Here is a 461,373-nt window from a genome sequence, read left to right on the forward strand (position 1 = left end):
CCGCCCACAGCGGCAACCGACTGCCGCTTTGCCTACTGAGAATTGGCTCTTAGGGGACTTCGCATTGAGGGCTGCGGGAGGGCTCCCATGCGGCGCCAGTTTGGGAGTGAGGTGACGGCGGATGCGCGCTCCGCGCTTATCCGCCCTACGCGACCTGCCGTGTTATCCGTAGGGCGGATCGGTCCGACGCATCGGAGCGAAGCGCATCCGCCGCGACCAAAACCAAACGTACAGCGGCCCCACGCGGTGCCCGTGCTCGACACACCACGTGCTACCTCCACCGCCATTGACGTTGGCACTAGCGGAGGGAGGGTGAACCCCTTCGGGACCGTCACCGGCCTTGGACGCCCCACATGGATGTGGGAAGTGTCCCGAAGCGCCTGGAGCGCGAAGGGGACCGGCCGGTGCAGAGCGTACAGGGATGTATTCACAGCGTGTCCCGAAGGGGTTCACCCTCCCGCAGCCCTCCATGCGAAGTCCCAAAATCGGTGTGTGAACTTGCTAATTTCCCGCAGCCGTCTATTCGAAGCCCTTTCGACAAGTACTCCACTACCTGGCACACCCCTTGCAAAACCCTTGGCGGAAGTACCAATAACCGGCAAAGAACCGTCCGTTTTATCGACCTGGAATACGAGTCACCTATGGCCCTGTTGCGAGCACTGCTGCAAAAACTCTCCGCCAACGAACCCACTGAGCGGCCGGCACCCATACCGCAGGCTCCTGCGCCCGAAGCCGAGTGCGTCAAACACCTGCGCCCGCTCGCCGAACGTCGGCAACTGCTCGCCGTGCGCCATCAAGGCAGCGAATACCAAAGCCTCATCCTCGCCCTCGACACACAACGGCAACTCCTCTGGCTCGACGAACTCTTCCCCCGGGCGCTCAACCTCGAACCCGGCGACGAACTGACCGTCAGCTACCACGAAAACGGCCGCCTGTTCGAATTCAACGCCCCGGTGGTTGGCTGGAGCACGCCCCAGCGAAGCGGTGGGCTCGCCCTGCCCTTGCCCGAACAGTTCTACCTCGGCCCCAGACGTCGCTGGCCCCGCCTGGACGTCTTTGGCTGGTACCCGATCAGCGCCCGCCTGGGTGTCCCCGGTCTATCACCCCTGTGCGGGGAAGTTCTCAACCTGTCCGCGGGCGGTATACGACTCGGGCTCACCGGCGACTGGCGGCCGTTCCTGCATCACCGGGACATTCTGCCGCTGTGCGAATTCACCGTCGCTCCGGGGCTCAAGGTTCGCTGCCGGGTGAGCGTCTGTGCGTTCAATCTCAGCCAGCGGCCCTGGCGTCAGACCCGGGTCAGCCTGTCTTTTGTCGACCTGCCCACCGATACCCGAAATGCCCTGGCGGCCTTTGTTGTTAACCAGCAGAGCCGCGCCCTGGCCGCCTGAACGCGCGAGAATTCACTCAACTTAACGCCTGTGCGGTCGATAACGCCAATAGGTCGACTACCCTTAGGGGGGGTAGTTTCATCTAACATCGGCAATTAAACGCCGGCTAGAAGTTATCGCGGTTACCGCTGAGGACACTGTATGCGCAATAACGGCCCCGTGACCGGCCGCAACGTTCCGGTGAAACCCGGCGATGAACTGGTTTCATCGACGGACACCAAAGGCACCATCCAATTCTGCAACGACACCTTTCAGGAAATTTCCGGCTTTACACGGAATGAGCTGATCGGCCAGCCGCACAATATGATTCGCCACCCTGAAATGCCCGAGGCAGTCTTCGGTGTGATGTGGGGCGCGCTGAAAAGCGGTCGGCCCTGGATGGGCATTGTCAAAAACCGATGCAAGAGCGGCGATCACTACTGGGTGGATGCCTACGTCACCCCGCTCAAAGACCGCGGCCAGGTGCAGGGCTACGAGTCGGTTCGGGTTCACCCGGACGCGGAGCGGGTCGCCCGGGCTGAGGCGAGTTATCAACGGATGCGTGCCGGCAAGCCGGCCTGTCCGCGCTGGTTGAGCCTGTGGCATGCGACTCGAACACCGGTTCAGATCGGCGGCATTGCGTTGCTCGTGCTGTTACTGGGCAGTTGGCTGCTGGGATTGCTGACCCCGGCCGTGGCGCTTGCCGCCCTACTGGGTAGCACCGTCATCGGCGGCGCTACCCAAGCCTTACTGGCACAACACCTCAACGTCAGCCTGAACCGGGCCCGTGCCATCATGCACGACCCGATCGCGGCCTATATTTACACCGGCCGCAGTGACGCTTTGGGTGAAATCGAGTTTGCGCAACTGGCGCTGCGGGCGCGTCTGCGTACCGCGCTGGGGCGCTTTGGCGAATCCGCCCGGGAATTGCATGGCCACGCCGCACAGGCGCAGGCCCAGGCAGCACAATCCCACCGGGGGATGGACGAGCAACAGCGGGAAACCACCCGGGTGGCCGTAGCCATGCAACAGATGGCCCAGGCGGTGCAGGAAGTGGCCAGCGGGGCCTCGGACACGTCCGTGGCCACCCAAAGCGCCCTTGGCGAAGTCCAGCGTGGCGGCACGGTCATCAACACCGCCAGCGGCGCCATTAGTGACCTGTCCCGACAGGTGGACAATCTGGGGCAAGTACTGGAGCGCCTGACCGCCGACAGCGGAGAAATTGCCAAAGTGGTGGATGTCATTCGGGGTATTGCCGAACAGACCAACCTGCTGGCTCTGAATGCGGCGATCGAAGCCGCCCGCGCCGGTGAGCAGGGACGCGGGTTTGCGGTGGTGGCCGATGAGGTGCGCACCCTGGCTCAACGTACCCAGGACTCCACCGGGCACATTCGCAACATCATTGAGAAGCTCGGTGAAGCCACGGGGCAAGCTGGGGAGAGTATGGAGCAGTGCCTGCAGTTGGTCGACCGTAGCGTAGGCGAGATGGACAATGTGAAGCAGGCGTTGTCGCTCATTTCCGCCGCGGTGGAAAAAATCGACCAGATGTCACATCAGATTGCCTCCGCCGCCGAGGAACAGTCGGCGACGGCCGTGGATATCGAGCAGAACACCCAGCATATCAGCGACATTTCCGACCGCACCCAGAAAGAGGTCGCAGATGCTGAAGCGCTCAACAAGGAAATGGAGCACTTGTCCGAACGTCAATTGAACCTGATTGTGCGTTTCGATTAGCGAGCAGTAACCGTCGTCACTCATTGACGCGGGCGACCGGCTGACGCAAAGTGACAAACTCTTCCGCCAACGTTGGATGAATACCGATGGTGCGATCAAAGTCCGCTTTGGTCGCACCGGCGGTCATGGCCACACCCAGGCCCTGCATGATCTCACCCGCCTCCGGGCCCACCATGTGGCAACCCAGAACCCGGTCCGTATCCCGATCGACGATCAGTTTCACCAACGCCCGCTCGTCCAGATCCGGCAAGGTATATTGCATCGGCCGGAAGGCGCCCCGGTAAATATCCACGTGAACGCACTCCTTTCTGGCTTCTTCCTCGGTCAGACCGCAGCTTGCCATGGGCGGCTGACTGAACACCGCGGTGGGAATGTGCCGGTAGTCCACCCGCTCATTCATGCCGCCGAACAGGTTGCGGGCCAGGGCCATTCCCTGAGCCAGGGCAACTGGCGTCAGTTCATCGGGCCCGGTCACGTCGCCCAGTGCGTAGATGGACGGCTCGTCGGTCTGAAATTCCTCGTTCACCTGAATACGGCCCGCATCACTCAACCGCACCGCCGTGTTCTCCAACCCGAGCCCATCGGTTTTCGGCTTGCGCCCGGTAGCGTACATGACCTGCCCGACCGATAGCGTATTTCCCTGATCGGTATGAACCGTCAGCACATCGTCCGCGTTTTTCTCAATACGAGTGATGTCGGTGTTAAAGTGCAGGTGGATGCCTTTCTTGGGTAGCTCTTGTGCAAGGTGCGTCCGCAGATCCTCATCGAAACCACGCAGAAACAGCTCCCCGCGATAGCACAAGTGGGTTTCAACACCGAGGCCATTAAAAATCCCGGCAAACTCCACCGCGATATAACCACCGCCAACGATGACGATGCGCTCGGGAAGACTGTCCAGATAAAACGCTTCGTTGGAGCTAATGGCGTGCTCGACACCTGGCACTTCCGGCATCCAGGGCCAACCGCCCACAGCAATCAGGATGCGTTCGGCGGTGTAGGTATTTTCGCCTACGGCGACGGTGTGCCCGTCAACCAAGCTACCGGTGCCGTTGATGATTTCTACCCCAGCGGTGTTGAGCAGTTTGTCGTACACCTGATTGAGCCGTTCGATTTCGCGATCTTTGTTTGCACGCAGTTCCTGCCAATCAAACTTGATGGCCCCAGCGTGCCAGCCATAACCGGGGGCGGCGTGAAAGGTTTCTCGGTAGTGGGAAGCAAACACAAACAGTTTTTTGGGCACGCAACCGACATTGACGCAGGTACCACCAAGGTAGCGTTCTTCGATAATGCCCACTCTCGCCCCAAACTGCGCCGCAAACCGACTGGCCCGAACCCCACCGGACCCCGCGCCGATCACCAGCAAATCGTAATCGTATTGGCTCATTTTTGTCATTGCTCCTGTCGGTTTTCGTTCTCGAAACATTAGTCAACATTTAATCAATCGCAGCGTCACGACCGGTTCGGGAAGGGGGATACCTTTTCAAGACACGCCGTAAACCCGGTCCCCTTCGCGCTCCCGGCGCTTCGGGACACTTCCCACATCCATGTGGGGCGTCCACGGGGGCTCGACGCGCGGAGTCCCTCCGCTTACGGTCTTGAAAAGGTATCCCCCTTCCCGACCCTCAGTGCCACATCCAAATCTTGGCGTAGGTTCTATTTCCCGAAACGTTACGTTGGCACTGCGGAGGCTGGGTAACCCCTTGCGAGACCGTCACCCGCCTGGACGGCGGGTGATGAGCCTACAGGGATGTATTCACGGCGTGTCTCGCAAGGGGTGACCCAGCCGCAGCACTCAATTCGAAGCGCTACGCTCGAAACACTGAGCTCGAAATACAAAGTCAAACCCAACTGGTTTTTTCTTCCCGCGAAAACGCCTCGTCCAAGGAAACCCGTAACTGATGTTCCACCCAACGAACCAGAGCATCCTGATGTTTGGCCTGCCAACGCCCCTGCTGAAGTCGTTTTGCCCAACCCAACAGTTGCACCTGCTCCTCTCTTGGCCACGTACCCGCCTCAGAACGCAACACCACCGCACTGCGCTCCGCGTGCGGTTTCAACCACAACTGACGGGTGAAGGTCAGCGCCCGCGCCATCACCACCAGCGGAAAATTGGGGTGCTTTACCGGCCCCATCACCTGCTTTTGACGGGCCAGCGGCAGCCAGCCCAAACGCTTGCCCGGCAACTCCCGGCTGGCCAACCAACCGCCTACCGAACCGATGACACCACCGGAAATCGCACCGGTCAACAGCGAGGCACCGCCCAGACCAGCGTCCACCGCCAAGCCGGTCGCCGCGCCCGCACTGCCGCTGACCCAGAGCAGATCCCGCTGCTTGAGGCCCCAGAGATACCAGGTTTCCGTATTCATCAACTGATCCGCGTCCAGCTCCCAACCGCTGTCCCGCTCCAGTTCGCTGGTGCGATGGCCCCAGGCTTCACGCAGGTGACGGAAGAAATCGGTTTCGCGCTCATCCAATGCGCGCCGCAACTGTCCCTCGGCCCGCTGGCGACCGATCGCGCCGGGCACCTGCACCGCCTGGCGTTCCAATAGCTGCTCGGCCCAGTAGGCGGCCAGGGCATCGCTGACATTGGTCAGACGCTGTTGGTCGCGCGCGGCCAGCCCCTGGATAAGCCCCTTTATCGGGGCAGACCATTCCGGGGTCAATTCCCCCATGGCGCGCAGCAACGCCTGGCGAGCCGGCAGCGTCGCGGTAAGCGGGTTGAAGACCCGTACCCACTGAAAAAACTGACCCAGGGTTCGCTGCCAGCTCTCGGTTTGCGACTGCGGCGCCATGGGGTTGATTACCGCCAGCCTCGGCTGTCCGGTCCAGCGCAGGATTTCCATTTCCGCTTCGTCCATCGGCGAGGGCGCCTGGGCACCGTCCACCACATAGAGAATACCCGCACCTTCCATGATCGGCCGGAGCAGAGCGACCTCATCGGGGAAGCGTTCAGCGTGACCCGGTTCCGCTAAAAAGGCGCGCACCCGGTCTGGCCGTGCGCCGGGGCTGACCGGTTCGCGCTCCAGCCAGGCCTGTACCTGACGCGCCCGCTGAAAACCCGGCGTATCGATCAGGGTCAGCAACACTCGGCCATCCAGCGAGAACTCGAACCGATCCGCCCGGCGCGTGGTACCGGAGGCCGGGCTGATCCGCACGCTGTCGTTCTCGGTCAGCGTTGAGACGATGGAAGACTTCCCCCGATTGGGGTGGCCCACCACGCACAGCCTGGGCGTCGAGTATGACGATCCGGATCGGCTCATTCGGTCACCCATTGCAGTTGGTGTTCACCGGCGAACTGACGCCAACTGGCCAGGTGCCGTTCGGGTTGAGTCTGGGCATCCACTATGGCCCGAAGTCCCTGTCGGGCAACGCCGGTATTTCTTACTTGTGCGACCAGGTCGGCCAGCTCTCCCACGGGGGAGCGATTGGCGGGCACTTGCCACAACACGGCGGAGGGCGGTTTGGCCAACAGGGCCTCCAACTGAAGTTCGTCGTCAGACCAGAGTTCGCCCCCCAGGGTCGGTTGACCCTGTTGGTGTCGTTCCCAGTTGATCACCAGGGCGCCGTCCCAGGCACTCAGAGGCGAGGCCACTACGGGCGCCAGCCTTGCGCCGCCACCCTGGCTGGTCCCGCGGATTGCGGGCCCGGGAGGCTGAGCTTTCAGTTGACGTAGGCGGATCACCCCGACCACCGCGAGCAGTGCCCGCGGCACCAGGTTGTAAAACAGCAGGCTGGCCATCAGAAACGGCCACCAGTCCCCTGCCCGCTCGGTGCCCGACGCCCGGGGGTCAATTCGCACATAGCGCGTCGCGTCCAACAAAGAGGCGTCCGGCACCGCCGCCGACCAGAACCACGCCCAGGGCATCGCCAACCACTGCAGCAAGCGCAGAGGGCTCTGATCGCCATCGAGCAAGGTGGAACTCCAGCCAAAGGCCAGATCGGTGAACAGGAGAAGCGTCAGGAACCCCAGGATCATGCCCAGCCCGAGCAGAAGCCAAAAGCTCTGCAGACCGATCAGCATTTGCCAGCGCTGGCCGGGCTTGGGATACCAGTGGAGGGTTTTATGGCCCCAGCGGAACAACCAGGGCCGGTCGCGCCCAAAGGCGGCGGCCCCGGCGGCCACCAGGGTGCCCAGGAGGGGGATTCCGGCCCACAGCCACCAGAGCCAGAGCACGTTCAGTCGGCCACCCGGCGCGTAGCTCAGTGATGCAGCGGCAATCAGCCAGCCGATGATCACCGCAAGCGGCCAGAGCCAGAAAGGTAATTGCAGGCGGGCATCAGCGATGCCATTGGAGTGGGTCATTCCGTCCCCGGGTCAATCGAAAGATCAGGGGAGATTTAACCACATTCGGAGGGGCGCCCGCGAGCGTTAAGGCCCGCGGGCAGCGGTGCGGTCACCCGAGGGCGTAAGCGTCACACCTCGATATCGATTTTGCGCCGGCGCCGCCGGTCACGGGAGCGCATGTCCACCAGGGGTTTGATATCCCGGCGGCGGCGATCACCTCGACGACGCTCGCGAATGGGCGCCACGGGTGTGGTATCCAGCACCTGCTCGCTCACCGGCATGGTTTCGTCTTTGGCCCGCGTGGTGTTGATCTTGGTGCGGGCCGACGGTGGCAAGGTGCTGGTTGGGCCTATGTAGGTCATGCTGACCTCCGATTCAGTTCGGACCGTCAAAACGACGGCGCTTACCTCTCATATCGGTCTTTGACCCGAAATCTTGACTGGAAGTTCGTTATTTTGTGATCAAAGTCTCGCCGCTGTCAATTTATTGACTGCCGGACCGCTCCGGAGAAAACCAGCTCAGCTCGTGATGTAACTGCACCACCTCACCCACAATCAGCAGCGTCGGACCGTGCACATCGCTCTCGGCCACCCGCTGGGGCATGGTTTCCAGGGTCCCGATCAGTACCCGCTGATCCTGGGTCGTGCCCTTCTCCACCAGTGCCACCGGCGTCTGGGGTGACCGGCCATGGCGAATCAGAACCTGACAGATTTCCTCCAACCCCACCAGGCTCATATAGAACACCAGCGTCTGCCCCGGCAACGCCAACTCCGGCCATGTCAGGTTCGGGTTGTCGGTTTTCAGGTGCCCGGTGATAAAGCGCACCGATTGGGAATGATCGCGGTGGGTGAGCGGAATACCGGCATAGGCCGCACAGCCCGAGGCGGCGGTAATGCCCGGCACCACCTGAAAGGGGATCTGGTGCGCCGCCAGCAGGTCGATCTCTTCGCCACCACGACCAAAGATGAACGGATCGCCGCCCTTCAGGCGCAGCACCCGCTTGCCCTCCTGGGCGAGCTTGAGCAGCAGCTCGTTGATATTCTCCTGCGGCATATGATGATCACTGCGCCGCTTGCCGACATAAATCCGGTCCGCGTCCCGACGTACCAGCTCCATCACTTCCGGGGACACCAGCCGGTCGTAGAGCACCACATCGGCCTGCTGCATCAGACGCAGAGCTTTCAGGGTCAACAACTCCGGATCCCCGGGGCCGCCACCCACCAGGTACACCTCGCCCTGGGTATCGACATAATCGGGATTGGCCAGATCCTCGGCAATGGCCCGTTCGGCCTGCTCATCCTGACCACTGAAAACCAGCTCGGCAATCGGCCCCTGCAATACCTTCTCCCAGAACCGGCGTCGATTCTCCTCACTGAACGACTGCTTCACCCGCTCCCGCCAGCGGCTGGCCAACTGAGCCAGACGGCCATAGCTTTTGGGGATCAGGGTTTCCAGCTTGGCCCGAACCATCCTCGCTAACACAGGCGCCTCACCGCCGCTGGAAATGGCAATCACCAGGGGCGAGCGATCGACAATCGCCGGGGTGATAAAACTGCAGAGTTTGGGGCTGTCCACCACGTTGGTGGGAAGGTAGCGGGCCTGGGACTCTTCCGAAATGCGAACGTTGAGTTCGTTGTCATCCGTGGCGGAGCACACCAGCACCACGTCATTCAGATCGCTGGACTCGTACTCGCGATAATGCAATTCGCCACCGCCTTGCTCAGCCAGGTGTTTGAGCTCGTCCGAAATCTCGGGAGCCACAATGCACAGCCGGGCACCGGCACGGGCCAGCAAGCGGCCTTTGCGGGTGGCAATGTCGCCGCCGCCGACCAGAAGGCAGCGGCGGTTTTTCAAATCCAGAAAGACGGGGAAATAATCCATGGGGTATCACCGAGGGTGGAGCGAACTTTATTTGAAGATACGGTAACGTAGACGTACACCGAGCCGCTCCGATTGGAGGGCTGCGGTTGGCACGGGAGTTGGCGTAGGGCGGATAAGCGGCCTCGCCGCGCATCCGCCGTTCCTGACGCTCGAATTAAACGTTTAAACCGGGGTGTTTACGCCCAGGCTTTTCAGTCCACCCATATACGGCTGCAAGACTTCCGGGATGGTGATGCTGCCATCTTCCTGCTGGTAGTTTTCCAGCACCGCCAATAGCGTGCGACCAATCGCCAGGCCGGAACCATTCAGCGTGTGCAGCAGCTCCGGCTTGCCGGTTTCCGGGTTGCGGTAGCGGGCCTTCATGCGGCGCGCCTGGAAATCCCGGAAATTACTGCAGGATGAAATCTCCCGGTAGCGCTCCTGAGACGGTACCCACACTTCGATATCGTAAGTTTTCGCAGCCGAGAAACCAATATCGCCGCCGCACAAGATGACAGTGCGGTAAGGCAGACCCAGTTTCTGCAAAATCGCTTCGGCGTGGCCGGTCAGTTTCTCCAGGGTCTCATCGGACTCTTCCGGACGGACAAACTGCACCAGCTCCACCTTTTCAAACTGGTGCTGACGGATCAGGCCGCGAGTGTCTTTACCGTGCGAGCCGGCTTCACTGCGAAAACAAGGCGTGTGGCTGACAAACTTCATCGGCAACTGATCCGCTCCATCGAGCAGCACATTGCGCAGAATATTGGTCACCGGCACTTCCGCCGTAGGAATCAGGTAAAAACACCGCTCATCATCCAGCTTGAACAGGTCTTCCTCAAACTTGGGCAACTGGCCGGTGCCAGTCAGCGAATCCGAGTTCACAATAAAGGGCACATTCACTTCCTCGTAACCGTGCTCCTCGATGTGGGTGTCCAACATGAACTGCGCCAGGGCCCGATGCAGACGGGCAATGCCCGAGCGCAGCAACGCGAAGCGCGCACCGGTCAGCTTGCTCGCGGTATCAAAATCCAGCCCACCCAGGCGCGCGCCCAGATCCACGTGATCGACAATCGGAAAACCGAACTCGCGCGGCGAACCCCAGCGGCGCACCTCGACATTATCGTCTTCGCTTTTACCTTCAGGCACTTCATCGGCGGGAATATTGGGAATGCCACTTAACAGGTCATCCAACTCCGCCTGAATCTCATCCAACTCTGCTTCGGCTTTACCCAGGGCCTCTTTCAGCTCACTGACCTGGGCCAGCAGGGGCTCCACATCTTCACCCCGCTGCTTCGCCTGGCCAATCGATTTGGCGCTGGCATTGCGCTCCTTCTGCAGGTTCTCGGTCTTCACCTGCACATCACGACGGCGCTCCTCCAACGACGTCAGGCGCGCAACGTCCAACTCATAACCACGCTTCTTCAGCGCCTCGGCCACCGATTCGGGATTGCTACGAACAAGTTTAGGATCCAGCATAAAAATGTCTTATTTAGTTCAGAGGGTTAAAAATTTGATGTTCTAAAATAACTCTCGGTACGGTCTACTCTCTAAGTTCCCAGAACTTGGAGTTTACTGCCAGCGGATACGGGTACTGATACCCGGGACCGTCGGAGGCATGGATGCCGACGCAGAGCCTACAGGGACGTACTTGCCGCGGGTCCCGGGTAACAGTACCCGTATCCGCCCCCAATCAAAACAAAAGCACTAGAAAAACATGCGCGAAAAATACACTGACACAACAACGGCGAGCAAACAGCTCAACAAGGTGACCAGCGAATAAACCACCGCCACCGTCGGCGCCCCATTCTGCCAGAGCAACAACGCATCCAACGAAAACGTCGAGAAAGTCGTCAACGCCCCCAGAAAACCCGTAATCACAAAGGGCCGGTACTCCGGCGCAACAAGCCCCTTATCGACAATCAACACAAAGGCCAGGCCCACAAGAAGACACCCGAGCACATTCGCCACCAGCGTTCCCAATGGAAAGCGCGTCCCCATCACCGGAAACAGCCAGGTCGTCAAACCAAACCGACCCATCGCCCCCAGAGCACCGCCCAAGGCCACGGCCAACCACTGCATCAATCGCTCTCCTGGCTATAACGCCGAATCGGACTCTTGGCATCCAGCTCGCGGAAATAGGCCAACTTCTCCCGAATCCGTTGCTCAAGCCCCCGCTCCACCGGCTCGTAATAGACTCGATCCGCCAACTCTGGCGGCAAATAACTCTCACCCGCAGCGTAAGCACCGGGCTCATGGTGGGCGTAACGATACTCCGCCCCGTAATCCATGGACTTCATCAGCTTGGTGGGGGCGTTGCGCAGGTGCACCGGCACCTCATAGCCCGGCTGCTCGCGCACCTCGGCCATCACCGTATTGAAGGCATTATACACAGCATTGCTTTTGGGTGCCGAGGCCATATAAACCACGGCCTGGGCGATGGCCAACTCACCCTCCGGACTGCCCAGGCGCTCCTGGGTATCCCAGGCCGCCAGCGCCAGAGGCAGCGCGCGCGGGTCGGCATTGCCGATATCCTCACTGGCGATGCGGACAATGCGCCGGGCGATATAGAGCGGATCGCAACCGCCATCGAGCATCCTGGCAAACCAGTACAGCGCGCCGTCCGGGGAGGACCCCCTCACCGATTTATGTAAGGCCGAAATCTGCTCATAAAACAGATCCCCGCCCTTATCAAACCGGCGGACATCAGCGGCCAGCACCTCCTCCAGCACCGCCCGGTCGATCACTTTCTTACCGTCGCGCTCCTCCGCCAGATCCGAGGCAATCTCGAGCAGGTTCAGCGCCTTGCGCGCATCGCCGTCCGCCGCCTTGGCCAGCGTGTCAATCCATTCCTCCTCGATCCGGATGCCGTCGTTTCCGAGACCTCTCTCGGTATCCTCCAGCGCCTGGTGTAACACTTGGCGAATATGGTCAAACTCCAGGCCACGCAGTACATACACCCGGCACCGGGAGAGCAGCGCGTTGTTCAACTCAAACGAGGGGTTCTCAGTCGTAGCTCCAATAAAGATCAGCGTGCCGTCTTCCACATAAGGCAAAAACGCATCTTGCTGCGCCTTGTTGAAACGGTGCACCTCATCGACAAACAGGATCGTCTTGCGCCCCCGGGCGGCCCGCTCCTGTTCGGCCACCTGCACCGCCGCGCGAATATCCTTCACGCCCGCCAGCACGGCCGAAATGGTCTGAAAACGCGCATCCGCCTGCTCAGCGAACAGTCGCGCCAGGGTGGTCTTACCCACCCCCGGCGGCCCCCACAGAATCATGGAGTGCAGATGACCGCGCTCAATGGCGTCACGCAGCGGCTTGCCGGGCGCAAGTAAATGCTCCTGACCGATATAGTCCGCCAGGTTCCGCGGCCGCATCCGCGCCGCCAGGGGCTGATAGACCGGCTCGCTTTGAAACAGATCGCCCGCCATCAATCCACCAACACATCAACGCCGTCGGGGACCTCAAAGGTAAACCGACCGTCATCGATGGACTCATTACGTTTCAGATCGGACAGAGTAAACCGGGTGATCTGGTCCAGATTGTCATCCATCCGGATTTCCCGCAGCAGATTGCCGTCAAACGTCAGCACCAGCGCCGCGAACAGACTGTCATCATCCTTGGGCTCCAGGCGGAACGCATCCCAACCCTCATCCGTTACCGTGTCGGTGATCTCAAACTGCTCATTCAGCGCGGTCAGCTCATCACTGAGAATCAGCGCCGGCGTATCCTGCAACTCCTCATCGAACTCACGTACCGTCACCTGCATCAGATCCGGGTCGTACAGCCAGATGGACTCGTGATCCGACACCAGACGTTGCTCAAACGGCTCCCGCGTGTGCCAGTCAAACTTGCCCGGGCGAGCCATGGCAAAATCCCCCGAGCTCTCCTCCAGCACCTCGCCGTCCATATCGATCAAGACCTGGGTGAACTCGCCTTGCAGGCTGGTCATGGCGTCCAGGCGGGAGCGCAGTTCCGCGGTCGAGTCGGCGTGGAGGGGGGTGCTCAGCAGGAGCAGGGTTGAGGTGATCAGAGCGTAGAGTCGGTTCATAAATAGTGGCTCGGTTGTTTGGTTGTGTTCTTTGGACCCAGGAAGGTGGTAATAAAGTTCCGGGGGTCGTTTTGTCGGATTACGGACTTTGGCCTAATCCGACCTACGGATATTTTGGTGGTTTTTTTGGTGGATGACGCCCTTTGGGCTCCGATACGTCGGACCGATCCACCCTACGTCATTACCGCAGCATCTGGTATTGGGTTACGGCGGGTGCGCCTTCGGCTTACCCGCCCTACGCGACCTCAGGTGGAAGCTGGCACTGAGGCGAGAGAGGGGAATACCCCTCGGAGACTCTCGGAGGCATGGATGCCGACGAGAAGCCCCCAAGGATGGGTTTACGGCGGGTCTCCGAGGGGTATTCCCCTCTCTCGCCGGTCTCTCTCGAAACCACCATACGAAATCAGTTTTTGGGGACCAGGACCTCGCGGTTGCCGTTGTGGCCGGCTTCGGAGACCACGCCGGCGGCTTCCATGGTGTCGATCAGGCGGGCCGCACGGTTGTAGCCGATGCGCAGCTTGCGCTGAACCCCTGAAATCGACGCCTTGCGTGAATCAATCACAAACGCCACCGCCTCATCGTAAAGGGCATCCCCCTCACCGGCATCACCGCCCTCTTCCCCTCCGGGCATACCCGGTACCGGAATCGAACTGGTCGTACTCTCATCCGTCACCCCATCAATATAATTCGGCTCACCGCGCTTCTTCCAATCCGCCACCACCTTGTGCACCTCATGATCATCAACAAAAGCGCCGTGAACACGCACCGGATTGCTCGTACCGGGAGGCAGATACAACATATCCCCGTGGCCCAGCAACTGCTCCGCCCCACCCTGATCCAGAATCGTGCGTGAATCAATCTTCGAGGACACCTGAAACGCAATCCGCGTCGGCACGTTCGCCTTGATCAGACCGGTGATCACATCCACCGACGGGCGCTGGGTCGCCAGAATCAGATGGATACCCGCTGCCCGTGCCTTCTGGGCAATACGGGCAATCAACTGTTCCACCTTCTTGCCGACGATCATCATCATATCGGCAAACTCATCGATCACCACCACAATCGCCGGCAGGTGCTCCAGATCCGGCGCCGTGGCCTCCTCGGCCCCCGGCTCGTAGTTCTCTTCCGGTTTGAACAGCGGGTCTTTCAGCGGCTCTCCGGCCTTGCGGGCCTCATCCACCTTACGGTTATAGCCGGCCAGGTTGCGAACCCCCAGGGCGGCCATCAGCTTGTAACGCCGCTCCATTTCCCCGACGCACCAGCGCAGGCCGTTGGCGGCGTCTTTCATATCGGTAATGACCGGGGTCAACAGGTGCGGAATGCCCTCATAGACCGACAGCTCCAGCATCTTCGGGTCCACCAGCATCAGTCGTACTTCGTCCGGAGAGGATTTGTACAACAGGCTGAGCAGCATCACGTTCACGCCCACGGATTTCCCCGAGCCAGTGGTACCCGCCACCAGCAAGTGGGGCATTTTGGCCAGATCCGCCACGATGGGTTCGCCGGAGATATCGTGACCCAGGGCCATGGTGAGCACGGATTTGGCCTTGGCATACACATCCGAGGCCAACACTTCACTCAGGCGCACGATTTCCCGGTGCTCGTTGGGAATCTCAATCCCCACCACCGATTTGCCGGGAATCACTTCCACCACCCGCACGCTGATCACCGCCAGCGAACGGGCCAGGTCTTTGGCCAGATTGGTAATCCGGCTGGCCTTGACCCCGGGGGCGGGCTGAATCTCGAACCGGGTCACCACAGGCCCGGGCTGCACCGAGACCACCTCGACCTCGATCCCGAAGTCCTTGAGCTTCAGCTCTAGAAGACGGGACATGGCTTCCAGGGACTCTTTGGAATAGGACTTGTCACTGTGTTCATCGGCCGGATCCAGCAGATCAATCGAGGGCAAGTCACCCTCCGGAGGTGAACTGTCCTTGGTATCGAACAGCGAAGCCTGCCGGGCCGGCTTGGGCTGGGGTTTGGGCGGGGCCTTCTTGACCGGTTCGCTGATCGTGGGCGGCACCCGCTTGGCGGTTTTCTCAACCTGCTTGGCAACGGCTTCCCGGCGCGTGCGCTGGGCCTCTCTCGCGGCTTTGCGCTCGGCCCGCTGGTGCTGCCAGTGCTGGAAGCCCGAGCGGATTTTATCGAGCAGTACCAGGGTCAAGCGCCCGGTTTCATCCATCAGTGCCAACCAGGACAGGTCCGTAAAGATGGTGATACCGAACAGGAAAATCGACAGCAGAATCAGGGTGCCACCGGTGTAGCTGAAGGCGCCTTCAACGGCCTCGGCCACCGAAGCGCCCATCAGACCACCATTGGAAAACGGCAGGCTGGCCCCATCGGGGTAGTGCATACTGGCAATACCGGTACCCGCTACCATCACCAGGATCAGGCCCACCACCCGCAGCGAGATTAGCAACCAGTCGAACCCCGGCTGACGCTCCCGATCCCGAAATACCTGCCAGGCCCGGTAGGCCAGAAGTACCGGAAACAGGTAGGCCAGATAGCCAAACAACGACAGGAACACATCGGCCAACCAGGCCCCGGCCGGGCCGCCGGCATTGCGAATGCGGCTGTTTTCGCCCGTGTGCGACCAGCCCGGGTCCCCGGCGTCATAGGTCACCAGTGCCAACATCAGGTACACACTGATGGCGGCCAGGCCGATCAGGGCGCCTTCTTTGACGATGCGCACCAGCACACTGTCGGCGGGCGCGGCGTCGTTACTGGCGGTGGAGGTTTGAGAACGCTTCAAACGGGTTAATCCTGTTGAGTTGTAAGAATGACGGCGGCTATTCTATCGGCCCGAACGGGGTTTGCAAAAGCGACCCGTTCATAGACTCGCCCCGGACCCGAAGGGACCGATGATAGCGCAAAGCGATAAAACCGAGAGATTACCATTAAAGAAAGCAATACTTGGCATTGGTTCATACTATTTTGCGCCCCGAGAGCGATTCACTTATGATGAGCGCCTTCAAATTTCCCCCTCACTCTCAATTGACGTAAAGGACAGCAAATCATGAGCGAAGCACAGCATCATCGCCTGATTATCCTCGGTTCGGGTCCCGCCGGTTACACAGCGGCCATCTACGCGGCCCGCGCCAACCTGAATCCGGTGCTGATCACCGGTATGCAGCAGGGTGGCCAGCTGACTACCACCACGGATGTGGAAAACTGGCCGGGCGGTGTGTCCGACCTCCAGGGGCCCGACCTGATGGTCGAGATGCAGCAGCACGCTGAGCGTTTTGACACTCAGATCATTTTCGATCATATCCACGAAACCGACCTGAGCGAGCGCCCTTACAAGCTGATCGGTAACGAGACCTACACCTGTGACGCCCTGATCATCGCCACCGGCGCCTCCGCCCAGTATATCGGCCTGCCCTCGGAAGAAGCGTTTATGGGCAAGGGCGTCAGCGCCTGCGCTACCTGTGATGGTTTCTTCTACCGCGATCAGAAAGTCGCCGTGGTCGGCGGTGGCAACACGGCGGTTGAAGAGGCTCTATACCTGTCCAATATCGCCAGCGAAGTCACACTGATTCACCGTCGCGACAAGCTGCGAGCGGAAAAAATTCTGCAGGACAAGCTGTTCGCCAAGGCCGAAAATGGCAACGTGAAGATCGTCTGGGACCACACCTTGGACGAAGTGCTGGGCGATGACAACGGCGTTACCGGCGCCCGTCTGCGCAGTATGCTCAATGAAAGCACTCATGAAATTGACGTCCAGGGCGTATTTATCGCCATTGGCCACAAGCCCAATACCGATATCTTCGCCGGTCAGCTGGACATGAAAGACGGCTACATCAAGATCAAGAGCGGCCTGAATGGCAACGCCACCGCCACCAGTGTGCCCGGTGTGTTCGCCGCGGGCGACGTATCCGACCACGTCTACCGTCAGGCCATCACCTCGGCCGGTGCCGGCTGCATGGCGGCGCTGGACGCGGAAAAGTATCTGGACGACCTGTAACGGGGTCCCTCCAGACCTGTTCACCGGCCCTTCGGGGCCGGCTTGACGCACTCATGATTACCCTTCCCTGGCTTGAGCCCAACACTCTGGACTTTCCGCCCACGACCGAAGCTCTGGATGAACCCAACGGGCTGCTCGCCGGTGGCGGCGACCTGTCTCCGGAGCGACTGATGCGCGCCTACCGCCTGGGTATTTTTCCCTGGTACGAGGAGGGTCAGCCCATTCTGTGGTGGACGCCAGACCCTCGCGCCGTGCTCTTTCCCGACCATCTGCACGTGTCCCGTTCCCTGCGCAAAACCCTCAAACGAGGGGAATATAGGGTCACCTGTGACCAGGCTTTCGAGGCGGTCATGCGCGCCTGCGCCGCCCCCCGCGACGGCGCCTCCGGCACCTGGATTACCGATGACATGCTGGCCGCCTACACGCGCCTTCACCGTCAGGGAGTGGCGCATTCCATCGAAGTCTGGCAGGAAGAGCGCCTGGTGGGAGGGCTTTACGGCCTCGCCCTGGGCCGCGTCTTTTTTGGCGAGTCCATGTTCACCCGGGCGGACAATGCCTCCAAGGTCGGCTTTGTCCACCTGGTCGCCCAACTCAAGGCGTGGCATTTTGAGCTCATCGACTGCCAGGTGGGCAGCGCACACCTGTTCAGCCTTGGGGCGGAGGAAATTTCTCGTGAAGCCTTCGAAAAAATCCTGCTAGACTATGCCTATCTGCCCTCGATCAGCGGTCCCTGGCACCTTAATCAGCCCGTGCTATAGACCGACGCCCAGAGATAGACTTCCCGACGGGAGGAGACACCATGACCGACCTGTCGAACCTCAAACTCTTCGCCACCCAGCCCCACCCCTGCAGTTATCTGGAGGGAGAGGAAGCCACTACCCTGTTTATCGACCCCAACGCGCCGGTTGATCAGGACCTGTACAGCCAACTGTCCCAGATTGGCTTCCGCCGCAGCGGCGCGCACCTGTACCGGCCGCACTGCGCCCAGTGCAGTGCCTGTGTGTCCTGTCGCATTCCGGTCGAACACTTCCGCCCCAACCGAAAGCAGCGCCGTTGCTGGCGGCGCAATGAGGACCTGACGCTGGCCATGGTGGAGCGGATTGATGCCGATGAGCACTACGAGCTGTACGCCCATTACATCAACACCCGCCACCGGGACGGGGACATGTACCCACCCTCACGAGCCCAGTACGAAGCGTTTTTAAGCCGGGCCTGGGGCGTGACTCAGTACCTTGAGGTGCGGAATGCTGAGGACCGACTGCTGGCGGTTGCGGTGTGCGACCGACTGGACGACGGGCTGTCGGCGGTGTACACCTTTTTTGACAGCCGGGAAGACCGCCGCAGCCTGGGGGTCTTTGGCATTCTGGCCCAGGTGGAACAGGCCAAAGCCCTGGGATTGCGATATGTGTATCTGGGGTATTGGATCAAGCAGTGTCGGAAGATGGATTACAAGACCCAGTATCGGCCGTTGGAGATGTTGGTCAATCGGCGCTGGGTGCGGGTGAATTAGTTTTTTGGCTTTGCAGCTTCGAACCGGGCCGCTACGGGAGGGCAGGCTTCTCCGAGACACGCCGTAAACCCATCCCTGGGGGCTCGATTACCCGCCATCCAGGCGGGTAACGGTCCCGGAGAAGCCTGCCCTCCCTCCGCCGGTGCCAAGGTGACCCTGTTTTGAGATAGCTACCTCTCCGAGCACCAGTTATCGGATGGATCGGATCGGTCCGACGCGTGACTATTTGGCACTGAGGTCCGGTGGGCGGTGCCCTGTTCCCGGACTGTGGAGCGGGGGACCCGCGATTCGAGCCTACGTGGACGACCCACATGGATGTGGGAAGTGTCCGTAAGCGCCAGGAGCGCGTAGGACCGTATTTACGGCGTGTCCGGGAACAGGGCACCGTGCAGCGGACCGGACGTTCTGCGACTCTAAAGCTCAATAAACCACCTTTTATCCTGCCAGCACTTGGCCTTTCGGCTCATTTCAGGCACAATTCACGCCTATTTTTGGCCCTGCGGGGCAATCATTCAGACTTACCCTGTGCACGATGTCTGAAGTTCGACGACAATGCACTCACAGAAAGCTGAGGAAACGGCCGAATGGCGAAAGAAGACAATATTGAATTTGAAGGTGAAGTAGTCGACACCCTGCCCAATACCACTTTCCGCGTAAAGCTGGAAAACGGGCACGTGGTGACCGCGCACATCTCCGGCAAGATGCGTAAAAACTATATCCGCATCCTCACCGGCGACAAGGTCAAGGTCGAAATGACCCCCTACGACCTCACCAAAGGTCGCATCACCTACCGCTCCCGCTAAGCACCCCTTCGGCGCCCTGCCCGCCCGGCGCCGAACAGCCTGGTTACCGACAAAAAACCCGCGCCTCCTGACGGTGGCGCGGGTTTCGTTATGCCTGCGGGAAAGTGAGTCGGTCAGGCCTTGCCATCTACCCTGATCGCCAGCTCGTCCTTGTCCGGATCCACGCCCACATACACAGAGCCGCCATTTTCGGCCAGTTCTCCGAAAAGCACCGCTTCCGCCAAAGGCTTCTTGACCTTCTCCTGAATTAGACGAGCCATGGGTCGGGCGCCCATTTTTTCGTCATAACCGTGCTCGGCCAGCCACTGACGAGCCTCGTCGGTCACCTCCAGAGTGACTTTCTTGTCGTCCAACTGGGACTGCAGTTCCACCAGGAACTTGTCCACCACGGTCTTGATCACGTCCATACTCAGGGCGCCGAACTGCACGACCGCATCCAGCCGGTTGCGGAACTCGGGGGTAAAGGACTTTTTGATCGCCTCTTTACCATCGGTGGTGTGATCCTGATGGGTGAAGCCGATGGACGGCCGACTCATGTCCTCCGCACCCGCATTAGTGGTCATCACCAGAATGACGTTGCGGAAGTCCGCCTTGCGGCCGTTGTTGTCGGTCAGGGTCCCGTGGTCCATCACCTGCAGGAGCAGGTTGAACACCTCGGGGTGCGCCTTCTCGATCTCATCGAGCAACACCACACTGTGGGGATGCTTGGTTACCGCATCGGTGAGCAGGCCACCCTGATCAAACCCGACATAGCCCGGAGGCGCACCGATCAGACGGGACACCGTGTGCCGCTCCATGTACTCGGACATATCGAAACGGATCAACTCCACACCCAGGCACTTGGCCAACTGCCGGGTCACCTCGGTCTTACCGACACCGGTGGGACCGGCGAACAGGAAGGAACCGATGGGTTTCTCAGCGGAGCCCAGGCCGGCGCGCGACAGCTTAATCGCGGTCGACAGGGTGTCGATGGCCTCGTCCTGTCCGAAGACGGTCATCTTCAGGTTGTCATCCAGCTTGCGCAATTGCTCCTTGTCCGAAGAGGACACGCTCTTCGGGGGAATGCGCGCAATCTTGGCAACCACCGCCTCGATATCGGACACACCGACGGTTTTCTTGCGCTTGCTCGGCGGCTGCAACTGCTGGTAGGCCCCGGCCTCGTCAATCACGTCGATCGCCTTGTCGGGCAGGAAGCGTTCATTGATGTAACGCTCGGACAGCTCCGCCGCCGTGCGCAGTGCCGGGTCGGTGTAGCGAAGTCCATGGTGCTTCTCAAAGCGGCTCTTGAGCCCTTTCAGGATCTGATAGGTCTCATCCACCGTGGGTTCTTTGACGTCCACCTTCTGGAAGCGCCGGGACAGGGCCCGGTCCTTCTCAAACACGCCCCGGTATTCCTGATAGGTAGTGGACCCCATGCAGCGCAATTCGCCGGAGGACAGCAGAGGCTTGAGCAGGTTGGAGGCGTCCATGACACCGCCGGAGGCCGCCCCCGCACCGATGATGGTATGAATTTCGTCGATGAACAGAATCGCATTCTTCTGCTTTTTCAGCTCACCGAGCAGCCCTTTGAAGCGCTTTTCAAAGTCACCACGGTATTTGGTGCCTGCGAGCAGCGCTCCCATATCCAGGGAATAGACCACGCTGTCCGCCAGCGCTTCGGGCACATTGCCGTCCACCACGCGCTTCGCCAGCCCTTCGGCAATGGCGGTTTTACCCACCCCGGACTCGCCCACCAGCAGCGGGTTGTTCTTGCGCCGACGGGAGAGAATCTGGCTGACCCGCTCCACCTCGTACTCGCGCCCCACCAGGGGATCAATACGCCCCTGCATGGCCTGCTCGTTCAGGTTGGCCGCAAAACTCTCCAGCGGGCTCTGGCTGGGCGACTCACCGCCGATGGCATCATCGTCGTGCTGCTCCTGGGCGGAGTCGTTGCCGTGATCGGACTGTCCGGCCACCTTATGGATGCCGTGGGTGATGTAGTTGACCACATCAATGCGGGCAATACTCTGCTGCTTCAGGTAGTAGACCGCCTGACTTTCCTGCTCACTGAAGATGGCCACCAGCACATTGGCCCCGGTCACCTCCTGCTTTCCCGAGGACTGAACGTGGAATACCGCGCGCTGCAGTACCCGTTGGAAGCCCAGTGTCGGTTGGGTTTCCCGCTCGGTGTCGTCTTCCGGAATCAGAGGCGTGGTGGAGTCGACAAATTCGATCAACTCCTTGCGCAACTGGCCCAGGTCCGCACCGCAGGCACGCAGGACATTCGCCGCCGATTCATTGTCGATCAACGCCAGCAACAGGTGCTCAACGGTCATGAATTCATGCCGCTTTGAGCGCGCGCCCTTGAACGCCAGGTTCAGGGTAATTTCGAGATCTTTACTTAGCATCGCTGATAACCTCTACTGCAGAGTCACCGGTCGTCGTCTTCCACTGCTTCGATTTCGCACAACAGCGGATGTTCATTGTCCTTGGCAAATTGATTGACCTGGGCCGCCTTGGTCTCGGCAATATCCCGAGTATAGACACCACATACGGCTTTACCTTGGGTATGTACTTTGATCATGACCTGGGTTGCCTTCTCCCGGTTCATGGAAAAAAAGATTTCCAGCGTCTCCACCACAAAATCCATCGGTGTGTAGTCATCGTTGAACATGACTACCTTGTACATTGGCGGGCGGCGCAGTTTGGGCTTGTCCTCCTGCACCGCCACATTGCCGTCCCCTTCGGCCGCATCCGGCTCTTTGGCCAGCATCGGCTCTTTACTTAAGGTTAGATGATAGATCGTCATTTTTCCCATCAGTACCGAAAAAGGTTGCGTAAAAATGTGTAATCTAGCCGGGCTGCCCGACCGGGATATACGCTTCATTGTACCGGAACGATGCCCCGGTCACCTACCACCTTCCCGAGCCGCACACTTGACACGGGAAGGAAACTTCGCTAAAACGAGTGACGTTGGTCAAAAAAGCAACAAAGTGACGGGCTAGTTAAACACTTTGAGCAATAAACCAACACACTCTAATAACGATTAACGATGAGGCCTGTGCGCCTCTCCGCAACAGAAGGATACCCCCCATGCCTACAGGTACCGTCAAGTGGTTCAATAACGCCAAAGGCTATGGCTTTATCCTGCCGGACGAAGGTGGCGAAGATCTGTTCGCGCACTATTCGGCCATCCAGATGGAGGGTTATAAAACCCTTAAGGCGGGTCAACTGGTCGCGTTCGATATCACCAAAGGTGATAAAGGCTACCACGCCACCAACATCATTTCTTCCGATGCCCATCAGGCCGACGAGCGCGCCGCCGCCAACAATGGCGCCGGAGAGCGACGGGACTTCGATTCCGCCCCCGGCAAGCCGGCCGCCGTCACGACTCACTGACCGAGTCGCCACGCACCGATCCTGATCCGATCTGAAACAAAAACCCCCGGCGCCCTGATGGACCCCGGGGGTTTTTCGCACCATCAAGCACCCTTCCCTGTGCTGTATATGGCATCGATCAGGCGTTTTTCAAGGCATCCAGCGCGGCATTGAGCGTTGCGCTCGGGCGCATGACGTCAGACACCTTGCGGGTGACCGGACGGTAGTAGCCACCGATGTCCACCGGCTTGCCCTGCACGCCGTTCAGTTCGGCCACGATCTTGTCTTCCTCGGCCCTCAGGGTTTTCGCCAGCTCGGTGAAACGCTGCTTGAGCTCGGCATCGTCAGACTGAGCCGCCAGTGCTTCTGCCCAGTACAGTGCCAGGTAGAAGTGGCTGCCCCGGTTGTCCAGCTCGCCGGTTTTGCGCGAGGGTGACTTGTTGTTTTCCAGGAAGTCCGCATTGGCCTTGTCCAGTGCATCGGCCAGCACCTTCGCCTTGGCATTGCCGGTGACCTTGCCGAAGTGACGCAGTGATTCCACCATCGCCAGGAATTCACCCAGGGAGTCCCAACGCAGGTGATTCTCCTCCAGCAGCTGCTGAACATGCTTGGGGGCCGAGCCGCCAGCACCGGTCTCAAACAGGCCGCCGCCATTCATCAGCGGCACAATAGAGAGCATCTTCGCACTGGTGCCCAACTCCATGATCGGGAACAGATCGGTCAGGTAGTCGCGCAGCACGTTACCGGTCACGGAAATGGTGTCCTTGCCCTGACGGATACGCTCCAGGGAGAAGGTCATCGCATCCACCGGCGCCATGATGTGAATTTCCAGGCCACTGGTGTCGTGCTCTTTCAGATACTGCTCCACTTTCTTGGTGACCTGGGCGTCGTGAGCACGCTTGGAGTCCAGCCAGAACACGGCCGGGGCGCCACTTTCGCGAGCACGGTTGACCGCCAGCTTGACCCAGTCGCGGATCGGCGCATCTTTGACCTGGCACATGCGGAAGATATCACCCGCTTCGACGCTCTGCTCGATCAGCACCTGGCCGCTGGCATCCTCCACCTGAACCTTGCCGCTGGCCGGCACTTCAAAGGTCTTGTCGTGTGAACCGTACTCTTCGGCCTTCTGGGCCATCAGACCAACGTTGGACACGCTGCCCATGGTGGTCGGATCGAAAGCGCCATTGGCTTTACAGTCGTCAATCACAGCCTGGTAAATGGTGGCGTAGCAGCGATCCGGGATCACGGCCTTGGCATCGTGGCGAGCATTGTCCGCGCCCCACATCTTGCCGGAATCACGGATCATGGCGGGCATGGAGGCATCGATGATCACATCGCTGGGGACGTGCAGGTTGGTGATGCCTTTATCGGAGTTGACCATGGCCAGACGGGGGCGTTCGTTGTACACCGCCTCCACATCGGCAATGATGGCCTTGCGCTGATCTTCCGGCAGTTGCTCAACACAGGAGTAGAGATCGCCAATACCGTTGTTGGCATCAAAGCCGACCGACTTCAGGGCCGCCTCATGTTTTTTCAGAGCGTCGGCATAGAACACTTCCACGGTATGACCAAACAGAATCGGGTCGGAGACCTTCATCATGGTCGCCTTCAGATGCAGCGAAAAGAGCACGTCTTTGGCTTTGGCATCGTTGATCTCGGCTTCCAGGAAGTCCCGCAACGCCTGCTTGCTCATGACCGCCGCGTCAATGATCTCGCCGTCGAGCAGCGCGGTTTTCTCTTTCAGGATCTGAGTGTCGCCCGCATCGGTGACCAGCTGAATTTTTACGTCGGTGGCTTTCTCCACCAGCACGGACTGCTCGCTGCCGTAAAAATCGCCGTGGGACATGTGAGACACGTGAGACTTGGAGTCGGCGGACCAGGCACCCATTTTGTGCGGGTTCTTGCGCGCATACTGCTTGACCGAGACCGGAGCCCGACGGTCGGAGTTGCCTTCGCGCAGGACCGGGTTAACGGCACTGCCTTTCACCTTGTCGTACTTGGCTTTGACCGCTTTCTCTTCATCGGTCTTGGGCTCATCCGGGTAGTCCGGCAGGTCGTAGCCCTGCTTCTGCAGCTCTTTGATGGCCGCCTTCAACTGGGGAATGGACGCACTGATATTGGGCAGTTTGACGATGTTGGCTTCCGGCGTTTTGGCCAGCTCGCCCAGCTCAGCCAGATCATCAGCGATGCGCTGTTCTTCGCTCAGACGCCCGGGAAACTGGGAGATGATCCGTCCGGACAGGGAGATGTCACGGGTCTCAATCGCGACGCCGCAGGGTTCGGCAAAGGCGCGAACGATGGGCAGCAGAGAGTAGGTCGCCAGCGCGGGCGCCTCGTCAGTTTCCGTGTAGATGATTTTGGATTCGGTCATGATAAGCTGTCACTCCATCTTGTCTGGGGGTGTGCCGGTGTTTTGATCGCGCGCATTATACCAGTAATGACCACGCCCGGCATGAAACGAGGTTATCTGTGGCACGTCTGTTGTTGTTCAATAAACCTTATGGGGTACTCACCCAGTTCACCGATGCTCAGGGCCGGGACACTCTGGCCCGTTACATTGATGTCCCCGGTGTCTACCCGGCCGGCCGTCTGGATCGCGACTCCGAGGGCCTGCTGTTGCTCACCGATGATGGCCAGGTACAGCACCAGATCGCCCACCCGCTGCACAAGCTGCCCAAGGTGTATTGGGTGCAGGTGGAGGGCGCGCCCGACAAGTCGGCTCTGCAGGCGTTGCGTGAGGGTGTCACGCTCAACGACGGCCGGACTCGCCCGGCCAAGGTAAAAGTGATTCCCGAACCGCCCCTCTGGCCCCGGAACCCGCCGGTGCGGGAGCGCAAATCCGTTCCCACCACCTGGCTGGAGCTGACCATCACCGAGGGCCGTAACCGTCAGGTCCGCCGGATGACAGCGGCGGTCGGCCACCCCACCCTGCGCCTGGTCCGCGCCCGGATCGGCACCTGGTCCCTGGATCAGTTGCAACCCGGCCAGTACCGGACGGAAAAACTTCATCTGCCCAAAGCGCCGGCCAAGCCTTCATTGCGTAAGCGTTGAGTTGCTGCTCTCGGCGGAACCTTACCAAGCACTTCGCATTGTGGCGCTGCGGGTGGGTATACCACTGCAAGACACGCCGTAAACCCATCCCTGGGGGCTCATTACCCGCCGTCCAGGCGGGTAACGGTCTTGCAGTGGTATACCCACCCTCCGCTGGTGCCAACTGAGCGTTGTTTGGAGATAGCGCCTGGTGCCACCGGGCATTCGTTGGCACTGAGGTGGCTGTGGGGTATACCGTTTGGAGACTCTCTGAGGCATGGATGCCGATGAGAAGCCTACAGGGATGTATTCACGGCGGGTCTCCAAACGGTATACCCCGCAGACACCGGTCGTTAATAGAACCACCCAAGCCAAACAACAGACACAAAAAAGGCGGCTCGCAGGCCGCCTTTTTTGACTGAAAGACTTACCAACCAGTGGCTTCTTTCAACGCCTGGCCGATGTCCGCCAGGCTGCGTACGGTTTTCACACCGGCGTCTTCCAGAGCGGCGAACTTCTCGTCAGCCGTACCCTTACCGCCGGCAATGATCGCGCCCGCGTGGCCCATGCGCTTACCCTTCGGTGCCGTGACACCCGCGATGTAAGACACCACCGGCTTGGTGACGTTGGCCTTGATGTAAGCGGCGGCTTCTTCTTCCGCGCTACCGCCAATCTCACCGATCATCACAATGGCTTCGGTCTTCGGATCGTTCTGGAACATCTCCAGAATATCGATGAAGTTGGAGCCCGGGATCGGGTCACCACCGATGCCGACGCAGGTGGACTGACCGTAACCGAAGTCGGTGGTCTGCTTGACCGCTTCATAGGTCAGGGTACCGGAGCGGGACACGATGCCCACCTTGCCCGGCTTGTGAATGTGGCCCGGCATAATGCCGATCTTGCACTCACCCGGTGTGATCACACCCGGGCAGTTGGGGCCGATCAAGCGCACGCCCAGCTCATCGCACTTCACTTTACAGTCGAGCATATCCAGAGTCGGAATGCCCTCAGTGATGCACACGATCAGCTTGATGCCGGCGTTGGCCGCTTCCAGGATCGAGTCCTTACAGAACGGAGCCGGTACGTAGATGACGGACGCTTCAGCGCCGGTTTCGGCCACGGCTTCCGCCACGGTGTTGAACACCGGCAGGCCAAGATGAGTCTGGCCACCCTTACCCGGAGTAACACCGCCGACCATCTTGGTGCCGTAGGCAATTGCCTGCTCAGAGTGGAAGGTACCTTGGGCACCGGTGAAACCCTGGCAGATCACTTTGGTATCTTTGTTGATCAAAACGCTCATTGTTGAGTCCTCAAATTCTGTGTTGCTGCGGAGTGTGAAACCGTCCCTGGTGTTTGGGTCCGGCCCGGCCGTCCTGGCCGGTCGCTAAGGGCGCTGCGGAAACATTCAGTTTCCGGTCGCCCTTAGCCCTCCGCGGCTTTAACCACTTGCTGAGCAGCGTCAGTCAAGCTGGTCGCGGCGATGATGTTCAGACCGCTGTCCGCCAGTACTTTGGCGCCCAGCTCGGCGTTGTTACCTTCCAGGCGGACAACCACGGGCACCTTCACGCCCACCTCTTCCACGGCGCCAATCACGCCCTCGGCGATCAGGTCACAGCGAACGATACCGCCGAAGATGTTGATCAGAACGGCTTTGACGTTTTCATCAGACAGAATGATTTTGAACGCTTCCACAACGCGCTCCTTGGTGGCACCGCCACCGACGTCCAGGAAGTTCGCCGGCGCACCACCGTGCAGCTTGACGATGTCCATGGTGCCCATGGCCAGACCCGCGCCGTTTACCATGCAGCCGATGTTGCCATCGAGCGCCACGTAGTTCAGCTCCCACTTGGCGGCGTGAGCTTCACGGGCGTCTTCCTGGGACGGGTCGTGCATTTCATGCAGGTCGTCGTGACGGTACAGGGCGTTGCCGTCGATCGCCACTTTGGCGTCCAGGCAGTGCAGGTCACCGGCCGGAGTGATCACCAGCGGGTTGATCTCGATCAGTGCCACGTCCTTTTCTTTGAACAGTTTGGCCAGGCCCAGGAAAATCTGCACGAACTGCTTGATCTGCTTGCCTTCCAGGCCCAGCTTAAAGGCCAGGTCGCGGCCCTGGTACGGCTGAGCACCAACCAGCGGATCGATGGTGGCCTTGAGGATTTTTTCCGGCGTTTCCTCAGCCACTTTTTCAATTTCCACACCGCCTTCGGTAGACGCCATGAATACGATGCGGCGGGTGGAACGATCGACGACCGCACCCAGATACAGTTCTTTATCGATGTCGGTGCAGGTTTCAACCAGAATGCGGCTGACCGGCTGACCATTTTCATCCGTCTGGTAGGTCACCAGGTTTTTGCCCAACCACTGTTTGGCAAACGCCTCGATTTCCGCCTTTGACTTGACCAGCTTGACGCCACCGGCCTTACCGCGGCCACCGGCGTGAACCTGGGCCTTGACGACGAACTCGGTACCACCGATGGTGTCCGCTGCCGCTACCGCTTCAGCGGGAGTCTGGGCTGCGACACCCTTGGAGACGGGCAGTCCGTACTGAGCAAACAGTTGCTTACCCTGATATTCATGCAAATTCATGGTGCAGTTCCACATTGTCTGTTGCCGGACCGAGGTCTCTTACGGCATTTCCGGCAAGAATGACCAATTAGCAGACCGCGCCTTGGCGGCCTGCCCCCTGGGTTGAGTTCTCTAACTCAGTGTCATTTCTCGTTATTATTAGCGCTTCTTCTTATTGGCGACATGGATCGCATGACCATGAACCGCCAAGGCTGCTTCATGCACAGCTTCAGACAGAGTCGGGTGGCCAAAGACCATCAGACCCAGATCTTCCGCACTGCTGCCGAACTCCATTGCAATCGCCACCTGCTGAACCAGATCGGCCGCACTCGGTCCCACAATGTGAGCGCCGAGAATGCGATCGGTGTCCGCATGGGCGATGATTTTGACTAGACCGCCGGTTTCATTGGCCGCCATGGCACGACCGCTGGCCGCAAACGGGAAGGTACCGACGTTGTAGGGCTCGCCATCGGCTTTGATCTGCTCTTCGGTACGACCGACGGAAGCCACTTCCGGATGAGTGTAGATCACATTGGGCACCACATCGTAGTTCATGACGGTTTTCTGACCGGCGATACGCTCGGCTACCATCACGCCCTCTTCGGAGCCCTTGTGCGCCAGCATCGGGCCGCGCACCACATCGCCAACAGCCCAAACACCGGGGGCACCGGTCGCACACAGGTCGTTGACGTAAATAAAGCCGCGCTCGTCCAGGTTCACACCGCTGTCTTCCGCCAGCAGGCCTTCGGTGTACGGGCGACGCCCGACACAGACGATGAGCTTATCAAAGGTCTCCTTCTGCTCTTTACCGTCTTTGTCGGTAAAGGTCACGGTCACTTCCTTGCCCTTGACTTCGGAGCCGGTCACCCGGCAGCTCAGACGAATATCCAGGCCCTGCTTGGTGAGGATTTTCTGGGTTTCTTTGGCAATCTGCTGATCCATGATGGACAGGAATTTGTCCATCGCTTCAAGCACCACCACATCGGAGCCCAGACGGTTCCAGACACTGCCCAGTTCCAGACCGATCACACCCGCGCCGATCACGCCCAGACGCTTGGGTACCGAATCAAACTCGAGGGCACCGGTGGAGTCGACGATCACGTCATTATCAATTTTGGCGACCGGAATATCGATGGGCTTGGAGCCCGACGCCAAAATGACGTTATCCGCCTCGAGGGTTTTGGTTTTGCCGTCGTGACCGGTCACTTCCACCTTGCGGTTGGCGAGCAGTTTGCCGGTACCGAAGATCGAGGTGACGCCGTTGGCTTTGAACAGGGACGAAATACCGCCCGTCAGCTGCTTGACGATGTTGTCTTTGCGCTGAATCATTGAGGGCACATCAATCTCGATGCCCTTGGTCGAAATACCGTGTACTTTGAAGTCGTCTTTGGCTTCGTGATACTTGTAGGAACTGTCCAGAAGCGCCTTGGACGGGATACAGCCCACATTCAGGCAGGTGCCACCATTGACGCCCTTGCCTTCGCTGTTCTGCCACTTTTCAACACACGCCGTTTTCAGGCCCAGCTGCGCCGCGCGAATCGCCGCAACGTATCCGGCCGGGCCAGAACCAATGACTACCACATCAAATTTATCAGACATATTTCATTTCCCAGGTTTACAAGGCTGCCTGGCCACCGCTTCATCGGGCCAAACACCATAATTCGGTCAGTGAGCTATAACAAAGCGGGCAGTAACCAGCCCGCTTTGTTCATCAGATTTCCAGAAGGATCCGCGCTGGATCTTCCAGCAGGTCCTTGATGGTGACCAGGAACTGAACGGCTTCTTTACCATCCAGCAGACGGTGGTCGTAGGAGAGCGCCAGGTACATCATCGGCAGAATTTTCACCTCGCCATTGACCGCCATCGGGCGCTCCTGAATCTTGTGCATGCCCAGAATGGCGGATTGCGGAAGATTCAGAATCGGAGTGGACAACAGAGAACCGAAGACCCCACCGTTGGTGATGGTGAACGTACCGCCGGTCATTTCCTCAATACCCAGCTTGCCATCACGGGCACGCAGACCGTAATCGCGAATGGTGCTTTCGATATCCGCCAGCCCCATGCTCTCAGCGTTGCGCAATACCGGCACGACCAGGCCCTTGTCGGTAGAAACCGCCACACCGATATCCTGATAGCCGTGGTAGACAACATCATTGTTGTCGATAGAGGCGTTGACGGCGGGGAAGCGACGCAGCGCTTCGGCGGCGGCCTTCACGAAGAAGCCCATAAAGCCCAGACGGGTACCGTCGTGCGACTTTTCGAACTGATCTTTGTACTTGGCCCGCAGCTCCATGATCGGCCCCATGTTCACCTCGTTGAAGGTGGTCAACATGGCGGTGGTGTTGGAAGCCTCGAGCAGACGCTCGGCAATGCGCTTGCGCAGACGGGTCATCGGCACACGCTTTTCGGCACGATCGCCGGCGGGTGCTTCGACTTCAGCCGCTTTGGCCGGAGCGCTGCTGGGTGCACTGGCGGCTTTGCTGCCACCGGATTTGAGGAAGTTGGCCACATCCTCTTTAGTGACCCGACCGTCTTTCCCGGTACCTGGAACGCTGTTGGGGTCAATGTTGTTTTCATCGGCCATTTTGCGCGCAGCGGGGCTGAGCAGTTTTTCACCGTCATCGCTGGTGGCCGGCTGTTCGCCGCTGTCTGCGGGCTTGCTCTCGGACTTCTCTTCCGATTTCTTCTCGTCGGCGCTGTCGCCTTTGTCGTCACTCTTCGAGCCGGCCGCGCCTTCTTCAAACTTGGCAATGACTTCATTGCTCAGGACGGTATCGCCCTCTTCTTTCAGGATTTCAGACAGGCTGCCATCTGCCGGTGCCACCACTTCCAGCACCACTTTGTCGGTTTCAATATCGACAATCAATTCGTCGCGGGAAACAGCCTCACCGGGCTTTTTATGCCAGGTGGCGATGCTCCCGTCCTGAACAGATTCGGGGAAAGTCGGGGCTTTGATCTCAATAGTCATTCTTTGTCCTTAGCAATCGCTGTGGATTCTTTGTCGAACACAGGCTCCGGCGTCAAACGCTCAGAGCCTCATTGATGAAACGCTTCTGCTCTTCCAGATGCACGGAGGCATAACCCGCGGCCGGTGCCGCTGATGGGTCGCGCCCCACATAGCTGAGATAGAGGTCCGGGTTGTGATCATTCACCACACGCCGCATGTGGTGCTGGCTGCTGTACCAGGCACCCTGGTTCATGGGCTCTTCCTGACACCAGACGATATCCTTCAGATTTTTGAAAGGCGCCAGCGCCTCTTTCAATTCTTCTTCCGGGAAGGGGTAGAGCTGCTCCAGACGGACCAGAGCCACGTCATCCTGTTCACGTTCCATGCGCTCTTCCAGCAGGTGGTAGTACACCTTGCCGGAACAGAGCACCACCCGCTTGGCTTTCGCCGGGTCAACCTGCTCATCGGTGATCACATTGTGGAAGTGACCGTTGGCCAGATCTTCCAGGCTGGAGGTCGCCAGCTTGTGACGCAGAATCCATTTCGGACTCATGACCACCAGTGGGCGACGCATCGGGCGGATCACCTGACGGCGCAGCATGTGAAACACCTGAGCCGGGGTGGTCGGAATACAGACCTGAATGTTGTGCTCGGCACACAGCTGCATAAAGCGCTCCAGACGCGCGGAGGAGTGCTCCGGGCCCTGCCCTTCGTAGCCGTGTGGCAACAGCATGGTCAAGCCACACAAGCGACCCCACTTGTGCTCACCACTGGTGATGAACTGGTCGATGACCACCTGCGCGCCGTTGGCGAAATCGCCAAATTGGGCTTCCCAGATGATCAGGCCGTTCGGGGTGGTGGTGGCATAGCCATACTCGAACGCCAGCACCGCCTCTTCGGACAGGAAGGAGTCATACAGATCCAGCGCTGGCTGATCCTCTTTGAGGTGACGCAGCGGGATATAGGTGGAACCGTCTTTCTGACTGTGCACTACTGCGTGACGGTGTGAGAAGGTGCCTCGCCCGACATCCTGACCGGTCAGGCGGACGCCGTAGCCCTGATCCAGCAGCGTTGCGTAGGCGAGCGTTTCCGCCATGCCCCAGTTGATGGGCAGAGCGCCACCGGCCATCTTGCGACGGTCGTCGTAAATCTTGCCGACCTGCTTTTGCACCACCACGCCGTCGGGAATCTCGCACATCTTGTGACCGAGTTCCTGCAGACGTTTCAGGTCGAAGCTGGTATCGCCCGGCGTATTCCAGTCGTGGCCGATGTAGGGCGTCCAGTCGACAAACAGCGAGCGGTCCGGCTCACTGACCAGGCCGTTGGCCACACTTTCACCGCGGTCCAGGGCGGCGCGGTAGTTGTTCATCATTTCGTCAACTTTTTCCGCGGTCACCACGCCAGCTTCCACCAGTTTGTCGGCGTAGAGCGCACGGGTGGTTTTTTGCTTGCGGATCAGTTGATACATCAAAGGCTGGGTCGCCGAGGGATCATCAGCCTCATTGTGGCCGCGACGACGGTAACAGACCAGATCGATCACCACGTCTTTCTTGAACTCATAGCGATAGTCCGCCGCCAACTGGGCCGCAAACAGCACCGCGTCCGGATCGTCACCATTGACGTGGAAAATCGGCGCTTCCACCATCTTGGCCACGTCGGTGCAGTACTCGGTGGAGCGCATGTCTTCGCGCTTGCTGGTGGTAAAGCCCACCTGGTTATTGATCACCAGGTGTACGGTGCCGCCGGTGGCATAGGCTCGAGTCTGGGACATCTGGAAGGTTTCCATGACCACGCCCTGACCGGCGAAGGCCGCGTCCCCGTGCACCACGATGGGCAGCACCTTGGCCCCGATCGGGTCTTCACGGCGATCCTGGCGGGCCCGTACCGACCCTTCAACCACCGGAGAGACGATCTCCAGGTGCGACGGGTTGAAGGCCATGGCCATGTGCAGTTCGCCGCCCGGGGTCATGATATTGGAGGAGAACCCCTGGTGGTATTTCACATCGCCTGAGGTGTCCACCAGACGCTTGGTGCCTTCGAACTCGCCAAACAGTTCTGACGGGCTCTTACCGAAGATGTTGACCAGGGTGTTCAGACGGCCACGGTGAGCCATACCCAGCACGATTTCTTTTGCGCCGTAACCGCCCGCGCGGTTGACGATCGCATCCACCAGCGGAATAAAGCTCTCGCCCCCCTCCAGACCAAAACGCTTGGTCCCGGGGTATTTGCTATCAAGGTGCCGCTCCAGCCCTTCGGCCGCCACCAGACGGTCCAACACGGCCAGGCGCTGCTCATCGCTGAAGTCCGGCTTGGAACGCACACTCTCCAGGCGCTGCTGAAGCCACTGCTTCTCCGCCAGGTTGGTGATATGCATGATTTCCGGACCGACGTGCCCGCAGTAGGTCTGCTCCAGAGCATCGACAATGTCCTTGAGCGGCGCCTCTTCCCGGCCGATGAACAGGTTGCCGGTGTTGAAAACCGTGTCCAGATCCGCTTCTGTCAGACCATGAAATCCCAGCTCCAGGTCAGGAACTCGTTCACGATCCATCAGGCTGAGGGGGTCGAGTTGGGCTTTCTGGTGGCCGCGGAAGCGGTAGGAGCTGATCAGCTGAAGAACTTTGACCTGCTTGCGCTCGTGCTCGAGGCTGACGGAGCCCGCCGCCGTGGCCGACGCGGTCGCTGAGCGGGTTTTGGCGAGACGCTGGAACTGCTCGCGGATTACGGAGTGCGGAACGTCTTGGGTGACTACCCCGTTGACCCGGGGCAATTGCTCAAAGTAATTGCGCCACTCATCGGGAACCGCATTGGGATCGTGTAGATATGTGTCGTAGAGCGCTTCGACGTAGGCGGCATTCCCTCCGGAGATATGGGACGTGCGCCAAAATTGCTCCATGATGCTGTCTTGCATTACACCCACCTTGTCATGGGGTTCGCCAACCACCGGTTCACCGGGATGGCTGGCGGCCGGATCGGGTGTTACCCGATACTCCCCCTGCTAGTCTCTAGCCGTTAGCTACCATAACGCACTCCGCTTGTGGCAGAACGCGCCGCTCAAATACTCAGGCACACCCTTGAGGGTGTGCCGAACAGCCGGGCTCTCGGCCCGACCCATGTTGCTCACATCTGAGTGTGATCAGGTCGCACTTTGCAGCAGCATGGTGCGAATATGACCGATCGCCCGGGTCGGGTTCAACCCTTTGGGGCACACGGACACACAGTTCTGAATGCCGTGACAGCGGAAGACGCTGAAGGGGTCATCCAGGTTCGACAAGCGTTTCTCTGTGGCCAGGTCGCGGCTGTCCGCCAGGAAGCGGTAGGCCTGGAGCAGACCGGCCGGACCAATGAACTTGTCCGGATTCCACCAGAACGACGGGCAGCTGGTTGAGCAGCAGGCGCACAGAATACACTCGTACAGACCGTCCAGCTTGGCACGATCTTCGGGAGATTGTAACCGCTCGATTGCCGGAGCGGGGGTATCATTTTGCAAATAGGGCTCGATTTTCTTGTACTGATCGTAGAACTGGGTCATATCGATGACCAGATCACGAATCACCGGAAGTCCAGGCAGTGGCCGAACCACCAACTTGTTGTTCTTTACCGCCTGAGACAGCGGCGTGATACAGGCCAGCCCATTAACGCCGTTGATATTCATGCCATCCGAGCCACAAACCCCCTCGCGGCAGGAGCGACGGTAAGCCAGGGATTCGTCCTGTTCCTTGAGCATACCCAGCACGTCGAGCACCATCAGGTCCTTACCCTGAGTGTCCACTTCGTAGGACTTCATGTAAGGCGCTTTGTCGGTCTCGGGGTTGTAGCGATAGACTTCAACTTTCAACATAACTCGTACCCCTTAATAAACACGTGCTTTCGGTTCGAACGCGTCCATGGTGCGCGGGGCAAAGTTCACGCCGCGCTTACCCACCCGCTTGTCGACCGGATAGTACATGGAGTGGCACAGCCAGTTCTTGTCGTCGCGCTCCTGGAAGTCCTCGCGGGCATGGGCGCCGCGAGACTCGGTGCGCTCATTGGCCGCGATGGCAGTGGCCTCGGCCACTTCCAGCAGGTTCTGCAACTCCAGAGCTTCAATCCGGGCCGTATTGAACGCATCGCTCTTGTCGTCGATAGACACGTTTTCAATGCGCTCGCGCAGGGCGGCCAGCTTTTTGATGCCCTCGGCCATGAAGTCACCCTTGCGGAATACGCCAAAGTGGTTTTGCATCACTTCCTGCAGCTCTTTGCGCAGTACCGCACTGCTCTCCCCACCGGTCGAGCTGTTCAGGCGATTCAGTCGGGCCAGCGACGCTTCGATATCGCTCTCGCGCGGCGCCTGCTGCTCTGCGCCTTCACGCAGCACTTTCTCGATGTGCTTGCCGGCCGCCCGGCCGAACACCACCAGGTCGAGCAGCGAGTTGCCGCCCAGGCGGTTGGCACCGTGCACCGATACGCAGGCCGCTTCGCCGCAGGCGAACAGACCTTCGATCGGAACGTCCTTGCCATCCGCGTCCACGGTCAGGGCCTGGCCGTTCACGTTGGTCGGAATACCACCCATCATATAGTGGCAGGTGGGCACCACCGGGATCGGTTCTTTGACCGGATCCACGTGGGCAAAAGTACGGGACAGTTCACAGATGCCGGGCAGGCGGCTTTCCAGCACCTCCTCACCCAGATGATCGAGCTTGAGCAGTACGTGATCGCCATTGGGGCCACAACCGCGGCCCTCCAGAATCTCCATGACCATGGAGCGCGCCACCACGTCGCGGCCCGCCAGATCTTTGGCGTTGGGCGCGTAACGCTCCATAAAGCGCTCACCGTCCTTATTGATGAGATAGCCGCCCTCACCGCGGCAACCTTCGGTCACCAGGGTGCCCGCACCGTGAATGCCGGTGGGGTGGAACTGCCACATTTCCATATCCTGGACCGGGAAGCCCGCGCGCAGCGCCATACCGATACCGTCGCCGGTGTTGATGTGCGCGTTGGTGGTGGAGGCGTAAATACGACCGGCACCGCCCGTCGCCAGCACTGTGGCCTTGGAGCGGACAAACACCGTCTCGCCGTCTTCAATGTTGATGGCAATTACGCCCACAACAGCGTTATCGGCGTTCTTCACCAGATCCACGGCATACCATTCGTTCATGAACACCGTGTTGCTCTTGATATTACCCTGGTACAGGGTGTGCAGCAGCGCATGACCCGTGCGGTCCGCCGCCGCGCAGGTGCGCGCCGCCTGGCCGCCGCGGCCAAAATCCTTGGATTGACCACCAAACGGACGCTGATAAATGCGCCCCTCTTCGGTACGGGAGAATGGCAGCCCCATGTGCTCCAGCTCGAACACGGCTTCCGGACCCACGGAGCACATATACTCAATGGCGTCCTGATCACCGATATAATCGGAGCCTTTTACCGTGTCATACATGTGCCAACGCCAATCGTCATTGGGGTCAGAACTGGCAATGGCGCAGGTGATGCCGCCCTGGGCGGACACGGTGTGCGACCGGGTCGGGAATACTTTGGTGATCACCGCGGTTTTGTAACCGGAGCTGGCCAACTGAAGGGCCGCGCGCATACCCGCGCCGCCACCACCGACGACGATGCCGTCAAAGGAAATCGTGCGCATAGTTTAAAACCCCCAGATAATTTCGACACCCCAGAGGGTGTAAGTCACGGCGACTACCGCCAGCAGTACTTGAGCCAGCAGACGCAACACCAGGGCTTTGCCGCCCATCATCCGCTCGGTGATGTAGTCCGTCAGGACCGCCCACAGGCCGATCCAGGCGTGGGCCACCACGGACAGCAGGGTCATGAGGGTGAACACCCTCATCCACAGCTGACCAAACAGGCCCTGCCACTGCTCAAAACTCAGTTCGGGGGTTATTACGATATAAGCCACAATAAAGACGGTGTAGACGGCCATGATCACTGCGCTCACGCGCTGAATCAGCCAGTCGTACAGGCCGCTGCGGCCGAGATTGGTTACCGCGGTTACCATATCCAGACTCCTGCCAGAACAATCAGTACAACGGCCACCGCCAGTGCGAGCTTCGCACCGAGGCGACCACCTTTCAGGCTTTCACCAATGCCACAATCCATAATCAGGTGCCGGACCCCCATCACCATGTGATAGGCGAGCGCGGCGACAACTGCCCAGACGACGATCTGCCAGACCGGCTGGGTCAGCGTTTCCTGCAGAGCCACAAACTGCTCTTCGGAGGCAAGACTGCCATCAAGCAGCCAGAGAAGTACGGCCACACCGGCAAAAAGAAAAACACCGGAGACGCGGTGAAGAATGGAAACAATAGCGGTAATCGGAAGTTTGATGGTGGAGATATCGAGATTGACAGGTCTTTGGTTTTTCACGGTTGATAGTCACCTTCTAGCCCAGCTAATGTAGGCAGGTTAGCGAAATAGCGCCAAGCGCATCTCTCCAGAGCACACAGGGCGGTCGCCAGGTTGATTTGTTTATGCGCCGTCCGCGCCAATGTCTGTTCTCAGAGCATGGTCTGGACCGGCGATTGGCTCTCTCACCGCTGCCTGCAAGTCGCGGCGTATTATAGAGAGTCGAATCCTGAAACACAAACAAAAACCCGGGCAAAAATCCCCCGGAAATGCCCGATTGGCGTGCACTGGAGCCGCTTGATGCTCCATTTGGAGGCAAATCACCACCGGATTGTTCACCACCCCGTCCCCGGGGGTAAAATCCGACAGCGCTGTCACCTGTTACGACGTTCCCACCACTGCCGGATCATTGCCTCCAGTCAAAGCCTCCGTGATGCCGGGCACCCCGGCACCAACGGGCCGGCCACTACACGGGCGCCCTCGCCGTCAAGTGGATTTTTTGCCAACCCGATCTCGAAAAACTACCGAAATCAGGCCTTCTCCTCTATAATGCCGCCTCCCATCAACCCGTGGGCTGTTTGACAAACCCACGCCGGGGCTTATAGTGACGCCCCGATTAAAAACCCGGTCTGGCCATCCAGCCATTCCTGGAAGCCTTAAAAGTTTGTAAACCACAGGAGTCCGTAATGACTGACAGAAAAGCACGGTTAACGGTCGACGGCCTGGATGCGCCTATTGATCTGCCTGTTTACCCGAGCACTGCCGGCCCTGACGTGATTGATGTCTCCGGCCTGACCAAAAAGGGTTTTTTCACCTACGATCCGGGGTTCATGTCCACCGCCCCCTGCGAGTCCAAAATTACCTTCATCGATGGCGCCAAAGGCGTGCTTCTGCACCGTGGCTACCCCATCGATCAGTTAGCCGAGCACTCTGACTACCTCGAGACCTGCTACCTTCTGCTGAACGGCGAACTCCCCTCCAAAGAACAAAAAGCGACGTTCGCCGACGAAGTCAAAAAGCACTCCAAGGTCGACGACTCAGTGGCTCAGATCATCAAAGGCTTCAGTCGCAACGCTCACCCCATGGCCATCATGGGCAGCGCAGTGAACGCTCTGGCCGCGGTTTACCATGAAGAGACCGACATCACCAGCGAAGAGAGTCGTCGGGTTACGGCCTACCGGTTGATCGGTCAGATGCCGACCCTTGCCGCCATGGCCCACAAGCACCGCCAGGGCGAAGAGTTCATCGCCCCGGACGCCGATCTCGCCTACGCTGAAAACTACCTGAACATGACCTTTGGTACCGCCGGGCAAAGCCCCAAGGTCAACCAGGTATTGGCCAAAGCCATGGACCGGATCTTCCTGCTGCACGCCGACCACGAGCAGAACGCCTCCACCTCCACCGTGCGTCTGTCCGGCTCGTCCGGCACCAACCCCTTTGCCGCCATCGCAGCGGGTATCGCTACCCTGTGGGGCCCCGCCCACGGTGGTGCGAACGAAGCCGTTCTCAACATGCTTGAGGAAATTGGCAGCGTCGACAACATCGACACCTATGTCGCCAAAGCCAAAGACAAGAACGATCCCTTCCGTCTGATGGGCTTCGGTCACCGGGTCTACAAGAACTTTGATCCGCGCGCCAAGGTGATGAAACAGGCCGCTGACGAAGTACTGTCCGAGCTGGGCCTGGAAAACGATCCGCTGCTGGCGATCGCCAAGCGCCTGGAGAAAATCGCCCTGGAAGACGAGTACTTCATCCAGAAGAAACTCTACCCCAATGTGGATTTCTACTCCGGCATCATCATGAAGGCCATCGGCATTCCCACCGAAGCCTTTACCGTGATTTTTGCCACAGGCCGCGCCGTCGGCTGGTACGCCCACTGGCAGGAAATGGTGAGCGCACCCTACAAGATCGGCCGTCCACGCCAGCTTTACACCGGCTACAGCAAGCGCGATTACCCCGCCTGAGGCCGACACACCACCGGGCCTTTACCGACCCACCCTGGGGCCGCACTTAGTGCGGCCCCAGTGCGTTCTGGGGAACTCTTGCGCCGATTTACCTTTCTAAACGTCTCCCGAACCCACTCCGGTAGCCATACTCCGGGGGCTATAGTAGTATGAAACCCAGTATTAACGCCGCTTCCAGTGTCACTGGCGATAGTCAACCACAGTTCGCTGGCCACCGGAAACAAAGCAGGATTGAACCTATGCTCAACGTCCCGAAGTTCCTGCGCAGCAGTCTCGCCATTTCGGCCCTGTTGTTCAGCGCCCCAGCGCTCTGGGCTGCCGCCCTGGCCCCCCTGGAAATCACCGATCAGCACCGCCAGGTCACGGCGAGCGTGGTCCAGCAACTGAGCGAGCACCATTACCGGGACCAGTCCCTCAATGACGACCTGTCGTCCGAGTATCTGGACAATTACCTGAAAACCCTGGACCCCACCAAAAGCTACTTCTTCCAGGCTGATATCGACGGATTCAACCGTCACCGTGAGAAGTTCGACAACTGGCTCGCCAAGGGCAACCTGAATGAAGCCTTCGACATCTTCGATATCTACCGGCAGCGCCTGACGACGCGGCTGGAATCGGTGATTGAGCGGCTGGAGAGTGATGAGATCAAGTACGACTTCACCACCGACGATCAGCTCGTGGTGGATTGGGAGCAGGCCGAGTGGCCCGAGGACAAGAAAACCGCTGATGAGCTCTGGCACCGCAGGGTCAAAGCCAGCCTGTTGGATCTGGTACTGGCCGGGAAGGACCTGGAAGAGAGCAAGGAGCTCCTGCGCAAACGCTATGAAAACCAACTGCGCCGGGTTCGCCAGCAGGACAGCGATGATGCCTTTGAGGTCGTGATCAACAGCCTGACCACCCTGTACGATCCGCACACCAACTACCTGTCGCCGAGAACACTCGAAAACTTCAATATCAACATGTCACTCTCCCTGGAGGGGATTGGGGCCGTACTCCAGACCGAGGACGAACACACCAAGGTGATGCGTCTGGTTCCCGCCGGGCCGGCGGACAAGCAGGGGGAACTTCGCCCAGCGGATCGCATCGTCGCAGTCGGCCAGGGCGAAGAAGGTGAAATGACCGATGTGGTCGGTTGGCGCCTCGACGAAGTGGTGGAGCAGATTCGCGGCAAAAAAGACACGGTTGTCCGCCTTGAAGTGCTCCCGGCCAAGGCCCCCACCGACAGTGCGACCAAAGTCATCACCATCACCCGGGACAAGGTCAAACTTGAGGAACAGGCGGCGAAGCACGACGTATTCGAGGTTATGAATGGGCGCGACCGCTACAAAATTGGCGTGATTCGTGTACCCACCTTCTACATGGATTTCGAGGCTTATCGCAAGCGCGACCCGAACTTCAAGAGCACCACCCGTGACGTGCACCGGATTCTTCAAGAGCTGGAAAAAGAAAACGTCGACGGGATTGTGCTTGATCTGCGCGGCAATGGCGGTGGGTCCCTGCAGGAGGCCACTACCCTGACCGACCTGTTTATCGATCGCGGGCCCGTGGTACAGATTCGCCAGACCAATGAACTGATTTCACGCAATTATCAATCACACTCCCGGGCGGCCTACCGCGGGCCGCTGGTGGTGCTGATTGATCGGTTGAGTGCATCGGCTTCGGAAATTTTTGCCGGCGCCATCCAGGATTACGGCCGGGGCATCATTGTTGGCACCCAGAGCTTCGGCAAAGGCTCCGTGCAATCGCTGGTACCGGTCGATGCCGGCCAGCTGAAGCTGACGGAGTCCAAGTTCTATCGCGTCTCGGGCGAGAGCACACAGCATCGCGGAGTTATTCCCGACATGACGCTGCCTAGCCTGGTCAACGTAGACGATGTCGGCGAGAGCACTTACGACAACGCCTTACCCTGGGACAAGATTCACGCGGTTCCGCACTCTCGTTACTTTGACATTCAGGCGCTTCTTCCACACCTGAACCCATTGCACGAGCAGCGCGTAGAGAAGAACCCGGATTTCATCTACCTGCGCGATCAGATGGCGCTGACGGAGAAGAACAAGGACCGCACGGTCGTCTCCCTGAATGAAAAACAGCGTCGAAACGAACAGGAATCCCTGGAAGCGTCTCTGTTGCAACTCGAAAACGAGCGCCGGAAAGCCAAAGGGCTGTCCCTGTATGACAGTTACGAAGACATTGACCGCCTGGCCGGCAGCGACGACGAGGACGCGACCGAGGGCGCGGACGCCGGAGAAGCGGCCAACGACGACGAAGAAGAAGGCGACTTGGTCAGCTTCAGTGCGCTTTCACGCAGTGAAATCAACCCGGACAAGGATCCGTTTCTCAACGAAGCCGGACATATTCTGGTGGACTTCATTGAGCAGCTCGAATCCATGGATGAACAGGACCGGGATCGCGTCGCCAACTGGTAACCAACATCCAAACCCGAGCCCCGATACCGCACAGGCCTTTTCCCTCGGTGCGTTTTCGGGGTATTTTTTAACCCACGCCTCCATCAGATCGGACTCAGGAATTGAACCGCATGAACGCCGTTTCCTTCAACGTAAACAGCATCCGCACCCGCCTTCACCAGTTGCAAGCAGTGATCGATAAATATCAGCCGGACTTCATCGGCCTGCAGGAAACCAAAGTCACCGACGAGCAGTTTCCCGAGCAGGAAATCCGGGACATGGGTTACCACGTAGAGTTCTACGGCCAGAAAACGCACTACGGCGTAGCGCTAATGTCCCGCCACCCCTTCAAGCAGGTGATCAAGGGTTTCCCCGGAGATCTGGAAGAATCCCAACGGCGTTTTATCGGAGGGGTATTCGACTCCCCCCTCGGCGGCGAAGTGACCGTTCTGAATGGTTACTTCCCCCAGGGTGAAAATCGCGACCACCCGGTCAAATTTCCCAATAAGCGCAAGTTCTACCAGGACCTGATGGCCTTCCTGAACGACCAGTGCGACCCCTCTAAACCGCTGCTTGTCATGGGCGATATGAACGTCTCTCATACTGACCGGGATATCGGTATTGGCGAGCAGAACCGCAAGCGCTGGTTGCGCGACGGAAAGTGCAGCTTTTTGCCGGAAGAGCGGGAATGGCTGGATACTCTGCTGGACTGGGGTCTGAAGGATACCTTCCGTCAACACCAGCCGGACGAAGAGCGTACCTTCAGCTGGTTTGACTATCGTAGCAAAGGCTTTGATGCCGACCCCAAACGGGGCCTGAGAATCGACCTCATTCTGGCAACCGAGCCGTTACTCGAACGATGCACGGAGGCGGGCGTCGATTATGACATCCGGGGTATGGAGCGCCCGTCCGATCACTGCCCCATCTGGGCGTCGTTTTCGTAGCCGGTCCGCACAAAAAAGCGCCGGGGTAAAAACACCGGCGCCAAGCATGCCAACAATATCGGCGGCTTCCCTACCGCCGGGTCTCACCTAAAAATTGGCCCTGAGGGTCAATGCATAGCGCGTATCGTTCAGGAAGTAAGAAGCGTAGTGGTCTCCCGCTGCGTTCTGCTTCATGATCGTGCGCGTTTCCGAATTGAGGATGTTGTTCACTTCCAGGCCGAGTGACAGCATGTCGGTGATGTCGTAGAAGATCGACCCATCCATCTGACCGTAATCGTCGTTATACACCGGCAGGCGCCAGGTGATATCGCGATCGGTGCCGTTAAAGCCATTGGGGCCAACGGACATCAGGAAGTCACTCCGCCAGTTATACGCCAGACGAACAGACAGCGGCCCCTTCTCGTACATACCCACCAGATTGTAGGAATGCTCCGACAGCCCCTCAAAGGGCATCTGCCCGTATTCACTGCCGTCGGTATCGACCGGATTGGAGCCCTCATCGCGAGGCACATCGGTGCTGCTGTCGATGTAGGTGTAGTTGGCCTGCATACCCAGACCATCAAAGGGCTCGGGAAGCTGATCAAAGAACTGGCTCCAGCCCAACTCGACACCCCGGATATCAGCGGTGCCGGTGTTGACCGGACGGGTCACCGTATAATCCCACCCACCGTGTTCTTCGCGGATCGTCTGGTTGCGGATAAACCCTTCAATGTCCTTACTGAAGGCATTGACGTGGGCCATACCACCGGCGTCATTGAAGTACCACTCCAGCGAGATATCAAACTGGGTCGCCTCCATCGGCTCGAGCATCGGGTTGGAGCCGGAGGAGGACGTCAGCCGGAAATCCTCCGGCGGCACATACTGGTCTTCCGGCACCCCTTCCGGGCGGCCCGCGCTCAAGGTCTGGAACGCCTGCATCTGATTGTACGCAGGCCGCGCCATGGCTTTGGAGGCGGCGAAGCGCAGGAACAGATCATCACGCAATTCCACGCGCAAGTTCAGGTTCGGGAGCACGTTGGTATAGGAATTCTCCGCCACGATATCTTCCGGATCCTGATACCAGGGGCGGCTTTCCGTCTCCCCATCCTCTCCCACCACGATGGTTTCGGGGTAGCGGATCATGCCCGATGCCGCGCTGTCGGTCTGCACCACGCGAATACCGATATTACCGTCTACCGGCAGCGCCCAGTCGTCGACACCGAAACCGAGCAGGAAGTACGCCGCGTAGGTCTGCTCTTCCTGTTCGTTAATGCGGCTCGGATCGTCCATGGTTGCCGGCATGTAGTCGTCACAGCAGATATAGTTCTCACTGGCATCCGCATGCAGTTGATCGAAGCTCTCCGGATAGCCCTCAACCAGCGATATGTGAGGCGCATAGACAGCCCCCGGGCTCGGTGCCTTGCCCCGGAAAAAGTTATCAAAGGTGTTGAGCGACATCTGGCTGGCGTCTTCCACCGGAGGCATCTGGTCGTCGGGCAGCTTCCACCAGGCCATCCACGGCTGGTAGATTGCCTGCCAGTGGTAGCCGCTGTTGATGTTGGTGGCTTCCCGGTCCGTCAGCCGAACGCCGGTCTTGATGTAGCGCACAACGTCGGTGTCATTGAAGTTGTATTTCACGTCCGCACGCCAGGCGAACTGCTCGGCTTCGTTGTCCTCGATAAAGGGCATGGTGAAGCCCCAGTAGTAATTGCCCGGATCGGACAGGTACTCATCGTCGGCCTGAACCAGCGGTCGTTCACCGCGCAGATCAATATCGATGTACGGCAGGTTGATGCCCGTCGCGATGGTGGCATCCAGACCCTCCGTTGTTGCCTTGGTGTACTGGAGGTCGGTACTGAATTCCAGCTGGTCACCCGGCAACCACTTGTAACCGGCGGAAAAATCGCTGGTGACTGACTCGCGATTGGCCACGCGGATATCGGCCCCGAAGGGGATTCCCCCGGGCTGGGTCAGGCGACCCGACAGAAAGACATTATTGTCATCGACAACAAACTCTTTGCCCTCGCCCGGCTGGATGGCATAGGCATCGTTCTGGACAAAGATGGCATCCTCATCCCACTGCATGTCATATTCGGAACGGAACGCCTGGAAATAGAATTCTGACGCATCGCTGGGCCGCCACTGAGTCGCCAGGTAGGACCCCAACCGCTCGCGATTGAAATCCATGGAGCGCCAGTCCGCCCCACGCGGTACCTGGATAGTAGTCCCCTCGTAACCCTGCAGGTCATCGCGGGGGAAAAACGGACGATTGAAAATGCCGTCGGTGCGGGTCGAAATTTCCGAAAAAGCGACATCCACCAACAGACCGAACTCACCGGCGGAGGTGTCCCAGCGGTTGCTGTAAAGAGCCGATACCGACGGGTCGGCCTCTTCGATAAAGTCACCGTAATTCACGCTGGCCGTCGCCGCCATTACCTGACCATCACTGTCAAAAGGCATACGAGTACGCAGGTTGACGGTGCCGCCCAGGCCACCTTCGATCATGTCCGCCGAAGGGTTTTTATAGACGTCCACCCCGGCCATAAGCTCCGCGGGCACATCTTCAAAGCTCAGGCTCCGCCCACCGTTTGCGGTAAAGCTGTCGCGTCCATTGAGCTCACTACGCACCTGGGTCAAACCGCGCACGGCGACGCCACTGCCTTCAGCTGAGAAGTGCTCCGGATCCCCGAGAGACATGAAGTGATCAATGGTCACACCCGGAATGCGCTGCAAGGTTTCGGTCACCGAGCGATCGGGCAGCTTGCCGATGTCATCCGCGACAATCGAGTCGACGATCTGTTCAGCACTCTGCTTGATCATCTGGGCCGACTGAATGCTGCTGCGCTGACCGGACACCACGATCTCTTCCAGTGCGGTCGGCTGCTCCGGCTCCGCCGGTGTGGCTTCCTGTGCAAAGCCGGCGCCATGCCAGCCAACCGCACCTGCGACCAGTAACTGTGAACTCCAGTGAATGGCGCGCGCCAGCCTGGTGCGCCGAAATGCCGAACGAGGTGTCAAGCCCTGAGTCTTGTTCATTATTGTCATCGCTTATTCTCCGCTTACCCGATAATGGATCTGCATTGTTTATTGTTGTTGCGCCAGCACGCCTCCCTGCCCCTGTGATTGACCTGCGCCATAGTCGGACGCTGCTGTGGGTGTCACAGGTAGCGCACTGCCTTTATAACTCCATATTTTCATTAGCGCAACAATTTTTCTATATGATATACGGCTATCCCGCCTCCTTCTTTGGCCAGGCTTGCTTTATCATGGCGGTTGAGCACGCTGAAAAGTCGAATACGAACTGGAGCCGAACGTCATGAACCTCCCGCCGGATACCCCCGAGCAATCTGAGTTGATTGATGGACCAGACGCCTTTCGCCAGGCACTACTCCACTGCGCGAGCGAGACTCGCCGCACTTTCTCACTCTACTCACCCGACCTGGCCAGAGAGGTTTACGACCTGCCGGAGCTGGCCGAAGCACTCTCCGAGATTGCCCGTAGACATCGCCAGGCGCAGGTACAGCTGCTGGTCCGGGACACCCGGGCGCTGGTTGAATACGGGCACGGCCTGGTTCGCCTGGCCCAGAGGCTGCCGAGCAAGGTGACCCTGCGCCGGCTGACCAACGACATTGAAACCCAGGCCATCGCATTTGCGCTGGGCGACCGGGAGCACCTGGTCTATCAGAATGATCCGGACAACTATCACGGCTTTTACGATTGGCAGGCGGGTGCGCGGGTAAAAACGCTGAGGGAGATTTTCGATCGGGCCTGGGAAACCGCTGAAGAGGATCCACGCCTGAGACAATTGGCGCTATAGCGGTAAAAAAGCGGTTTTTTGGGTTGCTGATCGTCGTTTTATCCTTTATATATAGTGCCAGCCGTACACGGTGCGGTTAATACGCTATATATTCAGGCTTTTTCCTCGGCCTGACTCAATAAACACTTGACCATCAACAAGGATCATATTATGGCTGCTCGCAAAACTGCTGCCAAAAAGGCACCCGCAAAGAAAGCTCCCGCCAAGAAAGCTGCTGCCAAGCAGCCGGCTGCCAAGAAAGTAAAGGCGATCTCCGAGCGTTACAACAAAACCCAGATTCTGAATCAGATCGCGGAAAATACCGAGCTGAGCAAAAAGCAGGTCCAGTCGGTACTGGACGAGCTGTCTGACATCATTGAAGGTCACGTCAAGAAGCGTGCCGTGGGCGAATTCGTAATGCCCGGCTTGCTGAAGATCACCACCGTGAAGAAGCCCGCCACCAAGGCGCGCAAGGGCATCAACCCCTTCACTGGCGAAGAGACCGTGTTCAAAGCGAAACCGGCCTCCATCGCCGTCAAGGTACGTCCTTTGAAGAAGCTCAAGGAAATGGCTCTGTAAGCGCCATACCTGCTCAACAGGGCCCCTCTCGGGGCCCTGTTCTCAATACCAGTCGCCCGGCCCCGTTGTATCCACCGGATCGACCTCCAGATCCTCCAGTGACTCCAATACCTCAAAGTCGTCCCCGACCAGGGCGGATCTCAGGTGATCCAGTCGGTCCTGCAACTGCGCCTCAGAATAGCCTGCAGCGGGCTTGACGCCCCAAATCGGCTGCGGCCAGGCCGGGTCCGTCTCAAAGCGGGCAATGTGGTGTACATGTAACTGGGGGACCACATTGCCGAGCGCCGCCACGTTCATCTTGTCGGCATCAAACACGCTGGTCATCACCTCGGCCAGACGACAGGATTCGCGCATCAGCTGCTGCTGATCCCACTCACCCAAATGATGAATTTCAAACACATCCTCCCGCAGAGGCACCAGCAGGCACCAGGGATAGTTGGCATCTTTGCTGAGCAGCAGCAGTGACAGCGGGAAGCGCCCTACCGGCACGGTATCCTCGGCCAGGCGTGAATGCAGTTGAAACATGACCCTCTCCTCATCGACTTCTTTGGGTGGTTCGGTACTCAGTGCGCATCGGGAGTCTGTACCCGAGCTGGTAAGCACCGTAGAATAAGCGTTTTCTCTGTTTACCAGTATAGCCACTAAGAAGCCAATCTATGCGAGCCAGTCGTTTTTTAATCGCCACACTGAAAGAAACGCCCTCCGACGCCGAGGTCATCAGCCACCAATTGATGCTGCGCGCGGGCATGATCCGCAAACTGGCCTCGGGGCTGTATACCTGGATGCCTCTCGGGCTGCGTGTACTGCGCAAGGTCGAGCGCATCATCCGGGAGGAAATGGACCGCTCCGGCGCCCAGGAAGTTCTGATGCCGGTGGTTCAGCCCGCCGAGCTCTGGGAAGAGTCCGGACGCTGGCAGCAGTACGGCCCCGAGCTGTTGCGCATCAATGACCGCCACCAGCGGGATTTCTGCCTCGGCCCCACCCACGAAGAGGTCATTACCGACCTGATTCGCGGTGAGATCAACAGCTACAAACAGCTGCCGGCCAATTTCTATCAGATTCAGACCAAATTCCGCGACGAAATCCGTCCCCGATTCGGGGTCATGCGGGCCCGCGAGTTCACCATGAAGGATGCCTACTCGTTCCACTTGAGTCAGGAATCCCTGCAGGAAACCTACGAGGTCATGCACCGCACCTACTGCGCCATTTTTGACCGCATTGGCCTGGCCTATCGCCCCGTGTTGGCCGATACCGGCTCCATCGGCGGCGCTTTCTCGCACGAATTTCACGTACTGGCCGACAGCGGTGAAGATGACATCGCGTTCAGTAACGGCAGCGACTATGCCGCCAACATCGAAAAAGCTGAAGCCCTGGCGCCGAGCGACGCACGCCCCAGTGCCAGCGAAGCCATGACCGAGGTTGCCACTGCGGATCAGCACACCATCGAACAGGTCGCAGGCTTTCTGAAGGTCGCGCCGGAGCAGACCGTCAAGACCCTGATCGTACTGGGCGAAGCCCCGGAAGAGGGCTCCGCGCCCCTGGTGGCTCTGGTGCTGCGCGGCGATCACGAGCTTAACGACATCAAGGCCGAAAAAATCGAGGGCATTGCCACACCGCTGACCTTTGCCCCGGAGGAACGCATTGAAGCAGAGCTGGGCGCGGGTGTGGGCTCCCTCGGCCCGGTGGGCCTGACCATTCGCGTATTGGTGGACCGGGCGGCCGCCCAGCTGGCGGACTTCGTCTGCGGGGCCAACCGGAATGGCTATCACCTGACCGGCGTCAACTGGGAGCGCGATGTACCCCTGAACGACGTGGTGGATCTGCGCAACGTGGTGGCCGGAGACCCGAGCCCCGACGGCAAGGGCCAATTGGAGATCAAGCGCGGCATTGAGGTCGGCCACATCTTCCAGCTGGGCACCAAGTACAGCGAGGCGATGAATGCGCGCGTGCTGGATGAGAACGGCAAAGAAAAACCCATGATCATGGGTTGCTACGGTATCGGGGTATCCCGTGTGGTCGCGGCGGCCATTGAGCAGAACCATGACCAGAATGGCATCATCTGGCCCCAGAGTATTGCGCCCTTCCAGCTCGCACTGGTGCCAATCAACCCGCACAAATCCCCGGCGGTGGCCGAACAGTGTGAGACACTGTACCAGCAGCTCACCGAACTGGGCGTTGAAGTCCTGTACATGGACGAAGACAAAGCGCGCCTCGGTGTCATGCTCGCCAATACCGACCTGATGGGTATTCCACACCGTCTGGTGGTGGGCGATCGCGGTCTGGAGAAAGGTACTCTGGAGTACAAAGGACGCCGGGACGAACAGGCTCAGGACGTTCCACTGGAACAGGTGGTCGAGTTTATCCGCGAGCGCCTGGCGGACTGACCTCGATGCGTGGGCCGGGCGTGAAGAAAACCGCGTTCAGTGTTCTGGTGGCACTGTGGATGGCGAGCGCCGCCAGTTTCACCTGGGCACAATCGAACACCCTGGCCTATGCCGAACCGGCCATTGAAGTGGATGACCAGCTTCGGCAGAAGCTGCTCGATAACATTCGCGCGGCGGACAGTTTCGAGGATCGCTTTGATGCCGAGGCCTGGCTGATGCTGATGTCGGGACGCCTGGAGCGTTATGTGCGCGATCCGGATCGACGCCTGCGCCTGCTGCGCAAAATCCACAGCGCGGCCCGCCAGACCGACCTTCAGCCCGAGCTGGTATTAGCGGTCATTGAGGTGGAGAGCCACTTCAATCACTATGCGGTGTCACCGGTGGGTGCTCAGGGGATCATGCAGGTCATGCCGTTCTGGAAGAACGAGATTGGCCGACCGGAAGACAACCTGATCGACCTGGAAACCAACCTGCGGTACGGCTGCACCATCCTCAAGCATTACCTGGAACGATCAGAGGGGCGCCTGGCGGAAGCCTTGGCACGCTATAACGGCAGTTATGGCAGCTACCGCTATGCTGCGAAAGTCATGGATGCCTGGGAGCGTTGGCGATAGCCTCTCGCACCTGTTCGTGGGAAAACCCGCGGTATTGAAGGAATCGGGCCTGACGGGCTTTCTCTTTGGGGGCTTCCACCGGTGCGTCACCGAAGCGCTTTCGGCGCACTTCATTGGCGAGATCCCACCAGCGCTCATCCCCTTCATCGAGATAAAGGCTGACCAGAGAGTCTGAAACGCCTTTTTGCCGCAATTCCTGGGCAATACGCAGAGGCCCCTTGCCCTGCCGCTCCCGAGCGGTGACAAATGCCTCGGTGAAGCGCTCATCGCTCTGAAGCCCCTGCTCTTCCAGCCGGGCCAGCGCCTGATCCACCGTCTTAACCCGTTCACCCTCCGAACCAAAGCGCTTGAGTAATTTGGTCCGAAGCTCGTCACGAGCATGCTCGCGACGAGCCAACAGGTTCATGGCCGTCAGTCGCACTTCGCCCATCGTGGGCTCGCTCGACTCATCCCGCTCTGTCATAACGACTCAACGTACCGGTGGGAAATTCGACAGTACCTCGGTCACTGCGGCAGAGAGCCGCTGACGCTGTTCCTGAGGCGTCAGACCATCATACAGACGCTGCTCGGCGACGCCCCGCCACAGCGGTTTGTTGTCTTCAGCGCGAGCGATGTCAATGATCAGAGTTCCCTGGCGGTAGACCCGTGGACTGGGTCCATGGGAATAGGGGTAACGGTACCAGGGGCCATAACCGTAGTACCCAAAGCCATAGCGTTGATCGTAGCTGCGTACATCCAGTCGGTCTTCCACCACGATGTGGTAGCGGACCACGAAATCCGCCTCCCCATCTTCGCCCGCAGATTCATAGCGCGACGCCAAATGGCTTTCAATCACCCGCTGCAGGTGACTCAGGGTGAACGGAGAGATCAGCAGGCTGTTGCCGTCTTCCTGCTCGGCCAGTTCAACCCGAAAACGGGTGAGCTCTCCAAACGAAAATTCAGGATCGTAATCGGTCACCACCGAGGGCGTACTGGTACAGCCAGCCAGAAGGCCCAGCACCAACAATAGTCCAACACCCAAACGAATCAGTCGCACAGCCGCTTTCCTCTTATTACTTGGCGTTGCCTTGGCGGCGCCACAGGCTCCGCCCAAGGGGTATCATGAGTATCACGTCAGTTGGACCACAGACAAGAGACCCGGGTTCAACCCGGGTCTCTTCTAGTTTGACAGGACGGCGAGGCTCAGGCCTCGCTTTCCTCTTCTTCCTTCTCTTCGGCCTTTACCGGGATGTTCAGCAGTTCGCCGCGTACCCGCTTCTCCATCTCCTGGGCGATGGTGGGATTCTCATGAAGGAACTTCACCACGTTGTTTTTGCCCTGGCCAATCTTGTCGCCATTGTAGCTGTACCAGGCACCCGCCTTGTCCACGATGCCAAGCTTGACGCCGTAATCAATGACCTCACCGAAGCGGTTGATGCCCGTGCCGTACAGAATCTGGAACTCGGTTTGCTTGAACGGCGGTGCCACCTTGTTTTTCACCACCTTCACTCGGGTCTCGTTCCCGATGACCTCATCGCCCTCTTTCACCGAACCAATGCGGCGGATATCCAGGCGAACCGAGGAGTAGAACTTGAGCGCATTACCACCGGTGGTGGTTTCCGGGCTGCCGAACATCACACCGATCTTCATGCGGATCTGGTTAATGAAGATCACCAGGCAGTTGGCGTTCTTGATGTTACCGGTAATTTTACGCAGCGCCTGGGACATCAGGCGGGCCTGCAGGCCCACGTGCTGATCACCCATCTCGCCTTCAATTTCCGCCCGGGGCGTCAGCGCCGCCACCGAGTCCACCACCAACACGTCAACCGCACCGGAGCGCACCAGCATATCGCTGACCTCCAGGGCCTGCTCACCGGTATCCGGCTGGGAGATGATCAGATCATCCACATTCACGCCCAGTTTTTCGGCGTAAATCGGATCCAGCGCGTGCTCGGCGTCAATAAAGGCACAGGTACCGCCCTGGCGCTGGGCTTCAGCAATCACCTGCAGCGTCAAAGTGGTTTTACCGGACGATTCCGGCCCGTAAATCTCTACCACCCGCCCCTTGGGCAGGCCACCAATACCGAGGGCGGCATCCAGCCCCAGAGAGCCCGTGGAAATGGCGGGAATCGCCACCCGCTCACGATCGCCCATGCGCATGACCGTGCCCTTACCAAATTGACGTTCAATCTGGCCTAAGGCGGCCTGTAGCGCTTTCTCTTTATTCGCGTCCATCCGACACCTCGATCAATGCTGTGAAATTAGAACTTGAAATGGTTTCAATACAACTGCCGACAGCATACACGAAAAACCTGTATGCGCAAACAGTAACTCGATATTTATACAGTAGTCTTGCCGCCCGTAGTCAAAGCCAACAACTGCTGCAACGCGGCGGTCACGGTCTGCCCTCGCACGGCGGCCCGATCGCCTTCAAACCGATGCAGGTGAGCATCGCTGAGCAGCGCCTCGCCGCGCCGATACGCCCAGCCCAACCAGACGGTACCCACCGGTTTTTCCTCTGAGCCACCTTCCGGCCCGGCAACGCCGCTCACCGCAATGGCCAGATCCGCGCCAGAAATCCGCGCCGCACCCTCCGCCATGGCGCGCACCACCGATTCACTGACCGCACCGTTCTGTATCAGCATCTGCTCGGGAACGCCCAACATGCGAACCTTGGCGTCGTTGGAATACGTCACCAGACCATAGCCAAACCAGCCCGAACTGCCGGGAATGTCGGTGATCGCGGCGGCAATACCACCACCAGTGCAGGATTCCGCCGCGGCCACGGTCCAGTGGTTTGCCGTCAGCGCCTGTCCCAGGCGGGTCGCGAGGGCCTGCTGTTCGGCGGCGGAAGTGGTCAGGGGTTCGGTCATGGGCTCAAGGTATGCCAGGCGCGAGACGAGTGCAAGCCCCGGATGAATTCCGTAGAATAGCGCAGCTTCCAATCACCCGATAACACCCAGGCAACGCCGTTTTATGAGCAAAACATCCGACGCCCCAAGCCAGCACACGCCGATGATGCAGCAGTACCTGCGGATCAAGGCGGAGCATCCGCAGGAGCTGGTGTTCTATCGCATGGGCGACTTCTACGAATTGTTCTACGACGACGCCAAGCGGGCCGCCGAACTGCTGGACGTGACCCTCACGGCCCGCGGCAAGTCCAACGGTGAGCCCATTCCCATGGCGGGCATTCCGTTTCACGCCGCCGACGGCTACCTGGCCAAGCTGGTGAGGGCTGGCGTCTCGGTGGCCATCTGCGAGCAGATCGGCGATCCGGCGACGTCCAAGGGGCCCGTGGAGCGCAAAGTGGTGCGCATCGTCACGCCGGGCACCGTCAGCGACGAAGCCCTTCTGGACTCCGGTCGGGACAACCTGCTGGTGGCCCTGCACCAGCAGGGCGACACCTATGGACTGGCGTCTCTGGATATCGCCAGCGGCCGTTTTTACGTGCTGGAGGTCGAGGGGCTGGACGCGGCCCTCGGTGAGCTGCAGCGACTGCGCCCGGCCGAGCTGCTGGTCAGCGATGACCTGACCACGCCCGAACTGCTGGAGAACCGCAAGGGCGTGCGCCGCCGGGGCCCCTGGGAGTTCGAGCTGGACAGCGCCCGACGCCTGCTGACCCAGCAGTTCGGCACCCAGGATCTGGCAGGCTTTGGTTGCGACCATCTGGACGCCGCCATCGCCGCCGCCGGCTGTCTGCTCAACTACGCCCGGGAAACCCAGCGCGCCGCCCTGCCCCACGTGCGCGGCCTGAGCCACGAAAACCGGGAGCAGGCGGTGATCATGGATGCCGCCACCCGGCGCAACCTGGAACTGGATATCAACCTCGGGGGTACCGAAGAAAACACCCTGTACAGCGTTCTGAACCGCTGCGCCACCGCCATGGGCTCCCGCCTGCTGCGCCGCTGGCTGAACCGCCCGCTGCGCGACCTGCCGATTCTGCAATCCCGTCAGGACGCAGTGGCGGAGCTGCAACACCAGTACACCTTCGAGGTGATTCACCGGATTCTCAAACGCATCGGCGATATGGAGCGGATCCTCGGCCGCCTGGCCCTGCGTTCGGCCCGCCCGCGGGATCTCGCCCGGCTGCACGCCTCCCTGGCCTGCTACCCGGAGCTGCGCAGCGAGCTGGCCAAGCTCGGCGCGCCGCACCTGTCCGAGCTGGCACAACAGCTGGGAGAATTCCCCAAGGCCGTTGATCTGCTGGGACGCGCCCTGATTGAAAATCCACCGGTGGTCATTCGCGATGGCGGCGTGATCGCCGAGGGCTACGATGAAGAACTGGACGAGCTGCGCAATATCAGCAACAACGCCGGCCAGTACCTGGTGGACCTGGAAACCCGGGAGCGAGAGCGCACCGGCATCAGCACGCTGAAGGTGGGCTACAACCGGGTGCACGGCTACTTTATCGAGCTCAGCCGCGCCCAGGCCGAACAGGCCCCGGCGGACTATATCCGCCGCCAGACCCTGAAAAACGCCGAGCGTTTTATCACCCCGGAGCTGAAAGAATTCGAGGACAAGGCGCTGTCCGCCAAAAGTCGCGCTCTGGCCCGGGAAAAGCTGCTCTACGATCAGCTGATCGACATTCTCAACGACGACCTGATCCCCCTGCAGCAGTCCGCCGCCGCCGTGGCGGAGCTGGACCTGCTGACCAATCTGGCCGAACGCGCCGACAGCCTTGGCTGGAGCCGCCCCATCCTGAACGCCGACCCCGGTATCGACATTCAGGGCGGGCGACATCCGGTGGTCGAGCACGTCAACGAAGCGCCGTTTGTTCCCAACGATCTGTGCTTTGGCGATCAGCGCCACATGCTGGTGGTCACTGGTCCGAACATGGGCGGTAAATCCACCTACATGCGCCAGGCGGCGCTGATCGCCGTGCTGGCCCATATCGGCAGCTTTGTGCCCGCAGCGGAAGCGAGAGTGGGCATGCTGGACCGGATCTTTACCCGGATCGGCTCCTCCGATGACCTGGCCGGTGGGCGCTCCACTTTTATGGTGGAAATGACCGAGACCGCCAACATTCTGCATAACGCCACGCCGCGCAGCCTGGTGCTGATGGACGAGATCGGCCGGGGCACCAGTACCTTTGACGGTCTGGCCCTGGCCTGGGCCTGCGCCCGCCATCTGGCGGAAAACGTCAAGGCGTACACCCTGTTCGCCACCCACTACTTTGAACTGACCCGGCTGCCCGACGAGCTACCGGGCATCGTCAATGTCCACCTGGATGCCACCGAGCACCACGACAGCATTGTCTTTCTGCACAAGGTTCAGGAGGGGCCGGCGAGCAAGAGCTACGGCCTGCAGGTGGCCAAACTCGCGGGCATACCCGATGGCGTGCTGGCCCAGGCCAAGACCCAACTGGCGGAACTGGAGGGCGACGCCCAGCGCGGCAGCTCGACTCCCCAGCCACCCAAACCCGAACCGGCACCGGCGGCCGACACGCCCGTTCAGGGCGGCCTGTTCGACAGCGCGCCCCACCCGGTGGTGGAAGCGCTGGGCGAGGTTCAGCCGGATGATCTCAGCCCCCGTGAGGCGCTGGAGCAACTTTATGCCCTAAAGGCGCTTATGACTGGCAAAAGCTAAGAATACTGCTAGAATAAGCGCCCAAAATCCGAACCGTGTTAGCTGGAGTCCGCTATGACATTTGTTGTTGGGGAAAACTGCATTAAATGCAAACACACAGACTGCGTTGAAGTCTGCCCCGTTGACTGCTTTTATGAAGGCCCCAATTTCCTGGTGATTCACCCGGACGAGTGCATTGACTGCGCTCTTTGTGAGCCCGAGTGTCCGGTGGATGCCATCTTCTCGGAAGATGAACTGCCCGAAGGGCAGGAAGTGTTCCTGGAGCTGAACGCCGAATTGGCGGAAGTCTGGCCCAATATTACCGAGAAGAAAGACGCTCCGGCGGACGCCGAAGAGTGGGATGGTGTGGAAGGGAAACTGCAGTACCTCGAACGCTGAACCGTCTGCACCGACAAATCTGCAGCCACAAAAAAGCCGGGCCATCAAAGCCCGGCTTTTTTGTACCTCAGACAGAGGTACCGCATCAAACGCTGAACAGCGCCTCGCTATTGAGCCCCTGCTTTTCGATGATTTCCCGCAACCGCTTCAGGGCTTCCACCTGAATCTGGCGCACCCTTTCTCGGGTCAATCCGATTTCATGGCCCACCTCTTCCAGGGTGCACACCTCATGGCCACGCAACCCGAAACGCCGGGCCAGGACTTCACGCTGCTTTTCACTCAGGTCGTCCAGCCAACGATCCAGACTGTCATTTAGATCGCCATCCTGCATCAGAAAAGCGGGGTCGGAGTTGTTGATGTCCGGGATGGTGTCCACCACGGCCCGATCGGAGGCATTGCCCACCGGGCTGTCCACCGACGTGACCCGCTCATTCAGCCCCAACATACGCTCCACGTCGGCCACCGGCTTGTGCAACAGCGTGGCGATTTCATCCGAGGAGGGTTCGTGGTCCAGCTTCTGGGTCAGCTCCCGAGCCGCCCGCAGGTAGATATTGAGCTCTTTCACCACATGAATGGGCAGACGGATGGTGCGGGTCTGGTTCATGATCGCCCGCTCGATGGTCTGACGGATCCACCAGGTCGCGTAGGTGGAGAAGCGGAAACCCCGCTCCGGGTCAAACTTCTCGACCGCGCGGATCAACCCCAGGTTGCCCTCTTCAATCAGATCCAACAGGGCCAGACCCCGATTGACGTAGCGGCGTGAAATTTTCACCACCAGACGCAGATTGCTTTCGATCATCCGCTTCCGGGACGCCTCATCTCCACGCAGTGCGCGGCGGGCAAAATAGACCTCTTCCTCGGCGGTCAGCAAGGGCGAGAAGCCAATTTCGTTCAGGTAAAGTTGTGTCGCATCGAGACTTTTGGAGAAGTGATCGTCGGAGTGCCGATCAGCGGTGGCGCGCCCTCGTCGGGCGGAGGTGGGTGCTGCGGTGGTCGGTTCCTCTTCAACCACAACATCATCATTAAAATCAATTTCGTGAACCGCCGCGGCTGACTCACGATCCGCTTTTGTATCCCGTTCTTGCAGTGCCATAGATCACCCCTCGCTCTACATACGGCTCCTGGTGCCGCCCCTATGGCATCCAACAGCCTTAACCCAAGTTATCGTTATACTGCGACACTATTGTTAACGTTTAGCGTTAACGTTTGGGTAGATACCCAATTGGGTCAACGGGTTTCCCATCACGCCGAATTTCAAAGTGCAGACGCACACTGTCGGTGCCACTGGAACCCATTTCGGCAATCACCTCTCCTGCTTTTACCGCGTCACCTTCGGCTACCTTCAGGCGACGGTTGTGGGCATAAGCGCTGAGGTACGTGTCATTGTGTTTGATGATCACGAGATTGCCATACCCACGCAGCCCGCTGCCCGCATAAACCACTTGCCCTGCAGCAGCTGCTTGCACAGAGTCTCCCAATTTACCGCTGATATCAATACCCTGATTGAGCCCCGTAGAGGCGCCGAAGGCGGCAATCACCCGCCCCTTCACGGGCCACCGCCAATCGGGGTTGCCCGCAACCAGGGCCGGGGCGGCAGACGCCTTTGGGCGAGATGTTTTATTTTCTTGACGGTCAGCAGGCGCTTTCGGGGTCGGCTTACTGGCGACTTTCGGGGGCGTCGCCCGTGGAGAGGGCCTGGAAGGCGCGGCCATATTATGCACATCGAGGCGCAGTGTCTGGCCGGGGTAAATGGTGAAAGGTGGGCTGATACCGTTGTGTTGCGCCAGCTTGCGGTGATCCACGTCGTAGCGCCAGGCAATGGAATAGAGCGTTTCTCCGGCGCTCACCCAGTGCTTCTGAATCTCCCGACCCGGCGGCTGGCCCCGCTCCACCACATCCGCCCGCTGGGTAGCGCAGCCTCCCAGAACCACCAAACTGATCAATATATAAACCAGTGGGCCGTATTTCCTCCAGCGGTGGGTTGACCAGTCCTGCATAAACACACTCACGTTAAGGGCTGATGCGAAGGCCCCGTTTATTTGGATTCGCAATTAACGCCGGGCCCTTATTAGAAAATACTCTAAAATACGGGTTGCCACTGTGAATTATTAATGAGTCGACCGTTTCGCCCAAAATTCCAGGGCGAGCACCAGCAACAACCCCAACGCCATGAGAACCAGAACCATTGCTGTCTGTGGGTCAGACCCGACAATATTCTCATAGTGCCACGGCACCAGGTTTTCCTGAACCAACGGTACCTGCTCACCGTGACGGTTGGTATAGGTCTCCAGAGTATGCTTCCAGGGCCAGATAATGTTCAACGAGCCCACCAGAAAGCCGGTCAGCACCGCCAGCGTCCGGTCATGATAATGTCGCAACAGCCAGCCCAGAAAGTGGGAAAACAGTAACAGGCCGGTCACACAGCCCGCGAGAAAGCACGCCAGTATCCACCAATTCAGATCCACCACCGCCTGAATAAACACCGGGTACATCCCCATCAGCAGCAACAGGAAACTGCCGGAAACGCCGGGAAGGATCATGGCGCATATTGCGATGCAGCCAGCGAGGTACACCATCCACCACTCGGCGGGCAGCTGAACCGGCTTGCCTACCGAGATTGCCAGCGCCACCAGGGTGCCAAGGCCCAGTCCCAACCAGATGACCGGAGAGCGAAGCGGCAGCTGTCGCCCGATATAAACGACCGACGCCACCACAAGTCCGAAAAAGAACCCCCAGACCAGCAGGGGATGAAATTCCAGCAGATAGTGCACCAGATTCGCCAGGGAAAAGATGCTGAGCAGTACGCCGCCAAAGACCGTCAGCAGAAAGCCGCCATTGACGTGGCGCCAAAAGGCGGCCGTGCCCTGCCGCCGCCAGATGCCCAGCGCTGCGGGTGTCCAACGCCGCAGAGAATCGATCAATTCTTCATAGATTCCGGAGATAAACGCAATGGTCCCACCGGATACACCGGGAACCACATCAGCCGCCCCCATCGCCATCCCTTTCAGGCATAGAATCAGTCGGGCTTGCAGGGTCATGGGAGTCCTTGTCATTGGGCAGCAAAATCAGACATGAAACGTCAGCGGCTGGTGCCGGAGAGCAGCGGAACGAACTTGACCGGTTCGAGCACCTGGGTCACAAAGTTCTCGCTGTCACCATCGCGAATGATCAGGTTGAGGGATTGGGTCTGATCGCCCACCGGGATAACCAGCACGCCGTTTGGCGCCAATTGATTCAGCAACCCCTGGGGAACAAAGCGCGGTGCGGCGGTGCTCAGGATACCGTCAAACGGCCCCGCCTCCGGCCAACCGAAACCGCCATCGGCGTGCTTGAGGTGAACGTTGCGCAACCCCAACTCCCGCAGCCGCTCACGGGCCTTATCCTGCAGAGGCTTGATCCGCTCGACGCTGTACACTTCGTCCACCAACTGCGCCAGAATGCTGGTCTGGTAGCCTGAACCAGTGCCCACTTCCAGCACTTTGTGCAGTCGTTTGCCGGCGGCACCGAGCAGAATTTCCGTCATTCGAGCGACGATATAGGGCTGGGAGAGTGTCTGGCCATAGCCGATGGGCAGCGCGGTGTCCTCGTAGGCGCGATGGGACAACGCTTCATCCAGAAACCAGTGCCGGGGCGTGTTGCGCAGAGTGTCCAGCACCTGCAGATTGGTGACGCCCTTGTCGGCCAGCCTTTGCACCAGACGCTCCCGCGTGCGCTGGGAGGTCATTCCCACACCTTCCAAATTAAGACTCGTCACTGCGTATTTCCCCGGAATTCTAGCCGTCAATATTGTTCTGATGAAAAGCGATCACTATAGCACAGTGGCGCCCCGAGCTGCTTCCATCTGGGTCGTATCGAGCTGGGCCACCTCCGCCAGCAATGCGGTGGCAAAGGTCCCCGGCGGCAGGGCAAAAGACAGCACCATGTCGCCCTGCTCCCAGTGCCACGCCAGACCCTGTGGGTTCAGTGCCAGGGCGCGTCGCTCCTGGTTCAGGCCAACATGTTCCAGGCCGTCGCACCAGCCTTTCCAGGGTGCCAACACCCGGGATTCCAACTGAGCGGTCTGGGCGTCACTCATCAGTCGACCACGGCCCCAGAGCGGGCCGGAAGGTTCATCCTGCGGTTCGCCCGCAAGGCACTCAAGCCAGGTACCCTCACGCACACGTTCCGCCAGTACCTGATTGAACAGCCAGGAGCGGGCGGCGGACATCACCATGCCCCGCTGTTGGCGGTTCTTGATACGCTCACCCTCCACCAGCCAGCGCTGCGCCTGATGCAAGTTGCCCGCGTCTCGGCCAAAGCGCTGCTCACCAAAGTAGTTGGGCGCCCCCTGCTCCGCCACCCGGGCCAGCGTCTGTTCAAGCCGTTCCAGGGCGCCATCTTCCAGGGCCTGCAGCGCCCGCAGTCGAATGACGAAGTGGTTGGCCTGGTGCTGGCCCCGGCGCAGCTTGCGCGAATGACGGGAGCAGCTGAGCACGGTGGGGCCGATCTGTTCCAATGCGGTCCAGTCGGGCTCCACGGCTTTGGGTTGATAGATACTGAACCACTGTGTGGTCACCGCGTGGCGATCCTTGAGGCCACAGAAGCCCACATCCCGACTGGTGACGCCGGCACAGCGCGCCAGTTGTCCGGCCACCCAGGCGGTGTTATCTCCGCGTTTGCGAACCTGAACCAGCCAGTGTTCGCCCTCGCCCTCAGGCTCAAACCCGAGAATTTCGTCCACTTGAAAGTCTTCCGGCGTCACCCGAAATCCGGCGGACACGCGGGGGCCGCCCCAGGCGGTGGGCATTCGGATGTCAAACTCGGGGGTCATGGCTTCTCCCGGCCAAAGTGTTGCAAAAATCGTCGTTCAAGCCACCAGTCACCCGGGCCCTGCCAGAATCCGACGTGGCCACCAGTGCGGGGCGCTTCAAAAATCAGATGGTCATGGGCCTCGGCTTCCTCGGTCGGGAAACAGCGATCGTTGAAGAAGGGGTCGTTGCGCGCGGTAACCAGCAGGGTGGGAACGCGGATATCCCGCAGAAAAAATCGGCTGCTGCAGCGGGCGTAATAGTCGGCCGCATCGCGAAAGCCATTGAGGGGCGCCGTATAGTGCTCGTCCAGAGCCCAGAGGGTTTTCATCTGCTTCAGTCGCTGCAGATCGAAATGCCCGGGAAATTGGGCGGCCTTGGCTTTGAGCCGACGTTTCATCGAACGGACAAAGTGTTTGTGGTACAGCCAGTTGGCCGGACGCTCCAGAGTCAACACGCACGCGAGCAGGTCCAGCGGCACCGAGGCCGTAGCCGCCGCCTCCACACCGCGCTCGCGCGCCGCCTCGCCCTGCTCACCCAGCCACTTCAGGGTGACGTTGCCCCCGAGCGAGAAGCCTCCCAGATGCAGGCGGGGAAAGCCCGCACCCGTGGCCCAGCTGATCACCGCGTCCAGATCATCACTACAGCCCGAGTGGTAGATACGCGGGGTACGATTGAGCTGGTCACCGCAACTGCGCAGATTCCAGGCGAGTACCGACCAGCCCTTGGCCAGCGCCGCCCGGGTAGTCCCGAGGATATAACCACTACGGGCACTGCCCTCCAGGCCGTGAGAGAGAATCAGCAGCGGAGCATCCGGTTCAGGGCTGCGATACAACTCGGCGTGCAACCGGTCGCCATCGGGTAAGTCGATGTCTACCGGCTCACCGGTCAGTGTCAGACGACGAATATAGCGGGGCACCAGTGTCTGGAGATGTCCGCCGGGCAGCCATGTTGGTGCCCGGTAATCCGCGTCATTTACCGGCATACGGAAAGCGTCCTCAGAGTTGTTGCGGCTCGAGCAGCACCACCGCCTGAGCGGCGATGCCCTCTTCCCGGCCGGTAAAACCCAGCCGCTCGGTGGTGGTGGCCTTGATGTTGAGCTGTCCCGTGGTACAGCTGAGATCATCTGCGATCCGCTCAATCATGGAGGGGACGTGGCGGGCCATTTTCGGAGCCTGGGCAATTACCGTCATATCCGCATTGACCAACCGCCACCCCTGTGCCCGGACCTTGGCATAAACCATGCGCAACAGCGCCCGGCTGTCGGCGTTTTTGAAGCCCGGATCGGTATCCGGAAAGTGCCGACCGATGTCCCCCAAGGCGGCGGCCCCCAGGAGGGCGTCACACAAGGCATGCAGCAGCACGTCGCCGTCCGAGTGGGCGATCAGCCCCCGGTCGTGCGCAATGGCCACACCACCGATCACTACTTTATCGCCCGGCCCGAAGGCGTGCACATCGAAGCCCTGTCCCACTCGCATCAGTGTTGCTCCTGTCGCTGTAAAATCGCCTCGGCCAGAGCCAGATCCTCCGGCCGGGTCACTTTGATATTGTCGGTGCGCCCTTCAACCATCAGCGGCTGATAGCCTGCCAGCTCCATCGCCGATGCCTCATCGGTCACCACCTCACCTTGCCCCAAGGCCCGAGCCAGGCACTGATGCAGCAACTGGTAGCGGAACAGCTGTGGCGTCTGCGCCTGCCAGAGTCCTCGCCGGTCGCAGGTATCGAGAATCACGTTGCGGGGACCGACACGCTTGAGGGTATCCCCCACCGGAACGCCGAGAATGCCACCCACGGGATGATTGGCGGTGTGTCGCCGCAGGCTGGCAATGGCACTGGGCGTGATACAGGGACGGGCGGCGTCGTGCACCAGAATCCAGTCCTCCGCCTCAGCTTGCAGGGTCAGGTAGTTCAGGGCATTGAGCACAGAGCGGCTGCGTTCACTGCCGCCATCGACAACCGCAATCCGGACATTGCCGGCCAGCGGCAACTGCTCCCAGTAGGGGTCAGTCGGGCTCAGAGCCAACACCACTCCGGCCAGGTCGGGAATGGCCAGTAGACGTTCCAGCGTATGTTCCAGAAGGGTTTTGCCTCGCAGCCGCAGATACTGCTTGGGCAGATCTGAACGCATGCGGGTGCCAATACCCGCTGCGGGAACAATGGCCCAGCAAGGGTTCGAGGCATCGGAACGGAGGTGATTGCCCATATACGTTTCCGAAGACGTCTGAGGTCGGTTTATTCTTGGGGATCGACGACCATGAAGAAGGTCTCGCCGTCGCGGATCATGCCCAAATCCTCTCGGGCCCGCTCTTCGATGCTGTCCAGCCCTTCCTTGAGTTCATCCACTTCCACGGCCAGCCGACGGTTGCGCGCTTTGAGCCGCTCGTTGGCCAGCTCCTGCGCCCGAATGTCGCGGTCCAGTCGCGTCACGTCTGCCCAGCTTCCTTCTGCAATCCACAAGCGGTATTGCAGGGCGGTGAATAGCACTATCAGGATGGCCAACAGAATTTTCATTGTTACCAACTCCTGGTTAGTGGATCGTGGGGTAGATGCTCTCGGGTAAGCGGTGGATGACGCGCTTTGCGCTTATCCACCCTACATAGCTGCGGTTACGGCGGATGGCACCGTGGTTTGCGTAGGGCGGATAAGGCCAAAGGCCGCATCCGCCGTTACACCATCCCTACTTCAAACCGATCCGCCGTTTCCCGCCGATCTTACGCCTTGAATTCCGCACGGCCCTTGTACGGCGCCGAGCCATTCAGCTCCGCTTCGATGCGCAGCAGGCGGTTGTACTTGGATACACGGTCGGAACGACACAGAGAGCCGGTCTTGATCTGACCCGCTGCGGTCGCCACGGCCAGATCGGCAATGGTGGTGTCTTCGGTTTCACCGGAACGGTGGGAGATCACCGCGGTGTAACCGGCGTCCTGGGCCATCTTGATCGCATCCAGCGTTTCGGACAGCGAGCCGATCTGGTTGAACTTGATCAGGATGGAGTTACCGATCTTCTTGTCGATACCTTCTTTCAGAATCTTGGTGTTGGTCACGAACAGGTCGTCGCCCACCAGTTGGATCTTGTTGCCCAGCTTCTGGGTCAGGTAAGCCCAACCGTCCCAGTCGCTCTCATCCAGACCATCTTCGATTGAGATGATCGGGTACTTGGCCGACAGGTCTGCCAGGTAGTCAGAGAACTCTTCGGCACTGAACACCTTGCCTTCGCCAGACAGGTCGTACTTGCCATCTTTATAGAACTCGGACGCGGCGCAGTCCAGTGCCAGGGTCACATCTTCACCCAGTTTGTAGCCGGCATTGGCCACGGCCTGACCGATGACCTGCAGAGCCTCTTCATTGGACGGCAGGTTGGGTGCGAAACCACCTTCGTCACCGACCGCGGTGCTCAGGCCCTTTTCGTTCAGAACTTTTTTCAGGGCGTGGAAAATTTCCGCACCGGTGCGCAGCGCTTCGGAGAAGGTCTTGGCGGAAACCGGCTGAATCATGAATTCCTGAATGTCGACGTTGTTGTCGGCGTGCTCACCACCGTTCAGGATGTTCATCATCGGTACCGGCATGGAGTACTTACCGGCGGTGCCGTTGACTTCAGCAATGTGCTGGTACAGGGGGATGCCCTTGTCGATGGCAGCGGCTTTGGCAGCGGCCAGGGACACGGCCAGAATGGCGTTGGCGCCAAACTTGGACTTGTTCTCGGTGCCGTCGGCATCGATCATGATTTTGTCCAGCGCGCGCTGATCGGCGGCGTCTTTACCCACCAACAGATCTTTGATGGTGTCGTTGATGTGGCCCACGGCCTTCAGTACGCCCTTGCCCAGGTAGCGGGACTTGTCGCCGTCGCGCAGTTCCAGTGCTTCGCGCGAACCGGTAGAGGCGCCAGAGGGGGCGCAGGCGGAGCCTACGGCACCGCTTTCCAGAATGACTTCAGCGCTGACGGTCGGGTTACCGCGACTGTCCAGAACTTCGAAAGCTTTGATGTCGACAATTTTACTCATGCGTAGATTGCTCCGTTTGCCAATAAATAAATGAAAAAGGGTTCGTTACTGCGTTCGTTACTGAATATCCAGTGGCGGCAACTGCTTCACCACATCGTCAATGGCTTTGATCTGGGCCAGGAACGGCTCCAGCTTCTCCAGCGGCAGCGCGCTGGGACCGTCACACTTCGCGTTGTCCGGGTCCGGGTGGGCTTCCAGAAACAGCCCCGCCAGGCCGACGGCCATACCGGCACGGGCCAGTTCGGCAACCTGGTGACGGCGGCCACCCGAGGCTTCGCCCAGCGGGTCACGACACTGCAGCGCGTGGGTGGCGTCAAAGATAATCGGCGCCCCACCGCTGACTTCCCGCATGGTGCGGAAGCCGAGCATATCCACCACCAGATTGTCGTAACCGAAGTTGCTGCCGCGCTCACACAGAATGATCTGGTCGTTGCCGCATTCGCGGAATTTTTCCACGATGTTTTTCATCTGGCCCGGACTCAGAAACTGGGGCTTCTTGATGTTGATGACCGCTCCGGTCTTTGCCATGGCCTGCACCAGGTCGGTCTGGCGTGCCAGAAAGGCGGGCAACTGAATCACATCACAGACCTCCGCCACCGGCTGACACTGATACTGCTCGTGCACATCGGTAATGACCGGCACACCGAAGGTGTCTTTGATTTCCTGAAAAATCTTCAGGCCTTCTTCCATGCCCGGGCCGCGAAAGGAATGGATGGAAGAGCGGTTGGCCTTGTCAAACGAGGCCTTGAACACATAGGGAATGCCCAGCTTTTCGGTCACCTTGACGTAGGCTTCGGCCACCTGCATTGCCATGTCCCGAGATTCGAGGACATTCATGCCACCGAACAGGGTAAAGGGACGTTGGTTGCCCACCGTCAGTTTGGCAATGGCAATATCTCGATCAGTCACAGCATTCTCACTCTATCGTTGGCGAGCCCCGCAGGGCCCGCGAGGCGGATCAGGAGGATTGGTTGGTCAGCGCGGCGCGGACAAAGCTGGTAAACAGCGGGTGGCCGTCGCGCGGGGTGGAGGTGAATTCCGGGTGGAACTGGCAGGCGACAAACCAGGGATGATCCGGCAGCTCCACCGCTTCCACCAGGGTATCGTCCGCCGACCATCCGCCGATGCGCAGGCCGGCTTTCTGCAGCTGGTCCACGTAATTGTTGTTCACTTCATAGCGATGCCGATGGCGCTCGACAATCACATCCTTACCGTAAATGTCCCGGGTCTTGGAGCCGGCCACCAGACGACTCTCCTGACCACCGAGACGCATGGTGCCGCCCAGGTCGGAGGTTTCGTCGCGTTGTTCGCGGCGTCCACTGTTATCCACCCACTCGGTAATCAGACCGATCACCGGATCCGGGGTATGCTTATCAAATTCGGTGCTGTTGGCATTTTTCAGGCCCAGCACGTTGCGGGCAAACTCAATCACCACCGATTGCATACCCAGGCAGATACCCAGGTACGGCACCTTGTTCTCGCGGGCATAGCGCACCGCCATCAGCTTGCCTTCGACCCCGCGGTTACCGAAACCGCCGGGCACCAGAATCGCATCCGCTTCGCGCAGCAGGCTGTCGCCCTGCTCTTCCAGTTGTTCGGCGTCCACGTATTGCATATTCACTTTGGTACGAGTATGAATGCCGGCGTGAATCATCGCCTCGATCAGGGACTTGTAGGCATCCAGCAGTTCCATGTACTTGCCGACCATGGCGATGGTGACTTCATGCTCGGGATGCAGTTTGCCATCCACCACGCGATCCCACTCACTCAGGTCCGCCGGACCGCAGTCGAGCTCGAACTGCTCGACGATAATGTCGTCCAGACCGAATTCGTGCAGCATGCGCGGGATGGCGTAAATGGTACCGGCATCCGGCAGCGGGACCACCGCGCGCTCATCCACGTTGGTGAACAGGGCAATTTTGCGGCGGGAGTCTTCATCGACTTCCCGCTCGGAGCGACACAGCAGAATATTGGGCTGCAAGCCGATTGAGCGCAGCTCTTTCACCGAATGCTGAGTCGGTTTGGTCTTGGTCTCACCGGCGGTGGCAATATAGGGCACCAGAGTCAGGTGCATCAGAATGGAATTCTTGGGGCCCAGCTCGACTTTGAGCTGACGCACGGCTTCGAGGAACGGCTGGGACTCGATATCCCCCACGGTACCGCCGATTTCCACCAGCGCCACATCGGCATCGCGGCCGCCTTCGATAATCCGGCGCTTGATTTCGTCGGTAATGTGGGGAATCACCTGAACGGTGCCGCCCAGGTAGTCACCGCGGCGCTCTTTGCGCAGCACGGTTTCGTACACGCGACCAGTGGTGAAGTTGTTGCGACGGGTCATTTTGGTGCGAATGAAGCGCTCGTAATGCCCGAGATCCAGATCCGTCTCGGCCCCGTCTTCGGTGACAAACACCTCGCCGTGCTGAAAAGGGCTCATGGTACCCGGATCCACATTGATGTAGGGATCCAGCTTCATGATGGTGACGTTCACGCCCCGAGACTCGAGAATTGCCGCCAGAGAAGCCGAGGCAATACCCTTGCCCAAAGACGAAACCACACCACCGGTAACGAAAATATATCGCGTCATGTAAAACCTTGTTCAGTACGATCGAGGGACAGACAAATACCGGACGCCAACGCTGTGCTTGTCGTTGGGGTATTTCTCTTCAGGACGGGGCGCCAGAGTACCAGAAAGGCGGGATAGCCTCAATCAAAAGTTGTACCACCTCAGGCGGTAGCCCGGCTGGCCCGGGGCCGCCGAGAAGCCCTTGCAGACCCACAGATCCCCGGCGGCCACCAGAGTCTCGCCGCTGTAAATCAGTGGCAGCCTGGCCCGCCACCAAGGGGCCAGGGCGTACTCCTGCAGCAGCTTCTTCAGGGTCTGTGAGTGGGCCCGCCCCTCAGGCTGACAGCGTTCACCCCCCTGACGCCACCGAATCGAGAGCTCCGTCAGCCCCGCCGCCAGGCGGGAACCATTGCCGCCGAAATCGTCCCTTTCAAAGACCAAAACAGCGCCCCCCGGCAACACCACCCGCCCCGATCCGCTCAATTCCACGGGGATAGGCTGCGAAGGCAGAGGGGCCTCAAGCGGGGTACCGTTCAGCAAGTACAGGCCCTGACGAAACCGCCGCAACGCCCAGCCCTCCCAGGCCACACACGCCCCGGCGTCCTCCCGCCCGTCAATCAACTGGCGGTCGACCTCCGCCAACCGATCACGATTCAACCCCGGCACCCCACGCTCCCTGAACCAGACCCGCAGCACCTGATGGCGCCGCGCCGGCGACAGGCCCTGTAACCCCGGAAGACTGAGCACCCACCCCGCAGCAGCGTGCGGATCGGCAGACTCAGGGGTCAGACGCGCCAAGTCCTCCCGCGCGTATTCTTCCAGGAGTACCTCGGACTCGGCGCACAGCGCCGCACTCTGCCCCCAACTATCCACCAGATGCGGCCAGCGCTCCCGCAACGTGGGCATGACCCGGTGGCGGAGAAAGTTGCGATCAAATTGCAGGTCGTCGTTGCTCTCATCCTCAATCCAGGATAAGCGGTGACTGCGGGCATAATCTTCAAGCTCACTCCGGCTAACGCCCAGCAGCGGACGCCAGAGCTCCCCCGCTCCCAACGGCCGCCGCGCCGCCATCCCCGCCAACCCCCGAACCCCGGATCCGCGCCCCAGGCGCATCAGCAGGGTTTCCACCTGATCGTCCCCGTGGTGGGCGGTGAGCAGTATTTCATCGGGCTGGAGCTGTTGAATGAACGCCTGGTAACGCGCTTCACGCGCGGCGTCTTCCAGTCCCTTGCCGTCTTTCCGAACATCGACGGTCACCACGTCCAAAGGCACGCCGAGCTGTTCACACAGTGTTTCGCAGTGACGCTGCCATTGGTCGGCATTAGGAGACAAGCCATGATGAACATGCACCGCCCGCACCTCCGAACACCGACGCGCCACCGCATGCAGCAACACGCTGGAATCCAACCCACCACTGAGCGCGACGCAATAGCGACGGTCTTCTGGAAGTGTTTGGATGGACTGTTTTAAGGGCATCTCAGTTACTGTGAAAGTGTTGTCTTTACATTGAGTCCGGCGGGCAGGCGGTATACCGGTTCGAGACCCGCCGTGAACCCATCCATGGGGGCTTCTCGTCGACATCCATGTCTCCGAGAGTCTCGAACCGGTATACCGCCTGCCCGCCTCAGTGCCAACCTGAAATCCTGCAGTAACGTCTCAACCAGTGGAGACAGACAGTATGAAGCTCATCGGTTGGCACGTAGGCCTCGGCAAGGTGAACCCTTTGGAGACTCTCGGAGGCAGGGAGCCGACGAGAAGCCTACAGGGATGTATTCACGGCGGGTCTCCAAAGGGTTCACCTTGCCGAGGCCGGACGCTCCAAGAACCTCGAAGTCACAAAACCGAACCACATTGATAAACCGCCAACGATCACTGACAATGAAGGCATTGTCACCGTTTGGTTAGGGGTTGTCCACGACCACCCACCGAACGACTCAACCAACCGCGACAGGACTCCTATGGCTACCACCGCCCCTTACGGAAGTTGGGCCTCGCCCATCAAAGCCCAGACCCTCACCCAGGGCACCGTCCGCCTCAGCGAACCCGCCATCGACGGCGACGACATCTACTGGCTCGAATCCCGCCCCAGCGAAAAAGGCCGCAGCGTACTCGTGCGGCTCAACGCCCAGGGCCTGCGCCAGGATGTTACCCCCCATCCCCACAGCGTACGCACCCGCGCCAACGAATACGGCGGCGGCAGCTACTGCGTGCAGGACGGCGTCGTCTACTGCGTACTCGACAGCGATCAACGCATCTATCGGCTCATCGGCAAAGAGCTCACCGCTATCTCCCCGGAAGGCGATTATCGCTATGCCGACCTCACACTGGATAGCGAGCGTCAGCGTCTGATCTGTGTGCGTGAAGGTCACACCGACAGCGGTACCGAGGAGAAAGCGGAGATTGTCGCCATCGCACTGGACAGCAGTGGCGAAACCCGGGTGCTTGCCTCCGGTGCGGATTTTTACAGCAACCCGCGCCTGAGCCCCGATGGAACCCAGTTCTGCTACCTGTGCTGGAATCACCCCAATATGCCCTGGGACAGCACCGAGTGCCATCTGGCGGAGGTATCCGAGGATGGGGCACTGAAGAATGTCCGGATGATCGCCGGGGGCGAGGACGAGTCAGTGTTTCAGCCGCAGTGGGCCCCGGATGGTGAGCTGTATTTTGTCTCGGATCGCAACAACTGGTGGAACCTGTACCGCTGGACCGGGGAGGATGCGGAAACCCTGTGCCACCTGGACGCGGAGTTTGCCACGCCCCAGTGGGTGTTCGGCATGTCCACTTACGATTTTCTCGGCCCCAATACCGTACTGTGCACCTACACCCAGGAAGGCTATTGGCTGTTGGCGCGACTGGACCTGACCCACGGCAGCCTGACCCGGATCGAGACCGGCATGACCGATATCAGCTCGGTCCGCTGTGGCGGCGGCAAGGGCCTGTTTCTGGGGGCCAACGCGCAGCACAACACCTGCCTCTGGGCTTTCCGCCCCGAGGGCACCGAGGCGCTGGTGCCGCTGGCCCGTTCAGCGTCAACGGACCCGGACCATCACTACCTGTCCAACCCGGAACCCATGACCTTCGAAACCGCCGATGGCGAAGAGGCGCACGGTTTCTATTACCCGCCCCACAATCCCGACTTTGTGGCACCGGAAAGCGAACGCCCGCCGCTGCTGGTGATGTGCCACGGCGGCCCCACCGGCGCCACCCAGACTGCCCTGAACCTTAAAATCCAGTTCTGGACCAGCCGCGGTTTTGCCGTGCTGGATGTCAATTACCGTGGCAGTACCGGTTACGGCCGCCGTTATCGCGAACGACTCAAGGGCAACTGGGGTGTGACCGATGTGATCGATGTAAGCAGCGGCGCCGAGGCCCTGGCGCAACAGGGGCTGGCGGATCCGGAACGCTGCGCCATTCGCGGCAGCAGTGCCGGGGGCTACACAGTGCTGGCCGCCCTCACCTTCCGCGACACTTTTCAGGCCGGCGCCAGCCTCTATGGCATTGGCGATCTGGAAGCCCTGGCCCGGGATACCCACAAGTTTGAATCCCGCTACCTCGACACTCTGGTGGGCCCCTACCCCGCACAGCAAGCCGTGTATCAGGAGCGCTCCCCGATCAGGCACATTGAACAACTCCAGTGCCCGGTGATTTTCCTGCAGGGTGAAGAGGACAAGATCGTTCCCCCCAACCAGGCCGAAGCCATGGTCAAGGCACTGACCGACAAGGGCATCGCCAACGCGCTGGTACTGTTTCCCGAAGAGGGCCACGGTTTCCGCCAGGGCCCGAACATCGAGCGAGCCCTGGAGGCCGAGCTGTATTTTTATGGCCAGGTTTTCGGTTTCACGCCAGCCGACAACATTGAACCGGTGCCCATCGCTCACCTGAAGGAGATCCACTGAGTATGGGCCGCTGGCGTCCCCCCGCCCCCCGAAGCTCGCCCTACATCACGCCGACGGGCGCCCGCCGGCTCAAGGAAGAGCTGACCCAACTGTGGAAGGTTGAACGCCCGCAGGTCACCCAGACCGTGCACGAGGCCGCAAAAAACGGCGACCGCTCGGAAAATGGCGATTACATCTACGGCAAAAAACGCCTGCGGGAAATCGACCGCCGGGTGCGCTACCTGAGCAAACGCCTGGAAAACGTGACCATTGTCGATCGCCTGCCTGAGGACCGGAGCAAAATTTTCTTCGGTGCCTGGGTGACGCTGGAAGATGAGGACGGTGAAGAGCGCACTTACCAGATCGTCGGGCCGGACGAGTTTGATCTCAGCAAGGGGCAGCTCAGCGTCGACTCGCCACTGGCCCGGCAGCTACTCGGAAAGCGGGTGGACGATGAAGTGGCGGTAAGGACCCCGGAACACGGGGAGCTGGTTTATTGGGTGGCGGCCATTGAATACCGCCCATACGATGACCCGCTGATCTCGGCCAACCAGACAGTGCCGCCATCACTCGGCTGAGGACAGAATCCAGACATGTAAAAAATAGTTGACATCACTAAAGGTGTCCAATATATTTTACTTTCCGTCAAATATAGAGGACACCGAAATGTCACTCAGCTATCGTGAGAAAAGCCAATGGCTTATGTTACTGGCCCTGATTCTGGTTTACGGGCACTACTTTGTGCGGGTCATACCTGGTCATGGCGCTGATGTCAGCGACCACCAAGTCTGGCTCATTGGGGGCACCATCATCGCCATTATTATCCTTAGTGTTATCGGCCAGGTCGTGCTGGCGATCCTGGAAAAGCCAGAACCGTCAGATGAGCGTGACCAGCTTATCGCGCTCAGGGGAACGAAAATCAAATCCATACTACTGGCCGTCGGCGCTATTGGCGCGATAACCGCGGCAGTGACCTTGACCGGTAACTTTTGGCTGGTACAGATTCTGATTTTCAGCCTGGTCCTGTCAGAAATAGCTGACACCGCCGTGCAGCTATACCATTACCGCTGGGGCATGTCATGGTGAAGTCTGACGAAAAAAGCAAGTCCACAGGCATTGGTAATCACATTCGTACTCTGCGGTTTCATCATGGAGAGCTTTCACAAAAGGCCCTGGCTGAACGAGTCGGTGTGACCCGACAAACCATCAACGCCATCGAGCAGAACAAGTATTCTCCCTCACTGGAGCTGGCTTTCAAAATCAGTCATGTGTTCGAACGACCAATTACCGACGTTTTCTACTACGAAGCAGAGCGGTAACCCGCTCTGCTTTATTGGCCTCTTAATATTTTAATGATACGACTGTAGATGACCTCAGAAATGGTCCAGGCATTCCCACCGTTGGTACTCACGAACTGCACCACGACGGCGTCGATATCTTCGTGGTACCGAGCGATACTCTGGTAACCAGGCACCAGCCCAGTGTGTTCATAGACGTAAACAGAGGAATAAATACTCTGCTCCTGCTCAGTCAGCAAGGATCCGTCATTCAAGGCACGCAGGAAAATACCGACGTCCTCTGCCGTGGCCAGCATTGAACCATGATTGTTTTCCTTAACGTCATGCTCCCAGCCCACCGCGTACCCACTCATCACTTCATCCAGATCAACCTCCTTCAACGAGCCAAAGGTATGGGTCAGGCCGAGAGGTGTCAGGATTTCCTCTTTGATAAATCGCTGGTGGCTGTACCCTAGCGTGCGGTCAAGCAACTCGGATATCAACAAGTAGTTGGTATTTGAGTAGGCATAGCTTTGACCTGGCTCGAAGTCCGCCGGCTGATCCAGCGCATACTTCAGCGCTGCCTCAGGACTCTTCGGTGGGTCCCCCCAGGGAAAATCGGGGTGATCCGTCAGGTTAGGAATGCCACTTCGGTGTTGCAGCATCATCTTGAGGGTGATGGTGTCCGCGTTCTCTACCCGGCCCACCAGCTCCGGGAAGTGCTCGGCTAGCGTATCATCCAGTGACAATCGTTGATCAGCCACCAGCTTAGAGGCTGCGGCGGCTACGTACAGCTTGCCGATACTGGCAATTTTAAATAACGCACGCGGGTCTGCGGGGATTCTGTTTTCTCGATTTTTCCAACCCGCAGCGTAGAGGGCAGGTTTCTGCCCTACTTTGTCAACATAGACGATGATGCCGTCGAGCCCATGTCCGGGGGCACCCTCCACTTGTTCTTGCACCGAGTCAGGCAAAGGCTTCAACCATGCCCAGACGATATCCCAGGGCGGCAACACGACAAGACAAACAACCGCCACGGCGGGCATCACCACCCTGAGCACTCGGACAAGACCGTTATTCTTGGACATTTTGGGCAATCCCTCTGAAGACCCAGGAAGGATAGCACCAGAGTGCTTTACCTGAAACTGTGCCAATACATGGTGAACATACTGACCTCAGGCGACATCAAGACGCCGTCCGAAACACCAGCCCCTTCTCCCTATATTCGGCCACACTGATGCCGTAGGTGCCATCTTTAAGCGCCCGCTGAATCAGAAAGTCTTCTTTCAAATGACCCCGTTCCACATCCGCCAGGTTGATGACCTGCTCTTTTTTGAGTGGTCGCTCGCCTCGCTTGATCAGAATGACTTTGGGCAGGTGGCGGTATTTTTGACTGGTTTCCAGCACGATACCCACCAGCTCGTTGCGCAGCTGTACGATGGTGCCCGGGGGATAGAGGCCGATGCTTTTGATGAATTCCAGGGCGAGCTTCTCATCGAAGTGGGTGCCGCGATCCTTGTAAATGTTTTTCAGCGCGGCGGTGGTCGGTATCGCCTCCGCGTAACAGCGGTTGGCGGTCATGGCATCGTAGGCGTCTACCAGCGCAATGATGCGGGCGAAGCGGGAAATTTTTTCCGCCGGCAGTTTGCGCGGATAACCGGTGCCGTCGATGCGTTCGTGGTGGGTGTAGGCCACGTCCACCACCACGCTGAAAATGCCCGGCGTAGACAGCAAAAGGTTGCGTCCGTGCACGGTATGGGCCCGGATCATATTGAACTCTTTGGGTGTGAGGGCACCGGCCTTGTTCAGGATGTCCAACGGCACGCGCATTTTGCCCACGTCGTGGAGCAGACCGCACAAGCCCAGCTTTTCCAGATCGGTCTCTTCCATGCCCAGGTGCCGCCCGAAGGCGATGGCCAGAATACAGACGTTCAGGCAGTGCTCGGCGGTGTATTCGTCTTCATTGCGGATCTTGGTCATCCACAGGAGCGCATCGGGGTTGCGCAGGATGCTGTCGACGCAGGTCCGAACCGTGGCTTTGGCCTGCTCGGTATTGATGGCACCCCCAAGTCGAATGTCGTCAACCAGGGTTTTGGTGAGCTGGCGGGCCTGGCGAAACACCTTGATCGCCTGGCCGTGCTCTTCCCGAGCGGAGACTTTGTTGATGTAGGTGGCTTTCGGGCGAATGGCGGCTTTCAGGCCAGTGCGCTGTTCCGGGGGCCGCCAATTCGTCGGCACGGCGTCGATCCAGACATACTCGGCGTATTCAGCCACGGTGTCGGCATCTTCCGGGCCTTCGATCATAAAGCCCTGCACCAGGAACGGCGTCTCGAGCCAATCCCGGTCGAGTTTGGAGACGAACATGCCGACTCTGAGCTCGGAGACGTGGATTTTGATGGAGCTGGTGCTCCGGTCCATCGAATCCGGTTGGACGTCTTGCCAATTCACCGTTACTTCTCCTGGCCGAGATTCCATCACTTTTATTGTAGTTCACGGATTGGAGGTTAACCGATTTCATTGGAGTGGTCACAGAGTTTTTGTTTATAAGAAGAAGGCGGATTTCAGCGCCAAGGTCATAAGGTGGCGCTGCGAAGGGGTTAGTAGGTCGGCTTAGGCCGAAGGCCATAAGCCGACATGGTGGGGAACGGGTTGGGATTGTCGGATTACGCGCTGTGCGCTCCGATGCGTCGGACCGATCCGACCGACCTTACGCCTGGGTTTTGGCTTGGTTCCAGAGGGTATCGAGGGTTTCGAGGGAGTGATCGTTCAAATTTCCCTCGGCATTCTGTTCGACGTAGCGGAAGCGCTGCTCGAATTTGCGATTGGCCTGACGCAGGGCCGCTTCGGGGTCGATTTTCAGGTGGCGGGCGACATTGGTGACGGCGAACAGCAGATCGCCCAGTTCTTCGGTCAGGTGTGCCTGGTCGCCAGCCTCCAGCGCCTCTGTCAACTCGTCGGTCTCCTCCCGGATTTTGCCGAGGGGACCGCGGACGTCCGGCCAGTCGAAGCCGACGTTGGCGGCACGTTTTTGCAGCTTGGCCGCGCGGCTGAGGGCCGGGAGATTCAGGGGCACATCGTCGAGTACACCCTGCACGCCCTTCTCTTCCCGCTCCTGCTGTTTGATGGCCTCCCAGCGCTGTTTGACATCCGCCGGCAATGAGGACTGGTCGTCCACACGACTGTCCAGGGTGCCATCGGGGAAGACGTGCGGGTGACGGCGAATCAGTTTGCTCACCAGGCCATCGACGATCTGGCCAAAATCAAAGCGGTCCTCTTCCTTGCCCAGTTGGCTGTAGAAAATCACCTGAAACAGCAGGTCTCCGAGCTCTTCGCGCAGGTGGTCATAGTCGCCCCGCTCGATGGTGTCCACCACTTCGTAGGCCTCTTCCAGGGTGGAGGGGGCGATGGTGCGGTAGGACTGTTTCAGGTCCCAGGGACAGCCGGTGTTGGGCTCGCGCAGGCGGGACATGAGATAGAGTAAGTCGTCTATAGTGTGAGGCATGATCGTGATGGTCCCGAGTGTTTGGGTTGCGGCGGATGCGGCCGTTGGCCTTATCCGCCCTACGGGTCGCTTCGGTGCCAACACTCAGTGTTTGCGGCGGGCCGAGGCGATGTTGGGGAGCTGGTTGAGGCGCGTGAGAATCCGACTGAGTTCGTCGATGCTGCGAATCTCGGCGCTGACCAGCATATCCACGGTGTTTTTACGCTTGTCGGACAGCGTCTGCATGGCGCTGATGTTGATACGCTCGCTGTCCAGCAGTGTGGTGATGTCCCGCAACAGACCCTGACGGTCGTAGGCTTCGATGATGATATCCACAGAGTAGCTACTCTGCGGCGTCTCACCCCAGGACACCTTGATGATCCGCTGGGGCTCATCGGCCTGAAGCTGCAGAATGTTGCTGCAATCCTGTCGGTGAATGGACACGCCTTTACCCAGGGTTATGTAGCCGGTAATGGCATCCCCGGGAACCGGGTTACAGCAACTGGCAATCTGGGTGAGCAGGTTGCCCACACCTTCGATGTAGACATCCGAATCTTTCTTGCGCTTGCCGGATTTGGCCTTGAACGGGATGACCAGCTCTTCCGGGCGCGATGCCTTGAGCAGTCGCTGAGCGGCGCTCAACACCTGGCCGACACCGATATCGCTGGCGCCTACGGCGGCGTAGAGGTCGTCCAGACTCTGCATATTCAGTTTGTTGGCCAGGGCTTCGAAATCCAGATCCAGCAGCGCCAACCGTTTGAATTCCCGATCCAACAGCGCCTGCCCTTCGGCAATGTTCTGATCCCGGGCCTGCACCTTGAACCAGTGCTGCACCTTGGCCCGGGCCCGGGCGGTGTTGATATAGCCCAGTGCCGGCGACAGCCAATCCCGGCTGGGCGCCTCCCGCTTGCCGGTGAGAATTTCCACCTGATCGGCGGTATTCAGATGATAGTTCAGGGGCACAATACGGTTGTTGACCTTGGCACCGCGACAGCGATGGCCCACATCGGTGTGAATGCGGTAGGCAAAGTCCAGCGGCGTGGCGGTTTTGGGCAGATCCACCACGTGGCCTTCCGGGGTAAACACGTAGATGCGATCCTGATCCACCGCGCGCAGGCCTTCCTTGAGCGGCTGGCCGTCGCCGCCCAACTCGTCGTGCCACTCGAGCACCTGACGCAGCCAGGCAATTTTCTGCTCGTAGCTTTTTTCACTGGCATCGGTATCGGTACCTTTGTACCGCCAGTGGGCACACACCCCCAACTCCGCTTCATCGTGCATGGCGAAGGTGCGGATCTGAATTTCCAATACTTTGTTGTCTGGACCAATGACCGCAGTATGCAGTGAACGGTAGCCATTCTCCTTGGGTGAGGCGATGTAGTCATCAAATTCGTGGGGGATGTTGCGCCACTGACTGTGCACGATACCCAGCACCGTGTAGCAGTCGCGCACGGTGGGTACCAGTATGCGTACGGCCCGAATGTCGTACACCTGGGAGAAGCTGATGCCCTTGCGCTGCATTTTCCGCCAGATGCTGTAGATATGCTTGGCCCGGCCGGTGACCTCACCGTCAATATGGGCGTCTTTCAGCTCATCGCGCAACACTCTCAGGACATTGTCGATATATTCCTGGCGCGCCAGCCGCCGTTCATCCAGCAGTGTGGCAATGCGCTTGTAATCCGCCGGCTCCAGGTAGCGAAAGGCCAGGTCTTCCAGTTCCCACTTGATGTGGCCAATGCCCAACCGATGGGCCAGGGGGGCGTAGACGTCCGCCACTTCCCGGGCGACCTGTCGCCGCCGTTGGGAGCCTGCGTCCTTGACCGCGCGTATGGCGCAGGTGCGTTCGGCCAGTTTGATCAGCGCCACGCGCACATCATCGACCATGGCCACCAGCATCTTGCGGATATTTTCCGCCTGCTCTTCGGATTGCCGACCGAACACCCGCTCGTCACCGTCGCCACGCTGATAGCTGATCGCGGCCATGCGCAATACGCCTTTGATCAGCTTGGCCACCGTCTCGCCAAAGGCTTTCTGGACGGCCTCAAGGGTGAGGCGTTCTTCGCGCACCGCCCGGTAGAGAATGGCCGACACCAGGGTGTCCTGATCCAGTTGCAGATCCGCCAGCAACTCGGCCATATCCAGCCCGATACTCAGACAACTGCTGCCCCAGTCATACTCGACCTGAGTGTTTACCCGGTCAGCTTCGGCACTGAGGGCGCAGGCCCGGCGCAGCTGAACTTGGCTTTCTTCTGAGCGCTCCGCCGCCCCGGGCAATCGCTCAAGCCAGGCCTCAATGTCAATGGTGCCGTCGTCGGCAACGGGATGGTCTTCTCGAACTTTTACCATCGGTCTTGTTCACCCTCGCCCCCCGACCGTCAAAAAGCCCGGAGATCGTCCTGTCGGTGTTAGCGGCGCTCGAACAGCGCCATGGATTCCACATGCTCGGTGTGCGGGAACATATCCAGCACGCCGACGGATTGCAAGTCATAACCCGACTTGGCCAATTCGGCGGCATCCCGCGCCAGGGTGGCGGGATTGCAGGACACATAGACCAGACGGCCCGGCCGGAGTTTTATCACTGTGTCCAATACCTCGCGCGCGCCATCCCGCGGAGGGTCAATCAGCACCGCATCCGGCTTACCCCAACGGCGGCGCATGGCGGGGCTGGGATCGGCCAGGTTGGCCTGAGCGAAGGTCGCCTCCAGATGATTGTGCCGGGCGTTCTCCTCGCCCCGGCTCACCATGCTGGCGGCCCCCTCCAGCCCCAATACCCGGACGCCGGAGCGGGCCAAGGGTAGCGTAAAGTTGCCGATGCCACAAAACAGGTCCAGCACCTGTTCTCCGGGCCCTGGCGCCAACCAGTCTACTGCCTGGCGAACCATGCGGCGGTTGACCCCGGCATTCACCTGGGTGAAGTCCTGAGGATGAAACGCCAGGTTGAGATCGAACTCAGGCAGCTCGTAGCTCAGTCGGGGATCGCAGGGCTCTCCGCCCAGGGTGAGTAGCGTGCTCTGGTCGTTGATCTGGCGCCAGATCCGCTCCGGCGGGACGCTGGGCAGCGCGCTCACCAGTGCCTCCCGGTCAGCGTCTTTCAGGGTTTTGATTTCCCGAAGTACCAGCGCTGGCCCTTCACTCGCCAGAATCAGCTCGATATGACTGATGGCGCCGCGCGCCTGCAACCCGGACAGCCAGTGATTCAAGGGTTCAATCACGGCATTGAGTTCCGGTGCCAACACATCGCAGTGCCCGATACTCACCAGCTCCCGCTGGCCCCGACGACGAAACCCGAGCGTGACCTGGCCGCGCTTGTCTGTCCAGACACCCAGACGGGCCCGATGGCGATAGCCCTCACTGGGAGATTCGATAGCGGGTGCAACCTGGCGCGGTACAACGCCACCCCACCGGGACAACTGGTCCAGCAGGGCCTGCTGCTTGAAGGCGAGCTGCGCATCGGGCCGCACGTGCTGCAACTGACAGCCGCCACACTCCTGAAAATGCGGACAGGGCGGGGTTTGCCGTTCCGGTGCCGGCGCGAGCACTTCGGCGGCGGAGCCCTCGGCGTACCGGCTCTGCTCCCCTTCCAGGAGCACGCGGACCGATTCCCCCGGTAGAGCGCCGGCGACAAACAGCGTCTTGCCCTGCCAGCGGACAATGCCCCGGCCGTCGTGGCTCAGGCGCTCCACGGTCAGGGCATCGGGCAGATGTCTGGCTTGAAACCGGGGTTTGCGCCCCGAGCGGGCTCGCCGGCCGGGACGCGCGGGTGGCCGGCGGCTCATGCCCGGTATACGCCGGACGACAGGTAGCGATCGCCCCGATCACAGACGATGGCCACAATCACCGCATTGCTGACCTGTCGGCTCAACTCCAGCGCCGCCGCCACCGAACCGCCGGAAGAGACCCCGGCAAAAATGCCCTCCTGACGGGCCAAGGCCCGCATGGTCTCTTCCGCCAGTTGCTGGGGCATATTGACGATATGGTCGACCCGGGACGCGTCGTAGATTTTCGGCAGATAGGCTTCCGGCCAACGGCGAATCCCCGGGATTTTGGCGTTTTCATCCGGCTGCAGGCCAATGATTTCGATGTTCGGATTCTGTTCCTTGAAATAGCGGGAGCACCCCATGATGGTCCCCGTGGTCCCCATGGAGCTGATGAAGTGGGTGATCCGCCCGTCGGTCTGACGCCAGATTTCCGGGCCGGTGGTCTCGTAGTGGGCCTGGGGGTTGGAGGCGTTGCCAAACTGATCGAGTACCCGACCACGCCCTTCGGCCTGCATCTTCAGCGCCAGATCGCGGGCACCTTCCATGCCCTCCTCCTCGGTCACCTGAATCAGCTCGGCGCCGTAGGCCGTCATGGCGTCCTTGCGCTCCTGGGTGCTGTTATCGGGCATGATCAGGATCATCCGATACCCTTTGATCGCCGCCACCATTGCCAGGGCAATGCCGGTGTTGCCGCTGGTGGCCTCGATCAGGGTATCGCCCGGCTGGATCAATCCCTGGGCCTCAGCCTGCTGGATCATCCACAGGGCCGGCCGGTCCTTGACCGAACCCGCCGGGTTATTGCCTTCGAGCTTGACCAGGATCTCGTTGCTGGTGTCGCCGGGCAGCCGCTGCAGGCGCACCAGCGGTGTATTGCCAACACAGGACTCAATCGTGGGAAAAGGGGATACCGCCATAATCTGAACGCCATAACCATCGATGGGACGGGGCTGGGAACCGCTTCACAGACCCCGCAAAAGCCCGCTATTCTACCGCTGAATATGCTAAGGTGAAACCAAACCAGCGGACTTGGCCGCACACGGAACGGAAACGATAACAAGCCCCATGAGACTGACCGACATCAAAACCCAGATATGGCGCCTGGTACTCTTCCCCGCCCTGGGTGTCACCCTGATCCTCGCCTTCACCCTGACCTACCTGTATCTGGCGCAATTGAACAAGTTTGTCAGCCAGCGCGGGGGCGCACTGAGTGAGAAACTGGCCGAAATCAGCGCCGAAACCCTGAGCCGAAATGACCCGGATCTGTTGCGCTCAGTGATTGAGGCTTCTCTGGAAGAGCCCTATATCCGGGCCGTCGAGCTGTATCTCAAAGACAGCGGCACCACCATTCACAGCGGCCCTCGGATGCTGCCGCTGGTCAATCCCGCACCGGCGGATCTGAGCCAACCCCAACAGCGGGAAACCCCCAAGTCGATCCGCTTTGCCCATCCGGTCCCGGGCCGGAACGGCGCGCCATCGCCCGGCTGGATTGAGGTGGAGCTGCTGGCCTCACCGTTTCTGGTACTGCGTTACCAGACCATCCTGATCACCCTGGTACTGACGCTGGTATGCCTGGCGCTGTGTGCCTGGTTCTCCACCCGTCTTTACAAGCGGTTGACCCGCCCACTGAACCAGATCCGGGAAACGATCCAGGGCATGGCCCGCGGCCAGATGGACCGTCGTCTACCGAGTATGGAAAGCCGTGAGCTGGACGAGCTGGCCCGAGCGGTGAACGATACCGCCGAATCCCTGGAGCAGGCTCACCGGGATATGCAGGTGAACATCGACCAGTCCACCGAGGACCTGCGCGAGACCCTGGAAACCATTGAGATCCAGAATATCGAGCTGAACATGGCCCGCAAGGAGGCCCTGGAAGCCAGCCGGATCAAGTCGGAATTCCTGGCCAACACCAGTCACGAAATCCGCACCCCGCTCAACGGCATTCTCGGGTTCACCAATCTGGCCCTGAAAACCGACCTGGACGAACAGCAGAAAGAGTACCTGGAGACCATCCGGGACTCCTCCCAGAACCTGCTGACCGTGATCAACGACATTCTGGACTTCTCCAAAATCGAGTCCGGCAAATTGACTCTGGATTACGTCCCCCTGCCCTTGCGCAAAGTCGTTGAGGAAGCGGTACACATTCTGGCGCCGGATGCCCACGAGAAAAACCTGCAACTGGTAACGCTGCTCGACGACAACCTGCCGCTGCACCTGCTCGGTGACCCGCTGCGCTTCAAACAGGTGCTGACCAACCTGGTGAGCAACGCGATCAAGTTCAGCCAACAGGGCAACATTGTCGTGCATGCCGCCCTGATCAACCGCCAGGAAACCCAGCTCACCCTCAAGGTCAGCGTCAGTGACAACGGCATCGGCCTCACCGCCGAACAGAAAGAACGGCTGTTCAGCGCGTTCAACCAGGCCGACACCTCCAGCTCCCGGGAATACGGTGGCACCGGACTCGGCCTGGTGATCTGCAAGGGACTGGTGGAGCGCATGGGGGGCGAAATCGGTGTGGAGAGCCAGCCCGAACAGGGTTCCCGGTTCTGGTTCACCGCCCGTCTGGGTATCGACAAGAGCTTGCCGGACGCCCCGGCCGAACGTCTGCTACTGGGTGAGCGGGCCCTGATCTGCAGCGACAACCCCCCTTCCGGCCACCAACTGGAGCAACTCCTGCATCTGTGGCAGGCCGACACGGACACCATTTCCTCCATTCACGATATTTTCCCGGCCCTGCGCAAAGCCCAGGAGCGGGACGATGCGTTTCGCCTGGTGTTCATGGATATCGCACCGAGCGAGCGCAAGCTCCAGGCGCCCCTGCTGGAAAGCCTGACCCAACAGCTGCGCCGCGAATTCGACTGCATTCTGGTCGCCTGCTGCACCCCGGCACACCAGCGCCTGTTCCGCCAGGGCGTGGACAGCTGCAGCACCACTTTCATCAATAAACCGATCAGCTACGAGGCATTGCTGGAGACCCTGGCGCGGCAGATGGACATTCCCCTGAAGCGCCCGGGCGACGCCCAGAGCAAAGGCCCGAACGCCGGCGACAAACCCGCCGCCCGCATTCTGGTGGTCGATGACAACCCCGCCAACCTGCAGCTGGCCGGAGAGCTGCTGCGCGGTCTGAACACCGAGGTGGTATTGGCCACCAGCGGCAAGGAAGCAATGGAGTGGTGTCGGAAACAGGAATTCGACCTGATTTTCATGGACATCCAGATGCCCGGCATGGACGGCATTGAGACCACCAAACGCCTGCGCATCGATCACCCCCGGCGGCGCACGCCGATTATTGCCCTCACCGCCCACTCCATGACCGAGCAGAAAGCAGAATTGTTGATCGCCGGGATGGACGACTGCGTCAGCAAGCCGGTCAGCGAAAACCAGTTGGCCCATATCGTCAATCGCTGGGTGCCGCTCAATGGGCGTCAGGCCGTGGAGGGCCCGGTTCACGGCACGCCGACCCAACCCAGGCTGCCCGCCATTGAACTGGCAGAGGATGAACAGCCCAGCCCGGTGGACATTCCCCTGTGCCTCAAGCTCGCCAACCACAAGCCAACCCTGGCCCGGGACATGCTGGAAATGCTGATCAAGAACCTGAGCGGTGAGCGGGATGCCATCAACCAGGCCTTCGACAACCAGGATTTCGAGCAGCTCGAAGAGCTGGTGCACCGACTTTACGGTAGCTGCTGCTACTGTGGCGTACCCCGACTGAAGCGGATCAGCGGCCTTCTCGACAAGATACTTCAGGCCCGTCAGTATGATCAGGTCGCCAGCCCGATCAAAGCGCTCGACAACGAGGTGGACGAGATTTTGCGCTGGGCCTACGAGCGGGATATCAGCGCTTTGTTCGACGTCGACCCGTAAATTTACCGATTCCGGCGCAATCGGTGATTCTCAGACCGCCGCTTTAAATGATATGATAATACTTTAATAAGTAGGTTCCTTTCTTGGGAGCCATCCAATAACGCTAACTCTTAGCCTAAAAAAACCAGGGTGGTAGATAACGATGATTCCATTCAGTGGTCTGGACTGGGCCGTTCTCGGCCTGTTCTTCCTGATTCTTCTTGGGGTAGTGGTCTGGTCCTTCATGGAGAAGGAAAAAGACACCACCGATTACTTTCTGGCGGGCCGCAACGCGGGCTGGCTGGTAATCGGGGCCTCCATTTTCGCTTCCAACATCGGTTCCGAGCATCTGGTTGGCCTGTCGGGCGCCGGCGCCCAGACGGGCATGGCCATGGCTCACTGGGAGCTGCAGTCGTGGATTATCATCATTCTCGGCTGGGTGTTTGCGCCCTTTTACTGGAGCGCCAAGGTCTACACCATGCCCGAGTACCTGGAGCGCCGTTACTCCAGTAGCTCACGCACCTTCCTCTCGTTCATCTCCCTGATCAGTTACGTTCTGACCAAAGTGTCGGTCACGGTCTACGCCGGTGGTGTGGTGCTGAAAACCGTACTGGGCATCGACTCCCTCTGGGGCATCGACTTCTTCTGGATTGCCGCTATGGGCCTGGTATTGGTTACCGGCCTGTACACCGTCGCCGGTGGCATGAAGGCCATTCTCGTCACCTCGGTCATTCAGACGCCGATCCTGATCCTGGGCTCCCTGGTGATCCTGTTTGTGGGCATGGACAAAGTCGGCGGCATGGAAGAGCTGGAGCGCATCAACGCCGAACGTATGAGCCTGATGCGGCCACTGGACGACCCGGAATTCCCCTGGCTGGGCGTGATCGGCGGCTCCATCATCATCGGTCTGTGGTACTGGTGTACTGACCAGTACATTGTTCAGCGTGTGCTGACCGCCAAAGGCATTCAGGCCGCCCGTCGCGGTACCATCTTCGCCGGTTACCTGAAGCTGCTGCCGGTATTCATCTTCCTGTTCCCGGGCATGATCGCCTACGCACTGCACGAGCAGGGCCAGATCAACCTGGCCAGTGCGGACCAGGCCTTTGCCACGCTGGTAACCGAGTTACTGCCCTCGGGTATCAAGGGCATTGTGATCGGTGGTCTGATCGCGGCGCTGATGAGCTCCCTGGCCTCGCTGTTCAACTCCTCGGCGACCCTGTTCACCATCGATTTCTACAAGAAGTACAAGCCCCAGTCGAGCGAACAGCATCTGGTGAAAGTGGGCCGTTATGCCACCGTAGCGGTGGTTGCACTGGGTATTCTGTGGATTCCGATCATGCAGTCCATCGCCGATGTGCTGTATGAGTATCTGCAGCTGGTTCAATCGCTGATTGCACCGGGTATTGCCGCGGTATTCCTGCTGGGTGTGTTCTCCCGCAAGATCACCCCCGCCGCCGGTATCACCGGTCTGGTCGCCGGTTTCGTGATCGGCATGACGCGCCTGGTGCTGACCATTTTCGAAGACAGCCTGCCCGAGGGCAGTATCTGGATGGGCATGGTCGAGCTGAACTGGCTGTACTTCTGCTCGGTCCTGTTTATCGCCATTGTACTGTTGGTCATCGGGGTGAGCTTCTTCACCCGTCAGGCCAGCGACGAGCAGGTGGCCGGTCTGACTTATGGGTCGATCAGTAAGGAACAGCGCGCCGAAATCAAGGCCGGCATTGATAAGTGGGATATCATCCACACCGTTATCATTCTCGGCATCACCGCCTTCATTTACGTGCGGTTCTGGTAAGGCATTGAACGTTCGGCAAGGATGCCGATGAACATTCCGAAAACGGCTCACCTTTTGGGGTGGGCCGTTTTTTTGTTTGGTTACTTCGTCGTGGAGTGCTGCGGGAGGGTGTCCCCCTTTGAGACACGCCGTAAACCCATCCATGGGGGCTCGATCGCCTGCCATCCAGGCAGGCGACGGTCTCAAAGGGGGACACCCTCCCTCCGCCAGTGCCGGATTAGACCGTGTTAGAAATAGAGAGGGTCGAGGTCGTCGATTTTAAACTCCTCAGGCTGCGTAGGGCGTGGTAAGCGCAAAGCGCGCACCCGCCGTTCCCGCACTTGGACACCCATACAGAACATTGATGTGGCGTAACGCAAGGGTAACGGCGGGTCTCCAACCGGTATACACACCCGCAGCACTACCCTACGAAGTCACCATGCCCAAACCCAGAAACAAAAAAACCGCCCAAGGCCTGCGGCCAGGGGCGGTTAATGCGCTCCGTTCTTTCGAACGTTTTACTTCACATCAAACCGGAAACTCATGCTGGTTTCATATACCTCACCCGGCTCCAGAATGGTGCTCGGGAATTCCGGCTGGTTGGGTGAATCCGGGTAATGCTGCGGCTCCAGACAGAAGCCGCCGTGGAGGACAAAATCGCGCTCGCCATCGGACAGCGAACCGTCCAGGAAATTACCGGAATAGAACTGAATCGCCGGCTCCTCGGTCAGCACTTCCAGTACCCGGCCGGTGCTCGGGTCTTCGGCGCGGGCCGCTACGATCAACCCATCCCGACCCTCGCGGTTCAAAATAAAGTTGTGGTCAAAACCACCGCCCACACGCATCAGCTGCGGATGATCCGCGTTAATGTCCTGGCCAATCGGCTTGGGCTCGGTGAAGTCCAGCGGGGTACCGGCAACGGGTGCCAGCTCGCCGGTCGGGATCAGACCGCTGTCCACGGGCGTGTAGCGATCGGCATTGATCTGCAGAGTGTGATCCAGAATCTTGCCTTCACCGGAGAGGTTGAAGTAGGTGTGCTGGGTCAGGTTCACCGGCGTCGCCTTGTCGGTTTCCGCGCGGAATTCCGTGATCAGCTCGTTATCATCGGTCAGGACATAACGGGTGGTCACTTCCAGATTACCCGGATAACCCTGATCCCCGTCTTCGCTCAGCAGGAACAGCTCGACCGCCAGGCCCCGCTCGTCGGAGACAAATCTGGCGTCCCACAGCTTCTTATCAAAGCCCACAACCCCACCGTGCAGGTGGTTGTCGCCGTCGTTCTGATCCAGCGTGATGGTCTCACCGTTCAGGTCAAACCGGCCGTTGGCGATACGGTTGCCATAGCGGCCAATCAGCGCGCCGAAGTACGGCGGGTTCTGTTCCAGATAGTCGTTCAGCGTCTCAAAGCCCAATACCACGTTATCCAGCTCACCGTTCTGATCCGGTACGGTCAGGTGCGTGATGATGCCACCGTAGTTCATCAGCTTGACCTCCATGCCTTCACCATTGTTCAGGGTGAAGCGGGTCACTTCGCGGCCGTCGGGCAACTCGCCAAACGATTCTTTGCTGATATACGCGCGGCCATACTCAGAGGCGTCCGCATTGGAATCTTCGTACTGCTCGGGGTTCAGGTGGTGGTTGTCCGGTCGGTTCTGGTAGAACTCCGGAAATCCGTCCTCATCCCATCCGATCACCCGCACCCGGGCGTGGCGGTTGGGATCGGTCAGCGGGTTGCCCTTGAGCTCTTTGTAGCTGCGAGTGTGGTAGACCATCAGGTCCGTCTCGCCATCTTCCGCCACAGTGAAGCTGTTGTGGCCGGGGCCGAAACGCTCCAGAGACTCGTTGGTGTGGAACACCGGCTCGGGGGATTTTTTCCAGGAGGCGGGATCGGTCAGATCGGCGTCGTCATCCGCCCATACCAGACCCACGGCATAGTTGTGATCCGTGGCCGCTGCAGAGTAGGTCACGAAAATCCGGCCGTTGCGCTTGAGCACCGAGGCCCCTTCGTTGACCTTGTAGCCCACCTGTTCCCAATCGAGCTCGGGCTCGGTAATGGCGATCACCGGCCCGGTAATGGACGTGGGGCTGTCCATTTCGGCCAGGTAGAGTGCGGAATTGTACCGCTCCTGCTGATCGCGCTGGGCCCAGATCAGGTAGCGCTTGCCATTGTGCTCAAAGGTAGTGGCATCGAGGGAGAAGCTCTCCCAAGGGGTCTCGATTGCGCCCTCGTCGGTCCACTCACCGGTCATCGGGTCTTCGTTGGCGTTCGACAGCACATGCATCCGCATGCGGAACGGCTGATCGCCGTGGCCCAACGCCACATGCACATACCAGACGCCATCAATACGGTGCAGCTCCGGTGCCCAGACGTTCCCCGCGGTGGGGCCTTCGTCCGGACGCTGCCAGATCACTTTGGGCTCGGCGTCAGCCAGGCCATTGAGGGTATCGGCAGTGACCAGCTCGATCCGGTCAAACTCCGGCGCGGTGGAAATAAAGTAATATTGACCGTCTTCGGTGCGGTGAATCCAGGGATCGGCCCCGAATTCGACCAGGGGTACCTGATACTCAGGCAATCCGTTGTCGACGCTCGCGTTGGCAGAGGAGGCTTCGTCAGGCGCCTCGGAACAGGCAACCAGGCCCAATCCGGCAGCCACCAGGGCGCCCCCGGCCAACAGCTGTCGCAGAGGAGAGATACTCGTCATAATCCATACCTTCTATCGTTGTCGTTATCAGCGTTATTCGTACCGGTTATTCTACGAAAGGCCTTATTATAATACAATAAATTGATGCCACACGACCGCTCCTTCAGTACAAACTCCCGCACCCAATCACCCCGCTCCCACCCGCTTCTCTGGTGACGGGGAAGAGGACGAGAATTGTCGTCAGAAACTGTGTAAAGTGAACCCCTACCGGCGACGACCGGTACGGCAGACCACAATAAAATAACGACACTGGAGGCAATATGATCGGTCACTACCTGACGCACTACACTCGCCGCGTGAGCTACTGGGCATGCATGCTCAGCCTGGCCCTGCTCATTGGCTGCTCGGATCAACATCAGGAATCAGCCACCACGGAGAGCGACCTTCCTGTGTACCAACAGTGGCACAGCATCACTCTCAATTTTGCGGGACCTGACACCTCAGAGCAAGACGCGGACAACCCCTTTCTGAATTACCGGCTCATGGTCACCTTCACTCATGACGGCCAGGAATACCCCATTCGCGGCTACTATGCCGCCGACGGCCAGGCCAGCGAGAGCGGCGCCGATGCCGGCAACATCTGGCAGGTGAAGTTCAGAGCCCCGGAGACCGGCCAGTGGCAGTACCGCGCCCGACTTGAGCGGGGGGAGAAAATCGCGCTCGGCGCAGACTCCGGTGAAAGCCTGCCACTCGACAACGCCACCGGAACCTTCATGGTTGAGGCCAGCGACAAACGCGCACCGGATTTTCGCGCGCTGGGCCGACTGTCGGTGAACGATGGTCATTTTTACTTCCCCGGTACCGACCGGTACTGGCTCAAGGGCGGCAGCAACAGCCCGGAGAACTTTCTCGCCTACGAAGGGTTCGATGGCACTTACCGGATCGCCGCATCGGCTCGCGAGGGTGAAGCCAGCGCCAATAGCGAACTGCACCAGTACGAGTCACACCGACAAGACTGGCAACCGGGCGACCCCACCCTGCGCGGGGAGGCTGGTAAATCCATCTTCGGCGCCGTCAACTACCTCGCCGAAAAGGGTATGAACGCCATTTATCTCCTGACCATGAATATCGAGGGCGACGGCAAAGATGTCTGGCCTTACACCAGCCCGGAAGATTTCACCCGCTTTGATGTGAGCCGATTGGCACAGTGGGAGCAGCTATTTCAGCACATGCAGAATAAAGGCATTCTCATTCACCTGGTCACTCAGGAAACCGAGAATGAGCGACTGCTGGATGAAGGCGATGTCGGTCCAATGCGTACACTCTACTATCAGGAACTGATCGCCCGCTTTGGCCACCATCTCGGCCTGATCTGGAATCTTGGCGAAGAGAACGGGTACGCCGAGTGGTCTCCTCCGGCGCAAAATACCGAACAACGCAAAGCCATGATCCGCTTTTTTGAGCAGGCGGACCCCTACCAGAACCCCGTGCTTCTTCACACCCACGCGGAAATAGGCACCCGTGAGCCCGTACTTGAACCCCTGCTGGGCGTCGAGGGGCTTGATGGTCTATCGCTGCAAGCACACGACCGGCAGCACGCTCATCAGGTGGTGATGAAGTGGAAACAGCGTTCCGAGCAGGCCGGTCGAAGCTGGTTGATCACCATGGATGAAATCGGCATGTGGCACACCGGTGCCGACACCGACGCGAATGATCCCGGTCACCCGAGCTTGCGCGGCGATGTGCTCTGGGGAACCCTGCTGTCCGGGGCAGCCGGGGTGGAGTGGTATTTCGGCGCTAATGTTCCCCACAACGACTTGACCTCAGAGGACTGGCGCCAGCGGGACGAGCTTTGGTCACTGACCCGTCACGCCATGACGTTCTTCCAGGCCTACTTGCCCTGGTGGGAGATGGCGCCAGCACACGATCTTTTGGCTCGGGAAGGTGCCTTCTGTCTGGCCAAGCACGACGACATCTATGCCCTGTATTTCCCCACCGGCACCGAGCAGTATCAGATTGATCTGCGCGGGCTGAGCAACGACTTCGAGGTCCATTGGTACAACCCGGTGTCCGGTGGCGACCTGTCCTCGGGAAGCGTGACCAACGTACAGGGCGGCGCGGAGGTCAGTCTGGGCAAGCCGCCCAGCCGGCCGACAGAGGACTGGGTGGTTCTGTTGCGCAAAACCGGACGCTAACGGCGACCATTAAGCCAGCTCAACTGCGCGCTCCTTGCAGTCGCCGGTGGCCCGGAGGATACTGAATCCACTCCTCCGGGCCATCGAGGTCGCCGACCATGTCCAGAGCCCTGCCCGCCTGCTGTCTGTCGTTATTTCTGCTCGCCAGCTGTACTCAGCGAGACGAACCGCTGGTGCTGACCTACGGCACTCTGACCGAGACGCCCCGACCGATCGCCGAGTTCCGGTTGACCGACCAGACAGGGGCCGCCTTTTCCAGAACCAACCTGCTGGGTCAGTGGACCCTGCTGTTTTCCGGCTTTACCCACTGCCCCGATATCTGCCCACTGACTTTGGGCATCATCCGCAACGCCGAGGATAAACTGGAGACACCCGGGCATCACCGGGTGGTTTTTGTCAGTGTCGATTCCGAACGGGACACGCCGGCGCTGTTGCAGGAGTACCTGGGGTGGTTTGACCCAGACTGGGTGGGCCTGTCCGGAACCCGCGCGGCACTCAACCCCTTGCTCGACAGCCTGGAGTTGGGCTATGTGCGGGTGCCGCTGGGCTCGGAAGGCGACTACACCATGGACCATTCGACGGCTGTGGTATTGATCGATCCGGAAGCACGGCTGGTCGGTTACTGGAAGGCGCCCCTGGACGCGGAGCGACTGGCGGCGGATCTGGCCACCCTGCCCGCCCCTTGAGCGGATCGGGCAGAGCGCCAGGCGATACCTCAGAGCCTGGAAGAGGTCAGGGTAATATCCGCGTGGGCCCAGGCCTTTTCAAAACGCTCGCCAATAGCGTCGGCATTGTCATTTTTCCCCTGGGCGCGCAGCGCCTGCTCTAATCCGAACAGGGACCAACCATTTTCCGGGTTCCGGCGAAGCTCAGCGCGGTAAGTCGCCTCCGCCTCCACCGGTCGCTCGGCCTCGAGCAATATGGCGCCCAGGGTCTGGCGCACGGGGGCATGCCAGGCCGGTGGCTCGTCGTAGGGCAATTCGCCCTCAATGGCCATCCCCTCATTGAGCGCCGACAGTGCACCGTCGAGGTCTTTCTCGGCCCAGGCGATTTCCCCGGCGAGCGTCCGCTCGGCTACACGCACGCCGTGCACCAGAGAGTACCGATTCCAGACCCGCATGGCCTCAATGCGCGGGTCTTCGGTGAGTGCCATCAGCGCCGCATGATGTTCCTGCGCTTCAGATAGCCGTCCACTGCGCAGCGCGGCCATCCCCTGAGCATACTCCCACATGGCGACCATGTAAGGCAGATCCTCCGCCGGCTTTGGAGTACTGGCGATCTCGTCCCAAAGCCCGAACCGCACCCGGGCGAACAAGGGAGACAGAGCAAAGTTCTGCATGGCCTCCAGACCTGGCGCCCGCATCAATTCCTCATCACTGGTTCGCCCGTAAGTCGACTCTGCCGCCGCCAATGCGGTCGCCCGATTACCCGTCATGCTCGCGGCAAACCACAGAAAGTGATGGTTGTGGGGAACGTATCCCAGGGGATAGACCCCGGGACCGGGTCGACAGGCGGCCAGATAGGTATTGTCGGCTTCGATCGCGCGCTGGTTGGCGAGTACCGCGTCTTGCCAACGCCCCACCCGGGCGTAGATATGCGCGGGCATGTGCACCAGGTGGCCAGAGCCCGGGATCAGATCACGCAGCCGGTCTGCCGCCATCACTCCTCGCTCCGGTTCGTTCGACGCCTCTACCGCGTGCACATAGAGGTGAAGGGCACCGGCGTGTTCGTCATTGCGCTCGATAACGCTTTCCAGCACTTCGACAATCTCGGCCGTATTACGCTTAGGATTGCCTTCGCCGTCCCAGTAATCCCAGGGCTGCAGGTCCATCAGCGCTTCGGCGTAGAAAGCGGCCGCATCCAGATCGTCGGGATACTGCTCCATCAATTCGGCCATGGCATCGGCGTAGGCACGATCCAGTGCTGAGCGGTCTTCCGGGGGACTCTCGGCGTAGCGGGCCCCCAGAGCACGAATGTAGGCCTGTTCGCGAGGAGTCGCGTTGTCTGCCAGAGCTTGCGCTGCCTGCAGGCGCTCCCAGGCGGCCTGATTGTTGGCCGGGTCCATGCCGGCATTGACGTGTGGGCCCAGCACCAGCGCCGCACCCCACCAGCACATGGCGCACCCCGGGTCCAGCTCGACGGCTTTCAGAAAGGAGCGTTCGGCGGCCTGATGATTGAACCCGTAGGTCAGCATCAGCGCCTGATCAAACCATCGCTGGGCCTCGGAGTTCTGGTGACTGATCGGAAAGTGGTAATCACCCAAGCCATCGAGCAGGGTGGCGCCAACGGGGGCAATTTCGGGCAGGTAATTATCGGGCGAAGTATCGGAAGTGGCGGTGCGGTCGGTCGTATCGCGCTGGCAGGCTGCAGCCAGCAATGCAATCAGAATCAAACCTGGAAACCAGGGAGGGCGGAACCGTTTCATGGGATTTACCTCACAATTCCGTTTAGGGGCATTCCAAGCTACGCCCCGCCCTACCGCCTGTCAATCGGTTGTTTTCCGGCCTCGCCGCCATGACCGGCTCCAGGCATCAGCCACTCATCAGGCCGGGCGGAACAGGTCCCGACTTTTCAATGGCTTACTCCCCAACAGCGGGTGCAGCATCAGTCGGCTGAGGCGCTTGGCGGTCATCAAGGTCTGGGGCTCGGAAAAGTCGGCCTGGGCGCAGGCCAGCAGGTCCGCGCCCACAAACAGCTTGGGGGTTTCCTGCGGATCACGGCTACTATAGGTGGGAATGAAGCCGGCTTCGGGGTCGAAGCGATAGAGAGCGTCGGCGCGCACCGGTTCGCCGGTGTCCGCCTCCTCGGTAAAGCTGATCCCATACCCCAATCCGTCCAGCAGGCGCCACTCGAACTGACGCAATACCGGCTCGGGCGAGGCATCCGCCGGGTTGGTGGACAGGGCATTCATCGTCCAACGGTAATCGTCAAACAGATCGGGGTTGGGATCCTGCTCTCCGAGCAGACGGACAATCAGCTCATTGACGTAAAAGCCACTGTAGAGCGACAGGCCGGCCAGCCGATGGCCGATACCGTCCGCCTCCACCGCCGTGAGGGTTTTCAGGCTGCTCCGGCCACCGAGCGAGACCAGTATGGGAATGAAGGGGTTGAGCAAGGGGCGACGCTGGCTTTTACCCCGGCGCACCCCTTTGGCGACGGCGCCAATCCGGCCATAATCCGGCGTCAACAGATCCAGCAACAGGCTGGTGTCCCGGTAAGGACGGGTGTGCAATACATAAGCGGGCTGGAACTCTATGCGCATGACGCGCCCCCGCCGTTACAGGTCGTCGTAACCCAGACTGCGCAGGGCGCGGCTGTCATCGGACCAACCCGATTTCACTTTGACCCAGAGCTTGAGCATCACCTTCTGATCAAACAGTTTTTCCATATCCAGTCGGGCCTGCTGACCAATCTGCTTGATACGCTCGCCACGGTCGCCAATCAGAATACGCTTCTGGCCATCCCGCTCCACCAGCACCACAGCGGAGATGTGCAGAATCCGGCCATCGTCTTTGAACTCTTCGATTTCCACCGCCATCTGATAGGGAAGCTCATCACCCAGCTGGCGGGTGATTTTTTCACGCACCATTTCCGCTGCCATGAAGCGCGAGCTTTTGTCCGTCAGCTGATCTTCCGGAAACAGGTGTATCCCCTCCGGCAACCGCTCGACAATCAAGTCCTCGAGCCGATCCAGGTTGGTGTTGCGCAACGCGGACAGCGGGATCATTTCCGCCTTGGGAAACCGCTCGCTCAGCTTCTGCAGGTGCGGCAACAGTGTGTCTTTCTGTTCAATCTTGTCGACCTTGTTGATGGCCAGAATCAGCGGACAGGAAAGGTTTTCCAGCCGCTGCGCCACCATTTCGTCTTCCTCGGTCCAGGCCAGTCGGTCCACCAGAAAAATCACCACATCCACGTCCTTGATGGCGGTGGTTGCCGCCTGGTTCATGTAGCGGTTGATGGCCTTGGTTTCCGCCCGATGCAGCCCCGGTGTATCGACAAAGACGATCTGGGTATCGCCCTCGGTCTTGATGCCCTGAACATTGTTCCGGGTCGTCTGGGGCTTGCGGGAGGTGATGCTGACCTTCTGGCCGAGCATATGGTTGAGCAGTGTGGATTTGCCCACATTGGGGCGGCCCACAATGGCCACATAGCCGCAACGTTGTTTTGAATCTGTCATGGCCTAACCCTTGCGCTTCGGTTTGAGGGTGATTTTCTGCAACTTTTCCAGCATTTCCGCCGCCGCCTGTTTTTCGGCCACTCGCCGACTGCTGGCCTGGGCCCGAACGGCTTCCTTGATGGGCGTCACCCGGCACTCGATCGTAAACTGGTGCGCATGGGCCTCGCCCTCCACCTCGACCACGTCATATTCCGGCAGCGGCAGCTTGTGCGCCTGGAGAAATTCCTGCAAGCGGGTTTTGGCATCCTTGGCGGGCTGAGCCAGGGAAAGTGCCTGAAGGCGGGACTGGTACCAGGCATTGACCCGCTCAGCACAGACCTGAAAGCCGGACTCCAGATAGATGGCCCCGATCAGGGCTTCCACCGTATCGGCGAGAATCGACTCGCGGCGGTGGCCACCACTTTTCATTTCCCCTTCGCCCAAGCGCAGGCATTCGCCGAGCTCAAACTCGCGCGCCAACATGGCCAGGGTTTCTCCTTTGACCATCTGGGAGCGCAAACGGCTCAACTGCCCTTCCCTTGCCTCAGGAAACTGCTGGTAAAGCGCCTCACCGATGATGAAGTTGAGGATGGAGTCGCCCAGAAATTCCAGGCGCTCGTTATTGCGGGCACCGTGACTGCGATGGGTCAGTGCCAGGTCAAGCTGGGCCGGGTCACGAAACTCGTAACCCAGGCGGGCCTGCAAGCGTTGTTTGAGAAGGTCGGACACTAATTACCACTGTTGCTTTCTAGGGGTTTACAGCACCGCTCGGGGGCGGAGCTGTCGAGCTGATTATTGAAGGTGAATACCAGCTCAATGTTATGGATGAAGGGAATCCGCTCTTCGTAGGCGATGGTGATCAACACCTTACTGGCGCGCTTATCAATATCAATATTGCGCCGGCCTTCGGTACGGACATTGTTGACCGTATAGAATTTGGTGAGCTGGGCGCGAATGTCCGACGGGCTCATGCTGAACAGGTCATTGTTATTCCTGGCCAACGACTTGAGGGCCGAGGTAATGTATCGGTTCTCGGCGTAAACCGGCACCACCTTGAAGGCGGTAAACAGCACGGCCACGGCAACCAGCACCACAAATACGAACCCAAGGGTAGAAATGCCGCGTTGAGATTGTCGAAATTGCATGCGTACGCCCTCTTTGGTGAACGCCTAACGGTTAATGGATGGCGCCGGCGCGCTCGAAGCTCGGCACACTGAACAGGGAGTCCCAGTGCATCCAGATGGCGAACGCCTTACCCACAATGGCATCTTCCGATACAAAACTCAGGTCCGGGCCATTACCGGAGTTGAATTCGTTCCAACCCCGACTGTCGTGACTGCCATCGCGGTTATCGCCCATCATGAAGTAGTGCCCCTCGGGCACCACCCAGGAACCGTACTGGCTGTAGCGGCCGGGTTCCAGATGCTTGCGCACAGTATAGGTGTTATCGCCGAGCGTTTCCTGCACTACCCGGTAGGGGTAACGAGAGGAACGGTTCACTTCAACCACTTCTTCCTCCACCGGCTCTCCATTGATGGTCAGTTGATGGTCGATGTAGCTCACCGTATCACCAGGCAACCCGATGACCCGCTTGATGAAATAAGTCTCCGGCTGGTGAGGTGGGAAAAACACCATCACTTCACCACGCTCGGGTTTATTGACCGGAATCACTTCGTTATTCAGCACCGGCAGCCGGATACCGTAGGTGAACTTGTTCACCACGATAAAATCCCCCACTTCCAGGGTCGGCTCCATAGAACCGGAGGGAATCTGAAACGGCTCAGCGATAAATGAGCGCAACACAAATACCAGCGCCAACACCGGGAAGAAGGACTTGGAGTACTCGACCCACACCGGTTCCTTGCCGGCCGCCTCAAGCGCTTGCTGATAAGCCTCTTTCTGGTGTTTGTCCGCCAGGTTGGCGCGCTCAAACTGTTTGTCCACCGCGTCAAGTTTCTGCTTGCGCGGCTTGGCCAGAACCAGGGAGTCATACAACCAGACCAACCCCGTAACGAACACTGCCAGGGTCAGAATCAGGGGTAAGTTAATGCTGCTCATAAGCGTTCCATGATTATGGTTATCAGTTATCAACCTTCAGTACGGCGAGGAAGGCGTCCTGGGGAATCTCCACCCGGCCGACCTGCTTCATCCGCTTTTTACCGGCTTTCTGCTTTTCCAGCAGCTTTTTCTTGCGCGAGGCGTCGCCGCCGTAACACTTCGCGGTCACGTTCTTGCGCAGGGCTTTGACCGTGGAGCGGGCAATCACATTGCCACCGATGGCCGCCTGAATGGCGACATCAAACATCTGCCGGGGAATCAGTTCTTTCATTTTCTCAACCAGCGAGCGACCAATGCTCTGGGAGTGATCCCGGTGCACGATCAACGCCAGGGCATCGACCTTATCACCGTTGATCAGCACATCCAGGCGCACCAGGTTGGCCGGTTCAAACCGGTCGAAGCTGTAGTCCAGCGAGGCGAAGCCGCGACTGGCGGACTTCAGCCGATCGAAGAAATCCATCACCACTTCGTTCATCGGCATGTCGTAGCGCAGCGTGACCTGAGTGCCGGTGTACTGCATGTCTTTCTGCATGCCGCGTTTTTCACTGCACAGGGTGATCACATTGCCGAGATACTCCTGGGGCACCAGAATGTTGGCCTCGACAATCGGCTCGCGCATTTCTTCGATCTCGCCCGGATCGGGCAGGTTCGAGGGGCTGGACACATACAGCGTCTCGCCCTTGGTGGTGATCACTTCATACACCACGGTCGGCGCGGTGGTGATCAGGTCCAGGTCGTATTCCCGTTCCAGTCGCTCCTGGATGATTTCCATGTGCAGCATCCCGAGGAAGCCGCAGCGGAAACCAAAACCCAGGGCATCGGAGCTTTCCGGTTCGAAAAACAGGGAGGCATCGTTCAGCGTCAGTTTGGACAGGGCCTCGCGGAAATCCTCAAAGTCATCGGCATCGACCGGGAACATGCCCGCATACACTTGCGGCTTGACCTTCTTGAAACCCGGCAACGCGGGCGTTTCCGGCGTATTGGCGTGGGTCAGGGTGTCCCCCACCGGCGCGCCCAGAATGTCCTTGATACCGGCAATCACAAATCCCACTTCGCCGGCCTTGAGTTCCTTGAGCTTGGTCAGTTTGGGATTGAACACGCCGACGCTGTCCACCACGTGGGACTTGCCGATGGACTTGGTGATGATTTTGTCTTTGACCTTGAGGGTGCCCTGCTTGACCCGCACCAGCGAGACCACGCCCATGTATTTGTCGAACCAGGAGTCAATGATCAGCGCCTGCAGCGGGGCGTCCACATCCCCTTCCGGCGGCGGTACCAGCCGCACCAGTTCTTCCAGAACATCCTCGATGCCCACGCCGGACTTGGCGCTGCAGCGCATCGCTTCGGTGGCCTCGATCCCGATGATGTCTTCAATTTCCTGGGCCACGCGCTCGGGCTCGGCCTGGGGCAGATCCATCTTGTTCAATACCGGAATCACTTCCAGCCCCTGCTCGATGGCGGTGTAGCAGTTGGCCACGGACTGGGCTTCCACCCCCTGACCGGCATCCACCACCAGCAGCGCCCCTTCACAGGCAAACAGGGAGCGGGAGACTTCGTAGGAAAAGTCCACATGCCCCGGGGTGTCAATAAAGTTGAGCTGGTAGGTTTTGCCATCACGGGCTTTATAGCTCAGGGTCACGCTCTGAGCCTTGATGGTGATGCCCCGCTCGCGCTCCAGGTCCATGGAGTCGAGCACCTGCTCGGCCATCTCCCGATCGGTCAGACCGCCGCAGACCTGGATGAAGCGGTCGGCGATGGTGGATTTACCGTGGTCAATGTGGGCGATGATGGAAAAGTTGCGGATATGGCTGAGATCAGTCACTGGGCGTCAAATTCTTAGGTTGGTGCGGTTGGCAAAACGGCGGGAGGGGCCGGGTGCCCGTTGGGGGCACTACCGGAGCCCGATGGAGCCGCCGGACAAAGGCGGCCAGTTTAGCGTATTTGGCTGACCCCGGCTATGGGGAGCCCGGCCAGCCAGCCCGTCCCTGGGCCGGTTTGTGCAGGGCTACTCAATCCGCAGGGTGGTAAACGCCGGCTGCCCATCGCGCAGGAAGCGTACGGCCACCGGCTTGTTTTTGGGCAGATCGCTGACCAGAGCCCGATAGCGGCTCACCGAGTCCACACTGTCATAGCCCAGCTGCGTAATAATATCGCCGGGACGCAAGCCGGCACCGGCGGCGGCACTACCGCGAGTTACGCGGGTCACCAGCACCCCGGTCTCCTGGGCATCGGAGGGTAACGCCTCCACCATCAGGCCGAGGGGGTCTCCCGTGGGGGCGGCATCCGGGCCGCTGTCGGCCACCTGACCGTCCCGGTCCGGCAACAGGCCGATTTCCACATCAATGGTGCGCTCATCGCCCCGTCTCATCACCACCACGGGCACTTCCGAGCCGGGCTCGGTACGCCCCACCAGCGGGGGCAGATCTCCGGACTCACCGATGGTGCGACCGTCAAATTTGAGAATGATATCGCCCACTTCCAGGCCGGAGCGGGCCGCCGGACCCTCGGGATCCATATTGGAAATCAGGGCCCCGGTGGCCCGGCGCAGGCCAAAGGACTGGGCCAGGTCCCGATTCACGCCCTGGATTACCACGCCGAGCCAACCGCGTTCCACCCGGCCTTTGTCTTTCAACTGAGCCACCACTTCTTTGGCCAGCCCCGCCGGAATGGCGAACGACAGGCCGATGGAGCCACCGGAGCGGGTGTAAATCTGGGAGTTGATACCCACCACTTCGCCGTCGAGGTTGAACAGCGGACCGCCGGAGTTACCCGGATTGATCGCCACGTCCGTCTGAATGAACGGTACATAGGTATCGTTGTTCGGGCCGGGTATGCTGCGACCAATGGCACTGATGATCCCGGAGCTGACCGAGTAATCCAGACCAAAGGGCGAGCCGATGGCCAGCACCCATTCCCCGACCTTGACACTATCGGAGTCCGCAAAGCGCAGATACGGCAGATCGTCGGCATCCACCTTCAACAGGGCGAGATCAGACCGGGCGTCCGTACCGATCACCTCGGCGGTATACTCTCGCCGGTCGATCAGGCGCACGTAGATATTGTCAGCGTTTTCAATGACGTGATAGTTGGTCAGGATGTAACCATCTTCAGAGATCACAAACCCGGACCCCATGGAACGCACATCCCGCTCCTGGGGCATGCGTCGTTCAAAAAACTCCCGGAACATATCCGGAATGTCTTCCTGATAGGGAATCCGGTTGCCGGTTTCGACGCGGCCCTGAGTCGTAATTTTGACCACAGCGGGAGAATGCGCTTCCACCAGCTCGGTGAAATCCGGCAGGTCGCGCGCCTGTGCCGGCAATGCCAGCGCGAACAGGCAGACCAGACTCATCAGATAAACCGCCAGCGGCGAACGGGACACCTTCGTATGGGGCATGAACCATTCCTCTCAAGTCAATAACGGTAAGTTCAATGGATAGCGCCAGCTTTGACTGAAGCTGGCATCATAAATTCCATGGATCGTTACATTGATCTGTCTGAATCGACAATGAGGGCGGATATTGAAAGGTCAAGGGCAACTGAGAGGGGTCAATCTGTCCGGGCAGACAGGCGCTCGTCCCGGCGCTCGAGACGGACCGTCACCCGCCGGTTTTCGGCGCGACCTTCCGGGTCGCGATTCGAACCAACCGGATAGCGCTCCCCGTGCCAGCGGGTGATGATTTTTTGCTCGGGGACGCCTCGCTCAACCAGATACTGGGTGACCATTTCCGCCCGTTCCCGGGACAGCTCGAGATTTTCGGCTCTGAGGCCCAGGCCATCCGTATGACCGTCCACATAGAAATGGGTGACCCGGTCATCGGCCGACGCGTACAACGCGATGCGATCCAGCTTTTCCAGCTCAGACTCGGGAAGGTCGGCATAACCGGCCGGAAAATACAGTGCATTGCGCTCCACCTGGTCAAAATTGACCGGCAACAATCCGGACAGGCAGTCGTTAAAACCATCCAGACCCGCGCGAAACCCCACCGGCTCGAGCACAATTTCCGCCGCTTGCGCGCGTCCATCCCAGGGGGCATAAGAAATGATCAAGCGCCGACCGGTGCGCAACTCCGCCGCCAGACGCTGGGAGCGCTGCCAGTCCACAACCAGAGGTTGGGCGCCGGACTGCACCGAGACGGCATCCAGCGTCTCCGGCTGAGCGGTCTCGCGCCACTCGGGGTGCTCGGAGCGGATCTGAGCCTCACCACTCGCCAGATGCCGGTTCGCCTGCTGCAACACAAACCGCTGCGCCTCGCCCGCCCGACGGGTAAATACCGCGCTGCCAAACCGGGGAATGGGCTGAACCAGACGACACTCGAACACGGAAGCATCCAACTGCCAGCTTGCGTTGGCAACCGGCCCGCGAAACTGCTCGGCTCGCGCCCCAAGGGCCAGCGCGCAAGCCCACAGCAGACACCATAGCGGCGCCCACCGAACGTTCCTGCGGTATTGCGGCACAACACGGGGCCCTGAAGGCGTCATCATGGGTTATCGCTCATCGGCTGTCTCACACTCATACCGTCTCTATCGGCACCGGATGGCTGCGCTTTAACGGCAATTTTGGTAGCATGCCCGCTCTTTAGCCCGATTCCAGCCCAACGACGGTGTCCATGACTCAGCAACTGACCCTTACCCGCCCCGATGACTGGCACATCCACTTGCGCGACGGCGATGCCCTGCCGCGAACCGTGGGTGATGCGGCGGCGCAGTTCCAGCGCGCCATTGTCATGCCCAATCTGGTGCCGCCGGTCACCACGGCCGAAGCCGCCGTGGCGTATCGGGATCGCATCCTGGCCGCGCGACCGGCCGGCAGTACCTTCGAGCCCCTGATGGTGCTGTACTTGACCGACAACACCACACCGGAAGACATTCGCGCCGCCAAGGCCGCCGGCGTGGTCGCGTGCAAGCTCTACCCGGCGGGCGCCACCACCAACTCGGATTCCGGCGTGACCAACATCGACGGGCTCTACCCGGTCCTGGAGACCATGGAAAAAGAGGGGCTGCGGTTTCTGTTGCACGGTGAAGTGACCGACTCCGACATCGATATTTTTGATCGTGAGCGGATCTTTCTGGAGCGCACCTTCAGCCGCCTGGTGGCGGACTTTCCGGCGCTGCACACGGTGCTGGAGCACATCACCACCGCCGACTCGGTCGATTTTGTCCGCCAGGCCGGCGATCGCGTCGCCGCCACGATTACCGCCCACCACCTGCGCTACAACCGCAATCACATGTTGGTGGGCGGCATCCGTCCACATTATTACTGCCTGCCGATTCTCAAGCGCAACCGCCACCAACAGGCGCTGATTGAAGCGGCCACCAGCGGCAGTCCCAAATTCTTTCTGGGCACCGACTCGGCACCTCACGCCAAGGGCCGCAAGGAAGCCAGCTGCGGCTGTGCGGGCTGCTACACCGCCTACTCGGCGATTGAGCTCTACGCCGAGGTATTTGAAGACGCTGGAGCGCTGGACAGACTCGAAGCATTTGCCAGCCATTTCGGGCCGGATTTCTACGGTCTGCCCCGGAATACCGACACCGTCACTCTTACCCGAACGGAGTGGCAGCTGCCACAGGCACTGCCCATGGCGGACACCGAGGTAGTCCCTTTGGGCGCTCAGGAAACGCTGCGCTGGAAACTTGAAACTCCTCGGGCAGAGGGGGCGGCGTGAATCAACCGGAAGCCGCCAAAGACCCGAATTCGCCCATGGCCAGCCGCTTTCGCGGCTACCTGCCCGTGGTTATTGACGTCGAGACAGGGGGGTTCAACGCCGCCACCGACGCTCTGCTGGAAATTGCCGCCGTCACCCTGACCATGGACGATGACGGCACCCTGCGCCCGGACGAGACCTTCGACTTCCATGTCGACCCCTTTGAAGGCGCGAATATCGAGCAATCGGCCCTGGATTTCACCGGTATCGATCTGGAGAGCCCGGACCGGCCCGCCGAACCGGAATCCATGGTGATGCCGGACCTGATGAAGGCGATACGCCGCGCCGTGCGTGCCCATGGCTGCACTCGGGCGGTGATGGTGGCGCATAACGCCCATTTCGACCTGGGGTTTGTCAACGCCGCCGTGGCGCGCTGCAACATCAAGCGCAACCCCTTCCATCCGTTTTCCTGCTTTGATACCGCGACCCTGGCCGGATTGGCCTGTGGACAGACCGTGCTCGCCAAGGCCTGCCGGGTAGCCGGCATAGAGTTCAGCAACAGCGCAGCGCACAGCGCCGGTTACGACGCCGAAAAGACCGCCGAGCTGTTCTGCTATATCGTCAACCAGTGGAAGCACTTGGGGGGCTGGACCCCGCCCATGCCGGGCGAGACCGAGGATTCTGAATCAGTATAGGCGGCCTTCCGGCCGCTTACTTCTGCTGTGCTGAACGCTTGGGGTAGCCACTATTGCGCTGGCGGCGCTCCTCTTCCTTGCGCTTGCGGGACTCATGGCTCGCCTTGACCCATTCATCCGACCGTCTCTGCCACTGCTTGTCATTCGGCATGATGCTCATCTCCTGTCATAGTGGGGAACTTTTACCCCCATAGTAATCCAAATTCGTCGCTAACCCCATGACCCCGGGGGAAAAATTATCTCTGTAAAAACGTTTCTCCGATTGCTATGCTTAGCGTTTAACACTAAAAACAATCAAGGTATCGAATTCGAACCACAGCAGGAGCCACTATGACGACCCCTCAACAGAAAATTTTTGTCGTTGTCGATCCCAACGACGAGCAGCACATCGCCCTGGAGCGCGTGGCGGTAACCGCCAAGCTGCTTGATGTTAAACCCTACGTCTATGTGTTCGTCGCCGTTGACGGTGACGCGGTGGATACCCGGGCCAGTAACGACAAACTGTTCCGCGACCAGCGCTGGTTCGATGCCATGATCAAAAAGCCTCTGGAAGATGCCGGCATTGAGTACCTGATCGAAGTGTCCTGGTCCAGCGAGTGGCAGGCGTCCATCATGCAGTCCGCCAAGCGCTTTAGCGCTGACCTGATTTACCTGCCGGTACACGCCAAGGTGAACTACACCCGCTTCACCTTTACCGAATCCAAATGGGAACTGCTCAAAGGCGCGCCCTGCCCTGTGGTCCTGATCCGTCCGGGTGCCAAAGAAGCCCGCAAGGTCATTCTGGCCGCGGTCAACTTCCAGGCGCAGCGTGATGTACAGCGCGAGCTGAACAAAATCATCCTGGAACAAGCCCGTCATTACGCCCAGCTGTACAATGCCGAGCTGCACGTTGTGAATGCCTACCTGGATTCCATGAATTACCCGGACCGCGGTCGCCTGGTGCGTGAAACCGGTCTGGAGCAGGATCGCATTCACGTGAACAATGGCTATACCTCGGAAGTGGTTGCCCAAGTGGCGGATGAGATCAATGCCGACCTGGTGGTGATGGGTACCCTGGGGCAGAACGGTATGACCACCTCACGTCGCGGTAACACCGCCGAGCGCCTGATTGCGGGGCTGGATGACGATGTGATGGTGATTAACCACGAGTAAAGTTTAAGGCCACAGCTTAGTTACGGCGGATGCGCGCCTGGCGGCGCTTATCCGCCCTACGCAACCTACTCTGCTAACGTAACCGATCCTACGCCTCGCAAACGCACGGAGTTCGCGTGGGGCGGATCGGTCCGACGCATCGGAGCGAAGCGCATCCGCCGTAACAATCCCTACTGACGCAACGCGTCCAATTCTTCCCGAAACCACGCCATCCATTCGAGAAACGCCCTTTGCACCTGCATGGCGGTCAATGGACTGTTGCGCTCGTTCAACGAGCGATCAATCGGTTGCCGACTGGTCATGGTTGCCACCAGATCGCCGGACACACTGTCGTACAGATCCAATGTCAGCAACATCACGATGGTGCCCCGCGGCGCATTGGCGCCCTCTTCCGGCGCCTGAATGGCCTGACGCAGCTGCCCTTGCACCTCCAGCACACTCGGCCCGGGGTCAATGGCCAACGCATAGTCGCCGCGCATCACCAGGGTATGCACCAAGGTCTCGGTATAGGTCTGACGGAAAAACTGGCGGTCGTTGCTGTTCAGGTCTTTGAGGGGTAGCTCCCGGCCGGCCGGGCGCCACTGATCCAGGTTCAGCGCCGGCACCCGCAGGGAGTTATAGCCGCTGAAATCCACCCCCGGCACCACAAACACACCATCTAGTGCGGGGTCGTCCAGAGTGGCCACCAGGGCGTCGGCCTCACGTGCCGACTCAGCGCGTTCACGCTCATCAGATTCCGGTGTACTGGCACAGCCCGCCACCAGCAGGCTTATCGCCAGCAAGCCCAGCCATTGGGGACCACCGGAAAGACGACGCTGCATAACTCCCCTCTTCTGATCAGTCTACAAAGACCCGGGCATTGCGGAACATACGCAACCAGGGGCCATCATCGCCCCAACTGTCCGGGTGCCAGGAATTGGTCACGGAGCGGTAAACCCGCTCCGGGTGCGGCATCATGATAGTGACCCGACCATCGCGACTGGTCACCCCGGTGATGCCTTTCGGCGATCCATTCGGGTTGGCCGGGTAGCGCTCGGTCACCGCCAGGTGATTGTCGAGATACCGCAGGGATACCAGGCCGCTGGTGTCACACTGTGACAACTGATCGGCAGAAAATTCCGCCCGACCTTCGCCGTGGGCCACCGCCACCGGCAGGTGAGAGCCGGCCATACCCTTGAGCAATACCGACGGTGAATCGTCGATACGGACCAGGCTGACACGGGCCTCGAACTGTTCAGAGCGGTTGCGCACAAAGTGCGGCCAGTGCTCGGTGCCCGGTATCAGGGATTTGAGATTGGACATCATCTGACAGCCGTTGCACACCCCGAGACTGAACGTATCCGCCCGATCAAAGAAGGCGGCAAATTGATCCCGGGCGCGCGGGTTGAACAGGATGGTTTTGGCCCAGCCCTCACCGGCACCCAGCACATCACCGTAGGAGAAACCACCACAAGCCACCAGCCCTTTGAACTCCTCCAGCGAACGACGGCCGGAGAGAATGTCGCTCATGTGCACATCTACCGCCTGGAAGCCGGCGCGATCAAACGCGGCCGCCATTTCCACCTGACCGTTGACGCCCTGCTCGCGCAGCACGGCAATCGCCGGGCGGGCACCGGTCTGAATATAGGGTGCGGCAACATCCTCGGCGGGATCAAAAGTCAGCTCGGCGCTCAGGCCCGGATCATCGCTCAGCAGTTGTTCAAACTCCTGGCGGGCGCACTCGGGGTTATCCCGCAGGGCTTGCATGCGGTAACTGGTTTCCGCCCAGAGGGTTTGCAGAATGGCCCGGGACTGATCAAAGATCAGCTCGCCGTCGGCTTTGAGGTGCACCCAATCCTCATCATTGGGCTGGCCGATAACGCTGGCGGGTACCCCGGCCTGCTCAAAGCGGGCCAGCACAGCATCGCGGTGTTCACGCCGGACCTGCAATACCGCACCCGGCTCCTCACTGAACAGCGCCGCCAGAGCGTCGTCACCCAGCCCGGTCAGGTCCGCATCCAGGCCGCAGTGGCCGGCAAAGGCCATCTCCACCAGGGTCGCGAACAGACCACCGTCACTGCGGTCGTGATAAGCCAACAGCTGCTCTTCGGCCAGACTCGCCTGAACCGCGTTGAAAAAACCTTTCAGTTGTTCGGCGCTGTCGAGGTCCGGGGACTGCTCACCCATCTGGTTATAGACCTGCGCCAGAATGGAACCGCCGAGGCGATTCTTGCCGTTCCCCAGATCCACCAGAATCAGGTCGGTATCGCCCTTATCCAGGCGCAATTGCGGGGTGACCGTCTGACGGACATCCAGCACGGGCGAGAACGCTGAAATCACCAGCGACAGCGGCGCGGTCACGGCTTTCTCCTGCCCTTCATCCTGCCAGGCGGTGCGCATGGACATGGAGTCTTTACCCACCGGAATGGTGATACCCAAGGCCGGACACAACTCCATACCCACCGCCTCGACGGTGCGGTAGAGTTTTTCGTCTTCGCCCTTATGGCCCGCCGCGCACATCCAGTTGGCGGACAGCTTGATGTCCGAGAGCTTCTCGATGCGGGTCGCGGCAATGTTGGTGATGGCTTCGACAATGGCCAGCCGACCCGAGGCCGGCGCATCCAGCAGCGCCACTGGCGTGCGCTCGCCCATGCTCATGGCTTCGCCCCGGTAGCTGTCGTAACTGACCGTGGTCACGGCGCAGTCCGCCACCGGCACCTGCCAGGGGCCTACCATCTGGTCGCGAGCGACCATGCCGGTAACCGAGCGATCACCAATGGTGATCAGGAAGTTCTTGCTGGCCACTGCCGGATGCTTGAGCACCCGCTCGGCCGCCTCATTGAGGTCCAGCTCGGCCGTGCCGAAGCTCTGGGTGGCCGCCTGATAGCGCTCGGCGCTGCGGTGCATCTTGGGCGGTTTGCCAAACAGCACGGACATGGGCAAATCGACCGGCTTGGCATCGAAGTGTTTGTCGTTCACCAAGAGGTGCTTCTCGCTGGTTGCCTCACCCACCACAGCGTAGGGGCAACGCTCGCGCTGGCAGATGGCTTCAAAGCGCTCCAGGTCTTCGGGCTGAATGGCGAGTACGTAGCGCTCCTGGGATTCATTACACCAGATCGCCAGCGGGCTCATGCCCGGCTCGTCGTTGGGCACATTGCGCAACTCGAAAGCGCCGCCGCAGCCACCGTCTTTCACCAGCTCGGGGAAGGCGTTGGACAGGCCACCCGCCCCCACGTCGTGAATAAAGGCGATGGGGTTCTGACCGCCCTGCTGCCAGCAGCGGTCGATCACTTCCTGACAGCGACGCTCGATTTCCGGGTTCTGACGCTGCACCGAAGCGAAGTCCAGATCCTCGGTGGAGCTACCCGAGTCCATAGAGGAAGCAGCACCACCACCCAGGCCGATCAGCATGGCCGGGCCACCGAGCACCACCAATTTGGCGCCGGCATTAAACGGCGGTTTGTCGACGTGTTCGGTTTTGATGTTGCCGTAGCCGCCGGCCAGCATGATCGGCTTGTGGTAGCCGCGACGCTCGCCGTCAAAGTCGTCCTCGAAGGTCCGGAAGTAACCATTGATGTTGGGGCGGCCAAATTCGTTGTTGAACGCAGCCCCACCAATCGGCCCCTCCAGCATGATATTCAGAGGGCTGGCGATACGGCCGGGGCGACCGTAGCTCTGCTCCCAAGGCTGCTCAAAATCGGGAATCTGCAGGTTGGAAACGGTAAAGCCGTTCAGGCCCACCTTGGGCTTGGAGCCCCGGCCCACGGCGCCCTCATCCCGAATCTCACCACCGGCACCGGTACCCGCGCCCGGGAAAGGCGCAATGGCCGTGGGGTGGTTGTGGGTTTCCACCTTCATCAACAGGTTGATCGGCTCTTGATGGAAGCTGTAGGTCTGGGAGTCCGGGTCTGGATAAAATCGCCCCGCTTCCGGCCCTTCGACCACGGCGGCGTTATCCGCGTAGGCGGACAGCACCTGCTCGCCGCCCTGCTCGTGGGTGTTCTTGATCATCTTGAACAGGCTGCGCGGCTGATCTTCACCGTCCAGGGTCCAGGACGCATTGAAAATCTTGTGGCGGCAGTGCTCGGAGTTCGCCTGGGCAAACATCATCAGCTCGACATCGACCGGATTGCGGCCCAGTCCCTGAAAGCTCTCCACCAGGTAGTCGATTTCATCGTCCGCCAGGGCCAGGCCCAGCTCCCGGTTGGCCACCACCAGAGCCTCGCGGCCACCGGACAGGATGTCCACGCTGGTTTGCGGCGCCGGCGCCTGCTTCTGGAACAGACGGCTGGCCTGCTCCAACTCCGACATCACGGTTTCCACCATACGATCGTGCAGCAACTCGGCGATGGCCGAGTGATCCGTGTCGCCAAATTCACCGTTTACGTAGAACGCTGTGCCGCGCTCCAGCCGGCGAATCTGAGTCAGACCGCAGTTGCGGGCGATATCCGTCGCCTTCGACGCCCAAGGCGAAATGGTGCCCGGACGGGGCACCACCAGGAACAGTTGGCCGTCATGACCCGCTTCGGTTTCCGGCTTGGGGCCGTAGGTCAGCAGTTGGGCCAACGTCTGTTGCTGGTCGTCCGACAGGGGACTGTCCAGGTCGGCAAAATGCACATATTCGGCGCTCAGGCCAGTAATGGCGGGAACCCGGGCCTGCAGGCCGGCCAGGAGTTTTTCGGAGCGGAAAGAGGAAAGTGCGGGGGCGCCGCGCAAAATCAGCATGTCGATCAGGACCTCAGAGGTTCGGAGGGTTTTGAAGAGGGCGCAATTGTACTTGAAATGTCCGCCAATGGCAGCTCTTACCGGGCGCCAGCCTCACAAGCCCGAGGGAACCGTTCGTCGGGAATCTGGCGCCCAAGTCGACACAGCCCGCCTGATCGACTAAAATTTGAACAAACGCCATGCCGTTTAACCCATTTTTGATCAGAAAACAAGCTAGCAGTTCACAGCCACAAGCTTTAGAATTGCGCAAATTTTGCACGGGCCAGATGGGATCTGGCGCCACATCCGACAACATCGGAGAGGAGAAGCCGTAAATGGAAGTCCGCAAAACCCCCCGCCTTATCCAGGCGGCCGCCAAACATCTTTTCAGCCTGACGGTCATCAGCGTCAGCCTGCTTCTGGTCGGCAGTAAACTGCCTACCACGCTTGAGCGTGTCTATGCCTTGGGCGAATTGCGCGTGATTTCCCGCAATGGCCCCACCACCTATTATGAAGGCCCCCACGGCCAGACCGGTTTTGAATACCTGCTACTGCAACAGTTCGCCAATGAACTGGGCGTGCGCCTGGTGATTGAGGATGAAGAGAGCCTTGACACCATGCTCAACAAGGTCGGCAGGGGCCAGACCCACTTTGCCGCCGCCGGACTGAGCATTACCGAGCGTCGCCGGCAGCGCGTGCGCTTCAACCAACCTTATATGACCATCCGTCAGCAGGTGCTGTATAACAGCCGAACGCCGGCGCCCCGTTCGGTCGAGGACCTGATCGGCAAAGACATTCTGGTTATTGCCAACTCCTCCCACGCCGAACGTCTGGAGGCCATCAAGACCCACTACCCGGCCCTGACCTGGCGCGAGTCCTCTTCGGTAGAAATGATCGACCTGCTGGAAAAGGTACACAGCGGTGAAGTGGACTATGCCGTGGTCGACTCCAACGCCTACGACCTTAACCGGCACACCTTTCCCCGGGCCCGCGCCGCCTTTGATCTGGGCGCACCTCAAGAGCTGGCCTGGGCGTTTCCCCGCAGCCGGGACGAGAGCCTGTACCGAGCGGCCGAGGATTACCTGAACCGCATCAAACAGGATGGCACACTCGCGGCCATCAGCGAGCGGTTCTACGACCATATCGACGAGGTCACCACCGGTGGCGCCCTGCTGTTCTCCTATCGACTGGAAAAGCGCCTGCCACAGTGGCAGACCTTGCTGCAGGAAGCCGCCGACGAGTTTGACCTGGACTGGCAACTCCTGGCCGCCATCAGCTATCAGGAAAGCCACTGGAACCCCAACGCCCGCTCCCGCACCGGGGTGCGCGGCCTGATGATGCTGACCCTGGCCGCCGCCAGCGATATGGGCATTGAGAACCGGATCGACCCCAAGCAGAGCATTCACGGGGGAGCCAAGTACTTCCGTAACCTTTACGACCGCCTGCCCGAGCGCATTCAGGGTGAGGATCGCACCTGGCTGGCACTGGCGGCCTACAATGTGGGCATGGGCCACCTGGAAGACGCCCGCAAGATCACCCAGGCATTGGGGGGCGACCCGGACCGCTGGGTGGATGTGCGCGAACACCTGCCGCTGCTCGCCAAGCGCTCCTACTACAAGTACACCCGGCACGGTTACGCCCGCGGCTGGGAGCCGGTGACCTACGTGCGCAACATCCGCAACTTCTACAGCATCATCGCCTGGCACCAACAGCAGGAACAGCGCCAGATTGCGGCGCAAGAGGCGGAAACCGACGAACAACGTATCCAGCGCAAAGTCAGCAGTAACCGCACGCTGAACATGCCCCTGTCTGTGCTCTGACTGCGGCACTGCCGGCCACCAGAGCAGGCGCCATTTGTGGTTTAATGGCGCCATGAACGATACCCCTCCCCCACAAGCCCCCTACCGTGTGCTGGCCGAACCCTGTCAGCACACCCTGGAAGAAAAGCGCAGCCTGTTCCACACCTACCTGTTTCCGGTTCAGGAGCGCGAACCGGCATTGGCTCATGTCGAGGCCTTGCGCCAATCCCAACCCGGCGCCTCCCACTATTGCTGGGCGTATATTCTCGGCCCGGCGGATCAGCCACGCCGTCAGGCGTTCAGCGATGACGGAGAACCCTCCGGCACCGCGGGAAAGCCCATGTTGCACGTGCTGACCCAGCGCGGCGCAGGCGATACCCTGGCGGTGATTGTGCGCATTTTCGGGGGCGTAAAGCTAGGCGCTGGCGGGTTGGTGCGCGCTTACGGCGGCGCGGTATCCCAGGCGCTGGATCTCGCCCAGTGGCGAGAGATCACCCCGAGCACCGAGATCAGCATTACCGTGGACTTCGCTCTGGAGGAGCGGATTCGGCACTGCGCCCAACAACGCGGGCTGGCCGTTATTGGTGTCGACTACCAACAACAGGTGCGTCTGACCCTCGCCGTACCCCAGGCCGAGGTGGGGGCATTACAGGACGAGGTTCAGCAGCTGACCAGCGGCCAATTTCAATGGCAGCCATGATCGGTGCGGGGAGCGGTGTCGTGGCGCGCCCCGCTCAACTCAGCTGGATACCGCTGGCGCCGTGGATCGTATCTGCCAGACGCACAGCGCCACCACCACAGCGATAACCAAAGGCACCATGGTCAGGTTCAACACTACCCATCCCCACAGATGGAACAGCGTACCCGCCAGCAGTGAGCCGATCGCCACCAACGACAGGACAATCAGGTCATTGATACCCTGAACCTTGCCCCGCTCGGACTCGGAGTGAGTGCCGGCCAACATCACGCTGCCGCCGACAAACAGAAAGTTCCAACCGACCCCCAGCAACACCAGGGCCACCCAGAAATGGGCAAAGCTCGCGCCCGAGGCCGCCGTTGCGCTCGACAGCAGCAGCGCTCCAGCACCCGCCATCAACACCCGGTACTGCCCCAACCGGGCGATCAGGCTACCGGTGAAAAACGAGGGCACAAACATGCCCAGCACATGCCACTGCATGATGGTGGCCACCTGCCCCATCCCGAAGCCCTTGGAAAGCATCGCCAAGGGCGTCGCGGTCATGACCAGAATCATGATCGCGTAGCCAACCGCACTGGCCAACACGGCCACCTGAAAGCGACCCTGCCCGGCAATGTCCCTCATGGGCCGCACCACATCGTCGGAGCGGGGCTCCCCCTGAGGCGGCACGCGCAATAGGGCCAGTAACAGGCTCGCCAACAACGCGAGCAACGCCATCACCAAATAGGGGCCACCATCGGGTACCGAGGTCAACCACTCATAATTGGCGCTGGCATTCCACGGGCCGAGAAAGGCCGCCGCCACACCCCCGGCCATGACCCAGGAGATGGCGCGACTGCGAATCGCCGGACGTGCCACATCCGCCGCGGCAAACCGGTAGTACATGGCAAACCCCTGATACAACCCCACCAGCAAGTTACCCAGGCAAAACCCGATGAAGGTGCCCTCCGCAATGGACCAGAAGGACAAAAGGCTGCCCGCCAAGCCGCCCAGCAGCGCCCCCACCAGAAAGCCCGGTCGGCGCCCTACCCGTTTCATGAACAGCGACGCGGGCAAGGTGGACACCACCGCGCCAACCATGGTCAGGGCAATCGGCAGGGTCGCCAGTGACGGCGTGTCGCTCAGTCGGCCACCGACCACGCCACTGAGCGTCATCACGGTAATGGCCGCCACCATAAACAGCGTCTGGTTGACCACCAGAATCGCAATATTGAGTATTTCCCGGCGCGTTTCAGCTCCTGTCACTCGTCAATCTCCACCATCTCAAAGTCCTGTTTGCCCGCACCGCAGTCCGGACACTCCCAGTCATCCGGCACATCCGCTCAGCGGGTCCCGGGGGCTATGCCATCGTCGGGCCAGCCCTCCTGTTCATCGTAAATGAAACCACAAATCAGGCATTGCCACCGTTTCATACTGCCTCCGGTCTTTATGTCCAACCTTACGAGATTTTTTACGCTCAAGCTGGCATCATGCGCGCTCATCCGGTCACCCGAAGAGAGTTCCCGAATGCGCCGCCCCTACGGACCGACACCGCCCCGAGACGCCAGCATACCCCGTTTGAACCTGCGTGAAGTATGGGGCTATTTATGGCCCTACCTCTGGGACTTCAAAGGGCGGGTAATCCTGGCCATTATGGCACTGCTGGCCGCCAAGGGGGCGACGCTGGCCATGCCCTGGGCGCTCAAGCATATCATTGATGGTGTGGACCGGAGCCTGCAGCCCGAACTGGTACTGCCCATCGCCTTTCTCCTGTTCTACGGTTTTTTGCGCTTTGGTGGGGTGTTTTTCGGGGAGCTGCGGGACGCTATTTTCAGTCGGGTCACCGAACGGGCCATGCGCCGGATCGGGCTTCGGGTGTTCGAGCACCTGCACCGGCTGGAGCTGAACTTTCACCTGAGCCGTCAGACCGGTGGCATCAGTCGGGACATCGAGCGCGGCACCAGCGCCATCAGTTTTTTGATGCGCTTTCTCATGTTCAATATCGTGCCGACCCTGTTTGAAATCGTCATGGTCGCCGCCATTTTTACCTTGGCGTTCTCCGTCTGGTACGCCCTGATCATTCTTGTGGCCGTGATCATCTACATCGGCTTTACCGTGATCACCACGGAGTGGCGCACCCGCTTTGTGCGCGAAGCCAACCAGGCCGACTCTTCCACCAATACCCGAGCGGTGGACAGCCTGCTCAACTATGAAACGGTCAAGTACTTCAATAACGAAGCCTTTGAAGCCCAGACCTATGACACCTTTCTGGAAACCTGGGAAAAAGCCAAACTCAAAAATCGTCTGTCACTACTGGCTTTGAACTCCGGCCAGGCATTGATCATCGCCGCGGCCATTACCGGGATGATGATCATGGCCACCCAGTCGGTCATCGACAAGAACATGACGCTGGGTGATCTGGCCATGGTGAACGCCTATATGATTCAGTTGTTCATACCGCTGAACTTTCTGGGCTTTGTATATCGGGAAATGCGCCGGGCGCTGACGGATCTGGAAAACATGCTGGGCCTACTGCAGCGTGAACCGCGCATTGAAGACGCCGCCGATGCCCGCGAGCTGAGTGTGCCTGAAGGCGAGATCCGCTTTCACGACGTATCGTTTGGCTACCACCGCGACCGGCCGATTCTCAAGGGGCTGGATTTCACCGTGCAGGCCGGGCACCGGGTGGCGATCGTCGGGGCCTCGGGCGCCGGCAAAAGCACCATCGCCCGATTGTTGTACCGGTTTTATGACATTGATGATGGCCGCATCACCATTGACGGTCAGGACATTCGCGACGTGACACTGGACAGCCTGCGCCGCGCCATTGCCATCGTTCCTCAGGACACGGTGCTGTTCAATACCAGCATCCGGGAGAACATTGCTTACGGCAATCCATCCGCGCCCGATGAGGCCATTGATCGAGCCATTCGCATGGCCCACTTGGAAGACTTTATTGCCGCCCTACCCCAGGGCGATCAGACGTTGGTGGGTGAGCGCGGGCTGAAAGTCTCGGGTGGCGAGAAGCAGCGCATTGCCATTGCCCGGGTGTTGCTCAAAGGCGCACCCATTCTGATTTTCGATGAGGCCACCTCCGCCCTGGACTCCCGAGCCGAAGCAGCCATTGTGGCCGCCATGCGGGAAGTCTCGTCCGGGCATACCAGCCTTGTAATCGCCCACCGGCTGTCGACCATTGTCGACGCCGATACCATTCTGGTTCTGGACGAGGGCCGGTTGGTCGAACAGGGCTCTCATGAGGCATTGCTGGCGCACGACGGCCGCTACGCGCAGTTGTGGAGACTGCAACAGCAATCCGCCGAGCCATGATGATTGTTTAGAACGACAACCCCGCCTGTAAGGCAAGGCCCCACTCATCGCCATTGGTGCTCTTCGCGGCGCCGATGTCCAGGTGAGCGCGCCGTCCGCCAAAACCCAGCCCCACCGAGGGCAAGGTCTCATCGTCAACCACGTTGTGCCGCAGACCCGCGCGCAGCGCCGTGTTGCGCCACAGAAACCATTCGGTTCCTACGCTCAGGTACTGCTTGTCGGGGTCAAACCCCAACGGTTCATTGCGCGTGAGGTCCCAATCCACACTGACCCGGAATGGCTCCGTTCGAAAGCCGAGCCCCACCCGCGCGACCGGACGCTGGGTGATACGATCGCCCAGCGCCGTCTCGAATTCATGCGGCACCAGATTGCGGACCACCAGTCCCCATTGAAAAGGGCCGGGTAAGTCATGCACCAGCCCGGCATCCATATTAAAGCGGGTATGTTCGCGCCGGTGCACCGACTCGCTGTACACATCGAGCTCGAACTCGTTCACCGGCTGCTCAAAATGAATCGTGGTGAAGTGCACCTGTTTCAACGTAACGCCAAAATGAAACCGATCGCTCCGATCCGTCATGAAACTACGGGCAACGCTGAGCGCCTGCTCGGTCACCTCCGCGCCCTGACTTTCTATGGTCGAATAAAACTCCGTAGGCAGCGGCTCTCTCAGGTAATCCTGAACGCCTTTGCCGCTGGTTTGATCCGCGAGGGCATCATCGTATAGCGCACCGAAATCCACATACTCATTCAAGGCCTGCGCGGCATCCCAGAGTCGCCGAACCTGGGCAACGACCTCCTCCAGGGTGAGGGCGTCGGGGTTTTCCACCATGGCTTCAGTGGCCATCACTTCATCCAGCAGATCGGCAAAACGATCCACGGTGTTGGTCACCCGCTCGATGTTCGCATTATCCCGTTCGGACACCCGGACCATGCTACCCATCACCAGAAACTGGCGGTGATAACCCCCAAACGCCCATTGACCCGCCGGGTAACCAAATGAAGCGCCGTAGGAGGCACTGACCCGCAGCGGTTTATCAGAGAGGTGATTGATATCGCGCTGAACATTCCGAATCCGGGCGGTCGCCTCCCGCAGCTCGGCACCGGACTCAAAATCCGGTGAATCCAGCGCGATCGACGACATGATCACGTCCTCGAGGTCAACGCCCTCATAGCGATCGGAGAACTCATCGGCCGTCTGCAGAAAGTTGTCGCGATCAAGGAGTCTCGCCCCGACGTAGGTGTGGGCGTGCAATCGTGACAAGCGCTTGGGATCGTGATTGATCAGTAACGCGGGGTTGAACAGACTCGCATTGTGCGAGCGCGCCGTCACCACGCCAGTGCCGGCCATCGACAGTGAACGCGCATCAAAGGAGAGAAAGGAAATGGCGTTGGCGCTACTGGTCCACAGACCCAACACCGTTGTCCATATGACCGCATACCGCGGTGGCTTGCGCCCGGTGCCCGAGCGCTGTCCTGTATTGAGCATCATGCCCTTCCTACTGACTGAATCCTGGAGTTGAATGGGCCCCACTTTACCATGGGGCCGCCACACGCCTCTAACCGGAATCAGTCCTCTGCGGATTCCGCCTCAGAGCGCAGTGCATTATAACGTTCAACGGCACGCCGGTGGGCTGCGAATGCCGCCTCCCGACTCTCGAACTCATACATCTGCCGGATCGTGCAGTGATCGTCCCGGACATAAACCTTGTGCATACCGCCACCGCAGACTTCACTGAAACGCTCTTCAAAGAGCGCGGCCGGTGAGGTCTCCAGGGCGTTGCAGCCCGGTAACACGGTCGCCAGGTAGTAATTGCGCCGCGCGTCAATGGAAATCACCTCGTGATCCAGAACCCCATAGCCCCGGATGTCATTCTGGCGGACACAGGCACGGCCATTCTGCCCCGCCGTCTCGGCCAGCACATCATAAAAGGAAGGGACCGACTCACCAGTCGTGGTACAGGCGGATAGCGCGGCCAACAGCGGCGCGGTGGCGCACAGCTTCCATAGTCTCATAGTTCACCTCTCTGAATCATCGACATCAATGTGGCGCAGGAAATCATTTCCCTTGACCCTTTAAATGTTAATCACTATCATTTGCATCATCGTTGTCATGCATTGTTTCTGCTACCTGTCATAGGAGTACCACTACCGTGTCTTTGTTCCGCCCCTCTGTATTGGCCGTCGCCGTAGGCTCGCTGCTGACCTCCGGCTACACCCTTGCCCAGTCTGCCCCCTCCGAAATCCAGGAAATTCAGGTAACGGGGCAACTGTCCCGCTATTCCGCCCTGAAGTCCGATACCCCGATCATGGAAACCGCCCGCTCGGTGTCGATTGAAGGGCTGCAAGACATCATCGACAAGGGCGCCATTACCCTGGACGACGTGTTCACCTACTCCTCCGGTGTCTACGGCAAGACCTACGGCTTTGCCACCCGAGGTGACTGGGTCAAGGTCCGGGGCCTGGACGTGCCTCAGTATCAGGATAGTCTGCAATCGCTGTTTGGCAATTACAACAACACCCGCCCGGACGTCTACACCCTGGAACAGGTGGAGGTGCTCAAAGGACCGGCCTCGGTATTGTACGGACAGGGCTCTCCCGGCGGGATTGTGAATGTGGTAAGCAAGCTGCCCAAAGCGGAATCCGCGCACGAACTGCTGGCCGAGCTGGGCAGCTTCGATCGCCAGCAACTGGCGTTCGACAGCACCGGCGCCCTGGACTCCGACGAGCAGTGGCTCTACCGGGCGGTGGGTGTCTACCGCGACACCGATACCCAGGTCGATCAGGTGAATGAAAACACCCGGGTGTTCGCCCCCTCAATCACCTGGCAGCCGAACCAGCAGACCCGCGTGACCGCCCTGCTCAACCGCACCGAAACGGACAGCGACGTCGGCGCCCAATTCCTGCCGGTCTACGGTACCCTTCTGCCCGCCCCTAACGGCCAGTTTATCGACAACAGCACCTACACCGGCGATCCGGACTTCAACTATTACGACACCGAGACCACTTCCCTGACCCTGCTGGCCGAGCATCAATTCAACTCGGTCTGGAGCCTGGAGCTCACCTCCCGCTACACCGATGCGAAGGCCGACTATCAACAAGCCTGGACCGCGTTTATTGGCGGAGACCGCTACGTGCGCAATGCCGATGGCAGCCTGTATGGCGACGGGCTGGTCCCGCGCTCCTTCTATGGCAGCAAATCCACCTCCGAACAGGCGGCACTGGATGCCCGTCTGCGCGCCAACTTCCAGACCGGTGCCCTGTTCCACGAAGTGCTGATCGGCACCCAGTATCAGGATGTCACGCTGGGAGAAAGCGGCTTTTACGACTATGCCCGTGGTTACGATGTCGCCACCGGAACCGTCCTGGATGACAGCACCTGGATCAACGTGTTTGATCCTCAATACGGCAATATTCCCGCCGCCAGTGAATTCACCTACGCCGTTTCACCGGACAGCACCACCGAAGACCTGGGCCTGTATATCAATGACCAGATCAGCGTGGGCAACTGGCGCATCACCGCCGGGGTACGTTTCGACGATACCGAAACCCGTACCGGCACCAGCAGCCAGAGTGACGATGCCGTCAGCACCAGCGTGGGCGCCCTGTATCAGTTTGATAACGGCCTGTCGCCCTACGTGAGCTTCGCCGAATCCTTTGATCCGGTGATCGGCGACAACGGCAACGGCGAGCCGCTCGATCCTCAGGAAGGCGAACAGTGGGAAGCCGGTTTCAAATACCAGCCGAGCACCTTCCCGGCCATGTTTACCCTGGCGTACTTTGATATCACCCAAACCAACTTGAACGACCCCAGCGCCCTGGTGGGCGAGTACCAGCAACAACGGGGCGAGGCGTCAATCACCGGTGTGGAATTGGAAGGTATTGTGTTCATGGGTGACCTGAGCCTTGAGCTCAATGCCAGCCAACTGGATACCGAGAGCGCGGAAGGCTATCGCCTGGCGAGCGTACCGGAGCGTCAGGCCTCCACCTGGCTGACCTGGCGTCCGGGCGACTTCGAAGGGTTCAAGGCCGGCGCGGGCCTGCGTTACGTGGGCGAAAGCTGGGACGGCACCGATCAACTGCGCACACCTTCTTACACCCTGGGCGACCTGATGGTGGGCTACCAGACCGGACCCTGGGACCTGACCCTGAACGCACGGAACGTCGCGGATAAAGAGTTCCAGGCGACCTGCCTGTCTCGGGGGGACTGCTTCCCCGGCGAGGCCCGCTCCGTGGTCGGTCGCGTTCGCTATCAGTTCTGATCCCCTCTCACGCCGCAGGGACGCGGCGCTACTTCTTGGGCGTCGGCGGCACAAGCACCCGCCAGGGCTTGCCTTCACAGGATTCAAAGTTCTTGCAGGTCGGCAGGCAGCCGCGACAGGGAAGACGGTGCGGTGATTCCGGCTTGGATACAGGTTGGTTCACATCAGACTCCGATTGGTTATTCGCTTGCGTTATTTACGTTCCGGAACCGCGTACAGATAACTGTCGCTCATACATCAGCCCGATTCTCAGGCCTGACGCCGATCCGGCACCCGCCCGACACGTCCCTGGGCCACTTCCCCTCTGCAAGACACTCCCAACCGACGGCCCTACCCCGGTATACACTGAAAGCGGTAATAGCAGGTAATCTTTTCACAAAAATCTGACGTAAAGGTCGTGTCGTCTGAGCAATCATGCCATGCCATCACATAAGGGGGACACTTATATGAAAACGTCTACAGCGTTACTATCGGCCGCACTCCTGCAGGCCCTGTTATTGCAACCCGCACTGGCGCAGGACGAAAAGACCGCCCTGGTGCCCTTACCCTCGATTGAAGACTTCACGAGAGGTGAAGACGGCTTCGCCTTTGGCCTTGGCCTGGGTATTGAGTATGAAGCGGCCTACGAGGGGTCCGATGAATTCGGTGTCGAGGTCGACCCGGCGGGAGCGGTCCAATGGCGCAACGACGACGATATTTTCTTCTGGGCCGGTGAAGCGCTCGGATGGCGCGGCCTTCGTTCCGACACCTGGCTGTTCGAGGCCGTTGTGGGCTTCGAAGAAGGTCGAGAGGAAGGCGACTCCGATGACGGTCGACTGGATGGGCTCGGCGCTACCGACGAGGCGGTCGAGTTCGCCCTGCAAGCCCGCCGGGCGTTCGACGCCGACTGGCGTTACTGGCTGGATGGCCGCTTGGTGACCAGCGACAACGGCACCCTGGGTATCTTCGGCGTGGGCCGCCGCTTCGGCGACCAGATGGACGGTACCGGCTCCGAACTGGCGATTGTGGCGGTGTACCACGATAGCGATCTCGCCAACACCGAATTCGGCATAACCCCCGCCCAGTCCGCCGCCTCGGGACTGGCCGAAACCGAGATGAGTGGCGGGTTCCGCTCGATTGGACTGAATTACAGCTACCGCAACTACATCCGCGAGAACTGGCAGATTTTCGGTGAAGTGCTCTATGAGCATTTCAGTAGCGATATTCAGGATAGTCCGATTGCGCGTAGTGACTACGAGGCTGAAGTGGGGGTTGGGTTTATTTACATATTTTAGTGCACATCAAACCCCAAAGCCCGATAGCGTAAGGAGGGAGCTAACGGGCTTTTCTTTGCGCAATGTACTCCAACGCCTCCGGATCGGCGTTGATCTGGCGTTCCAGAATTTTTAACAGAGTCGCCCTTGAAACATAGCGGTAGGAGCCAGCGCCGTATGTGGATGTGCCCAAAATGAAAGCGGCCAACACCAAGTACTTCGTATAATCATGAAGGCTCGGAAAGAAGGTCGTTAAAGCCGCCATTGCCGCAATCAATACCGCCAGCGCGTAAACGACGTTTGCGTACGAAAACCTGTCTTTCGCTTTCAGGTACAGCTCTATATCATCTCTTGTCATGACCAGTTCCTTGAGGAAAACCTATGGCTTGTTGAGCCAACTGCCAATTATCCGGCACCCTATTCTTTCGGGATATTCTTACATTTACTTTTTCGAAGAGCTATACCAAAAACAACACCGCCAACGATTCCAAACCCCACACCAAGCGCCGGATTATCCATCGCTGCACCAAAACCCGCACCAACGCCGACTCCAATACAAAGACCAAACGCGAAAGGGTTGTCGACCTGACGAACCCGAGGCTTCTTGAATGTCATTTCATTTCCCTCCCTAAAACCACTCTCAGAAACCCCAAGGAAAATTATTTCTGTACCTGCGTTACATTGCTTCAATGGACATTATTACCAACGGAACAGACAACACTGCAGTAAAATATATGAGTTCCGGCTGACGTGCTTTCGATGGTACTAAGTGGCCAACGGCCAACCCAACAAACAACGCCGCGAGCGGCACCCACCATTCAGAAAAAATAAAGCCTGCTATAAAAAAGGCACAAAATGCTAAAGTACAAACCACCCCAAGGATGTGAATACTTTTCCCTAAAAGCCGGCGGCCCTTACTGCTTACACAGCCAATGTACTGCATTGAGCCTAGCTGGAGAATAACTAAAGAGGATAGCAGGTAAAACGTCATACAAAGTCCCTTATAACGAACGATACGAGCCTGCGAGCGTCCCACCGACGCTTGTCGTGGTGATTAGTGCGCCTTTACGCATCTCTGTCCAATGATAACGCGATGGCAAAGCGCATCGAGTTTACGAGAGTCCGGCGTCCGGCAGGGCGCAAACTAATGCACATAGTTAGCATTTTTTAACTATCACTGGAAGGGAATATCCGCATAGCCCCAAATCCCAGTTCCAGCAACAATCAGAACTATCGCTATAACTTGCTTCAGGCTCTTTGCTGTAATTATTTCATGGATCTCGATCGAGAAATTTCTTGTCTTAGCAAGATCTTCGTATAATTCTGTCACCGAAATACCCTTTCCCTCTGCAATCTTGTCGTCAAAGCTTGGCATTTCTCTTTCGCGGTTTTGGGCCCTCTGCCAGTTAGTACGTATAGAGGAGTATTGTAACTCTGCACCCGCCAGAACCAAAAGCGAACCACTTCGTTGAAACCAATTATTTCCGTCGTAGGTTAATACATCCGCAAGAAGGGAAACCACTGCAATAATCACCATTGTCAGCGTGAAAAGTATTGAAAACCTATTACTTATTAGAACGTTCATAAACTCCCTGCTGAACTATTTGAATGCTAAGGCCAAGTACACCGGTGCGACCTCTCGAGAATCCGACAGATGAAGGCTGCGCACCACTGCGTTTGGTTATATTTTCTAGATCCAGGAGGCGACTTCATGGATTCCTCCTGGTAAGATTTTCATTCGCATATTTATGATCTGTCAAATATATAGCTAGCATGTAGTATTCATTTTCTAGGAGTGGGTAGCTACGCAGCTCGCAAGAAATAGAAATCAAAGTCCTGTCGCTATCCTCATTTGACCACAAGAATGTGTAACCGTACGGATGTTCTGAGTCTGACCGTCTAAAAGATTCATCGTAATTACTGGTTAAAGACCTTACAACATTCTCAGCTCTTTCAATGCATCCAGCTTCGCTGTCACGCGACTCTATAGTCTCCGTTGCCACCAATCTAAAAACCTCTCTATTATCGTTTATATTAATTTGAACATTGTACGCGGACGGAGATATATCTCTATTAGTTCCCCAGCACGTGGCATCGTTATCCGAACAACTTAGAATTCTATCTGATGTGGAAGAGATAATTTCTCCAAACTGATAGCCAAAAACTCCGCATATAGCTTTGTCACATTCACCTAAGGCGTGGAGCGGAAGAGCTAACACAGAAAGAGCAAAAGTTATTCTGCCGTAGTTCATTAACACCGCCTAAAATATCGCCGCGCTCATCGGAAGTTTTGGAGCATAGCGGAAAAATTGTCCGCGTGCAGCGCATTGCAATACGATTCTTTGTCTCCCGATAACCAGAAGTACTCTGTCGCTTTTAAATTATCGAGAAATTCATCTTCTGAAAGTGAGCTATAGTTCTTCACGGATTGGAGGCACGAGTCAGCTTTAGAGCCTTCTTCTACATAAGCATACCCCACGTAGTACTTGAAGGTTTGTTTTGGCAAAGGACGAGGCGCGAAAAAAAATTCTTTCTCGATATGCATTGATGAAAATTTATCGAGCATATTCTTTAGCTTTGCCCTATTGGTTTGAATCCTAATAAATATCAAAATAAAGACTCCTTAGGCTCAACGTTTCCCCTCTCGTCGATCTTTATCCCGTATTTCTCTTTTACAGCTTTTTGAAAGTCAGAGATCGCATTCTTGTGATTTCTTAGAAACCAATTGACATGATTCTTTAAATACTCAGCTCTAATTATGGGATCTCTTAAATCATTAGGGACACGCTCCATACGAGGATCAACACTATCAAACCCACAGAATGGCTCACTTAACCTTCTTTTTGTCATTTCAATATATTCGGGATTAACCTCAATCCCAATAGCATTTCTATTGGTCTGCTGGCAAACGCGGACCGTCGTTCCACTTCCAGAAAATGGATCTAATACAAGATTTCCCTCGTCCGATGAAGCCAAAACCATACGTTCAACAAGCCCTTCTGGTTTCTGCGTAGGGTGGTCTTGGCGATTCGGATTGGAATAGTGAACGTGAGAAAACTCCCAAACGTCACCCGGATTTGCTCCCCGCATATTATTTCTCTGGCGATAGTACTTTTGTGGGACACGAATATCATCGAGGTTAAACGTAAACGATGATGATTTCGTAAACATCAGTATGTCATCATGACGTGGAGAAAACCCTTTTGTTTTTCCCATTCCTTGCGTGTAGTGCCACACTATCCATGCGTGGAAATGCAACTTCAAATCACGTTCTAAGATATCGTATAGGTACGATATAAAGCGGAATCCCATAAAAACGTAAATAGTTCCATGCGGCTTTAAAACGCGAGAAGCCTCCGTAAGCCACTCTTTTGAGAAAACTAGATATTCATCAAATGTCTTCTTATCAATATTGTTTTGATAATTTTTACCAAGATTGTAAGGCGGATCTGCAACAATTAAGTCGATAGACCCCGATCTAATATCTTGCATTTGCTGAACCGCATCGCCAGCAATAAGCTTTAAATCAGTCATCTTTCTTAATCCAGCCCTTAGTTTCCGCAAGACTCAGCCATTGTTCAAAAGTACGTCTACTTGACTGTAAGTATTTCTTGTCCAGAAGCTGGCAGAACTCCCATGTATTCCGCTTTTCTATATCCACATAGTGAATGTCTCGCACTTGTATCTGCCCCGTACCTAATGCAGGATTGTAATTTAAATCCCTTGAAGATATGTACTTCAAATCATAGGCGTTGTATTTGACAACCTCCATTATTCCATCCATAAGCCCGGATTCTTGGTTTCGAGTGGAGTAAACCCTATGCTTCAAAGACAAAATGATAAAAATGTAGTCTGGATCTTCTACATATGCTGTTCTAATTCGTGCAAACGAAGTGATGTTTGGAGACTTTCCGCTGTTGTCAATGTCTTCCGCAGTCGCCTTAACATCCACCTCTGCAGTTACTCCACTCTCGACTTTACGTTGTCGTTTAAATTGAAGAATAACATCGGCCATATGAAGCCTTTCAACGGCCTCTACATTCATCAATGAATATTTGTTGGACTTGTCATCCGCAATTAACTGAAACGTTTCTGATGCCCATGCCTCAACAAATGGCCCAGCAATTTTGTTGATATTCTCCATTGGCAACCCGAGCTTCAGGTTTGTATTGATGAATATTTTATTCTGCCCACTCTCAATAGCATTCTTAATAATCTCCTCTACGGTATTCGTGACGAAGGTTGAACATTCCTCATAGTCTTCTGATTCTCGAGGAATTTTGAATACTTGACTTTCGTAGCTCATAAATTATCTCTAATGTCAACTTGTCCATGGTTTTTCGTATAACAGCTGTATATCGAGCCGGCACGATTTTGCACGCAGGGGGAAAGACGGAGTAACGACACTTAGGCTCTAAAGCATAAAGAATTTTTCGACAATCATCCGTTTAGCTCTGGGTGTAAAAGTGTGCTGGCACGCTTATTACTGCCCGGCTCCCGTAAGTCTTTGATTTAACCGCTAGCATTACTCTCGTAGGGGCAGAAAGCGTGCGCCACCTTGAGCTAAAGTGTGCACTATTTTCCTTAGAATTCAAATATCGCATACAGACCCATCAAATCACCTGTCCGGCACAGTGCCCACTAGCCCAGGCCCATTGGAAGTTATAGCCCCCCAACCATCCGGTCACGTCGAGCACTTCACCGATAAAGTACAGCCCCGGTACCGCTCTTGCCTCAAAGGTCTTGGAGGATACCGCCTGGGTGTCCACCCCGCCGCGGGTGACTTCGGCGGTACGGTAGCCTTCGGTGCCCGGGGGGACGATCTGCCAGCGGTGGAAGCCTTCGCACAGGGCGTCCATGTCGGCGCGGCTCCATTCGGCCAGGGGTTTGTCCTGTAGGCCGCTCGGAAAACTCGGCAGTTCCAGCCAGGTTTCCACAAAGCGCTTGGGTAGATGGCGGGACAGGCGATTTTTCAGGGTGGTTTTCTGGCCGTCGGAGCGCCATTGGTTCAGTAAATCCGCGAGGGATTCGCCGGGCAGAAAGTCGATGGTGATGGCTTCCTGACGATGCCAGTAGTTGGAAATTTGCAAGATGGCCGGGCCACTCAGGCCCCGGTGGGTGAACAGCAGCGCTTCGGCAAAGCGCTGCTCACCGCACTCGACCGTCACTGGCAGTGACACGCCTGAGAGCGAGCGGGCAATCTCCAGCCACTGGCCGCTCAAGGTGAAGGGCACCAGTGCGGCTTCGCGTTCGGTGACCGGCAGGCCGAACTGTTTGGCGATCTGGTAGCCGAAGCCGGTGGCGCCCATGGTGGGAATGGACAGTCCACCGGTCGCCACCACCAGGGATTCGCACTGCACACCGCCGTTGGTGGTGGCCAAAGTGAAACCCTTGTCGGTTTGTTCGATGGACTCAATGGTGCAGCGGGTCTGGATGCTCACGCCGGCTTGGTCGCACTCGGCCAACAGGATGTCGAGAATATCTTTGGATTTGTGATCGCAAAACAACTGGCCCAGGGCTTTCTCGTGGTACTGGAGATCGTACCGCTGCACCAGCGCCAGAAAGTCATAGGGGGTGTACCGGCGCAGGGCGGAGATACAGAAGTGGGGGTTGTCGGAAATAAAGTTTTCGGGCGAGACGTCGTAGTTGGTGAAATTACAGCGGCCACCACCGGACATCAGAATTTTTTTGCCCACTTTGTTAGCGTGGTCCAGCACCGCCACGCTTCGCCCACGAAAACCGGCGGTGGCGGCGCACATCAGCCCGGCGGCGCCTCCGCCGATAATCACGCAGTCGTAGTATTTCATGAGGGGGATTGGGCCTGCTTGCGCGCCTTGGCCTCGGCCCGGCGCTGGCGGAAAAAGTCGGTCAGTTGCTGCTGGCAGGCGTCGGCGAGTACGCCGCCCTGCACTTCCAGCCAGTGATTGTAGTAGTCCGTCTGTGCCAGTTGATTGCGGCTTTCCACCACGCCGGCTTTGGGTTCGGTGGTGCCGTAGACCAGTCGCGCCACGCGGGCGTGAATGAGCGCGCCGATGCACATGGTGCAGGGCTCCAGGGTCACATACAGGGTGGTGTCCGGCAGACGGTAGTTCTGCTCCCCTGCGGCGGCCTGACGCAGCGCCACTACTTCGGCGTGGGCCGTGGGGTCCTTCGCGCCGATGGGTTGATTGAAGCCTTCGCCCAGCACATCATCGTGGCGCACCAGCACGGCGCCCACCGGCACTTCGCCCTGTTGGGCGCCCTGCTCGGCCAGTGCCAGGGCCCGCTGCATCCAGTATTCGTCCCGTTTGTTCTGATCGTCCGTCGTTACTGTCCCGCCCACAGGTGATCCTTCTCCATGGGTTCGACATAGGCAAAACGCGGTACGGTTTCCCCCGCGACTTCCACCGATTCGTTAAACATGGACAGCGGTCGGACCCAGAGGCTGTAGTCGCCGTAGAGGCAGCGATAAACCACCATGGCCTCCCCGGTTTCGCTGTGGGTGGCCACTTCGAGTACCTGGTAGTCCTTGCCTTTGTAGTGGCGATAGCGGCCGGGTTTGAGCGGCTCGTCGGGTCGTTCTTCGGTTTTGTTCATAGCAGATTACTCGTTCTATCGCGCGTCGTATCGCGCCGCTACACAATGCCCTGTTCGCGCAAATGACTCAAGTCCTCGGCGCTCAGGCCCAGCGCTTCCTGCAAGACACCATCGGTGTGTTGCCCCACCTCGGGGCCAGGCCAGTTGGTGCCGCCGGGGGTACTCTCCAGGCGCGGCATCATGGCCGGGATTTTCAGCGGCTTGCCATTGATTTCCACCTGCTCGAACAGGCCCCGCGCCTGAAAGTGCGGATCGGCCATCATATCCGCGACATTGTAGATCGGGCCCGAGGGCACCCGCGCCGCTTCGAGTTTGGCCAGAACCTCTGAGGACTCGAGGGAGCCACACCAGTCGGACAGAGCACCGTCGATGGCTTCCACGCATTCGACCCGCCCGGCGTTGGTGGCCATGCGCGGGTCGTCCGCCATGTCCGGCCGGTCCGCCGCGCGCATCAGGCGCTGAAAAATGGAATCGCCGTTGCCGCCGATCACCACGTATTTGCCGTCTTTGCACCGGTAGGTGTTGGTGGGCACGATGCCGGTAACGGTGGTGCCCGAGGGCTCGCGGATGATGCCAGCGCCGTCGTATTCCGGCACCACTGCTTCCATCAGGTTGAACATGGCCTCATACAGGGCGACATCCACCACCTGCCCCTCTCCGCCCGGCTGCCGCTCGCGTTCGAACAACGCCAGGGTAATGCCCAGGGCGGCGTGCAGGCCGGCGATGGTATCACCAATGCTCAGGTTGGGCCGCACCGGGGCCTGATCCGGGTGGCCGTTAACGTAGCGGAAGCCGCTCATGCCTTCACAGACCGAGGCGAAGCCCGGCTTTTTGGCGTAGGGGCCGGTCTGGCCGAAGCCGGAAATGCGGCAGTAGACCAGTGCCGGGTTGCTCTGCTTGATGACGTCGGGGCCGAGGCGCCAATCTTCCATGACGCCGGGGCGGAAGTTTTCGATCAGGACGTCGGCACTGTCGATCAGTTGCCGGGCGATCTCGCGGCCTTTGTCCTGTTTGAGGTCGAGGGTGACGCTTTTTTTGTTGCGGCCCAGGCTGCGCCACCACAGGGAGGTGCCGTCTTCCACCACGCGCCAGCCGCGCAGGGCGTCGCCTTTGCCCGGCGGTTCGATTTTGATGACCTCGGCCCCGAAGTAGGCGAGCATGCAGCCGGCGAAGGGACCGGCAATGAGTTGGCCCAGTTCGATGACGCGGATGCCTTCGAGGGGACGGTGGGGGGTGGCTTTTGTCATAGGTTGATAATGGCTTTGCCGATCAGGGTGTTGGATTCCATTAGCTCGTGGGCTTTTTGGGTGTCACTTATTGCGAAACGGTGATTGATCAAAGGCCTCACACGTCCGAGGGCGATCAGCGGCCAGACGCGTTGTTCCAGTTCGCGGGCGATGCCGGCTTTTACTTCGGCGCTCTGGGCTCTGAGTGTCGAACCGGTCAGGGTCAGCCGCTTGAGCATGAGCGGCATCAAGTCTACCTCGACTTTACTGCCGTTCAGAAACGCGATATTGACGATGCGCCCTTCTTTGGCAGCCGCTTTGATGTTGCGTTGGACGTAGTCACCGCCGACCATATCCAGAATTACATCGGCGCCCTGCCCGTCGGTGAAGGCTTTGACTTCGGTGACAAAATCCTCTTCGCGGTAGTTGATCGCCCGGTCGGCTCCGAGTGCCAGACAGGCCTCGCACTTTTCCGGGCTGCCGGCGGTCACGATGACCCGCTGATCCAGCGCCTTGGCCAACTGGATGGCGGTGGTGCCAATACCACTGGCGCCGCCGTGAACCAGCAGGGTTTCGCCCGGCTGGATTCCGGCCCGCTGCCACAGGTTGTGCCAGACGGTGAACAGGGTTTCCGGCAGCGCGGCGGCATCCTCAAGGGCTACACCGTCGGGTACCGGCAGGCATTGGTCGGCCGGGGCGACGGCGTATTCGGCGTAGCCGCCACCGTTGACCAGGGCACAGACCCGGTCGCCCAACTGCCAACGCTGAACGCCCTCGCCAACGGCAACGACCGTTCCCGAGACTTCCAGGCCGAGCACCGGGGAGGCATCGTCCGGCGGTGGGTAGAGTCCCTGCCGCTGCAGTACGTCCGGGCGGTTAACCCCGGCGGCGGCCACCTGAATCAGCACCTCATCGGGGCGTGGCTCCGGCGCGGGGCCCTCGGCCAGGGTCAAGACCGAGGGCTTGCCAGGGGCATCGTAGTGTACGTAACGCATGGGGGTAACACTGGGCATTGCTACGGCTCCAGCCGGTCGATGGTCCAGTTGCCATCGGGCTGCAGGTTGTACTCAAACCGGTCGTGCAGGCGGTGGGCTCCGCCCTGCCAGAATTCCATCTGGTGGGGGCGAACCCGGTAACCGCCCCAGAACTCCGGCAGCGGGATGTCCTGCCCCTTAAAACGCTGTTCCAGTTCCCGAACGTGGGCCATCAGTGTCTCGCGGGAATCGACCGCGCGACTCTGATGGGACGCCCAGGCGGACAGTTGGCTTTCCCGGGGGCGGGAATGAAAATAACGCTCGGACTCCTCCGCCGACAGCGATTCGGCGATACCACAGACATCCACCTGGCGCTCCAGGGTATGCCAGGGAAAGTGCAGGCTGACTTTGGGGTTGGCGGCCAGTTCTCGCCCCTTGCGACTGGTGCGGTTGGTGTAGAACACGAAGCCGTCGGCATCCAGCCCCTTGAGCAGCACAATACGTTGGGAGGGCTGCCCGTCCGGGGAGGCGGAGGCGAGTACCATGGCGGTGGGGTCGGGAATCTCTGCCTTCACCGCCTGCTCCATCCAGACTTCAAACTGGTCTATGGGGTTGGCACTCAAATCTTCCAGGTTCAAACCTCCGCGCAAGTACTCCCGGCGCAGACTCTGCAAATCAAGACCCATACTCAAGACTCCGGTGAAAACCGACCCCGCAGGCGCGGAATCGTTAAAAAAATCGACACAAAACAGTCGCGCGTTTAATCTCTTACCGCGTATAGTACTGGTAAAACCCGACACCGTTAACCAGAGATTATGAACGACAGACCCCAGATTCCGGGCATTATCCTTGCCGGAGGACTCGCCCGCCGCATGGGCGGCGGCGATAAGTGCCTGCTGCCGCTGGGCGGCCAGACCCTGCTCCAGCGGGCGATTGCCAAAGCCAGGCCCCAGGTCACCGAGCTGCTGCTCAACGCCAACGGTAACCATCTGAGGTTTACCCGCAGCGGGCTGACGGTGCTGTCCGACGAGTATCCCAACTTCCCCGGCCCTCTGGCGGGCATTCACGCCGGTTTGCAGTGGCTGGAAAACCATCGCCCCGACCATCAATGGATGGCCAGTTTTGCCAGTGACACGCCGTTTTTCCCCGACAACCTGGTCAGTGAACTGTACCAGCGCGCTCTGGAGACAGAGGCATCTCTGATCCTGGCTCGCTCCGGCGAGCAGACTCACCCGATTTTCGGGTTGTGGCACCGCTCTCTGCTGCCGGCCGTGCGCGATGCGCTGCGGTCGGACCAGACGCCACGACTACAAGACTGGGCACGGGAGCAGAAGGCCGAATCGGTGACCTTTGAGCAGACCGGCTATGACCCGTTTTTCAACATCAATCGCCCTCAGGATCTGTACGATGCCGAGGCGCTACTGCCGCTGACCGACCGCGCCCGCTAGCCCCTGTTACCCAGGGCCGAGCCCGTGCAATACGAGCCCCTTTCCGGTATACTCCGCCGCCTTCAAACCAAGCCACCGGCCTCACGGCATGCGCGCCGTTCCAGTCTGGGTGCTGATGATAACGATACTCATCACCGGTCTCGCGACTTGGCAGTTGACCCCGGGCATTAAGCCCTGAAGGTTGGCCCACGGAAGTTCCCGTTGCCCGCCCAGTTGACTTGTAAACCGCCTCCTATCGGCCGGTTTGCCAGCCGGTTTTCTCTTTTCAAAACCATCGGTGACGCCCACCCTGTGCGGCCGTCCACGGTATTGACTTCGATCTGCTGGAAGATACTTATGCTCGCAAACATTCGACAGGATTGGTTCTCGAATTTCAAAGGCGACAGCCTCGCCGGCATTGTGGTGGCGCTGGCGCTGATTCCCGAAGCCATCGCCTTCTCTATCATTGCCGGAGTCGACCCCAAGGTCGGCCTCTACGCCTCTTTCTGCATTGCCGTGGTCACCGCGTTTGTGGGTGGCCGCCCGGGCATGATTTCCGCCGCCACTGGCGCCATGGCGCTGCTGATGGTCACGCTGGTGAAAGAGCATGGGCTGGAATACCTCCTCGCCGCCACCTTGCTGACCGGGGTCTTTCAGATTATTGCCGGAATGTTAAAGCTGGGGGCACTGATGCGGTTTGTTTCCCGCTCGGTGGTGACCGGGTTTGTGAATGCCCTGGCAATTCTGATTTTCCTGGCTCAGCTGCCGGAAATCACCGGGCAAAATGCCACCCTGCCGGTGTATATCATGCTTGCGGCGGGCCTCGGTATCATCTATCTGTTTCCGCTGCTGACCAAAGCCGTTCCCTCCCCGCTGGTGTGCATCATTGTCCTGACCGGTATCGCCATGTACCTCGGTATGGACATCCGCACCGTGGGCGATATGGGCGAGCTGCCGGACAGCCTGCCGGTATTCCTGTGGCCCGACGTACCGCTGACCTTTGAAACCCTGCAGATCATTTTCCCGTACTCAATCACCCTGGCGGTGGTCGGCCTGTTGGAGTCCATGATGACCGCCACCATCGTGGATGACCTGACCGACACCCCGAGTAACAAGAACCGGGAGTGCATTGGCCAGGGTACCGCCAATATCGGCTCGGGCCTGCTCGGTGGTATGGCCGGTTGTGCCATGATCGGCCAGTCGGTGATCAACGTGAAATCCGGCGGTCGCACCCGTCTTTCGACCTTGACCGCCGGGGTCGTGCTGCTGATTCTGGTGGTCTTTCTGGACGAGTGGGTCGCTGCAATCCCCATGGCCGCTCTGGTGGCGGTGATGATCATGGTGTCGATTGGTACCTTCAGCTGGTCTTCGGTCAAGAACCTCAAAGACAACCCCAAGAGCTCCAGCATCGTCATGGTCAGCACGGTGGTTGTGGTGGTCGCCACCCACAACCTGGCGCTCGGTGTGCTGGTGGGCGTGCTGTTGAGCGCGCTGTTCTTCGCTCGCAAAGTGGGCGATATTCTGTACATCGGCTCCAGCCTCTCGGACGACGGCGAGCATCGTACCTACCATGTGGTCGGGCAGGTATTCTTCACCTCCGCCGAGCAATTTATTGACGGGTTCGATTTCAAAGAGGCGATTGAAAAGGTTACCATCGATCTGCACCGCGCCCACTTCTGGGACATTACGGCGATCAGTTCCCTCGATAAAGTGGTGCTGAAGTTCCGCCGCGAAGGGACCGATGTGGAGTTGATTGGCCTGAACGAGGCCAGCGCGACACTGGTGGACCGCTTCGCCGTGCACGACAAGCCGGACGCTGTTGAACGCCTGATGGGCCACTAACCGAGAGAATGAGTATGCACAACAAAGTGATTGCCTGTATCGATGACTCTCAATACGCCGAATCCGTCTGTGATTACGCGGCCTGGTCCGCCCAGCGCATGGATGCACCGCTGAGCCTGGTGCACGTGCTGGACGAACCCACTCAGGGCAGAAAACAGAACCTGAGCGGCAGCATCGGCTTTGGCTCTCAGGAGGCGCTGCTGGAAGAGCTCGCCAGCCTGGACGAGCAACGCTCCAAAGTGGCCATGGAACACGGCCGACTGATGCTCAAGGCCGCCCGTGAACGGGTGGAGCAGAACGGTGTACCCGAGGTGGAAACCCGCCAGCGTCACGGCGAGCTGGTCAGCGCTCTGGCCGAGCTGGAAACCGAAACCCGAATGCTGGTGGTGGGCAAGCGCGGTGCGGACACCGCCTCGGCCCACGGGCATATCGGCAGTCACCTGGAACAGATCATCCGCACCCTGCACCGGCCGATTCTCATTGCCCAACAGAGTTTTGAGCCGCCCAAGGCGATCATGTTCGCCTTTGACGGCAGTGCCACCACCCGCAAGGGCGTGGACATGGTAGCCGCCAGCCCATTGTTCAAAGGCATTCCGATTCACCTGGTCACGGTCGGTGCCGACGTCGACAGCAACCGCGAACAGTTGGACTGGGCCAAGAACAAACTGACCGAAGCGGGTTTTGAAACCGAGGCCACCATTATTGCCGGTGACCCGGAAACCGTTCTGGAAGAGTATCAGCACACCCACAATATCGATCTGCTGATCATGGGCGCCTACGGCCATTCGCGTATTCGCCAGTTGATCGTGGGTAGCACCACCACTCACATGATCAGCAAAACCCGCATTTCACTGATGGTGCTGCGCTGAGTATGACCGTTCCGGCGTGGTGGCGGCCGCTGTGCCGGTGGCAGTTCGTCCTGCTACTGGCGATTTACAGCTACTTTGGGCTCACCACCGCTTCCGGCCCCCATATTCCGCAATACAACGACAAGCTGATGCATTTTCTCGGCTATGGCGTTGCCGGCTGGTCAATCACCGTTGCCTTGCCGGGCTGGCCGGTGTGGCAGCGTCTTCTGGTGTTGGTGGCGTACTCGACGGGCATTGAAGTGATCCAGCATTTCTTGCCGCCGCGCACCTTCAGCCTCGGCGATATTCTGGCGAATATCGGCGGCGCCCTCTTGGGTCTCGGGTCGGCCGAGCTGGCTCGCCGGCTTGCACCCAACCTCAGCCGAACGTTACTCGAACGCTGACTCCGGACCTCGGGCGCCCCGGGTCATTCGCTGACGTCGATGCAGCACCGCGGAGTAGGTTCCCAGCGCCGCCACCAGCGCCAGCACCCAACCGAATATCCGCAAAATAAATACTGGCAACCAGTGAGTATCGCCCGTACGGGTCTGAACCACAAACTCCCAGTCCCGCCCGGAAGTCAGTCGTACTGTCTCATCCTGGCTGAACAGCGTCGATTCGCCCCAGAGGTAAACGGGCGGCTGATTTCGCCGGTTCGCCCGCACCGAAAAACGGTGCCGACTGTCACCTTCCATGACCGCGAACATGGCCTCCAGCAGGGGCTCAGCGTCAATCACGGTCGAGAGCAGCCCCCAGTAAGCATCATCGATGTAAATCGGATCGCGGTACACAAACGCCTCACCTCCCTGCAGCAGTTTGACCCCTTCAGACAAGATGGGCCGACGTTGCTCTACCGCACGCTTTACATCCGGCCACTGCGATTCCAGCTCGCGGTAATCCAGACCAATGGCGGCCTGGTTGCCCTCTTCTGGATAGACGTAGGTCAGTTTATAGTCGACCGCCACCCCAAAATTGCGGATCAGGGGGCTGGTCTGATAGGCGACGCGCAGAATGCTGAGAATTTCTTCCCGCTCCAGGGAATCGTGCCGCACGGAAAAGTAGCTGCTTAAGCCCCGCGTCAGATACAGCACGTTGTTCAGTTCCCGTTCGGCGTTAGAGCGAAGATCGGCCGCGAACGTCAGCGCCTGCAGCCGCTGTTCGCTATAGAGTTTCCCCTTATAGGCAAAGATGACCCCCTCAACCACTCCGATCACCAACAGGAAAATCAGTGCGGGCAGAATCAGGGGCGAGCGTTTCCCAGGCGGTTGACTCAAACCGGAATTACCTCCATATCAAAGCGACGCAGAACCATCATACGCCTCACTCTACGGCGCTGCCAGAGCCGCTCCATAAGCGCTGAAGAAAAGCCGCGATCTCGTCAGCGGTGGGTTGCAGCCACGGATCAAACAGCCAGAACGTGTGCGGCGTATTATCAAAGCGCCGAACGTGATACTCGATTCCCAGGGGCTTCATTTTCGCTATCATTTCATCACGGCCGACACCAAAACGCTCCTGGGCACTGTTCAAATACAGGATGGGCGGCATCTCGGCATGGACGTAGTACGTCGGCGAGCCTTTATGCCAGAGCTCGGTTTGCTCGGCATAGCGTCCACCGAACCAGGAGCCGGCCGACGACGGGGTCTTGCTCGGATCATCCTCATAGTAGCGAGCCTCTTCCGAGGTAAAATCGGACAGACCGTCAATATTCAGTATCGCTTGCACGTCGCTCGATATCGAGCTGTGCTTTTGCTGCGGATCAAAATACGGATCGCCGGCCGTAATACCGGTCAGGCTGGCAATTTGCCCACCCGCCGAAGTACCACCCACGGCAATCTGGTCCGGGTTAACGTCGTAGGCCTCGGCATGCTCGCGCAGCCACCGAATCGCCGCTTTGACATCGTGAATGGCGGCGGGAAAGCGCGCCTCGGGCGCCAGACGATAACTGATATTGGCCACCACAAACCCTCGCTCTGCCAGCGCGTTGGCCAGGGGTGTCAGGTTTTTCCGGTAACCCGAGCGCCAACCGCCCCCGTGCACCAGAACCACCGCCGGACGAAAGCTCCCCGCCTCCGGCCGATGCAGATCCAGTTGCAGTGCTCGCCGACCGTATTGCACATAGGTCACATCCCGTTCGACGCGTACTCCGTCGGGCGTGTCGAGACTGGCGATTTCAATATGCGGGAAGTGCTTAACTTCTTTTTGATAAGTATTTTCCGCCGTATAGGTGTTTTCAAATGGCACAGGAGGTTCGGTGATGACGGAACGAGCGCAGCCAAAAAAAAACAGGGGGACGAATAATAAAGCGAGTTGTTTCATGGTGTTCTCTCATTGGTTTTATGATTTTGATTGGTTGATTTGGCACCCTGTGGGCGCCGATACACACAAAAAAGGCCAGCAAACGCTGGCCTTTTTCGTTACAGCTACACTTCACCCAAACTCAGAGCAGCAGGCGACGCACGTCCGCCAGCGCTCCAGCCAGGAAAGTGAAGAAGCGTCCGGCATCGGCACCGTTGATGGCGCGATGATCGTAGGACAGACAGATTGGCAGCATATTGCGCGGCACAAACTCCGTGCCATTCCACACCGGCTTGATCTGGGCGCGAGACACACCCAGGATGCCGACTTCCGGGGCATTCACAATCGGCGTAAAGCCGCTGCCACCCATGGCGCCCAAGCTGGAGATGGTAAAGCAACCGCCCTGCATTTCTGCCGCCGTCAGCTTACCGTCACGCGCTTTCTTCGCCATGGCATTGACCTCTTCGGTCAACTGCCACAAGCCTTTCTTGTTGACGTCACGAATGACCGGTACGACCAGACCATTGGGAGTGTCCACCGCGATACCGATGTGCACATATTTTTTCTGGACAATATGCTCACCGTCGTGGTGCAAAGACACGTTGAAGCTCGGTTCGGCTTCAAGCGCCGCCGCGCAGGCTTTGAGCAGGAACGGCAACGGCGTGAGCTTGGTGCCACGCTTTTCCGCCTCGGCTTTCAGGCCTTTGCGGAAGTCTTCCATATCGGTGATATCGGCATCGTCCCACTGGGTAACGTGGGGGATGTTCAGCCAGTTGCGGGTCATGTTGTCCGCGGTGAGCTTTTTGATCTTGCTCATCTTCACTTCTTCGACTTCACCGAACTTGCTGAAGTCGATCGGCGGAATACGCGGAATGGCACCGCCGCCGGCGGCCGGTGCAGCACCGGACTGAGACGCCGTGACAATGTTTTTCACATAGCTGCGCACATCGTCTTTGGTGATACGACCGCGAGGACCGGACCCTTTCACCTTGGCCAGATCCACACCCAACTGGCGACCCAGTCGACGCACGGCGGGACCCGCGTAGACATCACCACTGTTGATGACTTCGGCACTGGCACCGGTGGCGGTGGCCGGAGAAGACGACTCGGCTTTGGGCGCCGGCTCGCTCTTGGCGGGCGCTTCGCTTTTGGCCGGAGCAGACGGTGCCGGCGCGGCACTGCCTTCGGCTTCAATAACACCGATCAGATCGCCCTGGGATACCTTGTCGCCCTCTTTCAAGGCAATGCTCTTGATCTTGCCGGAGGCGGGAGCGGGAATTTCCATCGAGGCCTTGTCGGTTTCCAGCACGATGAGGGTGTCGCCTTCGGACACCTCATCGCCGGCCTTGACGCTGACTTCGATCACTTCCACGCCTTCCGCACCGCCGATATCCGGCACCGGCATGTCCTGCTCACCACCGCCCTGAGGCGCGGCTGGAGCGGCACTTTCCGATTCGGACTGGCTCGCCGGCTCGCTCTGCGCGGGGGCTTCGCCACCGGCGGTTTTCATCTTACCGATGACATCGCCTTCAGACACTTTATCGCCTTCTTTCAACGCGATGCTGCTGATGGTGCCGCTGGCCGGAGCCGGGATTTCCATGGAGGCTTTGTCGGTTTCCAACACGATCAATGAATCCCCTTCGGAGACCTCATCACCGGCTTTGACGCACACCTCAATAACTTCAACACCCTCGGAGCCGCCAATATCCGGTACCGGGATATCCATTTCACTGCCGCCGGAGGCCTTGGGGGCCTCTTGCGATGCCTTGGACTCTGCGGCGTTGTCCGAAGAGGACGATTCAGCGCTCTCGGCCTGACTATCGTCACCGGCGCCCTCGCCTTCCAGTTCCAGCTCGAGAATGGCGGAACCTTCCGAGACCTTGTCGCCCTCTTTGACGGAAATGGCGGTGACCTTACCCGCCTTGGGGCAAGGGATGTCCATGGACGCTTTGTCTGTTTCCAGCACAACCAGCGTGTCTTCAGCGGCGACGGTATCCCCCACCGAGACGCTGATCTCAATCACTTCTACATCTTCGGAGCCGCCGATATCGGGGACTTTGATGGTTTCTGTGGCCACAGTAACTCCTCACATATTCTTGGTGTTCGACCCAAAACCCCGGGGACTCAGCCCCGGGGCCTACCGATTTATTAAACGGTCAGAGGGTCGGCCTTGTCCGGATCAATACCAAACTGCTTGATGGCCTTGCTGACCACCTCGGGCTTCACTTTGCCCTGATCCGCCAGGGACTTGAGCGCGGCAATCACAACGAAGTGGCGATCCACTTCAAAGAAGTGACGCAGTTTCTCACGGCTGTCACTGCGACCGAAGCCGTCGGTACCCAGTACATAGTAGTCGCCCGGCACGTAGGGACGCAGTTGTTCCGAGTAGTTCTTCATGTAGTCGGTCGCGATGATGAACGGACCGTCCTGACCTTCCAGTTGCTCGGTCAGGTACGCCTTACGGGGCTTCTCACCGGGGTGCAGCAGGTTCCAGCGAGCGGCGCGCTGACCGTCGCGGGTCAGTTCGTTCACACTGGTGACACTCCACACGTCGGCTTCCACACTGAAGTCTTTGCGCAGAATCTCGGCGGCTTCACGCACTTCATTCAGAATGGTACCGGAGCCCATGAGCTGGACGCGGTTTTTCTTCTTGCTGGTGCCTTTTTCAAGCTGATAGATACCCTTGATGATGCCTTCTTCAGCGCCCTTGGGCATATCCGGATGAACGTAGTTTTCGTTCATCAGGGTGATGTAGTAGTAGCAGTTTTCCTTCTCCTGATACATACGCTTCAGGCCATCCTGCACGATCACCGCCACTTCGTAAGAATAAGTCGGATCGTAGGACCGGCAGTTCGGGATGGTGTTGGCCAGAATGTGGCTGTGGCCATCCTGGTGCTGCAGGCCTTCGCCGTTCAGAGTCGTGCGACCGGCGGTACCGCCGAGCAGGAAACCACGCGCCTGGGCGTCACCGGCCAACCAGGCCAGATCGCCGATGCGCTGGAAACCGAACATCGAGTAGTAGATGTAGAACGGCAGCAGCGGCTGGTGGTTGTTGCTGTAGGAGGTTGCGGCCGCAATCCACGCGGACATGGAACCGGCTTCGTTGATACCTTCCTCGAGGATCTGGCCTTTCTGATCCTCTTTGTAGTACATGATCTGACCGGCATCCTGCGGCGTGTACTTCTGGCCTTCGGCCGAGTAAATACCGATCTGGCGGAACATGCCTTCCATACCGAAGGTGCGGGCTTCGTCCGGCACGATCGGTACCACCTTGTCGCCCACCTTCTTGTCTTTGATCAGCGTGTTGAGCACACGGACAAAAGCCATGGTGGTGGAAATGGTGCGGTCGCCAGTACCTTCGAGCTGCTTGCTGAAGGCGTCCAGGCCCGGGATTTCCAGCGCTTCGAAGTCCGCTTTACGAGCGGGCAGATAGCCGTTGAGCTGCTTGCGGCGCTCGTGCAGGTACTGCATTTCCGCGCTGTCTTCCGGCGGACGGTAGTACGGGATTTTTTCCAGATCCTTGTCTTCGATCGGGATGTTGAAACGGTCCCGGAAGGTCTTGAGCGCATCGATGTCGAGCTTCTTGACCTGGTGCGCGTTGTTGACCGCTTCACCGGTCGGGCCCATGCCATAACCTTTTACGGTCTGAGCCAGAATCACGGTGGGCTGACCTTTGGTATTCACTGCGTTGTGATACGCGTTGTACACCTTGTGTGCGTCGTGACCACCACGAGCCAGATGCAGGATTTCGTCGTCGGTCATGTCTTTGACCAACTCCAGCAGCTCGGGGTATTTACCGAAGAAATGCTCGCGGGTGTAGGCGCCACCGTTGGCCTTGTAGTTCTGCATTTCGCCGTCGAGGACTTCGTCCATACGCTTCTGCAGCAGACCGGTTTTGTCTTTTTCCAGCAGTTTGTCCCAGGCACCGCCCCAAAGCACTTTAACCACGTTCCAGCCGGCGCCGCGGAATACACCTTCAAGTTCCTGAACCACCTTGCCGTTACCGCGAACCGGGCCGTCCAGGCGCTGCAGGTTACAGTTGATGACAAAGATCAGGTTGTCGAGCTTCTCGCGGCCCGCCAGCGAAATGGCACCCAGAGATTCCGGCTCATCACACTCACCGTCACCGAGGAAGGCCCAGATTTTGCGGTCGCCCTTTTCAATCAGGCCACGCTGATCCAGATAGCGCATCACGTGCGCCTGGTAAATCGAGTTGATCGGACCGAGCCCCATGGAAACGGTCGGGAACTGCCAGTAATCCGGCATCAACCAGGGGTGAGGGTAAGAAGAGAGGCCCTTGCCATCGACTTCGCGACGGAAATTGTCCAGTTGCTCTTCGGTCAGGCGACCTTCGAGGAAAGAGCGGGCGTACATACCCGGAGAGCTGTGGCCCTGGAAGTACACCAGGTCGCCCGGCTTACCGTCTTCGCTGCCGCGCCAAAAATGGTTGAATCCGACTTCATACAGGGTTGCAGCTGAGGAGAAGGAGGCAATGTGGCCACCCAACTCGTCGGCACTCTTGTTCGCCCGAACCACCATGGCAATGGCGTTCCAGCGAACGATGGAGCGAATCTTGCGCTCGATGTAGGCATCGCCGGGGCTCTGCACTTCTTTCGAAACCGGAATGGTATTGCGATAAGGGGTGGTGATCGCCGAAGGCTGATCAATACCGTGATCTACCGCATTTTCTGACAGTTGCTTCAGAAGGAAGGTGGCCCGTTCTTTGCCTGCGTGGCGAACAACTGACTCAAGGGCATCCAGCCATTCTCTCGTTTCGAGGGCATCGATATCTTCTTGCATTAAATTCTCCTCAGCCGTGCACGCATTGGCACATCTAATCGTTGCGTTCAATCAATAGGAAATTGAAAACAGGTGTCTCTGCACCGCCATAGAGCCCTTGTGTGGGATGTTATATAGGGTTATGGCCAGTATTGGTAGAGCCGAAAAATCAGCGAATTCTTACATATTCACGCCTTTTTTACCAGTCCGCCGCCGCGCTGCGGCCTCAGGGGTAACTCAGGGCCTCAAGGGCCTTCTGGTAATCGGGTATGGCGTCGATTGGGGTGGCCTCCGGAGCCTCTTCCGATCGATCCGTCACCAGCCACAGGCGCCGGGCGGGGTCGGCAAACACCTGGCGGTAATAAGACTGCAGGGATTCCGCCGTGACAGCCTCCACCGCCTGGGCCAGGCGTTCGCGCCGATCAAAGCGGGTATCCCCCATCATCAGGTCCTCCCAGTATCGGCTGGACTGCTGGTACAGGGTCTTGGCCGGTTCGCGCAACTCGCGGACCAGCGCCGCCTTCTGTTCCGCCAACCCCTCTTTTAAGTGGCTTTCCGCGCCATCCAGGAAGCCATCCATTTCCCGCCAAAGGCGGTCACTGTCAACCGATGGCGACTGGACCACCAGCACGGTGCCCTCCTGATCTTTAAGCGGTAAGGCAAACACCGTCGCCACATAGCCCAACTGCTTCTCGGTGCGCAGCTCATGGAAAAATGCCGGTTGCAGCAACCGTCGGGCCAGTTGCATATGAGCCACATCATTCAGCTTAGTGGAGAGCCCCTGAACGTACAGCATGGTGACACTGTCGTTGTGCTCAAGAGGCCGCTCATACACCCATGGGCCCTGGGATTTCAGGCGGAACACCCGGGCCGGTGCCAGATCCAGGCGCGTCAGATCGCCGAGCAGTTGATGCTCAAGGTACGCCGCCAGACGCACCGCCTCCTGACGATACAGGTTGCCGTACAGCAACACTTCCAGTTCAGCGTCTTTCAGCACTGAATCGGCAAACTGGTGGATGGCCTTGAGGTCAATCCCCTCAAGCACCTGGAGCTTGTCCCGTCCCAGCGAATAGGGCTCAAAATGCAGGCGCGGCACCTGCCTGGCGATCACGCCGTAGGGAGTATCGAGCGCTTCGTTGCGCCAACGCCGCTCCACTTTGCGCTTGAGGTCATCAAAGCGGTCCTGTGCAAACCGCCCCTGGCGCAACGCCTCAACAATACGGGTCAAGAGAAGGTTCTGGCGACTGCTGTAACCGAAGATTTCGATATCCAGGCCCCGGGTGTTCGGGTGCAGGGAGAAGTCCAGTCCGGCCAGTTGGGCCGGATAGGCAAATTCATTGAGCTGGTCCCGCACCAGCTCGGATAACAGCTCGGCTTTGGCCGCGCCTTCGACCCCGGCCGCCACCTGAGGTAGCTTGAGTCGCAGACGCATGCTGGTTTTGGGCACCTCAAACGTCTGATCCCATTGATACCAGACCTTGATTCTCGACTTATCGACCACCGCCTCAGGGAGACGGGACTTAGCCTTTTCCGAGGCTCCCGGTCCGGGCAGCAGTGGTGCCTCCTTGACGGCCAGTCGACTGGGGATAAAGTCATTGGGTTTGGGCAAAACCAGCTGTTTCTGGATTCGGGCCTTGATTTCGGGCTGTTCCGCCGCCTGCTCTTCGACCCGATAAGGCGTCTGATAATACGGAGAGCGGCTATCCCCCTCTACCTTGGGAGCAACCAGGGACACCAGCACATTCCCGCTATCCAGGTATCCAAGGTACTTCTTGATCAGCTTGGCGTCATACCCCGCATACCGGTAATCACCCCAGAGCACGTTTTCCGGTTCGTAGAGATGCAGTCGGTAGGCAAGCCCACGGACCGTGTCCATCGGAGCGCTGACCTCCCGAAAACGGAAGTCGATCTTCGCCATTTGCTGAAGTTCTTCATAACGCCAGGCGTCCAGCCCCCGGGCCTCAATCTGCTCAATGGAGTGAAACACCAGGGCCACAATCTGATCGGCGGCCCGAACGCCGAGTTCGGTCAACTGGATGGACACCTGAAACATGGCGTCGTACCGGTCCCGGTGTCGGGTGCCGGCACTCAGGCCTTCCGCCCAACCCAGCTCCTTGAGCAGCGACAGCAGGCTGCCCTCCCCTTCGTGCCCCAACAGGTGGCCGATATACTGCAGCGGTTTATGGGCCTCGCTCTCGGCGTTGACCGGAAGAGGGAACAGAAGGGAGAGGCGACGAATGTCCTTTTCAGGCTGAATGGACACCCGCACAGGCAGTTGATCTTTTCCAAACAGCGGTGGGTAAGCCTCGGGCAGGGAGACCTCCCTGGCCGGAATCGCTTTGAACCGTTCCGTCACCTGTTTCTGCAGTTCATCGAGACTGCCCCGCCCCAGAACCACCAGCGACATCAGGTCCGCCGAATAATAGCGCTGGTAAAAGTCGATCAGATCTTTGCGCAGCGGGCGCTCTTCGGTATCTGCCAGGGTAGTGAGATTCCCGACCCCAAAACGGGATGCCGGGTGCGCAGGATTCATCAGTGCCTGATAGACATCCTGTATGCGACGGGCATCGTCGTTCAGACGGGCCTTGTACTCCGACTCCACCGCAAACCGCTCACGATCGACGTACTCCGGATTGAACAGCGGCGCGATAAAAAACTGCGCAAATCGATCCAGCGCCGGCTCCAGATATTCGGGGTCGATATCAAAATAATAATTGGTATGCTCGCTCGCGGTGTAGGCATTGTGGCTGCCACCGTGACGACTGATAAACGCCGGATAGGCATCCGGTTCCGGATATTTCTCGGTGCCGAGAAACAGCATATGCTCGAGAAAGTGCGCCAGGCCCTCGCGCCCCAGAGGATTCTGATGATGGCCCACATGAACATCCAGGGAAGCCGCGGCTTTTTCCGCCTGCGGGTCCGAAATCAGGAGGACTTTCAGCCCGTTTTCCAGCGTCAGGTAGCGGTAATCCCGGTGATCGATATCCCCTTTTACGGGCGTCACGGCGTGAGCTGAGGTTGCCAGCATCACGGTGGTTACCAACAGGGAAGCCATGGCCAGGCTCCAACGGCTAAGAAGGACGGCTGCGTGCATTATGCCTCGCTTTGTTCGGTGTCATGTGAAGCCTGTCCCTGCAACTCCTGATTGTGCGCCTCCTTGACGCCGATTGGCCAAGCATAAAGGATTGCCTTGACCAGCGTAGCCAGGGGGATCGCAAAAAACACGCCCCAGAATCCCCACAGGCCGCCGAAAACCAGTACGGCCAGAATGATGGCCACTGGATGCAAATTGACCGCTTCGGAAAACAGCAGTGGCACCAGCACATTACCATCCAGAGCCTGCAGAATGCCGTAGGCGACCAACAGGTACACGAACTCCGGGCCCCAACCCCACTGGAAGAACCCGACCAGGGCCACCGGTATGGTAGCGACCGCCGCCCCGATATAAGGCACCAGCACCGACAAGCCGACCGCAATCGCGAGCAACGCGCTGTAGTTCAGGCCAAACAGGACAAAGACTACGTAGGCGGTCGCGCCGACGATGACAATCTCGATGGCTTTACCCCTCACGTAGTTGGCAATCTGCTGATTCATCTCCTGCCAGATTTTGCTCATCAGCGGTCGTTTCTCCGGCAGAAAACCCGCAAACCAACGCATGATGGACTGACTGTCCTTGAGGAAGAAATACACCAGAATGGGTACCAGAACGAAGTAGACGAGTACTGTGGCCAGCACCGGCAGGTTGGATACGGAAAAGCTCACGATGTACTGCCCCACATACCCCAGTTCAGAACTGGTGATGGACATCATCTGCTCCACCTGCGCCTCACTGATCAGGCTCGGGTAGCGCTCGGGCAAGAGCAGCATCAGCTCCTGCCACTCCCGGAGCATCCTCGGCAATTCGGCAAAAAAGCGGGTGGACTGCTGCCAGATGACTGGCAAGAGCCCCAGCATGATGGCCGCCACACTGGCCATCAGCACCATGAACGTGATCAGCACCGCCAGCCAGTGTGGGACCCTCAAGGATTTCAGCCGGACCACCATGCCCTGCATCAAAAACGCGATGATCAGGCTCGCAATCATGGGCGCCAGCACGGCCCCAAGGGTCAGAATGACCACCAGGCCCACCGCCAGCAACACCAGCAGCAGTACTGCCTCCTCATCGGAGAAGTAGCGATCGATCCAGCGGCGAATAATCTTCAGCATAAGTGTCCGTTTTGACCTGTGGCCACGCGTAAGGCGTGGTCAGGATTTTACCAGAATGTAGATATAGAGGCCGTCGGGGGAGTCTTCCCGCTCGAGCCCATGACCCGCGAGGGTGGCGAACGTCTGAAAGTCCCGAACCGAACCGCTGTCCGTGGCCAGAATCCGTACGGCCTCACCCGGCGCAAGATCGCGCAGCGCCTGCTTTGCCTTGAGCAGCGGCAGGGGGCAGCGCAGCCCCTGGGCATCCACCTCCAGCACGACCGGTGCAGATCCTTCCCGATCGGTCATGGGTGCCCCCCGCTTTTCGGTAAAGGCTGAACCGAGTCGGGCGTCCGTGGTCTCAGGAGCAACGTCAGCGCAGAAGCGCGGCCTGCCTCTGGCGCCTCAGGTGCGGCCAAGGCTACACTGTGCGCAACAGGAAGAACACCGGAGTCTGAATCGACGTGAAACATGTTGTCACCCTTGTCTTGAGTCTGATGCTGCTGTCAGGTACCGCCAGTGCAAACCGGGAGCTGCAATTGCCGGTGCTGGGCGATACCAGTTCGGCAATCAGCTCGCCCCATCAGGAGCAGCAACTGGGCCGGGAAGTGCTGCGATTGTACCGCAGTCGAATGCCGACGTCCTCCGATTACCAGGTCATCCAGTACCTGGAGGATTTGCTCAATCAGCTCGCGGTGCACAGCGAACTGGAGGACCCCAGCCTGCAACTGGTGGTGATTGAAAATCCCAACATCAACGCCTTCGCAGCTCCGGGGGGCATTATCGGGGTGAATACCGGTTTGCTCAACTACGCTGAGAACGAGCACCAACTGGCCTCGGTGCTGGCCCACGAACTGGCGCACCTGAGCCAGCGCCACTACGCCCGGCGCCTGCAGCAACAGCAGCAGATGAGCGTCCCCTACTATGCCGCCCTGCTGGGCAGTCTGATCCTGGCCGCCACTTCCGGCTCCGACGCGGGCATCGCCGCCATGATGAGCACCCAGGCCGCGGCACTGGACGCTCAATTGCGTTTCAGCCGACAATTTGAACAGGAAGCCGACCGCCTGGGAATGCAGACCTTGGCCCGGGCCGGACTGGACCCCAACGCCGCCAGCGACATCTTTGAAATCATGCTGCGGGCCACCCGCTATACCGAACGCCCCCCCGAGTTTCTGCTGACCCACCCGGTCACCGAGCGGCGGATTGCCGATACCCGCAACCGCGCCATGAACCTGCCCCGCACAGAACCCGCGGTCAACCTGGAATACCATCTGATGAGGGCCCGCACCCGCATAGAACACCAGCAGTCCGCACAGCGAGCCGTCCAACTGTTTCAGAGCGAACTGGATGCCAAGCGGGAACCCCGTGCCGCCAGCCGGTATGGCCTGGCACTGGCGCAAATCCGGGCCGGACAGTTTGATGCGGCCGAGGCCACTATGGCGCCGTTGCTGGAGGAGGATCCCGACCGACTGACCTACCAGTTGCTGGCAGCGGAGCTCGAGACCGAACGGGGCAGTCACGAGGCGGCAATAGAGCGCTTGAGAACCCTCCATCAGACAAAACCGGACCACTATGCGGTGACCATGCACTACGCGCTGGCACTGATGAAAGCCAACCGGTTCGAGCAGAGCACGGAGCTGCTCAATCGTTTTTCCCGTCAGCGCCGGGACGACCCGGCCGTGTGGTATTGGCTGGCAGAGGTGAGCGGCCTGGCCGGTGACATTCAGCAGGTCCATGAAGCCCGCGCCGAGTATTTCATTCAGGTCGGCGCCTACAGCCAGGCTCTGCAGCAACTGCAGAATGCCCTCAAGCGCACGGATGACAACAGCACCCATACGCGGATTCTGTTAAGAGAGCGCATCAAGCAGGTCGAGGAAATGCAGCGCACCGCGGCGCGAATTCTATAACGCGACGGGGCGGTTATCAGCTGTGGCGGGCAGCGCAGGGCCGCTCGACCCACCGGGAGTCCGTCAGCCAGGTTTCCAGCGCCGCTTGCGGCATGGGTCGACCAATGTGGTAGCCCTGGGCGAGATCACAGTCAAGGGCCTGCAGCCGTCGCAGCAGCGCCTCGGACTCCACTCCTTCGGCCACCACGTTCAACCCCAGGTTGTGGGCCAGATGAATCGTCGATTTGACGATGATTTCATCTTGCTCGTCATCGAGCATCTGCCGGACAAATGAGAAGTCGATTTTCAGCGTCTGCACGGGCAAACGTTTCAGATACGCGAGTGATGAATAACCGGTTCCGAAATCGTCGATACTCAGACAGATTCCCAGCGCATGCAGACGCTCGAGATTGGTCATCGCACGGCGCGGATCGGTCATGATCGAGCTTTCGGTAATTTCCAGCTCCAGGGCCCAGTGCGGTAACCCGAACTCCTCAAGCAGCAGTTCCACCTGTCGAGGCAGAGTGTCGTCCATCAGGTTCCGCGCGGACAGATTGACCGCAACACTCAGCGGGAACCCCGCGCTGTGCCATTCACAGCAGGTGGCTATGCTTTGCTTCAACACCCAGTGGGTCAGCGGGTGGATCAGGTTGGTGGCTTCGGCGATGGGGATAAAATCCGCCGGTGAAATCATGCCCAGTGTCGGATGCTGCCAGCGCAATAGCGCCTCCAGGCCGTAACAGCGCTGACCGTGAAGTTCGATTTTGGGCTGAAAATGCAGGCACAGCTGATCGTCCCGAATGGCCCGCCCGAGCTCGTTGATCAATGACAGTCGCTGAGGCGAGTGCGGGTCTTTTTCTCCGTCGTACAGGGCCACACCGGTCATTTCCGACTTGGCGCAGTACATGGCGACATCCGCATAGCGCATCAGGGTGCTGACATCACTGGCCTGATCCGGACTCATTGAAATGCCGATACTGGCGCTTATTTCTGTGGTGTAGCCTTCAATCACAAACTCGTTGCGCAATGCATCCAGCACCCGATGTCCCAACACCAGCGCCTGCCGGTGGTGACGAATATCCGGCAGAAAAATCGCAAACTCATCCCCGCCCAGACGGGCAACCAGCCCCTCCGTATCTGCCATTTCGCTACTCAGCCTGGGCCCAATCTGGCTCAGTAACTGGTCGCCCACGGAATGACCAAGGGTATCGTTGATTTCTTTGAAGCGATCCAGATCAATCAACAACAGCGCCGCCTTGCGCCCATCCGACTGTTTCAACCAACGCTCCATCTCCCGGTACAGGCGGGTGCGATTGGGCAGTCGGGTCAAGGCATCGTGGGTGGCCTGATATTCGAGCTTTTCTTCGTACCGTTTGCGCGCGGTGATGTCTTTACTGGTTCCCCAGACGCGACACAGCGCCCCGTTTTCGACTTCACCGACACAGGAAAGCTGGAAGTGGATGTCGCCCCGACCGCGCGGATCACTTCGGGCAATTTCGTAGTCGATCAGCTGATAGCCGTTGGCAATGAACTGTTGTACATCAAAGCGATAGCGACTGGAGCCGGTTTCCTGCAAACCGCTGCCCAACAATGACTCGACCGAAGGCGCCCCCATGATCTGGGCCAGCACCCGATTACCCTCGGCCAGACGGGCACTTCGGACAATGGCGGCCTCCTGTTCGTCCGGCGCAAGATCCGTGGGCACCGGTGGCGTCATATCGTAACGCCAGATCGCCTCGGAGCTGTTAGCAATGAAGGCCCGGTAGCGCGCCTCGCTCTGGGCCAGCGCCCGTTCGCGCAGAACACTGTCGGTAATGTCGTTGACTACCAACAGTACCCCGTTAACGTAGCCCTGATTGTTTTTGGTCGGAATCTTGTCGACCGAAAACCAGTGGCGCGACCCGTTCCGCTGCGCACTTTCAACGGAATTCAACTGGGCATCACCGGTGCGGACCACCTGCATCAGCTCACGTTGACGCTCCTCCGGGCTATCCCACTGGGGGGCGACTTCGAGAAAACTTTTGCCCACCTGCAACGCAGGTCCGAGCAGGCCTCTGGCGAGGTCATTAAAGTCCTTCACCAGCCCCCAGCGATCGAAGTAGCCGATCCCGGCACGCATGGAGTCCAGCAACAGCCTCAGCTCCTGCTGCTGACTCTGCAGGCTGCGCTCAATGGCTTTCTGACGGGTGATGTCGGTCATGATCTGACCGATTCCCCGCTGGGCTCCGTCGGGCCCCTCGATCGGGAAACGTACACAGACAAAGGTGTACTGGCCTCCGTCCTGCCCCGGCAGAACCTCTTCGACCTCCGCTGGCAGAGCGCCGGCCAGCAGTGCCTGCTCTTGGGCCCGTCGTTGCTCTGCAATCGGGGCGGAAAACAGATCATCGTCGGTCTGCCCGCACAACTCGTCGGCGTCCCGGCCAAACCAGCGCGCAAAGCTGTCGTTGACCAGCAGGTACTTTCCTTCCAGTGACTTGATCGAGACCAGATTGTGCGAGTTGTTGATCAGGCTGTAGAGGAGTTGATCCCGGTGCAACAGCTCCTGGTGAGCACTGCGCTCGCCGCTGCGATCCTGACACTGAATCAGCACCCGGGTCACTTCACCGTAGCGGTCCCGCATCGGTAGAAAGCTGACCCTGAGCGGAACCTCCTGCTCGGCAAACAGCTCATTGCGGTGCACATTGGCTAGAGGGTAGTCCAGGTCGAAACACTGGATTTCACCTTGTTGAAACACCCGCCGTACCCGGCTCAACAGATCCGGACGCGCCTGCAGCACCCGGTCACGCAATACCCGGTAGCGACCGATTCCGGCGGTACTCTGACGGGGTGAGATCTGCAGCAGAGCTTCCAGGGCGTGATTACATTCGAGCATTACCCCGTCCGGATCGGTGACAAAGCTGGCAATCGGACTCTCAGCGAACAGGCGGGAAAGCAGACTCTGAACATACTCGGGCCCTGGATTGGCCAGCCAATGCTGGCTACTGACCACGGCCCCCACACAGTAGTGATCCCCTGAGTCGGTCCGCCGCCGACGCCCCATGAAGCGCAGCCGAGGCTGGCTGGCCAGGCCGGCCAGACAGACCTCACAGGAGGTGGGCCCATCACTCTGGCGATGGGCGGAAAACGTCTGCTGAAACAGGTATTGGTCCGCCGGGGGCATGAGCGCCAGTAACTGGGTCTCTTCGGCAACTTCACCCAGCTCCGGGACCCAGCGATAGATCGACTCGGACAGCGTCAGTGCCCGGTCATCCAGCGAGAGCTCCCACAGGGCGATATCGGACGCACTCAGGGCCTCCCCCACCAGATCAGGATCGGCGAGCGAACCGGTTAGCGGAGCGGCATTGGACTGACCGGAGTTTCCCTGCGGCATGTTATGAAGGTCGACCCTTTGCTCGGAATGATAATGGGTGACCCAAGTGTAGACGAAAAACAGCCGCTGAATGAGCGTTCAAGGCAACGCCTATCGTCAAAAACCACCATACATCCGGAAAGTCGTCAGTAATGCGGCGGGCGCTCGTCGGCCGGACTGCCGCCCTCCTCCCCCGGAGACTGCTCCACCGCATCTCTCAGGTCCCGGTACTTGCCGGCCAGCGCCCGCAGTTGTTGCTCCAGACGGTCAATCTGTTCGGTCTGGCGCGCCACCACATCGTTGAGGTCAGTCAGTGTCTGCTCCTGAAACGCCAGGCGTGATTGCAGATCTTCCAAGGTATCAGAGTCACTCATGGCGCTTCTCCCAGGCAGTCATAGAGGGCATTGATCAGGCGTTGTGGGCGGGGGTCGATGAGCAGGCTCTGCCCCATCCGCCCGGTGACATAGCCAAAGCCAATGCCGTAGTCCGGATCGGCAAAACCGAGGCAGCCCCCCGCTCCCGGGTGACCAAAACCGCCTCGGCCCCGCCCAAAGCGACAGTCAGCGCGCTTCTGGGACAACATGAACCCGTGCCCGAAACGCAGCGGCAAACCGAGTACGCGGTCCTGCTCAAAGGTCAGCTCGTCGCCACACAGTGCGAGTTGCTTTTCCGAGAGCAGGCGCACACCGCCCAGATCGCCCCGATTGGCCAGTGCGCCATACAGGGCCGCCAGGTCGCGTGCGCTGCTGTGGCCATTGGCGGCGGGTATCTCCGCTTGACGCCACTGCTCGGTATTGGCCGCGGTCAGGAGGGTCATGGGGTTACTGAAGGCTTTGTTGGTGACACCGCGAGGATCGGCCTTCATGATTTTCCCCAGCGACTGGCTGTCCGCTCCGTTACTGGCGCCGCCAAGCGCCTTTTTCAGCGGCCGCGACTGTGCCAGTGACACATCATCCCGGGCACCGAAGCCCAGCCCGAGCCCGAGGGGCTGGCTAATACGATCCTCGACCCAATCATTGAAGCGCTCCGCCCCGGTAATGCGACGCACCAGCTCGCCCAGCGCCCAACCGAACAGAAACGGGGAGTAGCCCTGAGCCGTACCGGGGGACCACCAGGGTTCGGCCCGTTCGATACGCTCAACCATGACGTCCCAGTCGAAGATGTCATCCTCCGCGACCCGGTCCTGAAGCGCGGACAGACCCGACCGGTGACTCAGCAGATCTCTGACCCGGATTCCGCTTTTGCCCTGTTGGGCGAACTCGGGCCAATAATGAGCCACCGGCTTATCCAGATCCAACTGCCGGGCATCCACCAGTTGCAGCACGGATAGCGCCACTATTCCCTTACTGGCGGAAAACAGATTGACCTGGGTATCCTCCTGCCAGGGCTGCCCCGGGGAGGCCTCCCCTGCCCAGAGGCTCACCAGAGGCTCGCCAGCACGATACACCGCCAGCGCTGCCGCCTCTTCACCGGCTTCGGCCATATTCTCCTGAAAGGCGTTTACCAGTGGCTGCCAACGATCCGTCCAGTGTCCCTGAACCTCACTCATCACCGGCTCCCGGCAGACTGGCGAAGTAGTGGCTGAGGGAATCGATCGCCTCATCGCTGAGATTGCGCGCCACTGAGCTCATCATGGGGTTGTCCCGTTCGCCGCTGCGAAACGCGTACAACTGCTCCTCAAGGTACTCTTGCGACAAGCCGGCGATCGAGGGGTAAGAGGCCACTCGGGAGACTCCCTCTGGCCCGTGACACCCGACACACATCCTCGCCACCCGTTTACCCTCGTCAATACGCTGCTGCTCGGGACTGAGTGATGCCTGGGCGCTGCCACCCGATTCGCTATCACTGCAAGCCATCAATGCCCAGCCGGCGCTCAATAGCAACGCCCCTTTTAACAGACGCCACGGCAGATTGTTCGATGTCACTGGTATCCCCTTGTCGATAGGCTTTGGTCGAAAATCGGGAGGGATTCTATCATTGAGGTTGGTATCATGGGGGTTTTGTCCCCGGGGAGGTTGTTTCGATGAGCAAGAACAGTCGTCTGGTGTATTCGACGGAAGTCGGTCGCATCAAGCCGCAAGCCGAGGCGCCGGAGGCGCCACCCGCCGGCGATGGTATTGTGCGTTTGCACCGCGAGACCAAGGGGCGCGGCGGTAAGGCGGTGACGCTGATCAAGGGGATTCCGCTGGCCGGCGCGGAGTTGAAGGCGCTGGCTAAGGAGCTGAAGAAGCTCTGCGGTGTCGGTGGCACGATCAAGGACGGTGAGGTGACGATTCAGGGCGATGTCCGGGAAAAGCTGAAACCGGCACTCGAAAAGAAAGGGTTTACGGTTAAGATTGCGGGGGGTTGAGCCCATTCGACCTATGATTAAGGGACCTTGTGGTTTAGTGCTGCGGGTCGGAATACCCTTTGGAGACTCTCGGAGGCAGGGAGCCGACGAGAAGCCTACAGGGATGTATTCACGGCGGGTCTCCAAAGGGTATTCCCCACGCCGGACCGGACGTAACCAAAACCACAACACCTGGCGCTATTTTTGCAGTAACCCGAGACAAACCTTCATAACGTCAAGTTTTTGTCTTCGAGGACTCAAACCGTGGATAGCGCGATCTTTATCGAACTGCTGGATACCTCCCTCAAAGTCGCCCTGGGGGCACTCATCGCCGGGGTGGCCGGATGGTGGGTCATGCGGCGCAACGCCATTGTGGGCTCCCGCTCCCCCCAGGAAAACCGCAAACTCAGCCTGCTGGAAGACGTCTCCGGCCAAGTCGGGCGGGTTACCCACACCTTCGCCAAATACTCGTCACTGGCCGCCGAATCCATCCAGTTTGGCAAACGCTGGCCCAAAGAGCGCCGAGCTGAGCTGGAACAGATCAGTGCCGAGTTGGTGAACGAGTTCAAAGGGCTGGCGGACGCCGAGGCCAAGCTGCTCATGCTCGGCGAAAACAACCTCGAGCGCAGCCTGCGCCTGTACGGCAGTCAGATCGCCCAGTTTCGCAAGCAGGTGTATGCCGGGCGGGAGGATATCAGCCTGGAGCAGATTGCCGGGTTTAAAAAAGAGGTGGCGCGCACCCGGGAGAAGTTCTACGAGCTGCTGAGTCGAAAGTACGATCGGCTGCTGGCGAACGCCTAGGTTACAACCACCAAATATGAAAAAAACCGCTCACAAGGAGCGGTTTTTTTTCATCGCGACAATCCCATTCAGGATCAGGGGTTACCGTAGCTCATCAGGCGCTGGTAGCGACGCTCCAGCAAATCGTCGATGGGCTCGTCGCTCAGGCGATCCAGCTGCGCGCTCAAGCGCTCCTTGAGCTTGCTGGCCATGGCGTCGATATCCCGGTGGGCGCCGCCCAGAGGCTCCGGAATGGTCTCATCCACAATGCCCAGCTCTTCCAGCACGGTGGACGTCACACCCATGGCCTCGGCGGCCTGGGGCGCCTTGGCCACGGTTTTCCAGATGATGTTGGCACAGCCTTCCGGCGAGATCACAAAATAGGTGGAGTACTGCAGCATGTTGAGCTGATCGCCCACGCCAATGGCCAGAGCGCCACCAGAGGAGCCCTCACCAATCACGGTGCAGATGATCGGCGTGCGCAGGTGGGACATCACCGCCAGGTTCTGGGCAATGGACTCACTGATACCGCGCTCTTCGGAGTCAATACCGGGGTAGGCCCCCGGGGTGTCGATCAGGGTCAGAACCGGCAATTTGAAACGCTCGGCCATTTCCATCAGGCGAAGCGCCTTGCGATAGCCTTCCGGACGCGGCATACCGAAGTTGCGGTACACCTTATCGTTGACGCTACGGCCTTTTTCCTCGCCAATCACCATGACGGGCTTACCGTCCAGGCGCGCGACACCACCAATAATCGCGTGATCATCGCCGAAATGGCGGTCACCGTGCAGCTCATCCCAATCGGTGAACAGACGCTTGATGTAGTCAGAGGTGTAGGGGCGATGCGGGTGGCGGGCCACCTGTACCACTTGCCAGGGGGTCAGTTGCGCGTAGATGCTCTCGGTGAGCTTGGTGCTTTTCTCGCGCAGCTTGGCGATTTCCTCGGTAATATTGAGGTCATTATCGCTGCCCACCAACTGCAGCTCCTCGATTTTACCCTCGAGTTCGGCGATAGGCTGTTCAAATTCCAGATAATTCAGATTCATAGTCGGCTTTTCAGGCTCAGTGTTGTCGTCCGATCAATAAACGCGGATGGAAAGGCGCCTAAGATACGCGAAACCGTCAAAATAGTCGACCTTTGAGGCGGCATGGCTGGGTGGTGGCGGGTGGGCGAACGGGGCTCACCCAGCCAAAGTGAAGATTGGAAGGGTGGCTGGCCTTGGGTTACGGCGGGTGCGCGCGCTGCGCTTACCCGCCCTACGCGAACGTCGGGCGGGTTAGGAATAGACCAGGTGGACGCTCTCTGGGCCATAGGTGTCGCGCAGGCGCTGGAGCAGATCGTCCTCGGGGCGGACCTGCCAGGCCTGCCCCAGGCGTACCTGACCACGGGCGCCCTGACGGGTGTAGTCGATTACGATCGGACAACGCCCCTCCCGGTAGGGGTCCAGCAGCTCGCCCAACTGGCGCGAGAAGTTGGCCGACAGAGCGCCTGCTTCCACCGCCAGACACAGCTCCCGAGCTCGCTCCTGACGCATATCCGACAACAGGCGCAACTGATCGGCGCGCATTTTCAGCGAACCGCTGTAATCGTCGTGGCTCACTTGCCCGGTGATCACCAACAGGCTGTCTTTCAACAGCAGGTCCCGGTATTCATTGAAGGTATCGCTGAACACCGCCACTTCGATGCGGCCGGTGCGGTCATCCAGAGTGACGAAGCCCATGTTGTCGCCGCGCTTGGTTTTCATCACCCTCATGGCCACCACCAACCCGGCCACCGTCTGGGACTCTTTCTGGGGTTTCAGGTCGCTGATGCGGGAGCTCACCAGGTGGTTCAACTCACTGTCGTACTCGTCGATCGGGTGTCCGGTCAGGTACAGGCCGAGGGTTTCCTTCTCGCCGTGCAGGCGCTCTTTCATGCTCCAGCTGCGAACTTTGTGGAACTCGCCGTAAGCATCCCCTTCCGGGTCACCGCCGGGAATCACATCGCCAAACAGATCCACCATACCCGCACTCTGGTTGGCGGCTTTCTGCTCGGCGGTTTTCACCGCTTCGTTGATCGCCGCGAACATGACCGCGCGATCGTAATCAATATCCACGCCCGGGCCCAGCTTGTCGGCGGCACCGGAGCGAATCAAAGCTTCCAGAGCCCGCTTGTTCACCTTGCGCGGGTCGACGCGGGCACAGAAATCGAACAGATCTTTGAAGGGACCGTCCTTGCGCGCCGCGATAATGCTTTCCACCGGGCCTTCACCCAGGCCTTTGATGGCACCGAGACCGTAGATGATGTTGTTGTCATCGTCCACGCTGAACTGGAACTCACCGGTGTTCACATCCGGTGGCAACAGTTGCAGGTTCATCTGGCGACATTCTTCGATGAAGGTCACCACTTTGTCGGTTTTGTCCATGTCCGAGGACATGGTGGCGGCCATAAAGTGTGCCGGGTAGTGGGCCTTCAGCCACGCGGTCTGATACGACACCAACGCGTAGGCGGCGGAGTGGGATTTGTTGAAACCGTAACCGGCGAACTTTTCCACCAGGTCGAAAATCTTCATCGCCAGGTCGGGATCAATACCCTGCTCTTTCGCCCCCTGAGCGAACACTTCCCGCTGTTTGGCCATTTCCTCGGGCTTTTTCTTACCCATCGCCCGGCGCAGCAGGTCGGCGCCGCCGAGACTGTAGCCCGCCAGCTCCTGGGCGATCTGCATCACCTGTTCCTGATACACGATCACGCCATAGGTGGGCTTGAGAATCGGCTCCAGACGCTCGTGCTGGTACTGGGCATCCGGGTAGGCCACTTTGGCACGGCCGTGCTTCCGGTTGATGAAGTCGTCCACCATGCCCGAGTCCAAGGGACCGGGACGGAACAGAGCCACCAGGGCAATCAGCTCTTCCAGGCTTTCCGGCACCATGCGCTTGATCAGGTCTTTCATGCCCCGGGATTCAAGCTGGAACACGGCGGTGGTTTCCGCCCGCTTGAGCATATCGAACGTCGGTTTGTCGTCGAGGGGAATCGCGGCGATATCCAGGGGCTCCTCCCCCACCTTGGCGCGCTGCTGATCAATCATCGCCTTGGCCCAGTCGATGATCGTCAGGGTCCGCAGGCCCAGGAAGTCGAACTTCACCAGGCCGGCGTCTTCCACGTCGTTCTTGTCGTACTGGGTGACCAGGCCACTACCGGTCTCATCGCAGTACAACGGGGCGAAATCAGTCAGCTTGGTCGGGGCGATCACCACCCCACCGGCGTGCTTACCGACGTTTCTCGCCAAACCCTCGAGCTGTTTGGCCATTTCCCAGATTTCCTGGGCTTCCTCGTCGACTTCGAGAAATTCGCGCAGCACCTCTTCCTGCTCCAGCGCCGCTTCCAGAGTCATCCCCGGCGTGGCCGGAATCATCTTGGAAAGTTTGTCCGCCAGACCGTAGGACTTACCCTGCACCCGAGCCACATCGCGCACCACGGCCTTGGCGGCCATGGTACCGAAGGTGATGATCTGACTGACCGCATCCCGGCCATAGTTGTCAGCCACGTAGGCGATCACCTGGTCGCGATTGTCCATGCAGAAGTCGACGTCGAAGTCGGGCATCGACACCCGTTCCGGGTTCAGGAACCGTTCGAACAGCAGGTCGTACTGCAGTGGATCCAGATCGGTAATATCCAGTGAATAGGCAACCAGCGAACCGGCACCCGAACCCCGCCCGGGCCCCACGGGAATATCGTGGTCTTTGGCCCACTGGATAAAGTCCATTACGATCAGAAAGTAACCGGGGAACCCCATCTGGATGATGATATCCAGCTCAAACTGCAGGCGGGTTTCGTAGGCTTTTTTGCGCTCCTGATAATCCGCCGCCTGCGGATCGAGAATTCGTTCCAGTCGTTTGTACAGACCTTCGTAGGAAATTTTCTCGAAAAATTCGTTCTCGGTCATTCCATCGGGAATGGGGTACTCGGGCAAATAGTATTTGCCGAGTTCAATATCCAGGTTACAGCGCCTGGCAATTTCCACCGAGTTTTCCAGCGCCTCGGGGATGTCGCTGAACAGCTCCGCCATTTCCTCGGGCGAGCGCAGGTACTGCTGATCGCCGTAACGCCGTTCGCGACGTGGGTCATCCAGGGCCCGCCCTTCACTGATACACACCCGCGCTTCATGGGCCTCGAACTCGTCCTGACGAAGAAACCGGACATCGTTGGTCGCCACCACCGGACACTGCGCCTGCGCAGCGAGGTCCACCGCCGCGTGCAGATAGTCCTCATCGTTGTCGCGACCGGTGCGTTGCAGCTCAAGATAAAACCGGTTGGGAAAGTCTTCCATCCAGCCGCTGAGCAGTTCTTTCGCTTGATTCTGCCGACTGGCGATCAGCGCCACACCAATATCACCGAACTTGCCCCCGGAGAGCGCAATCACGCCCTCGGTCAGCTCACTGATCCACTCGCGCTGAACATAGGCGATGCCCTGCTGTTGGCCTTTTTGCCAGGCGCGGGAGATCAGTTCAATAATGTTTTTGTACCCTTTGTTGTTCATGGCCAACAGGGTAATCAACGTGGGCTTGCCGTCGGGGTCGGCGTTGGCGACCAGGAAGTCGCTGCCGGCAATGGGTTTGAGGCCGGCGCCCTGGGCGGCTTTGTAGAATTTGATCAGGCCGTAGAAGTTGGTCTGGTCGGTGACGGCCACCGCCGGCATGCCCAGCTCGGCCACGCGTTTGACCAGGGGTTTGATGCGCACCAAACTGTCCGAGAGGGAGTATTCGGTGTGTAATCTGAGATGGACGAATTCTGTGGTCATAAAATCTGCCGGGTATTAAAAGAGTTCAATCTGCTCCAGGCGTTCGCGGATTGGGGCGTAGGAGGTGCGGTGGATGGGTGTGACACCAAGGGTGTCCAGCGCCGCCATGTGGGTTTTGGTCGGGTAGCCCTTGTGCTCCGCGAATCCATAGCCCGGATACTGCTGATCGAATGCCACCATCTCACGATCCCGCGCCACCTTGGCCAGAATCGACGCCGCACTGATCGCCGGGTGACGACTATCGCCCTTCACTACCGCCTCCGCCGAATACGCCCACTTCGGCAGACGGTTCCCATCCACCAGCACATGCTCCGGCGGCGACGCCAAGCCCTCTACCGCGCGGGTCATCGCCAACAGACTCGCCTGCAGAATATTGAGCCGATCAATCTCCGCCACCGACGCCCGGGCGATACACCAGGCCGCGGCCTTCTGTTGAATCTCATCGAACAACCGCTCGCGCCGCTTCTCGGTGAGTTTCTTTGAATCGTTCAAGCCATCAATCGGTTGCTGGGGGTCCAGAATCACCGCCGCGGCCACAACGTCGCCCGCCAAGGGCCCTCGTCCCACCTCATCCACGCCGGCGAGCCAAGGGCCAGTGTACGCCGATTCAAACGGTTCCAAAACCACGCTCATCGGGACCGGGCCTCCACCAGCTCTGCAATGGCCGCTGCGGCTTTTTCACTGGCGTTGCGGGCGAGGTTCCGGTGCATGTCCGTGAACGTCTCCACCAGCGCCTCCGTCTGCTCCGGGTGATCGATATAGTCCAACACCGCCGCACTCAGCGCTTCGGGTGTGGCCGCGTCCTGAAGCAGTTCCGGCACCAGGGCAAGGTCGGCCAGCAGGTTGGGCAGCGAGACATACTTCGTTTTGAGCATGCGGGACAGGATCGCGTAGGACAAGCGGGCCATTTTGTAGGCCACTACCATGGGCGTTTTGAGCAACATGGCTTCCAGCGCCGTGGTGCCGGAGGAAATCAACGCAACATCGGCGGCCGCCATGGCCTGCTGGGACTGCCCTTGCACCAGGTGGACCGGTAGATCCACAAACTCGGACAACTGATGATAAATCTGCCGGTAGCGTTCGGGACTGGCGGCGGGAATCACAAACTGCAGGTTGGGCCGGTGCTCCCGGCACAGCCGGGCCGCCTTCAGAAACAGGGGGCCGAGCTGCTCTACCTCGCCACTGCGGCTGCCCGGCAGCAGTGCGACCAAGGGGCCTTTGTGATCGATTCGCAGGGCCGCCCGGGCGCCCATGGCATCAACCTCCAGCGGAATTTCATCGGCCAGGTGGTGGCCGACAAAGGCCACGGGGACCTGATGTTGCTCGTAGAAGGCCGCCTCAAAGGGCAACAGGGTGAGCATCAGATCGACACTGCGGGCAATGCCTTTGATCCGCCCCTGGCGCCAGGCCCAGACCGAGGGGCTGACGTAGTGCACCGTGGGCACGCCCGCCGAGCGCAGGTGCCGTTCGATATTGAGGGTGAAATCCGGGGAGTCGACTCCAATGAAGACCGCAGGCGGCTGCTCGGTAAAATGGTTTTTCAGAAACTTGCGGATTTTCAGCAGTTCCGGCAGGCGCTTGAGCGGGTCGATCAAGCCCATGACCGACAGTCGGTCCATCGGGAAAAACGAGTGGAATCCCTGCTCGAGCATACGCGGTCCGCCAATGCCCGAGAATTCGCAGTCCGGGTAATGCTTTCGCAACGCTTTCATCAGCGCTGCGCCAAGAATGTCCCCGGAGGCTTCGCCTACCACGATACCAATCTGCCGTCGGCCACGGGATGAGGTCGATGTCTGGTGGCTCTGCACTTCCATAGGGTGATCCTAGCGAACAATACCGCGTGAAGAGTTCCGTATAGAATCCACCATCACCCCGAGCACCTCACAATCGGTCGCCATCGCTTCCAGTTCGGTCAGCGCCTCACCGAGCGTAAGCCCACGGCGATACAGAATTTTGAACGCTTTTTGGATCGTCGCCACTTCCGATTTGTCAAAGCCGCGGCGCTTGAGCCCTTCCGCGTTAATACTTTTGGCTTCGGCCGGATTGCCGTTGGCCATGACGTAAGCCGGCAGATCTTTGCCTAAAGCGGTGCCCATTCCGGTAAAACTGTGGGCGCCAATGTGGCAGTACTGATGCACCAGGGTGAATCCACTGAGAATCGCCCAATCACCAATGTGGACATGACCCGCCAAGGCGGTGTTGTTGACCAGAATACAGTGGTTTCCCACGACACTGTCATGCCCGATATGCACATAGGCCATCAACAGATTGTGATCACCGATGGTGGTCTCGCTACGATCCTGCACGGTTCCGCGGTGAATGGTCACCCCTTCACGAATAATGTTGTGATCGCCGATGACCAGCCGAGTGGGTTCACCGTTGTATTTGAGATCCGGCGTTGCTTCACCAATGGTCGAGAACTGATAGATATGGTTGTGTGCGCCGATGCGGGTCGGTCCCTTGATGACGACATGAGACTCAATTACCGTCCCCGAGCCGATCTCGACATCAGCACCGATTATCGTCCAGGGACCGACTTCCACGTCGGGCGCCAAGCGGGCATCAGAATGAATAATCGCAGTGGGGTGAATCAACGCTGTTCTCACTCTTGTCCGGGAAGTTCGATGATGGAGGGGAGCTCATACGGAACACCCCGGGGCTTCTATTAAACCTTGCGGTCCGCACACAGAATGTTGGCGGAGGCCGCCAGAACGCCATCGACGGTGGCCTTGCACTCAAATTTCCAGATGCCCCGCTTCACGGAAACCACCCGGGACTCTAACGTCAGACGATCGCCGGGAATAACCTGGCGCTTGAAACGTACATCATCCACACCCGCAAACAGATAAATGGAGCCGTCTTCCGGCTTTTTGTTCATCGTTTTAAAGCCAAGGATGCCCGAGGCCTGGGCCAGCGCTTCCAGAATCATCACGCCAGGGAATACCGGGCTTTGCGGGAAGTGACCGTTGAACACCTCTTCGTTGACCGAAATGTTTTTGTAAGCGACGATTGACTCGCCTTCCACCAATTCCACGACCCGATCCACCAAAAGAAACGGGTAACGGTGTGGCAAGTATTCACGTATTTCTCGTACATCCATCATAGTCAACGACCCCTGGGTGTTCATGATTGCCCGCCTGAGTTGGCCGGCAGTTTATCTCTGACGCCGCCATCCGGCAGCGATAGGTTCATCTATTCGTCGAGCTTTTTCAGGCGTGTAGCCAGCTCGTTCAATTGCTTAAATCGCACAGCGTTGCGACGCCACTCTCGGGTGGGCGCCAGTGGGGTCCCGGAGGAATAGGAACCAGGCTTGTGAAGGGAGTGCGTGACCAGGCTCATGGCCGTAACGTGTACCCCATCGGCAATCGTCAGATGGCCAACAATGCCCACTCCGCCAGCAATCGTGCAATTCTCCCCTACCGTCGTACTTCCGGCAATACCCGCTTGTCCCGCAATGGCCGTATTTCGTCCGATCGAGACGTTGTGAGCGATTTGCACCTGATTGTCGATTTTTACGCCATCCGCGATTCGGGTATCGTCCAGCGCGCCCCGATCCACGGTCGTTCCGGCGCCTATCTCAACATCACTACCAATGACAACACTGCCTAGCTGGTGAATTTTCAACCAGCCGTCGGCGGTGAGGGCAAATCCGAATCCGTCTGCGCCAATGACCGCGCCACTGTGGATCACACAGCGCTCCCCCACGCGAATGTCGTGGTAGAGGACGGCGCGGGCGGCAATCCGCGTTCCCGCGCCAATGTGACAGCCATCGCCAATGCTGGCTCCAGCCCCGATCTCGACGCCTTCCGCCAGCACCACCTGCCGGCCAATTGTCGCCTGGGGACCGATGCTAACTCCCTCCGCCAGTTGGCAGCCATCGCCGATCACGGCAGTAGGATGACAGCCAGTGGGTACCGCCGGCCGGTCATCGAAACGTTCTGTCAGCCGGGCATACGCCTCATAGGGGTTGGCGGTCAGAAGCTTGTTACCCGGGTATTCTGCGGCCAGATCCGGGGTCATGATGACCGCCGAGGCACGCGTGCTCGCCAGATACTTTCGATAAACCGGGTTGGCAATAAAACTCAACTGCCCTGGCAGAGCCGACTGGAGCGTCCCCAGCCCGCTCAGGGGGCAGTCGCCATCGCCTTCAAAATCGGCATCCAGCCACGCCGCCAGCTCTGCCAGAGTCAAGGTGGGTGACACACTCGGGCCCTCTATCAGTTGGCCTTGTTCAGCATGTCAGTCAGGTCATCGGTGATGTCATACTCTGCTGAGGCGTGGAACGCGCTCTGGCTGTTCAGCACCAGGCCGATTTTTTCCGCTTCGATCAACTGCGCCAGGGCTGACTGAGTCTGCTCGCCCATTTCCTGCATGATGACCTGCATCACCTGCTGGCGCTCGCCTTGGAGCCCCTGCACGGTACGCTCATACTGCTCACGCAGCTCGCGCATTTCCTGTTGCTTGGCCTGCTTCTGCTCATCGGACCAGGTCATGCCGTTTTTCTGGGCATCCTCCTGAAACGCCTGCAACTCAGAGGTCAGACTCTGGTAACGGGTGCGCAGAGCGACGTAATCCTCGTCCTTTTCCAGGCTTTCCAGACGCGATTGTGCTTTATCGGTGCCAAGCACGGCGGCCTGCAGGTCCAGGACCACGACTTTACCTTGCGCCAGCGCGACGGAGGAACCCAGGAGCAATACCAGCCCGAGGGCGATTTTCTTTGCATTAGCCAACATGATGTTAATTTCCTCTGTATTATCAATAGGTTAGGAAATGAAAAGGCCCTGCAATCAGGGCCATTGAGTCCCCTGAAGGGGCCATATCCTGCGGGCAAGGCCCGAAAAGGGGCCAATGATACCGCGTTAGAAGGATCCACCCAAAGAAAACTGGAAAAATTCCGCTTTGTCTTCCTCGTTTTCGTTGATTGGGCGGGCCACCGCGAAGGTCAGCGGACCAAACCCGGTAATCCAGGTCAGACCAAAACCGGCGGAGGCACTAAGCCGATCAATATCCGGTTCGTAACAGTTGCGCTGGCGCTCAGAGCAGGTGGTGCTGAACACGTTGCCCGCCTCCACAAAGAAGCTGGACTGCAGCATACGCTGGTCTTTGATGAACGGCAGCGGGAACAGAATCTCCGCGCCGGCTTCAACCTGAATGTTACCGCCAAAGGCATCGTAGCGGCTGTTGCGGTTGCTCAACTGGCTTTGCCGCACGCCGTACTGGGTGACCAGTTCGCCGGGATTACACTTGAGCGCGTCCAGGTCATAGTTCTCACCAAAGGCTTCCTGATCTTCACACAACAGGTAGCCAGAGGAGGTTTCGCTGTCAGAGATGACGCCATCGCCATTGGCATCGTCCCAGGCAAAGGGCACGGTATAGGAGCGCTCTGCCGGCGTTGACCGCGGACCGAGGCTGTTGCGCTCAAACCCGCGCACCGAGCCGAAGCCACCGGCGTAAAAGTGTTCAAAGAACGGCAGCTCGGTATCCCCGTAGCTGTCCACAAACCCGAGATTGGTGCGCAGTTTCAGGGTCAGAGCACGGGTGAGGGGTTTGTAGGTCTCGCCCTGGAACTGGATCTTGTAGTACTCGAGGTCCCCACCGGGAACCGCCGCCTCAATGGAGAATCGCTGCGAGGTGCCTCGAGTCGCGAGCATCCCGCGGTTCAGGGTCGACTTGACGTAATTGAAACCGACCAGCCCATCCTGAAACTCATTGCCATACAGATCAAGATACCCTGGCTCGCCCAATACAGACTCGGTCACCCGGTTATCACTGTAACCATCGGGGAAGTCGCGACCCATGGCGATGTCTTCCCGCATCTGCTCGAGTTCAGTTTGAGTGATATAGGGAGCCCCCTCGCCGATCACGGGAGTACGGATGATTTCTCGCGGAGACGATGCCGACGGCTTGACTGTCAGGTCGCGCGCCTCAAAGCTGAACCCGATACGCTCGATTTCCGAGATCGGGTAACCAAAACTCAGTCGCGCACCATAGGTGTCCGTGCTATAACCGGCCACACCAAAGTTGGCGAAGTCACTTTTGGTGTAGTAGAGGTTGATGCCGCGACTGACCCCGTCTTTGGTGAAATAGGGGTCGTTGTAGCTGAAGTTATAGGCGGTCCGGAAGCGGCTGTTACTCAGGGAGAATCCCACCTGCTTACCGGTGCCAAACCAGTTGTTCTGCTGAATGTTCGCCGACAGCAGCAAGCCGCTGTACTCCGCGTAACCGATCTGCAACCCCATACTGCCGGAGGGCTGCTCTTCGACGGTGTACTCCACATCGACTTGATCGCTGGTGCCGGGAACCTCGTTGGTTTCAACGTTGACCTCTTTGAAGAAGCCGAGGCGATCCAGACGGATCTTCGAGTGCTCGATCTGGGAGTTGGAGGCGGCACCGCCTTCCATCTGCCGCATCTCCCGACGCAGCACCTCATCGATCGTCTTGGTATTGCCCTTGAAATTGATACGGCGCACGTAGGCCCGCTGACCCGGATCCACAAAGAAGGTCACCTTGACCGTCTTGTCTTCTTCGTTCTTCTCGGGAATCCCCTCCACTTCCGCAAAGGTGTAGCCTTCATTGCCCAGGCGCTGGGTAATGTACTCGGATGAGTTGGTCATCAGGATCTGGGAAAAATCGTCACCCTCTCGCAGCATGATCATGCGCCGAACCAGGGGTTCCGGCAATTTCAGGTCACCGGCCAGCTCCACTTCACTGACTTTGTAAATCTCGCCTTCGGAAACATTCAGGGTGATATAGATTTTGGACTTGTCCGGGCTCAACGCCACCTGGGTGGAATCAATACGAAAACTCAGGTAGCCGCGATCCAGGTAAAAGGACTCCAGGGTTTCAATATCGCCGGTGAGCTTTTCCCGGGAGTATTTATCGTCCCCGGTAATCCATGAAAGCCAGCCTGAGGATTTGAGTTCAAAGCCTTCCAGCAACTCTTCTTCACTGTAAACGTCGTTGCCGACAATATTGATGCCCTTGATCCGCGCCGGCTTGCCCTCATTGACGTTGACGGTCACCTTCACCTGGTTGCGAGGCAGATCCTCCACCTCAATATCCACCGAGGCACCGTAGCGACCCTGCCCGATGTACTCTCGCTCCAACGCCTGGCTGATCCCTTCCAGAGTAGCGCGCTGAAAAATCTGGCCTTCAAACAGATCGCTATCGCGAAGACTGCCCATCAGGTCTTCGGTTTTGATGACCTTGTTTCCCTCAATGGTGATTTCGTTAATGGCTGGACGCTCTTCGAGCTTCACCACCAGAACATCGCCGTCCCGGCCCATGGCAACATCGGCAAAGTAGCCCACCTGAAACAGCGAGCGGGTGGCCATCCGGATATCTTCAGAGGTCACCTGATCGCCCACGCGCAGAGGCAGGGCGCTGAACACGGTACCGGCAGACACCCTCTGCAAGCCTTCCACCCGAATGTCACTGATCTGAAAACTCTGGGCCTGCACCACTGCCGATAGCAACAGGGCGGCCACCAGACTCATCACTCGCATCCAAACTCGCATCATAGAAAATTCTTTTTCCGGTTGAGATCAATTGCATTCGGCAGCATTGGCACCGCCACGTATCTTGTATGCCCCGAATTGCAGTTGGGGCTCTGCCTAAAGACGCATCGTCAGAGGCGCATAATATCGTTGTAGAACGCCAGCACCATGAGCCCGACCACCATCACCAGGCCAATCTGATATCCGACCTGCTGAACACGATCAGAAACCGGGCTGCCTTTCACCACCTCAATGGCGTAGTACAGCAAATGGCCACCATCGAGCACCGGAATCGGCAACAGGTTGAACACCCCGAGGAAGATACTGAGCAGCGCCACAAAGCCCACAAAGCTTTTCCAGCCACTCTCGGCGGAATCGCCGGCCACCTTAGCAATGGTGATGGGGCCACTCAAGTTTTTCGTCGAAATTTCGCCCACCACCAGTTTCTTCACGGAGAGCAGTACAAAGCCGGCAGTCTCCCAGGTGCGGTCCACGCCCGCCACGAAGGATTCCACGAGCCCGTAATGATAGGTCCTGATTCGCTCTTCCGGCCACGGCTGTGGCTGAATGCCCACGCCGACGCGGCCAAAGCGTTCTCCATCTTCCTCGATCGTCTCGGGCGTCACCGATAGACTCGTCTGACCGCCATCGCGTTCCACGGTCATCTGGATTTCTTGTCCGGGTCGGGCCCGAACGTAATCCACCCACTCGGACCAGCCCGACACCGATTCGCCGTCGACACTGATAATACGGTCACCGGACATCAATCCCGCTCGCTCTGCCGGGCTGTCCGGCACAATCTGTCCGAGGATCGCCAGCGGCTCGGGCCGATCCAGAGTCAGCCCCAGCCCGGCCACCGGATCCGGCTCTTCAGCGCCCCGCAGCCAGTCATCAAGCGGCGCCTGGGACATATACTGCAGATCCGAGCCGGGATACTTCACCAGGAATTGAATCGTGCCGGTCTCGCCCAGGCGACGCAGCAATTGCTGATGCAGTGCCTGCCAGGTTGGGGTGGGCTCGCCATCCACGGCCAAAATCTCCTGACCGGCCTCCAGACCCGCCTGAGCGGCAACCGACCCCGGCTCAACATCGCCGACAATCGGAATCGGCTCCCGGGTGCCGGGGATCATCAACAACCAGAACAGCAGAATTGCCAGAATGAAGTTGGCCACCGGCCCGGCCGCGACAATGGCGATGCGCTGCCAGACGTTTTTCCGATTGAACGAGCGGTGCAGCTCCTCTTCTGGCACTTCACCTTCGCGCTCATCCAGCATTTTAACGTAGCCACCCAACGGTATGGCAGCCAACGCATACTCCGTGCCCTGGCGGTCTGTCCGGCGCCAGAGCACTCGGCCAAAACCGATGGAGAACCGCAGGACCTTGACGCCACAGCGGCGAGCGACATAGAAATGCCCAAACTCATGCACAGCCACCAGAATGACCAGGGCGACCAGAAACCAGATTATTGTCTGAATAAGAGCCACGGATTACCTCTCAGCGTGCTTTGATCAGGGATTGCGCCAGGCGTCTGGCCTCCTGATCCGCGGTTTGGACCACCAGCAGGTCCTCAGGTTCAGTCACAGGTACCCGCTCAAGCACGGATTCGATCACCTTGGGGATATCGGTAAAGCCGATCTGACGCTGCAGAAATGCCGCTACCGCCACCTCATTGGCCGCGTTGAGCACCGCGGGCGCCGTTCCGCCCTGCCGGGCCGCTTCCACCGCCAGCCTCAGGGCCGAAAAACGGTCCAGATCCGGCGCTTCAAAGTCCAGCCGCGCGGTAGTGATCATGTCCAGGCCAGAAACGCCCGAGGCGATGCGCTCGGGCCAGGCCAGCGCGTGAGCAATGGGAGTGCGCATATCCGGGTTCCCCAATTGGGCCAGCACCGAACCGTCCACGTACTCAACCATGGAATGAATAACGCTCTGCGGGTGGACAACCACCTCAATCTGCTCGGGTCGGGCGCGGAACAGCCAGCACGCCTCGATCAGTTCCAGCCCCTTGTTCATCAGGGTGGCAGAATCAACGGAAATTTTTTGCCCCATGCTCCAGTTCGGGTGGGCACAAGCCTGCTCTGGGGTAACGGCCTCGAGCTGTTGGCGGGAATACTCTCGAAAAGGACCGCCGGAGGCCGTCAAGAGTATCTTCCGCACACCACAAGTCGCCAGGCCTTCACTCAGGCAATCCTGAGGGTGGGCGGGTAAACACTGGAAAATGGCGTTGTGCTCGCTATCGATGGGTAACAGTGTCGCACGATGCTGCTCGACCGCCCGGGTGAAGAGGCCACCGGCCATGACCAGTGCTTCTTTGTTGGCCAGCAACACCTTTTTACCAGCCTCTACCGCCGCCAGGGTCGGCACCAGACCGGCCGCCCCGACGATGGCCGCCATGACGGTATCAACGGCAGGCGCTGCCGCAACTTCACTCAGAGCCTGAGTACCCGACAGGACTTCGGTCTCGCTGCCCTTGGCTTTCAGCCACGCCTGTAGAGCCTCGGCTTCAGCGGGTTCGACCACGACCGCATAGCGGGGCTGGTGGGTGAGGCAGGCGTCGGCCAGCTTGCGCCACTGGGAAAACGCGGTGAGCGCATATACCCGGTAGCGATCAGGGTGTCGGGCCAATACGTCCAGGGTGCTGCTGCCGATTGATCCGGATGCGCCCAAAATAGTAACAAGCTGCATAGTGACCTCAGCCCTGGGGCCAGCCGCCGGCCAGCAGCGCCAGGGCAAATACCGGAGCCGCCGACGTCAGGCTGTCGACCCGATCGAGAACGCCACCATGGCCCGGCAGCAACGCGCTGCTGTCCTTGATACCCCGCTGGCGTTTGACCATGCTCTCGAGCAGATCACCGAGCACCGACACCAGGCTGGTCGGCAGAATGATCGCCAGCCAGAACAGTACACTGCCCTGCCAGAAATACCCGACCAGCAGCGCCAGCAGGATATTGGCCGCAACGCCACCGGCAAACCCTTCCCAGGTTTTGCCCGGACTGACGCTGACCGCCAATTTATGTTTGCCCCACCGACGCCCGGCAAAGTAGCCGCCGATGTCCGCACAGGCCACAATTGCCACCAACAACACCAGCAGCCACAGCCCACTGTCCTGAACGCGCAGGTACGAGAGCCCCGCCCAGGCGGGCACCAAAACAAAGAACCCCATCAGGGCCCGCATCCAGCGACTGTGCCAAAGCAATGCACTACTGGGGTAACCCTGTACCCATAGCAATGCCAGCGCCCACCAGATACAGCCCACCATCAGAATATTGCGAAACGCCAGACTCTGGCTTTCCATCAGCTCGCGACTATCAAGGGCCTGATCCGGTAGATGATGAACGCCCAGATACGCCGCGCCCAGGCCCAGCAAGGCTCCGACCGCCAACACATAGACCCCGCGTTGCCAGCGCTTTGACAGGCCGGACAGATTGGCCCACTCCCAGGCCCCGATCAGGGTAATGGTGGCGGCAAAGGCGGAGAAAAGTGGCCCCGGCAAAAACACCAGCGCGGCGACAAAAACACCGGCCAGCAGAACCGCCGTAATCACTCGTTGCTTAAGCATGCCTCGCCTCCCCGGCGCGACCCGGCGCTTCCAGTTGATCCGCGGTCTTCCCGAACCGGCGCTGGCGTCGATAGAAATCGTCAGCCGCGGCTTTGAGCTCATCGGCGCCAAAGTCCGGCCAGAGTAATTGACTGAAATACAGTTCGGCGTAGGCCGACTGCCAGAGCAGGAAGTTACTGATACGGACCTCGCCCCCCGTGCGAATCAATAGATCGGGGTCGGGCAGATCGCTCAGGCTGGTATGGCGTTGTAAGGTGTGTTCATCGATATCGGCCGGGTCCAGAGTACCGGCGGCGACCTGTTCCGCCATCTGGCGGGCGGCGTTGGCAATATCCCATCGACCGCCGTAGTCCGCCGCGATCACCAGCGTCGTATCACCCTCGCGGGTCATAGCCTCCGCATCGGCTATGGACTTTTGCAGAGAGGGACTGAAGCGCTCGCGGTTGCCTACCACACGGAGCCGGACATTTTTCTTGCGGAGCTCTTTGGCCTCCTGCTTCAAATACCATTGAAACAGCGACATCAAGGCTTCCACTTCTTTCTTGGGACGCTTCCAGTTTTCACTGCTGAACGCGAACAGGGTGAGCACCTCAATGCCCAGGTCCTGGCAGGCGGTCATGATGTCCCGGATACGCTCGGCACCGACCTTATGACCGGCCACACCGGACAGTCCTCGCTGCTTGGCCCAGCGGTTGTTGCCGTCCATGATAATAGCGATATGGCGCAGGGAATTGCTGGTCACAAAAAACTCCTGGATCAGTTGCCGCGCGGGCCAAATGGGGCGGTCGGGAGGACCGCCCCATGGCTCAGATTTCCATCAGATCCGCTTCCTTGGCACTGAGAGCCTTGTCAATCTGAGCAATGTATTTATCGGTTATTTTTTGAATCTCGTCCTGAGCACGACGTTCATCGTCTTCGCTGATTTCCTTGTCTTTGAGCAGCGCTTTCACATCGGACAGAATATCACGACGCACGCCACGCACGGCTACCCGGGCATTCTCGGCTTCGTGGCGCGCCTGCTTGATGTAATTTTTACGCGTCTCTTCGGTCAGCGGCGGCATCGGAATGCGAATCACGCCACCGTTGGTGGACGGGTTCAGACCGAGATCCGACTTCATGATCGCTTTTTCGATCTCCGGCACCAATTGCTTTTCCCAAGGGGTGATGCTCAGAGTGCGGGCATCTTCCACGTTGACGTTGGCCAACTGCGACAGGGGCGTTTCCGCGCCGTAGTAGGACACATGAATACCGTCCAGGATGCTCGGATGGGCACGGCCGGTACGGATCTTGTTGAAGTTATTACCCAGCGCGTCGACCGATTTGGCCATACGGGCTTCGGCATCTTTTTTAAATTCATTCAGCATTGTTTTTGCCCTCTTCGATCAGGGTGCCCTCATTGCTACCGACCACAATGTTGAGCAGCGCCCCGGTTTTATTCATGCGGAATACCCGTACCGGCATATCGTGCTCCCGGCACAAGCAAATCGCGGTCAAATCCATGACACCCAGCTTACGCTCCAGCACTTCGTCGTAGGTCAGGCGATCGTATTTGGTCGCGGCAGGATCCTGCATCGGATCGGCCGTGTAAACACCGTCCACTTTGGTGGCTTTCAGAACAATGTCGGCCTCGACTTCGATGGCGCGCAAGCAGGCCGCCGAATCGGTGGTAAAGAACGGGTTGCCGGTGCCGGCCGAGAAAATCACCACCTCGCCCGAGGTCAGGGCGCGGTTGGCCTGGCGACTGTCGTAGTGTTCGACAATGCCACTCATGGGGATGGCGGACATCACCCGGGAGGAAATATTCGAGCGCTCAAGTGCATCCCGCATGGCCAGAGCATTCATGACCGTCGCCAGCATGCCCATATGGTCGCCGGTGACGCGATTCAGACCGGCACTGCTGAGCGCTGCCCCGCGAAACAGGTTGCCACCGCCAATGACCAGGCCCACCTGGACACCGATACCAACCAACTGGCCAATTTCCAGGGCCATTTTATCCAGTACCTTGGGGTCAATCCCAAAGCCTTCGGAGCCCATCAGCTCTTCGCCGCTGAGCTTCAACAGAATTCGTTTGTACTTCTTGTCGCGCGCGCTTGGCATACCAGGTTCTCCGCTAGGTGCTCATTCAGGTTAAGAAATTCGCCAGATGGGCCCGAATCAGGCCCATCTGGCGAGAGAGCAGCGGCGATTAACCTTTGGAAGAGGCCTTGACCTGAGCGGCCACTTCTTCGGCGAAATCGACGGTCTCTTTTTCGATACCTTCGCCCACTTCAAAGCGCACAAAGCTCTGGATGGTCGCACCCGCGTCAGCCGCCAGCTTGCCCACTTTGATTTCCGGGTTCTTGACGAACGGCTGCTCAACCAGGCTGCCTTCTTTCAGGAACTTGTTGATACGTCCCATCATCATCTTCTCGACAATTTCAGCCGGCTTGCCTTCCATATCCGGCTGAGCCTTGATGATTTCCTTCTCTTTTTCCACCAGCTCAGCGGGCATGTCGTCCGGGTTGATGACCTGAGGGTTTACCGCGGCTACGTGCATGGCCACATCGCGCGCCAGCTCGGCATCGCCACCGCCCTGCAACTGGGTAACCACCGCAATGCGGTTGTTGGAGTGAACGTAACCGTCAACCACACCACCTTCTACCACGGCGGCGCGACGTACGGTGATGTTCTCACCAATTTTCTGCACCAGCGCTTCGCGATCGCCTTCCAGCTCGCCGCTCATCAGGGCCGCCACATCGCTCTGCTTGTCGGCAAAGGCCTTGTCCAGCACCTTGCTGACGAACGCCAGGAAGCCTTCATCGCGGGCGACAAAGTCGGTTTCGCTGTTCACTTCCAGAACCACGGCGTAGCTGTTGTCGTCAGCCACTTTAACGGAAACCACACCGTCAGCGGCGGTACGACCGGCCTTTTTGGCGGCCTTCAGGCCACTGGCCTTACGCAGGTTCTCAATCGCCACTTCAACGTCGCCATCGGCTTCGTTCAGGGCCTTTTTACACTCCATCATGCCGAGCCCGGTACGCTCGCGCAGCTCCTTAACCATTGACGCAGAAATCGCTGCCATGTCGCTATCCTCTTGAAATGGGTCTAACTCAGTATTCGAAAAAAGGGGGCCGCCGTCTGGCCTGCCCCCTTGTCTTGTGCCGATCGGCCAGGAGCCGGATTACTCGGACGCGGCTTCGCCTTCGGCGGGCACGTATTCGTCTTTGTTGGGCACGGCAGAAGCTTCTTTCGCCCCTTCCAGGCAGGCGTCTGCCATGGCGGAAACGTACAGCTTGATGGCACGGATGGCGTCATCGTTGCCCGGGATGACATAGTCGATGTCGTCCGGGTTGCTGTTGGTGTCTACGATACCGATGATCGGCAGACCCAGCTTCTTGGCTTCCTGAACGGCAATGCGCTCGTGGTCAACGTCAACAATGAACAGGGCATCGGGCAGGCCGTTCATGTCTTTGATACCACCGATGGAGTTTTCCAGCTTGTCCATCTCGCGGGTGCGCATCAGCGCTTCTTTCTTGGTCAGCTTATCAAAGGTACCGTCCTGGCTCTGGGCTTCCAGGTCGCGGTAGCGGCGGATCGAGGCGCGGATGGTCTTGTAGTTGGTCAGCATACCACCAAGCCAGCGGTGGCTGACGTAGGGCATACCGGCACGCTCGGCCTGCTCCTTGATGGTCTTCTGGGCGGCGCGCTTGGTACCGACGAACAGTACCTTTTTCTTCTGGGCGGCCATCTTCTTGACCACGTCCATCGCTTCAGCGAAGGCCGGTACGGTCTTTTCCAGATTGATGATGTGAATCTTGTTGCGGGCACCGAAGATGAAACGGTTCATCTTGGGGTTCCAATAGCGGGTCTGGTGGCCGAAGTGGGCACCAGCCTGCAGCATATCGCGCATGCTTACTGTAGGCATTTTGTCATTCCTATCGGGTTGGGCCTCCATACACCCCGCCAGCCAACCCACTGAAACCAGCGAGCACCCAGGCTGAACGTGACGGTGTATGTGTGACGTTCATGGTTTAGTTACCGCCCGTCTGATCGGGTCGGCACCCCTCGGCCGTGCATGGCACTAGCCGCGGAGCCGCGCTTTATACCATAATTTGGCGGCCAGTGGAACCCGAACGACGTCGCCTCCCGGCCCGGGCCGTTGCACGGGAGCGGCCGCTGATGTCTAATAGTCACCCTGACACTAAAGCAGCCGCCCCCCGATCGGCAGGCAATATACTGACACTGAACGTTGAGAGAGCAACCGAATGAAAGAAACCTGGCGCTGGTTTGGCCCCAATGACACCGTATCCCTTGAGCAGATTGCCCAGGCCGGCGCCACCGGCGTGGTGACCGCACTGCACGACATTCCCACCGGGGAAGTCTGGCCTCTGAAGGCGATCCTCGAGCGCAAGGCGCTGATTGAGGCGCAGGGCCTGGAGTGGTCTGTGGTCGAGAGCGTGCCGCTGCACAATGACATCAAGACCCGCAGCGGCGACTTTGAGCGACACATCGACAATTACCGGGAAACGCTTACCAACCTCGCCGCGGCCGGAATTCACGACGTCTGCTACAACTTCATGCCGGTGGTCGACTGGACCCGCACCAACCTGGACTACGAGCTGGCCAATGGCAGCCGCGCCCTGCGCTTCGAAATGGCCGATTTTGCCGCCTATGACCTGCACATCCTCCAGCGTCGCGACGCCGAAGCCAGCTATACGGCTGATATCCTCAAACGGGCCGAGCAACGCTTCCGGGCCATGTCGGATGCCGAGAAAGTCCAGCTGGAGAAAAACATCATTGCCGGACTGCCCGGCGGAGAGGGCTCCTACGATCGCGCCGGTATTCGTGTGGCAATCGAGCAGTTTATTGCTCTGGGAGAGGATGGCATGCGCGCCAACCTGATCCAGTTTCTCAAAGACGTCACCCCAACCGCCGAGGCCGCGGGCGTGCGCCTGGCGATTCACCCCGATGATCCGCCCTTCTCACTCTTCGGGCTGCCGCGAGTGGTATCGACCGCCGCCGATGCCCGCGCCCTACTGGACGCTGTACCCAGTGAGGCCAACGGGCTCACCCTGTGCGCCGGCTCCTACGGCGCCCGGGCCGACAATGATCTGGTCGCCATGGCCCGAGAATTCGGCTCCCGCATCTATTTCGTGCACCTGCGCAATATCCGGCGCGAGGCCGATGGCTCCTTTTACGAGTCGGACCACCTCGGCGGCGATAACGATATGGTCGGGCTGATCCGGGCCCTGCTGGAGGAGGAGCGGCGCCGGCGCAAGAACCACAGCCAGTTGCCGGAAATCGCCATGCGCCCGGACCACGGCCACCTGATGGCCGAGGAGATCGGCCGTCCCGGCATCAACCCCGGGTACTCATACGGCGGTCGCATGAAGGGGCTGGCCGAACTGCGCGGAGTCATTCACGCGCTGAAGTACGTGGATACGGCCGCCTGAGGGCGGCCTCCCCCAGACTGTCAGACACTGCCCAGATCGTTTAGAATGGTGGTTTTCCCTTCAATCTAGCGAGTAGACATGTCTGTCAGCATCAAAACCCCGGAAGAAATCGAGAAAATGCGCGTCGCCGGCCGCATGGCCGCCGAGGTGCTGGAACTGATCGAACCCCACGTCCAGCCCGGCGTGACCACCGCCGAGCTGGACCAAATCTGCCACGACCACATCGTCAACAAGCAGAACGCCATTCCGGCGTGCCTCAACTACCGGGGCTTCCCGAAATCCATCTGCACCTCCATCAATCAGGTGGTCTGTCACGGCATTCCGTCCGAGAAGAAGGTGCTCAAAAACGGGGATATCGTCAATATTGACGTGACCGTGATTTACGACGGTTACCACGGCGATACCAGCAAGATGTATTTCGTGGGCAAGCGTCTTCCCCACGCCGAGCGACTGGTTCAGGTGACTCAGGAGTGCCTCTATAAAGGTATTGAAATGGTCAAACCCGGCATCAAGCTGGGCGACATTGGTCACGCCATCCAGCAGCACGCCGAAAGCAACCACTACTCTGTGGTGCGGGAGTACTGTGGCCACGGCATTGGCGCGGTCTTTCATGAAGACCCTCAAGTTCTGCACTACGGTCGCCCTGACACGGGACTGGAACTCAAAGAGGGCATGACCTTCACCATCGAGCCCATGATCAACGCCGGCAAGCGCCACACCAAAACCAAAGGCGACGGCTGGACCGTCGAGACCAAGGACGGCCGACTTTCGGCCCAGTGGGAGCACACCCTGGCGGTGACCAAAGACGGCGTTGAAGTACTGACAGCACGTCGCGAGGAAGACTTCTAATCATGGATACCGCTGCCCTGCCCTACTTCGAACGCCCACTGTTCTTTTTCGATCAGGCGCGGTTTCGCCGCGCTCTGGCAGAGCAGCCCGTCATCACGGTTTTCAAGGACGCCATCACCGCCGCCAACCGGCAGTTTGATGCGCGCTTCCGCGAGGGCGAGGATATTCGCGCACTGGTTCATGAGCGCGCCCTGTTTGTCGACTGCATGCTCCACTACGCCTGGCATCGCAATCGCTGGCCCCTGGGCATCAGCCTGGAGGCCGTTGGAGGCTACGGCCGCTGTGAGCTGCATCCGCACTCCGATATCGACCTGCTGGTGCTGACCGGCAACGATAATATTCGGGACCGCTGCCAGGAGCAGATTGAGCAATTGCTCACCTTTCTCTGGGACATCGGCCTGGAGATCGGCCACAGCGTCCGTTCTCTGGAGGAGTGTGTCGGCTATGCCCGCAACGACATCACCGTCGCCACCAACCTGATGGAATCTCGCACCCTGGTCGGCGACAGTTCGCTGCGCATTCAACTGATGCAGGAAACCGCCCCCGACCAGCTCTGGCCCGCGGACGACTTTTTTCGGGCCAAATGGCAGGAGCAGATTCAGCGCCATCAGAAGTACAACGATACCGAATACAACCTCGAGCCCAACATCAAGAATGCCCCGGGCGGCCTGCGCGACATCCAGATGATCGGCTGGGTGGCCAAGCGCTTCTTTCAGGTCCGGACGCTCAAACAGCTCGAGGGCAAGGGTTTTTTCACCGAGGAAGAATTCTCTCTGCTACAGAGCGGTGAAGAGTTCCTGTGGCGGGTCCGCTATGGCCTGCACCTGATCGCCGGCCGCGCCGAGGAGCGCCTGCTGTTCGATCACCAGCGCGAACTGGCGGCCATGTTCGGTTACCGGGACAACAGCGAAAGCCTGGCGGTGGAGCAGTTCATGCACCGCTACTACCGCCTGGTGATGTCGCTGCGCGAACTGAACGATGTGCTGCTGCAATTTCTGCACGAAGTCATCCTGCAGAAAGGCGTCAATAAAAATGTGACCGCTCTTAATGAACGCTTCCAGCTTCGCGATCACTACATTGAGGCCGCGCACATCTATGTCTTCGAGGAAACGCCCTCAGCGCTTCTGGAAATTTTCGTGCTGATGGCCAAACACCCGGAAATCCAGGGGGTACGGGCATCCACCATCCGCCTGATCCGCGAAAGCCGCCACCTGATCGACGACGACTACCGCCGAAACCCAACCAACACCCAACTGTTTCTGGAGCTGTTCCACCACCCAGAGGGCCTGGTAGAGCAGCTCAAACGGATGTCCCGCTACGGCATTCTCGGGCTGTACCTGCCGGAGTTCGGACTGGTCACCGGGCAGATGCAACACGACCTGTTCCACATCTATACCGTGGATGCGCACACCCTGAAAGTCATGCAGAACATGTGCGACTTCTGGGCACCGGATGCCAAAGACGAGTTTCCGATCGCCGCCCATGTGATCAAACGACTTCCCAAGCCGGAGCTGCTCTACATCGCCGGCCTGTACCACGACATTGCCAAGGGACGCGGCGGAGATCACTCCACCCTTGGCGCCGTGGACGCCGAGGACTTCTGCCAACGCCACGGGCTGTCACCGCGGGAGACCCGGTTGATCTGCTGGCTGGTGGAACAACACCTGCTCATGTCCGCGGTGGCCCAGAAGCAGGACATCTCCGACCCCGATGTGATCCACGATTTTGCCCTGCGGGTGGGCGACCAGCAGCGTCTGGACTACCTGTATACCCTGACGGTCGCCGACATCAACGGTACCAACAAAGAGCTCTGGAACACCTGGCGGGCCAGCCTGATGCGCCAGCTCTATATGGAAACCAAGCGGGCGTTGCGTCGGGGCCTGGAAAACAATATCGACAAGCACGAGCTGATTGAGGAAACCCAGCAATCCGCCCTGCGTAAACTCGAGCGCAAAGGTATTTCGGCCGACACCGCCTGGCAGCTGTGGAGCGACATGGGTGAAGAGTACTTCATGCGCGAGACGGCACTGGATATCGCCTGGCACAGCGAAGCGATGATTCAGCACACCGACGACACACCGCTCATCCTGATCAAGAAGACCACCAACCGGGAGCTCGAGGGCGCAACGCAGATTTTCGTGCGCAGCAAAGGTCGCAAGAACGTGTTCGCCGCGGTGGCCACCGCTCTCGATCAGTTGAATCTCAATATTCAGGATGCCCGCATTTACAACTCCAATAGCGGCTACACCGTGGACACCTTTTTTGTTCTGAACCAGGACGGTGAGCCGTTGGGCGACGACCCGAAAGTACTCAAACGCATTCAGGATGCCCTGCTGGATGAGTTGCGACTTGTGGATGACTATTCCGAGGTCATCAGCCGCCGCACGCCCCGTCGCCTGAAGCACTTTACGATGCCCACCCGCACGAGCTTGAGCAACGATATGATCAGTGGCTATACGGTGCTGGAGGTGATCAGTCCGGACCGCCCGGGTTTGCTGGCGTGTATTGGCCGGGTTTTTCTGCAGTTTGATATTCTGTTACAGAATGCCAAAATCGCCACGTTGGGCGAGCGGGTGGAGGATGTGTTTTTCATCACCGATAACGAGGGCGAGCCCTTGAGCGACCCGGCACTGTGCGAGGCATTACAGCGGGAAATCTGCGAACAACTGGACAAGCGCGCCACCAAGTCCTCGGCGTCGGTGGTGAACTTCTAGGTTCAGTGGCTTATGGAAAGTCCGGCGGCTGTGGGGTACACCCTTTGGAGACCCGCCGTGAACCCATCCATGGGGGCTTCTCGTCGGCATCCATGCCTCCGAGAGTCTCCAAAGGGTGTACCCCACATCCGCCTCAGTGCCATTGAGCGCCGTGGGTGGATAAGGGGTAAATCCCGTTATCCACCGAGTGTTATCGTCGCGTTTTTGCTATTGGCACTGAGGGGCGATTTGGGGTGAGCTTTTCTCAGACCGTGGAGCGGGGGACCCGCGATGCGAGCCCCCAGGGATGGGTTTACGGCGTGTCTGAGAACAGCTCACCCCAAAGCGGTCCGGACCAAACGCCACAGCCAAAGGTTTCATCACCACATTCACTCAAGAACCAGAAAACCAATGAACCCAGACCTGAATCACCTGCACCCTTATCCGTTTGAAAAGCTCGCAAGGCTTAAAGCGGGCATAGAGCCACCGGAACACCTATCGCCTATTGCACTGTCCATTGGTGAGCCCAAACACGAACCACCGGCATTCGTACTCGACACCCTGAGCCAGAATCTCAAACGCGTTGCCAACTACCCCGCGACCAAAGGACTGCCCGAACTGCGTCAGGCCATTGCCCGCTGGGCCGAAACACGGTTCGAACTGACGGCGGGACAACTCGACCCCGAGACCCAAGTACTGCCGGTGAATGGCACCCGCGAGGCCCTGTTCGCCTTCGCCCAAGCTGTGGTGGACCGCACCGCTGACAACCCACTGGTGGTCAGTCCCAACCCGTTTTATCAGATCTACGAAGGCGCCGCCCTGCTCGCCGGAGCGCGCCCGGCGTTTCTGAACTGTACCGCCGACAATCACTATATTCCCGACTTTGCCGCCGTCGACCCGAACATCTGGAAACACTGCCAACTCCTGTACCTATGCTCCCCGGGCAACCCCACCGGCGCGGTACTCACGCTTGAACACTGGCGCACCCTGTTGGCACTGGCCGACGAGTACGATTTTGTGATTGCCTCAGACGAGTGTTACTCCGAACTCTACTTCGACGAACAGGCACCCCCGCTTGGATTGTTGCAGGCCTGCACTGAGCTCGGCCGTGAGGATTTCCGCCGTTGCGTGGTTTTTCACAGCCTGTCCAAACGCTCTAACCTGCCGGGCTTGCGCTCTGGTTTTGTGGCCGGTGATGCATCGATTCTCGCGGAGTTTTTGCGTTACCGCACCTACCACGGTTGCGCCATGCCGGTGCCCTCGCAACTGGCGAGCATTGCGGCCTGGGAAGACGAGGCGCATGTGCGGGCGAACCGGGATCTGTATCGCCAGAAGTTCGCGGCGGTGCTGGAGGTCCTGGACGGTTGTATGGACGTTGCCAAACCGGAAGCGGGTTTTTATCTCTGGCCGCGCACGCCGGTGGACAGTGAGACGTTTGCCCGGGAGCTGTTTGCCCAACAGAACATTACCGTCCTCCCCGGCAATTACCTGGCCCGCAACACCGAAACCGGCAACCCGGGCGACCATTATGTCCGAATGGCATTGGTAGCTTCCTTGGACGAGTGCGTCGAAGCGGCACACCGGATTCGCGAGTTCATGAAACAGTACTGAGGGTCTTCGTAGGAAGTGCTGTGGGATGTCGCAGTACTAGGCTGGAACTTCGAATGGAGTGCTGCGGGAGGGGGTTCCCCTTTGGGGCACGCTGTGAATACATCCCTGTACGCTCTGCACCGGCCGTCCAGGCCGGTGACGGCCCCAAAGGGGAACCCCCTCCCTCCGCGGTGCCACCCAGATAGTTTCGGGAACTAGATAGCTCTGCAAAAATCTCTGAGTGGCAATGAGGAGGATGCGCGGGAAGCCAGTTGAAGACTCTCGGAGGCAGGGAGCCGACGAGAAGCCCCCAGGGATGGGTTCACGGCGGGTCTTCAACTGGCTTCCCGTGCAGCCTCCGGACCTCACGCTGGCAACTCACTTTTAACGAGTCCCAAATAGACCATGGATATTACAAAGAACCTGAAAAAACCCGAAAGAGTCGAGTTCATTTTGAATCGGCTCCAGGAACTGTACCCCGAGCCGCCGATACCGCTCGATCACAAAGACCCCTACACCCTACTGGTCGCCGTCCTGCTGTCCGCCCAATGTACCGACGAGCGGGTCAACCAGGTCACCCCACATTTGTGGCAACTCGCCGACAGCCCCGCAGACATGGCCAAAATACCCGTCGAAGACATCCAGGCCGTCATCCGCCCCTGCGGACTCTCGCCTCAGAAAGCCAAGGCCATCTCCAAACTGTCCCAGATACTCATCGACGAACACAGCGGCGAAGTACCCGATGACATTGACGCCCTGGAAAAACTGCCCGGCGTCGGCCACAAAACCGCCAGCGTCGTCATGAGTCAGGCCTTTGGCGTACCCGCGTTCCCGGTAGACACCCACATCCACCGGCTCGCCCAGCGCTGGGGACTGACCAACGGCAAAAATGTCACCCAAACCGAAAAAGACCTTAAGCGCCTGTTCCCCAAAGACCGCTGGAACGCACTGCACCTGCAAATCATCTACTATGGACGCGAGTACTGTTCCGCGCGGCGCTGTGATGGTACCGTGTGCGACATTTGCCGAACCTGCTATCCAGCACGTAAACATCCAAAAAAAGTACACAAACCCTGAACCACCGGCACCCAATCCCAGACTGAAGGACACACCGGATGACCGCTCTACTCAAACACCTGCACCTGCTCTTTGTGTTGCTCTCATTTATCGGTTTTTTTATCCGGGGCATCTGGATGATGCAGGGCTCTGGCTTGCTAAAACGCAAGTGGGCTCGGGTGCTTCCCCATATCAATGACACCCTGCTGCTGGTCAGCGCTGTTGCCCTGGCTGTTGTCATGGGTTACTCGCCAGGCGATCATCCCTGGCTGATGACTAAAATCATCGCGCTGTTTATCTACATCGGTGTGGGCGTGCTGGCCTTCCGGCATCCCAAAAAGTCCGTGCGGGTCACCGCCTGGCTGATTGCGCTCGGGATTTTCCTCTACATTGTCAGCGTTGCCCTGTTCAAGCACCCGCTGGGCTTTTTGCTGACGCTGAACACCTAAGTCATCGCCCGTGGCCGACTACGCGCCCACTTCCTGGCGACGGCTGGCACTGTTCGCCCTGCTTTTCGTGCTGCTGACCGCCGCCGGGCTCTACTCTGTCTGGGGTCAGTTTGCTGGGCGGGAACTGACCTTCGATACCCGTCTGCTGCAACCCTGGGTGCTGCTGTCGCTGCTGGGGCTACTGGCCGTCTATTACCTCAGTGATGCACTCCGCTTGGGGTACACCCTGCAGGCGCTGGGACACCGGGTCCCGCTACGGAGCCTGCTGTCACTCGTTTTCATCAACCTGTTTTTTTCCAATATCACTCCCATGGCTACCGGTGGCGGTTTTGCGCAAATCTGGTATCTGCGCCGCGAAGGCGTTCCTGTTGGTCACGCCACCGCCGCCACAACCTTACGCACCCTGCTGGCGGTGGCGTTTATTTTTACCCTGGCGCCCCTGTGCCTGCTGACCCTGGACGTATTCAGCGAAGGCACCCTTGGAAAAAACATAGGGTGGGCGCTGGCGGGCTTTGTGGTGTTGTACCTGGGGTTTTTTGCCTTGGTATTATTCCGCACCCGCTGGCTGATTGGCCTGGTGAGCGTTCTGTTGCAACAACTTCGCCACTGGCATGGACTCAGTGATCGCCGCCACCGCCGCTGGCAGTTCCACCTGCGCCGGGAGATGTTGCGATTCGCGCGCGCGTTTCGCGAGTATGGTTCCGGTAACCACTGGGCGGTGTTTGCCTCCATCCTGTTTACGGCACTCTTCCTGTTGAGCCTGTTCAGCTTTCCCGCGCTTCTACTGTGGGCTCTGGACTACTCGGTCAGCTACGTGAACATCCTGGGGTTGCTGCTGGTGACGACCTTTATTATGTATTTTTCGCCGACGCCGGGCGCCTCAGGTATTTCTGAGGGAGTGTTTGGCCACTTCTTTCGGTCCTTGATTGGTGGCCCCCACTTATTGCTGGTGACCCTTGCCTGGCGAGCACTGACCATCTACCTGGGTATGGCCATCGGGCTGGTGCTGTTCAAGCGAACCCTGGCAAACGATCTTTTACGCGACGCCCAACGGAATAAACGGTAATGAAAGCGCCACGCCTGATTAAATGGCTGTTCTATCTGAATTTGACGATCGTCGCCTTCCTGATCGGCTACAAGCTCTACCTCAACTTGGACCGCCCCGAGTACAACAGCCTGCACACGGAACAGCTACGCCTACTCAAAGATAACCTCGAATCCCGGGATGACTACCAGTTCGCGGTGGTAGGGAACATCAACAACTCGGTGGGCGTGTTTGAAAAGCGCATAATTCCCACGCTGAACCAGTCCGGCGTGAATTTTATGGTCTCCGCCGGTAATGCCGTCAGTGGCGGCGGTGAAGACAAATACCGTGCGCTCCACGGCACCCTGAGCCACCTGGACATTCCCTACCTGCTGACGTTCGGTGAGCAGGAGCACGAGGACTTCGGCAGCTTCCGGTTTTACGAGCAGTTCGGTCCCTATTTCTACAACTTCAAACTGGGAAACAGTCAGTTCATTTTTCTGGACAGCACCGGAAAAACCCCTTGGCGCTGGCAGATCGAATGGCTCAAGGGGTTGCTGGGCGACCCCCGGTCAGGCCCGGTGTTCCTCTTCCTTGGACATCCCCTCTATCCGGTCGAGCATGAGCTGCTGTTCGAGCGGGAAGACCAATACTTACAAGACCCCACATTCAAGGATGCACTGCTTGGTCTCATTCACCAGCACGATGTCACGGCGGTGTTTTCGGCCAACCTGCCGCTCTATTCCACACAAACCCATCAGGACACTCACTTCATTACCACGGGCGGTGGCGGCGGCCTGGTACTGAACGATGACGTCAGCTTTTATCACTACGTCAAGGTCGCCGTGTCGGGTCGCGATGTGGAAATCACGATGGAGCGCCTTGACGTGGGCCAGCACCCGTTGCTCTCCACGCTGGAGAGCTTATGGTTTTTCATCTACTCTCTGTTCTATGTCGGGTACGTCAACTTCATCCTCCTGGTCAGCGCTTTCACGGTAATCGCCATCAAGCTCTACCAGCGTATCGTGGTCGGGCAGGACTACTACCCGGACTTTGATCTGGACCCCACCCCTTGGCAGAGCGCCCCCCTGCGGGTGGCCATGTTCACCAACAACTATCTACCGTTTATTGGCGGGGTGCCGCTGTCGATTGAACGGCTGCGCTCTGGGCTGATTGCCCTGGGAAATTCCGTACTGGTGGTGGCACCACGGTATCGACGTCGGGACCCTGAGGAATCCGGTGTGGTTCGCGCCCACTCGCTGCTGACACTCGGTGTTCGGGGCGAGTTCAGGCTCCCCAATATTTTCCTGAAACGGATTCGCCGTGCGGTGCAGGACTTCAAGCCGGACCTCATCCATGTCCATCATCCGATATGGATGGGCTCTCTCGGGCTGTGGCTGGCCCGACGTCTGGACATACCTTCGGTCTACACCTACCACACGCGGCTCGAGCACTACGCCCACTTCGTACCGCTCCCCGGTGCGCTGTTCCGCAACCTGATCTCCCACGGATTGATCAAGCGCTTTGCCAATCGATGCAGCGGGGTCATCGTACCCACCAACTCTGCCGAGGATTACCTGCGTATGATCGGGGTGAAAACCCCCATCTTTGTACAGCCCACCGGCATTGACTATGACCGCTTTCAGACGGTGGACCATGCGGCCTTGGCGCGACTTCGCCAGCAATACACTCTGGAAGGAAAGCGGGTTCTGATCAGCGTGTCCCGATTGTCGACGGAAAAGAACATCGATTTTCTGCTGGATGCAATGGCTCGGCTCAAAGACCAGACCAAAACGCCCTTTCATTTATTGATGATCGGCGACGGGCATGAACGCCACCGCCTGCAACAGCGAATCGAACAGGAGGCACTGGCCGACCATATCACGCTGGTGGGCGCGATCGCCCCGGAGGACATGGCCACTTACTACCGCCTTGGCGACCTCTTTGTCTTTGCTTCAAAATCGGAAACCCAGGGAATGGTCATCCTGGAGGCCATGGCCGCGTCCCTGCCCGTTGTCGCAGTGCGCTCCAGCGGCGTTGATGATGTGGTCCGGGAAGATGAAAACGGCTATAAAACGCCCGATAATCTGGAGGTCTGGTGCCAGCGGGCCCGCCAGTTGATCGAGGACGACACGCACCGTGATCTTCTTTCCCGGCAGGCACAATCGTTTGCACAGCAGTACTCCACCGACGCGTTTGCGCGTAACGTGAAAGGGATTTACAGTTGGCTGATGGCCGCCCACCATCAACATAAAAATCATTCAGAGTGGTAGAACCACTTTCTTTACAGCAAAAACTTATAAGTTTCCGTTATCTAGACTGATTTCTAATAACAAAGGTGGGTTGAGTGGCCTACCGTTGACGGTGTCGCCAAAATGACATATACAAGGCACTACGCTGTACAAAATTCATAACAAACCACTGGCGCGACTATGAAAAAACTATTTATTCTACTCAGTCTTCTGGTGTGCCTACCCAGCCAAGCCTGCGATGAAACCTGCAAGCGCGAGGCGGCCATGGAAGAGCACGGTGTCAAATTCCCCAGCTACCTCACGGCGTCCTACTGTCAAGACACCAGCGTCGCATTTCTTTTGCGCGCGCGGGAGAGCCTGCAAAGCTATCGGGATGAGAAGCTGACCTCCGGCCATAAAGGAGGGATGCGCAACATCAGCAACTTCCTGAAGCAGCGCAAGCAATGGCTTGAAGAGTGTGATCAATATCTGGCCCTGACCGGTCAGGGACGGGTATTCCGCGATGAGGCCACCACCCAGAATATTCTGACGGCCATCGATTCAACCACCGCGGAACTCGACCGTCTGGTCGCCAGCGGCGGCGGTGTTCACGCGCCCGCCAGTCAGGCGGAAATGGCGGGTGTGCGGATGGATCAGTTGTTTATGGTAGTCGACAACCACCGGACCGATCTGCAACTGCGTGGTCAACTGGTAATCCGCTAGTCCCTTTTTTTGAGCGACAGCTTGGGCCGCGCGGGGCGGTCCTTGCGCTGCTCAGCAAACTGCTTGGCACTTTCTTCCGCCCGACGGGCGCGACTGTTCACGACCGTAGAGCGCTTCTGGGAGCCAGCATCCGAGCCGTTGGCGGCCGCAGCCAGCGCCTCCATACCCGAGCGTAGCAGCCGTGCCTGATCGGCAAAGCTCAACCCTTTCGGATAGTTTGCCGGCGCGACCCCGGTGGGGTTGCGTACATCCCCCTCCACTTCCAGACTGAAACCGCTCGGGTGCTCCGCCCGGCCTCGGGCCAGATCCAGGGTCCATGTTTGGTAATCCAGGGATTCCATGGGTCAATCTCCGTTGGGGGAAGTGGCAGCGGCGCCCTTCCAGATCACGATTGGGTGGTGGCCCGACACTGGCGCGCCGGCGGAGCGGCACCAATATGGGCCTCGTTGCGCTGACGCGCCAGTTCAATCTGTTTCTGCCGCTCAGCGAAACGGGCCTTCTGGTCGTCCGTCAATTGGTGGTAACAGCGCGGACAACTGACGCCTTTCATATACTCTGGCGCCTGCTTGTCTTCTTCCGTGATCGGGTGACGACAGCCATGGCACTGATCATAGGTGCCGGGCTCAAGGCGGTGATTGACCGCGACGCGGTTATCAAACACAAAACACTCACCCCGCCAAAGGCTCTCTTCCTCGGGGACTTCCTCCAGGTATTTGAGAATGCCGCCTTGAAGGTGGTACACCTCATCAAAGCCCTGCGCTTTCATATATGCCGTGGCCTTCTCGCACCGAATGCCGCCCGTGCAGAACATGGCCACTTTCTTGTAGCGCGAAGGATCGAGGTTATCCTGCACGTACTGGGGGAATTCGCGGAATGTCTCGGTCTGCGGGTCAAGCGCCCGCTCAAAACTCCCGATCGCATACTCATAATGGTTGCGGGTATCGATAACGAGCACTTCGGGGTCAGATATCAGTGCATTCCAGTCGCTCGGCGGCACGTAAGTGCCCACGCTCTGGCGAGGATCAATACCCTCCACGCCCATGGTCACGATTTCCTTCTTGAGCTTGACCTTCATGCGATAAAACGGCTGTTCATCGCTTGGAGACTCCTTGTGCTCCAGATCCGCCAGTCGCGGGTCCGAGCGCAGGTAGTCAAGCAAGCCATCAATGCCCTCACGGGAGCCGGCAACCGTGCCGTTGATGCCTTCATGGGCCAGCAGCAGCGTGCCTTTCAGACCCAACGCCACGCAGCGCTCCCGCAGGGGATCACTGATCTCCTGGAAGTCCGGCAGAGAGGCAAATTTATACAGGGCGGCAACAACAAAAGCACTCATGGGAAGACAATAAACCTCGGGGAACTGACAGAAAGCGCGCATTATAAACGCTTAAATTTTGAACAACCAGCTTCAACCGGTGAATTGACGGGTCAATTCACCGGATTTCAGGACTTGGCGCCACCGCCCAGGCAGGGGGGCGAGCCCGGGACCTGATTCGCGTCGCGCCACTCCTCTGGGCTGTAGGTGTGCAGCGCCAGGGCATGGACCGGACCTCGTAGCTGCTCGGCGAGCGCTCCATAAACCGCCTGATGACGCTGCACTTGCCGCTTGCCAACAAAGGCCTCTGAGGCCAGAACGACCTTGAAATGACTCTCCGAGCCGGGGGGCACATTATGCTGGTGGCTTTCATTGAGCACCTCCAGATGGAGGGGCTCGAAGGCCTCTGTCAAAGCACGGTGAATAGACGTTTCTACCGGTTTCATACTCTACTCCACAAAATTTGTCGGCATTTTACCGATTGCCGACTACACTGTGTTAATTCAACTCTCAAAAAAAACGATTGACCGCCATGCACCGCCCAGACTCGATTTTCATCAACCGCCGTCGCGGACTGGACCGCCGCCGGGAACCAGATCCCTGTGCCGACATGCCCATGGACCTGTATCATCGCAAGCGCCGCAAATCACTGGATCGGCGCACCCCGGGCCGTTCGCTGGAACAGGACTACTACGCCTACTTCAGCGAGGGCGGCCTCTACTCCCACCATTGAAGCTCCATCGGCGCTGAGCCTGCTTCAGGCGACGACATCCAGCGCTCGCAACACCTCGGACGTGATGGGATAGACCGGGTAGTCACGGAAAAAATCCGCCAGATCAAAGGCCTCCAACACCCGTTCGCTGTAGTCCCGATGCCGGGCTCGCGCGGCGTCAAAGCCGCGAAACTGCAGTTGCTGCAAGCACTCCGGACACACCCGCCAAGGCCAGGGGTCCGGCTCCGGTAACCGGGTGGCCACCGACAAGCGCAGATCCGGTTGCTGCCGGCGCAACTGTTGCAGCGTCCGGCAGTACGCCAGGTGGTACCCCGGCGCCGCCCAACTCTGTCCCGGCGCCTGACCCCATACCAGAACCCGGCTGTTTTTATATGCCAGCGTATAATCGTGCAGGCACCGTAAGGCCGACCATCCCAGCGTCAGGCCCGTGAGGAGCTCTTCCCGTTCCCGGGCGGTGAGGTGCAGTTGAGGATCAAAAAACTCGAACGCCCCCAATTGCTCCGCCCCGAGAGAGGCCCGCAAGCGGTTGAACGGCTCGAACTCCAGAAAGTCCGGCAGCTTCACGAGCGCTCCTCGCTGAGCAACCCTTCAATACGGGATTCCGCATCGGTACGCAGCCGGAACTCAACCCGACGGGAGCGGATCTCGTCCTCCTGGCCGTTTCGGGTCACCACCTTGGAGGAGGACAGTCCATTGGCGGTCAAGTGCGCCTTGATCCAGGCTCGCTCCGACTCCACGTCCGGCAGGCTTAGCAGGTAAGCCAGGGTAGTGCGGGTTCGAGCCTGGGACAGCGCCATGTTGCGAATATAAGCCTCCCGCTCCGGCAGATTGCCCCAGTCGCTGGAGGTGTGGCCTTCAATCCGCACCTCGAGAATGTCGTCCCGGTATTTGGGGGAGGTGATGATCGCCAGGTAGCGCGGGAAGAAATCGGACAATATCGCCTCAAATGCGGGACGCAGGGTGTCTTCCCCCTGGGGAAAGAGTACTTCGGTGTCGTAAAAGCGCAGGCTGAGATCCCGATTGAGTTCGGCTCCCCAGCGCGGCAGGTCGTCTCCAAACTCCTCCTGAAGATCGTCGTACAGCTGGGTTTTCAGACGATCGTAGAGCACCGCCACATCGCGAATTTTACGGCTTTCGATCTCGAGCTGAACCATGTAGACCACGGCAATCAAAAGGAACACCATCATCAGGCCCCCCATCAGATCACTGACGGAGACCCAGTGCTCCTCGTGCTCTACATCATGGTTGGGCCGGGGTGCGAGCGGATTTTGATGATTGGGACGCTGAGTCATGAGTGGTATCGGGGCCATTGGAATCAGTAATCGCGCCGCTGGCCTGAACCAGTGCGCGCAACTTGTCGGTCAGCGGTGAATAGTCGTTGACGAACTTCTCGGACAGTGACGTCAATTGATAGCCAAAGGTGGTCAGCGCTTTGGTCAGCTCACGCTCCAGCGCGTTATCAAGCGCCTCCAACTGACTGCCGGTACGGTCCACCAGGGCTTCCACCTGTTGGTGCAGACCGCTCTGGGACTGAGTCAGACTGTCGGCCAGGTTCCTATGCACTTCCGCCGACGTGTCCCTCAGTGCCCGGGAGGCTTCATCCAGCACCTGACTCAGCTGCTGTTGGTTCCGGGTCACGCTGTCCGCCAGCTGATCCGTGAGTGCATCCACCCTTCCCTCCAGAGAGGGTAGACCGGCCGCCGCTTTTTCGGCCACCGTCGACAGCTGGGACAGATACTGATCCAGCCCCTGAGCCTGCGCTTGCAGCGCTTCCATCAGCCCACCAAGAGACTCGGACACCTGGTTGAACACCTCGGAGTGGGTGACTACTTTCTCATACGCCCGGCTGGCCTTGTCGAGCAACTCGCCATTGGACTTCTGAGTCACCAGAAGCTCCTGCAGTTCGGTTTTGTAGTTCTGCTGCCAGAGCAGCATATTGCCGACCGCTTCATTGAGCTTCTTGAAGTTTTCGCCGTACTGGACGTCGATCTGGGCATTGAAGTCGGTAAGCACGGTCTCCAACGCGCGAATCAGCGCCTGGGTGTTGGCCTCGGTCATATCAGCCTGATACTGCTCCAGAGACTGCTTCAGCCCCCGGATTTCGTCCTGCTGTTGCTGGCGCAAGCCCTGCACAGCAGCGTTCAGACCACCGGCATCGGGATCGGACAGGGATTGGTGAATATCGGATAGCAGATTGGCCAGATCATCGACCGTGGCCGCCTCGTAGCTGGACTGGCGCCGATGCTGGCGCAGCGTCGTGGCCAAGTGACGGAACTTGACCAGCAAGGCGCCCAACAGGCCGGCAATGGAGGTCCAGAAGGCGGTCTGAAGCCCCTCGATCAATCCCGGCACGCTGGACTGAATATCCGTCGTATCAAACTCCAGCAGACCCAACGCCACCCCGATAAAGGTACCGAAAATACCCGTACTGGTGAGAATGGTCGGAGCGTGTACCGCACTTTGAGAGGAGTAGCCCGGCCCGATGAAATAGACCGTCATCAGCACGATCAATGCCATCAAAACCAGTGACAGGGTGGAGAATTCGAGCAAGAAGTCCATAGAGGCCTGAGTCTGTGTGCCGTCTCGGCGTTAACGTCGGTCACGAGTGTAGCCTATTCGCCCCCCGGTCGACCACTGCCGAACTCTCTCGCTCCAGTTCCTCTCAGAGAAACCGGGCCACTCCCACGCTGAGCCAGATGATGGCCAGCAGGATCAGACTGACCAGCACCAGAGCCGAGCCCATATCCTTGGCGCGGCCCGCAAGCACATGCATTTCATCTCCCGTGCGATCAATCGCCGCCTCAATCGCCGAGTTCGCCAGCTCCGCCATGATGACCCAGAACACACTGGCCACCAGCAACAACCGCTCCATGAGCGTCGTCCCCAACCAGAGCGAGGCCGGCAGCAGGATAACCGCCAATAGGACCTCCTGGCGGAACGCCGCCTCGAAGCGCCAGGCTGCGGCGAAGCCGTGCATGGAGTACCCGAAGGCATCAACAATCCGGCGTAAACCGGTTTTTCCGGGTTTGGGCATAAGGGGGTAATACTCCTGGATAATCGGTAATGCCGGGTACGTTAACGGATTGTTGCGGCGATGGAAATCCCGCCCGTTCACTGTCATGGAAGATTCACAATGGAGTGCTATCAATACGCTGTCGGCGGCTGAAGTCCCAAGACCCAACCAAGGCGGTGACCTATGAACAGTCTCTTTGAACGCGTACATCGGCTGGATACTCTCGCTTTTCTGTGGCTACACGTCACCAAGCGCTTCCCCTACCGTAAATCGGTTCGCTGGATTTCGAGAACCGGGGACGGCCATCTGTATATTCTGGGCTCCCTGGCACTGGCGCTGCTCGAGCCGGAGCACGGCCAGGCTTTTCTTCTGGCGGGCATACTGGCCTACGCACTGGATATCAGTCTCTACCTGTGGCTTAAAAACGCCATCAAGCGAGACCGGCCCGCCATGAAAATTGATTTCTACGAGGCCTGGATCACCCCCTCGGACCAGTTCAGCTTCCCGTCCGGACACACCGCCGCCGCCTTTCTGTTTGCCGCACTGGTCACCAGCTTTTACCCAACCTTTGCCCTGCCCTGCTATCTGTGGGCCAGCATGATTGGCGCCAGCCGGGTGTTGCTGGGTGTGCACTATCCCAGTGATATCGCCGCAGGGGCGTTGCTAGGGTCCGGAGCGGCAATGACCGGGCTTTATGCTTCCTCGATAATCTGGCCAACCACAGGCGCTTTATGAAGATACTGTACGGTGTTCAAGGCACGGGCAATGGCCACACCACCCGCGCGCGAATCATGGCGAAAGCACTCAAGGAGGAGGGAGTCGAGGTAGACTGGGTCTTTTCCGGGCGGGCGCCCGAAGACTATTTCGACATGGACACTTTCGGCTCGTACCGATGCTTTCGCGGTCTGACCTTTGTCACGGAGCACGGGCGGGTAAACTATCCTCGCACCATACTCAGCAGCCACCTGCGCACCCTGTACCGGGATATCCGCGCTCTGGATGTCAGCGGCTACGACCTGCTGATCAATGATTTTGAACCGGTAACCGCGTGGGCAGCGCGTCGAGCCGGGCTGCCCAGCATCGGCATTTCCCACCAGTGTGCGTTCATGCACCAGATTCCGAAACGGGGCGAAAACCTGTTTGTACGCGCCTTCATGCGGCAGTTCGCGCCGGTTGAGCACGCTATCGGCCTGCACTGGCACCACTTCAACCAGCCGATTCTGCCACCGCTGATTGAGCCCTCGCAGTATCCCAATGAGTGCCATGCCAATGAGTATCTGGTGTATCTGCCCTTCGCCCAACCCGAGGACATAGTGCCCCAACTGCGCGCGTTTCCGGACACCCGCTTCTACGTCTACCAGCCGGTGCCGAAACCCATTGATGAGGGCCACATCCAGATCCGGCCCTTTTCCAGGGAAGGCTTTCAGGCCGATCTGCACCGGGTTGAAGGAGTCATTTGCAGTGCGGGGTTCGAGTTGCCCAGCGAGGCCATTCAGTTGGGCAAGAAGCTGCTGGTGCAGCCCGTGGTCGGTCAGATGGAGCAACAGTCGAATGCGTTCGCCTTGAGCCAGCTCGGCTATGGTGCCGTAGCTCAGGTATTGACCGAAAAAGCCATCGGCGACTGGCTGGCCATGCCGCGCGCCCGACCCGTGGATTACCCCAATGTTGCCCAGGCGCTGGCGCGTTGGCTGCTCAATGATCGGAAACCGGCGTTTGGGCAACTGCGGGACGAACTCTGGCGACAGGTGCCGGAACCGGAAGCCAGGGTCAACCTTGAACGCACGTCCGCCACCGCCCAATCCTGAACAGGGTGTGGGCGTCGGTACCGGCTCAACGGTCAGAGGTTAAACGTCAGAGGTCGACTTTGCCGCGATTGCGTTTGATCGCGCCGCGCTGGGTCTTTCGATCCATGCGTTTTTGCCGTGCGGCCTTGGAGGGGCGAGTGGGCCGCCTGGGCTTGGGTCGGTGGCTGGCTTTGGCAATCAGCTCCGCCAATCGCTCCAACGCATCGGCCCGGTTTTTCTCCCAGGTTCTGAAGCGCTGGGCTTTGAGCACCAGAACACCGTCCGTAGTGATTCGCTGGTCGCGCATCTGGAGCAGACGCTCCTTGACCGCTTCGGGCAGCGAAGACGCCTGAACATCAAAACGCAGGTGCACCGCGCTGTTAACCTTGTTGACATTCTGACCGCCCGCGCCCTGGGCGCGAATGGCCGTCAATTCGACTTCGTGCTCCGGAATTATCAGGGAAGGGGCAGCAGGCAAAACGCGATCTCACTCTTGCAGGGACAGGGTTCAGGAGGGAATCAGGGTGACCGGTTGCCGATCGTCGAGCAAAACCGGCTGCAGGCGGCGATCGTAGCGGGTCTGATGGGCACGCCAGCGGACCAATGCGCCACCGGCCAGCAGGCCGACCAGGGCGCCAATGGCGCTCAGACCATCGCTTGCCCAGAGCTGCTGGGCCACGCCGGCACCGGCCAACATACCAAACAGCGGTGTGAGGTACACAAACAGGGAGCCGTTGACCACAACACTCTCGGGCACCCCAATCTGGATTTCCTGATCAATGCGGTAATCCGCCGGATCCCGTCCCTCCAAAAGCACCCACAGGTAACTGGTATGCCCCATGAGCCGCGCCATCAGGCTCTGGCCACACCCTTTTTCCGCCGCACAGCTACCACAGGTGGAGCGCTGGATGGTTTCCACCCAGAGCCCATCGGTTTCAATGGCGACAATGCGGCCGGTTTCGGAAATCATGGTGTTACCTCACGGGTCCCGGACAAAGGGGTTATGCCTTGGGCCAGTTGCTCAGCGACGGCGCCGGGGATTTCGCCCACCACGGTCACGCGGTACTGCTGATTGTCCGTTGCCAGCTGCCCCATAAATGCTGACGTGGCCCCTCGGTGGGCACGCCCGGCAATCTCCGGGGAGTTGGCCACCGGCTGCAGGAACACCGAAAAACTGGCCAGACCGTCGGTATACATTAACATATCAATGCCATTCGGAAGACGCTTTTCCCCGGAATAGGCAAACCCCGGGGGCAGCCAGTTCAGGCTCCATCGGGTCGGCTGACCCGCCTCGGCATCCAGGCAGTCGCTGCGATCTTCGGGCCACTGTCCGGCCTCTTCCCGCAGGGAGTCAACATCGGGGTTGATATCCAGGTCCACAAATTGGAAGCGCTCCAGCAGCCGCTGCTGTTCATCGACCAAGAGCGCTTTGAGCAGCAGCCCGGTGTCCCGGTCCACCCCCAGCAGATAACCATAGCGAAGCTGATCCCTGGGGCGTACCTCAAGGGTATAGGTCTCTCGGCCGGCGACCCGGTCGGAACCTCGGACAGTCAACTGGTAATAGCGGTCAAGGCGGGCGACCGCTTCGGGGGACACATCGGCGTTGAGCAGGCGAAAACCGGTGGTCTGACATCCGGCCATGCCATTCAGTTGTTGGGTGGTAGCCGCTGGACCATTCAGATACTCGAGTCGCCCTACGACCCGCTCACCATCTGACCAGCGGTAGACCCGGAAGCTTTCCATGGCATTGCGATGCTCATAGGTGAAAGAGCCCCGGTAATTCAGGTTCTGCCCGGCACGAGCCATACTCTGAAGCAGGCTCAGTGGATCTGGACTGTCTGCCTGAGCCACCCAGCCTGCTGATAGCAACAACAGGCTTGCCAGCAGTCGCCCCATCACGGCGCCTTACTCCTCGTCTTGATTGGTCACTCGAGCAAAAGGCAGGACACCCTGATTGCTGTTGCGCGCCGCGTGATCACTGTGCGCCTGCATCAACTGGTTCAGGTAGGCGCGGATTTCCTCGGCGGGGATTTGACCGGATTCGGCGCGCACCGGCACAAAAATGACTTCTCTGGACGGGCGCTGTACCGGGTCGTAGCCGCTTTCCGCGCTGGCAGTGCGGGCCATGGGCAGGGAGGGTGCCTGGTAACCCGCCGGCAGAGACACCGGCTCGGAACGGCCGATATCGCTTTCGGCGCTGCTGCTCTCGGCAGGCAACGTGCCGGCAATCGTGTTGTCGGCTTCCATACCCGGGTACTGTTGGACCCCGATCAATACTGCCCCGGCCACCGAGGCGGCCACCGCGACCTGTCCGACGCGCTGCCACCAATGACGGTGTCCGGCCGCCGGCGCCGCCTCGTCGGCCAGCGCTTCACTGATCCGGTCCGCAAAGCCCGACGGCGCCATGACGTCCAACTCACGTCGCATCACTGAGCCCGCCAACTGGTAACGGGACCAGCGTGCGTTCAACTCCGAATCCGCTGAGTCGTCAGCGCCGGCCTTCAGTAGACGACGTACTTCCAGCGGAGACGCCTCACCGTCGACCAGTGCCGACAGTGACTCATTCAGGGAGTGATTGCTCTGTTCAGTCATCGCGCATGTACCTTCATCAAGCGATATCAAATTGTGGCTGAAGCACTGCTGAATGCTTCCAGCCCCAGGCCTTCATTGGGTGAGACTGGGCTCTCCCCCAAAGGTTCAGCCGAAAACCAAAAAAATCTTAACAAACATTTACGACTCTGCCACCAGCGGTTCGATGCACCGATCGATGGCTTCGCGAGCCCGGAATATCCGGGATCTCACGGTACCAACCGGACAATCCATGATATGAGCGATGTCCTCATAGCTCAGCCCCTCCATCTCCCGCAGTGTCACCGCGGTGCGCAAATCTTCCGGCAGGTCCCGTATGGCCTTGTCCACCACGGCTTGGAGCTCATCGCGCATCAGGCTGCGCTCCGGGCTCTCGATATCCTTCAGTGCCTCGCTGCCGGTATAAAATTCGGCATCGTCCACTTCCACATCGCTGGCCGGGGGGCGCCGATTGCGCGCCACCAGGTGGTTCTTCGCGGTGTTGATCGCAATCCGGTACAGCCAGGTGTAAAAGGCGCTGTCGCCCCGGAACTTGGCCAGAGCCCGATAGGCCTTGATGAACGCTTCCTGCGCCACATCCTGCACTTCTGCCTGATCGCGGATATAGCGCCCGATAATGGCATAAATTTTGTGCTGGTACTTGATGACCAACAGATCGAAGGCGCGCTTATCGCCCTTCTGTACTCGCTCGACCAGTTGTTGATCGGTGTCCTGCGCGGCGTGCGCTGTCATCCCATAACCCCCAAGCGACCCGGAGCCCACAATCGGGCTCCAGTGTCATTCATCTGTTGTTGTTTGCCACTTCTGTGGTTTGCCTCTGTCCGCCCGCAATGGCGAGCACGCCTCGTTGCTAAGGCAAGTGACCACCCGGTCATTACCTGTGGCACTGACCAAAGGTCCGACAAAAAGTTCATAAGTGCTGCGTCTCATATTACCCAATGATCTCTAAGACACTGGCCACGAGCCTTGCTATTATACGGGTTTATACCATCTACCTCTAACGTTACGGACGGCCCAGGCCGCATCCGTACCGCAGAAAGATGATCCCGGAGCGCGCCCGACGACGTAAACGGCCCTACCGGGCATCGCCCCATGGCAGGACAGGTACACACTGAATGAGCAACCACTTTAGCAGCGATATTCTCGTTATCGGATCCGGTGCCGCCGGTCTGACACTGGCATTGCAACTGGCCCGGCACGGACGGGTTCACGTGCTGAGTAAAAATGCCGTCAACGAGGGCTCAACCTGGTTTGCCCAAGGCGGCATTGCAGCGGTGCTGGACGATGACGATTCCATCGAAGCCCATGTCAGCGATACGCTCAATGCTGGCGGAGGCCTTTGCCATGAAGACGCGGTCCGGTTTACCGTTGAGCGCAGCAAAGGGGCCATTCGCTGGCTGATTGACCAGGGGGTCAACTTTACCCGGGAAGGTGGCAACGGCGGTTACCACCTGACCCAGGAGGGCGGCCACAGCCACCGGCGCATCATTCACAGTGCCGACGCCACCGGTGAAGCGGTGCACAGCACGCTGATCGACCGGGTGCGCGCCGAGCCCAATATCGAACTGTTTGAGGACCATGTCGCACTCAACCTGATCACCCAGGCCGACAAAGGCTCACCCAAGCTGCGCTGCACCGGCGCCTACGCGCTCAACCGTCGCGACGACCATGTGCACGTGTTTCAGTCCCGCGTGGTGGTACTGGCTACCGGAGGTGCCAGCAAGGTCTATCTGTACACCAGCAACCCCGACAGCGCCAGTGGCGACGGGATTGCCATGGCCTGGCGGGCGGGCTGCCGGGTCGCCAACATGGAGTTCAATCAGTTTCACCCGACGTGCCTGTACCACCCCCGGGCCAAGACCTTTCTGATTACCGAAGCCCTGCGTGGTGAAGGCGCCTATCTGCGCCTGCCCAGTGGTGAGCGTTTCATGACCCGGTTCGACGAGCGCGCCGAACTGGCGCCGCGAGACATTGTGGCCCGGGCCATCGACCATGAGATGAAGCGTCTGGGCTGCGACTGCCTGTATCTGGATATCAGCCACAAGCCAGCCGAATTCATCAGCGAACACTTCCCGACCGTAAAGGCCCGATGCCTGGAGTTCGGCATCGACATCACCAAAGAGCCAATCCCCGTGGTACCGGCGGCCCACTACACCTGTGGGGGAATCATGGTGGATCACCACGGGCAGACCGATCTGCTCAACCTCTACGCGATCGGGGAGACGTCGTTTACCGGCCTGCACGGTGCCAACCGCATGGCCAGTAACTCATTGCTGGAGTGCATTGTGTACGCCCAGTCCGCCGCGGAGCACATCGGTGAGCGCCTACCCGAAATCGACGCTCCAGAGGCCTCCGCCGCCTGGGACGAGTCCCGGGTAACCAACTCCGACGAGGATGTGATCATCTCCCACAACTGGGACGAACTGCGCCGCTTCATGTGGGACTACGTGGGCATCGTGCGCACCCAAAAGCGCCTGCAGCGGGCGACCCACCGCATCAAACTGTTACAGCGGGAAATCGCCGAGTACTACAGCAATTACAAGGTCAGCAGCGATCTGATTGAATTGCGCAACCTGGCCATGGTCGCCGAGCTGATTATCCGCTCGGCCAGCGCTCGCCGGGAGAGTCGCGGCCTGCACTTCTCCCTCGACTATCCGGAGCGCTCACCCATCGCCCGAGACACCATTCTGGTGCCGATGAATTACGCCGGCCAGAATGTGATTGTGAACAAAGAGTAAGGTGATCGGCGGGACGGTGGCCGCTAGAGGTCAGCGTCCCTCATGCCAACGCCCCATCCGCAACCACACCCGAAGGCGCCGACGGTCGTCGGCACTGGCACTGTCCGGCAGGATGATCAGGGTGTGCACTCGCAGCCCATCGCCTTCACGAAAACGCACCACCTGGAGCCAGGGCCAGATCAGCCATTCACCGCAGGGGAACACCGCAACCACCCCGGAGGCCCCCTCAAGCGTCCAGGAACCGGCGTCAAAGGCCAGCACCGTCACGTCAGAGCGTCGGCCGGCACGCCACCACTCCCAAACCAGCAGCGCATTGAACAGGCACAGGACCATCACCCACCCAATGGAAACACCGGAATGCCCCATAAAGGCAAGCCAGGGCAGTGCCGCCAGAGCGAGTAACAGACACCGATGCAGGCGCCGCAACCAACGCGACGACTGCAGGCGGATGGGCGCCAACCGGCGGTTAGCGGGCGTTGATTCCGGTATTGGCCCGGACAATGTCGACAATCCTTTTCAGTTCAGCGTCCTCGGGATCCTGGCGGTGCAGAAACCAGGCGAACATCTCCTGATCCTCGGACTCGAGCAATTTCCAGTACCGCTCTTTGTCCGCCTGCTCAAGGCCGGGATACACGTTTTCCAGAAAGGGCAGCAGAATCAGATCCAGCTCCAGCATACCGCGGCGACTGCCCCAGAATAGACGGTTGCGTTCCACAGACATCTCCCGTTAGCAACAAGGACCGCAGTATATCATCGCACCGGAACTCTATGAACGATGCAGAGCCGGAGATTGCCCGCCCGAGCCCGGGCCCCGGAACGGGACTCGCACTCGGGCGCTTGCCGGGCTTGGAGCCACCGACGTATCGTTCTATCATGCGCCCTCGGTGATCGGCCCCATCGCCCAGCGGCGCAGGCCAATCACGTTCGAATCGCAACCACGGGAGCGCTCTACCCATGCAGACGGCAACCTCCACCCATTGGCTGACTTTGTCCGACTGGACCCTGATGGCCGTCACCGGTCCCCAGGCCAGGGCCTTTCTCCAGGGGCAGGTCACCTGTGACATTCGGGAGTTGACGCCGGGCGAAAGCCGACTGGGTGCGCACTGCGACCCGAAAGGACGCATGCAGGTGAGCTTTCGCGCCTTGGCCACCGCTGAGGAGCAGGTACTGCTGCGCCTACCCCGCGCCATGGTGGAGGCCACCACCGCTTCTCTGGGAAAATACATCGTCTTTTCCAAGGCCGAGCTGTCCGACGAAACCGGCCACTACCGGTTACGCGGCCTGTGCGGCCCCGATGCCCGCAAACAGCTGACCGAGGCGCTGGTCGAGCCAGCCACTGAGCCGGGCCAGTGGGTGACTCACGACGGAGGCTTTATTGTCACGCTCGACGAGCAGCGGTACGAGTGCTGGCTGACTGAGGCGCAGGCCGAGATCCTCGACCAACACTTCGGTCAGCCGACCGCCGGTAATACCCAGTGGCGGCTGCTGGATATCCGCGCGGGCCTGGGTGAGGTACTGCCGCAGACGCAGGGACTGTTTACCCCGCAGTTGTTGAATCTTACCCGTATCGGCGGCGTCAGCTTCCGCAAAGGTTGCTTCACCGGCCAGGAAATCGTCGCGCGACTGCACTATAAAGGGAAACTCAAGCAACGCATGCGGCGGTTGAGCGCCGCCTGCAGCGATCCCGATGCCCTGCTGCCGGGCACGCTCCTGCACAATGGCGACGGGAAGAAAATCGGTGATCTGGTAACGGCTGCCCCGAGCGGGCCCGATACCTGTGAGTGCCTCGCCGTGATCGAAGACAGCGCACTGGAGGGAGAGATCCAGATCGACCACACTTTCCGGGCCGAACCGCTATCATTACCCTATACTGTCGAATAAACTCCAATGGTTGGCCGTCCAGGAAAGCTGGCGGCCTATGAAAACCCTGAAGACCGGAAACAGGAAGCCCCATGAGTCATGTTGTTGAACGCGTCCGAGACGAAATCATCAGTGCCATCAAAAACGATCAACTGGTCCTGCCCACCCTGCCCGAGGTGGCCTTACAGGTTCGTGAAGTAGCGGACGATCCGGACGCCAATCTGGATCAACTGGCCAAGGTGATCGGCAATGATGCTGCGCTCAGTGCCCGCATCATCCGGGTGGCTAACAGCCCCCTGCTCAGAGGCAACCGCCAAATTGAGGATCTGAAAACGGCACTGGGCCGCCTGGGCATGGAATACACCTGCAACCTGGCCACCGGCCTGGCCATGGAGCAGATGTTCCAGGCCACTTCGGATCTGGTAGACAGCCGATTGCGGGATGTGTGGATGCGCTCAAGCGAAGTGGCCGGCATCTGTCATGTACTGTGCCGTCACTACACCAAGCTTCAGCCGGACAAGGCCATGCTGGCGGGGCTTATTCATAAAATCGGCGTACTGCCCATTCTGACCTATGCCGAGGAGCACTCCTCGCTGCTGACCGACAGTCTCACCCTGGACCGGGTGATCGATGAACTGCAGGGCCCGCTGGGAGACATGATCCTGAAAGTCTGGGAGTTCCCAGAGGAGCTGATTCACGTACCCAGCCGGCACATGAAATTCGACCGCAAGGCCGACGCCGCCGACTACGCCGACCTGGTCACGGTCGCCCTGCTTCAGAGTCATATGGGCGACGGCTCCGCCCTGGGCGAGATGGACTACCAGAGCGTCACCGCGTTCGAGCGACTCGGTATGGACCCGGATATGCAGTCAGCCGAAGCGGAAGACCTGAGCGACGAAATGGCGGCCGCCATGATGGCGCTACAATAACTCGCCGATCAGGCGCCGTCACTGTAGAGGCGGCGCACCTCATCCCCCAGTATTTTGGCCCCCTCGGCAACCCGCTCCGGGGCCTGACAGTAAGTCACGCGTAGACATTCCTGCCGATGCCCCCACGGCTCTTCCAGCCCCGGAAAGAAGTGCTCACCAGGCACCACCAGCACACCCCGTGCCTTGAGGCGCTCGTACAACGCCATGCTGGAGATGGGTAGCCCTTCGAACCAGAGCCACAAAAAGAACGCGCCCTCGGGACGATGAATACGAACCGGCAGGCCAGCCAGCTCCCGTTGAAATACCGCCAGTGCCGACTGCATTCGCTGGTGATAGAACGGCCGGATGACCTCGGGCCCCAACCGAAACAGCTCACCCCTAACCAGCAACTGTTGCGCCAATGCGGGCCCCAGGTTGCCGCTGGCAAGGCTCAATACCGTATTGGCGCGGGCAAAGGCCTGAATGATCTCCGGCCGGGCAACGACAATGCCCGTGCGCGCCCCGGGCAACCCCAGCTTGGACAGGCTCAGCACCAGTATGGTGTTGTCATTCCAGAAGGGGCGCATGGACGGATAAACGATATCGGGAAAAGGCGCCCCATACGCTACGTCCAGAATCAACGGCAGATCGCGCGCCCGGGCCAGCGCATCGAGGTGATTCAGCTCGTCTTCGGTCACCAGGTTCCCGGTCGGGTTGGTCGGCCGTGACAGGCACAAGGCGCCAAGATCATCATCCAGGGTCAATCGTTCAAAGTCGATGTGATACTTGAACAGTCCCTCGGGTAGCCATTCGATGGCGGGCCGGTTCGCACGGAACAGCGACGGGGCCAGGCCAACATCCGCATAACCCAGATACTCGGGCACCAGAGGCAGCTGTACCTTACGGTACACGCCGTCACTCCCCTCCCCGGCCAACAGATTGAACAACACGAAGAATGCCGACTGACTGCCGTTGGCCACCGCGAGATTCTCTCTGGTGACCGGCCAACCGCAGGTGCGACGGAGCTCCCCAGCCAGTGAATCGAGAAACTCCGGATCACCCTGTGGGGGCTGATAAACACCGAGCATCGGGCGTCGAACGCCGGGGTCGTCCATCACACCCTGAAGGGCGCTGCTCAGCGATGCCTCGACTTCGGGGATGGAGGCGGGATTACCACCGCCCATGAAAATCATCTCGGGATTGACCCGGAGCGCTTCGCCCAGGTCATCCATCAAGGTGACGATACCGGCATCACCCGCCACTTTTTCACCAAATCGGGACAGCTTCATAAGTCGCTCAGATTCCGCTCGCACGAGACGCAGGATGCTCGGAAAGACGGGCCTCCCGGTTCTTCTCCGTGGCCTCTTTTTCCAGAGCCGCGTCGAACAGTTCCGCGAAGGTCATATCCAGCTGCTCCCCGGAAAACCCTTCTATGCGTTTGAGGCGCTCGTGCAACTCCGGGTACCAGGGCAGCTTATCCAGGTCGAGACAGGGGTCGGGCAAGACTTTTGGCAGTCTGAGCAACGGACCCAGCTCCCGGATGCGGCGGCGATGCAGATCTCGGCAGAGGACGAAATCCCCCTGATTGGTCACTGCAATCCAGTGCTCTCTCTGCAGAGCCGAACGAATTCGCTGCCACTGGTCCGAAGCCAGGCCAAGCTGCAACAGCTCACTGTCTTCCAGCCCCCGGCCATCGAGACTGCGGCGATAAAAATGCCACAACACCACCATGGCCGCCACCAGATCCGGGTAACCCCGATCCCGCAACGCGATCTGGTAGACACCGATGGTATGGACCAGCACGGCGCCGGCCAAAATCACAATCCAGGTCAGGTTTACCCACAGCAGAAACAGCGGAACAATGGCAAAGGCACCGTAAATCGAGCTGAGCGCGGAGTTGGCGACAATAACGCCGAACACCGCTTTGAGCAGCTCAAACACCAACCCCGTCACAACCCCGCCGATCAACGCATGGCGGATGGGCACCCGGCAGTTGGGCACCGCAGCGAACAGCAGAGTGAAGGTCGCCGAGGTCAGCAGCCAGGGAGTGAACTCAAAAATCCAGGTGATCAGTCCAAGCGCCTCGTAACCATCCATGAACAGCCGCAAGGAGGCCAGGTAGGTGCTCATGGCCAGACCGACGCCGAGCAGCAGTGGTCCGAGGCTCAGCACCGCCCAGTAGAGCAGAAATTTGGAAATGCCCCGGCGGCCACGCACAATGCCCCACACAGAATTGAAGTTTTTCTCGATATTGGCCAGCATGAAATAGGCCGAGGCCACCAGAAACACGACGCCCACAATGGTCAGGCGGCGGGCCTGTTGTGAGAATTCCCGCAGATGACCGAGCAACTCCTGGCCGGTTTCAGGTACCATATTGGCAAAGATCAAATCCTGGACTTGCTCGCCCAGCCCCTGGAAGGCCGGAATGGCGGAGAACATGGAATAGGTCACCGTCATCAGGGGCACCAGAGCGAACAGAGTGACGTAGGTCAGTTGCGCGGCGCTTTTCTGGCAATCGGTGTCTTTCAGTTGCTGCCCGATCATCTGCAAAAACTGCCATGTCAGGCGCAGATAGTGGCGACGATTTTCCGCGTTGAACAAGTCCCGCATAATCGGCATTTCCTGTTGTAAAACCTGGGTGCAAAGACCAGGTACCGTATTGAAGGGAGCGTATGATCACACTGTACCACAACCCCCATCGTCTCAAGCCCGGACAGGTCCCCCTATGCCCTACGTTCTGATTCTTTACTACAGCCGGACCGGTTCGGTTGCTGCCATGGCCCAACAACTGGCGCGGGGCGTGAGACGCGTACAAGGCATTGAAGCCCGGTTGCGCACGGTACCGCCGGTTTCCGCCGACACGCAGGCGAGCGAGCCGGCCGTACCCGCGGACGGGGCGCCTTACGCAACGCTGGACGACCTGCGCCACTGTGCCGGGTTATTGCTCGGCAGCCCGACGCGTTTTGGCAATATGGCCGCACCGCTCAAATACTTTCTGGATAGCACCAGTGGCCTCTGGGTCAATGGAGACCTGATTGACAAGCCCGCTGCGGTGTTCACCTCCACCTCGACGTTGCATGGTGGTCAGGAAAGCACGCTGCTGTCGATGATGCTACCGCTGCTGCATCATGGCATGGTCTTGATGGGCCAGCCCTACAGCGAGCCGGCACTCACCCACACCCGAAGTGGCGGCACGCCTTACGGTCCGTCCCACTGGGCCGAGGGTACCGAAGCGACCACCTTGAGCGAACACGAAACCACCCTGTGTCAGACCCTCGGGCAGCGCATGGCGCTGTGGGCGCTGCGCGGCCCCCGAGCTGACGACACCCCGACCGCAAGCGGAGATTGATTGTATGGGAATGGCTCCTAAACCTCCGGAAAATACTGAACAGGCGCAACACATCAAGCGCAAACTGTCAGTTGCCCGCACCCTGGTGCTGGCCACCTACTCAGGACTGCTCCTGATGTTCACCCTCCTGACACTGTTCAAGGCCGAGCCCAACTGGCCGCTATGGATCGTGCAGGTGGTCCCGCTGCTGATCTTTGCGCCGGGGCTGAAGCGTGGCTATCATCGGACCTATAGCTGGCTGTGTTTTGTGGTGCTGCTGTATTTTACCTGGGCCGTAACCAACACGCTCTCGCCACTGGCCTACTGGCGCGACTACCTGGCGGTGGCGCTGACCGTGATACTGTTCTCCAGTGCCATGATGGCCAGCCGCTGGCGTCAGCAATGGTGGCTCTGGGAAAATCGCCACTGACTGCCGCTTGATAACCACAACCGCCCATACCCCAGGATCGAAAGGACCGACACCGTGACCTACGACGACCAGACTCCCCCTCCCGCCCGCAAACGCCGTGGGTTCATTCGCCGGTTTTTTGGCTTCATCGGACGAAGTATCAGTTGGTTGCGGGTGGTATTGGGCAATCTCCTTTTCCTGCTGATAGTGCTGTTTATAGTGCTCGCTTTGCTGCCCAAAGAGCCTCTGGTGTTACCGGACGAATTTGCCCTGACCCTTGCACCGACCGGTTACCTGGTGGATGAGGAAAGCTACGTCGATCCCGTAAACATGCTCCTCAGCGGCAGCGATGACGCCCCGATGGAAACGCCGGTTCGCCCCCTGATTCAGTCCATCGATGCCGGGCGCACGGATCCGAGAGTCAGCGGTCTGGTGTTGGAGCTGGACGGACTTCTGGGCGGCGGAATAAGCAAGCTCGAAGAAGTCGGCGCCGCCCTGCAGCGATTCAAGGACAGCGACAAGCCAATCATCGCCCTGGGCAGCCTGTACACCCAGGAGCAGTACTACCTGGCAAGCTATGCCGATGAGATATACCTGGATCCGATGGGCTCGGTATTGCTGACCGGTTACGCCAACTACCGCAACTACTTCAAAAGTGCCATGGACAAGCTGTCCGTGAACTTCCACGTCTTCCGGGTGGGCAAATACAAAGACTTTATCGAGCCCTATACCCGGGATGACATGTCGCCCGAGTCCCGGGAGCACAACAGCGAGTGGCTCAACCAACTCTGGGGCGTGTATACCAGCCGCGTGGAAGCACTACGCCAATTACCCAGCGGCGCCGTCAATGACTACATCAGCAACATGGATGTTCAACTGGCCTCGGTGGGCGGTGACAGCGCGCAACTGGCCCTGGAATCTCAACTGATCGACGGGATTCTGAGCCACCGAGAGCGTCAGCAATTGCTGACCGAACGCTTCGGTCACAGCGACTACGGCGATCATTACAACGGCGTAGGCCACCGAACGTTTTTGGCCGATGTCCGTCGCCAGTCCCCGAAGCCGGCCGCCGACCGGGTCGGCCTGATTGTCGCCTCCGGCACCATTTCCACCGGCGAGCAACCCGAAGGCAGTATTGGCAGCGACAGCTTTCTGCAGCGGCTGCAGCAGGTCCAGGATGACCCGAACATCAAAGCACTGGTTATCCGCATCGACAGCGGCGGCGGTAGCGCCTATGCCTCCGAGGTGATTCGTTCCGAAATCGCCGCACTGCGGGCGGAGGGTATGCCGGTCTTGGTCTCCATGGGCAGTATGGCCGCCTCCGGGGGCTACTGGATGGCCGCGGGTGCCGACGAAATCTGGGCGACGCCCACCACGTTGACCGGCTCCATCGGCGTATTCGGAGCCCTACCGACCTTTGAGGACAGTCTTGAGAAAATCGGCATCCATGTCGACGGCGTGGGCACCACGCCGTTGGCCGGTTCCATGCGCCTGGATCGCACACTCACCCCCCAGGCCAACCGGATCATTCAGCAGACGGTGAACCACATTTATCAGCAATTTATCGACCTGGTGGCCGAGGCCCGGGGACTGACGCCCGAACGGGTGGATCAACTGGGTCAGGGGCGCGTGTGGACAGGGGCCACCGCTCAGGAATTGGGGCTGGTGGACCGGCTGGGCAGCCTGGAAGACACCCTCGCCGCCGCCGCAGAGCACGCCGAGCTGGACGACTACGAGGTGCGTCAGATCACCCGCCCACTGGCACCCTATGAACAGTTTCTCAAGCAGCTCAGTGGCAGCGCCGTGAGCGCCTGGATGCCGCGGGTATCGGGACCGGAGTGGTTGACGCCGAAGTTGAAGAGCCAGCTCGCACCGCTCCTGGAACCATTGCGGATGTTGAGCGAGCTTGATGATCCAAGAGCCGTGTACGCACGCTGTATGGAGTGTCTGGCGCCCTAGTCGCCCCGCACATACCGCTGACTCAACCGGGTCAACAGCGTCGCCGCCACGCCAATGGCCAGCCATACGGGGTCTACCACTATCGCGAGAAAGACCCCGTCAACAATCCCCATGGCCGCGATCATCCAGGGAATGACGGGAAAACCAAAGCCGTCTCGACGACTGTTCTCCCACCGCGCCACCACGGTGACCGCCAGGGTGTAAACTGTCTGAATACCGCCCGCCAACCACACCAGTGCGGGCACCTCCCCCACCAGGGCCACCGCCGTCACCGCGTAGACCCCGAGCCGGGTCAACGCCATCAGAAACACCGTACTCCAGTGCTTCTTATGCAACGCATCGTAAAGAACAATCACCAGCAATAGCGCCAGCCCCGCCAAGGGCGCCCGATCGTCCGGCGCAAAAAACAGAAACACAAACCCCGTAGCAAACAGCCCCAACGCGATACTCAACACCTGCCGCGGTCGAACCCGCCCCGAAGGAATGGGACGATAGGGCTGATGCTGGGTATCCCAGTCCCGATCACAATAATCGTTCAGCGTCATACCACCGGCATAGAAACAGGAAATGGCAAAGACCAACAAACCGATCGTGTAACTCCCCCCCACACTGGCGCTGACCAGCACGGCGGTCGTAAGAATATTCATCCAGATGGTTGGCAAGTTACTTACGCGACCCAGTGCTAACAGAGTTTTTAGGGAAGACATAACATTCTCAAATCGGTTAAAGGTTAACGTTGGCACTGAGGCCGTGCGTGGGGTATACCGTTTGTAGACTCTCGGAGACATGGATGTCGACGAGAAGCCCCCATGGATGGGTTCACGGCGGGTCTACAAACGGTATACCCCACGCACGGCCGGACTCGCAGCTAACACCCCACTTAAAGGAGCACAGCGAGCGCAAAGCAGCGCCGGTCATTCTCCAATAGTTGGCTAATCAAACAGATGTTTCAGCATCAGATCGCAGATATCGGTCGCCGGCACTCGCCCGTTGGGAATCAACTGCGGCTCCGTACTCATCAACAATGGCAGCGACTCCGGCGAACCATCACTCACCCCATGGGAACCTTTCACCAACTCCGGCGCAACGGCAATCACATCCATCACATAGCGAAAGCCCAACTTCTTCTGAGCCACCCGACGCGCCGCTTTCAACTTTGGAAAACGAAGCCTAGGATCAAAAAACAGCTCACAGGGATCAAACCCCGGCTTGCGGTGAATTTCCACCTGATGGGCGTAATCCGGCTGACGGTCATCGTTCAGCCAGAAGTAATAAGTAAACCAGCTATCGGCCTTCGCCAGCAGAACCAACTCACCGCTGCGCTCATGATCCAACCCCAGCTCAGCCTGTTCGGTTTTATCCAGAATCCGATCAATGCCTTCAACCCCTTCAAAAATCTTGCGAACCACCGGAATATCATCGGGGTTATGCACATAGACATGGGCAATCTGATGGTCCGCCACGGCGAAGGCGCGACTGCTGAAGTAATCCAGATACTCTTTACCCAGGTCCACCTTGACCGAGACCATTCCCGCCTCGCGCAGCAGGCGGTTGGGGTGCACGGCCCGGTGAACCTTTTGAATGCCGTACTCGGACAGCACCATCACGCGGCAGCCGCGTTGCTCAAAGAAGTCGAGCAGATCGCCTACCAGGGTATCGATTTCTTTCAGATCCTGAGCGATATCGCCGTCCGGCCCTTCTTTCTGGAGGACATAATCGAGGTGTGGCAGGTACACCAGTTGCAGGCTCGGTTGTTTTTCTTCCTCAATGTACTTCGCCGCATCGGCAATCCACTGGCTGGATTTGATGCTGGTCATGGGCCCCCAGAAGTTGAACAGCGGAAAGTTGCCGAACTTTTCACTGAGGGTATGGCGCAGTTCCAGCGGGCAGGTATAGCAGTCCGGCTCTTTGCGACCATCAGCCAGATACAACGGACGCGGCGTCAGGGTCCAGTCGGCGTCGGTGGCCATGGCGTACCACCAGAAGGTATTGCTGCAGGTAAAATTCGGATCGCGTTGTTTCGCCAGGTGCCACACTTTGGGACTCTGCACCAGCTTGTTACTTTGTCGCCAGAGCCAGACTTCGTTCATGTCTCGAAAGTACCAACCATTAGCCACAATACCGTGTTCTTTGGGGGGCTTGCCGGTGGTATAAGTAGCTTGGGCAGTACAGGTCACGGCGGGGATTACCGGCTCAATATCAGTGGCCTTATCGCGCAACTTATTGAGGCTGGGGGTATGTTCGCCCAATAACTTTCTTGTCAGGCCTACAACGTTCAGGACAACAGTTCTGTGCATTTCTATACTCGTATTTTCGGCTTGGTGAGGAGCGAGCCATCCGTAGGGCGGTTCAAGACCCGCCGTAAACCCATCCCTGGGGGCTTCTCGTCGACATCCATGTCTCCGAGAGTCTTGAACCGCCCTACGGATGCCTCGCTTGCACGTTTCTAGCGTAATTCTATAAAGATCTTGAACAGACTCCGGACCGATTGCGTCAAACGTTCAGTCACAATCCAGTAGTTGGTTCACCCACACTAGCTCACGAGCGATACTCTCCCCCACCGAATCCGTTTTAAGGTGTTCGGGTAAAACACCGAAACTATAGGTCTCCACTTCAAGAGGAATCTGGGCATCCAGTTTGGGGAGTAATGTTTTGAGAAAGCCCTGGGTGGTGCCGCAGTCGCCCAGGTGTTCGAGGAAGATCGGTACGTGGAAATGGACCCGGCACTCGGTTGGCGTCAAACCGGCGTCCACGGCGGCTTCGAATTCGGGCAAATCGGGGAAGGCGTGTAGCGTTCCATCGTCGGTGCGGGCGATGGCCTGGTGTAAGTAGACCGGCTCGTTGAAGCCTTTGAGGTGTTTGACTTCTTCCGGAGTGTCGGCCTGTAAAGCGCTGGAGACCTGGACTTTGGCGATGGGGATTTCGGCTTCGGCCAGGCGCTGCAGGCAGGTGGCCGGGTCCTCGAATTCGACGGCCTGATGGCAGCAGTCGAAGCAGACGCCCAGATGGGCGTTTTCGGCCATGCTCAGACGCGGGCGCAGGCGGCGGAAGAAATCCAGCAGTTCATCGGTGGTTTCCAACACGCAGGCCGGTTCGGGTTCGATGGCAAGCATCAGGTGTACGCCGGTGCTCCGCTTCAAGTTCGCGAAATGGGCAAGCACGTCCTGGATGTGGTCGAGCACGGTGTTCCAGTCTTCCGGTTCAAAGCCCTGTTCGAAGGCGACCGGCACGGTGGATATCGACAGCTGTCGGGCGTCCGGTTGCAGTTGTACGGCGATATCGCCGAGCTGACGGGTGTAGCGCACGCGCTCCTGATCTCGCCAATCCGGCCGATAGACGTTTTCTTTGACCCGCTCGTTGTGGAAGGCGCCATAGGGAAAGCCGTTGATGGTCAGCAGGTAGGCGTTGTGCTGGCGACACCACTGCTGAAATTCCGCAACGGCCTGGGCGTCCACTTCCGCCGCCGCTTGACCGGCGATGCGCAGCCCCAGGGGAAAGGGGCGCTGGGCGTCATCACCCAGTCGCTCCATCACTTCCAGTCCATGGCTGTTGAGGTTGTGCATCACATCGGCCCAGCCTTCGCCCGGGTGGATGTTGCTGCAGTAGGTGAGTGGCGCGTTCAGCTTGGCCATTGGTTCTCCAGCAGTTGCCGACGGCACTGGTGCATGGTGTCCAAGTCAATGTGGTCCACTTCTTCCGCTTCGCCCGCCGACGTCAGCAGGGTAATGCACAGCTCGCCGCCCAGGTGTTCGCGAAAGCCCTGCAGGGCCGCATCGATATCCAGTGCTTCGAGGGCCGGATGACGCAGGGTGAAGCCCACGGCTTCGAGCGTGTCGCGAATGGCCAACAGGGTGCGCGTATCAATTGTGCCCATGGCGTGGGAGTACAGCGAGTCCAGGGCGATGCCGATGGCCACCGCTTCGCCATGGCGCAGCTCGGAGTTGGAGAGCTCCTCCATCCGGTGCGCGCCCCAGTGGCCGAAATCCAGCGGTCGGGCACTGCCCTGCTCGAAGGGATCGCCACTGGTGCGGATATGGTTCAGGTGCAGCTCGGCACAGCGGGCGATCATATGCTCCATCGCCTTGGGTTCGAATTCCCCCAGGCGATGGCGCGCTTCATGCAGCCAGTGGAAGAACTCACCATCGCGAATCAGCGCGACTTTTACCGCCTCGGCGATGCCACAGCGGCTGTCCCGCTCGGACAGACTACTCAGCAGGTCATAGTCGTTGATCACAGCGTAGGGCGCTGCAAAGGTGCCCAGGTAATTTTTCCGGCCCCGGTAGTTGATGGCATTCTTTACGCCGATGCCGGCATCGTTCTGGGCCAGTACTGTGGTGGGCATACGGATCAGTCGGATGCCGCGGTGCGCGGTGGCCGCCGCATAGCCCATGGCATCGATTACGGCACCGCCGCCAATCACCAACGCGAAACTGTGCCGATCAATGCGGTCGGTTTGGGTGCGCTGATAGAATTCATCCACTTCCACCGGATCGTTCTTGCAGATCTCGCCGCCGCGCACCATAAGAGGCGGTTCAATCAGCTCAATCCGGTCCGCGTGCGCCTCGGCATAAGCGCGCATGCGCTCTACCAGATCCGGGTGCCCTTTGAGCACCTGATCATCGATCACGGGCAGAACCCGGTGACGTTTTTTACCCGCAAAGGCGAGCACTTTGAGCAACACATCGCTCTCGGGGTTGAAGGTGTCCCGGTTGAAGTACACCGGGAACTCGTGGGTCATGGTAAACGCCTGGTGAATCTGCCACATGAGTTGCTACCGCTTCTTCTGCAATCAGTTGGGCACCGGCTCATCGACGCGGGGTTGTTGGCCGCGCAGCACAGTGTTGTCGTTGTAGGATTGGCGCTGGTCGATTACCGCCGGCCGGGACAGCTCGTCGATATCGATCTGACCGGACTGGGCGTAGGCGTCCAGGGCGTTCTGCCAACAGGTCAGTTCAATGGCTTTCTCTTCGATACCGCGCTCGCGCATCAGGTTGGCGGTCTTCGGTACCGACAGCGGGTCGCTCACGCCCCAGTCGGCGGAGCTGTCGACAATAATGCGTTCCGGCCCGTATTTACGGACCACTTCCACCATCCGCTCAGAGCCCATCTTGGTGTTGGGATAAATGGTAAAGGCTGCCCAGGCGCCGCTGTTCAGCACGTCGTCCACCGTCTCTTCGTTGTTGTGGTCGATCACCAGCTTTTCCATGGGGACGCCGATTTCCCGCGCCACATCAATGGAGCGGATGATGCCGTTTTTCTTGTCCCGGTGGGGGGAGTGGACCATCACCACCATGTCGTGCTCGACGGCGAATTCCAACTGCCGCTGATAGATGTACTCTTCCGCCGGGGTGATTTCGTCGTAACCGATTTCGCCAATCGCCACAACGCCTTCTTTCAGGGCAAAGTTGGGCAGAATATCGAGTGCCTCACGGGCCAGGCCTTCGTTATTGGCCTCTTTGGAGTTGATGCCGATGGTGCAGTAGTGCGCGATCCCGAACTGGGAGGCGCGGAATCGTTCCCACCCCACCAGACTGGCAAAGTAATCGATAAAACTGCCCACGTTGGTGCGCGGCTGGCCCATCCAGAAGGCCGGCTCGATGACCGCGCGAATGCCCGCGGCGGCCATGTTCTGATAATCGTCGGTGGTGCGACTGCTCATATGAATATGCGGGTCAAAGTACTGCATAAGCACGCCTCTGTTATTCGGGTACGTTATTGATCAAGCGGACGGCCGCTCGGCGAACAGGGGCGCAAACTGCGCCTGTTCGGAGCGCCCTGCGGTCGCGTTTTGCCAGTAGGGTAACACTTTCGGGTCGGCCGGCTCGACCGACGCCAGCCACTGCGTCTGCCCGGCACGGGCAGCGCCCAGCAGCATCGCCTGCTGTTCAGTCGTTGTGGCCTCTGACCAATGCTGCTCCAGAAGCTGGCGGACCCGCTCCGGGTGATGAGGGCCCAGGCAAAGCCAGAGCCCCAAGTGGTAGTGGCGCCCGGCGCTGTGGCGCTCTTCGGCCCAGTCCAGCGCCATCCGGGTCAGCTCCGGGGTAAGTCGCTGATCCAGCCCGGATACCCGGTACAGCGGGCAGTCCAGAAACAGCGCCTTGATCACTAACTGGTGCCAGGCGGTATCATCGAAGTGGGTGACCGGATAGGGCGAGTCCAGGGCAACGGCTTCAAACACCGTCAACATATTGGTACGGCAGGCTTCGGCCGCCCGCCAGGTAAACCGCTCGCCGCGCGGCAGCAGGGGCAGGCTGCGGTAAAGAGCGCAGGTTTCCCCCTCGTCGGCAAAGCGGAACAGCGCCTCGAACTCCTCGGCAAAACTCGCCTGCGCCAGGTCGGGGCGCGCCAGAATCAGGTTGATGCGCAGCAGCTCGAGCCGGTTCCAGGCACGGGGACTCCAGCCCGGCAGCGCGCCTTCAGCGGCGGCCAGCTCCGTGTCGGTCAATCCCAGGGGCTGGCGTTTAGCGTGCCGGCTGGCCATGGCCAGGAGGTTGGCAAAGGTCTGACCCTGGGCACCGTCGGCCACCTGGCCCTGAGCTTTGGCCCAGAAAGCCCGGCCGGACTCGGTCAGGTGCTCATCCAACAACGCTTCCAACAATTGATGTACTGAATGCTCCGATGCCACTGCCACTACCTATAAATCATATAATTAGACGATGGATTATACGCAAACGGTCAAGGGTAATCGAGTCACCCCAAGAAGGTAACCCCGGAATCGTAAGGAATCGTTTAACCGGACGTTCACAATTGCAATTCAGGGCATTTTCGGCAAAGCTTGCGCCTTTTAACAACCCGAACGACACGCCTATGCCTTCCAAAAAGCTCAACAAAGGTTCTTCCGGCCAGAATCGCAAAGCCAGTGAACAATATATGGACAAGTTTCGCCAAAAGCCCGGCGTTCAGGAAACCGATTCCGGACTGCTCTACCGGGAAGTGGAGCCCGGCCAGGGCCTGACGCCCACCATGGACGACAAGGTGGTGGTCAACCAGCGCATTCAACTGGTCAACGGCAAGGTGATTGGCGACACGTATCAGGAGGGAATGCCCGATACCTTCTGGATGAAAGAAGCCATCGCCGGCATTCAGGAGGGGTTACAACTGATGCAGGAAGGCGCTCGCTACGAGTTCGTGGTGCCCCCGGAGTTGGCCTGGGGCAAGAAAGGTGTGGGCAACAAAATCGGGCCCAATGCGGTACTGATCTTCGACCTGCGCCTGATGGAAGTGGCGTTCGACTAGCACCGGCGCGGCGTCGCGCTGCGCCGGTGCCCGCCTGGCATGCTACAACTGCAGTGGTTCGCCGTTGAGACTCACGGACTCGGTCTCGATGGAGGAGACATTTTCCAGAATACCCAGCTCATCAGCATGTTTGATGGTGACATCGTGTAACGTCACCCCGCTGATGGGCGCGCGCTCAAAGCCGCGCAGATGGAACACCCGCTCGGCATTCTCTACCACCATGTTACTGACATGGAGATCCTTCACCTCTGGCAGGTAGTCCCCGGCATCCCCCTCCTCATAGTAGAAGTTGATCACAAAGACATCTTTCACCTGTCCGATCACAATATTCCGAATGGCGATATTCTCGATCAGCCCGCCACGCACCGAATTGGTCTTGATGCGCACCGCGCGGTCCAGCACCGGGCTGTCCATATGACAGCGACGGGCAAACACATTGCGCGCACCACCCGAGATTTCACTGCCAATGACCACCCCGCCGTGACCGGCACGCATCTGGCAATCCTGAATCACAATATTCTGAATCGGCGTGGCCAGACGGCGGCCATCGGCGTTTCGGCCGGATTTGAGTGCGATGCAGTCATCCCCGGTATCGAACAGGCATTTTTCGATCAACACGCGGTTGCAGGACTCGGGGTCGCAACCATCAGAGTTCGGTCCGTGACTGACGCATTGCACACCGCGCACAATCACGTCCTCAGACAGCACGGGGTTGAGCAGCCAAAAGGGGGAGTTACGGATGGTCACCCCTTCGATCAGAACCCGCTTACAGCGGTAGGGCTGAACAAAAGGTGGGCGCAGGTAATTGTCCTCAAACACCCGCTCCTCCACCGGGACACCCTGCTCGGCCATCTCAAACAACGGCGTGCGGGTATGTTTCTGATCCTCTACCGGATCAATGGGCCATTGAGCTCGACTCCAGCGCCCCTTCCAGGGCCACCAGACCGTGTTGGAACCGTTACCCTCCAGAACACCTTGGCCGGTCACCGCGATGTTTTCCTGCTCGTAGGCGTAAATCAACGGAGAGTATCCCATCAGTTCCACGCCTTCCCAGCGCGTCATGACGTAAGGTTTGTAGCGCTCCGGGTCCGTGTAGAAAGACAGCACGGCACCTTCCTGCAAGTGCAGATTGATGTTGGTTTTAAGGTGCACCGGCCCGGTATTGAACTGCCCCGCCGGAATCACCACCCGGCCACCGCCAGCGGCGGCACAGGCCTCAATGGCTTTGGCTATCGGGCCGGTATTATCGGTTTCCCCGTCTCCCTTGCCACCGAACTCCGTGACCAGAAAATCCCGGTTCGGGAAGTCCGTTCGCGCGATATTGTCGATAATGTCGTCTGCCTGCTTCCAGAGCGCCTCATCGCGCCCGACGTAGGCGGGGGAAGTTGGAGAGGTGGTGCTGCATCCGGCCACCGGCATTAAACCCAAGGCACAGGAAGACAGACCCAGCGCCTTCAGGCTGCCGCGTTTCTGTAGATCGATCATGTTTTCTATCCCGTCGGTTGATTGACTTTAATAAGTAGTTGTTATGACTCATCCGTGATCAAGGCCCTGCTCGTGTCGGCAGAGCCAAGGGGAATAGTGAGACAAAGTGATGGGAGTTTCAAGAAGTGTGCAAACGGGAGGATTGCCTGGCGATCTGTCGCACCAAAGGGAGACTCTTACCTTCCGAACACGCATAAAAAAACCCCGCTTCTTACGAAGCGGGGTTTTCTGTATGTGGCGCACTCGGGAGGATTCGAACCTCCGACCGCTCGGTTCGTAGCCGAGTACTCTATCCAGCTGAGCTACGAGTGCGTCGTCAACGGGGGCGAATATTAGAGATCTGAAGGCGGTTCGTCAAGTGTTTGATTGAAAAAGTTTTTTTGGAGATGGGTTTCGGCGGATGCGCTTCGCTCCGATGCGTCGGACCGATCCGCCCTACGGCCGAGCGCAGCGGTATAAACCTGCGTAGGGCGGATAAGCCGCAGGCGCATCCGCCGTTGAGGTTGGGTGGGATACCAAAAGCTCGGGGAGTTGCTTTACGGGAGGGATAGACCGGGGCACATCCATGTGCCCCGCCCTTCGGGCGCCTGCGGCGGTCCCAATCGCTCCAGGCGATTGGTCGAACCGGAGGGTTCGAACCAAGACATCCCTCACCGCCATATACGAAAAAACCCGGCGATTGCCGGGTTTTTTCGTATATGGCGGTGAGGGAGGGATTCGAACCCTCGAACGGTTTCCCGTTACACACTTTCCAGGCGTGCGCCTTCAGCCACTCGGCCACCTCACCGTAAAACTCTTTGAACGACCTGCCGTTCAGAGGGTGCGTAATGTACACAAGTGGCGTACTAAACGCAACGCTATTGGCCCGGCCAGGGGTGAAAAAATGTCTCTGGATTCACTGACTTGGGAGGCTGGGGCGGTTTGGCGGGGGTTCCCAGGTAGAGGAAGCCCACTATCTGCTCCAGCTCGCCGACACCCAGCCCTTCTTTCACCACCGGATGGTAGGTCATGGCCCCGGTCCGCCAGAAGGCCCCTACCCCCTGGGCGAAGGCGGCATTGAGCATGTTCTGTACGGCGGCGCCGGCCGAGATCAGTTGCTCGACGTGCGGCACCTTGGGGTTCTGCCGGCAGGCGGCAATGGCGACCAGAATCAACGGCGCGCGGCGTGGTTTGGCGCGCAGGGATTGTTGATCGGGTTCCGGGGTGTCGGGCGTGTCCTTGAGCATCGCCTGCACGAACAGGTCTCCCAGTCGATCCAGCCCTTCATCTTCAATTACCAGAAAGCGCCAGGGCTGCATCAGGCCGTGATCGGCGGCGCGCAGGGCGGCGCGGTAGATGGCGTCGCGCTGTACATCGGTGGGCGCCGGTTCGGTCAATTTGGGCGAGGAAACCCGTTGGTGCAATACGTCTAGTGCGTGCATAGGAGCCTGTGGTCGAATCAATGGGGCGGGAATGATAACACGACTTCATCGGTTGATTTAAGCGCCATTTAGGCGCGGTTAACCGCTGTTCGTGGACTTTTCGCGTAAAAAAACGTCTAATAGGACCCTCAGGGAGTGACACGCGACTCCAGGACCGACCTTGCCGATTGAAAACCATCCGGCGCCCTCACGCTCCCCAGAGACGCTATTTAGCGAGCGTATTGCGTCGAGCAGGACAGCATACAAGGTTTCCCGATAACAATGACTAAGAACTCAGCGCACAAAAAGCCCGAAGAGGCTCAAGCGGAATCGCCGCTTCACCAATACTATTTTCGATCACTGATCTGCTTTGCCGCCGCCGGCACCCTGGCGTCCTACATTGAATGGTCGGCCATCCAGCCCGTGTATATTGGCACCATTGTTTTTCTGCTGCTGTACACCTACCTGACCTACCACTTCACCCACACGCTGGATCGCGAAAAACTCAGCCGCGTAACCCGCTATTTGTCCTGGGCCGATGCGGCGCTGATCGGGCTGGTCCTCAGCCTGACCAACTTCAGCCTGCTGCCGCTGGCGCTGTTTCTGACCATGATCCAGTTCAACGCCCTTCTCACCGGCGGACTGAGGCGCTGGGGTGAAGATAACGTGGCCTTTGCCGTCGGTATCCTGCTCAGTTTCCTGGTACACAAACCGCAATGGGTGTTCAGTAGCAGCATTGAAATCAGCGCGGCGAGCCTGATCGGTATCATCACCTACTTTCTGGTGTACGCCCTGTATATGCATCAGAGAATGCGCCGCCTGATCATGAACCAGATGAAACTGGAGAATGAGCAGAAATGGCACAAGATCCGCTCGTATAAACTGTCCCGATACCTGCCGCCTCCGGTGTGGCGGGCGATCAATCAGGGCAAGGATCATATGCTTCAGGCGGAGCGCAAGCGCATTACCGTGTTCTTCTCGGACATCAAGAACTTCAGCCAACTGTCCGAAGAAATGGAAGCCGAGGCGCTTACGGAGCTGCTCAATCACTACCTGACCGAGATGTCGAAAATCATCACCCACTTTGGCGGCACCATCGACAAGTTTATGGGTGACGGCATTATGGTCATGTTTGGTGATAGCAACAGCAAGGGCGTCAAACAGGACTGCATGAACTGTGTGTCCATGGCCATCGCCATGAAAAAGCGCATGAAGTCCCTGCAGCAGGAGTGGTACAACCAGGGCATCAAAAAGCCCCTGCAGATCCGGATGGGCATGAACACCGGCTATTGCACGGTGGGTACCTTCGGTACCTCAAGCCATCTGGACTACACCGTGCTGGGCACTCACGTGAACCTGGCCAGCCGCCTGGAGTCCGCAGCCCAGCCCGATGAAATTCTGATTTCCCACGAGACCTGGTCGCTGGTCAAAGACGCCGTCATGTGTCAGGACAAGGGCGAAATCACGGTGAAGGGGTTCAGCCAGCCGGTGAAGGTGTACCAGGTGGCCGGGTTCCGTAAGGACCTGGGTAAAAATCAGAGTTTCTTTGAGGATCGCGCCGAAGGCTTCTCCATGTACCTGGATCTGGAGAAGGTGCGCAATTACGAGAAAGCCAAGGTGATCAAGGCGTTGCAGACCGCCGCCGAAAAGCTCAAGGATAAAGTCATCGTATAACCTTGCTCCGGCGGGCCCGGTCCCGCCGGAGCACCACCAGCCTACTGTCGCACCAGACGCTCAAAATCGGGCGCCGACCCCTGCGCTGAGCTGCGCCAGGGGTTGATATCCAACCCGCCGCGACGCGTGTAGCGCGCGAAAACCGTCAGAAACTCCGGCTTACAGCGCGCTTGCAGATCGACAAACATCCGCTCAACGCAGTGCTCGTGAAAGTCCTGATGTTCACGAAACGATACCACGTACTTCAGCAAACCCTCTCGTTCGATTTTTGAGCCGCGATAATGAATTTCCACCGTGGCCCAATCCGGTTGACCGGTTACCGGGCAATTGCTCTTCAACAGATGACTGTGCAGCCGCTCTTCAACCAACTCCTCCCCAGTGGCAAGCAACTCGGGCGCCGGGTGGTAGTGCTCGATGGTAACCGGCAGCGCGTCGATACACTCCCCGCCCGCCTCGGCAATCGGCAGTTGAGCGTCCGCCACCGGCTCAAGCTGAACGCTGACGTCTGCACCGGCGGCCGCGCTCAAGTCCTGGATCATCTGCGCCCGCACCTGCTCCTGTCCGGCAAAGCGGCTTTGATTGTAGGAGTTCAGATACAGCTTGAATGATTTGGACTCAATCAGGTTCGGACTGGTGCACGGCAATCGAAATTGCGCGATGGCGACGATGGGCTTGCCGCGCTCATCCAGCCAGGAGACTTCATAGCCGGTCCAGAGGTCGGTGCCGTAAAACGGCAGCGCCAACTCACTCAACCCCAGGGACGCCCGAGTCTCGGCCCGGGCGATGGGAAACAACAACCCGGGGTCATAACTCGATGCGTAGGCTGTCTGCTGCCCGAGCGGTCCATGACTGTTGGATGTGTGCTCACTCATAACGCCCCTACCCTGAAAAGTTACGCGCGCAGACGCTTGCCGGTTTTAAGCAGGTGCATGCCAATGGCAAACAGCACCATGACGCACACCACCAGGCCACTGAACGCCACGCCAATATTGACGTCCGACACGCCCAACATGCCATAGCGGAAGGCGTTGACCATATACAGAATCGGGTTCAGCTGGGCCACGCCCTGCCAGAAGTCCGAGAGCAGATCGATCGAGAAAAAGACCCCGCCCAGATAGGTCAGCGGCGTCAGCACAAAGGTCGGCACGATGGAGATATCATCAAAGGTGTTGGCGAACACCGCATTGATGAAACCGGCCAGGGCGAACAGCACCGCCGTGAGCACCACGATGGACACGGTGATGACCCAGCTGTAGATCGGCAGGTCGGTAAAAAACAGTGACAGGATGGTCACCATGACCCCGATCGCCAACCCACGGGCCACGCCACCGAGCACATAGCCCAACAGAATGACGTAGTTCGGTGTGGGCGAGACCAGCACCTCTTCAATACTGCGCTGAAACTTGGCACTGAAAAAAGACGAGCTGACATTCGAGTAAGAGTTGGTCAGCACCGCCATCATGATCAGTCCGGGCACCACAAACTGGATGTAGTCGAAGCCACCCATCTCACCGATACGGCTGCCAATCAGCTTGCCGAAAATCACAAAGTACAGTGCCATGGTGATGGCCGGGGGCAACAGGGTCTGAACCCAGATGCGGGTGAAGCGTTTGATTTCCTTACGCAGAATGGTGGTAAACGCGATCCATTGTTCTTTAAACTCCACGACGATCACCTCCGGTCGCTGGTTCGCTGGCTGTGTTCTCTTCGGTTTCTTCAGTGACGGACTCCGCCGGCTCCCCATTGCCGGTCATCGCGACGAAGAGTTCCTCCAGGCGGTTGGCCTTGTTGCGCATACTGACAATATCGAGCCCCTGGGCGGTCAGCGCGTCAAACACCCGGTTCAACGACTGACCTTTTTCCAGATCCACCTCAAAGCTGTGCTCATCCAGCAGCCGGGTTTCGAAGCCCTCGATATGTGGCGCTTCCCATACCGAATTGGCGCAATCGAAAATGAACACCTCGCGGTTGAGCTCTTTCAACAGGCTGCGAATGGTGGTGTTCTTGACGATTTTGCCCTGATCGATAATGGCCACATGGCGGCACAGGCTTTCCGCCTCTTCCAAGTAGTGGGTGGTCAGGATGATGGTGGTGCCCTGAGCGTTGATTTCCCGCAGGAACTCCCACATGGAACGGCGCAGCTCGATATCCACCCCGGCGGTGGGCTCGTCGAGAATCAGCAGCTTGGGCTCGTGCACCAGCGCCCGGGCAATCATCAACCGGCGCTTCATGCCGCCGGAGAGCATGCGGGCGGGGGTATTGCGCTTGTCCCACAGGCCGAGTTTCTTCAGGTACTTTTCCGTCTGCACCATGGCGACCGACCGGGGCAGGCCGTAAAAGCCGCCCTGTTGCAGCACGATATCCTGAACTTTTTCAAACTGGCTGAAATTGAATTCCTGGGGCACGATGCCCACTTCTTTTTTGGCCCGGGAGAAGTGGGTATCAATATTATGGCCAAAAATTTCCACCTCGCCGCCGGTCTTGCGGACCAGTGAACAGAGAATCCCAATAGTGGTGGACTTGCCGGCGCCGTTGGGCCCCAGCAGCGCGAAAAAGTCGCCGGGCTGGACCTCCATGGAAATGCCCTTCAGGGCATGGAAGCCGCTCCCGTAGACTTTGGAGAGATTTCTAATCGAAAGTGCAGCTGTCATAATGTCGGATTCACTCATTCATTTGGGGGCGGCGATGACTCAGCGCCGCCCGGGGAGTTTAGCGTGTCGACTCAGCTCAACCATTACGCGGAAACACAGCATCGAGACTACCATTTGCGCCTGTTGCGCGATTTTATCCAGCAGGCTCAGCAGCAGCCCCCGTTTATTGAGGAAGACTGCCCCGAGGATGACCTGGAGTTTCTGGCCCGCCTGGAAGCGCTCCCCAGAGCCCACCAGGACGAGGACTTTCTCTACCGGGGGCAACAGGTCCTGAGCCGGGTGGTAGCCGCCTACGGCCACCTGGTGCCCCTGCTCCACCGCGACCTGCTCTGGTACTTCGGCGGCGACTGCCTGCATTACATGCCGGATGAAGAGATCGCCAAATACCAACTCCTGGACGAACGCCGCCACGAAGCCATTGCCGAGGGCCGGGAGTTCTCCTATGAGCACGAACGGGCCAAGGTGTTTGGCCTGCATTAGTCGGCCAGGGTGCCAGCGGGCACGGGAAGCCGCGTAGTTTAGCAGATTCGGATGTAACCGTCTTTTTAACGAGGGCGGTCGCCCGGCGGTTTGTGTCGGGTTACGCGCTGGGCGCTAACCCGACCTACGGGGTCTACGGGATCAACCCGACACACGGGGTAGCAACTCAGTGACGGCGGGTGCGGCCTTTGGCCTTACCCGCCCTACGCAAACCGTGAACGCCGCGGGATTTGGCGCCATGTAGGGCACGCCGGTGGAATTTGGCACATTGGAGCGGGACCAAAGCGCCGGGAGCGCTTTGGCACGGCGAAGCCGCCCGCAGGGGCCGTCCGCAGGACAACATAATGCGCCGAGTGCAACGAGACTCGTTTCCCGGGCGGATTCCTGTGCCCAACGGCCAGACACAAAAAAAGCCGACCGAAGTCAGCTTTCTTTGAAGATTTGGAGCGGGAAACGAGACTCGAACTCGCGACCCCAACCTTGGCAAGGTTGTGCTCTACCAACTGAGCTATTCCCGCCACATTGCGTAAAATGGCGTCCCCTAGGGGACTCGAACCCCTGTTACCGCCGTGAAAGGGCGGTGTCCTAGGCCTCTAGACGAAGGGGACTAAAACTGGTTTTAGTGCAGGCTGACGCCAAACGCTTACACTGTATAAACTGGAGCGGGAAACGAGACTCGAACTCGCGACCCCAACCTTGGCAAGGTTGTGCTCTACCAACTGAGCTATTCCCGCAATGGCGTCCCCTAGGGGACTCGAACCCCTGTTACCGCCGTGAAAGGGCGGTGTCCTAGGCCTCTAGACGAAGGGGACCCGGACCTCCCTGAGCGCTGTATGCCGTGGCATTACCCTCAGAAAGTGGAGCGCATTCTAGGGAGCGGACCGGCACCTGTCAACACTTTTTTCGAATTATTCGACCGGGAAAACAACCACTTAGAGACGCCCCTCTTTCAGCCCTCCCGATCATTAGTGCTATACTGCCGTTTTTACGCCAAATTCCCCATTCGACCCGATAAACTTCGAATCAATAACAGCGGCGGCCTATGTCCTCTTTAATAATTGCCAGCATTATTTTCGCCTTGCTCATTGTGCTGGTGGGGTACGCCTTCATTGCCCAGACGCTGGAAAAACGCAAAAAACGGCGCCAACGCCTACTGACTGCCCTCAAGCATCGTCAGCGCAATTTCAAATACATGGTTTCCGGGTTCCCCGAGGGCCTACTGACCAAAGACCTGACCCTGATCATTTATCGCGCCCTTCTCGATGCCTGCGAACAACTCAGCCGCCTGGAACCTCGGGAGCCGGGGCACATGGAGGACTTCACCTTCTACTCCGGCGAGCTCGAAGCGCTCAAACACCGCACCCCGTCCGAGCGCCCTCGCACGGCCTCCGCTGAGCAAGCCGTCGAGATCAAGCGGCTTCTACAGGAGCTGTACCGCTTTATTGCCCACCAGACCGAACGCGGCAATATCGGTCAGGCTCACGGGCAAACCTACAAGGACCAGATCAAGCGCCTGGCGCTGCTGGTTTCAGTGGACGCCCATGCGGTCTCCGCCCGGCAGGCCCAGGCCGCCGGTAAGCCCCGACTGGCCATCCACTACTATAACCTTGCACGCAAGATGCTGACCCAGGAAAAAGGCGGACAGGGCTTCCAGAAGCAACTGGCCCAGATCAACGGCATCATCAAGAAGCTGGAAAGTCAGTTGGAACAACAATCCGACGCCGGCGCCTCGCCCACCACAGAAGGCCCCGCGCCGGAAGAAAAGAAAGAGTGGGAAGAGTTCGAACAGGAAAGCCACTGGAAAAAGAAACAGCTGTACGATTGATCCGCCCCCTGCCCCATTTCAGATTATTGCCCCTCATCTAGCTTGATGGAGGCCGAATTGATGCAGTAGCGCAAACCCGTGGGCGCCGGGCCATCGGGGAACACGTGCCCCAAGTGACTCCCGCAGTTCTTACACATTACCTCGGTACGACGCATGCCGTGGCTGCCATCAAAAGCCTCCTCGATCACCTCTTCGGTTTTGGGCGCGTAGAAACTCGGCCAACCGCAATGGGCGTCAAATTTGGTATCTGAATCGAATAACGGCTCACCGCAAGCGCGACACCGATAGGTACCCTCCGTGAACACATCCCAGTACTCACCGGTAAACGGGGGCTCAGTGCCTTTTTCCCGACAGATTCTATATTGCTCCGGCGACAACTGCTCACGCCACTCGGCTTCGCTACGATTTTTCGGGTCACTCATGGAGACTGCTCCTTGACAGGGGCTGGGAAGAGACGGGATGATTCAGTCATAGTACGGTCTAAACCACCGTAGAGTTTACTTTTCACCCGCCCCCATGGACAAGATACTGTAGATGCGCACCGTCAATAAATCCACCAAGCTCGAAGGGGTCTGCTACGACATTCGCGGCCCGGTTCTCGAGCACGCCAACCGGCTGGAAGAAGAAGGCCACCGAATCCTCAAGCTGAACATCGGCAACCCGGCACCCTTCGGCTTTGCCGCGCCCGATGAAATCATCCAGGACGTCATCTACAACCTGCCCAATGCGGAAGGTTACACCGAATCCCGCGGGCTGTTCGCCGCGCGCAAGGCGATCATGCAGGAAAGTCAGCGGCTGGACATTCCCAACATCGATATCGACGACATTTTCCTGGGCAACGGCGTCAGCGAATTGATCGTGATGGCCATGCAGGCGTTGCTCAACAATGGTGATGAGGTACTCGTACCGGCCCCCGATTACCCGCTGTGGACCGCCGCCGTCAACCTGGCCGGTGGCAAAGCCGTGCACTACCTGTGCGATGAACAGTCCGACTGGTTCCCGGACGTCGCCGATATCGCCAGCAAGATTACCGACCGAACTCGCGGCATAGTGGTAATCAACCCCAACAACCCTACCGGGGCGGTGTACAGCCAGGACGTGCTCGAACAGATCGTGCAACTCGCCCGGGAGCACAACCTGATCATTTACGCCGATGAAATCTACAGCAAGATTCTGTACGACGACGCCGAGTTCGTACCCTTGGCACGTTTGGCTCAGGATGTCTTGTGTGTGAGTTTTAACGGCCTGTCCAAATGTTATCGCCTGGCCGGTTTCCGCTCCGGCTGGATGACCGTCAGCGGTGCAAAGCACAAGGCCAAAGGGTATATCGAGGGCCTGGAGATGCTGTCCTCCATGCGCCTGTGCGCCAATGTGCCCGCCATGTACGCCGTGCAGACCGCACTGGGTGGCTACCAGAGCATCAACGAATTGATCATTCCGGGCGGGCGCCTTCGGGATCAGCGCGATGCGGCCATGAAGGCCATTGACGAAATTCCCGGTATGAGCTGCGTCAAGCCCAAGGGCGCCCTCTACCTGTTCCCGAAGCTGGACCTGAACCGCTACAAGATCAAGGACGACCAGCAGATGGTGCTGGACTTCCTGATTCAGGAGAAGGTGCTACTGGTTCAAGGCACGGCATTCAACTGGCCGGACCGGGACCACCTGCGCATTGTGTTCCTGCCCCGGGAGGACGATCTGACCAAAGCCATTCAGCGCCTGGGCCGATTTCTGGAACATTATTCTCAGTAGCACTCAGGGAAGGAGGCAGGCGTTATGGCGGATATTCATATCGCGGACTTCTACAAAGATGCGGCGCGGATTCTGGTTCAGCTGTACAACCAGTTCCCGCGCCCGACCATGCTGTTTGTGGAAGACATTGCCGGGCCAGATACGCCGGATGAGTTTGGCCTGCACAGCCCACGCCACCAGAGCTGCCTGTCCACCATGCTCTGGCTGGCCCAGACCGGCTACCTGCGTTACGAAACGCTGGTGCGCCAGGAAGCCATTGATCAGGCGGTGTTGACCCAGCGAGGCTTCACCCTTTTGGCGAGCCCCCTGCCGGTACACGATGTGGTGGGCTTTGAGGCCCTACCCCACGACTCGGACGCACCCGATTCAGATACCAACCCCAGCGATGATGTGCAGGCCGCGGCCCGCGCCGACAATGGGGTACAGTTGTTGCGGGATGTGCTCAAGCACGGCTCGTCGACGGCGATTGAGCAGGTGATGCTGGAGTTGTTTCGGCAGTCGCGGCATCATCCGTAATGCGTTTTACGGCGGATGCGGCACGGTCGTCGTCGGTTACGGCGGATGCGCCTGCTCCACGGGTTGCGTAGGGCGGCATAAGCGCGAAGCGCGCATCCGCCGTAACCCCAAATCGGCACCACATGGGTGCCCTACTTGAAGCCTAGCTCGTTCAACCTTGCTCGCGCCTCACCCGATGCCTCCGACACCCGATAATTATTGAACTCCCGCCGCTTGGGATACTGCTTGCGCAGCTGATCAAACCCCTTGGCGAAATCCGCCTCACCACGCTCCGCCCGGTCCGCCAACGCCCGCAGGCGCTGGTCATCCTCGGCGATGTCGTACACTTGGGGAATCAGCGTTTTCAACGCCGACCAGACATCACCTCCCGCCAGCGTCCGCTCCGGGTCCGCCACCGCCGGACGCAAGGCATCCAACACTTTATCCGGCGCGCGGCCCAAGTGACGGCAAAGGGCCTCGTAAATCATGAAAGTGCCCTGCATCTTGCCGTCGTAGCTGTACCCGGCAATATGGGGGCTACCCAGCTCGACCCGTGCCAACAAGGGGCGGGAGATATCCGGCTCCGGCTCCCATACATCCAGCACCACCCGCAGGTCCGCTCCGGCCTCCAGGTGGGCAAGCAGCGCCTGATTGTCGATGACTGCACCCCGGCCAGCATTGAGCAGCACCGCCCCCGGGCGCAGTTGCTTGAGCTCTTCGGTGCCAATAAGGTGAAAACTAGGGTGTGAACCGGACCGGGTCAAGGGGGTGTGCATGCACACCACATCACTTTCGAACACGGTCTCTAGCGAGGTCAGGTCGGGAATCTGTTCAGTGGAGAGAAACGGGTCGTACACTCGACACTCCACCCCCTGGGCTTTCAGGCGCTGGTAAAGCCTCCCGCCGACATTACCGCACCCGATAATGCCAACGCGCTTGCCGAGCCAGTCAACATCCAGGTGCGCCAGCGCCGCATAGACGTACTCAACCACGGAGTTGGCATTACACCCGGGCGCGCTGGACCAGGTGATACCCTGCCGCTCCAGGTAGTCGATATCGAGGTGATCGACGCCAATGGTGCAAGTGCCCACAAACCGCACGGGGGTGTTGTGGAGCAGGGTTTCGTTGACTTGGGTAACCGAACGCACAAGCAGCGCGTCGGCACCTTGCAGGTCGGCATTGGTCATATCCCGCCCGGGCAGGCGAACAACCTCCCCCATTTCCCCAAAGCATTCATTGACCAGGGGGATGTTTTCATCCGCTACAATTCGCATTCAATAATCCTCTAATACTCGTCGGGCTCGGCTCAAGAAACCATCCCCAAAGCCCATTTCGTCGGCGAACTCCTCTATTGCCCACCAATCGACCGGCCCGAAGGTCAGATCTGAGAGCGTAACGTCTAACGGAAGATCGTCCACAATTTTGGCCAGCTGCCGGGAGATTTCCACCTGTTCCCAGTTTGCTTCCAACTTCGCTGCCAGAGATCTCGCCCCCCGGATGGGCAAGGTTGCGACCAACTCCCGGTTCGCCCACAACTCATCCAGAGTACCAAAATGAGCCAAGAGCGCGCTCGCGGTCTTGGGGCCTACGCCCGGAACACCCGGAATATCGTCGATACTGTCCCCCACCAGCGCCAGGTAATCCACCAACTGATCCGGCCGGACGCCGAGTTTTCGTTCAACATCCGACGCGTAGGACCGCTGGTCCGCGGCGTGGTCCCACAGGTAATCCTGGGGACGACACAACAGCTGGCCCAAATCCTTGTCCCGGGTCAGGATCGCCAGCGGCCGGGGGCTCTGGCGCATCGTGCGGGCCAGGGAGCCGATCAGATCGTCGGCCTCATGGGTCTGGCTGGCGAAGCTGGCAATGCCCAGAATTTCCCCAAACCGACGACAGGCGGCCAATTGGAACGCCAAAGCCTCATCCGGGTGGGCCCGGCTGGCTTTGTAGTCGGGGTAGAGCTCGTTGCGGAAACACTGGCCCAGGCTTTCGTCGTAACAGGCCGCAAGGTGGGTCGGACGGGTCTGTTCGATCAGCCGCATCAGAAAAGTGCTGTAGCCGTACACAGCGCCCGTGCCGTAGCCGTGCTCCCGGCTGGACCAATTGTCAGGCAGGGAGAAATAATATCGGAAGATGTAGATTGAGGCGTCAACCAGGCAGATCGGGGACGGCGTCATGCCACGTCCTCCCAGGCAAACCGCGTTTCAACCAGCAATGACTCAACACTCTCGGCGGTGCCATAGAAGGCGACCAATGCCGCCAGAAAGGCATGGACCCGGCGACTGACGCCCTCCCGGCAGAAACAGTGGACCTGCTGATGAATCGCCCGCTTGAAGGATTCGCTGGGGCCAAGCCCCGCCGCCAGGTTGTCGGCACTGGGACGAAAACGCCAGCCAGCCGCCCGGGAGAACAACCATTCCAGCGCCTGGGGGCGTACCTCCACCCGCTCGAACGCCACCTGCTGAGCTTCCGTTCGGCCGTCCGGCGCGTACCAGTAGCCATAGTCTTCTTGCTGGCGTCGCTGCGGACCAGCGACACACCAGTGGGCCACCTCATGCAGCGCGCTGGCGTAGTAATTGCGGGTAAACCAGATGCGGTGCGGCGGGCCGGGGGCGTACAGGGGCTCCTCGGCACCGCCACAGAGGCGCGTGGCGTGGCTTTCACTGAAGGTCTGGTCGAACAGCTGAATCAAATCTCGGCAATCGTGCCGGCTGGTGTCGCCAACATCGGTCAACATGCAACTCCTCAGGCACACTCGGGCCTGCAGGCTCTGGTGTGCGGAAAGATTTTTACTACTAGGTGTTGTGCTTTCGGGTTATAACCTATACTTTAGTGACAGATGGTTATGAAAAAGGCTCGAGCTGTGCTCGAGAACCAGTCTTTCACCATCGGTGTCTCCTGGGCTAGCGTCGTTAGCCCCAGCCTCAGCCGGGAGGTGTATTATGAAGACCTCACAGTCGCGCCACAACACGGAAAATGTGGTTGATCTCTTCACAGGAAAGTCTCTCTCCGAGCTGCACGATCAGCGCTTTGTCCGCCTGGCCCCGGAATTGGACGGCCTGGAAATGCTGTATTCCAACGATACCAGCGACGATCGTCTGTTCAGCCTGAAAATCCTGTGCTGGGGTCTGCGCGCCAATGGCGAGGTGGTGGGTCTGGTGCCCTGGCTCAATGATATCGTGGCTTGCCCGGACATCTGCGACCCGCTCAACGGCCAGTGGGAAGGGTATTACGATCCGGGCATTGATGATGTCTTCTTCGACGCCCCCATCCACAAGGTGGTCGAACTGGAAACGGCGGCGGAGTATTACGAGCTCCAATGTGAGAACGACGACGATGTCGTTCAGGAGTTGCCGGATACCATTGGCACCCACGCAGTGCTCGCCACCGAAGAAACCAACAAACTGAACCTGGTTGAAGTCATCAGCTGGCGTCTGCAGCATGACGGCAGCATTTACGGCATGCTCACCGACATGAACAAGATCGTGAGCACCCCGGTCCTGCCGGGCGATGCCTGCCTGTATCCGGCCCAGCAGAGCGATCAATTCCGGTACTTTTTCCAGCACCAGATCGCCAACAAGATCAAGGCGGAAGATCCGGAGGCTTTGGCGGCAATTTCGTTGTTGGTTGATGGGTATTGATTCAAGACGACTTGAGTGGATCTTGTCGGGTTACGCGCTGGCGCGCTAACCCGACCTACCTGAGTCAGCCACTCTTGCGGATGTAATACCGGTACTCTTCCCCTTCGCTTTCTTCCAGCACCAACTCATGCCCGAGAAACAGACAGAACTTGGGCACGTCCCGCTCCGTGGATGGATCGGTGGCAATCATCTCGATCACCTCACCCGCCGCGACCTCACGCACCGCCCGATGCAACAACATGACCGGTTCCGGGCATACCAGGCCCCGGGCGTCCAACGCTTTGTGAATGGTCCCCGGACGTTCTTTGTGATCAGACATCAACCCTTCCCGTTATCATCAAGACGAAATTTTCGGCTTTTGCCGGTAAAGCACATACTTCGTTGCTAGACTTGAAGTAGGAGATCCGCCCGCAGGAGCGAAGCGCTGTTTCAGCGAACCGAGGCGTCGAGTTTTACAGGGGTAGTCTTTATGCCGTCACCCAATCGCCATACTGCACATAGTGCTTTAACGCCCACTGCTCTGGCCATCACCTCTCATCTACTGCGCCATGATAACCCGAATCTTGCGCAAGCCATACAGCAGGCGTTGAGGTCTCTCCCCTCAGCGCCGGCCCCAACCACCGCAGAAATCACCAGCGCCGCACTCAATCGCCAATTGCTCAGCAACCTCCACGCGCAAACGGTTGGAGAAATACTCGCAGCGCTGACGGCTCTGGGGCAACAGGCGTTGCACGACCATCAACGCCACCCCGAGCGCGTCGCGTTATTGCATGAGCTGCTGGATGAATGGGTCGCGCTGGCGGAGTGGATTCTGCAGCGCAACGAAAGTCCGCCCAGCCAGTGGCATTGACGCGCGCTTTGCATTCCCGGGCGCGGGCGCTAGAATAGCGCTTTTAACGCCTTTATTTTCATTAGCCGGAATCATTCATGATCTACGTGCTCGTTGAACGCCACATTGCCGACGGAATGGAAAGTACCTACGAAATGGCCGCGCGCAAAGCGCTCAAATCCGCTTATCAGGCCGAAGGATTTCTCAGCGGTGAAACCCTGCGGGACTTGCAGCGGCCCAACCACCACTACCTGCTGTCCAAGTGGCGCTCCCTGCACGACTGGAAACGCTGGTATTACAGCGACGAGCGTCACGAGGTCATGAACCAGCTAAATCCGACGCTCGCGGACTTTGAAAAAATCACCTTGCTGGACAAGAATCCCGTCTAGCAAGGCGCACAATCAGCGCAACCGCATGATGTGGCCGGTCACTTCTTCGCGGTCGTGATACAGCTGCTTGAACGCCAGCGCCACATCCAGCCCCGCCGCTTCACACTGCTGCTCGATTCGCTCCCGCAAGCGCGCCACTTCGGCATAGCGCTGCTTCATGGGCAGCTTCAGATTGAATACCGCCTCCCGACACCAGCCCTGGCTGACCCAGAGCGCAATCATATTCGCCACCCGTGCCGGCTTGTCGGCAATATCACAGACCAGCCAATCCACCGACTTTTTCGGCTGATAGACAAAACCGTCTTCCCGATGATGAGTGACCTGGCCGGACTCCATCAGTGACTCCGCCATGGGGCCATTGTCCACCGCATCGACAAACATGCCCCGGCGCACCAATTGCCAGGTCCAGCCCCCCGGCGCCGCCCCGAGATCCACCGCTCTAAGCCCGCCGGCGAGGCGAACATCCCACTCGTACTCTGGGATGAAGTGATGCCAGGCTTCTTCCAATTTCAACGTGGCCCGGCTCGGGGCCTCTCTGGGCTGACGCAGGCGGGGAATTCCCATGGGCCAGGCGGCGCGGTTGTCCACCGGGCTGACGCCGAGGTACATACACTGGCCGGACAGTACCAGCAGATGCCAGTGCCAACGGCTCTTGGGGTCCACCAGGCGCTGCTTTTTCAGGGCGGCCATCAAGGGTGAGGTCAGCTTTTTACCGAGCGTCGACAGCTCTTTACCCTCATTGGTATCGGGTGTTTCCACTACCAGGGAGCGGGCGGCGGGAAGCGCCTGGGCCGCTTCCACCAGCGGCCCGACCCGATCCCCCGGGGGCAGGTTGGCCAGCGGCGCAGTGGTCACGAACCACTGCCGGGCAAACACCAGATCCATAAAATGCAGTTGCCCCACCAGCCTCTGCGCACCGTCGGGCTCATGGGTCACGTAGATCACATAGGCCTGCCCTTCGCGGGTTTTGATAAACCCGTACACACCGGCGGCGGTCGCCAGCTCCTGGATTTCTGCCGCGCACTCTTTTTCAAAACCGGGCCGACAATGTAAAAACAGATGGTTCACGGGCGATCTCCCCAGTGTTGATCGATCCAGTCGACGATACCTTCGATCGCCGACTGCCAATGTTGTTGCTGACGGAACCCGGACTTCACTCGCGGTTTGAAGTCGTGGTCACCATCGTCCAGCCAGAGCCAGTTCAGGGTCGCCGGTAGATCATAAGCCCGGACCTCGTCCCGATTACCCAGCGCATCGCGAGTACCCTGCACTATCAGGGTCGTTACCTGAACCGCCTGTAAGGGCTCCAGACGGGTCTTGTCCGGCTTGCCCACCGGATGAAAGGGGTAGCCCAGGCAAACCAGGCCCGACACCCCGGGCTCATTGGCCACCAGGCTGGCCATCCGCCCACCCAGCGACTTGCCGCCTATCAGCAGGGGAAGTGCCGTTGGTCTCGCGGACGCCATCGCCTCGCGCCACGCCTCCAGTAGCTCGGGCTGGCGATTGGGTGGCCGCTTTTTGCCCCCACTCCGCCGCTCGGCCATATAGGGAAACTCAAACCGCCAGACGTCAACGCCCCGGGCACAGAGCCCCTCGGCCATGGCGTTCATGAAGTCACTGTCCATGGACGCGCCCGCCCCGTGGGCCAGCAGCAAGCGGGCCGACGGGTTCGGCGGGGTGTTTTTCAGCCAGTCAGTCATCCCCGAACTCCCGGGCATCCCGCTCCGGAAGCAGACTGACGGTTTCGGTGGCGGGGTCGAACACGATCACCACATCGCCCCGCTCAATCTGGGCTTGTACCTGCTGTACCTTTCGCTCCAGGCTGGTTTCCTCCCAGCCGTAGTCGGTGCCCTCACGCGTGATGAACTCTTCAATAAGGCCTCGCAGGGCGTCGGCGGATACTTGCTGATGGGGAATGATCATGGCTTCACAATGACTTTTTTCCGGGGTTGCGCCACAATGGTGGCATAACAACTCTGAAGTGGATGACAACGATGCAACACTATTTGATTTTGACGCTGATCAGCGACGACAAGCCGGGCATTGTGGAGCGACTGGCGCAGATTATCCAGCAGCACGAGGGCAATTGGCTGGAAAGTCGCCTATCGCACCTGGCCGGCAAGTTTGCGGGTATTGTACAGGTTGCGGTGCCCGAAGCGCAGCGCGAACCCTTGACCGCCGCCCTGCAGGCGCTGGGCGGACAGGGGCTGAAGCTGGTGGTGGAATCCGCACAAGCCACCGAGCGCGCGCCCTTCCGCGCCTTCCGCTTTACCGTGGCGGGGCCGGATCGCGCCGGCATCGTGTTGGAAATCGCCCAAGCGTTCGCCGAACGCAGCATAAATATGGGCGAGTTGGAAACCGATTATTCCAGCATGCCCTGGTCCGGCGAGCCACTGTTTCAGGCCAACGGCGTGATTGAGGTTCCGGAGTCGGTGGATATGGACGAGCTACACGATGATCTGGATTCCATTGCGGATCAGTTGGCGATTGATATCCGTCTGGAAGAGGACCAACCGTAGGATACCCATGTAGTATCACTTACAAAGCCTTATCGGTGCATTCGTCACGCTCCGGTATCAGCGAGGAACACCTATTGCAGACCCGCCGTGAACCCATCCTTGGGGGCTTCTCGTCGGCATCCATGCCTCCGAGAGTCTGCAATAGGTGTTCCTCGCTGATACCTCGGTGCCACATTTGAACTTCAGCACCCGTAGGGTGGATCGGTCCGACGTCTCGGAGCGCGAAGCGCGTCATCCACCGAAAACCTTAAAGCTCAGCACGCCCTACTCCAGAACCTCTCGCCAATAAATGATTCGATCGTGCCCCCGGTAAGAACCAAAACCGATGTTCGCCGGCGGCATCTGAATATCGTTCAGAAAATCACCGTCCTGATTCCAGTCGAAGCGCAGCCAAGGGCGGTTGGTCAGGTCAAGCTCGATATCGAACGAACCGGTATTGCCCTCCCCCGGTGCGGTGAAGTAATGATCGGCATCACTGCTGCTGAAGTTGACACCCACCCCGTCGAGATCGGCGTATTGACCCGTGGTGCTGCCGCCACCAATGGGAACCGTCCGGTTGCTGTCGTCCACCAGGTCGCCGGTGGGCTGGTAATTGATCGCGTCTCGGGGAATGCGGGTGCAGCTGTCATCGACGTTGCGGACAAATTCTGAACCGTTCCAGTATTCGGTATAAAAAGGCACTGGCAGGTCAACGACTTCGGGGCCAAAGGCATCATTCAAACGGAGCCGGCCAAAGCGCAGGTTGAGCGGATCACCCAGAGCGACTGCGCTGCAGTTTCCCGCTGCTGCGCAGTCACCGCTGGTGTTGGCATTCATGTCCAGGTCTACCATTGGACGGCCATCCAGTGAATCCATCAGGGTCAAACCCCATTGCAAGTCCGCCCTGGGACCATCCGGGCGTGTATTGGATGCTCTTAGAAAAGCGGCGCTAGAATCAGTTACTGTGAGCACCCCGCCGCTCCAGTCGGCCTCGTTCTCCGCCTGAACCCTCCCGCTTAATTCGCTGCCATTGGCGGCGTCATCGTTTTCGGCGACGTAGCCAGGGTTCGCGGTGCCCGCATACGCCAGAGTGGTATCGTCGTAGTTGCTTACCACAGCGCCATTCAGGTTGCGGGCACTGACGGTATAGGACAGGTCGATCGCAGCCTGATGCATATAGCTGAAGGGTCCGCAGGCATCGCTGGCGGTGCTTCCATTCAGCGTATAGTCGTATGGATAAAACCGGCCCACGGGATCACTTTCGGTCACTTCCACCAAGTCGCCTGCACCGAGATAATCGTCACCGACCAAGCGGGGTTCCAGAGTAATGGTGCCCACATTATCCCAGCTCACCCCATCGCCAAGCGCTACGCCGTTATCTTCGCGAGTCAGACTCCCTGCACCGCCCAGGTTTCCGAGGCTGCCGCCCGAGGGGTAAACCAATTCACTCAGTTCAAGACGGACGCTCTGTGCTGGCGATTCATTGCCGAAGTTGGGAGTCACTGCGCCATTGCTATTCCGGGCTTCGACCCGCACTGAGAAGGGCTCTCCCGACGCCACGAAACCAGCTCCGGACCCCGTACCGCCGGGATTGGATTGCCCCGCAGCGCCCTGCACGTCGGTCACGACCAAGGTGTGGGGTTTGACGATAAAGCGATTACTCTGACCGACCAGGTCCACCGCCGGTTGCTCGCCCTCTTCTGGCAAACTCAACTGTGCCCAGAGGCGAATATCACCCACGTCGGAGTACTCCAGCGGAATGTCCGCGTAGCCTTCGTCATCAAAGCCGAGAGAGACGGGCGAGTAGGCCGGACCTGCACCGGCATTGTTCGCCTGAATGAAGGTTGATGCCAGGCTAAGGGTTTGGCCCGCACGGCAACTGCCGGGGTTGATACACTCATAGCCCAGCTGCACCGTACGGGTCTGGTTGTCCACTCGCGCCTCGCAGGAGCCGGTTTCATCATCGGTGCGCACCGCACGAATGACCGGATTGAGGTCTTCGGTGCCGGCCACCTGATTGGGCAGAGGCCCACCGGAGCGATCCCCGTAAAACACCAGCCCGGTATCAGCAAAGTTCACCGGGCCGGAGCTGCCGGAAGCTGTGCCATCGGTCACCGACAACCCCACCTCAGCCGGGCTGAGTTGACGCAGAAAGGCGGTAAAGTTGTTCTCCGAGCCTGAAAAAACATAAGTGCCATCACCAACCCAGGCAGTATCTCCCGAATCCGGCACCGGATCGGCCAGCAAGTCCACTACTGTGCCCGCGGCAGGCACAACCGCATTGCCAGCGCTGTCCCTGGCGGTAATCACTACCGGTAAGGCTTCACAGGTCACACCGTTATTGGCGTGCACCAGGGTGTAGGAGTCGACTCGGTTACCGGGGCAATGATAGAGACCGGTGGCGGTGCCATTTGCGTTACCGACGGGAATCGGCACAAAGCCGCTCGTAGCGCCAGGCGCGTCCCAGCGCAGCCGGATTTCAGAATCGATAAATTCCTCGAAATATTCCAGCTCAATATCGTAGCTCTGCCCTGCTTCCAGGTTCACAACACCACTGGTATCGTTGGTTGCTGGCTGAGGAGCCCACTCATCGATGACCAGATCACCGTCTACGCGAAGGCGAACACCATCATCAGACCGGGTCTGAAAACGATAGCCGCCTGTTTGCGTGATGTGTAACCGTCCGCTCCAGCGTACCGAGAACTCATCGTCGCCCACCCCGGCTACCCCAGGACCGCCCAGTCCCCAATTGAAGTCCACCGGGCCATCAACGCGGGTGCCCTCAGGCGCGCCCGCCAGATTCATGTTGTTATAGAACTCGCCAAAGAGCCCAGGCACCGGCGTTCCGGTCGGACAAATACTCTGGCTGCAAGGGTGTCGGGCCTGAAAAATCGCCTGCACTTCAGGCTCTGTCAGAACTCCTTCGTAAATACGGACCTCATCAAGCTGCGCTTGAAGATAATTTAACGCCACGCTGCTACTGGTGTTTTCTACTCGACCAATGCTCGAGAAGCCGTTGCCAATAATGCCTGTTCCGGTGGTTCCTCTGCTGTCCAACGCGCCATTGATGAAAATCTGATACTCACCACTTTCGTGATTTCGCGTAAGCGCCACATGTGTCCAGTTTCCTGTACTCACCTGAGCATTCGAAACCGTTGTGTTATTATTTCCCACCGTCAAGCCAATCCGCCCCTGCGGATTCAACCAACCCCAGAAAATATCGTCGGCGCCCCCGTTCTCCTCTATACCAGCCACAGCCGGGGAGGACCAGGCCGTCGAGTTGCCGGTTTGTGTGGTTTTAATCCAGAACGCCATGCTGGCGGTGCGATTGAGGGTTCCGGATAAACCCGGCACACTCAGATAATCATCTACTCCATCAAACTCCCCATATCCGCAAGTACCCGGATCGCCTGAAAGCGCCGGAGCAACATCGGCCGTATCAGCGCCGTTTTGCGCTGTCGCGTTATTGCCATTGCCACTGCTGTCGATCACCTCACCTGCGGTACCGCTCCAACCAGCTTCGTCCATCCGCCAATCCGCGATTAAGGTCGCAGGAGTGCCACCCGTAGGATCGCAAAACGGCGTATAGTCCAGGTCAGGTGCTATGGCACTTGGATAACTGACGATAGTCTCTTGAGCAAGCTGTACCTCTTCCGCAGATAAGGCCCCGTTAATAACCACTTGATATTCGGTTATTATTAGCCCATCAGCATATAAAAATCCTGTGATGGCGGAGAACTGTCTGACAGTGATCGAACCCGTTGCGTAGATAAAAAGCTGTCCTGGACTGAACCCAGACGTAACCATGTCATAACCAAGTACAACATCACCGTCGACAAATATCCGGACCGGGTCCGAGTTTCCACCTTGCTTGGTAACCTCGGTTTCCTGACCAAGCGTCATATCACCAGTAATCCAATAATCCCCGGACCGAAAGCGGACTTCGGATTGATAACCAGTAGAAAAGGCTCGCATTCGATATTCACCACCTTCACTGTTGAAGGTAGCTCTCACCCGTTGGGGAACGGTTATATTTACATACTGACCAGCATTAATGTTCGTATTGCCCCCTGAAGCCGTGACAGAGCCCGAGCTACCGTTGCTTTGAAGAACAGCAACGGAGCTCGGGGTACTCGGATAACCCGTTGCCTGGCACGTACCCGAGTCGCAAATAGCTTGCCCCGGCGAGGACTGCTGTATCAGTTCTGGTGTAGAGATAAGACCACCGCCACCGTTAATTTCAGCCTGGTAACCTGCATTGACACTCCCAGTTGAAGAGTGACTTTGAACTCCGTTAGTGAATACCGCGTCACAGGCGACGGACCAGGCCAGCGGAGAGAACAGCAAACTCCCAATGAAAAGAAGAAAGCGTGCTAAGACGCACGAAAATTGGAAACAGGCGAACCGAGTGTTGAAACTGAAGAAGCGTCCCATCAAAACCTCGCCTGAACCGTCAGAGAGCGCACTGCTCGCGTGGGACCACTGCCGCATTGACTGCTGGCGGAAAGGTTGTACAAGCCCGGCTCCGCCAGCTCACACTGAACTTGTGCCGTGCACAGGTTAAGACCGTTGATACCGGAGAAGTCAATACTGGTATTCAGTGAAGCGCAGCGATTATCAACCGGGGGACGAGCGTTGGCATTGGGGTAGAACAATTCACTCAGGCCTCGCTGAACCGCGCTTTCTGCTGCGTACAGCGCCTGCACGGTAACCACCTCCTGAACGCTGGCAATACTGCTTTGGCTTGTCGTGCGCCATAACGCCAGGGAGGCAAAACCCATCACGACGATAATAAACAGCGCAACCGGCAACAGAAAGCCGTCCTGCTTCCGCATAGCACGATGTTGAAAAAGATCAGGGGACATTGCGAATCAATACCTCCTGCTCAAAAATCATGGTTTCACCGCCCTCGCTGAAGGCGACGTTTATCTGCAACAACACATTGCGACTATCACTCGCGGCAGACAATACGAAGGGACTGCCCGAGGCCTGAGCGTTGCGGGCCAACAGATCAAAGTCACTGCCAGGATCAACGTTTGCCGCCGTACGATCCTGCGCGGGATAAAAACGCAGTTGACCACCAAACAGGCAGAAGGCCTGGGGTTGATTGAGCAGGAAAAAGCGCCGTCCAATGGAATTGCGCTGCCAGGTCCGGCTGGGGAATGTCACCTCGGTGGTAGTGCGGCTGTTGACCAGCGCCAGCGACACCGGACTACCGCCATACAGCTCGCCGCTGTCCATCGCTCCGATACTGAGGTAATCCGCGGTGCCAAAGTCCACCGAGTGCGGCGCGGTCTGGATCGCGGTGTGAGGGGGCGCGCCATTGGCCACATCGGGCACCGGCTCACGGTAGATACCGCCACCCGCCACCGGCATAAACTCCACACAGTCGCCGCTATTGGTAATCCGCACGCTGTAGGGCATGGCACCGCGAATCTGGCGGGTCATCCGCTCCAGCGCCTGTCGGGCGGTATTGACCAGTGCCGCCCGGGCCTGGGTTTGCCGATAGCTATCTGTGGCACTGACGATAAAGCCGGTGCCGATGATGGCCACCAGCGCAAGCACCACGATGACCGTGATCAATTCCACCAGGGAAAACCCGGCTTGTCGTGACCGGCACCGGCACATCAGAAGTTTGTCCTGTAGGCTGAGAGGGTGAGTGATTCACCGCTGGGCGCGGTGGTGGTCACTGTAATCCGCTTGGCCCAGCGGTTGTTGGTCAGCCCCAACTCACTCCCCGCAAATTCAACCGCGACGGTACGGTTGTATCCAGGATACGGTGCATCGGTGTCACCATCAAAGCTGCTGACACCTCCCGCATCGGCACAGACCGGCGGTGTCGGACGCCCCGGCGGGGCCTGACTGTCGCAGGCCGGCACTCCGCCAGGCGGCGTATTGGCATCGTAGGGTTGTGCCAACACCACATCCAGTCGGGACTGGGTGGATTCCAGCAGCCGCACCCGTACCAGCGGGTCCACGCTGTTGATCACCGAATATCGATAGACGCCCAGCAAGGCTCCGAGCGCCAGTGCAATCACGGTGATAAAAACGATCAGCTCAATCAGGGTGACGCCGCGTTGGCGAATTGGCTCAAGGCGTATAGGCATAGCCGCTGGCCTCCACACGCACAGTGGCCGACGTTGAACCGCGGGCAAGCACAATCTGTCCCGGATCGGTCCGGCCCAATTTATCAAAGGAATAGGTGCCTGTGCCGACCGTAATGGCGACACCTTCGGGCAGTGTCAGTGGGTAGGTTCCACCGGTGGCGGACACGGGAGTGCCATTTTCCGTCACATTCAGACCGGACGTGACAACGGTTACCTGAATGGTATTGCTCGTACTGGCACGGGCCATGGCTATTTGTTGCGCGGTAAAGAAAGCAGACAGGACCTGGTCGCGAGCGGATTGGATCGCTGCAGCGTCGGTATCATAAAAACGGGGCAGCGCCACCACGCTGATAATACCCAGCAGGATGATCACTGCGATCAGCTCGATCAGGCTGAAACCCGATGACTTCCGGCCATTGTACATTGCGCACGCTGAGGGCATGGTCGGACCTGTTGCAGAGGACGTTAGGAGCTGCTTGGGTTGATTCCGTGAAGCGTAAAGCTGGCGCGGATAGCGGTGTTCGACTCATCAACAACGTCGCACTGAACAGTAGCCATATGCAATACCGTGCCATCGCCGGACCCGGCCGCTTCAATCCGATAGCCTGTCGGTAAGCCGGTTGCCAACAGAAAACGGGCATTCCCGCAGGCGTTCATTGGGAATGCCGATTGGGAAATAGTCGCCGGATACGCCTCCCTCAAAATGAAGGTAGCCAAATTGGAAGAACTAGCGGTCGACAAAGTCGCTGCCAACTCCTCTGCTGCCACCCTCTTCGCGGACGATGAGAAATCAATCAGCTTGGGAAGCGAAAATGCAGCCAAAACTGCCAAAACAGTAATGACTGCCACCAACTCAACTAGAGTGAAACCCTTAGATCGGCACACTCAGGCGTCCCCGAGAAAATTAGATTACGGTGCCGCAACACCATAAACGGTGAAGTCCGCATCAGCCTCGGTATTAGCCACATCGGGGGAGTGAACGGTACATGTCACGTTTGCACCATCACCAACCGTCAGGGACTCGATCTCATAGTTTGCGGGTAAGGCTCCACCTTCCAACAAAGCGGCCGCATCGGTACAGTTCTCAATCGTAGTTGGAGTTGGCGCATCCTGTATCCCCGCATCGGAGGCGACCGCTGCAGCATAGTTCAATGCACTGGCACTCGCCAGGTTGCCCGCGACTCCATCAACAGCCGCTTCACGAGCCGCATCCGACAAATCCACAAACCGCGGCACCGCCACAGCAGCGATAATGCCCAGGATAACGATTACCGCAATCAGTTCGATCAGAGTAAAACCGGATTGTTGTTTCATAAGAGAACTCCATTAAGGGTCATGAGTTATTGTAAAACCTGTAAAAACCACTACTGGCGCCGAACTCCGCACTTGGCGCATGTTTTCACCTAATATAGGTGAATTCAACTTCCATGCCAACACTTAAACCGATAAAAAGCGTCATTCCAGTGACGAGCTGAGCAAAACCCGTCCATCAAACGGAAGATAGTCAAAATATCGACGACCACTATCGTCAACCAATTGACGGTAGCGACAGGCGCTTTCCCGCCCCTCGCCCACCTTGGCCACCCCGAAGACCGCATTGGGCGCCAAAGCCCCCTCCAGGCTGACAGGCGGTGCCTGATGCAGAAACGCCCGCCAAAGATCCAGACACTCCTCGGGATCAAGACGACCGTCCGCGGCCTCGCGCCGGGACCGGGTGTTCACCGGCCAGCCCTGAGAGTTCAGGTAGACCCTGATGTCCGAGGCATCTTCCAGCCCCACAGGAATCGTCGGCAGCTCGCTGAATACCACCACATCCCGCTCTGTCTCACCTTGTGCCCGCTGAATATACCAGTGAGCCCGCACTCCGGACACCGCCGTTTTGAAGTTCTGGGCTGCCAGCTCAAAACTCAGCCGCTGCACATCTCCGGCCATGCGGCCATACAGACCCAAAGCGAACACCAGTACGGTGCCGATCAACGTGGCGATCAACAACCATTCAAACACCCGCTGGGATTTTCGGCTCATAGGCTCACTGCTGAATGTTGTACATTTCCCACATGGGCAGGAAGATGCCCAGGGCGAGAATCAGGACAAAACTTGCCATAATGACCACCATGATCGGTTCAATACGATCACTCAGACGCTTGGTATCGTAATCCACCTCCCGCTCATAGAACTCGGCCACTTCCGAGAGCAGTTGGTCCACCTGGCCGCTCTCCTCCCCCACGGCGATCATCTGCAGCACCAATGGCGTAAACATGCCGCTGGTCATATGGGTCTGAAACAGCCCTTCACCGCGCTCCACACCGGCCCGAATCTCACGGATCTTGTCACCCAGCCAGGGGTTATCAATGGCCCGGGCACAGAGATCCAACGCCTGGTTGACCGGCAGACCGGCCCGCAACATCACGCTGAACGAACGCGCATAGCGGGCCATGGAGGCCCGTTCGATAATGTCGCCGATCACAATCAGGCCAAGTTTTTTGCGGCCCCAGACTCGGGCCCCCTTATCGGTTTTGATATAGCGACGAAACCCGTAAAAGCTGCCCACGGCGATAAACAACAGATAGGGCCAGAAGGCGACAAAGAAATCGGACACACCCACCAGAATGCGGGTTGGCAACGGCAGGTCCGCGCCAAACTGGGAAAACATATTGGCAAAGGCGGGAATCACCTTCACGTTGATGACCATGATGGCGATGGCCAGGGCGATCAATACAAAGCTGGGATAGCGCAGCGCCGCCTTGATGCTCTTGATGGTTTCCTGGTCCCGTTCAAGATACTCACTCAACTGCTTGAAGGCGCTCTCCAGAGAGCCACTGCCTTCCCCCACACTCACCACGCTGATAAACAGGTTGTTGAACACGTTCGGGTGGTGACGCATCGCTACTGATAATTCCAAACCGGATTCCAGACGGTCGGCAATGTCCTCCAGGGTATTGCGAAAGGTCACATGGCGCAGGTTGGCGGCCAGGCCGCGAATGCCGCGTACCAGAGGCACGCCCGCCCGGGTAATGGTGTACATCTGTCGGCAGAACATGATCAGGTCAACAGTTTCTACCTGCCCACTGTGGCGCCACTCCTGCCAGCGCTCAGACCAACTGGGGCGGTGCTCATAGGGTTCGATGGCAATGGGCGTCACCCCGCGCCCGGCCAATTGGCCGGCGACGGCGTCGGGGCTGGGGCCTTCGAGCTGGCCGGATACGGGGCGACCCTCGGCGTTGCGGCCTTTGAACTGGTAGAGGGCCATCAGATCAGCTCTGCCTCATCTTCGATCTGTGCTGAGACTTTCATGACCTCTTCGAGGGTGGAGATGCCCTCTATCGCGTAATCGAGTGCGCTGTGGCTTAGGGGGCGATAGTTGGGGCTCTGCTGAGCCGCTCGGGTAAACGCATTCAGGCTGTTGTCCCGCAGCGCTTCAGCCATGGCACCATTGACTTCCAACAATTCGAAAACCCCGACCCGACCCCGGTAGCCGGTGTTATGACAATGGGGGCAGCCCGCCCCTTGTTTGAACTGCACCTGGCTGAGATCGCGCCCCTTGGCGATCGCCGCCAGCAGTTGGCGTTCGTTGGCATTCGGCTCGTGATCCTGAATGCAACTGGTACAAATGCGGCGCAACAGGCGTTGGGCCACAATCGCCTTGAGTGCCGTGGCCACCAGGTAGGCATCGACGCCCATATCGATCAGACGCAGCGCGGAGGTCAGGGCATCGTTGGTGTGCAGGGTGGACAATACCAGGTGACCGGTCATGGCCGCGCGCAGCGCAATTTCGGCGGATTCCGCATCCCGGATCTCCCCCACCAGCAGAATGTCCGGGTCCTGGCGCAGTGACGCCCGAAGCACACTGCCAAAGGTCAGGCCGATACGCTCGTGCAATTGCACCTGGTTGATACGTGGCAAACGATACTCCACCGGATCTTCCACGGTAATGATTTTCTTCTCGGGCTTGTTGAGCTCCGAGAGTGCCCCGTACAGCGTCGTGGTTTTACCACTGCCGGTCGGACCAGTGACCAAGACCAACCCGTGAGGGCGAGCAATGATTTTACGAAACCGGTCGACCAGCGCGGGGGGCATGCCGACCTTGCCGAGAGGCAGTACGCCATCAGTGTGGTCAAGCAGACGCATCACCACCGACTCGCCAAATTGCACCGGCATGGTGGACAGACGCACGTCAATATTGCGGCCTTTCACCTTCAGATTGAAGCGTCCGTCCTGGGGTTTGCGCTTCTCGGAAATATCCAGCCCGGACATCAGTTTCAGACGCACCACCAGGGCCGGGGCAATGCGCTTTTCGTTCATCACCTGCTCGAGCAACACCCCGTCAATCCGGTTGCGGATACGCAGCACGGTTTCATCCGGCTCGATGTGAATGTCCGACGCTTTGGCGGTGATCGCTTCTTCAAAAATTTTCTGCAACAGCTTGACCACCGGCGCATCGCTGTCGGTCGCCTCGGCGGCGAAATCCGTCAAATCGATCGCGGAGCTTTCCAGCTCTTCATCCAGTTCTTCGGCCAGCGAGGCAATTTCACTCGCCTGACTGTAGGCGATATCGAGCACATCCAGCAGCTCGGACTCGCGGACCACCGCCGGTTTGATCGTCTGATCGAGCTGGCGGGTCAGTTCATCCAGACAGAAAATATCCGTGGGGTCGGCCATCCCCAACAGCAGACCGTCGGGATCTTCCCGTAGCGGAAGCACCCGATAACGCCGGGCACTGGTTTCCGGCAAGCGCCGGATCAACTCCTGGTCAAACCGGAACTGGCGCAGCTCGACGAAGGGAATATTCAACTGATCGGACAGCAGGTTGAGCAGTGCATTCTCGTCCACGTACCCGAGATCCACCAGGGTGTTCCCCAGCTTCCGGCCGTTCTGCTTTTGCTCTTCCAACGCGTGGGAGAGCTGGTCGTCGGTAATCATCTGCTGCGCTACCAGCAGATCCCCGATGCGAATGCGTTTGCGAGTGCTTTGTTGAGTATCAACCATATCAGGGTTCCCGGTTTTCGGTTCGACGGACCAGTACGCCGACACGCCCTTCCAGGTATCGGCGAATGGACTCACGGCCATCGTAAGCGCCACTGGCCAGCGCCTGCTCGAAGGCTTGCAGTGCCGCCGCCGCTTGCTGGCGGGCATCTTCCGCCAGCCCCAGCCCCAACCAGTAGGCCGGCTGTGCCCCAAAGTCACTCAGTAACTGCCGGTAATGATTGGCCGCCTGTTCGTGGCGCCCCTGCTCATAATTCAGGCGCGCCCACAAAGCGCGGTAAGGCTCATTGCCTTCGGCATGTTCCGCCGAGTTCTCCAATAGTGCCAGCGCCCGGGCATTATCCCCACGTAGAGACCAGAGCTCAGCGCCCAGGCGCGAGTGTTCATCATCGGACAATGCCCGTGATTCGTTCAACAGTTGCTCTGCCTGTGAGTCGTTACCCTCTTGCAGGTAGAACTCCACCAATGCCACGGTGCTCACCGTCGGCGGCACCCTATCTTCCGGCCACTGAGCGAGCGTCTGCTCCAGAAAATGCCGGGCCCGGCTACGCTGATCCCGAGACCACCACTGGCGCGCCTGTTGCGCGCGCCGTCGATCTTCGCTGGCAAGATCGAGTTGTACATTGAGCGAGGAGGCGTCTGCCGCCTTCTCGGTTTCCGGCTCCGTACCTTCGCTTTGCGAACGGTTTCGCAGTGTCTCCAATCGGGCTTCGCTGTTCTGCATCCCCGACAACTGCGGATCGACCGAACGAGCCCGACGCAGAAACTGCTGGGCCGCATCCAGAGCCTCCCGGTCCATGGCCGCTTCAGCCAGCTCCCGATAACGCTGGGCAATCGCCGCCAGCCCGGCGAGCGCCACCGGATGATCAGCACTGAGGGCCAACACTTGCTGATAGTATTCGTACGCATTGTCTCCCGCTGGGCGCGTCAATCGATCCCGGTCCCGGGCCTGGCGAGCCTTATCAAGCAGTACCTGAATATCCTCCGAGAAATCGGAGTCCTGGGATTCATCCGGAATCGCCTCGACGGGTTTCTGAGTCACCGGTTGACTCAATGCCGCCTCTACCTCCCGTGTTGCCGGCATACGGGGCTCCGGCTCAGCGACTGTGGATTCAGCCACCGGCGCAGAATCGATTGCTGGCACCGGTTGTTCTGTCATCGGCGCACTGCCTTCACCGCCCGCTCCAACCAGTGACCAAAACACCAGTGCGGCTATGACCAGTGCCACGAGAACGGCCAGACCCGCACCAACAAAATAGCGCGATTGCATTGGCTGAGTGCGGTGCGTCGATGGGCCGGCCGGGTTCGGGGAGGTACCGCCCCGTCGATCCAGGTCGCGCAGCATGTCATTCATCAGACTCACGGCGTGCCCCCGTACCACCAGAGCCCCACGCCCACCAACAACAAGGAGACCGCCAACCAGGGAGTCCAACCAAAAGGCGTGACGGACAGCCAGCGCCCCAGCCGACGACTTTCGGTGGTATCCTTCACGGCCCTGGCCACCTGCGCCCGGCCTACCATGGAACGTCCCTGACCGAAGCTGACCAACAACGCCTTGTGGGCGAGCACATTGATCAACCGGGGAATTCCCCCGGATGCGCGATGCATCAGCCGGACCGCGCCCCGGGTAAACAGCGAGCGCCCCCGATAACCGGCGGACTGCAGACGAAAATCGAGATAGTCGGCCAGGGTGCGGCGATCGATGGTACCGAGGGTTTCCGAAAACACGATTCGCTGTTTCAACTGGCGCAAGTCGCTGCGATTGAGCACATCTTCCAACTCGGGCTGCCCCAACAGAACCACCTGCAACAGTTTGCTTTTTTCCGTTTCCAGATTGGTCAGCAGACGCAAGGCTTCGATGGTCTCCCGGGGCATGGCCTGGGCTTCATCCACCACCAGTACCACGCGCCGTTTCTCCGCGGCGAGTGCCACCAGCCGGGCGTAGATCTCATTCAGCAGCTGATAGGCGGGCATATCGGGCGAGGACGGCACACCGATTTCCTGGGCCAGGAAGCCTTTCAGTTCGTCCGGCGTCAGGTAGGGGTTGGGAATGTACGCGGTAAGAAACTCCGGCCCCAGGCTGGCCAGCAGCTTGCGGCACAACAGAGTTTTACCGGTGCCCACTTCCCCGACGATTTTGATGAACCCTTCGCTGTGTCGCAGGGCCAGCAATACCGTATTGAGCACCGCCCGATGGGCGGCGCTGTCGAAGAAGAACTGGGTATCGGGGGTGAGGGAAAACGGCATCTCCCGCAGCCCGAAGTAGTCCTGGTACATGACCGGCTCCGCGCTATTGCTCCCAGAGGTCGCGATAACCATCGCCCATCTGTTGCATGCGATTGCGACTGCGATCGAGTTCGTCCTGCCAGGTGCCATCATCTACCACCACCGGACGCAACAGAATCACCAGTTCGGTTTTCTGGCGGCTACGCCCCTGGGTTTTGAACAGGCTGTTGAGCAGTGGAATATCGCCCAACACCGGCCGCTTGCCATCGGTGTCCCGGGTATCCTCCTGCATCAGGCCACCCAGCACCACCACCTGGCCGCTGCGCGCCCGGACAATGCTGTCCGACTCGCGAATACCCCGTTGTGCCAGAGGCAAGGCGAACTCCTCGCTACCGACGGTAAACACTTTCAGTTGGTCATTCACTTCACTGACCACCGGATGAATGTGCAGGATCACCTCGCCGCTGTCGGCGATTTGCGGGGTCACATCCAGGGCAATACCACTGAAGAAGGACGACAGTTCGATATTGGGCGTGCTGGTCACCGACGCCACATTCGAGGTGGTGTTATTGGAGATACCGGTCACAAAGTATTCATCGGAGCCCACTCGAATCAGCGCTTTCTGGTTGTTCACCGTGGACACTCTGGGGCTGGACAGGACCTGCACGCTGCCCTGAGTTTCCAGCAAGTCGAGCAGCTCGGTTACATCACCCACCTGCAGGACGGAGGTAAACAGGTTTTCAGTACCGCGTTGCAGTTCTTCCAACCCGGAAATCTGGCGGGAACTGCTTCCCGGCGGAATGGTGGTGACGGCCGAATCCTGCTCCGAGTAGCTGGTCGAGCGCAGCCGGTTATAGCCGTAGTCCAACTGCCCGCTGATGGCGCCCCAGTTGATCCCCGCCTGGAACCCTTCGTTCAGACGGACCTCCAGAATCTTCGCCTCCAGAATCACCTGACGCCTTACGCTCAGCTCGGAACGCTCCAGAAATTCCCGCACCGCATTCAGCTCATGAGGCATAGCCTTGACCACCACCATACCGGCCTGGGGGCTGACCATTACCATCTTGTCGCCACCCTCACCGCCGACAATGGCGGACACCGACTGGCGCAGCGACTGCCAAAAATCGGTGCGGTTCATGGTCTGCACCCGCGCCCCCGGGGACACCTCAGACCCATTGGTCGAACTGCCGTCTTCACCGGCGAGCAGGCCCAGCAGGTTGGCACTGTCATCGCCGCTGCCCGAATTATTGCCGGAACCGCGATTGTTGCGGTTATTGTTTGATGATTCACTGCGACCGATCGACAGGTTGGTGTCCGACACCCCCACCCGCTGAACATCCAGGTAGTTCACATGGAACACCTGAGTCTGAAGCTCGTTGGGATACACCGTGTAGATATTGCCCGAACGCCGGTAGTCATAACCGTAAATGTCCCGTGCCACTTCCAGCACTTCATCCACCGTGACTCCTTTCAACTCCAGCGAGAGACTGCCACTGACATCGGGGTGCACCACAATGTTGGTGTCTGAGTCCTGCACCAGCCCGAGAAAAAACGCCTTGGCGGGCACATTGCGCACTCTGACATCAAACCGCTCCGGAGCCACCTCCTCGCTGCGACGGCGCTCTGGAACCAGTGCCTGGCTCACTTCCTCGGGTACCGCCTGAGCCTGCTCACGCTGCGCCTCGGCCACCTCACTCATTTCACGCTCAGCCGCCAACTGCGAATCGCGCGGCCCAACACAGGCCGTCACCAGGACGACCGCCATCAGCGCGGCGGCGGTGTGCATCGTTCTTCTCAGAAAATGCGGATCCATAATCGTTTGCCTCATTGCTCCGCGGGCCTCGTTCGACGTACGGATTCATCGTTCAAATTCAAACGCCACTGCCGGCCGCTCTGACCGACAATCACTGAATGGGATTCAACTTGCAGCAGGCGTACCCCCCCGGTGTTGGCAATCATCTCGCCCGCCGTCAGGGACTGTCCGTTGATGATCGCCAGGCGGCGCGAGTCGCCCGCCATGATTGCGTTCAGCGTCAGGGACACCGACTCGCGGCTGGCCCGGTAATCCAGGGGGCGAGTGGGGTCGCGCTGACTGTCCGCCCACACCAGCGCCGACCACCCGATCAGACAGGCAATGCACAATAATCTAGACACCGAGCAGACCCTCCTCGGCACTCAGGGTATAAACCCGCAATCGAATATCGCCCACCGGGTAGTCCATTACTTCGTAGTCCAGACGATCCCAGTAGAACCGCCAGGGCAGCCCTTCGAGCCGGCGCAGGAAACTCAACACTTCAAAGAAGTCACCGCTGACATCAAGCTCGACACTGTGTCGAAAAACACCGGTCGCCGTTTCAACCGGTTCCGCCGCTTCAGTGCCATCTGCGGCCTTGGTCAACGGCAGTTCCTCAACGGGAAGCGTGCGCACCCGTCGCAGCTGTAACTCAGTAGTGGAAATCAACACTTCCTGAAGAATCTGTGGCAATTGATCCGCACTGACCAACCCCTGGGAAAGGCTCGCCAGACTCGCATCCAGCTCATCCAGTGTCCGCTGCAGTTGCTCCAACTCCCTTGCGGGTCGGTTGTCCGCCTCGGTGCTCATCAGGGCGGCCAGCTGTGCCTGCTGGGCATCCCGATCGTTTGCGACGGCGGTGCGCTGCTGTTCAATCTGCTCGCGCTGACGCTCCTGAGGCAACTCAATCAACCACTGCCAGAGCCCGATCAACACCGCGATCAGGCATAGCAAGAGCAGTACCCGCTCACGCAGGGAATAGGCCTCCACCCGCTCGGCCCAGCGATGCCAACTCTGCTGCCAATCAGTCACGCGATCGCCCTCCCCGTGCGTTGGTCTCGTCGGCCTCGGCGCGCTGCAGCGAGAACATCAACCCCGGTCCCCGGTCATCCGGCTCCCGAGCCACTTCCAGCACGCCGAACGAAACGTTGGCGAAGCTCTCATCCTGACGCAACTGCTGTAGATACAGCGGCACCTGTTCCGGCTTGCGCACCCGGCCGGCCAGCTCGACGTACTGCCCCCCGGATTGCAGCGAAAACTCCGCCAGCGCCAGATCATCCATGGCATGGCGGGACAGGCTCAACAGTTGCCCGGAAAACCCCTCGGCGTTGCCGAGATTCTGCTGGGACATCAGGCGCAGAATCTGCTCCCGCCGCTGAATTTCCTGACGCAAACGGGCCACCTGCTCTTCCACCGTCGCACCGCGACGGGCGGGCAGTTCGGCCATGAGCCGCTGCACCTGTTGTTGTAATGTCTCCAACTGCGCGCGTTCATCCGTCAAGCGTGCCTGGAGCGAATCGGTGTACGCCGCACTCCACAGCGACAGGCCGATAATCAACACCAGAACAACCGCGATCGCGGCGATCATCTGGTTCAGACTCAACCACACCCGACGGGGGTGAAACTCCGGCAAATACAGATTGACCTGTTGCATCAGTCCCCCTCCGTGAGTCGCAGCGCGGCGCCGATGGCGGCTAGGCACAGCGTCAGGGTGTGAGACTGAACCTGATCGCCCAGTGTCAGCGACGACTCGATGTCCAGCAACGAAACCGGCATCGGCAAGCCATTGGTCAGTGATTCAGTGATTTTATCAGGGCTGAGGTTTTCCCCGACCAGACAGATCTGGCCGGGCGGCGGCTGGCGCATCTGGCGTTCGAAGTAATCCAGGGAGCGTTGGATTTCCAGTAACAGGACATCCTCCGGCAGATCTTCCAGCAGCCCACCTTCATAGGGCACATTAAAGCGGCGGGCCAGGTGCAGGTCGTCACCGCGGACGATATGCAGACTGCCGGTGCCACCGCCCAGCTTGACCAGCGCCACACCCCGGGCCGTGTCGCACAACCGATACACCAGGTTGCGCAACGCCAACTCCGGAATATCGATCACCTGGAGATCCAGCCGGGCGTCCGCCACCTGAGCGATACGCTGTTCAATCAGATGGCGATGGGCCACCGCAACATAGGCCATGCGCTTCCCGCCACGGCTGCGATCCTCCGGCAACAGAAAGGCATCCAGTACCGCCTGGTCGGCGGGAAAGTCAATCAGGTCGCGAATTCGCCAACGCAGGGCCTCGCGCAGTTCCGAGGCCGGCACGGCTGGGGCCTCAACCAGAAGCAGGTTGTAGTCTTCCCGCCCCAACACCAGGTGACAGGGTTTACGGCGCAACCCCAACTGCTCCACCCGTTCTTCGAGCAACCCCGTCTGGCGCTGGCTATCGCTCTCGGGGAGCCACTCAGCGGCCTGGAGAAAAGGCCGGGCCATTTCGCCCTCACCGGCAGGAGCCCCAACGGGACGAGCCTCGGCACAGACGAGCGAAACCCCGCCCTTGTTGAATTGGACGCCAACTGTACCTGTACTGGATGGTCGTTTACGAAATAAGCTCAACGGCTGGCCACCTGGGCTTCCCGAGTTATTGTTGACTGAGGCAATAAACATGCCTGAACGCTGGTATTATGACGCATCGCGCGCACTACGTCCCGGCGAACCGCACAATCGCCAAGAAAATCTCGCCTTGAAGACGCTTTATATTCCTTTTTGTTATAACCAGCGTCACGAGGCCCGGATCTTGCGCACAATAGTACACGAAATCGGCTGAAAACCAATGTTCCATATTGTTTTATTTGAACCGGAAATACCGCCTAACACCGGCAATATCATTCGTCTGGCAGCCAATACCGGCTGCCAACTGCACCTGATTGAGCCTCTGGGTTTCGTGCTCGATGACAAACGGCTACGCCGCGCGGGGCTGGACTACGGTGAATGGCAGTCCCTGAAAACCTATCCGGATTGGCCCAGCTTCCTGGAGCAGGCGCAACCGGCGCGACTGTTCGGGCTCAGCACCAAAGGCCACCGTTACCCGAGTGAAACGACGTTCGAAGCGGGGGACTACCTGCTGTTCGGGCCTGAAACCCGGGGACTGCCCGCGTCCATTCGGGACGAGCTGGGCCCGGACCACCTGCTGCGTATCCCCATGGTGGCCGACAGTCGCAGCATGAACCTTTCCAATGCGGTGTCCGTAGTGGCCTATGAGGCCTGGCGCCAATTGGGGTTTCCCGGCAGCCATCGCTGACGCCAACTCCAACAGGCTGGTATCATGCCCTGCTCAAAGGGCGCCAGCCTGATCCAGCATTCGTACCACAGTTGATTAGCAAGGGGACTCATGAGTCAAATCCAGATATTGGTGGGTAGTGTCACCGGTAATGCCGAAGGCATCGCCGAGCTCGCAGCCGAGGAGCTGCAACGCAAAGGCCACCAGATCAGCATCAACAACTTTGCTCAGGTGGAAGATCTGGTCCGAAGCCCCGATGAAATTTTACTCATCTGTACCTCCAACACCGGCGCCGGCGACCTGCCGGACAACCTGCAGCCACTGTACGTTCAGATGACCCGCGAGTATCCCGCCATTGCCGGGCGCCAGTACGGCCTGATCAATCTCGGCGACAGCAGCTACACCACCTTCGGTGAAGCCGGCCAAGCCATCGACGATGCATTCGCCGACCTCGGCGCGCAGCGAATCGGCGAGCCTCTGGTGCTGGACGCCTGCAGCGGCGACGACCCCGAAGAGTCCGCCCGGGAATGGCTTGAGCAGTGGGCGACGCTCCTGCCGGATGGAGCACCGTCATGAGCCGTGCCGCCATCGGGCTGTTTTATGGCAGCTCCACCTGCTACACCGAAATGGCGGGCGAAAAAATCCGCGCGGTACTGGGTGAAGACCGGGTGGATATGTTCAACATTGCCGATGAACCGGTCATCACCGCCCAGTTTTACGACTACCTGATTTTCGGCATCCCGACCTGGGATTACGGGGAGTTGCAGGAAGACTGGGAGGAGATCTGGGAAGAGCTGGCGGAGCTGGACCTGCGCGGTAAAGCGGTGGCGCTCTACGGACTGGGGGATCAGATCGGTTACCCCGAATGGTTTCTCGACGCCATGGGCTACCTGCACGCGCAACTGCTGGCCCGGGGCGCCCGCCCCTGCGGCTACTGGCCCCGGGAGGGCTACGAATTTGAGGCCTCTCAGGCACTCACCCCCGAGGGCGATCAATTTGTGGGGCTGGCACTGGATGAAGAGAATGAGTTCGATCTGACCGACGAGCGCATCGCACGCTGGTGCGAACAGATTACCCGGGAGTTCGGCCTGTGAGCGACGCCCCGGAGACCGGCACTCCGGGGCCGGATCAGAATCTGGAAACCGCTCACCTGCAATGGGATGAGGCGGGTCAGCCAATCTCCACCCGGTTCGCCGACGTGTATTTCTCCCGCACCGACGGACTGGCCGAAACTCGTCATGTCTTCCTGCACCACAACCATCTGGCCGAGCGCTTCCGGGCCCTGGAGCAACAGCCCGTGACTGAACGCCGTTTCGCCATTGGCGAAACCGGCTTCGGCTCGGGCCTCAATTTTCTGGCTGCCTGGCAACTCTGGCGGCAAACGGCCCCTGACGATGCCCGACTGCACTTTATCAGCGTGGACCGTTTTCCCCTGCAGCGAGACGACCTGCAACGGGCCCTGAGCCTGTGGCCCGAACTGAGGGCGCTCGCCAATGAACTGATCGATCAATACCCACCCACCGTGGGCCCGGCATTTCATCGGTTACACCTGGACCGTGGGCGAGTGATCCTGACACTGATATTTGATGATGCCCAGAGTGGCCTGGCCCAGCTACTGAGCAGCGATCACCCTGATTTCATCCACTCTGGCCCAGCCCTGGACGCCTGGTTTCTGGATGGCTTCGCACCGGCCAAGAATGCCGATATGTGGACTCCGGAACTGTTCACTACCCTGGCGCACCTGAGCCAGCCCGGCACCACCCTGGCCACCTTCACCGCCGCCGGAGTGGTTCGGCGCGGCCTTGCCGTCGCTGGTTTCACACCGGAAAAAGTGCCCGGTTTTGGCCGCAAGCGGGAAATGCTCACCGCTCAGTATTCAGAGCAGCAACCGGCGGCGGCACCCCCGACACCCGCCTCACAGGCCTCAGCCCCCCACCGCCTGAACCGCAAAAAACCCGCCCTGCCCTGGGCCCTGCCCTCCCATCCGGGGCTTGGGCCCGACGCGCCGCGTACAGCGCTGATTGTCGGGGCCGGATTGGCGGGCTGTCACAGCGCGCGGGCGCTGGCCGAACGGGGTTGGCAGGTGACCGTTCTGGAGCAACACCCCCGTGCCGCTCAGGAAGCCTCCGGCAACCCCCAGGGGCTGCTATACGCCAAACTTTCCCCCAAGAACTCGCCTCTGGCACGTTTCAATGTGCTGAGTCTGAGCTTCGCCCAGCGTTTTTATCGGCCCTACTGGCAAAACGGCGCCACGTGCGGATTACTGCAGGTCGCCACCACTGACAAAGAACGTCAACTACAGACCCAAATTGCCCAGTGTTATCAGGCGACACCGGAACTGGTCCGCCCGGTTGATGCCGCCGAAGTGGGCGAACTCGCCGGCCTGCCAGTCCCCCGGCCCGCCCTCTACTTTCCCCAAGCGGGTTGGTTGAGCCCGGCGACGCTGTGTGAAGCACTACTCGACCACCCCAATATCACTCTGGGGGGCGAGACCACGATCACCGAGCTCAGCCGGCAGGGAGAACTCTGGAGCGCCCGGGACCTGAACAACCGCGAGCACCGGGCCCGCATCGCGGTATTGGCAAACGCCCGGGCGGTGCGACGTTTTTCCCAAACCGCCGCCCTGCCCCTGAAGGCCATTCGCGGCCAGATTACCCAAGTGAACGCCACAGACCGGAGCCGGCAGCTGAAAGCGGCACTGTGTGGCGATGGCTACCTCGCTCCCTCAGACGGCGCCCACCACTGCCTTGGAGCCACGTTCAATCTGCACGACACCGATACGGCGATAACGGAACGGGATCAACAGCAGAATCTGGAACAACTGGCGCAATTTGGCCTCGAGATCGCCAACCTCTTTGCGGATCAACCATTGGCCTCACTCGGGGGACGCGTCGCGTTTCGCTGCACCACGCCGGACTATCTGCCCCTGGTGGGTCCCGCCCCGGACCGGGCCGCGTTTCTGGAGGACTTTGCGCCGCTACGCAAGGACGCCCGACTGAACCTTCCCCGTCCGGGGCGCTACCACGACGGTCTGTTCATCAATGTCGGCCACGGGTCCCGCGGGTTGTGCTACACCCCGCTGAGCGCCGAGCTGCTGGTCGCCCACATCGAACGGGAGCCCATGCCGCTGGACCGCGAGCTGATTCAGGCGCTGCACCCGGCGCGTTTTCTGATCCGGGATCTGATGCGCAACAAGATTTGATCCTTCAGCTCACCGAAAGCGGGACTCAAGGCTGGTCAGTGGACGCCGCTGGCTGCTCGGGGGCGGGCTCCGGCGGGTCACTGATGATCTGGGAGCCGCTACCACAGGAAATTACCGTGCGCATGGCCGCCTCGACACTGATGTGTGGCAGCAACTCCACACAGTCTTCGGTCAGGTGATAGACAAACCCCGACGAAGGAATCGGCGCCGTCGGCACATACACGGTGCAATCGCCATTGCTGTGCCGCGCCGTCACAATGGCGGTCACCGACACCGGGTTCTGACGCCCCATGATGTAGGCGCGGCACACCTGGCCACGCAGTAGCGAGGTATTGTTTTCACCGCCGAGAAACTGCATGACCACTTCCCGGATGGTGCTGTAACCGGGTGCAAAGCGCGTGAGCCACTGATCCACCCGGTTGTGTATCCAGCGGCCAATGCTGGTTTTGACCGCCAGGCCGATCAGGAAAAAGGCGCCCAGCACCAACACGATGCCGAGCAGGTCGGCCACCTGCTCGGCCAATGGCGCCCAACTGGCCAGCCAGGCGCTGATCGGGGCAATCACGGCGGTCACCAGCCCCAGCAGCCACTGCAGGATAAAGATGAAGATCGCAATGGGCAGCGCCACCATCAAGCCACCCAGTAGCGTCAATCCCACAAACGACTGCCAACGTTTCATAAATGCCTTCCCGTTGATTACCATAGAGCCCTCACTGTCCAGGACCACGCTTATGACACAATCTTCCGGTGCTTTCAACACGCTCATCCGCGGGTGCGGCCAGATGCTGTGGCTTACCGGTCTGATGATGTCCCTGGTCGCCTGCGCCGACACCGGCCCTCGCGACATTGTTCAGTACCAGTTCCAGATCGAGGCAGAGCAACCCCACGACCCCACCCTGTTTACCCAGGGATTACTCAAGCGTGGTTCACGGTTCTATGAAAGCGGGGGCCAATACGGCCAATCTCGCCTGGTCATCTATCAGGACAACGGTCGGCAGGTCGAGCGTGAACGGCCTCTGGCCGCACGCTACTTTGCCGAAGGGCTGACGGAACTGAACAATGAACTCTACCTGCTGACCTGGCGGGAAAAAACACTACTGGTTTACGACGCGGGCACACTTGAACCTCTGCGAGAGATGAGCTATTCCGGCGAGGGGTGGGGCCTGACCAATGACGGCGAACACCTGATCCGCTCCGACGGCAGCGCCCAGCTTTATTTCCATGCACCAGAGGACTTCAGCGTACAACGTCAAATCACCGTTACCGAAAACGGCAAGGCAGTCACACGCCTGAATGAACTGGAATACGTCGATGGCGCCATCTGGGCCAATATCTGGTATTCAGATCGCCTGATCCAGATTGATCCCGACAATGGCCGGGTGATCGGCTCTCTGGATCTGGCCGAGCTGGTACGCACAGCGCAGCCCGAGACGTCCGGAGCAGTGCTCAACGGTATCGCCTACGACGCCGAGCATAACCAGTTCTGGGTGACGGGAAAGCTGTGGCCTACACTTTATCGGCTCTCCTTGAGTCCCGAGCCCTAGTGGTCCCAAACCGCGGAAAGCCGCGTATAAAAAAAGCCGCACATTCTGCGCGGCTTTCTTATACGGCGTCATCGGTGAGCTCAGAGCCCAACGACATTATCCGCCTGAGGGCCTTTCTGGCCGTCTTTCACATCAAATTCCACGCGCTGGCCTTCTGCCAACGTCTTGAAGCCGGTACCGGTGATAGCACTGTAGTGCACAAACACATCCTGGCCGCCTTCCTGCTCAATAAAACCAAAACCTTTGGATTCGTTGAACCACTTAACAACACCTGTACTTCTGGACATAGTTTTAACCTTAACGTTTTGCTGAGTCGAATGAAATCCGCACCGGTACCACATGACTCCGAACGCGGGACAACCCGCTGGCACAGTTCACTTACTTATGACTGACAAAACGTGGTGCTAAAAACAGGCCTGAAGCGTGTACAAGACGACCTTGTTAGTACGACGGTGTAACCATAAATAATGCGGCGATTGGCCAGCAAAAATGACTATATACTCGTTGCAGAGCCCCTGTAAAGAGCCCACCGGTGCAACACCTTTACCCTGCCAGACAAAGCTGCAACAATAGCCTCACGACCTTTATGGAAGATGCCATGATCCGGATCAGCACCTCTGAAACCAACTGCAGCCACGACCCCCAGACCTCCTGCGGCACCTGTCGTCTGAACACTCTGTGCCTGCCGCTGAGCCTGCATCTGGATGACGTCGATCAGCTCAACCGGATCGTCCAACGCGGCCGCCCCCTTCACAAGGGCGAACATCTCTATCGAGCCGAAGACCCGTTCGACGCCTTGTTCGCAATCCGCTCCGGTGCGGTCAAGGCCTCCACCCTCAACGAACAGGGTGAAGAACAGGTCACCGGCTTCTACTTGCCCGGCGAACTGGTGGGCCTCGACGGCATCGCCGATAACCGGTATACCAACACCGTGGTCGCGCTGGAAACCTCGTCCATCTGTGAAATCCCCTTTGAACAGGTGGAGGATTTGAGCCTCAAAATCCCTTCTCTGCAGCGCAATGTCTTTCAACTGCTCAGCCGGGAGATCACCCAGGATCAGCAGCTGATCAGCCTGCTGAGCAAAAGCAGCGCTGAAGAGCGGGTAGCCACCCTGCTGCTGAGTCTCTCCAGCCGCCATCAGCGCCGCAAGCTGTCGCCCACCGCCTTCCGACTGCCCATGTCACGAACGGATATTGGTAACTTTCTCGGGCTGACCATCGAGACCATCAGCCGGGTGTTCAGTCGCCTGCAGCAGCAGAAAGTGCTGTCTGTCGACAAAAAAGAAATCCATATTCTGGATATGGAGCAACTGCGCCAACTGGCCAGCCAGCGCCACTGACACCGTTTGCCGATCAACCCCACAGGACTGACTCGCCCCATGCCCGATTCACAGACCCGACTCGATCAGACTCTGGCCGCGTTCGACGCCGCCAACGCCGAAGACCCGAACCGGGAAACGGATCAGGGGGAGAGCCACCCCAAAGAGTGGCTGTACGGCCGACGCATGACCGAAACTCTCAACGTCTTCTGTCCGGATGCTTCGGAACCCCTGCAACTGGCCGCGCGCTGCCAGCACATTCGCCGCTGGGAGAGTCCACGCAGCGACTACCCCGACGGCCGGGCCGGTTATAAAAAGTGGCGCAGCCAGCTCGCCCTGCACCACGGCCGGGTGGCCGGTCAGATCATGGCTGAGCACGGCTACGATGAAGAGACCATCCGCCGGGTGCAGGATATGCTGATCAAACGCAACCTCAAGCGCGATCCGGAGGTGCAGACTCTGGAGGATGTGATCTGCCTGGTTTTTCTCAGTCACTACCTGGAAGACTTCGCCCAGAAGCACAATGAGGAAAAGCTGATCGATATCATCCAGAAGACCTGGAACAAGATGTCGGAGAAGGGCCATGAGGCGGCACTGAAGCTGCCGTTGTCGGAGCCGATGGGGCGTCTGATTCACAAGGCGCTGGGTGCATAAAAGGCCGCAACCCCGCCAAACCCACCTTAAAATTTGCTACAATTGCCGGTTTTGCAAAACCGGTGAACATTTCATGGCAGCGATTACCCTCTACGGCATCAAAAACTGCGACACCGTCAAGAAAGCCCGCCGTTGGCTGGACGACCAGGGCGTGGACTACCGGTTTCACGATCTACGCTCCGACGGGCTGACCGAAGCCCAAGTCACCGGCTGGCTGAGCGAGCTGGGAATGGACCTGGTGAACAAACGCAGTACCAGCTGGAAAGCGCTGGACGAAGCCACCCGGGAGCAAATGACCGCTGACAATGCGGCTGCGGTGATTCTCGAGAACCCCACCCTGATCAAGCGTCCGCTGCTTGATACCGGGGATGCCCGCCACGTGGGGTTCAAGGCAGACGATTACACCGCCTGGTTGGCCCACTGAGCGGGCCTCTCGCACTGCATCGCGTTTCTTTCAATTTCCGTATTAACGTAATGACCCACAGGACATGACCATGACTCAACTGTACAGCCTCGGCCTTGGTGTCGGCACCCAGAATCTGAACAACGAGTGGTTGGAAGTTTTCTACCCTCAGCCTCTGCTCAACCCGGCCGAGGCCACCGCTTCCGCCGTGGCCCAGGCGCTGAACTATCAGGGCGGCAACCAAGTGATCGAGCTGGACGTCGACAAGATGCAGGGCCTGGCTGAGGCGCTTGAGCAGGCCGGAGACGATGCCCAGGCGGCCATTGCCCGCTCCTTCATTCACAGCAAGCGTCCGCTGGTCGCGACGCTGCTGGCCGAAGACAGCGCGCCGAAGTCGGTGCCCGAGGGTTACCTGAAGCTGCACCTGATTTCCCATCGACTGGTCAAACCTCACGGTACCGACCTGACCGGTCTGTTTGGTTGCCTGCCCAACGTTGCCTGGACCAATCAGGGCGCGGTGGATCTGGACGAACTGCCGGAGCGTCAACTCCAGGCCCGCTTGGCTGGTGATCTGCTGGAAGTGGCCTGCGTGGACAAGTTCCCGAAAATGACCAATTACGTGGTGCCCAAAGGCGTGCGGATTGCCCACACCGCCCGGGTTCGCCTGGGTGCCTACCTGGGTGAAGGTACCACCATCATGCACGAAGGCTTTGTGAACTTTAATGCGGGCACTGCCGGCCCCGGCATGATCGAAGGTCGTATCTCCGCTGGCGTGTTTGTCGAGTCCGGCTCCGATCTCGGCGGCGGCAGCTCGACCATGGGCACCCTGTCCGGCGGCGGCAACATCATCATTTCCATCGGCAAGGAGTGCCTGTTGGGCGCCAATGCCGGCACGGGCATTCCGTTGGGCGATCGCTGCACCATCGAATCCGGTCTGTACATCACCGCGGGCACCAAGGTGGTAGTCCTGGACGATCAGGGCAATGAGGTGAACACCGTCAAAGCCCGGGAACTGGCCAACCAGTCCGGCCTGTTGTTCCGTCGCAACTCCCTGACCGGTCGGGTCGAATGTGTGACCAACAAGACCGCGGTGCAGTTGAACGAGTCGTTGCACGTTAACAATTAAGTTAGGTTAGGTTACGGCGGATGCGCGCAAAGCGCTTATCCGCCCTACGCAAACCACGGCAATATCCGTGGGGCGGATCGGTCCGACGCCTCGGAGGCCAAAGGCCGCATCCGCCGTTCCCAAAAGCCGCATCCGCCGACACCCCAAGAGACCTGCTATGACCCCCACACTCCAACTCGCCCACGACCTGATCCGCCGTCGCTCGGTCACCCCCGACGACGCCGGCTGTCAGGACCTGATGATCCAGCGCCTGGAGGCCATCGGCTTTCAGGTGGAACGGTTGCGGTTTGAAGAGGTGGACAACTTCTGGGCCACCCGGGGCACCGACGGGCCACTGCTGGCCTTTGCCGGGCACACCGATGTGGTGCCCACCGGCCCGGAGGGTCAGTGGCAACACCCCCCGTTCGAACCGGTGATCGAAAACGGCATGCTGTACGGTCGGGGCGCGGCGGATATGAAAGGCTCTCTGGCCTCCATGGTTGTGGCCTGCGAGCAATTTGTGGCAGAGCATCCAGATCATCAGGGCCGGATCGGTTTTCTGATCACCAGCGATGAGGAAGGCCCCTCGGTGAACGGCACTGTGAAAGTGGTGGAGTGGCTGGAAGCCCGCCAGGAGAAAATCGACTGGTGCATCGTGGGTGAGCCCTCCAGTACCGACCGGGTGGGCGATGTGATCAAGAACGGTCGCCGGGGTTCCCTTGGTGGCATCCTGCGAGTCAAAGGCGTTCAGGGGCATGTGGCCTACCCTCACCTGGCCGACAACCCGATTCACAAAGCCGCCCCGGCGCTCGCCGAGCTGGCGGCACAGGAGTGGGATCAGGGCAACGAATTCTTTCCCGCCACCAGCTTCCAGATTTCCAATATCAACGGCGGCACCGGGGCCACCAATGTGATCCCCGGCGACGTCGAAGTGGTGTTCAATTTCCGCTTTTCCACGGAAGTGACCGAAACGCAGTTGCGTGAACGCACCGAAACGATCCTGAATAAACACCAACTGGATTACGAGCTCGACTGGAAACTCAGTGGTCAACCCTTCCTGACCGCCGAGGGCGAGCTGGTCGACGCCGTCGTCAAAGCGGTAGAACAGCACACCGGGCAGAAGCCGATACTCTCCACCGCCGGCGGCACCTCGGATGGGCGTTTTATCGCACCTACCGGGGCCCAGGTGGTCGAACTCGGTCCGCGCAATGACACCATTCACAAGGTGGACGAGTGTGTTAAAGCGGAAGATCTGGACACCCTGACCGCGCTCTATCAGAGCACGCTCAAACGGTTGCTCATCCGCTAAAGTCGATCACCTGCTGGAGACCGAGAGGGTACTGTGCAGAATTATTTTCGTTTTATCGCCCAGTCCTGGCCACTGTTGGCGTTTGGGTTTATCAGTATTTTCTGGGGTAACTTCGGGCAGTCGTTTTTCATCAGCTGGTACGGTACGCCCATTCAGGAGTCTCTGGGGCTGTCCGCCGGTCGGTACGGGTCCCTGTATTCCATTGCCACACTGACCAGCGGCCTGCTGATCATGGTGTTCGGGGGGCTGATTGACCGGCTGCCGTTGCGTTTCTTTGCCTCCCTCTCCGCCGTCGGGCTCACGCTCGCGGGCATCGTGATGGCGCTGGCCTATCACCCGTTGCTGTTGCTGCTCGGCCTGTTTCTGCTGCGTTTTTGCGGCCAGGGGCTGCTGCCCCACACCGCACAGACCACCATGGCGCGCTATTTCGACCGGGACCGGGGCAAGGCACTGAGCGTATCGGCCAGCGGCGTACCGGTCGGCGAGGTGATTCTTCCCATTGCGGCGGTGGCGCTGATTACCCTGATCGGCTGGCGGGGCAGCTGGGGCGTCATCGCCCTGCTGACCGTAGTGGTTTACATTCCCCTGATGCTCTGGCTGCTCAAGCAGGCCCCGGTGGATACCCGCAGCCGCCCCGCCACCGCGGACGCTGAGGTACTCAAACGCAGCGCCGGACGCCGGGACATGCTCAAGGATTACCGGTTCTGGCTGGCTCTGCCCACGGTGCTGGGCGGTCCGTTTATGGTGACCGGCATTTTCATCCAGCAGGGTTTTATTCTGGCCGAGAAAGACTGGTCGGCCGCCTGGCTGGCCAGTTGCTTCATCATCTATGGTGTCACCCACTGGGTGGCGCAACTGGTCACCGGCATTCTGATTGACCGCTTCAGCGCCCAGACGGTACTGCGTTTCGTCCTGGTCCCGCTGACCGGGGCGGTATTTGTCCTGGCATACCTGGAAGGCAACTGGGTGGCGCCGCCGTTCATGATGCTGTTGGCCATGACCATTGGCTCCGGCAGTCCCGTGGGGGGCGCGCTCTGGGCCGAGGTGTACGGTACTGCCAAGCTCGGCTCCATCCGCTCCCTGATGAGCTCCCTGATGATCATCTCTACCGCCATCTCACCCTTTCTGTTCGGAGTGCTGATCGACCGGGATCTGACCGCCCTTCAGATTTTCAGCGGCACCGGCTGGGTACTCATTGCCGCCCTGATTCTGGTGCAGTTTTCCTATAAGCCGCAGCAGACAAAACAGTAAGACTTTCCGGATCTCTCGACTCTTGGCATCATGGGTCCTCCACGAATAAAGGAAGGCCCATGCTGACATCACTGCTTCATCAATCCAGCCACTGGTTCAACCGGTTGGCGCTGTGGCCACTTCTGTTTGTCAGCCACTTTCTGGCCGCCAGTCTGCTGGCCTGGCACCTGCTTGCTCAAGTGGACTTCGGGTTTTCCCTGGCCTACCCGCTCCTGGAAATTGATCAGCACATCGAGCGTTTCGGACCGGAAAACCGGTACAAAACCGGGTTTGGCGAGACATCACAGGAAGAGCATGTGCGCCTGTTCGGCGAAATCACCCGCAGCATTCAGAGCAGTGGCGAGGGTCTGGCGGAGATTCAGTACACCCTGCCCAACGGCCAAAGCACCACGCTGATGCGCCTCCCCGAAGTCATTCACCTTCAGGATGTGGCTCGGCTGGTGGATCACTACTATCTGGCGGGCCTGACGGCGGCGGTATTACTGGTCGTATTGGTGCTCTACGCGCGCCAGCGCCAGCTGACACCACCCAGGCCGCGGAAGGTATTGTGGGTGACCGGTGCCAGCCTGGCGGTTGGCGGTGTCGCACTCTGGGTGATCGGCCCGGTGAAGGTCTTCTATTGGCTGCACGAATACGCCTTCCCCGAGGATCATCCCTGGTTTTTCTACTACCAGGACTCCCTGATGACCACACTGATGAAGGCGCCGGACCTGTTCGGTTTTATCGGCGCACTCCTGCTGCTACTGACCCTGATTCTCTGGGCCCTGTCCGGGGCGCTATTGCTGCGCGGTTTCAGGCGCGGGCGCGCTCTTCCTTGATCAGATCATAGGCGGTACGGATTTCCTGGGAGCGCTCGGTGGCCTCCTTGATCATGTCCTCCGGTACCCCCTGCCCGATCAACTTGTCCGGGTGATACTCACTCATCAACTTCCGATAGGCTTTCTTCACCTCGGCATCACTCGCCTCGGGAGAGACACCCAAGGCATCATAGGCCTGCCTGAGCCGGTCCCGGGCTGACGGTCCGCTGGCCCCACCCTGATAGCGCTGCTGGCCACTGAAGCTGTTCTGGGCCTGGATCATCCGCAGCAACTGCTCAAACATGGCGCTGGACAGGCCCAACCCGAGGGCAATCTGACGCAGCACCTGGACTTCCTGCTCATCCAGCTCGCCGTCGGCCAGGGCAATGTTGACCAGGTAGATCAGCAGCATCCGCACCAGATTGGCGCGACGGCCACAGACCTCCCGGAACCGGGCCACCTGGGCATCGGGGTCAAACTCCGTCGCCACGCCTTCCTTGAACAAGGCGATCGCCTGCTGGCGATGCTCCGGGGTAAGCCCCATCTCGTTCATGTAGGCTTCGGTCTGCTTGATTTCGGATTCGGACACCCGACCGTCGGCCTTTGCCAGGTGGCCCAGCAGGCGAAACACCGTCTCGAAGAAAGTCTGTTCGATTTCCCGACGCCGCTCGGGCGAGCCCTCCGCCTGAATCTGGTTGTACCCCTTATCGAAAAGGTGGCCCACCACCAAGCCCAGCAGAGCCAACAAGGGGCCACCCATAAACCAGCCAAGCACACCGCCAATGAGTTTTCCGAGAATCATCATAAATAGATCGTTTCCTTTAACTGTTCAGATCATCAGGAGCTGCAGGAGAGCATGGAGCAGCCCGCCTTGCGCCGGGCCCACTCGGGCCGGCGGGCAAAGTAAGCGGCGTTCTCTGGCTGTTCGTCGTAGGGTCGACGCAGAAGTTCCTGCAGCCGATGAATTTCACTGAAATCCCCCGCTTCGGCCCGATCAATGGCCTGCTGGGCCATGTAGTTGCGCAGCACGTACTTGGGGTTGGTGCGGTTCATCAGGGCCCGCCGCTGAGCGTCTTCGGTACCGTGCAGCACCCGGTCCTGAATCAACCGGTCCCGATAGCGACGCAACCATTCGGCCATGGTGTGCTCGGCTTCGAAGGTCGGTGGCTGGTAGTAGGCTTCCAAGACCGGCTCCAGCAGCTGAGCGCTGTCCGCCTCTTCTCCGGGAGTTTCGCCATCCGGATGGAAATCCGCCAAGCGGCGGAAGAAAATCGTCATATCGATTTCGGCGCTCTGCAATACCTGCTGCAGTTCAGACACCAGCACCGAATCCCCGTCTTCCCAGCGGCTCAGGCCCAGCTTCGCAGTCATATCCCGCTGCCAGCAGCGCTGATATTCCTCGCGATAGACATCCAGCACCGCCTGCAGGGGCTCTACCTCGCCAATCAGCGGATGAATGGCATTGGCCAGCTGAGCGAGATTCCACAGTGCCACCTGGGGTTGAGCGCCGAATCGATAGCGACGCCCCTGGGCGTCGGTGGTGTTGGGAGTCCAGTCCGGGTCGTAGCCTTCGAGCCAGCCATAGGGGCCATAGTCGATGGTCAGCCCCAGTACCGACAGATTGTCGGTGTTCATCACGCCATGGACAAACCCCACCCGCATCCAGTGGGCCACCATCTCGGCGGTGCGCACCGCCACCTCTTCCAGCCATCGCAGGTAGGTGTCACGGCCCGGCGCGCCGAGGTGAGGGAAGTCAGTCTGTATCGTCACGTCGAGCAATTGCTGGAGCAGCTCATGCTCCCCGCGGGCCGCATGCAGCTGAAAGTGGCCGAAGCGGGTAAACGATGGGGCCACACGGCAGACCACCGCTCCGGGCTCCCACTGGACGTTGCCGTCGTAGAACATGTCCCGTTCAACCTTATCGCCAGTGAGTACCAGGCTCAGTGCCCGGGTGGTCGGGACGCCCAGATGGTGCATGGCTTCACTGCAGAGAAACTCACGCACCGAGGAGCGCAGCACCGCCAGACCATCGGCGCCCCGGGAATAGGGCGTGCGCCCGGCGCCCTTGAGTTGCAGGGTCCAGTGCTCACCCGCCTCGTTCAGAACCTCGCCCAGATTGATGGCCCGGCCATCACCCAACTGCCCGGCCCAGTGACCAAACTGGTGACCACCGTAGACGGTGGAGTGCGGTTCCATACCGGGCAACAGCGCGTTGCCGGCAAACACCTCGGCAAACGCCTGGCTGTCACAGTCTTCAGGCAGGAACCCGAGCGTATCGGCCACTTCGCGGGCGTAGGCAACCAGAGTCGGTTTACTGGCCCGTCGCGGGGCAACCCAGCTGTAGCTGGCGCCGGTCACCGGGCGCGGCACATTGTCCGCCACCGGGTCGGCCGGCAAGGCCCTCAACCAGCGGTTATCGAATTGGGGAAGGTGACGAAATGAAGAGGAGGTATCGGTCATGGGGCCAGTATATCATCTGGCCCCATCGCGGGGGTTAATGGACGCGGCGACGGGCCGCCCAGAGGCCACCGAGACCGATCAGCAGCAAGACGAAGCCACCAGCCTCGTTAACCGAAACGGCTGTATCCTGGAACTGCAGGCTGTCCATGGCGAAGATGCCACCGGCAGCGTCAACGACCAGCCTGGAAACATTGGTAAAGTCAGCCGCAATCCAGAGCGGCTGGTTTTCGAAGTCCGGGTTGATCTGCGCGTCGACCAGCTCGCCGACCTTATTGCCCTGACCATCATAAGCCACCAGGGTAATCCAGAACGACATGTTGTTGTAATTGCTGGTCGACGCGAAATAGGCCCCCATAAAATCAAAGGGATTATCGCGGGTAATTTCCAGGTTACTTTCGAACCCCTGATTGAACAGAAACTGGCTACCACTGTGCGCCGCATCGCCGAACCCCGACATACCGGAGTCGCCCAGCCCCCAGCGACTGTCCCAGTTGAACCCCGCATAGCTTTGTTCGGACACACTGCCTTCTGAGGGGTCCAGATCATCAAAGGTAATCAGATCCGCGCTTGCCAGGGGTGCGCCAAGCAGCAGAGCTATAGCGAGGCCCTTTAGCCAGCGCTGTGTGAAATGAATTCCGTCTTTCATAATTCCAGATCCGTGTCATATGCCAATATTTGGTGGGTTTAAGCGCCATCCCAATATGGCATTTAATGCAACGAAAGAGCCAGAATTAAAAAACCCTTTAAAAACAATAGGTTAAATTTTTTCGCGCAAACACCCATCCTCCGACAATGCTTTTGGCGCCAATCCTGTAAAGCGCTTCGACAAAACCCTCCCCGTCAAAACCTGCGTCGGACCACTGAATCCGGGGCCTCGTCGGGCAAATTGACAGCGGTTACCCACCCCTTCGGTCACCCGCTCCTTGACGCTCCGGATGACTGCTCTTAACCTAGGCGCCCTTTGAGTTACTGGGCGAGCCCAACTATGACCTACTGCCTGGCCATCAACGTCGAGAACGGATTGGTGTTCTGTTCGGATTCACGCACCAACGCCGGGGTCGACCAGGTGAGCACCTACAGCAAGATGTACCGCTTCGGAATTGAGGGCGAACGTCAGTTTGTGGTGCTCTCCGCCGGGAACCTGGGCACCACCCAAGCAGTGATTTCCCGCTTGAAGCGGGACATAAAGGATGGTGCCGAACAGAGCCTGAAAACGGTTGAGTCCATGAGCGACGCCGCCGAATATCTGGGTGAGGTCAATCGCGCCCAGCAGGAAAAACACTCCGATAACACCAGCGCCAACTTTGAGGCGAGCTTTATCATCGGCGGGCAGATCCAGGGCGAGAAGCCCCGGGTGATGATGGTGTATCCGGCGGGCAACCATATCACCACGTCGAAAGACACCCGCTATCTGCAGATCGGGGAAAGCAAGTACGGCAAACCGATTCTGGACCGTATCCTGACCGCCAAGACCGACCTGGACACCAGCGCTCTGTGCGCCCTGGTCTCCATGGACTCCACCATGCGCAGTAACCTGACGGTGGGGCCTCCCATCGAGCTGCTGCGCTACGAGAAGGACTCCTTCACCGGTCAGCATAACCGCTTCGATGAAGACGATGAGTATCTGCGGGAACTGAAAAAAGCCTGGGATGCGCGCCTGGTGGAGGCATTCGTTCAACTGCCGCCTATTGACTGGCAGCCGCAATCACCCGATGAATCACACGAAGCTTAGCGATCACTGAGTCGGTCAGCACGAACGGATAGGCGTCCGGCAGGCCCATGCTGCGATTCAGGGCGTTGAGCACCACGGTCAATTCCACCCAGCTCTGGACCAGCTCGTCCACCGAATCCGTCGCCACCACGGGGGCGGAGCCAAAGGCCCGGGCGGTGTCCAGGGTATCCCACATGTGCAGGTAGTGCGCCCAGGTTTCGGCCCAATCCTCCAGCGGGTGTGAACAGGCATAGGCGCTGATGTGGGTACCCTGCCAATTCGGGTTGCCCCCCTGCTTATAATGGCTTTTCAGCGCTTGCTGATAATCCACGTGGGGATTGCCAAACACCTCGATCACCTCCTGCTCCCAGGCCGTCCCCCGCACCAGCAGGTCGTAGTAATAGTGACCGCTCTCGTGGCGAAAGTGCCCGAGAAGGGTCCGGTAGTACTCCCCCAGTTGCTGGCGAATCCGCTCCCGGTAGGCATCGTCCGCCTCGGCCAGGTTCAGGGTGATCAACCCCATGGCGTGGCCGGTGGCCACATAGGATTCACGCACATTGGCGTTGGAGCGGCTGTCCTCCAGGAACGCGAACTGCAGGCCGATTTTGGGCGCCTCATGACGCCCCTGCACCGGCAGCCCGAGCTGCATCAGGGTGTACATCAGATGGCGTTTGGCCGATTCCAGCTTGGCCCAGTGGCGCACATTCCCGGGGCGTTCCAGGTGCGGTACGATCTTGTTCAATCGACAGGACCGACAGTAGCGGTGACGATCACCGGCGGGCAGCACCCAGTTGCAGCTCTGATATTCGATGTGATTGCGACAGTCGTGAAAGCGTTCGCCCGAGGCACTCACCAACACTCCGTCGGCTTCGCGGATCAGCGCCACCATATCCTGCCGCTCGGGATCAAACCGCAGCAGGCGCCCGCAGTTCAGGCACTCGCTATTATCAAAGAAAACGCGCTGGCCGCAGGTGCACTTGAAGTCTTTCATAGGGGTTATTGGCTCTGGGCCTGAGGGGCGACAGGCAGGAACCAGGTATTGGCAATCTGCCGGTGAATATCCGCCACTTCCAGTTGCACGTTGTCGACGTACTCCTGAAGGCCGGATTCGAGCAGCTCGGGGATGTTGGCACTGCGCAGGCGACGGCGCACGCCGGTCACCGCCCGCAGGGCTTCATCACTGTTGGGCAACTTGTGCAGGCAGGATTCCAGCTCACCCAGGCTGTGGGACACTGAACGCGGAAACATACCGTCCTGCAACAGAAAGGTCACCACATCCTCCGCGTTCACCCGGTCCTGCACATGCTGGCTGTACATCTGATAGGCGCTGAGCGAGCGCAACACACTCATCCAGAGAATATTGTCGTAGGGCTCCAGTACATCTTCCTCACCGCTGAGGTGGGGCAACAGGTTCGCCGAGCCGGCATCGACAATGCGGGTGGTCATATCGGCCCGTTCCAGATTGCGTCCGATGCGGATGAAGTCATAGGCGCTGTTGTGACTCATACAGCCCGCCAGCAGACCGGTGAACTGCTGAATGCTGGCAATGACCGTATGCAGCACGCGGTTGCGCTCGCGCCGGGCCACCGACTTGGACAGATTGTCCTTCACCTCGAGATACAGGTTGTTGATCAGCTCCCAGGCTTCCATGGGAATGATTTCCCGGGTGATACGCGCATTCTCCCGCGCCCAGCTCAGTGAGTTGAGCAGCGAGGCCGGATTGTCGCGATCCGACAGCATGAAGCGCACCACCGTGCGCTCATCGGCTTCCTCGGTATCGCCCCGATTGAAGTAATCGCCGGTGCCACTGATTTTGATCAGTGAGCCCCAGCCCACCCGGATACCCCGGGGCAGATCCATCAGCAGGTGAGAGTTGACATTGACCAGGCGCGCCACGTTTTCGCTGCGCTCCATGTATCGGCTCATCCAGTAAATACGTTCTGCAACTCGTGACAACATCTTATTTATCCCCCTCAACCACGATCCAGGTGTCTTTACTGCCACCCCCCTGGGAGGAGTTCACCACAAAGGAGCCCTTGGTCATCGCCACCCGGGTCAGGCCACCGGGGGTGACATGATGATCCCGCCCCTGAAGAATGAACGGCCGCAAGTCGATGTGTCGCGGTTCGGCGTTACGCGGCGTCACCACCGGCGACGTGGACAGGGACATCAACGGCTGCGCCATATAGTTGCGCGGATTGGCCTTGATCTTCTGGGCGAAGGCTTCCCGCTCTTTCTTGCTCGCCTGGGGCCCCATCAACATACCGTAGCCGCCGGACTCATTGGCCGGCTTGACCACCAGTTTGTCGAGGTTGGCCAGCACATAGTCCCGATCCTTTTTGTCGTTGCACAGATAACTGGGCACATTGGGCAGAATCGGGTCTTCGTCCAGGTAGTATTTGATCATCTTGGGCACGTAGGTGTAGACCAGCTTGTCATCCGCCACCCCTGCGCCGGGGGCATTGGCCAAGGCGACATTGCCCTTGAGCCAGGCGCGCATCAACCCCGGTACACCCAGCACCGAATCGGGATTGAACATCTCCGGGTCGAGGAACAGGTCATCGATCCGCCGGTAAATCACATCCACCCGGGCCAGGCCATTGATGGTGCGCATGTACACCATGTCATCCTCTACCACCAGGTCACTGCCTTCCACCAGCTCCACACCCATCTGTTGAGCCAGATAGGAGTGCTCAAAATAGGCGGAATTGTAGATGCCCGGAGTAAGTACCACCACTTCGGGAAACTCCATGGGGCGCGGAGAAATCGCCGCCAGGGTATCGAACAGTTGGTTGGGGTATTCGGTCACCGGCAGAATGGTATGGTTTTCAAACAGCTCCGGCAGCACCCGCTTGGTGACCTTGCGGTTCTCCAGCATGTAGGACACGCCCGAGGGAACCCGCAGGTTGTCTTCCAGGACGTAAAACTGCCCTTTCTCGTCGCGAATCAGGTCGGTGCCGCAGATATGCGCCCAGACCCCAAACGCCGGCTTCATGCCAATGCACTCCGGCCGGAAGTTTTTGGAATCCGCCAGCAGCTCTTCCGGGAAAACCCCGTCCTTGATGATCTTGCGCTCGTTGTAGACATCGTCAATAAAGCAGTTGAGTGCCTTGAGGCGTTGGATCAGGCCGCGTTCGGTTTTTTCCCACTCGCGCTGGGAAATCACCCGGGGAATGATGTCAAAGGGCCAGTCGCGGTCAATATTGCCCGCGTCGCTGTAGACGGTGAAGGAGATCCCCATGGTCTTGATCGCCAGCTCGGCGGAGAGCTTGCGCTCCTGAAGCTCCTCGCCGCTGAGAGAGGCAAGGTAATTGGCCAGATGGCGGGCCGCTTTGCGCGGGTTGCCGGGGGAGCTGATCAGTTCGTCGTAGAAGTCGCCACAGGCGTATTCGCGCCAGTCAATCTGCATAGCCGGATCCCTACTGCTGTGAGTGATGCTCGCGCTGCAACAGCGCGGAATTATTGACGATAGCAGCTCAATCCACAAAGGCCAAGCGGGATTCCTGCTTCCCTGCGCGGGGTAGACGCCACTATCTGGGCGGATCAGGAACCAACGCCGAGCTGTTGTTCACCCGGAACCAGCCCGCAATGCTATAGCGCTCACGCTGGGCGGGACGGACTTCGTGGGGGAACACTTCGCTGAGGAAAATCACCAGCTTGCCGTATTCGGGACGGACGCACTCCAGCTCTGACTCACCATCTTCGGCGTAAATCACCAGCTCGCCGCCGTCACTCGGTTGCCATTGAGGGTTGAGATAAAACACCGTGGACAGCACCCGGTTGGACTGCCCCTTGAACGCATCCAGGTGCTTCTTGTAAAAGGCGCCGGGCGGGTAGCTGGCGAAGTGGGCTTCGTAATCAAACAGCCCGAGAAACAGGCGGCGGTTGAGCCCCTGGCGCAGTTGCTCCATCCAATCGAGAAAACCGCCGGCGCCCTCGCTTTGCCCCTGCAACCAACAGATTTGGTCCGAGCGCACAAACCGGTTAACCTGAAAGTCGTCCTGACGGCCGATACCCGCCGGTTTGAACTCGGCACTGTCGAGCTGCTTGAGTTCAATAAACAGCCGATCCACCAGTGCCGGGGGGACAGCGGCGGGTATCACCGCATAGCCTCGGGTTTCCAGTTGCTCGGCGATATAATCCAGCGTGTCGCCGTCGGAGGGGCCCCGGGGCGGTAGGGGTTGGGTGCTCAATCGTGGTCCTGCCTTTACGTTCCGGGGCGCCATGGGACCGGCGCCGTCAGACGGCTATATACCGTAAATTAACGCGGAATACACGCTTTTCAATCGCGAACCCGGCAATTTTATGAAGCACTCATGGCTCGCCGCCCTAAAGGCGCACTACACCGGCTCTCTGGAGCAGGGCTTCCGCCAGTTTCGGTTGGGGGTTTCGCTGTTCTTTCTCGGCGTGGTTGGGCTGTATATCGCGAATACGCTGATCGAACCATCGATCGAGCAGGAGCTTGTGGTATTGGCGAGCTTACTGGTGGGGGGTGCGGGCTTCATCTGGGCCATGATGGCCCACCTGCGGATGCTGATCGGGCGACTGATCCGGTTTTTCAGCCGGTAGGTAGAAAGATCAGCCGCCAGCGATGGCGTCCGGACTCAGTTATCCGAGCCCGGCTTGGGGGCAAAATTGCTGTAGGGGAACTGGGTGACCTTCTCGCCCTTGAATTCACTGATCTTGCCCGCGCCTTCCTTTTCCACCTCATCGATACGAACGATGGCGTGCATGGGAATATAGGAGCGCTTGACCCCGGCGAATTCGTTTTTGAGCTTCTCTTCCGACGGGTCGACCACCAACTGGCTGCGCTCACCGAAAACGAACTCTTCCACTTCAATAAAGCCGTACATTTCGCTCTGATAAATGGCGCAGGCGAAGACCTCATAGACCTGGCCCTGATTGACGAAAATGACTTTGTAGACGGGTTTTGCGGCCATAGTACTGCTCGGGTTTTCCAGACAAATCGAAAGGGCGCGAAGAATAGCACAAATCCCGTGCTGAACAGACCCATTTTTGGGTAGATTTTGATCAATCTATGGGATTTCAGGCCCAAGATCGCTATAATGCGCGACCTCGAATTTGACCATTTTTTAACCAGGTTGTTGCCATGACCACCGAGCACAGCACCCCGACGCCGAAAAAGCTCTACATCAAGACCCACGGCTGTCAGATGAACGAGTACGATTCCGCCCGCATGCGCGACCTGCTGGGCGAATCGCACCAGATGGTGGCCACGGAAAATCCGGAAGAAGCGGACGTGATCCTGATCAACACCTGCTCCATCCGGGAAAAGGCCCAGGAGAAGCTGTTCCACGAGCTGGGCCGCTGGAAGTCACTGAAAGACGCCAAACCGGACCTCAAGATCGGCGTGGGCGGCTGTGTGGCCAGCCAGGAAGGGGAAGCCATCTCCAAGCGGGCACCCTTCGTGGACATGATTTTTGGCCCCCAGACCCTGCACCGCCTCCCGGAAATGATCGAGACCCCGCGTGGCGACAGCGCTGTGGTGGACATCAGCTTCCCGGAAATCGAGAAGTTCGACCACCTGCCCCAGCCAGAGTCCGACGGGGTCAGTGCCTTTGTCTCCATCATGGAAGGCTGCTCCAAGTACTGCACCTTCTGCGTGGTGCCCTACACCCGGGGCGAGGAAGTCAGCCGTCCGGTCACCGATGTGCTCGCCGAAATCGTGCACCTGGCCGGTCAGGGCGTGCGGGAAATCAACCTGCTGGGCCAGAACGTCAACGCCTACCGGGGCGAAAACAGCGATGGCACCGTGGTCGACCTGGCCGAGCTGATCACCTACGTCGCCGCTATCGACGGCATCGACCGCATCCGTTTCACCACCTCTCACCCGGTGGAATTCAGCGACTCGCTGATTGATGTCTACAACGAAGTGCCGGAGCTGGTCAGCCATATTCACCTGCCGGTACAGAGCGGTTCAGACCGGATTCTGATGGCCATGAAACGCGGCCACACGGCCCTGGAATACAAGTCCAAGCTGCGCCGCCTGAAGGCCAACCGCCCGAACATCAGCTTCTCCTCGGACTTCATAATCGGCTTCCCGGGAGAAACCGACGCGGATTTCGAGGCCACCATGAAACTGATTCATGATATTGGCTTTGATACCTCCTTCAGCTTCATCTACAGCCCCCGCCCGGGCACCCCGGCGTCGGATCTGCCGGACGAGACGCCGATGGAAGTGAAGAAAGAGCGTCTGAAAATTCTGCAGACCCGTATCACCCAGCAGGCCCAGGACATCAGCCGCAAGATGGTGGGCAATACCGAGCGGGTGTTGGTCAGCGGGTACTCCAAGAAGGACCCAGGTCAGTTGTCCGGGCGCACGGAGAACAACCGGGTGGTAAATTTCCGCTGCGATGACCCGGCGTTGATCGGCAAGTTTGCGGATATTCTGATCGAAGAAGCATTACCGAATTCGCTGCGCGGGACCTTGTTGAGCTCCGAGTTGGATCAGGATTGGGCGGCTTGATACTGCGTCAGAGATTGACTCCGTAGGGAGTCCGGGCACGCTACCGGGTAACCTCTTCTCAAAACGCGATGAATACGTCCCTGTAGCTCCCTCGCTTCATCCCTGAAGCGAGGGTTTGAGAAGAGGTTACCCGGCACCGTGCCCTCCGGGGTAAATTCGCGCCCAACGGGGTGCTCACCGGACAAGGGGTGACGGCGGATGCGGGCTTCGCCCTTATCCGCCCTACGCATAGCATGGTAGTTCGTGTAGGGCGGATAAGCGCAGCGCATCCGCCGTTACCCAAGCGAGACGCTATTTCAGAGGTCCGGGAAGGGGAAGACCGTTCAAGACCGTGGAGCGGGGGACCCGCGATTCGAGCCTACATGGACGTATTTACGGCGTGTCTTGAACGGTCTTCCCCTTCCCGGACCGGACGCTCAGATAACCACAAGAGCCTCTTATAACCCAGGGTTCGCAAAACCACCCGGGCTAAGAAACAAACGGCCGAAGATTTGCCTTTTCGCCGTCATTTTTATGGTTTAGGCTTAAAGTAAGTCCATAAACAGGAGAACGACACCTCATTGAATAGTCACGCAGTAACCAGCCCCGACGCTGTCACCCATCGGGTGACCCTGGAACCCGACGACAACCGCCGTCTCGCCAGCCTCTGTGGTCAATTCGACCAGCACCTGCGCCAGATCGAAGAGCGCCTCAATATCCAGATTCGCAACCGCGGCAACCAGTTCGCGCTGACAGGTGATGCCCAGACCACCGAGACCGCCGCCGAACTGCTCAAAAGCCTCTACCGCGAAACCAACACGGCGGAGCTCACCCCCGACGAAATTCACCTTGCCCTGCAAACCTCCGGTATTGAGGAGCTTATGGACCAACTGAACGACCGCGTGACCGACGAGGGTGCCGCTGAATCCGGCACCGGTGGCGATCAGGCCTCCGGCGGCATGACCCTGATTCGGACCAAAAAGTGCACCATCAAGCCCCGGGGCGGCAATCAGCAGCGCTATGTCAAAGCCATCCAGGTCAACGATATCAACTTCGGCACGGGGCCGGCCGGTACCGGTAAAACCTACCTGGCGGTTGCCTGCGCGGTAGAGGCCCTGCTCAAGGACGAAGTCGAGCGGATTCTGCTGGTACGCCCGGCGGTGGAAGCCGGCGAGAAGCTTGGCTTCCTCCCCGGTGACCTGGCCCAGAAGGTGGACCCCTACCTGCGGCCGCTGTACGACGCCCTGTTCGAAATGTTGGGCTTTGAAACCGTCGGCAAGCTGATCGAGCGCAACGTGATCGAAGTAGCGCCCCTGGCCTACATGCGCGGCCGGACCCTGAGCAACGCCTTTGTGATTCTGGACGAGAGCCAGAACACCACCCGGGAACAGATGAAAATGTTCCTGACCCGGATCGGCTTTGGCTCCACCGCCGTCATCACCGGCGACCCCAGCCAGATCGACCTGCCCAAAGGCCAGAAATCTGGGCTGCGGCACGCCATTGAGGTGCTGTCGAACGTCAATGGCATCAGCTTCACCCACTTTACTGCCAAGGACGTGGTGCGCCACCCGCTGGTGCAGCGCATCGTGGAAGCCTACGACGCCTTCGACGAGAGCAACCCGGACGACTGACGTGCCCCTGACCATCGATATCGCCGTCGCCTCCGAGGACGGCGGCCTCCCCTCTTCCGAGCTGATTGAACGCTGGATTGGCGCCGCCCTTGAGGCGGGTGCACCCCGGCCCGACGCCGAAGTCAGCGTATGTATCGTGGACGAGGCCGAAAGCCAGGCCCTCAATCATCGCTATCGGGGCAAAGACAAACCGACAAACGTCCTGTCCTTTCCGGCCGACCTGCCCGCGGAGCTGGAACTGCCCCTGCTCGGCGACCTCGTGGTCTGTGCTCCGGTGGTGGCGAGGGAAGCAAAGGAACAGGGCAAAAGCCCCGAGGCCCACTGGGCTCACATGCTTGTGCACGGGACCTTGCATTTGCTAGGTTATGACCATATTGATCCGGAGGAAGCCGACCAGATGGAAAGCCTGGAAACCCGGATTCTCACTCGGTTAAACTACCCGGCGCCTTACGACGAGGCACCGATACCCGGCGAAAGCCAACCAACAGGACAGATTCAAACCCATGAACGATGACCCTCCGAGTAGCAGCCTTCAGACCCGCTACTCCGATAAAGCCGATAAAACCGACCGATCGGACAAGACCGAACGCGCCGACCGGTCCTGGTTGCACAAGTTGATGCAGGCCTTCAACGGTGAGCCGCAGTCCCGCGAGGAATTGCTGGAAATCATCAAAGAAGCCGCCAACAACAAACTGCTCGACCAGGAGGCACTGAGTATCATCGAGGGGGCCCTGGACGTCTCGCTCCTTCAGGCGCGGGAACTGATGATTCCCCGCTCCCAGATTGTCGCCATCCGTATCGACGAAACCCCCAAAGAGTTTCTGCCCAAAATCATCGAGTCCGGCCACTCCCGCTTCCCGGTGATTGGCGAGAGCTTTGATGACATCAAAGGCATCCTGCTGGCCAAAGACCTGCTGCGCATGATGCTCGAAGAGAACACCGACTTCAGTCTGGAGTCGATCCTGCGCCCGGCCAACATCATTCCCGAAAGCAAGCGGGTGAACGTCCTGCTGCGGGAATTCCGGGAAAAGCGCTACCACATGGCCCTGGTCATCGATGAATACGGCGGTATCGCCGGGTTGCTGACCATTGAAGACATTCTTGAGGAGATCGTCGGCGACATCGAAGACGAAACCGACGAAGAGGTCAGCGACGAATTCATCAAGCGGGTCAGCGATACCGACTTTATCGTCAAGGCCCTGACCCCCATCGACGACTTTAACGACTACTTCGATGCCGGCCTGAGCGAAGAAGACTTCGACACCATCGGCGGCATTCTGATGCAGGAGTTCGGGCACCTGCCCAAGCGCAACGAAGTCGCCACCATCGACAACTTCCAGTTCCGGGTACTGTACGCGGACAACCGCCAGATCCATCTGGTGCGGCTGACCCTGATCGAATAACCCCATGACCGAACTGCGAGCGGCGCTGGCGCGCCTACCGGGCTGGGCCGCCTGGCTGTTGTGTGCGGCCTCCGGGGCGCTGGTCCCACTGAGCTTTGCACCGTTTGACCTCTGGCCACTGGCGCTACTCGGCCTGGTGGCGTTCGCCCTTTTGTTGGATCAACAGAGTGGTCGCACCGCCTGGTGGCGCGCCTGGGGATTCGGCATCGGCCTCTACGGGGTTGGGGTGTCCTGGATTTTTATCAGCATCCACAGCTTCGGCAATGCCTCGGCCCCACTAGCGGCGGTCATGACCGGGCTGTTTGTGCTGTTTGTCGCCCTGGTGTTCAGCCTGCCGTTTTACCTCTATGGCCGCTGGTTCAGCCAGCACCCACTTGGCCCCCTGCTCGCCTTCGCCGCGCTCTACCTGTTGGGTGAGTGGCTGCGCGGCTGGCTGCTGACCGGCTTTCCCTGGCTGTACCTCGGCTACGGTCATCTGGATACCTGGTTGGCCGGTTGGGCGCCGGTAACCGGGGTGCTGGGGCTGAGCCTGATCCTGTTGTTGACCGCCAGCATCATCGCCCAATGGCTCCTTCGCCCATCCCGCCCGCGCATTCAAATCGCCGCCACTCTTCTGGTGTTTGGCCTTTGGCCCATCGGTTGGGGGCTGAACCAGATTGAATGGACCCAGCCTCAGGGAGAGCCGGTCACCGTCGGTATGATCCAGCCCAACATTCCCCAGGACCGTAAGTGGGACCCGACATTTTTTGAGCCCACTCTGAAGCGGCTCGATGGCCTGAGCGAAGACCTCTGGGACAACGACTGGCTGATCTGGCCAGAAGCGGCCATTCCCCGGGTGTACCACCAGATGCTGCCCTATCTCGAAACGCTCAATGAGCGCGCGGAGGAGACCGAGACCGGCTTTATCACCGGGATCATTTTCGATGAGCGACGCAAAGGGGAGTACTACAACAGCGTGGTCGGGCTCGGCCCGGCGCTGGGGATCTACCACAAGCGCCGCCTCGTGCCCTTTGGGGAATACGTGCCGCTGGAGGATTGGTTGCGCGGGCTGATCGACTTCTTTGACCTGCCCACCTCCATCATCAGCCGCGGCCCCTGGGAGCAAAGCGGATTGCAGATTGGCGATGTGGGAATCTCCGCGTCTGTCTGTTATGAAGTCGTGTACCCGGACCTGGTGGCCCGCAGTGCGCGGGATCGGCAGGTGCTGCTTACCATCAGTAATGACGGCTGGTTTGCCGACTCCATCGGCCCGCTGCAGCATATGCAGATGGCCCGTATGCGAGCATTGGAAACCGGGCGGCCGATGATTCGGGCCACCAATAATGGAGTCAGCGCCTTTGTGGGTCATAAAGGTCAGATTGAAAAGCGGGCCGAGCAGTTTGTGCAGACGAATCTCGAGGGCAGTGTGCAACCCCGAACCGGCATGACGCCGTTTATGGGGTGGGGGAGTTGGCCGGTGGTTGTCCTATGCGGAATGATTTTGGTGTTATTGCGAGCGTTTCCGCGGCGTTAAATTTGGGTGACGGCGGATTCGGTGATATGTATTTACGGCGGATGCGCGCTCACTATCGCTGCGCTCGGCCCCTACGCATACCACGTCACTCCGCCTTCGCCACAAAACGAACTACGGCTTACCACACCCACTCAACGTATTGATCGGAATCTTGAAATACCGGGTGCCGTTATCCTCCGCTGGCGGGAACTGGCCCGCCCGGACATTCAACTGCACCGATGGCAGAATCAACCGCGGCATTCCCAGGGTCGCATCACGCTCCTCGCGCAGGGTCACGAATTCCTCTTCACTGATACCCTCACCCACATGGATATTGCCCTTGCGTTGGGCACCCACGGTGGTTTCGCACTGATGATCGCGCTCCTCGCCCGGGTAATCGTGGCACATGAACATCCGGTACTCATCCGGAAACTCCAGTAACTTCTTCACCGAGCGGTACATCCGGCGCGCATCACCGCCCGGAAAGTCACAGCGGGCCGTGCCCCGGTCCGGCATAAACAGGGTGTCGCCGACAAAGATCGCATCGCCAATCCGCCAGGCCATATCCGCCGGGGTGTGGCCGGGGGTGTAGATCACCTCCCCCTCCAGCTCGCCAAAAGTGAAGGTCTCCCCTTCGGCAAACAGTTTGTCGAACTGACTGCCATCGGGCAGGAATTCTTTCTCGAAGTTGAAGATCTTACGGAAGATCTCCTGCACCTGGACGATCTGATCGCCAATGGCCAGCTCGCCACCGACCTGCTCGCGCACAAAGGGCGCGGCGGAAAGGTGATCCGCGTGGGCGTGGGTTTCAAAGATCCAGTCGACCGTCAGGTGTTTCTCGCGCACGAAATCCACCAGCCGCTGGGCGCCCTCGGTGCTGGTCTGGCCGGCCTTCGGGTCGTAATCCAGCACCGGGTCGATCACCGCAGCGTGGCCACCTTCGTGGTCGTAGACCACGTAGCTGAAGGTTTCGGTGTCCGGATCGAGAAAGGGTTCAACCAAAGGTTGTTTGGGCATGGGGCCTCCGATGTTGAAACTCAGGCCTCTGCCTGCTCAGGCATCAGCCCCGGGCAATAAATGGACTGCAGCACCCGAATCACCCGCATGGCCTTGTCCCCCGCCAGGCGGTAATACACCGTCTGGGATTCCTTGCGGGTCGCCACCAGGCCCGCCCGACGCAGGTTGGCCAGGTGCTGGGACAGGGCCGACTGGCTGAGGGGAATGTGCTCGTTCAGCTCGCCCACGGACATCTCCCCGGCCCCCAGGGTGCACAGCACCATCAACCGGTGTTCATTACTCATCTGTTTGAGCAGGTCGGCCGCGTCGCGGCTGTGGGCCTGCATTTCTTCCAGACCCGCGGTTAATGCGTTCATTCGGGTTTCCGCCTCTCTATTGACAGTGACATCATAAGAACGCAATATCGAGAAATTGTCAACATATCTAATTTAGTAGATTCTAATTTATTGGTATATGATCTAACTTCACTTGTCTGCAGGCCCAAAAAACTCGCGTATAGCCGTCGGGACGGGGCCTCCAACAAGGGCCTGGTCATCGGTGGATTACTGCATCGGAGTCTGCTAATTTAGCAATAAACCTTCAAATTGAGACTTATGCATGCCCCCACTCGAGAAAGTCATGTATGTCGAGGACGACCCGGATATTCGTGAAATCGCTACCCTGGCGCTACGCGATGTTGGGGGGCTTGATGTCCTAGTCTGCGAGTCCGGGCAAGCAGCCCTGGCGAGCGTCGATGCTTTTGAGCCACAACTGCTGCTTCTGGATGTCATGATGCCTGAAATGGATGGCCCCGAGACCCTGGAAGCCTTGCGCCGTCAGGGATCCATCAGCTCCGAGACCGCGGTGGCGTTCATGACGGCCAAAGTGCACCCAGAGGAGCTCGATCGCTACCGGCGTCTGGGCGTTACCGATGTCGTGCGCAAGCCTTTCGACCCCATGATACTGGCCGATGATGTCCGAGCGATTTGGGATCGAATTAATGGCTGACTCCTTTGATACCCAGGCTTTGAACTCCCGTCTGGACTCTTTGAAAACCGCTTATCGTCAACGCCTTGAAAGAGAACTGGCCGAGATTGAGAGCGCAATGGGCACTGCCAGAGGAAACGCTCCAAACAACGATACCATGCAGGCACTACACCACGCCCTGCACCGCTTGGCCGGGTCTGCTGGAACCTTTGGTTTCCCACAGTTGGGATACCAGGCCAGAGCCTTGGAGCGACGGCTCGCGGACCACCTTGAGGGAAAAGAAAGCCAGACCTCAGGGCTGTCCACTACCCACTGGGCCGAGCTTCTTCAGAAGGCACTGAGAGCGGATGAACGCCGTGAAAGCGCCCTGGGACTGGAGTCGCAATCAACGAGTGACACCGACGGTCAACGCCATGTCTGGCTGCTGGAGAGAGACGTCATGCTGGCAGAGTATGTGGGGCAGCAACTGCAGAGTTTTGGCTTTGAAGTGAAGCACCTGCGTGATACCGCTGCGTTGAATCAGTGTGATACCACCTCGACCGATCTGCTGATCGTTGATCATCGTGCTTCTACTGTTGAGGACTCTGAGACAGTCGGCTCCGATTACTGGAAGCCATTGTTGGCCGCTTTTCACTGTCCAATCATTTTTACCGGTTCGGAAGATACATTTCACGCTAGACTTCAAGCAGTCCGCAGTGGTGCACGAGGCTATTTTGCCAAGCCATTGGACGTTCCGCAGCTTGCGGCGTATGCCGCTCGGCTACTGAAAATGAAAGACGGTGAGCCCGAGCGGGTTCTGATCATTGAGGATGACGCCACACTCGCTAAATATTGTCAGCACATTCTTGAACAAGCGGGCATGAAAGTAAGTTGTCTCAGCGAGCCCGAAAAGCTGCTTCAAGTCGTCAGCGAGTTCGACCCAGAGCTGATTCTTATGGACCTGTCGCTTCCCCACGTATCCGGCGTCGAATTGGTGGCAGTGTTATCCCAGTTTGAGCGCTGGGCTCACCTGCCCATTGTTTATTTATCCGCTGAGTCGAGCCCACAAAAGCGCACTGAGGCCTTGATGACTGGAGGCGATGCGTTTTTGGAAAAGCCGGTCGATCCAAAGCTGCTTATCAGTCTGAGCCAAAGCCGGGTCCGACGCGTGAGGGAGCTTAAACACGCGATGACGCGAGACGGCTTGACCGGCCTTATGACCCACGCCAGCATTAAAGAAGCGCTTGAGGCGGAATGGCAGTCCTCAAAGAGAACCGCAAAAGCGTTCAGCGTCGTGATGCTGGACATCGATCACTTTAAAGCGGTAAATGACCGATATGGCCATGCCGTAGGAAACTTGGTCATCAGTGCCGTGGGAACGTTTTTGCGTCAGCATTTCCGAGCCACCGACCGACTGGGTCGGTACGGGGGCGAAGAGTTCGCCCTGATTCTGCCAGGGTGTATTGCTGAAAAAGCCGTTCAATTAGTGGATGAGCTCCGAGAGGCGTTTGCAGCTATACGGTTTTTTGGCAACAACAAGCAGTTTTACTGCACGCTCTCGGCAGGCGTCGCCGATAGCCACCAGTTTCCGAACGCGGTGCCCGACACCCTGATTGAAAAGGCCGATCAAGCGCTATACGAAGCAAAGCATTCCGGCCGAAATCAAGTGTGTTTAGCCTTATCCGATTGACCCCATACTCCCCGAGTTCGTTATTGAGCCATAACATCTATGAGCACATCCAGCACCCACCTGCTTGACCTCGAGCGGATCAACCGCATGGCGAGACAGCTCCTCGACATGCCGATTGCATTGATTTCGCTGGCGGATAATGATCGACAACGGCTGGTATGCAGTGACGGACAAGCCCTTTCCGGCATAGCAGAAGATGACCGGATCCTGGAGCACCTGCTTGGCACCTCTGACCCGCTCGTTGTCGAAGACGCATCAGTCGATCCGCGGTTCAAAAATTCGCTGTGGGTGTCCGGTGAACCCTTTGTCCGTTTCGTCGCGGGTGCCGCGCTCCGAGATTCCGATGATCACCCGATTGGGACTTTATGCCTGCTCGATACTCGCCCCCGGTCAATTGATGCGAATCAATACAACCAACTGAAGGACCTCGTGTCTCTCAGTGAAAACCTGATGCGGAGCGAAGCCCCCATCAGCGCTTCTCGCCTGGAACTGGAGTCAGCGCTGGTAGACAGCGAGCGACAAGCCCGCCTGGTTATTGAAGGCACCGATGTGGGCACTTGGGAATGGAATGTACAAACGGGCGAAACGGTTTTCAATGAACGCTGGGCAGAAATCGTCGGCTATACATTGGCCGAGTTGGCGCCAATATCGATCGACACCTGGATGAGTCTTGCGCATCCGGACGATCTAGCCCAGTCCGAAGCGCTACTGAACGCCCACTTCCGTGGCGAGACGAGACAGTATGACTGCAAGGCACGAATGCGTCATAAGCAAGGGCATTGGGTATGGGTGCACGACAGGGGGCAGGTCTTCGAATGGACGGCCGAGGGGGAACCTCTGCTGATGTATGGCACTCATGCCGACATCAGCCGGGACATTAAAGCCCAACAGACCATCGAAGAGAGTCTCGAAGAGTTCTCCTCCCTGATCGCCAACATGCCAGGGGTTACCTACCGGTGCCGACACGACACCCCCTCGACTGTACTTTACGTCAACGATCAGGTCCAAACCCTCAGCGGCTACAAGGCCGAGGAGCTGATCAACAACACCGAAATCAATCTCGCCACACTGATCCACCCCGACGATGTTGAGCGGGTTGCCCAAACCATCCAAAGCGCGGTCGATAACGACGAGGACTGGCACCTCGAGTACCGCATACGCCATCGCACCGGAGGCATTCACCATGTAGAGGAGCGCGGACGTGCGGTCGCAGGAAGCAGGTCAGAAAACAGAGTTCTTGAAGGGCTGATTGTCGACATTTCCCGCGAAAAAGAATCGCTCGCTCAATTGAACAAACACCACGAAGTATTGGTGCTTCTGAACGATATCGCTTTCAATACGCGAGAGACGGTCAACGACAAACTGTGTTATGCGCTCGCCAGGGCGAGACAGTTTCTCGGCATGGAGTTGGCCATCATCAGCCAAATCGAGAGTGACGTGTACACCGCTCGCTGGGTCGATGCCGAGCCGAACGCCGGCATTAGGCCGGGACAGACCTTCAGCCTGGGCGCCACCTGGTGTCAACTGCTCTTTTCCGGAGGAGAGACGGAACTGTTTCTTTCGGATGCCCCGAACAGCCCATACGCCGAGCACCCGTGCTATCAGAGCCTGCCTCTGGGCTCTTACATAGGCGTTACCTTGACGATCGAAGGTGAACCCTTCGGCACACTGAACTTTTCGTCGTCCATCCGACGAGGGGAGGGTTTTGACGAGACCGACCGTTTGTTCATCCGACTGCTCACGCGCTGGGTTTCAGACTTGTTGGAAAGCGATACCGGGAATGAGCGATTGAACAAACTACTGGCCCAACTGCCCGGCATGGTATATCAGTACCGGCTTTTCCCGGATGGCAGATCGACCTTTCCGTTCAGCTCTCATCAGATCGAAAGCCTTTATGGTATCAGACCGGACCAGGCCGCCAGAGATGCCAGCCGAGTATTTGACGCAATTCACCCCGACGATCTGGAGGCTATTAGCCGATCCATAGAAGACTCGAACCGCTCCCTCAAGACCTGGCAGGGAACCTATCGGGTGAAAACGCGAGACAACAGTTATCGATGGATCGCGGGACAGGCACGCCCAGAGCGTCTAAGTGACGGCAGCACCCTTTGGCACGGCTACCTGCACGATATTCACGATCAAGAGCTGGCGCGACAGGCACTTGAGCGAAATGAAACCCGGTTCCGCAGCCTGTTTGAGTTCGCCCCCATCGGCATGGCGTTAAACGACTACAAAACCGGTCTCTTCATTGATCTGAACGATGCGCTGATCAAACCCACCGGCTACACCCGCGAAGAATTTATTCAGTTGAGTTACTGGCAGATCACCCCCGAGGAATACGCTGAGGAAGAACAGAGGGCACTGAGCGATCTGAAAACCCTGGGACGGTATGGCCCTCTCGAGAAGGAGTACATCCGCAAGGATGGTAGTCGCTACCCGGTAAAACTGCAGGGCATGCTCAGCCAGGATCCGGACGGACGGCCTGTAATCTGGTCCTTGATCGAAGACATCAGCGAACGGCGCCGACTGGAGCGAATGAAGGATCAATTCATCGCCACGGTCAGCCATGAACTTCGCACTCCCCTGACGTCGATCAAGGGGTCTCTTGGCCTGCTGGCCGGAGGCGCTTTGGGCTCGATGTCAGATAGAGCCGCAAAGATGCTTCATACCGCTCAACGGAACGCAGACCGTTTGTCCTCACTGATCAATGACCTACTGGATATGGAGAAACTCGTCGCAGGGAAAATGCCGATGAATTTCGAGCAGCAGACTGTCGGCCCACTCCTGGATGAAGCCATCGACTCGATGACCAGCTACGGAGCACAGCACGACGTTCAATTGGTAGCGCCAGATAGCTGGCCAGAGGTACAAGTCAACGTCGATGGCACGCGCCTGATGCAGGCACTGAACAACCTGATCTCTAATGCGATCAAATTTTCTCCCGAGGGGGGTGCCGTGGAAATTTCGGTAGCACCGCAAGCGGACGCCGTTGAAATTCGCGTGCGGGACTCGGGTCCCGGTATTGCGCCAGACTTTCGCAGCGAATTGTTCAAGCGGTTCTCTCAGGCCGATGGTAGCGACCGACGGAAGCTGCCCGGTACCGGGCTGGGGTTGGCAATCACCCGCGAGATCAGCCGCCAACTGGGTGGCGAAGTCGGCTATCGGGATGGACCTCAGAGGGGTAGCGAATTCTTTATCACCCTACCTCGATTGAACGACTGACCCAGCCCTTCAGTGCCATCATACCGCCAGGTCGCCTTGGTGGATGACGCGGCTTCACCGCTTATCCACCCTACCTGACCGACCTACCTCGAACACCTCTCCGGGTCTTTTGGGCCCCATGCCATTGGCTCGCAGGTACTTCCTGCGTGACACTCACCGTTTTTTCATTAAAAAATAATAATTTAGATATTTCTAATTTATAGAATCAATCGATATCCCCGTGACAACCCTTTCAAGCTTTAGTATATTTATTAGATATTGCTAATTTAGATAACTCTCAACATTATTGCTATTGCTCGCTACTGGAGATTCATTGATGGCCCGACGCTTGCTAAATCTGGCGCTTAACCACCGCAAGGCGGTATTTTGGGGGCTGGGCCTTTTGACCCTGGCGTTCAGCGCCCTGCTGCCGCTGATTCAGATCGACACGGACCCGGAGAACATGCTACCGGCGGACAACCCCGCCCGGGTATTTCACAACGAAGTGAAGGAGCGCTTCGATATGCACGACACCATTGTGGTGGGCGTGGTGAACGAGCAATCCGTGTACAACCCGCAAACCCTGGCCAACCTGCACAGCCTGAGTGAGTTTGCCGAAGGGCTGGACGGGGTAATTGCCCCGGATCTGATGTCCCTGTCGAATGTCGACAACATTACCCAGGAAGGCGCGGGCACTCTGCGTTTTGAGTGGATGATGCGCGAGCCACCGGACACTCAGGCACAGGCCCGGACCATCCGCGAGAACGTGGAAGACCTGCCGCTGTTGTTCAACACCCTGGTGTCAGAGGACGGCAAGGCGGCCGCCATCTACGTGCCGATTGAAGACAAGAACCAGAGCTACGCGATTGGTCGGGAGCTGCAGTCCCACATTGATGGCTTTGAGGCCGGGGACGATTGGCACATCACCGGCCTGCCCATCGCCGAGGACCGCTTCGGCTATGAAATGTTTGTTCAGATGGGCATTTCCGCCCCCTTGGCAGGCCTGGTGATCTTCATCCTGTTGTGGGTGTTTTTCCGCAACATCCCTTTTATTGTGGCACCGATGATCGTCTCCGTGAGCACGGTATTGATCACCATGGGCGCCTTGATCGGGGCCGGTTTTACCGTTCATATCATGTCTTCCATGATCGCCATTTTCCTGATGCCCATCGCCGTGGTGGATTCGGTGCACATCATGTCCGAGTTTGCCGACCGCTACCGCAAGGGCAGCAGTGTGCGCCAGGTCGTTACCGAAGTGATGGGCCATCTGTTCACGCCGATGCTGTTCACCTCGGTCACTTCATCTATCGGTTTCCTGTCATTGATGCTGACCCCCATTCCGCCGGTGCAGATTTTCGGCTTTTTTGTGGGCCTGGGCATCATGCTGGCCTTTCTTTCCACCATCATTTTCATTCCGGCCTATCTGGTGAGTCTGAACCCCGCCACCCTGGATCGCATGGTGGATAAATTGCCGGCCGAAGATCGCTCCCTGGTGGCCCGTGTACTGCCGCCCCTGGGCAAACTGGCCCGTTCCCACGCCAAACTCTGGACGGTCGGCTTTGTTGCCCTCTTTGCGGTGTCGGTGTGGGGGATCACCCAGATCCAGATCAACGACAATCCGGTTCGCTGGTTCAAGTCCGACCACGAGCTGCGCATTGCCGACCGGGTGCTGAACGATCACTTCGCGGGTACCTACGATGCCTTTATGGTGTTGCAGTCCAGCAGTGACGCGGTCGACAAGGCCCAGTCCGCGCTGACCGATGCAAGCACCAACGAGTCACTGAGCGAAGCGACCCGCACATGGTTGAAGGACCAGACACTGGACAGCCCCGAGTCTCTGTCCGACCTGATTCTGGCCTTGGACGATCGTCTGTTCGAGGTGGGCGGTGAAGATGCCGACGCCCTCGAAGCACTGATGAACCAACTCGAACAACTCGACAGCCAGAGCCAGGCGTTTTTGCAGCCGGAGAATCTGGAATATATCCAGCAGCTCGAGCAACACCTGGCCAGCACCGGCCTGGTGGGCAAGAGCAACAGTCTGGCCGACGTGGTGAAAACCGTGAACCGCGAGCTGCGCTCCGGCGAAGCGGAGGATTATCGCTTGCCCGACTCCGCCGATGCCGTGGCCCAGACGCTGCTGCAATATCAGTCCTCCCACCGTCCCCAGGATCTATGGCACTTCGTCACGCCGGATTACCGCGAATCCCTGGTGTGGCTGCAACTGACCAGCGGTGACAACCAGGATATGACCGCAGTGGTGGAGTCAGTAGACCAGTACTTGCAGGACAACCCATTGCCCGAAGGTCTTAACCTCGAGTGGGCCGGCAAATCCTACCTCAATGTGGTCTGGCAGGCGGAAATGGTCGAGGGCATGGTAGGCAGTCTGATCAGCGCCTTTGTGATCGTACTGATCATCATGATGCTGCTGTTCCGCTCCGTGGCCTTCGGCATTGTCGCCATGCTGCCCCTCACCCTGACCATCACCGGGATCTACGGCCTGATCGGCTGGGTGGGCAAGGATTACGACATGCCCATAGCCGTGCTCTCGGCGCTGACCCTGGGGCTGTCCATCGACTTCGCGATTCATTTTGTGGAGCGCACCCGGGCCTATTTCCGCGAAACCGGCGACTGGTCGAAGACCATGCAGCTCATGTTCCTGGAGCCGGGCCGGGCCATTACCCGCAACGCCATTGTGATTGCCGTGGGCTTTACCCCGCTGCTGGTGGCACCGCTGGTGCCCTACATCACCGTGGGCTTTTTCCTGGCCACCATCATGGCGCTGTCCGCCCTGGTGACCCTGATCCTGTTGCCCACGGTCATGACCCTGCTGCAACGCTGGTTGTTTCGCGCATCCTAACCGATTGAATGGAGAACCTGATGATGAACGTCAAAACTGTATTGGCAACCGCGGCCCTGACGCTGTTCGCCATCGGCGCCCAAGCCGAAGAGGCCTTGGCCGACCCGCGGGAGATTGTGCGCAAAGCCGAGCGCGTCGCGTTTTACTCCGGTGACGACGGTCGCAGCGAAGCGCGCATGCTCATTACCGACAACCAGGGTCGGCGGCAGGTCCGCCAGTTCACCATCCTGCGCAATACCCGGGACGATGATCAAACTCAGGACATGATGGTGTTCTTCTCCCGCCCGGCGGATGTGCGGAACACCGTATTCCGGGTGATCAAACGCGCTGAAACGGACGATGACCGCTGGCTGTACCTGCCCGGGCTGGACCTGGTCAAGCGCATCTCGGCGGGCGACAAGCGCACTTCCTTTGTGGGCTCGCATTTTTTCTATGAAGATGTATCCGGCCGGTCCACCGACCTGGATGACTACGAGCTGCTGGAAACCACCGACGAACACTACCGCCTGCGCGGCACCGCCAAGAACCCGAGCGAGGTCGAGTTCAGCCACTACGAAGTCACCATCGATCGGGAGACTCTGCTGCCGGTGGGCACCGACTACTACAACGACCGGGGCGAGGTGTATCGCCAGATGGAAGTGAAAAAGATTGAAACCATCGAAGGCTATCCGACGGTGGTGCACTCGATCATGCGCGATCTGGACACCGGCGGTGAGACCGAAATGCAGTTCCGCAACGTGCGCTACGACCTGGGCATTCCGGAGAACATTTTCTCCGAGCGCAGCCTGCGCAACCCGCCCACTGACTGGTTGAACTGAAGGAGCCTCATTCATGCGTTGGACGTCGCTTGCGATCAGGTCACTGCTGGTCAGCCCCTTGCTCTTGAGCGGTCCGTTGCTGGCACAGACCGACGACGGTTGGGATGACTGGGAAACCGGCGACTGGGAAGAAGAGGCCGGCCCGGCGTTCCCGCTCTATGGCTTTATCGAGCTGGGCGCGGGTTCGCGCCTGGACCGCAGTCCCCATCACGACCGGCTGAGTCTGGGCGAAGCCCGGGCCCGGTTGGAAACCGACGGCTCGACGAGCCGGTTTCAGTACACCGTCAAGGGTGACCTGGTCTATGACGAGGTGCTCGGCGAATGGGACGCCCAGGCACGCGAGCTGACCGTCAGTAACGGCATCGGCGATCACCTGGATGCGAAGCTGGGCCGTCAGGTGATGACCTGGGGCAGCGGGGATTATGTGTTTCTGAATGATCTGTTTGCCAAAGACTGGCAGGCATTTTTTATCGGTCGGGACGATGAATACCTCAAGGCGCCTCAGGATGCGCTGCGTCTGTCCGGCTACTTTGACCGCGCCAATATCGAGCTGGCCTGGACACCGGAGTTCGAACCCGATGTCTACCCGCGCGGCGAACGCCTGTCGGTATTCAATCCCATGGAGGACCAGATCATCGGCGAAGCCCAGGCCTTTGTGGCCGACACGCCGGATGACGATGAACTCGCCCTGCGCGTTTATCGCAACATCGGTTCCACCGAGTGGGCCCTGTATGGCTACGACGGTTTCCACAAGAGCCCCACGGCTTTGAGTTCGGATGGTCAGCCCACCTTCTCGCGCCTGCGCGCCTTGGGCGGCTCGGTTCGCCTGCCCCTGGGCCCGGGACTGTTCAATGCCGAGGTGTCGCACCACGACAGTCTCGACGACCCGAGCGGCACGGACCCGCGAACACCCAACAGTCAGTGGCGCGCCCTGGTTGGCTACGAGAAAGAACTGTTGACCCGTCTGACCGGCAGCCTGCAACTGTACCTCGAGCACACCCAGGACCATGACGAGTTGGTGCTTAACAGCCCGAATCCCGAATGGGAGGCGGAGCAGAACCGCACTCTGGTCACCACCCGACTGACCTGGCGGGATGCCCGGGACACGATGACCCTGTCCCTGTTCGCGTTCTACTCCCCCAGCGATGAGGATGGCCATGTGCGTCCGCGGTTCGATTATCGCTTTGACGACAATCTGAGCCTGAGTACCGGTTTTAACCTATTCTTCGGAGAGGAAACCCACAGTTTCTTCGGGCAATTCGAAGACAACAACAACGCGTATGCACGCATTCGATACGCGTTTTAATCAACGGCTTTAACAACGCAAGCAAACGAGGAAATTACCATGAGTCTTGAACGTGCTGTCACCGCTTTCGCCGGTTTTATGATCCTGCTGTCCGTTGCTCTGACCTACTGGGCTCACCCCGGTTTTGTCTGGCTGACGGTCTTTGTGGGCGCCAATCTGTTTCAGCAGTCTTTTACCGGATTCTGTCCGGCGGCGTCGTTTATGCGTAAGGTGTTTGGGTTGAAGACCGAGGCGGAACTGGCGAGGTTATAGACATTTCGGCGAACCGCTGGTTTGGGTTATGGCGGATGCGCTTCGCTTATCCGCCATAACCCAACCCGTCGCATCCGCCGTAACCCCACTTTACCCGCTCACCTGAAACGCACTGGTCAGATGATGCAGATTCGACGCCGTGCTGCGCAGTCGATCCGAGCTGCTGTGTAGAGCCCGGATCACCTGCCGCATGTCATTGCTGGCCCCCACCACCTCGCGGGTCTGCTGCCCGTGCTCCTGGCTGTGGGCTTCAATGTGGCGGATGATCTCAAACATCCGCTCGACAATCCCGTGCAGTTCGGAATTGTCGGACGACGCATCGCTGGCCAGTTGCAGCCCCCGATCGACATCCGCCACGCTGCTTTCCATGAAGGTGGCCGCTTGCGCCGCCTCTTCCTGAATGGTGGCAATCTGATGTTCAATCTCTTTGGCCGCATCGGCGGTGCGCGCCGCCAGGCCCCGCACCTCATCGGCCACCACGGAAAAGCCTCGGCCGTGTTCACCGGCCCGAGCCGCTTCAATGGCCGCGTTCAGCGCCAACAGGTTGGTCTGACTGGTGATATTGCTGATCAGAGAAACCATGCCTCCGATTTCCCGCGTCCGTTCGTTCAACTGGTGGATGGTTCGGGCGGAGTTCTCCACGGCATTGCGAATCGCCTGGGTACCGGAACTGGCAGACTCAAACTGGGCCCGGGCCTCTCGCACCACGGTTTCCATGACCTGTTTCATTTCGGTGGCGGTGCCGGAGGCGTTGCTGATTTCGCCGATCTGCTCTTCCAACAGGCTCAGCATCTGCTCCATAGCGGCGGTCACCTGAGTCATGGTGGCATTGGCGCTGTCATTGCGCTGAAGCATCTGCTCACTGTTCTGCTTGACCTCGTTGGCTGAGCGGATCACCGAGCCGATAATGCCATCCAGATTGTCGATAAAGCTGTTGGTCCAACGCCCCAGATCGCCGGTTTCATCGGCCACCAGTTTGCGGGTGTCCAGGCGCTGTTTGAGGTTGCCGCCTCCCTCCCCCAAGGCGTGAATGATTTCCGTCATTTTCCCCAGGCGCCGGGCAAGACGCCTAGGGCCTCGGGCCAGAAAACTCCAGGCGCCCACGGCCAATGCTCCAGCGGTCGCGAGGTTGATGGTCCACAAGGGCCAGTCGCTCCAGGCGTGCAGTGCCATATTGCCGCCGAACACCAGTAGCAGAGGCAACAGCAGTAACCCCATGAACCGATAGGTTATGGAACGAAAGCGATACACCTCCTCCAGGTCACCCTCGCACATCATGCCCCAGCGGTCTTTGGAACCTTTAAGAGTAAAGGTTACCCCTTTACCGATTACCGGAATGTGGCGGTAATCCGAATAGCCCGGATAGGTGACAAACAGGTTCTCGCCGTTGCGGATGGTTTCGCGTACGCCGGGATGCAACTGGCCGGTGGCCGGGTCGGTAAAGCGGATCTCGAATTCGGTGTGCCGCTTGACCCCCACCACGCCCCAATCGGTGTGAATACCGCTTTTGAGATTTTCGCCATGGGAGAAAGTGCTGTCCTCAAAGCGGGACCGTGACAGGGCCGTCCCCGCAACGATGCGCCGATCAAAACCCGGCTCCACCATAAACAGATAATTGTCACCGGACTCGGTGAAAATATGCCCCGCTTCCCGTTGAATCAGATCGCCGAGTACGTCATTGGGAACCCGGGCACAGACACAGCCAATCGCTCCGTCCGCCAGTTCCACGGGCTGGTAAAACATCAGGGTCACCTCGTCGTGAAAGCGCGACGAAGAGGGACCAATATCCAACGTGGCCCGATCCACATAGGGCCCATGCAGAAACGCCCCTTTCAATCCCTCCTCCAGGGCCCGGGCATCCAGGTCACGTGCACCGACTCTGGCGCGATAGCTGGAGGCCAGCACTTTGCCGGTGTCGTCCACGACAAACAGCTCCGATGCATCCACCCAGCGCTGAAGCTGCTGTGGCAATAACGTATCCCAGCGGGCTGGATCCTGCTCTACGCTGGCCGCCAGGGAAACCATCTGCTCCCACTGACCGTCCACCCACTGATTGAGAATGGTGATTCGCGTCTGGGCGACGCTCTCAAAAGCCTGCTCCATCAGTGCATAGCGATTGCGGTTGAGCCAGCAGGACCAGCCCATGCGCACTTTGCCGGTAGCGCCAAACCAGTTCAGCCAGCGCCGTTCAGCGCCGGAGAGATTCATACGAGTACTTCTTAAACTCATTGAGTCATTCCAATTTTCGGGTTGATACCCCAAGCCGTAGCAGGAAACAGGCCAATCGAAAGACGGCGAATAAGGCGCCAAACTTTTCAAGTTGCACCAATTCGGTGCAAAGCTTGCGTCAGCGCCCCCTTCGGCGCACCTTTGTGATGCAGAGAATTGTCACGCCCGAGTCAGACCGAGCCGGAGAGGAGGCTTTAACCGACCCGAGTTTCCGGCTATTCTGGCGGTCTGACACCGGGACCAAGGATCGCCATGTACCACCCGTTTTTCGGCCTTCAGGAGCCGGCCTTCGCCATCGCCGTCAACCCGCGCTACCTCTATATGAGTCAGCAGCACCGGGAGGCCCTCGCGCACCTGTTGTTTGGCCTGCGCGGCGGCGGTTTTGTGCAACTGACCGGCGAAGTGGGCACCGGCAAAACCACCATCATCCGCTGCCTTCTGGAACAGCTTCCGAGCGACACCGACATCGCCCTGATTCTGAACCCCATGGCCTCCGTGCCCGAGTTACTGAGCACCATCTGCGATGAGCTCGGAGCCCGCTATATCTCGGACGACGACACCAGCGTCAAAACCCTGACCGATGCGCTCTATGATCGGCTGCTGGACAACCATGGGCGCGGGCGTAAAACCGTACTGCTGATCGACGAGGCCCAGTCTCTCAGTGCCGAGGCGCTGGAGCAGATCCGGCTGTTGACCAACCTGGAAACCCACACCGAGAAACTGCTCAACATCATTCTGGTGGGCCAGCCGGAACTGTGTGATCTGCTCGCTCAGCCCTCCCTGCGCCAGCTCGCTCAACGCATCACCGCGCGCTTCCACCTGAACCCACTGAGCCGGGAAGAAACCGCCGCTTACATTCAGCACCGCCTGCAGGTGGCGGGCCTGGCCAGCGGCAGCACCCTGATTCCCGAGGACATTCAGACGGAAGTGCACCGCTTCAGCGGCGGCATTCCCCGCCTGATCAATATCATTTGCGAGCGCATGTTGCTGGGCGCCTACGGGCAGAACCGCAACGTCATCGACCGGGAGCTGTTTCGCCAGGCTCGGCGGGAAATCACCGGGGAGCCCGCCTCGGACCGACCCAGTACAACAGCAGCGCCGACACCAAAGCGGGCACGGCCAGCGTGGTTGGCCAGTGCCATCGCGGGGTTTGCGGGTATCACATTGGGCGCGCTGCTGTTTGGCGGCCTCGGCAACGAGCTGCCCTGGCAAGCGACACCGGAGCCGGAACCGACCGTCCCGAAACTCAGTGCCGCCTCACCGTCCGTTGCATCGGAAGTGCCGCCCACAAACATAACCGCCCCGGACGCGACCGGATCGGTCGACACCGATTCCGAGGCGATGCCGAACACAGATCCCCCGGCGCTACCGGAGCGGCCCTGGCCCCGAAAACTGGATGATGCCCTTCGCCACCTGGCCGACCACTTCAGTCTGAGTGTGCCCACCACCGGCAGCCCCTGCACCGAGAGCCCCGAGCCGGGCCATGCCTGTGGACGACGTATGCTCACCACCTGGAACGAGTTGATCGAACTGGACCGCCCCGGTGTGCTGACCCTGATCACCCCGGAGCGCAAACTCGCTTACATCCCGCTGTTGGGTCTCAATGACCAACAGGCATTGACCTGGCTGGAAGGTCGTCCGCAGACGGTTGACTGGGCCGATGTCGCGCAACTCTGGACCGGTGAGTTTCACCATTTCTGGTTCCGCCCCGCCGGTTTTGACGGTGGCCTCAGCCCCGGCGAACGAGGTCCCGCAGTCCGCTGGCTGGCCGAGCAGTTTGCCGAACTGGACAGTGAAGCGGAGCCCCTGAGCCGGGATCGCTATAACCAGCCCCTGCAGGCACGGGTAGAGATTTTTCAGCGCGCCGAGGGGCTGACCCCGGACGGGCTGTTCGGGGAAAACACCCTGAACCAACTGGCACGACGACTGGGGCTGGACCCGGGATTACTGCCCATTGCGGAGGCGCCCTGATGTCGATGATTCTGGACGCCCTGCAACGGGCCGACCGGGAGCGGCGCCGGGACGAAACACCGGCGCAAGCGCTGCCCCCAGCCTCCGCGCTGGCAACGCCCGCCGCGGTCCGGCGAGCGGGAGCCTGGCACAAATGGGGGCTCTCTGTGGCCATTGCGGGATTGGCCGCCGCCGGACTGCTGGCGTACTGGCTATTCAGAAGCGCTGAGCCGCCTGACCCCATTTCCCCAGTGGAAGCAACGGCAAGTGCCCCTGTTCCTGAAAGTACAGCGGAGGCGAGCGTCGCCGCGACCGAGCCCCGACGCCCGGGAGTTGAACGTCTCTACCAGGCCCCCGCTCGTCCCGAGCCGTCGGACGAGTCCATTGCCTCGCTGTACCGCCGAGCCCAGGCGCCAGAACCGACCCGCCCCGAGGTGACCCCATCGGAGGCGGCCACCGAGCGCCTCGCTCCGCCGCGCGACAGCGCCAGTGTCACGCTCAGTGACACACCGGCGGAGCCGTCTTCATCTCGCCAGGAAGCCGAACCAGAGCCACAACCGGCCGCCACACCGAGGCCGGCTGTTCCGGGGATTCGGGACCTGTCCTGGAGCCTGCAACAGGACATTCCGTCGTTGAATTATCAATCCCACCAATACCGGGACGGGCAAGGCAGTACCGTGACCATCAATCAGCGCGAGTATCGCGCCGGTGACCGGATAGCGCCGGACCTGCGCATCGAGCGAATTGAAGAAGACGGGGTGGTGCTGACATTCAAAGGCCAGTCCTTCAAATTGCAGGCACTCAATAGCTGGATCAATATGTAGCCAGAACAAAAAACAGAGGCAGGACAATCCAGTGGCGCCGCAGCCTACTGACCGATCAGCGCCACGAAAGGCAGGATGGACAGGGTCAGGATGACCCCGATGGCAATGACCAGAGCGGTAAATCGCAGGGGGGCGGCGGCCGCTCGCTGCCAGAGCGTTGGTTGCTCCCCGGCGGCCTCCCGCTCCTCTCTCAGCGCCCGCTGCTGATCCAGGCGGCGAGCCTGATAGTCCGCCAGCAGGGCCTTGGCTTCGGGCAGCTGCTCCGGGTGGGTCAGCCAGATCGCGGACACCCCCAACCCCCAAAAACCGGCGTGGGTTTCATAGGTGGCAAAGTCGTGATCCGCCAGAAGCTGACGAACCTCCTGTGCCTCGTCGTCAGGCACCTGATTCAGTTTAAACAGTAATTGACCCATTGTTCAGCGCGTGCGCTTCCCCCCTTTGGAACAGTGGCGATCCGGTTCTATGTGGACGCGATTACGCCCTGCATCCTTGGCTTTATAGAGTGCCTTGTCCGCCCGTGACAGCAACTGATCAAAACGTTCATCCTCGGCTTGCACCTGGGTAATACCCGCGCTGAAACTCGCCTTGAATGTCTGCAGTTCGTCGTTGAAAAATTCGGTTCCGGCAAATACCGCCCGTATATCGTCAATCAGCTCCAGCGCTTCACAGGTGTCCGTGTGGGGCAACAGAATCAGGAATTCTTCCCCGCCCGAGCGCCCGGCGATATCCCCTTTGCGCAGCCGGTTTTTGAGCGTGGCAGCGAAAGCTTTGAGCACCTCATCGCCCATCAGGTGCCCATAGGTATCGTTGATGGACTTGAACCAGTCCAGGTCCACCTGTACCAGAGAAAACACCACTTCATGACGTCGATAATCGTCCAGTAACTCCGCCAATCGCTGCAACAGAAAGCGCCGGTTATACAGGCCGGTCAACTCATCGGTGACCGACAACTCCAGCAGCCGGGCTTCGAGCGCCTTGCGATGACTGATGTCCACCACCATGCCATACCAGGTCACCACCTCCTGATCCAGCCACTCTCGCTCCGGGGTGGCAATGCCCTCCAGCCAGATTTCCCGGCCATTCAGCACCACCCGGTATTCGCAGGTCCATTGCCCCAAGGCCCGGTAGCTTTCCAGAATGGATTGCTGGAGACGCTGCGCGTCCTCCGGATGCACCAGTTCAAACACCAGCGAAGCGTCCTGCAAAATAGCATCGGGCTCCCGACCGTAAAATTCCCGTACCCCCTCACTGACGTAGGGAAACTCCACCCGTCCATCGGCGTACATCCGGAAAATATAGATGACCCCGGGGATGGTCTCGGCCAACTTGTTGAGTAATTGGGCATTGATGTGCTGCTGACTGATGTCGATGTGGGTACCCACCACCCACTCCGGATCGCCCTCCGCCGTGCGGGACATCAGCCGACCCCGGTCGTGAATCCAGACCCAGTGCCCCTCCTTGTGTCGGAGTCGCACAATGCATTCGTAGTAGGGGGTTTCACCATCGAAGTGGCGCTGGAAGGCTTCGTTGGAACGGGCCAGGTCGTCGGGATGACAGAGACGGTGCCAGATGGCGATACTGATGGGCTCCAGCTCCCGGGAGCTGTAACCGAGCATCTCCGCCCAGCGTTCGTTGATCCGTTGCTCACCGGTGTGGGCATTCCACTCCCAGGTGCCAGCTCGGGTACCCTCGATGATGGCCTTCAGCCGGTTGAGCTGCTCGCTTGCATTTACCTGGGACACACCATGCCTCTGGTTACCTCAATCTCTGCCGGGAGGGCGCTGTTGTCGCTCAAACCATCCCTCAATTAGCGCTATCTTCGCAAGCCCCGAAAGCCGTGGCAAGCACGAGCGACGTCCCGTCCGGTCACTGACCGGTTGAGGTATCCGCGGCCGACTCAAGAACCCCGATCCGGTAGCGTTCAAGCTGACCCCAGGCGGCAGGGCTGTGGTCCCGACCATAGCCTTTGGTGGTCATGCCCTCGGTGGCTTCGCGCCCGCACCAGGGCAGAATCACCGCCGGTGGCGCCGGGTGGTGTGGCAGGTAGTCGGTCAGGTCATACACCTCACCCCGGATCGCCATCCAGCAGTCCTCCAGCCGGTCGTGCCTGGCGACCTCCTCCAGGGTAAAGGTCGGCTCCTCTTCGGCCAGCGTTACCGCCGGCACCAGCGTCCAGGTCACCAGCAACGTCACGACCGAAGACCAGAATGCGACAAACGCCGCAAAGGCGGTTTTTTTCATGGGTTACCTCCCGATCAGATGTTCAAAGCAAAACAAATTCTTCGGTTACCAGGCGCCCGGCGGGCACACCGCAGGCGCTCAGCGCCTCCCGGGCCCGTTCCAGCAGCGGCAACGGGCCACAGACATACACCGCCCGGTCGGCCACATCCGGACAGACCCGCTTGATGAAGGCCTGATTCAGCGGCCCCTCCCGATAAAAATAGTGCACCGTCAGTTGGCTGTCGGGCCAGCCCTCGAACGCGCCCTTCAGCTCGTCGGCAAACAGGAACCGCGTCTCGTCCTGTACACAATCGATCAGATGAACCTGCAGCGGCCGCCCCGCTCGCACCGCCTCACGTACCCGCCCGAGAAAGGGAGTGATGCCAATTCCCCCCGCGACCCACAGCTCGGGCCGTGCGGGATTCGACGCAAAAAAATCGCCGTAGGGTCCCTCCACCCAAAGACGGGTTCCCTCGGGAACGGTCAACATCGCGTGACTGGCATCCCCCAAATCCTTGATCGCCACCCGCAGATCCTGCTCATCCGGAGCAGAGGAAAGGGTGTAGGGATGCTCTTCCCGGTGCCCGATATGACCAACCCGATCCGGCGTCAAATAGATGAACTGCCCGGATCGATAACTCAACCGCTGCCGCTCTGGGGCCAGCGTCAGCTCCACCACATCCCGCGCAGGGTGAGTGACTCTGGTCACCCGATAGGAACTCCGGCCTCGCCAGCGTGCGTAAAGCCACCGGTAGCTCAGTGCGGAAATCGCGAGCAGGGCCAACGTCGACCACAACACCCAGGCCAACCATCCGGGCAAGGTCCTGCTCAACAACCCCGTGTGCAACAACGCCAGAATGACAGTGACCCCACTCAAGCGATGCAGCCACTTCCAGCGTTGGTATTCGGGTTCGCCAAAAAAGCCGAAGCTCGGCGCCATGAACGCCATCAACGCCAGCAGCGCCACCCAACCCCAGACCGAGGCCGGCTGCGAAGAAAACAGCGTACTGACCGCCGCGTCCAGGGAAATACCTGCCGCGGCAAACGACAACAGCAGCGGATGGGCCAGCAATAACAGAAATGCGATGGCGCCAAGGCGATGATGCAACTGCCACAGTTTGGTCAGGCCACCGAAGGGGCGGTCAAAGCCTGGCACACGGCAACACAGGGCGGCGGCCATCAGTAACAGGGAGAGGCCCCAAATGCCGGTAATACGCCCCAGGGCATTCAGAACTTCCCGAGGCTGATCCAGACTTGGCCAGAGAAACGGCAGCGCCAGCACGCCCGGCAGCAGCGCCAGCACCCAGACAGCCACGTGACTGAAACCCTTCGGATGACGCACGTAATCCCCCCTTGAGCGTAAAAACCGGCACGTTTACGCGTCGGTAACCCGGTTTGTTCCAGCGACGTTCATCAGACAGTGAGGATCGACCGGTACTCGGCCACATCAACCTCGTAATCCCCGTGATCCTGCAAGTACAGACGCAGGCAGTCAGCCGCTTCCGGCTCACCGTGAATCAACTGGATGGGCGTTTTCGACTTGAGCCCGGAATCTTTAAGCCACTGCACTAGCTCACGATAATCTGCGTGACCAGACAGTCCGGTCAGAACCGCCAACTGTGCTTTTCGCGGGATATAGGCGCCGTGAATTTTGACCGTTTCTCCGCCGGCAATGAGATGTGCTCCCCGGGTCCCCCCCGCCTGATGGCCACTCAACAGCAGGGTGTTGCGGTGGTTGGGCAGCAGCCGCTTCATATGATGCAGAATACGCCCGCCGCTCATCATGCCGCTACCGGCGATGATGATATGTGGGTAAGTCAGGTCGGCCAGCGCCTTGGACTCATCGACACTGTGAGTATAGGTCACCACCTCAGCCATACGGGCACAATCGGCATCGCTCAGCCGGTGCTGGTCAGCGTACTGGTGGTAAATGGCGGACACGTCGATGGCCATGGGGCTGTCGAGGAACACCGGCAGCGTGGGGATGCGTCGTTCATCCATCAGTCTGGCCAGCATATGCTGCAGCAACTGGGCCCTGCCCACGGCAAAACTGGGAATCATCAGCACCCCGCCGCGATTGACCGTCGCGTTGACGATCTCCGCCAGCTGATTCCAGGGGTCGCTGTCCGGGTGCGGACGATCACCATAGGTGGATTCAAGCAATAGCAGGTCCAGCGCCGGCAGGGGTTTCGGGGGGTACATCAGAATATCGTGGGGCCGACCCACATCACCGGAAAACCCGATCCGCTTGCCTTCCGCCTCTACAATGATACTGGCCGCCCCGAGAATATGCCCGGCAGGCTGGAAAGTGATGGACAGGTCCCCGAGCTGCAGTGACTGATTGAAATGCACGGGCTCAAAAAGCTTCAGGCTGTCTTCAGCGGTGCGCTGATCGTACAGGGGCTCGGGGCGCTCGTGTTTGCTCAGCTTGTGGCGGGAGAAAAACCGGGCGTCCTCTTCCTGAATGTGCCCGCTATCGGGCAGCAGAATGCCGCACAGCGCCCGGGTGGCCGCGTGGGTGTACACCGGCCCGCGATACCCCCGCTGATACAGCCGTGGAATGTAACCAGAGTGATCCAGGTGCGCGTGAGTCAGGAGCACCGCGTCCAGGGTGTTCAGATCCACCGGCAGGCTTTGCCAGTTGCGCCGACGCAACCACTTGTAGCCCTGAAACAGGCCACAGTCGATCAACACCCGGGTTCGGCCGGTCTCCAACAGGAACTTGGAGCCGGTCACCGTTTCCGTACCGCCGAGAAAGACAATCTTCACACGCACCCCCGAGCTTTGCCGTGGCACTGCAGTGGTTCTGACAGCCAGCATAGACACAGGCCGGGCACCCCGTATTGACCTGAATCAACCCGGAACCCCAAAAAGGAAATTGCCCCCCAAAGCTTGCGCCCTCGAGGCAACTTGCTTACATTATAGTCCACACAACAATTAGTGATTTAAGCGCCACTCCTCAGGGACAGGTTCCTGTACGCGGGCCACCGGCCCCAGTGCCCAGCGCATAACATCAATAACAATCGCCCTGTAGCAACCCAAACCGATTGCCGCAGTTCACTCACCCAAACTCGGTTTCCGATCATGAAAACACGCATGAACAGACGAGAAATCTTACGTTACACTGCCTGGCTGACCGGCACCTCCGTGGCCGCACCGCTGGCCTCGGCGGTACTGACCGGCTGCTCCGAAGCGCCCCCGGGGGATGCCGCCCCCAGCGCCACACCGGCCGACGGCCAACTGCTTCACTTTTTCAGCCCCAAGGCTTTCGGCCTGATCACCGAAATCGCCGACACCCTGCTGCCGCGCACCGACAGCCCCTCGGCCAGCGACGTCGGGGTACCGCAGACACTGGACACCATGCTCGGCAAGGTGCTCGAACAGGGGTACGTGGAGCAGTTCCAACGGCTCTGGACCGACCTGGAGGCCGCCCTCACCCAGGCCAACTTTGCCAGCCAGAGCCAGGGCGAACGCGAAGCGCTGCTCAGCCAACTGGAAACCAGCACGGATGCCGCTCAGGCCAGCGCCCGCGATGGCATGGTGATGCTGAAGCAACAGGTGGTGATCTATTACCTCACCAGCGAAACCATTGGCGAGCAATACCTGAACTACCTTCCCATCCCCGGCGAGTACAAACCCTGTATCTCGGTGGACGACGTTGATAACAAGAAGTGGGCAATCTGATCATGGCAACGACTGAATTCGACGCAATTGTGATTGGCTCCGGCATCAGCGGCGGTTACGCCGCCATGGAGCTGTGCAAAAAAGGCTACAAAACGCTGGTCCTGGAACGGGGCCGCGATGTGCAACACGGCGAATACCCCACCGCCCACGACGACGTGTGGGACCTGCCCCACCGCGACAAGGTGCCCCGGGACGAAATTGCCGAGCACTACCCCAAACAGAACCGTCTCAACTGGTGGGTCACCCAGGCCAACAAGCACTGGATCAACAAAGACGACGAATACCCTTACCAGGAAGACCAGCGTTTTGACTGGATTCGCGGGCATCACGTCGGGGGCCGCTCGATCATGTGGGGCCGTCATTGCTATCGCTGGAGCGACATTGACTTTGAAGCCAACAAAAAAGAAGGCATCGCCATCGACTGGCCGATTCGCTACAAGGACATCGAGCCCTGGTACGACTATGTGGAACCCTTCGTGGGTATCGCCGGTCAGGCCGAGGGCCTGAAGCAGGTACCCGATGGCAAATTCCTCAAACCCTTCCCGCTCAACTGCGCTGAGCAGCATCTGCGCGAAACCGTCGCCCAGAAATATCCGTTCCGGGTGGTGACTCCGGGCCGGGTAGCGAACCTGTCCGAGTACAACCCGGACGTTCACCTCGGCAAGCGCGGCCAGTGTATGTCCCGGGATCGCTGCTGGCGCGGCTGCCCCTTCGGCGCTTACTTCAGCAGCCAGTCCGCCACCCTGCCCGTGGCCGAAGCGACCGGCAACCTGAGCATTCGCCCGCACAGTATCGTCAAGGAAATTGTGTACGATGCCGACTCCGGGCGCGCCACCGGCGTGCGTCTGATCGATGCCCAGAGCAAAGAAGAGCTGGAAATTCCCGCACGGATCATTTTCTGCAACGCCAGCACCGTGGGCACCACCGCCATCCTGCTCAACAGCCGCTCCGACGCCTTCCCCAATGGTCTGGGCAACCGCAGCGGCGAGCTGGGCCACAACATCATGGATCACCACTACGGCATGGGCGCCGCCGGCGTTCTGCCCGCACTGGAAAACGAATACTACTCCGGTCGCAAACCCGGTGGCTTCTACATCCCGCGCTTTACCAACCTGGATGAAGAAACCCGGCGGGAAGATTATGTGCGCGGTTTCAGTTATCAGGGCTCAGCACAACGGGCTGAAAATATTCCGGTGGGCGCGGTCGGCTCATCCCTGAAAGAGGCGGTGTTCAAACCCGGCACCTGGACCATCCGCATGACCTGTTTCGGCGAGATGCTGCCCTATCATGAAAACCGGATGTACCTGGATCACAGCAAGACCGATCAGTACGGAATGCCGCTGATCACCTTTGATGCCCAACTGCGGGACAATGAAATGAAACTGCGCCAGGACGGCGTGAAAAGCGCGGTGCAAATGCTGGAAGCGGCGGGCTGTACCGACATCACCTGGTACAACAGCGCCACCGCGCCCGGCGCCTGCATCCATGAAATGGGCACCGCGCGCATGGGCCACGACCCGGAAACCAGCGTGCTCAATAAATGGAACCAGATGCACGATGTCCCCAATGTGTTTGTGACCGACGGTTCCTGCATGACCAGCTCCGGCACCCAGAACCCGAGCATCACCTACATGGCGCTGACCGCCCGGGCCGTAGACTATGCTCACAAACAGATTCAGGCCGGCGAGCTGTAAGCTCACCCGGTTCTGGTCGACACACCCACTGCGGGCAGCCTTGCGGGTTGCCCGATTTTTTTTGAGGTAATAACCATGAAAGCTTTCTTGCGCACCCTGTCCCTGATCACTCTGGCGACCACGGCCAGCGCCCCGACACTGGCCGACTCCGAGCGAGTGTTCGAGCTGCGGACCTACACCACCCATGAAGGCAAACTGCCCGACTTACATGCCCGCTTCGAAAACCACACCCGCTGGTTGTTCGAAAAACACGGCATGAGGAACATTGCCTACTGGACACCCACCGATGAAGCCCTGGCCGACAACACCCTGACCTATATCCTGGTGCACGAAAGCCGGGAAGCGGCCGAGGCAAGCTGGAAGGCGTTTTCCAACGACCCCGAGTGGCAGGCGGTTTACCAGAAGTCCCGAGAGAATGGACCACTGGTCAAACACATCGACTCCACTTTCATGAAGCCCACCGACTACTCGCGGATTCGCTAAACCCATTAAAACAGCAAGGACTCTATACCGTAGCGCTCCAGCAGGTATACGTACTCGTCGGTTTCCCGAAAGCGCTGCACGGCCCGGGTAAAGTCAGCGGCCAGTTTATGGGCATCCTCGCGTTGACGTGAAATGGCGATGTAAATGGGGCCCCGGAATACCGGCGGCTCCATGAACTCGATCTGATTCCGCACCCCCAGCCGCTCGGCGTGCAGTTCAATGGCCGGCTTGTTGCCCAGGGCATAGTCCACCCGGCCACCGAGCAGCACTTTGATCAACTGCTCCTCATCATTGACCCGCAGCTTTTTGAACGCGGTATCGTCTTCAAGCGCCTCGCCATAGTAGTAAGCGCGAATTCCCCCGAGCTGAAACTCGCGCAACCAGTTGATATCGGACGAATCCAGAGGCTCATCCCCGGCGCGGCGAAACACCGATACGGTTTCAAAGGCGTGGGGAATGGAGGTGAAGGTGACGCCCGGGGCGCGCTTGGAGGTGTTGAACAGGGTGCAGGCAATATCGGCCCGTCCGTCACCGACATGCTGCAACAGCCGGCTGAACGGATAGCGCCGGTACTCGAGCTTATACCCCAACTGCTGGGCCACCCGTTCACACACATCGACGGAAATGCCCCGCCACTGGCCGGCTTGATCGTCAAAATAATAGAACGGCGGGTAGTCCTTTTCGGCTACCGCCGCCACCAACGTGGTCCCGCTGGCCGCACAACTGATGCACACCAGCAAAACCGTCAGCACAATACGCCTCATGGAGGATCTCCATCCTTTTTGGAGGAACAGCCAGAAAAAGTATAGCACCGAATAGTCGCCCCTTGACTTTCCAGTGATTGGAAGGTTTAGAGTGGCCCTATTCCCTACTACGGAGGCGTTTATGACATCCTCGAATGAAATTGATCTGCACATCAGCGGGATGAGCTGTGCATCCTGCGTCGGCCGGGTTGAAAAAGCCCTCAATGCCGTGGAAGGCGTCACCGAAGCCAACGTCAACCTGGCCACGGAAACCGCTCAGGTGAAGGGCAGCGCCAAGGCCGATACGCTGATTGACGCCGTACGCCAGGCCGGCTATCAGGCCGAACCCGCACGCTCCGACCAGACCGATCAGTTGGCGGAAGAGCGGGCCCAGGAGGCCCGGCGTCTCAAACGCTCTCTGTGGTTTGCGGCGGCGTTGACGCTGCCGGTGTTTGTGATGGAAATGGGCGGCCACCTCTTTCCGGCATTGCACCACGCCATCAACGACAGTATCGGTCAGCAGGCCAACTGGTTGATCCAGTTCACCCTGGCCACCCTGGTGCTGTTCGGACCCGGCCTGCGCTTTTTCCGGCTCGGTGTGCCAGCTCTGGCACGGCTGGCGCCGGATATGAATTCACTGGTGGCCCTGGGCACCACCGCTGCCTGGGGCTACTCGGTGGTGGCCACCTTTGTGCCCGAGGTACTGCCTGACAATGCGGTCAACGTCTATTACGAGGCCTCGGCGGTCATCGTCACCCTGATTCTGCTCGGCCGGTTTATGGAAGCCCGTGCCAAGGGCCGCACCAACCAGGCCATCAGCCGCCTGGTGAGCCTGCAGGCCAAAAGCGCACGGGTGCTGCGCGACGGGCAAGAGGTCGAGGTAGCGCCCGAAGAGATTCAGCTTGGGGAGACCATTGTGGTCCGCCCCGGCGAGAAAATTCCCCTCGACGGTGAGCTGGTCGACGGACATTCCTATGTGGACGAATCCATGCTCACCGGCGAAGCCATTCCCGTGGAAAAATCCACTGGGGACACGGTGGTGGGCGGCACCCTCAATAAAACCGGCAGTTTCTCCTTCAAGGTCACCAAAACCGGGGAGGATACCCTGCTGGCCCAGATCATTCATATGGTCGAAAGCGCCCAGGGTTCCAAACTGCCGATCCAGACCCTGGTCAATAGAATCACCCTCTGGTTTGTGCCCGCAGTAATGGCTGCGGCTCTGGTGACTCTGGTGGTCTGGCTGGTATTCGGCCCCGAACCGGCCCTCACCTTTGCGCTGGTCAACGCGGTGGCGGTGCTGATCATCGCCTGCCCCTGCGCCATGGGGCTGGCCACACCCACGTCCATCATGGTGGCCACCGGCCGGGCGGCGGAAATGGGTATCCTGTTTCGCCACGGTGAAGCCCTGCAGGCACTGCGGGGCATGGACGCCATTGCCTTTGACAAAACCGGCACCCTGACCCGGGGCCAACCGGAGCTGACCGACCTGGTTCCCGCCAAGGGTTTTGAGCGCTCGGAGTTGCTCACCTGGGCAGCGGCACTGGAAAAACGCTCCGAGCACCCCATTGCCGAGGCGATACTCAAGGCGGCGGAGCAGGAAGGTCTGACGCTTCCGGAGGCCAAGGGGTTCGACTCATTGACCGGCTATGGTGTGAAGGCCACCATCGAGGGGCGGGAGGTCGCCATCGGCGCGCTGCGGCTTCTGCAGGAGTACAGCCAGGGCGACAATCCGTTTGAAGCCGAGGCCGACACCCTGGCCAACGAGGGAAAAACCCCGCTTTATCTGTTGGTGGACAGCAAACCGGCCGCCCTGCTCGCCGTGGCCGACACCGTAAAAGACACAACGCCGGCGGCCATCGACTTCCTGCACCGGGAAGGCTTCAAAGTGGTCATGATGACCGGCGACAACCAGCACACCGCCCGGGCCATCGCCGATCAGCTCAAGATTGATGAAGTGGTGGCCGATGTGCTGCCCGACGGCAAGGTCGAGGCGCTGAAAAAGTTGCAGGACGAGGGCCTGAAGGTGGCCTTTGTGGGCGACGGCATCAACGACGCCCCCGCTCTCGCACAAGCCGATATCGGTATCGCCATGGGCACGGGGACCGACGTCGCCATCGAAAGCGCCGATGTGGTGCTGGTCAAAGGGGATCTGGTCGGAGCGGCCAACGCCATTGCCGTCTCTCGCGCCGCCCTGCGCAACATCAAGCAGAACCTGTTCTGGGCCTTCGCCTACAACACGGCGCTGATTCCGGTGGCCGCCGGGCTGCTCTACCCGGCCTTCGGCTTGCTGCTGTCGCCGGTGTTCGCGGCGGGCGCCATGGCATTGTCGAGCGTGTTTGTGCTGGGTAATGCCCTGCGCCTGAAACGCTTTCAGGCGGTCATCCAATCCGGCCCCGACGCCGTACGATGAAGTGAGCGCCAAGCGTTTCAATTGGGCGCTCATAAGCCTACACTGGTTTGCGAAAAGGCTTGCGAGAGTCCTTTAGCTGACGAGTATTCACCGTTTTACTAAGGAGTAGGTTATGCAAGTTCGAGACTTGATCCCGGGCCAGGCCCGGAAGAAATCCAACCCCAGCGCGATGGAACACCTGTCTGAACGCTCGGCCGAACTCACCGATGAATTCAAGTCATTTGTGGGTGATATGGAAGCCATGCTCAAGAACAGCGCATCGCTGCAGGGGGAAGAACTGGCCCGCGCCCGCCAGGCGCTGGAGGAGCGCGTCCACAAAGCCAAAGGTGTGGTTGACGAAAAAGGCAATCGCCTGGCGCAGTACACCAAAGAAAACCTGCATCAGGCTGGTGACTACGCCCGGACGCACCCCTGGACGGTCACCGGTGCAACCCTGGCGCTCGGGGTTGCGGTCGGGCTGTTGATCTTCAAGCGCAAATAAGGCGGTGCCCGGGCACACCAGTGGTCTGCCTACGAACTGGCGACCCACTGGTTGCGTCCCCGGTCCTTGGCCCGGTACAGGCAGTCGTCGGCGGCCACGATAAGATCGTCCGGGGTATCAACACTGATCAGGTCCGAAGTCACCACCCCGACACTCAGTGTCACCACCCCGTCAGTAGCGGTGTGTTCGTGCGGGATCCCCGAAGCCTGCATGGACGCCAAAATACGCTCCGCAACACGTCGAGCGCCGGCACTGTCGGTTTCGGGAAGCAACACCAGAAACTCATCGCCCCCATAGCGAACCCCCAGATCCATCGTACGGTGACTGGCACTTCGGATGGCATCGGCCACGGCCACCAGGCATTTGTCACCCGCCAGATGACCATAACGATCGTTGTACTCCTTGAAGTGATCGATATCGACCATCAACAACGACAGCACGCCGCCGGTGCGCTTGATCCGCGCCAGTTCGCTGACCACCACCTCATCAAAGCGACGGCGATTGGCCAGCCCGGTCAGGGGGTCGGTGAGTGAAAGCGCCTGCAACTCCCGCATTGCCCGTCGCAGCTCTGCGGTGCGCCGCTCGATTTTCTCTTCCAGCTGTTCATTCAGTTCTTTGAGCTCACGCTCGGTTTCCACAAAGCGGGTAAGCTCCTTGGACGTGCCCCAGATATGGGTCACCACCCCGCGATCATCGCGCATCGGAACCAGAATGGTCTCAAACAACCGCTGACGACCGTCGAGCACCGGCTTCTGCTCTGTAACCACGGTGCTGCCCAGGGCCACACAGCGCCGGTAGCCTTCAATGATTTCCTCGGCGCCCTCCCAACCGGCCAGCAAGTCCCGGAATCGGGCGCCGGGCACCTGTCTGGGCTCCAGAGCTCGGGCCGCCTCATTGGCGTTGACGATTTCAAAGTCGTCATCAAGCACCTTCGCAATCCAGAAGGGATCGCGAGCATGATGCCAGAGCGCCTCAAAGAACTGCAGCAGCGCCTGTTGGTCCAGAGCAGCGTGAAAGTCGGTCATATCCGGATACTAGCGCAAAGCGCCCAAAGATGCAGCATCAGGCGCCAAAGTGGCCTATCGGCGTCCCCGCATGGCTTACGTAAAGATTGGTAAGCGCCGTCCGCCCCGCAACAAGACAAACCATCCGCTCGCCTGTTAGCGTCGTATCTACCACTTTAACTTACCCGAAAAGGAGTCTGTTTGATGTCCAAGGTTCTTGTTCTTTACTACAGCATGTATGGCCACATCGAAACCCTGGCTCACGCCATCGCCGAGGGAGCCAGGCAGGTGGATGGGGTGGAAGTCACCCTGAAACGTGTGCCGGAAACCATGCCTGAGGATGTGGCCCGCAATGCCGGCGCCAAGCTCGACCAGGATGCGCCAGTGGCCAGTCCGGAAGAGCTCGATCAGTACGATGCCATCATCTTCGGCACCCCCACGCGCTTTGGCAACATGTGTGGTCAGATGCGCAACTTCCTGGATCAGACCGGCGGACTCTGGGCGCAAGGCAAACTGGTCGGAAAAGTGGGCAGTGTATTTACCTCCACTGCCAGCCAGCACGGCGGTCAGGAAACCACCATCACCTCGTTCCACACCACCCTGTTGCACCACGGCATGATCATTGTGGGTGTACCTTATGCCGTACCCGCACTGACCAATATGGACGAAGTCAGCGGCGGCACGCCCTACGGCGCCAGCACCCTGGCCGGTGCCGATGGCAGCCGCCAACCGACCGAAAACGAGCTGACCATCGCCCGCTATCAGGGTGAGCATGTGGCGAAAATTGCCATCAAGCAGAGCGCGTAAAACCCTTGCGCCAACAAAAAAGCCCGCGCTATTGGCGCGGGCTTTTTTGTACTCGTCGTACTGAGTGCTACTCGGCGTTGGTTGGCACTCTCAGCAGCGCATCCACTGCCGGCTTGGGCGAATAATCCCGGTTGAACAGCAAGGGGTAGTTGATGCGATTCTCGATGGGATAGCCGTTTTTCCAGGACATATCATCGGTCACACCCCAGAGCGTAACCCGGTCGATTTTATCCCGCTTGCGATAAAACAGCTCGAACAGTTCCCGCCAACGCTCGGTCAGTTGCTGCTGTACATCATCCGGCAAGCCGTCCGCGTAAGGGTTCAGGTACTCCACAAATTCTTCATTCTGATATTGTGGATGAAGCATGCCGGTACCGATGATCTGGCCCTCACGAGTGAGCGGCAGCACATCGATGTCCATCTCGGTAATCATCACTTTCACGCCCAGCTCGGCGTAGGCATCAATGGCCTGCTCGATGTACTCCATTTTCGGGTAATTCAAGCCCCAGTGTGCCTGGATGCCGACGCCGTCAATGCGAATACCGGTGTCCTGCAACATTTTTACCATACGCACAATACCGTCGCGCTTGGCCGGACGCCAGGCATTGAAGTCGTTGTAATAAAGCTCGGTATCCGGTGCGTACTCACTGGCGTACTGAAAGGCCAATTTCACCAGCTCATCGCCACTGCCAATACTGTTGACCCAGGTGGTGGGACGATAGGAGCCATCGTCCGCAATCACTTCATTGACTACATCCCAGGCGTGCACCTTGCCGGCATAACGCCCGGCAACCACCTCGATGTGCTGACGCATCCGCTCTTTCTGCTGCTCGGGGGTGTTGGGCTCGCCGTCTTCATTGTGAAAGAACCAGGCCGGTGTCTGGTTGTGCCAGACCAGGGTGTGGCCCACGGTAAACAGGTCGTTTTCCCGCCCGAATTCAACAAACGCATCGGCGGGCCCAAAGCGGTACACACCGGGCTCCGGGTTGATCTCCTCGGCCTTCATGGCGTTTTCCAGGGTCACGGTATTGAAGTGGTTCAACACGATCTCCGCGGACTGGGGGGCATCGCCAGCCGCGATTCCCGAATTGATCGCCACGCCCACTTTGAAGGCGTCGGCATAGGCCGCCTTGAGCGTGTCGGCGGTGGGTTTCACGTCATTCTGGCTCTGGTAGGGAGATTGCTGGCAGGCCGACAACAGTACCGCCGCAGCAAGTATCAAAACAGGTTTCATAACAGTCATACCCTGGTTTTATCATGTTGAGTGGCGCCGGAGCGGCCGGCGGGCCAGGCATCCTGACAGGCCGCCAGACAGGCCACTAAGAGTCACAACAACTATATCAAACTCCACAACGCCTGTCGGCCCGATTTCTGATCTGGCGCAAGGCCCAGCCCACCCACAGCGACTAGACTGTTAACAGAGACCTTTCCGGAACACCCCAGGCCAGGAGGTGAGCCATGCCCCACACAGAATCTATCCTATGGTTTGAGCAGATTACCCTGGAGGACATTGGCCGGGTTGGCGGCAAGAACGCCAGCCTGGGCGAGATGACCCGGTCGCTTCAGTCCGCCGGCGTCCCCATTCCCCCGGGGTTTGCCATTACCGCCCAGGTGTACCGGGATTTCATCGAGGCGAACCAACTGACCGGGCGGATCGCCGAACAACTGGCGGCGCTGAAACGTGAGCAGCAAAGTCTGGCCGATACCGGGGCAGCCATTCGGGCACTGATTCTCGGCGGGGAGTTCACCAATGGGCAACGAAATGCCATTGAGGACGCCTACCAGCGGCTTTGCGACCGACTGCAACAGCCCGACGCCCCGGTCGCCGTGCGCAGCTCCGCTACGGCTGAGGACCTGCCGGAGGCCAGTTTCGCCGGTCAGCAGGAAAGCTTTCTCAACGTCCGGGGGCTGGATGGGTTACTGGAAAGCAGCCGGGCCTGTCTGGCCTCCCTGTACACCGACCGCGCCATCGCCTACCGAGAGCAGCACGGCTTTGCCCACGAGCAGGTGGCGCTTTCGGTGGGTGTGCAACAGATGGTGCGCTCGGACCTCGGCTGCGCCGGCGTTCTGTTTACCCTGGATACCGAAAGCGGCTTCCCCGATGTGGTGCTGATCAACGGCGCCTGGGGACTGGGCGAGTCGGTGGTCAAGGGCAGCGTCAACCCGGACCGGTTTATGGTGTACAAGCCGCTGCTGGAACGTGAATTTCAACCCATCATAGAGCGCACTTGCGGGAGCAAAGCGGAAAAGATGCTCTATGCCGACTCGGCCGACGAACCCGGTAAAACCACGCGCACGGTTGCCACCACCGAATCCGAACGCCAGCGCCTGGTGCTGAACGATGGGGACATTCTCACCCTGGCGCGCTGGGGGATACAGATCGAACAGCACTACCAGCGCGCCATGGATATCGAATGGGCGCGGGACGGAGAAACCGGGCAGCTTTATATTGTCCAGGCCCGCCCGGAAACCATCGAATCACAAAAAGACCGCGCGGTCTTCTCCAGCTATAAACTGAAGGAGCAGGGCTCTGTGCTGGTGGAAGGCGCCAGTGTCGGCAGCGCCATCGCCGCCGGTCCGGTGTGCAAGCTGGACCGACACGACCAGAGCGAGCAGTTCCCGAAAGGCGCCATTCTGGTCACCGACCGGACCGACCCGGACTGGGTACCGATCATGCGCCGCGCGGCGGGGGTCATTACCAACAGCGGCGGTGCCACCAGTCATGCCGCCATTGTCAGCCGGGAGCTGAAGGTGCCCGCCATCGTCGGTACCGGGAACGCCACGGAGCGTCTGACCGAAGGAGCGGAGGTCACGTTGGACTGTTCACAAGGCGCCCAGGGCAAGGTTTACGAAGGTAAGCTGGCCTTTGAGGTAAAGCAGATTCGGGTGGACGGAGTGGTTCCCACCCGCACCGACCTGATGATCAATGTCGCCATGCCCGACGGCGCGCTGTACTGGTGGCAGCTGCCGACCCGGGGAATCGGCCTGGCCCGGATCGAGTTCATCATTTCCAGCCAGATTGGTGTTCACCCCATGGCCCTTTTGCACCCGGAGCGGGTCACCCCGATTGAGACCCTGGACACCATCGCCGCCTTGACTCAGCGCTACGCCACCCCGAGTGAGTATTTTGTCGATCAACTGGCCACCGGCATTGGCAAAATTGCCGCTTCCTGTTACCCCCACCCGGCCATCGTGCGTTTCTCAGATCTCAAGTCGAACGAGTACCGTGGGCTGATTGGTGGTGAAGACTTCGAACTGGAAGAGGACAACCCCATGCTCGGGTTGCGCGGCGCCTCGCGCTACTATCACGAACGCTACCGGGAAGCCTTTCAGCTTGAGTGCCAGGCATTGAAACGCGCCCGGGAGGTCATGGGCTTTGACAATATCATCGCCATGATTCCCTTCTGCCGCACACCGGCCGAGGCGGATCAGGTGCTGGCGGTGATGGCCGACGCCGGGCTCAAACGCGGCGAGAACGGCCTTCAGGTTTACGTGATGTGTGAGATTCCCTCGAACGTCATTCTGGCCGAGCAGTTTGCCCAGCGGTTCGACGGCTTCTCTATCGGCAGCAACGATCTGACCCAGTTGGTGCTCGGCATCGATCGGGATTCACAAGCCCTGCGCCCGCTGTTCGATGCCCGGGACGAGGCCGTCAAACGACTGATCGCCCAGGTCATTCGGGTGGCTCACGAACACCATCGCAAGGTGGGCATCTGCGGTCAGGCACCGTCCGACCATCCCGATTTTGCCGCGTTTCTGGTGGAGTGCGGCATAGATTCCATTTCCCTCAATCCGGATTCCATCATCCGGGCCAGTCAACATATTGCCCAAGCGGAGAGACAATGAAAGTTGCCGTATTCAGCAGCAAACCTTACGACAAGGCGTTTCTGACCAGTGCCAATCAGGGGCGCCACGAGCTGGTATTTCACGAAACCGCGCTCAACACCACCAGCGCGATTCTCGCCCAGGACTGCACCGCCGTCTGCTGTTTCGTCAACGACCAGTTGGGCGCGGACGTGTTGGAGATTCTGGCAAAGCAGGGCGTAAAACTCATTGCCATGCGCTGCGCGGGCTACAATCAGGTTGATCTGAACGCCGCCCGCGCCCAGGGAATCACCCTGACCCGGGTGCCGGAGTATTCTCCCCATGCCATTGCCGAACACACACTCGCCCTGATTCTGATGCTGAACCGGCAACTGCATCGGGCGCACTACCGCGTTCATGAAAACGACTACTCACTTGACGGCCTGCTCGGCTTCGACCTGTTTGGCAAAACGGTCGGCGTGATCGGCACCGGTAAAATCGGTGCTACCTTTGCGCGGATCATGCTCGGGCTGGGCTGTCGGGTGATCGCCTACGACCCGTTTCCCGACGAAGCGCTGCAAACCGCCGGCGTGGATTACGTTGCACTCGACGCCCTCTGGTCGCAGTCCGACATCATCTCCCTGCACTGCCCCCTGACCCCGGACAACCATCATCTGATCAACGCCGATGCCCTGCTAAAAATGAAACCGGGGGTGATGCTGATCAATACCGGTCGCGGCGGCCTGCTCGATACCAAAGCGGTCATTGCCGGGCTGAAGTCCCGGCAGGTGGGTTACCTGGGGCTGGACGTGTATGAAGAGGAAAGCGATCTGTTTTTTGAAGATCACTCCAGCCAACTGTTGCAGGATGATGTGTTTGCCCGACTGCTGACATTCCCCAACGTCGTGATCACCGGACACCAGGCGTTCTTCACCCGCGAGGCACTGGCCGCCATTGCAGACACCACCCTGAAGAACCTCACCGGATTCGAACAGCAAGACCGGACCCTGATGCACTTGATCGAGTCACCGTAGATGTCTGCCATGGATACCCACGACCTGGCACCTCCCTCCCCGACTGACTCACAGTTGGAAGAGCCAGTTCACGCTCTCACCGCCAAACAGACACTGAGACACCTGGACAGCACCGCCAACGGACTGAGCGCTGCTAATGCGGAAAAACGACTGGCCCAATGGGGGCCGAACGCCCTGCCCACCCAACCGCCGACACCGGGCTGGAAGCGCTGGCTCCGGCAATTTCACAATCTCTTCATTTACGTTCTGCTTGTCAGCGGGTTGATCAGTCTGTTTCTCGGTCATTGGGTGGATGCCGGCGTCATTACCGGGGTGGTATTGATCAATGCCACCATCGGTTTTGTGCAGGAGGGCAAAGCCGAGCAGGCCCTGCGCGCCATTCTGTCCATGAGCCGAAGCCAGTGCCTGGTGCTGCGCGACGGGGCGACCCTCACCCTCGACAGCGAAGCACTGGTGCCGGGTGATGTGGTACTGCTGCAAGCCGGCGACAAAGTCCCCGCCGATATCCGTCTGCTGGAAAGTAAAAGCATCCGCTGTGACGAAGCGTTACTCACTGGTGAATCCCAGGCCGTTGATAAAGTCACCGCACCGGTAAGCGCCGAAGCGCCCCTGGCGGAACGGCTCAATATGGCCTATATGGGCACCCTGATCACCTACGGCAGCGGACGCGGTGTGGTTACTCAGACCGGCTCACACACCGAGATTGGCACCATCAACCGGATGGTTCAGGGCGTGACCTTGAGTTCGACGCCGCTGCAGCGCCAACTGCAACGCTTCGCCGGACAAATGACCCTGGCCATTCTGTTGATCACCGTCGCCACCGTTGTTCTGGGTGCGCTGCTGCATAACCAGAGCCTGGCCACGCTGTTTCAGGGCGCGATCGGTATTGCCGTTGCGGCCATTCCCGAAGGCCTGCCCGCCGTGGTCACCATCACCCTCGCGCTCGGGGTGGAGCGCATGGCCCGCAAACGCTCACTGATGCGGCGCCTGCCCGCGGTGGAAGTGCTCGGTTCGGTGGACGTGATCTGTTCGGATAAAACCGGCACTCTCACCGCCAATGCCATGACCGCGCGTGCGCTGGTCACCAGCACCCACCGGTACACGGTAAGCGGCGAGGGCTACACGCCGGAAGGCGATATCAAGGCGGAGCCTCACTCCTCGGGCGACAGTGCCGGCAGTGACTCCGTTACCACCGCCTCCCGCATCGCCCTGTTGTGCAACGATGCCAACCTGACCGAGGAGCAGGGCGAGTGGCAGTTGCACGGCGACCCCACCGAGGGTGCTCTGCTGGTATTGGCAATGAAACACGGGTTGGAGGCCAATCAGTGTCGACGCAAATGGCCGCGCATTGACAGTCTCCCGTTCGAAACCGAAAAACGCTATATGGCCGTGTTGCATGACCACCCCGACGGCGACCGGGAAATGGCGATCAAGGGCGCGCCCGATCGGCTGTTGGAGCTGTGCCGCGAGCAGCTCGGTCCGAATGGCCCGGAACCACTGGACCGGGATTACTGGCACCGCCAGATGGAGCAGCTCGCCTCGAAAGGGATGCGGGTCATGGCTCTGGCTCGCAAACCGATGGACAGCGAACAGACCGAGCTGCATCACCACCATATGGAAAGCGGTCTGGTCATGGTGGCGCTGGTCGGCATCAGCGATCCGCCCCGCCCCGAAGCTGTCGAGGCAATCGCCCAGTGTCACGCGGCCGGTATTCGGGTTCTGATGATTACCGGCGACAATCCGGTAACCGCCGCCGCCATCGGCCGCGAGCTGGGCCTGAACAGCGAGAGGGTGGTCAGCGGTGCGGAGCTCGACCGGATGAATGACGCCGAGCGCATCGCTGTGGTCGATCAGGTCGATCTGTTCGCCCGCACCAGTCCGGCCAACAAACTGCAACTGGTGGAATCACTGCAAGCCCGGGGGCATACCGTGGCCATGACCGGCGACGGCGTCAACGACGCCCCCGCCCTGCGCTCCTCTGACATTGGCATCGCCATGGGCCAGAAAGGCACCGACGCCGCCAAGGAGGCCGCCGACTTCGTACTGACCGATGACAACTTTGCCACCATTACGCATGCCGTAGCAGAAGGGCGCACTGTGTACGACAATATTGTGAAGGCCATTGCGTTCATCCTGCCCACCAATCTGGCCCAGGCCGTCGTCATCGTGCTCGCCATTCTGTTCGGTTGGCTGTTGCCGATTACACCGGTGCAGATTCTATGGGTCAATATGGTCACTGCGGTCACTCTCGCACTGGCCATGGCTTTCGAGCAGAGCGAAGCCAACATCATGCAGCGCCCGCCCCGCCCCCGTAACCAGGGCCTGATTACCGGCACGCTGCTCTACCGGATCCTGCTGGTCGGTGGTCTTGGCGCGCTCACGGTATTCACCCTGTTTGAGTGGCAGATGTCGGCCTCGGGAGACGAGGCTCTGGCACGCTCCGTTGCGGTCAATGCGCTGGTACTGTTTGAAATATTCTATTTACTGAGTGCGCGTACCCTGAACGATTCCCTGTGGCACCGTCGCTATTGGCAGGGGTTACGCCCGACACTGGTAGCCATTGCACTGGTGCTGTTGTTTCAGGGGGTGTTTACCTATTGGCCGATCAGTCAACGTATTTTTGATGTCGGCGCTTTGAGTGTGAGTCATTGGCTGGTACTGGTGCTGTCGACCAGTCCGATTCTATTGATCGTCGAGTTGGAAAAGTTTCTGACCCGACACCTGCGCGGACACTGACATGGCCCTATCCTCTCGCCCGTTACCGGAAGCCCTCGCCATTTTGCGAGAGCTGTCCCTGGATCTGTATTGGAGCTGGAATCACGATGGCGACCAGCTCTGGCAACAACTGAACCCGGAGGTGTGGGAACACACCCAAAACCCGGTGGAGGTATTGCAACTGACCAGCGACGAACAACTTCAGAAAATCGCCCGGGACAAAAACTTCCTCGCCGCACTGAACACTCTGACCCAGGCGAGGGATGCCTACCTCACCGACACCAGCTGGTATCAACAGCACTACGCCAACTCGGCGCTCAAAGGCATTGCCTATCTCAGTATGGAGTACGGCCTCTGCGATGCCCTGCCGCTGTACGCCGGGGGGCTGGGCATGCTCGCCGGAGACTACCTGAAAACCGCCAGCGATCTGGGTGTACCGGTGGTCGCCGTGGGGCTGCTGTATCAGCAGGGCTATTTCCACCAGAGCCTGGATGACACCGGATGGCAACGGGAAACCTATCTGTACAACGACCCGGGCAGCCTGCCCCTGCGCCGGGCTCAGGCGAAAGACGGCAGCTGGCTGCATATTGATACCGAATTTCTTTGTCGGCGGGTGCGTTTTCGGGTCTGGCAGGTCACGGTCGGGCGCATCACCCTGTATCTGCTCGACAGTAATGATCCGCGCAACCAGGCGGGCGACCGGGGCATCACCAGTCAACTCTACGGCGGCAACCGCGAGCTGCGTCTGGTGCAGGAAATTGCTCTGGGCATTTGCGGCTGGCGATTGTTGGACACCCTCGGTTGTGGAGACTACGTCTGTCATCTGAACGAAGGACATGCGGCATTCGCCACACTGGAGCGCATGCGCACCTATTGCGAGCGACACAAAGTCTCCTTTGATGAAGCACTTTGGGCCACCCGTGCGGGAAATATTTTCACCACTCACACGCCAGTGGCAGCCGGTTTCGATCGCTATCCCATCGAAGTCTTGCGTCGCTATATTGACGAATTCTCCCAACAACTCGGCGTCCCCGCGGAACGGTTATTGGCACTGGGCAAAGCCAATCCAGAGGACTCGACAGAGTGGTTCAATATGGCCTGGCTGGCCATGCGCACCTGCGCTTTTGCCAACGGCGTCAGCGCCTTGCATGGCGCCGTCAGCCGAACCATTTTTCAACCGCTTTTCCCGCGCTGGCCGGAGCGCGAAGTGCCCATCGGGCATGTCACCAATGGCGTCCATGTGCCCACCTGGGATTCATCCCGGGCCGATAACGAGTGGCGTCAACTGTTCGGTCCGGACCGCTGGCGTCAGGACCTGGAGCGCATGCCCACCGACACCATTGAGCAACTGGACAACCACCGCCTCTGGCAGATGAAGGGTCAGGGCCGAGCGCAACTGGTGGACTACGTACGCCGACGTCTGGGCCATCAGTGGCGCCGCGAAAGCGACCCCGGTCAGTGTGCGGTATTCAGCGAACAACCGCTGGACCCGAATGTCCTTACCCTGGGCTTTGCCCGACGGTTTGCCGAGTACAAACGACCCAACCTGTTGCTGCACAACCCGGATCGACTCGCCGCCCTGCTCAACCACCCTCAGCACCCGGTGCAACTCATTGTGGCCGGCAAGGCCCATCCCGCGGACCAGTGGGGAAAGAATGCGTTACAGGCCTGGTACCGGTTTGCCCGCCGCGCCGACGTCAAAGACCGGGTGGTTTTTCTGGAGGACTACGATATCGAGCTGGCACAACATCTGGTGCAGGGCGTCGATGTCTGGCTGAACACACCGCGCCGCCCCTGGGAGGCCTGCGGCACCAGCGGCATGAAAGTGCTGGTCAACGGTGGCCTGAACCTGTCCAGCCTCGACGGCTGGTGGGCCGAGGCCTGGCACGCGGAAGTGGGTTGGGCCCTGGGAGACGGTGACGTCCACGGCGAGGAGCAGGACGATGACGATGCCACGGCGCTGTATGAACTCCTGGAGCAGGATATCGCGCCCTGTTTTTATCATCGAGACGACGCCGATATACCCACCGACTGGTTGGAACGAGTACGGCACAGCATGGCCCAACTGACCGCGTCTTTCAGTTGCAACCGGATGCTTCAGGAATACATTGAAGGCTACTATCTCCCGGCCGCCCAATTACTGGCGAACCGCACAAAGGAAAAAGGCGCCCTTGCGGCCGAACTGTTTCAATGGCATTCAGGCCTGTCCCAACATTGGCACGAAATCCACTTGGGTGAGCTGCAGTTCGATGAGCGGGATGGGCATCGTCGGGTCGGGCTGAATGTACAACTCGGCGGATTGAACCCAGAGCATCTGACCGTAGAGTTGATCGCCGACCCCACCGACGCGGAGAGCGCCATCACCCTGGCACTGACACCGGCGAGTACCTTGCAGAGCGCCACTCACAGTTACCGGTATGAAGGGCAGCTGGACAGCGCGCGCCCGGATGGCGACTTCACCGCCCGAGTGGTTCCCAGACATCCGGCGGCGATGATTCCGGCGGAGCACCAGAAAATCATCTGGCAATCGCGGTAGCGTTGAACCCTCAGCGAGCCTCTACCCGTCGGCCCGGTTCGATATCCTGGCCGGGATGGAGGATCACCCGCTCGCCCGGCTCGAGTCCGTCCTGGATTTCGGTCAACAATCCACTGCGCCGTCCCGGCGTCACGGTTCGGCGCACGGCCTCGCCGTCCTCAATCACATACACCGCCCAGCGTTTCTCTTCCCGGAACAGGGCGCTGGCCGGCACCTGCAAGACATCGTCACCTTCCCAGAGAATAAAACGCGCCTCCACCCGGTAACCGTCACCCAGGTCTTTCCAGCGTTCGCGCTGCGCATCAAAATCGACAATGACCCAGACGCGCTGCTCTTCCACTCCCAGCGCGGAAATGTGCGTAAAGCCCGCCGGTTCGATCCGGCGCACCCGTCCCGGCAACACCTCGTCGCCGCCCCAGCGTTCCAATTCCACACGCATTCCCGGGCTCAGACGCACGGCGTCCGGTGAGAGCAGATCCACTTCCACTTGCAGGCTGCTCAAATCACCCAGGGTCAGTATCGGTTCACCCGGTTGAACCCGCCCGGCACTCTGTCGCTCGCGGGTGAGCACGACACCCTCCGTCGGTGCGGTGACCTTGAGCGGCTCCGAACGGACTTCGCCACCGGCAATGGTCAACGCCGCTTCGGCGTTTTCCCGCTCGTGCCGCGCCACATCCACCTGAAACTGTGCCGTGCGCAGACGCGCACTGGCACTGCGTGCTTCCGCCAGCGCCCGGTCCAATGCTTCCCGGGACAGATGGCCCTGATCCACCAGCCGCTGTACCCGTACCAGCTCCCGGTCCGCCAATTCGGCCTGGGCGCGCTGGACTTCAACGGCGGATTCCGCGGCGGCCAAAGCCGACTCGGCCCGCGCCAGAGCCGCCCGGGCCTGGGCGCCGGTGCGGGCATCCAGCGCGTCAGCCGGTGCCGGATTCAGAGTAAACAGGGTATCGCCCTGAGCCACTTCATCGCCGGGCTCAAGCAGTACTCGATTGAGGTAACCCGCCACCGGCGCCGAGACCTCGAAGCGATCCGGCAGGCGGGTGCGCCCCTCCTCCTCGACAGTAATCCGGAAGGGACCACGAATCACCTGCGCCGAGTCCACCAGCGCGGGCGGATCGCGAAAGCTGATGATCATCACCACAATCACCAGCAAGGTGATGGCGGCAAAAATCAGGGTACGACGGTTCGGGCGTTTCATAGCCATAAGTCCTTGGACTGTCTTGAGCCGGGAGGTTCGCTCCGGCGCCAGAAGGTTTACTTACTCCGCCGACTTCAGGGCCGACACCATATCCAGTTTGACCAGTGCCCGCCCCATCATCAAGGCGGACAACAGGGTCGCGACCAGCACCACCAGGGCGGCGCTGGCATAGGTGTCCGCGGTCAGCACCAGCGGCACCCGGTAAAGATCGGTCTGCATGCCCAGGGTGAGCAACTGACACAGACCGGCCCCCAGCAGGAAGCCGAGCGGCATGGCCAGCACGGTCAGCAACAACAGTTCACCCAACAAAATAAAAGCAATTTCCGCCCGGGTAAAACCCAATACCCGCAAGGTCGCCAGCTCCCGACTGCGCTCGGCAAAGGCGATGCGCGCGTTGTTGTACACCACGGCAAAGGCGATCGATCCGGCCATAAACACACTGAAAAAGGTGAACACCAGCATACTGTCCGCCATCATATCGTCGAACGCGCGGATGGTGGTGTCCCGCTGGTTCACTCCCGCCACCCGGGGCATGGCCTCCAGGCGGCGATTGACCTCCTCCACCAGCTCCGGGTCCACCGCCAAAAAAGCGCCGCTCACCGTATCGCCCTCACCGAGCAGTCGGGCCAGGGTGTCCTGCCGCAGATACGCGCCCACGCCGATAAATTCGGTGACCAAACCGGCCACGGGAATGGCGAGCTCCGGCTGCCGCCCTTCCTGCACCTTGACCTGCAGAGTATCCCCCACACCAATACCGAGCATGGTCGCCAGATGGTCGGTGAGCAACACCCCTTCGTCGGGAATGGCGATGGGCTGCAGTTGATCATCGAGCACCTGCACCAGATGCCGGGGCTCGGAAAAGCCCTGTACACCGCCCCGATAAGAGCGATGTCCGTAGTGCAGAATCGCCGAGGCGCTGCGAAAGCCCTCGACGTAACGAACGCCGGGGAGCGCTGCCAGCTCGTGCAGAGCACCGCGCTGGGTGGGTTCAATAAAACTGACGGTCATATCCTGTTGCTGGGCAAGGCGAAACTGCACATCCATCATGTAATCGATGGAGCCTTTCTGAAACCCGGTGAGCATCATCATGCCCACCGCGAGGCTGATACCCAGAATCGACAGGCCCGCCTTGATTGGTTGTCGCTCCAGGTTGCGCAGGATAATCCGGGTCGGCTGACTCAGGCCCCGAATGCCCAACCGTTCGATCAGGGTGCGACGAAAATGGGTGGGCGGTTCCGGGCGCATGGCTTCCGCCGGGGGCAATCGAAACGCCCGATACACCGCCGTCAGGGTACCCAGCGCCGTCGCGCCGCCGGCGATGACAATGGCGGTCAGTGCCACCGAGGCCCGCAGCCGGAACTCCAACCAGGGAAAGCGGAAAAAGTCCTGATACAGACCGGCCAGGGCACTGGCCAGCCAGGTGCCCAACAACACCCCGAGAATGGAACCGATCAGGACAATCACCAACACCAACATCAGGTAGTGTCCGGCCACGGTCAGGCTGTCATAACCGAAGGCTTTCAGCACCGCGATCTGCTCGCGCTGGGTGCGGATCAATCGGGCCGCCACCACATTCAACAAAAACGCAGACACGCCAATAAAAATCAACGGCAGAAACACCGCCATGGCGGCAATCTGTTCCAGTTCCTGTTCAATAAAACGGTGTGACAGTTGATCGTCGCGACCATAGGCGCCGAGCCCGCCCCAGGGCTCAAGCAAACCATCCAGATGATCGATGGTGGTCTGCGGGTTGGCCCCCGCGTATAGCGTCAGCGTAACGTTGTTGAAGGCCCCTTCCATATCAAAGGCGGATTCCAGTGCATCGCGATTCATCCAGAGAATGGCGTAGCGGGAAAAATCCGGAAACAGATCGCCCGGACGAATCTGATAGATGTACTCCGGCGAAAGGGCAATGCCGCTGATCCACAGCGTCTGGTAGCGACCATTGATCACCACCGACAGGCGATCACCGGGCTGCAATTCATGCGCCTCGGCGAAGGCTTCGCTCAACAATACCTGATCGTTGCGGCCCGCTTCAGGCAACTGGCCGGTGCGCAGATGCAACTGATTGAGCTGGGGCTGGCGCCCGTCGGGAATGGATTGGGCGAGGCCGGTAACGGGCTGATCAAACCCGGGCACCTGCAGTTTCACCGGCGCCTGCACGCGGGTTTCCAGGGTGGCCACGCCGGGCACGGCGCGCAGACGATCGGCCAGGGATTCAGGCGCCCGCTTGAGATTGGCAAACACCTCGGAAAAGCGCTGGCTCTGATACACACTCTGCTGGCTGAGGCGCAGTGCATCCAGGGCGGTAAAGGACATCACAAACATGGCCACGCCGGTGGCAATCACCACCGCAATGGCAAGGCCCTGCCCTTTCAGGGTCCAGAGGTTGCGCAGCAGTTTGGTATTGAGAGCGCGCATGGCGAGTTACCAGTGCAACTGGTCGGGATCAACGGGGTGCGGGTTTTCCGTGACTTCGCTCACCCGCCCGTCGCTCAGGCGAATCATCCGCTCGGCCATATCCGCAATCACCGCATTGTGGGTAATCACCGCGGTGGTGGTACCCAACTCCCGGTTGATCCGGCGCAGCACTTCCAGCACCTTGATACCGGTTTTTGAATCCAGTGCACCGGTGGGTTCATCGCACAACAACACTTCGGGATTTTTGGCGATGGCCCGGGCAATGGCCACCCGTTGCTGTTCACCACCGGACAGTTGAGCCGGGAAATGATCCAAGCGCTCTTCAAGTCCCACCAGCGCCAGGGCATCGGCCGGGTCCATGGGATGGCGGGCAATGTCGGTAACGATGGCGACATTCTCCCGCGCGGTCAGGCTGGGAATCAGATTGTAGAATTGAAAAACAAACCCGACATGGTGACGACGAAAGTCCGTCAGCACTCGCTCAGTCGCATGACTCAAGTCGGTCTCCCGGTACCACACTTCCCCTTCGGTACCGCTGTCCAGCCCGCCGAGAATATTGAGCAAGGTGGACTTGCCACTGCCCGAGGCGCCGAGCAACACCACAAACTCCCCGGCGTACAGCTCCATATCCACGCCGCGCAGCGCGTGAATTTCCACCTCGCCCATACGAAACACCCGGGTGAGGCCCCGGGTGCGGAATACCGGTGTCATCCAATGATCCAGGCGAGCACGATGATCACCAGGGCAATCAGGCCGGCAATGCCTCCGAGCTTCATAAAGGCGACATTGCGCCGGCGCACGGCATCGAGCCGGGCGGTGGTTGAAGCGATGGTGGGCTCTTCGATGTTGGTGTTGGCGGGGTCGGCGCCGGCGTAGCGGGAGCCGCCGGGGGTGTCTTCATCACCGGGCAGCACGATCAGCAGTGCGCCGTCATCCGCGAAATCCCGGCGCCAGTGGTCGGCGGCTTTTTTGTCATCGACGGTTTTGAACTCGACCGGCGAACCGGTAAAGAACGTTTCGCGCACTTTATCCGGGGACATCTCCAGTCGCTTGGCCAGGTTGCCGATCACTTCCTGGCGCTGAAAGCCTGTGACCAGGTCGCCGGTAAACATCAGTCGATACATCGCTCGCTCCTTTTACCTAATGTCGCGGTGTGTCCCTTATCTTTACATATCCCGGCGGCATCTGCACGGGCATCATCAGCGAAAGGTGCGGGCCAGAATCAGGCCACCCCACAACAGATTGCGGTCTCCGGGGCCCTGTTTGATCTCCGAACTGTGGCCGCGCACGACGTAACTGATGCGATACCCCTCCGCGAAGGCAACGGTATAACCCAACCAGGCTTCGAGCATGACTGGGCGCAGCTCACTACGCTCAAAAGTGACTTCGCTGTCGCGAAACTGCCCCTGCAGAAACGCGTTATAAGCTCGCGCTTTAACCGATACTCCGCCCCAGAAATAGTGCTCATCGACCGAAATCCCGCTGTTGGTGTAGGAGGATTTCTCGCCATAGCTCACCAGTTCCGGGTTAAATGAGGACCAGGCGGTGTGATAGTCGCCGCCGCGGACCGACAAACTCCAGCTCGCCTCGGTGAGGTAACCCACGGACCCCTGAACGGTGCTTTTGATTTCCAGGTTGTCGAACAGCGTAGCGACATGGTGTTGCCGTGCCACGGTATAGCGCGCTGTCAGTTCGCCGCCGTCGCTGATCTGATTGTCCCAGCCCCGGGCCGGCGTACTGCCGAGAATCGCATGGGATTCATTCTGCACATCCCCTACCAGATCCAGCCCGAGAACTCCCACGGTCAAGGTGCTTTTCCACGCCACCCGATTGCGGATATCCAGCCGCTCTCGGGAGTTCGCCAGGTATACCAGACCGGCATAGGGGCGATCGCCATACTGCGGTTGGACCACCTCGATCTCGCTGGGGGTAAACCCGAACAGCCCCGCTTCGCGGCTGTGCTTGCTGACCCCCACGGGGGAGAGATGCTCAAAGCCCAACGCCGAATCCAGCCAACCGAGCGGCGCGTCCAGAGAGAGCCAACCGTCTTTCGCGGACCGGCCGGTATAGGTGAAATTAAAACCATAGGTGTAATCCTGATCCTTGCCCCCCAGAGCGAGGTAATCATTATCAATGGCCAGCGCCCAGCTCGAACGCTCCGGCTCCGTATAGGGCAGCGATCGGATCGGCGCCGCAGGTCGTTTTTGATCCTCGATCAACCAGGCCACCTGCAGCGGTTCCTGGGCGCGAGCGCTCGGGACGGCCTCAGCCTCTAGCGTCTGCGCGCCAGCGGGCTCCGCCATCATCAACAGCGATACCACCATCCAGAGCGTTGCCGCCCCGAATAAAGTGACCGGTCGTCTTTTTTCTGTTCGTTCTTTTTTTGTTCGAGATTGCTCCGAATTCATTACCTTATTCCCCCAAGTTCAGATTCCAATCAACTATAGATGACCAGTCGTCTTTAAAAGCACACTCTTACACCTCGCATCACTTTTCAGCCCCGCCAAACACGGGGACAATTTTTAAGCTCTACAGAGGGTATTATTGTGGGTATAGAGACGAGCTCTGGTCGGCCAGCACGTCAGTTGGCGTTTACTTGTCCGACGACGATAGGCAAGAGCGCGAGAAAGGCATCCAGCGGCTCGCGGCATTTGGCGGCCTTCATCCGCATGACCGTGCCCTCCCAGGCATTGAACAGATACTCCGCCAGCACCGATGAGGGCTGCGGGCTGCTCAGGCTACCCTGCCGGCGGGCCTCTTCCAGCACCGCTTCAATCGCCTCGGTATTGTTGCGCAGTAGCTGGCGTACCTTCAGGCGAATGACCTCGCTGGAGTCCGACATTTCCTGGCACATATTGCCGATAAAGCAGCCGCCGGTGACCCCGCTGTCACAGGCGCCGGTGTAGTCCCGGAAATACCGGGTCAGGCGCTCCAGTGGTGGCAGGCTGGTATCCTCCAGCAGCGCCCGGCTCTCCTGGTTGCGCGCCTCGGTGGCCCGCTCCAGTGCTTCCAGCGCAAAATCCTCCTTGCTTTTGAAGTAGGTATAAAAAGACCCTTTCGGCACCTCGGCGGCGTCGACTATGTCCTTGATACTGGTACCGTTGTAACCGTGGGTCGCCATGACACCCAGGCCAGCTTCCAGTAAGAGGTCTTTTTTTAACTCGCGCTTGCTCATGCCCATCAATATATGACCGGTCGTCTGGTTTTACAAGGGAATCGCTTATGGTTGTTTTCTATAAGCACCATAGGCCGGGGCATAATAGCCCGTTTTTCGTTCGTCAAAAACCCCAAAAAGGAGGCCGTCACTGGGCAGAGGTTCTGAGCCGCATGAGCGGCGGCAACTGGGACTGGGGTATCCAGTCAAGTTCGGGAAGTGGCGCCTCAAGCACAATCAGCCTCCGGTTCTCACCATGTATGGCCGCCAGCTCCTCGGCGAAATGACGCTGGAACAGTGCTTCCATGGAGCCATCCTGCAATGCCCGCATCAGCCCCTGCTCCAGGCGAGCCGCCAGGGGACCCGCTTTGGCGCTGACATGAAACACCACCGGCAAGGGATAGTAGAGGTACAGATCCGGCACCAGCGCCAAGCCTCCATTCGCCGGTTGGTGACTGGCCAACTCCTGGCGAGCCTCGATGATGCCCAGAGACAGGTAGTCAAAGCGGCGTTGCTCCAGCATGGTGAACAGATTGCTGTAGCGACCGGTGTCGTTTACCGGATAGCCATTGAGACGGAAAATGGCCACGTCCGGCCAGCGCTGTCCCTGCCCTACCGTCAATCGCTTCAGTTGATCCTCCGAGGTCACCTCGGCCATGGTTGGCAAGCTGTCCTCGCGGACGATCAATTGCCGGTAGCCCATCAGGCCGCCCAGAATCGGGATCGGGATGGAGATGATCTGCGCTTCCAGCGGCCCCTCTTTATCCCGCGCTGGTGCCGCGTAGACATTGATCGGGTACCCTTCGGCGAGTGCGCGACGCCCGCGCAGGGAGCCAAAATCCTCATCGTGGCGATTCAGATCATAGGCGGGGTAATCATCGGCAGTTTTTTCCAGGGCGAGCTGAAGCAGTTCGTACTCATAACTGAGTCGCCCTTCGGTGCTGTCCCAGAACCGGACTTCCACGGCCGGGGCGCTTTCCCCAGTCGCACACCAGCCGGCATGGGTACCAATGCCGAAAACAAGAAACAACCACCATGCTTTGTGAAGAGTCTTAAGCATTATTATCATTCTGAACGCAAGGTTAGTCACGCAAACTTAACGGATTGACCCTGACGACACAAGCCCCTCTGCACTGGACTCAAAATCGGGGCCGAACTACCAGAACTGGTATGTCAGGCTGACCTGCCCAAACTGCACTGAATAGCGAGGGCTTTGCTGGCCGCTGGCAAGCAGGTTGGCCACCGTATCCGGCGCCACCGCGTCGATGAAAAAGTCGGCACTTCGATAGTGCTCAACCCCAAAACTCAAGCCCAGAGAGAGTGGCTCGGACCACTGGTATCGGGCGAACAGCTCCAGCCGGCTCAGGTGGGTCTTCAGGTCGGGGAAAGGCGCTGCATTGGCCCGAGTCTCCATTTCTATCACCCCTCGTCCATAGGAGTAACCATAATCCAGGCCCACGTCCAGCCCATCAAGCAGCGCTTCGCGCTCAATGCCGACACCGAAGGTGTCCACCTGGTCTTGTTGGTGGCCGGTCCAGTCGGGCGTGGAAAAGTTATCGCTACCGGCCTGGTCCGAGTCGATTCGTTGACGGGTCGCGAAGGCATAGAGTGACAGATTCTCTGTCGGCCGCACCGATACATCCAGGCTGTGAGACCGGTCGCGCGCCTCCGTCAAACCAATCCGGGTATTGAAATAATCGTCCTTGGCGTAATCCAGGGAAACGCTGAGCGTCATCCAGTCCCGTGGTAAGTAGTTGACACTGGCGCGAACCTGATCACGATCGCGCTCGCCCAGATGATAGCGCCGCAACAGGGGATTCTCCCCCGGTACGAGGTCGTCCAGAGGCCGGTAGTGCTCGACAAAACGCCGGCGCTCCTGCCCACCCTTGAGTCGAACATCCAGCATCTTCGTCAAGGCGGTGCGGACTTCACCCCAGTAGTCGGTGGTGCTGGTTTTTTCCGTTTCCTGAAAACTGCGCTCCATGGTTTCCCGGGACAGGCCCGCCGAGACGGTGGTTCCACTCCCCGTTTTGAGATCGGCGCGCAGCTTGCTGCCGGCACGCTCAAAACTGTAGGGCCGATTGAACTGTGTGGGGGCCACCGCCAGATCCGAGCGCACCGGGGTAAACTCTAAGCGTGGAGTGCGGTTGTCGCGATCGTCATAATACAGTTCAGCCACCACACTCAACGCCGACCCAGGTTGGATCAGCGCACGCACCTGGCCATTGAGCGTATCGACCCGACCATCCAGGCTGAGAGCGGGCTGATTGACGTCGCCCACCCAGGGGTTGATGGTCGCCGGCAGAAAGGCTTCATCCTGCCGCAGGCGGCCCACGGCGAGTCTGCCCGAAGTCTGCAGCAGGCGGCCCGGCTGCCAGCGACCGGACAGCACTAGCTGATGAAAATCGTTGCCGGGCTCTTGCGCCAGACGGCCGCGATCACCGCCTTCGGCCAAGGGACTGAATGGGTTATCCCAGATCACCGAATCGGCGTTATTGTCGAACTGCGAACCGTGATAGGCCGCCTGCAGGTACCAGCGATCTTCCCGGTAGGAGAGCCGCGCATCCATCCGTTCGGTCACCCGATCAACTCCAATGGGCAACACGACGGCGGTATTCAGGAAACTGGCACCCTGAAGCCTGGTGCCCTGCTGTTCGGTACGACGAAAATCAACGCTGTAATCCCAACGATCGTTGCGCCGGGCACCCGCGTTCAGTCCGTAAGTCTCGCGCTCCAATGTCGGGAAAAAACGCTTCAGGCTCGGGTTGAGTTGGCTCATCCCCTGCGTTGTGGACGCTCGCTCCCAGTTGGCGGGCAGGGTCAACACCTGGGTGCCGGCACCGAGAAAAGGGGTCCGCGCCTGCTCCGCCACAAAGTGGGGAATCTGTTGGTATTCAAACCCGATGTCGTAGCGTCCCTGCTCACCGTACAGAAGCCGCACTTGACGTGAGTCGAGCCCCAGGTTTTTGGCCTGTGCCTCGGCATAGGTGCCCTGCTCATTGCGCGTCCTGACTTCCAGCTCACCCAACCAATAAGGGCCGCTCTCATCCAGTCCGGTGTAATCACCAAACTTGGCGGAGCTGTCGGACACATGCCCCACCCCGGCGGTGACACGCCCGTCGCGCTGGCTCTGCTCGGGACACAAACGGCAGGCCCACTCGGCCGTGTCCGCAGTCGGCCAATAGCCCTGGGCACGGCTGTCCTGATTGCCGAGGCTCATAGCCACCATAAAGCAACCCGTCACCCAGACATGCGCGGGGCGGTGGGGAAGACAGACGGTTTCCATCGGTGACCTCCCGCTAACGACTCAGGTTGCGGCCCGAGGGGTGATTGGAACCATGCACCTGCGAATGGCAATTGGTGCAGCTACCGCCCAGCAATGCGGCGGACGGACGACCCTCCGGCAAGCGTTCCCCCGTTTGGGCAATACTGGGGTGACCGGCCCGCGAGTGACACTCCTGACACAACAGCGGCGCCCGGCGGCGCAACAGCGAGGCGTGATTGGAACCGTGAGGGACATGGCAGGAGGCACAATCTTCGGCCGCTGGCGCATGCTCCCAAAGAAAAGGCCCGCGTTTTTCCGCATGACACTCTAAACAGGTTTCATTCAGTGTCCCACGCACCAGCATGGCATCGTTCAGCGTACCGTGCGGCTGATGACATTCAGTACAGGCCATCTGGCCCTGACGCATCGGGTGGGCTGAGGCCTGGAGGCTCTGCGCCCGCTCCCGGGTGTGACAGTCAAAACACACACTCGCCTGTTCCTGCCGGTTCATGACCGGGTCGTGCGGTGTGTGTACCGAGTGACAGCTCGTGCAGGTGAGCCCCTGACGCTCGTGCACACTGCCCTGCCAATGGTTGCGCTCCTGTGACTGATGACAGCTCAGGCAAATGGCCACCTCCTGTTCGCGGTTGACGCTTCCCTGATGAGCAAACGCCAAAGGAGCGGGCCGCTCCTGCCCCGGACGCAGCCTGCCCGCATGGTCGCCTCCCGGGCCGTGGCAGCTCTCGCACTGCTGTTGTGCAAACGGCGTTCCCGGGTCGCTGGCCACCGCATGGGGCGTACTGAAAATGCCCTCGACGGTGTCGCCACTATGACAACGCAGGCAGGTATCCGCCCCCTGATCGGAAAACGCCGGCAGCGCTTCATGAACATCAGTCTGGGCCAGGGCCCCGCCTGTCAGCAGGGCCACCAAGACAACCAGAGCAGTCGTTGCTTTAGCGTAAACCATGGACACGTTCTACATCGGCAATTTGGCCGGGGCCGTGGCACACCGAACAGGTCTCGGTCACTGCGGCATCCAGCACCTCCTGGGTCTGATCGAACACACCCCCGTTGAGAATCATATGGGTCTGCGCCAGATCATTCGTGTGGCAGGAGCCACAAGCGGCACTCGCCTCGGATACTTTCAAATGCACGGAGGGGTCGGCGGGATTCCCCTGGGTCAGCACAGTGGTGCCCAGCACATTGGCCGGCAGTGGTAACTGATACCCATCGTCCGTGTGGCAGGCCAGGCAATCGTCCGCGCCGCGTGGATAGCGCAGCTCGCTGAAGTCGTGGGCGTTATTGCCAAAGCCATAAGCCACGTAGGGTTCATCCCGAACCTCTGAACCGTGAATGGCGTGAATCATATATTTGAAGTGCACCGACTGTTCGGGTAAGCCATCCAGCATGGAAATACCTTCAACCACGGTATCCCCCGCGCGTCGGGCCAGGTCTGTGGTATTGGGATTGTGGCAAATTGCACAGAGCTGCACTTCATCGGTTCGCTGGCCGCCATGAAAGGCCAACGCATCATTACGACTGTGGCACGTCTGGCACTTTTGCGTTTCCACCACCTGACGGCGTGGAACCGGTTCGGAGTCGGTAATGGCAAAATATTCCACCGCCCCGGTAATCGGAATCTGGAAGCCCTCGTCCGGATCAACGGCCCGACCTTCCATACCCACTACACCGGAACCGGTGGCATCACCGGGCAAGGCGCCAGTCACCGAAATGGTAAAGGTGCCGTCGTTATTGTCCGTCGCATTCTGGTGCACATTGGTCACCGACAGGCCCGCCGCCGGTCCATGCACATAATCCCGGGTATCCCAACCGATACGGATCGACAGACTCGCACCCGGTCCAAACAAAGGATCTTCAAGAATATGGTAGGGCGCGTCATCATTGGTGGGGTCCGTGACCGAAAATGTCACGGTCGGGATTTCATTCTGGCCGGTGGCAATCACCTCCAGCAGGTTAAAGTGAAACCGCTGCGCCGCCACCTGCCCCGGTATGGCATGACTCGCCAGCACATCCCCCGCAAACCCGCCCGGCTTATGGCAGATGGTGCACTCACTGTTGTTCGTGGCCGGATGGCCCACACCCGCCACAAAATCAATATCGTCATGGCAGGAACCGCAGGCTTCCATACTGGGTTTTTCGACTATTTGGAGCGCCTGTGGGGTGGCCTCATCCTCCGGATCATGACAGGTCAGGCAGTTGCGTGGGTCCTGAGGATGAACCACATCGGAAAAATCGCTGGGCGAGTTACGAAACCCCCAGAGAATGTAGTCTTCGCCACTCTGAACGCTGGGCAGCCGCTCCCCCATATGGATCTTATGAATCATCTCGCGAAAATCCAGGGAGTGGCCACTCTGGGCATCAACGCTTCCCGGGTTGTGGCAGGTCACGCAGTAATCGACATCGACCCGACCGCCACCGTGCAGTGCCAGGTCATTCCCGTGACAGCTGCTGCAGGATTCCTGGGAAACAATTTTCCGATGATCAATATCCTGTTCCGGGGTCAGACCGGTCGAGGGCTGAAAGGTATACACCGCATTGGCCGCGGGTAGGGATTCACCCCGAAAACTACCGCCCACCTGCAGGCCCACCCGGTGGGTCAACTCCGGCTCGTACTCGACCACCAGCGGCGCACTCACGGCATTGAGATCAAGGTCAAAGGTATAGTGGTAGCTGCCATCACCATTACTGACCAACGCCCCCTCGCTGCTACTTTCGGTGGTGGCCTGAATGACCGTCTCGGTGCCGGGCCAGGGACCTTCCCCCGGCGCTTCCTCGCGGTTAATGTAACTTTGCCAGGCACTGCTGTTGCCCTCTGTGCCCGGCACCAGCTTGGCGACTGTGAAGTTGAGTTGTTCCAGGTGGGAAAACGGATAACCGTCCTGGTCAAGCACCAGGAAGTCGACCACGACCGAGTCCTCAATGCTGACCTCGGTAATATCAACCTGCAGGGCCGTGGGCACTGGGCCCGCGCCCCCGCCGCCCGTTGGTCCGGGCTCGCCCGGAGGCCCTGAAGGGCCCGGGGGACCGGCCGCCCCCGTGGGGCCAGAGTCGCCGTCACACCCGATCAAACCAAGCAGCAACAAAGCGCCAACCATCACATTCAGGAAGCGGGCGCGCCGAGATGGGTCCGAACTCATGATCCTTCCCCCGTGTTGATCCAAATGGAACCCTGGTGAAACTCAACAACAGGCTGACCAGCGCTCACTGAAACCGCGTACCCCTGCACCGCGTATCCCTACACAATGTACCCTCTGCCCCTCCCGTTTATTGACACAGATCAACCCATAATCCGATTCTGCAAAAAACGCCGCAAATACCCGATGACGCCCCCCGATTTGTGTTATTCGTTAAAGAGCACATCCAACTATCCCGCACAGTCCTGAACGACCAAGGATTCATTCATGGGAGGTCTTCATGCACACATCACATGCCGCCGTACGCGAGCAGACCCGCTTTTTATTCTGGCCGCTGGCGATTTTGCTATTGGCAAACGCCGCTTCAGTGTGGGCCGAAGCGCCCGTCGAGGCCGAAGCCTGTGCCAGTTGTCATGGCGAAAAGGGTATAAGCCGGGATGGTGATATTCCCATCATTGCCGGGGCCTCGAATTTCTTTCTGGAAAACCAGCTTTTTCTGTTTCGGGATAAAGGGCGCCCCTGTGCGGGCGAATTGTTCAGTCAACGGGCGGAGTCGCCCCCTAAACCTGACCACTGTGCCCTGGCGGCCGACTGGTCCGATGACGACATAGCAAAAATCGCTGGTTACTTTTCCGCGCTACCTCATCAAAGTGCCGAACAGTCTTTCGATACCGAATTGGCGCAAATCGGAAAAGCCATCCATGAACGCAGTTGCGATCGCTGCCACGCCGAAGGAGGCAGCCTGGCCTTGGACGACGCTGGCATACTCGCTGGCCAGTGGCGGCCCTATCTGATTCGCACCCTGGAAAGCTTTCGTGCGGGGGAGCGCTGGCAGGAAGAAAAAATGGCCGACGCAACGGCCAAACTTTCGGATGACGACATCAAAGCACTGGCCGAGTACTACGTCAGTGTGGGCCAATAGCGGGGAGTCACACCATGAGCGATAACGACGAACCTCCACCGCCAACCGAGCAGAGCAAACGCAGACGGTTTGGCCGCTGGCTATGGGCCCGCCCCCGACGCTGGTTTCTGTTTGGTATTCCCGCCGGAGGATTTCTGGCGTTCGTGATCGGTATCGGTTTTTGGATCAGTTTTGACACCACCGTCAAAGCCACCAACACCCTGGAGTTCTGCACCTCCTGCCACAGCATGCAACAGTTCGTGTTTACGGAGTACCAGAACAGCAGCCATTACAATAACCGCAGCGGGGTTAGGGTCGTCTGTGCGGATTGCCATGTGCCAGAGGCTTTCTTCCCGAAGATGGCCGCCAAAATGAAAGCGACCGTGGTCGAACTACCCTCGCACTTTATGGGCCGTATTGATACCGAAGAGGAATTCAACGCGCACAAACCTGCCATGGCCGAACGCGTCTGGGCACGCATGCGGGCAACGGATTCACGCGAATGCCGGAGCTGCCACAGCTACGATGCCATGGCCGAGACGTTGCAGAACCGACAGGCGGTACGCCGTCACTCGCTGGAGTATCGAGAAGCCACCGGCCGCACCTGCATCGATTGCCACCAGGGAATTGCTCACAGCCTGCCGGAGGTGTCGGCGCGGCAGGAGTGACAGACCGCGCTAGCGAGAATCAAAGGGGTCAGAGTCGTCTGATCCAAAGAATCAAACGACTCTGACCCCTTTGATTTTTAGCGTGCGAAAACCACCGTCTTGCTGCCATTGAGCAACACCCGGTGTTCGGCGTGCCAGCGCACGGCGCGGTTGAGCACCACCGCTTCGATGTCCCGGCCGATTTCCGCCATTTCCTCGGGCAGGTTCACGTGGGAGACGCGTTCGACGGACTGCTCGATGATCGGGCCTTCATCCAGATCGGCGGTCACGAAGTGGGCGGTGGCGCCGATCAGCTTGACCCCGCGCTCGTAGGCCTGGTGGTAAGGCTTGGCGCCCTTGAAGCCGGGCAGGAAGGAATGGTGAATATTGATGGCCTTGCCGTTGAGCTTTCGGCACAGGTCATCGGAGAGAATCTGCATGTAGCGGGCCAGCACCAGGCACTCCACCTCATGCTCCTCGATCAGGGACCAGATCTGCGCCTCCTGCTCGGCCTTGGTATCGGGGGTAACCGGCAAATAGTGGAACGGCAGCTCGTACCATTCGGTCAGGTCCCGCATCACTTCATGGTTGGACACCACCCCGACAATATCAATGGGCAGGGAGCCGTTTTTCCAGTTGTTGAGCAGGCTGTTCAGGCAGTGGCCCCACTGGGACACCGCAATCAGCACCTTGGGCTTGCAGTCCACATCGTAAATCGCCCAGTCCATGCCGTACTTCTCGCCCACCGGCTGGAACAGCTCGCGGATCGCGGGCAGCTCATAGCCCTGGGGGCACTCGAACACGGTGCGCATAAAGAAGCGCCGCTGGGTCACATCCTCAAACTGGGAGGACTCGCGGATATTGAAGCCACGCTGGGCAAACAGACTGGCCACCGCCGCCACAAGGCCCTGGGCATCCTGACAACTGAAGGTAAGTACTACTTCCCGCACACCGGCCATGGAACAATTCCTGATATCGAATAGAGAATGAACAATAGATGAAAGGCTGCAAGACTACTGGATTGCGGACAAGGGGCTCAAGTGCTTTATGGCGCAACCAGGGTAGTGCCAGCCAGCGGCAACACAAACACCAGCACAATCGGTAGCACCACAAACGCCAGCAGCGTGGACATCAGTACCATGGCGGCCACTTCCTGAGGGGCCCGGTCATAGCGCAGGGCCAGCAGGTAATTGAAGATGGCGACCGGCATGGCGCCCTGGAGCACCGCGACCCCGAGCGCCTCACCCTCCAGCCCGATCAGCCGCGCGGCCAGATAGGCGAGCGCCAGCCCCCCCAACACCCGCAAGGTACTGAAGGCCAGACTGAGCCGCCAGGCCACCAGTTTCAGGCGCGCGAGGGAAACCCCCAGGGTCAGAATCATCAGCGGTATGGCAAAGCCCCCCATCAGGTCCACCGTATTGGCCAGCCACAGCGGCAGCGTGGTATCGGTCAGCAACAGCGCCACCGCCAGCACCATGGCGTAGAGCACCGGCTGGCGCCCCAGCGCCTTGAGCCGTGCGCCCAACCCCTCGGCGCGGGACACCATCATGATGCCCACGGTAAAGGTACTGAGGGTCATCACCATAAACGCGGCCAGCGCCAGGGCCAGCCCGGTATCGCCAAAGGCGAACAGGCACAGCGGCAGACCCAGGTTGCCGTTGTTGGGGAACATCAGAGAGGGAATATAGTGGACCGGCGGCAGCTTCAGCCAGCGGGTCAGCAGGTAACCAATCACGCCCATGCTCAGAATCACCACCGCCGCCGCCAGGGCCACGCCGCCCATGATGCTCGGCTCCACCTCGACCCGCGCCATGACCGAGACAATCAGGCAGGGGGTGGCGATGTTCATCACCGCGCGGGAGACAAACTCGGATGGGTAGTCGGCACCGGAGCGCACCCAGCCGTAGCCGATAGCGGTTCCGATAAACAGCGGGGCCATAATGGCCGCTAATTCCGCGAACATGTCGCTCCTAATGTCGCGTGGTGGTCAGGACGGTCAACCCCCATTGTACCGGAATGCGAGCGACACACTAGCGCAAAAAGGCCGCTATGTTATTTTTGGCGATAACAGCCAAAGCCGGTAGAATAAAAAAATCTATTCAGCCCACATTGGCCAACTTTACACCACTTTCAGGGTACCCCTCCCTGAGGACGCGGCCCGCAGGATAGTGATCACTGACCTGACGATTTACACACATTTTATCCACAGGCCATCCCCGTTTTTGTCCGCTTGCATTCCCGCCCAAAGCGCATTATCTTGTAGCGCATTCACCCGGTACCCCTATATATAGGGTTTTTCGATACCCCGCCCCAACGCTTCACGCTGTGCGCGGTACCGGGTTATCCAGTTTCACCAAACACCCGTCACCTGCCCAGGGTGACCGCTTACAGTCACGGAATTCAGATCGCTCGCGGAGACGTCCATGCACACAGAAACCGACTCACAGAACACCACCACCGGCTCCCAGCCCCACACGGAAGGCTCATCGCAGCAGCGCAGCGCCTCCAACCTCTCGGCCACCGCGCCGGGCCAGGTTCGGGTCATCAAGCGCAACGGCACCGTGGTCCCCTACGACCCCAGCAAAATTGCTGTCGCCATGACCAAGGCCTTTCTGGCCGTGGAAGGCGGTACCGCCGCCGCCTCGCGCCGGGTGCGCGAGACCGTGGAAAACCTGACCGGTCAGATCACTGCCACCTTCAAGCGGCGCATGCCCTCCGGCGGCACCATCCACATTGAAGAAGTACAGGATCAGGTCGAACTGGTACTGATGCGCTCCGGCGAGCACAAAATCGCCCGGGACTACGTTCTCTACCGCGAAGAGCACGCCCGCCTGCGCGCCGAGAAGCAGCCGGCCGCCAGCGCCGACACCCAGGCCGAAGATCCGGAATACCCCACCATCGAAGTCACCCTGGACGATGGCAGCAAGGCCCCGCTGGACACCCAGCGCCTGCGCACTATCGTGCGTGAAGCCTGCGCCGGCCTGACTGACGTGAGCGAAAAGGCCATTCTCGATGAGGCCATGCGCAACCTCTATAACGGCGTGAGCCTGCGCGATGTGAACACCTCTCTGGTGATCACCGCCCGCACCCTGGTGGAAAAAGAGCCCAACTACACCTACGCCACCGCCCGCCTGCTGCTGGACAAGCTGCGCGCCGAGGCGCTGAGCTTCCTGGGTGTGGCCGACTTCGCCACCCAGGCGGAAATGGAAACCTATTACGCCCAGGCTCTGCCCGCCTATATTCAGAAAGGCGTCGAGCTGGAGCTGCTGGCACCTGAACTGCTGAGCTTCGACTTGGAAAAGCTGGGCAAGGCGATCATCGCCGAGCGCGACCTGCAGTTCACCTACCTGGGCCTGCAGACCCTGTATGACCGCTACTTCATTCACAGCAACGATGTGCGCATCGAGCTGCCCCAGGTGTTCTTCATGCGCGTGGCCATGGGCCTGGCCGTGGAAGAAGACAACCGCGAAGAGCGCGCCATCGAGTTCTACAAGCTGCTCAGCTCCTTCGACTACATGAGCTCCACCCCGACCCTGTTCAACGCCGGCACCCTGCGCCCGCAGCTGTCTTCCTGTTACCTGACCACGGTACCGGACGACCTGCACGGCATTTACGGCGCGATCCAGGACAACGCCATGCTGAGCAAATTCGCGGGCGGTCTGGGCAACGACTGGACTCCCGTACGCTCCCTGGGCGCCTACATCAAAGGCACCAACGGCCGCTCCCAGGGCGTGGTGCCCTTCCTGAAAGTCGCCAACGACACCGCCGTGGCGGTGAACCAGGGCGGCAAGCGCAAAGGCGCCGTCTGTGCCTACCTGGAAACCTGGCACCTGGACATCGAAGAGTTCGTCGAGCTGCGTAAAAACACCGGTGACGACCGTCGTCGCACCCACGACATGAACACCGCCAACTGGGTACCGGACCTGTTCATGAAGCGCGTGTTCGACGATGAAGAGTGGACCCTCTTCTCCCCGAACGATGTGCCGGACCTGCACGACCTGTACGGCAAAGCCTTCGAGGAGCGCTATAACGAATACGAGCGCATGTGCGAGACCGGCGAGATGCGCCTGTACAAAAAAGTGCGCGCGCTAGATCTGTGGCGCAAGATGCTGGGCATGCTGTTTGAAACCGGCCACCCCTGGATCACCTTCAAGGACGCCTGCAACCTGCGCAGCCCGCAGCAGCACGCCGGTGTGGTGCACTCCTCCAACCTGTGCACCGAGATCACCCTGAACACCAAGGCCAATGAAGAAATCGCCGTGTGCAACCTGGGTTCCGTGAACCTGGCCCAGCACATCGTCGACGGCAAGCTCGACCATGACAAACTGGCGAAGACCGTCAAAACCGCCATTCGCATGCTCGATAACGTCATCGACATCAACTACTACTCCGTGGACAGCGCGCGCAACTCCAACCTGCGCCACCGCCCCATCGGCCTGGGCCTGATGGGCTTCCAGGACGCCCTCTACCGTCAGCGCCTGGCCTATGGCTCGGACGAAGCGGTGCAGTTTGCCGATATCTCCATGGAAGCGATCAGCTACCACGCGATCAAGGCCTCCTGCGAACTGGCCAAAGAGCGCGGCCGCTACGCCACTTTCGAGGGTTCACTGTGGAGCCAGGGTATTATGCCCATCGACTCCATCCAGAAACTGGCCGAAGAACGCGGCGAGAAGTACATTGAAATGGACCTGAGCCAGACCCTGGACTGGGACGGCCTGCGCGAAGAGGTGAAAACCAACGGCATGCGTAACTCCAACGTCATGGCCATCGCCCCGACCGCCACCATCGCCAACATCACCGGCGTGAGCCAGTCCATCGAACCCACGTACCAGAACCTGTACGTGAAATCGAACCTGTCCGGCGAATTCACCGTCGTGAACCCCTACCTGGTGCACGACCTGAAAGCGCGCGGCCTGTGGGACAACGTGATGGTCAACGACCTGAAATACTACGAAGGCACCGTACAGCCCATCGACCGCGTACCGGACGATTTGAAAGCGCTGTACGCCACCGCCTTTGAAGTGGAACCCAAGTGGATCGTGGACGCCGCCAGCCGCCGCCAGAAGTGGATCGACCAGGCCCAGAGCCTGAACCTCTACATCGCCGGCGCCAACGGCAAAAAGCTGGACATCACCTACCGCATGGCATGGTTCCGTGGCCTGAAAACCACCTACTACCTGCGCGCCCTGGCCGCCAGCACCACCGAAAAATCCACCATCACCACCGGCACGCACAACGCCGTGTCCTCCAGTGGCGGCAACGGCGTAGCCGCCGCCAGCGCATCGGCGGCCAGCACAGCCCCGAGCAATGGCGAAGCCGCGCCAGTACCCAAGGCCTGCTCCCTGGACGACCCAAACTGCGAAGCCTGCCAGTAAACTGAACCACCTACGCGACCCAACCACCAAGGGTCGCGTAGGGCGGATAAGGCCAAAGGCCGCATCCGCCGTAACCAAACCAAACGCGGCACCAAAAGTCCGCGTAGGGCGGATAAGCAAAGCGCATCCGCCGTAACCAAAACCAGACGTAGGGTGGAGCCAAGCGCAAAGCGCGCATCCACCACTGACAAAACCAAACAACAGAGGAAAGCGCCATGCTAAGTTGGGACGATTTCGACGCCGCCGAAGAAACCCCGCAAAAAGCCAAACCGGCCCCGCAACCCGCGCGCGCCCCGGAACCCGAGCCCAAGGTCCAGGAACCGGCCGCCAGCTACGACAGCGCCCCCGCCCAGGCCGCGGCCGCCGCTGAAGCCACGCAAGGCAACGTCTCCGACGCCGTCGCCGAGGCCCGTGAATCCCTCGAACACCTCGACGTCGCCCCCGGCCTCGAAGAACTCGAAATGGGCGCCTCGCGCATCGAAGTTGACGACAAAATGATGATCAACTGCCGCGCCGACCTAAACCAGCTCGTACCCTTCAAATACGACTGGGCTTGGCAGAAATACCTGGACGGCTGCGCCAACCACTGGATGCCCCAGGAAGTGAACATGACTGCGGACATTTCCCTGTGGAAAAGCCGCGACGGCCTGACCGACGACGAGCGTCGCATCATCATGCGCAGCCTAGGCTACTTCTCCACCGCCGACTCCCTGGTCGCCAACAACCTGGTGCTGGCCATCTACCGCCTGATCACCAACCCGGAGTGCCGCCAGTACATCCTGCGTCAGGCGTTTGAAGAAGCCATTCACACCCACGCCTACCAGTACTGCATCGAGTCCCTGGGCATGGACGAAGCGGAAGTGTTCAACATGTACCGCGAGCTGCCCTCCGTGGCCGCCAAAGCCGCTTGGAGCCTCAAGCACACCCAGACCCTGGGCGACCCCACCTTCAACACCGGCACCCCGGAAGCCGACCAGGAACTGCTGCGCAACCTGGTGGCCTTCTACGCCGTCACCGAAGGCATCTTCTTCTACTGCGGCTTCAGCCAGATCCTGTCCATGGGCCGTCGCAACAAAATGACCGGCGTGGCCGAGCAGTTCCAGTACATCCTACGCGATGAGTCCATGCACCTGAACTTCGGCATCGACGTCATCAACCAGATCAAACTGGAAAACCCGCACCTCTGGACCCCGGAATTCCAGAAAGAAGTCACCCAGATGATCCTGGAAGGCACCGAACTGGAAATCGCCTACGCCCGCGACACCATGCCCCGCGGCGTACTGGGCATGAACGCCGGCATGATGGAAGAGTACCTGCACTTCATCGCCAACCGCCGCCTCGCGCAGCTCGGCCTGAAAGAACAGTACCCCGGCGCCCAGAACCCCTTCCCCTGGATGAGCGAAATCATGGACCTGCGCAAAGAGAAGAACTTCTTCGAAACGCGCGTGACCGAGTATCAGGTCGGTGGTGCGTTGAGCTGGGACTAAGTCCCGCTCAGCACCACGAACAATCCCCGAAACACCGGCCAGGGAGGGCCACTCCAGCATGAACATGAACCACAACCGTGGCGCCCTCCCCGAGTGAGCTTCGCTCGCAGTACTCCGCAACGAAGGACGCACTTCACCAGATCGCCCTTTTAGGGTTGGTGTGAGGCACTTGGAAATGGATAGCAAAAAGACCGGCTTGATTTGTAAGAGTCCGTTTAACAGACTTAGAAGGAAAGTTTCCGTAATTCACACAACCGCTTTTAGAGCATTTAGCTATAAGCCACGTATTACGTTGGCTAGCGGGCATGAAGTCGCGTAATGGAAATGTGAAAGGCTGATTATTTCCGCACTTAAACACGGAAAATTTCCGTCTAATAATATTGTTATGCAACACGGATTTCGGGCCTCCGGAGAAAGTATGGAATCGCAGTTGGAAAATCGAAATACTAAGGCGAAGTCATCGGCTGTCGGATCATTGAGTTTCTCGACAACCGCCTCTGCTATGGTGCTGTTACTGCTCGGTGCCGCAGCTGAGCATGAAGGCTACTCTGCCTATCTATTTATAGTCAGCGCTACAGCAATCGCGGCTATCTGGGGACAGTTCTTTTCGACTAGACGATCTACTCTGGACAGCAATGCATAACAATCGCAAGCAGCGGAGAAATATTCCGCTGTCGCTACAAATTGCCCGCTATTGCAGGCGCTAGGCAGCAGGAGAACGTGTTGACCGTTTTACGAATATTTTCAGCACTATTAATTATAGGCGCTGCTGTATATTGGCTATTAAATCCCGGTAGTAATGCGGAGCCGGTGATCGTGATTATTGGCTCTTGTGTGGGACTTATCTTTAGCTTTAAGGATCTAGTGGCGAAAAAAGCAAAAGAAGTTCGAGAAACAGCAACTCCTGATCAAATATCAATAAAACTGATCACAAAAAATGTCCGTTGTTATAAGGAATGGATAGATTATGGTATCCAGTTGAACTTTGAGATTTTCTTCAACGAAAAGGTACTCCTTAAGGCTGTCTATTTAGATTACAAGGAACCTCATGGGTTTGGTGAAAATTGGACTCAAAGAGCTCAAATTTTCAGTGCCAAGATGATGGAAGACGACCTGTTGCTAAGTGATCTACAAACTGTAGTTGATCAACTTAAAAATAGCGTCAAATTACCAGAGCTACCGCAAATATTCGAAGAAAAATCTATATTACAGGTTACTATCGGAGGGTTCATACCTGGTGAAAGATTGCCCGATGGCTGGGAGGGGATCACGTTATCAAACTGGACTCTAGTTATCGAATTCGACGAGAATGAGTGTGTAGAAATCCCATTGACCCTTGATCCACATTGTAAATCTGAAAAGAGACCAACTGAATGGAAATATGTGGGGTTTGTAAATGCCTAGCAAGCGACTGTGATCCCAAGCCAACCCCTACAGACTAAGAATTTAAGCTTCTTGCCATAGGCAATCATCCCAAACCATGGCATTGAGAATCGTCACCATCTTGCGCATGCAAGCAGTCAGCGCTACCTTCTTGTGGTTACCGGCGCTGACCAGAGAATGGTAAAACTGCGTCAAAGTATGCATCAAAGGGGTCAGAGTCTTTGATTTTTCCTATAACATTGCTCACTCGTCCAAATTTTGGTGTCCCCCTCCTCGGGGCGTTTAGTCTATTGATTCTGGCTTCTTGCTGACCTCCCAATCAGCAACAGCACCAGCCTAAACCGGGAAGAAACGAGGAACTGCCCTATGTCCACTACCGGAGAAAAACCAGGTAAAGGCACCTACATCTGTAACAAGTGTGGAAACAAGGTGACGCTTGACGACCGTGACGACACACTACCCCCATGCTCCAAATGCCACGGCACTGAATACACTCCATAGAGGTATATCACTGTTTTCACCACCCAATGGGTAAACTTACCACTCCAAAGCAGCCCATCGCTGTAAGCGCTGGCCTCAGAGGAGCCCGAGCTTGCGGCGGTGGCAATTGGAGGCAACAGGCTAGAGGGAGCCAACAATGGAAGTGAGACAGGTTGAGCTCGCAGAAATAGAAGGTCTACTGGCACTGATCGACGAATATGACAGACCCATATCCTCACGCCCAAGCCAGGGGCGCATCAGAGATATCTACACGGCTATAAGAAGATCTGGAGGTTGCATCGTGGGTGCCTTCACCGAAGAGGGCAATTTGCTGGGCACATGCACACTGAACGTCTGCCCAAACCTTAGCTGGTCCGGCCGCCCCTACGCCATAATAGAAAATGTTATTGTCGCCGCGAATTACCGCAACCAAGGCATTGGAAAGCAAATTCTCAGTTATGCGAAAGCCTGCGCCTAGCAAGCGGGTTGCTACAATGCGGTTCTTATGACCGGATCCGTAGATCCAACGGTTCGTAGTTTCTATGAGTCAGCTGGCTTTTCACCAAGTAAGCAGGGGTTTCAGGTGAGACTCAACTCCTGAGAGCTTAAAACAATTGGGCGAGGATAGGGAACGATCGTAGCATACCGATTTCTCTCCCACGCCAAGCGTGATATAAAAGTTGGAGTCCATGGATAAAGCCTGCCCGGTAGTATTACGAAACCGAGAAAACCAGCTGGAAATCCTCGCCTTTAGACATCCTCTGGCTGGAACTCAACTGGTCAAGGGCACCATTGAACCGGGCGAGGCCAGTTTCGCCGCGTCACAGCGGGAGCTGTTTGAGGAGGCTGGCATAACCTTAAAAGCCAAAGATCAACTGCTCAAGTGGCAGAGGCGTCCTGATGAGCCTATATGGGATATCTGGGTGATGGAGCCAGGGGATCACCTGCCTGACTGCTGGGATCATTATTGCGAAGATGACGGCGGTCGCTTATTTCATTACTTTTGGCACCCGTTATCGCTATCAACGGACTCAGAATGGCATCCGGTCTTTGTCGATGCCCTCACCGCCATTCGGGAAACCATAGTTAATACGCAACACTGGCGAGTCAAATAAAACGACCAACCCGGTGAGATAGCAGCTATAGATTTGCGTGATAGGCATCACAAACAGTAGGAATCATGAAGGATACCCGACATTTTTACTTATTGACAAACAACACGGATTTATTTAGCTTTTGAACGCTCGGACATCCCGCCTTAACCATCCAAGGATTGACCGATCCAGTCACCATCCTGAGCTCTTTGAGATTACTCGTTCGTACTCTGCTATTGAGTATAAGAAATGGCAGCGACTCAGATTGAACCTTACATCGAAAACAAGGAACGACAGAATGGAAGAAATTGATTTTCTTAGTCTGACACCAATAAATCAAGAAGAATCGATTTTGACGACCTCCCAGGGAGCAGATTCCGTCAATATTAAAGGTTCGGTTCTGGAAAAGCAGTTTTCCCTTCCCAATGGCTTTCACCTTGTCCTGACGACGGAAAATTCACCGTACGATGAGGCGCTTTACGCCACATTGATCGACCAGCATTTTGAGGTAGCAGATCAAGTCGAAATTTCCAGCGCACTGACGCCAGGAATACTTGAAGATGCAGAAGTTCAGAGTGAAGATCGCTTAAAGTTTTGGTTTAACAAAGCAGAACCGTACATCCTCACTTTTGACCCCAAGGGTTTCATAATCCCGAGACCAAGTGATAAGGGTAGCAGGCCCTTTAGGACAGTTTTCAAGAAGAAGTACTTGCACATTCACTAAGGAGAGCCCCAATGACGGACGAACATCAGAGATTTACGAACAGTACTGTAGATAGCGCCATCCAGGAAATGGAGGTCCAGGCTGTCAATTTCGCGTACCGTTTCATTAAGGACGCACATGTTCGCGCTGAGTACATGCGATCTACAAAGGAGATGGCCAATCAGATCAGAGTACTTTACAAGCAAGGTGAACTGACTGCACAGCAGGCTGCGGAAAGCGCGAACCGTATGCGCAATGAGATAATGGAGTTTGCCCGAGTTCGTTGCAGCGATGTGGGACGAGCCAAGGCCATCTCCCTCAAGACAAAGGGACTGGATCTGGACGGCTTACTCAAAAAGTATGCAAAAGCACTCTATGGTAAAAGCTTCAACCAACTTACCCCGGACGAAGCAAACCGAATCTACTTGGAAGTTGTTGATGCCGCATGACGATCTCGCCCAAGCGTAAACGTTAAGACTGCAAGGTTGGCTAACGCCGGAAAGGCGCTTTGGGTTCTATCGGCTTGTGTTGCCATCTACAACGTCAGTGTCGCCAACAACAAAGTGAAGGCTGCCGGAAGGGAAGCCGCCACCATCGGAGGTGGGTTTGGCGGTGGCGCTGCCGGCGGAGCAGTTGCCGGAATATGGTTTGGACCCATTGGTGTCACAATTGGCGTTATTGTAGGCGGCACCCTGGGCGCCATTATGGCTGACCAAGTTTACGTGGAAGCAACTGGCGCCGATGGAGGATTCGCCAAGCAATTTATAGCCAAGTACACCAACCTTATAAGCACTGATGAAAGCGCTTTGGCAGACGCATTGATCACCGAGTGCCGCTATGAAATGGGCAAGGTGCTTAATGTATTTGTTGAACTCCAGGACAAGTACTCTACGGATTCTGACGACGTCGCCCTTCTTTACGTCGAAAAAATGAAAGCTTTGCCCTCCAGCCCAACTAAGCTTGCTTTCCAGAAAAATGGTTCATTGAAGCAGTATTTGGTTCAGCTATTGGAGTCCGGCTGGACATCGTCACGAGAGCGAGCCGCCATTAATTATCTGAAAGCATAGCCCTCCCCGGTCAGGCTGGTCGACAGACCCCACCCAACGACGTTGTCGCGGGTAGGGTCTAGCACGCACCTCGCTCTCGAGTCTCTTTAGTACTCTTTTTCGCATCTTGACATTTGTCACGTGACAGATTACATTCACTTATGATCAAAACGTTTGCCGACAAGCGTACCCAAGAACTGTACTCCAGGGGCAAAACCAAGAAGTTTCCCCCGGACGTGGCGCGAAGAGCCGCTCGTAAGCTCGAATACGTGCACTTGGCAGAGAGCCTTGATGACCTGAAAGTGCCTCCTGGCAATAGGCTCCACGCTCTTTCAGGCGACCGTCAGGGGCAGCACGCTATTTCGATCAATGCACAGTGGCGCATCTGCTTTCGTTTTGAGGATGGCGATGCTTACGACGTAGAAGTCTGCGACTACCATTGAAGTGAGGTGACAACTATGGCGATTCCCAATACTGAGGGTATTCAGCGCAAACCGACCCACCCTGGTGAGATGCTGAGGGAGGACTTTATTCCGGATTACGGTTTAAGCGTCGCTAAGCTCGCCGAGCTGCTGGGGGTCTCTCGCCAGTCGGTGAACGAGTTGCTGCGCGAGCGACGCTCGGTCAGCCCCGAAATGGCGCTGCGGCTTGGCCGCCTGTTTGGCAACTCTCCCGAGTTTTGGCTGAATGCACAGAGGGCGGTCGACCTGTGGGCGGCTTCTCAGTCCGCTAAAGATGAGGTGGCCCGAATCAAGCCATTAAGTGCCGCCTAGCGAAGCCATCAGCTTGGTCCCGTGACGTTAAGATAAATGACCTAAAACCAGGCTGATTGGCCTGGGCCTGCTGATTCACATGGCACTGGACGGAATAGACCGTCTCGTCTGAGCCCCAGGAACAAGGTTTCCCCCCTACATCGACCAGGCTTTCACCGGCTCGGACCGGCCAGAAAGAGGCGATTTTCACCAAAATTGGCTCCTGAGGGGCCAAAACTGGGCCGCTGGTCGAAAAATCGTCATTTTCAACGAGCAAAATTCCTCCCGTTCCTGTATATTCGCTGCCTATTTTCAACCCCGTGTTCAACCCAGCTTCAGAGAGCGCTATGACTGATCTATCCCTTTACCGCAACATCGGCATCTTCGCCCACGTAGACGCCGGCAAAACCACTACCACGGAGCGTATCCTCAAGCTGACGGGTAAAATTCACAAGCTCGGCGAAGTGCACGAGGGTGAATCCACCACCGACTTCATGGAGCAGGAAGCCGAGCGCGGCATCACCATCCAGTCGGCCGCCGTCAGCTGCTTCTGGAAGGGGCACCGCTTCAACGTCATCGACACCCCCGGGCACGTTGACTTCACCGTAGAGGTGTACCGTTCATTGAAGGTACTCGACGGCGGTATCGGCGTGTTCTGTGGCTCTGGCGGCGTGGAGCCCCAGTCCGAGACCAACTGGCGTTATGCGAACGAATCCAAGGTCTCGCGCCTGATCTTCGTCAACAAGCTGGACCGCATCGGTGCGGACTTCCTGCGCGTCACCGATCAGGTCAAGAAGGTTTTGGGCGCCAAGCCGCTGATCATGACCCTGCCGATCGGCCGCGAAGACACCTTCTCGGGCGTGGTGGACCTGCTGACCCGCAAGGCCTACGTCTGGGATGAGACCGGCCTGCCGGAAAACTACACCATCACCGATGTGCCCGCCGACATGGTGGATGACGTCGAGATGTACCGCGACCAGCTGATTGAAAACGCCGTCGAGATGGACGACGACCTGATGATGGCCTACATGGAAGGCGAGGAAGTCAGCGAAGAGGACATCAAGCGCTGCATCCGCAAGGGCACCCTGGAGCTGGCCTTCTTCCCCACCTACTGTGGTTCGGCCTTCAAAAACAAGGGCATGCAGCTGCTGCTGGACGCCGTTGTCGACTACCTGCCGGCGCCGCAGGAAGTGAACCCGCAGCCGCTGACCGACGAAGAAGGTAACCCGACCGGCGAGCACGCCATCGTGTCTCCCGACGAGCCCTTCCGTGCCCTGGCGTTCAAAATTATGGACGACCGTTTCGGCGCCCTGACCTTCGTTCGGATCTACTCAGGCCAACTGAACAAAGGCGACACCATCCTCAACTCCTTCACCGGCAAAACCGAGCGTGTGGGCCGGATGGTCGAGATGCAGGCCGACGAGCGTAATGAGCTGTCGTTCGCCACCGCGGGCGACATTATCGCCATTGTGGGCATGAAAAACGTGCAGACCGGTCATACCCTGTGTGACCCCAAGCACCCCTGCACCCTGGAAGCCATGGTGTTCCCGGACCCGGTCATCTCCATCTCCGTGTTCCCGAAAGACAAGGGCGCCACCGAGAAGATGGGTATCGCCATCGGCAAGATGGTCGCCGAAGACCCCTCTTTCCGTGTCGAAACCGACGCTGACTCCGGCGAAACCATCCTCAAGGGCATGGGCGAGCTGCACCTGGATATTAAAGTGGATATCCTCAAGCGCACCTACGGGGTTGATCTGACCGTCGGCCAGCCGCAGGTGGCCTACCGCGAAACCATTACCCAAGAGATCGAAGACAGCTACACCCACAAGAAACAATCCGGTGGTTCCGGTCAGTACGGTAAGATCGACTACATCATCAAGCCGGGCGAGCCGAACACGGGTTTCACCTTCAGCTCCTCGGTTGTGGGCGGTAACGTTCCCAAGGAATTCTTCCCCGCCATTGAAAAGGGCTTCCAGTCCTTGATGGGTTCTGGCCCTCTGGCCGGCTTCCCGGTGTTGGACGTGGATATTGAGCTGGTAGACGGTGCTTACCACGCCGTTGACTCCTCAGCCGTTGCGTTCGAAATTGCCGCCAAGGGCGCCTTCCGTCAGTCCATGCCGAAGGCCGGGCCGCAGTTGCTCGAGCCGGTCATGAAGGTTGACGTCTACAGCCCGGAGGACCACGTGGGTGATGTTATTGGCGATCTGAACCGTCGTCGCGGCATGATCTCTGGTCAGGAGCCCGGCGCGACCGGCGTTCGCATTAAAGCCGATGTACCACTTTCAGAAATGTTCGGTTACATCAGCACCCTGCGCACCATGACTTCTGGCCGCGGTCAGTTCTCCATGGAGTTCTCGCACTACGCGGCCTGCCCGGCCAACGTGGCCGAGGCCGTGATCGCTAAAGAAAAAGAGAAGGCCGCCGCCGAAAAGTAACCTCGGATTAGTGTCACTCGGAGCCCCGCCAGCGAAAGCTGGTGGGGCTTTTTTTTGAGGTATCAGAAATATTAAAGGAGACCAAGGGGAAGATCATTGACACATCGTCAGTATATACCCCCCCCTAACACCCAGACCCAAGTACTCGGTAGCGATATCATAGGTAACAATCTGCAGAATAATGATAGCCAGGGACATCAAAACACCGGGTGGCTTTGCTGTATCAAAAGCCGCCTGGAGCGACGCTTTGCGTATCTGGCGGCAGTCATCGACTGGTACAGCCGCCAGGTGTTGTCTTGGCGAGTCTGCAACAACAAGGACGCGAGCTTCTGCGTTGGCTGTTTGGAAGATGCCCTGGCCAGTACGGTAAGCCGGAGATCTTTAACAGCGATCGGGGTTCGCAGTTTACCAGCCACGCTTTTATCAGCGTTCTGAAGCGTGCAACGAGGGGATTACAGCTTAAAAGAGTCCCGATAAATCTTCTGTCTCACTCTCGGCCCAGGCAAATAATTCTTGATGAGGTTAATGCGATTAATTCAAGTTAACGGTAGTAGTCCGCAATAAAACGACACTCCCAATCTCTTCCTGTTTCATATTCCGCCAAGTCTTTCAATGTAGAGTAGAAACGCTTCTTGGGAAGATTGGCTAGATGGCCGGTATGCTCTTCTAACTCTGGAATCTCTTCATCAACCCGGTCAGAGAGTCTCTGGAAGACCTCCGGTCCCGGTGACTCCCTGCCGGAAAGCTCTTCCTCATAGATCAAACAAAGCCGATCATAAGGATTTTCTTCTTCATTCGTAGCTCCACTATTACAGGCATTTGCCGATAACAGCAGGAAAATGGATAGAGCCCGAACATTTGTTTTTATACCACTATTCATTATCACCTCCTTTTACATGGAAAGCTCATGTCGCTCTTCATGTATCAGCCATACTTTTCGATCATTTGCCCCACGAAAAGGATCAACCAAAAAATATGAAACAACATGAACCGGAACAAAGGAGGCGCCTATTCGTGACTTACCTATCTCTTCCCGTTGCCAGAGTTCATCTCCTCCGCGCGCCAAAATTCGATGCGTGGTTTTTCCCAGACTGATTCCCGTTGCCGCCGCACTGAAGATAAGCCCTGCCCCACCCGATACAAAGCTTGCCCCTGCACCTGCTAGGGAAGTGAGAAGCGGGTAATCTCGACCGCCCATTAGACGGTTATTGAGCATGAACGTATAGTTGTTCTCAATGACGCTGGGTAATGTCATCGCTTTTCGGTGCGCGACGCAATTCTCTTGTATCTCCAGTTTCTCGACAGGAGTCGATGGCTCATAAATCCAACGGCCGTTCAAAAATTTAGAGTGGGCAAGAAGGAAGGGCTTTTGACCGGAATTTTGCAGATACCTTTTTAAGCCAATCAAATCGCCTAAGGTTTTGATTCCCGTTTCTGGGCGAAGCTCGTCTAGATGCTGGAGAACAGATGGCGTCATAATTAATTTCCTTTTAATTTGTAGCTGCTAAAATCGGAGGATAAACTGCGATGAAAGAATACCTCTGAGGTCAAATGAGTTCAACCCCTTACGGAGTGACACAAATCACATTATGTGCTGTATGAACGGCTTACCACGCTGATGCCAAGGACCAGTTACCTCGAAATCAACCAACTCCCAACTCATGGTCTAGCATGCCTCCCTATTTGCCTGGATCGGCCCGGCAGGTGACAATCATCAGCAGTGAGCAATGGTAACTGTCCGTAAGGAACGACAGAATGGAAGAACTTGACTTTTTTTATCTGACACCAATAAATCAAAATGCGTCGATTTTAACGACTTCGCGGCGACCAGAGTCTGTCAATGTTAAAGGCTCGGTGCTGGAGAAGCAGTTTTCCCTTCCCAATGGCTGGCACCTCATCTTGACGACGGCAGATTCACCGTACGATGAGGCGCTTTACATCACAGTGATCGACCGGCACTTTGAGGTAACAGATCAAATCGAAATTTCCAGCGCGCTGGTGCCTGGAATACTTGAAGATGCAGAAGTTCAGAGTCATAACCGTTTGAAGTTTTCGTTTAACAAAGCGGACCCGTACATCCTCACTATTGACCCCAAGGGCTTCATAATCCCGAGACCAAGTGATAAGGGTAGAAGGCCCCTTAGGACGATTTTTAAGAAGAAGTACTTGCACATTCACTGAGAGGTGAAAACTATGGCTATTCCCAATACTCAGAGTATTCAGCGCAAACCGACCCACCCTGGTGAGATGCTAAGGGAGGACTTTATCCCGGATTACGGTTTAAGTGTCGCTAAGCTCGCCGAGCTTCTAGGGGGCTCTCGCCAGTCGGTGAATGAGTTGCTGCGCGAGCGCCGCTCAGTCAGCCCCGAAATGGCTCTGCGACTGGGCCGCCTGTTTGGCAACTCTCCCGAGTTTTGGCTGAACGCGCAGAGAGCCCTTGATCTATGGGAGGCCTCCCAGTCAGCTAAAGATGAGGTGGCCCGAATCGAGCCACTGGATAACCGGAGCCTTTAGTTTAACGCTTATAGCGATTTTTTATAAATTTACACTCCCAGGCTTTTCCGGTGTGGTGCTCGGCCATACTTTTAAGCGCCGGATAAAACTCCTCTTTAGGGAAATTCGTCAAGTGATTCAGCTGCTCCTCCAGCTCAGGAACTTCTTGAGACAGCCTGTCCGACAACTTCTGAAAGGTCGCAGGCCCCGCAGAAGCTTTACCGTCCAGTTCTTCTTCATATATGGAGCAAACTCGATCATAAGGACTGACTGTATCCTCCGCCTGACCATTGCTACAACCAGTTACTGCCAAGAAAGAAAAAACGAAGAAAATATTATATGCCTGTTCTACAGATTTAATCGTCACCCTAGCCCTCTTATAAAACAAGCGCTTTGCGCTCTTCGTGTATCAACCAAACCTTCCAATGATTTGTGCCTAGAAACGGATCAACTAAATGGCCTTGCGTTGTGCAACACGGCCTTCTTTGGAATCTAGGCTGGGCAGAGGGGCAACAGGCTCATAGACAACCTCCTTTTAAGCAACATCCTAAAACTGAATATTCTATTCACGAAGAGCAGGCAGATGTTACTCTAAAGCGCCTTGAGGGTCACTATCGATTAATGTGATCCGTTCTCGTAACGAGCTGTCGCGAAAAACAACCGGGCGATTTGTCAGTCAAGGTAGTTGTCGCATCACTCAACAAATAGGAATTGGCTTATGAAAGGCTCTTGTCTATGCGGCGCCATTGAAATTACCGCCGAAAGCAAACACAACGTCGACGTTTGCCACTGCACCATGTGCCGACGCTGGGGCAGCGGCCCTTTTTTTGCGGTGCATTGCGGGCCGGAGGTTACCTTCGACGGAAGTTTGAAGCCTGCCCGCTACCGCTCGTCCGACTGGGCCGAACGCGGTTTCTGCCCCACCTGCGGAACGCATCTGTTTTATCATCTGCTTCCTACGGGAGATTATATGCTGCCGGCCGGGTTGTTCGGAGACGGTGAGGACTTCCAGTTGAGTGGCCAGGTGTTCTTCGATGAAAAGCCGGACTTTTACGAGTTCGCCAATGACACGCCCACCATGAGTGGTGATGATCTGATCGCCCAATTTTCCGATAAAGACGATTAGCCTGAACTTATGACGTTAGACGATTCCCGCTCTTTGGCCTACAAAAGCGGGCATTTCAGTTTTGTTACCAATCGATGAATTTTCAGTGAACGGACTCCCGCCGTCCCCACTGTCACCAGAGCTTCAAAATGCGTCCGTAACATCCTCTGACCATCGACGATTTCGTAACATCAGAGGTAAAGGACAACATGAACGTTTTCAGAGTATTTGCATTGAGCCTGCTCGCCCAGGCGGTACTGGTAGGTTGTAGCGGCGACGACGGGGACGTCGGCCCGAGGGGTGAACCGGGTGAGCAAGGCCCTCAAGGGGAACAGGGTCCTCAGGGTGAACCGGCGCCGAAAGCCATCGACCTGACCATTCTGCACATGAACGATCACCACTCCCATATCGCGGCGGAGGGTTTTGATTTCGATGTGACCGGGTTGGTGGATGCCACCAATGAGGCCGGCGATGCCGTCACCGAGGTTGAGGTGACCTACGGCGGCTTCCCGATGCTGGTCAGCCTGTTCAATACGGTGGCCGGGCAACACGAAAACGTCCTGAAGCTGCACGCGGGGGACGCCATCACCGGTACACTGTATTACTCGCTGTTCAACGGCGCGGCCGATGCGGCGGTGATGAACGAGGTGTGTTTCGATGCCTTCGCCCTGGGCAATCATGAGTTCGATGATGGCGACAGCGGCCTGGCGACCTTCCTGGACGCCCTGAATTCCACCGCCTGCGAAACCCAGGCACTGGCGGCCAATGTGCAGCCGGCGGAAGATTCCGCCATTGCCGATGGCTATATTGAGCCCTACACCATTGTAGAGCGAGACGGCGAGCAGATTGGCATTATCGGCATTGATATCGCCGGTAAAACCAAGAATTCGTCCAACCCCGATGAAGGGACCGAGTTCCTGGACGAGATGACGACGGCCCAGGCTAACATCGACACCCTGTCCGAAATGGGCGTCAACAAGATCATTCTGCTGACCCACTACCAGTATCAGAACGATCTCGATCTGGCAGCCAGCCTGAGCGGCGTCGACGTGATTGTTGGCGGCGACTCACACACGCTGCTCGGCGACGAGACCTTTGCGGAACTGGGCTTTAACCCGGCCGGTGACTACCCGACGCAGGTGAACAACGCCGATGGCGAGCCCGTCTGTGTGGTTCAGGCCTGGGAGTACGCTCACCTGATGGGCAAGCTTCACGTGAGCTTCGACGACGCCGGTGTGGTCTCTTCCTGCGCTGGTATGCCGCTGATGCCCATCAGCGATAACTTTGTCTATGAATACAACGAAGAAGAGACGCGCAGCCTGAACGCTGCGGACCAGTTCTCCGTGGTACGGGCGCTGACTGCCCACCCGGAGGTGGTGGTTACCCAGCCGGACGCGAACACCACCAACCTGTTGTCGATTTACGACGCTCAGGTCAGTGTGCTGGAACAGACCGTGATTGGCAGCAGCGCGGAGGACCTGTGTCTGGAGCGTTTTCCGGGACAGGGGCGTTCTTCCCTGTGTGATGCCTCGGCGACCTATGAGCGCGGCAGCGACATTTCCAATATTGTTGCCAAAGCCTTTCTCACGGTGACACCAACGGCCGATATTGCCATTCAGAATGGCGGCGGTGTGCGGGTGGATGTGGAAACCGGCCCTTATACCATTGCCGATGCGTTTACCCTGCTGCCCTTCTCCAACACGCTGGTAACGCTGGACATGACCGGTCAGCAGATTATCGATGTGCTGGAAGACGCGCTGGCCAATGCCCTCGACAACGGCGGCTCCTCCGGCTCCTACCCTTACGCCTCCGGCCTGCGTTTTGAAGTGGATGCGTCCCAGGAGAAAGGCAGCCGCGTATCCAACGTGGAAGTGAACCCACAGGTGGCCGGCGACTGGACCGCTATCGATACCTCGGCCACCTACACCGTGGTCACCAATGACTTTATCGCCTCCGGACAGGATGGCTACGATACCTTTGCGATTCCCTTCGACGCCGGCGATTACGAGGATACCTTCACCGAATACGCCCAGGGCTTTATCGATTATGTCGAAGCACTGACCGCTGATGGCCAGAACCTGATCAAACTGCCCGAAGCCGAGTACTCCACTCAGCGCTACATCGACTCCGGTGGCTGCGACCACAGCGCTGTGGCGACCTGCGCGGACGACAATAACCTATAAACGCGGTTGATCTACCCTGCAAAAGGCTCTTCGGAGCCTTTTTTTATGCCTGCCCCCTAATAGTCACCCCGACTCGCATCGCTCCCACGTCTGGTTTATAGTGGCACCCTACCGATTTCCACACTCAGCCCGTACCCAATAAACAGGCGAGCAATAACATCCCAACGGCAATGTGAACTTTCCCATGACTGTAAATACCCCTCGTATTTTCGCTGTTTTCGCCCTGGTGCTCCTGGGCGCCCTGTCCACTGCGTGCTCTGACTCCGACCAGGGCGCGGAAAAGCCCACCTCGACTCAGCCAGGCGACCTGCTGGGCTCTGTGCTGATCTTCTCCAAATCCCCCGAGTGGCAGCACGAGTCGATCCCGGCCGGGGTCCAGGCAGTGACCGATCTGGTGGAGGCACGCGGTCTGACAGCAGAGGCAACGGATGACGCCAGCGTGTTTACCGATGAGCAGCTCCAGACGATGGCGGCGGTGGTGTTCGTCAACACCCGCGGAGATGTGCTCAACGCACAGCAGCAACTGGCGTTCGAGCGCTACATCCAGGCGGGCGGCGGCTTTGTGGGCATCCACTCGGCGGCGGACACCGAGGGCGACTGGCATTGGTATCGCCGCCTGCTGGGCGCGACGTTCAAATCCCACCCCAGCGACCCGGCGGACGTGCAGGCGGCCACCGTCAAGGTGGTCAACCCCCATCACCCGGCCACCGAAACGCTGCCGGCGCAGTTCCGGCTGGCGGACGAGTGGTACGATTTTCAGCAGCTGTCCGATCGCCGCACGGACCTGTTGACTCTGGACGAGCGCAGCTACCAGGGCGGCCAGCACGGCGCTTACCACCCTATCGCCTGGTACCACGACTTTGACGGCGGGCGGGCCTTCTACACCGGCTTGGGCCATACCATCGAGATGTTCAGCGAACCGTTATTTTTGAAGCACCTGGACGGCGGGCTTGAGTATGCCCTGGCCGAACGTCGGCCGCCGGATTACGCCGAGGTGAAACCGGACCCCCGCCGCTTCAAGCGCGACATCCTGGTGGATGACCTGAACGAGCCGGTGAGCTTTGATGTGACCGAGGACTACAGCGCCGCCATGATCGCCCAGCGCCAGGGCAAGCTCCTCTGGGTGGATGTAGGCACCCGGGAAATGACCGAAATGGCCGAGTTTGAAGTGTTCGCGCCCGCCAAGAATATCGAGTTTGGTCTGATCGCGGTGGCCTTCGACCCCGACTTTGCCGAGAACGGGCTGATCTACGCCATGTACAACCTGCCGGACGAGAGCGGCGAGCACGATCTGCTGCAACGGCTGGCGCAGTTCAAGGTGGACGGAAAAACCGTGGACATGACCTCTGAACAGGTGTTGCTGGACATTCCCAACGACAACACCTGCTGCCATACGGGCGGCAATCTGGAATTTGACCAGCACGGCAACCTGTTCGTCGCTCTGGGGGACAACGCCAACCCCTTCGAGTCCAACGGTTCCGGTCCGATCAACAACACCGCCGAAGGCACGCATCACGATGCCCTGCGCAGCGCGGGCAATACCCAGGACCTGCGCGGCAAGATCCTGCGCATCCAGCCGGACAAGAACGGCGGTTACAGCATTCCCGAGGGCAACCTGTTCGCGGACCCGGAACAGGGCCGCCCCGAGATTTATGTGATGGGCACCCGCAACCCCTACACCATCGCCGTGGATGAGAGCACCGGCACGCTCTATTACGGCGATATCGGCCCCGACGCCAAGGAAGAGACGGCCGACTTCGGCCCGCGCGGTTACGATGAAATCAACAAAGTGACCGAGGCCGGCAACTTCGGCTGGCCTACCATGGTGGGCAACAATATCCCCTACCGCATGTACGACTATGAGGAAGAAACCAGTGGCAAGCTGTTCAACCCACTGGCGCCGGAGAATTTCTCGCCGCGCAATACCGGACTGGAGGTGCTGCCACCAGCCCAACCGGCGCTGATCTGGTACCCCTACAACAACACCGAGCGCTTCCCCGAACTGGGCCAGGGCGGCCGCAACGCCCTGGTGGCCGGCATGTATCCGGACTCTGGAGAGTTGGCCTACCCCGCGTACTACCAGGGCAAACTGATCATCGGCGACTTTATGCGCAGTTGGATCAAGGTGGTCACCCTTGATGAGTACGACAATGTGGTCAAAATCGAGGACCTGGCGCCGGCGGTCGACTTTGCCGGGCCCCTGGACCTGAAAATTACCCCTGATGGCCGCTTGTGGGTGCTGGAATACGGCTCCCAGTGGTGGGCCGGCGGTAAAGAGGCCAAGCTGAGTGTGGTGGAATACGACGCGGACGCTGAGCTGGCCGAGCTGAACGACGATGAGGTAACCGCCACCGCTGGCAACGACGGCATCGGGCATGAAGCCCAGCTTGAAATCGCCGAAGGTAAAGCGGCCGCCAAGGACACCAGCTGTGTGGCCTGCCACCAGGAACGCACTGAGTCCGTGGGCCCGAGCTTTCTGGCCATCAAGCAGAAGTACGGCGACCTGGATGACCCCACAGCCTACATCGCCAGCGCCATCGCCAATGGCAGCTCCGGCAAATGGGGCGAACACGCCATGCCTGCGCATAACTTCCTGGAGCAAGAGACCCGGGAAAAACTGGCGGCCTACATCTTATCCATCACGCCGGAAGGCGAGGAGTAAAGCCGCTCCGGCCGGCATCGCTCTGGGCAACCCGACGATGCCGACCCCCTGCTCTGAATGCCTGTTTGGGGCGATTTGACCCAACGACGGTTTGCCTGCGCTTTGGTTATCGACTATTGTCATAATGTCCTACAAACCATAAGTATCGGCAAACGGGGGCATTATGCGTATTTCTGGAGATATCTACTATCAGGGGGAGTGGCACAAAGGAGAGAGCGAGGGGTATCAGGCGCTCGATCCAGCCAGCGGCAAATCGCTGGAGCCGGTCATGTCCGCCGCCAGCGAAGTCCAGGTGGATACCGCCGCTCAGGCCGCGGCCGAGGCCTTTGCCGAATACCGGAACACCAGCCTGACCGAGCGGGCCAAATTTCTGCGCTGTTGCGCCGATGAAATCATGAACCTGGGTGAGGCTTTGACGGACCGGGTCAGTGCCGAAACCGGCTACCCCACCGCCCGCGCCGAAGGCGAGCGGGCCAGAACCTGCGGCCAACTGCGCATGTTCGCCGACTACATCGAAAGCGGCGACCACCTGGACGCCCGCATCGACACCGCCCAGCCCGACCGCCAGCCCCTACCCAAACCCGATCTTCGCTATGTGAATCAGGCCCTGGGGCCGGTGGCGGTATTCGGGGTGGCCAACTTTCCCCTGGCGTTCTCAGTGGCCGGCGGCGACACCGCTTCGGCCCTGGCGGCCGGCTGCCCGGTGGTGGTAAAGAGCCACCCCTCTCACCCGGGCACGTCCGAGCTTGTGGGTAGAGCCATGGCCACGGCGGCAGAAAAGTCAGGCATGCCCGCCGGGGTTTTCTCCCTCTTGCGGGGCGATAACGCAGTCGGTGCCCGACTGGTTCAGGCGCCCCAGATTAAAGCCGTGGGCTTTACCGGCTCTTTCAAGGGCGGCATGGCCCTGCACAAGCTGGCCAACGAGCGCCCGGACCCCATTCCCGTGTTTGCGGAGATGAGTAGTGTCAATCCGCTGGTGCTGCTGCCCGAGGCGCTGAAAGATTCCGCCGAGACGATTGCCAAAGGCTTCGTGGGTTCGATGACCATGGGCACCGGCCAGTTTTGCGTTAAACCCGGCCTGGTACTGGCCCTAGAGGGGGCCGAACTGGAAGCATTCCTCAATGCCGCCAGTGAGCAGTTACAGCAGACTGACGCGGGGGTGATGCTGAACGAAGGCATCTGTTCGTCCTATGACAAAGGGCTGACCGGTTATCTCAATCAGGATTTTGTGCAGGTGCTGGCCCAAGGCCGAGAGGCACAGAGCGAGCAAGGCTTCCATGCCCGCCCCACCCTGCTGCGAACCCGTGCCGAGGATTTTCTTAAACATCCCGAGATTCACGACGAACTTTTTGGCCCAGCATCCCTGGTGGTGGTCTGCAAGGACTCCAACCAACTACGTAGCGTACTGGATACCCTGGACGGACAGTTGAGCGGCACTATTCATAGCACCCAGGAGGAATTGGCCCACCACAAAGCGTTAGTAGACCTGCTGACCGCAAAAGTGGGCCGCCTTGTGATCAATGGCTTCCCGACGGGTGTGGAAGTCTGCCCTTCCATGATGCACGGCGGCCCCTTCCCCGCCTCTACCGACGCGCGCTTTACCTCGGTCGGCACCGCCGCCATCCAGCGTTTTTTACGTCCTGTGTGCTTCCAGAACTTTCCCGAGCCGTTATTGCCCGACGCGCTGCGCGACAGTAATCCACTGAAGCTGACCAGAGTGGTCAATGGCACGCTTTCTCAGGAGGCCCTATGAGCCATAAGAAGAAACTGCGCAGTCAGGAATGGTTTGGCGGCAATGACAAAATGGGCTTTGTGCACCGCTCCTGGCTGCGTAACCAGGGCTATCCCGACGACTATTTTCGCGGCCGCCCGGTCATCGGCATCTGCAACACCTGGTCCGAGCTGACCCCGTGCAACGGCCACTTGCGCGATATCGCCGAAGTGGTCAAAAAAGGCGTTCTGGAAGCCGGTGGCGTACCCTTTGAGTTCCCGGTCATGTCTTTGGGCGAAACCATCATGCGTCCGACCACCATGCTGTTTCGCAATCTGGCGAGTATGGATGTGGAGGAGTCTATCCGGGCCAATCCCCTGGACGGCATCATCCTGCTGACGGGCTGCGATAAAACCACACCGTCGTTAATCATGGGCGCCTGCAGCGTCGACCTGCCCACCCTGGTGGTACCGGGCGGCCCCATGCTCAACGGGAAATTTCGCGGTGGCGAAATCGGTTCGGGTTCTTTCAACTGGCAGATCAAAGCCAAGAAAGACACCGAGGAATTCACCGACGAGGACTTTCTGGAGGCGGAAATCTGCGCGGCCCGAAGCGCCGGCCACTGCAATACCATGGGCACGGCTTCCACTATGGCCACCATGGCCGAAACCCTCGGTCTGACTTTGCCGGGCGCCTCGTCGATTCCAGCGGTGGATGCACGCAAAAAAGCCATGGCGCAGTTATCTGGCCGGCGTATCGTCGAGATGGTCAAGAATGATCTGAAGCTCAGCGATATTCTGGTGCGGGAAGCTTTTGAAAACGCGATCGTGGTCAACGCCGCCGTCGGTGGTTCCACCAACTTCATTATCCATTTGCAGGCCATTGCCGGTCGTATGGGCGTCCCACTAGAGCTGGAGGATTTTGATCGCATCGGCCGACATGTGCCGCTGCTGGTGAATCTTATGCCGTCGGGAAAGTATCTGATGGAGGATTACTTTTACGCGGGCGGTCTGGGTGTCGTGATGAACGAGCTGGGCGACTTGTTGCACGGCCAGTTGATGACCGCCAATGGCCGACACCTGGCCGACAATTATGTCAACGCCAGGTGCTACAACCGGGAGGTGATTGTTTCCCGGGACCAGCCGTTGAATCCGGCGGCGGGTATTGCGGTATTGAAAGGCAACCTGTGCGAGAACGGTGCTGTGATCAAACCCTCCGCGGCCACGCCCAAACTGATGCAGCACCGAGGTAAGGCCGTGGTCTTCGAAAGCATGGAAGACTACCACGCCCGTATCGATGAGCCCGATCTGGACATTGATGCGGACAGTGTGATTGTTCTGAAAGGCGTGGGCCCCAAAGGTTATCCGGGCATGCCCGAAGTGGGCAATGTGGACTTGCCTCGAAAACTGACATTGCAGGGCGTCAAGGATATGGTCCGTATCTCCGACGGACGCATGAGCGGCACCGCGTACGGTACGGTGGTGCTGCATGTATCACCCGAGTCCACCATCGGCGGTACCCTGGCGCTGGTGCAAGATGGCGATGAAATCGAGCTGGATGTCGAACGCCGTATGTTGCAGTTGCACGTCTCCGACGAAGAGTTGGCCGCACGACGTGCAAACTGGCAGGCGCCGGATCCCATGGCGACCCGAGGCTACGTGAGAATTTACCTCGACCATGTGGAACAGGCCGATCGAGGGGCCGACCTTGACGTATTGGTAGGCAAATCCGGAGCGAAGGTGGACCGGGACCTGCATTGATACCGCGATAAGTCGCGCTAACGCGACAGGCTGTTTATCGCTCCACAATAATAAGTAGGAGTGAGTATGCTGATTGGCTATCTGGTGCTTTGTGTCGTTTTGATCGTGTTTCTTACCTCCCGATTGAAAGTGCACCCCTTTATCGCCCTATTGCTGGTAGCCCTGCTATACGGGTTTCTGGCGGGCATGCCGGCGGACGATATTATCGCAGCGGTCAATGAGGGTTTCGGTCGAACGCTGGGTGGGATCGGGCTGATCATCATTCTGGGTATCATCATCGGCAGTTTTCTGGAGCACACCGGCGCCGCCTACCGTATTGCCGATCGGCTACTGGCGTTGCTGGGGCGAAAGAACATTGCGCCCTCCATGGGCATCATGGGTTATGTGGTATCCATTCCGGTCTTCGCCGACAGTGGTTTTATTCTGCTTTCTCCCCTGAACAAATCCCTGTGCAAAAAGGCTGGCATCACTCTGGCCGGCGCGGCCATTGCCCTGAGCTTGGGTCTGACGGTGTCGCACACCATGGTGCCGCCCACGCCCGGCCCCATTGCCGCCGCAGGCATTCTCGGTGCGAATCTGGGGCAGGTACTATTGGTGGGTTTACCGGTCAGCCTGATTGCCTTGACGGTGAGTATTCTCTTTGCCTCCAAGTACGTCGCGCGGTTTCAGGTGGACCCTTTGCCGGATCTGGATGAAGCCCGCCTGGAAGAGCTGTCCCGCCAGGCGCCCTCTCTGGTCAAATCGATTCTGCCCATAGTGGTTCCAATTCTGCTAATCGTCAGTAAGTCGTTGCTCAGTATTTTTGAGTTGTCGCCCTCGTTTTTTACTCAGGTTGTCAACTTTATCGGCGAGCCTTTTGTGGCGTTGTTGATCGGCGTATTTCTGTCGCTCTTGTTGCCCAAGAAGCTGGAAGTCGAAATGTGGTCCACCAGTGGCTGGATCGGAAAGTCCCTGGCCAATGCAGCGTCCATTATCCTGATTACCGGCGCTGGGGGCATTTTCGGCCATATGCTCCAGCGTTCCGGAATCGCTGATACTTTGGGTGAAACGGTGTCCAGTTGGAACCTTGGCATATGGCTCCCGTTTTTGCTGGCCGCCTCCATAAAAACTGCCCAGGGCTCGTCCACTGTGGCTCTGATTACCGCTGCTTCCATCATGGCACCACTCATGGAGACGCTGGGTTTTGTGAGCGGGTTGGAAAAAGCATTGGTGGTGCTGGTCATAGGCGCGGGTTCTGCCGTCGTCTCACACGCCAATGACAGCTTTTTTTGGGTGGTGACGCAGATGTCCGGCATGGATGCCAAGACCGGTTATAAAACTCATACGTTAGGCACACTGGTGATGGGTACCAGTGCCGCGACTTGCGTGTTCATCATCAGCCTATTGGTATAGGGGGAACTTTCAAGCCATGAAAATCCATAAATTGACTGACGGTATACTGATTGAGCAAAACGACCAGTGGTACCGGGTGCGGGACCAGTCCTGGGACGAGTTTATTAACGACGATAACCTGTACGGGAAAACCGAAGCATTGGTCAGCGGGATGACCGCTATTGATAATGCCGAGGATCTGTTGGCGAGCTCGCTGGACGCACCCATGCAGAGTCAGGAGCTTTGGGCCAGTGGCGTTACCTATATGCGCAGCAAACAGGGCCGGCAGGAAGAGAGCGAGAAAACCGGCGGATCGGATTTCTACGCCCGGGTTTACGAAGCCGAGCGCCCCGAGCTGTTTTTCAAGGCCAGCCGCCACCGGGTGGTCGGCCACGGGGGCAAGGTCCGTATCCGGAGGGATTCCAGCTGGGATGTCCCCGAGCCGGAGCTGGTTCTGGTGTTGAGCAGCTCCGGAAAAATCATCGGTTACACGATCGGCAACGATATGAGCTCCCGCAGCATTGAAGGTGAAAACCCGCTCTATCTGCCTCAGGCCAAAACCTACGACGGCTGTGCGGCCCTGGGACCCTGCATTCTCGTGACGCAAGCGCCTCTCGCCAGTGACACCCAAATACAGCTGACCATCAGCCGAAATCAGGAACCGATTTTTACCGGGGATGTTGAAATCAATCAGATCAAACGCGGCTTTGAGGAATTGGCCGGATTTCTGTTTCGCGAGTGCAGCTTCCCGAACGGCGCTCTTCTGATGACCGGCACCGGCATTGTGCCCGGCGGCGACTTCACCCTTGAGTCCGGCGATATTGTCAGCATTACCGTGCCGGAGATCGGCACCTTGACGAATCAGGTCGCCTAGTTGAGAAACCATACCGATTTAGGGGATACTCTCGGGTTTCCTCTGGAATTCACCAGGAGGAGTGTCAAATAGGATAAGGTTCCGATGTCAGCACTGTTCGAGGAAATCGACAGCCAAAACTCCCCGCTCGGGGAGATCTCCCTGCGCCGTCGCCGCATGCCCGCCTTTGGCGACCGGGACATCTATGAGGTCAAGCTGGGCGATGAGTTCTTGATGTCCAGCATGTTTGTGGAGGCCGAAGAAGCCCTGTCCACGCTGGGCCTGGCGGCCGTGGAGGGTGCCCCGCTCAGTGTCGTGGTGGGCGGCCTGGGCCTGGGCTATACCGCTGTGGCAGCGCTGAAGGACGAGAGGATATCCGAGCTGTTTGTGGTCGAGGCCCTGGATACCGTGATTGGCTGGCATCGAGACGAAAAAGTGCCGCTCGGGAAAATACTCAATGCCGATGCGCGCAACCACTATGTGCTGGACAGTTTTTTCGACCTGGCAACGGACCCCAAGGCCGGTTTTGATCCGGATGACCCGAACAAGCGTTTCGATGCGATTCTTCTGGATATCGACCACTCCCCCACCGAATACCTGAATGCCGGTAACGCCGGGTTTTACACCTCGGAAAACCTGGGGCTGATGGCCGCGAAGCTCAAATCCAAGGGTGTGTTCGCCATGTGGTCCCAGAACCTGCCGGAAGCCCGCTTTGAGGCCTTGCTGAAAACGGTGTTCGCGCGTGTGGAATCCCACGTGGTTTCTTTCTATAACCCGTTTCAAAGCGGCGAATCGACCAACTCGGTATACGTCTGCATGAAGGGCAGCTAAGACGGACAATCCGGGAGTGAGGGGTAAAGCCGCTGCCATAGCCTCACGGCCTCTTGTGGGTTAGGATGAGTGTTGCACATTTGCCTCATCCACCCGGCCCGAGGAGAGACTGCCCCTATGGATCCCCATCCCAAGCATCCGCGCGAAAAAGCCCTGAAAGTGAACCTGGAGGACACCCGGTACGGCTCCTTCGCCGAAATTGGCGCAGGTCAGGAGGTAGTGCGCTGGTTTTTTCAGGCCGGAGGCGCAGCGGGCACGATTGCAAAAAGTATCTCCGCTTACGATATGACGGTGAGCGATGCCATTTACGGCAAATGCGCCCGCTACGTCTGTCGGGAGCGTCTGGAATCCATGCTCACCTACGAGTACGACCTTACCCTGGAGCGCCTGGCGCTAGACCGGGGTGAGAGCACCGCCTTCTTTTCCTTTGCCAACACCGTCTCCGCGCGTAACTACCATGGCACCAACGAGTGCCATGGCTGGCTGGGGATACGCTTCCAGGCCGAGCCCGGCGCCCAGGCCAGCGAAATTATTATTCATGTGCGCATGCTCGACAGCGAAAACGCGTTGCAGCAGGAGGCCCTGGGTATCGTCGGCGTGAACCTCGTCTATGGCGCCTGCTTTTTGAGCGATGATCCGGACCTGTTGGTGCAATCGCTGCTCGACGGCCTCAGTGTGAATCGCCTGGAAGTCGATATGGTGGACTTCTCCGGCGCAGCCTTTGAGCAGGTGGACAATCGCGTTCTCAGCCTGCGCCTGGTTCAGCTGGGCCTTAGTGATGCCGCCATGTTTGCCGCCGACGGCCGCGTGCTTCAGCCCTCCGAGCACCTGCGCAAGAAATCCGTGCTGGTGGAGCGGGGACGTTTTCGCCCGGTGACCCATGTGAATATCGACATGCTCGACTCCGCATTGACCGCCATGGAAGCCGAGACCGGAGCCGAATCCGGAGAGACGGTCGCCATTATGGAAATGGCCCTGAAGAACCTGAACGCCGGGGGCGACGTCGATCTGGACGATTTCATCAGCCGGGCCGAGGTGCTGGAGGCCGCCGGCCACACAGTGATGATTTCGGACTACCCGGAATACCACCGTCTGGCGTCTTACCTCAGCCGGAACACCCAGGGCCGCATCGGCATTACCATGGGCGCCCACAGCCTCGCCGAGCTGTTTGAGGAAAGCTATTATAAAGACCTTCCCGGGGGCCTTTTGGAAGGCTTCGGCCGGCTGTTCAAAAACAAGGTCAAACTGTATATCTACCCCTATCGCGACCCGAACACTGCCCAGTTGATCAAAGCGGACAACCTTGAGGTTCCCAAGCCCCTTCGCCACCTCTACCAGCACTTGTTGGACAATGGCCATATCGTGCAACTGGAGCGGTACAACGAAGACTACCTGGATATTTTTTCCCCGAACGTGCTTGAACAGATCGGTTCTGGCCAATCCGGTTGGGAACATCAGGTTCCGGATGTGGTGGCCCAGAAAATCAAACGCCAGAAGCTGTTTGGCTACCATTGACACAAAAAAAGAGGGCCCGCAGTAAGCGAGCCCTCTTTTTTCGCGTGCCAGCCTCACTGGCCCCCCCCCTTATTCGGCAACCGCATCCTCAGGAATGGTGGTTTCCGCTTCCGGGTCCGTATTGATCGTATTGCCGTTCTGAACAATCTTGACCATATACCAGTAGGTTTTACCTGGCTCCAGAGCCTCATCCAGGTAAGTACCGTTCATGCCGGCACCGGCAACGATACGGTCGCGCCCCAAGAGCTCCTGCACGTCGTTCCGGTATATTTCGATATACGTAATTTCCGGCTCAAAGTATTGAAGATTCCAGGAGACCTGAACGGAGGTACCGTTGACAATGGTGGCCGTCAAGTTGGTCACGGGCACTTCATCGACAAAAGGCTTTCTGATTTCGCCTTCGGCCTCGGTGTTGGTGGTTTCGCCATCGTGCACCACCTTGAACATGTACCAATAGGTTTTGCCGGCTTCGGCGGTTTCATCGACAAAGCTGCCACTGGTGGCGGCACCGGCTAGAATACGCTCGCGACCATCAAAATTCGCCTGATCATTGCGGTAGATTTCAATATAGGTAATCTCGCCGCTGAAATTCTCCAGTGACCAGTTCAGCACGATGTTGGTATTGTCGAACTCGGTGGTCAGGTTGGTCATCACCGACCCCAGGCCTTCGCTGTTGTTGAATACCGCCTCGTAGCTGGTAGCCATGGCCGCGGTATCAAACTCATAGATGAAGTCCGCAGATGCTTCGGCACGATCACCATCCAGCCATTGAGTGAACTCATCGCCTTCGTTAGCCAGCGCTTTGAGCGTCATCGGGGCACCTTCAGGATACTCGAACGCTTGTGAGTAAGTGCCTGCTTCGGGCGTGGGTGACGACACACTCATGGCAAAAGTTGGTTTCAGCGCACTGACTAGGGGTGCCACTGAATTGACCCCGCTCAGCTCCTCCAGCCCTTCCGCCACCAGGCGTGCCATTTCGACGGCGCCCTGCTTCTGAAAGTGCACGGTGTCCGAGGCGGCCGTGGCGTTTCCGTATTGGTCGGCACCGAAGCCCATGTAGTAAAACTCGTTAGCGTAGTCTTCGCCAACCAGTTCAAGTAGCGCTTTGTTTTTTGCGTTGAGGTCAACCAGCGGCACGCCAAGATCGGCGGCCAGCTCACGGGTGACCACCGGATGTTCATGGTAAGCATCGTAGGGAACGCCGTTTTGCCATTGGTTGCGACGCACCGTGGTCACAAAGATGGGCGTTGCGCCCAGCTCCCGGGTCTCTTCCGCGAAATTGGTCATATAGCCTTCGAACACACCGCCGGTGGGCGCTCTGCGCTCCTCATCCTGCGCTCGGTCGTTAATGCCGAACTGAATGAAGACGAAATCACCTTCCTGAACGCTGGCTTTGACATCGGCCCAGTGGTTTTCATAGTAGCTTTTTGAGCTACGCCCACCCAGGGCCCGGTTGTCGATGGTGATTTTGGATTCATCAAAGTAATACTGAAACACTTGCCCCCACCCGGTTTGCGGGTAGTAACCGTCGGCGTAATCGGCAACGGTCGAATCACCAATCAGGTAAGCGGTCGCGGCCTCAAAATTGAACTCAGGCACAACCCCATTGAACGCGGCGATCAGCGTGAGCTTTCCAACCGGCATGATGGTCTGGTATAGGTTGGTATCACTGGCTACCTGGCCAGCGGTATACCAGGCGTCAAAGGTATCGCTCTCCCCAGCTCTCACCTTGAGGGTCAACGGCGTACCCGCCGGGTAGTTGTTCCCCTGGGTGTAAAGGCTGTCGTTGGCGCCCTCCTGCTCGACCGTCAGGGCGTATCGTTGCTTTACCCCGTCCAACAGCGTCATCAGGGACTCATTACCATTCAGCTCTTCAAGTCCCTCCACCACCAGGCGAGCCATTTCCACAGCCCCGGACTCCTGGAAGTGAGTGCCATCGTTGCTGCCCTCGGGGTAATTCTCGTACTCGCCAGCGTCCAGAATCAGGTAGAGGTAATGCGATGCCTGCTCTTGCCCAAGGGAGTTCACCAACTCCCAGGATTTGGCGTTCAGGTCGATATAGGCAGCGTCCAGATCCGTCGCCACTTTGGCCATGGAACCTGCATAGTCATTGCCTTCCTCGGTGAACACATTGCGCAGTGCACCGTCGCGGTAGGCATTCATGACCATCGGGCTGACCAGTATCGGTGTCGCCGACTTCGCACGAGTCTCTTCCACGTATTCGGTCAGATAGACTTCGTAATCGTCTGTGGAGGTATAGCGCTCTTCTTTGGTCCAGTCCCGGTCGTTGTGCCCAAACTGGATCATCACATAGTCGCCCTCGTCCACCTCGGCCAGAACGTCATCCCAGATGCCATCGACTTTGTAGCTTTTGGAGCTGCGACCACCTCGAGCCCGGTTGAGAACCTCAATGTCACTCTCATCGAAATAATGCTGGAGAACCTGACCCCAGCCTGCCTGCGGATAGGAGGACGAGTTATAGCTGGCAACCGTTGAGTCCCCGACTACAAACAGCTGAACATCGGCACCCGGCTCGTCAACCACTGGCTCCTCTGCCTGGTCCTCCTCTGCCTGGTCCTCCTCTGTCTGGTCCTCTTCAGTCTGCTCTTCGTCGTCCGGGACGTCCTCGGTGTCCTCATCTTCCTCTTCGGGAACGGTAGGTGTGGTCGGTGTTTGCGGCTCATTGGGAGTGTTGTCAGGGGTGGAGCTGCTGCCCCCACCGCATCCGGCAAGTGCGATGGTCAGGAGTAGCAGCCATAGGTATTTATTCATGTTATTCCTCTTGAATTTTTATGTTATGTAGTAACAACCTGAAGGATCAGTCAACTGATTCACCGCACACTATTATTCTATTTTAGGTCATTTGCAAGCATTTTAGATCATTTAAATTAATATTAAGTCATATAGTCATTATCAACTAATGATGTATTAGTTATTATTGGCGATTTGATCATAATCAATCAGAATATCTGAGCTCGAATAAAATCAGAGTGGTTGTCAATATTTGAAATTAGTGGCGTTGTTATTTATTAGGATTATTTATAAAGGGGTGCACTCGTGATAAAGGTTTTCGATGCTATATAGTGACAAGACAGCACTTGACTTCATTCCTACGAGCAACCCATGAAAAGCATACTGTTTGACCTCGACAACACCCTGCTGGACAGAGCGAGCTCCCTTATCGGATTCTGTCACTGGCAAGCCACTAGCTCACTGGGAATCGACAACTCGGAGAAGTTTGTGGGACGGTTTGTCGAGCTCGATAGCAATGGATCGGTTTGGAAGGACCAGGTTTACCAATGCCTGAAAGGCGAATTCTCTATTCCACAGAGCGTTGACGAGCTGGTGAACGAGTACCTTAACCACTTTCGAAATTTTTGTGCCGAAAGACCAGGGGCTTCGGATGCAGTTCGGCAGCTTGCTCGCGAAGGCTATAAAATTGGCTTGGTCTCTAACGGTAAAAGCCCTTTCCAGGAAGAAAACCTATCAGCGCTCGGCATAGCCGACTTCTTTGATTCGATTATCGTTTCCGAGGCAGTAGGTTGCCGAAAACCTGACCCCAGCATTTTTGAGCTGGCCTGCAAGGAGCTGGCGGTTTCGCCGGATCAGTGCATTTTCATCGGAGACAACCCAGTTGCCGACATCCGGAGCGCTGCCAAGGTCGGCATGTATACCGTTTTTATTCCCAGCGAACTTTATGGCGACAGGTGTGCCGAAGCGGATGCTGTTTGTCGAAGTTACGCTGAGTTGTTGTCTATTATTGAAAACGCTGAAAGCAGATCAATCTCTCAGCAGTGATCATATTTGAATTTCATATAGGTAATACCCGGACTCAGCACCAACCGCCAGGCCAGCTCCACGTCATCGTCGAATAGAGGATCATAACGTTTGACCGTGTCCATCAGGGACTCGAGCCAGAGATCATACAGAAACGGGGGGACATCCAGGCCTCTGCGGCTGTGATTGGCGGCGATACGCTCAAGCACGTTATCGACAGATCCACTCGCATAGAAGGTCAGCAAACTGTAGAAGGACTTTTTCAACATGGTGCGCTGCTTAACCATATCCGTATGGCGGAATTTGTGACACACCAGAGGAGAGGCGGCAAGGAAACGATGATAAAAGCTCTCAAAAAACGGCTGCCCGTCCCGTACTCCAACGGCTACGCGTTCATAGCTTTCGTCAAATAACCGTTCGTAGCTCATCGTAGACTCCGAAGGTATGCCACAGCCGAGCTGACGCCTGAAGCTGCATTTTCCTATGCAAGGGCTGATTCCTGTTGTTTAAACCTCAAGTGTCGTCCATATTTACCTAATGACCAACGTTAAACGACGTTTATTTGAGCTGTATCAACACTGCGCGAGGAAAGTGCCATGAACTTTTTTGAAGACCACCTCAACGAACTCAACCTGCTGGCCCTGTTCGACTCAGCATCCTCTCAGGAGGGCCTCAAAGTACACCAGCACTCCGCCGACCCCGCGATGGTGGCCGCAGCGGAGCAACTCCACCAGAAGGGCCTGATTACTCAGAAGGACGGTGGGTATCTCACGCCGCTAGGCAGTGACGTCGTGGAGCATGTACAGAAAATCCAGGCCGTGCTTCGTAGTAGCTGAACACCGACGCCGGGCAATTTTTCGCCCCCTGTCTATAATCAGAGGTGCCGTTCGACCAGTTACCGGGGCTGACTGACCGGGCCCTACTCGTATCTGGACACCATGAGGGCACACTGATGACCGACACCATCCTTTTGGGTACCCGTAAAGGTACCGTCATGATCGACCGACGGGGGGCGGGCTGGCGACCCCGTCCTATCCTTCACGCCGGCGTTCCGGTCTGCTATGCCGCCCGGGATCCTCGCGATGGCACTCTCTGGGCCGCCCTGGATCACGGCCACTGGGGGCCCAAGCTGTCTCGCTCGCGGGATGGCGGTAAGACCTGGGACGATATCTCGTCGCTGAAGTACCCGGAGGGTGCGCGTCATATCGCCCAGGTACTGCCCACCCCGGATTTCGATCCCGAGGCGCCCGCCGGCACACCGGAATACGCCAATGCGACGGTGTACAAGATCTGGCATCTGGCCTTTGGCGGGCCGGACCAGCCCGGTCGACTCTACGCCGGCACCATCCCCGGAGGGCTGTTTGTCAGTGATGACGGCGGGGGTACCTGGGAGCTAAACCGGCCGCTGTGGAACCATGAGAGTCGCGGCGGCGATCTGTTTGCCGGGGATGCCACCAGTGAAAACCAATGGGGTGGCACACCCGCGAGTATTGATTACGGGGTGTTTGAGCCGGGCATTCATTCCATCATTGTCGATCCGCGCGACCCGAATCACTTGCATGTGGCGGTCTCCTCCGCCGGGGTGCTCGAATCGACGGATGGCGGCAAAACCTGGGCCGGGCGCAACCGTGGCATGCTGATGGACTATCTGCCGAACCCAGAAGCCGACTGGGGGCACGACCCGCACTTTGTAACCCAATGCCCCGGCCAGCCGGACCACCTATGGCAACAGAACCACTGTGGCGTGTTCTACAGTGACGACGGCGCTCAGAGCTGGAAGAAGGTCAGCGACCCGAACACGGGCGTAAACTTTGGCTTCCCGGTGGCCGTGGATGAACAGGATGGCCGCACCGCCTGGGTGGTACCGGGCCGGAGCGACGCCCAGCGTATGACCATCGACGGCGGACTGTTTGTCGCCCGTACCGAGGATGGCGGCCAGTCCTGGCAGGCACTGCGCAACGGCCTGCCCCAGGAGAATGCCCACGACATCGTGCTGCGCCACGCCCTGGACGTCTCAGGTGATTGCCTGTGCTTTGGCAGCACCACCGGCAATGCCTACCTGTCGGAAGACCGAGGCGAAACCTGGCAGTGCCTGGGCAACAACTTTCCGCCCATCTACTCCGTGCGGCTTGGTTGACCTCTATGCCTACGATAAAGATGACCTCACACCTGTACCGGTTCTTTCCTCAATTACAGGACCGAACGCTGGCCGCACCGCCCGGCTCGGTCTCCGAAGTGCTGCATGCCATTAATGAGCAGGCGCCCGGTTTCACCGACTATGTACTCGACGAACGGGGTGTGGTGCGGCGACATGTAAAACTGTGTATTAACGATACCATCGTGATTGATCGAAAAACCCTCGCGGATCAGGTTGAAGACGGTGATACTCTGTTTATCTTTCAAGCGCTGAGTGGCGGCTGATGATCTTTCTGTATTCAACGCTTTTCCTTATCGGCACAGCCCTGATTGCGCTTCGGCTGGCAGACGAGCACGCAGACCGTGCAGAGTGGGTAAGATTGGCGGCACTGCAACCTGAACGCCCGGCACCATATGATCCCTCCTTGGTTTCGGAGTTGCCTGAGCCAGCACAGCGGTTTTTCAACTTTGCCATCACCCCCGGCACACCGCTCTATCGCGTGGCGAAATTACGTATGGAAGGGCAGTTCAGCCTGGGATCAAAGGCAGCGCCCAATTATCAACCAATGCGTGCCGAGCAGATACTGGCTGCTCCGGAGGGATTTGTCTGGCGAATGCGACTGAAAGGCCCAATGCTCATTTGCGGGTCAGACTCCAGTTGCTGGACCCGCTTCCGTATTCTGGGTCTGATCCCGGTAGCGCGCCAGGGCGGGAATTCAGATCATGCCCGTTCCGCCTTTGGTCGCTATGTTGCTGAAGCGGTCTTTTGGACACCCGCCGCACTACTTCCAGGCCCAGGCATCACTTGGGAGGCGGTTGACACCGATACCGCTCGAGTAACGCTGTCGTCGGGAGACTTGTCCCAATCCGTCAGCATTCACATGGACAAGGAGGGGCAACCCACTCATGTGTCATTTATGCGTTGGAGCAATGCCAACCCTGAGAAGACATTCCGCCTTCAACCCTTTGGCGGCATTCTTTCGGACTTCAGGGAAATTCAAGGATTCCGGCTCCCCTACCAGGTCGATGCGGGAAATGGCTTCGGAACTGATGAGTACTTTGTGTTTTTCAAGGCCAGAATCAATGACATTCATTTTGACCACAATAAGCGATAGGATATGGCACTAAAAACACGCTGGATAATTTTTTAGAGGAACATTTCATGAACCCCAAGGAGAACCAATGAAAGCCTCGAGGGAATTTTGGGACAAGAGCGCACCCCGCTACGCCAAGAGCCCGGTTCGGGACGAAGCGGTGTACCAGGAAAAGCTGGCCATTACTCAGGAATACTTCCGGCCGGACTCGTCGGTACTGGAGTTCGGGTGCGGCACCGGAAGTACGGCATTAGTGCACGCGCCCCATGTCAGACAGATTATCGCCACCGACATATCGCAGAAGATGCTCGATATCGCGGAGCAGAAGGCGCGGGATGCGGGGGTTGAGAACATCCAGTTCCAGCAGGGCACATTGAATGATCTCAGCTTCGACAAAGAATGCTTTGACGTCATTCTGGGGCTCAACATTCTGCATCTGCTTGAGGATGTGGATGCCACTCTCGCAACCGTCCACAAGCTGTTGAAACCGGGCGGCGTTTTCGTTTCCAGTACCGCGCTGGTGGGCGACCTGTTTTTCCTGTGGCGATTTCTGATCCCCGTTATGCAATGGGTGGGCATGGCACCTTACGTCAATACCCTGAGCAAGGAAGCGTTACTTTCCAAACTGACCAGAGCGGGGTTCAGTATCGAGCGCGAGTGGCAGCCCAACAAGGCCTCGATCTTTATCGTCGCTCGTAAGTAGCGAGACAATGGCAGATTATTGCTCGTAGAGAACTCTGCCTTGGTAAATCGCACCCACCCGATTTGCGATGAGCTTCATAGTAAGCCGTGTCATGGGCCGTTAATATCGTTCAGCGTTGCGAGACCTGAACCGATGAGGACCAGGCACGGATGGGGATGAAAGCCGTTCTGTTCAATGTTCATGATATTGCGTTGATTGTGACAGTCATCGCCTGTGCGCTGCTGGGCTCCCGACACATTGGCGGCTGGCGTCGACCGAAGCGCTCCGGTTATCTTTTTGGGTTGTTTCTCGCGATCAATGCGCTGGTCGCCGTGAATACACTGATTGTCTGGGCCGAGCCCATTCGCCACCCGGTGTTTGCGCTGCTCCCCTACTTGTATCTCGTCTTGGGCGCCGTGGGCTTTCTGCTGGGGCCCCTGCTCTATTGGCAGTTGAAATCACATATGAGCCCGGGGTTCCGCTTGAGCCGCTGGCAGTGGTGGCATCTGACCCCTGCGGTGCTGGCGCTGATATACCTTTACCTTGAGTGCTTCCGTTTTCCCCACGCGGTACAACGGGACCTGCTACTGAACCTGCAGCTGTATCAGCAGCCGAACGCCTATTACGACGACTTTATTACCCTGAAGAAATTATTGCCGCTTGCCTATGGCCTGTGGTGTCTGGCCATCGTTGTTCGCTCCAGGCACGAAGTTTCAGCGACGATCGTCGACAAAGACGTCTTTCGTGAACAGAGTTGTATCGTAAGCGGCTTCACCATGGTGTGGTTGTGGAGCGCCCTTACCCACTTTGTGGGCAGCGCGCATTCCGGTCCGGTCAGCGATGCCATGGGCGTGGTCGGCAATTACGCCACCCTGGCGTTGATCGCCTTTTTGCTCTACCGGGAATTGCTCACACCGCTCCCTACCCTCACAGCACAACAGAGCACGCCCCCGGCCAGTGCCGCCCCCATCGACGATGCCGACGTGGCGCGTATTACAGCGGCCATGACCCGAGATAGAGTCTACCTGAACCCTCAGCTTACCCTGGAGCGTTTTGCGGCGAAGGTTGACTGTTCGCCGCGAGACGTCTCAACCATCATAAACCGCCGCTTCAAGCAGAACTTTCACGATTTTGTCAGTCGCTATCGCCTCGAGGAAGTAAAACGTCAGCTACGCGACCCGGCAACCAGGAATCAGACCATTACCGATATCGCCCGAGCGGCGGGATTCAACAGCAAGGCCACCTTCCACCGCTTCTTCAAGAAAACCGAAGGCATCACGCCATGCGCCTACCGGCAGAAACACCACCCGGACTGTGACGGCCTGCCGGCCAGCTCTCGTACCGCCTGATCCCACCCTGTCTCAATTTCTGAAAAACGCCTATTGAGACTGTTCCTCACGCGCTCCCCACCGGAAAATTACCCGGTCGGCCGCCACTCTCCCCGGGGAGCCAGGCGCCTGCGATCTTCATTCTTATAACTTTAAGGAGTTCGTTATGTTTTCCTCTCTACGGCGACTCGCCCGCACGGTGCCCGTCTGCGGGCTATTACTCATGGTGCCTTTGTTGGCAGACGCCAAACCCTACAAAAGCGCTGAAGTGTTTACTCTGGATTCGGAGCTCTACGGCAAATATGTGATTCGCATGCGGGCCGGTAAAGGCAGCGGCCTGATCTCGGCGTTTTTCCTCTGGAAGGAAGGCTCGGAGCTCGAGGATGTATTCTGGGAGGAGGTAGACATTGAGGTGCTCGGTAAAGACGGCGCCAACGCCTGGCAGAGCAACATCATCACCGGCCTGGGCACCAAGATCACCTCTGAGGAGGTACACCCAGCGTCTGGCCTGGGGGATAGCTACCATACGTTCACGCTTGAGTGGACTCCAGATCGGGTTCGCTGGCTGATTGACGGGCAGTTGGTGCGCGAAGTGAATGGCAATCAGGCCAGTGCCCTGACCAGCCCCGCCCAGGCGCGCATGAACTTCTGGCCGGCGAATATCGCCGAGTGGGTTGGTCCCTTCGATGACAGCATTCTACCGGTGCACATGTACATAAACTGGATGGAATACCATCGCTGGGATGGACAGAATTTCCAGCTTAGCTGGCGTGATGATTTTGATTCGCTGGATCCCTCCCGCTGGGGCACCGCCGACTGGACGTTTGCGGAAAACAGCGCCGATTTCACCCCGAGCAACGTCACCACTCGCGATGGCTATCTGGTGCTGAGCATGACGCATGAAGGGCAGGAAGGCTATAACGGTACGCCGCCACAAGACACCGACGAAGGTACGCCCGAGCCAGATCCCGAGCCGGAACCCGATCCCGAGCCCGAACCGGAACCAGAGCCCACACCCGGTACTATTGGCTGCAGCGTAACGGGGCTCAATCAGTGGGGGTCGGGTTATCAGATGGATGTAACGGTAACCAATGACACCAATAGCGCCATCAACGGCTGGGTCGCCACACTCGGTTTTGATCAGGACCCACAGGTGACCAATAGCTGGAGCGCCAATGTACAGGCCAGCGCGTCCGACATTGTGGCCAGCAGCCTGAGCTGGAATGCCAACCTGGCTCCAGGGAGCACCGCCACCTTCGGGGTTCTCGGCAATGCCAATGGATCGATCAGCACACCGGACTGTACCGCCACGGCCAACTGATACGCCAGAGGCGGTAGATACTGAAATAGGGCTTATCGCTAAGCCCTATTTCATCGCAGTGACCTTGAGTTTCCCCTCAGTCTTTTGCAGAGTTCAGAAAGCCATTAACTTCCAACCAGTACATGAACGAACCAAACCACTTGTTGCTGGTCCGGTCCGGATTGCCCAGCCCGAAGCCGTGACCGCCATTCTGGTACAGGTGGAACTCGACCGGAATGCCCGCTTCGTACCAGGATTCAATCAGGCCGAATTTTCCGTTGAAGAGGAAGTCGTCGGAAGCGATGGCGGCAAACATCGGCGGCGCACTCTCTGGCACATCGACAGCATTCATACCGCCGTAAATCGGACCAATAAACGCCAGCTCGACTTTTTCGGATTCGAGTGCGGTGGCCATAGTCAGGCCTGCGCCGGCAGAGAAACCAATCATGCCGATTCGTTCAGGATCAACGCCCCAGTCATCAGCGCGCTCGAGTATCATCGAATAAGCCGCCTCAACATCTGCAATCTGGTTTGACAGGTCCCAGCGCGGGCGCTCCGGTGCTTCGTTCTGTTCACCACCCCCAGAGGATTCATCGGCTTCTTCGAAGCGGCGGTTCATCTGGTTTTCGAAGTCTTCTAGGGAGGGAGCCGTGGGTTGCAGCCGGTATTTGAGGACAAAGGCGTTGATGCCCTGTTCGGCCAGCGCCTCGGCCACCTCCCAGCCTTCATTGCCCATGGACAGCCACATGAAGCCACCGCCCGGCGCCACAATCACCGAGGTGCCATTGGCTTTTTCCGGATCGGCCAGTACCGGCGTCAGAGTCGCCTTGGAAATATTGCGGGCCATGGGGTCGCCCCACTGACGGAACCAGCTTTCCGGCTCGGTCTGCCCTTCAACGCCACCGGTTTCCAGAGGAATGGCGCCGGGCTCATCGGGTGCCTCGATCGGATACATTTTGCCGTCCTGCGCGAAGGCGGCGGTGCTGAAGGCGATCAGTGCGACCGCGACGCATTGACTCAAAAATGGGATTGATTTTCTGCTCATGACGTTCCTGCCTGTGCGTTGTTATTGGCTTTCGTTGGGTATACTCGCTGATTGAACGATCGCTCCAAAACCGGGCTCCGGCACCGGAACGCCTATCAGTCATGTGGACAATAAGACAAGACACCACGCACGTAAAGCCCCGGCGTAAATGTATACTAGTCGTTTTCACCCGCCCGAGCTCAGCCCTCTCACGCTTAATGGCCCATATTTACACCAATAAGCGAAAAATTTGAGCTAATGCCGCAACATTCCCACAAATTCAACGGAACGCTATGAGGGTATTTCGAAGAACTGGTAACTGTTTCGCCCGTTTTCTTTAATGGTATACATGGCGGTATCGGAGTTTTTCATCAGCGTATCGGCATCACTGCCATTTTCAGGGAACACACTGATGCCAATACTCAGGGTGAGCTTGAAGGATTGACTGTCAACCCAGTTCGGCAGTGAAAACTTGGACAGCAATTTTTCGGCGATGTGGGCCGCGTCCTCACGACTCCCGATCTCAGTCAACAGGATCACAAACTCGTTACCTTTCAGGGAGAGGTAGTCGGAGCGTTTGCACAGCGGAGCGTTCAACGTTCGATACGTGTGTCAGCGCACCGACACCCAAGCGGCGTTTGCCTAATGTACGTGCAAGAGCGAAATAGAAACTCAGTCATTTGGACGAAGTGCATCGCTCCCCGGAGAAACTCCATGAAAGAGAAAAACCGCAACAAGGCAAATGACAAGGCCGCTATTGAGCGCCGCAAGCAAAAGCGGGCTATGCAACAGCAACACTCCACCGATAAACACATCGATCAGGTATTTCCAGATGTTCCTAACAAGGATACCTTTGGGCCCGCAAAATTCAGTCACATCACCGGCAACGGGTTTCGCGGAGATAACCGACTATCGCCATTGGCAACCAATAGAACCCCCATTTGAACAGGATCAAACAAACGTAACGTCGGTTTCAGCCGTTTCAAGGGTCATGGTGGTAGATCTCTGCTACCCGAAGTAGGACGATGCCGCGTTAATGAGCCTGTAGCAGGCTGGGCTTGAGCAGACGGTCCGTCTCCTTTTTGACCACGGAGTAGCACTCACAGCTCAGTGTCTCAAGCTTGCGGCGGTCGATGACTTCGATGTGACCGCGGCGGTACTCGATAACACCGAGCTTCTGTAGCCGGCCCGCGGCCTCGGTCACCCCCTCCCGGCGAACGCCGAGCATATTGGCGATCAGCTCCTGGGTCATGACCAGGTGATTGGTGGGCAAACGATCCAGCGACAGCAGAAGCCAACGACACAACTGCTGGTCGATGGAGTGGTGGCGATTACAGACCGCCGTCTGTGCCATCTGGGTAATCAGCGCCTGGGTGTAGCGAAGTACCAATGACATCAACTGACCGTGGCGGTTGAACTCGTCTATCAGTCTCTGCCCCAACAGCCGGTAGCCGCTACCGCCACTTTGAACCAGGGCTCGGCTGGAGGTGCTTTCGCCTCCCATAAACAGCGCGATCCCCACCAGCCCCTCATTCCCCACCACTGAGATTTCGGCCGAAGCGCCGCTCTCCATGACGTAAAGCAGGGATACGATACAATCCGCAGGGAAATACACATGGCGCATTTTATCGCCGGGCTCATAGAGCACCTTACCCAGGGGTAGGTCGATTTCCTCAAGGTGGGGGAATATTCGTTGCTGAACGTCAGGCGAAAGTGCAGCAAGAAGCTGGTTCTGCGTCGGCTGAAGCGGTATGGGCATCGGTGACATCTCCTTGCTGTCCTGGCGGGTGAGCTTCAGTTTAGCCTATATTTGGAGGTTATGCGCGACACAAAGTATAAAGCCAAGTCATTCCAGCCCACGGGGGCAATGGGCTATCAGTTTCCCGGACGCGCCATAAATACATCCGTGTCGTCCTTCAGTGTATAGTTGTGTTCCCTATCTTCCCTGTAGGCTCGTTCTCAGTCGTCCTGCCCGAGAACGGTCCGGGAAACTGATAGCCCATCGCTGTCAGAACCCGCTAACAATAAGAATAGCGTATTGCCCTCACAGGCTCTGTACGCTATCGAGCATTAATATTAACAGAAGCAAGAAATACGATTTTCAGATAATCGGATCAAGAAAACATGACTGGACAATTGTTCAGACTTTCGTTGTAACAACCACAGGATGAACTCTCCAGCCGTTTTCGATCGAGAACGGTTATCTTGCCACGACTGTACCGAATGATCCCCTCTCGCTGCAGTTTTATGGCGGCGATGGTAACCGCCCCTCTTTGCACCCCCAACATATTGGCTAGCCTCTGATGTGTAAGAGATAGCTGGTCCGTGGTGGATCGATCGTGAGCCTGCAACAGAGCTTTCGAGAGGCGATTGCCCACCTCATGAAAGTGGAGGCAACAGGCATTTTGCGACAGTTCCAACAACACCACATAAAGGTAACGCTGCATTACCCGGAGCAGCGCGGGATGGCTTTTCAGTGCCGCCCGCATTCCTGTATCCGTCATACGCAATGCAATACAGGGTGCTTGAACGACGCCTAACTTGGAGGCACGATTGATATCCAGAACCAACACCGCTCCCAGCATGCCCTCACTACCGATGCTCTCCGTTTCCAGAGGTTCTTGTCCGCGCAAGGTTTGAATCAGGGAAACGCTTCCACTGATGGGAAAGTATACATGCCTGAAGCGTTCACCCGCTTCGCACAGCACCGTGCCCAGCGCAATATCTACCCGATCGCACAGGGCCAGCACGCCTTTCCGTTGTCGATCCGGAAGACTGTCAATCAAGAAGTTTCCGTTTTTCAACGACTCGCCCGGGCGATAATCGCCAGACAACGGTGGCATTGCCTTCTCCTCTTCATAATTCGAACTGGGCGGTCACTTCTGGTTCAGATCCTTCCGGTCAACAACAAAATCAATAACACCACCACAATGACGCCTACCACCCCACTTGGCATATAGCCCCAACTCCTGCTGTGTGGCCACGCAGGAAGTGCGCCGAGCAACACCAGAATCAAGATGATCAGTAAAATCGTTGAAACGCTCATTTCCATTACTCCTTGGAGTCTCTGAAATTCGAACAGTAGCGAACAAATAGCCAAACTTCGGTGCGCTATCGTACGGATACCAACCGCACATCCCTATACAGTTGACCTGAAGCAGTCCCACCTCAGGAGCACCACCATGAAACAGGTAAGCACCCAACGTTCCAGACAGCGTCTACCCGGCGCCCTGGGTCTGGCGATGGCTGTCGTTTTGCTAAGCGCCTGTACTTCGGCGCCAATGGCGCCGACTTCAGCGTTGAACGAAGCGCGTGAAGCTATTGCCACGGCCGAGCAAGCCGGGGCCCGGCAGTTTGCCGGCGCCGAGCTGGACGAAGCACAACAGAAGTTGATGTTCGCGGAACGATCCGTGAGCAGCGAGCAGATGATTGAGGCTGAGCGTCTCGCCCGGGAAGCGATGATTGTTGCTGAGCTGGCATCCGCCCGGACTGAGGCCGCCAAAGCGGTCGCCATCAATGAGGAAATGCGCCGCAGCGCCGATGCCCTTGACGAAGAAATGCGGCGGACAGGAGAACAGCGATGAACAAGACAACCATTCAACCACTTAAATTCAAGTCAGCTTTGGCAGCGCTGGTGTTTCTGACGGTACTCGCCATCGCGGCGCTCGTGTTGGCGTCATGTGCCACTGCGCCCGACAGCCCCCTGGGGGCAGCGCAAGCACGCAGCAAGCTGACCACATTACAGAATGATCCCAATCTTGCCTCCCGGGCCCGGATCGAGCTACGAGAAGCGGAAGCGGCGGTGCGTCTGGCCGAGCAACCGTTGCCCGCCTCGGATGCGGCATTAGGCGAGCACCGGGTCTACATGGCCACACAAAAAGTCGCCATCGCCCAGGCCAAAGCGACCACCCGCTACGCTGAGGATCAACGGGCCCAACTGGGCGAGGAACGCAGTGAAGCGCGTCTGGAATCCCGAACCCGGGAAGTGAGCAGAGCCCGTGATGATGCCGAACAAGCCCGCTATTCCGAGGCTCAGGGTGCGGCCGAGGCGACCCGGCAGGCCGAGGAGTATCAGCGCCAGATTGACGCCTTGCAGGCCGAGGTGACCGATCGCGGCCTGGTTCTGACGCTGGGCGACGTCCTGTTTGCCACCGGTAGCGCCGATCTTCAACCGGGCGCCAATAGCAATCTCGACAAACTGGTGAGCTTTCTGAACGAGTATCCCGAGCGACGAGTCCAGGTCGAAGGACATACCGATAGCGTAGGTAGCGCCGAGTACAATCAGGCGCTCTCGCAGCGGCGCGCGGACTCTGTCAGCCGCTATCTGGTTCAGCACGGAATCACTTCCCAACGGATTTCGGCTACAGGCATCGGCATGAATCAACCGGTGGCGAGCAACGACAACGCCATGGGACGACAGCAAAACCGGCGAGTCGAGATCATCATCGAAAACCCACAACCCGCATCAACCAGCCAACTACGCTAAACGCGTGATGATCAAAAGGGGGAGCCACCGGCTCCCCCTTTTCTTTTGGAGGGAACTGCCCCACCATTACACATCTAGACAATTTTAATATAAAGGTTCAAAATGAGACCACTGACACTCAGCAACCCCGTCTCTCGGGAGGTGATCCCATGGCAACCGCAACGCCCCGTCGACAGCCAGATACCGCTACCCTGGGCCCCGCCGGGCTCAAGGCGGCCTTCAATATTCTGGAAAAGTGGGACTGCAGCCTGAATGAGCAGTTAGCGATTCTCAGCCTGCCCAAAGCGACCTATTACAAGTACCGCAGTCAGCCCGACAAAGCCCAGTTGGACCGGGACCATCTGGACCGGATCAGCTACCTGCTGAACATTCATGCCAGTCTGAACACGGTATTCGACAACCCGGAAAACCGTTACGGCTTTATGCGCATGAAGAACCACAACCCCTACTTCAGCGGCAAAACTCCCATGGAGGTCATCAGTACCGGCTCCCTGGCGGCGTTATATGAGACCTTCAAACGCGTGGATGCCCTGCGGGGGGCACAGTGGTAGCACCGCTCGACGTCCCCGAACAGCAGGTCGATCAATTGGCCTGCCACCGGCTGATTCCCTCCCGGTTTCCGCCAATTACGCTGTTCGAGGATGTGGCCGATCCGGAGGATTTCGAGGCACTGTACCAGTTGCAGGCGCGGACCAATCCCCAATTACTGGCTGAAGCCGGCGACCTGGGGCTGATCCCCCGGGGTGAGATTCCCTTTGGTATTCGGGGCTGTTCCTACGCCGTGGCGCCATTCACCCATGTGAACCCGGAGGGCAGCCGCTTCAGCGATGGGACCTTTGGCGTGCTGTACCTGGCAGAATCTGTGACCACAGCCATCGCGGAAGTGCGCTACCACCAGCAGCGCTATCTGAGCCGGGTGGAAGGTCTGCGCTATGACCGGCTGGTATTTCGCTCGCTGGTGTGCGGATTTTCGGACACCCTGCTGGACCTGACCAGACTGACGCCGGACCACCAGATCTATCATCCCGAGGATTACTCCGCCAGCCAGTCGCTGGGCGGTGCCGCGCGGCAACAGGGAACAAAAGGCCTGACTTACCTCTCGGTGCGCAACCCGGGGGCCACCTGCTGGGCTTTGTTCACCCCACGCGGCGTCAAAAGTATGGTGCAGTCAGCACATTATGAAATGATCTGGGATGGCGAGGGGATTTCCAGCGTAAACCGAATTTCGAAACGCTAACGAGGGAGTACGGATCTGGCGGGGACTGCCATTCCATCAGGCGTGAGGTAACCGGGCCTCCCTGCCCGGTTCAACATCCAATACCAGCGCGACTTACAGGCGGCTGTAACGATACAGCTCGGTCACACCGTCGGTCATGGTGCTGCAGTAGAAGTGGTCTCCTTCGGCAGCAATCACACCACACTCGAAGTTCTCCGCCGTTTCCATGGTGTTCCAGTCGCTGTCACAGGCGTCGCGCTGACGCTCAACGTGGGTGGACTGGGACAGGAGGCGACCGGTCATACTCCAGGTGAATTCACTCTGGTACTCATCGCAGGCGCCATCGGCCGACTCGGACGCGAAGCCCCCGGTCTGATCCTCGCCCAGGGTTTCCTGACCGAGCGGCTCCCAGGAGCAGCTGCTGTCATCCAGAAGTGCCAGTTCATATTTTCCGGCGATATCACCCGGAGTGACAGGATCGGCGACTTCCATTTCGATGGACAGGTCACCACGCCAGCCGCGCTGACCCAACGCTTCCTGATACCCCATGGAAATGGGTGTCTGGGTAAGATTCAACAGGCCGACAAAGGTCTCAGCACAACCGGGGTTGCCCATGGTCTGCATCACCGGCTCAACGGTGTTGAACATTTTCATGGGCTCGCGCAGATTCAGCGCCAGTGCCGACAGCCCGTTGGTTTCCAGCGTTTCGCCGGCCAGGTTGTTAGCGGCTGCTTCACCGGCACTGCCACGATAGACCACCAGATGCTTGCCTTTGATCGCCGCAAAGTTACCGCCCAGGCCCATCGGGTCGGGAATTTCCACCGCGGTGCCGTCTGAGGGAATGCTCAAGCCCATCATACCCGGCACAAACGAGCTGGCCATGGAGGCCAGGGCCGCCGGATTCTCAGAGCTGATGGACACCAGCACGGAGCCGTCGAGTCCGACTGGCGTTGTATCGCTGGGCTCGAGATTGAACAGCGCAATACCGGCACCACGCACCGAGTCGACCATGGCGGTACCCATGGCGAGCATGGCCGGGTTATAGCTCTGGGCTTGTTGCTGCATCGCCTGCAGTTGCTCGCACTGGAACTCGGCCTGGGTGAACTGGGTCCAGAATTCGCTCAACACCGGCACGAGTTGACTGACATTCAGCCCCAGCGCGTAAGCCGCCAGCTTGTCATCCACGGTGCGGGCATAGCCCGGCACATGGCCCTGCAGCTTCTGCAAAGACGTGACCACACTGTCGTTGTTGATGTGCCAGAGGAAACTCAGATCCTGCCCCAGCTCGTTGCCGTTGACGGAGTAGCCGTCCGAGCCCATGGTGATGCGCGGCATATGGCTCGCCAGCGCGACATAGTCGTTACGACAGGCATCGCTCATGTCCTGGGCGAAATCCTGTTCAAACTCCGGGAACCAGGTGCGCAGCTCACGGCCAGTGCCATTCTGCTCGGGCGAGAACAGGGCGGTCACAATTTGCTGGAAGTCCACATAGCCCATGAACTGGTCCGCATCGGCATAGTCCTTACGCAGTTGTTTGAGGCGCTCGGTACCGGCCAGCGGCTCCGCCTGGGGCTGGCGGGCAAAGCGCAGCATCCGCGCCTCCGGCGTATCCTTGCTGTTCAGCAGAGACAGCGTCAGGCTGCGCTCATCCAGCGCCAGACCCAGCTTGATCTCCGGCTTTTCTTCATTCAGAGACCAGGCGTACAGGGTGGCACTTCCGAGGGTGCTCTGCTCCGCGGTTACGCCGGTTTCCTGCTCGGCTTCAGCCAGTACGGCCATCAGAGGCTCGGCGCTGGTCAGCGAGAAGCGGACTACCGGTGCCGCACCGCTGAAGTAGAAACCATAAGGGCCGGTGGGATTGGCACCGTAGCGATCCACCAGACCTTGCTGCCCCTGAGTGGCCGCCGTCTGAATGTAGTCATCAATCAACCAGCGTACCAGTTGTGCACCGGAACCCTCTTCGCTGGCATCCAGCAGGTCAATCAGCGGCTGGATATCATTGGGGTTCATGTTCTGGAGGGTTTTGTTGGACAGCTCGGTATAGTCTGCCTTGGTTTGCCCTACCACCACCACGGGGCTGTCCGCCGGGATAAAGGTGAGCAGTTCGTCCAGCCCGTTGCCCGAGGTTCGGGAGCCTGTGAAAACGCCGGTGGCAAACGCCACGGCCACTCCCACCAACACCACTACGACGAGCGAAATTTTGGTTATTTTCTGCATAAGAGAAGATTCCTTGTTTTTCCGTATTTAACATCCTGATAAGGCGTAGGATCTGCGCGTAAGAACGCCGCCATATTCTGCCAGAAGCTCAGCCGCCGGGCCATGACCAAGTTCACGTCGCCTGAATAAACCTTTTAGCGGCGCATACGCAAACAGGCCACCCAGTGGTGGCCTGTTTACAATCCGGGGGTGAAACGGACTTAACGCGCGGGAGGTGTCACCCGGAAGTAATCGGCGTCGGCATAGGCGCCCTCGCCGCCCTCCACGAACAGACCGATTTTACCGCCCACCCAGCGGCCCCGCCGGGTTTGGAAGCGCTCACCCAGGAGCTGGTAGTCGTCGCCATCCAGACTGTATTCGAAATCGACCGTCTGATTATCGTGAAAGTGCAACCGCAGGTAAATGCGCCCCTCGCCGGCATAGGCGATGTCGCCCTGAGTCTGTTCGTCACACCCGGTGCGGGCATCGACACAGGTTTTCTGCACCAGCCGGGTCTGCCCATCGCGCTGTTCCAGCCCGATCCATCCGTAATCCTCACCAAACATGACCAGGCCGGCCCGGTCACCGTTATGCCGGGTATTCACTTCGAGCACCGTGGTCATGGTGAATGCGGGCGCGGGCACTTTCTGCATGACCAGCGCCGGGTTCAGCCAGAGGTTGTCCTCGCCATTGGGGGAGTCAAAGTCATGGGCAAGGAGGCGCAGGTGCCCCGCCCGCTCAGTCAGGGAAAACCATTCATCGTAGTAATTGGCGTTCCACTGCCACTGCACACCCAATTGGTCACCGGAAAATTCGTCGGTGGTGACCGGTACCTTGACCGGGAACCCGTCCACGGGTTTGCGGTGCCGCAGTACCGGCTCCCCGAGGCCGTCGGCGTTCACGTTCTGGCCCATTTCCGGCCAGTCATCGCGCCAGCGCACCGGCTGCAGGTGCACAATCCGCCCGTAGGTTTCTTTGGACTGGAAATGAATAAACCAGTCATCGCCTTCCGGGGTCTGCACCCAGGCGCCCTGGTGTGGGCCATTGACCTCTGTGTCGCCCTGGGCCAGGACGATCCGGTCCTCGTAGGGGCCTTCAACGTTCCGGGCACGGAATACCGACTGCCAACCCGGCTCGACACCACCGGCCGGGGCAAATATGTAGTAATAGCCGTTGCGCTTATAGAACTTGGGCCCCTCCAGTGTGCGATAGCCGGGCAACTGAAAGCCGTCAATCACGGTTTCGCCTTCATCGTAGACTTCGGATGCGTCGGGGGCCATGCGCCGAAGCGTCAGAATATTGTTGAGCCCGGCGCGACTCTTTGCCCAGCCGTGCAACAGATAGGCCTGTCCGTCGTCGTCCCACAGCGGCGTCGGGTCGATAAGCCCGGCACCTTTGCCCGGCACCACCAGATGCGGCTCGCTCCAGGGGCCGGCAAAGTCCTCGGCATGAACCTGATAGATGCCAAAATCCGGGTCGCCCCAGAAAATCCAGAACTTGCCGTCGTGGTAGCGCAGACAGGGCGCCCAGATGCCGTTGCCGTGCTGCGGCACATCGAACACCTCGTGCGGGATTTGCCGGTCGACCGCGTGCCCCACCAGCTCCCAATTGACCATATCTTTGGAGGTCAGCAGCGGCAGGCCGGGGGCACTATTGAAGCTCGAGGAGGTCATGTAGTAAGTGCCGTCAACCTGAACCACATCCGGGTCCGAGTAATCGGCGTAAATGACCGGGTTCTTGTAGGTGCCATCCCCGAGGTCGGATACCCAGGGAGCGGTCACCGTAGACGAGTCTGACGACGGCGTGGATTGACAGCCAAACAAAAACAGGCTCGCCGCGCCAAGCGCGGCCAGAAGTGTGCGTTGTCTCATGGTTGATTTCTCTCATTGCATTATGCTTTATTGACCAGCGGAATCATGGCACGGCGCAATCGCACTGGTCAATTTCAGGCGCAGGGCCACTTCCACCCCGGAGCGATCCACACGGGGCCACTTTTTATCCCATTGGAGTATGTATGTATTGGGGATCGTTATTGTTGACGGGTGCGATTGCACTCAGTGCCAGCGCACCGTCCCAGGCCATGAGCCAGGAGGGTTTTGCCCAGTGTATCGAGCGCTTCTCCCAGGAGGCCAAAACCCAGGGGCTGGACTCTGCGATCGTCCGCGATAGCCTGGCCAATCTGAAGTGGGTCGATCGGGTGATCGAGCTGGACCGTCGCCAACCGGAATTCACCACGCCTTTCTCTGACTACTTGAGTCGCCGCGTCACCGACCAGCGAGTGGCGGACGGCCGTCGCCTGCTGCGCGAGCATCGGGACCTGCTCGCCCGGGTCGAGCGGGAGTACGGCGTACCCGCGCCGTATCTGGTGGCCTTTTGGGGCCTGGAAACCAACTTCGGCCGCTACTTCGGCAAAATGTCCGTCCTGGACTCGCTGGCCACACTGGCCTGCGACGAGCGCCGCAGCACCTACTTTACCCGGGAGTTGATGTCGGCCCTGCGCATCGTTGACGAGGGGGCCATTGCACCGGAGCGTATGGAAGGCTCCTGGGCAGGCGCCATGGGGCATGTTCAATTCATGCCGTCGGTGTTCATTCGCCACGCCGTGGACTATGACAATGACGGCAAGCGGGACCTGTGGAACAGCCTGCCGGATGCCATGGCCTCGGCGGCCAACTTTCTCAGCAGCATGGGCTGGGACGACGAATACCGCTGGGGGCGGGAAGTCCGCCTGCCGGAGAACTTCCCGTACCTGGAAGCCGGCCTGAAACAACGCCGCCCGCTGTCGGAGTGGCACGAGGTGGGCATTCGCCAGACCAATGGCACCACCCTGCCCTCCGCGGATATCGAGGCCGCCCTGCTGGTGCCGTCCGGCCATCGCGGCCCGGCCTTCCTGGTGTACGACAACTTCAAGGTGATCATGGGTTGGAATCAGTCCGAGTACTACGCCCTGGCCGTGGGCCATATGGCGGACCGGATTGCCGGCGCAGGCAAGCTGAGCCGAACACCCCCGGAGGACAGCCCGCGGCTGAATCGGGACCAGGTAATGGCCATTCAGGAAAAACTCAATGCCGAAGGCCATGAGGCGGGCAAGGTAGATGGCATCTGGGGGCCCGCCACCCGCCAGGCCCTGAGCCAATTCCAGAGTGAACGCGATCTGGTGCCCGATGGTTTTCCGGACTCGAACACTTTGAGCGCACTGGGTATCGATCTGTAACACGCAACTCCGAAAACCTCTGGCCCGAAACCTCCGGAAGGGTGCCATTCTCAACCTTCCGGAGCCGCCAGCTCCTCACCTTCAAGAGCCGCCAACTTTTCGTCAGGATTCCCAAGACGCCCACCCGCACTCCACATCGCGTCAACCTTCCAGCACTTTCAAGGTAAATGTGACCATTTCATGGAAGATTGATAACTTTTTCCCTGGTTATTCTTTATGTCGATAACAAAATGTTCTTTTTAGAACCTTTTGAAACAATGATCCATGTGGGAGAATGCGCCCCGTGATCAGGAAGTTGCGAAGTCGGTCACAGACCTAGTGAGTCAAATATGGTTCCGCGGCTAATATCTCCGCAGGGCCGACGGTTAAAATATTCAGGTGTTTTACTATGAAAAAGTTTTTGTTTGCTGTTTGCGCATCCGCTCTGTTCAGTGTTTCTGCCCTGGCCTGTGAAGCGCCGGCCAATAAGCCCGCAATCCCCGACCCGGCTACAGCGGCCACTGCTCAAATGGTAAAAACCAACAACGAAGTGAAGCAGTACGTTAAAGCTCAGGAAGAATACCTGAACTGCTCCAGCCTGAGCAGTCGCGAAAAGCGCCAGGCGGTGGAAGAATTGAAAGCGTACGCCGACTCTTTCAACCAGGCGGTACGTCAATTCAAGCTGGCGTCCAACTAAGACGCGAGCTGTTGCAAGATTCGGGGCGCTTGCCCCCTTGTTAGACCAGAGGCTGTAGCCTCAACCCGCTTTTCTTTTGGCCCCCGGTTTCGGGGGCTTTTTTTATCCCCGATTGACCCATTGATGATGCGTGCTCCCCCGGGGTATCAGAAACGCATCAACTCCGAATCCTCACCAAAGAAATAGGCTTGAGTACCGTCTTTCAAACGATACTCCACGGTCAAACCGGCGTGTCCACCGCCCTGGAAGTAAGTCAGCTCAAACCGGTGTTCACCTTCATCCAGCCGGGCCCGACAACTCTGCTTGCGGTACCCTCGATCCCGGTTGAACCGACAGATTTCCCGCCCGTCTACCTTGGCGATAAAACCGTCGTCACTACCAATCAGAAAGCGATACTCCCCCGGCACCAGCACCTCGAAGGGATGATCGATATCCACAAAGAAGTTGTCGGCATAGCCAATTTGCCCCAGCTTGGTGTGGCGTAGCTGGTTTTTTCGGGACAGGTCCAGCCGGTCCACCCAGAGGGTGCGCTGGAAGTCGACCTCCCGCTCCTGGTCAATGCGCCGGATGGCCTCCTTGTTTTTGACCAGCGTCAGCTCCACCACTTTGGGAACGTAGGGCGGCGTGATTCGCACCACGATAGCCAGAGCCACCAGCGCGAGCAACAAAGTCAGTACGGTATTTTTATTCCACCAGGTCCGCATGATCATCGCACCACGTTCATTTGCCAGAGATGAAACCAGTTGCGCGCCTCGAACTGGTCTTCATTGATGGGCAGCCCATAGGTAAACGGGGAGAAGTAGGCAAACATCGCCACCACCAACACCACAAACAACCCGAGGTTCACCATGGTGTGCCGCCGGTTGGCGAGCACCTCATCGCGGAAGATATAGGTGAACAACATGGCCAGGTTGAGCATGCCGAATACCAGGGGCACCAGGTAGTGATAGAGGTACATGACCCGCTCGATCTGCAGGATGGCGATCATGTAGCTCGCATACAGCGTGGTAAATGCCATGACCCAGTAAAACTGGCGCTCGTCTTTGACCGGGTTGCCGTAGACAAACCGGCTGATCGCCAGCCCGAGGGACAAGATCACCCCCAGCGCAACCGAGAACCAAACTATCGGGTTGGCAATAATCTGAATGTAGCGAACCTGCACTTCGCCATCGACGGTGTTTTTATCCCACCGGTAATTGATGCTCTTGTTCCCCAGGGGCCAGCCAATCGCGTAACTGCCGTTCTCGCCGGGTTTGCAGATGTCCAGTCGGGCCACGCCGTCGGAGTATTCCAGCATGTAACGCAGATTGTCCTGAAAACCGTAATAGAAGGCGCTGAGGCTATGGCTGCGACCGGCCCGCACCTCTTCGAGGTAGGGCTCCGAAGCCTTGTAGGTGCTGTTGCCCACAATGTTTTCGCCCAGAGCAATATGCACATACAGAATGCTCGCAAAGACAGCCAGCAACGGCAGTACGGCCGAGGGCACAGTGGTGGCGAGTCGCTGCAGCAACGCTTTCCAGCGAAAGGCCTTGAGGTTCTCCCACTGATCCACGCCCCAGAGCATGACAAACAGCAGCAGCAGAACCGCCCCGTTGAGTTTTACCGATACCACCAGCCCCACCAATACCCCCAGAATGGCGTACTGGGGCAAGCGGATGGGTCTGGTCCTGGTGAGCACATGGACAAAGTAATAAAGTGCAGCAAGGATGAAAAAGAGTTGTATGCCCTCGAGCATGGCAGCGCGGGAGTGGACCACCAACGCATTATCAAAAATCAGCAGTGCGCTGAAACCGGCGGCGACCCAGACCCGTCGAGTGATGCGCCAGACAATACCGTAGAAAAAGAGCACGGACAGGGCCATCAGGAAGGTCGAGGCGAAGCGGAACCCGGTGTAGCTCATTCCCTCCGGGACGGCGGAGCCCTGCAGGTAATCGGTGCGGTTGAAGCGGCTTTTATCGAGGTCTTCGTTGCCTCCGAAGAGCTTTTCCCCGGCGGCGATGAGCAGCTTGCCCAGGGGCGGGTGCAGCTCCATGAACAGGGTGCCGTCCAGGTATTTCTGTCCGGAGGTCACATGATAGTTTTCGTCCCAGAACATGGCCTTGGGCGAACCGTAGTTCACACCGTACACCAGTAACGAGACCAGCAGAACGAGAGCAGGCACCCAAAAGCGCCGGGTTCGAGCGATGGATTGCAACATGATCTTATTGTGTCGTTGTCAGGCCCAACCGTTGGGTCACGGCTTTCCATAAAGAGCGGGCAGTCTAGGGCCCGCTCGCCTCAGGGTCTGCGAACGTTATCACAATCTGCCGGGAAACAGGAGCCCCAGCGGGTCAGTCGGTTCGGCGGCTCTGCTCGGCCTGCCACTCCTCGCGGGGGACGAATTCCAGCGCCAGGGAGTTGATGCAGTAGCGTTTTCCAGTGGGCTCCGGACCGTCAGGGAACACGTGTCCCAGGTGTTCGCCGCAGGCGGAGAGCACTTCCACCCGACGGCGGCCAAACCAACTGTAATCATCCTCGAGCCGGATATTGTCGTCCTCAAAGACGGTCCAGAAGCTGGGCCACCCGGTGCCGGAATCATACTTGTGCCGGGAGTCGAACACCGGAATCCGGCACCCGGCGGTAACGTAGACGCCATCTCGCTTGTTATCCAGCAGCTCGCCGGTGTAGGCCCGCTCCGTGCCTTTTTCCCAGAGAATGTCGTACTGCTCGTCGGTCAGCAGTTCACGCCAGGTGCTCTGGTCGATTTGTTCCAGATTTTCGCCGGCTTTGATCCAGGCACGGGCCTGCTCTACGGCCGGTTGGGACGCCGCCGGCAGGGCCGCCAGCAACAGCAGCCCCAGCGTCAGGGGCAGCAGGCTGGCCAGAATTCGATGCTGATTGATGTAGCGCATATCAGGGCTCCTCGGGGGATTGAGGCTCTGTGGAGCCGTTCTCTGTCGTTAGACCAGTCCCACCCTCAAACATTCGATCAAACTTGATGGTCGGATCATCCCAATCTCCGCGAATGGTGTAACTGATGCTGGTTGCTTGGTCCACCTGCTTCTCGAACAGCTTGCTGACCAGAAATACCCCGGCCGCCGCGGGCAGCCCCGCCGCCACGGCAGTCAGGAAAGTCAGGTTACCGGCAACGGGCAGCGTCGCGATCAGCCGGGTGTCGAGGGTTTCATCCACCAGATTGGCGCGACCGGCCAGTTGCAGGCGACTGGAGGGGCTGCGTACCTGCACCGGCTCGGAAAACACCAGCGTCCCTTTGTCGAAGGTCATGAGCCCTTCAATACTGTCGTAGGCCAGACCACTTTGATAGAGGTCGGAAAAATCCAGCCGCAGCCGGCGTGCCAGTGAGTCGAAATTGAGCACCGCAAAAAGCCGCAGAATGCCGTCGCTACCGGCGGCCGGATTGCGTTTGAAGCGCCCAGAGGTCACGTTGAACCGGACGTCGCCCTCCAGCGTCTCGAGATCAAACGCCTGAGGCGCCCCGGCCCAACTGATGTCGAGCCGATAGTTGGCCGATTCACTTTCGAGAATATCGGACTGCCCCCAGCGCTGCATCACTTCCGACAGGTTGCCGGCGCGCAGGCTGGCGGCAAGGTAGGTCCGCTCGGGGGTGTCTTCAGACTGCGACCAGAGCAACCGGCCGCCCGTACCTTCGTCCTGCCCGGTGACGGTCAGGCCGCGGATACGACCTTGCAACTGATCGACAATGACACCCTGATCTCCCGGGGCCAAGCGGAACTCCCACTGACCGTAGTCCTCACCTCCGAGCATGAGCGACTCGATGCTGACCTGGGCCTCGGGCAGGCTCCTGGGATCAAATGGGTCAGCCGACTCCGACGCACCGACGGCCGACTCCAGCACCGACCGGGGCAGATCAACCCGGGCCAGACGCAGCGCCAGAGGCTGCCCCGGCGCCCAGTCGAGTTCGCCCGCCAGCTCGGGATTGGTGAAGGTCAGGCGCCAGCCGCGTTCGGTGGAGACGGCCCCAAGCTCAATCTCTTCCAGTTCCAGTGGGCCCAGTGAATACCGGGTCAGCGCCAGGTCCACTTCGACCGGGAGCCCCTCAAAGGCGGTCTCCGGTGTCGGCTGCTCATCGTCCGCGACCAGATCCTGATAGCGACGAAGCAGATCCTGCCATCCCTCCAGATCCAGCGTCTCCATGGCGCCGCTCAGATGCACACCGGGAGCCTCCGGCAGTTGTGCTGGCACCCCCAGGCCCACGCTGACCCGCTGCAATTGTTGCCGCTCGAGATCAATCTGGGCCCGGGCCTGCAAATGATCGTTGTAGTACAACTCGGCCTGCGCACTCTGACGTCCCAGAATCACGCTGGCGGTAAGCTCCCGGGTCTGCTCGGCCGTCTTTCCGATCGGTGCCGGGACATTCAGCGAAACTCCGCGCAGATCCGAGCTGAGCGTGAAAGCCGCCAGCTGTTGGTCGCGATCGGGCTCGGGGTCCCGGTAATGACTAAGTTCCAGCTCGCCGTCGAACGCAAATGTGCCATCCAGAAATTGCAGTGCGGGGCGCTGAGCCCACTCCGCCAACACCGCGCCAGAGGCCCGACCATTGAGATCAATGGCAGTCACCGACCTATCCTGCTCCTGCCGGCTGGCGATGGCGAGCGTGAGCGGTTCGCCAAACAGCTCCCCGGTCAATCCCTCACTGCTCAGCCCCTGCTCATTGTCGTATCGGAGTGGACCCGACAGATCCCGTGCACTCAAATTGAGGTCGTTCATGGTCAGTCGGGGCAAGGTCAGATCCATCGCCACCTGTTGGGCGGCCCCGGCCTGATCCGGTTGCAGGGGGATAGCCAGATCCAGCTCGGCATCAATGGTGCCCTGTACGCTCCAGGCATCCATGTTGTCACCGACGTATCGGCGCAGGTAGCCCTCTCTGAGCAGTTGCAGCCCATCACTGGCCAGCGCCTGCAGCTGTCCGTCAATGTTCAATAACAGTCCCTCGCCCACGGGGTTCTCTGCCACCTGAATCCGAGCATTTTCCAGAGTACTGTTGTACAGCCGGGCCTGCTCCACTCGGGCATCGACCCGGTTGTTATCGAGCATGAGCTGACCGGTCAGGTCACTGAGCGGCGGCCAGTCCGGATGATAGTTGAGGTCCGCGCCGGCCATTTCCAGTGCCAGTTGGTAGCTGCGCACGCGCGGTTGGCCCGGACGGTTCAGAGTGCCACGGAACAGAAAGTGCGCCGAGCGGGCCGTGCCGGGGTTATTGTCACCGAGGCTGCGAGTGAGCCAATCGGTCAGCGAGGCCGGGACCACCTTGGGCAGGTACTTGTCATACACATTGGCGTTCAGGTCCTCGCCACGGATATCCAGGTACAGGTCGATATCACCGGTGTTACGCTCCCAGGGCAGCGACAACCACATGCTGCCCGTAGCGGACTCGCCCGGCCCACGCAATGACAGCGGCCCGCTATTGACGTAAATCTGGTTCTCGTCCGGCCGCAAGTGCCAGGCGACCTGACCGCGGGCGCTCTGATACGTCATGGGCTCGTCGTAGGTTTTGGCAAAGAACATCTCGAAACCGTTGCGGCTATCCAGATCGACATGGCCACCGCGCTGATTGGCCTCGACAAACCCGGTCACACCGTTCAGGCCCGGAACGCCCTGCCAGGGTTCCACCGCTACGTCTCCCAGCTCGGCCATCAGCTCCCAACCCCGCCAGTCGTCCTGGGGCACCGTAAGCTGCAGATGCCGGACGTCGCCCTGGGGATTGAGGGTACGCACCACTTCCTGCAGGCGACCGTCCCCCAGCAATCCAAGCTGGTCCGCCAGGGTGGTCCAGTAGCGCAGATCGATGTGATCGATCATCCAGTGGATCGGAGCGTTGGTCCGGGCAGTGGATACGGAGACCTGCAGCGGCTCCAGAGCCCGATCGCGCCATTCCGCCGAGAGATCCTGCAACGCCACCTGCCACCGACCGGAGCGACGCCATTCGCCGCCGATGGTGGCGCTGACCCGGTCCAGTGTGAGTTCTTCCAACGGCAGAGCGACGTCGTCCAGCCCCAGATTGCCGACCCAGTCGTAGCCGCCACCGTCTTCCTGGCTGGAGAACCAGAGGCTGGCGTTCATTCGCCCTTCCCGGTACCAGTCACGATGTTCGCTTTCGCCCACCAGAATGCCACCGATCGCGGTCAGGGGCTCCAGGGTGGGGAAGTCACGCAGGTTCAGATAGCCTTCGGTATGGAAGTTTTTCGGGTCTCGCGGATCGCCCCGGCCTTCGAGAATGGCCACCAGGGCACGGTCCCGTCCTTCCAGGTCCACCTGCAAGGAGAGCCGGTGGAAGTCCCCCTCATGCTCCAGTAACAGGTACGGGGCGGAGAAGGTCTGCTGGTGACCACTGGCAAAAGACAGGTCAATACTGGCATCAAGCAGCTCGACCCGGGTGCCGACTTCGAACAGGGTGAGCAGATCGTCTGGCGCGAGCGGTTCATCGGCGGACGGGCGCTCCTGATCGGCGACGAAGTCTGGCAGCCCCCAATACCCATCGGTCCCCTGGGACAGGGATAGTTGGGGGCGACGCAGCACGATCTTGTCCCAAGCCAGTCGCCCTTCCAGCGCGCTGCTGACCAGATTCAGTCGAAGCAGGACCCGGTCGGCCTTGAGTAGGGGGCGCCCCTCCTGATCACTGACACTCAGCTCGTAAAGGGTGAGGCTGGGTTTCAGCTCCTGCCAGTCGGCCGTGAGGCGCCCAACCGACACGGACAGATCCAATTGCTCCGACAGATACTCCGTCAGCTGCCGGTCGTAGTTGGCCAGCAGCGGAAACAGACTCCGCCCTGACTGCACCACCACCGCCAGGGCGATGACCAGCACGGCGCAGAGGATGTAAAATTTTTTCAGTAGGTAAGCTAACACCGAAACATACCTGAGGGTTTCCTCAAACCGGTCGACGGAACGGCCGGGGCGCCAGAATCTGCCTCTCTACCCGGGTTGATCATCAGACCAGCACAATGTCGTACTGTTCCTGGGTAAACAGGCTCTCGACCTGGAATTCAATGGTGCGGCCAATAAAGGCCTCCAGATCGGCCACGTAAGCCGCCTCTTCATCGAGCAGGCGATCCACCACCAACTGGGAGGCCAGCACCAGGAACTTGTCATTATCGTACGCGCGTGCCTCGCGCAGAATTTCCCGGAAAATCTCATAACACACCGTCTCGGCCGACTTGACCAGGCCCCGCCCCGAGCACAGCGGGCAGGGCTCGCAGAGCATCTGGCCGAGGGATTCCCGGGTGCGCTTGCGGGTCATCTCCACCAGTCCCAACTCGGACACCCCGGTGATGCTGGTCTTGGCGTGGTCTTTTTCCAGGGCTTTTTCCAGCGTCCGCAGCACCTGACGCTCGTGCTCCGGGTCCTTCATATCGATGAAGTCGAGGATGATGATCCCCCCCAGGTTGCGCAGCCGCAATTGTCGCACAATCGCACTGGCCGCCTCCATATTGGTTTTGAAGATGGTCTCTTCCAGATTGCGCCGCCCCACGAACGCACCGGTGTTCACATCCACGGTGGTCATGGCTTCGGTCTGCTCGACAATCAGGTAACCATTGGACTTTAGCGGCACCCGGGTGTCCAGCGCCCGGGCAATCTCATCCTCAACACCGTACAGGTCAAGCAAAGGGCGTTCGCCACTGTAGCATTCAATCAGATCCACCAGCTCGGGGTAGTAACTGGTGGCGAATTCGCGCATCTGGGTCCAGCTCATGCGCGAATCCACCCGGATTTTCTCGATCGGTGCCCGGGCCAGATCCCGCAGGGCGCGCAGAAATAGCGGCATGTCGGTGTGAATGGCGCTGGGCACCGGGGCATTGGTGCACTTATCCTGAAAATCGAGCCACAGCTTCTGCAGGAAGTCGATGTCATTGCGCAGCTCGTCCGCTCCGACGCCCTCGGCCACGGTGCGCAGGATGAAGCCACCGGACACACCGGCCTCCTCGGCAAGCGATTCGACCTGTCCGCGCAACCGCTGACGTTCGGCGTCATCGTCAATGCGGGTCGACACCCCGATGTGGGCACTGTTGGGCATGTAGACCAGATAACGGGAAGACAGACTGAGGTTGGTCGTCAGGCGAGCGCCCTTGGTGCCGATGGGGTCTTTACTGACCTGCACCAGCAGGGTTTGGCCTTCGCGCACCAGAGCACGGATGTCCGGCACCTCTCCGCGGCGACCCTCATCGTCATCCGTCTCGGCCATATCCGAAGCGTGAATAAAGGCGGTGCGGGCCAGCCCGATTTCCACAAACGCCGCCTGCATGCCGGGTAGCACCCGGACCACTTTTCCTTTGTAGATGTTGCCGACGTAGCCCTTGCCGTGACTGCGCTCAATGTGTAATTCCTGGACTACCCCGTTTTCCACCAGGGCCACCCGGGTTTCCACGGGAGAGACATTGATCAGTAGTTCTTCACTCATGGACGCTCGCCTTTGGGTACGCCGGCGGGATGGCCCCACCAGGGCACCTGAAATTGGTTGAGCAGCTCGGCGGTCTGAGCCATTGGCAGACCCACAACCGCACTGTAACTACCTTCGATTCGATCCACCCAGACACCGCCCAGGCCCTGAATGCCGTATCCGCCAGCTTTATCACGGGGCTCGCCGGAGGCCCAATAGGCCTCCATCTCGCGCTCATCGAGGGCCCGAAACCAGACGGTGGTGGTAACGCGGCAGACCGCTTCGCGCTCCGGCGAACAGACCGCGACGGCGGTCATCACCTGGTGCTCACGCCCGGACATCAGCCGCCACATGGTCAGGGCATGGTCACGCCCGAGGGGCTTTTCCAGCACTTTTCCCAGACAGACCCCAATGGTATCGGACCCCAGCACCGGCGCCGCCGGCAGCCTCAGCTTACCGAGCCGGGCCAGACCCGCACGGGCCTTCTCCAGCGCCAGGCGCTCGACGTACTGAGCCGGCGGCTCCTCCGCTCCCCGCTCTTCCGGCACAGACAACGCCAAAGGTTCGAACTGCACGCCCAGTTGACCGAGCAACTCGCGGCGGCGCGGGGATTGGGATGCCAGATACAGATCCGTCATTGTCACATCTCTCCTGCGTCTGTTGTGTGGGCCAGCACTGGCGCCTCTGCTACTGGATGCGGTAGCGGTGACGCAGCCCCCCAAAACCGATGTGGACCAGAGGCCATAGCACCGCGCTGACCAGTGCCGGGTACAGGAACTGCAGGCCCGACACATGCCCCCCGGCCAGGCTGTGAACCCAATTGCTGGTCATCTGGGCAATGCCGACCAGGACAAACACCCAACAGGCCTGCTGCCAGAGGGCGTAGTTGCCAAACCGGCGATAGGATTGCAGCGCAATGTAAGTTACGATCACCAAACCCAGCGCATGCTGTCCGAGTGGCGTACCCTCCACCAGATCCTGAATCAGACCCAGCAGAGCAACCTGGGTCAGGCTGACATGATCCGGCAGGGTAAACACCCAATAGACCACCACCAGCATGACAAACTCCGGGCGCCACCAGCGCCAATCCAGAGGCAGCGGATAAACCGCCAACGTCAGGGCCAGCAAGAGAGCCACCAGCACCAGCCAGCGATTGTGGCCCCGGGTCAGATCAATCATTGGCCTCGCCCTCGGCCTCTTCAAGCGGAAGCTCCGGGGCGGGTTGCTCGACGCCGCTGCGCTCAGACGCGCCGCCAGCAAAGACCAACAGCAGGTGTCGGCTGCGGTCAAGGCGCGCCATAGGGCGGGCGATGACCGTTGAAAATGATTGCCCGGGATCCCGGACCACCTGCTCGACCTCGGCCACCGGATAACCCACCGGGAAGCGGTCCCCCAACCCGGAGCTGACCAGCAGATCGCCGACCCGGATATCTGTGGTGTTGGATACGTGGCGAAGGCGCAGGCGGTTGATGTGCCCGGTGCCCTCGGCAATCGCGCGAACGCCGTTGCGATTGACCTGCACCGGCAGCGCATGACTGGTGTCCGTGATCAACAGCACCCGACTGCTGTCCGGGTTGGCCTCCACCACCTGGCCCATGAGGCCAAAGGCATCCAACACCGGCTGCCCCATATAGACGCCGTCTCGGGCGCCTTTATTGATGACCACGGAGTGGCTCAGTGGATTGGGGGAAACTCCCACCAGCTCCGCCACCAGGACGTTATCCTGAAGCATGTCACTGGAACCAAGCAGGCGACGCAAGCGCACGTTCTCGGCGGCCAGAGCGGCCATTTGCTGCAATTTGCGCTGGAGAATCAGCAGTTCGGATTTGAGGGCTTCGTTTTCCTCGCTCAGCGCCTGACGGCTGGCAAAGGTATCATCGCCCCAGGCTCCGATGCGCTGGGGCAGATTGGTCACCCAATAGAAAGGGGTAGCGACGGCACCAAGCTGGGCGCGCACCGGCCCCAGCCAATCGGTGTAGAGACTGACAAGTATGAGGCCGACGGCCGCCACGCTGAAGAACAACGCACGCGAGGCAACCGCCGGGCCTTTGGTAAACAGCGTTTTAATAACACCCTCTCCCGCTCAGTGTGGATCCCGTTAACTCTGGGCCCAGCAACCCGTCAGGAAGACAGCAGATCGATATTCCGTTTGTCCATCATTTCCATTGCCAGGCCACCGCCGCGTGCCACGCAGGTCAGCGGATCTTCCGCCACAATGAAGGGCAGACCGGTTTCGTTGGACAACAGGCGATCGATGTCGCGCAGTAGCGCACCACCGCCGGTCAGGACAACGCCACTCTCGGCAATATCGGCCGCCAGCTCCGGTGGGGACTGTTCCAGGGCGCTCTTCACCGCCTGGACAATGCCCGCCAGCGGCTCCTGCAGGGCTTCCAGAATCTCGTCACTGTTCAGGGTAAAACTGCGCGGCACCCCTTCGGCCAGGTTGCGCCCACGCACGTCGATTTCACGCACTTCGCTGCCGGCGAAGGCACAGCCGACTTCCTGCTTGATCCGCTCGGCCGTGGCATCACCAATGACGCTGCCGTAATGGCGGCGGACATAATTGACGATGGCTTCATCAAACCGGTCCCCGCCGATGCGCACGGAATCCGAATAAACGACGCCGTTAAGGGAGATCACGGCGATCTCGGTGGTACCACCACCGATATCAACCACCATCGAGCCGCTGGCTTCCGATACCTTCAGACCGGCACCGATGGCGGCGGCCATGGGCTCCTCGATCAGGCGCACTTCCCGGGCACCGGCGCCCATGGCGGATTCGCGGATGGCCCGCTTTTCCACTTCGGTCGACAGACAGGGAACGCTGATCAGAACCCGGGGGCTGGGCTGGAACCAGCTCGCCTCGTGTACCTTTTTGATGAAGTGCTGCAGCATTTTCTCGGTGACCTGAAAATCGGCGATGACACCGTCTTTCAGGGGGCGGATTGCGGTAATGTTGCCGGGGGTACGACCCAGCATACGCTTGGCCTCGGTGCCCACGGCCTCGACAATTTTGTGGCCGTTGTGATGGCGGATGGCAACCACCGACGGCTCGTCCAGGACAATGCCCCGGCCGCGTACGTAGATCAGTGTATTGGCGGTACCCAGGTCTATGGAAAGATCGTTGGAAAAGGCTCCACGCAGGTGTTTTAACATTGGTTCACGCAACCCTATATTGTTCTGTCTCGCAGCAGGCCGGAACCGACCTGCTGCCTAAAATTCTTTCGGATGGTCCGCCGTGCTGCCAGACCCGGTCCGGACGGCGGTTAGACCGACACCCCGCCGGCGAATTCACTCGCGGCTCAAGCAGTTTACACGAGGTTGAACAGCTTTACCCGACGCGGCTTGGCGGGCGCCCGGCCCATGAGCGGGCCCGAAGCGTCGGCGCAGATGCTGGCACTCTATCAACGGCAGGGATTTAGGGCAAGGCGCAAATGTGATAACTTTAGCGGCTTATTGCACAAACGCGAACTTTTGGACCTTTTTGGCCACCGGTTGAGCACTTTTTGACCCGGAGCCACACCAATCTGGAGCATCTTGATGGCCATCGCCTCTTCCGACATCGCCAAGCTGGCGCATTTGGCGCGCATCGCTGTTTCCGACGATGAAGTCGGTCAAGTCACCGAGCGCGTCTCTGACGTCCTCAACCTGGTCGACCAGTTGCAGGCGGTCGATACCACAGGCGTCAAGCCCATGGCCCACCCGCTGGATGCCACCCAGCGCCTGCGCGCGGATCAGGTGACCGAGCCCAATCAGCGCGAGCACTTCCAGGCCATTGCCCCGGCGACCGAAGACGGGCTCTACCTGGTGCCCCGCGTCATCGAATGATCGCCGCGCCCGGCCCGACCTTTGACCGGCCCGCCCTCTATAGCGCCCTGCGCCATTGAAGCGGCTTGAGCCCAGACACTTATTTGAGGATGTAAATCGCAATGCACCAACACACCATTGCCCAACTGGTTCAGGGACTGCGCAACCGGGAGTTTTCCAGCACCGAGCTGACCCGGCACTATATTGACCGCATCCAGCGCCTGGACCCGACCTATAACAGCTACATCACCCTGACCGAAGAGCGGGCCCTGGCCCAGGCCGCCAAAGCCGACGAGCGGCTGGCCCAGGGGGATGCGCCCGCGCTGTGCGGCGTACCCATTGCCCACAAGGACATCTTCTGTACCACCGGCGTGCGTACCAGCTGCGGCTCCAAAATGCTGGACAACTTCATTGCCCCCTACAACGCCACCATCGTCGACAATTACGAAGCGGCCGGGGCGGTCATGCTGGGCAAAACCAATATGGACGAGTTCGCCATGGGCTCCTCCAACGAAACGAGTTTCTATGGGCCAGTGAAAAACCCCTGGGACACCGGCTGCGTGCCGGGCGGCTCCTCCGGCGGCTCCGCCGCCTCGGTGGCCGCCCACCTGGCCCCCGGCGCCACCGCCTCCGACACCGGCGGCTCCATCCGCCAGCCAGCGGCCCTGTGCGGCCTCACCGGCCTCAAGCCCACCTATGGCCGGGTCAGCCGTTGGGGCATGATCGCCTTCGCCTCCAGCCTCGATCAGGCCGGCACCCTGACCCGCACCGCCGAAGACTCCGCGCTGATGCTCAACGCCATGGCCAGCTTCGATCCCAAGGACTCTACCTGCGTGGACCAGCCGCTGGAGGATTACACCGCCGAGCTGGATAAGCCTCTCGACGGCCTGAAAATTGGCGTCCCCAAAGAATACTTCACCGACGGGCTGGATCCGGACACCGCCAAAGCGGTAGAAGCGGCCATCAAAGTCTATGAAAGCCTCGGCGCCAGCATCAAAACCATCAGCCTGCCCCACTCCGGCCTGGCGGTCGCCGCCTACTACGTGATCGCCCCGGCGGAGTGCTCAGCCAACCTGTCGCGCTTTGACGGCGTGCGCTACGGCTACCGCTGTGAAAACCCGAAAGACCTGAACGACCTGTACGAACGCTCGCGCAGCGAAGCCTTCGGCGAAGAAGTCAAACGCCGCATCCTGGTAGGCACCTACGCCCTGTCCGCGGGCTACTACGACGCCTACTACAACAAGGCCCAGCAAGTGCGCCGCCTGATCAAACAGGACTTTGTCGACGCCTTCAGCGAAGTCGACGTCATCCTCGGCCCCACATCGCCCTCACCGGCGTTCGCCTTTGGCTCAAAAACCAAAGACCCGGTGTCCATGTACCTGGAAGACGTCTTCACCATCCCCACCAACCTGGCGGGCCTACCCGGCCTGTCCATCCCCTGCGGCCAGGTGGATGGAAAACCGGTGGGGCTGCAGTTGATTGGCAACTATTTCGCCGAAGGCAAATTGTTGAACGTCGCCCACCAGTTCCAGTTGGCGACGGACTTTCATCAGCAGAGTGCGCCCGGAATCGAATAGCCCGATGGTTTCGCTTGGGGCGGATGCCGTGCGCCCCACCCGCAATAAACCGGGCGCGGGGCGGATACGGCACGACATATACACAGCGGCCGATATTTTCCGTTTGCCATTGGTCGACGCTGGGCGGAGCCGGGCGTAGGGCGGATAAGCGAAGCGCATCCGCCGTTGCCAAACGAGAAGTCCGGTGGCGGCATAACGTATATTTGCGGTGGATGCGCTCCGCTTATCCGCCCTACGCCAACCAAGTCAGGCGTTGGCACAGAGGCCTGCCACTCAGGGCCGGACTAAAACAGAACACCCAAGACCAACCGAATTAAGGTTACTAAAGATGGAATGGGAAACAGTCATTGGTTTGGAAGTGCATGTGCAACTTTCCACCAACACCAAATTATTCTCCGGCGCCAGCATCGCCTTCGGCGCTGAGCCCAACACACAGGCCTGCGCCGTCGACCTGGCGCTGCCCGGCACCCTGCCCGTGGCCAACGAACAGGCATTCAAAAATGCCGTCAAATTCGGCCTCGCGGTCAACGCCGAAATCGGCAAGCGCTCCGTGTTCGAACGGAAAAACTACTTCTATCCGGACCTGCCCAAAGGCTACCAGACCACCCAACTGGCCGAACCCATCGTCGGCCCGGGCTACGTCGACCTGCAACTGGAAGGCGGTCGGACCAAGCGCGTGCGTATCCACCACGCCCACCTCGAAGAAGATGCGGGCAAATCATTGCACGAAGACTACCACGGCATGACCGGCATCGACCTGAACCGCGCCGGCACCCCGCTGATCGAAGTGGTTACCGAACCGGACATGCGCAGCGCCGAAGAAGCCGTGGCCTTCGCCAAACAGCTGCACAACATCGTCACCTCCCTGGAAATCTGCGACGGCGACATGTCCCAGGGCTCGATGCGCTTTGACGTCAACATCTCCGTGCGACTCAAAGGCGAGGAAGAACTCGGCACCCGCACCGAAACCAAAAACCTCAACTCCTTCCGCTTTATGGAAGAAGCCATTGCTCTGGAAGTCGAACGGCAGATCGACGTACTCGAAGATGGTGGGAAAATCGTACAGGAAACCCGCCTGTACAACGGCGATACCAAAACCGCCCGCTCCATGCGCACCAAGGAAGACTCCAACGATTACCGGTACTTCCCCTGCCCGGACCTGCTACCGGTGATCATCGACGATGAGTTCATCGAAGCCGTGCGCAAAGACATGCCCGAACTGCCGGAAGCGCGGCGTGACCGCTTCATCAAGGAATACGATCTGCCCGAATACGACGCGGGCCAACTGGCCGGCGACCGTGCCACGGCGGACTACTTTGAAGCCACGGTCAAAGCCTGCGGCGAAGCCAAACTGGCGGGCAACTGGATCATGGCAGACCTGTCCGCCTACCTGAACAAAGAGGAAATCGGCATCGCGCAATCACCGGTCACTCCGGTGCAACTGGGCGGCCTAATCGAGCGCATCAAAGACGGCACCATTTCAAGCAAAATCGCCAAGAAAGTGTTTGAGGCCATGACCCAGGGTGAAGGCGATGCCGACACCATCATTGAAAAACAGGGCCTGAAACAGGTATCCGATACCGGCGCGCTGGAAAAAATGGTGGACGAGGTGATCGCCAACAACCAGGCACAGGTGGACAATTACCGCAACGCCGACCCGGCCAAGCGCCCGAAAATGCTCGGCTTCTTTGTCGGCCAGATCATGAAGGCCAGCAAAGGGCAGGCGAACCCCCAAGCGGTCAACGAAATTCTGATCAAGAAGCTGGAAGGTTAAATCCCTTCAGCCACGTGGAGATAAAAGCAGTCATGAGCGAATTGAAGAAAGACAAAAAGAAAGTGCTGGGCGAAGTGTTTGATGATGAGCGTATCAAAAGCTTCTTCCAGTATCCGGCCCCCGAAGGGATGGACCCGGACTTTCACTTGCTGGAGAAAGCCTACCGCGGCATGCGTGAAGAAAACTTTGCCACCTTTGTGCAGTTTTTTGTCGAGCGCGGCCACAACCTGAACGCCCCCGGCCCCGACGGCAAGACCTTTCTGCAGACCATCAAAGACCACCGCCTGGCGGACGAGTACATCGCCGCCCTGAAACAGGCCGGCGCCGAGTAACCGGCCTTGCCCTTCCTCCGTTTCACGCCCAGCCTCTGGCTCACACTGGGGTTGAGCGTGATGATGGTATTGCTCGGCGCACTGCAGAGCGTGACCGAGCCCCTACTCGAACTCAACCGCGACGCCGTCAGCCAGGGCGAACTCTGGCGGCTGCTCACCGGCCACTGGATTCACTACGGCCCCTACCACCTGGCAATGAACCTGGGTGCCTTCATGCTATGCGGCTGGATTCTGTTTCAGGATATTTCGCTGCGCCACTATGGCCCTTTGTTGTTGACCTGTTTACTGGGCGTGGGCATCGGGATTCAGTGGTTCAACACCGACCTGGATTATTACGCGGGGCTGTCCGGCGCATTGCATGGACTGCTGGTAGCGGGAGTGATCATCACTTTCAAGCAGACACCCTGGATGAGCGGTCTGGCGTTGGCGGTGGTGGCTTATAAAATTGTGCAGGAACAGTGGCCCGGGTATGACACGTCACACGAGCTTTTGCCCGTCCCGGTAGCAGTGGATGCGCATTTATATGGGGCGGTGATTGGGTTGGTTTGGGGGGTTGGGGTTTTCTTGTGGCGAACTTGGCGAAGCCGTCACGTTTAGTTACGGCGGATGCGCCTTCTGCTTATCCGCCCTACGGCCGAGCGCAGCGGTATAAACTCGCGTAGGGCGGATAAGCGAAGCGCATCCGCCGTTACCCAAATCAAACGCTACGAACTACGCGGCCGACCGCGTCCGCCGCCGCTGCGATTGCCGCCTGGGCGACCACCACTGCCGCCCGACGAACGGCGCCGGGGCGCGGCGGGTTTCATGGGTGGGGTTTCGGCCAACAACTCCTCCGGCGGCTGCTCGCACTTGATCGACTCGCCCAAGAGCTCTTCAATCGGCGGCAACAACATCGCATCGTCCTCGCAGGCAAAACTGACCGAGGTGCCGTGCTTGCCCGCCCGGCCGGTACGACCGATGCGGTGCACATAATCTTCCGGCTCCTCCGGCAGGGTGAAATTCACCACATGGCTGATGCCGCTGATATGGATGCCCCGGCCCGCCACATCGGTGGCGACCAACACTTTCAGATCACCTTCCTTGAAGGCATTCAGGGTGCTGACCCGCTTGTTCTGGGGAATCTCGCCCGACAGCAAACCCACCTTGATATCGTGGCGGCGCAGCTTCTCGTGCAGGTCGCGGCACTGGTCCCGGCGGTTGGCAAACACGATCAGGCTCTCCACATCGTCCTGCTGAATCAGGTTGTAGAGCATCGGATACTTTTCTTCGGTCGCCGCCAGGTAGACATGTTGCTCCACCGTGTCGGTCGCCACACTCTCGGGCTGAATTTCAATGGTGGTGGGCTCGTGAGTCCATTGCTCCACCAGACGCTCGACCTCTTCTGTGAACGTGGCCGAGAAGAACAGAGTCTGCCGGTCTTCCCTCTTGGGTGTCTGACGCACGATCTGGCGCACTTGCGGAATAAAGCCCATATCGAGCATCCGGTCCGCTTCGTCGATTACCAGAATTTCCAACTGGTCGAGAAACACATCGCGCTGGCGGCAGAAGTCCAGCAGACGACCCGGGGTGGCCACCAGAATATCCACTAGGCTGTCGTGCAGGCGGCGCTGCTGCTTGCCGTACTCCATACCGCCAACCAGCGTGTGGATCTGCAGGTCGGTGTACTTGCACAGCAGCTTGGCGTCATCGGCGATCTGCATGACCAGCTCGCGGGTGGGCGCAATCACCAGGGCCCGCGCCTCGCCGGCATAACGCTGTTCTTCAATGGGGTGTTTGAGCAGGTCGTCGATCACGGCGGTGAGGAAGGCCGCGGTTTTACCGGTACCGGTCTGGGCCTTGCCCACCACGTCTTTGCCCTGCAGAGCCAGAGGCAGGGATTGCGCCTGAATCGGGGAGCAGTACTCAAAGCCCAGGTCGGCAATGGCGTGCATCAGGTCATTTTCAAGCCCGAAATCGTGAAAGCGCAGTTTGCCTTCGACTTCGGGCACCGGAAACTGTGAGATATCCCAGGGTTGGTTGGCCATAGGTTTATTGTTGCTCTTGTTTTGGCCGCCTCGGCGGCGATTGTTGTTCCGGCCCCGGCGGCGGTTGCCACCTTTCTTGCCGGAGCCTTGGTTTCCGGGCTCGTTGTTGGCCTCGGGGTTGCCGCTCTTCTCCGGCTGGCCCTTTTGGCTTTTCTGCTCCGGATGGCCCTGCTTTTCCTGCGAGTTTGCACGCCCGCCAGAGCCTTGGGCACGGCGCGGTTTGCGCCGACGGTTGCCGCCGGGCTTGCCGTTGCGGGGCTTTTGCTCGGCGCCGCTGCGGGGGTTGTCGGTTTGATTTTTGGGGCTGCGCCCTTTGCGGGTCTCGGAGTTGTTGGCCGGTTTGGAGTCCCCGGCCAGCTTTTTGAAGAGTTTTCCAATCAAAACGATCACCTACTGTACAAACTTTGCGCGAAGTATACAGGAAACCGCCGCCCTCTCCCACCGTGGACCAGGAGTCCGGCGTGGTTACTTCGGATCTAGCGCTACGGCTGGGTACCCCCTTGTGAGACACGCCGTAAATACATCCCTGTAGGCTCGATCGCCTGCCGTCCAGGCAGGCGACGGTCTCACAAGGGGGTACCCAGCCTCCGCTGTGCCTGCATAACGTTTCGGGAAATAGCACCCTTCGAACTGCCACTTGGGTAACGGCGGATGCGCCTTTGGCTTATCCGCCTTACGGATAGCACAGCAGGTCGCGTAGGGCGGATCGGTCCGACGTCTCGGAGCAAGGCGCATCCGCCGTGACAGTGCGTCCGTGAGTTATATATGCCACTGAGGGACGGGGAGGGGAAGCCCTTTCAAGACCGTAAGCGGAGGGACTCCGCGCGTCGAGCCCCCAGGGATGGGTTTACGGCGTGTCTTGAAAGGGCTTCCCCTCCCCGGCCCGGACGTGATGCAGATTGTATACCCCTCCATCCGAGCGGCGTGTCTCGGAACGGTATACCCTCCCGCAGCACTCTTCCACGAAGCTCCACAATCACTTATCGGTCACGGCGCCTTCCGAAGCGGAGCTGACGGTTTTGGCGTATTTGGCCAGGACGCCTCGGGTGTAGCGTAGTGGTGGTTCCTGCCAGAGTTTGCGGCGGCGGTCGAGCTCAGCGTCGTCCACCGTCACCGAAATGGTGTTGGCTTCAGCGTCGATCACGATTTCGTCACCGTCCTCCACCAGGGCAATCGGGCCACCGTCCTGCGCTTCTGGTGTGACGTGCCCCACCACAAAACCGTGGCTGCCGCCGGAGAAGCGGCCGTCGGTGATCAGCGCCACCGAATCCCCCAGTCCCTTGCCCATGATCGCCGACGTGGGGGTCAACATCTCGCGCATGCCGGGGCCGCCCTTGGGGCCCTCGTAGCGGATCACCAGCACATCCCCGGCCACCACGGTGCCATCCATGATGCGGTCCGTAGCTTCCTCTTCCGAGTGAAACACCCGGGCCCGGCCGGTGAATTGGGTACCTTCCTTGCCGGTAATCTTGGCCACCGCGCCGGTGGGCGCCAGGTTGCCGTAGAGAATGCGCAGGTGGCTGTCCTTTTTCACCGGGTTGTCGAGGGCGTGAATGATGTCCTGCTCTTCGGGGTAAGGTTTAACGCTGGCCAGGTTTTCCGCCAGCGTCTGGCCGGTAACGGTCATGCAGTCGCCGTACAGCAGGCCGGCCTCCAGCAGGATCTTCATCAGGGGCTGAATACCGCCGATGGCAACCAGCTCACTCATCATGTAATGACCGCTGGGGCGAAGGTCCGCCAGCACCGGGACGCGGGCGCCGATGCGGGTGAAATCTTCCAGGGTCAGATCCACGTCCACGGTGTGGGCCAGGCCCAGCAGGTGCAGCACGGCGTTGGTGGAGCCGCCCAGGGCGATGACCACGGTGATGGCGTTTTCAAACGCCTCGCGGGTCATGATGTCCCGGGGCTTGAGATCTTTTTCCAACAGGGTAAGCACGGCGGCCCCGGCGGCGCGGCAGTCGGCCAGCTTGTCGTTGTCCTCGGCGTTCTGGGCGGAGCTGCCGGGCAGGCTCATGCCCATGGCTTCGATGGCCGAGGCCATGGTGTTGGCGGTGTACATGCCGCCACAGGAGCCGGCACCGGGGATGGCGGTCTCCTCGATCTGCTTCACTTCGATCAGGGTTTTATCGCCCTTGGCGTGCGCACCCACCGCTTCAAACACCGAGACGATGTCCGTGTGATTGGCGCCGGGCTTGATGGTACCGCCATAGACAAAAACGGACGGGCGGTTCAGCCGCGCCAGGCCCATCAGACAACCCGGCATATTCTTGTCGCAACCCCCGATGGCTACCAGGCCGTCAAAGCCCTCACAACCCGCCACGGTCTCGATGGAATCGGCAATGACCTCGCGGGAAACCAGGGAATACTTCATCCCCTCTGTGCCGTTGGCAATGCCGTCGGAGACGGTGATGGTGTTGAAAATCAGGCTTTTTCCACCCGCGCCATCGGCCCCGTCGGCCGCCTCTCGGGCCAGGCCGTCGATGTGCATATTGCAGGGGGTTAGATTGCTCCAGGTCGAGGCGATACCGACCTGGGGTTTGCGGAAATCCTCGTCGGTAAACCCGGTGGCGCGCAGCATGGCGCGACTGGCGGATTTACCGACCCCGTCCACCACGGGGCTGGAGTATCGGCGGCGATGGTCCTGGCTCATACGGGATGGCTCCTATGATTGGCTATGATTCACGCGTGCTTACATATCCTGAATAGCCAATATAGTGGGTGAGCCAGGCCTTTTTCGCAACCGTGGTGGCGCGAAGTCCCTCAGTCAGGGGCAGTCAGCACTGATCCATTGACCACTGTGGGTAATGGTGACCTTTTCCGGGGACCCGCCAAAATCCATCAGCGCCGTGGACTGACCGGTATACGCCGTATCCCCATCCAGCACCATCTCACCCTGGGCCTGTTCGTCCGGGCAGGTAAACTCGATGCGGGTCTGGTCGCCGCGGCTGACCACGTTGTGTTCACAGTCGGTGTTCTCGCCCCACTGGAACTCGCCTCGTGCGGCCTCTTCTTCGGTCAGGCAATTGCGTACGGTCTGGTTACTGAAGTCCATGGACAGGCCCTGCTCGGCCATCATGTCCTGCATCATCTTTTTCTGGGCCGGCGGCATGGCTTCCATCTGTTGGCGCACCATTTCCAGCTGCTGCTCCAACTGGCCGCTTTCGCTTTTCATGGAAACCTGGTGTTCCCAGAGGCCGGGTCTGATATCGAGGGATTCCGCTTGTGCTCCCAGACTGAAACCCAGGGCGCACAGCGACGCGATCAACGTTCGGGGAAGTATTGGAAAGGCCATAACTGAAGTCCTTGTAAACGGTGATTGAAATCGAAGCCGGGTCGTTACCGCTGACCATCGGCTTCGAGTCTGCCCCAGTCAGGGGCAAATTTCAATCAACCGCAGGAGCTCAATGACTGATCATCCAGGGCCTCATACTGGGGAACATTTTTTTGCCATCGGCGGTGTACATCAGTGCCGAGCGGAGTTTGCCGCCATCGTGGCATCCGCAGGGTTTGCCTTTTCGATGCGCATGGGCCTGCCGCTCCCGGGCATCCGCCCGGGCCTCCGTGGTGGAGAATACCGGCTGATGCTGACTCGTTTCATTGCGCTCATGAGCCGTGTGATTCTCCCGGGACATGGCTTTCAGTTCCGGTGGCAGAACAATCACCCGGGCCGCTAACTGGCCGCAGCTCGGGCAAGCCTGTGGCTCAGCGCTCTGCTCGAAGGTCGCCAGCTGGTGAAACAGCCCGTGTTCGGCGCACTTGTAGTCGTAGACCGGCATGATGCTTACTCCTTATCTTTCGAAAGGGGTACATCCATACCGCCACTGACCTTGGCGCCCGGGCCGGACGCACTGGGGTTGACGTCGACATCGAAGATATCGGTGGGCAACCACAGGGTGGCACAGGCGTTGGGAATGTCCACCACCCCACTGATATGCCCCTGTACCGGCGCGCATCCCAGAATGGCGTAGGCCTGGGCTTTGGTGTAGCCAAACTTGGTCAGGTATTCGATGGCATTGAGACAAGCCTGACGATAGGCGACGTGCACATCCAGGTAGTGCTGCTTGCCATATTCATCCACCGAAATACCTTCAAAGATCAGGTAGTCGTCGTACTTGGGCGTAATCGGGCTGGGTTTGAAGATCGGATTCTTGATGCCGTACTTGGCCATGCCGTCTTTCACCAGATTGACCCGCAGGTGAATCCAGCCGGCCATTTCAATGGCACCACAGAAGGTGATTTCGCCATCGCCCTGGCTGAAGTGCAGATCGCCCACGGACAGGCCGCCTTCTTTGACGTAGACCGGGAAATAGATTTTCGAACCGCGTGACAGGTCCTTGATGTCGCAGTTACCGCCGTGCTCTCTGGGCGGTACGGTGCGCGCCGCTTCGGCGCCAGCGCTCTTGGCCGAGTCTTTATCCATGCGCCCCATATGCGCGGTATCGGCATAGGGCAGTGCCGCCAGCGGCGGCACCCGCTCCGGGTCGGTGTCCACCAGGCCCTGCTCACGGGTGTTCCACTCTTTCAACATCTCCTTGGAGGGCAGGCAGCCGATCAGGCCAGGGTGAATCAGACCGGCGAACTCCACCCCGGGGATATGCCGGGACTTGGTGAACATGCCTTTGAAATCCCAGATGGATTTCTGCGCTTCGGGAAAATGTTCGGTCAGGAAGCCGCCGCCATTCTGTTTGGAGAAAAAGCCGTTAAAGCCCCACTGGCTTTCCTCGAAGGTACCGATATCCAGAATATCCACTTCCAGAAGATCGCCGGGTTCGGCACCTTCAACCCCGATCGGTCCGGACAGGAAGTGCACCTGAGTCAGATCCACATCGCGCACATCATCGGCGCTGTCGTTGTTGGCGATCTGACCGCCGGTCCAGTCGTAGCACTCGACGATAAAGTCGTCCCCCGGTTTGACCGTGGCCACCATGGGAATGTCCGGGTGCCAGCGATTGTGTACCTTGTCATTCTCGTAGGGGGTCTGGTTCAGATCGATTTTGATGATGGTTTCAGTCATGGCTTGGCTCCTGACAGGGAATGAGGCGTTAGCATTTCGGGTTGAGGTGCATGTACCTCTGGCCCGTGTACGCTCATTATCAAAGGCGCCTGCCGTTGAGCCCATACGACAATTGGCCCCGGCTCTGCGTCATTTGACGTACTCACGTTTGCGGGCCCACACCTGCCGACAGATGACCCGCCCGTGCTGCCAATCGCAGTACATCTGACGCAGCTCTGATTCGGCGTGTGGTGGGGCCTTTGGCTCCGCAATGTCCGTGTGCGACTCAGGACGTTCCAACAGAAACTGGGCCACCGGCACTTCCACCTGCTGACGGAATTGTCGCTTTAACGCCCGCGCCCCAAACCGTGCATCGAAGCCCTTGCGCTCCACCCGGCTCATCAACGCCCGGGACACTTGCAATTGCCACCCTTTCGACCGCAGGCGCCGATTGAATTGAACCAGCAGTTCCGCCACCACCCCCGGTCGTGCTTCCGGAGGCAGCGGATAGTAGATCAACACGTTATCAATGCGATTGAGAAACTCCGGGTCCAGCCCGCGATCCAGGGCGCGCTCAACCCGCTGACGCAATGCGGCCTGCTGCGCGGGTTCCGAGCGAGGCCAGAAACGACGCCAGCCGGTTTGCCAACGGTTCAGATGGCGCGCCAGGTCGGCCGCCCCCAGATTGCTGGTCATAAAGATCAGGCTGTTGCGAAAGTCCAGCTGCTTCTGCCCGGAGGTCAAACGCAACCGCCCGGTGTCCAGTACCCCCAACAGACTGCGCAGCACTTCCGGGCCCGCTTTCTCCAGCTCGTCAAACAGCACCACACCGGGACGACTGAAACTGCCACGCATGGCCTCTTCATCGATCAGGCTGTGGCCCTCTTTGCTACCGACGTAACCCGGAGGCGCTCCGGTGATGGCCGCTGTGTAATGATCCTGCGCCAGGGTATTCATATCCACCCGGCAGAAGGCATCGGCCTTGCCGTGCAACACTTCGGCCAGTGCCCGGACCGTTTCGGTTTTACCGACGCCGGTGGGGCCCGCCAACAGAAATACCGCCAGCGGGCGATCCGGCTCACCGATATCGGCTTTAACGCGAGTCAACTCACGATCGATTTGGGTCAATGCATCGGGTTGGCCACGGATCCTCTGACGCAGAACCGCTGATACCGCCTCTGGATCAAACAGAAAACGCGAGGCACCCAAACGCGACTCGCCCGGCGACGAAGCCGATGGGGAAGGCTCAGAGGCAGTCGCCGTCGGAGTCAGCGCCTCGCGCAGCGCCTGATCCTCCAGTCGATCATTGATGAATGGCATGGAGCCGCCTTACCCGACGGTTTTTTCACGACCACCGTGAGGCAACTCGCCCACCGGGCACTCCGCGACCCCGATGGTGGAACGGGTCATGGCCTCTACATCGTCTCGAGCCTTCTCCGCATCCATCACCCAGGTGCGATAGAAGTCAAACGGGCACTCCGCCACCCCGCGATCGCCGTCTCCTGAGTTGTAAATGCCGGAATAACCCCGGTGCAGTAGTTTGAACAGATGGTTCTGAGACTGATCATTGGCACGGGCATCGCGAATCTGGCTGACTGAAAGTTGGGCGTACTGCACCCCCATATCCTCTTCACCACACTCGCCCAGAGTCCGACCGTCGAAGCCGATCAACGACGAATGACCAAAGTAGGAATAGACACCATCAAACCCCGTGGCATTAGCCACCGCCACATAGCAATTGTTGGCCCACGCCATGGATTTGGCCATCATCACCTGTTGATCTTTGGCCGGGTACATATAGCCCTGGCAGCGAACGATCAACTCTGCTCCTTTCATGGCACAGTCTCGCCAGATTTCCGGATAGTTGCCGTCGTCACAGATGATCAGACTGATCTTCATGCCCTTCGGTCCTTCCGTGACGTAGGTGCGATCGCCGGGGTACCAGCCTTCAATGGGGCACCAGGGGATGCACTTGCGGTACTTCTGAACGATCTCACCCTGGTTGTTGATCAACACCAGGGTGTTGTAGGGCGCCTTGTTGGGATGGTCTTCGTGACGTTCACCGGTCAGGGAGAACACCCCCCAGGTATTGGCCTTGCGACAGGCTTCAGAGAAAATTTCCGTTTCTTCCCCCGGAATGGTGGCGGCGGTGGCCATCATCTCATCCTGGTCATACATGATGCCCATGGTGCTGTATTCGGGAAAGATCACCAGATCCATCCCGGGCAGTCCTTTTTTCATTCCCACCAACATATCCGCAATGGCCCGAGCGTTATCGAGCACCTCGGCCTTGGTGTGCAGGCGTGGCATTTTGTAGTTGACGACGGCTACGCCGACGGTATCGTCACTGCTGGAAATATCACCGTGTCGCATAGTAGGTTACCTCACTTAAACGGATAGATAGGACGCCACTTTCTCGGCATCGACACTGCTTCGCGCTTCCTCGTGCACAATCTTCCCCTTCTCCACCACCAGGATGCGATCGGCTACCTCCAGAGCGAAGCTCAGTACCTGCTCGGTCACCACAATGGTCAGGCCGCGCTGATCGCGGATTTCTTTCAGGGTCTGAGCGATCTCTTTGATGATGGAAGGTTGTATCCCCTCGGTAGGCTCATCCAACAACAGTACTTTGGGATTACTCGCCAGAGCGCGAGCAATAGCCAACTGTTGCTGCTGCCCACCGGACAGGTTGCCGCCCCGGCGATTACGCATTTCCAGTAGCACGGGGAACATATCGTAAAGATCCTTGGGAACACTTCGACGTCCGGTTGAGGTCAGGCCGGTTTCGATGTTTTCCCGAACCGTCATGCTGGAAAAAATCATTCGCCCCTGAGGCACATACGCCAGCCCCTGATTGACTCTATCGTGACTTTTCTTTCCGAATATTGACTTGCCATCCAGAGTCGCCGCCCCGCCCGACTCGGGAATGACTCCCATCAGTGCCTTCATCAAGGTACTTTTTCCCATACCATTTCGGCCCATCACGGCGACGATTTCGTTGGGCTGAACGGTAAAATCCAGACCGTGCACAATCTCGCTCTGACCATAACTGACTCGATAATCGGATACATTAAGCATGATGAGCCCTCTCACTCAGTGACCAAGGTAGACTTCAATGACCTTAGGGTCGTTTTTGACTTTGTCGATGGCACCTTCGGTCAGAATCTTTCCCTGGTGCAAGACGGTGACCTTATCGGCGATTTCCGCCACGAACTGCATATCGTGCTCGATCACAATGACCGAACGGTTCTCCGATATTCGTCGGAGCAGTTTGGCGGTTTCCTGACGCTCGGTGACCGACATACCCGCTACGGGTTCATCCAGCATCAGGAGCTCCGGGTCCTGAATCAGCAGCATGCCAATTTCAAGCCACTGCTTTTGACCGTGACTCAACAGGCCAGCTGACTCGTGCAGCTGGTCTTTCAGCAGGATCATCTCCGCCACCTCTTCACACTTGCGGATAACGGTTTCGTCTCGCTTGAAAAACAGGGAACCAAACACATTTCGTCCTCTGGGGTAGGAGATTTCCAGATTCTCGAAAATGGTCAGATCCGTGTACACCGAAGGGGTCTGGAATTTACGTCCCACTCCCGACTGCACGATAGCGGACTCGCTCATCTTGGTGAGTTCCCGATTGCGAAACCGGATAGATCCCTGGGTCGAACGGGTTCGCCCACAGATAAGATCCAGCACCGTAGTCTTACCAGCGCCATTCGGGCCGATAATGACCCGGATCTCGCCCTCATCGACATAGAGTGTCAGATCATCGACCGCTTTGAACCCATCAAAGGAAACCGTGAGGTTCTCGACAGCCAGGACGAAGTCAGTGTTACTGGCGTTCATGGGCAACTCCTTGAACAGTGCGATTGGAATCAGAGCGGGTCAGTTGGTCCACCCAACGATCCAGTGCCTTGGCCACATGGCCGCGGGCGTACTGGTCATACAGGCCGGCGAGGCCATTGGGGAAGGCCAACACTACACCGATAAAGAGTGCGCCCATGGCAAACAACCACAATTCGGGGAAGCTCTCCGAGAAAATGGACCTTGCCCAGCTCACCAGCAATGCCCCATATATGGCCCCGAACAGAGACAGTCGGCCACCCACTGCGCAGAAGATCACCATCTCAATGGAGGGCACGATGCCGATAAAGCTCGGCGACATGAAGCCCACCTGCAAGGTGAACATGGCACCACCAATCGCGGCGAACGCGGCACCAACACAGAACACAAAAACCTTAAAGTTGGCGACGTCATAACCCGAGAAGCGAATACGATCTTCCGCATCGCGCATGGCCACCAGAATCCGACCGAACTTGCTTCGACGGATAAACTGGGCAATCACCACACAAGTCAACAACAACGCAACACAGATGAAATAGAACACGTACTTGGCAAAGTCAGACCGGATGTCCCATCCCAGAAGAGTCCGGAGGTCGGTAATACCGTTCACTCCACCAGTGTAGCCCTGCTGGCCAATGATCAGGATGGTCAGAATCAAGGCAATCGATTGGGTGATGATCGCGAAATAAACCCCACTCACCCGGCGCTTGAACATGGCCACACCGATCAGGTAGGCGAACACCGTGGGCACCACCAGAACCGCCAACAGCGTAAAACCGAAACTGTAGAAGGGTTCCCAGAACCAGGGCAACTCCGTAATCTGGTTCCAGTCCATGAAGTCGGGAATGCCCGGGGTGGACTGGATGGACGTGCTTTCAGGGTCGGATGCTTCCAGTTTGAGAAACATGGCCATCATATAGCCACCGATTCCGAAGAAAACGCCCTGTCCCAGACTCAGTACACCGCCATAGCCCCAACAGAGCACCAAACCGAGAGCGACAAAGGCATAAGTCAGATACTTACCGATCAGGTTGAGACGGAAAATATCCAGCGCCAGGGGAAATACCACGATCAAAAGCAGCGCCAGCACGGCGAAGCTAAGCAGATCGTGACGGCTGAACAATGATCGTAATCCGGTCGTGGTCATTGTACCGTCCTCCTATCGACGTACTTTAAGGGAAAACAGGCCCTGAGGACGTACCATCAGAATGCCCACCACAAACAGCAGCGTCAGCACTTTCGCCATAGACCCACTGAGGAAAAATTCCATGGTTGACTGCGCTTGGGAAATCGTAAACGCTGAAGCAACGGTACCGAGCAAGCTGGCCGCGCCACCAAACACCACTACCAGGAAGGTATCCACGATATAAAGCTGGCCGGAGGTCGGTCCGGTTGAGCCAATCATGGTGAAAGCACTACCGGCGATGCCGGCAATGCCGCAACCCAAGGCAAACGTCATGCGATCCACCTTTTGGGTGTTGATGCCCACTGCACCCGCCATGGGGCGATTCTGTACCACCGCGCGCACCTGGATGCCCCAGCGGGAGCGGTACATCAGTGCTGCCACAACCAGGGTAATCCCCAGCGACAGGCACATGACGAACAGGCCATTAATGGGGACTTCCACCAGATCGGTGATCGGATACGAGCCCATCATCCAGTCCGGCATGGTGACCCCCACCTCGCGCGCCCCAAAGATCGACCGGTAACTTTGCTGGAGGATCAGGCTCAAGCCCCAGGTCGCCAGCAAGGTATCCAGAGGCCGGTGATACAGATGGCGGATCATCAACCACTCCACCAACATTCCCAGTAGCGCGGCGGCAAGAAATGCCAATGCCATGGCAACAAAGAAGTAGGAGCCGTACCAGTCGGGAATCCACTGTGAAAACAGGTTGGACGTCAGGTAGGTGATGTAAGCGCCGAGGATCATGAACTCCCCATGCGCCATATTGATTACACCCATCTGACCAAAAATGATGGCCAGACCCAGCGCCATCAATACAAACACAGAAAAGAGTGTCAGGCCCGCAAAACCCTGCATGGCGAAGATCGACATCAACTCCGCTGAGGAATAATCAGAAAACATGGGAAGGTGCCTCCAAATGCGCTTTAACCAACCGGGGTGGTCTTTCTACCGGGGTAACCCCGCCCAGAGGGCGGGGCTGAATTGCTGAGGGAACGAGGCGCTTACTGGTAACCTTCCGGGAAAGGGTCCGGCTCGATCAGCTCGTCGGTTTCATACACGATTTCATATTGACCATCGACCTTTGCACGGCCAATGCGTGTCTTGGACCAGAGGTGGTGATTCGGGTGAATCTTCACATAGCCTTCCGGCGCAGTGGTCAACTCGATGCCGGGTGAGGCCTCGCGCACTTTGTCAACATCGAACGAGCCGGCTTTCTCGACGGCGGCCTTCCACAACCAGGGTCCAAGGTATGCGGCCTGGGTTACATCACCGATTACGATGTCGTCGCCCCAGCGTTCCTTGAACGCTTTGACAAACGCCTGGTTGTTTTCATTGGGCAAGCTCTGGAAGTATTTCATTGAGGCATAGGCACCCTCAACGTTCTCACCACCAATGCCCAGAATTTCGTCTTCGGTGACCGAGATGGTCAGCACCAGAGGCGACTCTTCGGTCATGTCGATACCGGCCGCTTTCAGCTGCTTGTAGAACGCCACATTGGAGCCGCCCACTACCGATGCGAAAATCACATCAGGCTTACGCAGTTTGATTTTGTTGATCACCGAGTTGAACTGGGTGTGGCCTAGCGGGTAGTACTCTTCACCCACCACCTTTAGACCCAGCTTATCGATATGCTTACGGGCAATCTTGTTGGAGGTTCGCGGCCAGATATAATCCGAACCCAGCAGATAGAACGTCTTGGCATCCTTGGCATCCACCACCCAATCAATACCCGCAAGGATCTGCTGGGTAGCTTCCTGACCTGTGTAGATTACATTGGGTGATTGCTCCAGGCCTTCATAGAAAGTCGGGTAATAGAGCATGCCGTTGTACTGTTCGAATACCGGCAATACCGCTTTGCGCGACGCCGAGGTCCAGCAGCCGAACACCGCCGCGACATTATCCTGCCGCAACAGCTTACGCGACTTTTCCGCAAAGGTTGGCCAGTCGCTGGCGCCGTCTTCCTGGATGTATTCGATCTGCCGACCGAGAACCCCGCCGGAGGCGTTGATCTGCTCAATGGCCAGCTTTTCCGCCTGAACCGAGCCGGTTTCACTGATGGCCATGGTGCCGGTCACCGAGTGGAGAATACCCACTTTAACAGTGTCTTCGGTCACCGCCAGTCCGGTGGTATTCACCTCTTGGGCGACGCCAAACGCACTCATGGCGAGGCCTGCCGTCAGCCCGGCCAGGCTTTTCAGGAGCCGGCGCGACGGCCCCGGCGTATGCTTGCGTGAGTCAGTAACCATGGTCTTTCCTCGTGTGGTGGTTTGAAAACGCGACTGAACATCGGTTGGCCCGTGCCCATGCTCTGCATTTTGCTCGCACCTCCCTTCTGAGCCCATTCGACAAATGCCGCAGAGACCTACGTCAATCACCCCATACCACCGACCACCCACTTTGCCTTTAATGTTCTGCACGCCACAGATGGCATAAAGATTGATACCTGATTCAGGGAGCGCCGGGTTCAGCGCACTGAGCTCCGGCCCGGCCATACAAAGTGCACCACCCTGGCTCGTCCGCCCGGGCGCTATGCGTCATTCCGGCGCACGGCGACGGCCGACATGGACATCGCCCGATCAATGCCTTCACCGGCTGTTATTCAATAAGCGAATGCCATGACTGCCAAACAGACCATTTTCCGCGTGCGCCGTCAGTACAACCAGTGGGTTGCCAACCAGACGCTGGAGGACTACGCACTACGCTTCACCGCCAAGCGAGCCCGGCGCTGGTCGCCCGCTCGGGTGGCCCACACCGCCCTGGGTGCGATTTCCTTTCTGGCTCTGGAGGCAATCGGTGGCGCAATCACCCTGAATTACGGGTTTACCAATGCCATGGTGGCGATCCTGGCGGTAAGCCTGGTGATCCTTTTAACGGCCTTTCCGATCAGCTACTACGCCGCCAAGTATGGTGTCGACATTGATCTTCTGACTCGAGGAGCCGGCTTTGGCTATATCGGCTCCACCATTACGTCTCTGATTTACGCATCATTCACGTTCATTTTTTTCGCGATCGAAGCAGCCATTATGGCCATGGCGTTGGAGATGCTCTTTGGCATCCCCATCGTGTGGGGGTATGTACTCTGTGCCGTCGTGGTCATTCCGTTGGTCACGCACGGCATCACCTTTATCAGCCGCTTTCAGCTCTGGACCCAACCGCTTTGGGTGTTGCTACAGGCACTGCCGTTTGCGTTCATCCTATGGGTCGACTTTCAGTCGGTATCGGACTGGACCAGTTACACACGCGAAGCCGGTGGCGGGTTTGATCTGCTGCTTTTTGGGGCGGCTTCCGCAGTCATCTTCTCCCTGATTGCCCAGATTGGCGAGCAGGTGGACTATCTACGCTTTATGCCCGAACCCAAGCCGGAGCAGCGTCGCCGTTGGTGGCTGGCCATGAGCGCCGGAGGACCGGGCTGGATTGTGATCGGGGCCCTAAAAATGATGGCGGGGTCCTTTCTGGCGGTACTGGCGTTGTCACACGGCATGTCCTCGGACGAAGCGATTGACCCGACTCATATGTATCAGGTGGCCTTTGGCTACGTCACCCAGTCGCCCACGGCGGCCCTGGCCATTGCCGGACTGTTTGTCATCCTGTCGCAGCTGAAAATCAATGTGACCAACGCCTACGCCGGGTCAATCGCTTGGTCCAACTTCTTCTCCCGCCTCACTCACAGTCACCCGGGGCGGGTGGTTTGGTTGGTGTTCAATGTCACCATTGCCTTGCTGGTCATGGAGCTGGGTGTCTATCGGGCATTGGAGAACACCTTGGGGCTGTACGCGTTGATCGCGATTGCCTGGGTGGGCACTCTGGTAGCCGACCTGGTGATCAATAAGCCGTTGGGGTTCAGTCCACCCCATATCGAATTCAAGCGCGCCCATCTGTACGACATCAATCCGGTGGGCGTTGGCACCATGGTCACCGCCACCCTGATCGGCGTAATCGGTTATCTCGGCTTCTGGGGCGAAACCTTCCAGGCGCTCTCGCACTTCATCACGCTGTTGAGCGCTCTGGTTATTGCTCCACTGATCGCCTGGCGAACCGGCGGGCGGTACTACATCGCCCGCGAGCCGGTTATCCTGACGCCCACGGCCGCCACTCACCAGTGCTGCATCTGTGAACACCGGTTTGATAAAGAGGATGTCACGCACTGTCCCGCCTACGACGGCCCCATCTGCTCGTTATGCTGCTCCCTGGACGCCCGATGCAACGACTTCTGTAAACCCGGCGCCAGCTACCCTGAGCAGATCCGCAACTGGGTACACCGATGGCTGCCTTCCTGGCTGATACCCGACATCAATGCCCGCCTGGGTAATTTTCTGTTACTGGTTATTGGGATCAACGGGTTCTCGGGTGTGCTGCTCTCGTTGATTTACCAACAGACCGCCTTCCCAGATGAAGTATCCGCCATGCTCTTTGCGGCCCTGCTGTGGAAGGTGTTTTTTATACTGGTGATCATTACCGGTGTGGTGAGCTGGTTGTTCGTGCTGGCCCATGAAAGTCGGGTCGTTGCCCAGGAAGAGTCGCAGCGCCAGACCCGCTTGTTGATGGAGGAAATCGACGCACACGAACAGACCGACCAGGCGCTGCAGCGGGCCAAGGAACAGGCCGACGCCGCCAATCAGGCCAAAAGCCGGTACCTCACCGGTATCAGCCACGAGTTGCGTTCACCACTGAATGCGGTGCTGGGGTACGCGCAGTTGCTCGAGAAAGACCCGGCGATTCCCCCTCATCGACGCGACGCCCTGGGCGTCATTCGTCGCAGCGGCGAGCACCTGGCCGACCTGATCGAAGGCCTGCTGGACATTTCCAAAATCGAAGCGGGCCGGCTGGATCTTCATCGCGATCAGGTCCGCCTCGGGCCGCTGCTGGAACAACTGGTGCACATGTTTCGATTACAGGCGGAAGGCAAGGGATTGCAGTTCGAGTACCACTGCCAGGATCCGTTGCCCCCTCTGGTGCGCGCCGATGAAAAGCGCCTGCGGCAAATTCTGATCAACCTGCTGTCCAATGCAATCAAATACACCGCTCACGGCCGGGTCAGCATGAGGGTCAAGTACCGCAGCGACGTGGCGGAGTTCACCATTGAAGATTCCGGCGAAGGCATTTCGCCCGACGATCAGCAGCGGATATTCCGCCCATTTGAACGCATCCGCCGCCCGGGAGAACAGGTATCCGGTACCGGTTTGGGACTGACCATCACCCAATTGCTGACCGATATTATGGGCGGCGACATCAGTCTGCAGAGTACTCCCGGGCAAGGCAGCGTTTTTAAAGTGACCCTGATGATGAGCCGCATTCGTGGCGCCGCGGACATAGCGCCGACCGAGGCCCAGGACATCCAGGGTTACCGGGGCGAGGCCAAGCGCGTCATGGTGGTGGATGACGAGGCCTCGCACCGCCAGCTGGTGCACGCCATGCTGACACCGCTGGGGTTTGATGTGGTTGAGGTCGACAATTCCCTCACCGTATTGGATCGGGTCCGACAGGAGGCGCCGGACCTTATACTGTTGGATGTCTCCATGCCCGGGCTCAACGGCTGGGAGCTGGTCGCCCAGCTTCGCGCCATGGACTATTACCAACCTGTGGTGATGATTTCCGCCGATGCCAGCGAAGGCAAGGCCGTAGGCACTGCCCTGCACGATGCCTATATCGTCAAGCCGGTGCGGTTGAACACCTTGTTGGAAACGTTGGGACAGCAGCTCAATTTACGCTGGCACACCCGACCCGTGGCGATCAGCACGCCCGCGCTACAACCACCTCGCTCCGACGAGCGAATCACCGCGCTGACACTGCCCGATGAAGTGCATCTGCAACCCCTGCGTAAGCTGGCTTTGATTGGCCACAAAAGCGGCTTGCAACAGGCCCTGGCTGAGCTGGAAGCGAACGGCCTGGCCACTGAAGAGTTCGTGCAGACACTGACCCGATTGGCGGGTCAATTCCAATTCGAAACCATCATTCGACTGTTACAGGTACCCGACAATGAGCCTCAACGAGAACCCCTCTGAACCTGTGGTTCTGGTGGTCGACGATGCCATCGAGAGCATCCACATGCTCAGCGACGCACTGGAGGCGGAACACATGACCGTGCTGGTGGCACTGGAGGGCCAACAAGCGCTGACCATCACCCAGAACATTACGCCGGACATCATTTTACTGGACGCTCTGATGCCCCAGATTGATGGCTTTGAAACCTGCAAGCGGCTGAAACAGAACCCGCGCCTGACCAATGTCCCGGTGATCTTCATGACCGGCCTGAGCGATACCGAACACGTGGTTCAGGGGCTGAACGCGGGAGGCGTGGACTACATCACCAAGCCAATAAACCCCGAGGAACTGGTCGCACGCATGCGGGTGCACATTACCAACGCCCGCCTTACCCAAAGCGCACATAATGCGCTGGATGCCGCCGGCCAGTACCTGTTTGCCATCGACCGCAGCGGCACTCTGCTATGGACCACACCACAAGTGCAGGCGCATCTGAAACGCGCCGGACTGAATCAGCCCCAGGCTCAGGAACAGCTTGCCGGACAGTTACGCGAATGGCTCAGCCACCAGCCGCAAACCGGACACAAACTACCTCTTCGAGGGCTGTCTCCCGCACTCACCCTGGAATACCTGGCACCGCTGAGCGGCACCGACATCCTTCTGCGCTTATTGGAGCAACCCGAGGAAGGAACCGAAACGGATCGGTTACGAGAGATCTTTGGTGTCACCACCCGTGAGGCTGATGTGCTGCTGTGGATAGCCCACGGCAAGACCAACCGGGAAATCGGGCAGATTCTCTCCATGAGCCCGCGCACCGTGAACAAACACCTGGAGCAGGTGTTCCGCAAACTGGGTGTGGACAACCGCACCTCGGCGGCGGCCGCCGCCATCCGCTGTATGGCCCGAGCGTAAGTCAGCGCGTCTGACGTCACGGGAGGGCAACCTCTGGCACAAGTGTTGCTCGATGATATGACAAGACGACCGCCGCCCCCGATAACACACCGGTTATCGGGCCCGGACGCCTCAAACCCGGATACCGCATGCACCATGACAGCGCAAATGAACGTCACTGATGCCCCACAAGTTCGCATAGATCGCGCCCCGTTTGCGCGCTTTGTTCAGGACTACCGACGCCGGCAGGATGCCCTGTCGTTGATCCGCCAATTGATTCAGATGATCAAGGGGGTGCAGCGGCACCGGGGCATGAGCATGGCCCTGCTCGGGGGCAATCGACAATTTGAGCCGGAATTTGAACGACTCCAGCAGACCCTGGAGCGTCGACTGCTGGCGCTGCAGGCGTTCACCCTGGGCACCGACCTGCTCAGCGAACGGGAGCGGGAAAACCTGCACACCGCCTGGCTGACCATCAGCCGGGACTGGCACGATGACAGCGTTATCGACAATTACGAGTTGCACTGCCACCTGGTCGAGCAGCTTCTGGCCATGCTGGTCAGTCTGTCCCGCCCGCTTGAAGCCCCCCTTTCCGCGCCCTCGGATCACGCCAACGCCGACGCGCCCACCCGGGTGCAGGTGCTGGAGTTACTGCACTTCTCCACCCGGATGTTGCCCGGCGTGGTCGAGCAGATCGGGCGTATCCGGGCCCTGTCCAGTTATGCGGCGGCGATCGGCCACTGTGACACTCACCATGACGGCAAGCTGCGGTACGTCATCCAGAACACCCAGGTAAACAACGAGAAACTGCGTCACCAGATCCGTCGTCTGGAGCAGGTGCTCGGCCCGGAATTCGGCCAGTTAGGTGAACTCAAGCGGTACGAGCTCAAACTGATGTTTCTGCTCAACATGGTGGAGGGCGACGTTCTCGGCGGTGGGCCGATCACCGCCGACAGCAATCGCCTGTTCCAGGTGGCAACCGACATTATTGACGTCTACCTTCAGGTGGTGGAGAACGGCATCGTCCTTCTGAACCAGTGGCTCGAGCAGGATCTGGAGCGCTGGATGCAAACTGGCGCGCCAGTTCGTTCCGAAACCAGCTAAAGCGGGTTCCAATTCTCAAACTGTCAGACGGTTTGCTGTATCCTTGGGCTACTGATCGTCACCTCAAGGACTGCCTTTTCTCATGCGCTTGCCCCGACTCTCACTGTGGTTGTTCTTATTCTGCGCCCCGCTCTATGCCAATGACACCTCTGAACCAACCCGCGCCGAGCTGTCCGACGAAGAAATGGACCAGTGCCTGAGGATTGCCGTGACCGTCGCGGGCCGTGACATGTCAATCAATGGTTTACGAGACGTATGTAATACCCTGGCGCGCGAAGACTCCAGCCAGCGCGACGCCATCAGCCAGGCACTGGCGGCCATGAGCAATGATACCGCGGATCAGGAAAACGACCCCAGCGGCAACAGCCGCCTGCTGGAGCGACGCCTGAACATGGAAGCGCTCAATCGCGCCAACCGCTTTCTGCTCACTCCACACAAGCGCAATTACCTGCTCCCGGTCAGCTACCAGGAAGAGCGCAACACCGCCCCCTACGCCGAGGCCGGCACGTCACTCGCCAGTCAGCAGAGCACCGAGGTGGAGTTTCAGCTGAGCGTCAAAATCCTGATCCGTGAGGGAATTTTCGGCGATAACGGCCATCTCTACATGGCCTACACCAATCACTCGCTCTGGCAGGCTTACTATCGGGAGATCTCCCGCCCCTTCCGGGAAACCAACCATCAACCCGAACTGATTCTGAGTTTCGTCAACGACTGGAACATTTTCGGGTTTCGCAATGTGCTCAATGAGGTGATGATCACCCACCAGTCCAATGGCCAGAGCGGCGATCTGTCCCGCAGTTGGGACCGGATCATGGTCAACAGCGTGTTCGAACGCGGCCCCTTCGCGTTTTCGTTCAACCCCTGGTACCGCATTCCGGAAAGCGAGGGCGACGGCCCCGATGACCCCACCGGCGATGACAACCCGGACATTCACAAATACATGGGCAACTTTGAACTGTCTGCCGCCTGGCATCGTAAAGACAACATAGTGAGCCTGATGCTGCGCAATAACCTGCGCTCGAACAATCGCGGCGCGGTGGAGCTGGGATACAGTTTTCCGGTTTCCTCCACCGTGCGCGGGTATCTGAAGGTGTTCAGCGGCTATGGCCACAGCCTGATTGACTATGACCACCATACCAACGCCGTCGGCCTGGGCATCACCTTTACCGACCTGTTCTGAGGTAAGACGCATGGGTACGCTGGCTGGGGAGAGAATTATGCGCGCGCTGTTATTGAGCCTGGTACTGACTCTGGGAGCCTGTTCCTCGACCGAGGTGCAGGAATATGCGGGAAATGAACCCGCCCTGACGCTGGAAGACTTTTTCCAGGGATCGCTGACGGCCCACGGGGTGCTGAAAAGTCGCGGAGGCACGGTAACCCGCTATTTCAACGCGACCATCGAAGCGAGTTGGGATGACGAGGGTGTCGGTCGGCTGGCCGAACGCTTTGAGTTCGACGATGGCGAAATCCAGCATCGTAACTGGACCCTGGAGCCCCAGGAGGACGGCAGCTACAAGGCCACCGCCGGCGATGTGATCGGCGAGGGCCGGGCGGAAACCAGCGGCAATGCCCTGAAAATGGATTACGTCCTCGAAGTGGACTACAAAAACCGCAAACTGGCGCTGAACGTCGAGGATTGGATGTGGCGGGTCGACGAAGACACCATCATCAACCAGTCCACCCTGCGCAAGTGGGGGTTCAGGGTAGGCACCATCCAGTTGACCATTATCCGTCAACGGGATTGAATTGACTCGCCGGGCGGTGCTATAACGGCCGCCCATCGAATGACTGCGGACCCGAGACATGACTGACCCGACCCCCGAGCCCATCAAACTGGACTGCCCGACCTGCAGCGAAACCATTGTCTGGAGTGAGGACTATCCCTATCGCCCCTTCTGCAGCGAACGCTGCAAGATGATCGACTTGGGCGAATGGGCCAGTGAAGGCCACAAGATTCCGGGCGAGCCGGTAATCCTCGATGAGAACGACCAGCCGCTCTGACGCCAGCATCTACCAGGCGTAACGGATGCCTGCGATACCTTGTGCCCCAGCGACTTTTGCCTGGGGCAGGGTTTCTGGCCCCACACCGCCCAAGGCGTAGACTGGCAGGGGCACTCCGGCCACCCAATCGGCAAAACGCTCCCAACCTAGAGGCACGCTGTCCGGGTGACTCCGAGTTGCCTGCACCGGGGACAGAAACACGTAATCCACACCCAGGCGAATCGCCTGAGCCAGTTCATGCTTGCTATGGCAGGACGCGCCCCACCAACCGGAAAGCCCCAACGGGCGCCGCTCACAGTGCCGCAACGCCTCGGCGTTCATGTGCCAGCCCGCCAGCCCGCTCAGACAGCGATCTTCCGGGCCATGAGCAATCAGTGTGGCACCAAACCGGGCACACAGTGCTTGCGCCTGTAGGGCCCGAGTCCGATACGCGTCGGCCGATAGCTCCGGGGCACGCAAGTGAATCCAGAAGTGGCCATTGGTCAAAGCCCGTTCCAGGCGCTGCCACCAGTCTGCCTCCGAGTCGGCGGAACCGGTAATCAGTATCTGTTGTGGCAGGCGAATGGCATGGAGGATCGGCCGGTTGGCCTCGGGGAAGCGGTAGTCGGGTAAGGCCGCCGGCTCGACCCAGCGCACCGGCTGGCCCTCGTTGCCGCGCGCCTCGCCCGAAAAATCGGTCACCCGGCAAACCTGCAGCAAAACGGACTTGTCCGGGTAGTCGTGGCGGATGTCAATCAGCGGCTCGGTGGCGCGCACCTGTATCGAGAGTTCCTCCGCCAGCTCCCGAGCGAGGGCATCGGCCAGCGTTTCCCCCTCATCGACCTTACCCCCGGGAAACTCCCAGAGCCCGCCCTGATGCACATGCTCGGGGCGGCGGGCAATCAGGATTCGACCCTGTGGGTCCTGAATCACACCCACCGCCACTCGTACTACCGAACCCACGGAATCAGCTCCGGTAATCGGCGTTGATGCGCACGTACTCATGGGACAGGTCGGTGGTCCAAAGGGTTTCCGCGCAACCGCCGCGACCGAGGTCAATGCGGATGGTGATTTCCGCCTGATCCATGACCGCCTGGCCCTGCTCTTCGGTATACCCCTCGGCGCGTCCTCCCTCTTCCACAATCAGCGTGTCGTTGAGGTGGATGCGAACTTTGTTGGCGTCCAGCGCCGGCACGCCGGCATAGCCCACCGCCGCCACAATACGCCCCCAATTGGGGTCCGAGGCGAACAGGGCGGTTTTGATCAGCGGCGAATGCGCCACCGCATAACCCACCTGCAGACACTCATCCTGACTGGCACCGCCGCTGACCGCCAGAGTGACAAACTTGGTCGCCCCTTCGCCGTCAGCGACGATGCACTTGGCGAGGTATTCATGGGCATCGATGATCAGCCCACGCACTTTCTCGTACAAATCGCCAGACGCCTCGGTGATTGCCTCCGCGCCGGATTGGCCGGTCGCCATCAGAATGCAGGAGTCATTGGTGGAGGTGTCGCCGTCAATGGTGATCCGGTTAAAGGATCTATTCGCGGCCTCCTTGCACAGATCGTCCAGCACCGGCTGAGCGATATCCGCATCGGTGGCAATATAGGCAAGCATGGTGCCCATGTTCGGCTTGATCATACCCGCGCCTTTGGCAATACCATTTACCGTGATGGTTTTGCCCTGATGCTCGACGCTGGCGGTATAACCCTTGGGACGAGTATCGGTGGTCATGATCGCCTTGGCCGCTGCTTCCCAGTTGGCTTCGCTGAGCCCGGCATGGGCTTGAGGCAACACATTGACAATCTTGTTGACCGGCAGCGGCTCCCCGATCACGCCGGTGGAAAACGGCAGCACCTGAGCGGCCTGTACACCGGACAACTGGGCTACGGCCTCACTGGTGGCAATGGCGTCGCGCCGACCCCGCTCGCCCGTGCAGGCGTTGGCGTTGCCGGAGTTGATCACCAGGTAGCGGGGGCTGGCCTGTTTGAGGTATTCGCGGCACAGCGTCACCGGCGCGGCACAAAAGGCGTTGCGGGTGAACACGCCGGCGCTGCGGGTACCTGCGGCCAGCTCGATCAATACCACATCCTGGCGACCGGGCTTTTTGATCCCGGCGCTAGCCGTGGCCAGTTTGATCCCGGCCAGTGGGGGCATGGAGGGGAAGGGGTATTCGCCAACGGCCATTTTTGGAACTCCGTTTTAATCAAGTATCTACCACAATGGTGGATCACGGCCTTTGGCCTTATCCACCCCACGCGCTATGGCACTGAGGGCCGTTGAGGGGTATAGCGGTTGGAGACTCTCTGAGGCATGGATGCCGATGAGAAGCCTCCAGGGAGGGATTCATTCGCCACATCCCTTTGGCTCACCCTTCGGGCAGCTCCGCTGTACTAATTGGCTGTCCTGCCAATTAGTCACGGCGGGTCTCCAACCGCGATACCCCTCAACGGACCGGACGTCACGCTATCCTATCAGTTCAACTTACCGTGACACTGCTTGTATTTTTTGCCGGAACCGCAGGGGCACGGATCGTTGCGGCCCACTTTGCGCCCGTCGCGCACGAACGGCTGGCCGCCAGGCTCACCCTCTCCCGCCGACTGCTCCGCCGCCTGTTGGCGACCGCCGCTCAAGGCCGACACCTCATCGTGCTGCAGCTGCATCTTCTGACGTTCGCGCTCTTCGCGCCGCTTGCGCTCCATCTCCTCCATCTGCTCCCGGGTCACCGGCTCAACCCGGGCCAGCAGATGAATCACTTCATGCTTCACTTTATCCAGCATGCCCTGGAACAGATAAAACGCTTCGCGCTTGTATTCCTGTTTGGGGTTTTTCTGGGCATAGGAGCGCAGGTTAATGCCCTGACGCAAGTGATCCATGTTGGCCAACTGCTCTTTCCAGGCATTGTCCAATACCTGCAACATCACCTGCTTTTCAATCTCGGTCATCACCGGCCCGATACGGGCACACTTGGCGTCGTAGGCACCCTGAACCTCTGTCTGGATTTTTTCGCGCAGCTTTTCTTCGTGTAACTGATCGTCCTCATCCAGCCACTTGGCCAATGGCAGACGCAGCCCGAATTCCTGCTCCAGACGTTTCTCCAGACCCGTCACATCCCACTGTTCTTCCAGACTCTGGGGCGGAATGTGTTCGCTGATGATCTCATCGACCACATCAAAACGCACCGAATTGATGGTGTCGGTGATCGTTTCGGCTTCGAGCAGCTCGTTGCGCTGCTGATACACCACCTGACGCTGATCATTGGCGACGTTATCAAACTCCAACAACTGTTTGCGGATGTCGAAGTTGCGACCTTCCACCTTGCGCTGCGCCTTTTCGATGGCATTGTTCACCATGCGGTGCTCGATCGCTTCGCCCTTTTCCATACCCAGGGCCTGCATGAAGCCTCGAATGCGGTCTGATGCGAAAATCCGCATCAGACTGTCTTCCATCGACAGGTAAAAACGGGTGACCCCCGGATCCCCCTGACGACCGGCCCGGCCGCGCAACTGATTGTCGATCCGGCGCGATTCGTGACGTTCGGTACCGATGATGTGCAGGCCACCAGCCTCAATCACCTGCTCGTGGCGCTTTTTCCACTCGCTTTTGATCTGCTCGATCTGGGCATCGGTGGGGTTGTCCAGCTTGGCAACCTCGGCTTCCCAGTTGCCGCCAAGCACGATGTCGGTACCCCGACCGGCCATGTTGGTGGCAATGGTCACCGCGCCCGGACGGCCGGCCTGAGCGATGATTTCCGCTTCCTTCTCGTGGTACTTGGCATTGAGCACCTGGTGTTCAATACCGGCTTTTTTCAGCCGGCTGGACATTTCCTCAGAGGTCTCGATGGAGGCGGTACCCACCAGTACCGGGGCTTTCTGCTCCTGATACTTCTTAACGTCCTCGACGATGGCGTCGTACTTCTCCTCCACTGTCAGGTAGACCACATCGTTCAGGTCGATCCGCTGCTTGGGTTTGTTGGTGGGAATGACCACCACATCCAGACCGTAGATTTCCCGGAATTCAAAGGCTTCGGTATCGGCGGTACCGGTCATACCGGACAGGGTTGGATACAGACGGAAGTAATTCTGGAAGGTGGTCGAGGCCAGCGTCTGGCTCTCGCTCTGGATCGGCACACCCTCTTTGGCCTCGATGGCCTGGTGAAGGCCTTCGGACAAGCGGCGACCTGCCATGGTGCGCCCGGTGTGTTCATCGATCAGTACCACCTGATTGTTCTGTACGATGTATTCCACATCCCGATGGAACAACGCGCGGGCGCGCAGGGCGGAGTTGACGTGGTGCAGCAGTCCCAGATTGTTCGCGGCGTACAGACTCTCTCCCTCCGGCAACAGGCCGGAGCGGGATAGCAGGTCTTCCACTTTCTGGTGTCCCTGCTCGGTCAACTCAACCTGGCGGCTTTTTTCATCGACGGTGTAATCGCCATCCTCACCGTCTTCCGGCACCGGGTTCAGGTTCTGAATCAGCTTGCCCATACGCATGTACAGCTCAGAGCTGTTCTCCGCCGCACCGGAGATGATGAGCGGGGTACGCGCCTCGTCAATCAGGATCGAGTCGACTTCGTCCACCACGGCGAAGTTGAGCGGCCGCTGGACTTTGTCCTTCAGGCTGAGGGCCATGTTATCGCGCAGATAATCAAAGCCGAACTCGTTGTTGGTACCGTAGGTGATATCTGCCGCGTAGGCTTCGCGCTTGTCGGCGGAGGGCTGCATGGAGCGGATAACGCCGACGGTCATGCCCAGCTTCCGGTAGACCTTGCCCATCCAGGCGGCGTCTCGAGACGCCAGGTAATCGTTCACCGTGACCACGTGGACGCCACGGCCGGTCAGGGCGTGCAGATAACAGGGCAAGGTGGATACCAGGGTTTTACCTTCACCGGTGCGCATTTCGGAAATCTTGCCCTGGTGAAGGGCCATCCCACCGATCATCTGGACATCGAAGTGCCGCAGACCCAACGCCCGCTTACTGGCTTCGCGAACCACCGCGAACGCTTCCGGCAGCAGTTGATCCAGGGTTTCCCCCTGCTCAAAGCGTTGTTTGAACTCCGTTGTCTTGGCCGCCAAGGCCTCATCACTGAGCGCTTCCAGCTCGCCTTCCATCTCGTTGATTTTGGCGACTGTTTTGCGCATACGCTTCAATTCGCGCTCGTTCTTCGAGCCGAACAGGGACTTCACTAATTTACCGATCATTGTTATTACCGTACTTGAGCAATTTGCGGGTGAACGACTGTCACCTCGTCGGAAAACCGACGAGTAAACCGAATGTGGCCTGCGAAAGCAAGCGGGAGGGAGGGGAATTAACGGCTGGCGCGATGGATATAAGTCGCCGGATCCACCGCACGACCGTTTTTGTACACCTCGAAGTGCACGTGTGGGCCGGTAGAGCGGCCGCTGGAGCCCATCAGAGCAATGACCTGGCCTTTCTTGACCACATCACCGACTTTGACCAGGTTTTCTTTGTTGTGTGCATAGCGCGTGGTGAAACCGCCGCCATGATTGATTTCCACCATCTGACCGTAGCCATGACGATCTTGCGACCAGGTGACCACACCGGCGGCGACCGAAATGATTTCGGAGCCGTCTTTGCCAGCAAAATCCACGCCGCCGTGCCACGCGACCTGACCGGTGAACGGATCGGTACGACGGCCAAAGCGCGAGGACATCCAGCCCTTCTTGATCGGGCGACCGGCGATAAAAATGTCGTCCTGCAACTTGCGCTTGGCCAGCAGAGCATCCAGCGTGGCCAGCTGCTGTTCGCGATTCTCGATCTGATTGGACAGCTGGTCAATCACGCTGATGAAATCGGGGGGCGTGTAGGGATCACCAATGGTGGCGGTTTCCGGGCCACCCAGGGCGGGAGGCTGACTGAAATCAAATTCGCCTTCATCGAGGTTGGCGAGGCTGGTCAGGTGCTCACCCAACGCATCCAAGCGCATCAGACGGGCCTGTAGCTCGGCCACCCTCAGTGTCAGAGCGGCCACTTGGGACCGGGCATGCTCGCGGGTTTCTTCCACCTGCGCCTGCTGCTCAGCCAAGGTGGCTTCCCAGGCTCGCCGGGACTCAGCGGTAAACACATCGCTATTGCCATTCAGCGAACTCAGCCACTGCGCTCCCAACACCCCGGCCGCCGTCACCGGCATGCCCAGCAGGCAGATGGACAGCAGCGCACGCGTCCAGCCACCCAAGGTGATGCTGCGCGTCTGGCCGTGCTGTTTACTGACAATAATGATCTTCATGAAGCGGATATTACCCGTTTTAGTGTCCGGATTGCACAGTACTAATCGGCATTTTATGCCGATTATCTATATCAAATCCGTCTAATTTTGGTTCACTTATAGCCATTGGCACTAAACAGCATCATCAACCAAAGAAAAATCCATGAATTTCAACGTGTTATGTTATTTGGAGCATTTCAGCGGGTCAATACGAAGCGCTTAGCCCGAAATCAATCACCAAATATGGCATATAAAGCCCTGAATTACCAACTTTTCGGCTATTTGGACCTGGTGTAGAGGCATAACCCAGCGGATGAGCCCTTCCCGGCCCGCTAAATGTCACAGTATTAGCGGCGGAGTAAACCGGTACCCGGAACAAAAAGGCCGCGCTGTCACCAGCGCGGCCTTTTGGGCGAATCAGGATTCGCGAGCGCTACCCGCCCACTTACACCGCCAACAGCGGCTTCATGTAAGAGATCGGTGCGGTACTCTCGTCTTCAAATGTCACCACTTCCCAGGCATCGCGCTGGGCAATGAGCTGACGCAGGGACTTGTTATTCAGGCCGTGCCCTGATTTGTGGGCCCGGAACTCGCCAATCAGGCTGTTGCCCAGCAAGTACAGGTCGCCAATCGCATCGAGCACCTTGTGCTTGACGAACTCATCCTCGTAACGCAGACCGTCCTCGTTCAGAATCCGGTAGTCGTCCACGACGATGGCGTTGTCGACACTGCCGCCTTTCGCCAGACCTTTGGAGCGCAGATACTCAATCTCATGCATAAAACCAAAGGTTCGGGCGCGGCTCACTTCCTTCACGAAGGAGGTGCTGGAGAAATCCACGGACGTCTGAAGATTACGCCCCTCAAACACCGGGTGGTTGAAGTCAATGGAAAAAGTGACCTTGAAACCGTCGAAGGGCAGGAAGCTCGCTACTTTGTCGCCTTCTTCAACTGTCACCGGCTTCTTGATCCGGATGAATTTCTTGGCGGCCGCCTGCTCCTGAATACCAGCGGACTGGATCAGGAATACGAAGGGGCCAGCGCTACCGTCCATAATGGGGACTTCCGGCGCGCTCACCTCAACGATGGCGTTATCAATTCCGAGCCCGGCCATCGCTGACAGCAGGTGCTCAACCGTGGACACCCGCACATCGCCCTTGACCAGGGTCGTGGACAGCGTGGTATCGCCGACGTTTTCGGCTTTGGCTTCGATCTCAACGACCGGATCCAGATCGACCCGGCGGAACACGATTCCGGCATCCGCAGGTGCCGGCAGAAGGGTCAGATATACTTTCTGACCGGTGTGCAAGCCAACACCGGTGGCCCGGATGGCATTTTTGAGCGTGCGTTGTCTGATCATTACCCTGAGTAGCCCACCTTTGGCTGTGGCATTAGCCCCCTTGTGAGGCGCTGCTGCCGAGTTGTAAAAAGGACGCAATTGTAACAATTTTTCATTTCAGTCACTACTGAAATAGCGCTGAACATGCACCATTTTGGTGACATTTACCTCTTTTTACGGTTTGCGGATCCTCTGGCGCGGTAATCCGTGACACAGATCACGTTTCAACCTCTCAGATCCTGACCGTTCTCCGCCCAACCGGCGTGCGGGCCTGAACTCGACCCGGCTCGCCGGTTGCAACGGGCGTGAACTATGACAACAACCAGGGCAAAGGTTCTATACAAAGTTCACAATTCCTTTCATTGCCTCAGACTATTGACCCTTTCCAGCCAATACCCCAGAGAGCAGATCAGGCTTCTCAATCCGCCTGACGGCGCAGGAAAGCCGGAATGTCCAGATACTCCAGCTCCTTCTCGGTCGCCGGCGCGGTCGCCGTGGCCTGCCCGGTGGCCTGAGCGTTCTGGCGCATGACCGTGGGGCGCTCGTAACTGCTGTAGTCCACCTCACCGGTGTTCTTGCGGCGGGTATTGTCTACCACCACCTTGGTTTTACCGGCGGGCTTTTCTTCCTTTGCGGGGACGCCCAGGCCCGTGGCCACCACGGTGACCCGTAGCTCGTCGGACATTTCGGGATCGATCACGGTACCGACCACCACGGTAGCATCGGAGGAGGCAAACTCTTCGATGGTATTGCCCACCTCGGAGTACTCACCCAACGACAGGTCGATACCGGCAGTGATATTCACCAGAATACCGCGCGCGCCCTGAAGGTTGACATCTTCCAGCAGCGGACTGCGAATGGCCGCCTCAGCCGCCTCGCGGGCCCGGTTCTCACCGGTTGCGTGGCCAGTACCCATCATCGCCATGCCCATTTCGGACATCACCGTACGCACGTCGGCAAAGTCGACGTTGATCATACCCGGACGAATGATCAGGTCGGCAATACCCTGTACCGCGCCGAGCAGGACGTTGTTGGCCGCCTTGAACGCATCCAGAAGACTGGTGGACTTACCCAGCACCGAGAGCAGCTTTTCGTTCGGGATGGTAATCAATGAGTCCACCCGCTCCTGCAGCTCCTTGATACCGGCATCGGCTACGACCATGCGCTTGCGACCTTCGAAGGGGAACGGCTTGGTGACCACCGCCACGGTCAGGATGCCCAGATCGCGGGCCACTTCGGCCACGATCGGCGCCCCACCGGTGCCGGTGCCGCCACCCATGCCGGCGGCTATAAACACCATGTCGGCCCCGCGCAGTACTTCGGCGATGCGTTCACGGTCTTCCATGGCGGCCTGACGGCCCACTTCGGGGTTGGCGCCCGCACCCAGGCCCTTGGTCATGCTGTGGCCCAGTTGCAGTACGGTGCGCGAGTCAATGTCCTTGAGCGCCTGTGCGTCGGTATTGGCGCAGATGAACTCCACGCCTTCAATGTTGCTGTCGATCATGTGCTTTACGGCGTTGCCACCGCCACCACCGACACCAATGACTTTAATCACGGCATTTTGCGGGATGTTGTCTACGAGCTCGAACATAGTATTTCCCCTTTTCCTTTACCAAATTAAGAATTATTGAAGTAACAAAATGAGCAAACGGTAATTTAAAAATGACTTTGAAACAGTTTTTTCAAGCGACCGAACCAGGAGTCGTCGTTGTCTCGGACATGCGTGATGGCCCTCCCCTCTTGCTGTTGCTTGATGGCGTATTGCAATAAGCCAACGCCGGTTGAGTAAATGGGGTTGTTGACAATATCTTTGAGACCGCGAGTGTTCTGGGGCGCGCCCAGGCGCACCGGCATGTGGAAAATTTCTTCCGCCAGTTCAACCACGCCCTCCATTTTCGCGGTGCCCCCGGTCAGCACGATGCCGGCGGCAATCAGATCTTCAAAGCCACTGCGCCGAAGCTCCGCCTGTACCAGCGTAAACAGCTCGTCGTAGCGAGGCTCAACCACTTCAGCCAACGCCTGGCGGGACAGATCCCGCGGCTCGCGATCGCCCACGCTCGGCACCTTGATGGTTTCATCCGGGCCCGTCAGCTTCGCCAGGGCACAGGCGTATTTGATTTTGATTTCTTCCGCATGGGGCGTCGGGGTACGGAACGCCATGGCGATGTCGTTGGTGACCTGATCACCGGCGATGGGAATCACGCCGGTGTGACGGATGGCCCCCTCCTTGAACACCGCAATGTCGGTCGTGCCGCCACCGATATCCACCACGCAGACACCCAGCTCTTTCTCATCTTCGGTCAGCACCGAAAAGCTTGAGGCGAGCTGCTCGAGAATGATGTCTTCCACCTCCAGCCCACAGCGCCGAATGCATTTCTCGATGTTCTGCGCCGCATTGACCGCACAGGTGACCAGGTGAACCTTCGCCTCCAGACGAACACCGGACATGCCCAGCGGCTCTTTGACGCCCTCCTGATCGTCGATCAGGAATTCCTGCGGAAGAATGTGCAGGATTTTCTGGTCCGCCGGAATGGCCACGGCCTGGGCGGCATCAATCACCCGCTCCAGATCCTGGGGATACACCTCGCGGTCCTTGATCGCCACGATGCCGTGCGAGTTCAGGCTACGGATGTGGCTGCCGGCAATACCGGCGTAGACCGAGTGGATCTGGCAGCCGGCCATCAGCTCAGCCTCTTCGATCGCCCGTTGAATGGACTGCACGGTCGATTCAATATTCACCACCACACCCTTCTTGAGTCCGCTGGAGCGGTGTGAGCCGATCCCCACCACTTCCAATTCGCCCTCGGGAGTAATGGCACCGACTATAGCGACGACTTTGGATGTACCGATATCCAGACCGACAATCATCTTGCTGTCAGCTACATGGGCCATTATGCGAACCTCTTTTGCGTGTCACAGTTTTCCATCATTGCGTTTCTGCTTCTTCCTGTTGTGCTTTCCAGGCGACCGCTACCCCGTTGTGGTAGCGTAAATCCACCTGCTCTATGTCGTCCCAGCGCTCGCTCAACTGCCGGTCGTAAACCGTGGCGAATCGCTGCATCTTCTCCAGCACCTGATCCCGTCCGATCACCAGAGCAACTCCGTCACTCAAAGTCAGGCGCCAGGCATTTTTCCGATCACTTCTCAGCGACTGAATACTCAGCCCCCGATGACGCAGCATCTGCGCCAGATCCTGGTAACGCTCCATCATCGCCACGGCATCCGCATCCGATCCGGCCAGCAGGGGCAAATGCGCCAGCGCCGATTGATCGTCAACGGCAATGATATCTCCGCCGCGATCCAGGAATCCGATCTCACCCCAACGGGCAATCGGCTCCTCCTCAATAATTTTCACGTGCAGCAGGTCCGGCCAACGCCTTGTCAATGCTGCCTGGGCCACCCAGGGCTCCGCTTCCAGTACCTGCTTGATCGCCGCTAGATCCAACTGCAGGAATCCTTCCCCCAGTTGATCACTCAGTAACGTTTCGATCCGCCTACGGCTCAGGTAGCGAAACGTTCCCTCGACACTCACTTCGGCGACCGGCCGATTCAACCATCCGCTGACCGGCTCAACCAACCAATTTCCCGCGCCAATCAACATCCCCACCAGTAACACCAAGCCAACCCATCGGCGCCCTGCCCTGAGAATGACTCCCCAGTCCTTTCGGGGTTGGCTTTTTCGGGTGGCGCCACGCGGCGTCACTCTGCCCTGCCCGGGAATCCGTTTTACCGAACCAGACTTCATGACTCCGTCTGGCAGGCTCGCACAATCCGCACCACCAGCTCGGCGAAACTCAAGCCAGCAGCCTGCGCCGCCATCGGCACCAGACTGTGGCTGGTCATACCCGGCACAGTATTCACTTCCAGTAAATAGAAGTTGCCCAAGTGGTCGGCCATCACATCCACCCGGCCCCAGCCCCGACAACCGAGGCTGTTGAATGCCTGCAAGGCGAGTGCCTTGAGCCCCTGCTCGCGCTCCGCATCCAGGCCGCAGGGGCACAAGTAACGCGTGTCGTCGGCCAGGTACTTGGCATCGTAATCGTAAAAGCGGTGGTCCGTTTCCAGCTTGATGGGAGGTAGTGCCTCACCGTCGAGAATGGCCACCGTGTATTCACTGCCGGTAATCAGGCGTTCAACCAACACACTGCCATCGTAATGCGCGGCATCCCGATACGCCTGGGCCAATTCGGCACCACTCTGCACCCGTGCCATACCAATGCTGGACCCTTCGTGGGCCGGCTTCACAATGGCGTCACCACCGAGGTTTTTCAGAACCTGATCCCAATCGCTGTCCGCATTGACCACGGCAAACTCTGGCGTGGACAAGCCGATACCCGCCCACAATTGTTTACTGCGCAGCTTATCCATCGCCAACGCCGAGGCTGACACATCGCTGCCGGTGTAGGGAATGCCCATGTATTCCAGCACGCCCTGAATTCGACCGTCTTCACCGCCGGGGCCATGCAAGGCGATAAATGCCACGTCCATTGGCGTGGCCTGTAACTGGGCAATGGTATCCGCTCCGATATCAATCCCCACCGCGTCCACACCGGACTGGCGCAATGCGTCCAACACCGCGGCGCCGGTCTGCAGGGAAATTTCCCGCTCGGCCGAGGTTCCGCCGTACAACACGCCCACCCGACCCGGGTTGAACCCGGCGGAGGCAGCGGACACTGTGTTGTTTGCTTCTGTGCTCACTTCGATCAATACCTCAAGGGCCTAGCGCAACTTGCGCTGGGCGAGTTCACCTGCCAGAGCGCCGACGTTACCGGCACCCTGAGTAATCACAATGTCGCCCGGCTTGACGATATCCCGAATCACATCGGGCACATCATCCACCGACTCAACAAATATCGGTTCGACCGCACCGCGCATCCGAATGCTACGGCTCAGGTGGCGGCCATCCGCGCCCGGGATGGGGTCTTCGCCGGCGCTGTAGACTTCCAGCAACACCAGCGCATCAACCGACGACAACACGTCCACAAAGTCTTCGTAGAGATCCCGGGTACGCGTGTAGCGGTGCGGCTGATAGACCATCACCAAGCGGCGATCCGGCCAACCATCGCGGATGGCCGCAATCGTTGCCGCCACTTCGCGGGGGTGATGTCCATAGTCGTCCACCAACATGGCTTCGCCGTTCTCGACCTGGTAGTGGCCATACACCTGGAAGCGACGACCCACACCGGCAAAATGCTTCAGCCCGTCCCGAATGGCCTGATCGCTCAGGCCTTCATCGGTGGCGACGGCCACTACTGCCGTCGCATTCAACACGTTGTGCAACCCGGGAATATTGAGCTCGATCGACAGCGGCTCTTTATGGTCCGGGCGCTCGACGTCAAAACGGGTCTGCATCTTGTCCTTTCTTACATTGATCGCCCGAAAATCACAGTGGGCCTCAAAGCCATAGGTCAGTATCGGGCGCGAGAGCGATGGGATGATGTCGCGCACCACTGGATCATCCCCGCACAACACCGCCAGCCCGTAGAACGGCAGGTTGTGAATGAATTCGATAAAGGTGCGCTTCAACTGGTTGAAGTCGCCCCCATAGGTGTCCATGTGATCCGCGTCGATGTTGGTCACCACTGCGACCATGGGCTGCAAATGCAGGAAGGACGCATCACTTTCGTCCGCTTCCGCCACCAGATAGCGACTTGCCCCCAACTGGGCATTGCTGCCCGCGCTATTGACCAGGCCGCCAATAATGAAGGTCGGGTGCTGCCCGCCGGCCGCCAGCACCGATGCCATGAGGCTGGTAGTGGTGGTTTTACCGTGAGTGCCGGCCACCGCAATACCGTGGCGATAGCGCATCAGTTCACCGAGCATCTCGGCGCGCCGCACGATGGGAATACGCCGTTCGCGGGCGCTGATCATCTCCGGATTGTCCGCTTTCACCGCACTGGAGTTGACCACAACGTGCGCATCCGCCACGTTCTCTTCACGGTGGCCGATAAACACGGTGGCCCCCATCGCTTCGAGGCGACGGGTAGTGCCGGAGGCTTTCAGGTCGGAGCCGGTGATTTCATAGCCCTGGTTGATCAGCACCTCCGCGATACCACTCATACCCGCACCGCCGATGCCGATAAAGTGAATGCGTCGAATGCGACGCATCTCCGGAACTTCGTAATATTGAATGGCTTTATCCACGATTGACCTCGGTTTGGGCAATGCATTGCTCGGCGACCACTCGCGCCGCTTCGGGTCGTGCCAACTGGCGGCCACGTTCGGCCATGGCGCGCAGGCGATTGCGCTCGGAAAACTCTTCCCGCATCAAGGCTGCCAGCTTCTCACCGTCCAGATCTTTTTGTGAGACCGCCAGCGCGGCACCAGCATTCACCAGCACGGCCGCATTGTGCGTCTGGTGATCGTCGATGGCGTGCGGGAACGGAATCAACAATGCCGCCAACCCCGCTGTCATCAACTCTGAAATTGTCAGGGCGCCGGCTCGACAGATCACCCAATCGGCCCAGGCGTAGGCCTCGGCCATATCATCGATAAACGCATCCACCCGAGCGTCCACGTCGGCCGCATCATAGTGCGACCGGGTGACTTCCTGATGGGCCGCGCCACTTTGATGCCACACCATCGGGCGGGCCTCGGGCGCAAGTCGAGCCAACGCTTCCGGCACCTGTTCGTTAATGGCCTGCGCACCCAGGCTGCCACCCAGCACCAGAAGCCGCAGCGGCTGCTCGCCCCGCGCGCTGAAACGCTCCGCGGGTGCCGCCAGAGCCGCCAGCTCGCGTCGCACCGGATTGCCCACCACCTGCGCTCCTTTCAAAGCTGTCGGGAAGGCAGTGAGTACCGATTGAGCCCAAGGCGCCAGGTAACGATTTGTCGTGCCCGGGATGGCGTTCTGTTCGTGAATGACCAAGGGTTTCCACAACAGTTTTGCCGCAATACCACCAGGGCCGGAGGCAAACCCGCCAAAGCCCACCACGACATCCGGCTTGAACCGCCAGATCACCGCCAGCGCCTGACAAATGGCCGCCAGAATCAAAAACGGCGCTTTCAGAAGGCCCGCCATACCGCGACCCCGTACGCCCTGCACGGACAGATAATGCAGGGCAATACCCGCACCCGGCACCAGACGGGCTTCAATGCCTTTGGCGGTGCCCAACCAAGCGACCTGAACGCCTTGTGCCTGCAGCTCGCGCGCCACCGCCAACGCCGGAAACACATGACCTCCGGTGCCGCCGGCCATAATCAAGGCTTTTTTATGGGAGGCTGAAGTCATCATGCCGCCTCCCGCCACTGTGAGCTCACCGACACCGGCTTGACCCGGGTGCGCACGCGCGATACCGGAACCGCCTGGCGCTGCTCCCAATCCACCCGAATCACAAAGCCGATCAGCGCGCAGCCAATCAACAAGCTGCTACCGCCATAACTGATGAACGGCAGAGTCAGTCCCTTGGTGGGTAGCAAACCCGACGCAACACCCACGTTGATGAATACCTGAAAGGTAAACAATATGGCCACACCGTAAGAGGCGAACGCGGCAAACAACCGGTTGGCGGTCAGGCTTGCGCGGGCGATCGCAAAAACCCGTACGATCAACGCCGCGAATACCCCGAGCATCACCACCAGACCGATCAGTCCAAACTCCTCGGCCATGATGGCGGCAATAAAATCAGTGTGCGCTTCCGGCAGGTAAAACAGTTTCTGGAGACTGTTCCCGAGGCCAAGCCCAAACCACTCGCCCCGACCGAAGGCGATCAGGGATTGCGTCAACTGATAGCCGGAGCCGAACTGGGCCGACCAGGGATCCAGAAAGGTCACCAAACGGGTCATCCGATAGGGGGAGTACACCGCCAGCGCTGCCAGACAGGCAATGGCCGCCGCACCCAATAACCCGAAGTGCCAGAGCTTGACCCCCGCAATAAACATCATGGCCAGCACCACACTGGCCAACACCACGGCGCTACCGAAGTCCGGCTGGAACAGCAGCAGCAGACACATCATTCCCAACACCAGCACCGGCTTCACAAAGCCTTGCCAGCCGGTATACAACTCCTGATGCCGACGGGCGAAGAAGCTGGCAAAGAACACAACCGCAGCCACTTTGGCCACTTCCGAAATCTGAACCGAGATCAATCCCAGGTCCAGCCAGCGACGGGCACCGTTCACTTCCCGGCCAATACCCGGCACCAACACCAGGCAGAGAAGCCCCAAGGTCGCGACCATCAACCAGCCCGCGTATTGCTGGGCATAGCGCACCGGCACCGCCACGACCAGAGCGGCAACCGCCATCCCCAACATCAGGTACACAAAATGCCGCTTGGTAAAGAACCAGGGGTCTCCGTATGTGTCGGCCGCAAACGCGATCGAGGCGGAAGCGATCATCACCAGGCCAATACTGAGCAGACCGAGCCACAGGAGAATCAGCCATTGATCCACGCCGCCACGGAAAATCGCCACGGATTCTTCCCAGTGCTGTTTGAGCCAATTGATCATTGCTGGCCCTCCACTGCCTGGCGGAACTGCTCACCCCGGTCCTGATAATTGCGGAACATATCGAAGCTCGCGCAGGCCGGAGACAACAGAACCACATCGCCCGACTGTGCCGCGGCGGCGGCTTTGCGCACCGCATCCTCCATGGAGTCCGCGCGAAGCACGTCCGCCAAGTCGCCCAGCGTCGCCTCCATGGCATCGGCGGCGGTGCCAATCAACACCAGGGTGCGAACACAGCGCTCGACCGGTTTGCGCAACTCGGCAAAGTCCGCGCCTTTGGGGTCGCCCCCGGCGATCAGTACAACCTTTCCCTGTGGGGGCATCAGCCCTTCAATGGCCGCCACGGCGGCGCCCACGTTGGTGCCCTTGGAGTCGTTGTAGTAGGCCACGCCATCGTGTTCGGCCACCCACTCGCACCGGTGCGCCAAGCCCCGGAAGCGACGCAGGGTGTTGAGCATGGACTCGTGCGCCAAGCCCGCCGAATGGCCCAGCGCTAACGCCGCCAACGCGTTATCAATATTGTGCCGTCCCTTGATTTTCAATTCGCTTGCCGGCATCAGGGGATCGAGCTGCCAGTACAGCCACAGCTCGCCCTCATGCTCGGTGGCGCCAAACCGGTGAAACTCCGGGCGTCCCCCGAAGGTGACCGGTATCGCATTGACACTCATCGGTGGCTGGGTCAGTACACTCTGGCTGTTGTACACCACCTGTTCCGCACCGAAATAAACCCGCAACTTGGCCTGATGGTAGGCGGGCATGTTCGGGTAACGATCCATATGGTCGGCGCTGACATTGAGCACCGTGGCCACCTTGGCGCTCAGTTTCGTGACACCTTCCAGTTGAAAGCTGGACAGCTCCAACACATACAACTCAACGCTGTCATCGAGCAGGTCCAGTGCCGGGGTGCCGAGGTTGCCGCCAACGGCGACCCGCACGCCCGCATCTTTGGCCATCTCACCCACCAGGGTGGTGACCGTGCTCTTGGCGTTGGAGCCGGTAATCGCGATCAGCGGCGCCTTGGCGTAACGCACGAACAGTTCGATATCGCCCACCAGACGAGCGCCGGCATTGCGCGCCTGTTGCAGTTCGGGGGTGCTCATTGCGATTCCCGGGCTGACCACCACTTCCTCCACCCGGCTCAGCAGTGCCACATCGAGAGCGCCGAACTGCACCCGCTCGGCACCAAACTCCCGCTCCAGCACCTCGCGCTGGGGATGATCCGCACGGGTATCCAGCAACGTGAACACCTGCCCCCGACGCGCCAGAAAACGCGCGACGGAGACGCCGGTCACACCGGCGCCCACGATGGCGGTTTCACAGCTTGACGCAATCAGTTGAGGCACAGTTTCACTCGCTCCGTTAACGCAGTTTCAATGTGGCCAGCCCGAAGGAGACCAACATGACGGTAATAATCCAGAAGCGCACGATCACACGCGGCTCCGGCCAGCCTTTCAATTCATAATGGTGATGCAGCGGCGCCATTCGAAAAATCCGCCGTCCGGTCAGTTTGTAGGAAGCGACCTGCAAAATGACCGACACCGTTTCCATCACGAAGATGCCGCCCATGATGAAGAGGACAATCTCGTGGCGAACAATCACGGCGATTACCCCCAAGGCGGCCCCCAGCGCAAGTGCGCCTACATCGCCCATGAATACCTGAGCCGGATAAGTGTTGAACCACAGAAAGCCCAGCCCGGCACCGGCCAGGGCGCCGCAGAAAATCACCAGCTCACCGGCCCCGGGGATATGGGCGATATGAAGATAATTGGCAAACTCCACGTGCCCGGCCAAATAGGCAATGATGCCCAGCGCCGAGCCCACCATGACCGAAGGCATGATCGCCAACCCATCCAGACCGTCGGTCAGGTTCACCGCGTTGCTCGAACCGACAATCACGAAGTAGGTGATCACCAGATAAAACACGCCCAGATCCAATGCCACGTTTTTGAAGAACGGCACAAACAGCTGGGTCTCCGCGGGCAGAACGGCGGTGTAGTACAGAAACAGGGCCGCGCCGACACCGGCCACGGACTGCCAGAAATACTTCCAGCGCGCGGGCAGACCGCGAGAGTTGGACTGGACCACCTTGCGGTAATCGTCGACCCAACCCACGGCGCCGAAAATGCCGGTCACCACCAGTACTACCCAGACATAGCGATTGCTCAGATCAGTCCAGAGCAGGGTACTGATAAAAATCGCCGCGAGAATCAGCGTGCCGCCCATGGTCGGTGTACCGGACTTGCTCAAGTGCGTTTGCGGTCCGTCGCTGCGCACGGCCTGACCGATCTGCAGGTAGTTCAGGCGACGAATCATCCAGGGACCCAACAACAACGAAATCACCAGCGCCGTCAGCACTCCGAGAATCGCGCGCAGCGTCAGGTACTGAAACACGGCCATGCCGCGCAGGTATTCTTGTAAGTATTCTGCGAGCCACAGTAGCATCAGTCTTGGTCTCCGATTTTGCTCAAACCGCGCACCACCCGATCCATACCGGCGCTGCGAGAACCTTTAATCAACACGCGGGTGTGTTCATCCAACTCACCCTTGAGGGCGTCAATCACAGCCTCATGAGTACGGTAGGCGCTAGCGCCTTCACCGAAGGCGTCGGCGGCCCGGGCACTCAATGGACCCAGCGTCAACAACCGATCCAGGCCGCGCTCGCGCGCCCGTTCACCCACCTCACGATGCAGCTCGGCACTGTGTTCACCGAGCTCTCCCATATCGCCCAGCACCAATATGCGCTTGCCCTGATGTGCGGCGAGCACTTCGATCGCTGCCCGGACTGAACCGGGATTGGCGTTGTAACTGTCGTCAATGATCAGCGCGTCAGCCCAGCCGCGCCGGGCCGACATACGCCCCGCCACCGGTTCAAAACTCTCCAGCCCGCGGGCAATGGCCTGAGCACTCAGACCCAGCGCCAGCGCACAACCGGCTGCGGCCAGCGCGTTTCTGACGCTGTGTTCACCCGGCACTGCCAGTTGCACACGTGCTTCTTCGTTTCCGGTGATCAGCGTGAACTGAACGCTGTCGGGGTGATACTCGATATCCCGGGCCCGACAATCTGCCTCATGCTGATCCAGTGACACACTGATCACTCGGCGACCACCAAGACTGGACAACCAGTAAGAAGCGAAGGCGTCGTCGCGGTTGATCACGGCAATGCCGTTTTCATCCAGCGCGGTATAGATTTCTCCCTTGGCGCGTGCAACGCCTTCGACCGAACCAAAACCTTCGATATGCGCCGGCATGACGTTATTGATCAGCGCCACATCGGGCTTCGCCCACTGACAATAGGACGCGATTTCGCCCGGGCCACTCGCGCCCATTTCAATCACCGCGTACTCGTGATGTTCATCCAACTCCAACAGCGTCAATGGCACACCGATGTGGTTATTCAGGTTGCCCCGAGTTGCCAGAACGCCCCCGGCGCGCACCAGAATGCCCGCGAGCATGGTCCGCACGGTGGTTTTTCCGCTGCTGCCGGTGATCGCAACCAGAGGGCCCCGAAAACGTTCACGGTTGAGCAATGCCACCTGGCCCAGGGCCGTCAGAGTATCCGGCACGACCCACTGAGGTACGGCCAAGTCCGGCACCGGCTGGTCTACCACCACACCGCAGACGCCACGATCTACTGCGGACTGCACAAACTCATGACCATCAAACCGCTCGCCCCGCAGCGCCAGAAACAGGTCCCCGGCCTGCACGGTTCGGGTGTCGGTACTCAACCGACGGAATTCGACATCACCTTGGGTCAATTCACCCCCAAAACGACGGTTGAGCTCTGACAAAAAGATCGTACCGATCATGGTGTCACCTCCCCGGGGCGCAATTTAGCCAACCGACGCTGCAGCGATTGGCGCACCTGCTCGCAATCACTGAACGCCAGGGTTTCCCGGGCAAAAATCTGATAATCCTCATGGCCCTTACCCGCGACCAATACCGTATCGCCGGGGCGGGCCTGTTGAATGGCCAGGTCAATAGCCTGTGCGCGATCGGCAATCACCAGACACTGATGGTCGTTGTCCATTCCGCGCAGAATGTCCGCCGCAATCTGGGCGGGATCCTCTGAGCGGGGGTTGTCATTGGTCACTACCACGTAATCGCTGTACCGCTCAGCGAGCCGTCCCATCTTCGGACGCTTGGCCCGGTCCCGGTCTCCACCGCAACCGAACACACACCAGAGCCGACCCGTGTTGTGGTGACTCAACGCCTTGAGAGTGTTCTCCAGTGCGTCCGGCGTGTGGGCGTAATCCACCACCACCTGCACATCCTGTCGCTGTTCATCCAGGACCACCGGTTCCATGCGCCCGGGCGCCGGTACCAGACCGGGAACGGCCGCCAAGATGTCCTCCAGTGCCATGCCAGCGGCACAGAGCGTTGCGATCACGCCCAGCAGGTTGCTCAGGTTGAACTCACCCAACAGTGGGCTGTGGAGCTCGCCCTGTCCCCAGGGTGTATTGATCAGGGCACTGATGCCCGCACGCTGCTCGACCCGGTCGGTGACGTAGACATCGGCTTGCGGGTCATCCAGGGCATAACTCACCACCTGAACTCCCTCCGGCACTTGGTTGGCGAGGCTCGCGGCCCAGGCATCATCCCGATTGATGACCGCGACCTGCAGGCCGGGTTGCTCCAGCAACCGCGCCTTGGCGGCGCCATAGCGGATCAGGTCTCCGTGGAAGTCCAGATGGTCATGGCTCAGGTTGGTGAACAGAGCCGCCGCCATCTTCACGGCGGCCACGCGTCCCTGAACCAGACTATGGGAGGAGACCTCCATGGCCACTACCTGCGCCCCCTGATCTACCAGCGAGCACAGCGTTTTCTGCACACTCAGCGCGTCCGGAGTAGTCAGACCGGTGTGCTCCAGACCGGCAAACTGGTCGGCGGATGGCTCGTCGGCCTTCAACAATCCGTACCCCAAGGTGCCGATCACGCCCGCAGCCCCCCAGTGGACCGCCGCCAATTGGGCCATCAGCAGGGAGCAGGTGGTTTTGCCGTTGGTTCCCGTCACGCCAAAGACTTTGACCGCTTCGCTCGGGGACTGATACAGCCGATTTGCCAACTCACTCAGTTGACCGGCCAGGTTGGGCAGTGCGACAACCGGCACGGACTGAACATCCGCCGGAGCGTCCACATCCACCAGTACGGCCACGGCACCATTGGCGACTGCATCCTTTATATAGTCACGCCCATCATGAACCGCGCCCTTGAGGGCCACAAACGCATCACCCGGCTGGACCTGACGACTATTCAGGGTCAATCCCTGGATATCGGGCAGCGACGCCGGATCGAGCTTCAGCGCCGGCGCCAGGTCCGCGAGGTTAATGGAGTAGCGAGGAGTCATGACAGGGGCTCCCCGCGCTTTTTGTCTTCCTGAACCATAATGCCTTTGGCCCCGTTCACTCTGGGCGGCACCTGCAACAAACGCAGAGCGCCTTCGGCCACGCTTGAAAAAACCGGAGCGGCCACTTGGCCACCAAAATAACGTTCATCCGAGGGCTCATCGATAATTACCGCCGCGACAATGCGCGGATTGTCCGCTGGCGCCATACCGACAAACGATGCGATATATCGGTTCTCGACATAACCACCCTCACCCACTTTATGTACCGTGCCGGTTTTGCCCGCCACCGGATAAGCCGGAATTTCAGCCCGGCGGGCCGTACCCTCGGTGCTGACCGCCCGGCGCAGCATGGCGGTAACCTGCCGGGCCAGATCTTCATCCACCACCCGTTCGCCGTCGGCCACTTCGTCTACCCTCAGTAGCGAAGGCGTGCGCTTGACGCCGCCACTGGCGACGGTGCTGTAAGCGTTCACCAACTGCATGGCCGTGAGATTCAGACCGTAACCAAAAGCGTAGGTTGCCCGCTGAATGGGGCGCCAGTTTTCATAGGTGGGCAGCGTGCCCACCGCTTCGCCCGGAAACCCGGTACCCACACCCTGGCCCAGCCCGAGCCGCTGATACATGTTGCGCACCGTTGAAGGCTCAAGCTCTAAAGCCAGCTTGGTCATTCCCACCTGGCTGGATTTAGCAATCACCCCACTCAGATCCAGGGTGCCGTAGTTCACCGGATCCAACAGCGTCTTGCGCCCTACCTGAACGTACCCGGGAGCGGTGTTGATCAGCGAATTGGGGCTGAAACGACCGGTTTCCAGTGCCGCCATGACCGCCAGCGGCTTCATGGTGGAGCCGGGCTCAAACAAGTCCGTCAACGCTCGGTTTCTCAACGCCTCGGAGCGCAGGCCGGAGCGATCGTTCGGGTTGTAGGCCGGCTGGTTGGTCATGGCCAGAACCTCTCCGGTCTGCACGTCCATGATCACCAGCGAGCCGCCCTTGGCGTTGTTTTTCAGAACCGCGGCCTTCAATTCCCGATGCGCCAAATACTGAAGGCGCAAATCAATGCTGAGCGCCAGATTGCGACCGGGCCGGGCAGACTTCACCAGTTGAAGCTCTTTGACGGTACGACCACGCAAATCCTTGAGCACCTGCTTGGCGCCACTCTCTCCTGACAGCCAGGCGTCGTAAGCCAGCTCCATACCCTCCTGGCCCCGATCGTCGATATCGGTAAAGCCCACCAAGTGGGCCGCCACTTCCCCGGCCGGGTAATAGCGGCGGTACTCGCGCTGGCTGTAGACGCCGGGAACCTCCAACGCCAGAACCGCTTCGGCAGCCGGAGGGGGCAGATGCCGACGCAGGTACATAAACTCCTTGCCGCTATAACGAGAGAGCCGAGCTTCCAGCTCGGCTTCCGAGAGTTCCAGCGCCCGCGCCAACTCGTTCCAGCGCTCGGGCGACTGCAACAGGAGTGTCGGGTCTGCCCAGAGGGTTTCGACCGGTGTGCTGACTGCCAATGGCTCGCCGTTGCGGTCGGTAATCACCCCCCTATAGGCATTGATGGATTCGGTGCGCAGGGTTCGCGCCTGCCCCTGGCCCTGGAGAAACTCATAACCCTGGGCGGTATCAGGCAGCACCTGCAGGCTGGCCAGACGCCACAATAGCGCCGAGCCGAGCACCAGCACCGCCAGAGCCACCAGCCAGACTCGCCAGCGGGCGATTGTCAGGGTCTGTCCCCTACTCATGAATCACCATCACGATGTCATCGTCATCCGGCAAACGCATGGCCAACTCATCGCGGGCCATTTGCTCCACCCGGCCATAGGCGGCCCAGGTGCTCTGCTCCAACATATATTGTCCCCACACGACCTGGAGCTCGGCCGCCTCCCGGCGCAGGGTCTCCAGGCGGTCAACCCGTTGACGGGTCTGATGGGTAGAGGCAATGACCGCCAGCGCCGACAACACCACCAGCACCCACGCCACGGCCACCGCCAGGGTTATACCCCGGCGGGAGTGCAGTGCATTGGATGTGTTGTGGCTCATAGTCAAAACCGCCTCGCCATCTGATCAGTCAGAGTTTTTCCGCAACGCGCATAATGGCGCTGCGTGAACGCACGTTTGCGCCCACTTCAATATCGCTGGCCCGAACCGCCTTGCCCACACTCTTGAGCGTGCGATCGAGCTGCTCATCGCGTACCGGCAGTCCGGCCGGTAGCGGCTGTCCCTTTTCCTGCCGGCGGATAAAGCGCTTCACCAGGCGGTCTTCCAGAGAATGGAAGCTGATCACCACCAGCCGTCCGCCCGGTGCCAGCACCGTCAAAGCCTGGGCAAGAATGGCTTCGAGATCCGACAGCTCATTGTTGACGTGAATCCGGATTCCCTGGAACGCCCGGGTCGCCGGATGCTTCCCCTTCTCCCAGGCCGGATTGGCCGCCTTGACGATTTCGGCCAGCTGCGACGTCCGGGTAATCGGTTGTTCCGCCCGGGCAGCGACCAGCGCTCGCGCCATGCGCTTGCCGAAGCGCTCTTCGCCATACTCTTTCAGAACCCGTGCAATCTCGGCTTCCGGGGCTCCGGCAAGCCATTCGGCCGCACTCTGTCCGGAGCTCCGGTCCATCCGCATATCCAGAGGACCGTCGTTCAAAAAGCTGAACCCACGTTCGGCTTCATCCAACTGCGGCGACGACACGCCCAGATCCAGCAATAGGCCCTGGACCTTGCCGGTCATGTCTCTCGCACCCACCAGTTCCGCAAGCGCCGCAAAGGATCCTTGAGCGATCTCGAACCGGGCATCACTGGCAAATCGCTCGTGCGCCACCGCGATGGCATCGGCATCTTTATCAATGCCCAGCAGCCGTCCCTTTTCCGACAGCCGTTCCAGAATCCGGGCACTGTGTCCACCCCGGCCAAAGGTACCGTCAACATAAAAGCCGTCGACATCCTGAACCAGGGCGTCAACCGCTTCATTCAACAGGACCGTTTGGTGGGGCGAATCGCTCATGGGCTACCTTTTGTTATGCCGCGTTTGTTGTGCCACGCCGGCTCGGGCCGAGCCGCTTGGAATCCGGTTACAGTGTCAGCGATTGCAGCTCTGGGGACAGCTCGGTATCGAGCGGCTGTTCGATCAGGTCCTGCCAACTGTCTTCATTCCACAATTCCATCTTGTCGCCCAACCCCACCAGCATCAGCTTTTTGTCCAGTCTGGCGAAGCTGCGCAAGGTCGGGGGCACCAGAATTCGTCCGTTGCCATCCATCTCCAGTTGGGTCGCATAGCCAATCCAGAGACGCTTGATCCGGCCTGCCGCCGGGTCGTTATCCGGCAGTGCTTGAATTTTCGGCAGTCGCTCCAGCCAGTCTGGCTCGGAGTACACCAGCAAGCAGCGCTGCTGGGTGTGAGCGGTCAGCACCAGGCGGCCCTCGCAGGACGCGACAAAGGACTCGCGAATGCGAGTCGGGATCGCCATGCGACCCTTCGCGTCCATATTGATGGAGTGACTGCCTGTGAGCACGATTCACCTGTCAATTGATGGGAGGCGTGGGCACTTTTCACCACTTCACATCCCGGATTTCCACAAAAAACCACTAATAACCACTTTCTACCACTTATGGCACACTATAAATCCGGGCAAAGCAAAGTCAAGCAATAGAGAAGGAAAATGCGGCGAACCGCACGGGATCTGCAGAGAAAACTGTAGGTATAGACAGGAATGAGAGATGCGCCAGAAACCGCCAAAAGGGAATAAGCTATAACTATCAGCGCAATAGCGAGCAAACTTAAAGTATTACATTAAGTTTGTGAATTTTTAGGATTAAAAAAGACGGGGGATAGAAGGAAGCGCTCTAAAACAGAATAAGTCGGAGTCGGCCTGTAAGCCGGGTTCTGTCGAGGACAGTCATTCATCTGGGATGCGTGTCGCCACGCACCTCGAGCGACCTACCCGAACCCGGTACGGGCCGCACCATCGGGTTCCTATTTGGTCTTGCTCCGAGCGGGGTTTACCATCGCCGCGAACTGTTGCCAGCCGCGCGGTGCGCTCTTACCGCACCATTTCACCCTTACCGGCGACCGAGGTCGCTTAGGCGGTTTACTTTCTGCTGCACTTTCCGTGGGCTCTCGCCCCCCAGGCGTTACCTGGCGCTCTGCCCTGTGGAGCCCGGACTTTCCTCCCCGGTGCAAGCACCGAAGCGACTGCCGAGCCGACTCCGAGGGCATAGAGTAGCGACCTTGGCGAACGTGCGCAAGCGCACATTTTCAACACAAAGCGAAGCGCTTCTGAATATTTACTGACGATTTCGTTTTTAACCCCATTATGATCTAAGATTAGGTCAACCATAAAAAAGGACAGGAGACGTCTGTGAACACCTATAAACTTACCGCACTCTCACTGGCCATCGCGGCCAGCTTCAGCGTCACGGCCCAGGCTCAAAGCACACCGGCCCTGGAGGAAATTCTGGTCACCGCGCAAAAGCGCGAACAGAACCTTCTGGATGTCCCGATTTCGGTCAACGCCATGGCGGGCGAGAAAATCGACGATACCGGTATCACCGGCATCGAGCGCATGGCCGATTACATACCCAGTCTGAATATGACCCAGACCGGCATCGGCACCACCATTTCAATCCGGGGCATCAGCTCCGGTGTCAACCAGGGCTTCGAGCAGTCCGCCGCCCAATTTGTGGACGGGGTCCACTTCGGCCGCGCCCAGCTCAGCCGGGCGCCATTTCTGGATATAGAGCGGGTCGAAGTTCTGCGCGGCCCGCAGAGCATCCTGTTCGGCAAGAACAGTACCGCAGGTGCCATCAGTATTACGACGGCCCGCCCCACCGATGAGTTCTTCGCCAAAGTGACCGGCCTGTACGAGCCCGAACACAGCAAGCAGGACCTGCGCGCGGTCGTTTCCGGGCCACTGACCGATCAGCTCAGTGGCCGACTGGCCGTTCTGGATCGCAGTATCGATGGTCACTTCCACAACACTACCACCGGTCAGGATGAAACCAGAGAAGAAGATCAGGTGGTGCGCGGCACCCTGCTCTGGCAACCCAACAGCCAGTGGGATATCACCCTGAAACTTGAAGATGGCTCGTTCGATCAGGAGGGTCGCAACCTCGAGGTGGTCAACCCTGCGGAGATCGAGCTTCCCGGCCGCCCCACCGTGCCCTATTCGGCAGTACTCGCCCAGTTGACCGGCGGCGCCTACACCCTGGATACCACCCAGGACTTCAACCGCCAGTCCAATGGCGACTTCAGCTACAACAACACCCGCAACGCCATGCTGGAGGTTGAAACCGAGTTGGGCGAACACAGCCTGACCGCCGTGACCGGCTACACCACCTATGATTACGAAGAGCTGTGTGACTGCGACTTTGTCGGCGTCCCCATGTTCAACATTCTGTCGAAAGAGGACTACAGCCAGGTCAGCCAGGAAATTCGCATTGCCTCGCCGGAGTCCGGTCCGTTCAGCTATATGGGCGGCCTGTTCTATCAGAGCAGTGACCTGGAGTTCGACGATGAAATTCGGGTTCCCTCGGACAGCCTTTTGCCGGTTGCCTTGCAGCAACAGGTGGGTGAAGGCGCGCTGCTATTGCGCGGCACCGCCTCCCAGCGGGACTTCGCACAGGATAGCGACATCGCCGCCGTGTTTTTCCAGGGCACCTGGGAACTCTCCAGCGATCTGCGCCTGATCCTCGGCGGCCGCTACACCGACGAAGAAAAAACCGCGAGTCGGCGCCAATACCACACGGTAACGGACCCGAACAGTGGCGCCACCGTCGAGCGCCCCGTTGGCACCCCGCAGGATCCCTACAATGGCCTGTACGGACTGTTCAACATCGAGCCCTACGAAGCACTGAGCCGGACCCGCTCGGAGTCCGGTTTCACGCCGTCGGTCACCCTGCAGTATGATCTCAACGGCACGGACATGGTCTATGCCAGCTACACCACTGGCTTCAAATCCGGTGGCTTCGATGTGCGCTCCAACGCCCACCCCGATCCGACGGTAAACAACGCCGTCAACGCCTCTTCCGGCTCGCCGGTTCCGATTACCGGGGTGTTCGAATTTGAAGATGAAGAGGTCAAGAACTACGAAATCGGGGGTAAATTCAACCTCGCCGACGGCCGGGCCGAGCTGAACGCGGCTCTGTTCTATACCGATTTCCAGGATCTGCAGACCAGCCAGTTTGACGGCGCCTTCAGCTTTAACGTCACCAATGCCGCCGAGGCCGCCATCCAGGGGATGGAGCTGGACGGACGCTGGATGGCCACCGACGAACTGATGATCTCCGGTGGTCTGGCTTGGCTGGACTTCGAGTACGACGACTTCCCCACCGCCCAGTGCTACTTTGGCGAGGCGCCGGGACAGACCCAGTGCGACGCCAGCGGCGAAACCCGGGAATTTACCCCCGAATTCCAGGGCAACATCAGCGCCAACCACACCCTGGCACTGAGCCGTGGACTGACCCTGAACAGCACATTGGACCTGATTTACAGCGACGAGTACCTGGCGACACCGACACTGGACCCGCGCATGGTTCAGGACAGCTACGTGAAAGTGAACGCCCGGGTGGCCCTGAGCGGCCAGGACGACCGCTGGGAAGTGGCGCTGATCGGTAAAAACCTGACCGATGAGGCCATCGTCAGCTACGCCAACGGCCTGCCGGTGGCAACGGTTGTGACCGGTGGGACCGGCAGCGGTTATTATGCTTTCTATGAACGGCCGCGTAGTATTGCGCTGCAGGGGACCTTGCGGTTTTGATCATCAATCAAGCTGAGTTACGGCGGATGTGGCCTTTGGCTTATCCGCCCTGCGGGTAGTACGGCAGCTCGCGTAGGGCGGATAAGCCGAAGGCGCATCCGCCGTAACCAAACCTGGCTGCATCCGCCGCCCCCCCCCAAACTACTTATGCTCAAGCGCCCACTGATACAGGGCGTTTTTTTTCACCCCGGTAATCTTCGCCCCCATCGCGGCCGCCTGCTTGACCGGCAGCTCCTCAAGCAAAATACCCATCACCCGCTCGGCCTCGGCATCCAGTGTACTGTCCGAACGGGTTGAGGCGCCCGCCACCATCAGCACAATCTCCCCCCGCTGCTGATTGCTGTCCGCCCGAACGAACTCCACCAACTCCGCCAGCGGCGCCAGCCGAATGGTTTCAAAGGTTTTGGTCAGCTCACGGGCGATCACCGCCTCCCGGTCGCCCCCCATTACCTCGGCCATGGCCTCCAGGCAGGCCAACACCCGATGGGGCGCCTCGTAGAAGATCAGGGTGCGCGACTCGGCCGCCAATGCCTCCAGCCATTGGCGGCGGGCATTCACCTTGGGCGGCGGGAACCCTTCGAAAGAAAAGCGATCTGAAGGAAGGCCCGATGCACTGAGCGCCGCGACCATGGCGCAGGCGCCCGGTACCGGCACCACATCCAGGCCGCGCTCGCGCGCTGAGCGCACCAGCCGATAGCCGGGATCTGACACCAGTGGTGTACCGGCATCGGAGATCAGCGCCACTGACTCCCCGGCGGCCACACGATCCAGGATCTTTTCGGTGCGCTCACTATCACTGTGGTCGTGGTAAGCGATGCAGGGGGTGGATATGGAAAAATGTGACAGGAGTCGCGCACTATGGCGAGTATCCTCCGCCGCTATCAACGCCACTGATTGTAGAATTTCCACCGCACGGGGTACCATATCGGCCAAATTGCCAATAGGCGTGGCGACAACATACAGAACACCGGCCGCAGCGGTACCCGAACTGCCACTGGATGCCAGCGGGTCTGATGTCGTGTTGGAGGTCATAAACGTGCCTTATCGTCTGGTTGCACTCACATCGTAAGCAGTATTAGTGGAGAACATCATCATGCAATACCGGGGATACTTGTGCACCCTGCTCGCGCTTTTGGTCTGGCTTCTGGCCAGTTGCAGCAGCACACCTCCGATGGAAACCCCGGCGGATGAGCCCCCCCTGTCCCGGGAGGCGATTGAAGCCCGCGTCAAAACACTCGTGGATCAGGCCCGCGCCAGCCAGTCGCCCGAACGCGAAGGCTATCTGCTGGAAGCTGCCAGCCTGCTCGTCGAACAACAGGAGTACAACTGGGCCCGCAACCTGCTGACCTCCATTGATAGCCGCCAACTGGATACCCGCGGATTTTTGCTGCACACCGAGCTCTTGGGCACAGTGGCACTGAATGAAGGGTCTTACTATCTGGCCGAACGCATTCTAACCAACCCCCGTCTGGAACAACAGTGGCAGACCATGGCGCCGGAGCGCGAGCTCGCGCTGCGTGAGTTGCGCGCCCATTTGTACCTGCGCTCCGGCGACGTCATCGCCAGCGTCAATGAACGCATGCTCATGGACTCACTCCTCGGCCCCGAGGAACCGGCGAGCGCCGAGAACCGGGAACAGCTCTGGCAGAGCCTGATGTCACTGTCTCTGGTGGAGTTGGAGCAGGCCATCAGTGGTGAGAGCCAGACACCGCTGCGCGGTTGGCTCGAACTGGCCGCGATCAGTAAAGACAATCAGGCCAACCTTGAACGGCAACAAGCCCAAGTTGACCAATGGCAGAGCGCCTGGCCCAACCACCCAGCCAGCGACAATTTGCCCAACGACCTGCAACTGCTACGCCGACTGATTGAACAGCAGCCCCGGCAAGTCGCGCTGCTGCTCCCCGAGGAAGGCACCCTGGCTCGAGCCGCTGATGCCGTTCGCGACGGTTTCCTCAGCGCTTATTATCAAGCCGGACATGAACAGAGCCGTCGCCCCCAGATACGCCAATACAACACCAGCGCCAGCGATGACATTCTGGCGCTGTACGAACAGGCCATGGCCGAAGGTGCCGATCTGGTCATCGGCCCACTGGATAAGGACAAGGTCCGGCAACTGCATGAACAAGATCTGCTGCCTATTCCCGTGCTGACCCTAAATTACGTAGACAGCACTCTGGATGAAGAGCGGCCCGAAGCGCCCGAGGGCCTGTATCAGTTTGGCCTCGCCTCGGAAGACGAGGCCCGTCAGGTGGCCCGTCGCGCCTATCAGGAAGGCCACCGCAACGCCATGATCCTCGCTCCGAACCGCAACTGGAGTGCGCGCAGCGCCCAGGCCTTCACCCGGGAGTGGCAAGCGCTGGGCGGCGAAGTATCGATCGACAGCCAGTTCCCCGGCAGCGGTGATTACTCCCGGATCATTCAGCAGGCACTGCTGATTGACCAGAGTCAGGCCCGCCGACAGGCCCTGACCCGCCTGCTCGGCAGCGCTCTGGAATTCGAGCCACGGCGGCGCAAAGATCTGGACATGATTTTCCTGATGGCCGACCCCGAGCAAGGCCGACAGATACGGCCGACCCTGGCCTTCCACTACGCCGGCGACCTGCCGGTGTACGCCACCAGTCACATCTACACCGGCGAGCGGGACACCAAGAGTAATCGGGACCTGAACGGAGTGCGCTTCAACACTCTGCCCTGGCTGCTCAACGGCGAGTTCGAAGAGAAGGCGACACTGGCCGAGCACAGCCGAGAAGCGGCCATATACAGCCGTCTGCACGCCCTGGGTGTGGACGCCTACCGGCTCTACCCGCGCCTGCCCCAGTTGGAGCAGATTGAGGATGCCCGACTCTACGGCGCCACCGGCGCGCTGCGCATGCGCGCCGGTGGACGGATTGAGCGGGAGCTGGTCTGGGCCCAATTTCAGGGGGGAGAGGCCCGGCCCATGGCCGCCGCCACCCCACGCGACAACGCGCTTCAGGAGGAATTGCGTGATGACTTACAACCGCCCGGCGAGCGCTGAGGCCGGAAAAGCCGCCGAGCAGGAGGCCGAACGCTATCTGACGGCACAGGGGTTGACGGTCCGGGACCGAAACTACCGCTGCAAAGCCGGAGAGATTGACCTGGTCATGACCGATGGCAATGCGCTGGTTTTTGTTGAAGTTCGACTACGCCGCCATAACGGCTTTGCCTCAGCGGCCGAAACCGTGGATTTTCGCAAGCAACAAAAGCTGATTCGCGCCGCACAGCACTATCTGCAGCGCACCGGACTGACCGATCGGGTCGCCTGTCGTTTCGATGTGGTGGCGTTCGATCCGCGCCGCGCCGCCGGCGCCCCAATAACCTGGCTCAAAGACGCTTTCAGCGCAATTTGAGCCCGTCACTCGAAAACGGGACATCCTATGGAGCAACGGGTCATCACCCTGTTTCACGAAAGCATTGAGGCCACCATGCAGACCGGTGAAAGCCTCGCCCCACAGATTGTTCACGCCAGTGAAGTGATGGTCGAAGCGCTGCTCAACGGCCACAAGATCCTCACCTGCGGTAACGGGATCTCCGCCGCCCAGGCGCAGATTCTCACCAGCAGCCTGATACACCGGTTCGAACAGGAGCGGCCCAGCCTGCCGGCGTTTAACCTGGGCGCCGACATGATCACCCAGACCGCCATAGCCGCCGATGGTGGCGGCAATGATGTCTACGCCAAACCCCTGCGAGCCCTCGGACAGGACGGCGACGTGCTGGTCCTGATCACCAGCACCGGTAACGCCGGCAGCCTGTTGCAGGCCATCAGCGCCGCCCACGACCGCAACATTCGGGTGATCGCGCTCACGGGCGGCGACGGTGGCGACGCCGCCGCCCTGCTCGACCACCGGGACATCGAACTGCGCGCGGCCCTGCCCTCGGCGATACGCATTCACGAAGTGCACCTGCTGACGATTTTCTGTTTGTGTGATTTGATCGATCAACACTTATTTGGAGGATTCCACTGATGGCTCGTCCGCGCTTTTTGGGATTGCCCGCCGTTCTGTTGACCGCACTGCTGTCGGTGCTCGGAGGCTGCACCACCATCGTCGACGCCACCACCCGCGAGCCCATCCAGTTAAACCCCGGGAAACGCTCGCTCGGCATGCGCATTGACGACTCCCAGATCGAGACCATTGCCAGCGTCAACATCAACAAAGCCCACCAACGCCTGGACGAATCGCCCATCGACGTGCACAGCTACAACGCTGTGGTATTGCTGGTCGGTCAGGTACCCAACGCAGAGCTGCGCAGCCTGGCGGGCAAGACCGTGGATGCCATTCACAGCGTCCGGCAGGTGCACAACGAGCTGGAAGTCGACGCACCGATCTCCTTCATGACCCGAAGCCACGACAACTGGCTCACCACCAAGGTCAAAACCAAGCTGTATGCCAGTCGCGATGTCGAGGGCGGCCGGGTCAAGGTAATTACCGAAAACGCCAGTGTGTACCTGATGGGCCTGGTGTCCCGGGCCGAGGCCGACCGAATCACCGACATTGTCAGCCGCACTGGCGGTGTGGAGCGAGTCGTGCGAGTATTTGAATACATTGACTGAAGCGCCGGTCACTCCGGCGCCTGAATAATAACTTCATCCCCGGTAAAAGGATTCGCATTATGGACGTTTCAACCATCGTTGTTCTGGTACTGATCGGCGCGTTCGTGTTCTACCTGATCAGCGTTTACAACCGCCTGGTCGCACTGAAAAACCGGTTTAAGAATGCCTTTGCCCAGATAGAAGTGCAGCTCAAACGCCGCTACGACCTGATCCCTAACCTGGTCGAAACCGCCAAAGCCTACCTCTCCCATGAACGGGAGACCCTGGAGGCCGTGACCCAGGCGCGCAACCAGGCGCTCGCCGGTCTCAATGCCGCCCGCAGCGCGCCCGGCGACCCGCAGGCCATGGCACAGCTGGGCGGAGCCGAAAACAGCCTGGCGGGGGCTCTGGGTCGCTTGAACATGGTCATGGAAGCCTACCCCGACCTGAAGGCGTCCCAGAACATGATGCAGCTCAATGAAGAGCTTACCAGCACCGAAAATAAAGTCGCGTTCGCCCGCCAGGCGTTCAACGACTCGGTCATGACCTACAACACCTATAAGCAGAGCTTCCCCCCCGTCGTTCTGGCCAGGCACCTCGGTCACCGCGAAGATGCCGCACTGCTGGAGTTTGACGACAGCGAAGCGATTCAGGCAGCACCCAAAGTTTCGTTCAAGTAAACGCCGACCGACCCGGTATGGACTTTTTTGAGCACCAGGAGCTGGCCCGCCGCAACACCCGTCGTCTGGTGGTGTTAATGACGCTGGCCGTACTGACCATCATTGCTCTCACCACAGTGGTGTTTGTGGTCGCCAGCGTCGGTTTGACCTCGGTGCAGACAGTCGGCGGTGGCGGCTACTGGCGACGACTGCTCGAGCAGGTGGGTTGGCAACCCATCGCCTGGATTTCTCTGATGGTCGGTTTGCTGGTTCTGGTAGGCAGTGGCTTCAAATGGTTTCAGTTGCGCTCGGGTGGTCAAGCAGTGGCCGAGGCCCTGGGCGGCCAACTGATTCCCGGCAACAGCCAAGAGCTGCCTCAGCGACAACTGCTGAACATTGTCGAAGAAATGGCGATTGCCTCGGGCATGCCGGTTCCCCCGGTATACGAGCTGAATGAATCCGGCATCAATGCGTTCGCCGCGGGCCACGGCCCTCACGACGCGGTCATTGGGGTCACCCGTGGCGCCATGGAGCAGCTTTCCCGAGACGAACTACAAGGGGTTATTGCTCACGAGTTCAGTCATATCCTGCATGGTGATATGCGGCTGAACCTGCGCCTGGTGGCGGTGTTGAACGGCCTGCTTCTGATCGGTCTGCTCGGCCATATTCTGGCGCGCAGTGGTGCCCGCCGAGGGCTTCGCCGTCGCTCCAACCAGGGCAATGTTGCCTTGATCGGCCTCGGACTGATCATACTCGGCGCCGTCGGCACTTTCTTTGGCAACTGGATCAAGGCGGCGGTGAGTCGCCAACGGGAGTTCCTGGCGGACGCATCGGCGGTTCAGTACACCCGCAATCCCGAGGGCATCGGCGGCGCCCTGATCAAGATCGGCCACTCTCCGGACGGGTCACGACTTTCGGCCAGTGACGCCAACGAATTCAGCCACATGTACTTCGAAGAGGGCGTCAAGGCACGACTGAGCGGCCTGATGGCCACCCACCCACCGCTGGAAGACCGAATTCGTCGGGTACTACCGGGCTGGCAAGGGGACTTCACTCCGCTGAATCAGCCCGACAGCCCCGCAGCAGCGCAAACATCCGCATCCGACTCCACCACCGGGCGAGAAGAGACGGCCCGAGCCATGGCGGCGGCGGTTGCGGTGGCCAGCAGCGCGGGACATCACACGGGTGAGATCAGTCCTAAGGCGATTGAACAGGCAAAGGCCACCCTCGAGACACTACCCCAGACCTTGCGCGAGGCCGCCCGGGACCCCTTCAGCGCCCGGGGATTACTTTGGGGACTCCAGTTGAATGCCGATGCGAATTCGCGCGCATCCGAGTGGAGCTACCTCGCGGAACAACTGAAGGAAACCGAGCTGAACGCGCTGCGTCCGGTGATGACTCAGAGCGCGGAACTGCCGGACGGTTTGCGCCTACCGGCGATTGAGCTGGCCCTGCCCTCGCTCAATGAATTCTCCGATCAACAGCGTCGGGACTTTCTCGCCATTTTGAGCGGTCTGGCGAAAGCCGACGGTCGAGTACAACTGAGCGAATGGATCGTTTACCGGCTGGCACACACCCACCTGGTGGCACCGGTCCCCAAACGCCAGCGCCTCAAGCTGGCGTACTGCCAGGCTGAAGCCCGACTGCTGCTGTCGGTCGCTGCCTGGGCCGGTCGCACCCAACCGGCCCAGGCTTACCGGGCCGGCGCCTCCCGGCTGGGCCTGGAGAGCACACTGATGCCCACCGAGGACATCGGCTTCACTGGCCTCGACAGCGCCCTGGACAGATTGCGCCAACTGCGCCCGCTGGAAAAGCCCGAATTACTCAAAGCGCTGCGCGAATGCCTTCTCCAGGACCAGCGGGTCACACCGCGGGAAGCGGAGCTCTACCGCGCCGTGGCGGACGCACTGGACTGCCCGACCCCACCGCTCGAGGCATGAGCTTCAGCGGTCGTCCGCGGTTAACGACCATGCCCGGTTAAATCTTCACCCACCAAGGGTTATAATGCCCCTTTCGCCCACCAACCATTGAGGTAGACACCTTGCAACTGGATCAAGCGACACAGGAACAACTGCGCCAGTGGGAAACCGAACTGGCCGACGAGTATCAACGCATCGTCAACCAGAAACTCAACCTGGATCTGACCCGAGGCAAGCCCTCTCCGGAGCAGCTGAGCCTGTCCGATGCGCTGGATGGCATTCTCAAAGGTGACTACAAAGCCGCCGACGGCACCGACACACGCAACTACGGTGGCCTGGACGGCCTGCCCGAAGCCAAACAACTGGGCGCCAACCTGATGGGCGTCGATCCCGAAGATGTGCTGGTCGGTGGCAACAGCAGCCTGACCCTGATGTTCCAGGTCATGCTGACCGCTCACCAGTTCGGCCTGACCGGCGCGGATAGCGCCTGGAAAAACGAGGGCAACGTGAAATTCCTTTGCCCGGTGCCCGGCTACGACCGTCACCACACGGTCTGTGAGCAGCTCGGCATTGACATGATTGCCGTGCCCATGACCGACGCCGGTCCGGATATGGACAAAGTAGAGGCGCTGGTCAAAGACGATCCGCGCATCAAGGGCATGTGGTGTGTCCCCAAATACTCCAACCCGACCGGTGTGGTGTACAGCGATGAAACCGTTGAGCGTATTGCCGCACTGGGTAAAATCGCGGGCCCGAACTTCCGGGTATTCTGGGACAACGCCTACGCCGTTCACGACCTGGTCGACAACCCACCGGAACTGGCCTGTGTGATGAAAGCCTGCGCCCAGCACGGTACAGAAGACTCGGTCATTCAGTTTGCTTCGACCTCAAAGATCACCCACGCCGGTGCCGGGGTCGCGTTCGTCAACGCCAGCCCCGCCAACCTGAAAGGGTTCAAGCAGTTTCTGGGAACCTGCACCATCGGTCCGGACAAGGTCAACCAGATTCGTCACAGCCGCTTCCTGCCCAACCGGGACGCCCTGATGAAGCACATGCAGGGTCATGCCGAACTGCTCAAGCCCCGCTTTGCGGCGGTACTGGATGCGCTGAACGAAGCCTTCGCAGAGAGCGATCTGGGCAACTGGCAGGAACCTCAAGGTGGCTATTTTGTGTCGTTTGACACTCGTCCCGGCTGTGCTCAGGACACCGTTCGTCTGGCGGCCGAGGCCGGAGTCAAGCTGACGCCCGCGGGCGCCACCTTCCCTTACGGCCAAGACCCCGAGGACCGCAATATCCGTATTGCGCCCTCAGTGCCCAGCGTCGAGGAAGTGAAAGGGGCGATGAAGGTGTTTGTGGTCTGCGTCAAACTGGCCTCGGTGCGCAAGCAACTCGCCAGCTAAAGAGTCGAAGACTGAGCAGAAGGCGCCCCACTGAGGGCGCCTGATCCGCCAGGCAGTTTTGGTCGAACACTCTCAGGGCCATCAGGCGGACATAAAAAAACCACCGATTTTGTCGGTGGTTTTTTTATGTCCGAAGAACAGGCGATCTTATCGAGCGCGCATTTCTTCCGGCATGGGCACAAGAACAATACTGGGCGCATTGGCGGCCCGAGCTGCATCCGCTACTGAGACATAAACGGACGCGTCGGCACGATCGTGGG

The 461,373-nt window shown here is 59.2% G+C and carries 410 protein-coding genes, 6 tRNA genes, 1 other RNA gene and 3 pseudogenes (1 of these 420 cut by a window edge); 166 read left to right on the top strand and 254 right to left on the bottom strand.

The annotated features are described in order from the left end of the window. The first annotated feature begins 641 nt into the window (after positions 1-641). The gene (locus tag EDC38_RS05205) at positions 642-1,391 is read left to right on the top strand and encodes a flagellar brake protein (RefSeq protein ID WP_170162855.1); all 750 of its coding nucleotides are present in this window, start codon (positions 642-644) and stop codon (positions 1,389-1,391) included. A 141-nt stretch (positions 1,392-1,532) separates the two neighbouring features. Continuing rightward, positions 1,533-3,104 (top strand): methyl-accepting chemotaxis protein, encoded by a 1,572-nt coding sequence (locus EDC38_RS05210; RefSeq protein ID WP_123637593.1) that lies wholly within the window; start codon positions 1,533-1,535, stop codon positions 3,102-3,104. A gap of 16 nt (positions 3,105-3,120) precedes the next feature. Here the strand turns inward: EDC38_RS05210 and gorA are convergent, their stop codons facing one another. The 10 genes from gorA to EDC38_RS05260 form a co-directional block, all read right to left on the bottom strand. Next, the gene (gene gorA, locus EDC38_RS05215) at positions 3,121-4,488 is read right to left on the bottom strand and encodes a glutathione-disulfide reductase (RefSeq protein WP_123637594.1); all 1,368 of its coding nucleotides are present in this window, start codon (positions 4,486-4,488) and stop codon (positions 3,121-3,123) included. A gap of 454 nt (positions 4,489-4,942) precedes the next feature. Next, a complete protein-coding gene (locus tag EDC38_RS05220) occupies positions 4,943-6,364 on the bottom strand; it encodes a DUF3482 domain-containing protein (RefSeq protein WP_170162856.1) in 1,422 nt (473 codons plus the stop codon). Then, positions 6,361-7,407 carry a DUF2868 domain-containing protein gene (locus tag EDC38_RS05225; RefSeq protein WP_123637596.1) on the bottom strand — a complete coding sequence of 349 codons (1,047 nt, stop codon included), beginning with the start codon at positions 7,405-7,407 and terminating at the stop codon, positions 6,361-6,363. Before EDC38_RS05225 ends, EDC38_RS05220 begins: the two co-directional genes overlap by 4 nt. A 110-nt stretch (positions 7,408-7,517) precedes the next feature. Continuing rightward, on the bottom strand, positions 7,518-7,751 hold the full coding sequence (locus tag EDC38_RS05230) for a hypothetical protein (protein WP_123637597.1): 234 nt from the start codon (positions 7,749-7,751) through the stop codon (positions 7,518-7,520). A 121-nt stretch (positions 7,752-7,872) separates the two neighbouring features. Then, positions 7,873-9,270 (bottom strand): siroheme synthase CysG, encoded by a 1,398-nt coding sequence (cysG, locus tag EDC38_RS05235; RefSeq protein WP_123637598.1) that lies wholly within the window; start codon positions 9,268-9,270, stop codon positions 7,873-7,875. A gap of 162 nt (positions 9,271-9,432) precedes the next feature. Further along, the gene (gene serS / locus EDC38_RS05240) at positions 9,433-10,725 is read right to left on the bottom strand and encodes a serine--tRNA ligase (protein WP_123637599.1); all 1,293 of its coding nucleotides are present in this window, start codon (positions 10,723-10,725) and stop codon (positions 9,433-9,435) included. A gap of 228 nt (positions 10,726-10,953) precedes the next feature. Then, the gene (crcB, locus tag EDC38_RS05245) at positions 10,954-11,328 is read right to left on the bottom strand and encodes a fluoride efflux transporter CrcB (protein ID WP_123637600.1); all 375 of its coding nucleotides are present in this window, start codon (positions 11,326-11,328) and stop codon (positions 10,954-10,956) included. Further along, entirely contained in the window at positions 11,328-12,680 is a 1,353-nt protein-coding gene (locus tag EDC38_RS05250) for a replication-associated recombination protein A (RefSeq protein ID WP_123637601.1), read from the bottom strand. Before EDC38_RS05250 ends, crcB begins: the two co-directional genes overlap by 1 nt. Beyond that, the gene (lolA, locus tag EDC38_RS05255; RefSeq protein WP_123637602.1) at positions 12,680-13,300 is read right to left on the bottom strand and encodes an outer membrane lipoprotein periplasmic chaperone LolA; all 621 of its coding nucleotides are present in this window, start codon (positions 13,298-13,300) and stop codon (positions 12,680-12,682) included. Before lolA ends, EDC38_RS05250 begins: the two co-directional genes overlap by 1 nt. 403 nt (positions 13,301-13,703) lie before the next feature. Beyond that, on the bottom strand, positions 13,704-16,052 hold the full coding sequence (locus EDC38_RS05260) for a DNA translocase FtsK (protein ID WP_123637603.1): 2,349 nt from the start codon (positions 16,050-16,052) through the stop codon (positions 13,704-13,706). A 264-nt stretch (positions 16,053-16,316) separates the two neighbouring features. On the opposite strand from EDC38_RS05260, the gene trxB reads away from it, so the two are divergent. From trxB to infA, 4 genes are all read left to right on the top strand, one after another. Continuing rightward, on the top strand, positions 16,317-17,264 hold the full coding sequence (trxB, locus tag EDC38_RS05265) for a thioredoxin-disulfide reductase (protein WP_123637604.1): 948 nt from the start codon (positions 16,317-16,319) through the stop codon (positions 17,262-17,264). A gap of 53 nt (positions 17,265-17,317) precedes the next feature. Beyond that, on the top strand, positions 17,318-18,022 hold the full coding sequence (gene aat, locus EDC38_RS05270) for a leucyl/phenylalanyl-tRNA--protein transferase (RefSeq protein ID WP_123637605.1): 705 nt from the start codon (positions 17,318-17,320) through the stop codon (positions 18,020-18,022). Between the two features lie 41 nt (positions 18,023-18,063). Beyond that, on the top strand, positions 18,064-18,774 hold the full coding sequence (locus EDC38_RS05275; RefSeq protein WP_123637606.1) for an arginyltransferase: 711 nt from the start codon (positions 18,064-18,066) through the stop codon (positions 18,772-18,774). 584 nt (positions 18,775-19,358) lie between these two features. Next, a complete protein-coding gene (gene infA / locus EDC38_RS05280) occupies positions 19,359-19,577 on the top strand; it encodes a translation initiation factor IF-1 (RefSeq protein WP_024460472.1) in 219 nt (72 codons plus the stop codon). A 113-nt stretch (positions 19,578-19,690) separates the two neighbouring features. Here infA and clpA read toward each other — a convergent pair whose 3' ends face one another. Together clpA and clpS are read right to left on the bottom strand one after the other, a co-directional pair. Beyond that, a complete protein-coding gene (gene clpA, locus EDC38_RS05285) occupies positions 19,691-21,964 on the bottom strand; it encodes an ATP-dependent Clp protease ATP-binding subunit ClpA (protein WP_024460473.1) in 2,274 nt (757 codons plus the stop codon). Between the two features lie 23 nt (positions 21,965-21,987). Further along, the gene (clpS, locus tag EDC38_RS05290) at positions 21,988-22,374 is read right to left on the bottom strand and encodes an ATP-dependent Clp protease adapter ClpS (protein ID WP_123637607.1); all 387 of its coding nucleotides are present in this window, start codon (positions 22,372-22,374) and stop codon (positions 21,988-21,990) included. Positions 22,375-22,649: 275 nt separating this feature from the next. On the opposite strand from clpS, the gene cspD reads away from it, so the two are divergent. Further along, entirely contained in the window at positions 22,650-22,955 is a 306-nt protein-coding gene (cspD, locus tag EDC38_RS16640; protein ID WP_024460475.1) for a cold shock domain-containing protein CspD, read from the top strand. A 118-nt stretch (positions 22,956-23,073) separates the two neighbouring features. Here the strand turns inward: cspD and EDC38_RS05300 are convergent, their stop codons facing one another. Next, positions 23,074-25,305, bottom strand: a complete 2,232-nt coding sequence (locus tag EDC38_RS05300) for an NADP-dependent isocitrate dehydrogenase (protein ID WP_123637608.1) — start codon at positions 25,303-25,305, stop codon at positions 23,074-23,076. Between the two features lie 98 nt (positions 25,306-25,403). Between EDC38_RS05300 and EDC38_RS05305 the strand changes: the two genes are divergently transcribed. Beyond that, positions 25,404-25,985, top strand: coding sequence for a pseudouridine synthase (locus EDC38_RS05305; RefSeq protein WP_036159882.1), 582 nt, complete (start codon positions 25,404-25,406; stop codon positions 25,983-25,985). Between the two features lie 406 nt (positions 25,986-26,391). On the opposite strand, the gene sucD is transcribed toward EDC38_RS05305, so the two are convergent. The 9 genes from sucD to sdhC all read right to left on the bottom strand — a co-directional run bounded on the left by sucD (position 26,392) and on the right by sdhC (position 37,830). Beyond that, on the bottom strand, positions 26,392-27,264 hold the full coding sequence (gene sucD, locus EDC38_RS05310; protein ID WP_123637609.1) for a succinate--CoA ligase subunit alpha: 873 nt from the start codon (positions 27,262-27,264) through the stop codon (positions 26,392-26,394). A gap of 122 nt (positions 27,265-27,386) precedes the next feature. Next, positions 27,387-28,550, bottom strand: coding sequence for an ADP-forming succinate--CoA ligase subunit beta (gene sucC, locus EDC38_RS05315; protein WP_123637610.1), 1,164 nt, complete (start codon positions 28,548-28,550; stop codon positions 27,387-27,389). A 138-nt stretch (positions 28,551-28,688) separates the two neighbouring features. Then, positions 28,689-30,128 carry a dihydrolipoyl dehydrogenase gene (gene lpdA, locus EDC38_RS05320; RefSeq protein WP_123637611.1) on the bottom strand — a complete coding sequence of 480 codons (1,440 nt, stop codon included), beginning with the start codon at positions 30,126-30,128 and terminating at the stop codon, positions 28,689-28,691. 112 nt (positions 30,129-30,240) lie between these two features. Beyond that, positions 30,241-31,497 (bottom strand): 2-oxoglutarate dehydrogenase complex dihydrolipoyllysine-residue succinyltransferase, encoded by a 1,257-nt coding sequence (odhB, locus tag EDC38_RS05325; protein ID WP_123637612.1) that lies wholly within the window; start codon positions 31,495-31,497, stop codon positions 30,241-30,243. Between the two features lie 52 nt (positions 31,498-31,549). Further along, a complete protein-coding gene (locus EDC38_RS05330) occupies positions 31,550-34,384 on the bottom strand; it encodes a 2-oxoglutarate dehydrogenase E1 component (RefSeq protein WP_123637613.1) in 2,835 nt (944 codons plus the stop codon). 225 nt (positions 34,385-34,609) lie between these two features. Beyond that, positions 34,610-35,314 (bottom strand): succinate dehydrogenase iron-sulfur subunit, encoded by a 705-nt coding sequence (locus EDC38_RS05335; RefSeq protein ID WP_024460482.1) that lies wholly within the window; start codon positions 35,312-35,314, stop codon positions 34,610-34,612. Positions 35,315-35,326: 12 nt separating this feature from the next. Then, on the bottom strand, positions 35,327-37,090 hold the full coding sequence (sdhA, locus tag EDC38_RS05340) for a succinate dehydrogenase flavoprotein subunit (protein WP_024460483.1): 1,764 nt from the start codon (positions 37,088-37,090) through the stop codon (positions 35,327-35,329). 3 nt (positions 37,091-37,093) lie between these two features. Then, on the bottom strand, positions 37,094-37,462 hold the full coding sequence (gene sdhD / locus EDC38_RS05345) for a succinate dehydrogenase, hydrophobic membrane anchor protein (RefSeq protein ID WP_024460484.1): 369 nt from the start codon (positions 37,460-37,462) through the stop codon (positions 37,094-37,096). After that, positions 37,456-37,830: a succinate dehydrogenase, cytochrome b556 subunit gene (gene sdhC / locus EDC38_RS05350; RefSeq protein ID WP_123637614.1), complete on the bottom strand. Its 375-nt coding sequence runs from the start codon at positions 37,828-37,830 to the stop codon at positions 37,456-37,458. Before sdhC ends, sdhD begins: the two co-directional genes overlap by 7 nt. A gap of 665 nt (positions 37,831-38,495) precedes the next feature. Between sdhC and EDC38_RS05355 the strand changes: the two genes are divergently transcribed. The 3 genes from EDC38_RS05355 to xthA all read left to right on the top strand — a co-directional run bounded on the left by EDC38_RS05355 (position 38,496) and on the right by xthA (position 43,122). Next, on the top strand, positions 38,496-39,773 hold the full coding sequence (locus tag EDC38_RS05355) for a citrate synthase (RefSeq protein WP_123637615.1): 1,278 nt from the start codon (positions 38,496-38,498) through the stop codon (positions 39,771-39,773). A gap of 239 nt (positions 39,774-40,012) precedes the next feature. Then, positions 40,013-42,199, top strand: a complete 2,187-nt coding sequence (locus EDC38_RS05360; RefSeq protein WP_123637616.1) for a carboxy terminal-processing peptidase — start codon at positions 40,013-40,015, stop codon at positions 42,197-42,199. Positions 42,200-42,309: 110 nt separating this feature from the next. Beyond that, the gene (xthA, locus tag EDC38_RS05365) at positions 42,310-43,122 is read left to right on the top strand and encodes an exodeoxyribonuclease III (protein ID WP_123637617.1); all 813 of its coding nucleotides are present in this window, start codon (positions 42,310-42,312) and stop codon (positions 43,120-43,122) included. Between the two features lie 87 nt (positions 43,123-43,209). On the opposite strand, the gene EDC38_RS05370 is transcribed toward xthA, so the two are convergent. Beyond that, the gene (locus EDC38_RS05370) at positions 43,210-46,137 is read right to left on the bottom strand and encodes a TonB-dependent receptor (protein ID WP_170162857.1); all 2,928 of its coding nucleotides are present in this window, start codon (positions 46,135-46,137) and stop codon (positions 43,210-43,212) included. A gap of 280 nt (positions 46,138-46,417) precedes the next feature. On the opposite strand from EDC38_RS05370, the gene EDC38_RS05375 reads away from it, so the two are divergent. Together EDC38_RS05375 and EDC38_RS05380 are read left to right on the top strand one after the other, a co-directional pair. After that, positions 46,418-46,918, top strand: coding sequence for a DUF7931 domain-containing protein (locus EDC38_RS05375; protein WP_123637619.1), 501 nt, complete (start codon positions 46,418-46,420; stop codon positions 46,916-46,918). A gap of 150 nt (positions 46,919-47,068) precedes the next feature. Continuing rightward, entirely contained in the window at positions 47,069-47,476 is a 408-nt protein-coding gene (locus EDC38_RS05380; RefSeq protein WP_123637620.1) for an HU family DNA-binding protein, read from the top strand. A 42-nt stretch (positions 47,477-47,518) separates the two neighbouring features. On the opposite strand, the gene EDC38_RS05385 is transcribed toward EDC38_RS05380, so the two are convergent. After that, positions 47,519-48,001 (bottom strand): HIT domain-containing protein, encoded by a 483-nt coding sequence (locus EDC38_RS05385; protein ID WP_123637621.1) that lies wholly within the window; start codon positions 47,999-48,001, stop codon positions 47,519-47,521. 131 nt (positions 48,002-48,132) lie between these two features. Between EDC38_RS05385 and EDC38_RS05390 the strand changes: the two genes are divergently transcribed. Together EDC38_RS05390 and EDC38_RS05395 are read left to right on the top strand one after the other, a co-directional pair. Continuing rightward, positions 48,133-49,860: a proline--tRNA ligase gene (locus tag EDC38_RS05390; protein WP_123637622.1), complete on the top strand. Its 1,728-nt coding sequence runs from the start codon at positions 48,133-48,135 to the stop codon at positions 49,858-49,860. A gap of 5 nt (positions 49,861-49,865) precedes the next feature. Beyond that, a complete protein-coding gene (locus EDC38_RS05395) occupies positions 49,866-50,474 on the top strand; it encodes a lytic transglycosylase domain-containing protein (RefSeq protein ID WP_246004341.1) in 609 nt (202 codons plus the stop codon). Here EDC38_RS05395 and EDC38_RS05400 read toward each other — a convergent pair. The 4 genes from EDC38_RS05400 to EDC38_RS05415 all read right to left on the bottom strand — a co-directional run bounded on the left by EDC38_RS05400 (position 50,446) and on the right by EDC38_RS05415 (position 53,326). After that, positions 50,446-50,937, bottom strand: a complete 492-nt coding sequence (locus EDC38_RS05400; RefSeq protein ID WP_211331042.1) for a regulatory protein RecX — start codon at positions 50,935-50,937, stop codon at positions 50,446-50,448. The two genes, EDC38_RS05395 and EDC38_RS05400, sit on opposite strands and share 29 nt — an antisense overlap. A gap of 6 nt (positions 50,938-50,943) precedes the next feature. Further along, a complete protein-coding gene (locus EDC38_RS05405) occupies positions 50,944-51,510 on the bottom strand; it encodes a DUF4136 domain-containing protein (protein WP_246004342.1) in 567 nt (188 codons plus the stop codon). A gap of 146 nt (positions 51,511-51,656) precedes the next feature. Further along, positions 51,657-52,688 carry a recombinase RecA gene (gene recA / locus EDC38_RS05410; protein WP_024460497.1) on the bottom strand — a complete coding sequence of 344 codons (1,032 nt, stop codon included), beginning with the start codon at positions 52,686-52,688 and terminating at the stop codon, positions 51,657-51,659. 104 nt (positions 52,689-52,792) lie between these two features. Beyond that, the gene (locus EDC38_RS05415) at positions 52,793-53,326 is read right to left on the bottom strand and encodes a CinA family protein (protein WP_123637623.1); all 534 of its coding nucleotides are present in this window, start codon (positions 53,324-53,326) and stop codon (positions 52,793-52,795) included. A gap of 103 nt (positions 53,327-53,429) precedes the next feature. On the opposite strand from EDC38_RS05415, the gene mutS reads away from it, so the two are divergent. Together mutS and fdxA are read left to right on the top strand one after the other, a co-directional pair. Beyond that, positions 53,430-56,039, top strand: coding sequence for a DNA mismatch repair protein MutS (gene mutS, locus EDC38_RS05420; protein WP_123637624.1), 2,610 nt, complete (start codon positions 53,430-53,432; stop codon positions 56,037-56,039). A gap of 54 nt (positions 56,040-56,093) precedes the next feature. Then, the gene (fdxA, locus tag EDC38_RS05425; RefSeq protein ID WP_036159885.1) at positions 56,094-56,417 is read left to right on the top strand and encodes a ferredoxin FdxA; all 324 of its coding nucleotides are present in this window, start codon (positions 56,094-56,096) and stop codon (positions 56,415-56,417) included. 85 nt (positions 56,418-56,502) lie between these two features. Here the strand turns inward: fdxA and rpoS are convergent, their stop codons facing one another. From rpoS to tilS, 13 genes are all read right to left on the bottom strand, one after another. After that, positions 56,503-57,510 (bottom strand): RNA polymerase sigma factor RpoS, encoded by a 1,008-nt coding sequence (rpoS, locus tag EDC38_RS05430; RefSeq protein ID WP_123637625.1) that lies wholly within the window; start codon positions 57,508-57,510, stop codon positions 56,503-56,505. 106 nt (positions 57,511-57,616) lie between these two features. Next, entirely contained in the window at positions 57,617-58,414 is a 798-nt protein-coding gene (locus tag EDC38_RS05435) for a peptidoglycan DD-metalloendopeptidase family protein (RefSeq protein ID WP_123637626.1), read from the bottom strand. A 111-nt stretch (positions 58,415-58,525) separates the two neighbouring features. Continuing rightward, entirely contained in the window at positions 58,526-59,455 is a 930-nt protein-coding gene (locus EDC38_RS05440; protein ID WP_246004343.1) for a polyprenyl-phosphate transporter, read from the bottom strand. Between the two features lie 41 nt (positions 59,456-59,496). Continuing rightward, on the bottom strand, positions 59,497-60,141 hold the full coding sequence (locus tag EDC38_RS05445) for a protein-L-isoaspartate(D-aspartate) O-methyltransferase (protein WP_123637627.1): 645 nt from the start codon (positions 60,139-60,141) through the stop codon (positions 59,497-59,499). An 84-nt stretch (positions 60,142-60,225) separates the two neighbouring features. Continuing rightward, the gene (truD, locus tag EDC38_RS05450; RefSeq protein ID WP_123637628.1) at positions 60,226-61,227 is read right to left on the bottom strand and encodes a tRNA pseudouridine(13) synthase TruD; all 1,002 of its coding nucleotides are present in this window, start codon (positions 61,225-61,227) and stop codon (positions 60,226-60,228) included. After that, the gene (locus EDC38_RS05455; protein ID WP_123637629.1) at positions 61,224-62,189 is read right to left on the bottom strand and encodes a YheT family hydrolase; all 966 of its coding nucleotides are present in this window, start codon (positions 62,187-62,189) and stop codon (positions 61,224-61,226) included. Before EDC38_RS05455 ends, truD begins: the two co-directional genes overlap by 4 nt. 13 nt (positions 62,190-62,202) lie before the next feature. After that, positions 62,203-62,682, bottom strand: coding sequence for a 2-C-methyl-D-erythritol 2,4-cyclodiphosphate synthase (ispF, locus tag EDC38_RS05460; protein WP_123637630.1), 480 nt, complete (start codon positions 62,680-62,682; stop codon positions 62,203-62,205). Then, positions 62,682-63,407 (bottom strand): 2-C-methyl-D-erythritol 4-phosphate cytidylyltransferase, encoded by a 726-nt coding sequence (gene ispD, locus EDC38_RS05465; RefSeq protein ID WP_123637631.1) that lies wholly within the window; start codon positions 63,405-63,407, stop codon positions 62,682-62,684. Before ispD ends, ispF begins: the two co-directional genes overlap by 1 nt. A gap of 29 nt (positions 63,408-63,436) precedes the next feature. Next, positions 63,437-63,715, bottom strand: coding sequence for a cell division protein FtsB (gene ftsB, locus EDC38_RS05470; RefSeq protein ID WP_123637632.1), 279 nt, complete (start codon positions 63,713-63,715; stop codon positions 63,437-63,439). 200 nt (positions 63,716-63,915) lie between these two features. Continuing rightward, on the bottom strand, positions 63,916-65,205 hold the full coding sequence (gene eno, locus EDC38_RS05475) for a phosphopyruvate hydratase (RefSeq protein WP_123637633.1): 1,290 nt from the start codon (positions 65,203-65,205) through the stop codon (positions 63,916-63,918). 57 nt (positions 65,206-65,262) lie between these two features. Then, positions 65,263-66,114, bottom strand: coding sequence for a 3-deoxy-8-phosphooctulonate synthase (gene kdsA, locus EDC38_RS05480; protein WP_123637634.1), 852 nt, complete (start codon positions 66,112-66,114; stop codon positions 65,263-65,265). 49 nt (positions 66,115-66,163) lie between these two features. Continuing rightward, complete coding sequence (locus tag EDC38_RS05485) at positions 66,164-67,789, bottom strand: CTP synthase (RefSeq protein WP_123637635.1); 1,626 nt, start codon at positions 67,787-67,789, stop codon at positions 66,164-66,166. 123 nt (positions 67,790-67,912) lie between these two features. After that, a complete protein-coding gene (gene tilS, locus EDC38_RS05490; protein ID WP_170162858.1) occupies positions 67,913-69,244 on the bottom strand; it encodes a tRNA lysidine(34) synthetase TilS in 1,332 nt (443 codons plus the stop codon). A 482-nt stretch (positions 69,245-69,726) separates the two neighbouring features. On the opposite strand from tilS, the gene EDC38_RS05495 reads away from it, so the two are divergent. From EDC38_RS05495 to EDC38_RS05510, 4 genes are all read left to right on the top strand, one after another. Next, on the top strand, positions 69,727-71,664 hold the full coding sequence (locus EDC38_RS05495; protein WP_123637637.1) for a S9 family peptidase: 1,938 nt from the start codon (positions 69,727-69,729) through the stop codon (positions 71,662-71,664). A 2-nt stretch (positions 71,665-71,666) separates the two neighbouring features. After that, entirely contained in the window at positions 71,667-72,221 is a 555-nt protein-coding gene (gene greB / locus EDC38_RS05500) for a transcription elongation factor GreB (RefSeq protein WP_123637638.1), read from the top strand. 88 nt (positions 72,222-72,309) lie between these two features. After that, entirely contained in the window at positions 72,310-72,729 is a 420-nt protein-coding gene (locus tag EDC38_RS05505) for a hypothetical protein (RefSeq protein ID WP_123637639.1), read from the top strand. Next, on the top strand, positions 72,723-72,962 hold the full coding sequence (locus EDC38_RS05510; protein WP_123637640.1) for a helix-turn-helix transcriptional regulator: 240 nt from the start codon (positions 72,723-72,725) through the stop codon (positions 72,960-72,962). The genes EDC38_RS05505 and EDC38_RS05510 overlap by 7 nt, the downstream gene beginning before the upstream one ends. A gap of 11 nt (positions 72,963-72,973) precedes the next feature. Here the strand turns inward: EDC38_RS05510 and EDC38_RS05515 are convergent, their stop codons facing one another. The 6 genes from EDC38_RS05515 to cysM all read right to left on the bottom strand — a co-directional run bounded on the left by EDC38_RS05515 (position 72,974) and on the right by cysM (position 81,070). After that, entirely contained in the window at positions 72,974-74,008 is a 1,035-nt protein-coding gene (locus EDC38_RS05515; protein ID WP_123637641.1) for a serine hydrolase domain-containing protein, read from the bottom strand. 97 nt (positions 74,009-74,105) lie between these two features. Further along, complete coding sequence (locus tag EDC38_RS05520) at positions 74,106-75,368, bottom strand: cyclic di-GMP phosphodiesterase (protein ID WP_342769061.1); 1,263 nt, start codon at positions 75,366-75,368, stop codon at positions 74,106-74,108. Positions 75,369-75,627: 259 nt separating this feature from the next. Continuing rightward, positions 75,628-76,422 carry a nucleoside triphosphate pyrophosphohydrolase gene (mazG, locus tag EDC38_RS05525; RefSeq protein WP_123637642.1) on the bottom strand — a complete coding sequence of 265 codons (795 nt, stop codon included), beginning with the start codon at positions 76,420-76,422 and terminating at the stop codon, positions 75,628-75,630. Between the two features lie 84 nt (positions 76,423-76,506). Further along, positions 76,507-78,744 (bottom strand): GTP diphosphokinase, encoded by a 2,238-nt coding sequence (relA, locus tag EDC38_RS05530; protein ID WP_123637643.1) that lies wholly within the window; start codon positions 78,742-78,744, stop codon positions 76,507-76,509. Between the two features lie 59 nt (positions 78,745-78,803). Continuing rightward, a complete protein-coding gene (gene rlmD / locus EDC38_RS05535; protein WP_123637644.1) occupies positions 78,804-80,174 on the bottom strand; it encodes a 23S rRNA (uracil(1939)-C(5))-methyltransferase RlmD in 1,371 nt (456 codons plus the stop codon). Continuing rightward, entirely contained in the window at positions 80,171-81,070 is a 900-nt protein-coding gene (cysM, locus tag EDC38_RS05540; protein ID WP_123637645.1) for a cysteine synthase CysM, read from the bottom strand. Before cysM ends, rlmD begins: the two co-directional genes overlap by 4 nt. 148 nt (positions 81,071-81,218) lie before the next feature. On the opposite strand from cysM, the gene EDC38_RS05545 reads away from it, so the two are divergent. Beyond that, the gene (locus EDC38_RS05545) at positions 81,219-84,017 is read left to right on the top strand and encodes a response regulator (protein WP_123637646.1); all 2,799 of its coding nucleotides are present in this window, start codon (positions 81,219-81,221) and stop codon (positions 84,015-84,017) included. Between the two features lie 142 nt (positions 84,018-84,159). Continuing rightward, on the top strand, positions 84,160-85,791 hold the full coding sequence (locus EDC38_RS05550) for a sodium:solute symporter (RefSeq protein ID WP_123637647.1): 1,632 nt from the start codon (positions 84,160-84,162) through the stop codon (positions 85,789-85,791). Positions 85,792-86,288: 497 nt separating this feature from the next. On the opposite strand, the gene EDC38_RS16490 is transcribed toward EDC38_RS05550, so the two are convergent. Next, the gene (locus EDC38_RS16490; protein WP_246004344.1) at positions 86,289-88,472 is read right to left on the bottom strand and encodes a galactose-1-epimerase; all 2,184 of its coding nucleotides are present in this window, start codon (positions 88,470-88,472) and stop codon (positions 86,289-86,291) included. Between the two features lie 260 nt (positions 88,473-88,732). Here EDC38_RS16490 and EDC38_RS05565 point away from each other — a divergent pair, with 260 nt between their 5' ends. Together EDC38_RS05565 and EDC38_RS05570 are read left to right on the top strand one after the other, a co-directional pair. Beyond that, on the top strand, positions 88,733-90,607 hold the full coding sequence (locus EDC38_RS05565; RefSeq protein ID WP_123637648.1) for a DUF5060 domain-containing protein: 1,875 nt from the start codon (positions 88,733-88,735) through the stop codon (positions 90,605-90,607). A 98-nt stretch (positions 90,608-90,705) separates the two neighbouring features. After that, a complete protein-coding gene (locus EDC38_RS05570) occupies positions 90,706-91,293 on the top strand; it encodes an SCO family protein (RefSeq protein ID WP_123637649.1) in 588 nt (195 codons plus the stop codon). Between the two features lie 29 nt (positions 91,294-91,322). Here the strand turns inward: EDC38_RS05570 and EDC38_RS05575 are convergent, their stop codons facing one another. The 9 genes from EDC38_RS05575 to EDC38_RS05615 form a co-directional block, all read right to left on the bottom strand. Then, positions 91,323-93,032 (bottom strand): tetratricopeptide repeat protein, encoded by a 1,710-nt coding sequence (locus EDC38_RS05575; protein WP_123637650.1) that lies wholly within the window; start codon positions 93,030-93,032, stop codon positions 91,323-91,325. Positions 93,033-93,149: 117 nt separating this feature from the next. Continuing rightward, complete coding sequence (recO, locus tag EDC38_RS05580; protein WP_123637651.1) at positions 93,150-93,869, bottom strand: DNA repair protein RecO; 720 nt, start codon at positions 93,867-93,869, stop codon at positions 93,150-93,152. 15 nt (positions 93,870-93,884) lie between these two features. Beyond that, positions 93,885-94,784 carry a GTPase Era gene (gene era, locus EDC38_RS05585; RefSeq protein ID WP_024460534.1) on the bottom strand — a complete coding sequence of 300 codons (900 nt, stop codon included), beginning with the start codon at positions 94,782-94,784 and terminating at the stop codon, positions 93,885-93,887. Positions 94,785-94,787: 3 nt separating this feature from the next. Beyond that, positions 94,788-95,492 carry a ribonuclease III gene (gene rnc / locus EDC38_RS05590; protein ID WP_123637652.1) on the bottom strand — a complete coding sequence of 235 codons (705 nt, stop codon included), beginning with the start codon at positions 95,490-95,492 and terminating at the stop codon, positions 94,788-94,790. Further along, positions 95,492-95,908 carry a DUF4845 domain-containing protein gene (locus EDC38_RS05595; RefSeq protein WP_123637653.1) on the bottom strand — a complete coding sequence of 139 codons (417 nt, stop codon included), beginning with the start codon at positions 95,906-95,908 and terminating at the stop codon, positions 95,492-95,494. Before EDC38_RS05595 ends, rnc begins: the two co-directional genes overlap by 1 nt. A 31-nt stretch (positions 95,909-95,939) precedes the next feature. Continuing rightward, entirely contained in the window at positions 95,940-96,821 is an 882-nt protein-coding gene (gene lepB, locus EDC38_RS05600) for a signal peptidase I (RefSeq protein WP_123637654.1), read from the bottom strand. 22 nt (positions 96,822-96,843) lie between these two features. Continuing rightward, positions 96,844-98,643 (bottom strand): translation elongation factor 4, encoded by a 1,800-nt coding sequence (gene lepA / locus EDC38_RS05605; RefSeq protein WP_123637655.1) that lies wholly within the window; start codon positions 98,641-98,643, stop codon positions 96,844-96,846. 183 nt (positions 98,644-98,826) lie between these two features. Then, a complete protein-coding gene (locus tag EDC38_RS05610) occupies positions 98,827-100,218 on the bottom strand; it encodes a DegQ family serine endoprotease (RefSeq protein ID WP_123637656.1) in 1,392 nt (463 codons plus the stop codon). 152 nt (positions 100,219-100,370) lie between these two features. Then, positions 100,371-101,306, bottom strand: coding sequence for a MotY family protein (locus EDC38_RS05615; RefSeq protein WP_123637657.1), 936 nt, complete (start codon positions 101,304-101,306; stop codon positions 100,371-100,373). Between the two features lie 125 nt (positions 101,307-101,431). Here EDC38_RS05615 and pyrC point away from each other — a divergent pair, with 125 nt between their 5' ends. Then, entirely contained in the window at positions 101,432-102,487 is a 1,056-nt protein-coding gene (gene pyrC / locus EDC38_RS05620; RefSeq protein WP_123637658.1) for a dihydroorotase, read from the top strand. A 35-nt stretch (positions 102,488-102,522) separates the two neighbouring features. Beyond that, a complete protein-coding gene (gene rnt / locus EDC38_RS05625) occupies positions 102,523-103,161 on the top strand; it encodes a ribonuclease T (protein WP_123638867.1) in 639 nt (212 codons plus the stop codon). Positions 103,162-103,177: 16 nt separating this feature from the next. On the opposite strand, the gene EDC38_RS16645 is transcribed toward rnt, so the two are convergent. Further along, positions 103,178-103,312: a hypothetical protein gene (locus tag EDC38_RS16645; RefSeq protein WP_281273507.1), complete on the bottom strand. Its 135-nt coding sequence runs from the start codon at positions 103,310-103,312 to the stop codon at positions 103,178-103,180. Positions 103,313-103,491: 179 nt separating this feature from the next. Here EDC38_RS16645 and EDC38_RS05630 point away from each other — a divergent pair, with 179 nt between their 5' ends. Next, complete coding sequence (locus EDC38_RS05630) at positions 103,492-104,313, top strand: universal stress protein (RefSeq protein WP_123637659.1); 822 nt, start codon at positions 103,492-103,494, stop codon at positions 104,311-104,313. A 170-nt stretch (positions 104,314-104,483) separates the two neighbouring features. Here the strand turns inward: EDC38_RS05630 and EDC38_RS05635 are convergent, their stop codons facing one another. Both EDC38_RS05635 and purL read right to left on the bottom strand, forming a co-directional pair. Further along, on the bottom strand, positions 104,484-105,134 hold the full coding sequence (locus EDC38_RS05635) for a DUF3313 domain-containing protein (RefSeq protein ID WP_123637660.1): 651 nt from the start codon (positions 105,132-105,134) through the stop codon (positions 104,484-104,486). 16 nt (positions 105,135-105,150) lie between these two features. Continuing rightward, positions 105,151-109,017, bottom strand: a complete 3,867-nt coding sequence (gene purL, locus EDC38_RS05640; RefSeq protein ID WP_123637661.1) for a phosphoribosylformylglycinamidine synthase — start codon at positions 109,015-109,017, stop codon at positions 105,151-105,153. A 314-nt stretch (positions 109,018-109,331) separates the two neighbouring features. On the opposite strand from purL, the gene mltF reads away from it, so the two are divergent. Both mltF and EDC38_RS05650 read left to right on the top strand, forming a co-directional pair. Continuing rightward, positions 109,332-110,816, top strand: a complete 1,485-nt coding sequence (mltF, locus tag EDC38_RS05645; protein ID WP_123637662.1) for a membrane-bound lytic murein transglycosylase MltF — start codon at positions 109,332-109,334, stop codon at positions 110,814-110,816. Between the two features lie 52 nt (positions 110,817-110,868). Continuing rightward, positions 110,869-111,495: an IMPACT family protein gene (locus EDC38_RS05650; RefSeq protein WP_123637663.1), complete on the top strand. Its 627-nt coding sequence runs from the start codon at positions 110,869-110,871 to the stop codon at positions 111,493-111,495. Between the two features lie 39 nt (positions 111,496-111,534). Here EDC38_RS05650 and EDC38_RS05655 read toward each other — a convergent pair whose 3' ends face one another. Together EDC38_RS05655 and EDC38_RS05660 are read right to left on the bottom strand one after the other, a co-directional pair. Then, positions 111,535-112,737: an MFS transporter gene (locus tag EDC38_RS05655; RefSeq protein ID WP_123637664.1), complete on the bottom strand. Its 1,203-nt coding sequence runs from the start codon at positions 112,735-112,737 to the stop codon at positions 111,535-111,537. Between the two features lie 8 nt (positions 112,738-112,745). Then, positions 112,746-112,904: pseudogene (locus EDC38_RS05660) on the bottom strand (rubredoxin); the annotation flags it as partial. 94 nt (positions 112,905-112,998) lie between these two features. Here EDC38_RS05660 and EDC38_RS05665 point away from each other — a divergent pair. Continuing rightward, the gene (locus EDC38_RS05665) at positions 112,999-114,798 is read left to right on the top strand and encodes an ABCB family ABC transporter ATP-binding protein/permease (RefSeq protein WP_123637665.1); all 1,800 of its coding nucleotides are present in this window, start codon (positions 112,999-113,001) and stop codon (positions 114,796-114,798) included. Between the two features lie 7 nt (positions 114,799-114,805). On the opposite strand, the gene traF is transcribed toward EDC38_RS05665, so the two are convergent. Next, positions 114,806-116,287: a conjugal transfer protein TraF gene (gene traF, locus EDC38_RS05670; RefSeq protein ID WP_123637666.1), complete on the bottom strand. Its 1,482-nt coding sequence runs from the start codon at positions 116,285-116,287 to the stop codon at positions 114,806-114,808. Positions 116,288-116,364: 77 nt separating this feature from the next. Further along, positions 116,365-116,811 carry a DUF6491 family protein gene (locus tag EDC38_RS05675; protein WP_123637667.1) on the bottom strand — a complete coding sequence of 149 codons (447 nt, stop codon included), beginning with the start codon at positions 116,809-116,811 and terminating at the stop codon, positions 116,365-116,367. Positions 116,812-116,948: 137 nt separating this feature from the next. Between EDC38_RS05675 and EDC38_RS05680 the strand changes: the two genes are divergently transcribed. After that, positions 116,949-119,057 (top strand): TonB-dependent siderophore receptor, encoded by a 2,109-nt coding sequence (locus tag EDC38_RS05680; protein WP_123637668.1) that lies wholly within the window; start codon positions 116,949-116,951, stop codon positions 119,055-119,057. A 28-nt stretch (positions 119,058-119,085) separates the two neighbouring features. Here the strand turns inward: EDC38_RS05680 and EDC38_RS16650 are convergent, their stop codons facing one another. Next, positions 119,086-119,220: a hypothetical protein gene (locus EDC38_RS16650; RefSeq protein WP_281273508.1), complete on the bottom strand. Its 135-nt coding sequence runs from the start codon at positions 119,218-119,220 to the stop codon at positions 119,086-119,088. Between the two features lie 283 nt (positions 119,221-119,503). Between EDC38_RS16650 and EDC38_RS05685 the strand changes: the two genes are divergently transcribed. Next, complete coding sequence (locus tag EDC38_RS05685) at positions 119,504-120,331, top strand: MipA/OmpV family protein (protein ID WP_123637669.1); 828 nt, start codon at positions 119,504-119,506, stop codon at positions 120,329-120,331. A gap of 40 nt (positions 120,332-120,371) precedes the next feature. On the opposite strand, the gene EDC38_RS05690 is transcribed toward EDC38_RS05685, so the two are convergent. The 13 genes from EDC38_RS05690 to pdxH form a co-directional block, all read right to left on the bottom strand. After that, complete coding sequence (locus tag EDC38_RS05690) at positions 120,372-120,668, bottom strand: hypothetical protein (protein WP_123637670.1); 297 nt, start codon at positions 120,666-120,668, stop codon at positions 120,372-120,374. A 59-nt stretch (positions 120,669-120,727) separates the two neighbouring features. After that, on the bottom strand, positions 120,728-120,925 hold the full coding sequence (locus EDC38_RS05695) for a glycine zipper domain-containing protein (protein WP_123637671.1): 198 nt from the start codon (positions 120,923-120,925) through the stop codon (positions 120,728-120,730). Positions 120,926-120,986: 61 nt separating this feature from the next. Then, complete coding sequence (locus EDC38_RS05700) at positions 120,987-121,301, bottom strand: hypothetical protein (RefSeq protein WP_123637672.1); 315 nt, start codon at positions 121,299-121,301, stop codon at positions 120,987-120,989. 183 nt (positions 121,302-121,484) lie between these two features. Then, a complete protein-coding gene (locus EDC38_RS05705) occupies positions 121,485-121,895 on the bottom strand; it encodes a hypothetical protein (protein ID WP_123637673.1) in 411 nt (136 codons plus the stop codon). 693 nt (positions 121,896-122,588) lie between these two features. Next, on the bottom strand, positions 122,589-122,876 hold the full coding sequence (locus EDC38_RS05710) for a hypothetical protein (protein ID WP_123637674.1): 288 nt from the start codon (positions 122,874-122,876) through the stop codon (positions 122,589-122,591). Between the two features lie 41 nt (positions 122,877-122,917). Next, positions 122,918-123,844 (bottom strand): DNA-methyltransferase, encoded by a 927-nt coding sequence (locus EDC38_RS05715; RefSeq protein ID WP_123637675.1) that lies wholly within the window; start codon positions 123,842-123,844, stop codon positions 122,918-122,920. After that, positions 123,837-124,616 (bottom strand): restriction endonuclease, encoded by a 780-nt coding sequence (locus EDC38_RS05720; RefSeq protein WP_123637676.1) that lies wholly within the window; start codon positions 124,614-124,616, stop codon positions 123,837-123,839. The genes EDC38_RS05715 and EDC38_RS05720 overlap by 8 nt, the downstream gene beginning before the upstream one ends. 307 nt (positions 124,617-124,923) lie before the next feature. After that, positions 124,924-126,117 (bottom strand): BaiN/RdsA family NAD(P)/FAD-dependent oxidoreductase, encoded by a 1,194-nt coding sequence (locus tag EDC38_RS05725; protein WP_123637677.1) that lies wholly within the window; start codon positions 126,115-126,117, stop codon positions 124,924-124,926. Beyond that, positions 126,114-126,632, bottom strand: coding sequence for a tRNA adenosine(34) deaminase TadA (tadA, locus tag EDC38_RS05730; RefSeq protein ID WP_281273509.1), 519 nt, complete (start codon positions 126,630-126,632; stop codon positions 126,114-126,116). The genes EDC38_RS05725 and tadA overlap by 4 nt, the downstream gene beginning before the upstream one ends. Beyond that, positions 126,617-126,886, bottom strand: coding sequence for a DUF1653 domain-containing protein (locus EDC38_RS05735; protein ID WP_024460561.1), 270 nt, complete (start codon positions 126,884-126,886; stop codon positions 126,617-126,619). The genes tadA and EDC38_RS05735 overlap by 16 nt, the downstream gene beginning before the upstream one ends. Before the next feature lie 38 nt (positions 126,887-126,924). Next, positions 126,925-128,133 carry a CaiB/BaiF CoA transferase family protein gene (locus EDC38_RS05740; protein WP_123637678.1) on the bottom strand — a complete coding sequence of 403 codons (1,209 nt, stop codon included), beginning with the start codon at positions 128,131-128,133 and terminating at the stop codon, positions 126,925-126,927. Further along, positions 128,130-129,125, bottom strand: a complete 996-nt coding sequence (locus tag EDC38_RS05745; protein WP_246004345.1) for an NAD(P)H-quinone oxidoreductase — start codon at positions 129,123-129,125, stop codon at positions 128,130-128,132. Before EDC38_RS05745 ends, EDC38_RS05740 begins: the two co-directional genes overlap by 4 nt. Positions 129,126-129,127: 2 nt before the next feature. After that, entirely contained in the window at positions 129,128-129,772 is a 645-nt protein-coding gene (gene pdxH / locus EDC38_RS05750; RefSeq protein WP_123637679.1) for a pyridoxamine 5'-phosphate oxidase, read from the bottom strand. 129 nt (positions 129,773-129,901) lie between these two features. On the opposite strand from pdxH, the gene mobA reads away from it, so the two are divergent. The 4 genes from mobA to EDC38_RS05770 all read left to right on the top strand — a co-directional run bounded on the left by mobA (position 129,902) and on the right by EDC38_RS05770 (position 133,607). Next, a complete protein-coding gene (gene mobA / locus EDC38_RS05755) occupies positions 129,902-130,534 on the top strand; it encodes a molybdenum cofactor guanylyltransferase MobA (RefSeq protein WP_123637680.1) in 633 nt (210 codons plus the stop codon). A gap of 336 nt (positions 130,535-130,870) precedes the next feature. Next, complete coding sequence (locus EDC38_RS05760) at positions 130,871-132,355, top strand: SulP family inorganic anion transporter (protein WP_123637681.1); 1,485 nt, start codon at positions 130,871-130,873, stop codon at positions 132,353-132,355. A 14-nt stretch (positions 132,356-132,369) separates the two neighbouring features. Next, entirely contained in the window at positions 132,370-133,224 is an 855-nt protein-coding gene (locus EDC38_RS05765; protein WP_123637682.1) for a universal stress protein, read from the top strand. A gap of 2 nt (positions 133,225-133,226) precedes the next feature. After that, positions 133,227-133,607 (top strand): VanZ family protein, encoded by a 381-nt coding sequence (locus tag EDC38_RS05770; protein ID WP_123637683.1) that lies wholly within the window; start codon positions 133,227-133,229, stop codon positions 133,605-133,607. On the opposite strand, the gene EDC38_RS05775 is transcribed toward EDC38_RS05770, so the two are convergent. The 7 genes from EDC38_RS05775 to EDC38_RS05805 all read right to left on the bottom strand — a co-directional run bounded on the left by EDC38_RS05775 (position 133,593) and on the right by EDC38_RS05805 (position 144,771). Beyond that, positions 133,593-134,477, bottom strand: a complete 885-nt coding sequence (locus EDC38_RS05775; protein ID WP_123637684.1) for a CHASE domain-containing protein — start codon at positions 134,475-134,477, stop codon at positions 133,593-133,595. The two genes, EDC38_RS05770 and EDC38_RS05775, sit on opposite strands and share 15 nt — an antisense overlap. A gap of 46 nt (positions 134,478-134,523) precedes the next feature. Next, a complete protein-coding gene (locus EDC38_RS05780; protein ID WP_123637685.1) occupies positions 134,524-135,519 on the bottom strand; it encodes an alpha/beta hydrolase in 996 nt (331 codons plus the stop codon). Positions 135,520-135,640: 121 nt separating this feature from the next. Then, the gene (gene aceF / locus EDC38_RS05785; RefSeq protein ID WP_123637686.1) at positions 135,641-137,575 is read right to left on the bottom strand and encodes a dihydrolipoyllysine-residue acetyltransferase; all 1,935 of its coding nucleotides are present in this window, start codon (positions 137,573-137,575) and stop codon (positions 135,641-135,643) included. A gap of 71 nt (positions 137,576-137,646) precedes the next feature. After that, a complete protein-coding gene (aceE, locus tag EDC38_RS05790; RefSeq protein WP_123637687.1) occupies positions 137,647-140,298 on the bottom strand; it encodes a pyruvate dehydrogenase (acetyl-transferring), homodimeric type in 2,652 nt (883 codons plus the stop codon). Positions 140,299-140,503: 205 nt separating this feature from the next. Beyond that, positions 140,504-143,332 carry an insulinase family protein gene (locus tag EDC38_RS05795; RefSeq protein WP_170162859.1) on the bottom strand — a complete coding sequence of 943 codons (2,829 nt, stop codon included), beginning with the start codon at positions 143,330-143,332 and terminating at the stop codon, positions 140,504-140,506. A 38-nt stretch (positions 143,333-143,370) separates the two neighbouring features. Continuing rightward, positions 143,371-144,483 carry an AI-2E family transporter gene (locus EDC38_RS05800; RefSeq protein WP_123637689.1) on the bottom strand — a complete coding sequence of 371 codons (1,113 nt, stop codon included), beginning with the start codon at positions 144,481-144,483 and terminating at the stop codon, positions 143,371-143,373. 39 nt (positions 144,484-144,522) lie between these two features. Next, positions 144,523-144,771, bottom strand: a complete 249-nt coding sequence (locus EDC38_RS05805) for a sulfurtransferase TusA family protein (RefSeq protein ID WP_123637690.1) — start codon at positions 144,769-144,771, stop codon at positions 144,523-144,525. A gap of 155 nt (positions 144,772-144,926) precedes the next feature. Here EDC38_RS05805 and EDC38_RS05810 point away from each other — a divergent pair, with 155 nt between their 5' ends. After that, positions 144,927-146,369, top strand: coding sequence for a M48 family metalloprotease (locus EDC38_RS05810; protein WP_246004346.1), 1,443 nt, complete (start codon positions 144,927-144,929; stop codon positions 146,367-146,369). A gap of 16 nt (positions 146,370-146,385) precedes the next feature. On the opposite strand, the gene EDC38_RS05815 is transcribed toward EDC38_RS05810, so the two are convergent. The 4 genes from EDC38_RS05815 to EDC38_RS05830 all read right to left on the bottom strand — a co-directional run bounded on the left by EDC38_RS05815 (position 146,386) and on the right by EDC38_RS05830 (position 151,622). After that, on the bottom strand, positions 146,386-149,718 hold the full coding sequence (locus EDC38_RS05815) for a bifunctional diguanylate cyclase/phosphodiesterase (protein ID WP_123637691.1): 3,333 nt from the start codon (positions 149,716-149,718) through the stop codon (positions 146,386-146,388). Positions 149,719-149,843: 125 nt separating this feature from the next. Then, positions 149,844-150,071, bottom strand: a complete 228-nt coding sequence (locus EDC38_RS05820) for a SlyX family protein (protein WP_024460578.1) — start codon at positions 150,069-150,071, stop codon at positions 149,844-149,846. After that, positions 150,068-151,246: a serine hydrolase domain-containing protein gene (locus EDC38_RS05825; RefSeq protein ID WP_246004347.1), complete on the bottom strand. Its 1,179-nt coding sequence runs from the start codon at positions 151,244-151,246 to the stop codon at positions 150,068-150,070. The genes EDC38_RS05820 and EDC38_RS05825 overlap by 4 nt, the downstream gene beginning before the upstream one ends. Next, the gene (locus tag EDC38_RS05830) at positions 151,239-151,622 is read right to left on the bottom strand and encodes a c-type cytochrome (RefSeq protein WP_123637693.1); all 384 of its coding nucleotides are present in this window, start codon (positions 151,620-151,622) and stop codon (positions 151,239-151,241) included. The genes EDC38_RS05825 and EDC38_RS05830 overlap by 8 nt, the downstream gene beginning before the upstream one ends. 98 nt (positions 151,623-151,720) lie before the next feature. On the opposite strand from EDC38_RS05830, the gene yciH reads away from it, so the two are divergent. Then, the gene (gene yciH, locus EDC38_RS05835; RefSeq protein WP_123637694.1) at positions 151,721-152,047 is read left to right on the top strand and encodes a stress response translation initiation inhibitor YciH; all 327 of its coding nucleotides are present in this window, start codon (positions 151,721-151,723) and stop codon (positions 152,045-152,047) included. A 243-nt stretch (positions 152,048-152,290) separates the two neighbouring features. Next, complete coding sequence (locus EDC38_RS05840) at positions 152,291-152,827, top strand: energy transducer TonB (RefSeq protein ID WP_123637695.1); 537 nt, start codon at positions 152,291-152,293, stop codon at positions 152,825-152,827. Between the two features lie 74 nt (positions 152,828-152,901). On the opposite strand, the gene EDC38_RS05845 is transcribed toward EDC38_RS05840, so the two are convergent. The 17 genes from EDC38_RS05845 to rpsB form a co-directional block, all read right to left on the bottom strand. Further along, entirely contained in the window at positions 152,902-153,852 is a 951-nt protein-coding gene (locus tag EDC38_RS05845; protein WP_123637696.1) for an acetyl-CoA carboxylase carboxyltransferase subunit alpha, read from the bottom strand. Positions 153,853-154,083: 231 nt separating this feature from the next. Then, entirely contained in the window at positions 154,084-157,584 is a 3,501-nt protein-coding gene (dnaE, locus tag EDC38_RS05850; protein WP_123637697.1) for a DNA polymerase III subunit alpha, read from the bottom strand. A gap of 15 nt (positions 157,585-157,599) precedes the next feature. Further along, positions 157,600-158,217, bottom strand: coding sequence for a ribonuclease HII (gene rnhB / locus EDC38_RS05855; protein WP_123637698.1), 618 nt, complete (start codon positions 158,215-158,217; stop codon positions 157,600-157,602). Further along, positions 158,214-159,398 (bottom strand): lipid-A-disaccharide synthase, encoded by a 1,185-nt coding sequence (gene lpxB / locus EDC38_RS05860; protein WP_123637699.1) that lies wholly within the window; start codon positions 159,396-159,398, stop codon positions 158,214-158,216. The genes rnhB and lpxB overlap by 4 nt, the downstream gene beginning before the upstream one ends. 9 nt (positions 159,399-159,407) lie before the next feature. Next, the gene (gene lpxA / locus EDC38_RS05865) at positions 159,408-160,190 is read right to left on the bottom strand and encodes an acyl-ACP--UDP-N-acetylglucosamine O-acyltransferase (RefSeq protein ID WP_246004348.1); all 783 of its coding nucleotides are present in this window, start codon (positions 160,188-160,190) and stop codon (positions 159,408-159,410) included. A gap of 59 nt (positions 160,191-160,249) precedes the next feature. Next, positions 160,250-160,687: a 3-hydroxyacyl-ACP dehydratase FabZ gene (gene fabZ / locus EDC38_RS05870; RefSeq protein ID WP_024460588.1), complete on the bottom strand. Its 438-nt coding sequence runs from the start codon at positions 160,685-160,687 to the stop codon at positions 160,250-160,252. Positions 160,688-160,776: 89 nt separating this feature from the next. Continuing rightward, complete coding sequence (gene lpxD / locus EDC38_RS05875; RefSeq protein WP_123637700.1) at positions 160,777-161,787, bottom strand: UDP-3-O-(3-hydroxymyristoyl)glucosamine N-acyltransferase; 1,011 nt, start codon at positions 161,785-161,787, stop codon at positions 160,777-160,779. A gap of 14 nt (positions 161,788-161,801) precedes the next feature. Continuing rightward, on the bottom strand, positions 161,802-162,317 hold the full coding sequence (locus tag EDC38_RS05880; protein WP_123637701.1) for an OmpH/Skp family outer membrane protein: 516 nt from the start codon (positions 162,315-162,317) through the stop codon (positions 161,802-161,804). 126 nt (positions 162,318-162,443) lie between these two features. After that, positions 162,444-165,104: an outer membrane protein assembly factor BamA gene (gene bamA, locus EDC38_RS05885; RefSeq protein WP_425462020.1), complete on the bottom strand. Its 2,661-nt coding sequence runs from the start codon at positions 165,102-165,104 to the stop codon at positions 162,444-162,446. A gap of 107 nt (positions 165,105-165,211) precedes the next feature. Continuing rightward, the gene (rseP, locus tag EDC38_RS05890; RefSeq protein WP_123637702.1) at positions 165,212-166,564 is read right to left on the bottom strand and encodes a sigma E protease regulator RseP; all 1,353 of its coding nucleotides are present in this window, start codon (positions 166,562-166,564) and stop codon (positions 165,212-165,214) included. 10 nt (positions 166,565-166,574) lie between these two features. Beyond that, complete coding sequence (gene ispC / locus EDC38_RS05895) at positions 166,575-167,762, bottom strand: 1-deoxy-D-xylulose-5-phosphate reductoisomerase (protein ID WP_123637703.1); 1,188 nt, start codon at positions 167,760-167,762, stop codon at positions 166,575-166,577. Between the two features lie 7 nt (positions 167,763-167,769). Continuing rightward, positions 167,770-168,636: a phosphatidate cytidylyltransferase gene (locus EDC38_RS05900; RefSeq protein WP_123637704.1), complete on the bottom strand. Its 867-nt coding sequence runs from the start codon at positions 168,634-168,636 to the stop codon at positions 167,770-167,772. Further along, on the bottom strand, positions 168,629-169,342 hold the full coding sequence (uppS, locus tag EDC38_RS05905; protein WP_246004423.1) for a polyprenyl diphosphate synthase: 714 nt from the start codon (positions 169,340-169,342) through the stop codon (positions 168,629-168,631). The genes EDC38_RS05900 and uppS overlap by 8 nt, the downstream gene beginning before the upstream one ends. Positions 169,343-169,442: 100 nt before the next feature. Further along, positions 169,443-170,000, bottom strand: coding sequence for a ribosome recycling factor (frr, locus tag EDC38_RS05910; RefSeq protein ID WP_123637706.1), 558 nt, complete (start codon positions 169,998-170,000; stop codon positions 169,443-169,445). Then, positions 169,990-170,733, bottom strand: coding sequence for a UMP kinase (gene pyrH / locus EDC38_RS05915; RefSeq protein ID WP_024460596.1), 744 nt, complete (start codon positions 170,731-170,733; stop codon positions 169,990-169,992). The genes frr and pyrH overlap by 11 nt, the downstream gene beginning before the upstream one ends. Positions 170,734-170,821: 88 nt before the next feature. Beyond that, on the bottom strand, positions 170,822-171,697 hold the full coding sequence (tsf, locus tag EDC38_RS05920; protein ID WP_123637707.1) for a translation elongation factor Ts: 876 nt from the start codon (positions 171,695-171,697) through the stop codon (positions 170,822-170,824). A gap of 99 nt (positions 171,698-171,796) precedes the next feature. Beyond that, complete coding sequence (gene rpsB / locus EDC38_RS05925; RefSeq protein ID WP_123637708.1) at positions 171,797-172,540, bottom strand: 30S ribosomal protein S2; 744 nt, start codon at positions 172,538-172,540, stop codon at positions 171,797-171,799. 340 nt (positions 172,541-172,880) lie between these two features. Here rpsB and uxuA point away from each other — a divergent pair, with 340 nt between their 5' ends. The 9 genes from uxuA to EDC38_RS05970 all read left to right on the top strand — a co-directional run bounded on the left by uxuA (position 172,881) and on the right by EDC38_RS05970 (position 184,683). After that, a complete protein-coding gene (uxuA, locus tag EDC38_RS05930; protein ID WP_123637709.1) occupies positions 172,881-174,068 on the top strand; it encodes a mannonate dehydratase in 1,188 nt (395 codons plus the stop codon). A gap of 78 nt (positions 174,069-174,146) precedes the next feature. After that, entirely contained in the window at positions 174,147-174,917 is a 771-nt protein-coding gene (map, locus tag EDC38_RS05935; RefSeq protein WP_123637710.1) for a type I methionyl aminopeptidase, read from the top strand. Positions 174,918-174,919: 2 nt separating this feature from the next. Next, the gene (locus EDC38_RS05940) at positions 174,920-177,631 is read left to right on the top strand and encodes a [protein-PII] uridylyltransferase (RefSeq protein WP_123637711.1); all 2,712 of its coding nucleotides are present in this window, start codon (positions 174,920-174,922) and stop codon (positions 177,629-177,631) included. Between the two features lie 390 nt (positions 177,632-178,021). After that, a complete protein-coding gene (gene dapC, locus EDC38_RS05945; RefSeq protein ID WP_123637712.1) occupies positions 178,022-179,221 on the top strand; it encodes a succinyldiaminopimelate transaminase in 1,200 nt (399 codons plus the stop codon). A 384-nt stretch (positions 179,222-179,605) separates the two neighbouring features. Then, the gene (gene nth / locus EDC38_RS05950; protein ID WP_123637713.1) at positions 179,606-180,277 is read left to right on the top strand and encodes an endonuclease III; all 672 of its coding nucleotides are present in this window, start codon (positions 179,606-179,608) and stop codon (positions 180,275-180,277) included. A 38-nt stretch (positions 180,278-180,315) separates the two neighbouring features. Further along, a complete protein-coding gene (locus tag EDC38_RS05955) occupies positions 180,316-180,705 on the top strand; it encodes a SirB2 family protein (protein ID WP_123637714.1) in 390 nt (129 codons plus the stop codon). Positions 180,706-180,715: 10 nt separating this feature from the next. Beyond that, on the top strand, positions 180,716-181,771 hold the full coding sequence (locus tag EDC38_RS05960; RefSeq protein WP_211331043.1) for a lysylphosphatidylglycerol synthase transmembrane domain-containing protein: 1,056 nt from the start codon (positions 180,716-180,718) through the stop codon (positions 181,769-181,771). Then, positions 181,771-184,002 carry a glycosyltransferase gene (locus tag EDC38_RS05965; protein WP_123637715.1) on the top strand — a complete coding sequence of 744 codons (2,232 nt, stop codon included), beginning with the start codon at positions 181,771-181,773 and terminating at the stop codon, positions 184,000-184,002. Before EDC38_RS05960 ends, EDC38_RS05965 begins: the two co-directional genes overlap by 1 nt. 159 nt (positions 184,003-184,161) lie before the next feature. Continuing rightward, on the top strand, positions 184,162-184,683 hold the full coding sequence (locus EDC38_RS05970) for a hypothetical protein (protein WP_123637716.1): 522 nt from the start codon (positions 184,162-184,164) through the stop codon (positions 184,681-184,683). Here the strand turns inward: EDC38_RS05970 and EDC38_RS05975 are convergent. The 3 genes from EDC38_RS05975 to EDC38_RS05985 form a co-directional block, all read right to left on the bottom strand. After that, positions 184,680-185,024, bottom strand: a complete 345-nt coding sequence (locus tag EDC38_RS05975) for a hypothetical protein (RefSeq protein WP_246004349.1) — start codon at positions 185,022-185,024, stop codon at positions 184,680-184,682. The two genes, EDC38_RS05970 and EDC38_RS05975, sit on opposite strands and share 4 nt — an antisense overlap. 44 nt (positions 185,025-185,068) lie before the next feature. Beyond that, positions 185,069-186,016, bottom strand: coding sequence for an oxygen-dependent tRNA uridine(34) hydroxylase TrhO (trhO, locus tag EDC38_RS05980; RefSeq protein WP_123637717.1), 948 nt, complete (start codon positions 186,014-186,016; stop codon positions 185,069-185,071). Between the two features lie 107 nt (positions 186,017-186,123). After that, positions 186,124-186,441, bottom strand: coding sequence for a BolA/IbaG family iron-sulfur metabolism protein (locus EDC38_RS05985; RefSeq protein ID WP_123637718.1), 318 nt, complete (start codon positions 186,439-186,441; stop codon positions 186,124-186,126). A gap of 86 nt (positions 186,442-186,527) precedes the next feature. On the opposite strand from EDC38_RS05985, the gene EDC38_RS05990 reads away from it, so the two are divergent. Next, positions 186,528-186,728, top strand: a complete 201-nt coding sequence (locus tag EDC38_RS05990) for a hypothetical protein (RefSeq protein WP_123637719.1) — start codon at positions 186,528-186,530, stop codon at positions 186,726-186,728. Between the two features lie 24 nt (positions 186,729-186,752). Here EDC38_RS05990 and EDC38_RS05995 read toward each other — a convergent pair whose 3' ends face one another. The 4 genes from EDC38_RS05995 to EDC38_RS06010 form a co-directional block, all read right to left on the bottom strand. Beyond that, entirely contained in the window at positions 186,753-187,292 is a 540-nt protein-coding gene (locus EDC38_RS05995; protein WP_123637720.1) for a hypothetical protein, read from the bottom strand. Then, positions 187,289-188,020, bottom strand: coding sequence for an OmpA family protein (locus tag EDC38_RS06000; RefSeq protein ID WP_123637721.1), 732 nt, complete (start codon positions 188,018-188,020; stop codon positions 187,289-187,291). Before EDC38_RS06000 ends, EDC38_RS05995 begins: the two co-directional genes overlap by 4 nt. Then, positions 187,968-189,287 (bottom strand): hypothetical protein, encoded by a 1,320-nt coding sequence (locus EDC38_RS06005; protein WP_123637722.1) that lies wholly within the window; start codon positions 189,285-189,287, stop codon positions 187,968-187,970. The genes EDC38_RS06000 and EDC38_RS06005 overlap by 53 nt, the downstream gene beginning before the upstream one ends. Positions 189,288-189,390: 103 nt before the next feature. Then, the gene (locus EDC38_RS06010; protein WP_123637723.1) at positions 189,391-189,762 is read right to left on the bottom strand and encodes a diacylglycerol kinase; all 372 of its coding nucleotides are present in this window, start codon (positions 189,760-189,762) and stop codon (positions 189,391-189,393) included. A 162-nt stretch (positions 189,763-189,924) separates the two neighbouring features. Here EDC38_RS06010 and EDC38_RS06015 point away from each other — a divergent pair, with 162 nt between their 5' ends. Together EDC38_RS06015 and EDC38_RS06020 are read left to right on the top strand one after the other, a co-directional pair. Beyond that, complete coding sequence (locus tag EDC38_RS06015; protein ID WP_123637724.1) at positions 189,925-190,476, top strand: phosphatase PAP2 family protein; 552 nt, start codon at positions 189,925-189,927, stop codon at positions 190,474-190,476. Then, positions 190,473-191,546, top strand: coding sequence for an MJ1255/VC2487 family glycosyltransferase (locus EDC38_RS06020; protein WP_123637725.1), 1,074 nt, complete (start codon positions 190,473-190,475; stop codon positions 191,544-191,546). Before EDC38_RS06015 ends, EDC38_RS06020 begins: the two co-directional genes overlap by 4 nt. Positions 191,547-191,592: 46 nt before the next feature. Here the strand turns inward: EDC38_RS06020 and arfB are convergent, their stop codons facing one another. The 5 genes from arfB to rpoE form a co-directional block, all read right to left on the bottom strand. Further along, positions 191,593-192,003 (bottom strand): alternative ribosome rescue aminoacyl-tRNA hydrolase ArfB, encoded by a 411-nt coding sequence (gene arfB, locus EDC38_RS06025; protein WP_123637726.1) that lies wholly within the window; start codon positions 192,001-192,003, stop codon positions 191,593-191,595. Between the two features lie 30 nt (positions 192,004-192,033). Further along, a complete protein-coding gene (locus EDC38_RS06030) occupies positions 192,034-192,495 on the bottom strand; it encodes a SoxR reducing system RseC family protein (protein WP_123637727.1) in 462 nt (153 codons plus the stop codon). After that, positions 192,492-193,421: a MucB/RseB C-terminal domain-containing protein gene (locus EDC38_RS06035; RefSeq protein ID WP_246004424.1), complete on the bottom strand. Its 930-nt coding sequence runs from the start codon at positions 193,419-193,421 to the stop codon at positions 192,492-192,494. The genes EDC38_RS06030 and EDC38_RS06035 overlap by 4 nt, the downstream gene beginning before the upstream one ends. A 9-nt stretch (positions 193,422-193,430) precedes the next feature. Next, positions 193,431-194,117, bottom strand: coding sequence for a sigma-E factor negative regulatory protein (locus EDC38_RS06040; protein WP_123637729.1), 687 nt, complete (start codon positions 194,115-194,117; stop codon positions 193,431-193,433). Positions 194,118-194,255: 138 nt separating this feature from the next. Next, positions 194,256-194,846, bottom strand: coding sequence for an RNA polymerase sigma factor RpoE (gene rpoE, locus EDC38_RS06045; protein ID WP_024460621.1), 591 nt, complete (start codon positions 194,844-194,846; stop codon positions 194,256-194,258). A 383-nt stretch (positions 194,847-195,229) separates the two neighbouring features. On the opposite strand from rpoE, the gene nadB reads away from it, so the two are divergent. Beyond that, positions 195,230-196,852 (top strand): L-aspartate oxidase, encoded by a 1,623-nt coding sequence (gene nadB / locus EDC38_RS06050; RefSeq protein ID WP_123637730.1) that lies wholly within the window; start codon positions 195,230-195,232, stop codon positions 196,850-196,852. 30 nt (positions 196,853-196,882) lie between these two features. Here the strand turns inward: nadB and EDC38_RS06055 are convergent, their stop codons facing one another. Together EDC38_RS06055 and EDC38_RS06060 are read right to left on the bottom strand one after the other, a co-directional pair. Then, on the bottom strand, positions 196,883-197,353 hold the full coding sequence (locus EDC38_RS06055; protein WP_123637731.1) for a protein YgfX: 471 nt from the start codon (positions 197,351-197,353) through the stop codon (positions 196,883-196,885). Next, a complete protein-coding gene (locus tag EDC38_RS06060) occupies positions 197,319-197,567 on the bottom strand; it encodes an FAD assembly factor SdhE (RefSeq protein WP_024460624.1) in 249 nt (82 codons plus the stop codon). The genes EDC38_RS06055 and EDC38_RS06060 overlap by 35 nt, the downstream gene beginning before the upstream one ends. A gap of 239 nt (positions 197,568-197,806) precedes the next feature. On the opposite strand from EDC38_RS06060, the gene ygfZ reads away from it, so the two are divergent. Together ygfZ and EDC38_RS06070 are read left to right on the top strand one after the other, a co-directional pair. Beyond that, the gene (gene ygfZ / locus EDC38_RS06065) at positions 197,807-198,733 is read left to right on the top strand and encodes a CAF17-like 4Fe-4S cluster assembly/insertion protein YgfZ (RefSeq protein WP_123637732.1); all 927 of its coding nucleotides are present in this window, start codon (positions 197,807-197,809) and stop codon (positions 198,731-198,733) included. A gap of 71 nt (positions 198,734-198,804) precedes the next feature. After that, a complete protein-coding gene (locus EDC38_RS06070) occupies positions 198,805-199,641 on the top strand; it encodes an HDOD domain-containing protein (protein ID WP_123637733.1) in 837 nt (278 codons plus the stop codon). Positions 199,642-199,649: 8 nt separating this feature from the next. Here the strand turns inward: EDC38_RS06070 and EDC38_RS06075 are convergent, their stop codons facing one another. Together EDC38_RS06075 and EDC38_RS06080 are read right to left on the bottom strand one after the other, a co-directional pair. Continuing rightward, complete coding sequence (locus EDC38_RS06075) at positions 199,650-200,909, bottom strand: valine--pyruvate transaminase (RefSeq protein ID WP_123637734.1); 1,260 nt, start codon at positions 200,907-200,909, stop codon at positions 199,650-199,652. Between the two features lie 7 nt (positions 200,910-200,916). Beyond that, complete coding sequence (locus EDC38_RS06080; RefSeq protein WP_170162860.1) at positions 200,917-202,230, bottom strand: YihY family inner membrane protein; 1,314 nt, start codon at positions 202,228-202,230, stop codon at positions 200,917-200,919. 115 nt (positions 202,231-202,345) lie between these two features. On the opposite strand from EDC38_RS06080, the gene wrbA (EDC38_RS06085) reads away from it, so the two are divergent. The 3 genes from wrbA (EDC38_RS06085) to sppA are packed head-to-tail and all read left to right on the top strand — an operon-like array spanning position 202,346 to position 205,316. Beyond that, a complete protein-coding gene (gene wrbA, locus EDC38_RS06085) occupies positions 202,346-202,969 on the top strand; it encodes an NAD(P)H:quinone oxidoreductase (protein WP_123637736.1) in 624 nt (207 codons plus the stop codon). Positions 202,970-202,979: 10 nt separating this feature from the next. Beyond that, positions 202,980-203,378, top strand: a complete 399-nt coding sequence (locus tag EDC38_RS06090; RefSeq protein WP_170162861.1) for a DUF2069 domain-containing protein — start codon at positions 202,980-202,982, stop codon at positions 203,376-203,378. A gap of 54 nt (positions 203,379-203,432) precedes the next feature. Further along, entirely contained in the window at positions 203,433-205,316 is a 1,884-nt protein-coding gene (gene sppA / locus EDC38_RS06095) for a signal peptide peptidase SppA (RefSeq protein ID WP_123637738.1), read from the top strand. On the opposite strand, the gene EDC38_RS06100 is transcribed toward sppA, so the two are convergent. The 6 genes from EDC38_RS06100 to EDC38_RS06125 all read right to left on the bottom strand — a co-directional run bounded on the left by EDC38_RS06100 (position 205,313) and on the right by EDC38_RS06125 (position 211,941). Next, entirely contained in the window at positions 205,313-206,023 is a 711-nt protein-coding gene (locus EDC38_RS06100; protein ID WP_170162862.1) for a UbiA family prenyltransferase, read from the bottom strand. The genes sppA and EDC38_RS06100 overlap by 4 nt on opposite strands. A gap of 225 nt (positions 206,024-206,248) precedes the next feature. After that, on the bottom strand, positions 206,249-207,613 hold the full coding sequence (locus EDC38_RS06105; RefSeq protein ID WP_123637740.1) for an alkaline phosphatase family protein: 1,365 nt from the start codon (positions 207,611-207,613) through the stop codon (positions 206,249-206,251). Positions 207,614-207,817: 204 nt separating this feature from the next. Beyond that, positions 207,818-208,948: a metabolite traffic protein EboE gene (gene eboE / locus EDC38_RS06110; RefSeq protein ID WP_123637741.1), complete on the bottom strand. Its 1,131-nt coding sequence runs from the start codon at positions 208,946-208,948 to the stop codon at positions 207,818-207,820. Continuing rightward, positions 208,936-210,081 (bottom strand): 3-dehydroquinate synthase, encoded by a 1,146-nt coding sequence (locus tag EDC38_RS06115; protein ID WP_123637742.1) that lies wholly within the window; start codon positions 210,079-210,081, stop codon positions 208,936-208,938. The genes eboE and EDC38_RS06115 overlap by 13 nt, the downstream gene beginning before the upstream one ends. A 24-nt stretch (positions 210,082-210,105) precedes the next feature. Next, the gene (locus EDC38_RS06120) at positions 210,106-211,002 is read right to left on the bottom strand and encodes a TatD family hydrolase (RefSeq protein ID WP_123637743.1); all 897 of its coding nucleotides are present in this window, start codon (positions 211,000-211,002) and stop codon (positions 210,106-210,108) included. Between the two features lie 33 nt (positions 211,003-211,035). After that, complete coding sequence (locus EDC38_RS06125) at positions 211,036-211,941, bottom strand: EboA domain-containing protein (protein WP_123637744.1); 906 nt, start codon at positions 211,939-211,941, stop codon at positions 211,036-211,038. Positions 211,942-212,123: 182 nt separating this feature from the next. On the opposite strand from EDC38_RS06125, the gene EDC38_RS06130 reads away from it, so the two are divergent. After that, positions 212,124-212,552 (top strand): FKBP-type peptidyl-prolyl cis-trans isomerase, encoded by a 429-nt coding sequence (locus EDC38_RS06130; protein ID WP_024460638.1) that lies wholly within the window; start codon positions 212,124-212,126, stop codon positions 212,550-212,552. 42 nt (positions 212,553-212,594) lie between these two features. On the opposite strand, the gene EDC38_RS06135 is transcribed toward EDC38_RS06130, so the two are convergent. The 4 genes from EDC38_RS06135 to EDC38_RS06150 form a co-directional block, all read right to left on the bottom strand. Beyond that, on the bottom strand, positions 212,595-214,037 hold the full coding sequence (locus EDC38_RS06135; RefSeq protein ID WP_123637745.1) for a glycoside hydrolase family 28 protein: 1,443 nt from the start codon (positions 214,035-214,037) through the stop codon (positions 212,595-212,597). Between the two features lie 235 nt (positions 214,038-214,272). Continuing rightward, positions 214,273-214,349: transfer RNA gene (locus EDC38_RS06140), tRNA-Arg, on the bottom strand. A 387-nt stretch (positions 214,350-214,736) separates the two neighbouring features. After that, positions 214,737-214,824: transfer RNA gene (locus EDC38_RS06145), tRNA-Ser, on the bottom strand. 70 nt (positions 214,825-214,894) lie between these two features. Beyond that, on the bottom strand, positions 214,895-215,458 hold the full coding sequence (locus tag EDC38_RS06150) for a nitroreductase family protein (protein ID WP_123637746.1): 564 nt from the start codon (positions 215,456-215,458) through the stop codon (positions 214,895-214,897). Positions 215,459-215,719: 261 nt separating this feature from the next. On the opposite strand from EDC38_RS06150, the gene EDC38_RS06155 reads away from it, so the two are divergent. After that, a complete protein-coding gene (locus EDC38_RS06155) occupies positions 215,720-217,111 on the top strand; it encodes an adenylate/guanylate cyclase domain-containing protein (protein WP_024460641.1) in 1,392 nt (463 codons plus the stop codon). Between the two features lie 41 nt (positions 217,112-217,152). Here EDC38_RS06155 and queF read toward each other — a convergent pair whose 3' ends face one another. From queF to EDC38_RS06170, 3 genes are read right to left on the bottom strand one after another with little or no spacing between them, the layout of a single operon-like run. Continuing rightward, on the bottom strand, positions 217,153-217,983 hold the full coding sequence (queF, locus tag EDC38_RS06160) for an NADPH-dependent 7-cyano-7-deazaguanine reductase QueF (RefSeq protein ID WP_123637747.1): 831 nt from the start codon (positions 217,981-217,983) through the stop codon (positions 217,153-217,155). Between the two features lie 20 nt (positions 217,984-218,003). After that, positions 218,004-218,777, bottom strand: a complete 774-nt coding sequence (locus EDC38_RS06165; RefSeq protein ID WP_024460643.1) for an ABC transporter permease — start codon at positions 218,775-218,777, stop codon at positions 218,004-218,006. Next, on the bottom strand, positions 218,767-219,762 hold the full coding sequence (locus EDC38_RS06170) for an ABC transporter ATP-binding protein (protein ID WP_123637748.1): 996 nt from the start codon (positions 219,760-219,762) through the stop codon (positions 218,767-218,769). Before EDC38_RS06170 ends, EDC38_RS06165 begins: the two co-directional genes overlap by 11 nt. Positions 219,763-219,825: 63 nt before the next feature. On the opposite strand from EDC38_RS06170, the gene EDC38_RS06175 reads away from it, so the two are divergent. Further along, entirely contained in the window at positions 219,826-220,242 is a 417-nt protein-coding gene (locus EDC38_RS06175; protein ID WP_024460645.1) for a PA2817 family protein, read from the top strand. Between the two features lie 442 nt (positions 220,243-220,684). Here the strand turns inward: EDC38_RS06175 and EDC38_RS06180 are convergent. The 4 genes from EDC38_RS06180 to EDC38_RS06195 form a co-directional block, all read right to left on the bottom strand. Beyond that, positions 220,685-220,760: transfer RNA gene (locus EDC38_RS06180), tRNA-Gly, on the bottom strand. 14 nt (positions 220,761-220,774) lie between these two features. Further along, positions 220,775-220,850, bottom strand: a tRNA-Glu gene (locus EDC38_RS06185). A 50-nt stretch (positions 220,851-220,900) separates the two neighbouring features. Beyond that, a tRNA-Gly gene (locus EDC38_RS06190) sits at positions 220,901-220,976 on the bottom strand. A 2-nt stretch (positions 220,977-220,978) separates the two neighbouring features. Continuing rightward, positions 220,979-221,054: transfer RNA gene (locus tag EDC38_RS06195), tRNA-Glu, on the bottom strand. 230 nt (positions 221,055-221,284) lie between these two features. On the opposite strand from EDC38_RS06195, the gene EDC38_RS06200 reads away from it, so the two are divergent. Then, positions 221,285-222,067 carry a hypothetical protein gene (locus EDC38_RS06200; RefSeq protein ID WP_123637749.1) on the top strand — a complete coding sequence of 261 codons (783 nt, stop codon included), beginning with the start codon at positions 221,285-221,287 and terminating at the stop codon, positions 222,065-222,067. A gap of 23 nt (positions 222,068-222,090) precedes the next feature. Here EDC38_RS06200 and msrB (EDC38_RS06205) read toward each other — a convergent pair whose 3' ends face one another. Next, on the bottom strand, positions 222,091-222,489 hold the full coding sequence (gene msrB / locus EDC38_RS06205) for a peptide-methionine (R)-S-oxide reductase MsrB (protein WP_024460647.1): 399 nt from the start codon (positions 222,487-222,489) through the stop codon (positions 222,091-222,093). Between the two features lie 112 nt (positions 222,490-222,601). Here msrB (EDC38_RS06205) and EDC38_RS06210 point away from each other — a divergent pair, with 112 nt between their 5' ends. Both EDC38_RS06210 and EDC38_RS06215 read left to right on the top strand, forming a co-directional pair. Continuing rightward, complete coding sequence (locus tag EDC38_RS06210) at positions 222,602-223,816, top strand: pyridoxal phosphate-dependent aminotransferase (protein WP_024460649.1); 1,215 nt, start codon at positions 222,602-222,604, stop codon at positions 223,814-223,816. Between the two features lie 24 nt (positions 223,817-223,840). Then, positions 223,841-224,332: a hypothetical protein gene (locus tag EDC38_RS06215; protein WP_123637750.1), complete on the top strand. Its 492-nt coding sequence runs from the start codon at positions 223,841-223,843 to the stop codon at positions 224,330-224,332. A gap of 131 nt (positions 224,333-224,463) precedes the next feature. Here the strand turns inward: EDC38_RS06215 and EDC38_RS06220 are convergent, their stop codons facing one another. From EDC38_RS06220 to EDC38_RS06230, 3 genes are read right to left on the bottom strand one after another with little or no spacing between them, the layout of a single operon-like run. Next, on the bottom strand, positions 224,464-225,585 hold the full coding sequence (locus EDC38_RS06220; RefSeq protein WP_123637751.1) for a 4-phosphoerythronate dehydrogenase: 1,122 nt from the start codon (positions 225,583-225,585) through the stop codon (positions 224,464-224,466). Beyond that, a complete protein-coding gene (locus EDC38_RS06225) occupies positions 225,586-226,488 on the bottom strand; it encodes a 5'-3' exonuclease (RefSeq protein ID WP_123637752.1) in 903 nt (300 codons plus the stop codon). It abuts the gene before it with no gap. Further along, entirely contained in the window at positions 226,485-227,048 is a 564-nt protein-coding gene (locus EDC38_RS06230; protein WP_123637753.1) for an elongation factor P hydroxylase, read from the bottom strand. The genes EDC38_RS06225 and EDC38_RS06230 overlap by 4 nt, the downstream gene beginning before the upstream one ends. Before the next feature lie 205 nt (positions 227,049-227,253). Between EDC38_RS06230 and EDC38_RS06235 the strand changes: the two genes are divergently transcribed. Then, on the top strand, positions 227,254-227,952 hold the full coding sequence (locus EDC38_RS06235; RefSeq protein WP_024460654.1) for a hypothetical protein: 699 nt from the start codon (positions 227,254-227,256) through the stop codon (positions 227,950-227,952). A gap of 64 nt (positions 227,953-228,016) precedes the next feature. Here EDC38_RS06235 and tusA read toward each other — a convergent pair whose 3' ends face one another. After that, entirely contained in the window at positions 228,017-228,271 is a 255-nt protein-coding gene (tusA, locus tag EDC38_RS06240) for a sulfurtransferase TusA (protein ID WP_123637754.1), read from the bottom strand. Positions 228,272-228,421: 150 nt separating this feature from the next. On the opposite strand from tusA, the gene EDC38_RS06245 reads away from it, so the two are divergent. Together EDC38_RS06245 and EDC38_RS06250 are read left to right on the top strand one after the other, a co-directional pair. After that, positions 228,422-228,802 carry a hypothetical protein gene (locus EDC38_RS06245; protein WP_123637755.1) on the top strand — a complete coding sequence of 127 codons (381 nt, stop codon included), beginning with the start codon at positions 228,422-228,424 and terminating at the stop codon, positions 228,800-228,802. Between the two features lie 77 nt (positions 228,803-228,879). After that, positions 228,880-229,170, top strand: a complete 291-nt coding sequence (locus EDC38_RS06250) for an antibiotic biosynthesis monooxygenase family protein (RefSeq protein WP_123637756.1) — start codon at positions 228,880-228,882, stop codon at positions 229,168-229,170. Positions 229,171-229,182: 12 nt separating this feature from the next. Here the strand turns inward: EDC38_RS06250 and rlmM are convergent, their stop codons facing one another. From rlmM to EDC38_RS06265, 3 genes are read right to left on the bottom strand one after another with little or no spacing between them, the layout of a single operon-like run. Beyond that, positions 229,183-230,238 (bottom strand): 23S rRNA (cytidine(2498)-2'-O)-methyltransferase RlmM, encoded by a 1,056-nt coding sequence (gene rlmM, locus EDC38_RS06255; RefSeq protein ID WP_123637757.1) that lies wholly within the window; start codon positions 230,236-230,238, stop codon positions 229,183-229,185. After that, entirely contained in the window at positions 230,235-230,870 is a 636-nt protein-coding gene (locus EDC38_RS06260; protein ID WP_123637758.1) for an alpha/beta family hydrolase, read from the bottom strand. The genes rlmM and EDC38_RS06260 overlap by 4 nt, the downstream gene beginning before the upstream one ends. Next, the gene (locus tag EDC38_RS06265) at positions 230,863-231,093 is read right to left on the bottom strand and encodes a YheU family protein (protein ID WP_123637759.1); all 231 of its coding nucleotides are present in this window, start codon (positions 231,091-231,093) and stop codon (positions 230,863-230,865) included. The genes EDC38_RS06260 and EDC38_RS06265 overlap by 8 nt, the downstream gene beginning before the upstream one ends. A 71-nt stretch (positions 231,094-231,164) precedes the next feature. Between EDC38_RS06265 and EDC38_RS06270 the strand changes: the two genes are divergently transcribed. Beyond that, positions 231,165-231,689 carry a glycine cleavage system transcriptional repressor gene (locus EDC38_RS06270; RefSeq protein WP_024460661.1) on the top strand — a complete coding sequence of 175 codons (525 nt, stop codon included), beginning with the start codon at positions 231,165-231,167 and terminating at the stop codon, positions 231,687-231,689. A gap of 264 nt (positions 231,690-231,953) precedes the next feature. Here the strand turns inward: EDC38_RS06270 and EDC38_RS06275 are convergent, their stop codons facing one another. The 17 genes from EDC38_RS06275 to EDC38_RS06355 form a co-directional block, all read right to left on the bottom strand. After that, on the bottom strand, positions 231,954-235,196 hold the full coding sequence (locus EDC38_RS06275; RefSeq protein WP_170162863.1) for a DUF6701 domain-containing protein: 3,243 nt from the start codon (positions 235,194-235,196) through the stop codon (positions 231,954-231,956). Between the two features lie 905 nt (positions 235,197-236,101). Next, positions 236,102-236,503 (bottom strand): hypothetical protein, encoded by a 402-nt coding sequence (locus EDC38_RS06280; protein WP_123637761.1) that lies wholly within the window; start codon positions 236,501-236,503, stop codon positions 236,102-236,104. Between the two features lie 19 nt (positions 236,504-236,522). Continuing rightward, complete coding sequence (locus EDC38_RS06285; RefSeq protein WP_123637762.1) at positions 236,523-237,296, bottom strand: PulJ/GspJ family protein; 774 nt, start codon at positions 237,294-237,296, stop codon at positions 236,523-236,525. Further along, positions 237,296-237,775 carry a prepilin-type N-terminal cleavage/methylation domain-containing protein gene (locus EDC38_RS06290; protein WP_123637763.1) on the bottom strand — a complete coding sequence of 160 codons (480 nt, stop codon included), beginning with the start codon at positions 237,773-237,775 and terminating at the stop codon, positions 237,296-237,298. Before EDC38_RS06290 ends, EDC38_RS06285 begins: the two co-directional genes overlap by 1 nt. Then, positions 237,759-238,217 carry a pilus assembly FimT family protein gene (locus EDC38_RS06295; protein ID WP_123637764.1) on the bottom strand — a complete coding sequence of 153 codons (459 nt, stop codon included), beginning with the start codon at positions 238,215-238,217 and terminating at the stop codon, positions 237,759-237,761. Before EDC38_RS06295 ends, EDC38_RS06290 begins: the two co-directional genes overlap by 17 nt. A 23-nt stretch (positions 238,218-238,240) precedes the next feature. Further along, complete coding sequence (locus EDC38_RS06300) at positions 238,241-238,660, bottom strand: type IV pilin protein (RefSeq protein WP_123637765.1); 420 nt, start codon at positions 238,658-238,660, stop codon at positions 238,241-238,243. 24 nt (positions 238,661-238,684) lie between these two features. Beyond that, a complete protein-coding gene (locus EDC38_RS06305; protein ID WP_123637766.1) occupies positions 238,685-239,089 on the bottom strand; it encodes a type II secretion system protein in 405 nt (134 codons plus the stop codon). A 141-nt stretch (positions 239,090-239,230) separates the two neighbouring features. Continuing rightward, on the bottom strand, positions 239,231-239,800 hold the full coding sequence (locus EDC38_RS06310; protein ID WP_123637767.1) for a hypothetical protein: 570 nt from the start codon (positions 239,798-239,800) through the stop codon (positions 239,231-239,233). A 4-nt stretch (positions 239,801-239,804) separates the two neighbouring features. Beyond that, positions 239,805-241,025 carry a type II secretion system F family protein gene (locus tag EDC38_RS06315; RefSeq protein WP_123637768.1) on the bottom strand — a complete coding sequence of 407 codons (1,221 nt, stop codon included), beginning with the start codon at positions 241,023-241,025 and terminating at the stop codon, positions 239,805-239,807. Then, on the bottom strand, positions 241,025-242,761 hold the full coding sequence (locus tag EDC38_RS06320) for a GspE/PulE family protein (RefSeq protein WP_123637769.1): 1,737 nt from the start codon (positions 242,759-242,761) through the stop codon (positions 241,025-241,027). Before EDC38_RS06320 ends, EDC38_RS06315 begins: the two co-directional genes overlap by 1 nt. Before the next feature lies 1 nt (position 242,762). Then, positions 242,763-244,121 carry a tetratricopeptide repeat protein gene (locus EDC38_RS06325; RefSeq protein ID WP_123637770.1) on the bottom strand — a complete coding sequence of 453 codons (1,359 nt, stop codon included), beginning with the start codon at positions 244,119-244,121 and terminating at the stop codon, positions 242,763-242,765. Continuing rightward, the gene (locus tag EDC38_RS06330) at positions 244,118-245,035 is read right to left on the bottom strand and encodes an ExeA family protein (protein WP_123637771.1); all 918 of its coding nucleotides are present in this window, start codon (positions 245,033-245,035) and stop codon (positions 244,118-244,120) included. The genes EDC38_RS06325 and EDC38_RS06330 overlap by 4 nt, the downstream gene beginning before the upstream one ends. A 13-nt stretch (positions 245,036-245,048) precedes the next feature. Beyond that, a complete protein-coding gene (gene mshL, locus EDC38_RS06335; RefSeq protein ID WP_246004351.1) occupies positions 245,049-246,797 on the bottom strand; it encodes a pilus (MSHA type) biogenesis protein MshL in 1,749 nt (582 codons plus the stop codon). Positions 246,798-246,808: 11 nt separating this feature from the next. Next, positions 246,809-247,138: a hypothetical protein gene (locus tag EDC38_RS06340; protein WP_123637773.1), complete on the bottom strand. Its 330-nt coding sequence runs from the start codon at positions 247,136-247,138 to the stop codon at positions 246,809-246,811. Further along, positions 247,131-247,808: a hypothetical protein gene (locus tag EDC38_RS06345; RefSeq protein WP_123637774.1), complete on the bottom strand. Its 678-nt coding sequence runs from the start codon at positions 247,806-247,808 to the stop codon at positions 247,131-247,133. The genes EDC38_RS06340 and EDC38_RS06345 overlap by 8 nt, the downstream gene beginning before the upstream one ends. Further along, entirely contained in the window at positions 247,801-248,430 is a 630-nt protein-coding gene (locus EDC38_RS06350; RefSeq protein ID WP_123637775.1) for a hypothetical protein, read from the bottom strand. The genes EDC38_RS06345 and EDC38_RS06350 overlap by 8 nt, the downstream gene beginning before the upstream one ends. Further along, a complete protein-coding gene (locus EDC38_RS06355; protein WP_123637776.1) occupies positions 248,430-249,257 on the bottom strand; it encodes a type IV pilus biogenesis protein PilM in 828 nt (275 codons plus the stop codon). Before EDC38_RS06355 ends, EDC38_RS06350 begins: the two co-directional genes overlap by 1 nt. A gap of 340 nt (positions 249,258-249,597) precedes the next feature. Here EDC38_RS06355 and trmL point away from each other — a divergent pair, with 340 nt between their 5' ends. The 4 genes from trmL to mnmC all read left to right on the top strand — a co-directional run bounded on the left by trmL (position 249,598) and on the right by mnmC (position 253,246). After that, on the top strand, positions 249,598-250,065 hold the full coding sequence (gene trmL, locus EDC38_RS06360; RefSeq protein WP_123637777.1) for a tRNA (uridine(34)/cytosine(34)/5-carboxymethylaminomethyluridine(34)-2'-O)-methyltransferase TrmL: 468 nt from the start codon (positions 249,598-249,600) through the stop codon (positions 250,063-250,065). Between the two features lie 90 nt (positions 250,066-250,155). Next, positions 250,156-250,620, top strand: a complete 465-nt coding sequence (locus EDC38_RS06365; protein ID WP_123637778.1) for a flavodoxin domain-containing protein — start codon at positions 250,156-250,158, stop codon at positions 250,618-250,620. After that, the gene (gene fldB / locus EDC38_RS06370) at positions 250,617-251,138 is read left to right on the top strand and encodes a flavodoxin FldB (protein ID WP_123637779.1); all 522 of its coding nucleotides are present in this window, start codon (positions 250,617-250,619) and stop codon (positions 251,136-251,138) included. The genes EDC38_RS06365 and fldB overlap by 4 nt, the downstream gene beginning before the upstream one ends. After that, the gene (gene mnmC, locus EDC38_RS06375; protein ID WP_123637780.1) at positions 251,135-253,246 is read left to right on the top strand and encodes a bifunctional tRNA (5-methylaminomethyl-2-thiouridine)(34)-methyltransferase MnmC2/FAD-dependent 5-carboxymethylaminomethyl-2-thiouridine(34) oxidoreductase MnmC1; all 2,112 of its coding nucleotides are present in this window, start codon (positions 251,135-251,137) and stop codon (positions 253,244-253,246) included. The genes fldB and mnmC overlap by 4 nt, the downstream gene beginning before the upstream one ends. A 25-nt stretch (positions 253,247-253,271) precedes the next feature. Here the strand turns inward: mnmC and EDC38_RS06380 are convergent, their stop codons facing one another. Then, entirely contained in the window at positions 253,272-253,925 is a 654-nt protein-coding gene (locus EDC38_RS06380) for a DUF502 domain-containing protein (protein WP_123637781.1), read from the bottom strand. Between the two features lie 52 nt (positions 253,926-253,977). Between EDC38_RS06380 and EDC38_RS06385 the strand changes: the two genes are divergently transcribed. Continuing rightward, positions 253,978-254,790, top strand: a complete 813-nt coding sequence (locus EDC38_RS06385) for a glutaminyl-peptide cyclotransferase (protein ID WP_170162865.1) — start codon at positions 253,978-253,980, stop codon at positions 254,788-254,790. An 80-nt stretch (positions 254,791-254,870) separates the two neighbouring features. Here the strand turns inward: EDC38_RS06385 and EDC38_RS06390 are convergent, their stop codons facing one another. Further along, positions 254,871-255,077 carry a cold-shock protein gene (locus EDC38_RS06390; protein ID WP_024460685.1) on the bottom strand — a complete coding sequence of 69 codons (207 nt, stop codon included), beginning with the start codon at positions 255,075-255,077 and terminating at the stop codon, positions 254,871-254,873. A gap of 311 nt (positions 255,078-255,388) precedes the next feature. Between EDC38_RS06390 and fnr the strand changes: the two genes are divergently transcribed. The 7 genes from fnr (at position 255,389) to EDC38_RS06425 (ending at position 261,648) form a co-directional block, all read left to right on the top strand. Further along, a complete protein-coding gene (gene fnr, locus EDC38_RS06395) occupies positions 255,389-256,129 on the top strand; it encodes a fumarate/nitrate reduction transcriptional regulator Fnr (RefSeq protein ID WP_246004352.1) in 741 nt (246 codons plus the stop codon). Between the two features lie 39 nt (positions 256,130-256,168). Next, positions 256,169-256,762: a DUF4202 domain-containing protein gene (locus tag EDC38_RS06400; protein WP_123637784.1), complete on the top strand. Its 594-nt coding sequence runs from the start codon at positions 256,169-256,171 to the stop codon at positions 256,760-256,762. Between the two features lie 73 nt (positions 256,763-256,835). Then, positions 256,836-257,186, top strand: a complete 351-nt coding sequence (locus tag EDC38_RS06405) for an ArsC family reductase (RefSeq protein ID WP_123637785.1) — start codon at positions 256,836-256,838, stop codon at positions 257,184-257,186. Between the two features lie 70 nt (positions 257,187-257,256). Continuing rightward, positions 257,257-258,291 (top strand): 2,3,4,5-tetrahydropyridine-2,6-dicarboxylate N-succinyltransferase, encoded by a 1,035-nt coding sequence (dapD, locus tag EDC38_RS06410; protein WP_123637786.1) that lies wholly within the window; start codon positions 257,257-257,259, stop codon positions 258,289-258,291. A gap of 157 nt (positions 258,292-258,448) precedes the next feature. Next, positions 258,449-259,579 (top strand): succinyl-diaminopimelate desuccinylase, encoded by a 1,131-nt coding sequence (gene dapE / locus EDC38_RS06415; protein WP_123637787.1) that lies wholly within the window; start codon positions 258,449-258,451, stop codon positions 259,577-259,579. 33 nt (positions 259,580-259,612) lie between these two features. Next, entirely contained in the window at positions 259,613-260,830 is a 1,218-nt protein-coding gene (locus EDC38_RS06420; protein WP_123637788.1) for an MFS transporter, read from the top strand. 59 nt (positions 260,831-260,889) lie between these two features. Beyond that, a complete protein-coding gene (locus EDC38_RS06425; protein ID WP_123637789.1) occupies positions 260,890-261,648 on the top strand; it encodes a lipoprotein intramolecular transacylase Lit in 759 nt (252 codons plus the stop codon). Here EDC38_RS06425 and djlA read toward each other — a convergent pair. The 3 genes from djlA to EDC38_RS06440 are packed head-to-tail and all read right to left on the bottom strand — an operon-like array spanning position 261,623 to position 264,733. Then, positions 261,623-262,429 (bottom strand): co-chaperone DjlA, encoded by an 807-nt coding sequence (gene djlA / locus EDC38_RS06430; RefSeq protein WP_246004425.1) that lies wholly within the window; start codon positions 262,427-262,429, stop codon positions 261,623-261,625. The genes EDC38_RS06425 and djlA overlap by 26 nt on opposite strands. Positions 262,430-262,464: 35 nt before the next feature. Continuing rightward, positions 262,465-264,087 carry a protein adenylyltransferase SelO gene (locus EDC38_RS06435; protein ID WP_123637790.1) on the bottom strand — a complete coding sequence of 541 codons (1,623 nt, stop codon included), beginning with the start codon at positions 264,085-264,087 and terminating at the stop codon, positions 262,465-262,467. A 34-nt stretch (positions 264,088-264,121) separates the two neighbouring features. Continuing rightward, positions 264,122-264,733, bottom strand: coding sequence for a hypothetical protein (locus tag EDC38_RS06440; RefSeq protein WP_123637791.1), 612 nt, complete (start codon positions 264,731-264,733; stop codon positions 264,122-264,124). Between the two features lie 339 nt (positions 264,734-265,072). Between EDC38_RS06440 and EDC38_RS06445 the strand changes: the two genes are divergently transcribed. Further along, positions 265,073-265,819: a proteasome-type protease gene (locus EDC38_RS06445; RefSeq protein WP_123637792.1), complete on the top strand. Its 747-nt coding sequence runs from the start codon at positions 265,073-265,075 to the stop codon at positions 265,817-265,819. Here EDC38_RS06445 and EDC38_RS06450 read toward each other — a convergent pair. The 4 genes from EDC38_RS06450 to EDC38_RS06465 form a co-directional block, all read right to left on the bottom strand. After that, positions 265,773-266,789 carry a zinc-binding metallopeptidase family protein gene (locus EDC38_RS06450; protein ID WP_123637793.1) on the bottom strand — a complete coding sequence of 339 codons (1,017 nt, stop codon included), beginning with the start codon at positions 266,787-266,789 and terminating at the stop codon, positions 265,773-265,775. The two genes, EDC38_RS06445 and EDC38_RS06450, sit on opposite strands and share 47 nt — an antisense overlap. Positions 266,790-266,794: 5 nt before the next feature. Continuing rightward, positions 266,795-267,757, bottom strand: a complete 963-nt coding sequence (locus tag EDC38_RS06455; protein WP_024460698.1) for an alpha-E domain-containing protein — start codon at positions 267,755-267,757, stop codon at positions 266,795-266,797. 1 nt (position 267,758) lies between these two features. Then, positions 267,759-269,207 (bottom strand): circularly permuted type 2 ATP-grasp protein, encoded by a 1,449-nt coding sequence (locus EDC38_RS06460; RefSeq protein ID WP_123637794.1) that lies wholly within the window; start codon positions 269,205-269,207, stop codon positions 267,759-267,761. Between the two features lie 121 nt (positions 269,208-269,328). After that, entirely contained in the window at positions 269,329-269,991 is a 663-nt protein-coding gene (locus EDC38_RS06465) for a 2OG-Fe(II) oxygenase (RefSeq protein ID WP_246004353.1), read from the bottom strand. Between the two features lie 112 nt (positions 269,992-270,103). Here EDC38_RS06465 and EDC38_RS06470 point away from each other — a divergent pair, with 112 nt between their 5' ends. Next, a complete protein-coding gene (locus tag EDC38_RS06470) occupies positions 270,104-270,367 on the top strand; it encodes a hypothetical protein (protein ID WP_246004354.1) in 264 nt (87 codons plus the stop codon). Positions 270,368-270,402: 35 nt separating this feature from the next. On the opposite strand, the gene EDC38_RS06475 is transcribed toward EDC38_RS06470, so the two are convergent. Beyond that, positions 270,403-270,738 carry a DUF1820 family protein gene (locus EDC38_RS06475; protein WP_024460702.1) on the bottom strand — a complete coding sequence of 112 codons (336 nt, stop codon included), beginning with the start codon at positions 270,736-270,738 and terminating at the stop codon, positions 270,403-270,405. Between the two features lie 170 nt (positions 270,739-270,908). Between EDC38_RS06475 and miaB the strand changes: the two genes are divergently transcribed. The 5 genes from miaB to lnt all read left to right on the top strand — a co-directional run bounded on the left by miaB (position 270,909) and on the right by lnt (position 276,811). Further along, entirely contained in the window at positions 270,909-272,285 is a 1,377-nt protein-coding gene (miaB, locus tag EDC38_RS06480; RefSeq protein ID WP_123637796.1) for a tRNA (N6-isopentenyl adenosine(37)-C2)-methylthiotransferase MiaB, read from the top strand. Positions 272,286-272,845: 560 nt separating this feature from the next. Next, the gene (locus EDC38_RS06485) at positions 272,846-273,895 is read left to right on the top strand and encodes a PhoH family protein (RefSeq protein ID WP_123637797.1); all 1,050 of its coding nucleotides are present in this window, start codon (positions 272,846-272,848) and stop codon (positions 273,893-273,895) included. 1 nt (position 273,896) lies between these two features. Beyond that, a complete protein-coding gene (gene ybeY / locus EDC38_RS06490; protein WP_425462021.1) occupies positions 273,897-274,409 on the top strand; it encodes an rRNA maturation RNase YbeY in 513 nt (170 codons plus the stop codon). Further along, on the top strand, positions 274,399-275,298 hold the full coding sequence (locus EDC38_RS06495; RefSeq protein ID WP_024460706.1) for a CorC family transporter: 900 nt from the start codon (positions 274,399-274,401) through the stop codon (positions 275,296-275,298). Before ybeY ends, EDC38_RS06495 begins: the two co-directional genes overlap by 11 nt. 4 nt (positions 275,299-275,302) lie before the next feature. Then, a complete protein-coding gene (lnt, locus tag EDC38_RS06500; RefSeq protein WP_123637799.1) occupies positions 275,303-276,811 on the top strand; it encodes an apolipoprotein N-acyltransferase in 1,509 nt (502 codons plus the stop codon). 111 nt (positions 276,812-276,922) lie between these two features. Here the strand turns inward: lnt and EDC38_RS06505 are convergent, their stop codons facing one another. Continuing rightward, positions 276,923-277,807 (bottom strand): MBL fold metallo-hydrolase, encoded by an 885-nt coding sequence (locus EDC38_RS06505; protein WP_123637800.1) that lies wholly within the window; start codon positions 277,805-277,807, stop codon positions 276,923-276,925. A gap of 20 nt (positions 277,808-277,827) precedes the next feature. Then, on the bottom strand, positions 277,828-278,163 hold the full coding sequence (locus tag EDC38_RS06510) for an ArsR/SmtB family transcription factor (protein WP_123637801.1): 336 nt from the start codon (positions 278,161-278,163) through the stop codon (positions 277,828-277,830). 241 nt (positions 278,164-278,404) lie between these two features. Between EDC38_RS06510 and EDC38_RS06515 the strand changes: the two genes are divergently transcribed. The 7 genes from EDC38_RS06515 (at position 278,405) to EDC38_RS06545 (ending at position 288,876) form a co-directional block, all read left to right on the top strand. Continuing rightward, the gene (locus EDC38_RS06515) at positions 278,405-278,794 is read left to right on the top strand and encodes a response regulator (protein WP_123637802.1); all 390 of its coding nucleotides are present in this window, start codon (positions 278,405-278,407) and stop codon (positions 278,792-278,794) included. Then, positions 278,787-280,442 carry a diguanylate cyclase gene (locus EDC38_RS06520; RefSeq protein WP_123637803.1) on the top strand — a complete coding sequence of 552 codons (1,656 nt, stop codon included), beginning with the start codon at positions 278,787-278,789 and terminating at the stop codon, positions 280,440-280,442. The genes EDC38_RS06515 and EDC38_RS06520 overlap by 8 nt, the downstream gene beginning before the upstream one ends. A gap of 39 nt (positions 280,443-280,481) precedes the next feature. Beyond that, positions 280,482-283,664 carry a PAS domain-containing protein gene (locus EDC38_RS06525; protein ID WP_123637804.1) on the top strand — a complete coding sequence of 1,061 codons (3,183 nt, stop codon included), beginning with the start codon at positions 280,482-280,484 and terminating at the stop codon, positions 283,662-283,664. Positions 283,665-283,980: 316 nt separating this feature from the next. Next, complete coding sequence (locus tag EDC38_RS06530) at positions 283,981-286,500, top strand: efflux RND transporter permease subunit (protein ID WP_123637805.1); 2,520 nt, start codon at positions 283,981-283,983, stop codon at positions 286,498-286,500. Positions 286,501-286,520: 20 nt separating this feature from the next. Further along, on the top strand, positions 286,521-287,318 hold the full coding sequence (locus EDC38_RS06535; RefSeq protein ID WP_123637806.1) for an outer membrane lipoprotein-sorting protein: 798 nt from the start codon (positions 286,521-286,523) through the stop codon (positions 287,316-287,318). Positions 287,319-287,331: 13 nt separating this feature from the next. Then, positions 287,332-288,624, top strand: coding sequence for a hypothetical protein (locus EDC38_RS06540; protein ID WP_123637807.1), 1,293 nt, complete (start codon positions 287,332-287,334; stop codon positions 288,622-288,624). 39 nt (positions 288,625-288,663) lie between these two features. Further along, entirely contained in the window at positions 288,664-288,876 is a 213-nt protein-coding gene (locus EDC38_RS06545; RefSeq protein ID WP_123637808.1) for a YgaP family membrane protein, read from the top strand. A gap of 90 nt (positions 288,877-288,966) precedes the next feature. Here the strand turns inward: EDC38_RS06545 and EDC38_RS06550 are convergent, their stop codons facing one another. Then, the gene (locus EDC38_RS06550; protein ID WP_123637809.1) at positions 288,967-291,084 is read right to left on the bottom strand and encodes a methyl-accepting chemotaxis protein; all 2,118 of its coding nucleotides are present in this window, start codon (positions 291,082-291,084) and stop codon (positions 288,967-288,969) included. A 273-nt stretch (positions 291,085-291,357) separates the two neighbouring features. Here EDC38_RS06550 and EDC38_RS06555 point away from each other — a divergent pair, with 273 nt between their 5' ends. Together EDC38_RS06555 and EDC38_RS06560 are read left to right on the top strand one after the other, a co-directional pair. Beyond that, positions 291,358-293,076: an ExeA family protein gene (locus EDC38_RS06555; protein ID WP_123637810.1), complete on the top strand. Its 1,719-nt coding sequence runs from the start codon at positions 291,358-291,360 to the stop codon at positions 293,074-293,076. After that, positions 293,076-293,879 (top strand): general secretion pathway protein GspB, encoded by an 804-nt coding sequence (locus EDC38_RS06560; protein WP_123637811.1) that lies wholly within the window; start codon positions 293,076-293,078, stop codon positions 293,877-293,879. Before EDC38_RS06555 ends, EDC38_RS06560 begins: the two co-directional genes overlap by 1 nt. A gap of 44 nt (positions 293,880-293,923) precedes the next feature. Here the strand turns inward: EDC38_RS06560 and EDC38_RS06565 are convergent, their stop codons facing one another. From EDC38_RS06565 to EDC38_RS06585, 5 genes are all read right to left on the bottom strand, one after another. Then, the gene (locus tag EDC38_RS06565) at positions 293,924-294,292 is read right to left on the bottom strand and encodes a DUF6164 family protein (protein WP_123637812.1); all 369 of its coding nucleotides are present in this window, start codon (positions 294,290-294,292) and stop codon (positions 293,924-293,926) included. A gap of 3 nt (positions 294,293-294,295) precedes the next feature. Beyond that, a complete protein-coding gene (locus EDC38_RS06570; RefSeq protein WP_123637813.1) occupies positions 294,296-295,621 on the bottom strand; it encodes a sensor domain-containing diguanylate cyclase in 1,326 nt (441 codons plus the stop codon). A 124-nt stretch (positions 295,622-295,745) separates the two neighbouring features. Further along, a complete protein-coding gene (locus tag EDC38_RS06575; RefSeq protein ID WP_123637814.1) occupies positions 295,746-296,120 on the bottom strand; it encodes a cytochrome b5 domain-containing protein in 375 nt (124 codons plus the stop codon). 22 nt (positions 296,121-296,142) lie between these two features. After that, on the bottom strand, positions 296,143-297,441 hold the full coding sequence (locus EDC38_RS06580) for a ferredoxin reductase family protein (protein ID WP_123637815.1): 1,299 nt from the start codon (positions 297,439-297,441) through the stop codon (positions 296,143-296,145). Between the two features lie 71 nt (positions 297,442-297,512). After that, positions 297,513-298,868 (bottom strand): MBL fold metallo-hydrolase, encoded by a 1,356-nt coding sequence (locus EDC38_RS06585; RefSeq protein WP_123637816.1) that lies wholly within the window; start codon positions 298,866-298,868, stop codon positions 297,513-297,515. Between the two features lie 327 nt (positions 298,869-299,195). On the opposite strand from EDC38_RS06585, the gene EDC38_RS06590 reads away from it, so the two are divergent. From EDC38_RS06590 to EDC38_RS06600, 3 genes are all read left to right on the top strand, one after another. Beyond that, positions 299,196-299,783 carry a gluconate 2-dehydrogenase subunit 3 family protein gene (locus EDC38_RS06590; RefSeq protein ID WP_170162866.1) on the top strand — a complete coding sequence of 196 codons (588 nt, stop codon included), beginning with the start codon at positions 299,196-299,198 and terminating at the stop codon, positions 299,781-299,783. 2 nt (positions 299,784-299,785) lie between these two features. Beyond that, the gene (locus EDC38_RS06595; protein ID WP_123637818.1) at positions 299,786-301,477 is read left to right on the top strand and encodes a GMC oxidoreductase; all 1,692 of its coding nucleotides are present in this window, start codon (positions 299,786-299,788) and stop codon (positions 301,475-301,477) included. Between the two features lie 75 nt (positions 301,478-301,552). Continuing rightward, complete coding sequence (locus EDC38_RS06600) at positions 301,553-301,960, top strand: NIPSNAP family protein (RefSeq protein ID WP_024460723.1); 408 nt, start codon at positions 301,553-301,555, stop codon at positions 301,958-301,960. 5 nt (positions 301,961-301,965) lie between these two features. On the opposite strand, the gene EDC38_RS06605 is transcribed toward EDC38_RS06600, so the two are convergent. Further along, on the bottom strand, positions 301,966-302,724 hold the full coding sequence (locus tag EDC38_RS06605; RefSeq protein WP_170162867.1) for a substrate-binding periplasmic protein: 759 nt from the start codon (positions 302,722-302,724) through the stop codon (positions 301,966-301,968). Positions 302,725-302,845: 121 nt separating this feature from the next. Here EDC38_RS06605 and EDC38_RS06610 point away from each other — a divergent pair, with 121 nt between their 5' ends. Together EDC38_RS06610 and EDC38_RS06615 are read left to right on the top strand one after the other, a co-directional pair. Further along, on the top strand, positions 302,846-305,113 hold the full coding sequence (locus EDC38_RS06610; protein WP_123637820.1) for a heavy metal translocating P-type ATPase: 2,268 nt from the start codon (positions 302,846-302,848) through the stop codon (positions 305,111-305,113). 112 nt (positions 305,114-305,225) lie between these two features. Next, positions 305,226-305,594, top strand: coding sequence for an ElaB/YgaM/YqjD family protein (locus tag EDC38_RS06615; protein ID WP_024460726.1), 369 nt, complete (start codon positions 305,226-305,228; stop codon positions 305,592-305,594). A 29-nt stretch (positions 305,595-305,623) separates the two neighbouring features. Here the strand turns inward: EDC38_RS06615 and EDC38_RS06620 are convergent, their stop codons facing one another. Then, positions 305,624-306,619, bottom strand: a complete 996-nt coding sequence (locus EDC38_RS06620; protein WP_123637821.1) for a GGDEF domain-containing protein — start codon at positions 306,617-306,619, stop codon at positions 305,624-305,626. Positions 306,620-306,802: 183 nt separating this feature from the next. Here EDC38_RS06620 and wrbA (EDC38_RS06625) point away from each other — a divergent pair, with 183 nt between their 5' ends. Continuing rightward, on the top strand, positions 306,803-307,405 hold the full coding sequence (wrbA, locus tag EDC38_RS06625; RefSeq protein ID WP_024460728.1) for an NAD(P)H:quinone oxidoreductase: 603 nt from the start codon (positions 306,803-306,805) through the stop codon (positions 307,403-307,405). Between the two features lie 67 nt (positions 307,406-307,472). Here the strand turns inward: wrbA (EDC38_RS06625) and EDC38_RS06630 are convergent, their stop codons facing one another. Further along, entirely contained in the window at positions 307,473-308,639 is a 1,167-nt protein-coding gene (locus EDC38_RS06630) for an endo-1,4-beta-xylanase (RefSeq protein WP_123637822.1), read from the bottom strand. A 224-nt stretch (positions 308,640-308,863) separates the two neighbouring features. Here EDC38_RS06630 and ppsA point away from each other — a divergent pair, with 224 nt between their 5' ends. From ppsA to glgP, 4 genes are read left to right on the top strand one after another with little or no spacing between them, the layout of a single operon-like run. After that, positions 308,864-311,251: a phosphoenolpyruvate synthase gene (ppsA, locus tag EDC38_RS06635; protein ID WP_123637823.1), complete on the top strand. Its 2,388-nt coding sequence runs from the start codon at positions 308,864-308,866 to the stop codon at positions 311,249-311,251. After that, complete coding sequence (locus EDC38_RS06640) at positions 311,248-312,243, top strand: 2-hydroxyacid dehydrogenase (RefSeq protein ID WP_123637824.1); 996 nt, start codon at positions 311,248-311,250, stop codon at positions 312,241-312,243. Before ppsA ends, EDC38_RS06640 begins: the two co-directional genes overlap by 4 nt. A 9-nt stretch (positions 312,244-312,252) precedes the next feature. After that, positions 312,253-314,979: a cation-translocating P-type ATPase gene (locus EDC38_RS06645; protein WP_123638877.1), complete on the top strand. Its 2,727-nt coding sequence runs from the start codon at positions 312,253-312,255 to the stop codon at positions 314,977-314,979. Between the two features lies 1 nt (position 314,980). Continuing rightward, positions 314,981-317,494 (top strand): alpha-glucan family phosphorylase, encoded by a 2,514-nt coding sequence (gene glgP, locus EDC38_RS06650; RefSeq protein ID WP_123637825.1) that lies wholly within the window; start codon positions 314,981-314,983, stop codon positions 317,492-317,494. A gap of 10 nt (positions 317,495-317,504) precedes the next feature. Here the strand turns inward: glgP and EDC38_RS06655 are convergent, their stop codons facing one another. The 10 genes from EDC38_RS06655 to EDC38_RS06700 form a co-directional block, all read right to left on the bottom strand. Next, positions 317,505-318,695, bottom strand: a complete 1,191-nt coding sequence (locus EDC38_RS06655; RefSeq protein WP_123637826.1) for an efflux RND transporter periplasmic adaptor subunit — start codon at positions 318,693-318,695, stop codon at positions 317,505-317,507. 60 nt (positions 318,696-318,755) lie between these two features. Beyond that, positions 318,756-321,116, bottom strand: a complete 2,361-nt coding sequence (locus tag EDC38_RS06660) for an ABC transporter permease (protein WP_123637827.1) — start codon at positions 321,114-321,116, stop codon at positions 318,756-318,758. Positions 321,117-321,122: 6 nt separating this feature from the next. Then, a complete protein-coding gene (locus EDC38_RS06665) occupies positions 321,123-321,827 on the bottom strand; it encodes an ABC transporter ATP-binding protein (RefSeq protein WP_123637828.1) in 705 nt (234 codons plus the stop codon). After that, the gene (locus EDC38_RS06670) at positions 321,824-322,240 is read right to left on the bottom strand and encodes a hypothetical protein (RefSeq protein ID WP_123637829.1); all 417 of its coding nucleotides are present in this window, start codon (positions 322,238-322,240) and stop codon (positions 321,824-321,826) included. The genes EDC38_RS06665 and EDC38_RS06670 overlap by 4 nt, the downstream gene beginning before the upstream one ends. Before the next feature lie 75 nt (positions 322,241-322,315). Then, positions 322,316-323,440, bottom strand: a complete 1,125-nt coding sequence (locus tag EDC38_RS06675) for a lipid A deacylase LpxR family protein (protein WP_123637830.1) — start codon at positions 323,438-323,440, stop codon at positions 322,316-322,318. A 257-nt stretch (positions 323,441-323,697) separates the two neighbouring features. Beyond that, on the bottom strand, positions 323,698-324,291 hold the full coding sequence (locus EDC38_RS06680) for a TetR/AcrR family transcriptional regulator (protein ID WP_024460739.1): 594 nt from the start codon (positions 324,289-324,291) through the stop codon (positions 323,698-323,700). A 127-nt stretch (positions 324,292-324,418) separates the two neighbouring features. Next, positions 324,419-325,330, bottom strand: a complete 912-nt coding sequence (locus EDC38_RS06685) for a type 2 periplasmic-binding domain-containing protein (RefSeq protein ID WP_123637831.1) — start codon at positions 325,328-325,330, stop codon at positions 324,419-324,421. Positions 325,331-325,426: 96 nt separating this feature from the next. Continuing rightward, a complete protein-coding gene (locus tag EDC38_RS06690) occupies positions 325,427-327,556 on the bottom strand; it encodes an MtrB/PioB family decaheme-associated outer membrane protein (protein WP_123637832.1) in 2,130 nt (709 codons plus the stop codon). 13 nt (positions 327,557-327,569) lie between these two features. After that, complete coding sequence (locus EDC38_RS06695) at positions 327,570-328,502, bottom strand: DmsE family decaheme c-type cytochrome (protein ID WP_123637833.1); 933 nt, start codon at positions 328,500-328,502, stop codon at positions 327,570-327,572. Next, positions 328,489-330,516: an OmcA/MtrC family decaheme c-type cytochrome gene (locus tag EDC38_RS06700; protein ID WP_170162869.1), complete on the bottom strand. Its 2,028-nt coding sequence runs from the start codon at positions 330,514-330,516 to the stop codon at positions 328,489-328,491. Before EDC38_RS06700 ends, EDC38_RS06695 begins: the two co-directional genes overlap by 14 nt. 454 nt (positions 330,517-330,970) lie before the next feature. Between EDC38_RS06700 and EDC38_RS06705 the strand changes: the two genes are divergently transcribed. Both EDC38_RS06705 and EDC38_RS06710 read left to right on the top strand, forming a co-directional pair. Continuing rightward, positions 330,971-331,612 carry a c-type cytochrome gene (locus EDC38_RS06705; protein WP_123637835.1) on the top strand — a complete coding sequence of 214 codons (642 nt, stop codon included), beginning with the start codon at positions 330,971-330,973 and terminating at the stop codon, positions 331,610-331,612. Between the two features lie 14 nt (positions 331,613-331,626). Next, on the top strand, positions 331,627-332,259 hold the full coding sequence (locus tag EDC38_RS06710) for a NapC/NirT family cytochrome c (protein ID WP_123637836.1): 633 nt from the start codon (positions 331,627-331,629) through the stop codon (positions 332,257-332,259). Between the two features lie 77 nt (positions 332,260-332,336). Here the strand turns inward: EDC38_RS06710 and purU are convergent, their stop codons facing one another. Next, positions 332,337-333,197: a formyltetrahydrofolate deformylase gene (purU, locus tag EDC38_RS06715; RefSeq protein ID WP_123637837.1), complete on the bottom strand. Its 861-nt coding sequence runs from the start codon at positions 333,195-333,197 to the stop codon at positions 332,337-332,339. A gap of 86 nt (positions 333,198-333,283) precedes the next feature. Next, a complete protein-coding gene (locus EDC38_RS06720) occupies positions 333,284-334,201 on the bottom strand; it encodes an AEC family transporter (protein ID WP_123637838.1) in 918 nt (305 codons plus the stop codon). Between the two features lie 460 nt (positions 334,202-334,661). On the opposite strand from EDC38_RS06720, the gene EDC38_RS06725 reads away from it, so the two are divergent. From EDC38_RS06725 to EDC38_RS06735, 3 genes are all read left to right on the top strand, one after another. Then, the gene (locus EDC38_RS06725) at positions 334,662-337,613 is read left to right on the top strand and encodes a ribonucleoside-diphosphate reductase subunit alpha (protein WP_123637839.1); all 2,952 of its coding nucleotides are present in this window, start codon (positions 334,662-334,664) and stop codon (positions 337,611-337,613) included. Positions 337,614-337,828: 215 nt separating this feature from the next. Then, positions 337,829-339,100: a ribonucleotide-diphosphate reductase subunit beta gene (locus EDC38_RS06730; protein ID WP_123637840.1), complete on the top strand. Its 1,272-nt coding sequence runs from the start codon at positions 337,829-337,831 to the stop codon at positions 339,098-339,100. A 723-nt stretch (positions 339,101-339,823) separates the two neighbouring features. After that, positions 339,824-340,504 carry a hypothetical protein gene (locus tag EDC38_RS06735; protein ID WP_123637841.1) on the top strand — a complete coding sequence of 227 codons (681 nt, stop codon included), beginning with the start codon at positions 339,824-339,826 and terminating at the stop codon, positions 340,502-340,504. 42 nt (positions 340,505-340,546) lie between these two features. On the opposite strand, the pseudogene EDC38_RS06740 reads toward EDC38_RS06735, so the two are convergent. Then, positions 340,547-340,669: pseudogene (locus tag EDC38_RS06740) on the bottom strand (IS110 family transposase); the annotation flags it as partial. Between the two features lie 132 nt (positions 340,670-340,801). Between EDC38_RS06740 and EDC38_RS16715 the strand changes: the two are divergent. From EDC38_RS16715 to EDC38_RS06785, 10 genes and pseudogenes are all read left to right on the top strand, one after another. Beyond that, entirely contained in the window at positions 340,802-340,984 is a 183-nt protein-coding gene (locus tag EDC38_RS16715) for a zinc ribbon-containing protein (RefSeq protein ID WP_425462027.1), read from the top strand. 136 nt (positions 340,985-341,120) lie between these two features. After that, positions 341,121-341,441, top strand: a complete 321-nt coding sequence (locus tag EDC38_RS06750) for a GNAT family N-acetyltransferase (protein WP_123637843.1) — start codon at positions 341,121-341,123, stop codon at positions 341,439-341,441. Positions 341,442-341,652: 211 nt separating this feature from the next. Continuing rightward, positions 341,653-342,078, top strand: coding sequence for an NUDIX domain-containing protein (locus tag EDC38_RS06755; RefSeq protein ID WP_123637844.1), 426 nt, complete (start codon positions 341,653-341,655; stop codon positions 342,076-342,078). A gap of 277 nt (positions 342,079-342,355) precedes the next feature. Beyond that, positions 342,356-342,781, top strand: coding sequence for a hypothetical protein (locus EDC38_RS06760; RefSeq protein WP_123637845.1), 426 nt, complete (start codon positions 342,356-342,358; stop codon positions 342,779-342,781). 11 nt (positions 342,782-342,792) lie between these two features. Continuing rightward, the gene (locus EDC38_RS16400; RefSeq protein WP_211331045.1) at positions 342,793-343,209 is read left to right on the top strand and encodes a hypothetical protein; all 417 of its coding nucleotides are present in this window, start codon (positions 342,793-342,795) and stop codon (positions 343,207-343,209) included. A gap of 36 nt (positions 343,210-343,245) precedes the next feature. Beyond that, positions 343,246-343,827 (top strand): hypothetical protein, encoded by a 582-nt coding sequence (locus EDC38_RS16405; protein WP_211331046.1) that lies wholly within the window; start codon positions 343,246-343,248, stop codon positions 343,825-343,827. 140 nt (positions 343,828-343,967) lie between these two features. After that, positions 343,968-344,249, top strand: coding sequence for a type II toxin-antitoxin system RelE/ParE family toxin (locus EDC38_RS06770; RefSeq protein WP_123637846.1), 282 nt, complete (start codon positions 343,968-343,970; stop codon positions 344,247-344,249). Between the two features lie 15 nt (positions 344,250-344,264). After that, positions 344,265-344,579, top strand: a complete 315-nt coding sequence (locus EDC38_RS06775; protein ID WP_123637847.1) for a HigA family addiction module antitoxin — start codon at positions 344,265-344,267, stop codon at positions 344,577-344,579. A gap of 326 nt (positions 344,580-344,905) precedes the next feature. After that, on the top strand, positions 344,906-346,993 hold the full coding sequence (fusA, locus tag EDC38_RS06780) for an elongation factor G (RefSeq protein WP_024460749.1): 2,088 nt from the start codon (positions 344,906-344,908) through the stop codon (positions 346,991-346,993). 231 nt (positions 346,994-347,224) lie between these two features. Beyond that, positions 347,225-347,433 (top strand): annotated as a pseudogene (locus EDC38_RS06785) (DDE-type integrase/transposase/recombinase); the annotation flags it as partial. Positions 347,434-347,534: 101 nt separating this feature from the next. Here the strand turns inward: EDC38_RS06785 and EDC38_RS06790 are convergent. Together EDC38_RS06790 and EDC38_RS06795 are read right to left on the bottom strand one after the other, a co-directional pair. Next, positions 347,535-347,873 (bottom strand): hypothetical protein, encoded by a 339-nt coding sequence (locus EDC38_RS06790; protein ID WP_123637848.1) that lies wholly within the window; start codon positions 347,871-347,873, stop codon positions 347,535-347,537. 12 nt (positions 347,874-347,885) lie between these two features. Continuing rightward, on the bottom strand, positions 347,886-348,470 hold the full coding sequence (locus EDC38_RS06795) for a hypothetical protein (RefSeq protein ID WP_123637849.1): 585 nt from the start codon (positions 348,468-348,470) through the stop codon (positions 347,886-347,888). A gap of 278 nt (positions 348,471-348,748) precedes the next feature. Between EDC38_RS06795 and EDC38_RS06800 the strand changes: the two genes are divergently transcribed. Together EDC38_RS06800 and EDC38_RS06805 are read left to right on the top strand one after the other, a co-directional pair. Then, positions 348,749-349,174, top strand: coding sequence for a hypothetical protein (locus EDC38_RS06800; protein WP_123637850.1), 426 nt, complete (start codon positions 348,749-348,751; stop codon positions 349,172-349,174). Between the two features lie 12 nt (positions 349,175-349,186). Beyond that, positions 349,187-349,507: a HigA family addiction module antitoxin gene (locus EDC38_RS06805; RefSeq protein WP_123637851.1), complete on the top strand. Its 321-nt coding sequence runs from the start codon at positions 349,187-349,189 to the stop codon at positions 349,505-349,507. Position 349,508: 1 nt separating this feature from the next. On the opposite strand, the gene EDC38_RS06810 is transcribed toward EDC38_RS06805, so the two are convergent. Next, complete coding sequence (locus EDC38_RS06810) at positions 349,509-349,853, bottom strand: hypothetical protein (RefSeq protein WP_123637852.1); 345 nt, start codon at positions 349,851-349,853, stop codon at positions 349,509-349,511. Positions 349,854-350,204: 351 nt separating this feature from the next. Between EDC38_RS06810 and EDC38_RS06815 the strand changes: the two genes are divergently transcribed. From EDC38_RS06815 to EDC38_RS06855, 9 genes are all read left to right on the top strand, one after another. Then, positions 350,205-350,612 (top strand): GFA family protein, encoded by a 408-nt coding sequence (locus tag EDC38_RS06815; RefSeq protein WP_123637853.1) that lies wholly within the window; start codon positions 350,205-350,207, stop codon positions 350,610-350,612. Between the two features lie 188 nt (positions 350,613-350,800). Then, a complete protein-coding gene (gene nadN / locus EDC38_RS06820; protein WP_123637854.1) occupies positions 350,801-352,774 on the top strand; it encodes an NAD nucleotidase in 1,974 nt (657 codons plus the stop codon). A 184-nt stretch (positions 352,775-352,958) separates the two neighbouring features. Then, the gene (locus EDC38_RS06825) at positions 352,959-355,436 is read left to right on the top strand and encodes a ThuA domain-containing protein (protein WP_123637855.1); all 2,478 of its coding nucleotides are present in this window, start codon (positions 352,959-352,961) and stop codon (positions 355,434-355,436) included. A 163-nt stretch (positions 355,437-355,599) separates the two neighbouring features. Then, complete coding sequence (locus tag EDC38_RS06830; RefSeq protein ID WP_123637856.1) at positions 355,600-357,189, top strand: aldehyde dehydrogenase (NADP(+)); 1,590 nt, start codon at positions 355,600-355,602, stop codon at positions 357,187-357,189. Further along, positions 357,186-358,907, top strand: coding sequence for an IlvD/Edd family dehydratase (locus EDC38_RS06835; protein ID WP_123637857.1), 1,722 nt, complete (start codon positions 357,186-357,188; stop codon positions 358,905-358,907). Before EDC38_RS06830 ends, EDC38_RS06835 begins: the two co-directional genes overlap by 4 nt. A 66-nt stretch (positions 358,908-358,973) precedes the next feature. Next, positions 358,974-360,299, top strand: a complete 1,326-nt coding sequence (locus EDC38_RS06840) for a GntP family permease (protein WP_123637858.1) — start codon at positions 358,974-358,976, stop codon at positions 360,297-360,299. A gap of 16 nt (positions 360,300-360,315) precedes the next feature. Further along, entirely contained in the window at positions 360,316-361,152 is an 837-nt protein-coding gene (locus EDC38_RS06845) for a fumarylacetoacetate hydrolase family protein (protein ID WP_123637859.1), read from the top strand. A gap of 84 nt (positions 361,153-361,236) precedes the next feature. Beyond that, positions 361,237-361,962 (top strand): polyamine aminopropyltransferase, encoded by a 726-nt coding sequence (locus tag EDC38_RS06850; RefSeq protein ID WP_123637860.1) that lies wholly within the window; start codon positions 361,237-361,239, stop codon positions 361,960-361,962. 117 nt (positions 361,963-362,079) lie between these two features. Then, positions 362,080-363,477: a TonB-dependent receptor gene (locus tag EDC38_RS06855; protein ID WP_123637861.1), complete on the top strand. Its 1,398-nt coding sequence runs from the start codon at positions 362,080-362,082 to the stop codon at positions 363,475-363,477. A gap of 69 nt (positions 363,478-363,546) precedes the next feature. On the opposite strand, the gene EDC38_RS06860 is transcribed toward EDC38_RS06855, so the two are convergent. Beyond that, positions 363,547-366,249, bottom strand: coding sequence for a GDSL-type esterase/lipase family protein (locus EDC38_RS06860; RefSeq protein ID WP_123637862.1), 2,703 nt, complete (start codon positions 366,247-366,249; stop codon positions 363,547-363,549). A 351-nt stretch (positions 366,250-366,600) separates the two neighbouring features. On the opposite strand from EDC38_RS06860, the gene EDC38_RS06865 reads away from it, so the two are divergent. Continuing rightward, positions 366,601-367,275, top strand: coding sequence for an HAD family hydrolase (locus tag EDC38_RS06865; protein ID WP_123637863.1), 675 nt, complete (start codon positions 366,601-366,603; stop codon positions 367,273-367,275). Here the strand turns inward: EDC38_RS06865 and EDC38_RS06870 are convergent. Continuing rightward, the gene (locus EDC38_RS06870) at positions 367,266-367,682 is read right to left on the bottom strand and encodes a globin (RefSeq protein WP_123637864.1); all 417 of its coding nucleotides are present in this window, start codon (positions 367,680-367,682) and stop codon (positions 367,266-367,268) included. The genes EDC38_RS06865 and EDC38_RS06870 overlap by 10 nt on opposite strands. A 168-nt stretch (positions 367,683-367,850) precedes the next feature. Here EDC38_RS06870 and EDC38_RS06875 point away from each other — a divergent pair, with 168 nt between their 5' ends. The 7 genes from EDC38_RS06875 to EDC38_RS06905 all read left to right on the top strand — a co-directional run bounded on the left by EDC38_RS06875 (position 367,851) and on the right by EDC38_RS06905 (position 373,815). Further along, a complete protein-coding gene (locus EDC38_RS06875; protein ID WP_024460766.1) occupies positions 367,851-368,090 on the top strand; it encodes a TIGR02647 family protein in 240 nt (79 codons plus the stop codon). Positions 368,091-368,206: 116 nt separating this feature from the next. After that, on the top strand, positions 368,207-369,391 hold the full coding sequence (locus EDC38_RS06880; RefSeq protein WP_123637865.1) for a sialidase family protein: 1,185 nt from the start codon (positions 368,207-368,209) through the stop codon (positions 369,389-369,391). 5 nt (positions 369,392-369,396) lie between these two features. Continuing rightward, positions 369,397-369,675 (top strand): MoaD/ThiS family protein, encoded by a 279-nt coding sequence (locus EDC38_RS06885; RefSeq protein ID WP_123637866.1) that lies wholly within the window; start codon positions 369,397-369,399, stop codon positions 369,673-369,675. After that, entirely contained in the window at positions 369,675-370,505 is an 831-nt protein-coding gene (locus EDC38_RS06890) for a DUF6544 family protein (protein ID WP_123637867.1), read from the top strand. Before EDC38_RS06885 ends, EDC38_RS06890 begins: the two co-directional genes overlap by 1 nt. 67 nt (positions 370,506-370,572) lie before the next feature. Next, a complete protein-coding gene (locus EDC38_RS06895; protein WP_123637868.1) occupies positions 370,573-371,187 on the top strand; it encodes a class I SAM-dependent methyltransferase in 615 nt (204 codons plus the stop codon). 155 nt (positions 371,188-371,342) lie between these two features. Beyond that, positions 371,343-372,515, top strand: a complete 1,173-nt coding sequence (locus EDC38_RS06900) for a helix-turn-helix domain-containing protein (RefSeq protein ID WP_170162870.1) — start codon at positions 371,343-371,345, stop codon at positions 372,513-372,515. A gap of 145 nt (positions 372,516-372,660) precedes the next feature. Next, positions 372,661-373,815, top strand: coding sequence for a family 16 glycosylhydrolase (locus EDC38_RS06905; RefSeq protein ID WP_123637870.1), 1,155 nt, complete (start codon positions 372,661-372,663; stop codon positions 373,813-373,815). Positions 373,816-373,891: 76 nt separating this feature from the next. Here EDC38_RS06905 and EDC38_RS06910 read toward each other — a convergent pair whose 3' ends face one another. Together EDC38_RS06910 and EDC38_RS06915 are read right to left on the bottom strand one after the other, a co-directional pair. Beyond that, complete coding sequence (locus EDC38_RS06910) at positions 373,892-374,839, bottom strand: alpha/beta hydrolase (protein ID WP_123637871.1); 948 nt, start codon at positions 374,837-374,839, stop codon at positions 373,892-373,894. A 270-nt stretch (positions 374,840-375,109) separates the two neighbouring features. After that, on the bottom strand, positions 375,110-375,415 hold the full coding sequence (locus EDC38_RS06915; protein ID WP_123637872.1) for a diguanylate cyclase domain-containing protein: 306 nt from the start codon (positions 375,413-375,415) through the stop codon (positions 375,110-375,112). Positions 375,416-375,532: 117 nt separating this feature from the next. Between EDC38_RS06915 and EDC38_RS06920 the strand changes: the two genes are divergently transcribed. Then, a complete protein-coding gene (locus tag EDC38_RS06920; protein WP_123637873.1) occupies positions 375,533-375,763 on the top strand; it encodes a hypothetical protein in 231 nt (76 codons plus the stop codon). Positions 375,764-375,851: 88 nt separating this feature from the next. Here the strand turns inward: EDC38_RS06920 and EDC38_RS06925 are convergent, their stop codons facing one another. From EDC38_RS06925 to EDC38_RS06935, 3 genes are all read right to left on the bottom strand, one after another. Beyond that, complete coding sequence (locus tag EDC38_RS06925; protein WP_123637874.1) at positions 375,852-376,577, bottom strand: Crp/Fnr family transcriptional regulator; 726 nt, start codon at positions 376,575-376,577, stop codon at positions 375,852-375,854. Between the two features lie 355 nt (positions 376,578-376,932). Beyond that, positions 376,933-377,661 (bottom strand): Crp/Fnr family transcriptional regulator, encoded by a 729-nt coding sequence (locus EDC38_RS06930; protein ID WP_123637875.1) that lies wholly within the window; start codon positions 377,659-377,661, stop codon positions 376,933-376,935. 44 nt (positions 377,662-377,705) lie between these two features. Next, on the bottom strand, positions 377,706-377,864 hold the full coding sequence (locus EDC38_RS06935) for a DUF3309 family protein (protein ID WP_036160407.1): 159 nt from the start codon (positions 377,862-377,864) through the stop codon (positions 377,706-377,708). Between the two features lie 136 nt (positions 377,865-378,000). On the opposite strand from EDC38_RS06935, the gene EDC38_RS06940 reads away from it, so the two are divergent. The 4 genes from EDC38_RS06940 (at position 378,001) to EDC38_RS06955 (ending at position 380,541) form a co-directional block, all read left to right on the top strand. Next, positions 378,001-378,402 (top strand): DUF4398 domain-containing protein, encoded by a 402-nt coding sequence (locus tag EDC38_RS06940; protein WP_123637876.1) that lies wholly within the window; start codon positions 378,001-378,003, stop codon positions 378,400-378,402. Then, positions 378,399-379,304 carry an OmpA family protein gene (locus tag EDC38_RS06945; protein WP_123637877.1) on the top strand — a complete coding sequence of 302 codons (906 nt, stop codon included), beginning with the start codon at positions 378,399-378,401 and terminating at the stop codon, positions 379,302-379,304. Before EDC38_RS06940 ends, EDC38_RS06945 begins: the two co-directional genes overlap by 4 nt. A 149-nt stretch (positions 379,305-379,453) precedes the next feature. Beyond that, positions 379,454-379,855, top strand: coding sequence for an antitoxin Xre-like helix-turn-helix domain-containing protein (locus EDC38_RS06950; protein ID WP_024460777.1), 402 nt, complete (start codon positions 379,454-379,456; stop codon positions 379,853-379,855). Beyond that, positions 379,849-380,541 carry an RES family NAD+ phosphorylase gene (locus EDC38_RS06955; protein ID WP_123637878.1) on the top strand — a complete coding sequence of 231 codons (693 nt, stop codon included), beginning with the start codon at positions 379,849-379,851 and terminating at the stop codon, positions 380,539-380,541. The genes EDC38_RS06950 and EDC38_RS06955 overlap by 7 nt, the downstream gene beginning before the upstream one ends. 93 nt (positions 380,542-380,634) lie before the next feature. Here the strand turns inward: EDC38_RS06955 and EDC38_RS06960 are convergent, their stop codons facing one another. Together EDC38_RS06960 and EDC38_RS06965 are read right to left on the bottom strand one after the other, a co-directional pair. Continuing rightward, positions 380,635-382,737, bottom strand: coding sequence for a hypothetical protein (locus EDC38_RS06960; RefSeq protein ID WP_123637879.1), 2,103 nt, complete (start codon positions 382,735-382,737; stop codon positions 380,635-380,637). A gap of 200 nt (positions 382,738-382,937) precedes the next feature. Continuing rightward, complete coding sequence (locus EDC38_RS06965) at positions 382,938-384,587, bottom strand: glycoside hydrolase family 43 protein (RefSeq protein WP_123637880.1); 1,650 nt, start codon at positions 384,585-384,587, stop codon at positions 382,938-382,940. Between the two features lie 143 nt (positions 384,588-384,730). On the opposite strand from EDC38_RS06965, the gene EDC38_RS06970 reads away from it, so the two are divergent. After that, complete coding sequence (locus EDC38_RS06970) at positions 384,731-385,930, top strand: lytic murein transglycosylase (RefSeq protein WP_123637881.1); 1,200 nt, start codon at positions 384,731-384,733, stop codon at positions 385,928-385,930. Between the two features lie 388 nt (positions 385,931-386,318). Further along, positions 386,319-386,606 (top strand): hypothetical protein, encoded by a 288-nt coding sequence (locus EDC38_RS06975; protein ID WP_123637882.1) that lies wholly within the window; start codon positions 386,319-386,321, stop codon positions 386,604-386,606. A gap of 146 nt (positions 386,607-386,752) precedes the next feature. Here the strand turns inward: EDC38_RS06975 and EDC38_RS06980 are convergent, their stop codons facing one another. The 9 genes from EDC38_RS06980 to EDC38_RS07020 form a co-directional block, all read right to left on the bottom strand. Continuing rightward, a complete protein-coding gene (locus EDC38_RS06980; RefSeq protein ID WP_170162871.1) occupies positions 386,753-387,310 on the bottom strand; it encodes a PA14 domain-containing protein in 558 nt (185 codons plus the stop codon). 2 nt (positions 387,311-387,312) lie between these two features. Beyond that, positions 387,313-388,767: a phospholipid carrier-dependent glycosyltransferase gene (locus EDC38_RS06985; protein ID WP_246004355.1), complete on the bottom strand. Its 1,455-nt coding sequence runs from the start codon at positions 388,765-388,767 to the stop codon at positions 387,313-387,315. A gap of 169 nt (positions 388,768-388,936) precedes the next feature. Beyond that, entirely contained in the window at positions 388,937-389,497 is a 561-nt protein-coding gene (gene msrB, locus EDC38_RS06990) for a peptide-methionine (R)-S-oxide reductase MsrB (RefSeq protein ID WP_123637885.1), read from the bottom strand. A gap of 1 nt (position 389,498) precedes the next feature. Beyond that, the gene (locus EDC38_RS06995) at positions 389,499-393,473 is read right to left on the bottom strand and encodes a YhdP family protein (protein ID WP_123637886.1); all 3,975 of its coding nucleotides are present in this window, start codon (positions 393,471-393,473) and stop codon (positions 389,499-389,501) included. A gap of 82 nt (positions 393,474-393,555) precedes the next feature. Then, a complete protein-coding gene (gene rng, locus EDC38_RS07000) occupies positions 393,556-395,022 on the bottom strand; it encodes a ribonuclease G (RefSeq protein WP_123637887.1) in 1,467 nt (488 codons plus the stop codon). Next, a complete protein-coding gene (locus tag EDC38_RS07005; RefSeq protein ID WP_148071154.1) occupies positions 395,019-395,639 on the bottom strand; it encodes a Maf family protein in 621 nt (206 codons plus the stop codon). Before EDC38_RS07005 ends, rng begins: the two co-directional genes overlap by 4 nt. A gap of 49 nt (positions 395,640-395,688) precedes the next feature. Continuing rightward, the gene (mreD, locus tag EDC38_RS07010) at positions 395,689-396,180 is read right to left on the bottom strand and encodes a rod shape-determining protein MreD (protein ID WP_123637889.1); all 492 of its coding nucleotides are present in this window, start codon (positions 396,178-396,180) and stop codon (positions 395,689-395,691) included. Beyond that, complete coding sequence (mreC, locus tag EDC38_RS07015) at positions 396,173-397,060, bottom strand: rod shape-determining protein MreC (protein WP_123637890.1); 888 nt, start codon at positions 397,058-397,060, stop codon at positions 396,173-396,175. Before mreC ends, mreD begins: the two co-directional genes overlap by 8 nt. Positions 397,061-397,122: 62 nt before the next feature. After that, the gene (locus tag EDC38_RS07020) at positions 397,123-398,157 is read right to left on the bottom strand and encodes a rod shape-determining protein (protein WP_024460791.1); all 1,035 of its coding nucleotides are present in this window, start codon (positions 398,155-398,157) and stop codon (positions 397,123-397,125) included. 384 nt (positions 398,158-398,541) lie between these two features. Between EDC38_RS07020 and gatC the strand changes: the two genes are divergently transcribed. From gatC to rrtA, 5 genes are all read left to right on the top strand, one after another. Then, positions 398,542-398,829 carry an Asp-tRNA(Asn)/Glu-tRNA(Gln) amidotransferase subunit GatC gene (gene gatC / locus EDC38_RS07025; RefSeq protein ID WP_123637891.1) on the top strand — a complete coding sequence of 96 codons (288 nt, stop codon included), beginning with the start codon at positions 398,542-398,544 and terminating at the stop codon, positions 398,827-398,829. Positions 398,830-398,930: 101 nt separating this feature from the next. Then, a complete protein-coding gene (gene gatA / locus EDC38_RS07030; protein ID WP_123637892.1) occupies positions 398,931-400,385 on the top strand; it encodes an Asp-tRNA(Asn)/Glu-tRNA(Gln) amidotransferase subunit GatA in 1,455 nt (484 codons plus the stop codon). A 328-nt stretch (positions 400,386-400,713) separates the two neighbouring features. Then, positions 400,714-402,159, top strand: a complete 1,446-nt coding sequence (gene gatB, locus EDC38_RS07035; protein ID WP_123637893.1) for an Asp-tRNA(Asn)/Glu-tRNA(Gln) amidotransferase subunit GatB — start codon at positions 400,714-400,716, stop codon at positions 402,157-402,159. 32 nt (positions 402,160-402,191) lie between these two features. After that, the gene (locus EDC38_RS07040; protein ID WP_123637894.1) at positions 402,192-402,491 is read left to right on the top strand and encodes a PA4642 family protein; all 300 of its coding nucleotides are present in this window, start codon (positions 402,192-402,194) and stop codon (positions 402,489-402,491) included. Positions 402,492-402,551: 60 nt separating this feature from the next. Further along, the gene (gene rrtA, locus EDC38_RS07045; RefSeq protein ID WP_148071155.1) at positions 402,552-403,088 is read left to right on the top strand and encodes a rhombosortase; all 537 of its coding nucleotides are present in this window, start codon (positions 402,552-402,554) and stop codon (positions 403,086-403,088) included. Positions 403,089-403,195: 107 nt separating this feature from the next. Here the strand turns inward: rrtA and rhlB are convergent, their stop codons facing one another. The 12 genes from rhlB to urtA form a co-directional block, all read right to left on the bottom strand. Next, positions 403,196-404,896, bottom strand: coding sequence for an ATP-dependent RNA helicase RhlB (rhlB, locus tag EDC38_RS07050; RefSeq protein WP_425462023.1), 1,701 nt, complete (start codon positions 404,894-404,896; stop codon positions 403,196-403,198). Positions 404,897-405,491: 595 nt separating this feature from the next. Beyond that, positions 405,492-407,165 carry a dihydroxy-acid dehydratase gene (ilvD, locus tag EDC38_RS07055; protein WP_123637896.1) on the bottom strand — a complete coding sequence of 558 codons (1,674 nt, stop codon included), beginning with the start codon at positions 407,163-407,165 and terminating at the stop codon, positions 405,492-405,494. A 114-nt stretch (positions 407,166-407,279) separates the two neighbouring features. Beyond that, positions 407,280-407,807, bottom strand: coding sequence for a DUF3617 domain-containing protein (locus EDC38_RS07060; RefSeq protein ID WP_123637897.1), 528 nt, complete (start codon positions 407,805-407,807; stop codon positions 407,280-407,282). Positions 407,808-407,916: 109 nt separating this feature from the next. After that, positions 407,917-408,291 carry a zinc ribbon domain-containing protein gene (locus EDC38_RS07065; protein WP_123637898.1) on the bottom strand — a complete coding sequence of 125 codons (375 nt, stop codon included), beginning with the start codon at positions 408,289-408,291 and terminating at the stop codon, positions 407,917-407,919. A 5-nt stretch (positions 408,292-408,296) separates the two neighbouring features. Continuing rightward, positions 408,297-409,529 (bottom strand): formamidase, encoded by a 1,233-nt coding sequence (gene fmdA / locus EDC38_RS07070; protein ID WP_123637899.1) that lies wholly within the window; start codon positions 409,527-409,529, stop codon positions 408,297-408,299. A 129-nt stretch (positions 409,530-409,658) separates the two neighbouring features. Continuing rightward, entirely contained in the window at positions 409,659-410,828 is a 1,170-nt protein-coding gene (locus tag EDC38_RS07075) for an AAA family ATPase (RefSeq protein ID WP_123637900.1), read from the bottom strand. A 9-nt stretch (positions 410,829-410,837) separates the two neighbouring features. After that, positions 410,838-411,881 carry an aliphatic amidase gene (locus EDC38_RS07080; protein ID WP_123637901.1) on the bottom strand — a complete coding sequence of 348 codons (1,044 nt, stop codon included), beginning with the start codon at positions 411,879-411,881 and terminating at the stop codon, positions 410,838-410,840. Positions 411,882-411,896: 15 nt separating this feature from the next. After that, entirely contained in the window at positions 411,897-412,586 is a 690-nt protein-coding gene (urtE, locus tag EDC38_RS07085; RefSeq protein ID WP_123637902.1) for an urea ABC transporter ATP-binding subunit UrtE, read from the bottom strand. A gap of 15 nt (positions 412,587-412,601) precedes the next feature. Further along, entirely contained in the window at positions 412,602-413,351 is a 750-nt protein-coding gene (gene urtD, locus EDC38_RS07090) for an urea ABC transporter ATP-binding protein UrtD (RefSeq protein ID WP_123637903.1), read from the bottom strand. Next, on the bottom strand, positions 413,338-414,495 hold the full coding sequence (gene urtC, locus EDC38_RS07095; protein ID WP_123637904.1) for an urea ABC transporter permease subunit UrtC: 1,158 nt from the start codon (positions 414,493-414,495) through the stop codon (positions 413,338-413,340). Before urtC ends, urtD begins: the two co-directional genes overlap by 14 nt. 12 nt (positions 414,496-414,507) lie before the next feature. Continuing rightward, entirely contained in the window at positions 414,508-415,434 is a 927-nt protein-coding gene (gene urtB, locus EDC38_RS07100) for an urea ABC transporter permease subunit UrtB (RefSeq protein WP_123637905.1), read from the bottom strand. A 101-nt stretch (positions 415,435-415,535) separates the two neighbouring features. Continuing rightward, positions 415,536-416,780, bottom strand: a complete 1,245-nt coding sequence (gene urtA, locus EDC38_RS07105) for an urea ABC transporter substrate-binding protein (protein WP_123637906.1) — start codon at positions 416,778-416,780, stop codon at positions 415,536-415,538. A gap of 369 nt (positions 416,781-417,149) precedes the next feature. Between urtA and EDC38_RS07110 the strand changes: the two genes are divergently transcribed. From EDC38_RS07110 to yacG, 6 genes are all read left to right on the top strand, one after another. Next, positions 417,150-420,536 carry a hybrid sensor histidine kinase/response regulator gene (locus tag EDC38_RS07110; RefSeq protein ID WP_123637907.1) on the top strand — a complete coding sequence of 1,129 codons (3,387 nt, stop codon included), beginning with the start codon at positions 417,150-417,152 and terminating at the stop codon, positions 420,534-420,536. Further along, the gene (locus tag EDC38_RS07115; protein ID WP_123637908.1) at positions 420,511-421,428 is read left to right on the top strand and encodes a response regulator; all 918 of its coding nucleotides are present in this window, start codon (positions 420,511-420,513) and stop codon (positions 421,426-421,428) included. The genes EDC38_RS07110 and EDC38_RS07115 overlap by 26 nt, the downstream gene beginning before the upstream one ends. 147 nt (positions 421,429-421,575) lie before the next feature. Then, entirely contained in the window at positions 421,576-422,511 is a 936-nt protein-coding gene (locus tag EDC38_RS07120; RefSeq protein WP_123637909.1) for a hypothetical protein, read from the top strand. Positions 422,512-422,593: 82 nt separating this feature from the next. After that, a complete protein-coding gene (locus EDC38_RS07125; RefSeq protein ID WP_123637910.1) occupies positions 422,594-423,691 on the top strand; it encodes a phospholipase A in 1,098 nt (365 codons plus the stop codon). Between the two features lie 37 nt (positions 423,692-423,728). Next, positions 423,729-424,256: a DUF3833 domain-containing protein gene (locus EDC38_RS07130; RefSeq protein WP_123637911.1), complete on the top strand. Its 528-nt coding sequence runs from the start codon at positions 423,729-423,731 to the stop codon at positions 424,254-424,256. Positions 424,257-424,314: 58 nt separating this feature from the next. Next, positions 424,315-424,512: a DNA gyrase inhibitor YacG gene (gene yacG, locus EDC38_RS07135; RefSeq protein WP_123637912.1), complete on the top strand. Its 198-nt coding sequence runs from the start codon at positions 424,315-424,317 to the stop codon at positions 424,510-424,512. Positions 424,513-424,521: 9 nt separating this feature from the next. Here yacG and EDC38_RS07140 read toward each other — a convergent pair whose 3' ends face one another. From EDC38_RS07140 to rnpB, 21 genes are all read right to left on the bottom strand, one after another. Beyond that, the gene (locus EDC38_RS07140; RefSeq protein ID WP_211331047.1) at positions 424,522-425,454 is read right to left on the bottom strand and encodes a Nudix family hydrolase; all 933 of its coding nucleotides are present in this window, start codon (positions 425,452-425,454) and stop codon (positions 424,522-424,524) included. A 4-nt stretch (positions 425,455-425,458) separates the two neighbouring features. Further along, complete coding sequence (gene argJ / locus EDC38_RS07145; protein ID WP_123637914.1) at positions 425,459-426,679, bottom strand: bifunctional glutamate N-acetyltransferase/amino-acid acetyltransferase ArgJ; 1,221 nt, start codon at positions 426,677-426,679, stop codon at positions 425,459-425,461. A gap of 287 nt (positions 426,680-426,966) precedes the next feature. Further along, positions 426,967-429,693, bottom strand: a complete 2,727-nt coding sequence (gene secA, locus EDC38_RS07150) for a preprotein translocase subunit SecA (protein ID WP_123637915.1) — start codon at positions 429,691-429,693, stop codon at positions 426,967-426,969. Between the two features lie 107 nt (positions 429,694-429,800). Further along, positions 429,801-430,739 carry a M23 family metallopeptidase gene (locus EDC38_RS07155; RefSeq protein WP_123637916.1) on the bottom strand — a complete coding sequence of 313 codons (939 nt, stop codon included), beginning with the start codon at positions 430,737-430,739 and terminating at the stop codon, positions 429,801-429,803. 424 nt (positions 430,740-431,163) lie between these two features. Continuing rightward, complete coding sequence (lpxC, locus tag EDC38_RS07160; protein WP_123637917.1) at positions 431,164-432,075, bottom strand: UDP-3-O-acyl-N-acetylglucosamine deacetylase; 912 nt, start codon at positions 432,073-432,075, stop codon at positions 431,164-431,166. Between the two features lie 397 nt (positions 432,076-432,472). Beyond that, the gene (gene ftsZ / locus EDC38_RS07165) at positions 432,473-433,645 is read right to left on the bottom strand and encodes a cell division protein FtsZ (protein ID WP_024460820.1); all 1,173 of its coding nucleotides are present in this window, start codon (positions 433,643-433,645) and stop codon (positions 432,473-432,475) included. Positions 433,646-433,710: 65 nt separating this feature from the next. Then, complete coding sequence (gene ftsA / locus EDC38_RS07170) at positions 433,711-434,946, bottom strand: cell division protein FtsA (RefSeq protein WP_024460821.1); 1,236 nt, start codon at positions 434,944-434,946, stop codon at positions 433,711-433,713. Positions 434,947-434,980: 34 nt separating this feature from the next. Then, the gene (locus EDC38_RS07175) at positions 434,981-435,799 is read right to left on the bottom strand and encodes a cell division protein FtsQ/DivIB (protein ID WP_123637918.1); all 819 of its coding nucleotides are present in this window, start codon (positions 435,797-435,799) and stop codon (positions 434,981-434,983) included. Beyond that, positions 435,796-436,752: a D-alanine--D-alanine ligase gene (locus EDC38_RS07180; protein ID WP_246004358.1), complete on the bottom strand. Its 957-nt coding sequence runs from the start codon at positions 436,750-436,752 to the stop codon at positions 435,796-435,798. The genes EDC38_RS07175 and EDC38_RS07180 overlap by 4 nt, the downstream gene beginning before the upstream one ends. Before the next feature lie 21 nt (positions 436,753-436,773). Next, a complete protein-coding gene (gene murC, locus EDC38_RS07185) occupies positions 436,774-438,162 on the bottom strand; it encodes a UDP-N-acetylmuramate--L-alanine ligase (RefSeq protein ID WP_123638880.1) in 1,389 nt (462 codons plus the stop codon). Between the two features lie 28 nt (positions 438,163-438,190). After that, the gene (gene murG, locus EDC38_RS07190) at positions 438,191-439,288 is read right to left on the bottom strand and encodes an undecaprenyldiphospho-muramoylpentapeptide beta-N-acetylglucosaminyltransferase (protein WP_342769062.1); all 1,098 of its coding nucleotides are present in this window, start codon (positions 439,286-439,288) and stop codon (positions 438,191-438,193) included. Beyond that, complete coding sequence (ftsW, locus tag EDC38_RS07195) at positions 439,285-440,502, bottom strand: putative lipid II flippase FtsW (RefSeq protein WP_123637919.1); 1,218 nt, start codon at positions 440,500-440,502, stop codon at positions 439,285-439,287. Before ftsW ends, murG begins: the two co-directional genes overlap by 4 nt. Beyond that, on the bottom strand, positions 440,499-441,842 hold the full coding sequence (murD, locus tag EDC38_RS07200; protein WP_211331048.1) for a UDP-N-acetylmuramoyl-L-alanine--D-glutamate ligase: 1,344 nt from the start codon (positions 441,840-441,842) through the stop codon (positions 440,499-440,501). The genes ftsW and murD overlap by 4 nt, the downstream gene beginning before the upstream one ends. 16 nt (positions 441,843-441,858) lie before the next feature. Continuing rightward, the gene (mraY, locus tag EDC38_RS07205; RefSeq protein WP_123637920.1) at positions 441,859-442,941 is read right to left on the bottom strand and encodes a phospho-N-acetylmuramoyl-pentapeptide-transferase; all 1,083 of its coding nucleotides are present in this window, start codon (positions 442,939-442,941) and stop codon (positions 441,859-441,861) included. Then, positions 442,941-444,305, bottom strand: coding sequence for a UDP-N-acetylmuramoyl-tripeptide--D-alanyl-D-alanine ligase (locus tag EDC38_RS07210; RefSeq protein WP_123637921.1), 1,365 nt, complete (start codon positions 444,303-444,305; stop codon positions 442,941-442,943). Before EDC38_RS07210 ends, mraY begins: the two co-directional genes overlap by 1 nt. Beyond that, positions 444,302-445,843 (bottom strand): UDP-N-acetylmuramoyl-L-alanyl-D-glutamate--2,6-diaminopimelate ligase, encoded by a 1,542-nt coding sequence (locus EDC38_RS07215; RefSeq protein ID WP_123637922.1) that lies wholly within the window; start codon positions 445,841-445,843, stop codon positions 444,302-444,304. The genes EDC38_RS07210 and EDC38_RS07215 overlap by 4 nt, the downstream gene beginning before the upstream one ends. After that, positions 445,840-447,579 carry a peptidoglycan D,D-transpeptidase FtsI family protein gene (locus EDC38_RS07220; RefSeq protein WP_123637923.1) on the bottom strand — a complete coding sequence of 580 codons (1,740 nt, stop codon included), beginning with the start codon at positions 447,577-447,579 and terminating at the stop codon, positions 445,840-445,842. Before EDC38_RS07220 ends, EDC38_RS07215 begins: the two co-directional genes overlap by 4 nt. Further along, positions 447,572-447,877, bottom strand: coding sequence for a cell division protein FtsL (gene ftsL / locus EDC38_RS07225; RefSeq protein WP_123637924.1), 306 nt, complete (start codon positions 447,875-447,877; stop codon positions 447,572-447,574). Before ftsL ends, EDC38_RS07220 begins: the two co-directional genes overlap by 8 nt. 28 nt (positions 447,878-447,905) lie before the next feature. Further along, positions 447,906-448,835: a 16S rRNA (cytosine(1402)-N(4))-methyltransferase RsmH gene (gene rsmH, locus EDC38_RS07230; RefSeq protein ID WP_123637925.1), complete on the bottom strand. Its 930-nt coding sequence runs from the start codon at positions 448,833-448,835 to the stop codon at positions 447,906-447,908. Positions 448,836-448,902: 67 nt separating this feature from the next. Beyond that, on the bottom strand, positions 448,903-449,343 hold the full coding sequence (gene mraZ, locus EDC38_RS07235) for a division/cell wall cluster transcriptional repressor MraZ (RefSeq protein ID WP_123637926.1): 441 nt from the start codon (positions 449,341-449,343) through the stop codon (positions 448,903-448,905). A 344-nt stretch (positions 449,344-449,687) separates the two neighbouring features. After that, positions 449,688-450,039, bottom strand: an RNA gene (rnpB, locus tag EDC38_RS07240) — RNase P RNA component class A. A gap of 150 nt (positions 450,040-450,189) precedes the next feature. On the opposite strand from rnpB, the gene EDC38_RS07245 reads away from it, so the two are divergent. Next, positions 450,190-452,586: a TonB-dependent receptor gene (locus tag EDC38_RS07245; protein ID WP_123637927.1), complete on the top strand. Its 2,397-nt coding sequence runs from the start codon at positions 450,190-450,192 to the stop codon at positions 452,584-452,586. A 141-nt stretch (positions 452,587-452,727) separates the two neighbouring features. On the opposite strand, the gene rsmI is transcribed toward EDC38_RS07245, so the two are convergent. After that, on the bottom strand, positions 452,728-453,618 hold the full coding sequence (rsmI, locus tag EDC38_RS07250; protein ID WP_123637928.1) for a 16S rRNA (cytidine(1402)-2'-O)-methyltransferase: 891 nt from the start codon (positions 453,616-453,618) through the stop codon (positions 452,728-452,730). Between the two features lie 61 nt (positions 453,619-453,679). On the opposite strand from rsmI, the gene EDC38_RS07255 reads away from it, so the two are divergent. The 7 genes from EDC38_RS07255 (at position 453,680) to EDC38_RS07285 (ending at position 461,113) form a co-directional block, all read left to right on the top strand. After that, on the top strand, positions 453,680-455,602 hold the full coding sequence (locus EDC38_RS07255) for a penicillin-binding protein activator (RefSeq protein ID WP_123637929.1): 1,923 nt from the start codon (positions 453,680-453,682) through the stop codon (positions 455,600-455,602). Continuing rightward, a complete protein-coding gene (locus tag EDC38_RS07260; RefSeq protein WP_123638883.1) occupies positions 455,574-455,954 on the top strand; it encodes a YraN family protein in 381 nt (126 codons plus the stop codon). The genes EDC38_RS07255 and EDC38_RS07260 overlap by 29 nt, the downstream gene beginning before the upstream one ends. 27 nt (positions 455,955-455,981) lie before the next feature. Then, complete coding sequence (locus EDC38_RS07265; RefSeq protein WP_123637930.1) at positions 455,982-456,569, top strand: SIS domain-containing protein; 588 nt, start codon at positions 455,982-455,984, stop codon at positions 456,567-456,569. Beyond that, the gene (locus tag EDC38_RS07270; RefSeq protein ID WP_123637931.1) at positions 456,569-457,156 is read left to right on the top strand and encodes a BON domain-containing protein; all 588 of its coding nucleotides are present in this window, start codon (positions 456,569-456,571) and stop codon (positions 457,154-457,156) included. The genes EDC38_RS07265 and EDC38_RS07270 overlap by 1 nt, the downstream gene beginning before the upstream one ends. A gap of 59 nt (positions 457,157-457,215) precedes the next feature. Continuing rightward, positions 457,216-457,815, top strand: a complete 600-nt coding sequence (locus tag EDC38_RS07275; protein WP_123637932.1) for a LemA family protein — start codon at positions 457,216-457,218, stop codon at positions 457,813-457,815. 17 nt (positions 457,816-457,832) lie between these two features. Then, complete coding sequence (locus EDC38_RS07280) at positions 457,833-459,734, top strand: M48 family metallopeptidase (protein ID WP_123637933.1); 1,902 nt, start codon at positions 457,833-457,835, stop codon at positions 459,732-459,734. 101 nt (positions 459,735-459,835) lie between these two features. Beyond that, on the top strand, positions 459,836-461,113 hold the full coding sequence (locus EDC38_RS07285) for an aspartate aminotransferase type Ic (RefSeq protein WP_123637934.1): 1,278 nt from the start codon (positions 459,836-459,838) through the stop codon (positions 461,111-461,113). A gap of 147 nt (positions 461,114-461,260) precedes the next feature. Here the strand turns inward: EDC38_RS07285 and EDC38_RS07290 are convergent, their stop codons facing one another. Continuing rightward, positions 461,261-461,373, bottom strand: partial view of an ExbD/TolR family protein gene (locus EDC38_RS07290; RefSeq protein WP_123637935.1) — the 3' portion only. Its footprint extends 313 nt past the window's final position; the window shows 113 of its 426 coding nt (coding positions 314-426); its start codon lies off the right edge, out of view — the gene reads right to left on this strand; it ends in the stop codon at positions 461,261-461,263.

This window comes from Marinimicrobium koreense (genome assembly GCF_003762925.1).
Taxonomy (GTDB): domain Bacteria; phylum Pseudomonadota; class Gammaproteobacteria; order Pseudomonadales; family Cellvibrionaceae; genus Marinimicrobium; species Marinimicrobium koreense.

Coding starts and splice junctions, on each gene's coding strand:
- mreD (WP_123637889.1), bottom strand. CDS start 396,180: ATGATTGATCTGACCCGGGGCCACAATCGCTGGCTGGTGCTGGTGGCT.
- urtB (WP_123637905.1), bottom strand. CDS start 415,434: ATGTTTTCTGATTATTCCTCAGCGGAGTTGATGTCGATCTTCGCCATG.
- ilvD (WP_123637896.1), bottom strand. CDS start 407,165: ATGAGCCAGGACCATCGCCGCCGATACTCCAGCCCCGTGGTGGACGGG.
- EDC38_RS06220 (WP_123637751.1), bottom strand. CDS start 225,585: ATGCGAATTGTAGCGGATGAAAACATCCCCCTGGTCAATGAATGCTTT.
- EDC38_RS06475 (WP_024460702.1), bottom strand. CDS start 270,738: ATGGCCGCAAAACCCGTCTACAAAGTCATTTTCGTCAATCAGGGCCAG.
- EDC38_RS05665 (WP_123637665.1), top strand. CDS start 112,999: ATGCGCCGCCCCTACGGACCGACACCGCCCCGAGACGCCAGCATACCC.
- rng (WP_123637887.1), bottom strand. CDS start 395,022: ATGAGTGAAGAACTACTGATCAATGTCTCTCCCGTGGAAACCCGGGTG.
- EDC38_RS06445 (WP_123637792.1), top strand. CDS start 265,073: ATGACCTACTGCCTGGCCATCAACGTCGAGAACGGATTGGTGTTCTGT.
- lpxC (WP_123637917.1), bottom strand. CDS start 432,075: ATGATCAGACAACGCACGCTCAAAAATGCCATCCGGGCCACCGGTGTT.
- EDC38_RS05210 (WP_123637593.1), top strand. CDS start 1,533: ATGCGCAATAACGGCCCCGTGACCGGCCGCAACGTTCCGGTGAAACCC.
- EDC38_RS05335 (WP_024460482.1), bottom strand. CDS start 35,314: ATGTTGAAAGTTGAAGTCTATCGCTACAACCCCGAGACCGACAAAGCG.
- trmL (WP_123637777.1), top strand. CDS start 249,598: ATGTTCCATATTGTTTTATTTGAACCGGAAATACCGCCTAACACCGGC.
- odhB (WP_123637612.1), bottom strand. CDS start 31,497: ATGACTATTGAGATCAAAGCCCCGACTTTCCCCGAATCTGTTCAGGAC.
- EDC38_RS06020 (WP_123637725.1), top strand. CDS start 190,473: ATGAAGATACTGTACGGTGTTCAAGGCACGGGCAATGGCCACACCACC.
- EDC38_RS05565 (WP_123637648.1), top strand. CDS start 88,733: ATGATCGGTCACTACCTGACGCACTACACTCGCCGCGTGAGCTACTGG.
- EDC38_RS06090 (WP_170162861.1), top strand. CDS start 202,980: ATGGCTCCTAAACCTCCGGAAAATACTGAACAGGCGCAACACATCAAG.
- EDC38_RS06030 (WP_123637727.1), bottom strand. CDS start 192,495: ATGATTTCCGAAACCGGCCGCATTGTCGCCATTGAAACCGATGGGCTC.
- tusA (WP_123637754.1), bottom strand. CDS start 228,271: ATGTCTGATCACAAAGAACGTCCGGGGACCATTCACAAAGCGTTGGAC.
- rpoS (WP_123637625.1), bottom strand. CDS start 57,510: ATGGCACTGCAAGAACGGGATACAAAAGCGGATCGTGAGTCAGCCGCG.
- trxB (WP_123637604.1), top strand. CDS start 16,317: ATGAGCGAAGCACAGCATCATCGCCTGATTATCCTCGGTTCGGGTCCC.
- EDC38_RS05370 (WP_170162857.1), bottom strand. CDS start 46,137: ATGAACAAGACTCAGGGCTTGACACCTCGTTCGGCATTTCGGCGCACC.
- EDC38_RS06615 (WP_024460726.1), top strand. CDS start 305,226: ATGCAAGTTCGAGACTTGATCCCGGGCCAGGCCCGGAAGAAATCCAAC.
- EDC38_RS06825 (WP_123637855.1), top strand. CDS start 352,959: ATGACTGTAAATACCCCTCGTATTTTCGCTGTTTTCGCCCTGGTGCTC.
- EDC38_RS06875 (WP_024460766.1), top strand. CDS start 367,851: ATGAACTTTTTTGAAGACCACCTCAACGAACTCAACCTGCTGGCCCTG.
- djlA (WP_246004425.1), bottom strand. CDS start 262,429: ATGATTCTCGGAAAACTCATTGGCGGTGTGCTTGGCTGGTTTATGGGT.
- EDC38_RS06235 (WP_024460654.1), top strand. CDS start 227,254: ATGAAGACCTCACAGTCGCGCCACAACACGGAAAATGTGGTTGATCTC.
- EDC38_RS07215 (WP_123637922.1), bottom strand. CDS start 445,843: ATGACTCCTCGCTACTCCATTAACCTCGCGGACCTGGCGCCGGCGCTG.
- aat (WP_123637605.1), top strand. CDS start 17,318: ATGATTACCCTTCCCTGGCTTGAGCCCAACACTCTGGACTTTCCGCCC.
- EDC38_RS05385 (WP_123637621.1), bottom strand. CDS start 48,001: ATGTTTCAACTGCATTCACGCCTGGCCGAGGATACCGTGCCGGTAGGG.
- lepB (WP_123637654.1), bottom strand. CDS start 96,821: ATGAGCAGCATTAACTTACCCCTGATTCTGACCCTGGCAGTGTTCGTT.
- EDC38_RS05990 (WP_123637719.1), top strand. CDS start 186,528: ATGCACCGCCCAGACTCGATTTTCATCAACCGCCGTCGCGGACTGGAC.
- EDC38_RS05825 (WP_246004347.1), bottom strand. CDS start 151,246: ATGAGTGAGGTTCAGGGACACTGGACGGATCGTTGGCAGCCACTGGTA.
- EDC38_RS06130 (WP_024460638.1), top strand. CDS start 212,124: ATGCCTTCCAAAAAGCTCAACAAAGGTTCTTCCGGCCAGAATCGCAAA.
- infA (WP_024460472.1), top strand. CDS start 19,359: ATGGCGAAAGAAGACAATATTGAATTTGAAGGTGAAGTAGTCGACACC.
- EDC38_RS05355 (WP_123637615.1), top strand. CDS start 38,496: ATGACTGACAGAAAAGCACGGTTAACGGTCGACGGCCTGGATGCGCCT.
- EDC38_RS05575 (WP_123637650.1), bottom strand. CDS start 93,032: ATGAAACGGTTCCGCCCTCCCTGGTTTCCAGGTTTGATTCTGATTGCA.
- EDC38_RS05940 (WP_123637711.1), top strand. CDS start 174,920: ATGGATACCGCTGCCCTGCCCTACTTCGAACGCCCACTGTTCTTTTTC.
- EDC38_RS06425 (WP_123637789.1), top strand. CDS start 260,890: ATGCTGACATCACTGCTTCATCAATCCAGCCACTGGTTCAACCGGTTG.
- EDC38_RS06960 (WP_123637879.1), bottom strand. CDS start 382,737: ATGCAGAAAATAACCAAAATTTCGCTCGTCGTAGTGGTGTTGGTGGGA.
- EDC38_RS06935 (WP_036160407.1), bottom strand. CDS start 377,864: ATGAGCGTTTCAACGATTTTACTGATCATCTTGATTCTGGTGTTGCTC.
- EDC38_RS05515 (WP_123637641.1), bottom strand. CDS start 74,008: ATGTCCAAGAATAACGGTCTTGTCCGAGTGCTCAGGGTGGTGATGCCC.
- lpxB (WP_123637699.1), bottom strand. CDS start 159,398: ATGGAAGTGCAGAGCCACCAGACATCGACCTCATCCCGTGGCCGACGG.
- EDC38_RS06295 (WP_123637764.1), bottom strand. CDS start 238,217: ATGCCCTCAGCGTGCGCAATGTACAATGGCCGGAAGTCATCGGGTTTC.
- EDC38_RS05635 (WP_123637660.1), bottom strand. CDS start 105,134: ATGCAGCGTCGTCTTTCCGGTGGTCCCCAATGGCTGGGCTTGCTGGCG.
- EDC38_RS05510 (WP_123637640.1), top strand. CDS start 72,723: ATGGTGAAGTCTGACGAAAAAAGCAAGTCCACAGGCATTGGTAATCAC.
- EDC38_RS06330 (WP_123637771.1), bottom strand. CDS start 245,035: ATGTACCAGGACTACTTCGGGCTGCGGGAGATGCCGTTTTCCCTCACC.
- EDC38_RS06595 (WP_123637818.1), top strand. CDS start 299,786: ATGGCAACGACTGAATTCGACGCAATTGTGATTGGCTCCGGCATCAGC.
- EDC38_RS05595 (WP_123637653.1), bottom strand. CDS start 95,908: ATGCAATTTCGACAATCTCAACGCGGCATTTCTACCCTTGGGTTCGTA.
- glgP (WP_123637825.1), top strand. CDS start 314,981: ATGGCCCTATCCTCTCGCCCGTTACCGGAAGCCCTCGCCATTTTGCGA.
- EDC38_RS06455 (WP_024460698.1), bottom strand. CDS start 267,757: ATGTTGTCACGAGTTGCAGAACGTATTTACTGGATGAGCCGATACATG.
- EDC38_RS06920 (WP_123637873.1), top strand. CDS start 375,533: ATGAAAGAGAAAAACCGCAACAAGGCAAATGACAAGGCCGCTATTGAG.
- EDC38_RS06760 (WP_123637845.1), top strand. CDS start 342,356: ATGGAAGAAATTGATTTTCTTAGTCTGACACCAATAAATCAAGAAGAA.
- EDC38_RS06515 (WP_123637802.1), top strand. CDS start 278,405: ATGCCCCCACTCGAGAAAGTCATGTATGTCGAGGACGACCCGGATATT.
- EDC38_RS06070 (WP_123637733.1), top strand. CDS start 198,805: ATGAGTCATGTTGTTGAACGCGTCCGAGACGAAATCATCAGTGCCATC.
- EDC38_RS06355 (WP_123637776.1), bottom strand. CDS start 249,257: ATGGCCCGGCCTTTTCTCCAGGCCGCTGAGTGGCTCCCCGAGAGCGAT.
- EDC38_RS05375 (WP_123637619.1), top strand. CDS start 46,418: ATGAACCTCCCGCCGGATACCCCCGAGCAATCTGAGTTGATTGATGGA.
- EDC38_RS06670 (WP_123637829.1), bottom strand. CDS start 322,240: ATGTATCGACTGATGTTTACCGGCGACCTGGTCACAGGCTTTCAGCGC.
- ygfZ (WP_123637732.1), top strand. CDS start 197,807: ATGCAGACGGCAACCTCCACCCATTGGCTGACTTTGTCCGACTGGACC.
- EDC38_RS06725 (WP_123637839.1), top strand. CDS start 334,662: ATGCACACAGAAACCGACTCACAGAACACCACCACCGGCTCCCAGCCC.
- EDC38_RS06860 (WP_123637862.1), bottom strand. CDS start 366,249: ATGAATAAATACCTATGGCTGCTACTCCTGACCATCGCACTTGCCGGA.
- queF (WP_123637747.1), bottom strand. CDS start 217,983: ATGAGTGAGCACACATCCAACAGTCATGGACCGCTCGGGCAGCAGACA.
- EDC38_RS06115 (WP_123637742.1), bottom strand. CDS start 210,081: ATGTGGCAGATTCACCAGGCGTTTACCATGACCCACGAGTTCCCGGTG.
- EDC38_RS06590 (WP_170162866.1), top strand. CDS start 299,196: ATGAACAGACGAGAAATCTTACGTTACACTGCCTGGCTGACCGGCACC.
- EDC38_RS07175 (WP_123637918.1), bottom strand. CDS start 435,799: ATGAAGTCTGGTTCGGTAAAACGGATTCCCGGGCAGGGCAGAGTGACG.
- ftsW (WP_123637919.1), bottom strand. CDS start 440,502: ATGATCAATTGGCTCAAACAGCACTGGGAAGAATCCGTGGCGATTTTC.
- EDC38_RS05505 (WP_123637639.1), top strand. CDS start 72,310: ATGTCACTCAGCTATCGTGAGAAAAGCCAATGGCTTATGTTACTGGCC.
- EDC38_RS06965 (WP_123637880.1), bottom strand. CDS start 384,587: ATGAGACAACGCACACTTCTGGCCGCGCTTGGCGCGGCGAGCCTGTTT.
- EDC38_RS06155 (WP_024460641.1), top strand. CDS start 215,720: ATGACTAAGAACTCAGCGCACAAAAAGCCCGAAGAGGCTCAAGCGGAA.
- EDC38_RS06015 (WP_123637724.1), top strand. CDS start 189,925: ATGAACAGTCTCTTTGAACGCGTACATCGGCTGGATACTCTCGCTTTT.
- EDC38_RS06665 (WP_123637828.1), bottom strand. CDS start 321,827: ATGACACCGGTATTCCGCACCCGGGGCCTCACCCGGGTGTTTCGTATG.
- EDC38_RS06730 (WP_123637840.1), top strand. CDS start 337,829: ATGCTAAGTTGGGACGATTTCGACGCCGCCGAAGAAACCCCGCAAAAA.
- EDC38_RS05360 (WP_123637616.1), top strand. CDS start 40,013: ATGCTCAACGTCCCGAAGTTCCTGCGCAGCAGTCTCGCCATTTCGGCC.
- EDC38_RS06845 (WP_123637859.1), top strand. CDS start 360,316: ATGAAAATCCATAAATTGACTGACGGTATACTGATTGAGCAAAACGAC.
- EDC38_RS05675 (WP_123637667.1), bottom strand. CDS start 116,811: ATGAGACTATGGAAGCTGTGCGCCACCGCGCCGCTGTTGGCCGCGCTA.
- sucC (WP_123637610.1), bottom strand. CDS start 28,550: ATGAATTTGCATGAATATCAGGGTAAGCAACTGTTTGCTCAGTACGGA.
- EDC38_RS05570 (WP_123637649.1), top strand. CDS start 90,706: ATGTCCAGAGCCCTGCCCGCCTGCTGTCTGTCGTTATTTCTGCTCGCC.
- miaB (WP_123637796.1), top strand. CDS start 270,909: ATGACCACCGAGCACAGCACCCCGACGCCGAAAAAGCTCTACATCAAG.
- EDC38_RS05390 (WP_123637622.1), top strand. CDS start 48,133: ATGCGAGCCAGTCGTTTTTTAATCGCCACACTGAAAGAAACGCCCTCC.
- EDC38_RS06975 (WP_123637882.1), top strand. CDS start 386,319: ATGAAAAAGTTTTTGTTTGCTGTTTGCGCATCCGCTCTGTTCAGTGTT.
- EDC38_RS06835 (WP_123637857.1), top strand. CDS start 357,186: ATGAGCCATAAGAAGAAACTGCGCAGTCAGGAATGGTTTGGCGGCAAT.
- EDC38_RS06320 (WP_123637769.1), bottom strand. CDS start 242,761: ATGGTTGATACTCAACAAAGCACTCGCAAACGCATTCGCATCGGGGAT.
- mltF (WP_123637662.1), top strand. CDS start 109,332: ATGGAAGTCCGCAAAACCCCCCGCCTTATCCAGGCGGCCGCCAAACAT.
- EDC38_RS07115 (WP_123637908.1), top strand. CDS start 420,511: ATGAGCCTCAACGAGAACCCCTCTGAACCTGTGGTTCTGGTGGTCGAC.
- rpoE (WP_024460621.1), bottom strand. CDS start 194,846: ATGACAGCGCACGCCGCGCAGGACACCGATCAACAACTGGTCGAGCGA.
- EDC38_RS06640 (WP_123637824.1), top strand. CDS start 311,248: ATGAAAGTTGCCGTATTCAGCAGCAAACCTTACGACAAGGCGTTTCTG.
- EDC38_RS06460 (WP_123637794.1), bottom strand. CDS start 269,207: ATGCAGATTGACTGGCGCGAATACGCCTGTGGCGACTTCTACGACGAA.
- EDC38_RS05485 (WP_123637635.1), bottom strand. CDS start 67,789: ATGACGCGATATATTTTCGTTACCGGTGGTGTGGTTTCGTCTTTGGGC.
- pyrH (WP_024460596.1), bottom strand. CDS start 170,733: ATGCCAAGCGCGCGCGACAAGAAGTACAAACGAATTCTGTTGAAGCTC.
- EDC38_RS16400 (WP_211331045.1), top strand. CDS start 342,793: ATGACGGACGAACATCAGAGATTTACGAACAGTACTGTAGATAGCGCC.
- EDC38_RS06675 (WP_123637830.1), bottom strand. CDS start 323,440: ATGGTGGTATCGCTGTTGATGATGGCGGAGCCCGCTGGCGCGCAGACG.
- fnr (WP_246004352.1), top strand. CDS start 255,389: ATGATCCGGATCAGCACCTCTGAAACCAACTGCAGCCACGACCCCCAG.
- mraY (WP_123637920.1), bottom strand. CDS start 442,941: ATGCTACTGTGGCTCGCAGAATACTTACAAGAATACCTGCGCGGCATG.
- EDC38_RS05970 (WP_123637716.1), top strand. CDS start 184,162: ATGAAAAAACTATTTATTCTACTCAGTCTTCTGGTGTGCCTACCCAGC.
- EDC38_RS06105 (WP_123637740.1), bottom strand. CDS start 207,613: ATGCACAGAACTGTTGTCCTGAACGTTGTAGGCCTGACAAGAAAGTTA.
- EDC38_RS06705 (WP_123637835.1), top strand. CDS start 330,971: ATGCACACATCACATGCCGCCGTACGCGAGCAGACCCGCTTTTTATTC.
- EDC38_RS06720 (WP_123637838.1), bottom strand. CDS start 334,201: ATGTTCGCGGAATTAGCGGCCATTATGGCCCCGCTGTTTATCGGAACC.
- EDC38_RS06855 (WP_123637861.1), top strand. CDS start 362,080: ATGGATCCCCATCCCAAGCATCCGCGCGAAAAAGCCCTGAAAGTGAAC.
- fabZ (WP_024460588.1), bottom strand. CDS start 160,687: ATGATGGATGTACGAGAAATACGTGAATACTTGCCACACCGTTACCCG.
- EDC38_RS06120 (WP_123637743.1), bottom strand. CDS start 211,002: ATGCAGTACTTTGACCCGCATATTCATATGAGCAGTCGCACCACCGAC.
- EDC38_RS05650 (WP_123637663.1), top strand. CDS start 110,869: ATGAACGATACCCCTCCCCCACAAGCCCCCTACCGTGTGCTGGCCGAA.
- EDC38_RS05820 (WP_024460578.1), bottom strand. CDS start 150,071: ATGAGTGACTCTGATACCTTGGAAGATCTGCAATCACGCCTGGCGTTT.
- EDC38_RS05220 (WP_170162856.1), bottom strand. CDS start 6,364: ATGAGCCGATCCGGATCGTCATACTCGACGCCCAGGCTGTGCGTGGTG.
- EDC38_RS06530 (WP_123637805.1), top strand. CDS start 283,981: ATGGCCCGACGCTTGCTAAATCTGGCGCTTAACCACCGCAAGGCGGTA.
- ftsB (WP_123637632.1), bottom strand. CDS start 63,715: ATGAAAATTCTGTTGGCCATCCTGATAGTGCTATTCACCGCCCTGCAA.
- EDC38_RS06620 (WP_123637821.1), bottom strand. CDS start 306,619: ATGACCGACTTTCACGCTGCTCTGGACCAACAGGCGCTGCTGCAGTTC.
- fdxA (WP_036159885.1), top strand. CDS start 56,094: ATGACATTTGTTGTTGGGGAAAACTGCATTAAATGCAAACACACAGAC.
- EDC38_RS05805 (WP_123637690.1), bottom strand. CDS start 144,771: ATGACCGATCGGGAAGGATCTGCACCGGTCGTGCTGGAGGTGGATGCC.
- fmdA (WP_123637899.1), bottom strand. CDS start 409,529: ATGACTGAAACCATCATCAAAATCGATCTGAACCAGACCCCCTACGAG.
- EDC38_RS05495 (WP_123637637.1), top strand. CDS start 69,727: ATGGCTACCACCGCCCCTTACGGAAGTTGGGCCTCGCCCATCAAAGCC.
- EDC38_RS05815 (WP_123637691.1), bottom strand. CDS start 149,718: ATGCCGCAGGGAAACTCCGGTCAGTCCAATGCCGCTCCGCTAACCGGT.
- EDC38_RS06775 (WP_123637847.1), top strand. CDS start 344,265: ATGGCGATTCCCAATACTGAGGGTATTCAGCGCAAACCGACCCACCCT.
- EDC38_RS06470 (WP_246004354.1), top strand. CDS start 270,104: ATGAAGCACTCATGGCTCGCCGCCCTAAAGGCGCACTACACCGGCTCT.
- EDC38_RS05380 (WP_123637620.1), top strand. CDS start 47,069: ATGGCTGCTCGCAAAACTGCTGCCAAAAAGGCACCCGCAAAGAAAGCT.
- crcB (WP_123637600.1), bottom strand. CDS start 11,328: ATGCAGTGGTTGGCCGTGGCCTTGGGCGGTGCTCTGGGGGCGATGGGT.
- EDC38_RS06910 (WP_123637871.1), bottom strand. CDS start 374,839: ATGAGCAGAAAATCAATCCCATTTTTGAGTCAATGCGTCGCGGTCGCA.
- EDC38_RS06600 (WP_024460723.1), top strand. CDS start 301,553: ATGAAAGCTTTCTTGCGCACCCTGTCCCTGATCACTCTGGCGACCACG.
- eboE (WP_123637741.1), bottom strand. CDS start 208,948: ATGGCCAAGCTGAACGCGCCACTCACCTACTGCAGCAACATCCACCCG.
- msrB (WP_024460647.1), bottom strand. CDS start 222,489: ATGAGTGACCCGAAAAATCGTAGCGAAGCCGAGTGGCGTGAGCAGTTG.
- EDC38_RS06870 (WP_123637864.1), bottom strand. CDS start 367,682: ATGAGCTACGAACGGTTATTTGACGAAAGCTATGAACGCGTAGCCGTT.
- EDC38_RS06690 (WP_123637832.1), bottom strand. CDS start 327,556: ATGGAAACCGTCTGTCTTCCCCACCGCCCCGCGCATGTCTGGGTGACG.
- nadN (WP_123637854.1), top strand. CDS start 350,801: ATGAACGTTTTCAGAGTATTTGCATTGAGCCTGCTCGCCCAGGCGGTA.
- EDC38_RS06555 (WP_123637810.1), top strand. CDS start 291,358: ATGTACCACCCGTTTTTCGGCCTTCAGGAGCCGGCCTTCGCCATCGCC.
- wrbA (WP_123637736.1), top strand. CDS start 202,346: ATGCCCTACGTTCTGATTCTTTACTACAGCCGGACCGGTTCGGTTGCT.
- EDC38_RS06245 (WP_123637755.1), top strand. CDS start 228,422: ATGCCGTCACCCAATCGCCATACTGCACATAGTGCTTTAACGCCCACT.
- EDC38_RS06400 (WP_123637784.1), top strand. CDS start 256,169: ATGCCCGATTCACAGACCCGACTCGATCAGACTCTGGCCGCGTTCGAC.
- ppsA (WP_123637823.1), top strand. CDS start 308,864: ATGCCCCACACAGAATCTATCCTATGGTTTGAGCAGATTACCCTGGAG.
- tilS (WP_170162858.1), bottom strand. CDS start 69,244: ATGCCCTTAAAACAGTCCATCCAAACACTTCCAGAAGACCGTCGCTAT.
- EDC38_RS06275 (WP_170162863.1), bottom strand. CDS start 235,196: ATGGACGAAGCTGGTTGGAGCGGTACCGCAGGTGAGGTGATCGACAGC.
- EDC38_RS16645 (WP_281273507.1), bottom strand. CDS start 103,312: ATGCCGAATGACAAGCAGTGGCAGAGACGGTCGGATGAATGGGTCAAG.
- serS (WP_123637599.1), bottom strand. CDS start 10,725: ATGCTGGATCCTAAACTTGTTCGTAGCAATCCCGAATCGGTGGCCGAG.
- EDC38_RS05610 (WP_123637656.1), bottom strand. CDS start 100,218: ATGCCCCATACGAAGGTGTCCCGTTCGCCGCTGGCGGTTTATCTGATG.
- EDC38_RS05800 (WP_123637689.1), bottom strand. CDS start 144,483: ATGCTGAAGATTATTCGCCGCTGGATCGATCGCTACTTCTCCGATGAG.
- EDC38_RS06610 (WP_123637820.1), top strand. CDS start 302,846: ATGACATCCTCGAATGAAATTGATCTGCACATCAGCGGGATGAGCTGT.
- EDC38_RS07270 (WP_123637931.1), top strand. CDS start 456,569: ATGGCTCGTCCGCGCTTTTTGGGATTGCCCGCCGTTCTGTTGACCGCA.
- frr (WP_123637706.1), bottom strand. CDS start 170,000: ATGCTGAATGAATTTAAAAAAGATGCCGAAGCCCGTATGGCCAAATCG.
- EDC38_RS05955 (WP_123637714.1), top strand. CDS start 180,316: ATGACCGCTCTACTCAAACACCTGCACCTGCTCTTTGTGTTGCTCTCA.
- uxuA (WP_123637709.1), top strand. CDS start 172,881: ATGAAAGAAACCTGGCGCTGGTTTGGCCCCAATGACACCGTATCCCTT.
- relA (WP_123637643.1), bottom strand. CDS start 78,744: ATGGTAAAAGTTCGAGAAGACCATCCCGTTGCCGACGACGGCACCATT.
- pyrC (WP_123637658.1), top strand. CDS start 101,432: ATGACTCAGCAACTGACCCTTACCCGCCCCGATGACTGGCACATCCAC.
- EDC38_RS07210 (WP_123637921.1), bottom strand. CDS start 444,305: ATGATCGGTACGATCTTTTTGTCAGAGCTCAACCGTCGTTTTGGGGGT.
- EDC38_RS06575 (WP_123637814.1), bottom strand. CDS start 296,120: ATGAAAAAAACCGCCTTTGCGGCGTTTGTCGCATTCTGGTCTTCGGTC.
- EDC38_RS06695 (WP_123637833.1), bottom strand. CDS start 328,502: ATGGTTTACGCTAAAGCAACGACTGCTCTGGTTGTCTTGGTGGCCCTG.
- EDC38_RS05780 (WP_123637685.1), bottom strand. CDS start 135,519: ATGAAACAACTCGCTTTATTATTCGTCCCCCTGTTTTTTTTTGGCTGC.
- EDC38_RS06535 (WP_123637806.1), top strand. CDS start 286,521: ATGATGAACGTCAAAACTGTATTGGCAACCGCGGCCCTGACGCTGTTC.
- xthA (WP_123637617.1), top strand. CDS start 42,310: ATGAACGCCGTTTCCTTCAACGTAAACAGCATCCGCACCCGCCTTCAC.
- EDC38_RS06135 (WP_123637745.1), bottom strand. CDS start 214,037: ATGATCGATCTACAGAAACGCGGCAGCCTGAAGGCGCTGGGTCTGTCT.
- EDC38_RS06435 (WP_123637790.1), bottom strand. CDS start 264,087: ATGACCGATACCTCCTCTTCATTTCGTCACCTTCCCCAATTCGATAAC.
- EDC38_RS07125 (WP_123637910.1), top strand. CDS start 422,594: ATGCGCTTGCCCCGACTCTCACTGTGGTTGTTCTTATTCTGCGCCCCG.
- EDC38_RS06840 (WP_123637858.1), top strand. CDS start 358,974: ATGCTGATTGGCTATCTGGTGCTTTGTGTCGTTTTGATCGTGTTTCTT.
- EDC38_RS05795 (WP_170162859.1), bottom strand. CDS start 143,332: ATGGCTTCCCTGTTGGTAACCACCGTGATGCTGGCAACCTCAGCTCAC.
- EDC38_RS05250 (WP_123637601.1), bottom strand. CDS start 12,680: ATGGCGGGCGATCTGTTTCAAAGCGAGCCGGTCTATCAGCCCCTGGCG.
- eno (WP_123637633.1), bottom strand. CDS start 65,205: ATGAGTAAAATTGTCGACATCAAAGCTTTCGAAGTTCTGGACAGTCGC.
- EDC38_RS05615 (WP_123637657.1), bottom strand. CDS start 101,306: ATGATGACGCCTTCAGGGCCCCGTGTTGTGCCGCAATACCGCAGGAAC.
- rrtA (WP_148071155.1), top strand. CDS start 402,552: ATGATGGTATTGCTCGGCGCACTGCAGAGCGTGACCGAGCCCCTACTC.
- EDC38_RS05745 (WP_246004345.1), bottom strand. CDS start 129,125: ATGCCCAGTGTTACCCCCATGCGTTACGTACACTACGATGCCCCTGGC.
- ftsA (WP_024460821.1), bottom strand. CDS start 434,946: ATGGCCCATGTAGCTGACAGCAAGATGATTGTCGGTCTGGATATCGGT.
- rpsB (WP_123637708.1), bottom strand. CDS start 172,540: ATGCCTACAGTAAGCATGCGCGATATGCTGCAGGCTGGTGCCCACTTC.
- EDC38_RS05395 (WP_246004341.1), top strand. CDS start 49,866: ATGCGTGGGCCGGGCGTGAAGAAAACCGCGTTCAGTGTTCTGGTGGCA.
- rnhB (WP_123637698.1), bottom strand. CDS start 158,217: ATGAGCGTGGTTTTGGAACCGTTTGAATCGGCGTACACTGGCCCTTGG.
- EDC38_RS07020 (WP_024460791.1), bottom strand. CDS start 398,157: ATGTTAAAACACCTGCGTGGAGCCTTTTCCAACGATCTTTCCATAGAC.
- EDC38_RS06945 (WP_123637877.1), top strand. CDS start 378,399: ATGAACAAGACAACCATTCAACCACTTAAATTCAAGTCAGCTTTGGCA.
- EDC38_RS06510 (WP_123637801.1), bottom strand. CDS start 278,163: ATGAACGCATTAACCGCGGGTCTGGAAGAAATGCAGGCCCACAGCCGC.
- murC (WP_123638880.1), bottom strand. CDS start 438,162: ATGCGTCGCATTCGACGCATTCACTTTATCGGCATCGGCGGTGCGGGT.
- EDC38_RS06770 (WP_123637846.1), top strand. CDS start 343,968: ATGATCAAAACGTTTGCCGACAAGCGTACCCAAGAACTGTACTCCAGG.
- EDC38_RS05975 (WP_246004349.1), bottom strand. CDS start 185,024: ATGGAATCCCTGGATTACCAAACATGGACCCTGGATCTGGCCCGAGGC.
- EDC38_RS06645 (WP_123638877.1), top strand. CDS start 312,253: ATGGATACCCACGACCTGGCACCTCCCTCCCCGACTGACTCACAGTTG.
- EDC38_RS07110 (WP_123637907.1), top strand. CDS start 417,150: ATGACTGCCAAACAGACCATTTTCCGCGTGCGCCGTCAGTACAACCAG.
- sdhD (WP_024460484.1), bottom strand. CDS start 37,462: ATGGTAACCGCGGTAACCAATCTCGGCCGCAGCGGCCTGTACGACTGG.
- EDC38_RS06895 (WP_123637868.1), top strand. CDS start 370,573: ATGAAAGCCTCGAGGGAATTTTGGGACAAGAGCGCACCCCGCTACGCC.
- traF (WP_123637666.1), bottom strand. CDS start 116,287: ATGATGCTCAATACAGGACAGCGCTCGGGCACCGGGCGCAAGCCACCG.
- EDC38_RS05275 (WP_123637606.1), top strand. CDS start 18,064: ATGACCGACCTGTCGAACCTCAAACTCTTCGCCACCCAGCCCCACCCC.
- EDC38_RS05720 (WP_123637676.1), bottom strand. CDS start 124,616: ATGAGCTACGAAAGTCAAGTATTCAAAATTCCTCGAGAATCAGAAGAC.
- gatA (WP_123637892.1), top strand. CDS start 398,931: ATGCACCAACACACCATTGCCCAACTGGTTCAGGGACTGCGCAACCGG.
- EDC38_RS07265 (WP_123637930.1), top strand. CDS start 455,982: ATGGAGCAACGGGTCATCACCCTGTTTCACGAAAGCATTGAGGCCACC.
- EDC38_RS05715 (WP_123637675.1), bottom strand. CDS start 123,844: ATGACTGATTTAAAGCTTATTGCTGGCGATGCGGTTCAGCAAATGCAA.
- EDC38_RS05690 (WP_123637670.1), bottom strand. CDS start 120,668: ATGACAAGAGATGATATAGAGCTGTACCTGAAAGCGAAAGACAGGTTT.
- EDC38_RS07255 (WP_123637929.1), top strand. CDS start 453,680: ATGCAATACCGGGGATACTTGTGCACCCTGCTCGCGCTTTTGGTCTGG.
- EDC38_RS06365 (WP_123637778.1), top strand. CDS start 250,156: ATGAGTCAAATCCAGATATTGGTGGGTAGTGTCACCGGTAATGCCGAA.
- EDC38_RS06815 (WP_123637853.1), top strand. CDS start 350,205: ATGAAAGGCTCTTGTCTATGCGGCGCCATTGAAATTACCGCCGAAAGC.
- EDC38_RS05435 (WP_123637626.1), bottom strand. CDS start 58,414: ATGCAGGACTGGTCAACCCACCGCTGGAGGAAATACGGCCCACTGGTT.
- EDC38_RS06755 (WP_123637844.1), top strand. CDS start 341,653: ATGGATAAAGCCTGCCCGGTAGTATTACGAAACCGAGAAAACCAGCTG.
- EDC38_RS06285 (WP_123637762.1), bottom strand. CDS start 237,296: ATGTGCCGGTGCCGGTCACGACAAGCCGGGTTTTCCCTGGTGGAATTG.
- EDC38_RS06385 (WP_170162865.1), top strand. CDS start 253,978: ATGACACAATCTTCCGGTGCTTTCAACACGCTCATCCGCGGGTGCGGC.
- EDC38_RS06885 (WP_123637866.1), top strand. CDS start 369,397: ATGCCTACGATAAAGATGACCTCACACCTGTACCGGTTCTTTCCTCAA.
- EDC38_RS06305 (WP_123637766.1), bottom strand. CDS start 239,089: ATGAAACAACAATCCGGTTTTACTCTGATCGAACTGATTGCGGTAATC.
- EDC38_RS05705 (WP_123637673.1), bottom strand. CDS start 121,895: ATGAACGTTCTAATAAGTAATAGGTTTTCAATACTTTTCACGCTGACA.
- EDC38_RS05440 (WP_246004343.1), bottom strand. CDS start 59,455: ATGACCCTGCAAGCCCGACTGATTCTATGCCTGAAAGGGATGGCGATG.
- era (WP_024460534.1), bottom strand. CDS start 94,784: ATGACAGATTCAAAACAACGTTGCGGCTATGTGGCCATTGTGGGCCGC.
- EDC38_RS06980 (WP_170162871.1), bottom strand. CDS start 387,310: ATGCGGACCTGGTGGAATAAAAATACCGTACTGACTTTGTTGCTCGCG.
- EDC38_RS05230 (WP_123637597.1), bottom strand. CDS start 7,751: ATGACCTACATAGGCCCAACCAGCACCTTGCCACCGTCGGCCCGCACC.
- EDC38_RS06080 (WP_170162860.1), bottom strand. CDS start 202,230: ATGCGGGACTTGTTCAACGCGGAAAATCGTCGCCACTATCTGCGCCTG.
- gatC (WP_123637891.1), top strand. CDS start 398,542: ATGGCCATCGCCTCTTCCGACATCGCCAAGCTGGCGCATTTGGCGCGC.
- EDC38_RS05770 (WP_123637683.1), top strand. CDS start 133,227: ATGACCGTTCCGGCGTGGTGGCGGCCGCTGTGCCGGTGGCAGTTCGTC.
- EDC38_RS06170 (WP_123637748.1), bottom strand. CDS start 219,762: ATGACAGCTGCACTTTCGATTAGAAATCTCTCCAAAGTCTACGGGAGC.
- dapC (WP_123637712.1), top strand. CDS start 178,022: ATGAACCCAGACCTGAATCACCTGCACCCTTATCCGTTTGAAAAGCTC.
- EDC38_RS05330 (WP_123637613.1), bottom strand. CDS start 34,384: ATGCAAGACAGCATCATGGAGCAATTTTGGCGCACGTCCCATATCTCC.
- lolA (WP_123637602.1), bottom strand. CDS start 13,300: ATGAACCGACTCTACGCTCTGATCACCTCAACCCTGCTCCTGCTGAGC.
- EDC38_RS06890 (WP_123637867.1), top strand. CDS start 369,675: ATGATCTTTCTGTATTCAACGCTTTTCCTTATCGGCACAGCCCTGATT.
- EDC38_RS05400 (WP_211331042.1), bottom strand. CDS start 50,937: ATGACAGAGCGGGATGAGTCGAGCGAGCCCACGATGGGCGAAGTGCGA.
- murG (WP_342769062.1), bottom strand. CDS start 439,288: ATGATGACTTCAGCCTCCCATAAAAAAGCCTTGATTATGGCCGGCGGC.
- EDC38_RS06970 (WP_123637881.1), top strand. CDS start 384,731: ATGTATTGGGGATCGTTATTGTTGACGGGTGCGATTGCACTCAGTGCC.
- wrbA (WP_024460728.1), top strand. CDS start 306,803: ATGTCCAAGGTTCTTGTTCTTTACTACAGCATGTATGGCCACATCGAA.
- uppS (WP_246004423.1), bottom strand. CDS start 169,342: ATGGACGGCAACAACCGCTGGGCCAAGCAGCGAGGACTGTCCGGTGTG.
- EDC38_RS06850 (WP_123637860.1), top strand. CDS start 361,237: ATGTCAGCACTGTTCGAGGAAATCGACAGCCAAAACTCCCCGCTCGGG.
- ispF (WP_123637630.1), bottom strand. CDS start 62,682: ATGCGAGTGGGACAGGGCTTCGATGTGCACGCCTTCGGGCCGGGCGAT.
- EDC38_RS06805 (WP_123637851.1), top strand. CDS start 349,187: ATGGCTATTCCCAATACTCAGAGTATTCAGCGCAAACCGACCCACCCT.
- EDC38_RS06940 (WP_123637876.1), top strand. CDS start 378,001: ATGAAACAGGTAAGCACCCAACGTTCCAGACAGCGTCTACCCGGCGCC.
- urtC (WP_123637904.1), bottom strand. CDS start 414,495: ATGACCACGACCGGATTACGATCATTGTTCAGCCGTCACGATCTGCTT.
- rlmD (WP_123637644.1), bottom strand. CDS start 80,174: ATGAGCCGCCGGCCACCCGCGCGTCCCGGCCGGCGAGCCCGCTCGGGG.
- EDC38_RS07060 (WP_123637897.1), bottom strand. CDS start 407,807: ATGGCCTTTCCAATACTTCCCCGAACGTTGATCGCGTCGCTGTGCGCC.
- EDC38_RS07220 (WP_123637923.1), bottom strand. CDS start 447,579: ATGAGTAGGGGACAGACCCTGACAATCGCCCGCTGGCGAGTCTGGCTG.
- EDC38_RS05415 (WP_123637623.1), bottom strand. CDS start 53,326: ATGACCGAACCCCTGACCACTTCCGCCGCCGAACAGCAGGCCCTCGCG.
- rsmH (WP_123637925.1), bottom strand. CDS start 448,835: ATGAGCGATTCGCCCCACCAAACGGTCCTGTTGAATGAAGCGGTTGAC.
- mshL (WP_246004351.1), bottom strand. CDS start 246,797: ATGGATCCGCATTTTCTGAGAAGAACGATGCACACCGCCGCCGCGCTG.
- EDC38_RS06450 (WP_123637793.1), bottom strand. CDS start 266,789: ATGAAAGACTTCAAGTGCACCTGCGGCCAGCGCGTTTTCTTTGATAAT.
- msrB (WP_123637885.1), bottom strand. CDS start 389,497: ATGCGCTACATCAATCAGCATCGAATTCTGGCCAGCCTGCTGCCCCTG.
- purL (WP_123637661.1), bottom strand. CDS start 109,017: ATGCTGATTTTGCGCGGCGCCCCCGCACTTTCCTCTTTCCGCTCCGAA.
- EDC38_RS06100 (WP_170162862.1), bottom strand. CDS start 206,023: ATGTCTTCCCTAAAAACTCTGTTAGCACTGGGTCGCGTAAGTAACTTG.
- lnt (WP_123637799.1), top strand. CDS start 275,303: ATGACCGAACTGCGAGCGGCGCTGGCGCGCCTACCGGGCTGGGCCGCC.
- EDC38_RS07065 (WP_123637898.1), bottom strand. CDS start 408,291: ATGCCGGTCTACGACTACAAGTGCGCCGAACACGGGCTGTTTCACCAG.
- EDC38_RS06865 (WP_123637863.1), top strand. CDS start 366,601: ATGAAAAGCATACTGTTTGACCTCGACAACACCCTGCTGGACAGAGCG.
- EDC38_RS06380 (WP_123637781.1), bottom strand. CDS start 253,925: ATGAAACGTTGGCAGTCGTTTGTGGGATTGACGCTACTGGGTGGCTTG.
- EDC38_RS06680 (WP_024460739.1), bottom strand. CDS start 324,291: ATGAGCAAGCGCGAGTTAAAAAAAGACCTCTTACTGGAAGCTGGCCTG.
- EDC38_RS06315 (WP_123637768.1), bottom strand. CDS start 241,025: ATGGCCCTCTACCAGTTCAAAGGCCGCAACGCCGAGGGTCGCCCCGTA.
- ispC (WP_123637703.1), bottom strand. CDS start 167,762: ATGCAGCTTGTTACTATTTTGGGCGCATCCGGATCAATCGGCAGCAGC.
- EDC38_RS06405 (WP_123637785.1), top strand. CDS start 256,836: ATGGCAGCGATTACCCTCTACGGCATCAAAAACTGCGACACCGTCAAG.
- cysG (WP_123637598.1), bottom strand. CDS start 9,270: ATGGATTATTTCCCCGTCTTTCTGGATTTGAAAAACCGCCGCTGCCTT.
- tsf (WP_123637707.1), bottom strand. CDS start 171,697: ATGGCAGCGATTTCTGCGTCAATGGTTAAGGAGCTGCGCGAGCGTACC.
- lpdA (WP_123637611.1), bottom strand. CDS start 30,128: ATGTCTGATAAATTTGATGTGGTAGTCATTGGTTCTGGCCCGGCCGGA.
- EDC38_RS07120 (WP_123637909.1), top strand. CDS start 421,576: ATGAACGTCACTGATGCCCCACAAGTTCGCATAGATCGCGCCCCGTTT.
- EDC38_RS06495 (WP_024460706.1), top strand. CDS start 274,399: ATGAACGATGACCCTCCGAGTAGCAGCCTTCAGACCCGCTACTCCGAT.
- EDC38_RS05700 (WP_123637672.1), bottom strand. CDS start 121,301: ATGACGTTTTACCTGCTATCCTCTTTAGTTATTCTCCAGCTAGGCTCA.
- EDC38_RS05695 (WP_123637671.1), bottom strand. CDS start 120,925: ATGACATTCAAGAAGCCTCGGGTTCGTCAGGTCGACAACCCTTTCGCG.
- EDC38_RS06630 (WP_123637822.1), bottom strand. CDS start 308,639: ATGAAACCTGTTTTGATACTTGCTGCGGCGGTACTGTTGTCGGCCTGC.
- EDC38_RS05545 (WP_123637646.1), top strand. CDS start 81,219: ATGAGACTGACCGACATCAAAACCCAGATATGGCGCCTGGTACTCTTC.
- EDC38_RS06550 (WP_123637809.1), bottom strand. CDS start 291,084: ATGAATCTCTCCGGCGCTGAACGGCGCTGGCTGAACTGGTTTGGCGCT.
- fusA (WP_024460749.1), top strand. CDS start 344,906: ATGACTGATCTATCCCTTTACCGCAACATCGGCATCTTCGCCCACGTA.
- recA (WP_024460497.1), bottom strand. CDS start 52,688: ATGGACGCGAATAAAGAGAAAGCGCTACAGGCCGCCTTAGGCCAGATT.
- sucD (WP_123637609.1), bottom strand. CDS start 27,264: ATGAGCGTTTTGATCAACAAAGATACCAAAGTGATCTGCCAGGGTTTC.
- EDC38_RS06350 (WP_123637775.1), bottom strand. CDS start 248,430: ATGCAACAGGTCAATCTGTATTTGCCGGAGTTTCACCCCCGTCGGGTG.
- EDC38_RS06040 (WP_123637729.1), bottom strand. CDS start 194,117: ATGACTGAACAGAGCAATCACTCCCTGAATGAGTCACTGTCGGCACTG.
- trhO (WP_123637717.1), bottom strand. CDS start 186,016: ATGAGTGCTTTTGTTGTTGCCGCCCTGTATAAATTTGCCTCTCTGCCG.
- EDC38_RS05765 (WP_123637682.1), top strand. CDS start 132,370: ATGCACAACAAAGTGATTGCCTGTATCGATGACTCTCAATACGCCGAA.
- EDC38_RS06215 (WP_123637750.1), top strand. CDS start 223,841: ATGGCGGATATTCATATCGCGGACTTCTACAAAGATGCGGCGCGGATT.
- urtA (WP_123637906.1), bottom strand. CDS start 416,780: ATGGTTACTGACTCACGCAAGCATACGCCGGGGCCGTCGCGCCGGCTC.
- EDC38_RS06540 (WP_123637807.1), top strand. CDS start 287,332: ATGCGTTGGACGTCGCTTGCGATCAGGTCACTGCTGGTCAGCCCCTTG.
- EDC38_RS05725 (WP_123637677.1), bottom strand. CDS start 126,117: ATGAAATACTACGACTGCGTGATTATCGGCGGAGGCGCCGCCGGGCTG.
- EDC38_RS06035 (WP_246004424.1), bottom strand. CDS start 193,421: ATGGGGCGACTGCTGGCAAGCCTGTTGTTGCTATCAGCAGGCTGGGTG.
- EDC38_RS06505 (WP_123637800.1), bottom strand. CDS start 277,807: ATGCCCAAACAACCTTTGGTTGAACCCTTTCTCGATCCGGACACCGAA.
- EDC38_RS06795 (WP_123637849.1), bottom strand. CDS start 348,470: ATGACGCCATCTGTTCTCCAGCATCTAGACGAGCTTCGCCCAGAAACG.
- yciH (WP_123637694.1), top strand. CDS start 151,721: ATGAGCAAGAACAGTCGTCTGGTGTATTCGACGGAAGTCGGTCGCATC.
- pdxH (WP_123637679.1), bottom strand. CDS start 129,772: ATGGGTCTTGATTTGCAGAGTCTGCGCCGGGAGTACTTGCGCGGAGGT.
- EDC38_RS07280 (WP_123637933.1), top strand. CDS start 457,833: ATGGACTTTTTTGAGCACCAGGAGCTGGCCCGCCGCAACACCCGTCGT.
- greB (WP_123637638.1), top strand. CDS start 71,667: ATGGGCCGCTGGCGTCCCCCCGCCCCCCGAAGCTCGCCCTACATCACG.
- EDC38_RS07260 (WP_123638883.1), top strand. CDS start 455,574: ATGACTTACAACCGCCCGGCGAGCGCTGAGGCCGGAAAAGCCGCCGAG.
- EDC38_RS06010 (WP_123637723.1), bottom strand. CDS start 189,762: ATGCCCAAACCCGGAAAAACCGGTTTACGCCGGATTGTTGATGCCTTC.
- EDC38_RS06790 (WP_123637848.1), bottom strand. CDS start 347,873: ATGAATAGTGGTATAAAAACAAATGTTCGGGCTCTATCCATTTTCCTG.
- bamA (WP_425462020.1), bottom strand. CDS start 165,104: ATGATGCGAGTTTGGATGCGAGTGATGAGTCTGGTGGCCGCCCTGTTG.
- gatB (WP_123637893.1), top strand. CDS start 400,714: ATGGAATGGGAAACAGTCATTGGTTTGGAAGTGCATGTGCAACTTTCC.
- EDC38_RS06560 (WP_123637811.1), top strand. CDS start 293,076: ATGTCGATGATTCTGGACGCCCTGCAACGGGCCGACCGGGAGCGGCGC.
- EDC38_RS06545 (WP_123637808.1), top strand. CDS start 288,664: ATGAGTCTTGAACGTGCTGTCACCGCTTTCGCCGGTTTTATGATCCTG.
- ispD (WP_123637631.1), bottom strand. CDS start 63,407: ATGGGCAATCACCTCCGTTCCGATGCCTCGAACCCTTGCTGGGCCATT.
- mobA (WP_123637680.1), top strand. CDS start 129,902: ATGAACGACAGACCCCAGATTCCGGGCATTATCCTTGCCGGAGGACTC.
- dapD (WP_123637786.1), top strand. CDS start 257,257: ATGACTCAACTGTACAGCCTCGGCCTTGGTGTCGGCACCCAGAATCTG.
- mutS (WP_123637624.1), top strand. CDS start 53,430: ATGAGCAAAACATCCGACGCCCCAAGCCAGCACACGCCGATGATGCAG.
- EDC38_RS05455 (WP_123637629.1), bottom strand. CDS start 62,189: ATGCCGGTAAATGACGCGGATTACCGGGCACCAACATGGCTGCCCGGC.
- urtE (WP_123637902.1), bottom strand. CDS start 412,586: ATGCTTAATGTATCCGATTATCGAGTCAGTTATGGTCAGAGCGAGATT.
- urtD (WP_123637903.1), bottom strand. CDS start 413,351: ATGAACGCCAGTAACACTGACTTCGTCCTGGCTGTCGAGAACCTCACG.
- recO (WP_123637651.1), bottom strand. CDS start 93,869: ATGCGCATAGAGTTCCAGCCCGCTTATGTATTGCACACCCGTCCTTAC.
- EDC38_RS07130 (WP_123637911.1), top strand. CDS start 423,729: ATGCGCGCGCTGTTATTGAGCCTGGTACTGACTCTGGGAGCCTGTTCC.
- dapE (WP_123637787.1), top strand. CDS start 258,449: ATGACCCCCACACTCCAACTCGCCCACGACCTGATCCGCCGTCGCTCG.
- truD (WP_123637628.1), bottom strand. CDS start 61,227: ATGACCCCCGAGTTTGACATCCGAATGCCCACCGCCTGGGGCGGCCCC.
- nadB (WP_123637730.1), top strand. CDS start 195,230: ATGAGCAACCACTTTAGCAGCGATATTCTCGTTATCGGATCCGGTGCC.
- mazG (WP_123637642.1), bottom strand. CDS start 76,422: ATGCCTCACACTATAGACGACTTACTCTATCTCATGTCCCGCCTGCGC.
- EDC38_RS06000 (WP_123637721.1), bottom strand. CDS start 188,020: ATGACTCAGCGTCCCAATCATCAAAATCCGCTCGCACCCCGGCCCAAC.
- EDC38_RS06520 (WP_123637803.1), top strand. CDS start 278,787: ATGGCTGACTCCTTTGATACCCAGGCTTTGAACTCCCGTCTGGACTCT.
- EDC38_RS06800 (WP_123637850.1), top strand. CDS start 348,749: ATGGAAGAACTTGACTTTTTTTATCTGACACCAATAAATCAAAATGCG.
- EDC38_RS06605 (WP_170162867.1), bottom strand. CDS start 302,724: ATGAGGCGTATTGTGCTGACGGTTTTGCTGGTGTGCATCAGTTGTGCG.
- gorA (WP_123637594.1), bottom strand. CDS start 4,488: ATGAGCCAATACGATTACGATTTGCTGGTGATCGGCGCGGGGTCCGGT.
- aceE (WP_123637687.1), bottom strand. CDS start 140,298: ATGCAAGAAGATATCGATGCCCTCGAAACGAGAGAATGGCTGGATGCC.
- EDC38_RS05760 (WP_123637681.1), top strand. CDS start 130,871: ATGCTCGCAAACATTCGACAGGATTGGTTCTCGAATTTCAAAGGCGAC.
- EDC38_RS05740 (WP_123637678.1), bottom strand. CDS start 128,133: ATGACAAAAGCCACCCCCCACCGTCCCCTCGAAGGCATCCGCGTCATC.
- EDC38_RS06310 (WP_123637767.1), bottom strand. CDS start 239,800: ATGAGCCGAAAATCCCAGCGGGTGTTTGAATGGTTGTTGATCGCCACG.
- EDC38_RS06290 (WP_123637763.1), bottom strand. CDS start 237,775: ATGCCTATACGCCTTGAGCCAATTCGCCAACGCGGCGTCACCCTGATT.
- EDC38_RS06655 (WP_123637826.1), bottom strand. CDS start 318,695: ATGAAACGCCCGAACCGTCGTACCCTGATTTTTGCCGCCATCACCTTG.
- dnaE (WP_123637697.1), bottom strand. CDS start 157,584: ATGACCACAGAATTCGTCCATCTCAGATTACACACCGAATACTCCCTC.
- EDC38_RS05985 (WP_123637718.1), bottom strand. CDS start 186,441: ATGAAACCGGTAGAAACGTCTATTCACCGTGCTTTGACAGAGGCCTTC.
- cspD (WP_024460475.1), top strand. CDS start 22,650: ATGCCTACAGGTACCGTCAAGTGGTTCAATAACGCCAAAGGCTATGGC.
- EDC38_RS06525 (WP_123637804.1), top strand. CDS start 280,482: ATGAGCACATCCAGCACCCACCTGCTTGACCTCGAGCGGATCAACCGC.
- EDC38_RS06075 (WP_123637734.1), bottom strand. CDS start 200,909: ATGAAGCTGTCCCGATTTGGTGAAAAAGTGGCGGGTGATGCCGGTATC.
- EDC38_RS05845 (WP_123637696.1), bottom strand. CDS start 153,852: ATGAATCTGAATTATCTGGAATTTGAACAGCCTATCGCCGAACTCGAG.
- EDC38_RS06440 (WP_123637791.1), bottom strand. CDS start 264,733: ATGAAAGACGGAATTCATTTCACACAGCGCTGGCTAAAGGGCCTCGCT.
- EDC38_RS05205 (WP_170162855.1), top strand. CDS start 642: ATGGCCCTGTTGCGAGCACTGCTGCAAAAACTCTCCGCCAACGAACCC.
- rsmI (WP_123637928.1), bottom strand. CDS start 453,618: ATGACCTCCAACACGACATCAGACCCGCTGGCATCCAGTGGCAGTTCG.
- EDC38_RS06710 (WP_123637836.1), top strand. CDS start 331,627: ATGAGCGATAACGACGAACCTCCACCGCCAACCGAGCAGAGCAAACGC.
- EDC38_RS05900 (WP_123637704.1), bottom strand. CDS start 168,636: ATGCTTAAGCAACGAGTGATTACGGCGGTTCTGCTGGCCGGTGTTTTT.
- EDC38_RS06905 (WP_123637870.1), top strand. CDS start 372,661: ATGTTTTCCTCTCTACGGCGACTCGCCCGCACGGTGCCCGTCTGCGGG.
- EDC38_RS05685 (WP_123637669.1), top strand. CDS start 119,504: ATGAAAACGTCTACAGCGTTACTATCGGCCGCACTCCTGCAGGCCCTG.
- EDC38_RS06260 (WP_123637758.1), bottom strand. CDS start 230,870: ATGACTGACTGGCTGAAAAACACCCCGCCGAACCCGTCGGCCCGCTTG.
- EDC38_RS06225 (WP_123637752.1), bottom strand. CDS start 226,488: ATGACGCCGTCCCCGATCTGCCTGGTTGACGCCTCAATCTACATCTTC.
- EDC38_RS05300 (WP_123637608.1), bottom strand. CDS start 25,305: ATGACCGAATCCAAAATCATCTACACGGAAACTGACGAGGCGCCCGCG.
- purU (WP_123637837.1), bottom strand. CDS start 333,197: ATGGCCGGTGTGCGGGAAGTAGTACTTACCTTCAGTTGTCAGGATGCC.
- EDC38_RS06950 (WP_024460777.1), top strand. CDS start 379,454: ATGGCAACCGCAACGCCCCGTCGACAGCCAGATACCGCTACCCTGGGC.
- yacG (WP_123637912.1), top strand. CDS start 424,315: ATGACTGACCCGACCCCCGAGCCCATCAAACTGGACTGCCCGACCTGC.
- EDC38_RS06150 (WP_123637746.1), bottom strand. CDS start 215,458: ATGCACGCACTAGACGTATTGCACCAACGGGTTTCCTCGCCCAAATTG.
- EDC38_RS06750 (WP_123637843.1), top strand. CDS start 341,121: ATGGAAGTGAGACAGGTTGAGCTCGCAGAAATAGAAGGTCTACTGGCA.
- EDC38_RS06565 (WP_123637812.1), bottom strand. CDS start 294,292: ATGGGTCAATTACTGTTTAAACTGAATCAGGTGCCTGACGACGAGGCA.
- EDC38_RS06200 (WP_123637749.1), top strand. CDS start 221,285: ATGTCCTCTTTAATAATTGCCAGCATTATTTTCGCCTTGCTCATTGTG.
- EDC38_RS07005 (WP_148071154.1), bottom strand. CDS start 395,639: ATGACGGATCTGTATCTGGCATCCCAATCCCCGCGCCGCCGCGAGTTG.
- secA (WP_123637915.1), bottom strand. CDS start 429,693: ATGATCGGTAAATTAGTGAAGTCCCTGTTCGGCTCGAAGAACGAGCGC.
- EDC38_RS06270 (WP_024460661.1), top strand. CDS start 231,165: ATGCAACACTATTTGATTTTGACGCTGATCAGCGACGACAAGCCGGGC.
- EDC38_RS05735 (WP_024460561.1), bottom strand. CDS start 126,886: ATGAACAAAACCGAAGAACGACCCGACGAGCCGCTCAAACCCGGCCGC.
- EDC38_RS06230 (WP_123637753.1), bottom strand. CDS start 227,048: ATGTTGACCGATGTTGGCGACACCAGCCGGCACGATTGCCGAGATTTG.
- rnt (WP_123638867.1), top strand. CDS start 102,523: ATGGCCAGCCGCTTTCGCGGCTACCTGCCCGTGGTTATTGACGTCGAG.
- map (WP_123637710.1), top strand. CDS start 174,147: ATGTCTGTCAGCATCAAAACCCCGGAAGAAATCGAGAAAATGCGCGTC.
- EDC38_RS07075 (WP_123637900.1), bottom strand. CDS start 410,828: ATGCCATTCATCAATGATCGACTGGAGGATCAGGCGCTGCGCGAGGCG.
- EDC38_RS06280 (WP_123637761.1), bottom strand. CDS start 236,503: ATGCGGAAGCAGGACGGCTTTCTGTTGCCGGTTGCGCTGTTTATTATC.
- EDC38_RS07275 (WP_123637932.1), top strand. CDS start 457,216: ATGGACGTTTCAACCATCGTTGTTCTGGTACTGATCGGCGCGTTCGTG.
- EDC38_RS06390 (WP_024460685.1), bottom strand. CDS start 255,077: ATGTCCAGAAGTACAGGTGTTGTTAAGTGGTTCAACGAATCCAAAGGT.
- clpS (WP_123637607.1), bottom strand. CDS start 22,374: ATGGGAAAAATGACGATCTATCATCTAACCTTAAGTAAAGAGCCGATG.
- EDC38_RS07155 (WP_123637916.1), bottom strand. CDS start 430,739: ATGAAGATCATTATTGTCAGTAAACAGCACGGCCAGACGCGCAGCATC.
- EDC38_RS06930 (WP_123637875.1), bottom strand. CDS start 377,661: ATGCCACCGTTGTCTGGCGATTATCGCCCGGGCGAGTCGTTGAAAAAC.
- EDC38_RS06830 (WP_123637856.1), top strand. CDS start 355,600: ATGCGTATTTCTGGAGATATCTACTATCAGGGGGAGTGGCACAAAGGA.
- argJ (WP_123637914.1), bottom strand. CDS start 426,679: ATGGCCGTTGGCGAATACCCCTTCCCCTCCATGCCCCCACTGGCCGGG.
- EDC38_RS06250 (WP_123637756.1), top strand. CDS start 228,880: ATGATCTACGTGCTCGTTGAACGCCACATTGCCGACGGAATGGAAAGT.
- EDC38_RS06210 (WP_024460649.1), top strand. CDS start 222,602: ATGCGCACCGTCAATAAATCCACCAAGCTCGAAGGGGTCTGCTACGAC.
- EDC38_RS05880 (WP_123637701.1), bottom strand. CDS start 162,317: ATGTTGGCTAATGCAAAGAAAATCGCCCTCGGGCTGGTATTGCTCCTG.
- ftsL (WP_123637924.1), bottom strand. CDS start 447,877: ATGAGCCACAACACATCCAATGCACTGCACTCCCGCCGGGGTATAACC.
- EDC38_RS05445 (WP_123637627.1), bottom strand. CDS start 60,141: ATGACCTCCCAGCGCACGCGGGAGCGTCTGGTGCAAAGGCTGGCCGAC.
- ftsZ (WP_024460820.1), bottom strand. CDS start 433,645: ATGTTCGAGCTCGTAGACAACATCCCGCAAAATGCCGTGATTAAAGTC.
- EDC38_RS16490 (WP_246004344.1), bottom strand. CDS start 88,472: ATGACGAGTATCTCTCCTCTGCGACAGCTGTTGGCCGGGGGCGCCCTG.
- EDC38_RS06880 (WP_123637865.1), top strand. CDS start 368,207: ATGACCGACACCATCCTTTTGGGTACCCGTAAAGGTACCGTCATGATC.
- EDC38_RS06685 (WP_123637831.1), bottom strand. CDS start 325,330: ATGCTTAAGACTCTTCACAAAGCATGGTGGTTGTTTCTTGTTTTCGGC.
- nth (WP_123637713.1), top strand. CDS start 179,606: ATGGATATTACAAAGAACCTGAAAAAACCCGAAAGAGTCGAGTTCATT.
- EDC38_RS05550 (WP_123637647.1), top strand. CDS start 84,160: ATGATTCCATTCAGTGGTCTGGACTGGGCCGTTCTCGGCCTGTTCTTC.
- EDC38_RS07040 (WP_123637894.1), top strand. CDS start 402,192: ATGAGCGAATTGAAGAAAGACAAAAAGAAAGTGCTGGGCGAAGTGTTT.
- EDC38_RS07080 (WP_123637901.1), bottom strand. CDS start 411,881: ATGCGACACGGTGATATTTCCAGCAGTGACGATACCGTCGGCGTAGCC.
- sdhA (WP_024460483.1), bottom strand. CDS start 37,090: ATGCGCACGATTTCCTTTGACGGCATCGTCGTCGGTGGTGGCGGCGCG.
- EDC38_RS05710 (WP_123637674.1), bottom strand. CDS start 122,876: ATGCTCGATAAATTTTCATCAATGCATATCGAGAAAGAATTTTTTTTC.
- cysM (WP_123637645.1), bottom strand. CDS start 81,070: ATGGCGGTATCCCCTTTTCCCACGATTGAGTCCTGTGTTGGCAATACA.
- EDC38_RS06900 (WP_170162870.1), top strand. CDS start 371,343: ATGAAAGCCGTTCTGTTCAATGTTCATGATATTGCGTTGATTGTGACA.
- EDC38_RS06660 (WP_123637827.1), bottom strand. CDS start 321,116: ATGCGCGCTCTCAATACCAAACTGCTGCGCAACCTCTGGACCCTGAAA.
- EDC38_RS05630 (WP_123637659.1), top strand. CDS start 103,492: ATGACGACCCCTCAACAGAAAATTTTTGTCGTTGTCGATCCCAACGAC.
- clpA (WP_024460473.1), bottom strand. CDS start 21,964: ATGCTAAGTAAAGATCTCGAAATTACCCTGAACCTGGCGTTCAAGGGC.
- fldB (WP_123637779.1), top strand. CDS start 250,617: ATGAGCCGTGCCGCCATCGGGCTGTTTTATGGCAGCTCCACCTGCTAC.
- EDC38_RS05965 (WP_123637715.1), top strand. CDS start 181,771: ATGAAAGCGCCACGCCTGATTAAATGGCTGTTCTATCTGAATTTGACG.
- EDC38_RS05225 (WP_123637596.1), bottom strand. CDS start 7,407: ATGACCCACTCCAATGGCATCGCTGATGCCCGCCTGCAATTACCTTTC.
- EDC38_RS06925 (WP_123637874.1), bottom strand. CDS start 376,577: ATGCCCATACCGCTTCAGCCGACGCAGAACCAGCTTCTTGCTGCACTT.
- EDC38_RS06265 (WP_123637759.1), bottom strand. CDS start 231,093: ATGATCATTCCCCATCAGCAAGTATCCGCCGACGCCCTGCGAGGCCTT.
- EDC38_RS06005 (WP_123637722.1), bottom strand. CDS start 189,287: ATGGACTTCTTGCTCGAATTCTCCACCCTGTCACTGGTTTTGATGGCA.